This is a genomic window from Kribbella sandramycini, from assembly GCF_013131805.1.
Classification (GTDB): domain Bacteria; phylum Actinomycetota; class Actinomycetes; order Propionibacteriales; family Kribbellaceae; genus Kribbella; species Kribbella sandramycini.
This window is the reverse complement of the sequence record NZ_JABJRC010000001.1, coordinates 975,324-1,430,300: the sequence shown is the minus strand read 5'-3', so window position 1 is coordinate 1,430,300 and position 454,977 is coordinate 975,324. Positions and strand designations below refer to the sequence as shown.

Genomic DNA, 454,977 nt, shown 5'->3' with positions numbered 1-454,977 from the left:
TGATTCCGTTCAGCAAAGGCGCCTACCCGTGGATGAACGGCGGCTTCGTTCGCTTCGTGTTCGGTAGCGCGGCGCCCGACCTCATCTACGAGGAGCGCCTCGGCGGCTCGGTGTTCATGGAGCGCGAGGAGGAGGTCGACCGGTACGGCTTCGTCTTCGATCAGCTCCGCGCCCGGGCGCTCAGCCCCCGCGACACGATCGCCTTCATCGCGAAGCTGATGACGAGCTAGCTCAGAGTTCGAAGTCGCGGCGGATGCCGGCGAGGATGTCGCGCGTCCGGTTCGGCGGCGGGGCCGCGACGCAGAGGGCCTCCATCGTCGCGGTGTAGTGGTCGACGTCGTCCTGTTTGTCGAGGTAGAGCGCGCTGGTCAGGTGCTCGATGTAGACGACGTCGGCGAGATCCTGCTCGGGGAAGCGCAGGATGCTGTACGCGCCGCCGGACGCCGCGTGCCCACCGGCGGCGAAGCCGATCACCTGGAGGGTGACGTTCGACAGCTGGCTCATCTCGATCAGGTGGTCGAGCTGCATCATCGCTGTCTTGACGCCGCCGATCGGACGCCGCAGAACGGCCTCGTCGATGACGGCCCAGAGCCGGACCGGCGACGGCTTGGTCAGGATCTCCTGCCGGCTGACCCGCAGGCTGACGCGGCGCTCGACCTCTTCGGCCGCGATCATGCCGCGGCCGAGCTGGACGACGGCGCGGATGTACTCCGGGGTCTGCAGCAGACCGGGGACGAACTGCAGCTCACAGGTACGGATCAGCGCGGCGGCCGACTCGAGACCGAGATAGGAGTTGAACCAGCTCGGCAGCACGTCGCCGAAGCGGTGCCACCAGCCGGGGTTGTTCGCCTCGCGGGCCAGCGCCAGCAGCCGCTCGCGCTCGTCCCCGTCGTCCAGGCCGTAGAGCGTGAGCAGGTCGCGGACGTCGCGCTCCTTGAAGCCGACGCGGCCGAGCTCCATCCGGCTGACCTTGGACTCCGACGAACGGATCTCCCACCCGGCGTCCGACCGGCTGATTCCGGCGGCCTCACGCATCCGGCGCAGGTGCGCTCCGAGGATGATGCGAAGCGCTGTCGGTCCGCTTTGCGCGCCCGACTCGGTCACACTCACCTCCGGCCCCCAGTGGCTCTGTCCTGCCGATCTCTCCCCTGCAGGCAGACATCATCGCACGCCCGCCCCCGAATCTGCCGAAGTTCTTACATAAGCCACGCGATTCGGCAACGAACGTGACTCACGGTGAGAAACACTCCACGAGTGCCGTCTCATTTGTCAAGACAAAGCGGAGCGATCTGATCTCGGCGAACGGTGTTCGAAAGGCCTTCCCGGGACCGGTTTCAGGCGTGAGTGGCCCGATCTTGGTCTCGAAACGGAAAACGTGCGGATGCACGTGCATCGGGCGCTTGCATTCGCAGCGTGCCGACGCCATAGTTGATTCATGCACAGAAGGTGAGCTGAATCTCGCGAAACGTGACATCGCGAGATCCGGCAGGCCGGTCCTACAGATCGCTGGCGTCCTGGATGCCGGCATGACTGGTTGGGGAACCCGAGTCGATGAGCGACTACGACAGTGAGGCAGCAGAACACACCGCCACCACGAGCGGCCGTGCGCCTGACGAGCTGACCGAGCGGGAGATCCAGGAGCTGGTGGCGCGCTGCCCCGAGCAGCAGCGCTGGGCCTTCGAAGGCTGGCTGCGCGGCGTTCGTCAGCTGGACGGCGATCCGATCGTGAGCACGGCATGAGTCCCGACCGAGGAGGACGGAAAATGGTACGCATCTGGCTGGGTGACCACCTGATCGCGGAGTACCTGGCCGACCCCGACCGGGCCTCGCGCTACCAGCGGGTGATGACGCCCAAGTTCACCGGGCTGCGGATCACCGTCGACAACAGCGCCACCGGTAAGGCCTCCGAGCTCCCGTCGAGTGAGCAGCTCTGGCCGCTGACCGTGCAGTAGGACGTAGTAAGACAGAGAAGCCTCTCTGGTAACACCGAAGGCCGGCCCTCCCTCCGAGGGCCGGCCTTCGACGTTGTGCGGCCGGTGTCGACTGCTCAAGACATGCAAACAGCTCAAGACATGGAAAAGGGCCCCTTCGTCACTCGCCTGGCGAAGGGGCCCTGGCTTTCCGGTTGAGGCGCCGGAAGTCTGTTTCAGACCAGGGAATCGAAGTCCCCGTCGTGAACGCCGCCCAGGAACGCCTCGATCTCCGCCTTGGTGAACACCAGCGCCGGACCATCGGTGTGACGCGAGTTCCGCATCGCCACGCCGCCGCCCGGCAGCTTCGCCACCTCAACGCAGTTGCCGCTCGGGTTGCTCCGCTGGCTCTTGAACCAGGCCAGATCGGAGTTCGAGTCGCCTGGCATGCCGTTGTAGATAGCAGTCATCAGCTGCACCTCTCGTAGTGCCTCGGACGTTCGTCCTCGGCATATGCACGTGCATTTGGGATTGCATTTGCATCGTACATGTTCCAGGGGTTCGTGTCTGCTCCATCACCACCTGTGATCGAAAGCGGGTGAAACAAGCGTTGGATGGGGTGCTTCGTCGCGGATGGTGAGCGGATGGTGAGCGGATCTTCCGGTTCCCCGGAGCGGTGCATGTGATCGCGGAGGTTGGGTACGGGCGGGGGGCAGGCATGACCGTGGTTCAGCTCCGAGCTACGCCGTGACGACAGTCGCGAGGTCATCCGAATGAAGAACAGCAGCGCCGTACGTACTCCGATGCAGTGCACGACCGCGGCCGATCGGGCCGCCCGCGAGACGGCCACCCGGGAGCTGATGGAAGCCCGGGCCGCCAGCACCGACGAGACCGAGCGCCAAGAGCTGCTCGAACAGGTCGTCGAGCTCAATCTGGAGATGGCGCGCGGGATCGCCCGCCGTTTCCGCGGCCGGGGGGCCGAGGCCGACGATCTGGAACAGGTCGCCTACCTCGGGCTGGTCAAGGCCGCGCACCACTACCGCCTGGAGGCGGATACGCCGTTCATCGGCTTCGCCATCCCGACCATCCGCGGTGAGGTCAAGCGGTACTTCCGCGACTGCGCGTGGACGGTGCGGATCCCGCGCCGGTTGCAGGAGATGCAGGGCACGATCGCCGGCAAGCTCCCCGAGCTGGAGCAGGAGCTGAACCGGGAGCCGACGCCGGCCGAGCTGGCCGCGCATCTGGAGGTCGAGGTGACCGAGGTCGAGCAGGCGATGGCGGCCAAGGGCTGCTTCAACGTCCTGTCTCTGGACCGCCCGGCCGAGACGGACGCCGATCTCACGCTCGCCGACGTGGTCGCGGACTCCGACGACACCAGCATCGACCAGCTCGAGACGGTCGAGATGCTGCAGCCGGTGCTCTCCGACCTCAACGACCGCGAACGCCGCATCCTGCACCTGCGGTTCGTCGAGGGCTGGACCCAGTCCGAGATCGGCAAGGACATCGGCGTCAGCCAGATGCAGGTCTCCCGCGTGCTCCGCAAAACCCTCGACGCCCTCCGCGACAAACTCGCGCCGCTGCCCGCGGCGGCGTGAACCAGCGCTCGGGGCGGTACGGCGTACCGGTGGGCCGCCCCGGCGCCGGTACGCCGATCCTGCCGTCGAGACTCCGCCCATGACCCGACTCGCCTGTGCTCGTTTGTCTCTGCGGGTGCCGGTGACCGGCACAATGAGGGTTGACAAGCGGATGGAGTCGGTGGGTTGGCGTTCCAGATGTTCAGGACGGTACCGGCGGACGCGGTCGCCATCGTGCGGGCGTACCCGCCGATGGTGGTGTGCTTCGCCGCCGCGCTGACCGGGACGGCGCTGGTCTTCGATGTCTTCTACCTGGTCGCGAGCCCGGGTCTCGCGCTGGCGCTGGTCTATACGGTGCCGGTGCTGGCCGGGCTGATCGCCGGCCTGGTCGCCGCGGCGGACGACGTCGGCCTGGAGCGCCGGGTGCTGCTGCACACGGTCGCCGCGGCCGTCGTCCTCGGGATCACCAACGCGATCGTCGTCGCGATGCTGGCGGCCATGAGCCGGACCGGCCCGTCGGACTGGGCGGACGGCGGTCAGGCGGTGCTCTTCGCGGCCTGCTCGATCTTCGCGATCGCCGGCTCGATCAACATCTGCCGCCGGCTGATCGATGCGCTCGGCATCGAACTCCGCACCAAGCTGCCCCGGCGCGAGGCCCAGCCCGCGCCTGCGGTCGCCGTCACCCCCGTCAGCAAGGAGTCCGCCGCCCGCGCCGAGACTCCGCCGCCCCCGCCACCACCCCCAGCGGCGGAGGAAGAGCAGACCGTACCGATCTTCGTCCCCCCGCCGCCGAAGGTCGTCGACCTGGACGAGGCCCGCACGGTCAGCCCGTCCTCCGGCGGGCATGCGTCCGCGCGCTCCCGGCGGACGTCGTCCCGGCGGCCGAACAAGCCGGGCCGCCGTCCGGGCTACTGAGCGCAGGTCTGGTCGTGCACCGGCAGGACGCCGCTCTTCAGGTAAGCGATCACCTTGCCGTCCGCGCACGCGTTGCCGTACTCACCGAAGACCCCGTGCTTCCGCGCGCCCTGCAGGGTCAGCACCCGCGATCCGCTGATGCCCTGCCGCAGGACGGCGGCGTTCGCGTACAGCGTCCGCGGATCGTTCTCGGCGGCAACGATCAGCGCGCGTTCGGCGTTCGCGATCCGGGTCGGCGGCTCCTGCGGCGCGACCGGCCAGAACGCGCACGGCGAGATCCCGCGGGTCAGAGCGCCGAAGTGCGGCTCGGTCGCGCGATGCGCCTGGATGTCGCGCCAGTACACCTGCGGGTCGCGCGGCGCGGCCCGGTCACCACAGGCGATCGCGGTCTGCGCACTGATCAGTTGCGACATCGCAGGCGAGAGCACCGCGTCCAGGAACCCGCCGAGATTCGCATCCGGTTCGACCGGACCATCCACCGCCTTGACCAAGTTATTGATGATCACGGCCGCCTCACCACGACTCTGATCGCGGTCGTCGTTGAGCGACGCCCAGAGCAGGATCGGCAGCAGCCCTTCCCCGACCCGGTGCTTCCCGATCTCCAGCTCGTGCGTGGCAACGTGCCGGTAGAGCCGGTCGATCTTCGCCAGCACCTGCCGCTGCGTCGTCCCGAGCCCGTACGTCGAGTTCCGCGCGGCTGCCCACGTGGCCCAGGCACGCAGGTTGTCCTCGTTGGCCGGCCCGACCTGCCGCACCAGCCGCGGCCCGTACGTGTTCGGGTCGACCGGCCCGTCCAGCACGACCCGATCGGTCCGCCCCGGGAACAGCTGCAGATAGACAGCCCCCAAGTACGACCCGTACGAGTACCCGAGGTACGAGATCTTCCGCTCGCCGAGCGCACTCCGCACCCGGTCCAGGTCCCGCGCGGTGTTCCTCGTGTTGATGTACGGCAGCATCGACCCAGCCTCCGCCGTACACCGCTGAGCGACGTCGGCCTGGATCGCGACCGATCGCGCGTACGACGCCCGCGTGCTCCCCGCTCCCCACGGCCACGCCGCGAAGGGCAGTTTGCAGTCGACCGGCGTACTGCGGCCGACGGATCGCGGGTCCAATCCGATCAGGTCGTAGTGCTGCCCGACGACCGCCATCACCTCCGGCCGCTCGATCGGCGCGGCCAGGCTCGGGCCGCCAGGCCCGCCGTTGTTGATCACCAGCGCGCCGATCCGCTCCCCGCGAGCCTTCACCCGCGACAGGGCAACCGTGATCTTGCGCCCGTTCGGCCGGCCGTAGTCCAGCGGTACGTCGAGATCGCCGCACTCGGCGCCAGCGGCGTCGAGTGCGGCTCCCTCCTCGTCATGGGCGTCCAACGCGCACTGATGCCATCGGATCGCACCCGCGTCGGGTGCCGCGACGGCCGGCGTACCGGTCGAGGCGCCGAGCAGTGCGAGCGCCAGCAGAATCTTCATCTGTCCCCTCCAGCTTGATGTCACAGCCGACGCTAGGCAGCGCCAAGACGCGCCGCAGTCGACCGAGCACCCCGGAGGGGGTAGAGCCAGCGCTACCCGACGACTGCCCGAACGTGCCACGGGCCGGTGCCCGGAGCATGCTGGGCCGACCAGGTGGCGACGCCGTCCGCGGTGTGCGTCAGTACGACGAGTTTGCTCGCGGAGTCGGCGTACACGACCGGATCGTCGCCCGCGGGGGCCGGAGCGTTGCTGGTCGCGTCGCGGATGATCGTGGCGTGCCACGGGTCCGAGCCGGGCCGGTCCTGCCAGCCGTGCAGGATGCGCTGGTCAGTGGTGCGGACGAAGTACGTCAGCTTGCCGCTGTGGTCGAGGCTGATGGCCGGGTCGCCCGCGAGCTGCACAGTCTCGACGCCGTCCGTGTCTGTCGTCGGCGGGATGACTGTGGACTGCCAGGTGTCCGCACCGGGCGTGGATTGCCAGCCGTGCTGCAGTTGACCGTCCGTGCCGCGGACGAAGTACACCAGCTTGCCCGACACATCGAGCGCGACACTGGGGTTGCCGACCACACCGGACGCCGCCAGCGTGCTCACCACCCACGGACCGGTGCCCGGCGCGGCCTGCCGACCGTAGCGGAGCTGGCCGTCGGCGGTTCGGGCCAGGAAGATGATGCGGCCCTGGACGTCCTGTGCGACGACCGGCTCACCAGCGAGCTGAATCTGCTGGCCACTGCCATCGCGAATGAGCGTTGCGTGCCAGGTCGAGCTACCGGGCTGGTCCTGCCAGCCGTGCAGCAGACGGCCGTCACTGGTCCGGACGAAGTACGTGAGCTTGCCGCGGGCATCGATCGCCGCCGCGGGCCGACCGGCCGGTTCGACGGTCTCGACGCCGTCATGGTCGGTCGTCGGCTCGATGGTTGCCGAGAGCCACGGCCCGGCGCCTGGGGAGCTCTGCCAGCCGGTGCGCAGTTTGCGGTTCGGCGTCCGGGCGAAGTAGTACGCGCGGCCGATCGAGTCGGCCGCGGTCGCGAGCGCCTCGCCCGGTACGACGCCGCCCGGCGGATCGATCGTGCTGACCTCCCAGCTCGGCGCGGCCGGCGCAGTCTGCTGACTCAGCTGGACGCCGCCGTCCGTGGTCGCCTCGAAGCGCTGCAGCCGGCCGGTCACGTCCTGGCCGACCGAGGAGCCCGGGCTCGCCGTCGCGCCGATCACCTTGTTGTACCGGTACGGCGTGAACGTCTTGAAGTAGCTGTTCGACCAGATCCGCTCCTCGGCGATCTTGCCGAAGTCGTACTCCTCCCGGACCTTCGGCCGGGTCCGCGCGGCGTCGGCCCAGCCGACGAACAGGCCGACGTGGTTGACGCCGCCCGACTGCCGCCACAACGCGTCACCCGGTTGCAGGTCGTCGGCGGTGATCCGGTGCATCACCGACGGCAGGCTGCCCGTGTTGAGCGAGCTGCTCAGATGCCAGGCCATCGACAGGAAGCCCGAGCAGTCCCGGCGGTAACTGCCGAACTCGTTGACGTGCGGGCTCGCGGTGTCCTGGCTGTACGGGACCTTGTCCCGGATCCAGGACGCCGATCGGAGCAGGATCTCCTGGCGGGAGAGCGCGCCGTTCGCGACGCTCTGGACCTGGAGCTCGCGAGCCTGGGCGGGGGCCGGCGCGACGAGCGCCGAGCCGAACAACAGGGCAGCGGTGATGAGGAGGCGGATCTTCACCCGGCAGATCCTCGCCCGGCGCCGCTGCGGTGAGAACCTCTTCGAACACCCTCGAAGCGCCCTTCGACGCTGTTCGAAGGGACACTGGGGTGGTGGTGTGGGACCTGATCGTCGTCGGGGCCGGACCAGCCGGGGCGGCGACCGCGCTCGGCGCGCTGGCCGCTGCGCCGAAACTGTCGGTATTGCTACTCGATCGACACGACTTTCCGCGCGACAAAGCCTGTGGTGACGGCATCGCGCCGCACGTCTTCGACCTGCTGTCCGCTGTCGGCGTCACCGGGCTGGTCGACGACTGGACGCCGGTACGCCGTTTCGTCCTCACGCATGGCCCGGTCGGCGTCGACCGGTTGATGGCCCGGCCGAACTGGGTCGTCCCACGAGCAGTCTTCGACCAGCGGCTCGTCCAAGCTGCGCAGGCCGCCGGGGCACAGCTGGTACGCCGGCGCGTCCGAAACCTCGACGTCACCGCGGACTCCGTCACCGTCGACGACCTGCACGCGCGCTATCTCGTCGGCGCCGACGGCGCGCATTCGCTCGTCCGGCGCGCTCTCGGCCTACCGCCCGCGGCCGCCGCCCTGGCAATTCGCGGCTACGCACCGACCCCGGCCGCGCGCGCCGCCAGCCAGGTCATCGCGTACGGCGGTGGTCGGCAACCGTCGTACGCGTGGTCCTTCGACCGGGGCGACGGCTGGTCGAACGTCGGGTACGGCGAACGGCTCGTCGCCGGTCGCCCACATCCGACCCGCACTGACCTATTGGCCCAGCTCGAAGCGCTGCTCCCCGGCGCGACGACCGACGGTGGCGACTGGTGGGGACACCATCTACCGCTCGCCGGTTGGTCGTACCGGCCGCGCCCGGGGCGCGTGCTGCTGGCCGGTGATGCCGCCGGGCTGATCAACCCGATGACCGGTGAAGGCATCTACTACGCGATCGCGACCGGTCTGCTCGCCGGTCGCGCGATCGCCGAGGGACACGACGCCGGGAGTCGCTACCGGCAGCTGACGCACAGGCTTCTCGCCCGGCACTTCCGCCACACCGCGCTCACCGCGCGGCTGACCGAATCGCGGCACGTCCTGGATGCCGGGATCCGCGCGGCCGCCGCCGATCAACGAACCTTCGACGACCTGGTCGAGCTCGGGCTGGCCGACGGCCTGATCACCGGCCGGCTGCTCCGCGGTCTGCTCGCGCGAGCTGCTCCGGGCTGAGCCGCGCCGGCGTCGCGATCTCCAGCGCGGCCTCCACGCGCTCCAGCGGCCAACCGAGGACGCCGGCCAGCTGCTCGGCGTCCAACAGCCGACCCGACTGCCGGACGACGGCGAACACACTCAACGCGTCGTCGACGACCTGGAACCCGGCCCCACCGCTCATGTCGTCGGCCAACTGCTGGAAGAACGTCGCCATCCGGCCGAGGCGATGACCGGCCGCGCTGTCGGCGCCGAACAGCGTGACGCCCTTGGCAGCGATCTCGGCCCAGCCGAGATTCGTGTCCGAGCTGACCTGCCAAGCCTGCTGCCAGACGTCCGCGGCGATCACGTAATGCTGCAAGCGTCGCTGCGGATCGGCCTCGCGATGCAGCAGACCGACCTGCTCCAGGTAGCCGATCGCTTTGGAGATCGAGGCCGGGCTGACCTGCAGCGCCTCGGCCAGCTGGGCGGCGGTGACACTGCGGCCGTCGGCCGTGTAGAGCCGGGCCAGCACGCGGGCCGCCATCCGCGGGAGGCCGCCGTCGACCATGATCGCGGCGAACTGCTCGGCGTACTCGGCACGCTCGTCGAGCACCGCCTGCGGGCGCGGCCGGCGCCGCCGGGCCCGGGACGAGGTCGCGTAATGCGCGTGGTCGGCGCGGTAACCGCGGGCGCCGCCGTTGCGGGCCACCTCCCGGCTGACGGTGGACGTCGGGCGCTCGAGCTGCCGGGCGATCTCGGCGTACCCGAGACCGTCGCCGAGGCCGCTCGCGATCGCGCGCCGCTCGGTCTGGCTGAGCCGTCCTCCGGGCATCTGCATTCACCTTCAACTCATTGCAACAACAGTGCATTCACCTTCATATGGTTGCACAGATCGGGCCGATCGAGCTTTCCAACCCTGTGAATGCAACTCTAGTTTCAGAGCCATGGTGCTAACAGTTGAAGGTCTGCGGATGCGCTACGGCGATACCGACGTCCTGCACGAGGTCTCGTTCCAGGCGCGGGCGGGGGAGGTCCTCGCACTGCTCGGCCCGAACGGCGCCGGCAAGAGCACGACGATCGAGATCCTGGAAGGTTTCCGGCTCCGCTCGGCCGGCCGCGTGGAGGTCCTCGGCGTCGATCCGGCCGGAGCGGACGAGCGCTGGCGGGCCCGGATCGGGATCGTCCTGCAGTCGTGGCGCGATCACGGCAACTGGCGAGTGCGCGAACTTCTCGAACACCAGGGCGCGTACTACGCGCCGTACGGCGCCGATCGCCCCTGGCCGGTCGACGACCTGCTGGCCGCGGTCGGGCTCACCGCGAGCGCCCGCCAGAAGGTCCGCACCCTGTCCGGCGGCCAGCGCCGCCGGCTCGATGTCGCGATCGGCCTGGTCGGCCGCCCCGAACTCCTCTTCCTCGATGAACCCACCACCGGCTTCGACCCCGCGGCCCGGCGCGAGTTCCACGACCTGATCGCCGGCCTGGCCGCCGACCAGCAGACCACCATCCTGCTGACCACCCACGACCTGCCCGAAGCCGCGCGACTGGCCGACCGCATCCTCATCCTCACCGCCGGCCGCATCGTCGCGACCGGCACTCCGACCGATCTGACCACCTCGATCACGGCTCCCCACGACGTCCGCTACACCCTCGGCGTTCAGCAGTTCCAGCACCAGATCCTTGACTCGACGCCGTTCGTCCAGGCGCTGTTCGCTCAGCACGGCGACGCCGTCCAGAACCTCGAAGTCCATCGCCCAACCCTCGAAGACGCCTACCTGGCCCTGGTGAACGGAGTGCAGTCATGAGGACGGCGGTGCGCGCCGGGCTCCGGCGGGGCTGGATCGAGTTCCGGCAGTCGTTCACGAACGGGCCCGAGCTGCTGGGCCACTTCCTGTGGCCGGCGTTGACGATCGCGGGGTTGTTCTTCCTGCGGGATCGGGAGTTCGGCGGGTTCACGCTCGGGGCGTTGATCCTGCCGAGCATCCTGGGGATGAACGCGGCCATGGGCATGGTTGCGGTGAGCCAGCAACTGACGGCCGATCGGGGCGACGGGACGCTGCTCCGCGCGAAAGCGACGCCGTACGGGATGGTCGGCTACCTGGTCGGAAAGGTCGTCTCGGTGGCCGGTTCGGTGCTGGTTGATCTGGTCATCGTGCTGGTGCCAGGGTTGTTCATTGTCGGCGGGTTGAGCGTGACCGCCGGCGGGTGGCTGACGCTGAGCTGGGTGCTGACGCTCGGGCTGGTCGCGACGTTGCCGATCGGCGCGGTGCTCGGGTCGGTGTTCACCTCCGCGCCCGCCCAAGGGCTGATCCAGCTGCCGATGCTCGGCTTCATCGCGATCTCCGGGATCTTCTACCCGATCACCGCGCTCCCGGCCTGGCTGGAGTGGCTGGGCCAGCTCACGCCGATCTACTGGATGGGGCTCGGGATGCGGTCGGCGCTGCTGCCACCGGAGACGGTCGCGGTCGAGGTGGGCCAGTCCTGGCGGCATCTCGAGACGGCCGGGGTGCTCGGGCTGTGGGCGGTGGCCGGTCTGCTGCTCGCGCCCGTCGTCCTGCGGCGGATGGCGCGCCGGGAGTCGGGGTCGGCGGTGGCGGCGCGGCGGGAGCGGGCGCTGCGTCGTTCCGTCGGCTGAAACGGGGTGAACATTGCCGCCGGATGGATCGTTAGATGTGAGTGAAGATTGGCCCCCAGCCCGGGTCCGGGCTTCATGCGCCGCGGCTAGGCGCGTTAGATTTGATCAAATCTGACGAGCGTCCAGGGAGTGTGAATGAGTTATGCCGGGTCTGACCAGGACGAAGTGGTCGGTTCCTGGCGCCGTCACCCCTGGAACGGCGCGCAGCCGGACGCTGCGGAACCGGACAGCTGGAGGTTGCGCGGTGCGGGACGGCAAGTGCTGAGCAAGGTCCTCGGCGGAGTAGGGGTGGTGCTGCTGCTCGCCGGGCTGGCCTTCGCCCTGCGCGGGATCCAGGTGGACAACATCGACTGCGGCTCGGTGCTGTCACCGGACAAGGGGATCACTCCGATGCAGTGCGACAACCAGCTCGACCGGCGCGGCACGATCGTCGCCGGCCTGGCTGTCGGCGGGGTCGCGATCGCGCTCGGGGGTTTCGCCCTGGGCGCCGTCCGCGAGCGGCGCGCCGAGGTCGGTTCTTGATCAAACCCGCCCACCCGCGAACGGGTCGCACCACCACGGCCTAGTCTTGGCGGCGTGAAGAAATCCGCCGTGGTGACGATGGCTGACGTCGCCCGGACGGCGGGGGTCTCGACGATGACCGTGTCCAACGTCGTCAACGGACGGCCGCGGGTCGGTGCGGCGACCCGGGAGCGGGTGCTGGCCGCGATCAACGAGCTCGGCTACCAGGTCAACCTGGCCGCGCGGCACCTGCGCGCCGGCCGGACCGGAGTGGTCGGTCTGGCGGTGCCCGAGCTGGAGCGCCCGTACTTCGCGCAGCTGGCCGGCCGGCTGGCGGACCAGTTCGAGGCGCACGGCCTGCGGATCGTGATGGAGCGGACGGGCGCCAGCCGCGAAGGCGAGCTGGATGCGGTCGCCTTCTCCCGCCTGCGGATGTACGACGGCCTGATCCTCAGCGTCGTCGACATGGACCCCGGCGAGCTGACCGGGATCGGCACCGATGCACCGGTCGTGATGATCGGCGAGCGCGCGCTGCCGTCGCGGTTCGATCACGTGCTGATGGACAACGTGGACGGCGCCCGGCAGGCGACCGCGCAGCTGCTGGCCGGCAACCGCCGGATCGCGATGCTCGGCGGCGACCCGGCCGGCGCGGCGACCATGCCCGCCTTGCGGGCCCAGGGCTACGCGCTCGCGCACCACGCGGCCGGCGTCCCGATCGATCCCGCGCTCAACGTCCAGTGCATGTTCGGTTTCCAGGACGGGTACGACGCCGTCCGGTCGTTGCTCGATCGCGGTATCGCGTTCGACGCGGTCTTCGCGCTGACCGATGTGGTGGCGATCGGCGCCCTGCGCGCGCTGGCCGACGCGGGGATCCAGGTCCCGGCCGAGGTCGAGCTGATCGGCTTCGACGACCTGGACGAGGCGGCCTATCTGGTGCCGTCGTTGTCGACGATCAATCCCGGCCACGAGCAGATGGCCGCGGCGATCACCCGGCTGCTGCTCGCGCGACTCGCCGGCGAGCCGGCCGCCGAGGCGCAGGAGCTGATCGTGCCGGCGGCGCTGGTGCTGCGCGGCACCACTCGTTCAAACGGCTGAATCAGAAAAAGTCGCACTCCATCCGTTGACGAAACACTTCGTCTGGGGGTTATCTATGCCTCAACTGTTAGGTAACCTTCCTAACAATTTTCTCCGCTGCGCCCCACGGAGGTTCTATGAGCAAGCGCATGCGCCGGTGGTCAGCCCTGTTGCCGATGGTACTGGTGGCAGTGGCCGGCGGCTCGGCGGCCATCGCCGGCACCCAAGCGGATTCCCTCCTGTCCCAGGGAAAACCCGCACTGGCCTCGAGTATCGAGGACAGCACCTTCACTGCTGACAAGGCGTTCGACGGCAGTACGTCGACGCGCTGGGCCAGTACCGAAGGCGTCGACCCGCAATGGATTCGGGTCGACCTCGGCCAGCAGGCCGAAATTCACCGCGTCAAACTCACCTGGGAGGCCGCCTACGGCAAGGATTACCGGATCGAGGTGTCCAATGACGGCACCACCTTCAGTACTGTCAAGAGCCTTACCAATCAGAACGGCGGCACCGACGACATCACCGGCCTGAGCGGCACCGGCCGCTACGTCCGGATCGTCGGCACCAAGCGCGGCACGGCGTACGGCTACTCGCTGTTCGAGGCTCAGGTGTACGGCGAGGGCAGTTCGACCGGCGACACCCAGGCGCCCACGGTTCCGACCGGCCTGGCGAGCACCGGCGTCACGGCAACCACGGCCGGGCTGAGCTGGACGGCGTCCACCGACAACGTCGGCGTCACCGGGTACGACGTCCTGCGTAACGGCACCCAGGTCGCGACGAGCGAGACGACGTCGTACACCGACACCGGGCTGACCGGGGACACGACGTACAGCTACACCGTGCGCGCCCGCGATCTGGCCGGAAACGTGTCGGGCGCCAGTACGGCGCTCAGCGTCAAGACCAGCGCGGGCACCGGCGGCGGGGGCTTCGTGCTCGCGGCCGCGGGTGACATCGCCAAGCAGTGCACGGCGTCCGACTCGAGCTGCATCCACCCGAAGACGGCCAAGCTGATCGAGACGATCAAGCCGGCCAACATCATCACGATGGGCGACAACCAGTACGACGACGCCCACCTGTCCGATTTCCAGAACTACTTCGACAAGACCTGGGGCAAGTACAAGAGCATCATGAAGCCCAGCCCGGGTAACCACGAGTCCTACGACTCACCCGCGTTCTCCGGGTACGAGAAGTACTTCGGCGCGATCGCGAAACCCAACGGCAAGCGCTACTACAGCTGGGAGAAGGGCAACTGGCACTTCGTCGCCCTCGACTCCAACGACTTCGCCACCTCGGAGAAGCTCGCGGAGCCGGCGCAGATGACGTGGCTGAAAGCCGATCTGGCGGCGAACACCAAGCCGTGTGTCGTCACCTACTACCACCACCCGCGCTGGAGCACGGGCGAGCGCGGTGACAACCCGGACGGCGTCGACCTCTGGAAGGTGATGACCGACAACAAGGTCGACCTGGTCCTGACCGGGCACGACCACCACTACGAGCGGTTCTTCCCGGTCAACAACTCCGGGAGCGTCGATCAGACCAACGGCACCGTCCAGATCATCGGCGGGATGGCCGGCGCCAGCCCGTACAAGCTCGGCCCGGCCAAGTCCCGGACGGCCAAGCGGATGGTCTCGTACGGCGTCCTCAAGCTCACCATGACCGAGAACTCCTGGACCTCGCAGCTGATCGGCCTCAACAACGAGGTTCTCGACAGCAGCCCGACCTACACCTGCAAGGCGAAGGGCTGAGGTCATGTACCTCGCCGGAACCCGGGCCGCGGACCAAGCCGCGGCCCGGGCGACCCCCGAATCCCCCGACCAGCCGCCGGTCCGGCGGTCGAAGGTGCTGTCCCGCGTTCCCGGGACGGTCCTCGTGCTGGGCATCGTCAGCCTGGTCACCGACATCTCGGCCGAGATGGTGACGGCGATCCTGCCGCTCTACCTGGTCTTCGGCCTCGGCCTGAACCCACTGCAGTTCGGCCTCCTCGACGGCTTGTACGCCGGTGCCACGGCCGTGCTCCGGCTCGTCGGCGGCCACCTCGCCGACCGCTGGCAGCGGCTGAAGGCGATCGCCGGGATCGGCTACGGCCTGTCCGCGGTCGCCAAACTCGGCTTCCTGGCCGCCGGTTCGTCCGTCCCCGCGATCGGCGCCGTGCTGGCCGTCGACCGGGCCGGCAAAGGGATTCGCACCGCTCCCCGCGACGCGATCATCTCGTTGTCGACGCCGCCGGAGGACCAGGGCCGCGCGTTCGGCGTCCATCGCACGCTCGACACCATCGGCGCCTTCCTCGGCCCGCTGGTCGCGGCCGCGATCCTCTTCCTGGCGCTGAACAACTACGACGCGGTCTTCGTGACCAGCTTCGCACTGGCCACCTGCGCGGTGCTGATCCTGCTGGCGCTGGCGCCCAATCAGCACCGGAGGAAGACGGAGAGCAACCGGCCGTCGATCCGGGAGTCGCTCAATCTGTTGCGGGAGGCAAGCTTCCGGCGCTGTTGTGTCTGGGCGGCAGCACTGGGACTGTTCACGATCACCGACTCGTTCGTCTACCTGGCCCTGCAGCGGCGCTGGGATCTCGACACGCATTTCTTCCCGCTGCTGCCGATCGGGACGGCGGGCACCTTCATCCTGCTCGCGATCCCGCTCGGCAGGCTCGGCGACCGGATCGGACGCTGGAAGGTGTTCATCGGCGGCCACCTGGCGCTGGTCGCCGCGCTGGTGCTGATCTTCGGCCCGGTCGGCACGTGGTGGCTGGTGCTGGCGCTGCACGGCGCGTTCTACGCCGCGACGGACGGCGTCCTGCCCGCAGCGGCTGGGCCGATGTTGCCCGAACACCTCCGCGCGACCGGGCTCGCCGTCCTGCAGACCGGTCAGGCGCTCGCCCGGATGGCCTCGGCCGTCACGGTCGGCCTGCTCTGGACGGTCTGGGACGTCAAACCCGCGTTGCTCGCCATCACCGCGGCCCTGCTGGTGGTCACGCTGGCCGCCGCGATCCGCCGACCCCTGGAGGCCATCCGATGAGACGACTGATCAGCTTGGCGGTCGGCATCGCCGTCCTGCTCGGCGGCGCGGTCGCGTACGTCGTCTCCGCGCGCAACACGGGCGCCGCGACGAACGCCGTCCCGGTGGTCGAGGATGCGGCGCTGCACCTCGACCGCACGGACTTGTTCTTTCGCAATCTGGCCGACGGTCCCGACCAGGGGAAGCTGGCCGCGGTCCCGGCCGCGGACCCCGGGGCCGCGCGGCGGGTGGGGGAGTTGTCCTGTGACCGATTCGCCGCAGCACGGGGTACGGCGATCTGTCTGCGACTCCAGCCCGCGGCGCTGCCGCCGCTGACCGACATCCTCGTCCTGGACCGGAACCTGTCGGTCATCCACGAGGAGACCTTGCCCGGTACGCCGAGCCGCGCGCGCGTCGCGCCCAACGGCCGGATCGTGAACTGGACGCTGTTCGTCAGCGGCGACTCGTATGCGGCGTCCGGCTTCTCCACCCGGACGGGGATGTACAACCTCGACACCGACGAGCTGACCAAGACGGTCGAGCAACTGCCGATCTTCATCGACGGCAAGCGCTACTTCGCCTCCGACGTGAACTTCTGGGGGATCACCTTCGACGCCGCTGCCGAGCGCTTCTACGTGACGATGGCGAGTAAAGGCAAGACGTACCTGATCGACGTCGACTTCGCCGCCTACCAGGGCAAGGCGATCGCCCAGAACGTCGAGTGCCCGTCGCTGTCACCGGACGGCCGCCGGATCGCCTACAAGCAGAAGATTGCCGACGGCAAGTGGCGGCTGGCGGTCATGGAGCTCGCCACCGGCAAGATCAGCCACCCCGCCGACGACCGCCTGCTCGACGACCAGCCCGTCTGGAAGGACGACAAGACCCTGATCTACCCGATCCGGACCCCGGACGGGAAGACCGGTATCTGGTCGGTCGGCCTGACCGGGCCGCCGAAGCTCCTCGTCGACAACGCGACCAGCCCGTCCCTCGGCGGCCTTCAGTAATTCATAACAGCACTTATATAAGTGCTGTTACAGTAGCGGGATGGAGGATCCCACCGAACAGAGTCAGTGGCGCGGGCTGCATCAACTGCTGGCCCGGATGGACGGCGACATCGCGCGGATCTACACCGATCATCAGGTCGAGGGTGTGAAGCCGACCTGGGTGATGGAGCTGTTGCGGCTCCATTTGCGCGGGCCGATGACGATCACCGAACTGGCCGAGTCGGTCGGCCGGACGCATTCGGCGCTCAGCCAGAAGGTGGCGGCGATGCGTAAGGCCGGCCTGGTGCGGACGGCGCCTGGTGCGGACGCGCGGAACAAGCTGGTCACCTTGACGCCGAAGGCGCGTGGGCTGGTGGAGTTGCTCGCGGCCGAGTGGCGGGCGACGGAGGCCGCGATCGCCGAGCTCGAGGCCGAGCTGCCGTATCCGATGAGTCAGGTGGTCCGCGATATCGAGGCCGCGCTGGCGCGGACGAGCTTTCACGATCGGATCGCCGTCAAGCTGGCCTCGTCGTGAAGCGGTTCCTGATCGACGTCGAGCCGTTGCGGGTCTCGGCCGCGTTCCGCCGGTTGTGGATCGGTCAGGTGGTGTCGATGTTCGGCGCGCAGCTGGCCTTCGTCGCGGTGCTGGTTCAGATCTGGGAGCAGACGAACAGCACGATCTGGACCGGCGCCGTCGGGTTGGCGAAGGCGCTGCCGCTGATCGTGCTCGGCCTGTTCGCCGGGGCCGCCGTTGATCGGTTCGAGCGCCGTCGGCTCTATCTGATCACCACGATCGGCTCTCTGCTCGCGGCGATGGCGATGGCGGCTCAGCTGCTGACCGGCGCGATGCCGGCCGGTGCGTTACTCGGTGTCATCGCGATCCAGTCGGCGTTCGGCGCGGCGTCCGGGCCGGTAGCGCGCAGCGTCCTGCCGCAGCTGCTGCCGCGGGAGCTTCTGGCCGGCGGGATCGCGCTGAATCGGATCGCGTTCCAGGGCGCGATGCTGATCGGCCCGGCGGCCGGCGGGCTGATCGTCGGCGCGTGGGGCCCGGGCACGGCGTACCTGATCGACTGCCTGACCTTCGCCGCCGTCCTGTACGGCGTCCTGGGTCTCCCGCTGCTCAAGGTCGAGGCCGAGGTTCGGCCGGGGCTGCGCGGCGTCGCCGACGGGCTCGTCTTCGTGGCATCGACGCCGGTGATCCGCGGCGCGCTGATCACCGACCTCGCGGTCACCGTGCTGTCGATGCCGATCAGCCTGTTCCCGGCGATCAACGCCGAACGGTTCGGGAACGACCCGCGCACCCTCGGCCTGTTCCTGACCGCGATCGCCGTCGGGGGAGTGGTCGCGTCGGTCCTGTCCGGCTCGTACACCCGGTTACCGCGCCCGGGCGTGGTGATGCTCATCGGCGCCGGCAGCTGGGGTGTCGCCCTCGGACTGTTCGCCTTCGCCCCGAACCCCTGGCTGGCATTGGCCTTCCTCGCTTCGGCCGGGGCCGCCGACACCGTCTCGGTCGTTGCCCGCAGCACCATTGTGCAGCTGCACACCCCGAACGAGCTCCTCGGCCGGGTCGCCGCTGCCGAACAGATCGTCGGTAGCGCCGGGCCCAATCTCGGCAACGTCCGCGGCGGCGTCACCGCCCAGTTCACCTCCCCGATGACCGCGCTCGTCTCCGGCGCCGTGCTCTGCGTGGCAGCTGTCGTCGCCGTCGCAGCGACAACCCCGGGGCTCCGAAAGACCGTCGACCTGACCTCCGTCCCCTAAGGGTCGAGATCACCCTGTGGGTGGATCCCCGCTGACCGTGGCGGCGGGCAGGGTACGGCACATGACGACTATCGGACGCCGTACTCTGCTCACCGTCGTCGCCGGCTCGCTCGCGGCGACGACCCTGCCCGCCGCGGCCACGCCACTACCGACCAAGCTTGTACTGCCCGCACCGACCGGCGCGTACGCGATCGGCGTCCGCGAGGTGCATCTGGTGGACAACTCCCGGCCCGACCCGTGGCGCCCTGAGCGGCGACGTGAGTTGATGGTCAGCATCTGGTATCCGGCCCGACCTGGCGGTGGAGCGCGGGTGCCGTACGCGCCGTCGCAGGTTGCGAAGCCGCTCGCCGACGAGCTGGGCACCTACCTCGGGCTCGCGCCGGGCCGCGTCGACTACGCCGGTACGCCGACGCACGCGCGGGCCGGCGCGGTCGCGATCGGACGGCACCCGGTGCTGCTCTACTCACCCGGCTTCGGCACGTCGCGGCTGCTGGGGACAGCGCAGGTCGAGGAGCTGACGAGTCGGGGGTACGTCGTCGTCACGATCGATCACACCGGTGAGGCGCCGGTCGAGTTCCCGGGCGGTCGCGTCGTCCCGGTGCAGTTGCCGACCGACGAGCTCAGGCCCGTTCTCGACGTCCGGCTCGCCGATATCCGCTTCGTCCTGAACGGCCTCGGCCGGCTGCCGTTCGCGGGCTCGATGGACCTGCGCCGGATCGGTATGTTCGGCTACTCGCTCGGCGGGTTCGCCGCGGCCGAGACCATGCGCACCGACCGCCGGGTCGCCGTCGGCGTCAACCTGGACGGCGCGATGCAATACGGCTTCCCGGTCGGCGAGCTGAGCGAGGTCGCCAAACGCGGGCTGGACCGGCCGTTCCTGTTGTTCGGCGCCGCCGAACACTCGCGACTGCCGATCACCGGCGACCTGAACGACCCGTCCTGGACCAGCTTCTGGGCCAACCAGCGCGGCTGGAAACTCAACCTGAGTATCCCGGCCGGCGCGCACGGCTCCTTCGCCGACTACCAGGTCTTCGCCCCGAAGCTGGCCAAGATCCACGACCTGGAACCGAAACCGGTCGCCGACCTGGTCGGCCTGGTCAACCCCGCCCAGAGCGTCGCGGCGCAACGCGCCTACCTGGCCGCCGCCTTCGACCAGTTCCTCAAGCACCGCCCCCAACCGCTGCTCCGCAAGGAGTCACCGCGCTTCCCGATCGTCAAGTTCGTCTAACCGCAGCTCCACGAACGGGATCTCGTCGCCGGGCAGCAGATAACGCTCGACCTCCACGAACCCGTGGGCCAACGCGAACCGAAGCCCATCGGCGTTACTCGCCAGCACATGCGTTTCGACCGGACCACGGGCCTGCCGCAGACAGTGCTGATAGAGCAGTTCGCCGAAGCCCCGGCGCCGGTACGCCGGCAATACCCGAGCAATCACCGTCATGGCCGCCGTCTCCTCCGACGGCGGCCGCACCGTCGAACATCCCACCAACACCCCGTCGTCGTACGCAACCTCGAGCACGTTCCGCTCCGCGCGCTCCCGCACCTCGTCCACCGTGAGCGCCGCCGGCGGCACAATCTCGTTGTGCACCCGCCGCCAGTCAACCAGCGTCGCCTCGTCCCGAACCCGAACAATCTCCATCCGCCCACCCAACCGCCCGGCCGGCGAGGGCGTCAACCAGGTTCAGGCCTGGTCGGTGCGAGGCTCGCGCCGGGCGAGCAGCGCGGCGTCCTCCTCCTCGACCTGCGCCGGGTCGATATCGGCCGTGCACCACTTGCACTTGATCGCGTCGACGGAGACGAACTCCTTGCAGTACGGGCACTCGGACTGGCCCTGCGCGCGGAAGTTGCCCAGGCCGGCCTTCTTGAGCAGCTTGACCAGCGCGAACAGCACCAGCCCGAGCATCAGGAACGACAAGAAGTCGGTGAGGAACGCGCCGTACTTGATCTCGGCGCCGTTGAAGGCGAACGTCAGCGTGGTGAAGTCGGGCTGCCCGAAGATCGCCGCCACCAGCTGCATCAGGACGTTCCCGGCCAGGCTCTCGACCACCGCCGCGAACGCCGCGCCGATGATGAACCCGAGCGCCAGGTCGAGCATGTTGCCGCCGAGCGCGAACGCCTTGAACTCCAGCCAGAGGTTTCTCATGTCCACTCCCCGTGATGAATTGGTGACGCCATCTTGGACCCGGAACACCCGGCCCGGCGGGTAGTAGGGTCCGTGTCGTGCGGATTCTCTTTGTGGGGAACAGCTTCACGGCGCGGAACAACCTGCCCGGGTTGTTGAAGGGGCTGGCGGCGGCGCGGGGCGTCGAGATGTCGTCGACGCTGATCCAGGCGGGCGGGGCCTCGTTGCGGCAGCATCTGAATGCGGGCAAGGCGCCGGCGGCGATAGCGGACGGCGGGTACGACGTCGTCGTCCTGCAGGAGCAGAGCACGTTGCCGATCAAGAGCCCGGAGCGGTTTCGGGAGAGCGCGCGGGAGTTCGACGCGGCGATCCGGGCGGCTGGGGCGCGGACGGCGCTCTACTTGACCTGGGCCCGGCGGAACGCGCCGGAAACCCAGGCGGCGCTGACCGCGGCGTACGCCGGGAGCGCGGTTGAGCTGGGCGCGACGCTGATCCCGGTCGGCCCGGTGTGGGAGCGGTTCCTGCAGGAGCATGCGGAGCCGGTGCTGCACGACAAGGACAACAGCCACCCGGCCTTGGCAGGCAGCTACCTCGCGGCCTGCGTCTTCCTGATCGCCTTGCTGGCCGAAGATCCAGTCGGCCTCGACGTGCCGGTGAAGGGCCTCGATGCGAACACCGCGGCCCTCCTCCAGCACTCCGCCTGGGACATCTGCGAGCGGTTAGCGACCGCCGAGTAGACCGCCCAGCACGCCCGCGACGCCGCCGTCCTGGCCGGTTTGCTGGCCGCTGCCTGTGCCGCCGATGGCGCCGCCCGGCGGCTCCTCGGAGGGCTGAACGACGACGAAGCCCTGACCGGCGAAGCTCATCGTGAACGCCTCGCCCGTCGTGCGGCCGAGCAGCGTGCCGAGGCCGAGCTGGTCGGCGCGCATGTAGCCGGTCTGCAGGTTGGTCGACCAGGCGATCGCGGCCTGCGGGTCGGCGTACGTCGGCTGGTCGACGTTGAGTACGACCGGCGTCCCCTTACAGGTGATCGCGAGCCGGCCCTGCCCGGAGAACACGCAGTTGAACAGGCCGGCGTTCGACATCATGCCCATCCCCTGGACGCGCTGGATGTCCCAGCTCAGCGACGACTCGAATGCGAGCACGTTGGCGCCGTTGATGCTCAGGCCGTCCTGCGGGCCGTCGAGATCGATCAGGTAGACGTCCGCGGCGCGGTCGGCGAGGAAGACGTCACCCTGCCCGCGCATCTTCATCAGCGGGACGCCCTCGCCGGTGAGTTTGCTCTTGATGAACTTGCCGATCCCGCCGGACCCCTGGGCCTCGAATTGCACATTGCCCTGATACGCGACCATCGCGCCCTGCCGCGCGAACACCTCACCCCGCAACTCGACCTTCAGCAGTTTCGAGTTCTGCAGCCGCAATCCGGGCTGTGCCGACTCCTGCTCCTGGTTCGCCGCGGCGAACAATTCGCTCCGCACTGACCTACCCCCTCTGACCTGGAACTTCCCCGAGCGTATGGTCCGACGCACCCCACGCCGTCCCGGTGCCGTTCATCCTGCCCGAAGACCCGCCAGTTGTGCCCGCACCTGCTCCAACACCCTGATCGGCGCCAGCATCGTCGCGTCCTCCAATGGCGCCACCCCCGAGGCGAGCATCTCCAGAAACACCTGCACACCCGGTACGACGTAGTCGGCGTCCAGCCGAATCTCCCGCCGTCCCCAGCCGGCCACCTCGACCTCGAACGGCCCCTCCGCGACGAACCGCAGCGTCACCGCCACCCCGCCACACTCGTAGCGCGCAACGATCGCGCCGTCCTCGTGTGTCACGGCCACCGGCCCCGGCTCGCCAGGCGCCAGCCGCTGGGCCAAGTCAGCCACATGGATCCCGTAGAAGAAGATCCCGCCGTACACACTCCCCGGATCAGCCGGCCCGCTCACCGTCACCGCCGGCCCGCGCCCGAACCCCTCCGCATCCGGGAGCCACCGCAACGCCGAGTACGACGTCACCGTCGTCCCACCCCGCCGGGCCGCCGCCATCATTGCCTCCGCATCAACCACCCGCGTAGCCAACGGCTTGTCCACCCAGACCGGCACCCCAGCCGCCAAGAACGGCACTGCCAGCTGACGATGCGCAGCGCCGTCCCGGCTGGTCACAATCACCGCATCAACCATCCCCAGCAACTCACCCGCTGAGGCCACCACCACCCCATCCCCGGCCAGCCCCCGGTTCCGCTCGTCAGCCGGCCCCACCACCGCCACAACCCGAGCCGCCTCCGGCCGCGACCGCAGATACCCCACGATCCCATCCGCATGACTGCTCTCCGTCCCCACCAACCCGACCCGAAACACCATGCCCCCGATCCTCCCCGACTAGGGCGCGCGCTGCCCCAGCACCACCTGATTCCCATCCGGATCCAGCACCCGCGCAATCCGCTCTCCCCAAGCCTGCGTAGCCGGCCCCTCCACCACCTCGGCCCCCACCGCCCGCGCCCGCTCCACCGCGGCGTCGCAGTCATCCACATAAACCCACAACGCGATCGCCGCCGCGCCGGTCGCCTCCCCAGCCGCCAGCCCCAACGACGCCGTCCCGAACCGCAAGGCCACGTACGCCGCCGCGCCCTCCGCCGGAATCCGGTAGTACTCCTCCCCGCCCAGCCCCGCGCCGTAGAACTCCAGCAACCGCGGCAGATCCCCGGTCGTCACGATCGGAAAGATGTCATCAGCCTTCATCGAAACCCTCCAAGTAGTCGCTCTCACCCCCTGACGAACGGCGCCCGGAAAAATCGACAGCGCGCCGGGGTGGTGTCCGGAGAGTGAGATTTGGCGTAGTAAGTCGATTGGATTAGTACTCTTTCGATCACCTGCTGTGATCCGAGAAGAGGAAAGCCATGACTGAGACCGCGCCCAGCTGGTCGTTCGAGACCAGGCAGATCCATGCCGGGCAGACGTCGGACCTGACGACGAAGGCTCGCGCGTTGCCGATTTACCAGACGACGTCGTACACGTTCGACAGCACCGACCATGCGGCCAGTCTGTTCGGGCTGAAGGAGTTCGGGAACATCTACACCCGGATCCAGAACCCGACGCAGGACGCGGTGGAGCAGCGGATCGCGAGTCTCGAGGGCGGTACGGCGGCGTTGCTGGTGGCTTCCGGTCAGGCGGCGGAAACCGTCGCACTGCTGAACATCGCCGAGGCCGGCGATCACGTGGTGAGCAGCCCGAGCCTGTACGGCGGCACGTACAACCTGTTCCACTACACGTTCCCGAAACTCGGGATCGAGGTGTCGTTCGTCGAGGACCCGAACGACCTGGAGTCCTGGAAGGCCGCGATCAAGCCGAACACCAAGGTGTTCTTCGCCGAGACGATCGCGAACCCGAAGAGCGAGATCCTCGACATCGAGGGCGTCGCCGGGGTCGCGCACGAGTACGGCGTCCCGCTGGTGGTCGACAACACGGTCGCGACGCCGTACCTGATCCGCCCGATCGAGCACGGCGCGGATGTCGTCGTCCACTCGGCGACCAAGTACCTCGGCGGCCACGGGACGGCGATCGCCGGCGTGATCGTCGACTCCGGCAAGTTCGACTACGCGGCCAACCCGGAGCGGTTCCCCGGCTACAACACGCCGGACCCGAGCTACCACGGCCTCACCTACGGCCGCGACCTCGGCGTCGGCTCCGACCTCGGCAACCTGGCCTTCATCCTCAAGGCCCGGGTGCAGTGGCTGCGCGATATCGGGCCCGCGGTCTCGCCGTTCAACGCGTTCCTGATCGCGCAGGGGCTGGAGACGCTTTCGCTGCGGATCGAACGGCACGTCGACAACGCGCTGCAGGTGGCCAAGTGGCTGGAGGCGCGCGACGAGGTCGACAGCGTCGCCTACGCGAGCCTGGAGTCCTCGCCGTGGCACGCGCTGGCGCAGAAGTACGCCCCGCGCGGCGCCGGCGCCGTGGTCGCGTTCGAGATCAAGGGCGGGGTGGACGCCGGGAAGCGGTTCGTCGACGCGCTGCAGCTGCACAGCCACGTGGCCAACATCGGCGACGTCCGCTCGCTCGTCATCCACCCGGCGTCCACGACGCACAGCCAGCTGTCCGCCGAGGATCAGCTCGCCTCCGGCGTGACGCCCGGCCTGGTCCGGCTCGCGGTCGGGATCGAGCACGTCGAGGACATCCTGGCCGACCTCGAGGTCGGGTTCGCCGCGGCGAAGTCGGCCTGATGACCGGTCCCGGGCGACGTCACGCCGACGTCGGCGAGCTGCTGCTGGAGAGCGGTACGACGTTGCCCGGGGCAAGGATCGCGTACGAGACCTGGGGGAATCCGCAGGCCGGTAACGCGGTCCTGATCTGCCACGCGCTGACCGGCGACGCGCATGTGGTCGGTCCGGCCGGGCCCGGACAGCCGACACCGGGGTGGTGGGACGGCTTGATCGGGCCCGGCCGGTACCTCGATCCGCGCGACTGGCACATCGTCGCCGCGAATGTGCTCGGCGGCTGCCAGGGCAGCACCGGCCCGTCCAGCCAGGCGCCGGACGGGCGGCCGTGGGGGAGCCGGTTCCCCGCGATCACGATCCGCGACCAGGTGACCGCCGAGGCCGCGCTGGCCGATGCCCTCGGCATCGATCGGTGGGCCGCGGTGATCGGCGGCTCGATGGGCGGGATGCGCGCGATCGAGTGGCCGCTGATGTTCCCGGATCGGGTCGGGACGGCGATCGTCCTCGCCTCCACCGGCTATGCCTCGGCCGACCAGATCGCCTGGTGCGCGCCGCAGCTGGCCGCGATCACCGCCGACCCCGACTGGCAGGGCGGCGACTACTACGGCAGCGGTCGCGCGCCGATCGCCGGCCTCGGGATCGCCCGCCGGATCGCGCACGTCACGTACCGATCGTCGTACGAGCTCGCCGCCCGGTTCGGCCGGTCGCCGCAGACCGGCGAGAACCCGGCGACCGGCGGCCGGTACGCCGTCGAGTCCTACCTCGACCATCACGCGGCCAAGCTGGCCGGCCGGTTCGACCCCGGCTCGTACGTCGTCCTCACCCGCGCGATGAACAGTCACGACATCACCCGCGGTCGCGGCGATCTCGCCGCCGCGCTTGCCGGTCTGAAGGCCCGGCTGGTCGTCGCCGCCGTCGACTCGGACCGGCTGTACCCGCCGTCGCTGTCGGCCGAGTTGGTGGCCGCCTGTCCCGATGCGGACGGCGTCCACACGATCGCTTCGCCGTACGGACATGACGGCTTTCTGATCGAGCTCGACCAGGTTGGCGCGCTGGTCGCGCGAACGCTCGGGAGGGTCGCGCATACGGCTGGGCACTAGAGGGGCAGTGGAGGTGCATCGTGGAGCGGTATCACCGGATCTGGCGAACGGCGGTCGGCGTCCTGACCGGCATCGGAGTACTGGCCGCGGTGGTGCTGGTCGGCCTGGCGCCGAATCTCGCGGCCTTCCTGCTCGGCGCGGTGATGGCCGCCGCCATCTCCGTCAGCCTTGGGGTCTCGTGGGGCCGGACGCATCGCGAGACTGCTCTCGCGGCACCTCGCTGGGCGGCGCTGGGCGGCGCCGCAGTGCTCGCGATCGTCGGATACGGCAGTGCCGCCGGGCTCCAGGTGTTCTGGTTGATTCTCCTGGTCGCGGGTTCCGCGCCGCCGACTCTCACGGCGCTCGGCCGGCTTTCACCACCCGGCCGCGTGCAACCCGCCGAGCCCGCTCCGACGGTCGTCGTCGCCGTCACCGAGAAGACGTTCGACGCCGTCCTCGGTGACGACCTGCACCTCGCTCTCGACCTCTCCGCCCTGACCGACGCCGAGCTCTGCCTGGCTTGGCGGCGTAGCTTCGCCGAGCTCGGCCGATCCGCCGCTCAGGGTCGCTGGGCCGCGACCGTCGACGTCCGCCGCGCCTTCCTCGACGAGCTCGAACGGCGGCACCCGGAGGAGTTCGCCAGCTGGCTCGCCTCCGGGCCGCGCGCAGCCGGCGACCCCGGCCGATTCTTCAACCATCACTCCGAGCACTGACGCAGCTCCGCCCCGATCAGTTCCACCGCATGCCGGCCGGCCGAGAGCACACCGGGGAAGTTCAGGAACGCGTGCATGGTGTCGGCGTACTCGACCAACCGCGCCGGTACGCCGTCCTGGATCAGCCGCTCGGCGTACCGGCGAGCGTCGTCGCGGAGCGGATCGCGCCCGGCCGCGAGGATGAGCGCCGGGGGCAGGCCGCCGAGCGAGTGGGCCCGTAAGGGGAGTGCGCCCACGGGCGGATCGGGTGGGAAGTATTGCGCCGAGGACCAGCGGCCGGGGGCGATACTCAGGAACGTTCCGTCGAACAGCCGATACGACTCGGTGTCCTGGTCGAGATCGAGACTTGGGTAGCAGAGGATCTGCTGAGCCGGCATCGGTAGTCCGTTGTCGCGGGCAACCAGGCAGGCGCCGGCCGCGAGCGCGGCGCCGGCACTCTGGCCGCCGACGGCGATCGGGCCGTCGGTGAGGTTGGCGCGGATCCAGGCCAAGGTGTCGAGAACGTCGTCCAAGCCTGCTGGGTAAGGGTTTTCGGGGGCGAGTCGATAGTTGAGCGAGACAACGGTGCGGTTGCCGAGGGCAGCGAATCTCGACGTCGCGTACTCGATGTCGCGGAAGTGGCCGCCGACGAAGCCGCCGCCGTGCAGCCAGAGCAGCACCGGCCCGCGCGGGGCGGCCGACCGGTGGAGCCGCGCTTCGAGGCTGCGACCGGCGAGCTCGATCTGTAGGTCCTGGGTGGTCGCGCGTGGATCTCGCGGGCCGGCCAGTTCCGGATCGGGCAACTCCTCGCGGTCGAGGAGCAGTGCCTGGTAGGGATCGAGCTCGGGGCCGGCCGGCTCGGCGGCGAATCGCCGCAGCAGCGCGTCGGTGTCGGCCGCAAAAGCCGGTCCGGAGATGATCACTTGGCCACCAGATGCTTCGCGGCATGCCCGAAGGCGTTGTCGTTCGGCGGCGCCGTGATGTACTCCGCGAGCGCCCCGACCCCACCGTCGAAACCACCGCCCGTCGCCGGATCGGCCCACGCGGCGTCGTCGTACAGCTCGATCTCCGCGACGAACGCGGCATGGACGCTGTCGAGCCGCTGCACGAGCAGCTCCGAAGGAATGTGTCGCGCCGACTCGACCCCGCCGATGTTGAGCGCGCGCCCGAGCTCGGGCGTCTCCCAGGCTGCGCCGAGGCTCCAGTGCGACCGCCCGTTGCGGGCGTCCCGGAGTACGGCCAGGTTGATCTCGTCCCACATCAGCACATGCCCGACGAGATCATGTAGCGATTCGCAGAAATGGCCGAGCGGTCCATCGGCAACGCTGTACGGCGCTCGCAGCTCAGCCTCGCTCAGCCCGGCGATCGTGTTCTTGAGCAACTGGTGATCGGCCCCAACCAGCTCGATCGCTCGGCCCGGTGAAGTCTTCGGTGTGCGCATACCCCCGACCCAACCAGCAGTCGTGGCGGTGGCTCGGTGGATTGCGCGATCCGCTCAATCCACGGGCTACTTGCCGGTGAAGGCGGTGATGGCTATGCCGAGGACTGCTGTGTTGTAGAAGAAGGCGAGGATGGAGTGCCAGAGGGCGGCGTGGCGGAGGGGGTGGGTGGTGATGGTGGTGTCGGAGGTGGCGAAGGCGGTGCCGATGGTGAAGGAGAAGTAGGTGAAGTCGAGGAGGTTGGGGGTGCGGGTGGGGCCGGGGAAGGTGAGGCCGGTGTCGTGGGTGAAGTAGAGGTTGGCGTAGTGCATGGCGTAGCCGGTGTGGAGGGTGAGCCAGGCGAGGAGGACAGTGAGCGCGGCGAGGATCCGCAGGGTGGCGAGGTGGGGGTAGCTGGTGTCGACGTCGGCGGCCAAGGCGTCCACCGTGACGACGAGTAGCCCGCTCGACAGGCCGGCCGCGCTGGCGACGAGCAGTGCGCCGTACCGGAGTCGCATCCAGCGTGCGGGCAGCAACCAACTGCTCTCCGTGCTCCGGGCCCGCCGGATTGTGTAGAACTGACGCGCCAGGAACACCACCGCGAGCGCATCCCAGAGCAGCAGGGTGACGACCGTCCCCCACACCGGAACCGAGATCACCCACAAGATCAGTACCAGCGCCACCCCGGCCACCGCGAGCAGAACCCGCATGGCGCCTTCAACCCGTGCTCGCACATCCGGATAGTAGCCATTGGCAACCATCCCGTCCCGCCGCAGCGCCGGACGAGCGGATTCACCGCGGGTACCGGAACCCCGTGCAGTCCTTCCTGCCCTATCCCGACTTCGCGGCGACCGCGGCGGTCTCGAGATCTGCGCAGCCTGGACGGCGCTGGGGGGCCGACACCTGCCGGACGACGATGCTCGCCGATCTGCGGACGGCGCGCGACATCGGCGTACCGCGCAATCAGGCTGAGCTCACGCGCGCCGGCGCCACGCCGCCCTGGCTCGGCGACGACGCCGTCCATCGCAGCCATCGATCGGCGCTGCTCCGCAAGGACCCCGGCTACTACGCCCAGTACTTCGACGAGCCGGCGGATCTCCCGTACGTGTGGCCCGCTTCCGATCGTTCAGTCGGCGGCGAGGCGGGTGAGTAGGTCGTGCAGGGTCGTCTGCTCGGAGGTGGTGAGGCGGTCGAGGAGGGTGACCATCGCGTCGCGGCGGTTGCGGCGGATGGTGGTGAGGAGCGTCGTGCCGGCTGGGGTGAGTGCGACGAGGGTGGCGCGGCGGTCGTTCGGGTCGGGCCGGCGGGCGACGAGGCCGGCGGCTTCGAGGTCGTCGACGAGGGACGTCGCGGAGCGGGGGACGATGTCGAGCAGGGTGGCGAGCTCGCTCAGGCGGACCGGGCGGTCGGCGTGGTCGAGGGTGCGCAGGGCGCGGACGCGGCCGTGGGTGACGCCGTCGCCGAGGTCGGTCTTGGCGGCCCGGCGCTGGCGGCGGACGAGGACGTCGAGCAGGGCGGCGATCTGTTCCGCGGTGCCGTCGGGAGCGTTCACGGGGTGAGCCTAGTCGTCGGGGTCTTGTGAGGTAATCTCATAGTGAGGTAACCTCAGTATATCCGAACCGAAAGGCCTCGATGTCACAGATCTCCGGACTTCCCGGCGGGGGCGCAGGCGGCGGGCGCGCGATGCGCTCGCTGCTCAAGGACTCCTCCGTCCGGCACCACAAACTGTCCACCGGAACGCTGCGCCGGATCGCCGGCTTCGCCGTTCCCTACCGCGGCTACCTGGCCGTCTTCCTGCTGCTGGTGATGTTCGACGCCGCGATCGGCGCCGCCACCCCGCTGCTGTACCGCGCGATCATCGACCGCGGCATCGTCGGGAAGAACACCGGCCTGGTGGTCTGGCTCGCGCTCGTCGTCGCCCTGCTCGCGATCGTCAGCGGCGCGGTCACGCTGATCCAGCGCTGGTTCTCCTCCCGGATCGGCGAGGGGCTCGTCTACGACCTGCGGACGAAGGTCTTCGACCACGTCCAGCAGCTCCCGGTCGCGTTCTTCAGCCGGACGCAGACCGGCGCGCTGATCCAGCGGCTGAACGGCGACGTCCTCGGCGCCCAGCAAGCCTTCACCTCCACCCTCTCGAACGTGGTCAGCAACCTGCTGAGCGTCGTCCTCGTGCTCGCCGCGATGTTCGTGATGTCGTGGCAGATCACGCTGCTCGCCCTCGTCCTGCTCCCGCTCTTCGTGCTGCCCGCCCGGCTGATCGCCGGCCGCCTGCGCGCCGCGACCGCCGAGACGTACCGGCTGAACGCGGTGATGGCCCAGACGATGACCGAGCGGTTCAACGTCGCGGGCGCCGTCCTGGCCAAGGTGTTCGGCCGGTCGCGGCAGTCGTCGCGCGAGTTCGCCGAGAAGGCGGCGCAGGTGCGCGACATCGGCGTCACGACCTCGATGTACGCCGGCGTCTTCCGCGTCTCGCTGACGCTGGTCGCGGCGCTGGCCGTCGCGCTCGTGTACGGCGTCGGCGGGGTGTTCGCCGTCCAGGGCGCGCTCGGGATCGGGACGGTCGTTGCCCTGACCGCCTATCTGACCCGCCTCTACGGCCCGCTGACCGCGCTCTCCAACGTGCAGGTCGACATCATGACGACGCTGGTCAGCTTCGAACGCGTCCTCGAAGTCCTCGACCTCGAGCCGATGGTCGCCGACCGCCCGGACGCCGTCGAGCTCCCGGCCGACGCCGAGCCGTCGATCGAGTTCGACGCCGTCCACTTCCACTACCCCTCGGCGTCCGAGGTCTCCCTCGCGTCGCTGGAGTCGGTCGCGACCCTCTCGACCGAGACCGGGGCCGAAGTCCTGAACGACGTCAGCTTCACCGTCGAGCCCGGCCAGATGGTTGCCGTCGTCGGCCCGTCCGGCGCCGGCAAGACCACGCTCGCGGCACTGGTCTCCCGCCTGTACGACGTCACCGGCGGCGCGATCCTGGTCGGCGGCCGCGACGTCCGCGAAGTCACCCAGAGCTCGCTGCGCGACGTCATCGGCGTCGTCACCCAGGACTCGCACATGTACCACGACACCATCCGCCAGAACCTCCTCTTCGCCCGCCCCGACGCCACCGAACCCGACCTCCGCGCCGCCCTCGAAGCCGCCCAGATCGCGACCCTGGTCGACTCCCTCCCCGACGGCCTCGACACCGTCGTCGGCGACCGCGGCTACCGCCTCTCCGGCGGCGAACGCCAACGCCTCGCCATCGCCCGCCTCCTCCTCAAATCCCCCTCCGTCGTCATCCTCGACGAAGCCACCGCCCACCTCGACTCCGAATCCGAAGCCGCCGTCCAAACCGCCCTCGCCAACGCCCTGGTGGGCCGAACGTCCCTCGTCATCGCGCATCGCCTGTCGACTGTTCGCAACGCGGACCAGATTCTGGTTTTGGACGACGGCCGCATCCGCGAGCGCGGCACCCACGAGCAACTCCTAGCCCGCGGCGGCCTGTACGCCGAACTCCACAAAACCCAGTTCGCCGAGCAACCCGCCGTCGGATGAGCTGGTCGACCCCACGCGCCGACCCGCGCGGCTCCTCCGTCGTCGGGTGAAGGTGGTCGATCCCACGCGCCGACTACGCCCGGCTCCTCCGTCGCCGTGCTCGCGCCCACCCGAAAACGGTGCGTGCTCCCGCGCGCTCCTCCCGCTACGCGCGAGGCGCTTCCGCGCGAAGTACCCGCTTCCGCGGGAGGTGTGCGCTGCCGCGAGGTCGAGTTGGCGAAGCCGGTCTAGGAGATCTCCGAACCGGACGAGCGTCCTTTGTTTCCTGCGACGCTCGTCTTTGCCGGCCGTCGTGATCGTTAGAACGGCAGAACGAAGGCGCCCTCGGCTGCCGGCCTCGTTACAACAGGCGTGGCCGCAGGCCAGGCGCCAGGAATCGCTTCGAGGGCGCGTTGGAGATCAGCTTCCGTCCTGCCGGTCGCAACCAGACTCGTCCCCTGCGGGCCGGGCTCCAGGCACAGCAGTAAACCGGGTGCAGAGAACCACCGGACGGGCAGTCCCGTCGGTTCGAACCATGCCGGATACGGCGGCAGCCCAATCGAGGTGAACTGCTTTTCCAGGGAGGTAACTACGTCGGGGGTTGCCTGGCACGCGCGTTGCCGGCTCCACCGAGCCGCGGTGGCTTCACTCAGGATGGTTTCCACGCATGCCAGAGATAGGCGATCGAGAAAGGGCCGTCGGCCGGCCGGAAGGCGATCAGAGAAGAGAACGACCGGTGGGTCCGCACGGGACAAGTCGGTCAGCGGAACACCCCAGCCTGCACAGCCTTGGTTCTCGCTGCGGAACACCAGAAGATCCCCAGAAGGATCGAGCAGCAGCTCGTCCGGCTCCAGCAGCGGATTGTGCTGAGCAACCAGGTCACGCCGTCGACCGAACAACGCATATGCCTCCCGGAGAGCGACCGGAAGACGAAGGTCAAGTCTGGCCTCGGCCCGCTGCAGGTCTGTTGAAGCGAAGCCATCAGTGCGCGACAGCGGAGCGGACCAAGACGCGGCGAACGCGCTGACGAATGCCCACGGGCCCGTCCGATCCGAGCACCCGCCAGCCAGCGCCTCAGCCACGTCAAACCTGTCAGCCATGGCGCTGACCCTACGTGCTCGCTGACCTGCTGGTGGACGTCCAAGCGCTGATCCCAAGATCGAATTGCCAGCTGTCGACCCACTGAGCCTCGTATGTGCGTAGGGCACCTCGTTGGTGGCCAAGGTGACGACTGAGCCAGCTGCCGCGCGAGGTTTCCGCGCGGTCGCGCGGTTTGGCCGGCGCGCAGGAGTTGTCGCTTGCCGTGCAACCAGTTTGCCTCCTGCATCGCATCCCAGGTCCCTCAACCACCGAATGACTGGCGCTAACGACATGAGGTAGTCCGCCCCAAGGCCGTTCCGCGCGCTCAGCCCTGCGTGCGGAGCCCCGGTCCCAGTCTGCACCTCATGTCCTTAGCGACCGGAGCTGGTGGCGGATCCAGGTTGAGCGGGGGTAGAGGTCGATGAAGCCGGCTTTGTGGAAGTTGCGGTGTGAGGGGTCGGGTTCGTCGTTGTCGGGGGTTGTTACGGAGGCGAAGAGCCAGCGGCAGCCGGCGGTTCGGGCGTGTTCGATGCGGGCGGCGATGAGGGCGGTGTGGATGCCTTGGTTGCGGTGGTCGGGGTGGACGGCGCCGACGGCGAACTGGGCGGATTCGCCGTCGACGCGGACGATGCCGGTGCCGACGAGGCGGTTGGCGGTGAAGACGCCGTACGCTGCCATTCCGGGAGTCGCCAAGGTTGCTGCGAGCAGATCGCCGAGGGCCGGCTTCAGGCCGAAGGTTTGCTGCTGCAGCTTCGACCATTCGCTCAGGTGCTCGGAGTTCAGTCGGCGGGCTCGGTGCGCTCCGGTGACGTCCAGGGGACGGATGGCCTCGCGGACGAGGACTGTGAACATGGGGTGTTCGACCAGGTTGAACTGTGCGGCGATCTCCGGCCACTGGTCCGGCAGCGCCTGGGGAGCGAAGGTGAAGCTGGCGGTCGGGCTGCCGGCGGTGCGGTAGAAGTCGAGCAGGTCCGCGACGAGTTCGGCGTCCACTGGTCGGCCGAAGCCGAGGCCGAGCACTGCGGAGCCCATGCCGTAGGGCTCTTCGGCGATCGAGAGGACCAACCCGTCATCGATGCGCCGTCCGGTGATGCCGAGTGCCTTGCGCAGCGACGGCGGAACGGACAGGACCGAGGCCGTCAGACCGGTCTGTGCCCGTTCGGCGAGCTGGGCCAGGGAGTGAGTGGTCATGCGAGCGATGCTCGCGGCCGCGCAGTTCGGTCTCCAGGTCATTGCCGAGTCGATCTGTGCTCACCACGCCGCCGTGAGCTCCGAGTGACCACCTAACGGCCTGGTGAGTGATACCGAGACCAGGCGAGTCTGCAACGGCCAATCAATTGTCTTCGAAAGGACGTCTTCGTGTCAGGACTGTTGAAGCGCTGCGCCCTCGTGCTCACCGCGCTGCTCGTGTCGTCAGTTGTCGCTCCGGGCTCCGCGTGGGCCGGTAAGAACGGGCAGCACGTCGAGGTCTGCGTCATCAAGGACGCCGACGGCGTCAAGTTCCACAACGCTGCCATCCACGGCTACGACCACCTCGGCAACTACCGGGTCACCCGTGCCTTTTCGCCCCGTCAACAGGACTTCGGCCTCTTCTGGTGTGGCCGGCCCGCGGAGGACATCTGGTTCAAGGGCAACATCACCGTCTACTTCGCCGGAACCGACCTGAAGGCGATCGCCGCGAAGAACGCCAACGTCCCCAAGTCCCAGCCCGGCGACTGGTACCGGGTCGACTCGCAGGGCGCTCGCAAACCATAGGCCTCGCGTAGGCTCGGTCGGGTCGACTGGGGATGTTGTGGAGGTCCGATGCGAGTTCTTGGCCGGATGATCTTGGTGGTGGCGGTCGTCGCGACCGGGCAGGTGGTGACGCCGGCGTTCGCGAGCGAGGCAACCGTGGCGGTCGCGCCGGCTCGCGTCGGCTTCGCCGAGCTGACGGAGCTCGTCGTACGGCGGATCGAGGTCGGCGATCGGGTGGCGGCGTCGAAGTACTTCAGCGGGCGGCCGGTCGACGATCCGGTGCGTGAGCAGCAGATCTTGACGGCGGTGCGTGCGGAGGCGATCGAGCTCGGTATCGATCCTGAGGAGACCGCGGATTTCTTCCGGGCGCAGATCGAGGCGAGCAAGGTGGTGCAGCGAGGTTTGCTGAAGCGCTGGGCGGCCCACCCGGACGAGGTGCCGACGACCGGTCCCGATCTGGACGCCGTACGCCGGGAGCTCGACCAGCTGACCACGGATCTGCTCGCTGAACTGGTAGTCGTCGACCAGCTCCGCAACGCCCGACCCCACTGCCAGATCGAGTTGCTGCTAGCAACCATCCCGGCCGCGGCGCCCCTGGATCGCCTGCACCGCAAGGCATTTAAGGTAGGTACCGAAACCATCTGCTGATGCCTTTCAGCAGCGCCACATCACGCGCGTGGGTCGCGGCTGTCGTTCACGTCGGCGGTGAGGTCTTCGCCGGCTGCCTGCAGGTGGCAGGTGTCCAGCCCGCGCCCGATCGCGACGTGCGTTCCGATCCGCAGCTAGAGGCGGCGGGGCGGGTGGTACGTGGGGGGCTGGGTGGTGCGCCAGTCGTCGGTGGGGTCGAGGGAGGCGCGGACGATCCGGCCGGCGAAGGCGGGGAGTTCGGAGTCGGTGAGGCGGTCGTCGGTGATGACGAGGTCGAGCTCGGAGGCCTCGGCGATGAAGCCGACGCAGCGGGCGCCGAAGGCTTGGGAGCGGGCCAGGCCGACGCGGCGGTCGCCGGCGGACAGCAGGGCGCGGGCGGTGGAGACGTGCCAGGTGTGGGAGGTGGTGATCCCGGCGAACGGGTGGATGCCGTCGACCTCGAGGAAGACCCAGTCGGCTTGCTGAGCGGCGAGGAACTCGGCGGTGGCGGCGCCCGAGACGACCGTGGAGCCAGGCGCGTCGCGGAGTTCGCCGCCGGCGATGACGACCCGGATGTTGGGCTGCCGGCTGAGCCGCTCGGCCGACTGCAGGTCGGTGGTGACGACGGTCAGGTCCTCGACGTCGAACAGCGTGCTGACCAGCCGGTCGATACAGACGCCCGCGCCGAGCGCGATCCGGTCGCCGTTGCGGACCATCCGGCGGGCGGCGTGCGCGATGGCGTCGACGCCGGTGTCGGGGGTGGTCGCCATCGCGACGGCCGGGATGTCGGCCGTCCGCCGGCGGACGCCGCCGTGCAGGCGTTCGACCAGGTCGTCGCGGACGAGGCCCTGCAGGTCGCGGCGGATCGTGGAGACGTCGACGTCGAGGCGGTGGGCGAGATCCTTGACCTCGACGTACTCGCGGCCCTCGACCTCCCGAAGGATCGCCCGCTGCCGCGCGTTCAGCCGCAACCGCATCCGTCGCCTCCCTCTGGCCGGTCCGTCGGTGAATCGTTTGCCGCCGGGTAGTGCCCGACTGTAAACCATCGGTCACCAGGCCGTAAGGTCGCAACTGCCCGAAATCGGACCGTCACTCAACCATTGACATAGACCGGAACCAGCCGCCAGAGTGAGCGCACTGCACGAATTCGTGCAGCGAGTCGTGCAGAAACGTGCGACATCAAACGCTGGTTTGCCGACCGCGCCAGGAGGAGTTTCGCATGCTGAGGACGTCACGGGTAGTGTCCGGCGGCCTACTGATCGCGATCCTCGCCGGATGCGGCACGGTCGACCAGGGCACGACGGCGCCGCCCGCCGGACCCCCCTCCTCCTCTTCCAGTGCGGGCGGCGCTTATATCAACGTCGTGAAGCTGACCGGGATCGCCTGGTTCGACCGGATGAACTCCGGTGTCAAGGAGTTCGCGAGCACGGCGAACGTCAAGGCGACCCAGACCGGCCCGTCGACCAACAGCCCCGAGCAGCAGGTCAGCCTGATCCAGGGCCTGATCGCGCAGAAGCCCGCGGCGCTGGCGATCGTCCCGTCGGACCCGAGCTCGGTGATCCCGGTGATCAAACAGGCCCGGTCCGCGGGGATCAAGGTGGTCACCCACGAGGCCCCGGCGCTGACCGACGTGGACGCCGATATCGAGGCGTTCGACAACGCGAAGTACGGCCAGAAGATCATGACCGACCTGGCCGCGTGTATGAAGGACGGCGGTGAGTACGTGCAGTTCGTCGGCACGCTGACTGCCGCGACGCACATGGCCTGGACGACGGCGGCGTACGAGCTGCAGCAGCAGAAGTACCCGGGGATGAAGCGCGTCAGCGCGCCGGTCGAGTCGAACAACAACGGCGACCAGGCGTACCGCAAGGCCAAGGAGCTGCTCCAGGCGCATCCGAAGCTGGCCGGTTTCCAGGGCGCCTCGTCCGAGGACGTGCCGGGGATCGCGCGCGCGATCAAGGAGGCCGGTCTGCAGAACGACACCTGCGTGTTCGGGACGGGCGTTCCGTCGCAGACCAAGTCGTTCGTCGACGACGGGTCGATCGACGCGATCTATCTGTGGGATCCGCAGCTGGCCGGCGAGGCGATGCTGAGCGCCGCCAAGCTGATTGTGGAGGGCAAGCAACTCGCCGCGGGGACCGATCTGGGTGTCAAGGGCTATGAGAAGCTCACGGTCTCCCCACAGAACCCCAAGGTCTTCCTCGGCGACGCGATGCTGGTGCTGACCAGGGCCGAGATCGGCAACTACGACTTCTGATGTCAGCTCCCATCGTCGAGGCGGTCGGCGTCTCCAAACGCTTCGGAGGTGTCCGTGCGCTGACCGAGGTCAGCGTGGCGTTCCGGCCCGGCGAGGTGCACTGCATCGCGGGCGAGAACGGCTGCGGCAAGTCGACGCTGCTGAAGGTGATCAGCGGCGCGCACCGGCCGACGTCCGGGCAGGTGATCGTCGACGGGACGACGTACGACCACCTGACCCCGCGTCAGGCGCTGTCGGCCGGGATCGAGGTCATCTACCAGGACTTCAGCCTGATGCCGAACCTGACCGCCGCGGAGAACATCGCGTTACCGCGGTCCGTCGCCGGCGGGCGACGGCTCTATTCCCGTACGGCGGCCCGCACTCTGGCGGAGCGGGCCGTCGTACGGCTCGGGGTGGAGATCGAGCTGGACATCCCGGTCGGCGAGCTGACCGTCGCGGAGCGGCAGCTGACCGCGATCGCGCGGGCGCTCGCGCACGAGGCGAAGTTCATCGCGATGGACGAGCCGACCACGGCGCTGACCTGGAAGGAGGTCGACGCGCTGTTCGCGGCGGTCGGCCGGCTGAAGGAGGCCGGGGTCGCGCTCGCGTTCATCTCGCACAAGATGCAGGAGATCTTCTCGATCGCCGAGCGGGTCACCGTGCTGCGCAACGGCGCGGTCGTCACCAGCGGCCGGCCGGACGAGTTCACCCACGCGTCGCTGGCCGAGACGATGACCGGCCGCGGCAGTCAGAGTTTCGACCGGGTCGCCCCGCGGAACAAGAACCGGGCCCCGGCGCTCCGGGTCCGCGGCCTCGGCCGGGAGCCCCTGTTCGCGGATGTCGATCTCGAGGTCGGCCAGGGCGAGATCGTCGGCCTGGCCGGGTTGCTCGGCTCCGGCCGGACGGAGATCGCCGAGGCGATCTGCGGCGTCCGGCCCGCGCAGACCGGGACGGTCGAGGTCCTCGGCAAGGCGATCAACGTGCGGTCGCTCAGCGACGGCGTCGCGGCCGGGATCGGTTACGTGCCGGCCGATCGGCTGACCCAGGGCCTGTTCCTCGACCAGCCGATCGGCGACAACCTCGTCGCTACGCACCTGCCGGCCCGCCGCGGCTTCCTGAACGGCCCGGCGATCGAACGGCGCAAGTCGTCGGTCGTCCGCGATCTGCGGATCAAGCTCGGCAAGCTGACCGACCCGGTCCGCTCGCTGTCCGGCGGGAACGCGCAGCGCGTCCTGCTCGGTAAGTGGCTGGTCGGCGAGCCGAAGGTGCTGATCCTGAACGGCCCGACGGTCGGCGTCGACGTCGGCTCCAAGTTCGACATCCTCGGCGTCCTGAACGCGCAGTCCCTGCAGGGGCTGGGCGTGCTGATCATCAGCGACGACGTGCCCGAGCTGATCTCGATGTGCCACCGGGTGCTCGTCGTCCGCAGCGGCCGGATCGTGCGCGAGCTGAGCGGTGACCAGTTGCGCGAAGACACCGTTGTCGAGGCGGTCACCGCATGAGACGGGTGTTGGCGAACCAGGAGCTGCTGCTGATCGGGCTGATGGCCCTGCTGGTGCTCGCGGTCAGCCTGAAGTTCCCCGACTTCTTCGGCCTGCAGACGCTGTTCAACGTGCTGACCGCCTCGATGGTCGGCATCCTGTTCGCGGTCGGCGTGATGCTGGTCGTGGTCTCCGGCGGGATCGACGTCTCGTTCCTTGCCGTCGGCATCCTTTCGGCGTACGCGACGGTGAAGTACGGCCCGCAGGGCGACGGCCCGTTCGGCGCGCTGCCGGTGTTCGCGCTCAGTACGGCGATCGGCCTCGGGCTCGGCCTGGTGAACGCGGCGGTGGTGATCGTGGCCCGGACGTCGGTGCTGATCGCGACGCTGGCGACCAGCTCGATCTACCTCGGCACGATGTTCGCGTTCGTCGGCGGCGAAGTGATCTCGACGCTCCCGCAACCGCTGCAGAGTCTCGGCAGCACCCATCTGTTCACCGCCAAAGGCGCCGTCCGCGGGACGACCAGCCTGAACATCCTGATCCTCGTCGTCCTCGTGGTCTGCGTGCTGGTCTGGGCGTTCCTGCGCTTCACGATCGCCGGCCGCAGCGTCTTCGCGGTCGGCGGGGACGCCGAAGCGGCGTCGCGGGCCGCGATCTCGGTACCCCGCACCCGGGTGCTGGTGTTCGCGATCGCCGGCGCGGTCGCCGGGCTGGCCGGGATCATCTCGGTCACCTTGAGCGGTCGCGCGGATCCGACGACGTTCATGGGCCGCGAGCTGGACACGCTGGCCGCCGTCGTCCTCGGCGGTGTGGCGATCGCCGGTGGCAAGGGCACCGTGCGCGGCGCGGTCCTGGGCGTCCTGCTGATCTCACTGGTCACCGCGTCCCTCGTCCCACTCGGCATCCCGACGATCTGGCAGCGCGCGGCCGTGGGCGCGTTGCTGATCGCCGGCATCCTCCTGCAGACCGCGATCGGCCGTAGGCAACGCATCCGCCCCATCCTCGACGCGCCGGCGCCGGAGGTGACCAATGCCTAAGAGGGCATCTGGGAACCCCACGTCTACTGCGCTGCACTCGGCACGGCATCTCGCCGCACGGGTGCAAAGGGCACGATGCTCCGCATCGAACCCTCCGCCCCCGCGCACCGAGCTACCGCACCGAGTACATGCTCGCTACGACGTGGAGTCCCCAGATGCCCTCTGAGCGCTTCCGCACTCTCCTCCTCACGATGGGCGGCCGCGCCAGCTTCATCCGGCTGCTGGTCGTCGCGGTGGCGATCGTGGTGGTCTTCGGCGTACTGAATCCGTCCGTCTTCCTCAGCGGCCAGAACCTTCAGTACGTCGAACTCGCGTCCCCCGAGGTCGCGATTCTCAGCCTCGCGATGGCGTTGACCATGCTGACGGCCGGGATCGACCTGTCGGTTGTGTCGATCGCCAACCTGTCCGGCGTGGTGGCGGCGCTGCTGATGACGAACGGCCAGTCGACCGGTCTGGCGTTGCTGGGCGCAGTTGGTACCGCGCTGGCTTGTGGCGCGGTCAACGGGCTGCTGGTCGGCTACAAGCACGTGCCGCCGATTCTGGCCACGCTGGCGACCGGTCAGCTCTTCTCGGGGCTAGCGCTGGTCGCATCGGGCGGCACTGTGGTGAAAGGGCTGCCGGAGTCCTTCACCCGGATCGCACTGGTGACCGTGGCCGGGGTCCCGTTGATCTTCTGGGTCATGCTGATCGTGGCCGCGATTGTCGGCGTAGTTGTCGCCAAGACACCGCTGGGCTTCCGGATGCGGCTTGTCGGGGCCAACCCGACCGCGGCGGACTTCAGCGGGATCCGCCGCGCCCGAGTGCTGCTGGCGACGTACGTAATGAGCGGTGCGCTCGGTGGCGTGGCCGGTCTGATCATTTCCGCCCGTGCCGGCGGTGCAAACTCGGACTACGGCGCGTCGTACGTGCTGTTGGCGGTGGTGATCGCCGTCCTCGCCGGTGTGGATCCGGAAGGCGGCTACCTGACCGTCGCCGGTGTCGTGATCGCTGCGATCGCGATGCAGCTGCTCGGCGCCGGTCTGCTCTCGCTCAGTGTCAGCTCGCACGTGGTGAACATTTGCCAGGGTCTGTTACTGGTCACCATGGTCTTGCTGAACACCTGGGGAACTGCCTTGTCCGGGCTGTTCGCACGCCGGAGGGTGACCGCATGAGCTACCTGATCGGCGTCGACATCGGCACAGGTAGCACGAAAGGCGTGCTCACCGGTCCGGATGGCACTCTGGTCGCCACCGCACGCCGGGACCACGCACCGACCTTCCCGCAGCCCGGCTGGGCAGAGATGGACGCCGAACAGGACTGGTGGGGCGATGTCGTCGCAGTACTGCGCGAGCTGACCACAGCGCACCCGGAAGCGCGGGTCGCCGCGGTCTGCGTGTCCGGGCTCGGCCCATGCGTCGTACAGACCGATGCGGAGCTGCAGCCTCGGCGTCCGGCGATCCTGTACGGCGTCGACACCAGAGCGACCGCGGAGATCGACGAGATCACCACTCGGCTCGGCGCGGACGCGATCCTGGTCCGTTGCGGGAAAGACCTGTCCAGCCAGGCGATCGGGCCCAAGCTGGCCTGGCTACGCCGTGAAGCCGGTGACGCCTGGCAGCCGCAGGACCGGTGGTTCAGCGCACACACGTACGTCGTGGCGCGGCTGACCGGGGAGTGGGTACTCGACCACCACACAGCCAGCCAGTGCGACCCGTTCTACGACATCCAGTTGCAGGACTGGGCAACTGACTGGGTTGAGGCCGTCCTGCCCGGTCTGGCGTTGCCGCGGCTGGTGTGGCCGGCTGAGGTGGTTGGCAACCTGCACGCCGAGGCAGCCGCCGCGACTGGGCTCGCAGTCGGTACGCCGGTGCTCGCAGGGACTGTTGACGCGTGGGCTGAGGCCTTCAGCGTCGGAGTCCGCCGTCCGGGCGATCTGATGCTCATGTACGGCTCGACGATGTTCTTCGTCCAGGTGCTGACCGCTCCGACCAGTGTGCGCGGGCTGTGGACGACGTCCGGCGTCGAGCGTGGTTCACACACTCTGGCTGCTGGGATGGCGACGTCCGGCATCATCACCAACTGGCTGCAGGAGCTGACCGGGGGAGTGCCGTTCGACACCCTCGTGTGTGAGGCTGCGGCAGTGCCGGCCGGTAGTGAGGGCCTGGTGATGCTCCCGTACTTCAGTGGCGAGCGGACGCCGATCTACGACCCGCTGGCGCGTGGAGTGATCGCTGGGCTGACACTGCGGCACCAGCGTGGTCACCTGCTCCGAGCGACGTACGAAGGCATCGCCTGCGGCGTCCGCCAGATCGTCGCCGAGTTCGAGGCCGCAGCGGGGCAGCCGGCGCGGGTAGTAGCCGTTGGTGGTGGCACGCAGGGCGGCCTGTGGACACAGATCGTCAGCGATGTCACCGGTCTGTCCCAGCAGGTGCCTGCGCAAACGATCGGAGCTGCGTACGGCGATGCCCTGATGGCCGCCATCGGCGTCGGGCTCGTACCAGCGGAGACCGACTGGGCTCAGCTCGACCACACCGTCCAGCCGAACCCAGCGACCACCTCGACGTACGCAACGCTCTTTCGCACGTACGCCGAGCTCTACCCGGCGACTCGACGCCAGGTGCACCGACTGGCTCGGTCGGTGCAGACAACGGACGGGGGCGAGTAGATGATGATCGGCCGCCCGAAGCCACTCGCCCTGGGATACGTCCTGCGGCGGTGCTCACTGCGGCACTACGAGATCGGCGCCGAACAACAAATGCTCGCCGAGGCAGCCAAACTCCAAGGTCACACTCTGGGCACTGTGCACCTCGACGACGCCCTCACCGACCCGGACGGTTTCCGCCTGCTACTCGAAGCTGCTGAAGAACCGCATGTGGACGCGATCATCGTCCCGATGCTCAGCCTGCTCGGCAGCCCCGACGACCCGCAGTCGAAGTTCAGCCAGTTGCTGGCCCGCGGCATCCTCGTGCTGAGCGCGGACCAACCGGTCGTACCACCGGAGCCGCCGCCGATCGACGGCGTCCCGCTCATCCAGGGATGCGTACCCAAACGCCGCCAGGTCCGCTCCCGCACCTAGACATGGCCGGAGCGGCCGCCCCGAAGGGCAGCCGCTCCGTGGGGACGACGGTCAGGCGTTCCTGTCCTCGATGTCGTCGTTCTCGCCGTCGAGACCGTCCAGGCGGTCCTTCGCGAAGTCGGTGCCCTTGTCGATCTTGTCGCCGTGCTCGCCGCCGGTCTTCTCGTTGGCGAACTCGCCGGCCTTGTCGAGGCCTTCGCTGACCTTGTCGCCGTGGTCGTCGACCGCGCCGGTGGCCTTGTCCTTCAGGTTGTCGAACATACCCATCGTCTTTCCCCGTTCTCTCGATGGTTGTCGTTGCCTTCCGCCCCCGCCGATACCCGTTTCCCCGGATCTCACACCCTCGCGGCGAAGTTTGTGCGGACATGATGCTCAGAGCAACGGTCCCAGCGCGCTCCGCCGGGCCACGCCGAGTTTCCGGAAGGTGCTGGTGATGTGGTCCTCGATCGTGCTCACGGAGAGTTTGAGGCGGCCGGCGATCTCGCGGTTGGTGAGACCCTGCGCGGCCAGCCGGGCGACCTCCAGCTCACGGGGCGACAGCTTGTTGTTGTAGCCCCGCCGTCCGCGCTTACGCGGCGCAGCGAAACCCGCTGCGCGCAGAACGCTCCGACAGCGCTCACCGTCCCCACGGGCGCCGAGCGCGTCGTACGCGCGCGCAGTGGTCCGCAGCACCTCGGCATCCCCCTGGGACAGGAGATAGCGCCCCAGTTGTTCGCGTGCGACACATTCGTAGTACTTCCAGCCCAGCGCGCCGTACTGCGCGGACACCTGCCCGAAGACCGGGAGCTCCGGCCGGACGACGGCATCGACCAACGTCGCCGCCGCAGCGGCTGCGGGAGCATTCAGATCCGCCACTGCCTCGATGAACTCGTCGGCCAGCCGTGCTGCCTCCTCCCAGCGGCCGTTCGCGACCAGCGACGTACAGGCGGTCACAACCAAGTCGCTACAGCCGGCCCACAGCGATTTCCTGCGGACGACGTCCAGGCAGCTGGTCCAGCTCGCGTCCGGACATGCAGCGACGGCCGCAGCATGCACCTGGAACGGACCGAGCGACGTTCGCGCGATCACCGACTCGAGGATTGCCTTGCCGGCAGCGATGTCGCCGCGGGCCAGGCGATGCCGGCCGTCGATCAGATCCAGCTCGGCGACCACCAGTGGTAGCCCGGCCGCCAAGGCGCGGGCTCGGAGCAACCGCTCCTCCAGCGTGGCCCAGTCCGCAGCCGCGAACGCCACGCGGACCTGTGCAGCGGCCGCAACCGCCCGCTGGTACCGGCCGCTCCCGGTGTCCCCGAAGGACTGGCGTTGACCGAGCCAAGTCCGCGCACTGGCGGCCTCTGCGCCTGCTACCTGGTCCGGCTCGCCCAGGGCGAGTCGAAAGCGCGCCTCATTCGTCCGCACCGCGAGGCGCGGCCCCGGGTCGACAGTCTCGTAGGCGAACGAGCGCGCCTGTCGCAGCCAGGCCCGCTGCTGCGTCAGGGCTTCACTGCCGTACGTCGGTACCGCCAGCGCGGTCAATGCCCACGCGATCGACCCGGGATCGCCGTCCAGCTCGTGAATCGCCGCCGACAGCTCGCGCCGCCCGGCCCGGATGTCTCCGGCCCGATCGTGTAACAGCAACCCGAGCATCAGCCGCAGCCGCCCGCGCGTCACCCCAGGGATGTCGGACTCCGCCAGCACCTCGGTCAGGACGACGATCGCGTCGTCCCACGACTCGCTGTCGGCCAGTGCGGCCCGGCCGAGTTTGGTCGCGAGCCGGGCCCGGTCCGACCAGGGGAGAGCCTTGACGTCGAGCATCGCCGTCAGCTGCTCGGCCGCGGTCAAGAGGTTGCCAGTAGCAACGGCGTGGTCGGCGGCCAGCTCGGCGTGGGTCAGCCAGGTGCCGATCAGCCCGCCGCGGCGCGCGTGTTCGGCGATGCGGGCATGTGGCGGCGGTGTGATCGACGTGAGTGCCCTTGCGGCCTGGCGGTGCAGCCGACGGAGCTCGTCCGGCGGCAACATCGTGAGCACGGCCCGACGGGCCAGCGTATGTCGATGGTCGTACAGCCCGGGCCGCTGCTCCTGCAGTAGCCCGGTAGTCAGCGCGTGGTCGATCGCTGCGGTCAGCGTCGGCCCGGTCAGCCCGGACACCGTGCCGAGCAGGTACTCCGGCGCCGCAGTCGTCAGCACGGCGGCGGCCCGAACGACATGTCGACATGACTCCGGGACTTCGCGCATCCGAATCCCCAATGCGGCCCGCAACGCCACTGGTGGTTGGGTTTCCACCAGTGCGCGGCGTACGTCGGTCTCGATCGTCGGACCGGGCCGCACCGCGCGCAGAAACTCCAGCACAGCGAACGGCAGCCCACCGCTGTGCCGAGTCAGCTCCTCGGCCAGCGCGATCGGCAGGACTCGTCCGCCCAGGTGGCGCGCGGCTACCGCCTGCACCTCGGCCGCGTCGAGCGGCGCGAGCCGGACCTCGGTCAGTCGTTCGGTGAGCAACCCGAGCTCACCGACCTCTGGCCGACAGGTCACCACCACATGCACACCGGCCGGCATGCGTGCGGCGATGAAGCGGACCAGGCGCAGCGTCTCCGGGTCGGCCCATTGCAGGTCCTCAATGGCCAGCACGATCGGATTCAGGCCATTGAGCCCCTTGAGGACCGCAGCACGCCGGTCGGCGGTGCGGGGATCGACTCCGAGCACTTCGAGTAGTGCAGCCAGCGGTGTGGCACCGGCCGGCAGGCATTGGGTGAAGAACCACGGGACTGGGTGTCTGGCGGCTGCCTGGCGCAGCAGGTGGCTCTTGCCCACGCCGGACTCACCGACCACGAGGATCAGGCCGGAGCGTCGGGAGAGCGCGGTTTCTAGAGAGTTGAGTTCACGGTCGCGGCGGGCTTCGGTACAAGTAGCGTTCATGGGCGACGCATTCGTCGTTGGGCGGCCATGGCAGCACCGCCGGAGAGGATCAGGATCACGGTGGCGAGCGACCAGCGGCGCATCGTCTGCACGGCGCGGCTGGTGGACTCCTGGTCGGCTGCCGCTTGCTGCGCGGCGACGAACTCCTTCGGTGGCTGCTCGGGTGCCGGCGGCACTGGTGTCGGTGTCGGAGTCGGCGTCTCGTCAGGTGGGAGTACCACCTGCTCTGCCGGCGGTGTGGGCGTCGGAGTCGGTGTTGGAGTCCGGACCGGTGTCGGAGTGGGCGTTGGTGTCGGAGTCAGCGTGGGCTTGGGTGCCGGTGGGCGCGGCGTCGGCGGCCGAGGAGTCGGCGTCAGAGTCGGTCGCGGCGTAGGCGTAGTCGGTGGCCGCGGGGTCGGTGTGGGAGTTGGTGTCGGCGGGAGAGCGCGGCTCAGGCAGCCCGCTGCCTCGCTCCCGGCGATCGCCGCCCAGGAACTCACCTGCTTGGCGGAGCCGTCGAAACCGATCTGGTACGCCCGGCTCGGTCGGCCATGGCCGGTGTGCACCGCGTAGATCGCCGACGAGCTCACCACGACCGAGGTGTACGAGTCCTGCCACGGCACGCCCGGCACCGACGCGACCACCCGCATCGCACCATTCGACGGATCGAGGCTGACCACCTTCGCCGTATGCCCGTACGTCGCAATCCCGTACAGCGTGCCGCTGACCGGGGAGGCGCCGAAGTCGTCGACCGACAGCCCCACCGGCACTGGTTTCAACCGCACCACCGCGATCACCTTCCGGTACGACGAACTGGCCGGGTCGATGTTGATCGTGTAGAGCCGGTGGTGGTCGCGGATGTAGAAGCGCGAGCCGAACACAGTGCCGCCGATCGGATCCGCCAGCCCGCCGACGCCCTCGCGCAGCTGACCCAGATCGACGACCGCACCCCGGCGGTCCACGGTCACCAGCCGTGGCCGCCGCAGCAACCAGCCGTTGCGATCCCGAGTCGCGACGCCGTACACGAGGTCCTGCTGGCTGGAGTACCCGGCCGCTTGGATCTGGTAGTTCAACCGGCCCAAGTCGGTCGACGTCCCCGATGGCAGGTCGACGCGGACCAGCCGGGACAGCGACGAGTAGTAGGTGGACCGGAAGTCGAAGATCGAGCACTCCGCAGCCGCCACCGACGGCTGGGCCACGAACAGGACGCCGGCGGCCGCGGTCGCGCCGACCACGGCCACACCGGCGAGCGCTCGGCGTACCTCACCCACTGTCGCCCAATCGCGCCAGCGCGGACAGGAACGCCTCTGGACCGACGTCGGCACCGCCGCTGAACGGGTTCTGCAGTTGGTAGATGGCGAACAGCAGCAGGCCGATCGCACCGGCCAGCATCGACACGATGAACGCGTACGAGTAGAGCCCTGGACCGCCGAACATGAACATCAGCGCGACCGACATCACACTGCCGATCAGGATGGCGAACCAGACCACTCCGCTGACTCCGCTCCCGCTGGAGTTCAGCCGGACCTGTCGAGCCTGATAGACGTTCCAGACCTGCGTAGCGGCCTCAGCCCGGCTGTCTGCCTGCCGCTGGGTGGTCGTCTTCGACTGCTCGACCGTTCGCTGCAGCTCGCTCAGCAGAGTCCAGCCGGTGTTGCCGACGGCACGGCCCTCCCGCATGGCCGGCCACTCGCGCTCTGCGACCTCGGTCGCGTAGTCGCGGGTGAGCGTCTCCACCTCGGTCCGGCTGGGCTCGGGTAGGACGTTTCCGGCCCAGCGCACCGCGACCAGCGCGTTCGCCTCGTCGTACGTCGTTTTGTCAGCAGAGTCCATCCCGTCGAACAGCGAGATCAGCACGAACGCCGCGATCACCACATTGACGCCGCCGACCACGGTGAAGACTTGGCCGGCCACCTCGTTGTTGGCCTCGCGGCCGCTGTTCTGGCGCCATTTGCGCAGGATGACGGCCAGTACCGCGGTGACGGCCATCGTGCCGACCACCCAGACCAATCCAGTGACGAACAGACTCATACGTGCCTCACCGCCGGCGGTAGCGTGAATCGGACGGTCTCCCGGGTGACCTCGTGCTCGATGACCTCCACCGGCCCGAACGAGGCGATCCGGTCGATCACCTCGGCCACCAGCTCCGGTGGCGCGGACGCGCCCGCGGTCAGCCCGACGACGCGGACGCCGGTGAACCACGCCTCCGGGACGTCGGACGCCGAGTCGACCCGGTACGCCGTCGTACCGATCCGCTCGGCGAGCTCGACCAGGCGGACCGAGTTCGACGAGTTGGCCGAACCGACCACCAGGACCAGGTCGGCTTGCTCGGCGATCACGGACAGCGCAGCCTGCCGATTGGTGGTCGCGTAACAGATATCGGCCGTGTCCGGGCCCCGCGCCCCCGGGAATTTGTTGCGCAGGGCATCGATCAGCGCGGTGGTCTCGTCCACCGCGAGCGTCGTCTGGGTCAGGTACGAGACCCGCTCCGGATCCGGGACCACCAGCGACTCCACGTCGGCCAGCGTCTCGACCAGAACCGTCTGATTGGGCGCTTCGCCGAGCGTCCCCTCCACCTCCTCGTGTCCGGCATGCCCGATCAGGACGACGGTGTCGCCGCGCGCGGCGTACCGCCGGGCCTCGACATGGACCTTGGTGACCAACGGACAGGTGGCGTCGACCACCTCGAGCCCGCGCTGCGCGGCGTCCCGATGGACGACCGGCGCGACCCCGTGCGCGGAGAAAACGACCGTGGCGCCCTCGGGCACCTCGTCCAGCTCCTCGACGAAGACTGCGCCGCGTTCGCGTAGGTCGTCGACGACTCTGGTGTTGTGGACGATCTGTTTACGGACATAGATCGGCCCTGATCTGGCCGCGAGCAGGCGCTCGACGATGTCCACTGCGCGTTCGACCCCGGCGCAGAACGACCGGGGCGACGCGAGCAGGATGGTTCGGGTCGTCATCAGGATCCCCCCTCAGTGATCGCGATGTGTGGCCAGCCGGGCCAGCCTCTCGAGCTCGGTGGACGCCGGCGCGATTGCGCCCGCGATGGTCAGCTCTCCCAGCGCAGCGGCCAGCAGAGCGTCGGCCTGGGCCTGACTGGTCGCCCGGCCGCCGGCCCGGTCCACCAGCGCGGCCGCCCGGACCAGGTCGGTCTCGGACAGCTCCTCGGTCTGCCCGTACAGCAGTGCCAACTCCCGACCAGCCGGACTGCCCGAGGCGAGTGCAGCGACCACCGGCAACGACTTCTTCCGCCGGGTCAGGTCGGAGTACACGGGTTTACCGGTGACCGCCGGCGTCCCCCAGATGCCGAGCAGGTCATCGACGTACTGGTAGGCGAGCCCCAAGTCCTCGCCGTATAGGCGTAGCGCGTCGACCTGGTCCGGCCGTCCGCCACCGAGCAGCGCACCGAGCGCAGTACTGCAGCCCAACAGCGCACCGGTCTTCAGCTGCGCCATCCGCACACACTCCGCCGGTACGACGTCCTCCCGGGTCTCGAACTGCGCATCGGCCAACTGGCCGTCGACCAGCTCCTGCACGGCCGCACCGAGCATCCGCGCCGCTTCACCACGCGCCGGGTGCCCGCTGGCGACCAGTACGTCGAAAGCCAAGCCCAGTAACGCATCCCCGGCCAGAATCGCCGGGCCGAGGCCGAACACGGTCCATGCGGTCGCCCGGTGCCGCCGGGCGGTGTCGCAGTCCATCACGTCGTCGTGCAACAGGGAGAAGTTGTGCACGAGCTCCACTGCGACTGCGGCTGGTAGTGCGGCCTCCGTCGTCCCACCGACCGCATGCGCGGACAGCAACGCCAGTGCGGGCCGAATGGCCTTGCCGCCGTCGGCCTGGGCCGGACGACCCTCCTCGTCCGCCCAGCCGAAGTGGTAGTCGGCGATGCGCCGGGTGGCCGGGGGGAGTGAGGCTACCGCGGCGCGCAGTGCCGGCTCGACCTGCTCGCGACTCCACGCGAGCACCTCGGCCGCCGATCGGTCACCCTGACTGGTCTCCTGGAGTGTTGACATCTCATGCTCCTCATCCACCGAGCTCGACGTTTTCCAGGACACCGAGCGCGTCCGGGACGAGAACCGCGACCGAGTAGTACGTGCTGACCAGGTAGGAGATGACCGCCTTCTCATTGATGCCCAGAAATCGGACGTTCAGACCCGGCTCGTACTCGTCGGGCAGCCCGGTCTGGCGCAACCCGATGACGCCCTCGTCATCAGCGCCGGTCCGCAGGACCAGAACGGACGTCGTGTTGTTCGCCGAGATCGGGATCTTGTTCGACGGCAACAGCGGGACGCCACGCCAGGCGTGCACCGTCCGGCCGTCGACCACCGTCGTCTCCGGGTAGATGCGCCGCTTGGTGCACTCCCGCCCGAACGCCGCGATGGCGCGCGGGTGCGCGAGCAGGAGCCGCGGTTTGCGCCGCCGGGTGAGCAGCTCGTCGAAGTCGTCCGGTGTCGGTGGGCCGGTGCGGGTATAGATGCACTGCTGGTAGTCAGCGTTGTGCAGCAGGCCGAACTCCCGGTTGTTCAGCAGCTCCCACTCCTGCCGTTCCTTCAACGCCTCGATGGTCAGCCGCAGCTGCTGCTCGGTCTGGTCCATCGGGTCGTTGTAGAGGTCCGCCACCCGGGTCTGCACCCGCAGGATGGTCTGGGCCACGCTGAGCTCGTACTCACGCGGGGCCGGGTCGTAATCGACGTACGTACCGGGCAGGTCGGACTCACCGGCGTGACCGGAGGCCACGTCGATAGCAGCCTCGCCGTTCTTGTTCTGCGCGCGCTGTGGCCGCTGCCGGTACTCGTCGAGGTGTGTCCGCAAAGACTCGGACTGATCGACCAGTTGGCTGAAGTCGCCGCGGCTGAGCTTCAGCACCACACAGGTCGTCAGCGCTTTGGCGGTGTACTCCCAGAGATTCTCCGGCGGCTCTGTCATCAGCTGCGACCCGAGGTGGTCGCCGTCCGCGACAGTGCCCAGGTCGGTGCCGGCGCCGTACTCACCGACGCCCGTCTTGCTGACCTTCCCGTGCGCGATCAGTACGACGTCGTCCACCCGGCTGCCGAACTCGACGATCACCTCACCCGGCGCAACCTCCTCGCGCCGGAACCGGTCCGCGAGTGCGTTGAGCACGTCTTCGTCGACGAACCCGCGCAGCGGCGGCAGCTCGGTCAGCTCAGCCGGAATGACCCGGACATCGGAGCCGGCCACGGAGAAGCTGAGCCGGCCGTCGCCGACCGAGTACGTCGTCCGCCGGTTCACCCGGAACGTCGCACCCTTCGTCTCCACCCACGGCAGCTGCCGGAGCAGCCAGCGCGGGCTGATGCCCTGCATCTGCGGAACGGACTTGGTCGTGCTGGACAGCTGCCGGGCGGCGGCTGTCCCGAGACTGAGCTGTGCGTTCTCCTGGTCTGCGACGGTCATGCCACACCCGCCTTTCTAGGCAGTCGGAAGGCGGAGGTGCCGAGACCGGTCGGGATACCGACACGGTGCGGCCGGCCCAGCCGGTGCGGCAGGGCCGAGGCTTCGTAGCGGTGACAGCCCTGGTGCCAGACGAGAATCCCCGACATCCAGTTGCGCAGCTCCTCGGCGTACCCGAGGACGGCCTGCCGGACGTCGTCGTCCAGGCCGAAGTCCGTCACCTGCGTGGGCAGGTCGTTCGCCGTGACGCGCTCGAACTCCTGCATCCGGGACGTCATCAGGTCGTTCACCACGGCGACGGCCTGCTCCTTGCCGACGGCCAGGAAGTTCTGCACGACCGCCACCCCGTTGTGGAAGTCGCCGTCGTACTGCATCTCCTTGTGGTACGAGAAGACGTCGTTCATCAGGCAGGCGTAGTCGGCCGCCGCGTTCTCCATCGCCTGCACCGGGCGGGACCGGTAGACCTCGGGCGGGATCCGGCGGTCGTGGCCGATCCGGCACAGGCTCATGGTCAGGTCGGAGCCGAACGTCCGGCGCCGCATCTCGATGTAGTCGACCGGGTCCGGGATCCGGTTCTGCGCCTGGTTGGCGAGCTCCCAGATCCAGCTGTCGGTCATCGTGTCGACGGCCTGCCGGAAGGCCAGCCGGTTCTCCGGCGTCATCGGGCCCGCCGTCCGCTCCCACAGGTCGGCGAGCGCGACCTCCAACGCGCCGACCGGCGCCGGGCCGGCCATGTCGAGCGGCATCAGCGCCGACAAGCGGGCAGTGGTGACTCTGGCTCCGGCCACATCCCTCCGCTGGCCGAAGACCTGAGGGTAGTAGTCGTCGGCCCACGTCCCCCAGACCAGCCACTGACTGGCCAGCGCCAACTGGTCGGCCGAGGCGTTCGGGAAGATCCCGGACGCGCACAGCGGCAGGTCGAACGCCTCCAGCATCCGTGCGTCCCAGATCGTCCCGTCCGACATGCCCGTCCGCCCGCCCCACTCCATGACGGCGAACCGCGCACTGTCCAGATGCGGGCTGCGCTTTGCCTGGAAAGGCATGTAGAAGTCGGGCAGGACGGTCGGGCCGACCTGCTGGTACGGCGTGAAGCTGTGACTGCGCGTTCGATAAGGAGCCGTGTTGATCAGCGACGAGACGATCTTGAACGCCGACGTCCCAAGCCCGGCGGACGCCGCTGCCTTACCGCCCTTGTTCATGTACCGGCTCGATCGCAGATGCCACTCGTGGCCGCCGGACTGCCAGTCCTGCAGGCCTTTCACATAGTGCAGCACCGCCGACGGATCGACCTGATGCTCGGCGACCAGCGCCGGCACCTCGACGACGGCCGTGTTCTCGAACTGGTGCAACCGCGAGGTGAGGATGTCGTTCACCAGGTCGGCGGCTCGTTGCGTCGGGCAACCGAAGAAGGTCTCCATCACCAGGACGGCGTTGTTCACCTCACCTTCGACCTCGACCTCGCGCTGGTAGGAGAACAGGTCGTTGCGCATGTGGATCGCGTCCGAGAAGGTGTCGCTGAGCACGTGCATCGCCCGGGCCTCGGCGATCTCGGCCGGCACCTCCGCGGTCACGTACTCGACCAGGTTCGCCGACCACGGCGCGCCGCCCACCTTGCGGCGCATCTCGACGTACTCGATCGGGTTGGCGATCCGGCCGCTGCTGATATTCGACAGCTCCCACAGGGACTCGGCGAGTAGGGCCTCTGTGGTCAGCCGGAACCGCCGCCGCCAGTCCGCCGACATCGACGGGATCGTCCGGTTCCACAGATCGACGAGCCCGCGCTCGACCGGGTTCTGCGGTACTTCGGTGATCTCACCTTCGGCCGGCATGAACAACGGCAGCCGGTCCAGGTAGGCCTTGGCGGCCGGGATGTCCCGGGTCTTCTTGTACAGCTCGAGGAAGTGGTCGTCGAAGTAGAAGACCCAGACGTACCAGTCGGTGACCAGATCCAGTTGCGGGCCGGTCGCGTCGGGGTGGGTGTAGGCGCACAGCAAGGCGTAGTCGTGGGAGTCGAAGTCGTGTTCGTCCCAGACGTGATGCCCTTCCTGCGGTACGTCGATCATGTCGAACTCGTAGGCCCAGGACTTGCTGTGTGCCCGGGCTCCCTCCAGGTGCGGATTGATCCTGGCGGGATACGGCACATAGAAGTCGGGCAGCTCGTAGGGCTGCTCGGCCATCGGTCAGCCCTCGCGACCGATCTCCACGCCTTCGAGGACTCCTAACGCGTCGGGCACCAGGACGGCCGCCGAGTAGTAGGCGCTGACCAGGTAGTTGATGATCGCCTTCTCGGTGATGTTCATGAACCGCACCGACAGGCCCGGCTCGTACTCGTCCGGCAGGCCGGTCTGGTGCAGGCCGATCACACCCTGGCTCTCCTCGCCGGTGCGCATCAGCAGGATCGAGCTGGTCCGCGTCTCGCTGACGCCGAGTTTGTTGCACGGGAAGATCGGTACGCCGCGCCACGCGGGCAGCCGGTGACCGCCGACGTCCACGGCGTCCGGGTAGATGCCGGCCCTGGTGCACTCGCGGCCGAACGCGGCGATCGTGCGCGGGTGCGCGAGGAAGAAGGCGGGCTCCTTCCAGACCAGGCTGAGCAGCTCGTCCAGGTCGCCGGGCGTCGGCGGACCGCTGCGGGTCGGGATCCGCATACTCAGATCCGCGTTGTGCAGCAGGCCGAACTCGCGGTTGTTGATCATTTCGTGTTCCTGGCGTTCGCGCAGGGCCTGGATGGTCAGCCGCAACTGCTGCTCGGTCTGGTCCATCGGGTGGTTGTAGAGGTCGGCGACCCGGCTGTGCACCCGCAGCACGGTCTGCGCGACGCTGAGCTCGTACTCGCGCGGGCTCGTCTCGTAGTCGACGTACGTCCCGGGCAGGTCGGACTCGCCGGCGTGCCCGGCGGCCAGCTCGATCGAGGCTTCGCCGAACTCGTTCTTCGCGGCCTCGGGGCTGTTCCGGAAGTTCTCGATATGCGCGCGGAGGCTGTCGGACTGGCCGATCAGCTCCTCGAACGCCTGCTGGGACAGCGAGAGCAGGGTGCCCGGGGTGAGCGCCTTGACGGTGAAGTCCCAGGTGTCGTCGGACTCCAGGATCGCCTTGTAGGTGAAGTGGTCGCCGTCGGCGAGCGTCTCCAGGACTGCCTCGTCGCCGTACTTGCCGACGCCGATCTTGTTCAGCTTGCCGTGCGCGATCAGACAGACCTGGTCGGCCGGATGGCCGCGCTCGACGATCACGTCACCCGGCTGGAACTCACGCTGCACGAACCGGTCGGCGAGCGCGCTGAGCACCTCGACGTCGTCGTAACTGCGCAACATCCCCAGCTCGCACAGCTCCTGCGGGATCACCCGGACCTCCGCGCCGGCGGTGGTGAAGGTGACCCGGCCGTCCCCGACGGCGTAGCTGAGCCGCCGGTTCACCCGGTAGGCGCCGCCCTTGGCCTCCACCCACGGCAGCAGTTTGAGCAGCCACCGCGAGGTGATGCCCTGCATCTGCGGCTCGGACTTCGTGGTCGTGGCCAGGTTCCGGGCCGCGGCCGTGCTCAGGCTGAGCTGGGACTGGCCGTTCGCGCTCACATCAGGTTCGGTCAGGGTCATGAAGCACACCACCGTTCGAGTCGGAATGCGGGCATGCGTCAGCACCACGCGGACGTGGTCTGCGCAGCTGGGAGCGTCCCGCCGGGCCGGGGCATGACAAAGCCACGGCACAGCGCGATTCAGCTGTCGGAGAAAGAAACGGCCGCAGCGGGTGGCATACGGGCACTTCGCGGTCCCCAGATCCGCAGTCCCCGACCCCGTCGGCTTACTCACTAACAGTAATCAGGTGCTGACCAGTGACGTCAAGACGTAACCGTCGGCAACTTCTTACAGACCTTTCCGAACCCCGAGACAATCCACACCCGACCCCGAGGAAATAGCCCCTGACCCCGAGTTCTTCAGCGCTCCGGGCGGGCGTCGACGCGGATCAGCGTCTGCTGACCGGCCGCCACCAGCGTCCGCTGCCCACCGGCCACTGCAAAAACTTCCAACCGGCACACCGTCAGCGTCCGCCCCGCCTTCAGGACGGCGCCCACGGCGTCCAGGAACTCGCCCTCGGCCGGCGCCAGCAGGTTGATCTTGAATTCGACGGTCAACACCGAGCTGTCCGCCGGGAACAGCGTGAACGCGGCGTACCCACCGGCGCTGTCGGCGATCGAGCTGGTCGCGCCGGCGTGGAAGTAGCCGTGCTGCTGCGTGACCTCGGGACGGCTCGGCAGCTCGATATGCACGAGACCGGGGCCGATGTGAGTCAGCCGGGCGCCGAGGTGGGCCATCAGCCCCTGGCGCTCGAAGCTCGCCCGGACCCGGGCCTGCACCTCGCTGTCGGCCTCGTCCATGGCGGCACTCTAGCGACGGGGCGTGGCACGATTCCCTCGTGCGTTTGTACTCGGGTCCGATTGATGAAGGTGACGAGGCGCTGGAGCTGGCGGCGGCGCATGCGTTGGTGCGGCGGGCTTCGGAGGGTGGGGTGGGGGAGGCGTTGCGGGTTTATCGGCCGGCGGCGCCGGTGGTGGTGTTCGGGCGGCGGGATACGCGGCTGGCCGGGTTCGGGGCTGCGGTTGGGGCTGCTCGGGATGCTGGGTTCGTGCCGCTGATTCGGGCGGTGGGTGGGCGGCCGGTGGCTTATACGTCGGCGGCGCTGGTGGTTGATCACGTGCGGTACGAGGAGCTGGCGCCGGAGGGGATGCAGGCGCGGTTCGAGTACTACGGAGAGCTGTACGCCGGGGTGCTGCGCGGGGCCGGTATCGACGCGCGGGTCGGGGAGGTCCCGGGGGAGTACTGCCCGGGGGCGCACAGCATCAACGCGCGGGGTGCGGTGAAGCTGGTCGGGACCGGGCAGCGGGTGATTCGGAACGGGTGGCTGTTCAGTGCGCTCGTCGTGCTCGGTGATGACGACGTGTTACGGCCGCTGCTCAGCGAGATCTACCGGCTGCTGGAGCTGCCGTTCGATCCGGCGACGGTCGGGTCGGTGACGACCGAGGGCGGGACGGCGGACGGCGTCGAGAAGCGGCTGCTCGCGGCGTACGCGCGGTCCGCGGTGCTGGAGCCCGCCGTACTGGACGACGCGACGCTCACGATCGCTCGGGAGCTGGCTCCGGACCACCGCGCATAACCGCGACGTGCAGGGCGAGCGTGAGCGCGAGGACGACGGCGGCGACCGCGAGCAGCGCGTGCGGTGAACCGCCGGCCGCGAGGGTGATGCCGCCGAGCCCGCCGCCCAGGGCCGCGCCGAGGGAGATCGCGCTGCCGTTCAGCGCCATCACGATCGCCGCCGACTCGGGTGCGAGCGCGCCGAGCCGCGCCTGCTGCGGGACGGCGGCGCCGCCGTTACCCACACCCGCGGCGAAGAACCAGAGCACCCCGCCGACCGCGGCCAGCGCGAACGGCGCCCATTCGAGCGCGATCCCGCCGAGGATCGAATTGAGCAGCAGCCCGGCCAGCACGATGGTCAGCACGCGCAGCGGCGTGAAGCGATCGGTCAGGCGGCCGGTGACGGCGTTCCCGAGCATGCTGGCCAGTCCGTAGCCGAACAGCAGCAGGATCATCGCCCACTCGGCGGAGAACAGCGGCCCGAAGATGAGCGTCGCGTAAGTGAAGCAGGTGTAGCTGCTGCACAGGATGCCGACCGTGATCAACAGCCCGGCGAGCAGCCGCGGCTGCTTGAGCGGCCGCAGCCGATCGGCCAGTGTGCCGGCGGGCAGTTGCAGGTGGGGCAGCCGGAGCAGGATGCCGGCCAATGCGATCGTGCCGACGATCGCGACCAGGATCATCGGGAACCGCCAGCTCGACTGGCCGATCACCAGCCCGACCGGCACCCCGAGCGCCGTCGCCGTCATCCAGCCGCCGAGGACGAACGACAACGCCTTCCCGCGATGCCGGATCGGCGTCAATGCGATCACATAACCGGTCACGGCCGCGTTCAGCAGGCAACCGCCCAGCGCCGCGACCACCCGGCCGCCGATCGCGGTCGCGTAGTTCGGCGCGAAACCGACGATCAGGTTGCCGACGACGAACACGGCCAGCGAGACGGCGATCGTCCGACGGCGCTCCCAGCGGCTGGTCGCCGTCCCGAGCACCGGCGCCGCGATCGCCGCGGTCAGCGCGAACACCGACATCAACTGCCCGGCCGCCGCTTCGCTGACCCGCAGGTCATCCGCGATCGCCGGGAGCAACCCGGCCAGCACGTAGCCGTCGATCCCGGTCGAGAACAGCGCCACCGCCAGCCAGACGAAGGTTCGGTACGAGACGCCGTCCTGCTCCTCGGTTTGCTTCACAAGCGCCCATCGAACCCCTGACGAGTCAGCTCGGCAAGCGCTGATCCGGCTGGTGAGCGAGAACGCGCGCAGCCGCCGCGGCGCTCACTTCCGCGCGTGCGCGGTCGGTGAGCACACCTTCACGCAGAAACGCGGCGAATCCATGGGCGGTCGCGGCGATCGTGTGGATCAGTTCGAGCGCAGCCGCCGGCTCTGCCCGAAGCTGCTCGGCCGGCGCCCGAAGGACGTCGAGCACGCGCTGACCCGCCTCCTCCAGCCCCGGGTGCTCCCGCTTCACCAGCCCCGCCCCGAACGTCACGTCGAACAGCGCCTGCTGCTCCACCGCGAACCCGACGTACGCCGAAGCGAACCGGGCGAGCTGCTCGATCGGATCCGCCGCCCCGCCCGCCGCCCGCGCGAACCGCACCCGCTGCTCCTCGTAGCTGCGCATGGCCAGCGCCGCCAGCAACGCCTCCCTGTTTGCGAAATGCCGGAACGGCGCCGCCGCGCTAACCCCCGCCCGCCGGCTCGCCTCCGCCAGGCTGAACCCCTGCGGCCCCCGCTCCGCGACCAGCTCCAGCGCGGCCTGTTCGAGCGCGTTCCGCAGATCGCCGTGGTGATACCCGGCCCGAGGAGTCATGGCGACGATGTTAACAACACTAACTTAGCGGTGTACGCTGATCGATGTGAATACTATTAACATTACCTTCGACCATGTCGGCCTCTCCGTCGCCGACCTCGACCTCCAGCGCGACTTTTACGCCCGCGCCCTCGGCCTCACCGAGGTCGAGGAGGAGCTCGAGCTCCCGGAAGCGGGCGTCCGGACCGCGATCCTGCGCCGTCCCGACGGCTTGAAACTGGAGTTCGTCGAGCGCAGCGGATCGGCGCCCCAGGAGTTCGCCGACCCGTACGCCGGCGCCGCCGTCCAGGGCTATTTCCACTGGGCTCTGGCCGTCGCCGACCTGGAGGCCGCCCACGCGCAACTGCTGGCCGCGGGCGCCACCGAGGTCTCGCCGCCGGCTCCCGCAGCCCGGCCCGGCGCCCGCTTCGCCTACCTCAAGGATCCGGAGGGCAATCTGCTGGAGCTGATCCAGGCTGCGCCTGTTCGCTAGCATGGAGACATCGCTCCGGCTCAGACAAGTGGCCGGTTCGTTGCGGTGTGTGGTGGGGGTTGTTCGTGGAATCCCTGAAGTTCGAGAGCCGGGATCTGGAGTCGACCGAGGCGTTCCTGAACCGGGCCTATACGAAGATGCGGATCGGTAGCCCGGGCGAGCAGATCCGGACCCGGATCGAGCGCGAGGCGGCCGGGTCGATCACGGTGGACCGGCTCGAGATCGGGTTCGAGATGCGCTACGACGCGAACCCGCTGGGCAAGATCTGCCTGTGCGTCGTCGCGGACGGCACCGTCCGCGACCATGTCACGGACGGCTGGCAGGATGCCTTCGGCCCCGGTGATGTGGTGTCGTTCGCGCCGCCGGACCGCCCGTACGCCGGGCGGATCGACAACTCGCGCTACAGCATCACCATGTTCGACCCCGCGCTGCTCACCCAGGCGGCGCACGCCGTCGCGCCGGTCCGGTTGCTCCACCACCGCCCGCGGACGGCGGCGGCCGGGCAACAGCTCGCGCGGACGATCAGCTACCTGGGCGACGACGTCCTGCCGAACCCGACGCTCAAGGCGTCGCGGCTGTTGCTGGCCTCGGTCGAGCAGTTGCTCGCGTCGAGTGTGCTCGCGGCCTTCCCGAACACCGCCCTGGACGCGGACGGCGGGCAGATCGCGCCGTCCCGAACCGTCCGCCGCGCAATCGCCTACCTGGAGTCGAACGTCGATTCCCCGATCGGCGTCGGCGATATCGCGGCGGCGGCCGGTGTGACGGTGCGAGCTGTGCAGAGCGCGTTCCAGCGCCATCTCGGAATCAGCCCACTCGGCTACCTGCGGCAGCTGCGGCTCGCCGAGGCGCGCGCGATGCTGCAGGCGGGTGATCCGGCCGAGCTGACCGTGTCCGCAGCCGCGGCGCGCTGGGGTTTCCATCACCTCGGTCGTTTCGCCGCGGCCTACCGGCAAACGTACGGCGAGTCGCCGAGCGAGACACTGCACAACTGAGGAGAGCCGCGCCATCCCCTGTCGGCGGCGCGGCCCGCCTCAGGGCTTCGGCCCGTTGACGCGCGGCAACCGCCGCGTGTCGATCAGCTGTTGGGCGACGTCGCGCAGCTTGGTGTTGGTGTCCTGGGAGTAGCGGCGCAGGACGGCGAACGCGCGGTCGCCGTCGATGTCGAACCGCTCCATCAGGATGCCCATCGCCTGACCGACCAGCTTGCGGGCGTCGACGGCCTGGGCGAGGTTCGCCTCGTGGCGGGTGGTGGCGATCGCGACGGTCGCGTGTCGCGCGAGGATGTGCGCGACAGCCTCGTCGTCCGGGCCGAAGGCATCCGGCTCCGGGCTGTAGAGACCGAGGACGCCGGTGGTCGTCGCGTGCCGGGCGCCGAACAGCAGCGGTACGTCGAGCACACTGCGCACCCCGAGCGCGGACACCTTCGCGGCCCACTCGGGCCAGCGATGATCGCTCTCGGTGTCGCGGATCAGGACCGTCTCCCGGTCGTGCATCGTGGTCACCAGCGGACCGGTCTCGGTTCCGAGCTGGAGCTCGAACACCTCGGCGACCACCGGGGCGGTGACGGCCGCGATCTCGGGGCGCGATCCGCTCGCCCAGACGGTGAGCCCGGCGTACGAGCAGTTGAGTGCCTGGAGCGCGAACCCGACGACGACGTCGACGGTCTCCTCGATACCGGTCAGGTTGTGCAACTCGACCGCGAGGTGCGCGAATCGCGCTGCCGAGTTGTCGGCGGGCGAGCTGATCACAGACACGAGATACTCCAGTGGTGGGATGGAACTGCCGGACACCCACCCTGCAGGAGTGTCGTGTGGCCAGTATCCCTTGTGGACAAGGGATTCCGAAGCATTCGCCGGAAGTTTGCGGTTCCTGGACAGGGCATTGCGTTCATCGGCTGCCGGTTGGGTCAGGGAGCTTCCGGGTCGCGATCAGCCCGGCTGCGACGTCGCGCAACTTGAGGTGCTGTTCCTGGGAGTACCGCCGCAGGAAGCCGATCGCCTGCTCGGCGGTCAGGTCGAGCCGCTCCATCAAGATCCCCACGGCCTGGCCGACCGTCTCCTGGGCGATCTGCGCGACCAGCAGGGTCTGCCGGATCCGGGCCGCGTCGATCGCGACGGCGACATGCTCGGCCAGCACCCGAGCCTGTTCGATCTGCGCGGTCCCGAGTTCGGCCGCCGTCCGGCCGGCGACTTCGAGGACGCCGAGACACCACTGGTCGCGGCTCATCAGCGGCAGACTCAGCCAGCGGCGCCAGCCGAGCGCGCAGGCGGACGGCGTCCAGCGGCTCCAGAGCGGGGTGGTGGTCAGATCGGCGAACACCGGCGCCGAGGCGCGGGCGGCGTCCAGCGCCGGGCCCTCGGTGGCGACGAGCTGCCGGTCGATCGCAGCGGCGAGGACGGCGTCGTCCGCACCGGCGAGCCGGAATCGGCGCTGTTCGTAGAGCACCAAGCCGACCGATCCGCCGCCGATCAGCGGCGCGGCCGCAGTGCAGACTGTCTCCGCGACATCCGCGACGGTCTCCAGGTCGGCGAGCCGGCCGGCGAGTTCGGCGAAGGCGTGCGCGGACGTGAGGTCGGTGCTGGGCAAGGGTGAGCGCTCCCGCAAGACAAACGGTCGTCGCCCATTGCCCGAGCTGACGCAGAGCGAGAGCTTTTCACAAGGCTCCGCCGCGCCGTCACCCGGGGTGGCGGCGCGGCGGGCGCGCGATCAGAAGCGGGGGAGCTGCTCGTTCGGGTCCTCGTCGGGATCCGCCGGGATCGGGTCCGGATTCGGGTTCAGATCCGGATCCTGCTCCTCCGGCCGGCCCTGGCCCGGGAAGGGGCGATCGGGATCGGTCGGGTCGGGGAGCGGCGGGACGGGGGGAATCGGTTGCTGCGTCATGAGTTCCTCCTAAGGGTGCCGGTGTCGGAGTTCGGGAAGTACTTCGGTGCGGTAGAGGTTCATCAGGTCCACGGTGTGCGGGCCCATGTTGGCGACGTAGACCTCGTCGAATCCGGCTTCGGCGTACGGCGTGAACGCCTCGATGTGGTCATCGGCCTTCGGCCCGGCGGTCACCGACTCGGCGGTCGCCTCCTTGGTCACCAACTGACTGGCCTGCTCGAAATGCCGGGGTGACGGCAGCACTTGGGCCAGCTCACCGGGCAGGCCGGCGTTGCCCCAGATCCGGTGCGCCTGCTCGACGCCCTCGTCACGCGTCGGCGCGTAGCTGACCTTGAAACCGCCTTGGGCCGGCTTGTCGCCGCCGCCGTGCTCACGAAAGCGCTGCAGTAGTTCGGTGTCCGGTTCGGTGGTGATGTAGCCGTCCGCGATCCGGGCGGCGACATCGGTTGCCTCCGGCCCGAATCCGGACATGTAGATCGGCAGCGGCGCCTCCGGGCGGGTGTAGATCCGGGCGGTGTCCACGGTGTAGTGCTTGCCGTGATGGGAGACGAACCCCTCCTCCGTCCAGAGCCGCCGCATGATCTCCACCGCCTCTTCGAGCATCTCCAGCCGGACGCCGACCGTCGGCCAGACCGATCCGAGGATGTGCTCGTTGAGGGCTTCGCCGCTGCCGATCCCGAGCCGGAACCGCCCGTTCAGCAGGACGGCGCTCGTCGCCGCGGCCTGCGCGATCACCGCCGGGTGGATCCGCACCGTCGGGCACGTCACCGCCGTCGTCACCGGCAGTTCGCACACCTGCGAGATCGCCCCGATCGCCGACCACACGAACGCACTCTGCCCCTGCGCGTCGTTCCACGGGTGAAAGTGATCGCTGATCCACAACCCGTCGAACCCGGCCTCCTCGGCCAGCCGCGCCTGCTCGATCAGCTCGGCCGGCGTGTATTCCTCACTCGACAGGAAGTACCCGATCTTCACGTCGTCCTCCGCTCACTGGTCGGTCCCTGCCGGTGCCCGGCGCCGGCAGATCCATGCGCCCGGTTGGGAGCGGGCCGAGCGGGCACCGGCCGGATCATGAAGAACACCGTCGCCGATGTCCTGCTCGCCCGCCTCCGCGCCTGGGGTGTGGACCACGTCTTCGGTTACGCCGGTGACGGCATCAACGGCCTGCTGTCGGCCTGGGAGCGCGCGGACGACGAACCGCGCTTCGTACAGGCCAGACACGAAGAGCTCGCCGCCTTCGAGGCGGTCGGGTACGCGAAGTTCAGCGGCCGGGTCGGCGTCTGCGCCGCGACCAGCGGTCCGGGCGCGATCCACCTGCTGAACGGCCTGTACGACGCCAAACTCGATCATGTCCCGGTGGTCGCGATCGTCGGTCAGACCTCCCGGTCGGCGCTGGGCGGCCATTATCAGCAAGAGGTCGATCTGATGGCGTTGTTCAAGGATGTCGCGAGCGACTACTGCCAGCAGGCGATGGTCCCCGAGCAGCTGCCGAACGTGCTGGATCGGGCGATCCGGATCGCGACGTCCCGGCGTACCGTCACCGCGCTCGTCGTCCCGAACGACGTCCAGGAACTGGAGTACGTCGAGCCGTCACACGCGTTCAAGATGGTGCCGTCGAGTCTCGATCAGAGTTGGTCGACGGCGGTTCCGGCGGACGACGACCTGCGGCGGGCCGCCGATGTGCTGAACGCCGGGGAGCGGGTCGCGATCCTGATCGGTCAAGGCGCGCGTGCCGCCGGGCCGGAGGTGACCGCGATCGCCGAGCAGCTGGGCGCCGGAGTCGCGAAGGCGCTGCTGGGCAAGGACGTGCTGTCCGACGAGCTGCCGTGGGTGACCGGGTCGATCGGACTGCTTGGCACGCGGCCGTCGTACGAGCTGATGCGGGACTGCGACACCTTGCTCGTGGTCGGGTCGAACTTCCCGTACAGCCAGTTCCTGCCGGAGTACGGCCAGGCGCGCGCGGTGCAGATCGACGCCGATCCGACCATGATCGGCTTGCGTTATCCGTTCGAGGTGAACCTGGTCGGCGATGCCGGGGAGACCTTGCGCCGCTTGCTCCCGATGGTCCAGGCCAAGGCTGATCGGTCCTGGCGGGAGACCGTCGAGAGCAACGTCGAGCGCTGGTGGGAGGTCCTCGATCGCCGCGCCCACACGTCGGCCGATCCGATCAACCCCGAGCTGGTCTTCCACGAGCTCTCGCCGCGGTTGCCGGCCGACGCGATCGTGACGGCCGACTCCGGCTCCGCAGCCAACTGGTACGCCCGGCATCTCCGCTTCCGGGACGGGATGCGGGGCTCGCTGTCCGGGACGCTCGCGACGATGGGCCCGGGCGTGCCCTATCTGGTCGGCGCGAAGTTCGGCCGGCTCGGCCGGCCGGGGATCGCGCTGGTCGGCGACGGCGCGATGCAGATGAACGGCATCAACGAGCTGATCACGATCGCGAAGTACTGGCGGGACTGGGACGATCCGCGGCTGGTCGTCGCCGTGCTGCACAACAACGATCTGAACCAGGTGACGTGGGAACTACGGGCGATGGGCGGTTCGCCGCAGTTCCTGCCCTCCCAGGAACTGCCCGAGTTCTCGTACGCCGCCTACGCGCGCAGCCTGGGGCTGGCCGGTGTTCTGGTCGCGAAGCCGGACGAAGTCGCTGGAGCGTGGGAGGAGGCGCTCGCGGCGGATCGGCCGTGTGTGCTCGACTTCCGCACCGATCCGGCCGTACCGCCGATCCCGCCGCATGCCACGTGGGACCAGATCGTGAAATCGGCCGAGTCGATCCTGCGTGGGGATTCCGATCGGGTCGACGTGATCAAGGAAGGCGTGAAGTCGAAACTCCAGGAGTTCCTGCCTGGTAACGGAAAGGACGCGTGATGCAGCAGATCCGGACGCGGCCGTTGGGTGCCGAGGAGCTGGTCGATCTCGACGCGTACTGGCGGGCGGCCAACTACTTGTCGGTCGGGCAGATCTACCTGCTGGACAATCCATTGCTGAGTGAGCCGCTGCGGGCCGAGCATCTCAAGCCGCGGTTGTTGGGGCATTGGGGGACGACGCCGGGGCTGAACCTGATCTACGCGCATCTCAATCGGGTGATCCGGCAGCGGGAGCTGTCGATGCTGTACGTGACCGGGCCGGGGCACGGCGGGCCGGCGCTGGTGGCCAACACCTGGTTGGAGGGGAGCTGGACGGCGGCGTACCCGACGACGACCCGGGACGCGGCCGGGATGGCGCGGCTGTTCAAGCAGTTCTCGTTCCCGGGCGGGATTCCGAGTCATGTCGCGGCCGATGTGCCCGGGTCGATCAACGAGGGCGGCGAGTTGGGCTACTCGCTGAGTCATGCGTACGGCGCGGCCGCGGACAACCCGGATCTCGTGGTGGCCTGCGTGGTCGGGGACGGTGAGGCCGAAACGGGGCCGTTGGCAACTTCTTGGCATGCGAACAAGTTCCTGAACCCGGCCGCGGACGGCGCGGTGCTGCCGATCCTGCACCTGAACGGCTACAAGATCGCCAACCCGACGCTGCTCGCGCGGATCGGCGACGACGAGCTGACCGCGCTCTTCCGCGGGTACGGCTACGAGCCTTGTCTGGTCGCCGGTTCGGAGCCGGCCGACGTCCATCAGGCGCTCGCAGCCGCGCTCGATCACTGCCTGGATCGGATCGCCGAGATTCAGCGCGAAGCGCGGTCCGCCGCGGCGACGCCGGCTCGGCCGGGCTGGCCGATGATCATGCTTCGGACGCCGAAGGGCTGGACCGGGCCACGCACGGTCGACGGCGACCAGATCGAGGACACCTGGCGTTCACACCAGGTGCCGCTGTCCGGCGTCCGGACGGACGACGACCATCGGCGGCAGCTGGAGTCGTGGCTGCGCAGCTATCGACCCGAGGAGTTGTTCGACGCGGACGGGCGTCCGGTCGAGCGGCTGCTCGCGCAGGTGCCGCGGGCCGAACTGCGGATGGGCTCGTCGCCACACGCGAACGGCGGCTTGCTGACACGCGATCTGGTGCTGCCCGCGGTCGCGGAGTACGCCGTCCCGGTGAAATCGCCGGGGGTCGAGGACGGCGAGCCGACGAAGGCGTTCGGGGTCTACCTGCGCGACGCGTTCGAGCTGAACGCGCCGTACCGGAATCTGCGGCTGTTCGGCCCGGACGAGACCGAGTCGAACCGGTTGAACGCGGTGTACGCCGCGACCGGGAAGGCCTGGCTGGCTGATCGCAAGCCGACTGACGAGCATCTCGCCCCGGACGGCCGGGTGCTGGAGGTGCTCAGCGAACATTTGTGCCAGGGCTGGTTGGAGGGGTATCTGCTGACCGGCCGGCACGGGGTGTTCTCGTCGTACGAGGCCTTCGTGCACATCGTGGACTCGATGGTGAACCAGCACGCGAAGTGGCTGAAGACGATCAACCGGCTGGAGTGGCGGCGGCCGATCCCGTCGCTGAACTACCTGCTCACCTCACATGTGTGGCGGCAGGACCACAACGGCTTCTCGCACCAGGATCCCGGGTTCATCGACCATGTGGTGAACAAGAAGGCCGAGGTCGTCCGCGTCTACCTGCCACCGGACGCGAACACCTTGCTGTCCACCATGGATCACTGCCTGCAGACCCGGAACCAGATCAATGTCGTTGTTGCCGGCAAACAACCGCAGCCGAGCTGGCTGAGCTGGGAGGCGGCCGCCCTGCACTGCGCCCGCGGCATCGGCGTCTGGGACTTCGCCTCGAACGACGACGGGGACCCGGACGTCGTTCTGGCCTGCGCGGGCGACGTCCCGACGATGGAGACCCTGGCCGCGGTCAGCCTGCTCCGCGAGCACCTGCCGGACCTGCGCATCCGCGTCGTCAACGTCGTCGACCTGATGCGGCTGCAGGGCGCCACGGAACATCCGCACGGTCTGCCGGATGCCGAGTTCGATGCCTTGTTCACCACCGACAAACCAGTGATCTTCGCCTACCACGGCTACCCGTGGTTGATCCATCGCCTCACCTACCGCCGGGCCGGCCACGACAACCTGCACGTCCGCGGTTACATCGAGGAAGGCACGACCACCACCCCGTTCGACATGGTCGTCCAGAACAACCTCGACCGCTACCACCTGGCGATGGACGTCATCGACCGCGTGCCGGCGCTGCGAACTCGCGCGGTACGGGCCCGGCAGTACTTCGCCGATCAGCGGACGCGTCATCACGCGTATGTCCGCGAGCACGGCGAAGACCTGCCGGAGGTCCGCGACTGGCGCTGGTCAGACGACCTTGGCCAGTGAGTTCGTGAGGTCGTCGAGGACGGCCATGGTGCTCAGGACGGTGCCGAAGGCGAGGCCGTCGGCGACGTTCTTGGGGAGCCAGATCAGGTCGCCGCGGCGGACGGCGGGGATGGCCTGGAAGACCTTGTTGCGTTTGGCGGCGGCGGCCTCGTCGCTGTAGGACTGGCCGATGATGACGTCGGCCTCGTAGTCGGCGAGGCGTTCGCTGCCGATCGAGGCGTAGAAGTCTTTCGGGTGCTCCTTGGCGAGCTTCTCGGCGATCGGGGTGAGGTGGAAGCCGAGCTCGAGCAAGGCCTGCACGCGTGGGTCGACCGCGAAGTACAGGTAGAAATCGGGAGCGGCCGGCCAGATGTAGCTGAGTGACTTCCCCGCGAACGACGGGTGTTTCGTGCGGGCTTCGGCGTACCGGCGTTCGGCCTGGGCGATCAGCTCGGCGGCTCGCTGTTCGCGACCGAGGATCTCGCCCATCCGGCGGGTGTGATCGCGCCACGGCGTCCCGTATGCGCCGTCCGCCCGCAGCGGGCCGACGGTCGGCACCACGGCGGCGAGCTTGTCGTAGTCCGGCTGCTTGAGCGAGTCGGTCGCGATGATCAGGTCCGGTTTGAGGGACAGGATCCGTTCGACCGGCATCCCGTCCGTCAGCTCGAACCCCACCGGCTGCGCCGTCCCTGCCAACGGCCGGGCCCAGGCGTTCAACCCGGTCCCGAAGAAGTCGGTGAACCCGACCGGGACGACGCCGAGCGCCAGCGCAACCTCGACATCCGTGTATCCGAGCACCACCACCCGCTTCGGCTCCGCGGGCACCGACGTCCGCCCGAAGGCATGCTCCACCACCCGCCCGGCCGCCGGCTCGTCTGCCACCGGCTTCGAACAAGCGGCCAGCCCCAGCGCCAAGCCGCCGGCCAGCACCCCGCGCCGCGGAATCCCGCCGCCCAGTTCCGGCGTCTGCAAGTACGGCATCGCAACCCCTCCTCTTAGGTATACCTAACCTAATGTGCGAGGGGTCGGTCGAGGAGTGCGAGGGCCTCGGCGAGGGTGCTGGCGACGGGGTGGCCGGTGGCTTCCAGGGCGGCGCGGGGCATGGCGCCGGTGGTGACGAGGACGCAGTGGGCGCCGGCGGCGGTGGCGGCGTCGGCGTCGTCCACGACGTCGCCGATCAGGACGACGGTGGCCGGGTCGAGCTGCTGGGCTTCGAGGTGCGCCTGGAGGCTCTCGGCCTTGGAGCCGCCGCCGATGGTGGCGACCAGGCCGTCGACGCGACGGAAGTGCGGCGTCAGGCCGAAGGCCTCGACGGTGGGAGTGAGGCGGTCGTGGAACCACATGGAGAGCAGCGACTGCGTGCGGCCGGATTCGGCGACGGCGCGGAGGGCGTCGGGTGCGTCGGCGGCCAGGCCGCAGGTGGCCAGCAGGGCGTCGTACCGCTCGTGGTAGAGCTTGTCGACGCGGGCCCACTCCGTCTCGTCGAGAGTGCGGCCGAGGATGGCCTCGTATGAGACGTGCATCGGGCGCGTGTACGCCGCCTGCCACTCCGCCCAACTCACCGCGGCGCCGCCGAAGTCGACGAACACCGAGTTGACCGCGGCCAGCACGACCTCGTTGTCGTTCAGCAGTGTCCCGTTCCAGTCCCAAACGACATGAGAGATGTTCACTGACCCAAGTCTAGGTGCGGACAAGCTGACCTGGGGATGGGGTGAAATCGGGGGAGGGCCGGCGACATAGGACGGGTATGACCTCAGTGGCGGAAGAGACAGGTGGCGCCGTGCACGCTCCACCGGCGGGCGAACAGCTCGTCCGGTTCGAGGAGCTGTTCGCGGCGCACCACGAGCGGGTGCTGGCCTACCTGCTGCGGCGAGTGACCAACTCCGGGGACGTCGACGACCTGGTCGCGGAGACGTTCCTGACCGCGTGGCGGCGGTTGGGCGACGTGCCGGGCGGCGAGGGCGCGCTCCCTTGGTTGTACGCCGTGGCGCGGCGAGTGCTGGCCAACCATCGGCGGCGCGAGCAGACCAGGCTCGCGCTGGTCGACAAGCTGCGGACGGCGCCCGTGCACACCGGCCACCCGGATCCGGAAGGGGCCGCGCTGACCGCGGCCGCGTGGCGGGAGCTCCCGGAGCGCGACCGGGAAGTGCTGGCCTTGATCGCCTGGGAAGGGCTCGAGGCCGACCAGGTCGCGGTCGTACTCGGCTGTTCGCGGAACGCCGTCCGGATTCGGCTGCACCGCGCGAAACGCCGCTTCGAGAAGTTGCTCCGATCCACTCCGGCCCTGCCTGAAGGAGGTGCGGCATGACACGTTCGACCGTCGACAAGATCCGTGACCTGAACCCGGTCTCCGACGACGAGGCCCGGGCCGCCGCCCGCGCCAACGACTCGGCCTGGCTCGACGTCCTGGCCAAAGCGCGGCACACCGCCCAGGAAGTCCCGCACCGGCGGGTGAGGCGGCAGGCGCCGATGGTCCGCCGGCTCGTCCCGATCCTGGTCGCGGCTGCGGTGGTCGGTGCGGTCGCGCTGACCGCGGTCGAGCGCTCTGGGGGCGATCGGCAGGAGGCTCTTGGCTCCGCGCTGGCGTTCAGCGACGAGGGGCGCTACGTGCAGATCAGGATCGTCGATCTGGAGGCCGACACCGCGCGGTTCACCAAGGAACTGAAGAAGCACAACCTGAACTTCACGATCAAACTCCTCGCCTCGACGCCGTCGACGGTCGGCCGACTGGTGTGGGAGGGTGATATGGGCGGTAACACCGGGGGCAACTTCAAGGTCAGCGCGGAGCCGAACGGCTGTGCCGTCGGCGGCCCGACGCCCTGCTTCATCGAGATCAAGGTGCCGCGGGACTACACCGGCAGCGGCGAGCTGGCGATCGGCCGGCCGATGCGGCCGGGGGAGTCCGCGGAAACCGGCGGCACGATCGGCGAACCGGGGGAGCCGCTGGCCGGGGTGAAGTTCTACGGCTTGCGGGTCGACAAGGTGCGCGAGCTGCTCGCGCAGCGCGGGTTCGTCGTCCGCTCCTACATCGAGCGGAAGGACGACGACAACGTCCGGCACGAGAGCGTCCCGGACAACTGGTTGGTCACCAATGGCTCGCTGGCCGTCGACAACCAGGTCACGCTGCGGGTGACACCGAAGTTGCGGTGAGCAACTGATCTGCGGCCTCCGGCGTGACGGAGGTCGCAGATCCAGGCGTGGACGGCGATTGACTAAGGGTAGCCTTACCGAAGAGGATCGAGAGTGTTCTGGTCCGGCACTCTTCAGGAGGAATCGTTCGGTATGCGGCTGTACGTGCTCGCGCTCAACCCGACCGATTCCGTCACCGAAGGCTTCCTCCCGGCGGCCGCGCGGCTCGGCCTCGACGTGACCCTGCTGACCGATTCGGTCGCCGCGCACGCTTCGGCGTACGAAGGGCTGCCGAACCCGCCGGAGCTGCGCGCCTGCGACGTCCGCGATTTCCGGGCCGTGATCGGCGAAATCGCGGGCCACCACCGGCCGGACGCGATCTTCAGCAACAGCGATCATCTGCAGGCGCAGACCGCGCTCGCCGCGCAGTACTTCGGCCTCCCCGGTAAGAATTGGCAGGCCGCGTTCCGCGCCAAGAACAAGGCGGAAACCCGCCGCATCCTGAACGAATCCGGCCTCGACACGGTCTGGACGGCGGAGCTCGCACCGGACCAAGATCCGGAGACGCTCACCGGCATCCCGTTCCCCGTGGTCGTGAAACCGCGTGAGGGCGTGGCCAGCGAGGACGTCGCACTCGTCGCCGGCCGCGCTGAGCTGATCGAGTTCGTCCGGGCCGTCCAGCAACGACGGACGGGCGCGGCGCTGCTGCTCGAAGAGTTCCTCGCCGGTGAGCTGCACACGCTCGAAACGCTCGGCGATGCCACCACCCGGCAGGTGCTCGGCGGATTCCGGACGGCGGTCTCCCCGCCGCCGGCCTTCATCGAGGAGTCGCTGGAGTTCGTCGGCGCGCACCCGGCCGCGGTGACCGACCAGGTGCTCGCCGAGCTCGACGCGCTCGGCGTCGGTTTCGGCGCCTGTCACACCGAGTTCGTCGTCCAGGCCGACGGCCGGGCCCGGCTGATCGAGGTCAACTACCGCTCGATCGGCGATCGGCTCGATCTCGCGCTCGTCCAGCTGCTCGGCATCCCGTACTTCGAACAGGTGCTGCGGATCCACCTCGGTGAGCCGCTCCCGGCCGACCTCGGCGCGCGGGCCGACCTGACGTCGTACAGCTACTACCTCTGCGCCGACCGCTCCGGCACGCTGACCGCCGCCCCGGAGCCGTTCGACCGGACCGTCGACGGCATCGCGCTCTCCTACCGGACCTTCCGCGAGCTCGGCGCGACGCACCCGCTCTACACGACCAACCGGGACTACCTCGGCGTCATCCAGGCCATCGGCCCGGACCGGGACGCCGTGCATCGGATCGTCGCGGAGTTCGTTCGCGAGAACGTCTGGGAGATCACGCCGTGAGCTCCGCCACAACGTTGACGATCCGGGTGCTGTCGACCCTGCTCCGCGAGGACGTGCTCGGCCTGCGGACGCTCGGCGCGGTCGTCGAACGCGCCGACGGCCGCTGGGTGCAGGTCAACCTGGGCGGCCGCGCGCTCGCGCTCCCTGTTGCCGAGGACAACTTCCAGTGCGAGTACGCCGCCCGTCGCCCGGTCCTCGAGGTCGACGGCTCCGAGTTCACGCGACTCGACGACATCCTCGGCGTTCTGCAGGAGCTCGCCGACCCCGAGGATCGCGGCGGTTACGAAACCTTCGCCGATGAGTGCCGGCAGACGCTCGTGACGATGGAGCTGCATGACGAGATCCAGGATGATGTCCGCGCCGCGCTGGCCACCCGCTACGGAGACGACCCGATGCAGTGGACCGGTCTGCAAGCGTCGGTGGCTTTCGACACCCTTGCTGCCTTCCACGATCACCCCGTCTACCCGACCGCTCGCGGCCGCATCGGCTTCACGCCCGACCAAGTCCGCGCCTACACCCCCGAGCTGCACCCGACCTTCCAGCTCCGCTGGATCGCCGTTTCCGGTACGCCGGAGGTTGCCTGGCCGTCCTGGTGGCCGACCGCGGCCGACGTCGGTCTGCCCGAGCTCACCGACCAGCACCTGATCCCGGTGCACCCGCTCACCGACGTCACCGAACTGGACTGCGTTCCCGCGCCGCGGCCGTACCTCGACGTCGTCCCGACCTTGTCGACCCGGACCGTCGCCGTCGTCCAGGACCCGCGCCGGCACCTGAAGTTGCCCTTGGCAACAGCAACTCTGGGCGCCCGGAACCGGCGGACGATCAAGGCCGGCGTCCTCGTCGACGGCGCCGGCGGCGAGCGCCTGATGGCGGCGGTGATCGCCCGCGAGCCGCGGTTCGCGACCACGGTCCTGAACGCCGACGAGCAGACCTACTTCGAGAGCGGCCACGAGTTGCTCGCCGTCCTGCTCCGGCAGTACCCCGAGGGCCTGGACGACGTGCTCACCGTCCCGCTCGCCGCCTTCACCGCATCCGCACCCGACGGTCGTCGCGTCGTCGAGCATCTGGCCGACCGCTTCTACGGTGGCGACCTGCTCGGTCTTTACGACGCGTTCGTCACCCTGCTGCTCGACTGGCAGACAACCCTTTTCGGCTACGGGATCGCCATCGAGTCGCACCAGCAGAACACGTCGGTCGTCTTCGACGGCACGGGCGACCTGCGGCTGCTCTACAAGGACAACGACGGACTCCGGATCAACCGTCGCCGATCTGAGCTGGGTGCGGCCGCGGAGGCGCGCGGCGACTTCACCGACCCACGGATGTTCGGCGACGACGACCGGGCGCTCACCGACCTGTTCACCACCATCACCGGCCACCTCTGTACGGCGTCCCTCGCCTTCGCGCTCGACGTCCCATTGGAGAAAACCCTCGGTGTCCTGCGGACTCGGCTGATCGAGGCCGTCGATCGCCTCGGCCCGGCCGGTGCCGCCCTGCGCGCCGACCTGCTCGACGCGGACCGGCTGCCGGTGAAGGCGATGGTCACCGCAGGCACCCTGCTCAGCAAGCAGCGTTCCGGCGCGGCGGACATCAACAAGCACTACACCACCGGACCGAACTACCTGCACCTGGCGGCGACCGGTCGATGAGCGTCGAAACCCTCGCCGCAGCGACTCCGGTCACCCGACCGAATCGCCAGCGGCTCAGCCGGAGGCATGTCCCGGCCATCGCGGGCTGCTACTTCGTCGCGTCGTTCGCCGCGCTGGGGCTGCCGCCGTACCTGACCGAGATCCTCCCCGAGCTCGGCGATCCGACCGGCCGCTGGGCGGGCCTGCTGTACGTCGTTCCGACCGTGTTCAGCGCGCTCGGCGCGCCGTTCTGGGGCCGGTTGGCCGATCGGTTCGGACGCAAGCGGCTATTGCTGCGCGCGCAGATCGGGTTGTCGATCTCGTTCCTGGTCGCGGGGTTCGCAGACAGCCTGGTCGCCTTCACCGCCGCGCTGGTCCTGCAGGGCTTCCTCGGTGGAACATTTGCCGCCAGCAACGGTTATCTCGCCGCCGCGCTGACCGGCGACCGGTTGGCGCGGGCGCTGACGCTGATGCAGGGCAGCGCGCGGGCCGCGCTGGTCGCCGCGCCGATCCTGGTCGGCTCGCTGAGCCCGTGGGTCTCGCCGCATCGCCAGTACCTGATCATGGCCGTGCTGCCGCTTGCAGCCGCCGTGCTGCTCTTCCTGCTGCCGGAGCCGGCTGCACGCCCGGCGACCGGGCCGGTCGCGGCCTTACCTGCGCTGCCGTCGCCGCCGGTGCGCACGCTGCGGCTGCTCTACGGGTTCGAGTTCGCGTTCGTGTTCGCGACGATCATCTCGTTCCCGTACCTGATCGCGCTGATCGAGCTGCGGCTGCCGAATACCTCCGGCGCGGTCGCGGGCGTTCTGTTCGCCGTACCGCATCTGTGCTTCCTGGTGCTGGCCGGCGGCGTACACAAACGCATAAGCGCCCATCCGCGTGCTGGGCTGACAGCCGGCCTCGGATTCGTCGCACTGGGTCTGGCAGCCCATGCGGTGGTCCGGTCGCTGCCCTGGTTCGTCGTCGCCCGGGTGCTGCTCGGGATCGGTCTGACCCTCGGACTGGTCTGTCTGTCCGTCCTGGCGGCCGACGCGGCCAGAGGACGCGCGCCCGGCCGGATGTTCGGTACCGTCGAATTCTTCTCCAAAGGCGGGGCGGTCGCCGCCGGCGCCGTCGCTGCTGTCGCCAACAGTGCGTTCGGTGCAGCCGCGCCGGTTCTGATCGGAACCGCCGCCGCCTTGGTCACAGCCGTTTCCGCCACGTTGCTCATTCGTCCCCGTACGACCTCGGAGAGACATATGTCAGTAGTGCAGTTCCTTCCCCCGACTGCAACCACACTGCCCAGCGGTAACCACGTCGTGGCCCACACCCTGCTCAACTGTCTGCTGCGGGAGGTGTCCGGTCCGGAGCACCAGAGCGCGGTCGACGGGGGCTGGCTGCTGCTCCGGCTGCCGCGTGCCGGCGTCGTACTGCGCGTCGCGCTGCGACGGACGGCGCTGATCGGCGCGCATCGATTCACCGGCCCGGTCTATGCCGAGAGCGGCGCCGACTGGGATGAGCTGACCTGGCACGAGCTGGCCGACCACGTCGGCCGTGAGCTCGCGCTGCGCAGCGGCATCGAGAACGACGAGTTTCTGACCCAGATCGAATCCAGCCACGAGGGCGTCACCCGGGCGCTCGGCCGAACCCGTGAAGCCGGTCCGGACCGGTTCCTGGAGTCGGAGCAGGCCATGCTGTTCGGCCACCGGTTCCACCCGGCCCCGAAGGCCCGGACCGAAGACCGCGACGAGTGGACGGCGTACGCACCCGAGGCGCGTGCTGCGTTCCAGCTGCGGCATCTGGCGGTTCGCGACGGTCTGCTCGCCGAGGAGAGCCTGGACCCCGAGGTGACCGCGCTGTTGGACGGCCTGCGCGAAGTGCCGGTCGGCTACCGATTGCTGCCCGCGCACCCGTGGCAGTACGCGATGTTGCGCGACAACCCGCTGTTCCAGGCCGCGCTCGCGTCTGGTGACGTGCTCGACCTCGGTGTCGGCGGTACGCCGTTCACCCCGACCTCCTCGGTGCGGACCCTGGCCGGCGCGGGTGCGTTCCTCAAGTTCAGCCTGAACATCCGCATCACCAACTGCCTGCGCAAGAACGCTGCGTACGAGATGACCGGTGCCGTGGCGCTCACTCGGCTGCTGGCGCCGGTGCTCGACGACCTGTCCGCGCGCTTCCCGGGCACCGTCGTCCTGCGGGAGCCGGCGTACCGCACGCTGGCCCTGCCAGGTGCAGACGGCACTGCGGACCTTGCTGTCTATGAAGGGTTCGGTCTGATCGTCCGGACCGGGTTGGACGCCGTACTGCGGCCTGGTGTGACGCCGTTGATGGCAGCTGCGGTCGCCGACGAGTACCCGACCAGTTCGGCGCACATCTCGGTGCTGCTCGAGGACGCCGACGACGGACGGATTCTGGAGTGGTGGGCGGCGTACCTGCGGCTGCTCGTTCCGCCGGTGCTGGCGGCGTACCTCGACCACGGCGTCGTGTTGGAACCGCATCTACAGAATGTGCTGATCGGTGTCGATGGCGCCGACAACCCGGTCCAGGTGCTGTTCCGCGACCTGGAGGGGACGAAGCTGGTCGACGAGCGGCACAGCGACACCCTGGCGAGTCTGCCGGCGGATGTGGCCGGGCCGATGACGTACGACGCGCAGCGCGGTTGGGACCGGGTCGTGTACTGCCTGTTCGTCAACCACATCTCTGACCTGCTTGCTGCGGTTGCGGACCTCAGTCCGGAGCTCGAGGTCCGGTTGTGGGCCGAGGCGCGCGCAGTAGTGGCGGAGTACGCCGAGCAGCACGGGGAGCCACCGTTGCTGAGCGCACTGCTGGCTGGGGTGCCGCTGCCGGCCAAGGCGAACATGCTGACGCGCTGGGGCCGCCTGCCGGACCGGAGTGCTGGCTATGTCCGGCTGCCGTCGCCGATTGCCGAGTCCGTGCTGGCTGCGGCTGCGGTCCGGCAGTGACGGTCGAGGAGTTCGCCGCTGGGCTACCGGCGGACCAGTTACCGGCGTACGTGTACGACTTGGCACCGCTGCGCGCGCACGCGGCGGCAGTGCGCGCAGCACTGCCCGAAGGTGTCGAGCTGTACTACGCAGCCAAGGCGAACCCGGACAGCGCCGTCCTGGAAGCGCTGCAGGGTGCTGTTGATGGTTACGAGGTGTCGAGCGCGGGGGAGCTGGCCCACGTGCGCGAGGTGCTCCCGGACGCGCGCCTGGCGTTCGGGGGTCCTGGCAAGACACCTGCCGAGGTCAGGGCCGGAGTGGCGGCCGGAGTGCATCGGTGGCACGTCGAGAGTCTGCAGGAGCTCTATCACCTGAACAACGAGTTGGCTGGTGCGCGCAAGCAGCAGGACGTGCTGCTGCGGGTCAACGTGCCAGTCAGCGACGGCTCGCTCGACTCGGTCGCGCTGGCCATGGGCGGTCGGCCGAGCCCGTTCGGTGTCGATCCGGCCGACGTCGACCAGTGTCTGATGCTGCTGGCCGGCCCGGTCGGTTGGGAGATGCGCTTCCGGGGCATCCACGCCCACCTCGGTAGCGGTCTGAGTGCGGCCGCGCAGCTCGCGGTGTGCGAACAGATTGTGGACTGGTCCGTTGCGCACGCGAATCGGTACGGGCTGCAGGTGAGTGAAGTGAATGTGGGCGGTGGGATGGCGGTCGACTACGCCGATCCGGCCAACCTGTTCGACTGGACCGAGTTCGGCGCCGGGCTCGGCAAGCTGCTCGCTCGGCATCCAGGGCTGCGGCTGCGGATCGAGCCTGGTCGCGCGCTGACGGCGTACTGCGGGTACTACGTGACCGACGTCCTGGATGTGAAGACCAGTCAGGGGGAGGCGTTCGCCGTCGTCCGCGGTGGGACGCATCACCTGCGGACACCGGCGACGAAAGGGCACAGTCAGCCGTTCACCGTCGTACCGGTGGAGCTCTGGCCGTACACCTGGGACCTGCCGCGGGCGGCCGCGCAGGGCCGCATTTCGGTGACGGGGCAACTATGTACGCCGAAGGACGTGCTGGCGGCCGGCGTACCGGTCGAGCAGTTACGGGTGGGGGACCGGCTCGCGTTCGCGATGGCCGGGGCGTACGCGTGGAACATCTCGCACCATGAATTCCTGATGCATCCGCGGCCCACGTTCCACTACCTGGACTAGATCACAGTTCCCCAACAGGCACGGGAATCCCTTGTGCCAGGCAACTTTTCGGATACGCCGTGGGTCGTCGGATAAGGTGCGCACGGCGTATCCGGCCTGGTGCGTCGCGAGTCGACTGGGGGATGGCGAGATGGCGGCAGCCGGGTGGCGGCGGCTCGGGTGGCCGGTGGCCGCGGCGCTGGCCGCGGCGGCCGCCTACCTGGCCGGCGGGATGCTGCGGGGCAGCTACCCGTTCGGGCCGCACGCGCGGAGCGTGCTCGATCTCGGTCAGCAGTTCGTCCCGATCCATGCGCACCTGCGTGATCTGCTCACCGGGCAAGGCCCGAGCGACTTCCTCTTCAACTGGAACAGCGGGTACGGCGTTCCGTACCTGGGCGACTTCATGGCCTACAACGGCGCCTTGCTGTCCTGGCTCGTGGTGCTGTTCCCGCGCGACCAGATCGACCTTGCGCTGTACGTGATCTCGGCCACCGCGATCGCCATCGCGGCCGCCGGGATGACGGCGTACCTGCGGTTGCTGCGCCCGGCCGGCGTGGCCTGGCAGGCGGCGCTCGCCGGTGTCGCCTACGCGACCTGCGGCTGGGCGCTCGACGACGGCGGCTACATGACGACCTGGCTCTACGGCATGGTCGCGTTCCCGGTGATCCTGTTGCTGTGCGAGTGGATCTGGCAACGCCGCTCGCTGCTGTCGATGGCCGTCACGCCGTTCGCGATCGCCCTGTTCTGGTACTCGCATTTCTACACCGTCTACATGGCCACCCTCGCCGCGGCGATCGTCGTGATCACGAGGGTTTTCGCCGATCCGGAGGCCGGTGGCTGGTTACGCCGGCTCGGCGGCGCGCTGCGGTGTCTGGCAGTGGTTGCGATCGGCATCGGTCTGTCCGCGCCGCTGCTGATCCCGACCTTCCGGTCGGTCGGCTATGCCCGGCCGAGCCCGGACGAGACGTTCCACCCGATCGGCTGGCTGTATTTCTTCGGCCGGCTGCTGTCCGGGTCCGAAGGCGTCGGCAAGACGCCGGGGCTCGCGGTCGGCACCGTGTTGTTGCTACTGGCCCTCAGTTTCCCGTTCAACGCGCGAATCGCGCTGCGGGAGCGGATCGGCTGGTCGGTCGCGATCCTGATCACGATGGCGAGTCTGCAGATCCGGGTCACCCACGAGATCTGGCACGGTTTCGACGCCCCGAACGGCAACCCGTTCCGGCAGGCGTTCGTGCTGGCCGGGATGATCGTGATCGCCGGCTGGATGTCGCTGACCGCGGGTGTGCGCAGTGTGGTGACGGCCGCGATTCCCGTCGTCCTGGTCGGTGCTTTGTACGGCGTCGCCAACGACACCTGGATGTCGACGACCGTGACGCGGGTCGCCGTACCGATCGTGCTGCTGGTGGCGGTGCTGGTCTGGGCGGTCTGGCGGTGGGTGCCGGTGCGGCTGGCGGTTCGGATCGCTGCTGGGGTGTTGATCGCGGTGATGCTGGCCGAGACGGCGTTCTCGGCGTACGCGATCGACAAGCAGCGCGGCGAGCGGTACAGCGCGAGCCCGCCGTGGGGGCCGAAACAGGAGCAGACCCGGGAGCTCGTCGAGTCGGCCGCGGGCTGGCCGAAGCAGCGCGTGTCGCCGGGCGCGTTCAGCACGGTCAACGATCCGATGCTGATCGGGGGCGAAGGGCCGGAGTACTACAGCTCGACCATCCCGGACGAGCTGTCGCAGGAGCTGATCAACCTCGGCTTCGGGTACTGGGCGTTCGGGCGCGCGATTGTCGACCCGGGTAATCCGGTGGTCGACGCGGTTTTCGCGGTCGGGGCACGGGTGGTGCCGGATGGGCGTGGCGGGTATCGGTTGGCGCGGTCGGCGGTTGCTCCGCTGGTGACTGTGCGGCCGATGCGGCCGGCGTCCTCGACGACGTCCGGTCCGTTCGGGTTCCAGGAGAACGCGCTTGGCGCGGATGTCTATTCGATACCGGAGCTGCGTGCACGGGTCGACGTACCGGGCACGGTGTTCGTGAGCGATCGGCGTCCGGGGTTGCTGACCATCAAGCTGACGGATGGCGCGCCGGCGCCGTCGGAGTTCCGGCTGGTTGCGCGGTGCAGGGCTGGGGATGAGGTCTATCTGTACGGGCCTGAGTTCAGCGGTGATGCCATGGTTGACGGGGTGCGCTGGAAGGGTTTTCTGTCCGGGGTGGCGAAGCGGCCGGGGGTTTACACCGGCGGCACGATGCGTCGAGTCGGGAAGGCCGATCGGGCTGGTCTGGTCGATGTGAAGCTGCGGGTGCATGAGTCGACGCAGCTGCCGGCCGAGGCGCTTGCTTGTCTTGACCGGCGTAAGTTGAGGGCTGCTGTGGGGGTGTTGAAGGCGTCCGAGCCGCCGGTCGTTCGCGTCGGCGGGCACTCGATCGACGTCGAGCTGAAACCCGGTACGCGCGGTCAGGTGGTGATGGGCGTCGTCCGGACACCTGGTTGGCGTTGTCAGGTTGACGATCAGTCGCCGCGCAAGCCGACCCAGTTGGCCGGTCTGATGGCGGTAGGTGTCAACCGCACGGACTCGAAGGTGTCCTGCACGTATCGGGCCGCCGGGCTGCCGTTGGGCCTGGCCGTCGGCGCAGGTTCGTTGGGCCTGTTGCTGGTGCTCTTGGCTGCCTTGGCGTTTGGACGCCGTTGGAAGAAGTCAGCGAGCAGCTAACACTGCTTGGAGGACGTCCTCCAGGGTCGTCTTCCGGAGCTCTTCGCGGACGGTCTCCTCGACGCCCGCGTAGATGTTCGTCATGGCCGGCTGGATGCCGTGGCCGACCACGCAGCCCTGGTTGGGCGTCCCGCGGTGGAGCGCGAACAGCGGGCCGGTGTCGACGGCGTCGTACACCTCGAGCAGGGTGATCTGTGCCAGCTCGCGGGTCAGCGTCCAGCCGGCGCCGGCGCCGCGGTGCGACTCCACCAGCCCGGCCGCGCGCAGCTCGCCGAGCAGGCGGCGGATCACCACCGGGTTCGTGTTCGCGCTGTCCGCGATCTGCTCGGACGTCGCGACCGGGTGCCCCTGCCGCTGGTACAACCCGATCCAGGCCAGCGCGTGCGCCGCGATCGTCAGCCTGCTGTTTGCGCTCATCACTCTTCCTCTCGCAACTGCCAAGGTTACGACGGTTGCAATTGTAACTAAAGCTGTTACGCTCAAGATCTGATGTAACAACAATAGTTACGATGGAGGAAGTTCATGGACAAGCCGCTCGCAGGCAAGGTCGCGCTGGTCACCGGGGGCTCGCGGGGGCTCGGCCGATCGACCGTCCGGCTGCTCGCCGCGCAGGGGGCGGACGTCGCGTTCAGCTACGTCAGCTCCGAGGTGAGGGCGAAAGCCGTCGTCGACGAGGTGCAGGCGGCCGGTGGGCGCGCGATCGCCATCCGGTCCGACCAGGCCGATACCGCGCAGGCGCCGCGGCTGATCGCCGATGTCGTTCAGGAGTACGGCGGGCTCGACATCCTGGTCAACAACGCCGCGATCGGGGTCGAGCAGGGCCGCACGATCGACGACCCCGACGTCGACACCGCCGCGCTGGACCGAATGCACGCGACCAACTACCTCGGCGTGATCGCCGTGACCCGCGCCGCCGCCCGCGTCCTGCGCGACCACGGCCGGATCGTCACGATCAGCTCCGGCCTCGGCACCCGCGTCGGCGTCCCCGGCGTGGCCGACTACGCCGCCACCAAGTCCGGCATCGAGCGCTACACCCTCGGCGCCGCCCGCGACCTGGGCCGCCGCGGCATCACCGCGAACGTCGTCGAAGCCGGCCTGATGGAAGGCGGCATGCAACCCCCCAACCCCGAAACCCTCCAAGCCCTCCTCTCCTCCCTCGCCCTCCAACGCCCCGGCCACCCCGACGAGATAGCCGCCGCCATCGCCTTCCTCACCGGCCCCACCGCCACCTACATCACCGGCGCCGTCCTGGACGCCCACGGCGGCTACAACGCCTGACCCGGTCGGCGGCCCCCGGGAGCCGACTCGCTCCATCAGTCGGCCCCCGGAGTCCCCGCCCCCTACCCAGCCCAACCGTGCGCCCTAGCACCAACAACGCCCGACGCACCCCATCCCCCTTACCGCCGGAGCCCGGCCCGCCCGAGATCCCCACCGCGCTCGCTGCCCCCGTCAACGCAAGCGGCCGCTCGTCCTCGACGCCCACGGCGGCGACACCGCCCGAGTCGCCACACCGCGGCGGGCCGAGCACGGCAGGAGATCCCCACGACGATCGCCGTCCTCGCCGGCGCAGGCGGGCGCTCCGCCTCGTCGCCCACGGCGGCTACAACGCCTGACCCACCCGACGAACCCGGGGGTTCAGGTGTGCTGGGTGGGGCGGACGTGGAGGCTGAGGGCGATGAAGCCGGGGATGGCGAGGGCGGTGAGGGTGGCGGGGACGAAGAAGACTTGGGGGAGACCGATGGCGGCGACGCCGAGGCCGCCGATCGCGCCGCCGATGGCGGAGCCGATGGGGATGGCGCCGAGGAAGACGCCGGAGGCGGTGCCGACGCCTTGGGGGAAGAGGTCCTGGGCGATCGAGACGCCGATCGCGCCGACGCAGGCCCAGAGGCCGGCGGTCAGGATCTGGCCGAGGAAGAGCATGCCGACGCCGGTGCTGGTGGCGTAGGCGAGGTTGCCGGCCAGGCCGAGGGCGGCGCCGCCGGTCATCACGGGGAGGCCGCCGTACCGGTCGGCGAGACGGGCGACGGCGGGCAGCATCAGCAGTTCGATCAGCGGCTGGATGCCGATCACCGCGCCGCGGACCGAGTCGGAGATGTGCAGGTCGTCGGCCATGTAGATCGGCAGGTAGCCGAACTTGATGGTGTCCCCGGTCATCGCGAGCACGCAGACCGCGGTGAAGGCGAGCAGCGGGAGCATGCGGGTCAGCTCGCGGCGGTCGTGCGGGCGCAGGTCGTGGGCCGGGTTCTGGTAGCGCTCGATGCGCATCCGGCCGAAGGGGATGATCTGGGCGAACACGCAGACCGCGGTCGCGACGAGCAGCGCGCGGAGGCCGAAGACGCCGCCGAACCAGGCGCCCAGCACCGGGCCGAGCATCCAGCCGATCGTGAAGGCCATCCGGACGGCGGCGACGACGCGGTTGTCGACCTTGGTCGGATGCCGGCTGAGCTCGTCGCGGCAGGCGGCGAACAACTGCGCCATCGCGCCGCCGCCGATACTCAGGACGACGGTGCTGATCACGAACGGCTGCCAGACGGCGTTCGACGCGGCCATCCCGAGCCAGCCGAGGGTGCCGACGACGGCGCAGATCCGGAGCCAGAGCAGCCGGTCGGCGCCGCGGTCGGAGAGCCGGCCGAGCAGATAACCGGCGACAGGCGCGGCCAGGTTGGTGACGTAGTACAAACCGGCCACCGGGAGCGGCGTCCCAAGATCGCGGACCAGATAGAGCGTCAGCTGCGGGGTCGCCGCCGACATCCCGATCCCGGCGATCAGCAACGACGCGAACGCCGCCCGGTAGAAAGGCGACCGGACGACGATCTGCAGCGCGGACTCGGGCCGGTCGAACACCTGGCAAACGATATCCGCCCCAGGTTCGCCGGCTGACCGCGTCTCGCCCTGCGGGCGAGCGGAGAAGGGAAGGAAAGACGAAGGGAGGTGGGGGAGCCGCGCCGGTGCGGGGAGGGTGAGGGGGGCGGTGGTGCGGGGAGGGTGTGGGGGCGAGGGGGGTGGGGGCGAGGGGTGGCTGGGAGGGCGCGGGCGGTGCTGCTGCTTCTTGCTGGAGCCGGACGAGCCGGCCGCGGAGGGGCGGCCGGCTCGTCCAGGAGGGGGTTCAGGAAGGATCAGTCGTCGTCGCCGCGGTCGTCGTGGTCGTCGCGGTGGTCGTCGGAGGGGGTGTCGGCGCGGTTGCTGAGGAGCTTGCCGTTGGGGTCGTAGGACAGCTCGCGCCAGCCGGCTTTGGTGTGCACGTCGAGTTCCCACTTGGTGTCGTCCCAGTCGACGTCGGTGACGACGCCGCCGGGCACGTCCTTGAGCGCCTGCTCGACGGCCTTGGCCGCGGTCAGCGAGCCGGTCGGGACGGCCTGCGCCGCGGTGGTGGTCCCGTTGGCCGGGCGGTCGTCGTCCGACTGGACGGCGTACGCGGTGGCGACGCCCCCGGCGGTCAGCGCGGCGGCGGCGGTGAGAGTCAGAACCAGGCGTTTCATCGGACTGCCTTTCGATCGGGGATCAACTGCTACGACCACCACAGTGCCGACCCACCCTGAAGCGGTCCTGAAGCAACCTGAAGCGGGCTTCAGGTGGGTCTGGCAGGCTGGGGGCATGCGGTTGCTGATCGTCGAGGACGAGAAACGGCTGGCCGGCTCGCTGGCGAAGGGGCTGACCGCCGAAGGGTTCGTGGTGGACGTCGCGTACGACGGGCTCACCGGGCTCGACCGCGCCCTGGGCGGCGGCTACGACCTGATCCTGCTCGACATCATGCTCCCCGGCCGGAACGGCTACCGCGTCTGCGCCGACCTGCGGGCCGCCGGCGACGAGACCCCGATCCTGATGCTGACCGCGAAGGACGGCGAGTTCGACGAGGCCGAAGGCCTGGACACCGGCGCCGACGACTACCTGACCAAACCGTTCTCGTACGTCGTCCTGCTGGCCCGCATCCGCGCCCTGCTCCGCCGCCGGACGCGGGGCGCCCAGCCCGCGATCGAGCTCGGCGACCTGCGCGTCGACCCGGCCGCGCGCCGCGTCTTCCGCGGCGACGACGAGATCGAGCTGACCGCGAAGGAGTACGCCGTCCTCGAACACCTCGCGACCAACGCCGGTCAGGTGGTCTCCAAGACCCAGATCCTCGACCAGGTCTGGGACGCGGCGTACGACGGCGACCCGAACATCATCGAGGTCTACGTGAGCGCCCTGCGCCGCAAACTCGACGCGCCCTTCGGCCGGAAGGCGATCACCACCGTCCGCGGCGCCGGCTACCGCCTCGCCCGGGACGGCGGCTGACATGCGCGGCTCCGTCCGGACCAGGACGACGGTCGCCGCGACGGCCGTGGTCGCGATCGCGCTGGTGATCGCGGGCCTCGCCGTCGTCCTGCTGCTGCGGTCGAACCTGGCCAGCCAGGCCCAGCTCCAGGCCGAGCTGACCGCCCGCCAGCTCGCCTCCCAGCTGGCCGCCGGGACGGCGCCGTCCGCCCTCGACCTGGACGACGAGCAGCGCCCGGTCCGGATCACCGATGCCAAGGGCAACGTTGTGGCCGCGACCGACGGGCTGTCCGCGGTCGACGGCGCCACGGTCCCGAAGCCGACCGTCAAGCCGACGCCAAAACCCACGCCGACCCCCAAACCGACGGCAACCCCCGACGACGACGGCGACGACGATCCGGACGACCCCGACGACAGCGACGGTCGCGGCAACGACACTCCCACACCCCCGGCCGGCCGGGTGGCCGACGGCGACGCGTCGTACTCGACCGGTCCGGCGACCGTCGACGGCCGCACCGCCGAGTTCCGCTTCGCCACGGTCAAGGTCACCTTGCCGAACAACGGTGGTGAGGCAACAGTCCAGGCCGGCGCCGAGCTGGCGACCGCCCGGGACGCCGTCGACACCGTCAGCCGGGCCCTGTTGATCGGCCTCCCGCTGCTGCTCGCGGTCGTTGCCGCGGTCACCTGGTTCGTCACCCGCCGCGCCCTGGCGCCGGTCGAGGCGATCCGCGCCGAGCTGGCCGGGATCACCGCCGCGCGCGATCTGCGCCGACGCGTCCCGGTCCCCGACTCGCGCGACGAGGTCGCCCGCCTGGCCCGGACGACGAACGACACGCTGACGGCCCTGGAGACCTCAGTTGCACGGCAGCGCGGCTTCGTCGCCGACGCGTCGCACGAACTGCGCAGCCCGATCGCCTCCCTGCGAACACAGCTCGAGGTCGCCGCCGCGCACCCCGAGCTGCTCGAGCTCGACGAGCTGATCGCCGACACCGTCCGGCTGCAGCACCTCGCGGCCGATCTGTTGCTCCTGGCCCGTTTGGACGCCGGTGATCACCCCGAGCCGCAGCGGATCGCGCTCGCCGAGCTCGTCCGCGAGCAGACCGCCGGGCGTAACGTCACCCTCGACATCCACGACGAGCCCGTTGTACTGGGCAACAAAGCCAGACTCGCCCGCGTTTTCGGCAACCTGCTCGACAACGCAGAACGGCACGCCCAGCAGGAGATTCGGGTCCTGGTCCGCGCGGCCGGCGACCGGGCCTTCGTCAGCGTGCAGGACGACGGCCCCGGCGTGCCCGAGGCCGATCGGGAGCGGATCTTCGAGCGGTTCGTCCGGCTCGACGACGCGCGTAGCCGGGACGAAGGCGGCGCCGGGCTCGGGCTGGCGATCGCGCGCGACCTGGCGCATTCCCACGACGGCACGCTGTCCGTGTCGGCCGCGCCGGCCGGCGGCGCGTCCTTCGATCTCGAGCTGCCGACCGCCCCCCGACAGGGTTGAATATCCGCATGGGAATCACCCGGCGTACCTTGCTGACCGGCGCGGCGGCGGTCCCGCTCGCCGCCTCCGCCCCCACTGCCTCAGGAGTTGGCACCCGAACCATGAGCAACGTCAAGGACCTGATCGAGGAGCTCGTCGAGAAGTACGCCGGGGACGGCGTCGCGCCGATCGTGTCCCTCGGCGACCAGGTGCTGCGGCAGACCGCCGAGCCGTTCGACGGGCAGGTCGACGACGCCGTCCTGGCCGAGTTCGTCGCGCTGATGCGCCGGACGATGACCAAGGCCCCGGGCGTCGGCGTGGCCGCGCCGCAGATCGGCGTACCGGTGCAGATCGCCGTCCTGGAGGACCAGTTCCCGGTGCCGCCGGAGATCGTCGAGGCCCGGCACCGCTACCCGCTGGAGTTCTTCGCCGCGATCAACCCGGTCTACCGGGCGGCGAGCGGGAAGCGCCGCGGGTTCTACGAGGGCTGCCTGAGCATGCCCGGCTACACCGGCGTCGTGAACCGCTACTTCAGCGTGCACGCCACCTATCTCGACCCGGCCGGTCGCAAGCACCGCAAGACCTTCGACGGCTGGCAGGCCCGGATCGTCCAGCACGAGACCGATCACCTGAGCGGCATCGTCTACGTCGACAAACTCGAGACGCGCTCGCTCTGCACCAGCGCCAACTACTCGGCGAACTGGGCCGACCCCGTCCCGACCCGGGCCGCCAAGGCCCTGCGGTTCAAGCTGGACTGACCCGCTCGGTCAGCTCGTCGAGCACCGTCCCGAGGATCTCCTCGGACAGCAGGGTGCCGCTGGTCGCCCGGGCCAGCGTCACCGCGCCGACGAGCGTCGCCAGATCGGCGATCGCCCGCCGGCGGGTGTCCGTTCCGGGCTCGAACGCGCGGAACGCCTCCAGCGTCTTGTCGACGCCCTCGATGTACGCCGTCCGGATCGGACTGCCCGGCCCGGCATGGATCGAGTCGTCGGCCAGCGCCGTACAGGCACAGCCCTGGCCGGGGTCGTCGCGATGCTCGATCGACAGATACTCCTGCAAGACCTGGGCCCGGCCGTCCGGCGCGGCGATCGCATCCGCCAGCCGGACCAGCACCTCGTCGAAGGCCTCCGTCGCGGCGATGCCGATCAACTCGTCCTTCGACCCGAAGTGTTTGTAGAACCCGCCATGGGTCAGCCCGGCCTCGGACATCACGTCCTGCACGCTGACCCCGGCGCTCCCACGCTCCCGCACCAGGCGGGCCGTCGCCTGTACGACGTCCGCGCGATGCTGCGCCATCTCCGCCTTCGACGCCCGGCCCATACCTGCCTCCTACTTGAAGATGCTGTCGCGGACGCCGCGGGTGAAGTCGTCGACGACGATCTCGGCGTCACCGGCGGCGATGCCGTCGAGAGCGTACTTGGCGACGGCGGCGGGGTCGGTCTTCTGGTCGGCGGGGACGTAGTCGGCCATGTCGGTGTCCATATAGCCGACGTGCAGGGAGCTGACCTCGATCCCGCGGGGCTTCAGCTCGGCGTGGACGTTGCGGGTCATCGCCCATTCGGCCGCCTTGGCGACGCTGTAGGCGGCGTACGCCTCGAGGTTGTGCACCCAGGACAGCACGGAGGCGACGTTGTGGATGGCGCCGCCGCCGTTCGCTTCGATGACGGGAGCGAAGGCGCGGGTCAGCAGCAGCGGGCCGACGAGGTGGGTGTCGAGTTCGAGCTTGATGTTGTCCCAGTCGCCCGCGACGAGCGCGGTGTGGGTGGAGACGCCGGCGTTGTTGATCAGCAGGGTGGCGTCACTCGCCGTCCGGGCGGCCTGCTGGATGGACTCCGGGTCGGTGACGTCGAGCTGGAGCGGGACGACGCCGGGGAGGTCGACGGTCTCGGGGCGCCGGGCGCCGCCGTACACCTTGGCGCCGCGCTCGACCAGTTGGCGGGCGAGCTCGCGGCCCAGCCCTCGGTTACTCCCGGTCACGACTGCGACCGCTCCGTGCAACTCCATGGGGTCCTCCACTGTCAAAAAGATGATGACCATAATCTAACACGCCTGAACGAGAGATCACTCACGTCCATTCCGTGGTCTTCGGCGGGGGAGGGCTGATTGCGCTCGGTAAAGTAAGGGTTACCTAAGCATTGGAGCGTTTGTTGTGAAGGATCTGCGTGTTGCGGTGGTCGGCGCCGGCCCGGCCGGGATGTACGCCGCCGACATTCTGACCAAGGAGCACCCCACGGTGCGGGTCGATCTGATCGAGCGGCTGCCGGCGCCGTTCGGGCTGGTGCGGTACGGCGTCGCGCCGGACCACCCGCGGATCAAGGAGATCATCAAGGCGCTGCACCGGGTGCTCGGTCACGAGCGGATCCGGTTCATCGGCAACGTCTCGTACGGCGTCGACGTCAAACTCGACGACCTGCGCCGGCACTACGACGCGGTGATCTTCGCGACCGGCGCGATCAGCGACCGGGCGCTCGACATCCCCGGGGTCGACCTGCCGGGGAACCACGGCGCCGCGGACTTCGTCAGCTGGTACGCCGGGCACCCGGATGTCCCGCGGGAGTGGCCGCTGGAGGCGAAGTCGGTGGCGGTGATCGGCGCCGGGAACGTCGCGCTGGACGTTGCGCGAATGCTGGCCAAGCCGGCCGACGAGCAGCTCACGACCGAGATCGCCGACAACGTCTACCAGGGCCTGAAACTCAACCAGGCCACGGATATCCACGTGTTCGCGCGGCGCGGTCCGGCGCAGATCAAGTTCACCCCGATGGAGCTGCGCGAGCTGTCGCACTCGCCGTCGGTCGACGTGATCGTGCACCCGGAGGGCTTCGAGATCGACGAGGCGAGCCAGGCGGCGATCACGGCGTCCAAGAGCACCCGGCTCGTCGTCGACACCCTGCTCAAGCACCTCGACGCCGAGCCGACCGGGGCCCCGCACCGCATCCACATCCACCTCTGCCAGGCGCCCGTCGAGGTGCTCGGCGCCGACCGGGTCGAGGGGCTGCGCACCGAGCGCACGCAACTGCAGGGCGATGGGAACGCGAAGGGCACCGGCGAGTACGTCGACACCCCGGTCCAGGCCGTTTATCGCGCCGTCGGGTACCTCTCCAGTCACCTGCCGGGCCTGCCGTTCGATCACCAGGCCGGCGTCATCACCAACGACCGCGGCCGCATCCTCGACCTGGACGGCGTCCCCCTCGAAGGGATGTACGTGACCGGCTGGATCAAGCGCGGCCCGGTCGGCCTGATCGGTCACACCAAGTCCGACGCCGCCGAGACCATCGCCAGCCTGCTGGCCGATCTCGACACCCTCCCCGGCCCCGAGGAAACCGACCCCGACGCCATCCTCAACCACCTCACCGCCAACGGCGCCGTGGTCGTGGACGCCGAAGCCTGGTCCCGCCTCGACGCCCACGAGATCGCCCTCGGCGCCGCCCAGAACCGCGCCCGCATCAAGGTCGTCCCCCGCGAAGACATGCTCCGCGCCGCCACCCGAACCCCCTGACCACCCACCCGCGACCGTCCCGGGGCGGGACGGTCGCACCGGTCGCGCAGGGGCGACCGCCGGCGCCGGGCGGACCGCAGGACAGGCCGGGGGCGGCCCATCCCGCCTCCGCCCGGCGCCCCCAACCCCACCTCGCCAGCCACAACCCCAGGCCCACGCCATCCACCCAGCCCACCCGCGCCAGCCGACCGCCCAATCCGCACCAGCCACCCATCCCACCCCGTGCCAACCGCGCAACCCAACCACCCAAACCCTCACCAGGTAGCAGGCTCTGAACTACAACATCCCCGGCGGTGGCTAGGTGGGCGTGCCGGGGTGGTCGCCGGTTGTGGGTGAAGTGACCACGGGCTACTCGGGCAGGGGCTGACCGGTGTTCTCGGCTGTCATGTAGTCGGCGTACCAAGCGGGCCAGGCTTCGTCGTACACCCCGCCGTGGCGCTTCTCGTGCTCGCCGTGGGCCGCGGCAGCCCGTTCAAGGGCAGCGCGTAGATCGTCAGCCGACGTGTAGGTGATGGTCGGGTCGACCCGGTCGGGGAGCCGGGTGGTCACCTCCTGGATCAGCCAGGTGTTGTGGTCGGGGTCGGTGAAGGTGGCGAACGAGCCGTAGCTGCCGCCGTTCGGATCACGGCCGGCGGCACGATCACCCTTACCCGGCTCGAACTGCGCGCCAGGCGCCGCCGGGTGGAAGACCTCGCCGACCGCGACGCCGAGCCCAGTCAGCCCCTTGACCGCCGCCTCGACATCCGGCACCACCAGGTACAGACCTTGACCACTCCCCGGCTCGGCCGTCGTGATCCGGCTGCCGAACTGAACGGACGCCGGCGACCCCGGCGGCGTGAACTGGACGACGCGGAACCCGTTCTCGAAGGCGAAGTCGGCGTCCAGCCGCCAACCCAGCCCGGTGTAGAACTCCTTCGACCGATCGACGTCGGCGACGGGGATGACGACAGCCTCGAGCTTGAGCTCGGTACTCATGATTCCTCCACTGGTCGTACCGGAGAAAACGGCGAACCGCCGGCGAGATATTCCATCCCCAGCAGCTCCCCGTCCACCGCCCCGAACGCCGCCAGCGCCGCCGCGTGCACCCCCGCCGTCACCTCCGCCATCCCCGCCGGTACGCCGTGCGCCCGCGCGAACGCGGTCAGCGAATCCAGCTCCTCGACGATCCGATCGAGCCCGAACGTCGCCATCCGATCCCCGCCGAGATACGCCGGTACGACGTCCCGCACGAACTCCGACGTCGCCGGACTCGCCGCCAGCCACCCCTGCAAAGCCCCGGCGTCCAACCCGCCGGCCCGCCCCAGAGCCAACAGCACCGGCCGAGCCCGCTCCAGAACCTCAACCGAACCCCCGGCGTACACCGTCAACGCACCAGCCGCGGCGGCCGCCGGCCCACCCCGATCGGCGTCTCCAAATACTCCACCCCGGACGCCGACGCCGCAGCCGCCAACTCAACCCCCAACTCCGGCGAAGCGCTCGTCAGATCCAGCCAAAGCCCCCCCACGCCGAACCCCACCCAACAACCCATCCGCCACCGCACCCCGCAACTCCGGACTCCCCGGCAACACCGTCACCAGTACGTCGAGCCCCACCGGCGCCCCCCACGCCGCCCCGAACCCCACCACCGCCCCAGCCAACTCACCCCGCACATCGAACGCCCGCACCGAAAACCCAGCCCCACCAACCGCCGAGCCACCCCCATCCCAACCCGCCCAACCCCAACCACCCCGATCTCCATACAGCGATTATCAGTCGCCCCATCCAGCGACCGTCAGCGACGGTCCTCGTCCAACAACCGGCTGACCGCCCGCTCCAGCGCACCCCGCACCTCCTCGTCCGCCAGTTCAGCCCCGACCCGCCCGACAGCCGGCGCGACCGTCCGCCCCCGCTCGTACTGCGTGATCACCCGCGGATCGACGTACGACGCCCGCGCGACTGCCGGGGTGTTCCCGAGATGCCCCGACACCTCGTCCAGCATCGACGTGACGGCGGTATTCAGCGCCTTCTTCGTCCGCGGCGGCTCGGCGCCGGCAAGGTTGACTGCGGCAACGACCGTCGCCGTCCAGGTGCGCAGGTCCTTGACCGTGTAGTCCGCTCCGACCAGCTCCTGGAAGCGCTCGTTCACCAGCTCCGCGTCGAGGTCGTGGTACCCGTCCCGATCCCGGTAGACGAGTAGCCGCGGCCCGCCGTGCCGGCCGCGCTTCAACGACCGAACTGCGGCCGCCAGTCGATCGTCGGTGAGTTCGATCGCCCGGTCCTGCCCGCCTTTCGCGACGAAATCGAAAACCACTCGCCCGCGGCTGACGCGGACGTCGTCCCGTAGCAAGGTCGCCGCACCCCGGCTGCCGTTCTCCTCGGCGTACCGGGTGTTGCCAGTCCGGAAGACGCCGTAATCGAGCATCCGCAACGCGACCGCGAGCACTCGGCGCCGATCCAGGCCGCGCCGGCACAGATCCGCGTCAACAGCCTCCCGGAACGCGGGCAGCTTCCGCGCCAGCCGCCGGACCCGGTCGTGTTTGTCCGCGTCCTGCGTCGTCCGCCAGTCGTCGTGGTACAGGTACTGCCGCCGCCCAGCCTCGTCCGTGCCCAGCGCCTGGATGTGTCCGTTCGGCCACGGACAGATCCACACGTCCTGCCAGGCAGGCGGAATCGCGAGTGTCTTGATCCGCTCGACCGTGTCGGTGTTCTTGATCCGCTTGCCGTTCTCGTCCAGGTAGCTGAACCCGCTCCCGTGCCCCCGCCGGGTGTACCCGGGCTTGCCGGGGTGGCTCTGCCGAAGTCGCATGCCACCCGGTACCCACTACCGATGCCGGTGCCGGACCCAAGCGGGCAGAACTACCCAGAAAAGCAGGAACCAGACGAAGACGATGGCCACGGTGGTGATGGCGAGGGGGCGGCGGAGGACGACGTCGAGGGCGATCAGGACGCCGCCGCAGACGGCCAGGACCAGGAAGGCGAGGCCGGCGCGGGCCAGGCGATCGGCGAACGTCACCAGGTGATCGCGCAACCCCTGCTTGTAGAGCATCCGGTGGAAGGCGACCGGCGCCAGGAAGAGGGCGACGGCGAGGCTGCTGGCGATCAGGGTGCCGGCGTACACGTCGTGGGTGAACTCGTCGGCTTCGTGGAACTTGCTCTGGAACGCGATCCCGAGCAGGAACGCGAACAGGATCTGCGTGCCGGTCTGGGCCAGTCGCAGCTCCTGCAGCAGCTCGTTCCAGTGCCGGTCCAGCTGTTCGCCGCGGTCCTCAGCGCGGCTGTACGGCTCATCCATCAGGGCGCCCTCCCATGGCGGTCTGCCGACAGAGTACCCAGCCCTACGCCTGTGATGGGACAAAGTCCCGTCAGGGTGCTACCGTGATGGGACTTGGTCTCATCACTGGAGGAAGACATGCGTGTTCTGGTCACCGGTGCCGGTGGGCACCTCGGGTCGGCGATCGTGCCGGAGTTGCTCGCGAACGGGCATCAGGTCGTCGGGCTCGCCCGCTCCGAGCGCGCGGCCGCCGTGGTGCGCGCGACTGGCGCCGACGTACGCCGAGGCGACGTCAATCAGCTTGATCCCGCCGTGGTCGCCGAGGTGGACGCCGTCATCCATCTCGCCTACGACCACGAGGCCGTCATGGCCGGTGAGTACGCCGCCGCGGCGACCGCTGATCTGGCGGTGGTCCGGGCCTTCGGCGACGCCCTGGCCGGGACCGGCAAGACGTTCATCGGAATCGGCCTCGGCGGTGTCGAGCATCCGCGGGCCGCGATCGCGAACGAGATCCTGACCTTCGCCGACCGCGGTGTCCGCCCACTCCTGATCGCCGTCCCGCAGGTCGTGCACAGCGAGCTCGATCGCGGCGGGTTCGTCCCGACCCTGATCGGCATCGCCCGGGCCACGGGGGTCTCCGGGTACGTCGGCGCGACGCGCTGGCCCGCCGTCCACACGCTCGACGTCGCCCGCCTCTACCGGCTCGCTCTGGAGCAGGCGCCGAGCGGATCACAGCTGTCCGCCGCGGCTGACGAAGGGGTCGCCGTGCGCGACATCGCGACCGTGATCGGCCGTCGCCTCGGCGTACCGACCGTGGAGATCCCGGCCGCCGAAGCCGCGCAGCACTTCGGTGGTTTCGCGCCCCTGCTCAGCTTCGACAACCCGACATCGAGCGCGGCGACACGGGAGCTGCTCGGCTGGAAACCCGAGCGCCCCGACCTGCTGACCGATCTCGAATCAGGCCACTACTTCGGCAGCGGCCGCGACGGCGACGACGTCGGGAGGTAGGCGATCGCGTCGTACGCCGTCGCCAGCCGGGTGATGTTGAAGCTGAGGATGGGCCATCGGGGTGAGTCCGCCCCGAAGCCGCCGACCCATCGCTGTTCACCCAGCCACCGAGCGGCGTCCGGGGGAGCGGCGCGTAGGTCGAGCAGATGCGCAGTGCCGAGGGCGCGGCCCAGCGCGGCCTCGGCCGACCAGGGGACCGGTCGGCCGCGGTGGACGATGTCGGGCTCGCCGGCGTTGGTCGGCTCGCTCCGGAAGGCCCGCAGTGAGCCGCGCCCGAAGAGCAGACCGACGGCGTAGTAGCTCGTGCCGAGCTTCTCTCGCAGGACCTGGCCGGTCGTCGGCGCACCGGGCAGGAACGGCTCCATCCCGACGTGACCGTTGTGCCCCCAGAAGACGACCTTGTCGTTCGCGGCTGCTTCGAGAATCGCCTCCGCCATCTGCCGATCCCGAACTGCCCAGAACGACTCGGCGGCTGCTTCCTCGGTTCGCGGGGTTTCCGGCACGTCGGTGAACAGGTCCGGGTCCAGCGGATCGACGCCGATGAACCGGACCCGCTCACTGGCCGGGCAACTCTGGTTGTACGAGCGCATCCACTCGAGCAGCGCGAGTACCTCCTCGGTTCGCCACGGCCAGCTCGCCAATCCAGTCAGCGCGGCAACGGGATCGACCGCATCACCCTGGATGTAGGCATTCACCGCGGGCGCCGGCTTGCCTGGCGCTTCGAGTGCGAACACCCGGAATCCGGCCCGCTCGACCAGATAGCGAACCATCAGCGCCTTCAGCTGGAAGAACTCCCGCGTCCCGTGGGTCGCCTCACCGAGTCCGACCACGCGGACGTCGCCCAACGCCGGCGCCCAGCGGTGGAGGGCCGGCTCCCAGTCGGCGTAGCCGTCGAAGTTGGGGAGTGCAATCGCCGTCGCTCGCATCCAGTCCCGCACTGTCCGCTTCATGACAAGATAATACACTCGTGTCAAATACGCGGACCAGGTACGGACGGCGGGCGGACAAGTTCCTGACAAGTCGTCGTCACGATGACCGCATGCTTGCTCGCAGATTGTTGCTCCTGACCACCTCCGGCGCGCTGGTGATCGGCGCCCCGCTGACCGCGGCCGCCGCCGGGCCGGTGCCGGTCGTCCTTCGGGCCGACGTGTCGCACGGATTCTTCCTGGCCAATATCGACGACGACGCCGGCGTCTGCCGGGCGCCGGCCCGGAAGCTCGCGGCGGCCGCCGTCGATCGCGAGGCCGCCAACGACACCGCGTTCTACAAGCGCAAGAAGGAGCTCGAGGCGCTCCCCGACAAGGAGGAGGCCGAGCGGCTCTACCAAGAGCTCGTCCGCTCGCACCAGAAGGACCAGAACAAGGCCGACCGCGATCTCGCCGCCTGTAACGACGCCGCCGACACCGTTGTGAACGGCGAGCGCGACGCACTCGACCTGGCCCGGATCCGCCCGCTGCCCTGGCCGGCCGCGCCGAAGCCGGCGTCCGGCGTACTCACCGTCTCACAGCCGGATCGCGTGCACCTGTTCGTGAAACGCGCCAAGTGGGAGCTCGTCACGCCGCAGACCCGGCTCTCCGCCGACGAACTCCGCAAGGGTGTCGAGCTGGGCATCGAGGGCCGCGACATCATCCGGGACGCCGCCGTCTGGGACGGTTCGGTCGACGTGACGCTCAAGGTCGGCGATGCCACCAGCAAGGTGACCATGCGCGAGGCCCCGGTGCTGACCCAGCTGAACACGCAGCGTCTGCAGCAGGTGATCACCGGCCAGCCCGGCGACGAAGATGCCGAAGGCAAGCAATGGCGGGCCGACGCGGCGGCGGCGATCAAGAAGGCCGGCGTCCCCGGCGGGCTGAGCCAGCTCGACCTCAGCGGTGACCAGTGGGCGCAGGACATCTTCGAGCCGGCCTACACCTCGATCCCCGGCCCGGGCGGCAAACCGCAGGGCCTCAAGGTCTTGATCGGATCGGCGAACGACGACCGCCGGGTCGCCTCCCGGGTGATGTTCACCGAGCTGGCCGGTCCGGACGTCGCCGGTGTGCACGTCGAGCACGTCCCGGTATCGACCGAGAACAGCAGCTACGACTCGATGGGCAATCTGGAGACGATTCCGTCCACCCCGCAGTACCCGAACGGCCGGATCGTGATCGGCGGCGACGGTTTCGCCCCCGGGAAGACCGGCCCGGCGCCGGAAATGCTGACGCTGCTGAAGTCCCAGGGCAAACAGGACCCGATCTCCCTCGACACCTCCTGGCTGACGATCGGGCACGTCGACGAGTTCATCCACTTCGTCCCGGCCCCGGGTAGCCGGCTCGGCTGGCGCGCGGTGGTCGCCGATCCGACGGCAGGGTTGAAGATTCTCGACAAGGTCAGCAAGGCTGGGCACGGCGCGCAGAAGCTGCACGGCAACCTGCCGCCGCTGGAGTGGCCGTACGACGAGCGCATCGACCAGCGCAGTACCAACGAGTTCCTCGCCGACAAGCAGTTCGTGAAGACCAACGAGCGCGCCGCCGCCGCCATCAAAGCCAACCTGGCCGTCCTGCGACAGCAGGCCGGTCTCACCGAGGCCGACCTGGTGCGCATCCCGGCGCTCTACACCTACCGCTCGATGGACTGGGGGATGGCCGAGACTGCGATCCGGAACATGCCCGACGGCCCGGAGAAGGACCAGAAGATCGTCGAGCTGAACGCGATGACCGACGCCGTCGCCGAGATCCCCGGCACCGTCAACGGCCTGGTCCTGAACGCCGGTGACTACGTCGCTCCGAAACCGTTCGGACCTGTTGTCAACGGCAAGGATCTCTTCGCCGAAGCGATCGACAAGGCCTTCGCCAAGATCGACTATGACGTCACCTACGTCAACGACCTGACCAGCACCCACGTCTCCGAGGGCGAGATCCACTGCGCCACCAACACCCTGCGCGACTCCCTCACCAACCGGTGGTGGACCAAGTAGGACCCACGGGCCGTGCTGCCGGAGGTGGGCCGGCAGCACGGCGGTCCGGTGATTTACGTGCCGGGCTTGGGGTAGAGCTGGTTGAGGACCTGGAAGTCGTCGTTGGAGGGGTGGGTGTTCCAGCCCGGGCCGACGGTTCCGCTCTTCAGACAGCTGTTGGTGGACGAGTTGTGGTCAAGGCCGAGGGCGTGCCCCAGTTCGTGACAGGTCGTCTTGGCGCGCTGCGTCGCGTTGGTGAGCAGTCGCGTGTTGAGCTCGACCTTGGCCGGACCGGACGGCGCGTTAGGTGCCCAAGTTGTCAAGCCGTACCAGGACGCCGAGCTGTTCACCGCGTAGACGTGCACACAGTGCCGGCCGCCACCCGGGCAGCCTTGCGTGTGCCAGCGATAGTACGAGTCGATACCCGGTGACTGGTACCAGTCACCGACTGCGGCCTGCACCGGGTAGCCGGCCGGCGTGTGGTCCAGGAAGTAGACCTGCGGGTCGTTGAACTGGTTGTACGCCCAAGCGTGGCTGCACCACGCGGCCGCCGTACCGACGAACGGCGCACAGGCCAGGATCTGCGCCGGCGCCATTTGCTGACCAGCGGGCACGATCCCCTGCACACCTTGGGCGCGCAGTTCGGCGCGCAACTTCTCCGCCGAGCCGGCCGGCTCGTAGCGGGTGACGCTCTGGACGGCGCCCAGCGCGTTCCGCTCGATGACGACGACCTCGTCGTCGACCACGGTCGGCGCCGGCGCCTTGTCGGCCACCGGTGCTGCCCCCGCGGCCACTCCCCACGGGGATATCCCGACCGCAACGGCGAACAACGCGGCCGCTGCGGTCACCACGACCTTTCTCCTGACAGTACTCACGTGCGTTCCTCTCTCGGGGCGGAAACCGGTCCGGAGACCGGCGAGTGACCCCATGACAGCGCACGTGACGCGTTCCGCCTAGGCGGTAACACCGGCAGCTCGCGAAGCTGCCGGTGTCCCCTTGTTCACCACGAGAAATTGGCCGGAACGGCGGTTAATTGCTGAACAGAATCAAGTTGGGCGTGCCGACGTTGTCCGCCGCCAGCCGGCCGCTGGTCGCGGTGTCCCGCAGCTCCTGCTGAACCAGGGCCGGCGTCGCGGTCGGCGTCTGCTCGAGGATCTTGGCGGCGGCGCCTGCCGTCGGCCCGACCTGGCCGCCGTTGGCGATCCCCCACGGGTTCTCGTCGCTACCGCCGCCGATCGCGGTGGTGCCGTCCGGCGCGGCGAGGTCGACGCAGGTGCCGCGATGCGCGCCGAAGGCCAACCGCTCCTTGCCGCCGCTGAACCTGGTCAGGTCGAGCCGGGTCACGGTGATCGCTTCGGAGACGCGCCCGGGGGAGAAGTTGCACGCGTTCCCGCCGAGATCGCTGGCGTCACCACCGGCGTCGACGACCCAGCTGATGCCGGCCTGGGTCGACGCCCGCAGTGCGTTGTCGAGCGCGGTGTCCGCGGGCAGTTCGTAGGGCAGGACGCCGACGGCCGGCTTCACCGCGTTCGCGGTGACCCACTTGATCGCGGCCGTGGCCTGGGCCGCGGTCGGCGCTTGGTTGCACGCGAACGCCCGCACCGACACGATGTTCGCGCCCTTGGCGACGCCGTACTTGTTGCCGGCCACCAGCCCGGCAACCCCGGTCCCCATCGTGGTGCAGCCACTCGTCGAGGGGCCGCCGACCAGATCGGCGCCCACGCTCGCCCGGCCGCCGAAGTCGGTGTGCGTGACGCTCACGCCCGGGCTGACGACGTACGCGCGGACGCCGGCGCCCGTCTGCGTCCAGCTGTAGCTCTTGTCCAGCGGGCGATCCCGCTGATCGATCCGATCGAGCCCGCCGCTCGGGTTCGGCTGCGTGCCGCCGGCCGCCTGCGCCGGGAGCTGGCCGCCCAGCGCCAGCGCCGCGCCGGCGAGTACGGCGCCCCAACGGGTCAATGATCTCGTCATGTGATCGACTCCGATCCTCAGTCCCGGACGGTGTGCCCGGGGTCCCAGATCGTGGCCCAGGCCGGTGACGGCCGACAATCGTTTGAACCAGCGTCAAAAGACTGAACCGAATGCGGCGCCGCTACGTTTCCCGTGCCGCTTCGAGCAGTTTGACGATGTCGTCGCGGCTCACCCGATCGACGTTGCCGGTGAATCCCTTGCTGTCAAAGGTGTTCAGCGCATCCTGGAAGGCGGTTGCCGCGGCGCTCTGCTCACCCGCGAGGGCATACGCCTTCCCGAGGCTGACGTAGGCCAGGGTGATACCGGTCTCGGTCTCGATGGTCAGCTGCAGGGCCTCGCGCAGGATCGCGATCGCCTCGGCGTGCGCACCGGTCCGGCTCAGCGCCTCGCCCAGCCCGTCGAGCGAGACGGCCAGGTCTGCGGCCTTGCCGATCTTGCGCGCGCTCTCCACCGCGATGCGCCCGTGCGGCAGCGCCTCCGCACTCCGATCCAGCTCCAGATAGGTGCTGCAGAGGTTGGTCTCGGCGAACACCTGCGCCTCGTCGCGGTCGGAGAGCCACGCTTCGTCGAGCGCGAGGTGCAGATAGTGCAGCGCGCGATCGCCGTTGCCGAGCAGCTTGTGCAGGGTGCCGAGGTTGTTCAGGGCGGTGAAGGCGCCGTTCCGGTTGCCGATCGCGGCGAACCGCTGCTGGGTCAGCTCGAAGTACGGCAAGGCCCTGGTCAGCTCGCCGCTGCGGGCCAGCGCGACGCCGAGCTGGTTCGCGGCGTGTGCCTGCAGGAACACGTTGTCGGTGCGCTCGGCCTGCTCGAGGCTGAACTCTGCGCTGCGCACGTTCTCGCCGTCGGAGAACCGCGCGGCCAGGTACGTCCGGCAGGTCTGCACGAGCCGGGTCGCTGTCAGATGCCGGCCGAGCGCGGCGGCCCGGTGCGCCGCGGCGGTCAGTACGGCGTACTCGGCGTCGAACCAGCGCATCGCCTCGCTCTCCGAGCTGAAAGACAACGGCGTGATGCCGGGCACCGGCTCGCCCAGGTCGAGGCCGACGCCCAGGGCCAGGGCGTCCCGCGCGTCGGCGGCGGTGAACAAATACCAGCTGAACAAGCGATCCCGGGCCGCATCTCGGTCGGCTTCGCTGTCGACGCCGGCCGACTGCTCGACTGCGTACGCACGGAGCAGGTCGTGCAGCTGGAAACGTGTGCCGTCCGGGCGGCGGAGCAGGTGCAGCGTAACGAGCCGATCGAGTAGGCGGCGGGCGACGGGGATGGCGACACCGGCCAGAGCAGCGGCGGCCGGCACGCCGATCGTCGTCCCAGGGTGAAGGCCGAGCAGGCGGAACAGGCGAGCCGCCTCCGGGTCGAGCACGCGGTACGAGCAGGCGAAGACGGCCCGCAGCTCGGTCGCGGTGTCCTCACCGGTGTCGAGGACGTCGAGTCGCTCGGTCTCGTCGCCGAGCTGGTGCAGTACGTCGCCGACGGTCAGCTCGGGCTCGCGGGCCAGCCGCTCGCCGACGATGGCCAGAGCAAGCGGCAGATGGCAGCACCGGGTGACCAGCTCAACCAGCTCGGCATCACCTGGCAGCTCCCGCCGGTCTTGGAGGACGGCGGCCAGCAGCGCCCGGGCCTCCGCCGCAGACAGCTCGCCGACGCGAACCGGCCGCGCTCCCTCCCGGACGGTGAGGCTGCTGAGCTGGCTGCGACTGGTGATCAGGACTACGGCGCCCGTTGCCGGCAGCAACGGCCGGACCTGCTCGGCGTCGCGGGCGTCGTCCAGGACGAGCAGGACCTGCCGATCAGCGAGTGTCGTCCTTAGCAAGGCGCTGCGGTCTTCGAGCCCATCAGGTACGGCGGCGCCCGTGATGCCCAGACTGCGCAGCAGATACTCCAGCGCGGCGGTCGGCGGCACCGGCTCGCTCGGCCCATAGCCGCGCAGCCGCACGAAGAAGCGCCCGTCCGGGAATCGAGCGCTCTGCCCATGAGCCCAGCGGACCGCGACGCTGGTCTTGCCGACGCCGCCCTCGCCATGCAGGACGACGGTGACCGTCGGCGCCCCGGAATCAGCCAGCGCATCGAGCGTTTCGAGTACGTCGGTCCGGCCGGTGAACTGGGGCAGATCGGGTGGCAACTGCTGCGGTGTCGTGGATGCCGGCAGCTGCGGCTCCGAGGTCAGCAGACCCCGGTAGATCTCCTGCAGCTCCGCGCTCGGATCGACGCCCAGCTCGTCGGCGATCCTGCTCCGGACGTCGCCGTACAGCTCAAGGGCTTCGGCCTGACGGCCGGCGCCGCTGAGCGCGCGCAGCCGGCGGGCCCACAGCGACTCCCGCAACGGGTAGCGGTTGACCAGATCGGCCAGCTCGATCGTCATCGGCACGTACTTCCCGGCCGCCAGATCGGCGTCGATGCGCTGCTCCAGAGCGGCCAGATAGGCCTCGGTCAGCCGAGGCGCCTCGAAGTGCCGCAACCAGTCCGAGGTCTCACCCGCGAAGGGCTCGCCCCACAGCGCCAGCGCCCGCGCCACGTCACCCGCGCCCGCGGCCTCGGCGAAGACCAGCGCGTCGACCTGAGCCGGCTCGACGAGCAGCCGGTAGCCGAGCGGCTCGGTGCCGAGTACGTCGTCGCCCAGCGCCTGCCGGAGCCGGCGGACCAGGTTGTACAGGCTCGCGCGCGGATCTGCCGGCGGGTTCTCGCCCCAGACCCGGTGCACCACGGTCTCGACCGGGACCACCTGACCGGCCGACAACGCCAGAACGGCGAGCAGCGTGCGGACCCGGGCGCCGGGGACCGCCGCCGGCCGGCCGTCGACGGTGACCTCGAACGCGCCCAGCAGCCGGATCCGGACCGCGGGGACATTCGGCACGGGCGGCTCCCAGGACTCGATCGGAGGCCACAGAATACCGGCGCGACAGGCCGACGAAAGCGCGGTAACAGGGGGCGTGCGCCACGCTGACAGAATGAAACGTTTCCTGCTGGCAACAGTCCTCGGCCTCGCGCTGATCGCCGGTACCCAACCGGCCTCCGCGCAGCCGACCGCCCCGACTGGCCAGGCCGCCCCGACCGCAACGGGCACGTTGTTGCAGCCGGCCGGCGCCAGTCTCTATCCGCGTGCGATCCGCCTGCAGCACAACGGCGCGGCCAATGGCCGGATCCTCGCGAGTGTCGTGTCGTTCCGCGGCGCCGCCAGCGGCGTCGGCGTGATCCACGAGAGTACGAACGGCGGCGCGAGTTTCGCCGAAGTCGGCGCCGTCGCCGATCCGGAGGCCGCCAACAACCAGGGTCTGTGCTGCGCGACGTTGTTCGAGCTGCCCCGGCAGATCGGCGCGCTACCGGCCGGCACCCTGCTGTGGGCCGGGTCGGTCGGCGCCAACGACCGCCCGATGGCGCTCCGGATCTGGCGCAGTAACGACCTCGGCCGGAGCTGGAGCTACCTGTCGAACTGCGCGGTCGCGCCGAACGCCAAGGGGTTGTGGGAGCCCGAGTTCTCGGTGGCGGCGGACGGCCGGCTGGTCTGTCAATACGCCGACGAGACGGACGGCGTCCACAGCCAGAAGCTGATGGAGGTGCGCAGCAGCGACGGCGTGAACTGGACCGATCGGGTGCCGACCGTCCAGAGCACGAACGGCGGTCATCGCCCCGGGATGCCCGTCGTCCGTCAGCTCAGCCCGAGCTTCTACGTGCTGGTCTACGAGATCTGCGGGCTCGGCGGGCAGTACGACTGCGTCGTCCACAAACGGACGTCGGCCGACGGCTGGAACTGGGGGCCGCCGAGCGACCTCGGGACCAGGCCGCAGACCGTCGACGGCAAGTACTTCGCGCACGCGCCGACGGTTGCCGTGGTCGGTGGGAAGTTGTTGCTGATCGGCCAGATCCTGCGCAACAGCAACGGATCTGTTGCTGCTGACAACGGTCGGACGATCTTGGCGAACACGGAGAGCTCGTTCGGCCCGTGGTACGAGTTGGAGTCACCCGTCCAGGTGCCCGGTCCCTACAACCACTACTGCCCGAACTACAGCTCTCCGCTGGTCGGTTCGGCCGACGGGACGCGGGTTCTTCAACTGGCCAGTGACTTCAGCAACGGTGACTGCCAGACCTTCTTCGCGACCGGCTCCGCGATCGGGACCGGTACCGACGCCGGGGTCGCCGGGGGAGCGACGTACCGGCTGTTGAGTGCCCAGAGCACGCATTGCATGGACGTCGCCGCCGACTCGCGCGAGTACGGCGGCCGGATTCAGCAGTGGTACTGCAACGGGCTGGGCCCGCAGAACTTCCAGTTCACCGCGGAGGGCAACGGCTTCTACCGGTTGAGGGGTCAGAACAGCCGGCTCTGCGTCGAAGTCACCAAGAACTCCTTCGAGCCAGGCGCCAAGATTCAGCAGTACGCCTGTCAGGACGGCGGCTGGCAACGCTGGCGGTTCGTCAACGTCGGCCGCAACTACTACCAGATCGTCGGCCAGAACTCGGGTCTCTGTCTCGACGTCGCCGGCGGCTCCACCGCGGCCGGCGCCGACCTGCAGATCTGGCACTGCAACAACCTCCAGCCGCAGACCTGGAAGCTGGAGCGCCGCTGACCCGGCCGGGCTGCTCCGGGGTGCCCGATCGGGCCGTTCGGGCACCCCTTTGTTCGGGACATGAACGAAGAGGCACATACTTCTGGAGGTGACCGGATGAGGCCGGTCATCGGCACCACTTCCGCCTAGCGTTCGGAGTACCTGCATGTCCGGTTTGACCCGGCGTTCCGTCCTGCTCGCAGTTCCCGCCGCTGCTGCCGCCCTCGCTGCCCCGTCGGTCATGACGAGGGCGACCGCGGCCGTCGCGCACCAGAGTCCGATCGACATCCACCGGGGGAGTGCGGTGTTCAGCCCGGGGTTGCCGGCGCTGCACGTGCACTATCCGCGGTCGATCGACCTGGAGATCCGTTACGAGAGCAAGGACGGCGGCCAGCCCGGTGGGTGCGAGACCCGCACCGCCGAGGAGACGGTCCTCGCCGAGATCCCGAAGGGCGCGGCCTGGGTGACCCTCGGCGGCGTCCGGTACGACCTCGCCAACTTCCATTTCCACACCCGCTCGGAGCACCGGTTCGACGGTCACCAGTACCCGCTCGAGCAGCACTTCGTCCACCTCGGCCCGAACGGCGAGCGGCTGGTGATCGGCCTGTTCATCACCACCGGCGGCCACGGCGGCACGCTGCAGGACCAGGCCCTGGCCACCGTCCCGGACGAGTGCGGTGAAGACATCGCGCTGCACGGCGCCAACCTCGCCGGTGCGCTGCCGACCGACCTGTCCACCTACCGGTACGACGGCTCGCTCACGACGACGCCGTTCTCCGAGCCGGTCTCGTGGCTGGTGCTGAGCCACATCCGCGAGATCAAGTCCAGCTCGCTGGCGCATTTCCAGACTCGCTTCCCGAACGGCGACAGCCGCGCGCTGCAGCCACTCAACGGCCGCACCGTCCGCTACCGCCCGCAGCACTGACCTGAACCTGGGCTCCGCCACCTGAACCGGTGGCGGAGCCTAGGCCCGGGCGAACCCCTTCAGCAGCGTGTTCACCCCGAGCCGGAACCGGCGATCGACCGACTGCCGCGAACCACCCAGCCGCTGCGTGGCCTCGGCCATCGCGAGCCCCTCGACCAGCGTGCGGAACACCAATGCGATATCTGCCGGATCGCCCCGCAGTCGCCTGGCGTCCACCGCGTCCCGAACGTGTTGCGTGAAGATCGTCCGGACCTTCGCCCCGGCCTCGTCCGGCATCGGATCGAAGTCGGCGAACGGGCGCGCGAACATCACCTCGGCCAGCATCGGATTCCGCAGGACGAACTGCCGGAATCCCTCCGCGAGCCCTCGCAGCCCCGCGAGCGCGTCGTCAGCCGCCGGCAACGCGGTCAGCTCGTCCTCCAGTTGCCGGAATCCCGCGAAGAAGATCTCGCGGACGATCCCGGCCTTGTCGCCGAACACCTCGTACACGGCAGGCACCGAGGCCCCTGCGCGCCCAGCCACTGCCCGCGTCGTGAGGCCCGCTGCGCCCTCCGTCGCCAGGATCGCGAGCGCACCTGTCAGCGCGCGCTCCCGAAGCGCCTCGGTCCGCTGCTTGACCCTGGGCATCGCCGTCCGATCGTCTCGAATACCGAAAACATAGGTTACGTAACGAGGTTACGGTAAAACTGCCGTGGACCACGGGACTCCCAGGTCGAAACGGTGGGCAGGGTGGCCGGGCGGCTCCTACCTTGACGGGCATGGCGACGAACTGGTCCAGACGGACATTCCTTGCAACCGGCAGCGGGGCGTTGGCCGCTGCCGCCGTACCCAGCGCTCCGGCGGCCGCCGCGCCTGCCGCAGCCGATGCAGTGGCGCCCGCGGTGGCCGGCCTGGCTGGGGTCGAGCCCGATGTCGAGCTCGCGAAGCTGTGGTGGCCGAACCCGCGGAACGTGTGGACGCCGATCGGGTGGAAGGACCACCTGTTCCGGTTCAACGTGACCTACAACGGGAGCGTGGTAGGGGCGCCGCAGCCGCTGGCCCGGATGATCAAGCACTTCGAGGGCGACCCGGACGACACCCGCGGCTACCGTCGCGACCGGTTGCAGCTGGACTTCACGCCGTGGGGCGGCCCGGCCTTCACGAAGGAAGCGGGGAAGCCGCGGCCGATGCGGCCGTTGTACAACGGGCATTTCTACGTCTACCGCGAGGACGACGGCCTCTACGGTCGCGGCATGCAGCGGTGGGCCGACTCGCCGACGCCGGTCCTGCAGACCGACTGGACGCTGTCCGAGGCGGGGCTCGTGCTTCGGCAGTCGGTGTTCGCGCATGTGCTGAACACGGCCGATGTGGTGACCGGTCAGGAGCAGTTGTTCGCCTGGATCCGGCTCTCCGTGATCGCCGCCGACTCGCGACTGGTGAATGCCAACCACGACTACGGGTTCGCCATCCGCGTCGCGCGGGCCTATTACACCCAGGAGCTGCCGTACAACTTCCAGGACGGCATCGTGCTGACCGGCTTCCCGGAGCTGGCGCCGTTCGTCGACGGGCGGGACCGCCGGCCGATCACGGTCGGGGGCAAGACCGGGTTCGCGATGTGGGGGCAGCGCGGCCCGCAGCTGGCCGTCCTGGCGGCGAGCGGTACGCCGGTGCCGGTCTTCAGCCAGCCCGACACGACCAAGGCCATCTTCGACATCGAGGCGCGGCTCAAACCCGAGGTCGGCTCACATATCGACATCCTGCAGTGCATGCAGGCGGTCAACGACGACGGCGCCTTCAAGCCGGAGCTCGCGCTCGGCTTCGACGGCGCGCTCGCGAAGTCGAACGAGTACTGGTCGCGAAAGGCGAGCACCGCCGCGACGATCCGGACGCCGGAGAAGTACGTCAACGACTTCGTCACCCGCAACGTGCAGTTCTCCGAGGTCGTCGCCTGCAAGGTGCCGGGGACGAACTACTCCACGTTCCTGACCGGCTCGATGGGCTACGACGTCCTCTGGACGACGCCGACGTCGATGACCAGCCACATGTTCCTGTCCCTGCTCGGCCACCACGACACGGTCGCCAAACATCTCGAGCTCTACAAAGCCACCCAGGGCTCGGTGAAACCCCCGGGACCGCCGTACTACGTCAAACACGAGGGGTACTTCGCCACCCCGAGCACCGTCACCGCTGTCGACTGGCTGCCCGACCACGGCGCGGTGATGACGGCAGTCGCAACGCACGCGCTGATGACCGGCGACCAAGCCTTCATCAACGCCTGGCTGCCGAACCTGCTCAGGGCCTGTGACTGGATCAAGGACGTCTGCGCGCTGACCAATCACGACGGCATCAAGGGGCTGCCGCCGGCTGCCGACGCCAGTGACGAGTCGATCCCGGTCCAGAGCATCTGGGCCACCGCGTGGATCTACAAGGGGCTGGCCACGACCATCCGGCTGCTGAAGCGGCTCAACCACGCACGGGTGCCCGAGCTGACCGCCTTCGCAGCCGGCTACCAGGCCAAGGCCAGTCAGGCGCTGGACACGGCCGGGGCGAGCGCGCCCAAGTGGCGGCATCCGGACGGTAACGACTATCCGATCTACTCACACAACTTCCACGGCCCAGCGGGCGCGTTCGGTGAGGCGATGCGGCTGGACGCCGGCGCCATGGTGATGGTCTGGGCAGGCCTGCTGCCGGCCACGGACCCGCGGATGGTCAAGTACTGCGACTACTTCCGGGTCGGGCCGAACGTCAAGCTCTGGAACGGCGGCTCCCGCAAACACCCGCTGGACGCCCCGATCCTGGAGCACGAGATCTCCAGTTTCGAGCCGATCTACAGCTGGAACCTCTTCCACTCCTGGCAGCTCGGCGACCGCGCCCGCTTCCTCGAAGGGATGTACTCGCTGGCCGTCGGTGGAGTCTCACCGCAGACCTACATCCCGTTCGAGCACCGCGGCGGCATGTCGGCCTCCCTCGGCACCCACGCCACCATCTTCAGCCTGATGCGGCTCGCGGTCGTCGACGACCAGCTCCACGACGCCGACCTCAACTTGCTCCGCCTCTGCCCGATGGCCTGGCTCTCGACCGACGAGGACACCGTCTTCGACAAGATGCCCACCGTCTACGGCCCGATCTCCCTCAAGTTCCGCCGCACCGGCGCCAGCCAGCTGACGCTCACCTGGACCGCCACCTGGCGCTCCAAGCCGGCCCGCCTCCTGGTCCACGCCCCACCCGGCTTCACCACCCTCGTCATCAACGGCACCACCCACTCCGTGCCGGCCGCCGGCTACGTCGTGATCGCGACCTGATCCGTCCAGCGCGGGAAGATTGCGGCCTGGCCGGCATAGCCGCCGTCGGGATGGCGGAGGTTCCACATGGTGACCTCCTCGATCCAGAACCGGCGGCCGGACTTCGCGATCCGGAGACCGCGGTAGCCCGCGACATAGTTGTCGCGGGCTACCGTCTCGATCAGCTGGTCGCGCTCGGCCCGGTTCACCGGCTCGGCCGAGTAGCGCGACGGCAGCGCGGTGAACTCGTCCCAGTCGTACTCGAACGCGCGCTGCGCCGTCCGGTTCGCATAGACGAAGACCGGATCGGGATCGGTGTCGTGGGCAAGTAGTCCGAACGGCGCCTGCTCGTACAGCCACCACGCATCGGCTCCGGCCGGTACGAGCGGCCGGCCGACGTGCCGCGCGTACGACGCCGTCAGCAACGTGAAGAAATCACCGTCTCCGGAAAGATCCACACCACCAGCCTAGGCAGGTGGTGCAACCGACTCGGCCGGGCAGAAGGTGTCGCGGGGTGGGCGGTGGCCGGTGAGGAGGAAGGTGGTTACTGCGGCGTTGCCGCAGGCGTTCATTGCTGGGTTGTAGGCGCCGTGGCCGCCTTGGTCGACGACGACCATTCGCGCTTTGGCGCCGAGTGCGTTGCGCAGGCGCTTGGCGCCGCGTAGTGGGGTGGCTGGGTCGCGCTCGTTCTGGAGGATCAGGACGGACGACGGGCCGCGGTCGGTGATCCTGGTCTTCGCCGTGGCCGGCGCGGGCCAGTATGCGCAGGGGCGGATGTTGGCCGACCACGCGCCGTACAGGGGGTAGCGGATTCGGTCGATCGCGACGTTGGTCTGGTAAGTGCGGACGGAGGTGGGCCAGCGGGAGTCGCCGCAGATCACCGCGAGGTGACCGACCGGGAAGCTGCCACGGTCGTCGACGGCGGCCGCTTTCCGGGCCGTGGGCAACGGCCGGCTCGTGTCGAGGGCGTGCATCAGCTCGGCCAGATCCTTCAGGTAGAACTCGGCGCGCAGGTAGAACGCGGCGATTGTGCGGAACAACGTGCCGTCGTACCCCTGGATCGGCGCCTGGTCGAGGCGTTTGGTGAGCTGGAACCACTTGACGGTCACCGCGGCCGGGGTCGCGCCGAGGCCGTACCGCTGCGGGTCGGCGGCGGCGAACCGGGCGAAATCCGGGAAGCGCTCCTGGAAGCCCAGACCCTGGTCGCGCAGCGCGTCGACGTCGTACCCCTCCGGCGGCAGCGCGCTGTCGAGGACGATCCGGTCGCTGCGGTAGGGGAAGAGCGTCGTGTAGACCGCGCCGAGATAGGTGCCGTACGAGTCGCCGTAGTACGACAGCTTCGGCTCGCCGAGCGCTGCGCGGATCCGGTCCATGTCGCGCGCGGTGTTGGCCGTGGTGATGTGCGGCAACAGTTCGGCGGTCTCGGACGTTGTGCACTGGCGCGCGACCGTCTTCGCGATCTCGGCGGCCTTCGCGACGTCCGCGGAGTTCAGCGGGTACGGCGGCGCCGCGGCGACCGCGCTCTGCGCCTCGGTGAGATTGCAAGTGAGCGGTGTACTGCGCCCGACGCCGCGCGGATCGAACCCGATCACGTCGTAGCTGTCCCGAACCGACTGTGGAAGCTCCAGCACAACCGGTACGGCGGCGCCCGGGAGCCCCGGTCCGCCCGGATTCACCAGCAGCACCCCGCGCCGCTTGGCCGGCGCCTTGCTCGGCAGCCGCGTCAGCGCGATCTCGATCTGCCGCTCGTCCGGACGCCGGTAGTCGAGTGGAACCATCAACGTCGAGCACTCCAGCCCGGCCGGGTAGTTGGCCGGGCAGGCGCCCCACTGAACCGCCGCCTGCGCGGTCGCGGGGACGAGTGACGCCCCGAGCAGGATGACGGCAACCCCGACTGACAGCACTCGGCGCATAGCGAACTCCCCGTAAGCGACCTGGACCGTGTGACGCCAGGTAACCGTACTCCACACTCCGTAAACCCATCGCGGCCCGAAAGGCTGGTATCGTGCGTCGCAAGGTACCTGGCGACGAACGTGAGGGAGAGTCGACGTGATGAAGCAGGCGAGCGCAGAGGTCCGGCGGTATCTCGAGGAGCTCAGCCACCTGCTGAGCGACGTGCCGGCCGATCTGCGGGCCGAAATCGTCGGCGGGATCCGTGAGCACCTCGCGCAGGTCGAGTCGGCCGGTGACGACGACGCCGTCCGCGACGCGCTCGTCCGGCTGGGCTCGCCGGAGTCGGTGGCGGCCGCGGCGCGCGGCGACCAGCCGCCGGTTCGGCGTCCGTCCCTGGCCGATCGCTGGACGACGATCGCCGCGGGCCTGGCGGCGCTCTGCGCGGCGGACGGCCTGCTGGCACTCGGCGTCGGGATGGCCGTCACCGCGCGCTTCGACGAGAACGCCGACTGGAACCTGCACCCGGCAGCCGTCCTCCTCGGCACCGGCTTGTGCTTCCTGGCGGGTCTGTTCGCGACCATCCTGGTCTGGCCCAGCCGCAGCTGGCGCCGGACGCACAAGCTCGGTGTGACAGCGATCTGGCCGGTCGCGCTCGTCGTGGCCTTCGCCGCCGGTGAGGTGTCGTTACGGCTGCCGGTCGGCGCCGGCTTCGCAGTCGGCGCCGTCGTCCTGCTGCTCGGCGCCCTGGTGACGGTCGTGATCGGTCGCTGGACGCTCGAGGCACTGACGGTTCAGGACGCTCGGTAGGCGTTCCCGGAGGCGTTCGGGGTGCCGCCGTTGCAGAGGCCGGTCGGCGCGACCTGGGTGTTGAGCGTGAACCAGGAGAAGCGCTCGACGTACGACTTCGACTTGAGCATTGCGCTCGACCGGTTGATGAAGTCGACCTGCTGAGCCTGGGTGGGGTAGCGGGCGGTGCCGGTCGACCAGTCGGTCAGCGCGTACTCGGTGAGCCAGATCGGCTTGCGGTACCGGTTGTAGACGGCGTTCAGGTAGCTCTCCAGGTGGCCGGTCGCGGCGGCGGAGAAGTCCGAGCCGTACCAATGGATCGGGATGAAGTCGACGCGGTAGCCGCGCTGGGCCGCGCCGGCCATGAAGCGGTCGAGCCAGCCGCCCGGGGTGTCACCGCCGAAGGCGACGGCCGGCGCGCCGAGGCGCATCCCGGTGGACTGCAGTTGCGGCCAGAGATCAAGGGCTTGCTGGACGGTCATGTTGGCCTGGCCTGCCATGTCCGGCTCGTTGAAGCCGAGCAGCGTGGTGCCGTTCGCCTTCGCCTCGGCGAGTGCGCCCGGAGTGACCGAGCCGCGTCCCCAGATCATCGGGACGAACTCGACACCCGGCGGGGTGGCGATGCCTTGTGGGTTGACGGCCCAGGTGTAGTACCAGCTCGCGCCGACGGCGGTCAGCGCTTGGGAAGCGCCGGGGACGCCGTTCGCGCTCACGCCTTTGCGGGCGGCCAGAGTCTGTGCGGACGACGGGACGGCGAGGGTCAGCGTGAGAAGGGTGGAGAGGGCAAGAAGCAGCAGCTTTCGCATCGGTGGACTCCGATCGAAGTACTGGGGGCGGTTTGATCCATCGTGCCGGATCCGACCGCCCCCTACCACCGGTGGCGTCGCTCAGATCCGAGCAGCCGCTCGCATCGCCTCGAAGACCTCCGTGTTGTCGAGCACCCGGCCGAGGCGCTCCGAGCCCGGTCCGCTCGCGGTGAGCGGGGTGTCGGTACCGCTGTGGCTGTTGGTGGTCCAGTCGACGGCGAAGCGCAGGTTCGAGCCGGGGATCGCGAACGGCCCGTCCTGCCGCGGGTCGGTCTTCTCCTCGTCGGTGTCGTAGTCCTGGATGCTCAGCCCGCCGGTCTCGTGATCGCCGTTGATGATGATCAGCGTGTCCGGATGCGTCTTCACGAACCGCATCACCTCGGCGACGATCGCCTCCAGCGACTTACCGGCCTGAATGACCTCACCGGCGTTGTTGTCATGGGACAGCCCGTCGATCCCTTCCTCCTCGAGGAAGAGGAAGAAACCCTTCGGGTTCTGCGCGAGGACGTCGAGGGCCTTGCGAGCCATGTTCACCAGCGGGACGCGCGGGGCGTACTTGCCGACGCCCTCGGGGCCGTAGTCGACCATGTCCTCGTTGGCGAACAGACCGAGCAACCGGGTCGCGCGGGTGTCGCGCAGTTCGTTGCCGTTGCGCACGTACGTGTACCCCGAACGCTGGGCCTGCTTGACCAGATTGCCGTACGGACTGCGGCTCTCCTCACCCGGCTTGTCCGGCCACAGCCCCGGGTCGCCCTTCGGGTACCACCAGTCCTCACCACCGCCGAGCAGCACATCGGGCCGGATCTTCTCGACGTACTGCTTCGCGATATCGCTCTGCAGATCCCGGCTCGACACATGCGCCGCGAACGATGCCGGCGATGCTCCGGTCACCTGCGCCGTCGTCACCAGCCCGGTCGATTTTCCAGCCTTCTTCGCCCGCTCCAGGATCGTTTCGATCGGCCGGCCCGCGGCGTCCGTCCCGATCCGCCCGTTGATCGTCTTCTGCCCAGTGGCCAGCGCGGTCGCCGACGCTCCTGAGTCCGTCACCACCTCGTGCGGGTCGATCGACGTCGTCCGGACCATACCCGCCACCGGGAGTTTGTCCAGCTCCAGTTCGCCGTACCGGCCCTTGGTCGCCAGCCGGATCAGGTTGCGCTGCCCCAGCCCCAGCCCGTCGCCCTGGATGTAGATGATGTTCTTCGCGACCCGCGGCCGCTTGTCCTCCGGCTGCTTGGTCGTCTGCGCGACCGCCACCGCCGTACTCCCGCCAAGCACCGTCAGAGCCACCGCCAACGCCAAACCGCGCATATTTCGTCTCCCCAGGTAGAAGTGCTTCAGAACTTGCCGATGCGGACGGCGCCGCCCGCGGCTTCGTCGTCGGTGCCATAGAGGATCCGGTCGCACGACCGGGACAGGCAGGTCAGGGCCTCGATCTTGTGCCCGGGGTAGCGCCCGAACTCCCGTGTCGCGAGTGTGATCGCGCCGTCCTTGCCGAGCTTGCCGGCGACGTACGCCGCGGAGTCGAACGGCCCGTCGTCACCCGGATCCGAGGCTGCGGTGATCAGGATCCGGTTGTCCGCGGTGATCTCCAGATCGGAGATGTGCCGGACGTCGGTCGCGGGGTAGGGCACCCGGAACGTCACGGTGCGGACCTTGCCGAAGGTGGAGCTCGCGACGTCGAGTCGAGCCGAGTAGATCGTCGAGGAGCGCGCGTCCTGCCCGCGGTCCGCCCAGACGGCGTACAGGTGGTCCCGAACGGTCTTCAGCGCGAAGCTCTCGTAGTTGTCACCGGCGAGCCCCGCCGGGACCTGGAAGGTCGCGAGCACCTTCAGTTGCGTGCCCTCGAGCTGGAACCGGAATCCCTTGCCGGCGCTGGCGAGCGCGATGTACTCGCCGGATCGGCCCGGCACCGGCTCGACGGCTTCCAGGTCGACCGGCAGTTCACCCGGCCACTCGATCGCGTCGACCTTGCCGACCTCGCCGTAGTCGATCCGCACCCGGATCGCGCGGTTCTCACCGGGTTTCTTGTTGTCGCGGACAACCAACGCGTCGACGACGTCGTCGCTACGCCGCAGGACGGCGATGCCGCTGACACCGGACGTCATCCCGGCGCCGATCTGCTGCCAGCCGTCGTCCGCCTGCGCTTTCGCGGCGGCGGCGCAGGAGAGCGTGCCGGTGCGCAGCGCGTGGCTGTTCGTGTTGTCGTCGTCGGCCCACACGACCTGCTTGCGACCCGACGTGCAGGTGGGCGCGATCGCGAAACCCTCGTTGTTCAGGTTCGGCATCTGGGTCGGGCGGTTGTAGGTGGCCGAGACGGCGAACTTGCCGGCTGTGATCGCCAGCGTCGCGCTCCGGCCCTGGCAGCTGTTGTCGCAGGTCGACCACAGCAGCCCGGACGCCGGATCGAACTCGAGGTCCATGATCGAACCGAAGCCGCCGGCGAAACTGGCCACCCGGGTGAACGTGCTGCCGGACTGGTTCAGCGCGTACGCGTAGACCGTGCCGTTGTCCTCCAGGCCGACGAAGTAGAGCCCGGTGCCGTGGTTGGCGTACGACGCCGGGTTGTAGACGGCCTTCGTCCGCTCGTCCCGGAAGCCCTTCGCGGTCAGGAACGAATCCGGCACCCAGGAGATTGCCTCGAGCCCGCTGTTGTCGTCGACCGCGGGCAGATCCCGCGTCAGATCCCACTCGGCACTCGCATTCTGCGACTTGGCGGTCGACTTCGGGTCGTACCGCAGCACCTTCAGCAGACTCGATCCGCTGTCGTCCCCATCGCGTTCGGTTGCCACGAGCAACCCGTCCGGTGTCCGGACGACGGCCTCGGCGTCCGGGTCCCCTTGCCCGTTGCGATAGTTCAGCGTTCGCGCGCCCACGCCGTCCGGCCGCCAGTTCGCGCCGTCGCGGATCAGCCGATACAACGTACTCGGCCCGTTCTTCACCGCCCACAACACGTCCTGACCCTCGAACGAGAGCCCACTGAGGTTCGTGCCGAACACATTGCTGCCATCGGCAACCACCACCGCGGCATCCCCTGGCCAAGCCACCGGAGCCGCAACAGCCGGACTGGAAACGAGAGCTGCCACTACAGCAGCGAACAGCGCAGTACGCCGAAACACGGACACGTCGTGCTCCTTCGGGCCGAATCGGGGCGGGGTTCGGTGAACAGCAGACGAACAAATAGGAAACCTTGTTTACCTATTGGCGACTGTAACCACCCGACCCACCACCCCGCAACCACCGGCCCGCGCCGCGGTCCGGCCCAGCCGGCCTTTTCCGCGGCGTTCCGGTCAGACGCCGATTCGAGGTGGGGTCGGGGTGCCGTGGACCCGGCGGGCGTGTGCCGCGTACAGACGTGGAGCGACAACGGGCATGAGTAGGCGGAGGGGAAGCGGGGCTTCGGCGAGGACGGCCTTGATGACGGCCGGGTCGCCTTCGTACATGGCCATGCCGAAGCCGAGCGGGAGGTCCTTCTTGGGGATGCCGGTCATCGCGTGCTCGCCGAGTTCGGACCATTCGGCGGCGGTGATGTACTTCTCGGCCAGCGGGAGAATCTCGGTCTCCTCGAGCTGCATGTGCTCGACCAGGCGGTCGCGGAGCAGCTCGGCCTTGGCGGCGAGCTGCTCGCCGTCCTGGGCGGCGGTCCGCCAAGCGGCGAGGGCTGCGGTCAGTGACTCCAGCGCCTCGTGCAGCCCTTCGTGCTGACTTTCCATGACGGGGACGATGTCCGCGCAGTCGGCGCCGCCGCGCTCCAGGAGTCGCGGCCAGACGAGCGCGTCCTCGCCGCTGTGATGCGCGTCCAGGACGGCGCAGATCTTGTCGGCATGCGCCGCGACCACGCCGGCGCGCTCGACATCACCCGGCTGGACATCGCGCACCAGCTGCGGCAGCAGCCGGAACTCCCGTCGGAACATCCGATGCGCCATGTACATGTCGCGGACGTCGGCCATGGTCTCGCCTGCAGTCACGGGTCCTCGCTCGCAGCTGGGTGCAAAAGTACGAACAAAGTCAAACATGTCCGTTGGTGAGGCGGCGACGGAGGTCCCAGAGGCAGAGGTTGAAGGGGAAGCGGCGGATGGGGCCGGGGGAGTGCAGGATGACGGACCGGATGCCGCGGAGCAGGCGGTCGAAGTGGTGTTGGTCGCGGGTGGTCCAGGTCAGGTGTAGTTGGTCGCGGAAGGGTGGTGGGAGGAAGCCTGTGGTGACGAAGCGATGGAAGCGGCGGCCGGGCAGGGCCAGCCAGGCCGGTAGGAACTTCAGGTCGATGAGGGCCAGTAGGTATCGCCGGACGTCGTCGTCGACGTGCACCTGGTCGAGTGAGTGCGTCCAGTACTCCTCGAAGGCCGCTCGGTCGGCCGGCCACAGCTCGGGACGGACCTGCAGCATCGTGCCGAAGATCGCGGCCGCGGAGTAGTAGCGCTCGGCGTTGCCGCGGAAGAAGGCGAGCTGGGTGTCCTCGAAACCCTTGTAGAGGCAGGCCGCGACCCACAGTTGCAGCTCAGGATCGAAAGCGTTGTAAGCGACCGGGCCGGCCTCGGTCGAGCGCACCTGGGCGTGCGCCCGGTTCACGAACCGCCGGTACGCCGCCTGCTCCGCCGCGGTCCCCATCGTCGCCACCGCCAGGTAGGTGAGCGTCGTGCGGGTTCGCCGAACCGGATGCCGGAACAGATTGCTCCCGTCCACCCGGCTCTCGACGACGCCGCGCCCGACGCCCGGCCGCGACAGTTGCATGACGACGTTCGCGCTGCCCGCCAAGAGCGAGACACCGAGCAGGACGTCGCGCAGCGCCGGCTGATTCATCAGGCCTCCGGAGTTCGTGGGACCTCCATTCAACCGAACGGATGAAACCGGCTTCCATCGGATGGCGAGCGGTTGAGCCGGACGGACGACGCGCACGGACGCGACTCGGCGACACGATCGGGTCGTCAGGTTGTCGAGGAGAGGTTCGGGTCGTGACTGGTGAATTGAGTCGGCGGATCGTGTTGGGCGTGGGCGCTGGGGTCGGAGCGGCGCTGGCCGTCGGCACGCCGTCCTTCGCGCGGACGGCAGCTCGGGAAGAGAGCCGCTCACTGGACGAGCTCTACCGCGCGGCCGTGGCCGAGTCCGGGAAGCTCGTGGTGTACGCCGGTGGCGACCGGTCGCTGCAGCAGGATGCGGTTGCCGCCGCGTTCCGGGCGCGTTTCCCGGAGATCGACATCAAGATCGTCGTCGACTACAGCAAGTTCCACGACGTCCGGATAAACAACCAGTTGGTTACCAACACGCTGGTGCCGGACGTCGTCCAGTTGCAGACCCTGCAGAACTTCCCGCGCTGGAAACGCGAGGGCCAGCTACTGCCGTACAAGCCGGCCGGTTTCGGCAAGGTGTACGACGGCTTCAAGGATGCGGACGGCGCTTGGCTCGCCATCAACGTCTTCGCCTTCAGCTTCATCTACGACGTGGCCGCCGTCGGCGGTCACGCGCCGACCTCCCCGAAGGCCCTGACCGACCCGCGCTGGCGCGGCCGGATCGCCTCCGCCTATCCCAACGACGACGACGCCACCCTCTTCCTCTTCAAGCGGTACGCCGAGACCTACGGCTGGTCCTGGATCGCAGAGCTCGCCCAGCAACAGCTCGCCTTCGCCCGCGGCAGCTACACGCCCGCGGAGGCCGTCGCCCAGGGCCGTCAAGCCCTCGGCGTCGGCGGCTCGGGCGACCCTCGAGTGAGTTCGCCGACCAAGTGGGTCGTCCCGGCGACCGACCCCTTCATGGCCTGGGGGCAGCGCGCCGCGATCCTGTCCCGCGCGCAGAACCCGGCCGCCGCCAAGCTCTACCTGAACTGGCTGCTCAGCACCGAGCGCCAGCGCCTCGCCTTCAATGGGTGGTCGGTCCGCACCGACGTCGCCCCCGGCGCCGGCCTGCGCCCGATCTGGACGTACCGGAACGCCGACCTGGACGGCTTCCCCGCGTTCATGGCCGACCGGGCCGAGGTCGAACGCTGGCGGCAGACCTTCAGCCTGTACTTCGGCGAGGTCGTCGGCGCACCCACCCCGGGCCGGCTGGGCCTCCATCCCGGCCGCTGAGTGGTTGCCGCTGGCTACACTCGAGTGTCCTGCCCGGAGGGAGCCCAGATGTCCCGGAACACCGTGTCGCGCCTGGAGTTCGGCGTCCATCTCGCGTTCTTCCTGATCGTCGCCGGCACGTTCGGGCGGTTGCTGAGCCTCAACTCGCCGTTGTGCGTCCGGGTGCTGACACTCAGCCTGCTGCTCTGCGGCGGGTACGCCGTGACGGCGTGGGCCGGCTCGTGGATCGGCCGCGGTCAAGTCCCGTTGATCGCGGCCACGACGGTCGTGTGGACGGTGCTGATCAACGTCGTCCCCGGCCCGCTCGCCGCGGTCTACAGCTGGCTCGCGATCCCGTTGGCCTGCGTGCTGTTGCGCGTCCTCCCGGTCCGGGCCGCGATTGTTGCCATCGGCATCGTCACCGCGCTGCTCGTCAGCACGCTCTACCGGCTGAACGGCGACTTCGAGCAGTTCGTCCTGCCCGCCGTCGCGACCTGGGCGACGGTCGCGCTGTATGCCCGCCAGCACAGCGATCTCGCGATCCGCCAAGACCTGCTCGACCAGCTCCAGGCCACCCGGGGCGAGCTCGCCGACCGGCAACACGAGGCCGGTGTCCTGGCCGAGCGCGCCCGGCTCGCCCGCGAGATCCACGACACGATCACCCAAGAGCTCGCCGGCAGCCGGATGCTCCTGCAGGCGGCCGATCGCGACTGGGACGACGACCCGGCCAAAGCCCGCCAGTACCTGCAAGCCGTGAGTGAGACCCTCGGCCGCAACGTCACCGAGGCCAGGCGGCTGATCGCCGACCTGACTCCGCCTGAGCTGGACGACGGCGGCCTCGAAGCAGCCCTGGAGGAGCTGTGCCGCCGCGAACGCCAGTACGGCCCAGCCGTCGAGCTGATCACCACCGGCGCCCGCCGCCCGCTCAGCCCGGACGCCGAGACCGCACTGCTCCGGACGGCGCAAGGCGCGCTCGCCAACGTCCGTGATCACGCCGGCGCCGACCGGATCGAGGTCGTCCTCGACTGGCTCGACGAATCCCTCCGGCTCAAGATCACCGACAACGGCGCAGGCGTCTCCGGTCGCGCTCACGCACCCGACCGCGGCTTCGGCCTGCCCTCGCTCCAGCAACGCCTCCGCGCCCTCGGTGGCACGCTCACCGTCGACAGCACCCCAGGTCATGGCACGGCCCTGACCGCCTCCCTGCCGGCGGTCGCGCCATGAGAGTGCTCCTGGTCGACGACCATGTTGTGGTTCGGGCCGGTCTTCGGGCCTTGCTCGACGGCGAGCCCGGTTTCGAGGTAGTCGGCGAAACCGGTGACGGCGAGGAGTCGATCCGGCTGGCCCTCGACCTGCGGCCCGATCTGGTCCTGATGGATCTCCGGCTCGACAACGGCGCCATCGACGGGATCGAAGCGACCCGCCGGCTCGCCGCAGTCGCCCCGGCGACGAAGGTCGTCGTCCTGACCAGCCACGGCACCCGCACCGACGTCGCGCTCGCGCTGGCCGCCGGCGCCCGCGGCTACGTCCTCAAAGCCGGCCCGCCCGACGAGTTGTTCCGCGCCCTCCGGACGGCGAACGACGGCGGCACCGGGATGGCGCATCAGGCCGTCGAGCTCCTCGTCGACGAAGTCACCCAGCCGACCGGCCCGATCAGCGACCGCGAGATCGACGTCCTCCGCCTGCTCGCCCAAGGCCGCAGCAACCGCGAGATCGCCCTCGACCTGTTCCTCAGCGAGGCCACCATCAAAACCCACCTGGTCCGCATCTACCGCAAACTAGGCGCCGCCAACCGAGCCGCCGCCGTCACCGAAGCAACCCGCCGCGGCCTGATCCCACTCGACTGATCCCCGCGGCGAGTGTTTTGTGGCCAGCAGGTGAGCTGTGATCGGACTGGTCGGTGAGTCGCTTCCCGGCGTCCTCTGGAGGCTGTCAACGAGCTGAAGGAGAGTGCAGTGAAGATCGCGGTGTACGGGTCGAGTGGGATGGTCGGCAGCCGGGTGGCCGCCGAGGCGGTGGCGCGGGGGCACGATGTCGTCGGGGTCACTCGGTCCGGTGGTGTGTCACCGGACGGCGTCCGCGCGGTCACCGGGAGTGCGAACGACCCGGTGGCGGCCAAGGAGCTGGCGGCGACGGTCGACGTCGTGGTGTCGGCCATCGGGCCGGCCGGCGGTGACCCGCGGGACTTCGTGCGGGCTATCGAGACCCTGATCACGGCCACGGTCGGCACCCGCCTGATGGTCGTCGGCGGCGCGGGCAGCCTGCTCGTCAACGGCCGCCTCCTCCTGGACGCCCCCGGCTTCCCGGAGATCTACCGCCCACCCGCCCTCGCCCTGGCCGAAGTCCTCGACACCCTCCGGGCCACCCCGCCCGAGGTCGACTGGACCCTGTTCTCCCCGGCCCCCGAGATCGCCCCCGGCGAGCGCACCGGCATCTTCACCCTCGGCGCCGACGAACCGGTCGGCACCCACATCTCCGCCGAAGACTTCGCCGTCGCCCTCATCGACGAACTCGAACACCCCGTCCACCGCCGCCGCCGCTTCACGATCGCCTACTGAACCACCCGCCCCCACCTTGTCCGACTCGACGAGGTGGGGGCGGCAAATGTGTGGGATGGGCCGGTGCTTGGGGTGGGTGGGACCGGGAGAGTGTCGGTATGACGCTTTCCAGGACGTTGACTCGGGTTCGGTTGGTGGGGACGTCGTCAGGTGCGGACGGCCGGTTGTCGGACGTCGTGCTGCGGGACGGGCTGGTTGCGGCGGTGCGGCCGAGTGGCAGTGCGCCGGTGGTGGGGGAGTCCGTCGATCTGGACGGGCGGGTGGTGATGCCCGGGCTGTGGGATCACCATGTGCATTTCGACATGCTGGCGCTGAGCGAGAGCCGGCTGGATGTGTCGGGTGCGCAGTCGGCGGCCGAGTGTGCGGCGCTGGTGGGGGAGCGGGTCGCCGGGCGGGCAGTGGCCCCGGGCGCGACTCTGGTCGGGACGGGCTTTCAGGATGGGACGTGGCTCGACCGGCCGACCGCGGAGCTGTTGGACAAGCACAGCGCCGACGTACCGGTCGTTCTGATCAGCCACGACATCCATTGCGCCTGGCTCAACACCGCGGCGTTGCGCCGCTGGGTGCCGGGGCTGGCCTCGGACGGGCTCGTCCTGGAGGACGACTGCTACGAGTTGGTGGCCAGAGTCAACGACCTGCCGATCGCCGAGCTCGACGCTCTGGTCGCCGAGTCGGTACGCCGGGCGCACGCGCGCGGGGTCGTCGGCATCATCGAGTTCGAGCGCCGCCCCAACCTGGACAGCTGGGTCCGCCGAACCCGCGCCGGTACGTCGATGCGCGTCGCCTGCGGTGTCTACACCGATCACCTGGACGACGCGATCCAGCGTGGCCTGGCCACCGGAGACGTCCTCCCCGACACCCGCGGCCTGGTCGAGATGGGCTCGTTCAAGATCGTCGTCGACGGCTCCCTGAACACCCGGACCGCCTGGTGCCACGACGCCTTCCCCGGCCTGGCGGGGGACACGGCGTACGGCGTCCAGTCGGTTCGGGCCGACGACCTGGACGAGCTCGTCGGCCGGGCGCACGCGGCCGGGATCGCATCCGCCGTGCACGCCATCGGCGATCGCGCCAACACCCTTGCCCTCGACACCTTCGAGCGGACGGGCGCCCGCGGGACGATCGAGCACGCGCAGCTGCTCAGCAGCGCAGATCTCGGCCGCTTCGCCCGCCTCGGCGTCGCCGCGAGCGTCCAGCCCCGGCACGCGATCGACGACCGGGACGTCGCCGACAAACACTGGGCCGGGCGCACCGAGCGCGCCTTCCCGCTCGCCGGGCTGCTGGCCGCCGGTGCTCGCCTCCTGCTCGGATCGGACGCCCCCGTGGCCCCGCTCGACCCTTGGGTCTCGATCGCCGCCGCAGTCACCCGAACCGACGCCGGGCAAGAGCCCTGGCATGCGGAGCAGCGGATCTCGGTCAGCCAGGCGCTGGCCGCATCGACCCGCCGCGAACGGATCGAACCCGGGCAGCCGGCCGACCTCGTCGTCCTCGCGGCCGACCCGCACGCACTCGACGTCGAGCAGCTCGCCACCGTGCCGGTCGAGGCCACGGTGGTCGCGGGCGAGCTGGTGCACGGCAACTGGTGAACCACGAGAACAGGAGCGCAACTGCATGCGAGTCTTCATCTCCGTCGACATGGAGGGCATCGCGGGGATCGCGACGCCGGACCAGGCGTACCACGGCGGTCACAACTACCCGATGGCGCAACGGCTGATCACGGCGGAGACGAACGCGGCGATCGCCGGCGCCTTCGACGGGGGCGCCACCGAGGTCCTGGTCAACGACGCGCACGGCACGATGGACAACCTGCTGCCCGAGCTGCTCGACGAGCGGGCCGAAGTCCTGCAGGGGCGGCCGAAGGCGCAGTGCATGATCCAGGGGATGACGTCCGAGCACGACGTCGCCCTGTTCGTCGGCTATCACGCGCCCGCGGGCTTGCCGGGCGTCTTCTCGCACACGCTGTCCTCGCTGGCCTTCACCCGATTCCTGGTGAACGGCGAGATCGCTTCGGAGACCGACCTCGGGGTCCTGCAGGCCGCCGCGCTGGGCGTACCGGTCGGCCTGGTGACGGGTGATGACGAGATCTGCCGGCTGACCCGGGAGAAGCACGCCGGAGTCGAGGCCGTCCAGGTGAAACGGGCCGTCGGGCAGTTCGCGGCGGCGTCCGTCCATCCGGTCAAGGCGCAGGAGCTGGTCCGGGCCGGGGCGGCGGCCGCCGTCCGGCGGGCCGACACGCTGCCGGTCCCACAGTTGCCCGAGGCACTCACTCTGACCGTGGACCTGAAGATGCCCGCGCACGCCGAGATCGGCGCGCTGATCCCCGGAATGCGCCAGATCGACCGGCTGCGACTGGAGTTCGACGCGGCGTCACCGGATCAGCTGCTGGGGGTGTGCGCCCTGCTCTGGGAGACCGCGCCCGGACACGTCTGAACCAACGGATCGGGGCCGGAGAGTTCGTCGGCTTCGCCGACGCAACGGCGGTGCGGCGCTACCTAGCATGTGCGACACCTGAGCGCGGGGACAGACTCTGAAGGAGTGGTCGGAATGAGCAGGCCAACGGCACACGGCGCGGCACGCGTCTACTCGCAGAACAGTTTCGGACGCCGTCGCCTGCTCGCCGGGCTCGGCGCACTGGGCGCGGCGAGCGTTCTCCCCGGATGTACGAACGACGGGCTGAAACCGTCCGGAGCGGCATCCGACGCGCCTACCAGCAGCACCATCGAGCATGCGTACGGCAAGACCACCGTCCCGCCGGACCCGAAGCGGATCGTCGCCCTCGGGCAGACCGATATCGACGTCCTGGTGGCCCTCGGCGTCCCGCCGATCGCGGTCGGCGTCTTCAGCGGGGACTGGTACTCGCCGCTGCACCCGTGGAACAAGGACGCGTTCCCGAAGGCCCCGGCGTTCCTCGACTTCGAGGAGTACTCCGTCGAGCAGATCCTGGCCCTGAAACCGGATCTGATCACCGGCGTGATGGGCGGGATGACCAAGAAGGAGTACGACAAACTCAGCGCGATCTGCCCGGTGCTGGCGCAGCCGAAGGGGTTCACCGACTGGAACACCCCGATGGACCAGCACACCCAGATGCTCGCCCAGGCGCTGAACAAGGTTGACAAGGGCAACGAGCTGGTCAGCGCGGCGCGCGCCAAGCTGTCGGCGGCCGGGGCCGAGAACACCGGTTTCGCCGGGCTGACCATCGCGCTCGCGGAGCGCTGGGGCGAGACCTACAAGGTGATCGGCCCGTCCACGCCGCGATCGAAGTTCTTCACCGACCTCGGCTTCAAGACGCTGCCCGAGCTGGACAAGCTGATCGGCAAGGCCTACAGCGCGGACATCTCGTCCGAGAAGCTCTCGCTGGTCGGCAAGGCCGATCTGGTGCTCTGGACGACCGATGGCGGCCAGGTCGAGGCGCTGAAGAAGAACCCGGTCGTCGCCGGGCTGAAGTCCACCAAGGAGGGCCGCTCGCTGTGGTCCACCGGAATGAAAGGCGACTCGGCGTTCTGGGCGATGGACTGGGGGACCGTGCTGAGTCTGCCGTACGCGATCGAGCACGTCGTCCCGCAGATCAAACTCGCGATCGACGGCGCCCCGGACACCAAGGTGGCGAACTTCTCCTCATGACCGGATTGATCGAGACCATCGAAGTCCGCACGGTGCGCCTGCCGCTGCGGTCGCCGTTCCGGACGTCGAACGGCGTCAGCACCGAGCGCGAGATCGTGCTCGTCCGGCTGGCCGGCGGCGGCGTCGAGGGCTGGGGCGAATGTGTGGCCGAACAGGAGCCGACGTACTCACCCGAGTACAGCCGGGGCGCGGCCGACGTCCTGCGCTCGTTCCTGCTGCCCCGGCTGGTTGCGGCCGACGTGCAATCCGCGGCGGACGTCGCCCCAGCGCTATACGGGATTGTCGGGCACCCGATGGCGAAGGCCGCGCTGGAGCTGGCGGTCCTCGACCTCGAGCTCCGGCAGCGCGAGATCTCCCTCGCCCGCTACTTCGGGGCCGCCCGGACCAGGATTCCGGCCGGGGTCTCGGTCGGCATCCAGCCGTCGGTTCCGGCCCTGCTGGACGTCGTCAGCGGATTCCTCGACGAGGGCTACCAGCGGATCAAGCTGAAGATCCAGCCCGGCTGGGACGTCGAGCCGGTGCGCGCGGTCCGCCAGCGGTTCGGGACCGAACTCCCGTTGCAGGTAGACGCCAACTCGGCGTACGACCTCGCGGACGCCGCACACCTGCGCCGGCTCGACGAGTTCGGGCTGCTGCTGATCGAGCAGCCCTTGCACCACGACGATCTCTTCCAGCACGCCCGGCTGGCCGAGCTGATCACGACGCCGGTCTGCCTGGACGAGTCGATCGTGTCGGCCCGGGCCGCGGCGGCCGCGATCTCGCTCGGCGCGGCCCGGATCATCAACATCAAACCCGGCCGCGTCGGCGGGTACCTGGAGGCCCGCCGGATCCACGACCTCGCGCAGGCGCATGGCGTGGCGGTCTGGTGCGGCGGCATGCTGGAGAGCGGGATCGGCCGCCGGGCCAACATCGCGCTGGCCGCGCTGCCCGGGTTCACGCTGCCCGGCGACACCTCGGCCTCGAACCGCTTCTACGACACCGACCTCACCGCGCCGGTCACCCTGGAATCCGACGGGCACGTGCTGGTCCCGACCGGCCCGGGGATCGGCGCCGCCCCCGATCCGGAGCTGCTGGCCAAGTTCACCGAAGACAGCTGGAGCTACGAACGATGAGTGAACCCACCCTCGTACCGAGCCTCGACCAGGTCGCCGACCAGCTCGTGGCGCTGGTCGGCGAGCACAAGTTGCCGTCCCTCGCCGTCGCGGTTGCCCACGGCAACCAGGTGCAGGCGCGCGGTTTCGGGACGGCCGATCTGGAGGGCCGGCCGGCGACCGGCGACACGCCGTACCTGCTGGCCTCGGTCACCAAGCCGCTGGTAGGCACGCTGTGCGCTCTCCTCGCCCAGCAGGGCCTGATCGATCTCGACGAGCCGCTCGGCGACCGGCTGCCCTGGCTCGACGAGAAGAACCGGGCCACCGTCCGTCAGGCGCTCAGCCACACCGCCGGCTTCGGCCGCTACTGGGACTTCGCGTACGGCGAGCCGACGCCTGAGCTCGAGTACGTCGTGCAGCGGTACGGCGTCCAGATCCGCCCGCCCGGCACCCGCTTCGAGTACGCCAACCTCGGGTACGGCGTCCTCGAACCCTGGCTGCTCGCGGCCACCGAGCAGCCGCTGGCCGAACTGCTGCGGCGGCACCTCTTCGAGCCGTTCGGCCTCACCTCCGGCGCGTTCGGCCCGGGAGCGGGCGGCCCACAGGCGGCAGTGCAGTACACCGCCGAGAAGCTGTTGCCCTACCCCACGATCTACAGCAGTCACTCCGCCGCGGGCATGGCGTGGATGTCCGCCGCCGACCTGGCCCGCTTCGGTCAGCTGCACGTCAAGGGCACCACCGCGCTGACACCCGCGTCCGCGGCCGCCGTACGGCGACCCGGCGTCGCTCCGGCCTCCAAGGGTGCTGATGTCTACGGACTCGGGCTGAACGTACGCCGTCCCGGTGGCGTCGAGGTGCTGACTCACCTCGGCGACATGTGCGGCGTGGGTGCGTCGATCGCCATCCTCCCCGAGCAGGGCGTCAGTGTGGCCGCGGTCATCAACCGGACCGGCTCCTGCTTGCAGGCGCGGACGGCATGCGAGCTCCTCCTCGACGGTTTGGTCAGCCGGATCGGATCGGACGACGGTCCGCCGCCGTCCGCGGTCCGTGCGATCGGGGAGTGGGCCGGGTACGCCGAAACGCCCACCGGCCGCGTGCCGCTGCGGCTCGGGGTGACGGCCGACGAAGCCGCCTGGGTCGAGGTCGCGGGCGGCGCCCGCATCCCGGCCCGGCTCGAAGCGGACGAATCGTACGACGTGATGTTCGCAGCCGACGTACAGCTCCCGACCCCGGACGCGATGCTGGCCAGTCCGTGGCTCGAACTCGCCCTCGACGTCCAGACCGATCGGCTGGTCGGCTCCGCGCGCGCCGTCAAACACGGCGAGGCGGGCGACCGGGTGGGCAACTGCCTCACCCACTGGTGCGAACTGGAACGCGTCCAATGAGTACCGAGGTGTTGTCGCCGCCGGTGGCGGTCAACGACGTTCGGCGTCGGTTGGTGCTCGGGCTCGGAGTCGCAGCGGCGATCCTGGTCCTGCTGATGGCGGCCAGCCTGGCGTTCGGGGCCGAGCACGTGCCGTTCGGCCAGGTCTGGCAAGCGCTGACTGTGGGCGGCACGGACTCCGACGTGATCGTGCGTGACGTCCGGCTGCCGCGCACGCTGCTCGGCGTCCTGGTCGGTTCGGCGCTGGCCGTGGCCGGTGCGCTGATGCAGGCGCTGAGCCGTAACCCGCTCGCGGAGCCCGGCCTGCTCGGCGTGAATGCCGGCGCCTCGCTCGGCGTGGTGATCGCGATGGCGTACTTCGGGATCGGCGCGCTCTCCGGCTACGTCTGGTTCGCGCTCATCGGCGCGAGTATCGCGACCGTCGCCGTCTATGCGCTCGGATCGGCCGGTACCGCGGGCGCCAGCCCGGCCCGGCTGGCTCTCGCGGGCGCGGCGATCACCGCAGCGCTCACCGGCGCGATCTCCGCGATCGTGCTGCTGTCATCCACGGTCTTCAACGGCTTCCGGGCCTGGAGCGTCGGCACACTGTCCGGCCGAACCATCCCGGTCGTCGTCCAGGTCGCGCCGTTCGTCGTGATCGGCCTGATCCTGGCCTTGTTCCTGGTCTCCTCGCTGAATGCACTCGCCCTCGGCGAAGACGCGGCGAAGGGCCTCGGTGCGAACGTCGCCCGAACCCGGCTCCTCGGCGTCGTGGCGACCACCCTGCTCTGCGGGGCCGCCACCGCTGCCGCCGGGCCGATCTCGTTCGTCGGCCTCGTCGTCCCGCACATGGTGCGAACCTTCACCGGCCCCGACCATCGCTGGGTGTTGCCGTACTGCCTGCTCGTCGGGCCGATCCTGATGATCGCCGCCGATCTGGCCGGGCGGATGATCGCCCGGCCTGGTGAGTTGCCAACGGCACTGGTCACCGCCGTCGTCGGCGCGCCGGTGTTCGTCTACCTGATCCGCCGCCGTCGGATGGCCGGGCTGTGACGGCGCCGCGGGTGGTGCAGAGCGGGCCGGCGATCGCGCGGCTCGCGTACGGCGACTGGTCGGTGCTGTGGCGGCCGCGCGCCGTGATCGCGAGTGGCCTGGTCGTGCTGGCCATGCTCGCGTTCGCGCTGGTGCAGCTGTGCAGCGGCGACTATCCGATGACGCCGGGGGAGGTGCTCGCGACGCTCAGCGGCCGCGGCGCCGCGACCCAGGAGTTCGTCATCTACAACCTGCGGCTGCCGCGGCTGCTGACCGCGGCCTTCGTCGGGCTCGCGCTCGGCGCCAGTGGCGCGATCTTCCAATCCGTGACGCGGAACCCGCTGGGCAGCCCGGAGATCATGGGCTTCACGATGGGCGCCTCGGCCGGTGCGGTGGCCACGGTGCTCGTGCTCGGCGGTCAGGAGCTCGCCGGGATGGGCGGTGCACTCGTCGGCGGCTTCGTGACCGCGGCCGTCGTCTACCGGCTCGCCTGTCGCGGCGGCGGCGTCCAGGGGTTCCGCCTGATCCTGGTCGGCGTCGCGGCGACGGCGCTGCTCGACAGCCTGGTCTCGTACTTGTTGCTCCGGGCCCGCTTGCAGGACGCCGAGGGCGCGTACACCTGGCTGGTCGGCAGCCTGAACGGCGCGGACTGGCAGCAGGTGCAGATCATCGGCCTGACCATCGCCGTGCTGATCGTCCCGGTCCTTGCTATTGGTAACCAGATGCGGCTGCTGGAGATGGGCGACGACCTCGCGCAGGGGCTCGGCATCCGGGTCAAGGTGACCCGGCGGCGGCTGCTGGTGATCGGCACCGTGCTCTGCGCCGCCGCGGTGGCGACCGCGGGGCCGATCGCGTTCGTCGCGCTGGCCGCGCCGCAGATCATGCGCCGGCTGACCGGCGGCTCGGTGTCGATCGTGCCCGCGGCGCTGATGGGCGCACTGATCCTGATCGTCGGCGATCTGGCCGCGCAGCGGATCTGGCCGGACACCCAGATGCCGGTCGGCATCCCGACCCTTTGTATCGGCGGCACCTACCTGGCCTGGCTGCTGTACCAGCAGAGCCGTGCCTCCCGACTCTGACCAGGAACGAGTGAGCCATGACTGACGTTCAGACCGTGCCCGAGACCCAGCCCGGCAACCGCCTGCGCGCCCACGACCTGTCGCTGAAGTACGGCGAGCGCGTGGTCGCGGAGAACCTGTCGATCGACATCCCGGACAACTCGCTGACGATGATCGTCGGCCCGAACGCCTGCGGGAAGTCGACGCTGCTCCGGTCACTCGCGCGGTTGCTCCCGCCGGACCGCGGCAGCGTCGTCCTCGACGGGCAGGACATCTCCCGCTACCCCTCGAAGGAGGTCGCGCGCCGGCTCGGCCTGCTCCCGCAGACGTCGATCGCCCCGGACGGTATCACCGTGGCCGACCTGGTCGCCCGCGGCCGGTTCCCGCATCAGAAGTTCCTGCGGCAGTGGTCGACCGACGACGACGTCGCGGTCAAGGCCGCGCTGGATCGGACCAACACCACCGAGCTGGCGAGCCGGTTCGTCGACGAGCTGTCCGGCGGGCAGCGACAACGCGTCTGGCTGGCGATGGCGCTGGCCCAGGAGACGCCGTTGCTCCTGCTCGACGAGCCGACGACCTACCTGGACATCGCCCACCAGGTAGAGGTGCTGGACCTGTGCGCCGAACTGCAGGAGAGCGGCGACCGGACCGTCGTCGTGGTGCTGCACGAGCTCAACCTGGCCGCGCGGTACGCGACCCACCTGATCGCGATGCGCGCCGGGCAGGTCGTTGCCCAGGGCAATCCCAAGGAGATCGTCACCCCGGAGCTGATCGAGAACGTCTACCAGCTCCGGTGCTCGATCATCGACGACCCGGAGACCGGGACGCCGCTCGTCGTCCCGGCCGCCCGGAGGAGTGTGGATCGTGTACGTCAATCCTGATTTCACCGCCGACACCCGGCAGGCGCACGAGCTGATCACCCGCTGGCCGTTCGCCGTCCTGGTCGCGGTCGAGCCGGAGGTCCGGCTCGCGTTCGTCCCGCTCGAACTGCGCGCGCAGGAGGGCCGGTTCGGCACGCTGGTCGGGCACGTCTCGGCCGCCGACCCGATGGCGGCCGCGATCCGCGCGGGTACCGAGCTGCGGGTGGCCTTCACCGGGCCGACCGCCTACGTGAGCCCGGCGTGGTATGCCGATGCCGGGCTCCCGACGTACAACTTCGGCGCGGTCGAGGCCGCCGGCGCCGCCGAGCCGATGGACGATCCACGCCACGTCGAAAGGCATCTGATGACGCTGCTCTCCCAGCACGAGAAGGCCCGGACCGACGAAGGTGAGCGCTGGCGGCCGGACCGGTGGGCGCGGGACCGGACGACGGAGCTACTGAGCGAGCTGCAGGCGTTCACCATGGAGATCGAGCGCCTGGAGGTGAAGCTGAAGATGGGGCAGAACCGAACCCCTGGCGACCGGGTCGGCACGATCAGCGGCCTGGAGTCCGCCGGCCGGGCGCGCCTGTCCGAGGCCGCCGCGATGATGCGGATGCGGTACGGCGCCGACGGGTGCCCGCGATGAGCGGCCGGGCGGACGTCGCTCTGGTCGGCGGCCGGGTGATCGACCCGGAGACCGGGCTCGACGACATCCGGACGGTCGCCTTCACCGGCGGCGAGATCAGCCACGTGACGACCGAGTTCGTCGCGGCCCGGAAGGTCATCGACGCGACCGGGCTGGTTGTCGCTCCCGGCTTCATCGATCTGCACAGCCACGCCCAGTCCCTGCTCGGCGCTCGCCTGCAGGCGCTGGACGGCGTCACCACCGCGCTCGACCTGGAGGCCGGCCGCTGGCCGGTCGGCCCGGCGATCCGGGCCGCGGAGGACCAGGGCCGCCCGATCAACTTCGGGTTCTCGGCCGGCTGGGCCCATGCCCGGGCGACGATCGCGGGCGGCGAGAAGTTCGGCCCGGACGTCGTGCTGCCCGCGGCCCCCGGGTGGGACCAGCCGTGGTCGGATCGCCAGGTCACCGACGTCCTGGAGCTGCTCGCGGAGGAGTTGGCCGCGGGAGCGATCGGCATCGGCGTCCTGCTCGGCTATGCCCCCGGCGTGACCCGCGCCGAGTATCTGAACATCGCCCGGCTCGCGACCGAGTTCAACGTCGGCACCTTCACCCATGCCCGCTACCTCTCCGGCGCCGAGCCAGGCTCGTCCCTCGAAGGCGTCCTGGAGGTGATCGCGGCCTCGGCGGCAACCGGGGCGCCGATGCATCTCTGCCATCTGAACAGCACGTCCGGCCGCCAGGCGCCTGAGGTCGCCACTGCCGTGACGACGGCCGCCGCCCAAGGGCTGCACGTCACCGGCGAGGCCTATCCGTACGGCTCTGGCGCGACCGAGATCGGCGCCGCCTTCCTCAGCCCGGAGAACCTGCCCCGGCTCGGGATCGACCACTCCGCGGTTCATCTCCTCACTGCGGGCCGGCCGGTCCGCGATCGGGACGAGTACGCCGAGCTGCGCGCCACTCGGCCGGATACCGATGTGATCGTCGCGTTCCTGGACGAGGCCGATCCGGACGACCAAGCGACCCTGCTCGGGACGCTGCTGCTCCCTGACACCGCGATCGCCTCCGATGCCTTCACGCCGTTCCTCGATGCGGCGCCGGTGACGGCCGATCTCTGGCCGTCGCCGCCCGGCGCAGTGACCCATCCGCGCAGCGCGGGCTGTTTCGCGAAGGTGTTCCGCTGGCTGGTGCGCGATCTCGGGGCGCTCACGCTGCCGGACGCCGTCCGGCGCTGCACGCTCGTCCCGGCCCAGGTTCTGGCCGCGAGTGCGCCGCAGGCCCGGCGGAAGGGCCGGGTGCAGACGGGCTGTGACGCCGATCTGGTGGTGTTCGACCCGGCGCGGTTCGGTGACGTGGCGACGTACGAGGAGCTGGCGGCGTCCCGCGGGATGGTGCACGTCTTCGTCGACGGCGTCCCGGTCGTGCGGGACGGCGAGCTGCAACTCGAAGCCCGGCCCGGCCGCGCGATCGTCGGCGCGGGCGCCGGCTGACTCGGCCCGGCCTACCATCGATCATGGGCACCAATCCGGGCTCCGGCCGTGGACCGACGCTGGGCAGGGTTCTGCAGCATCTGGGACCGATGCTGCTCTCGACCCTGGCCGGCACGCCGCAGTACCTGACGCCGGTGGGCGGCGTCGTCGTCCATGACCCGAGTGACCCGCCCGCGCTACCGGCCGGCGCGATTCTGCTCGGCATCGGGGTGACCGATCCGGGCGAGATCGTCGAGCTCGTCGCGCTGGCCGATCAGCACGACGCCGCCGCGGTCGTGATCCGGCAGCCGATCGGCCGCGCGCCGGTCCTGTCCGACGACGGGACGGTGGTGCTCGGCGTACCGGCTGGGGTGTCGTGGCAACAAGTGATGGGCGTGCTGACCACGGCCATGCAGTCGGCGTTGCATCCGGCCGACCGCGGGCTGGACGGCCAGGAGGCCGGTGACCTGTTCGGGATGGCCGGTGCGATCAGCGATCTGATCGATGCCTCGATCACGATCGAGGACCGCAACTCGGTCGTGCTCGCGTACTCCGATCACCAGGGCGAGACCGACGCCATCCGCGTCGAGGTGATCCTCGGACGGCGGACGCCGGACGTCTACGCGGGTTTCGACGAGGAGCGCGGCGCGATGCGGTCGATCCGCGAGTCGCTGCGACCGGTCTACCTGCCGCCGCTGGCGTTGTCCGACGGCCGGCAGACCCGCGGCCGGGTCGCGCTCGCCGTCCGGGCCGGGGACGAGATCCTCGGGTTCATCTGGGCGGTCGCCGACAAACCGCTGAGCACCGAGAAAGATGATCTGCTGCTCGACGCGTCCCGGCTGGTCGCGCTGCACATGCTGCAGCTGCGCGCCGGTGCGGACGGCGCTCGTCGGCTGCGGACCGATCTGCTGGCAACTGCGCTGACCGGTGGTCCGGAGGCGCGCTCAGCGCTGGACCGGCTGCGGCTCGCGGATCGGCCGTTGATTGTCGTCGCACTGACCTTGGCCGGCGCCCACGCAGCAGCCGCTGCACACGTCACGAAGTCGCAGCGGGTGGCCGTGTCGTTCCAGGTGCATCTGGCCGGCAGTTGGGCGGACGCCGCGGTCGCACTGCTCGACGACACGGTCTACGCGCTGGTGCCGGCTCGGCGTCCGGACACTGCGGTCAGTCTGGAGTACCTGTGCCGGAACTTCGTCGAGCGCACCGCCGAGGACGCGATCGTGGGGATCGGCCGCGTCGTCGATCATCCAGCCGAGTTGGAGCTGTCCCGCGCGGACGCGGACCGGGCGTTGCGGGTGCTGGCCCGCCGGCCGTCGGCGCAGGGCGGGGATCGGGTCGCCCGCGCTTCGGAGATCGAGGCCGAGGCGATGCTGCTGGAGCTGCGCGATCTGGCGCTCGCGTCGAAACGCGGGCCGTTCGGGGCGTACGCGCGATTACTTGCCTATGACGACAATCGCGACTCGACCTTCCTGGTCGACTCGCTGCGCGCCTGGCTCGATGCCCATGGCGACGTGATGGCGGCCGCCGCGGCGACCCACGTGCACCAGAACACCTTCCGGTACCGGCTCAAGCGGTTGTCGGAGATCGGCGAGTTCTCACTCGACGACCCGGCGGCCAGATTTGCCCTGCAGCTTCAGCTGCGCCTCTGGCCGCCGGACTTGCCGGAGCGCTCGAGCAAGTAGCACCCGTCCCTGCGGACGTCGACGACCTTCCAGCCGTCGGCGAGCGCCCACGTCAGCGCGGCGCGCAGCCCGGCCCGCCACGCACTGGCCGCGGCCGGGTTCGTCCGTCGCAGCCCTTCGATATCGGCCGGGATCTGCAAGGTCAGCGGGCCGTTCGACTCCCCGGCCGGCAGTTGCAGCTGCGGTCGATCGCCTTGGCGGCTCAGCACGTACTCCGGCTCCCGGTCGAGCACGCTCGGGCGGCGCGGGTACGGGCGCAGCAGGTTCCAGTTCGCCAGCGCGCGGTCCGAGTCGTCGTGGCCGTTGAGGGCGTCGCCCATGTCGCCGTAGAAGTTCTCGAAGTAGCACTCGATCTCCGCGCCGAGCCGGTGCACGTTCAGATAGGCGTTGCGGGCAACCAACGGGTCGAACGTCCACGTGATGTTGGTTGCTCCCACACCCAAGGCCCAGTGCCGCTGATGGAGTTTCAGCGCGATGCCGGCGCCGCGGCCGCGCAGCTCGGGCAACATGCCCGCGATGTGGCTGTGCAGGGTCTGGGCCCGGGGCGGCGAGAAGAAGCCGGCGGCCGCGCCGACGACCCGATCGCCGACCCGGACCAGCGCGACGTAGTTGCCGCTGTGGGCCAGCGCGATCAGCGCGCCCGGCGTCAGCACGCTGCTCTCGCTGTCGTGCCAGACCTGGTCGAAGAGCCGGCTCGCCGCCTCGCAGTCCGCATGGCTGGTGGCGAGCTCGATCCGCACTCCGGCCCGCTCGGCCGCGTCGTCCGCCAGTACCTTCGCCTCCCGGACCCAGTTCTCCGGAACGAGCACCGCGTCGGGGGCCTTGCTGTCAGCCGTCATCACGTTTCTGCTCTGCCTCTCACGCCTGGGTAGCGGACTCGGCCATCCTGACCGGAACCACCCACCCACCGGCACAGCCCGCCTCACGAATTCCGGCGCGCTCCTTGGGTCATCCGGACGAACCGGTCCAGACGGCTACCTGTGGGGCTTCAGGCGGAGCTCGATCGCCTTCGCGGTGGCCGCGACCCGGGCCGAGCCGAGCTGGCCGCCGAGCGCCGTACCGCGTTCGAAGGCGTGCGCGGCCTGCTCGGGTTCGCCGGTGCCCAGATAGGCCCCGGCCAGCCAGAGCAGGTAGAGCGACTTGTCGCGGCCGCGGGCGTCGCCGAGGGCCGACAACGCGCGCTCCAGCGGCGGGATCGCGAGCGCCGGTTTTCCGAGGGCGATCCAGCAGGCGCCGGAGATCACGTCGAGGCTGGTGTCGTCCACCCAGTTGATCCACGGCGGCTCCGGGCCGGCGCGATCCGCCGACGCATAGGCCTCCCGGGCCGCATCCAGGGCCGCCTCGGATCGGCGTACGTCGCCGGCAGCCGCGTAAGCCCACGAGGCCCGCGCATGCACGTCCACCCGGACGAAGGGCGTCGCCGCGCCGTCCAGCGAGTCGACCGCCGCGGCTGCGGCCGCCGGGTCGGCTTCGAGGTAGGCGAGCAGCGCGAGCGCTTCGCTGACCAACGGCCGATCGCCTGCGTCGCTTGCGGCGGCCAGCGCGGTGCGATGCAGTTTGAGCGCCTCGGATCGGCGGCCCGCGTCGTGTGCGGACCAGCCGACCAGATGGGCGAGCTCGGCAACCATCCCGGACAGCACCTCGCGCTGCGGCCCCGCGTCGCGCAGCAGGTCGGTTGCCAGCCGCAACTCGCGCGCGTAGATCGGATAGGTCTCGTTCCCGCCCATCACGTCGTCCAGCCGCCGGAGCCCTTCGGTCCGGGCACGCAGCAACTCGAGCTCGGCCGTGCCGAGCCGCCCGGCCGCCCGCGGTTGGCCGCCCAGCAACTGCTCCAGCTCCGCCATCGAGATCCGCAGCGCCGCGGCCAGTTTCGCGCGGACGTAGGGATGCGGCGCCGTGACGCCGGACTCCCAGCGGGCGACCGTCGTCCGGTCGACCTCCAGCAGTGCGGCGAGCGCCGCCTGACTGAACCCGGCAGCCCGCCGGCGCTGCCCCAGGTCGTTCACTCTTCTACTGTAGACCGCACGCACAGTGACCTTCCGGTACCGGAAAATGAGGTTGATGGACGATCGGGCCCCGCTGAGCGGGTACGAAGTGCTCCGGACACGCGACGTCGACGTGGCCCGGCATCGCGTCGGGCGGACCTTCGCCGACCATCGGCTGACGATCAACGGGCAGCCGGAGCTGTTCGAGGCCCGGCACCACGTGGTGCCGCTGGGGTCGATGGCGCTCGCGTACCTTGACTACGGCTCCGAGGTGTGGCTGAACCCCGGGCCGATCGACGACATGGTGCTGGTGCATATGCCGTTGCGGGGTGCCGTCGACACCTACGGGCACCGGGAGCGGGTGGTCTCCACACCAGCGATGGCGTCGATCGCTCAACCGGAGCAGCCGTTCGCGATGCACTGGCAGGCGGGCAGCCCGCATCTGCTGGTCCGGTTCTCCGAGACCGAGCTGCGCCGTCTGCTCGGCCGGATGGTCGCTGCCGATCTGCAGCAGACGCTGCGCTTCAGCCTTGGCCAAGACCTGTGCTCGGAGCGGATGCGCTCCTGGCTGGAGGTAGTGCGGCTGGTCTGCCGGCAGGTCGACAGCGGATCGGACCTGTTCACTCATCCCTTGGCCGTCCGCAACCTCGAACAGCTGCTGACCTCAGGTTTCCTGTTGAGCAGCGCACATTCCGGCAGTGAGCTGCTGCATGGTCCGGAGCGCTCGGCGGCGCCGCGGAGTCTGCGGCTCGCGCTCGACTTCCTGTACGCGCATCTCGCTGATCCGATCACCGTCGAAGAGATCGCGGCCGCGGCGGGCGTCGGCGTCCGTGCGCTGCAAGAGTCGTTCCGGCGGCATCTGGAGACCACGCCGACGGCGTACCTGCGAAACCTCCGGCTGGACCAGGCCCGCGCGGACCTGCTCACCGGCCGGCCCGGCACCACCTCGGTCACCGACGTTGCGCTGCGCTGGGGTTTCGTCCACCTCGGCCGCTTCGCGGCCGACTACCGGAAGGCCTTCGGCGAATCACCGCGCGACACCCTGCTGCGCTAGTCGGCTGACCCACCTGCGCCGAGCGGATAGCCGCCCGGTTGGCACGTTCCTAAAGTCCAGAGGTGCGACCACGATTTCTCGCCCTCGGGCTTGCCCTACTCGCAGTCACCGCCTGCAGCAGCTCTCCACCCCCACCTCCACCACCTCCCGCTCCTTCGCCCACACCCGAATGGACCAAGCCGGAAGGCCTCGCGTTACTCACCAAGTCCGACACCGGCTACACCCTCCGGGTCTCCGACTGGGCTACCGGCGCGCGCGTCGACGATCTGCCCTTCCACCTCACCGATGGCGGTTTCAAGCCGGCCGTCCGGTCCGACCTCCGGTACGCCGCCCGCCGCAACGGCTACGCGACGATCGAGGTCTACGAACCGCGGGCGGGCGCCGGCTACGTGCTCACGGGCACCGTCAAGGATCAGGAGGCGACGCTCGGGGGCGGCAAGATCGACCTCGACGACCCCCGCTTCAACCCGGTGACCGGCCGGCTCTGGGTCACCGCCAGGCCGACCAAGGGCGACTCGTACTACCTGTCGATCGACCCCGCGAAACCGGCGGCGGAGCCACGGCGGGAAGGCGCCCGGATCTCCAGCTTGCGGCCCTGGGAATGGGGATTCGACAGCTTGGGCGCGGTGGTCGAGACACCGGAGTGGACCAAGAAGGAGCTCACCGTCGGCGGGAAGGCCGGCTACACCTTCAAGTACGCGCTGACGAAATCCGGCGAGCTCGCGTACGCCGGTCTGACCTTCACTGCGCATCCGACGTACGGCCGGGACGCGTACCAGCTGCTCGCCGAGGTCGCGCCGGGTGAGGTGCTGTTGCAGCACATCTACCCCAACACGATGGGGGAGGAGGGTGCGCTGCTGCGGGTGAACTTCGATGCGGACGCCAAAACGGTCCGGTATCGCACGGCCATCCCGGCGAGCGCCGATCGGGTCGTCTTCCAGACGCTCTACCCCGACAAACGCTCCGTGCTGGTCGCCACCGGACCGGCCTGGTTCCGGGTCCCGTTGGGCGGCGACGGCAACCAGTCCGAGCGGCTCCCGTCCACCCGATCCCGCGAGGTCGGCGAAGAGGTCGAGGTGATCAAGTGAAGCGGCTGGTTGCCGTGCTGACGGCGGTTCTCGCGGTGGTCGCGCTGAGCGGGTGCTTCCGGTACCGGGTGGACGGGAAGATCGGCGCGAACGGGCTGGTCAGCGGGTCGATCGTGATCGGCTACCCCAGCGACTCGGTGACCAAGGATCCGGGGCTGGGGGTCTATACCGACCTGAAGAAGTTCATGACGAAGAACGCGGCCGCGGTCTCGCGCGGGACCGCTTCGGTGCAGCCGATGGACGAGGGCGCGTTCCGCGGTTTCCGGATCACCTTCGCCGAGGTCGCGCTGACCGACTTCATCCAGCTGATGCGGCACGAAGCGGTCGGCCCGGGGGAAACCGGCGGCGTCGACTATCGCCTCACCCGGCAGGGCGACGAATTCGTGTTCGACGCGAAGGCGCTGGCCAAGGCCGACCAACCGCCACTTCCGCCGGAGATCTTCGAGCGGGCCGAGCTGGCCGTCTCGCTGACCTTCCCCGGGCCGGTTGTCGCCTCGAACGGCTCGGTCTCGGGATCGACCGTGACGTGGCGTCCGACCGGCGGGGAGCTTCCGCACCTGACCGCGACCGGCAAGCTCGCTCAGCCCGCTGACGGCCCGGTGGCCGGCGACTCCGGGAGCGGCGGCAACGACGTCCTGGTCGCCGTCCTCGCGGGCGGGGCCGGGGTGCTGATCCTCGCCGGAGCCGGTAGCTGGCTGGCTCTGCGGCGACGCGCTCGGTGACAGGAAAGCATTTTGTTTAATTGCGTTGATGAGCGTCGTGATCAGTCCGACAAGAGGGCCGATAGTTGCGGAGAGTAAACGCTGTGCAGCACCAAGGCAGCGCCGCCGATGACCGCGGAGTCCGGCCCGAGCGGTGACAAGGTCACCTCGAGCGGCCGGACGTGCCGGGACATCGCGCGGGTGGCGACCGCCCGGCGGACCGCTTCGGCGTACCGGTCGCCGATGTGCCGGATCCCGTGCCCACCGAGGACGACGAGGTCGACGTCGGTGATGTTGACGACGTTCACGACCGCGGTGGCCACGTAGTCGGCGGCTTGGGCGAGGACGCCGGCCGCCAGCGGGTCGTTCGCCGCGGCGGCGTCCAGGATCGCGCGGATGTCGACCAGGCTCGGCTGCGCGTGGAACCGCCGGGCCAGTGCGCTCGCGCTGCCGGCGATCAGCCGCCGGTGCGTCTCGGCGACGATCGCGGCCGGGCGGGCCACGGTCTCCAGGCAGCCGCGGTTCCCGCAGTAGCACTCCAGGCCGTCCGGGACGACGGACAGGTGGCCGAACTCGGCGCCGTTCCCCGAGCCGCCCCGGTAGATCTGCTGGTTGAGGATCAGGCCGCCGCCGATCCCGGTGCCGAAGAAGAAGTAGGCGAGATTGGCGACGCTGCGGCCCGCGCCGGCCCAGCGCTCGCCGATCGCGGCCGCGGAGGCGTCGTTGTCGAGCGTGACCTCCAGCCCGGTCGCCCGGCCCAGCATCTCCTTGACCGGAACGCGATTCCAGTGCGCGAGCTGCGGCGGCGTGACGACGGCGCCGTCCTCCAGATCGATCGGCCCGGGGCTGGCCAGCCCGAGGCCGAGCACCCGCTCCGGGCGGACGTCGGCCAGCCGGACGACCTCTTCGACCAGGCCGGCCATCGCGGCGATCACCTCGGCCGGCTCCGCGCCCGGCGGCGTCGGGAGCCGCCGCGTGACCAGCGGCTGACCGAGCAGGTCCACTGCCACGCAGGCGAGCTCCGCCGGGTCGAAGTGGACGCCGATCGCGCAGCCGGCCTCGGCGTTGATCCGGAGAATGGTACGCGGTTTCCCGGACGTGTTGACCCGGCTGGCGCCGTCCTCGCGAACGATCCCCTCGTCGAGCAGCCGGCGGACGATACCGGAGACGGCTTGCGGCGTCAGACCGGTGTGCTGGGCGATCTCCTGACGGCTGATGCCGTCGGCGTGCTGGATCTGCTCCAGCACCACGGCCTGGTTGTACCGCCCGACTTTCGGGAGATTCGTACCTGCTTGTCGCACCGATGCGCCTCCAGATCACTCTTGGAAGCCAGTCTCTCCTAGAGCGTTGACGAAGTAAATCAATTGGATTTACAGTCCAGCCCACAGGCTGTAACACACCCGACATCCGGAGAAGTGATGCCCATGCGATGCCTCACCCGTGGCGCGGAGCTCAGATCATGAGCGCCGCACCGGTCTTGCTCGAGATGCGCTCGATCACCAAGACCTTCCCGGGCGTGAAGGCGCTGGCCGATGTCAACCTCGTCGTCCGCGAGGGTGAGATCCACGCGATCTGCGGTGAGAACGGCGCCGGTAAGTCGACGCTGATGAAGGTGCTCAGCGGCGTCTATCCGTACGGTGACTACAGCGGTGAGATCCGTTACCGCGGCGAAGAGGCCCGGTTCGGCGACATCCGGGCCAGCGAGCAGGCCGGGATCGTGATCATCCACCAGGAGCTCGCGCTGATCCCGGGGATGTCGATCACCGAGAACATCTTCCTCGGCAACGAGCCGCGGACCGGGCTCGCGATCGACTGGAAGACCGCGCAGCGCCGGGCGCTGGAGCTGATGAAACTGGTCGGCCTCCGGGAGGACCCGGACGCGCTGGTCAAGGACATCGGCGTCGGCAAGCAGCAGCTGATCGAGATCGCCAAGGCGTTCGCCAAGGACGTCAAACTGCTGATCCTGGACGAGCCGACGGCCGCGCTGAACGAGTCCGACTCCCAGCAGCTGCTGGATCTGCTCCGCGAGTTCAAGACCCAGGGCATCACCTCGATCATCATCTCGCACAAGCTGAACGAGATCGAGGCGATCGCCGACTCGATCACGATCCTGCGGGACGGCAGGACGATCGAGACCCTGGACGTCAAGGCCGACGGCGTGAACGAGGACCGGATCGTCCGCGGCATGGTCGGCCGGGACATGGAGAGCCGGTTCCCGGACCACACGCCGAATGTCGGCGAGGTGTTCTTCGAGGTCCGCGACTGGACGGTCCGGCACCCGATCGCCACCGACCGGCTGGTCTGCAAACACGCCAACTTCTCGGTCCGCCGGGGTGAGGTGGTCGGGTTCGCCGGCCTGATGGGCGCCGGGCGCACCGAGCTGGCGATGAGCCTGTTCGGCCGCTCCTACGGCACCTGGCTGAGCGGCCAGGTCTTCAAGGACGGCCGCGAGATCAAGCTGCGGACCGTGTCGGAGGCGATCGAGCACGGCCTGGCCTACGTCAGCGAGGACCGCAAGGCGATCGGCCTGAACCTGCTCGACGACATCAAGACCTCGATCGTGGCCGCGAAACCGGCCAAGATCGCCCGGCACGGCGTCATCGACGAGGTGGCCGAGCACCGGGTGGCCGAGGACTACCGCCAGGAGCTGCGGATCAAGACGCCGTCCGTCGACGAGGGCATCTCCAAGCTGTCCGGCGGCAACCAGCAGAAGGTCGTGCTGGCCAAGTGGATGTTCAGCGATCCGGACCTGCTGATCCTGGACGAGCCGACCCGAGGGATCGACGTCGGCGCCAAGTTCGAGATCTACGGGATCATCAACCGGCTCGCCGAACAGGGCAAGGGCGTCGTGGTGATCTCCTCGGAACTCCCCGAGCTGATCGGCCTGTGCGACCGGATCTACACGGTGTTCGAGGGCACAATCACCGGTGAGGTCGCGCGTGCGGACGCCGATCCCGAACGCCTGATGAAGCAGATGACCACTACGAAGAAGATGCCGGTGTGATGAGCGGACTCCAAGACCTCAAGAAGAACCTCTTCGGCGGTACCACCTCCGTCGGGCGCCAGTTCGGCATGATCTTCACCCTGGTGGCGATCATCTTGCTGTTCGAGGTGCTGACCGACGGCCTCACGCTGACCTCGGGCAACCTGATCGCGGTGGTCAGCCAGTACTCCTACATCCTGATCCTCGCGATCGGGATGCTGATGGTGATCGTTGCCGGGCACATCGACCTGTCGGTCGGCTCGGTGGCGGCCTTCGTCGGGATCGTGGTCGCCAAGGCGATCCAGAACTTCGACCTGCCGTGGCCGCTCGGGATCGCGCTGGGCCTGGTGGTCGGCGCGCTGATCGGCGCCTGGCAGGGCTTCTGGGTCGCGTACGTCGGCGTCCCGGCCTTCATCGTGACGCTGGCCGGCATGCTGCTGTTCCGCGGCGGCAACCAGTTCATCGGCAACGCCGACACCGTCCCGGTCCCGGAGGGCTTCCGGACCATCGGCGCCGGCTACCTGCCCGAGGTCGGGCCGGCCACCGGCTACAACAACCTGACCCTGCTGCTCGGTCTGATCGCCTGCCTCGCCGTCGCCTGGCGGGAGTGGCGCTCCCGCAAGACCCGGCAGGAGATGGGCGCCGAGCCCGCGCCGCTGTGGATCTCCGGGCTGCGGCTGGCCGTGATGGTCGGCGTGATCATCTTCGCGACGCTCCGCTTCGCGGGCGGCCGGGTCGGCACCAGCCTCCCGGTCTCGGGCATCATCCTGATCGGCCTGGTGCTGATCTACTCGTTCTACACGCGCAACACGGTCTCCGGCCGCCGGATCTACGCGGTCGGCGGGAACGCCCGCGCCGCGGAGCTGTCGGGTGTGAAGCTGCAGCGGGTCAATTTCTTCGTGATGACGAACATGGGCATCCTGGCCGCGCTGGCCGGCATGATCTTCGTCGCCCGGTCCGCGGCCTCCGGCCCGCAGGACGGCCTCAGCTGGGAGCTGGACGCGATCGCGGCCGTCTTCATCGGCGGCGCGGCGGTCTCCGGCGGTCTCGGCACCGTCAGCGGCTCGATCGTCGGCGGCCTGGTGATGGCCCTGCTGAACAACGGCCTGCAGCTGATGGGCGTCGGCGTCGACCTGGTCCAGATGATCAAGGGCCTGGTGCTGCTGTTCGCCGTCGCGCTCGACGTCTACAACAAGAGTCAGGGCCGATTCTCGATCATCGACTCCATCACCCGCCCGTTCCGTCGCGACGAGCCGCCGGCCGCGGTGCCGCCGGTCGAGTCGCCGCGACAGACGGACAAGACCCCGGCCGCCGGCTGAGGCATCCCCGATCGCCGCGAGGGCGGCAACTCCCGCCAGGCTCAGGCTGGCGGTAGCTCACGAAAGGTAATGAAGATGTCCAAGTTCCTCACCAAGGCGGTCGCGGTCGGTGCCGCTGCCGTGCTCGCCCTCGGCGCCGCGTCCTGCGGTAACAACCGCGAGGGCGAGGGCCAGACCGGCGACGCGCCGGCCAAGGGCTTCGCGGCCGACTCGCTGATCGGCGTCGCGCTGCCGTCGAAGACCTCGGAGAACTGGGTGCTCGCGGGCGACCTGTTCACCAACGGCCTCAAGGAGGCCGGTTTCAAGTCCGACGTCCAGTACGCCGGCGCCTCGACGACCGTCGCGGACCAGCAGGGCCAGATCTCGTCGATGGTCACCAAGGGCGCGAAGGTCATCGTGATCGGCGCGACCGACGCCGCCCAGCTGTCCACCCAGGTCAAGCAGGCCAAGGAGGCCGGCGCCGTCGTCATCGCGTACGACCGCCTGATCACCAACACCGGTGACCTGGACTACTACATCGCGTTCGACAACTTCAAGGTCGGCCAGCTCCAGGGTCAGGCCCTGCTGGACGGTATGAAGGCCAAGAAGGCCACCGGCCCGTGGACCGTCGAGCTGTTCTCCGGCTCGCCGGACGACAACAACTCCGCGGTCTTCTTCAACGGCGCCATGGACGTCCTCAAGCCGCTGATCGACAAGGGCGAGGTCGTCGTCGGCTCCGGCCAGAAGGAGATCAAGCAGACCGCGATCCAGGGCTGGAAGGCCGAGGGCGCCCAGCAGCGGATGGACTCCCTGCTGACCTCGACCTACACCGGCAGCAAGACGCTGGACGGCGTCCTGTCCCCGAACGACACCCTGGCCCGCGCGATCCTGACCTCGATCAAGGGCGCCGGCAAGCCGACCCCGATCGTCACCGGCCAGGACTCCGAGGTCGAGTCGGTCAAGTCGATCATGGCCGGCCAGCAGTACTCCACCATCAACAAGGACACCCGCAAGCTGGTCGCCGAGACCATCAACATGGTCAAGACCCTGCAGACCGGCGGCACCCCGCAGGTCAACGACACCGAGACCTACAACAACGGCACGAAGGTCATCCCGTCCTTCCTGCTCCCCCCGGTCATCGTCACCAAGGCCAACGCGGCCGAGGCCTACGCGAACGACCCCAAGCTCTCCCCGCTCACCAAGTAATCTCGTAACACCCTCGAGGCGCCCGTCTGGTCCCCAGGCGGGCGCCCTCGTCGTCTCTGCCTAGCTGCGAGGTTCCCCGATGACCGGACCAGTCCGCCGTACCGTCGCTCTGCTTCTCGCGGCGACGCTGCTGAGTGCTTGCTCGACCGACGGTCAGCTCCCGCCGACAACTTCGGCGTCCGGGTTGCGGATCGAGACGGTGGCGGGTGGGTTGGAGCACGGGTGGGATCTGGGGTTCTTGCCGGACGGCAAGGTGCTGGTGAGTGAGCGGCGGGGGCGGCTGTCGCTGGTGTCCTCGACGCAGCCGGGGGCGCAGGTCAGCCAGGTGCGAGCCGACTTCGGTGACGTGCTGGCGGCGGGGGAGGGTGGGCTGATGGGGATGGTCCTCGAGCCGGACTTCGCGCAGACGCGGCAGTTCATCACCTGCCAGACGTATCAGGAGAACGGCGCCGGGAAGGACGTTCGGCTGATTCGGTGGCGGCTTGCTCCGGATGGGGCGAGCGCGGAGCGGGTCGGCGTCCTGTTGTCCGGGTTGCCGATCGCGCGCGGCGGCGGGCGGCACTCCGGTTGCCGGCCGACCATCGCCGCGGACGGCGCGCTCCTCGTCGGCACCGGGGACTCCGCGATCGCGGCGAACCCGCAGGATCGGGCCGGGCTCGGCGGCAAGGTGCTGCGCCTCGACCTGCGAACGGGTGGGCCGGCCAAGGGGAATCCGTTCGCCGCGGCGGCGAATGCGAACGAGCAGCGGATCTACAGCTACGGGCATCGCAACGTGCAGGGCGTCGCCGTCCGGCCCGGGAGCGGGCAGGTGTTCACGGCCGAGCACGGGCCGGACCAGAACGACGAGGTCAACCTGATCGCGCCGGGTCGCAACTACGGCTGGGATCCGTCCCGCGGCGGCGCCGAGGACAGCTACGACGAGAGCGTCCCGATGACCGATCTGGAGCGCTTCCCGGACGCCGTCCCGGCGATCTGGGAGTCCGGCGACACGACCGAGGCGATCTGCGCCGCCGCCTTCCTGACCGGCTCACAGTGGGGTGAGCTGGACGGCGCTCTGGTGGTCACGGCGCTCAAGGGCGCCAAGGTGCTGCTGTACAAACTGGATGCCGAAGGCAAGGTTCAGTCGGTGACGACGCCACCGGAGTTCAACACCGCGTACGGCCGGCTGCGCGCCGCCCGGACCGGCCCGGACGGCGCGCTGTACGTCACCACCTCGAACGGGGACGACGACAAACTGCTCAAGATCACCCCCGCCTGAGGCGGCCGCCTGACGTGATCAGGTGACGACGATCTGCGCCGTCTTGGTGGTCTTGGTCTCGCCGCTCTCGCCGCCGCAGAACCTGATGTTGTAGGTGAACGTGTAGGTGCCGGGCTTCGCGTAGGTGTGCGGGTCGGCCGGCTCGTAGGTCTCGGTGCTGGTCTTCTGCTTGGTGGCGCCCTCGCAGACGACGCTGCCACCGTCAGCGCCGCCCGGCTGAGTGCCGTCACCGAAGTTGTAGTCCGAGCCGAGGCTGAGGTCGACCAGACCGGTGTCCTCCGGCAGCGGCTTCTTGTCCTCGGCCCCGAGCGGCACCAGCACCGTCCCCGCGACGGTGATCTTCATGGTCAGCACCCGGCCCTTGAGCGTCGGCGTCAGCGTCACCTCGGCCTTGCCGGGCGCCGGCGTACTCGTCGCCGGCGCGCTGGTCGCGCCGGGCTGCTGCGCGGCCGGCTTGTCGTCGCCGTTGTTGCACCCGGCAACGAAGACTGCAGCGAGCAGACCGGCGCTCACCAGCGCGGCGCCGGCGCGAAGTTGTTGTACAGGCAGGTTCTTCAACAATGTCTTGGTCATCACGGAAACGGATCGTAGCGTCACCGAGGGTTAAAGGGGCTGGGCGCAACGATCGATCGCGAAAGCGGAGTCCGAACTCCTCGCAGGTTCTCGTGCAACCCCTGGCCGGGGTGACCCAGTAGGTCAGGCCAGGACTAGCGATGGGAGAACCTCGTGGTATCTGTGCGCCAATGGAGGATTGGTGTCGCCGTACTCGCCGCCCTGGGGTTGAACGCACCGGGAGCCGCCGCCGCGCCGCCACCGGCCGCGGCCAAGGAGCCGGCCGCCGTTCAGGTCACGCTCCTCACGGGGGACCGGGTGACGGTGCAGGGTGGTGAGCTGGTCGGCGTCGAGCCGGCCAAGGGCCGCAAACGGACCGGGTTCCGGACCTTCCGGGACCAGGACCGGTTGTACGTCGTCCCGGCCGATGCCGAGGGCGAGATCGCGAGCGGCCGGCTGGACCGTGCGTTGTTCGACGTCGCCGGGCTGATCAAGTCGAAGTACGACGACAAGTCGACGACGTCGATCCCGGTGCTCGTCACGTACTCGGGCAAGGCGCCGGAGGTCCAGGGGGCCGCGGTGACGCGCCGGCTCGCGAAGGCGTCGGCGCTCCAGGTCGGCAAGGACGACGCCGCCGGGTTCCTCGGCGCCACGCTGGGCGCTCGCGCGTCCGGCGTCCAGAAGATCTGGCTGGACGGCAAGCGGAGGCTGACACTGGACCGGTCGGTCCCGCAGATCGGCGCGCCCGCGGCCTGGCAGGCCGGTTACACCGGCAAGGGTGTGAAGGTCGCCGTCCTGGACGGCGGGATCGACACCTCGCATCCGGACCTGGCGACCCAGGTCGCCGGCGCGCGGAACTTCACCGTGGATCCGGACGGCGATCGCAACGGCCACGGCACCCACGTCGCCTCGACGATCGCCGGGACGGCGGCCGCCTCGGGCGGGAAGTACAAGGGTGTCGCGCCCGAGGCGACGCTGTACGACGGCAAGGTCTGCGACGACTTCGGCGAATGCCAGTTCTCCGCGATCATCGCCGGGATGGAGTGGGCGGCGACCGAGGTGAAGGCGAAGGTCGTCAACGTCTCGCTCGGCGGCCTGGACACGCCGGGGATCGACCCGATCGAGGAGACGGTCAACCGGCTGTCCGCGGCGACGGACTCGTTGTTCGTCATCGCCGCCGGGAACGAAGGCCCGGGCGCCGGCACGGTCGGTTCGCCGGGCAGCGCCGAGGCCGCGCTGACCGTCGGCGCCGTCGACAAACAGGACAAGTTGGCCGAGTTCTCCAGCCGCGGCCCGCGCGTCGGCGACGAGGGCATCAAACCCGACGTCACCGCACCCGGCGTCGGCATCGTCGCGGCGAAGGCCAAGGACGCCACCATCGGGACTCCGGTCGGCGACCACTACCTGGAGCTCGAAGGGACGTCGATGGCGACGCCGCACGTGGCCGGCGCCGCGGCGCTGCTCGCCCAGCAACACCCGGACTGGAGCCCGGCCACCCTGAAGGGCGCGCTGATGGGGTCGGCGAAACCGGCCGCCGAGCAAACCGTCTTCGAGCAGGGCGCCGGCCGGGTAGATGTTGCTAAGGGCATCAAACAGCTGGTGGTCGCGGAGCCGAGCAGCTTGTCGTTCGGCATCGCCCGGTTCCCGCACGACGACGACGTACCGATCGTGAAGACCCTCACCTATCGCAACACCGGCGCCCAGCCCGTCACCCTCGATCTGGCCGCGACCCTTACCGGCCCGAACGGCGCGGCCGGCCCGATCAGTCTGAGTACGCGAACCCTGACGGTGCCGGCTCGTGGTACCGCGGATGTCGCGGTCACCGTCGTCACCAAACACGACGGGCCGGACGGCGGCTACACCGGGCGCGTCACCGCGACCGCCGGAGAGCTGTCGGTGACGGCCGCGGTCGCTGTCACCAAGGAGATCGAAAGCTACGACCTGACCGTCAAGTCCACCGGCCCCGACGGGAAGCCGTCCGGCCCGCAAGGTGCGATCACCAACGTCGACACGGGTGCGTCGTACTTCCTCGGCAACGGCGAACAGGAGCAGGTGACCTACCGGCTCCCGAAGGGCCTGTACAACGTCGAGGTCGCCCGGGTCGATCCGGAGCCGAGCGATCCCGAGCGGTACCGGTTCTACACCGTCGTCCAGCCGGCGCTGCAGCTGACCAAGGACACCGTCACCGATCTCGACCTGCGGATCGCGAAACCCGTCAAGCTCACGGTCCCACATCGCGATGCCGTGCAGGCCTTCGGCCTGGTCGGCTACCAGCGCACGTCCGCGAGCGGCGGCTACGTCTTCGGCTCGGCGATGGCCGTCTGGGACAACGAGACCGCGTACGCCGGCCAGATCGGGCCGGCGCTACCGCCGAAACAGCTGAGTGGCCAGGTCGCGACGTACTGGGCCAAGCCGTCGGCGCCGCGGCCCGGGTTCTACAACTCGCCGTACCTGTACGCGACGCTGGACGAGCAGCCCGGCCGGTACCCGACCGGCTTCACCCGGAACGTCAAGACCGGTGACATGGCGCGCGTCGACCTGCAGCTGAACGCCGTCAGCGCCGACCGGCAGTACTGGGTCTTCTTCAAGGGGGCAGGCCGCTACACCAACAGCGGGCTCTCGGCCGGCATCCCCTTCGACCAGCCGGGGACGACCACGGCGTACGTCGAGGCCGCGCCGGTCAGCTGGTCGAGCCAGATCGTCGACAGCAACCGCGACGGCGACCACCTCGGTTTCATCCGGCGACCGCTGCGAACCTATGAAGCCGCCAAGTGCTACCAGGAGCGCAGTTACGCCGCCGTCTTCGCCCCGTCCCCGACGTACGCCGGACGCACCGGCAACGAGCTGACCGTCTATCTGGCCGGCTGGACGGATGCCGACGGCAACCTCGGCAGCATGCGCCCGGACTCCGCCTCGACCAAACTCCGGCGCGACGGTCAAGTAGTTGCCGAGTCGCCCTTCTTCGGCACCGTCGAGGCCACGAACCTGCCCCCGGGCAAGGCCAAGTACACCGTCGAGTCGTCGACGACCCGCGACTCCTCCTCGTTCGTCAGCACCCGCACCGACCTGCGCTGGACCTTCGAATCCGACACCACCCCCAAGGAGATCCGCTTGCCGATCGTCGGCCTGCGCTACCAACCGAACGTCGACCTCCGCAACGCCGTCCAGCGGACGCCGATCTCCGTCCTCCCGTTCACCGCCGTCACCCAGCCCGGCGCCCCCGTCCCCACCCTCCGCACCGTCACCCTGGAGATCTCCGGCGACGACGGCCGAACCTGGCACCAGGCCACCGTCACCCCCCAAGGCGCCAACAAGTACCAAGCCACCTTCCCAACCCCCGAAAACGCCCGGTCCATCTCCCTGCGCTCCCAAGTCATCGATGCCCAAGGCAACAGCACCGAACTGACCACCCTCCGCGCCTACACCCTCAAGTAACCCACCCGCCGCCACCGGAGCCACCCGCCCCGGTGGCGGTCGGGCTACTTGACGAACGTCTGGACGACAAGGAACGCGGGGACGACGAGACTCACTTGTCACGGTTGATGCCCACTGGAGCCACCGTCCGCCGATCCGCCGTCGCTGCCCCCGCCGTCCGCGCGACCAGCACCGTCGCTCGGACCACCACCACCTTGCTCTCCACTCCTTCCGGCCAGCCGTTTGCCGGCCATTCCCACCATCGTCGCCGCAAGCAGGAACGCGGGTAACGTCCCACCCGCATCGACGTTCGGCGTCTCCTGCGGTCTCGACACCGGCATCTCGACCCGCTCGGAGGTCGGCGTCCCTTCCACCGCTTTCTGCATCCGGCGCGCGATCGTCCCACCCGGATCGGCCAGGCGGGCCACCTGATAGCGCGCGTCCTGACTACCGGAGAGCTCCCCGGGCACCTTGTCGGGTGATCGCTCGGGCCGAACCTCGGCCACCTCCCTCGCTTCAGGCGGCTCGGGCGATCGGGATTCGTTGTCTTTCGCCATCAGTTCTCCTCCGTTGAGATCCCCAGGACGAGCTCCGGCCAGTCGCCGGCCAGCTCGAGGAAGTCGGTCGCGGCCAGCAATCGCCGCCGCGGATCGGACCAGTTGCTCAATTGCGCGACCGCACTTTCGAACAGTGGCGGGACGCCGTCGCCCGTGATGGTGGACAGCGGTGGCAGCCACATGTCCGGCCGGCCGGCAAGCTGCGCGAGCTGTGCGGTGCTGTCTCCGCTCAGCGCGAGTCCACGGCGTTCCCATTCGGCCGTCGCCGGGTGCGGGACGTCGGGCGCCAGATCAGGGGAGTGAAGTGCGGTGACGACGTCGATCCAGCGGTAGGCGCCCGCCTGCCACTCGACCTCCGTGCCGTCACAACTCACCGGCTCACCATCCAGGACGGCGGTGGCGCTCACACCGAGATGCGCCGCCAGCGCCTCCGGCTGGTAGTACGGCGACAGCCCGCGATACCGGCCGTCGACCGCAGCCTGAACGCGGTGCGTGATCGCGCATTCGACGGTACGCCGGTCCTCGTCGGCCGTGAGTTCGCGGAGCCACTCGCGATCGGGGCGCGGCGCCGGCTGACCCACCAGATGCGCGACCGTCAACAGCTCGATCCACAAGACCAGCCGGGGATGCTCGGCGAGCCGCCCAGCCACATTCAGCTCCCGCAGCGTGCACGGACGGCGCATGCACTGCCGGCCGCAGGCGACGCTGCGCCGCGCCCGGATCGCGGGCGGCAGGCTTCGCCCGGCGGCCTCCCGATCCTCCCCGAGCGGTACGGCGATCCGAAGAGGCCGATCCATCCCGTCCGCGAAGACCGCCGCGACCCCCGGCGGCAGACTCACCAGCTGCCGCGACTGCGCCTCGTCGAGGTTCATCGTCGCGCCGACCGTCCGCCGATCGTCCGCGGCCGGCAGCCGGTGGACGATCTTGAGCGCGGTGTTCTTGAGCACGTCCGGCACGATCTTGGCGGGAATCTGCTCGGCCACGACGATGCCCTCGCCGTACGCACGGATCTCGGCGAGCAGCGCGGTGAACAGTTCGACCGCGTGAGCCGCCGGCGACCCGGGCTGCGTGAGCTTGAGCAACCGATGAGCCTCTTCGATGACGGTGATGTGCCGCAGTTCGACCGCGCCGCCGCGCCGCCTGGTCCGGAGATGCTCGTGCAGCCGGATGAGCACGGCGCCGATGAAGAACGCCTTGTCCTGGTCGTTGCCGACGTCCTCGATCTCCAGCACCACGTTGCGGCTGAGCAGGCCGGCGACGTCGAGCGGGTGACCTCCTTCGAAGAACCGGCCGCTGGTGCCGAGCCGCAACGAGCTGATTCGCACGTCGATGAACCCGCGGATGTTGTCGGCGATCTCCCGGCCGTACCCGATCCCGTCCACCACCTCCAGCGCGGTCCGCCGCAGATCGGCGAGGGTCGGGTACCGCGGGACGACGCCGGGGATGCGGGACTCGCTCAGCACCAGATCCCAGCCGAGGTCGCGGTAGCAGCGGGTCAGCGCGTGGCTGAGCACCTGCGGAAATGGCTCTTCGGTCTCGAAGGCGGCCAGGAAGAGCGCGCGGACGAGGTCGAGATGGGTCTGGATGGGGAAGCCGGGTTCGGGCTCGAGGGGATTGAGCCCCACCGGCAGAGCGCCCGGCGCACCCGGCCGGATGACAGTCACCGCGCCCTCGCCGATCCGGCCCGCCATCGCGGCGTACTCGGCCTTGGCCGGTTCGATCACCAGCCAGGGCACACCTGCCCGGTGGAGCTGTTCCAGTAGGTGCCGTACGGTCTGGGACTTGCCCGCGCCGGTGGCGCCGGCCACGAAGGTGTGCCGGTTGAGCGTCTCCGGATCGACGCCGAACGGGCCCGCGGGCTGGTCGGCGTTGTCGAGGACGGAGCCCAGGCGGATCGGCCCGTCGCGTTCGGGGGTGACGTCGAAGCCCACCGGCTCGGTGAGCCGGATACCTGCGAGCTCCGTCCGCGGCGGCCGGGCGATTGCCGCGAGCAACTCGGTACTGGCGGTGAACGGCTCCGCCGCGGCAGCCTCGGCCAGCGGCGCCGGGTCCGCGCCGGGCCGGATCACATACGGCAGATCACCAAGATCGCTACCCGCGCACAGCACCGCCGCGGTCTGCCGGACGGCGACCTCCGTCGCACCGCCGACCAGGACCTGGACCTGCCAGGCGCCGTCGGTTCGGGACCGGCTGAGTTCGCGGTACCGCGCCTCGGACCGTTCGAGCGCGATCTGCTGGTCCTGCGCATTCGGCCGGTTCCGCAGCCGGGGTATTTCGATGCCAAGGGCAAGCAGTTCCTCGTCGACCGCCGCCGCGGACAAAGGCATCGCCAGCACCAGCCAACCGAAAGGGCGTGCGAGGTGGCTCGCGTAGTCGTCGAATCCGCCGCGCCGGGTGCGACCGGCCCAGAGTGCGTCGACGCGTCCCGGGCAGGCCACCCAGACAGGTAGCCGGGCGAGATCTGCGGCGACGGCCGCGGCGGCGATCGGCGCCCCGCGAGCACCGGGCGGGTACAGCAGACCGTCGTTGCCCGTGGCCAGCGGGAACTGCGGCCGGCCGCCGACGACGAATCGCAGCCGCGCTGCTCCTGGTGTTCGGTACCACGCGACCGCGATCCCGGCGTCGTGCTGCGGGCTCAGCTCGGCATGCGCGCCGGTCAAGGCCCCGAAGAGCTGGCCTTGCTGCAGCGGCACCGAAGCGAGCTCGTGGAAGCCGAAACCGGCGAGAGACTTCATTCCGCCGCCATCTCGCGGGTCGGCGCGACCCGATCGAGTAACGCGATCCCGGGGTTGCAGTCGCCGGTGACGACTCGGCGGCCGAGGGCGGCGGCTTCGATCAGCAGGAACGCGGTCGGCGGTAGCGACTGGATGGTCGTCGGCTCGACGATCGACTCGTAGACCCGGGAGTGAGTCCTGCCCTCCGTGCTGGAGTCGGCTTCGGACCGGTTCACGGTGTCCTGCCAGGACCGGCTGCGCGACTCGGTGAACGATTCGGACTCCGAGACGCTCGACGACCCCGAAGTCCCGCGCCCGGACGAGCGATTGTCGGCCCAGGCGAACAGCCCGGTGGGGCCGGAACGAGCGGAGTTGGTACTCCAGCCGGTTGTCGAGGAGGCGCTCCGTCCGGTGCCGGTGCTCGTCCCGTCGGAGCCGCCCGTGGAACGCGCCGTCCCGGTCGTGAACGTCTTTCCGATCTGTTCGGTCAGCTGGCTGAGAACGACCTTGTGCTCACGGCCGATGAACTCGGCCGCCGCGGCGGCGTCCTGCGCGTTCCCCATCCGCATGACAATCGCCGCGCTGTCCGAACTGCCCAGGACCTCCTTGAGCTCGTTGCGCAGCCGTTCGAAGAGCAGTACGAGCCGGACGCCGGAACGCCGCGCCTCCTGGGTCAACGATTCGATGCTGTCCAAGCCGAGGTGGTCCGCGCCGGCGACGACCAGGATGCCGTCGCGGTCTGCGCGCTGGTGCCGGATGTCGCGGAGCAGCCGCTGGAAGACGACCCGGTCGAGGATCTCCTTACGCCGGACGCGCAGGCTGGACGTCGTCACGATCGTCAGACCGCGCGGCAGCCAGATCGACGCCGGGTCGGCGTCCGGGTCGACCGGCTGCTCGTCCTTGCCGAGCAGGTTCAGCGTGCTGCTCAGGTGTTGCAGGGTCTGCTGGGTGCGTTCGCTCTGGCCGAGCAGGTCGACTCGGGCTGTCAGCGCACTGATCTCGGCAGCTGTCAGCGGGCCGTCGGGGCCCCCGTCGTACGTGCGGCGCAGGACGTCGAGCCCGGCGGTGAGCCGGGCGAAGGTCGGCGCTTCGACGAGTGCGCCGGCGACTGTGTCGAGCAGATCGACGGTCAGGGTGCGCACGTCCGCCCGTTGTTCCGTGTACTGCAGGGTGCTCACGGCTTGGGCGAGGAGGTCGGCTGTTTCCTCCGGCGCCAGCCCGGCGAACACGTTGAGAGCCGCCAGGTCCGCGGGCAGCCAGAGCTGGGCGACCCGTCCGCCCCGGACGGCGACGAAGTCGGCCAAACCGCCGGCGACGTACCGCTCGCTGAGATCAAGCACGGTGATACCGGCGCCGGATTCGATCAGCGACGAGCCCAGCGTGGCGAGCAGGCTGGCCCATCCGTCTCCGGTGCCGCCGAACACGTCCACCCGGCTCGGCTCGGCGTCCAGCTGGATCGGGTGCCAGCGAGGGCTCCCGGCCCACCGCAGGCGCTCGCCCTCGTCGAAGGCCGCCACCCGCCAGTGCCATTGCTGATGCTCGCGCAGGAACTCGTGGTACTGCGCTTCCCGCTCGGCCATCGCCGCGGCCCAGGCCGCCTTGATCTTCCGCCGGGGCCGGGCCACGGGGAGGACGTAGGACAGCACCGCGCCGATCGCGGCCACCGGCGGCGCCAGGATCGGCTCGACCATCAAGGTGATCAGCCAGGCGAAGGCAGTGATCGCGATCCTCTTGACCATCCGGGCTTGACCGGCCGCCAGCCGGTGTTCCCAGTGCGCCACGTCCGGCCCGATCGGCGGCTCGATCCAGACCGGCTCGAGGTCGGCCTCCGGACTTCGGCCGATCGGCGCCGGCTCGCGGTGCTCCCAGCCCCATCGCTCGCCCGGCGTGAACAGGCGGTCGATCAGCGCGGTCTTCGTCTCAGGTTCCACCTGCCCACCGTGACCGCGACGCACCGGCCGGAGCCAGGCCACGAACCGGCCATATAGGTCCGGTCCGTCGCTAGAGTGGCCGCTCGGCCGACCAGGACGGAGCGTGATGACGGAGTTCGGGGACAGGCTGCGCGAGCTGCGGGAGGCGGCTCGGATGACCCAGGAGGAACTCGCGCGCGAGTCGGGGCTCGGCGACCGCACCATCCGCAGACTGGAGTCCGGTGAGCAGGCCAATCCGCGGCTGCGGACGATCCGGATGCTCGCGGGCGCGCTCAACCTGTCCGAGGACCAGCTCGTCGGTCCGGCCAAGCAGCGCCCGTCCAAGCAGCGCCCGTCCAAGCAGCGCCCGGCCGTCGGCCCGGCCGCGCACCCGGTGGCGCAGCTCGCCGGGCTCGCCCCGGCGCTGGACGATCTGGCCCTCGCGGTGGGGCACCGCTGGCGGCGGGAGTACGAGCACCAGCAGCTGCACGATCCGTTCCCGCTTCCGGTCCGGTGGCGCCGGATCGAGCCCGCAGCAGCCGACGCGGACCTGGTGGGGGAGTTCACCGGCGTCGGCGCCTACTTCCGGCAGGTGGCATCCGGCCGGCTGGTCGTGCTCGGCGGCCCGGGGACGGGCAAAACGATGCTGGCGATCAGGCTGGTCCTCGACCTCCTCAGCGGTCGTGGCTCGCTGGATCCGCTGCCGGTGCTGTTCAGCGTGGGCTCCTGGGATCCCACCGCCGCAAAGGCCAAGGACTGGCTCGGCAGTCAATTGGCCCAGGACTACCCGCATCTCGCGGCGACGACCGGGAGCGGTCTCACTCTGGCTGCCGTCCTGGTCGACCATCACGCCATCCTGCCGGTCCTCGACGGGTTCGACGAGATCCCGGCCGGACTTCGGCGGGCGGCCGTGGCTGCGTTGAACCGCACGGCGCTGCCCATCGTGCTGACGAGCAGACCCGACGAGTACGCCGACGCCGGCCTGGGGCTGGCCGGGGCCACCGTGGTCGAGCTGGCCCCGCTCGACGGCGAGGACGTGACGAACTATCTGCCCGCCGCGATCCGCCGCGGCGCCGCCGGTTCGCCCGCCGTGTGGCGGCGAGTGATCGGGGCGTCGGCGTCCTCGAAGATTCTCGGGGCCCTCGACACGCCGCTGATGGTCTGCCTGGCGCGTGCCGCCTACTCCGACGCACCGGACGCCGAGCCCACCGAACTGCTCGACGAACGGCGGTTCCCCGACGCGGCCGCCATCGAGCAGCATCTCGTGGCCGGCTACCTCCCGGCGCGGTACCAGGCCGAGCCCAGCCGCACCTTCAGGCCGACCGAGCGGACCGATCGGCACCTGCGCTACCTCGCGCGGCACGCACAGAAGCTGAAGACCACCCACCTCGCCTGGTGGGAGATCGGGACCGCGATCAGCCTGTGGACCCGCTGCGTCGTCATCGGAGTGGTCGCCGCCGTCGCCATCGCCCTGCTCTGCGCCCTCCTGACCATCCCGGTCGCGGTTGCCTTCGGCACCGGTGCGCCGCTGACGACGATCCGGCTCCAGGCCTTCAACAGCATCGTCAACGGCTTCCTGGCCGGCCCCTTCATCGGCCTGGTCTACGGCCTCGTCCGCTGGAATCGTCCCGCCTCGCTCGCCCCCTCGAGAATCCGGCTGCGCATCGGCCGCCACCGCCCACCCGGCGCGGTTCCGCCGGCCGAACTATGCAACCGGGTGCTCGGCGCTTTCCTTGCGGGCCTCGCCTTCGGCGCCGCTCCCGCCTTCGTCTCGGCCCTCACTTTCGACGTCCCCTTCGGAACCGTCCTCGGCCAGACAGCTGCCGGCGGCCTGGTTATCGCGGTCGCCGCCGCAGCCGCGACCGCACTCGTGTCCTGGCTCGCGGCGCCCGCCGAGATCGACACCGCGGCGGACGTGAACAGCTTCCTCGCGGCCAATCGCTCGACCGCCCTTCGGCAGATGCTCCTCTGCGGGCTGGCCGGTGGCGTCGTCCTCGCCCTCGGCAGCATCCCGCTCAGATCCTTCGTGCTGGAGCGAGTCCGCCAGGTAGCCCCCGAAGTGACAACCGGCGGTCTCCTCCTGCCCGAGCCCGGCTACGAGCTCGTCGTCGGGATCACCGGCGGCATCTGTTTCGCCCTCGCCTGCGGCCTCACCCTCACCGCCTGGGGCCAGTGGCTGATCCTCGGCCGGCTCTGGCTCCCGCTGACCGGTGAACTGCCCTGGAATCCGATCGCCTTCCTGGATGATGCCTACGACCGGGGCCTGCTCCGTCAGCCCGGTCCCACCTACCAGTTCCGCCACAGCCTCCTCCAGACCCACCTCGCCCCTGACGGTCAGTAGGTCGCGGCGACGTCGAGGATCCAGGTGGTGCCGAACTTGTCGGTGAGCATGCCGAAGGCGGGGGACCACTGGGCTGGGGCGAACGGCTCGACGATGGTCGCGCCGTCCGCGAGTTTCGCCCAGAAGGCGCTGACCTCGTCGACGGTTTCGCCGCGGACCGAGACGAAGAAGCGGTCGGTGGTGACGGTGGTGCCGTGGACTCGTTCGGTGCTGGGGGCCGGGCCGCCCGGGCCGCCGGGGACGTCGTACGCCATCACGCTGAAGCCGTTGGGGGCGACGACCTGGCCGAAGACGATGTGCTCCGCGCCGGGCGCGTCCTTGGCCATCCCGAAGTCGCCGTACGTGCTGAGGTTGAGCTCGCCGCCGAACACCGACTGGTAGAACTTCAGCGCCGCGGCCGCCTCGCCGTGGAAGTTCAGGTGGGTGACTGTCTTGATCGACATGCCTGGTGTCTCCTTCAGAGATTCCGCCGTGGACCCGGCGACGTCATCGACTCTTTCGTGAGTTCAGGACAGGGAACGTCCGCATCTTCCGGCATCCTGATTTCATGCCGACGTCCACCGCGCAAGTGACCAGTCATCGCCTGCTGTCGCTGTTGTCCTTGTTGCAGACCCGCCGCGACTGGCCGGGCGGGCTGCTCGCCGAGCGGCTGGCGGTCAGCGAGCGGACCGTTCGCCGGGACGTCGACCGGCTGCGCGAGCTCGGCTATCCCGTCGAGGCGAACCGTGGCCCGGACGGCGGCTACCGGTTGCGGCCGGGTAATCAGCTGCCCCCGCTGCTCTTCGACGACGAGCAGGCCGTCGCGGTCGCCGTCGCGCTCCGGACGGCGGCTGCCACCGGCGCCGGGATCGAAGAGGCGGCGACTCGGGCCTTGACCACCATCCGGCAGGTGATGCCGAGCCGGCTCCAGCATCGGGTCGACGTCTTCGACGCGATCGAGGTGGACGGCGGCGCGGCGCAGGCCGACACCGACGTACTGCTCGAGATCGGTCGAGCCATCCGCGCCCGCGAGGAGCTGCGCTTCGACTACCGGACGCCCGGGGCCGAACCTGACGGCTCGCTCCCCGCGCCGCGGCAGGTGCAGCCGCATCATCTGCTCGCCCACTCCGGCCGCTGGTACCTGATCGCCTGGGCTCCGCCCAAAGCCGGCTGGCGCATCTACCGCACCGACCGGATCACGCTCCGCATCCCGAACGGCCCGCGCTTCGAACCCCGACAGGTGCCCGGCGGCGACGCATCGGCGTACCTCGCCGGCCGTTTCAAAGGCTCCCAAGATGCCGGCGACTGGCCCTGCAAAGCCGAGGTCGTCCTGCCTCTCCCGGCCGCCGACGTCCTCCCCTTCGCCGGCGACGCCGTCGTCGAGGCCCTGTCCGACCACCGAACCCGCCTCCACATCGGCTCCTGGTCCTGGCCGGCCCTCGCGGCCTCCCTCCTCCGCTTCGACACCGACCTCGAGCTCGTCGAACCACCCGAGCTCCGCGCCGCCTTCGCCGACCTCGCCGCCCGCGCCACCAGAATCGCCGGCGCCTGATCCGATCGAGAAGGGCTATGCGGGCTTCGGGCAACCAACTGTGGATGCCCCTCGACCGAAGAGCCCGACCATGCTTCTTGACCGCCGCCCACCGCCCGGACGCTGACTGCGAGTTGCCTGATCGTGTCAACCGATCGGATCGGCTGATCGTCCAGTGAGAGATCGGATGAATTAGCCACGGTTCGAATGGAGTGAATCCTTGAGTCAGATCAGTCGCAGGACCTTGCTCGCGGTGACGGGGGCGGCCGGTGCGGTCGCTGTCACGGGCACCGTCGCGGTGACGTGGGGCAGTACGCCCGCGGTCGCGGCGGGCGAGTTGTTCGACGAGATCTACCAGGGACGGCGGATTCAGGGGACGGTGGCGCAGAACCAGGCCGCCGGGCATCTGCCGATGTCGGCGGCGCAGATCGACGGGCGCCCGTTGCACGTGATGCGGCGTCCGGACGGGTGTTACGCCAGTTCGGTCGTCCACTACGCGCCGGCGCCGACGCTGCGGGACGTCGTCCGGCAGGCGGTCGATCACCTGCACGGAGCCCAGTTGGCCGTCGTCCACCATCACCACGGCGGGTGAGGGCCATGCCGACGTACGTGCGCAAGAACCACCGCGATTGCACGCTCGCCGAGCGCGGCCGCTTCCTCGACGCCCTCCTGGAGCTCAAGAAGAAGCCCTCCCCGAAGCCGCACCCGGCCAACAGCCACGGCACCATCTACGGCGACTTCGTCGCGGTGCACTACGACGCCTTCTTCAGTGGAGTCGCCCATGGCTCGCCGAACTTCCTGCCCTGGCACCGGCAGTTCCTGATCGAGTTGGAGATCGCGCTCAACCGGACGACGGTTGCCCGCGGCAAGCCGTTCATCTCGCTGCCGTACTGGAACTGGATCGACGACCGGGATGTGACGGCGAGTCCCTGGGTGCCCGACTGGCTGGGCGGCGACGGCACCGGGCTGCTCGGCCAGGTGCAGACCGGGCGGTTCGGCGTCCCCGACTCCCGGCTGCCCGAACTGTTGTCCGAGGCATCGATGGCCAAACTGCGCGCCGCCGGGAAGATCCGGGAGCTTCCCTACGAAGAGGGGGAAGCCATCTGGGCCGAGCTCAAGACCAAGCTCAACGAGCTGCCGCCGTCCCGCAAGGAGGTGTGGCTCGTCCATCAGGTCGTCGACGAGCGGCCGTTCCTGATCCGCGAGTGCGTCCTGCCGCTCAGCGAGAGTCTGCCGTTCCACCACCGCGAGACCGAGGCCGAGAAAGAGGCCCGGCGCGCGAACGAGGGCGAATGGTTCCGCGATCGCGGCCTCGGCCTCCTCGACGTCCTGGACCACACCACGTACGACGTCTTCGCGTCCTTCTTCGAGTCGGACCAGCACGGCATGCCGCACGTCGCCCTCGGCGGCCACATGGGCAGCGCCGGCTCACCCAACGACCCGGCCTTCTGGCTCCATCACGCGTTCGTCGACAAGGTTTGGGCCGACTGGCAACGCAAACAGCGCCGCGACCACCCCAATGAACCGCCCTACCTCCCCGTCACCGGCGCCAACGGCACCCTCGGCTACACGGACCTTTTCGGCCCCTGGTCCACCCACTCGGCCAAAACCCTCATCAACACCACCAACATCCACCACCCCAAAGCCGGCCGAATCAGCTACACCTACCGCTGATCCCAGCCGGCACAGAACCTTTCGGCGGTGTCGGGCGTCCTGAGCCCAGAACCGGACCGCCGAACGGAAGGATCTCTGGTGCTGGGGCGACTGCGATCGTGGGGCGTTGGTGTAGTAGTGCTCGGTCTGGCCGGCGGCGGCCTCCCGGCCGTCGCCGCGCCGGCTGATCGGACGGGGGAGCGGACCGTCACTCTGATCACCGGCGACAAGGTGAAGGTGGCCGGCGGCAATGTCACGGTGGAGCCGGGATCGGGACGGCGGGGGCTGCTGTTCAGCACCGAGCGGACCCGAGACCAGCTGTACGTCGTCCCGTCCGACGTGCGCGGCGCAGTGGCCGAGGGCAAACTCGATCGACGGTTGTTCGACGTCGCCGGTCTACTGCGGGACGGGTTCGACGACCGGGCGACGTCGTCCATTCCGCTGCTCGTCACCTACAAAGGCAAGCAGCGTGCCGCTCTGCCGGGCGCCACGGCGACCCGTGCGCTGCCGGCGATCAACGGGGCGGCGGTGACTGTTGCCAAAGGCAGCAGTCCGGAGTGGCTGACCGCGGTCGGCAAGATCTGGCTCGACGGCAAGCGCCAGATCTCGCTGGACCGCTCCGTCCCGCAGATCGGCGCGCCGACGGCCTGGCGAGCCGGGTACACGGGTAAGGGCGTCTCGGTGGCGGTCCTCGACTCGGGGATCGACGCCACCCATCCCGATCTGGCCGGCCGGATGGCCGGCGCCAAGAACTTCACCGCCGACCCGGACGGCGATCAGGTCGGCCACGGCACCCACGTCGCGTCGACCATCGCGGGATCAGGTGCGGCCTCGGACGCCGCGTTGTACGACGGCAAGGTGTGCGAGACCGGGGGATGTCCGGAGTCGGCGATCCTGGCCGGGATGAACTGGGCCGCGACCGAGGTCCGGGCGAAGGTGATCAATGTCAGCCTCGGCGGATCCGATACCCCCGACGTCGATCCGCTGGAGGCCGCCGTCGACCGGCTGACCGAGCAGACCGGCGCCCTCTTCGTCGTTGCTGCGGGCAACGAAGGTCCAAAGGCCGGGACCATCACCTCACCGGGGAGCGCGCAGGCCGCACTCACCGTCGGCGCCGTCGACAAGCAGGACCAGCTTGCCGGGTTCTCCGGCCGCGGCCCGCGCGCGGGTGACGGCGGTCTCAAACCCGACGTCACCGCACCCGGAGTCGCGATCGTGGCCGCCAAGGCGCGCGACGCGGTGATCGGCGATCCGGTCGGCAGCGACTACCTGAGCCTCGACGGTACGTCGATGGCGACCCCACACGTCGCCGGAGCGGCCGCCATCCTCGCGCAGCAACACCCGGCCTGGACGGCGCCAACCCTGAAGGGCGCGCTCATCGGATCGGCCGCACCTGCTGCCGAGCCGACGGCGTACGAACAGGGCGCCGGCCGGGTGGATGTTGCCCGCGGCATCGAGCAGAGCGTCGTCCTCGAGTCCGGCAATCTCTCCTTCGGTACGGCGAGCTGGCCGCATGACGACGACGTACCGATCACCCGCACCGTCACCTACCGGAACTTCGGCGCCCAGCCGGTCACGCTCGCGTTGTCCGCGGTCCTGAACGACCCGGCCGGAAACCCGGCCGCGGACGGCGCTATCGCACTGAGCGCGAACACAATCACCGTGCCCGCAGGCGGCAGCGTCTCGGTGCAGGCGACCGCGAACACCCGGCACGACGGTCCGGACGGCTTGTACTCGGGACGCCTCGCCGCAACCGCCGGCGCGCTGCGCATCACGGCCGCGATCGGCGTCGACAAGGAGGCCGAACGCTACTCGCTCACCGTCAAGCACCTCGGCCTCGACGGGCAGCCCTATCCCGGCGAGACCCGCGTCCACAGCCTGGATCAGGACGTCTCCGTCGACACCTGGGACAAGTCGACGACGACGCTGCGGCTACCCAAGGGCGAGTACGTGATCGCCGGTGGTCAGCAGACCGAAGGCCCGCAGTACTACCGGATGGTGCACGCCGGGCTGCAGCTGACGAAGGACACCACCATCGTCCTGGACGCGCGCACGACCAAGCCCATCCGGCTGACCCTGCCGCGCAGTGACGCCCGGCTCGTTGTCGGGGACGTCGGCTACCACCGCGCCGCCGCCGACCCGTCCCGCCAGATCGGGCTGAACGAGCTCTTCACCGATCAGAGCCAAATCCACGTCGCGCAGGTCGGTCCTGCGGTCGCGCCGTCGGTGATGACCGGCTGGATCGCCACCCAGTGGGGCCGGCCCGGTGTGGACGGCGACTTCCGGAACACGCCCTACCTCTACGCGCCGGTGCACACGACCCCAGGGCGATTCCCGACCGGCCTGACCCGCACGGTCCGGGATCGCGACCTGGCCCGCGTCGATCAGACGATCAACGCGACCTCCGATGACGCGCTCGAACGAACGCTGTCCGCCGGCACCGGGAACGGATCTGGATTCGTCACCCCCGGAATCCGGTTCAGCGCGCCGACGACCACCCGAGCCTTCCTCGAACCGGGGTTCCCCTGGGTGACCGGCGTCTTCACGATCGATCCCGACGGCCGGATCTCGGGTGTCGGAAGCGATCGGCGTACGTACCGGGCCGGTACGTCGTACGCGGAGCGCTTCAACGCGGCGCCCTTCGTCCCAGCCCCTGTGCTCGCGCAGCGCACGCAAGACCGGCTGCGCCTCGAGGTCACCCCCACCGGCGACGCCGACGGCAACCGCGGCCGAAGCGCGAACGACGCGGCCGCCAGCACCCTGCTGCGGGACGGCGTCAAGGTCGCGGAATCGCGCGCCTTCGGCTTCGTCGAGGCCACTGGCCTCCCCGCCGAGCCGGCGTCCTACCGCCTGGAGACGACGCAAACCCGGACGTCGTCCTTCAGCAGCCGCACCGACCTCACCTGGACCTTCACCTCCGCTGCGACGTCGGAGCCTACCCAGTTGCCGCTACTCGGCGTCCGCTACCGACCGCAGGTCGATGGCCGCAACGTCGTCCGGCGTACCCGCATGAGCACCGTGCCCATCGTCATCGACGCCCAACCCGGCGCCAAAGTCCCGCCCCTCCGCACCCTGACTGTCCACGTCTCCGGCGACGCCGGCCGCACCTGGCACCCGGCCACCATCACCCCCACCACCGCAGCCCACTACCAAGCGACTTTCGAAACCCCACCCGGCAACCACATCTCCCTCGAAGCCCACCTCCTCGACAGCACCGGCAACACCACCACTCAAACCGTCATCAACGCCTACCCATTGGGTTGACGCCTCTCGTGCAGATCAGACCATACTGTACGGTATGAAATGTCGGGCGGTGTGGCGGCCTGGATTGGAGTGAGCGGTGGTTCGGGTGCTGACGTGGAACGTGTGGTGGCGGTTCGGTGATTGGCGGGGTCGTCGAGAGGCGATCCGGCAGGTGCTTGGGCAGGCTCGGCCGGACGTCTGCGGGTTGCAGGAGATCTGGGACGACGGCAGCGTCAACCTGGCGGGCCGGCTCGCTGAGGAGCTCGGGTATCACTGGGCCTACGCGCCATCCCCGGCGCCGCAGGCGTGGCAGCGGCGGATCGGCGACTCGAAGATCGGCATCGGTAACGCGGTGCTGAGTCGCTGGCCGATTGCCGAACGCGAAGCGGTCCACCTCTCGGGCGACGACGGGCGGACGGCGCTGCTGGCGCGGATCAGAACTCCGTACGGCGACCTTCCGTTCTTCACCACCCAACTCACCTCGACCGTGGGGGCGTCGGCGCAGCGGTGCGGACAGGTCGCGGAGCTGTGCCGGCTGATCGCCGAGCGGTCGGCCGGCTGTGCGTATCCGGCCGTCCTGACAGGAGATCTGAACGCCGAGCCGCAGTCCGACGAGATCCGCTTGCTGGGTGGACATTTGACCGCGCCGGTCGTCCCCGGGCTCGTGCTGGTCGATGCCTGGCGGTACGCCGAGGACGCCGAGGCCGGGTTGACCTGGCAACGGAAGAATCCGCACGTCGCGGCTGGTCTGGAGCCTGATGCGCGAATCGACTACGTGCATGTGGGGTTGCCGTCGGCAACCGGAGCGGGTGCCGTCAAAGGCGTGCGTGTGCTGGCCGACGCCCCCGTGAACGGCGTCTGGCCGTCGGATCACGCCGCCGTGCTGGCCGAACTCGCGGACCCAGGTCGCGAGGCGGCGTCGTGAGGCGCCGGCTGACTCGATGGTTGCCGACGCTCACCACTTCGCTCGGTGTGATTCACCTGATCTGGGTGGTTGCCGATCTGCCGGATGAGGTCACCGGGATGCTCGCGGACGGCGTCGTCGGTGCGTCGAACACCGACTCGCGCGACTTCGCGACCTGGTTCTTCATCGGAGGTCTGGTCCTGCTGATGATCGGATCGACCATGCGCTGGTTCGTCCGGCAGATCGGACGCATCCCCACGCGGCTCGGCTGGTGGATGTTTGCCCTCGGCGTCTTCGACACGCTGCTGGAGCCCGATGGCGGAGGCTATGCGCAGATCCTGCTCGGCGTACTGATCCTGGCCGCCCTGCCGATCGAGGTCGATACCGTCCCGCCGGTCGTCGACACTCGTCGGCTGTGAGCGGTCAGGAGGTCTTCGGCTGCCGGGCGGGGATCTCGTTCATGGCGAACTCGAACAGCCGGCGCAGGGCTTTGCCCTTGATCGGCGGGACCGCGTGCGTGGCGCCGATGAGGGACAGGTAGATCAGCTGGCTCATCAGTTTGGCCTCGGTCGCGTCGCCGGTGTGCTGCTGCCACTGGTCGCGCAGGTATTTCATCCGGGTGTTGTCGATCCGGCGCTGCACCTCGCCGACCTCGGCGTCCTGCATCGCCCAGGCGCGGATGGCGACCTCGGGATCGGCCCGGCGATCGTTCACGACCAGGTTCATCAAGGCGTCCAGCCGGGCTCGCGGCGCGGCCCGGGCGTCGTCCACCGCCTCGACGAAGCGACTGGTGAACTCCTGCTCGTACAGATCCAGTAACGCGGTCTTGTAACCCGGCATGCTGCCGAAGTGGTGGTAGAAGGACCCCTTGGTCAGACCGAGCATGCCGACCAGACGCTCGATCGTCAGGGCCGGCACGCCCTCCTCGGTCAGGATGGTCAATCCCGCGTCCAGCCAGTCCCGCTTGCTCGCCATCGTTCCTCATTCGATCAAGGTCCATCACCGACAAGACCACATGGTATGCCAATCGATGTCGTACGCAGTGCACGGCCAACGGACCATACGTCATGGTATTGTCCGGAACATGCGTCTGCCCAAGTCCGCCCACACCGAGCAACCTTGGCGAATCCACCAGTTCACCCGCGACTTCAGGGTCGAGGACGTCTGGTCCTTCCGGGCCCCCGGCGCCGGTCCCGACGATTTTCCGGTCATGATCGAGGCGCTGAAGGCGGCCTACGACAACCGAACGGATCCGGCCGCGGTGAGGTTCCTGTTCGCCGTCCGCTGGAAGCTCGGCGGCCTGCTCGGCTGGGACGACGCCAAGGCCGGCCTCGGCAAGCGAGTCGCCTCGCTGCGCGACCGCCTCCCGGCCGACCTGGCCCAGACGATCGCGAAGGCCACACCCTGCACGGACCCGTTCGCCGAGGTCTACCAGCTCGAAACCGAAGCCGCCCGCGAGCTGGCCAACCGGACGGTCCACGACATCATGCACCTGGGTTGGGTCGCGACGGATGACGGCGGATACGAGCTGCGCATGGCGGCCCTCGTCAAACCGAACGGCATCTTCGGTCGCGCCTACATGGCCGCCATCGCACCGTTCCGATACCTGATCATCTACCCGTCGCTGACACGCCAATGGGAAGCGGCCTGGCTCAAAGCCGCCGGTAGCAGACCGAAGTAACAACGATGGAGCCGTGGGTGGTGCGCTGCGCGTGGGCGGTGCCGTGGATGATCCTGCCGACGGCGTTGTGGCGGTTGCCGTTCGCCTTCGGGTTCGGGATGGGCATGGTCGATCCGGACGCGCCACCGTGGGAGTGGTGGGCGGTGCCGTACACGGTCGGGTTGATCGTCGTGATCGAGGTGCTCGCCTTCCTCACTGTCGGCCTGGTCGAGCCTTGGGGTGAGCGGTTGCCGCGGTGGCTGCCGGTGGTCGGGGGACGGCCGGTTCGGCCGCGGGTGGTCGCTGTCGTCGCCGCACTTGGGGGTACGGCGTTGTCGGTGTTGTGGATCAGCGACGGCATCCGTTGGCTGCGGGGAGACCACGTACAGTTCAGCTCTCCATGGTGGGAGGGCCTGGCGGCCGCGTGTCTGCTGACGCACGTACTGTGGGGCCCACTGCTGCTGGTGGTGACGTTCGCCTACTGGCGCCGACATGGAGACACCAAATGACAAGCATCCTCGTGACCGGTGGCACCGGTGCGCTCGGTCGGCCCACCGTCGAACACCTCCGGGATGCCGGTCACTCGGTCCGCGTCCTCGGCCGCAAGACCGGCGCGGGATTGACCACAGGCGATCTGACGACCGGCGCCGGCGTCCGCAAAGCTGTCGAGGGCGCCGACTTGATCTTCCACCTCGCGACCGGCCTCGGACGACGAGACGTCCACCAAGCACGCACGTTGCTGGCTGCCGCACCCGCGACCCACATCGTCTTCACCTCGATCGTCGGCGTCGACCGGATCCCCTTGGCGTACTACCGCGCCAAACTCGAAGTCGAGCGACTGCTCGCCGCACGCGAGGCGCCGTCCACGATCCTGCGCGTCACCCAGTTCTACAACCTTCTCGACCGGATCTTCAGCTTGAAGATCCCCTTCGTCATCGCCCCCGCAGTGACGCTACAACCGATTGCCGTCGAGGACGTGGCCCGCCGCCTGACCGAATTGGCTGCCCAACCACTCAACGGCCGCGCCCCCGACATCGGCGGCCCCGACCAAACGCCTGTCGTGGACCTCGCCCGAGAATGGGCCGCAGCTCGCGGATCCCGCCGTCCGATCGCCCGGCTCCGCCTCCCCGGCCAGACCTTCGCCGGCTACCGCGGCGGCGCGGCCCTGGTCGACGGCCCACCCTACGGATCCACCACCTTCGCGGACTACCTCGCCTCTTAGCCGAAACTCGTGTCGAGGGGCATGGCGCGGGTTGGTGTGTCAGCCTGGCTGGCATGGGTTCACTGGTGTTGCTGCATGGGCTTGGGGCCACGGGGCGGGTATGGGACGGCTGGGCGCATCCGCGAATGGCGCCAGACTTGCCGGGTCACGGGCGGGCGGCGGCGCTGCCGCAGTACACGTTCGAGTCCATGGCAGCCGCGGTGGCCGAGGCGCTGCCGGTCCGGCGCGGGCTGGTCGTCGTCGGGCACTCGCTAGGCGGGGTGCTGGCCCTAGAGCTGGCCAGTGGGCGACACGATGTACAGGTCGACCGCGTGATCGCACTCGGCGTCAAGGTGTCGTGGACGGACGACGAGCTGGCGAAAGCAGCAGCCTTGGCGCAGAAGCCGATCACGTGGTTCGACAGCCGAGCAGATGCCGCCACGCGATACCTCAAGGTCTCCGGCCTGCAAGGACTGGTGGACCCAGCCGACGAGTCCGTCGACCAGGGCCTCCTGGAGGTCGACGGTCGCTGGCGACTGGCGATGGACCCAGCCACCTTCGGCGTCGGAGCGCCGAACATGCCCGACCTGCTCGCGGCCGCCCACGCGGACGTCGTCCTGGCCCGCGGCGAGCTCGACCCGATGAACACCGACGCCGAGCTGTCCGCACTACACGACCAAACCTTCACTCTCCCCGGCCTCGCCCACAACGCACACGTAGAGAACCCATCCGCCTTCACCAACGACTAGTCACAACTGCTACGGCAGCACGATCGGCAGGTCCAACCAGGCCAGGCCGACGTCGCGGTGGCCGTGGCCGATGTCGTCGGTGGTGGAGCCGTCGAAGTAGATGGCCAGCCGATCGCCGATCCGGAGTACGCTCGGCAGGCCGATCACCTTGGGGGACCAGCCGCTGGACTCGGCATCGACGACGACGGCCTTGTCGGCGGGATCGAACTTGGTCGGATCGGTGGACCAGTACATCCAGATCGCGTCGGTGTACTCCTGTGAGTTCTGCGGCGGCACAGGTGCTGCGTCCGGGTCGACCGCGATGTGGTTGGTGAACAAGAGCCACCGCCCGCTGGGCTCGTCGAAGTACAGGGACGAGTTCTCGATCTGTTCGGTGATCGGTAGGAGCGGTTCCGGATCGACCGTCCACGAGGTGTTGAGGTCGGTACTGCGGGCCACGCCCAGCGTGCGCCAGATCTGCCCGTCCGCGTCGGTGCAGGCTGCGCTGAACAGCATCACATATTCGTTGTCCTGGGCAACGATCGCGCCGGGGCTCGCTGTCTCGGAGTACCAGCTTCCGGCCACGACCTCGAACGGCACGACCGCGGGCTGCTTGCGCCACGGGCCACGCGGTCCGTCCGCGACCGCCTTGAGCGTCCGGTAGGGGAACGAGGGTGTCTTCAGGTAGTCGTCGGTCACGTTCGGCGTGCCCAGGTAGAACAGGTGGAACTGCTCCCCGTCGAAGTACGTCGTTCCGTACGACGCCGAAGCGGAATCGGGCTCGCCCGGCTCGCCGAGCTCCAGCACCGGGCCGTGTTTGGTCCACTCCACCCCGTCGGCGCTGGTCGCCAGGGCCGCAAGCCACCCGTCCTCGCCGGCGGCGTCGTAGTGCAGGTGGTAAACACCGGCACTCTCGAAGACCCAGACGTCCCGGGCGCCGAACTGGTCGGAAAACTCGGGCTCGCCATGCCGCAGGACGACGGTCGGCTCGAGAGCGGGCAGACGCCGAGCCGGCGGAGCGGAAGGCTGCATACCTGAAATCATCCGGCTCTCCTAGTGGAACAGCGTGACTGGACCGATCAGGCCGGTCGGGTCCAGGGTGACGTAGGCGTCGTAGCTGTTGTCGGCGGCCACCGGCGCCAGAGTGGTGGTGACATCGACGGTGAGTGTCACCGGCCGGCGGTGTGTGTGCGGAACAGAGAAGAGGTACGGGTGTGCGATCCGGACGCCCAGAGACTCGCCGTCGACAACGAGTTCGGCTGTTTCACCTGCTTCGCCGAGGTCGATGGCGGTGACGTCTGTGAGGTCGGTCAGTCGTTCATAGCGAATGGTGCCGGCGAACCCCGCCAGCCGCTCGGGGGTGTTGGCCGGGCCGAGGGAGGTGAGCGCGACCGGGCGGAACTTGCTGTCGGAGTAGGCGCGGGTGGAGACCGTCCAGCCATCCTGGGGCAGGTCCGCGCGGGCAACGCGGACGGGCAGGTCGGGGAGTGCGGCCGGTCGCCAGGTGAGGAGGCAGGACTCACTTGGGCCCAGGCGAAGGCGGACACGGTCTCCAGAGAGCTCAGGAGTCCACTCCGCCGACGCGAGAAGGTCGGTGCGGACCGGATGGCCTTCAAGGGCCGGAAGGGTGAGCCAGGTGTCGACGGTTTCGGTGATGGACTCGTTGACCAGGAACGCCTTCTCGTCGTATCTCAGGATTCTGAGCCATGGCTGCGGCTCCGAGGGAGTCCATGCGGCGGCGGTGAAGAGCTGAGCAAGGTCTGACAGCGGTACGACGTCGACGTGGTCGGTAAGCCTGGACATCAGCTCAGCCGCGGCCGCACCAGAGAACGCCTGGGGGACGGCGTCCACGAAGATCGTGCGAATGTCGAGCGCAAGGATGGTCTCCGCCAGCTCCGGTGGGATCCGTTGGGCGTAGGGAACGATCAGTAGTTCGGGTTTCACCGCAGCCAGGGAGTCGATCGGTACGACGTGCGCGTCGCGCTGCGCCTGCATCAGCACCTGCAGCACGCGCTGGAACGGCATCGCCTCGCCGGCCCACTCGGCTTCGGCGTGGTAGAGGACCATCGCGTCATTGTGATGAGTTCCGCCGGACAGCTCGGAGCACAACCGATCGGCGTACTCCCGCCAGACCGGGAAATGCGGCCACTGCGGGTTCAGGCCGCCGTTGTAGAAGTGCGGTGGGCAGTCCGGATCCCAGGTCCGCGGCGAGAAGGCGTGCGGCACCAGGAAGTTCACGCCGCGGACCGCGAGGTGGTCGGTGAGCTGCTTCATCAGCCGCAGCCCGAGGTGCCACCCGTAGGCGCCGAAGGCCTCGCACATCGCCCTTCCGGCCTTCCGCGGATCGATGTGCGCCGCGGAGGAGGCCAGCTTGGCGAGCCCCCAGTAATAGAACTCGTCGTCGTACCGCCCGAAGGTTCCCACTCGGCGGCCGTCGATCACGCCGGGCTGGACGTGCTGGACGAGGTCGATGCCGCCCATGTGCTGCCCGTTCAGCGCCCGGAAGTAGTGACCGGCGCCCCAGCCGAGCCGGGTGTGCGCACCGTTGTCCTCGACGACGTGCCCGATCATCTGTACGCCGGCGTCGTCACACCACTGCCCGAGCTCGCGCTGGAATTCCGCATAGAGTCGCGTGGCCTCGTCCATGAAGGTGTAGCGGGTCTGCGCGGTGAGCTCCGGCTCGCCGTCCCACCACAGCAAGGGCAGCCGCCGCCGCGCGTCGGCGCCCCACTGCTTCACCAGCCGCGCCCACAGCGCCGGTGAGAACGGCAGCACGTAGTCCCGCGGGTTCCCGTCCCTCACCTCGGCCGGCTGCCCGAACTGGAACTCGTACCCGGTCCCGTTGCCGAACCTGGGCTCGTCCTGGAAGAACCCAGAGATCAATCCGCCGAAGTCGGCGCCGTACCGCTCGCGGTGCGCCTCGTGCACGACCGCCAGCTGGAAGGCGGCCGCGCCCTCGGCGATCGGGTTGAGGTACTCCGCGGTCTCGTCCTCGAGTCCGCGATCGCCTTCGGTCAGGACGGCGATCCGCCATCGGCCCGGCGGCACATCCCAGTAGAGGACTCCGTCGACCACCGACGCGGTCAGGTCCACCAGGGTGTCCGAATCGATCGTGTCGACCGAGTCCCGCCGTACGGCGACCACCGCGTGCAGCGTGATCCCGTCGGGCAGCCAATGTTTGGCCGAAACGCTCGCCCCGGCCCGTGGGCCCTGGACGTCGAGCCGGTGGGCGGCCAGATGCCGCTTGACGAGGTCGGGCCGCTCGGACACGCGGCCGCTCACCCAGCCGCTCGGGAAGCGGCCGTCGTCGAAGAACCAGACCTTCAGGTCGCGCTCGCGCGCGGCGGCGAGCACCACGTCGACGTCGGACCAGTAGCGGGGGCCGAGGTAGTCGGGGTGCGGCCGCGGCTCCAGAACGAAGGCGCGAATCCCGGACGACGCGATCGCCTCGATCTCCCGGACGATCGTCTCCGGGTCCTCGCCGTGGTGCCACAGCAGTGGAGCGATGCTCACTTGGAGCTCCACTCCTCGGTCCACTTGTTGATGCTGACCTGCTCCTTGGCCCACTGCTCGTTGTCCTGCTGCGCCTGCGAGAGGTACTCCGGCAGCGTCTTGGACCCGATCAAGAACCCCGAGGTCGGGCTTTGGGCGGACTTCGCCGTCGGGGACTTGAAGGGTCCGTTGAGGGTGATCGGCGACGTGGACCAGGCCGGCGTGGCCAGGTTCTTCATGGCTGCCGGGATCTGCCCGTCCGCGATCGACGGAATGCCGCCGGTCGCGGCCAGCCAGTCGGTCGACTTCTTGCTGGTGACGAACTGCAGGAACTTCACCGCCGCGTCCCGCTTCGCGCCCTCGACATAGGCCGGGATCGAGTACGACGTACCGCCGGTGCCGATCCCGAACTGGGCCGGGGCGCCGGACGCGTACGGCGAATCGGTCTTCGCGATGGTCGGGAAGGTGACGGTGCCGTACTTGAAGCCCTTGTCGGCCAGCTCGGACGCGGACAGGTTCGTCCCCCAAGCGAAGGCGGTCTTGCCACCCGGGAACGCGATACCGCCGCTGAAGGCGCCCTGGGCCTGGACGCCGGACCAGTTCTTCGACGCGCAGGCGTCGGTCCACTGCTTCAGCGTGGTCGCGGCTCCGGCCACCGACGGCTCCTCGGTCAGCTTCAGCTCGCCACTGAGGATCGCCTTCGCCCAGCTCTTCGGCGTCGTGATCGTTGCCGTGCCTGCCTTACCGCTCGTGTCGTAGACGTTGTACTTCTGCGCGACACCCGTCAGCAGCGTCGAGTTGATCGCGGTTCCGGCCCAGCCGGGGGCGAGCACACCGTTGTCAGTGGCAACAGGCTCGATCCCCTGTGACTTCAGTGTCTGGCAGGCTTTGACGAACCCGCCGAAGGTGGCCAGCTGCGCCACGTCCACCCCGGCCTTCGCCAGGAGGTCGCTGTTGTAGTAGATACCGACCGTGATCAGGTTGAACGGAACCCAGGTGGTGGCCCCGGCGGAATCCTTGCTGGTGGCCGCGTTGTAGTAGGTCTGGTTGAAGTCGGAGATCCAGGACTTCGACCCTTCGACGTACGGGTTGGGCTTCTGCAGGTACGGTGTGAGGTCGAGCAACTGCCCGGGTTTGCCGGCCACCTGGTTGAAGATCAGCTCGGACGCGGTTCCCGCGGTCAGCTGCGTGGTGAGCGCATCGCGGAACGTGGAGAGCGGCAATACGTTGGTCTTGACGGTGATATCGGGATTCGCCTGGTGGAAGTCGGCGATCAGCTGGTCCCAGGCCTTGCCGAAGGTGCGGGTGTCACTGGTCCACTGATTCGGCCCGGACAGGGTGATCACGGTGCCGGAGCCGGAGCCGGAGCCGGACGACGGCGTACAGGCCGCGAGCGCCCCGGCCGCGAGGGCCGAGCTCAGGGCGATGGCGAGAATCTTCGCGGTGCTTGGCTTGCTGATCGCTGGCATGGCGACCCTCCTTCATTGAGATCCCGCGAGTCCGCCTTGGACACCCGCGAGGAAGTACTTGGACAACAGCACGAACACGACGACGAGCGGCACGCTGGCGAGCAGGTAGCCGGCCATCAGCGGGCCGTAGGAGATCGCGTTCTGGCCCTGGAAGTACTGCAGGCCGACCGAGACCGTGCGCATCCGGTCGTCCGAGATGACCAGCAGCGGCCAGAAGAAGTCGTTCCACACGGTGGTCAGCGTGATCAGGCTGATCGAGCCGAGCGCGGGGAACGAGAGCGGCAACGTGACATGGGTGTACATCCGGATCGCTCCGGCGCCGTCGACCCGGGCGGCGTCGTAGATCGACTGCGGGATCGCGTCGATGAAGTTGCGCATCAGGATGGTGCCCAGCACGATCCCGCCGGTCGCGTAGGGGATGACGAGGACGACGTACGTGTTGAGCAGGTTGAAGTCGCGCATCATCACGAACAGCGGGATCAGATTGGTGATCCCAGGGACTGCCATCAGCACCAGGACGAGCCCGTAGAGCAACCTCCGCCCCGGAAAGCGGTAGCGCGACAGCACGAAGCCGGACACCGAGGCGATCACCGCGGTGATCACGATCGAGATCACCGCCACCTGCACGGAGTTCAGCAGGTACGGACGGATCTGGTTCCAGGCGGTCGCGTAGTTCTCGAGGTGGAACGGCAGGTCGGGGGCCCAGAACGAACGCTCGAACTGCTGGTTCGTCTTGCCCGAGGTGATGATCATGAACAGGTACGGCGCCAGCCCGCCGAGCACCAGGAGCAGCAGGACAGCCTTGATACCGGCTTGATTGGATCGCAGGCGGCTCACATCCGGCCCCCGTCTGCCATACCGGTCTCCCGGCGGCGGTGGAGTGCGATGACGGCGCTGAAGGCCAGCGTGACCGTGAACAGCACTGCGGACAGCGCTGCGGCGTAACCCCAGTTGGCGGCCGTGAAGGCTTGGGAGATCGTCCACAGCAGCGGTACGACGGTGGCGTTGTCCGGGCCGCCCTGGGTCAGGACGTAGGCAACGAAGCCGTACTGGAAGGTGCCGACGACAACCAGGAACAACAGCACCCGGAGCTGACCGGCGATCAGCGGCAGGTCGACCCGCCAGAGTCGGCCCCAGCGGCCGAGGCCGTCCAGCGCGGCTGCCTCGAAGATCTCCCGGGGAATGTTGTTGAGCCCGGAGTAGAACACCAGGAACGGCAGGCCGCCGATGAACGGGAACCCGACGAGCAACAGCGAGATCAGCGCCGAGTTCGGCGAGCCGGTCCAGTTCTGTTGCAGGCTCTCGAGTCCGATGGCGGCCAGGACCTGGTTGAAGACACCGGTGTTGGGGTCGTAGAAGAATCCCCAGATCAGTGCGGTGACGACACCGGGAAAGGCCATCGGCACGATCAGGAGGGTGCGCATCGCGAACTGCCATCGCCGGCTCTTCAAGGTGATCAGCAGCTCCGCCGCCAGCAGCGGGAAGATCCACGTGACCAGGTTGAAGACGAAGATGACTCCGAGATTGCGGAACGAATGCCACCAGACGGCGTCCTGCAGCATCTGGCGGTAGTTGTCCGCGCCGACGAAGGTCGACCCGCTGCCCGGATTCCACTCGAAGGCCGAGTGGAAGAACGCGGAGAGCGCGGGGTAGTACGCGAACAGGCCGACCACTGCTACCAGTGGCAGCAGTGGTAGCCACGGAAGTAGCTGACGTCGAGCCCGATGGGTGGTCACGTCGGGGACCGTACTTGAAACGATACAACACTGTCCATAGGCTGATATCCCTGCAATTCTGTATCGATTCAAGCCGCCACGGCCGGTGACGTGAAACGATGCCGGGTACTCCGGAAAGAGGGTCAATGCCGAATCACGTCCGCATCCGCGACGTCGCCGAGCGCGCCGGTGTCTCGGTGTCGCTGGTCTCCACCTACCTGAACAGCCCGGACAAGGTCGGCGAGCGCAGCTCCGCCAAGATCCAGCGCGCGATCGACGACCTGCAATTCGTGCCGAACGAAGCTGCCCGGCAGCTGCGCAACGGGGTCAGCCGGATGGTCGCGTTCGTAGCGTTCGACATCGGCGACCCGTTCTTCACCGCGGTCGCCAGGGGCGCCCAGCAACGCGCGGCGGAGGCCGGCCTGCGACTGGTGCTGGCTGAAACCCGCGGCGATCAGCAGACCGAGACGGAGTACGTCGCCCTGTTCAAGGAGCAGCGCGTCCGCGGCGTACTGCTCGCTCCCGCGCACGACCCGGCGAGCTACCTGACCGGGCTACGTCGATACGGCATCGAAGCGGTTCTGATCGACCACGCGCCGGCCCCCGGCTGGCCCGCTGTCGTGGTCGGCAACCGAGCCGGTGGCCGGCTCGCAGTCGAGCATCTCCTCGATCAGGGCTGCACCCGCATCGCCGTAGCCGGCGGAACCCTGGACATTCCCCAGGTGGTGGACCGTCGGCGAGGCGCCGCAGACTCGGTCGCCGACCGCTCCGACGTCCTCTTGATGAGCTACGACTCGACGACGCGCGACGTCTCGGCCGGCCGGGAGATCGGGCACCGCCTCCTCGCATCGGCGGTCCGCCCCGACGGCGTCTTCTGCGTCAACGACTCGGTGGCCGCCGGCGTCCGCGAGACCCTCGTAGCAGCCGCAACCGACATCCCCGGCGACATCGCCATCATCGGCTACAACGACATCGCCACCGAAGCAGCAGGCTTCGAAACTCTGAGCTCGATCCGCGTCCCCGACGAGCACCTCGGCTCCACCGCAGTAGACCTACTCCTCAAATCCCTCGACCACCCCGGCTTCGCCGACCAAGTCGAGTTCACCCCCGAACTAATAATCCGAGCCAGCTCGCGCCGCACGTTGTGACCGCGTAGCGGGGGAAGTCACGAGCCGGGGCTGGAGTAGTGGCGAGACTGTCGGGTGAAGAAGAAGATCGCCGCTGCCATACCAGCCACTCCTACCGCTGGGCTGAGCCACGCCAGCCAAGTTGGGAACCAGAGTGAGTCCGTGCGCCCGGTGACGATGGCGGCCGGAATCCAGCCGACGAAGGCCAGGGGCAGGACCACGGTGAACAGGATGGACCCGAGCGTGCCGAAGATCTGCAAGGGAAAGTTTCCGTAGGTTCCGAAGACGGTGTCGATCAAGGCGGTCAGCGACTGCGTGTTCTGCAGCCGGAAGGCCAGTGCGCCGCGGGCCAGCTGGAGTGCGCCTTCGAGCATTCCGCCGGCGCCGATGGCGATGACGAGCCAGAGTGCGAGTAGTGGATGCCACGTTATCGAGGCCTTGGGCAGGGCGACCGCCAGGATCGCGGCGGCGACGATCACATCGCCGAATTGTTGCAGGTTGAAGCGGCGCGTCAGCAGTTGCAGAAACGGGCTGGTCGGGCGTAGCAGGTAACGGTCGAACTCGCCTGTGTGCACGACGAGATCGACGTCGATCACCCTTCGGAAGAAGAAGGCGTACATGCTGTGGCTCGCCATCCGGATGCCGAACAGCACCATGACTTCGGCCGGCGTCCAGCCGGCAATTGACCCGAAGGCGTTCAGCAGCACGCCGATGAAGAGAAGCTGACCGGCGTTGAAGGCCAAGGCGCCGATGACAGAGATGAAGAAATTCGCCTTGTGCTCCAGTTCTGTCAGCCAGGCGACGCGCAGCAGGATGCGGAAGTCCCGGAGGAGATCAGCCACCGTTGATCACCACCTTGCGCAGGGCGCGCCAGCTGACCAAGGCAACGATGGCGGCGGCTGCCGCCAACCAGGCGAGCTGAGTCGCGAGGACGGCCCAGAGTCTGCCGATCGGTTCCTGCCCGTGCCAGAGCTGGAGCGGGGCAAACACCTGGAGCCCGAAGGGCAGCGCATCGAGGAGTGGGCGCAGCCACGTAGGCATGAACCACAGCGGGATCAGGGCACCTGAGGCGAAGCTGGCGACAGCCCGGTAGATGTAGAACGGCCCGCGCGTGTCAGTTGTCCAGAACGCCACCATCGACACGGCGATGTTGAGCATTGCGGCGATCGACCATCCGAGTGCGGCAGTGAGGAGAAATCCGCCGAGCGCACCTGTAGACGCCGGCGGCTCCAGCCCTCCGAAGGCGAAGGCGACGGCCAGGCCGACCATGACCCCGGGGATCGCACCGACAGTCGCGCCGACAGCCTGCAGGAGGCTCTGCCCGACGACGCCGATGGGACGGATGAGATCCGTCGCAACGGTTCCCTCCCGAACCCGGTCGGGGATGGACGATAGTTGCCAGGGCAGCGCGATATGCCAGAGCAGCATCGCAATCACGGCATAGCTGACCGCGTCCGCCTCATTGATGCCCGCGACCTGGCCGTGGCCGGAATAGACGGCACGCCACACAGTCACCAGCAGGACGGTTTGCAACGCGACCGAGACCATGGAAAGCGCAAGGTTGGCCCGGAAGAAGAGCGCGTTCGTGGACCCGAGCCGAATCATGGACCACGGTGCGATCCACCGAGGTCGTTCGAGGCGTGGGGTCGGAGCCGACTGGGTCACCGCTCGGCCTCGGCGTAGATCAGGCGAACCACGTCCTCGAGCTTGGGCTCGTTGACATGCAGGTCGGCGATGTCGGCCGTCGAGGCGGCTTGGGCAATCACTGCCGCGGCGCTGGTCCGTTCCGGGTCGAAGCGAAGTGAGATCGTGCCGTCAGCGTTCTCCAGCCGATCAGCGTGCTTCGCGCCGATGTACGCCGTGTCCGCATTGGCTCCGGGTGTGATCACGACCTCGCGGAACGGCAGATAGCGGCGCTTCAGGCTGCTCAGGTCGCCGTCGTAGACAACTCGCCCACGGTCGATCAGAACGATCCGCCGGCACAGCTGCTCGATGTCGTCCATGTCATGCGTGGTGATCATCACCGTCGTCGAGTGCACGCGATTCTGCTCCGCGATGAAATCGCGGAGGGCCTGCTTGGCGACGACGTCGAGACCCACCGTCGGTTCGTCCAGGTACAACACCTGAGGGCGATGGAGCATGGCGCCCGCGAGGTCACCACGCATCCGCTGTCCCAGTGAGAGGGAACGGATCGGCGTGTCCATGAAGTCCTTGATCTGCAGGACCTCGTCGAACTCGTCGATCCGCGAGACATAGTCCGCTGCGCCGATCCGATAGAGGTCCCGGATGGTTTCCAGCGAGACGCGCAGCGGCAAATCGAACCAGAGCTGAGTCTTCTGCCCGAAAACGACCCCGATATTGTAGGCATGTTTCTTGCGATTCGCCCACGGCACCAAGCCGTTGACCGTCACCGTGCCCGAGGTCGGCACGACGATCCCGGTCAGCATCTTGATGGTCGTCGACTTGCCGGCGCCATTGGCGCCCAGGTAACCAACGATCTCACCGCGCTCGACTGCGAACCCAACCTGATCTACCGCACGGACAGTACGCCTCGGCGCCCACAGCTGCCGAACCCCAGCCAGCCGGCCAGTCGTCGGCTGCGGCTTGCGGAACTCCTTGACCAGTTCAACGACCTCGATCATCGGCACGCGTCCAACCTAGAGCAGCGCCGGCCGACCGGTACAGCTTATTGCGGAAGCGACGCCACTTCTTTGCTGCCGGCAACGACATCGCAGCCTGGGTCGGCGATCGTCACGACGGCCAGGATGCACCACTCAGGTTAAGACCGGCAGCCTTGCTGCTGTCAACTGTTCTGCAACTTGCTGCAGTTTGCGTAACGTGGCTGATCGGCGTGGCGATGGTGCGTTTGCTGGCTGCCCTCGGCGGTTGTCCCGTCGCCGAGGTTCTCCCTCCTCGGCCGGCGTGAGGCAGGTCTTTCGCATGTACGTCCTGGATCGTTCTCAGCGTGGACGGGTGCAGCGTTTCCCCCGGGTTGTTGCCGGGGTGGTGGCGTTCGCGTTGCTCGTGGCGGGTTTGGAAGCGCAGCAGGCGCAGGCCGGGCCGGTGGCCGAGCCACCACCTGTCGCGAAGGTGGCGTCGCGTCCTGATGTGATCTCTGCGGCGGTGACCGCGCGTTCACAGGGCTCGAAGGTCGAGGTCGAGTCGATGCGGACGGAGACGGCGACGACCTGGGCGAATCCGGACGGGACGATGACGACCGAGGCGCATCTGGCGCCGGTGCGTTTCAAGAACGCCGCGGGACAGTGGCGGTCGGTGAACCTGGAGCTTGCCAAGAGCGCGGATGGGGCCGTCGCGCCGCGGGGTCACAAGCTGGGGTTGCGGCTCGGTAAGCGGTCTTCGGCGTCCGGAGGGGTCTTCGCTTCGGCGGCTGCGGGGAGCGGCCGGCAGGTGGAGTGGCTGGCGCCGTGGAAGTTGCCTGAGCCGACGATCGAGAAGACCAAGGCGACGTACGCCGAGATCCAGCCGGGCGTCGACTTGACGTTGGATGCCCGCCGCAACGGGTTCGAGACCGACTTCGTCGTGAAGTCGCGTCCCACGGCCGCGCCGGTGTGGAAGTTCCCGCTGCGTACCAAGGGGCTCACGGTGCGGACGGCGAAATCGGGTGTGATCGAGTTCGTCGACCCGCGCGGCGTGGTCCAAGGCCGGATTCCGGTTGCTTACATGTGGGACGCGGCCAAGGACCAGGTCACGGGGGAGCCCGCGAACAAGGCGGTCGTGAACGTCACGGTCGAGCAGGTGTCGGCGGGGAAGGCGACTCTGGTGGTCGCGCCCGACAAGGCGTGGTTCATGGACCCGGAGCGCGAGTTCCCGGTGACGGTCGATCCGACGTACGTGTCGGGCTCGGCGTTGCCGTCGTTCGACACGTTCGTCCAGACCAGCTTCCCTTCGGATCTGTCGGCGACGACGGATCTGCGGGTGGGTAAGAACGGGACGCACCAGGAGCGGACGTTCTTCAACTTCGGCACCGGCCCGTTCCAGGGCAGGGACATCGTCGATGCGTACCTGTCGCTGTACCAGGACGGGGCGACCACCTGTACGCCGACCGCGGTGACCCTGCACGGCGCCGGAGTCGCTTCGACGGCCACCCGGTGGGACAACCAGCCGACGATCACCCCGACGGCCTCGGGGACGGCGTCGTTCGCGAAGGGGTTTTCGAGTTCGTGTGCTGCGGGCCGGGTCGGCATCCCGATGACGAGCTTGGCGCAGTACTGGTCGACCACCCAGGCCGGGACCGTCGGCGTCGCGCTGAAGGCCGGAAACGAGTCGGACCCGGCGCACTGGAAGCGGTTCAGGTCGATGGAGTCGTCGACGGACCCGTTCGTGTCGTTCACGTGGAACCGCAAGCCGAACGCGCCTGCCACGGTTGAGCCGCGGGACGCGGTCGCCTACGCCGCGCCTGGGGAGACCACCTCGTCGCTGTACTCGGCGACGCTGCGGCCGTACGTGCAGACCAAGGCAACCGATGCCGACGCGAACACGGTCAAGTACGTGTTCGAGTTCTACACCGGCTCCGGTTCGACGCTGAGCGTCAAGGGGACGTGTACGTCGCCCGTGGTCGCCTCGGGGACGACGGCCGGTTGTGCCCCGACGACGGATCTGCCCGACAACACGCTGCTGTTCATCCGGGCCAAGGCGAACGACGGCCGTCTGGACGGGCCATGGGTCGGGTTCAACCAGCGTCTGCGGACCGGCGCGGTTGTCCCGGCGCTGCCAGTGGTCTCGTGCCCGGCGCCGTACGGTAACAACACCTGGCAGGACGCCGCCCCGACGGCGGACGTGAAATGCACCATCTCCGCGACCGGCGTCGGTTACAACGCACCTGGTTATCTGCGGGTGATCATCGACGGCACGCGCCCGCCCTCGAACCCGGCCGGTGGCGCTGAGGGCAGGATCAAGATCGTTCCCTCCAGCGATCCCGCGGTCTCGAAGTGGGACGTTACGTTCCCGAAGGACAAGGTCGGCCTGCACACGATCGTCGCCCAGGCCGAAACTCCAGCCGGCCGGATGTCGACGACGAGCTTGCACTACAAGTTCGGCTGGGGTGGAACCTCGCTGACTGCCCCGACGGCCGACTCGCGCATTGCTACGGCGGACAACATCCGGGTGACGGCGTCCGGGCCGCCGAAGGGCACGGCGTCCTATGTGGAGGCTCGCGTGAAGTGGCGGGTTTCCGGCTACGGCGGCAACGACGACACCGTCGGCTGGAACGAAGACGCCTCCCTTCTGCCGGTGACCGACAACGGCGCCGGTGGCGTCACGGTCAACACGCTCTGGGACACGAACAACGCGAAGATCGACGCGCACCTGGACTCCAACCCGGACCAGGAAGGCATTCAGCCGACCACCTTGAACGATCGGGTGCCGGTGAAGCTCGACGTTCAGGTGTGCTTCAAGTACGGCGGCGCCGAACAGTGCACCTGGTCGCAGACTCCGGACACCACGATCCAGCGCGTCCCGCACGCCTTCGGCAACGGCTACCCGACCTCGGAGGCCGGGCCAGGTCAGGTCGCGTTGTGGACCGGCGAGTTCAACCTGTCGGCCAGCGACATCTCGGTCCCGGGGTACAGCGGCGACCTGTCGATCTCGCGCTCGCACATGACGATCCAGTCGCCGAACAATGCCGTCACCGGCGTCTTCGGTGAGGAATGGACCGCGCAGTTCGACGGCGCGGACGCCGGTGCGGCCGGCCTGCAGGTCATCGACTCCACCCGCCTGGACGGCACCTTGGTGCTGGTCGACGACGACGGCTCGACGCTGATCTACGAGTCGCCGACCGGCGACCGGCGTACCAAGGCCGATCTGGACCAGGGGACCTGGGTTCCGGCCGACACGGACACCACCACCGCCGCATCGAAGCTCAAGGTGAGCGGGACCGGCGCCAACGCCGTCGTGTCCTACATCGAGGACGACGGCACGATCACGACCTGGACCAGCCCGACGGCGCCGTCCGCCGCGACGGACAAGACGTTCCGCGCCGAGGGGATCTCCGAGCCGGGCGTCGCGGGCAAGACGACGTTCTCCTACGACAGCGGCGGCCGCCCGACGCGCATTCTCGCGCCGGCCGCGCCCGGCGTGACCTGCGGCGCCTATGTCCCGGGCACGCCGCTGAGCGGGATGAACCCCGGCTGCCGCGCCCTGCACTTCGACTACACCGCCATCGACGGGTCGAAGTGGCGGATGAGCGGCGCCTGGCTCGACATCTACAACCCGGACAAGACCGGCACGAACAAGATGGACTCGATCAAGGTCGCGGCCTACACCTACGACGCCAACGGCCGCCTGCTCAAGGTCACCGACCCCCGGTCGAACCTGTCCACGGAGTACACCTACAACGCCGCCGCCGACATCGCGACCGTCAAGCCGGCCGGCCAGATCCCGTTCCAGCTCAACTACGTCAGCGTCGGCGACCGCCCGAAACTGGACACGGTCACCCGCGAGCGCCCGGCCGGCGATCCCACCGGTGGGACGGCGACCCTGGGCAAGTACATCTACGACGTATCACTGTCCGGCGATGGACTTCCCGACCTGAGCGCAGGATCGGTCGCACGCTGGAACCAGAAGTCCGCACCTGTTCGCGGTGTCGCGGTCTTCGGCCCGGATCACGCTGTCTCCGGCGTGCCCGGCTCCGCGGACTGGCAGTACGCCGACCTGCAGTACGTCGACGCGGCCGGCTACACGGTCAACACGGCGAAGTACGGCGCGGGTGACTGGCAATACACCTCGACCGACTACGACGATCAAGGCAACACGATCCGCGAACTCGACGAGCGCGCACTGCGGACCGTGCTCGACGGCAATCTGGACGCCGGCGCCACTGTCGATCAGCTCGCGACGGTCACCGTCTACAACCCCGAGATCAAGAATGCCGCTGGCGATACGGTCCTCACCCCGGCCGGAACCCTCGTCACCGACACCTACGGACCCACGCGCTACGCGGCGCTCAAGAACGGCACGATCGCGTTCGTCCGGCCGCACAAGCACACGACCTACGACGAAGGCGCTCCGAACTCCGGCATCAACCCGGACACGTCGTTGCCCTACCGGCTTGCCACCAAGGAAACCTCCTACGCGCACGACCCCGGCACCGGCACCGACCTGGAGCTCACCAGCCAGTCGCTCACCGACTACGGTGCGTCGGTCACAGGTGATGCGGACGGGTGGGCGCGCAGCCTGCCCGGCAAGACCATCAACGACGTCGACCTGGACGGAACCAGCAGTTCCGCCGACATCGTGAACCTCATCCGCTACGACGCCGAAGGCAAGATCTTCGAGACACGCCAGCCCGCCTCGAACGGCGCCGATGCCGGAACCCGGAAAACCGTCTACTACACGACCGCGGCGAACTCGTCGTTCGCCGGGTGCGGTGGGAAGCCGGAATGGGCCGGCCTGGTCTGCACGACGTACCCCGCGGCCCAGCCGACCCAGGCCTCAGGCGGTAGCACCCCTACGCTGCCGTCGATGACCACGATCGGGTTCACCTACCTGCTGGCACCGAAAACGACAGTGGAGACGTCAGGTCCGGTAACCCGGACGACAACCACGAGCTACCTGCTCGACGGCCGCGCCTTGTCGTCGAAGACCACTGTTGCCGGGCTGCCGGGCTCGGCCCCGAACACCGAAAAGGTCACTGCCTACGACTCCGCGACCGGTCAGCCGACCGTGGTCACCGCGAAGAACCTCGACGGTTCCACGGCCGGCACGATCACCACCGGCTACGACACCTGGGGACGCCAGACCACCTACCAGCCGTCGGGTGACGCGGTCACCACGACCGTGTACGACGCAGCCGGATCGGTTGCGACCGTCACGGATGCCAACGGCTCGACGACGTACACCTACGACGGGACCGACGCGAACAACAAGCAAGAGCGCCGCGGCGTACCGACCAGGATCGAGGTCACGACCGCCGGGACCACCTGGACCTCCACCGGGGCCTACGACGCCAACGGCTCCATGACCATTCAGAAACTGCCCGGTGGCATCGCGCGTCATCACGACATCGACAGCGCCGGCGAACCTACGAGTCTGCGCTACACCGGACCCGTCACCGTCACCAACGCCGACGGCACCAGTAGCACCGACCCGAACGGCCCTTGGCTGTCTTGGTCGCTCGAGAACGACACAGCCGGCCGGATCACCCACGAGTGGACTCCCGACGGCGCTGCCTTCACCACCGCGGCCGGCGGTGCGCTTCCGTACGATCGCCGCTACAGCTACGACCAGGCAGGCCGGCTGACCACTGTGAACGACCGAACCGCCACCGCTCCTGGCGTCGATGTCACCGACCCGGCCGAAGCACCTGCCTGTGTCACCCGAACCTATGGATTCGATCGCAACGACAACCGGCTTTCGAAAGCGACCGCACCAGCCGCCGCCGACGGCTCCTGCGCCACCGCCGGCGCGACAGTCGTCACCCGAGCCTTCGACACTGCCGACCGCCCGGTCAGCGGGGCAGGCGGCGCCGGTACCTACAGCTACGACCCGCTCGGTCGCACAACCACCCTGCCCGCAGCCGACGCACCCAGGCCGGCCGAGGGTGACATCACCCTGGCCTACTACGACAACGACCTCGCCCGATCCATCACCCAAAACGGGTCGACCACGACCTTCACCCTCGACGCCGCCGACCGCCGCGGCACCGAAACCGTGACCGCCGGCTCCGCCACAACCAGCACCGTGCGTCACTACACCGACGCTTCCGACAATCCGACCTGGGTCAGCCAAGGCACCACAACCCAGCGCTACGCCGAACTCATCGGCGATGATCTGTCCCTGTCCATCGACAAGACCGGCGCCGCAGATCTGGCCATTGCCAATCCTCATGGCGATGTCGTCACCACCATCAATCTCGACACCCCCGCGGCCACCGCTGATTCCATCACCGGCTGGAACAACTACGACGAGTACGGCAACGCCACCAACGCGACCCAGAGCGCCGGCCCCGTCAACTACGGCTGGCTCGGCGCCAAACAACGTGCCACCTCCAGTTCAGGCCTGCTGCTCATGGGAGTCCGCCTCTACAGCCCCAGCACCGGACTCTTCACCTCCGTCGACCCCGTCGTCGGCGGCAACGCCAACGCCTACAACTACCCGAGCGATCCGATCAACAGCTTCGACCTGGACGGCCGTTGGGGCTGGTTGAAACGCCGCTGGGAGTCGGCACGCAGTACTGCCTCGTCGGCTTGGGGCGGTGTGAAGCGAGGCGCTCGGTCCGCGTGGAACGCCAGCGGTCGGGCCTCCCGCTGGCTGACCGGCGACAGCAAGTGGGCCAAGCGTATTCGCAACGGCTGTAAGTTCACCTGGGGAGCTGTCGGAGCGGTCTGTAGTGGCGTCTACACTGCTGCCTACCTCCGGGCTGGGGGGAAGAACGGGTGGAAGAACGCTGTTGGGGAGGCGTTGGGTTTTGCCATCGGAGGGGGTACCGCGAAGTTGGCCATGGGTGGTTTCAAGCGGGCCTGGCGACATTCTTCGAGGAACTCCCGGGGCCGGTGGAAGGTTCGCGGCTGGCATCACCGCTCCAACAAGGGAGCGCGGCGAGCGTTCCATTACGTTTCCGAGGCGACTGGATTGAGCGTCCAGCAAGTCGGCGGCTATTACTACAACCGGCGAATGGGTATCGATTGATGGGTGTCTTCGCTGCGGCGGTGATCGCGGTCGCCGGTGTTGCTCTCACGGCGGCACAGCTGTTCAATCTGCTCGATCGTCGTATTCGTCGCCGCACCAGTGTCGCCGGCCTCGGCGTAGCGTCGGCAGCGTTCCTCACCGCCGCGGTCACCGGTACCGCGGCGGTGGCCGCCCAAGGATTCTTCGTGTGGTTCATCGGAGCGATCGTCATCACGAACAAGTGGGCCTCCGAGATCCAGGGCGACATTGCCGGGCGGGAGCTGGAGGAGCGGCCGAGTCTGCTGCGAAGCCGGCTCCTGCCGGCGGATCTGCGCGCGAGACTGGATGTGGTCTGGCACCTCCGCTACCGCCAGAAGATGTTCCGCGACCCTTGGTCGCGCAGAGGAATAGTAAAGATCTCGCAGCCCTTACCCGCGCGCCTCATGGACGCAGAAACCATCGCGACGCTCGAATCAGTAAGAATCGAGGAAGCAGAAGCCGACCGCCTGGCCGACCTGGAGGACTAACCAGCTCCGGTCACTTGTCAGATGGCGCCAGCTGGCTGAGCAACTGGTTGCGTACGGCAATGGTTGTGGGGGTGGGTGTGGTGTGGGTGGTGAGGTAGAGGGTGTTGAGTGGGGGGAGCTTCGGGGTGGCCAGTAGTGTCAGTGCGCCGCTGTCCAGTGGAGATTGGCAGAGGTAGGTCGGGAGTACGGTGCACCCGGCGCCGGCGAGGGTGCCGGCGAGTGCTCCGCGGAGGTCGGGAACGACGAGGTCCGGCGTCCGGGTGCCGCTCCAAGCTCGGCTTACGAGCCGGACGAGTCGGTCGGACTAGCTCTCAGGCACGGAGACATTGTCAGGGCAGTCTTTGAACAGGAGCCGTACGGTCAGTTCTCGATCACGGGACCGGTGATCGAGAGGATCGATGGCGCAGTCAAGGCGGTAGGCAGCTGGTTCATCTGGACCAAGACGGCTGGGATGAGTAGCCGACTGATCGGTCTGGAAGCAGTCGCGAGCTTCGACGAGCACGACCTGCTGGTGCCTGCACCGGCCTCCGACTGGATCGCAAGCGATCCTCTCTAGCCCAGGCCAGCAGGTGAGCAATGAGAATACTTTCCGTAGGCATTGATCGATCTAAGCGAAGATTGGACCTGGTGACCGACTACGCAGCGTGCTATTTTCCTGAACGGGGGACGCCGCTGACGCGGTGTCTGGGGAGGAAGAAGCGCCATGAAACACGGCAGGGACTCGCAGCACGCCAACGCAGCACCCATCACACCGACCTGGTCATCGGGGTGGAGATACAACTCACCCCCGAACTGGCCGCCACCGCCGACTGCAGACTGGACGCCTCCGAGTGGATGGCAATCAGACCCTGCCTGGGGTCCGGCGCCGCCGAACTGGGTCTTCTGGCTGCCGCTGCAGCAGGACGCCGGGGCGCCGTCCGCTCACCCGTCTGTGGTTGTGCAAGCTCAACTACAGACGCCGATTCCCGCGGAATCGGTAGCGCCGAAAGAGGCCGGGGTGGATCTCACCGTCGGCCTGTTCGGTGCCCGGGGCAAGGCGAAAGAGCTGGCCGCCGAAGTGCAGAAGCTGACTTCCGAGAACGCCGCGCTGCGCGCGCAACTCGACAAGCTCGGTGTCTTGTCGTTGATCGAGATCGAGGAACGGAAGACGACGGTCACTCAAGAGATCGCGGAAGCGACTACGGCGCTGGCTCAGAACGTCGCGTCCCAGAAGGCAGAGCTGGCCGCCGAGATCGCAGCCGAGCAGGAAAGGCATGCGGCAACGCTGGCCACGATCAAGGCCGAAGAATCGGCAGTCGCCGAGCGGCTGAACAGCCTGCGCGCCCAGACCGTGCTGACTGAAGACACCCTCATTCTTCAAGAAGCAGGCGTCTACGAGTACACGCATCCGCTCGACGATTCGGTGGCGTACAAGGCAGAACTCACCAAACTGCAGGATCGGATCAAAGCCATGGTCCGTAAGGACGGCGGGGCGGTAGTGGGATCTGAGTCGATGACGATGAACGGCTCCCACGCGCAAGGAATGAAGATGGTCCGGGAGTTCTCTAAACTGCTGCTTCGAGCCTACAACAACGAGGCAGACAATCTGGTTCGTGGTCTGCGGCCCTACAAACTGGCGACCTCGAAGGATCGGTTGACGAAGGCCCGGGCGACGATCGAGAAGCTCGGTCAGTCGATGGATATCCGCATCGGCACGAAGTACCACTCGCTGCGGCTCAAGGAACTGGAGTTGACGGCAGACTTCCTGGAGAAGCTCGCTGTCGAGAAAGAACGCGAGAAGGAAGAGAAGGCCCGACTCAGAGAAGAGCGCCAGGCCCAACTCGAGTTGCAGCGACAGCGAGACAAGCTCGAGCGCGAGCGGGCACACTACGTGAATGCCTTGGCGGCACTGGAGGGCAAGGGCGACACCGAGGCCGTGAACCGGATGCGCGCGGAGATGGGAGAGATCGACAAGGCGATCGAGGACGTCGACTACCGGGCCGCCAACATTCGCGCAGGCTATGTCTACGTCATCTCCAACCTGGGCGCCTTCGGCGAGCGAATGGTCAAGGTCGGCATGACCCGGAGGCTCGAGCCGCTGGACCGAATCCGGGAGTTGTCGGATGCATCGGTCCCGTTCAATTTCGACGTGCACGCGATTCACTTCTCGAACGATGCCGTCGGAGTCGAAGCCGAGATGCATCGACGTCTGATGAGTCGTCGAGTCAACCGGGTGAATCTGAGGCGCGAGTTCTTCTACGCGACGCCCGCGGAGGTGCGGGACCTGTTGGCTGCGGTTGCCGGCGACCTGCTGGAGTACACCGACGTCGCCGAAGCCTCCGAGTATCACCAGTCGATCAATGCGACCACCGCGGACGACGGCAGCGTCGCCGTCGCGGTGGGATAACCGCTGCGGCCGCTCCTCCCGCAGTTCGATCAGGACGTCGATCTTGTGCATCGCGGTCAGATCGGTCGAGTGGCCGGTCCGGCGCGGTCCTGGAGCTTCTTCAGAACCGCGGCTTCGGCGGCGGATCTGTTGCGGGCCGTCGCGCTGACGTCGCGAGCTATGCCTGGTATTTCATGCATGCCGTCGCAACTAGGCGGCGCTTATGCCGATGCGCGGACCGCGCGACAACTACTCCTGTCGGAACCTGCCGGGCTAGCTCTCCGGCGTGCCGAGTCGCTCGAGACACACGCTTCTGCGGGATCAGCGTTAGAACGGCTGGGTCTGCTGGCCGAGGCGGCTATGTTTCGTCCTGCTGGAGGGTGAGGCCGGTTCGGTAGAGCTCTATGAGGAGGGGGCGGAGGGCTTGGCCGCGGGTGGTTAGGCGGTAGGTGGTTCGGGTGGGGAAGCTGGGGGTGGCGAGGCGTTCGACGAGGTTTGCTTCGATGAGGTGGCGTAGGCGGTCGGTGAGGACTTTGTCGCTGAGTTGGGGTAGGGAGTGGGCGAGTTCGGTGTAGGAGTGGGACTCGGCGGACATCAGGTTGCGGAGGACGAGCGTGGTCCAGCGGCCGGAGATGGCGGCGAGGGAGACCTCCACGGGGCACTGGGGGGAGGGTGCCTGGGTTTGGCCGCTGGGGGTTGGTACCAGCTCTTCGTCCCAGTGGGGGCTTACCGGTTGGTGAGTCACTGGGCCTCCTGCTTCGCTGTAGGGATGAACGAGGAGATTGTCTCACCTGAATTCGCGTTGGCCGTCCGGCCTGAGGATCAGCCGCACGTGTTTGCGGCGGCGTTCAACACCGGTGATGCTGATGCGATCGAGCGGGTCTACGAGCCGGGCGGAGTGTTCGTCCGTGAACCGGGCAGTGGCGTCGCCGGAACGGAGCGGAGGGCGGCCAATGCCCGGATGGCGGCTCTCGGATTGCCGATCGAGGTGCGGCCGCGGCATACCTACGTAGCCGGCGATATCGCCTTGCTGATCGTTGACTGGAGCATCTCTGGGGAGACGCCTGACGGTGCGGTGGTCGACATCGCGGGAACCGCCACCGACGTCGCGCGGCGCGGTGAGGATGGCGTCTGGCGTTACGTGATCGACAACCCGTTCGGTGTTGCGCCTGTGTCTCCGAACGATTCGCCACCGGCGCCGCCTTCCGCATGAGGTGGCCGGTTCCTCAAGTTGTGGGCTGAAACTTCAATTAATCTCCCGTCGCATCTTGCATCTCTCTTGGGCAGCTGACACGATCATTACAAGTTGAAATTTCAGCGCCAAGGTTCATGGTCGAGTTCCAGGAGGAGATGCTATGCGCAAGGTTGCGTTGCTGGCTGTCGTTGTGTTCGGCCTCGGTCTCGTCGGAGCGCCGGCAGCGGTCGCGGTGCCGAACGAGGCTGTTCCGGTCGCCGATTGCCCCAAGTGCCCTCCCAGCTGGTGATCAGCTGACCTCGGGCGAGCCTTGGCGGAATGTCTTGGCTCGCCCGGGCCGGGGGAGCGGAGTCGACGGATGGGATGTGAGTACGGATTGAGTCGATCGAGCCTCGCCGGTTCCGAGGTGCGTGAGCTCCTGTTTCGCGGGAAGTTCGCGGACGTCGAAGCCTTGAGTCGTGGCGACGCCGATGCGGTGCGATCCGTCCTCGGCGCCTCGCTCCGGCATCGGTTGTCGCGGTTGCCGTGTCGGGAACACCGTGTCGCGTTGGTGTTCGGGGGCAACGGGTTCGTCGGGGCGCATCTGGTGGCGCGGCTTTCGCGTGAGCCGGGGATCGAGCAGGTTTGGGTCGCTGGGCGGGCAATGGGGGAGGGGGGTGTCGAGCAGCGGTTCGACAAGACCGTTGCTCGGTACGCCGTCTCCGGGGCTGAGCGGTCGAAGATTCGCTGGGTGGAGGCGACTCCGACAAGGGTGCGGTTCGGGCTTACGGAGGCGGCGTACGGCGAGTTGGCCGGCGAGGTTGATCTGGTGTTCAACTGTGCCAGCTCGTCCGATTACTCGGCGAGTTATCTGGAGTTGCGCGATGACTGGGTTCTGAGTCTGCTCCGGGTGTTGCAGTTCGCGACTGAGGGTCGGCGGAAGCACCTGACGTACATGGGCTCGCTCAGCTCGTACTTCTATCAGCAGCCGGAGGACTTCCGGCGTCCGGACAGCTGGTGGTACTCCGGCTATGCGCAGATGAAGTGGGTCAACGGTCGGATCCTGCAGCATCTGAGCTCGGAGTTGCCGCTGACGCTCTGCGAATCGCCGTACGTGCTCGGTGCCACCGACGTGGGGCTGGATCCAGGGCTGACGTACAGCTGGTGGCGGGTCATCGAGATCGCCCGAAGCCTGGGGCTGATCTGGGACGGGCCGGGGATGGGGTATGTCCCGGTCGATGTGCTGGTTGACTGCCTGGTCGTCAACGCGCTGCAGGCGATGCCGCAGTCCCGACTGCTGCCGCGTAATCCCGTCCCGTATCGCAATGGGCTACTCGCGGAGCTCCTGGACGCCGAACTGGTCAGCTGGGAGGAATTCCTGGCCGAGGCGGAGCGGCGCATTCCAGTGCGCCGGATCGGCTCGGCGCTGTCGGAGAATCCGAATCGGCTGGTCGAGATCGTCAACGAGCCGTCAGTGGTGATGCCGGAAGTCTGCTGGAGCCCCGAATTGGACAATCGGCGGCTGCTGGAGCTGTATCTCAGTAAGGTCCCGTTCCGGAACATCGCCCGGCCGGCCGAACTCAGTGCCTGACTGCGAGCCGTATTTCGTCAGCGAAGGGACGCCGTGGCCCGCGGTCCTCGGGCGGGACTTCGTGAACTTCCTGATGCTCGGCGCCTACTACCTGCTCTGCTTCCTGGTGGCCCTGCCGCTACTGGTGGTAGATCGGTGCCTCGGGACCAGTGGCTACGAGCGGTTCATCCGGTTGATGGAGTTCATCGACAACGGCGGACGGTAAATCGATGCTGTGGGCAACTTTAGGGATCGTGGGCGCGTTCGTGTTCTGGCGGATGAGCTATTTCCTGCGCGATCCACATCGCCAGGTGCCGCCCGGCTCCGACACGCTCGTCGCGGCCGCCGACGGCTATGTCGTCTACGTGAAGCGGGTCGAGCGCGGCGAGGTGCCGATCGCGGTGAAGGGACGTCGGTCGATCCTCCTGTCGGAGTACGCCGGTGTCGGCACCGAGGCGTCGGGGTACCTGATCGGCACCTACATGACCGAGCGCTCGGTCCACCGCAATCGGGCTCCTATCGCCGGCGAGGTCGTCCTCCGCCGGCACCGGCCGGCCCTGCCGATCAATCGGTCGATGGCCCGGATGTCCACCAATGTGCTGTTCCGGCGAGCGCCGTACGACGAAGGCTCCGAGCACCTGATCACCAACGAGCGGCTCACGATCGGGATCCGGCCCGCGCGTGGCGGCATCGTCTACGTGACCCAGATCGCCGACATCTGGATCAATCGGATCGTGGCCCGAGTTGAGCCTGGGCAGCGGCTCGGCAAAGGGGAGCAGTACGGGCTGATCCGATTCGGCTCGCAGTGCGACGTCTTCCTCCCCGACGACGTTGCCGCCCAGGTCTCGGTGTGTCCCGGGCAGTATGTCTACGCGGGTGAGACCGTGCTCGCCCGGGCCGTTTCAGGAGAGCCTGATTGCCGGTGACGAGCGGGGCTTCGACCTTGCTGGTTGATCGGTCGCGAGGGCGATATCAGGGGTGAAGGTGCCGGCCAGGCGGGGGCGGAGACCTGGCCGGCGGTCTCGGGACTGCCGACTGCGGACTCAGATTAAAGCACTTGACTTAACCGCGCAAGCGGACCAGGTGGGGATGTCGGCGGACCGGCGGACTGCTCGAGGTGGACAATGGGGCGGCGGGTGTGGACGGGCCCGCGGGAGAGAGGGAGACCGATGCCCAAAGTCACGCGGTCGCGTGTGCAAGCGGATGCCGAGGCGCTGAGCGCGTCGACCAAGGATGTCGTGCGGGTGACGGCCGAGCGGCTCTTCGCGCTGGAGGGAATCGCCGCGGTGTCGGCGCGCCGGGTCGCGGACGTAGCCGGCGAGGCTAACAACTCGGTCGTCTCCTACTACTTCGGTGGAAAGCGCGATCTGGTGGTCGCCGTCCTGCGCTATCACCTGGATCAGACGCGGGAGATCTCGGGCGCGATGCGGCGGGAGGCGCCGCCGGCCGATCTGCGCGATTACGTCGAGCTGATGGTGCGCCCGCTGGTTCGCCATCTCGCGGCCGAGCCGGCCCCTACCTACTACGCGCGATTTCTGCTGGCCATCGTCTCCGATCCGCAGTGGCGATCGGTCCTGGCGGAAGAGCTGGCTGAGCCTGTGGTTGCCGAGGAATACGGCCGGCAGTTGCGCCGGTTGATCCCGGCTGTTGATCCGCACATCCTGCGCTCGCGGGGCAACCTCGTCCGGACGACCGTGACCAATGCCTGCGCCGAATTCGAGGCCCGCTTGGAGCGCGGCGAGGCCGCGGGGGACTGGGGCAAGCTCGGTACGTTCCTGGTCGATGCCCTCTGCGGCATGTTGGCCGCGCCGAGCACTCAACGTTGATTGGGTATTTCCCTGCACCGCTAGGCTGAAACTAGAATCCAATTCTAGTTTTGGGAGGTTCGGAGATGACGCAGGACTCCGTGGTGGTGGTGATCGGCGTCGGCGGGATGGGGATCAGCATCGCTCGCCGGCAGGGAGTGGGCCGGACGTTGTTGCTTGCCGATTTCAACGATCAGACGCTGAAGGCGGCGGCCGAGGTGCTGCGCGCCGAGGGGTATGACGTCAGCACCCGGACGGTCGACGTCTCGTCGCGCGCGTCCGTGGTCGAGCTCGCCGAGCAGGCGGTTGCCCTCGGCCCGGTCCTGCAGGTTGTCCACACCGCGGGACTCTCCCCGGAGCAGGCGGCGCCCGCGGCCATTCTCGCGGTCGACCTGCTCGGGGTGGCACTCGTCCTGGAGGAGTTCGGCCGGATCATCGAGCCGGGCGGTGCGGGCGTGGTCATCGCCAGCCTGGCGGGTTACATGGCCGCCCCGCTCGACGCTGAGCAAGAGCAGGCGCTCGTTCGCGCCAAGACGGACGACCTGCTCTCCTTGCCCTTCGTGGCGTCGGTCGCCGATGGGGCCAGCGGTTATGGTCTGGCCAAGCGGGCGAACCAGCTCCGGGTGCAGGCCGCGAGTGTCGTTTGGGGTGAGCGGGGAGCGCGGGTCAACTCGATCAGCCCCGGCATCATCTCCACCGCGATGAGTCAGCAGGAGCTTTCCGGTCCGGCCGGCGGGTTCATGCGGACGATGATCGACGGCTCGGCCGCCAAGCGGCTCGGTACGCCGGCCGACATCACTGAGGCGGCCGCGTTCCTGCTCGGATCGTCCGCGACCTACCTCAGCGGCGTCGACCTCCTGGTGGACGGCGGCGTGCTGGCCGCCGTCCGTTCAGGTGCTATCGAACTGCCGTACTGAAGCAGAACGGGCCGGCCGGCTCGAAGGCCCACTTCGCGAAGCGCTCACCCATCTGAAGATGGGTGGCGTGCGCGGGGTGGAGCTCGTCGGGAAGCGGGAGAACCGCGTAGTCCTCCGGCCCGTAGAGCTTGGTGCCGTCGAGATAGTGCAGGTTCGGGTCGGTCTTGGCGCGGAGCGCCACGATGTCCGCGAGCGTCTGGCGGATCCAGGTCAGGGTCAGCTTGCCGGGACCTCCCGGTACGCCGGTTGCCACGCACCAGGCCCGCGTGCCGTCGAACTCCGTTCCGGTCGGGCCTGGGGTGTTCTCGTGGATCGCGCAGTAGATCGGTGAGATAAGCACTACCGGGGTGTCCGGGTGTCCCTCGCGGACCGCATCGAGATAGCCGTGGACGGCGGGCCCGAAGGCGCGCTCGCGCATGACGTCGCCGTTGATCAGGTTGATGCCGAGTTTCAGGCTGATCAGATCCGCGCGGACGTTCCGCAGTGCGCGCGCCGTGAACGGGTCGAGCATGCGCCCCCGCCGAACGCCACGTTCACCAGGTCGACGCCACCACGTGCCGCGGCGACGGCAGGCCAGATGGACGCCGGGCTGTGCGCATCCAGTCCGTGGCTGATCGAACTCCCGTGGTGCAACCAGATCCGTTGCGCGGAGTCGATCGGGATGACGGGCGCGTTGGTGCGTAGGGCAACGAGCTCGGTGGACTCGTTGTGTGGCAGCCAGATCTGCACGATCTTGCCGTGATCCGGGAGGTCCGTGAAGCTGACCGTGGCCGGGTCGCCAGGCTGAAGTGTGGCGGTGCCGGCCAGGCGGTCGTAGTTCAGGATGTTGCCCGAGGTTGCGCTGCCTTGTGCGACCAGCTGGCCGTTGACGAGCAGGTCGTAGACGCCGTCCGGACCGGGGCCCGGCGCTTCGGCGTACGCGATCTTCGTCGGGAGGACGTCGAGCTCGATCGCGGTCGCCCGGGTCCGGAACTCGAGCCGGACGCCGGTCGGCTGCGCCTCGGCGATCGTCAGCTGAAGGTCGGTGTTCTGGGCACGGGCCCAGGCCGGCAGTCGGCGCGGCAGCACGCCCGCGGCGGTGCGCTCCAGCTCGACCGTGCCGCGCACGAGTTTCTGGTCGATCGTGGTCGTGGTCCAGGGCTGGTCCATACCTTCGCCTCTCAGACGGGCTCGAGGCGGGCGACCGCGGCCGTCCGCTGCCCGAGCGTGACGATCCGAAAGATCGTGACGATCAGCCGGGTGATGCCGCCGAAGGGTTCGACGGTCGACCGCTCTTCGGCAAGCCGGTAGCCGGGGGTGAGCCGGGCCAGCTCTCTCCCGTTGCGGACGCCGAAGCCGAACCGCGCCCCGGTCGCCGTGGTGATCGGGTGCTTGGTGTTTTTGGCCAGTAACGGATGCAGGTAGTCGGCGACCACCTCCGCGCCGAGCGTCTCGCGAGCCGTCCGTAGCAGGGTGCGCACGCCCACGGCGTCCAGGTACATCAGCAGGCCCTCTGCGATCACCAGGGTCGGCCGGACGCCGAGGTTGTCGGTCCAGCCGGGCTCGGTGATCGAGGACTCGATCAGCCGGACCGGGTCGTCGGGGAGCACCTTGCGCCGGAACGCGATGACGTCGGCGGTGTCGACGCCGTACCACTCGAACCCGGCCGGCGTCGCGATGCGCGCATGCCTTGTGCACAAGCCGATCCCGGCCGAGATGATCCGTCCGTCCGGATGGTTGGCCGCCCAGGCGGTCGCGAGCTCGTCGATGGCCATCGCCCGGTAGATCGTGCCGGCCACGGTTGTCGGGTCGGTCGGGATCTGTGCCTCGTCGTAGTCCACCCGGCTCAGGAGCAGTGCAGCGAGCGGGTCGGTGAATCCGGTGGCCTCGGATGCGTTGGCCCGCGCGTACAGCGGAGTCAGCAGGGTCTGGCCCACCGCCCCGAGCTCGTCGGCCGAACCTCGAACACCCTCGCTGCGGCGCATGCCGATCTCCTGTTCGTCTCAAACCCCCTCGGTGCGGCAAAATGAGTAAAGCACGTGCGTTAATCTATTCCAAATGATGGGAAAGGGGAGGTTTGTGTTCAGAAGGAAGTTCGTCGCGTTGGCCGCGGTGCTGGTCGTCGCGAGTGGATACGCCGGGCTGGGAGTACAGGCGACGCCGGCGGCGGCGGGGAGTGCCGCCGGAAGCGCCGGTGCCGAGGAGCTGGGTGGCGCGACGGCCGAAGAGCGCGCGGCGATGGAGCGGCAGGTGCCTTTGGTTGCCGCCGCCAACCTTGTCCAGGACGCCGTCGAGGAGGTGGGCGCAGCGCATTACTCGGGGATCGTGCTGCGCGAAGCGCATGTCGACGTCTACTGGAAGGGTGCGGTGTCGCCGCTGCTGAGCGAGGTGGTCGAGCGGGCGTCGGCGCCGGTCAGGATCCATCCGGCGGCGTACTCGATCGTCGAGCTGCGGGCCGCGTCGGCGAAGATCGAAGCGGCCTGGCCGGGTGATCCCGATGACCTGTACGGCATCAGGATGATCCCCGACGGAAGCGGCTTGGAGGTTTCGTCGCCGGCCAACCGACGCGTCGCGGTGCCGAATGTCGGGGTACCGATCACGTTGGTCGATGAGGGCCGATTCGTCGCGGCGAGTCGCCGAGACGACTTCGTTCCGTGGTCCGGAGGCGCCCAGATCTACAACGGCAACCGCGGAAACAGCTGTACCTCCGGCTTCGGGGTGATCAACCCCGCGGGTGCCCAGTACATCCTGACGGCGTCCCACTGCGCCGGCAACATCAACGGGGAGTCCTTCTACAACGGCACGGGCTCCAGGTTCATCGGGCACATGGGGCCCCGGCACCATACGCATGATATCGCCTTGATCCCGACGAACCGGGTGTCGAACACGGTGTACACCGGCTCCGAGCACGGCGGTCCGCTGGCGCGGGTCATCCGCCGGGAGAACGTCTTCGTCGGCCAGTACGTCTGCCAGTCCGGCTACATGATGGCGCGGCAGAACGGCGGCGCCAGGTGCAACATCGAGGTCACTCGGTTCCGGACGACGGCCGACCGCCAGGTCGAGGCGCGGCAGCGCAGCGGGCTGAGGGGGGCCTTCGCGGGCGACAGCGGCGGTCCTGTCTACAGCATCTGCTGTAACGGCTTGCTGGGCCTCGGCACCCTGACGCACGTCAACATCGACTATCCGAGCTTCATCCGCTTCCAGGATCTCGCCACCGCCCGGCGAGACTTCGGGGGCATCGAACCGATCAGCTACGGCTGACGGTTAGCTCCTGAGCAGGTCGACGAGCGCGGTCGGCCGGAAAGCCCGGGGCTGTGGCGGTGTGGGGCGGACTCCCCGTACCGTCGCAGTCCCGGCTGTTGAAGCAGGCCGATGGACCTGGTCTCGAGAGGACGCGGGTGCTGAGCTTCGAAGGAGCGCTCGCCGAAGTCGAATCTTAACGACCAGCTACAACCTACTGCTCTACTGGGCCGTTCTCCAGACGGGCCTGGGCAAGGCTGTCGTGATCAAGGACGGCTTCGGTCGTCGCACCGGATGCGGTTCTACCGATCGGAGTCTGCGCGGGCCTGGGGTTAGTTGCCGGCCAGATCGGGACGAAGATCTGACCGGCTGCCCAGGTGTGACGCCGTGGTGCGGACCCCGCGGCGGTTGGTGTCCCGCGCAGAGCCGACAGAGCCCGTCGCCGGGCCTGTGTCGAGGGCCGGGCCGGGGCGGTGTTCCGGTGCGAAGGTGCTGCACTGGAGCGGCAATATAGTAAAGCGACTGTTTTAAGATTGCAAATGTGTCGCGATGGTAAATGTTGGAATTCTGATGGAACATGATGGACAGTGGTCGTCGGTTGAGTGGGGGTGCATGGTGGCGGATGCCGTGTCGACGAAGGATGTGGTTCGGGCGACGGCCGAGCGCTTGTTCGCGCTCGAGGGGATCACGTCGGTGTCGGCGCGCCGGGTGGCCGAGGTGGCCGGGGAGTCGAACAACTCGGTTGTCGGCTACTACTTCGGTGGGAAACGCGATCTGGTGCTGGCGGTGCTGCAGTATCACACCGACCGGACCCGGGCCATTGGCGCGCGGATGCTGGCCGAGCGGGCGCCCGTCGACCTGCGCGGGCATGTCGAGTTGATGATCAGGCCCCTGGTCGAACATCTGGCCGCGGAGCCGGCGCCGACGCACTATGCGCGCTTCTTGCTCGCGATGGCGTCGGATCCGCAGTGGCGGGCCGAGTTGTACGCCGAGGCGAACGGGGCGCCTGGTGTCGAGGAGTTCGGTCGCGCTTTGCTGGAGGGATTGATCCCAGCGGTCGATGCACATGTCCTCCGGCATCGGAGGCGGCTGGTCGGTGCGACGGTGACCAGTGCCTGCGCCGAGTTCGAGGGACGCTTGGAGCGAGGTGTGGCCGCCGGCGACTGGGGCCGTTGTGGCACATTTCTGGTCGATGCGGTAGCCGGCATGTTGTCGGCCCCGAGCGCCCTCAACTGATCGGTTGAAATTTCAGCATACTTGCTATGCTGTCAAGGAGTGCTGAAATTTCAATCAAGGGGACGACATGGAAGAGCCGAGGTGGCTGGATGAGGAGGAAGGGCAGACCTGGCGCAGCTTCCTGCTGGGCAGCCGGCTGCTGCTGGATCGCATCGAGCGGGAGCTGAAGCAGGACGCCGATCTCTCGTTCGCCTATTACGACATCCTCTCGCGGTTGTCGGAGGCGCCGGAGCGCGCGATCCGGATGTGTGATCTGGCGTCCGGGTGCGCCTTCGATCGCAGCAGGCTGAGCCACGCGGTGGCGCGCCTGGCGCGGGACGGTTTGGTCCGCAACATCCCGGTCGAAAGTGACGGCCGGGCGCGGATGGCGCAGCTGACCGACGAAGGGATGGAGCTGGTACGCCGAGCTGCGCCCGAGCATGTCGGGCAGGTCCGGGCGCTCGTGTTCGACCGGTTGACCCCGGAGCAACAGCGATCGCTGCGCGAGATCAGCGACTCGTTGCTGGCCGGCGTCGCCGATCCGCGCAAACTCGAGGTGCTGGGCCCGACCTAGGCTGCGCCGCTCCCGGTCGTTGCCTCGATCATCCGGAGGCAACGGTCGAGGATGCGGTCGCCGTCGTCGACATCCTCCTGGACGGCAACCGCGATGACACCCCAGATGATCCTGCTGTGATCGTGGGCGGCTTCGGTGCCGTCGAAGTCGAGGTCTTCGGCCAGCCATCGGTGACCCGCGTCCGCGGTGGCGGCGGCCAGCGCCCGGACGGATGCCTCGGTGCTCGTGCTCAGCGCCTGATACACCCGATGCAGCTCCGGGAAGGACCGGAACTCCTCAAGAGTCAGCGCGCATTTCCGGCGCAGCCGGTCGAGACCTGGCGACGGCCATTCGGCAGCCCGGTTCTCGAGTGACCGCCCCCACTCCGCGACGGCCGCGGCGTAGAGGTGGTCCTTCGAGGAGAAGTATCGGTACAGCGTTCCCAGGGCGACCCCGGCGTCCTCGGCGATGTCCTTGATCTGGACCGCGTGATAGTCCTGCCCGGACAGCGCGCGGACCGCCGCGTCGACGATGCGACGGCGTCGTTCGCGCTGCCCCTTGGGCAGTTTGGCCAGGTCGAGGGACTCCTGGGCGAGCTCCGGGCTCATTTCACCTCAGCCGGCTGGTCGGATCGAGTTCGGACAGGTCGAGTATGTCCCACCCGGCCCGATGCCGGTCAGGACACTCGGTCACCGAAGGCGAGCAGCAGGTCGGTGACTCATTGGTGCGCTACCGCGGTGCGTAGACCTGGCCGGCGGCGTAGATCCCACAGGCAGAGGTTGTAGGGGAAACGCCGAAGCCGAGCTGGGAGGCGTCGTACGACCGATCCGATACCGCGAACCAACGCATCGAAGCGGCGCTGGTCGGACGGCGTCCATCGCAGTCCCATCTGTTCCCGGAAGGGTTCGGTGAGGAAGCCTGTGGTCATGAACCGGTGGAAGCGCCGGAACGGCCGGCCGATCCACGGTGGGAGGAACTCCAGGTCGATGATGGCTGTCAGGTAGCGGCGGACTTCGTCGTCGAGGCGTAGTTCGCTGATTGCCTCGTTCCAGTAGGCCTCGAAGGCGGCGCGGTCGGCCGGCCACATGTCCGGGCGGACCTGCAGCATGGTGCCGAAGATGGCCGCCTCCTGGTAGTGGCGTTCGGGCCGGCTGTGGAGGAAGGCTCGTTGGGTGTCCTCGAAACCCTTGTAGAGACAGGCTGCGACCCAGAGCTGCAGGTTGGGGTCGAAGGCGCTGTAGGCGACCGGGCTGCCGGCCGTGGAGCGAACCTGCGCGTGGGCCTTGTTGACGATCCGGCGGTAGGTGACGCGGTCGGCGTCGGTGCCCATGGTCGCGACGGCGAGGTAGGTGAGGGTGGTGCGGGCGCGGCGGAACGGGTGCCGGAACAGGCCGCTGCTGGTGACCTTGCTTTCGACGACGCCGCGCCCGACTCCTGTCCTGGACAGCTGCATGATGACGTTCGCGCTACCGGCCAGCAGCGCTGCTCCGAGGACGACGTCGCGGAGCGCCGGTTGCTGAGCTGTCACAAGCAAGCCTCTCGTGTGGTCAGGGATCAGTGCCCTGCATGGCGTCCACGAGGACGCCGGCGGTCCGTCCAGGCGGCGCCGAAGGCCAGAGACCCGAACAGAGCCGCGACGAGCAGGCAGTTCAGGAGTACTCGCGCCAGCCCGTGCTGGTCGACGTTGATGAAGGTGTATGGGTAGAACCCGGTGGCCGGCCCGCGGGCCAGGGTGAACGCGAGCCACGCGAGTGGAAAGACCAGGGACCAGCCTGCGATGCGGACGCCGATCTGTCCGCGTGGGCGGAACAGGAGCCAGTCGATTGCAGCCATGATCGGCGTGACTGTGTGCAGGACGATGTCGGCGAGCTGTGCCCTGGGGGAAAGCTCGAACTGTCCCGCGAGTATCAGGTGATAGACCAAGCAGGTGACGACCAGTCCGGTCATGCTGTGCAGCCGCAAAGCGTGGAAGAGCGGTGAGCGGCGCTGCGGGCGGATTGCCAGAAGTGCTGCCGTGACACCGAGCAGCAGATTCGCCTGCAGGGTGTAGTAGGCGAACGCGTTGAGAACTCGTTCCGGGTTCGCAGGGTAGAAGTTGGGGTCTTCGTGACCGGCGGCGACGATGAGCGCCAGGATGGTGCCGACGAGAACGACGGAGGCGGTCGCCGTGGACCAGAGCTGCCCCGGCGACGGCCGGCGCCGGACTCCGGAGGAGCCGGCGCGCGGACGTCGTAACTCGCTACTGAGCTCGGAAGGCGCGGACACTGTGGGACGGGTAGCTGTGGAAGTTCCTGGCCGGCTCGACGAGCAACAGGTGAGTGCAGTTGGTGTCGCCGTACAGGGCGATCGGCCGGTCGGTCCCGTTGATGAGGGCCTTCGCGACGAACGGCAAGGCTGTGCAGTTGCTGCCCGGGTTCGGGTAGTTCGCGGGCTTGGTGTTGGCCCACACGGTGTCGTAGAAGCAGGCCAGGCCGAGCCCGCAGCCGGTGGCGTTCGCCTGTCCGGCGGCAGATGCGGGAACGGCAGTCACGGTCGCGGCGGCGAGGGTCGCGAGCGCGGTGAGAGCGACTTTGAACATGGGGTCCTCCGAAGGGTTGGGGCGGCAATCGGGCCTGGCGCGTGAGTCTCCGCACGCGCCGAGGTGATTGAAAATTCAGCGCCCACTGCTACGGTAGACCGTCTGACGCTGAAACTTCAATCAATGCCGCAAGATGTGAGGTTGATGATAAAGCACATGCTTTAACTGGGCTCCTTGTTGCTTGCGGCCGGATTCCGGAACTGCCCGCCCTGTCTCTGTCCGACCTCGTCGAGAAGGCGCTCATGTCACTGCTCCTGAGATCCCGGACCGGTCATCGTATGGTTCTCGCGGTTGTCTTGGCGGTCGTCTTCTTCTCGTTCTCGCTGCCGCAGTCGCTGGTGAATCCGGTGCTTCCCCAGTTGCAGGCGGAGCTGGGCGCCACGCAGAGCATGATCACCTGGCTGATGACGGCGTATCTGCTGGCGGCGTCGATCCTGACGCCGATCGTGGGCCGGCTGGGTGATCGCTACGGGAAGGATCGGCTGCTCCGGTTCGCGCTGGGAGTGCTGATCGTCGGCTCGCTCGTCGCCGCGACGGCCGCGGGCGTCGGTCAGATGATCGTCGGTCGCGTGCTGCAGGGCGCCGGCGCCGGAGTTCTGCCGCTGGCGTTCGCGATCGTCCGCGACGAGACTCCGCCGCGACGAGTGGCCGTCGCGATCAGTGCTACCGCGGCCGTTTCCGCGGCCGGCGGCGGAGTAGGGCTGGTCCTGGCCGGTCCACTGGTCGTGGCCTTCGGCGTCCGGTCCCTGTTCTGGCTTCCGGCGATCCTGACGGCGATCGTCGGCGTCGCGGCGTGGATCGTCGTCCCGCCCTCGCCTTCGCGGCAGGAGGGTTCGATCAACTGGTTCGCCCCGCTGCTGCTTGCCGCCTGGCTGGTCGGGCTCCTGCTCCCGCTGGCGCAAGGCGCACGCTGGGGGTGGGCGTCGCCTCAAGTGATCGGCCTGCTTGCGGTGGCCGTTGTGCTCGCGGCCGCCTGGGTCCGGCTGGAGAACCGATCGGCCAGTCCGTTGATCGACCCGCGCCTCATGCGGCGGCGACCGGTCTGGACCGTCAACGCGATCGCGTTGCTGATGGGAGTCGGGTTGTTCAGCGTCTTCACCTTCCTGCCGGCGTTCCTGCAGGCCTCGCCGACGGCGGGGTACGGCTTCGGAGCGAGTGCCAGTGAGGCAGGGCTGCTGCTCCTGCCGATGACTGTGACGATGTTCGGCTCGGGACTGGCGGCGGCCCCGCTGGGGGCGCGGATCGGAGCGCGCGGAATGTTTGCCGGCGCGACGCTGCTCAATGTCGCCGCGCTGACGATGCTCGCCGTCCTGCATGATCATCGGTGGCAGGTGCTGTTCGCGATGGCGCTGCTCGGGGCCGCGTTCGGTACGGCGTTCGCCACCATGTCGACGGTGATCGTCGGCGCGGTTCCGGCTCAGCAGACCGGCGCCGCCAACGGGGTGAACACGAACATCCGCACGATCGGCGGCTCGCTCGGCTCCGCGCTGGTCGGCGGGATCATCACGGCGCAGATGTCGTCCGCGGGACAGCCGAGCGAGAGCGGCTACCGGTGGGGCTACCTGGCGGCGGCTGCGGTCGGTGTCGTGGCGGTCGGAATCAGCCTGCTGGTTCCGAATCGGGTACGGGACTGAATGCGCCGCCAGGGCTGAAGGCCCAGGCGGCGAATCGTCGTCCGATCTGGCGATGGCTCGCATGGGAGGGGCGCAGCTCGTCCGGGAGTGGAAGGATCGCGTAGTCGTCTTCGCCGTACAGGCGGCGGCCGTCGAGGTAGTGGATGTTGGGATCGGACTTCGCTCGATCGCCGACGATGTTCTCGAGCGCGTTCCGGATCCAGCCGAGGGTCAGTTTCTCGGCGTCGGCGGCCACGCCGGTCGCCACGCACCATGATCTGTTCTCGCCGGGGACGACGACGGTCGGGCCCGGCCGGTCCTCATGGATCGGACAGTGGATGGGCGACGCCACGACCAACGGAGCGGTCGGATGGCCGTCCCGGATCGTGTCGAGGAAGCCGTGGACCGCGGGGGCGAAGGCGCGCTTCCGGATCAGGTCGCGATTGACGAGATTGACGCCGATCTTGATGCTGATCAGGTCTGCTGAGACGTCGCGCATCGTGCGGGCCGTGAACGGGTCCAGCAAGGCGTTGTCGCCGAAGGAGGTGTTGATGAGGCCGACTCCGCCTGTGGTCGCGGCGACGGCGGGCCAGGTGCCAGTCGGGCTGTAGGCGTCCAGTCCGTGACTGATGGAGCTGCCGTGGTGCATCCAGACCCGTCTGCCGTCGTCGTGCACCGGGGTGGTAGGTGCATCGGTGCGTAAGGCAAGCAGTTCGGTGCTCTCGTTGTGCGGCAACCAGATCTCCACGACCTTCTCGCGGCCGGGCAGGCCGTTGTAACGGACGGTCTCCTGCTGGCCCAGGGTGAGTTCTGTGGCCCCGGTCTTGCGATCCAGTACCAGAACGTTGCCGGCTGCCACCGTTGCCTGTGCGCGGAGTGCGCCGTCCACCAGGATGTCGTAGACGCCGTGGGGGAGCGGGCCGCGGGCATCGGCGTACATCAGCCTGGTCGTCAGGATGTCGAGCTCGACCGAGGTGGCCGACGTCCGGAACTCCAGGCGCACGCCGGTCGGCTGCGCTTCGACGGCCGCCAGATGCGGGCTGTCGCTCTGGGCTCGGGCCCAGGCCGGAAGCCGTCGTGGACGCAGGCCCGCCGGGGTGTGTTCCAGCTCGATCGCGCCGCGGACGATCCGGTGATCGATCGCGGTCGTGATCCAGTCTCGCTGCATTGCGTCCTCCAGCAGATGATATCTCAGTCATCCGCTTTAAAGCCTAGTGCATCATTGGCCTACGCAAGTAATCGATGAGGAGCGCAAAATGAGTATCCCCCTGCCCGGCGGTGATCCGGCCGGCTACCCCAGTGGCGGCATCCATGTGTTGTCCGGCGACGGCGTCCACAAGTGGTTCTCCGGTGACGTCTACAGCGTCAAGCTCACCGGCGAACAGACCAACGGGTCGATCGGCGTCGTCCACGCCTCGGTGCCGCCGGGCGGTGGACCGGTCCCGCACACGCACGCCGACGCGGACGAAACCTTCTACGTCCTGAGCGGCGAGCTGGAGTTCCTGGACGGCGAGACGACCTTCGTTGCCCGGACGGGTGACATCGTGCACATCCCGAGGACCATCCGGCATCGCTTTCTGAACAACGGTTTGCACACGGCGCAGCTGCTGTTCATCTACACCGGCGGCGGTTCCGAAGGCCTCTTCGTCGAGGGTGGCGACGAGCCGGAGCCGGGAGTCCAGGTCGAGAACTGGGGGCCGGAACGCTTCGCCGACCCGCGGATCCAGGAGCTGTTCGTCAAGTACGGCGTCGAAGCCCTGCCCTGACCGGGAGGTCGTTGTGGCCTTCCCCCGTGCGGCGAAGTCACCCTGTCAGGATTCCGCGCTCACGGGAGAAGGTCTGTGGACAATATGTTCGGTAGAGTGCTAAGTCAAGTGTCTTAGTTAATAAGACGAGAATTTCTCATCTCACTGTTGGAGGAGACGTGTCGGCAATCGATGTCGTGGGCAACTATGGTGCCGCGGCCGCAGCGGGGGACATGGCGGCGCTGGCGGGGCTCTTGGCCCCGGATGCGGTCTGGCACCAGCCGGGCGCCAATCAGTTGTCCGGCGATCATGTCGGACCGGAGGCGATCGTCGCCCATCTCGGCCGCTTCTTCGAGCTCAGCAGCAACACCTTCCGCCTCGACACCGAATCGGCCACCGAGAGCGGTGACCTGGTCTCCACAACCGTTCGCTTCTCGGCCCAGCGTGAGGGTGCTGCCGACCTGGATCAGCACGGCGTCGACATCTTCCGGGTGGCCGGCGACAAGATCGTCGAGATCTGGCTGATCAGCGAGGATCAGGCCGCCGAGGACGCTTTCTGGGGCTGATCCCGGTGTGATCTGCGCCCGGTTACTCGTTGGTCATTTCGACAGGCATTAAAGCGCCTGCTTTAATGCCTGTCGAAAGGCCTGTGGGGCGAGATCAATGAGAGGTGTGTGCACATGTCGAAACGACTGCGCCGAAAGCCGGTGGCGCTCGCGGCGTTGCTGGCCGCGGCGGCGGTGGCGAGTTTGGGGGCCGGTCCGGCGCTGGCGGGGGAGCGTCGGGAGGCCGCGGTCGTCAACGACGCCAGTGTGTCCGTCTCTGAAATGGATGCCATGGAGCGCCAGCGGCCGCTCGTTGCCGCGGCCAACATTGTGGAGCGGTACGTCGAGGCTCAGGGGCTGACGCAGTACGCCGGGATCGTGCTCCGCGACGCGCATGTCGATGTGTACTGGAAGGGTGTCGTGCCGGCCGCGGTGAGGGCGGTCTTGCGGCAGGCGGCCGAGACGGCGCCCGTGCAGGTTCACCGGGCTGCGTACTCGAATGCCGAACTCCGCGCGGCCGCCCGCAAGCTGGAGGCGGGGTGGCAGGGGGATCGAGCCGATCTGTATGCGATCAAGCTGATTCCTGGTGGCGCCGGCCTGGAGATCGCGACGCCCGCGAACCGGCGTACTTCGATTCCGGATGTCGGGGTGCCGGTGACCTACGTCGCGGGCGGACCGGTCGAAAAGCTGAGTCGTAAGGATGACAACGTGCCGTGGGCGGGCGGCGCTCAGATCTACAACGGCTCGCGTGGCGGGAGTTGCTCGTCGGGTTTCGGTGTCGTGAACTCGTCAGGATCGCAGTACATCCTGACTGCCGAGCATTGTGGTGAGCACAACGACAGTTACTACAACGGCACGGGACGACGTTTCATCGGCTATCTGGCGGTGCGTCACGTGGACCACGACATCGCGCTGATCCCGACGAGCAGGGTCTCGAACACGATCTACTCGGGTGGGGTGAACAGTAATGACCGTCGGCGCGTGGTCGGCTGGGACAACGTGTTCATCAACCAGCTCGTCTGCCACTCGGGCTGGCCGATGGCACGCGAGCGTGGCGGTCCGCTCTGCAACATCAAGGTCGAGCGCTTCCGCCAGGATGCGGGCGAGGAGATCGAGGCTCGCCAGATGGGTGGAATCACCGCCGCGTACAGCGGCGACAGTGGCGGCCCGGTCTACAGCCTCTGCTGTGGCGGGGTGAATGCCTTGGGTGTGGTGACCGGAACTGTTCGGGGTGCGGATCACATCCTGATCTTCCAGGACTTCATCACCGCCCGGCGGGACTTCGGAAACATCGTCCCGAAGACGTAGTTCCAGCTTGCCTGAGGCTGATGCCCGGTATGCGCCCGGTCGGGTGCGTGCCGGGCATTTTCGCCTGCCCGACGAGATCTTGACCACTGTTCAATGACCCGTGTATAACGAAATCTCGATGGCTCTTCTTCGACCGAATGGCGGACGGTATGGAACTGCGCCGGGTGGTTACTGGAGTGAACTCGGACGGCAAGTCGTGTTTCGTCAGCGACGGCCCTCCACCTCATGCTCATGACTTCGTCGAGCTGCCTGGGCATTGCTCGGCGCTGGTCTGGATGACCGACGGCGGTGAGAGCACGCCGAACACTGGTGTGGACATCACGCCGGGTGTCCAATCGGTGGTGCCCGGTCCCGGGCAGACGCGCTTCCAGATCGTCACGCTGCCGCCGAGCGGGGTGGGAGCGACGCCGGGGTTCGATGCGGAGAAGGCGCTGGCCGAGCAGCAGGAATGGTCGCCCGGGCTTTTCGATCACTTCGAGAACCCAGGTGCTTCGGCCTTCCATGCGACGCCGTCCATCGACTATTGCGTGCTCCTCGACGGTGAGCTGGTACTCCAGCTCGACGAGGGGGAGCGGGCAATCCACGCAGGCGACATCGTCATTCAGAACGGCACGCGGCACGCGTGGCAGAACCGCACCGACCAGGTGGCGACGGTTCTGTGCGTGCTGGTCGGTGTCTCCAAGTAGCCCGTGCCTAAAGACCCTTCCACTGCACCGAATCTCCTGGAGAGGAGCTCGTTGTGAGTACTGCGAGTGTTGCCGAGAAGCCGAAGCTGCATCACCTCGGCATTCTGGTTCCGGCGGCGGACTTCGACGCCATGATCAACTTCTACTCGGCCGTTCTGGACATGGAGGTCACCCATCGCGGCGGCCCCGGTGGGGGCGTCGAGGTCTGCTTCCTGACCAATGACGACCAGAACCACCGGATCGTCTTCGTCACCAACCCGGCGCTGCTGCCGCAGGCTGCGGGTGAGCACTCCCGGCTGGCGCACACCGCGCACGAGTTCCCGACGATTGACGGTCTGCTGGCCAAGTACGCCGGGCTGCGCGACCAGGGCATCTTCCCCTACGAGGCGATCGACCACGGCCCGACGCTGTCGATCTACTACAAGGATCCGGGCGGCTACAGCATCGAGCTGCAGGTCGACTCGTTCGGCGACGCGGCCAAGTCGACCGACTTCATGCAGAACTCCGAGGTGTACCGCGAGAACCTCAGCGGCATCCTGTTCGATCCCGAAGCCGTGATCGAGGAGCGCCGGACCGGACGGTCCCTGGAGGAGATCCACCTGGCCGCCTACCAGGGCGCCTACCCGCCCACCGCGGAGCAGCGTGCCCGCCTGGCCGGCGGTATCGGCCGCGTGCGCGGCGCGTTCGACCACCCGTCGTGGGGCGATGACCACCCCACCTTTGCCGGACTGGACAGCTGAGTCACCCGCTTGCACTGCTGGAGGAATCATGCGCTGGGCCACGTACATCTCACCCGAAACCGGGGCGGACCGGGTCGGCCTCGTCGTCGACGAGCTGATCCACGGGCTCGCCGCTCCCATCGCCCTGCTCGATCTGCTGGGCGACGACGGTGAGCGGCTCGCTGCCGCCGGCGAACGGGCCGTCCGGGACCCCGCGGAAGTGATCCCGGTGCATGGTGTGCGGCTGCGGGCGCCCATCCCGCAGCCGCCCGCTGTACGGGACTTCGCGGCATTCGAGGATCACATCGTCGCCTGGCTCGCGGGCTGGGGACGGAAGCTCGGCCCGGAGTGGTACGAGCGTCCGATCTTCTACTTCCAGGGCCCCGGCGCGCTTCGAGGTCCGGGTGAGATCCCGATCGCGCCCGGCAGCGTCCGCTTCGACTACGAACTCGAGTTCGCCGCCGTGATCGGGCGCGAGGCCCGGAACGTGACTCTCGAGGACGCCGAGCGGCATATCGCCGGCTACACGATCATGTGCGACTGGAGTGCGCGCGACCTGCACGACGCCGAGCGTGGCCACCTGATCGGGCCGATGAAAGGTAAGGACACCGCGACCAGTATCGGCCCGTACCTCGTCACGCCGGACGAGCTCGAACCCCGACGGACCGGGACGGCGTTCGACCTGAAGATGACCGCGGATGTCAACGGACGCCGGTACAGCGACGGCAATCTGTCCCGTCTGCACTGGAGTTTCGCGCAGATGCTGACCTATGCCTCCCGCGGCACCCGGGTCCTGCCGGGCGAGATCTTCGGCACCGGCACAGTGGCGACCGGCAGCCTGATGGACCTGCGGCTGCACGACGAGGACGGGCACCCCTGGCTGGTGCCGGGGGACGAGGTCGTCCTGGAGGTCGAAGGTATCGGTCGACTGGAGCACCGGATCGTTCCCGGCGATCCGATTCATCCCTTCCTGGTGGGGACGCAGTCCGCTGCCGGGGCCTGATCACTCGGAGGCCGTACGAGATGCGTATTGCGAATGTGCACGGAAGAGCCGCACTGGTCGTCGACGGACGGCTGGTCGACATCGAACGGGCCAGCGCCGGGCGCCTGCCGGCTGATCCGCAGGAGCTCTACGAACGCTGGGACGACCTTCGGGCCTGGGCGGAAGCCGGGGTCGAGCCGACCGGACCGATGCTGGACGACGTCCGCCTGGGGCCCCCGGTGCCCCGGCCACGACAGGTCTTCGCGATCGGGCTGAACTATCGCGCGCACATCGCGGAGGGTGGCGCCGAGACGCCGTCCGCACCGATGGTGTTCACCAAGTTCGCCTCGGCGGTCGCCGGCCCGTACGACGAGGTCCGGCTCCCTGCCGAGACTGTCGACTACGAGTCCGAGATGGTGGTGGTGGTCGGCCGCAGGGCCGCGCGGGTCGCCGCGGCCGACGCTTGGGGTTTCGTCGCCGGGCTCACCGCGGGCCAGGACCTGTCGGAGCGGGCGTTGCAGATCGCGCCTCCGCTGCCGCCACAGTTCAGCCTGGCGAAGTCCTTCCCCGGGTTCGCGCCGATCGGCCCGGTGCTGGTGACGCCGGACGAGTTCCCCGACCCGGACGACATCGAGATCGGCTGCACGCTCAACGGGCAGCAGATGCAGAAGGCCCGGACGAGTGAGCTGATCTTCGGCGTGCCGGCGATCATCGAGTTCCTGTCGTCCGTGCTGCCGCTGTTGCCGGGAGACCTGATTTTCACCGGTTCGCCGGCCGGGATCGGCTGGGTCCGGGAGCCGCGCGTCCTGCTGCGTCCGGGGGATTCACTCGTCACCACGCTCGATCTGGCCGGTTCGATGCGACACACCTTCGCGTGGCGGGACTAGGCGACACGCTCAAGCTGGGGTGGCGCTCGGATCGCGGAGCAGCTTGATGGCGGCCTCGACCTCGGAGTGCGGATCGAGCTGCTGTGCGCCGTCGAGGGCTCCGATCAGGATGTTGATCAGGGATTCGACGACGGCGTCGATCGGGAAGCAGCGTCCCGTTCTCAGCCACTGAGCAGCGGCCGCGTCGCCGGCGCTGGTGAAGCTACACCACATCATCCGGATCGAGTCGTTGTGTGGGTCCAGGTCGAGCTGCCGGCAGGCCCAGTCGACGGCGTGCCGGCGGGCCGGCTCGAAGGCTTCCCAGGCATCCGAGCCGGCAGTGTCGTCCAGGACGAGCATCAGCGCCAGTTCCGGGTTGTCCGCGAGGTGTTGAAGGTGACTCCTGAACAACTGGCGAATTCGTTCACCCGGCGGCGCCCCCAGGTCGGTGACGTGCGCGAGCTCGAGCTGGCGGGCGCCCTCGCCGAGTGCCTCCAGGTAGAGGGCGCGCTTGCTGCCGAAGTGGTGAAAGAGCAGACCGTACGCCACGCCGGCGGTCTGTGCGATCTCGCTGACCGTGACCTCGTTGAATGGACGCCGGGAGAACTGCTCCAGCGCCGCGGCCAGCAGGCGTCGCCGGGTCTCCTCAGCGGCGAGCTGACGCGAGGTGACGCGCCGGTCTTCGGGTGCCATCGGTCCACCTTTCCTCGTCCGGCCCTGTCGCAGCCATCGTACGACAATTGGTTGACCAACGGTCATTGACCGTTGTTCAAACAATGTTTACGCTCATCGGACCGGGCTCTTCACAAGCCCTGGCGACTCCGAGGAGGGCAATTCCCATGACGAGCCGAGCCGCCTACGTCGTCGGAGCTTTCGAGCATCCGGCGCGGTCCCTGCCCGGGCGATCGGTGGCGTCCGTCCACGCCGAGGTCGCGCACGGCGCGCTGCGCGACGCGGGGCTGAACTTCTCGGACGTCGACGCGTACTTCTGCGCCGGTGACGCTCCCGGATTCGGTGCCATCTCGATGGCGGAGTACCTCGGGATCAGGCCTCGGTACACCGACTCGACCGAGACCGGCGGTTCGGCGCCGATCGCGCACCTCGGCCATGCCGCGGCCGCGATCGCCGACGGCCGGTGCGACGTCGCGCTGGTGACGCTGGCCGGTTTGCCGCGACAGAGCACCTCGCGAACCTTCCGGCTCGAATACCCCGAGGGTCTGGAAGCGCCGGAGGACGAGTTCGAGCAGCCGTTCGGCGCGACGACGCCGGCGCTCTACGCGCTGGCGGCCCGGCGGCACATGTACGAGTACGGGACGACGAGCGCCGACCTGGCCGCGGTCAAGGTCGCGGCCTCGCGCCACGCCGCCGTCAACCCGAACGCGCGCCTGCGCAACGAGGTGACGGTCGAAGAAGTCCTGGAATCGGCGATGATCGCGGACCCACTGCACAAGCTGGACTGCTGTGTGGTCACCGACGGTGGGGGAGCGGTCGTCGTGGTCGCCGAGGAGATCGCGCGGAGCTTGCCGCGGACCGCCGTCCGGGTCCTCGGGTACGGCGAGGCGTCACCGCACGGTTCCGGCGGGGATGTACCACTGACCAGCGTCGGCGCGCAGCTGTCCGGGCCGAGGGCGTTCGAGCGTGCCGGCGTCCGGCCCGCGGATATCAAGTACGCCTCGATCTACGACTCGTACACCATCACCGTCCTGCTGACGCTCGAGGGACTCGGTTTCTGCGAGCCCGGGCAGGCGGGCCGATTCGTCCGGGAGGGGGCGCTGGTGGCGCCGTACGGAAGGCTGCCGGTCAACACCGACGGCGGCGGTCTGAGCAACAACCATCCCGCGAACCGGGGTGGCATCACCAAGATCATCGAGGCCGTGCGCCAGATCCGGGGCGAGGCGAATCCCGAGGTGCAGATCCCGAACTGCGACCTGGCCGTTGCCCATGGCACCGGAGGCTGGCTCACCACCCGGGCCGGCGCCGCAACTGTCGTCCTCGGCGGAGTCGGCTGATGGGCGCGCAGCTGCCGGCGCCGGAACCGGCGATCGGGCCGGAGTCCGCGGAATTCTGGGCCGCCACCCTCGAAGGCCGGCTGCTGCTCGGCTTCTGTGATTCCTGCCTGACCTACTTCTGGTACCCGCGGCCGCTCTGCCCGGCCTGCGGGACCTGGGGAGCACGGTTACGCGAGTCGGCCGGGCTCGGCGAGGTCGTGTCCTACACCCGGGTCCATCGCGGACTCGGTGAGTACGCCGAGGTCGGCGTTTACGTCGTCGGTTACGTCCAGCTCGACGAGGGCCCGCGGCTGCTGACCAATCTCGTGGACGTGTCCGACGACCTGCGGATCGGCGATCGCGTCGCCGTCGTGTTCCACAAGACCGACGGGCCGGCGGCGCTGCCGCGTTTCCGGCCCGCTTCCGAACCCGCCCATTCTGCGTGAAACGGAGCCAATGATGGCTGATATCGAAACGAAGGTCCTGGTGGTCGGCGGCGGTGGCTGCGGCCTGATCTCGTCCATCCTGCTGTCGGACTACGGCGTCGACCACCTGCTGATCGAGCGGCATCCGACGACCTCGCACCTGCCGAAGGCGCACTACCTGAATCCGCGCACGATGGAGATCTTCCGTCAGCACGGACTGGCCGACGACGTGTACGCCCAGGGGATGCCGACCCACAACGCGACGGTCCGCGTCGTGACGAGTCTCGGCGGCGACGAGCCGATCGACCGGCTCGAGCTGCACACGTTCGATGCCTTCGGCGGCAACTCGCTGCGTGAGCCGTACCTGGCGGCGGCGCCCGGCGCGTCCACGAACCTTCCGCAGTTGCGGCTCGAGCCCATCATGCGGGAGCACGCCGAGAAGCGGGCTCCGGGCCGGGTGCGCTTCCACCACGAGCTGGTGTCGTTCACTCAGGATGCCGAGGGCGTCACCTCGACGATCCGCGACCGCGACAGCGGCGAGACCTACACGGTCCGCTCCGAGTATCTCGTCGGCGCCGACGGCGGTAAGACCGTCGGCCCGGCGGTGGGTGTCGCGATGGAAGGGCCTGGCATCCTGTCGCACCTCAAGACGATGCACATCGGCATGGATCTCTCGGCGTACATCCACGGTGATGCCCTGCTGACTCACATCAGCCGGCCCGGCACGCGGTTCTGGTGGCTCGCGTTGGTTGCCATGGGCCCCACCTGGGGGAAGCACTGCGAGGAGTGGGGTGTGGCGTTCGCGTTCCGCCCCGGCGACACCGAGCCGCTGCCCGACGAGGACGTGCCCGACGTACTGCGCGAGATTCTGAACATCCCCGACCTCGAGGTGACGGTGCACCGCGGTGGACAGTGGGCGGTCGAGCGGGTCGTGGCCGACCGGTTCCGGTTCGGGCGCGTCTTCATCGCCGGTGATGCCGCGCATCGACACGTTCCCACTGGCGGGCTCGGCCTGAACTCGGCGATTCACGACGCGCACAACCTGGCCTGGAAACTGGCTGTCGCGACCGGTGGGCAGGCCTCCGACCCGGACCGGCTGCTCAGCTCCTACGAGGACGAGCGGCGTCCGGTCGACCTGGCGAACGCCGACTGGGCGCTGTTCACCTTCATGAACCACATGAGCACCGACTTCTCGCTGGGGATCTCGCAGTCCGCTTCGGTTGAGGAGAACACCGCCGCGGTGCTGCGCTTCGTGTCGGACACGCCGATGGGTCGTACGCTCCGCGCCCGTGCCGCCGAGATCATGGCGACGCAGCGGACGGAGTACGGGTCGCTGGATGTCGAGTTGGGCGCCGTCTACAACAGTGCTGCTGTTGTCTCCGACGACACCCCGACGCCGCCGCGCGACCCGATGGGCGGCACCTACAACCCGACGACCAGGCCGGGGCACCGGCTTCCGCACGCGTGGCTGGACGACGGCGCGGGGCAGACTTCGACGCACGACCTGGTCGGCCCGAACGGCGAGCTGCTGCTGATCACCGGTGATCACGGGGCCGAGTGGGGCACCGCGGCGGAGGCCGTTTCCGAGCGGCTCGGCGTCCGGATCCGCGCGGTCCGAATCGGGGCCCGCGGCAACTACCGCGATCCGTCGGGAACCTGGACGGCGGTGAGCGGGATCAGCCCCGACGGCGCCGTGCTGGTCCGGCCGGACAACGTCGTCGGCTTCCGGTCGCGGCGGGTCGTTCCGGAGCCGGAGCGAGTGCTGGAGGACGCCGTCCGGTCGATGCTCAGCGCCGAGGTCTGAGCATGCCGGTCACGACCGCAGAGCTCGCGCGGCTGGTCGGCGCGGTCCGGAACGTCCGCGGGCTGCTCGAGCAGCGAGTGAACGAGAGCCCCGACCGGCCGTACGTGCGGTTCGAGGGGCGTGACATCAGCTATCTGGAGTTCGACAAGCTGTGCAACGCCGTCGCCAACTCGCTGCTGGCCCGCGGGCTCGGCCCGGGCAGCCGGATCGCGCTGATGATGACCAACTCGCCGTCCATGCTCGCGTTCTGGCTCGGCGCGGCGAAGGTCGGTGTGGTGACCGTCATGGTGAATCCGGCGAGCAAGGGTGACGGGCTCGCCTATCTGCTCAACGATTCGCGGCCGGCGCTGCTGGTCGCCGACGCGGAGTTCGTGCCCCAGCTCGACGCGTTGCGGGCCGACGAGTACGCCGCGGCCGTCCCCCGGACGGTGCTTGTCGGGGGCAACAATGAGCTGTTCGCCGGTTCGGCGGCGCGGCCGCCACTGGTGGACGTCGGTCCGGAGAGCCCCTGCACGATCCTGTACACCTCCGGAACGACGGGTCCGCCCAAGGGCTGTCTCCTGCCGCACGGCCAGTACCTCTGCTCGGCGTTCCTGCTGAGCAGTAACTGCCGGTTCGATCGGGACACGGTCATGTACTGCTGTATGCCGCTGTTCCATATCGCCGCGCAGAACTACTCGGCGCTGACGATGCTCGCGGCCGGCGGGACGTGGGCGGTCGATGCCCGGTTCAGCGCTTCGCGGTTCTGGCAGCGAATCGTCGAGACCGGAGCGACTGCGTTCAACTTCGTCGGCGCGATGGCGATGCTGCTGTGGAAGCAGCCGCCGAGCGAGCTCGACCGGGGCCATGGGGCCACGGTCGGGTTCGGCGCTCCGTTGTCCGCGGAGATCTGGGCGCAGTGGGAAGCGCGGTTCGGCGTCCGGATCCTGCAGGCCTTCGGGATGACCGAGAACGCCTTGCCGACGTTGATCGCGTACGACGACGCGCCGGTGCCGGAGGGCAGACGAGGTTCGGCCGGGCGCCGGACGGCGTCGTCCGAGATCCGGATCGTGGACGACGCCGGTGTACCGGTCGAGCCGGGAGTCGTTGGGGAGTTGGAGACCCGGCAACTGATCCCGTGGACGATGATGTCGGAGTACGTCGGGCGCCCGGACGCGATGCGCGAGGCCTTCCACGACACCTGGTTCCGGACCGGGGATCTCGGCTACCTCAGCGCGGACGGCGATCTGTTCTGGGTCGACCGGAAGAAGGACGCGTTGCGCCGCCGCGGCGAGATGGTGTCGTCGTGGGAGCTCGAGACGCTGATCGGCCGCTATCCGGGAGTGCTGGAGTGTGCGATCGTCGGCGTCCCCTCCGACATCACCGAGGACGAGATCCTCGCCGTCGTCGTCTGCGACGAGCGGGGGATCGACCCGGCGGCGTTGATCGCGTACTGCGCCGAGCGCACCGCGCGGTTCCAGGTCCCGCGCTACGTCCGCATCGTCGACGAACTACCGCGGACGCCGACCCAGCGGATCGAGAAGTACCGGCTCCGCGCCGAGGGCGTCACCCCGGGAACCTGGGACGCACTGACCTCCGAAAAATCTTGACCACCGTTCATTGACCACAATTCATTGATCAATGGTCAGTGAGATTGCTACGCTGGGACGACTCGATCAATCGGAGGTAGTCATGGACACGTCGTCCCTGCAGGATCTGGCCCTACTCGTGTTGCGGCTGGGCATTGGGCTCGCGCTGGCCGCGCACGGCGCGCAGAAGTTGTTCGGCTGGTTCGGCGGCGGTGGCCTGGACGGAACGGCGACGGCCTTCGACTCCATGGGCTTCCGGCCCGGGAAGGTGAACGCAGCGCTGGCAGGGCTCGGTGAGACCGGCGGCGGCCTGCTGATCGCTCTGGGGCTGCTGACGCCGCTAGGCGGTCTGGCAGCGCTGGCAACGATGTTGGTGGCCGGGTCCGTGCACAAAAGGACGTTCTTTGCGCTGAATGAGGGGTTCGAGCTGTCGGCGCTCTATGCGTTGGGTGCCGTGGTCGTGATTCTCGGCGGGCCGGGCGCCTACTCTGTGGACGCGGCCCTCGGATACCCGCTCGCCGCTACCTGGATTCCCTTCGCGGCTCTGGCTGTGGCGGTCGTTGCGGCACTCGGCGCGATCAGCGGCCGGAAGGCAGCGCTCAAGGTCCCTGCCTGACCGCTACTGTGCCCGCAGAACACCGTCGAGGTGGTCGAGCCGCAGCGCGGGATCAAGGTCGGCAGCGCCGTTCAGGGCGCCGGCGAGCATCGCGATGATCGCCTCGGTCAGCGCGTCGGCTCCGAAGCCGGGCCGGTCGGTCAGCCACTGCAGGATCAGGTCGTCCGCGGCGATCGAGAACGAGCGCAGCGTGAGCTGGATCGCCGCGTTGTCGCCGTCGATGTCGAGCAGCTCGCAGATCACCCGAAGGCCCGTCATCCGGATCTCGTCGAAGGCATCGGCGCTGTCCGGCCCGGCGGTGTTACGGGGCAGGATCAGGTGGATGGACAGTGCGCGGTTGTCCTCGAGGTAGCCGAGGTGGGCGCGGAGCATGGTGCGGAGCTGCTCGCGCGCGGGGTCGTCGGGATTGGTCTCGCGGGTTGCGATGAGCTGTTGGCCGACCTCCGCCAGTGCCGCCTGGTAGAGCCCTTCCTTGCCACCGAAGTGGTGCGAGAGCAGGCCGTGCGCGACCCCGGCCGCGCCGGCGATGTCGCGGATCGTCACCTCGGTGAACTTGTGCCGCGAGTAGAGATCGAGAGCGGTGTCGAGGAGCTTGCGGCGGGTGAGCTCCGCGGCGATCGCCCGTTTGGTGAGCGGCCGGGCGGGTGCGTCGGGCACGGGGCTGGCTCCTTCGGCTGGCACGGATCTCAGCCTTCCACATCGATTCCTGGTTCCGGCGTCACCTGGCCGGGCGTGACTCATTATCCATCAGTCAATGAATCAAGGAGGCGCAGTGACCACATCCGAGCTTGTCCGAGTGGTCTCGGCGGACGACCGCAACGCGGTGCTGCGGGAGATCGAGCAGCGGGTGCTCTGGACCGCGATGGCCGTGATCGACCACGCGAACCGGGTCCGCCCGAACCCGACCGGCCTCAAGGTCGGCGGTCACCAGGCCTCGTCGGCGTCGATGGCCACGATCATGACCGCGCTCTGGTTCGAGCACCTTCGGGCGGCCGACCGGGTGTCGGTCAAGCCACATGCCTCGCCGGTCCTGCATGCGATCAACTACCTGCTCGGCGACCTCGACGAGGTGTACCTGACCGAGCTGCGCGCGTTCGGCGGGCTGCAGTCGTATCCGTCCCGGGCCAAGGACCCGGACACGGTCGACTACTCGACCGGTTCGGTGGGCATCGGGGCCACGGCGCCGATCTGGGGCGCGCTCTCGCGCCGGTACGTGACCTCGCACCTGAGCGACGCCGGCGCCGGCCGGCAGTACTCGCTGGTCGGCGACGCCGAGCTCGACGAAGGTGCGGTGTGGGAGGCGATCCTCGACCCGATGGTCAGCGAGCTCGGCGAGGTCTGCTGGATCGTCGACCTGAATCGGCAGTCGCTCGACCGGGTGGTGCCGAACATCGGCGCGACCCGGTTGCAGGGCATGTTCGACGCTGCGGGCTGGCAAGTTCTGACGGTCAAGTACGGACGGCTGCTGGAGTCGCTGTTCGAGCGACCGGGCGGAGCCGAGTTGCGGGCGCGGATCGACGGCATGGCGAACCCGGAGTACCAGCGCCTGTTGCGCTGCACTCCGGAGCAGTTGCGTGAGCGGCTGCCGAACTCGTCGACGTTGACGGATTTCGTCAGCACGCTGGACGACGCGACGCTGCACTCCGCCGTCCGGAATCTCGGCGGGCACGACCTCGACGCGCTGCGCTCGGCGTTCGACGAGATCGAGGACACCCGCCCGACGGTGATCTTCGCCTATACGGTCAAAGGGAACGGGCTGCAGTCGGAAGGCCACCCGCAGAACCATTCGTCGCTGTTGACCGAGCCGCAGATGCGTGAGCTGGCCGCACGGTCGGCGATGGACCTCGACTCACCGTGGCGGCGGTTCGCGGCGGAGTCCGCTGCTGGTCAGTGGTGCGCCCGGACGGCGGAGTCCCTGCGTCGCGACGCGCACGCAGCAGGCAAGGCCCCGGCAGTGCCGACTGATATCGGCCGGACGCCGAGCGGTTCGGCGACCACCCAGGCCGCGCTCGGCCGCGTCCTGCTCGACCTCACCCGGGCAGCTCCGGACGCCGCGCGCCGCGTGGTCACGCTGAGTCCGGACGTCTCGTCGTCCACGAACCTCGGCGGCTGGGTGAACAAGGTTGGCGTGTGGTCGGCCGCCGAACGGAAGAACTGGTTCGACGACGACCCGGAGACGATCCTGCACTGGCGCGAGCGCCCGACGGGTCAGCACCTGGAGCTCGGAATTGCCGAAGGCAACCTTGTCGGCCTGCTCGCCGAGCTCGGCGCCACGTGGAGCCGATGGGGTGAGCCGCTGCTGCCGATCGGCGTCCTGTACGACCCGTTCGTCGAGCGGGCTCTGGAGCCCTGGTCCTACGGCATCTACGCCGGCGGCCAATCGATCCTGGTCGGGACGCCGTCCGGCGTGACGCTGGCTCCGGAAGGCGGAGCGCATCAGTCGATCACCACGCCGTCCGTCGGGCTCGAGCAGCCCGGGTGTGTGACCTACGAGCCAGGCTTCGCGATCGACACGGAATGGGTCTTGCTCGCGTCGCTGGCCAAGCTCGGGCGGCCCGAAGGCACCAGCGCCTACCTCCGGCTGTCGACGCGTCCCGTCGATCAGTCCCTCGCGGTCGTACCGGCTGATCCCGCGGCCCGCGAGCGCCGCCGCAAGCAGGTCGTTGCGGGCGCCTATCTGCTCCGCAGATCCGCGGTAGCCACGCCCGGCATCACTATCGCGACGATGGGCGCCGTCATCCCCGAAGCGCTCGCCGCGGCGGAAAGACTCGAAGGTCAAGGCGTTCCGGCGGACGTCGTGTGCATCACCAGCCCAGGCCTGATCTTCGACGCAGCACAAGCCCGCTCCGGCCGCCCGACCCGGGCCAAGGGCAGCGAGTCCTGGATCCTCGACGCCGCCTTCCCCGTCCGGCGCGCGGCGCCCCTGGTCACCGTCCTCGACGGCCACCCCCACACCCTGGCCTTTCTGGCCGGCATCAACGGCGTCCCCGCCACCCACCTCGGCGTCACCACCTTCGGCCAGTCCGGAGACCTCGACAGCGTCTACCGCCACCATGGCCTCGACACCGAAACCCTTATCGGCGCCGCCCTGGATCTGCTCTGAGCGCCACGCGCACACCGATCGACAATCATTAAAGCATCTGTCTTAATTGGTGTCGGTGCTATTTCGGTCCGCCAAGACATCTGATTGGACGCATATGAGACTGACCAGACGTACGTTGCTTGCCGGGACGGCGGCCGTTCCGTTGGCTGGGGCGACGGTGATGCCCGCTGTGGCGAGTTCTGGTGGCGGGGTGTCGGTCAAGGACCGGATCAACGAGTTGGTCGACCGGTATCACGATGGGGTGGCGCCGATCGTTGCGCTGGGGCAGATGGTGCTTCGGCGGCAGGCTGTGCGGTTCGACGGGCAGGTGGACGACAGTGTGTTGCTGGCGTTCACCGAGTTGCTGCGGCGGACGAACAAGGTCGCGCCCGGGGTGGGACTGGCGGCGCCGCAGGTCGGGGTTCCGGTGCAGATCGCGGTGATGGAGGATCCCGCGCCGGTGCCGGCGGAGATCGCCGAGGCCCGGCAGCGGTATCCGCTGGAGTATTTTGCCGCGATCAACCCGGAGTATCGGCCGGTCGGGTCCAAGCGGCGCGGCTTCTTCGAGGGGTGTCTGAGTATGCCTGGGTGGGCCGGTGTGGTGAATCGGCCGCTGTCGGTGCAGGCGACGTACCTCGATGTCGCTGGTCAGGTACGGCGCCGGGCCTTCGATGGGTGGCAGGCGCGGATCGTGCAGCACGAGTTCGATCACCTGCGCGGAGTGGTGTACGTCGACAAGGTCGAACCGCGGTCGTTGTCGACGATCGAGGCGTACCTCGCGAACTGGAGCCAACCGGTGCCGACGAAGGCGGCGAGGGAGCTCGGTTTCCGTCTGGACTAGCGTGGCTCGACGCGTTGACGCCGGGGTCGTGTCGGTCCACCTGTCCGGTGGGGGCAGCCGATGCGGCCCCGGTTCCCGGGGCCGCGTGATCTCCGCCTCAAGCGTTGAAATTTCAGCAAGTGGCTGATTGACTACCTGTAGTTGCTGAAATTTCATTCAGTTTTCGGGAGGTCTGTCGTGGTTGATTACGAGACCCCGGTCCTGATCATCGGCGGTGGCGGCGCCGGTTTGTCGGCATCGGTCTTCTTGTCGGATCTGGGGGTCGATCACCTGATGGTGGAACGGCACTTCTCCACCTCGCCGATGCCGAAGGCGCACTACCTGAACCCGCGGACGATGGAGATTTTCCGCCAGCACGGTCTGGCCGACGAGGTGTCGGCGCTCGGCATGCCGACACAGGACACGAAGGTTCGCTATGTCACCAGCCTCGGCGGGGACGGAGAGTTCGATCAGAAAGAGATCGTCACCTTCGACGCGTACAGCGGCGGCTCGCTTCGTGAGCGGTATCTCGCGGCGGCGCCGGTGCCGCCGACGAACTTCCCGCAGCTGCGGCTGGAGCCGGTCCTGCGTCGTCATGCCGAGGAGCGCGGGCCCGACCGGGTCCGGTTCGGCCAAGAGGTGATCTCGCTCGAACAGGATGCGACCGGAGTGACCGCGCGCGTTCGCGATCTGGTGCGGGACGTCGAGTACACCGTCCGCAGTCAGTATGTGATCGGCGCCGACGGCGGCCGGTTCGTCGGCCCCAAGGTCGGCGCGGTGATGGAAGGGCCGGGCGCGCAGTCGCTGCTGAAGACCAGCCATGTCACGGTCGATCTGTCGGACTATCTGCCGGGCGACGCGCTCATCACCCATGTGGCGCGGCCGGGGTCTCGCTTCCGGTGGACGGCGGTCGTGCCGATGGGCCCGGCGTGGGGCAAGCGCGCCGAGGAATACACGGTCGGGTTCGCCTTCTACCCGGGTGACGAGGTGGGGATCGCGGACGAGGATCTGCCGGCCGCGATTCGCGAAGGTCTCGGTCTGCCGGACCTGGTGATGAAGGTACACAAAGGGGGCCAGTGGCTCGTCGAGCGAAGCGTGGCGAGCCGATTCCGGTTCGATCGGGTGTTTCTGGCCGGGGACGCCGCGCACAAACATGTGCCGACCGGCGGGCTCGGGCTCAACTCCGCGTTCCACGACGTCCACAATCTGACGTGGAAACTCGCCGCGGTGCTGAAGGGCTGGAGTGCGGATCCCGAGCGGCTACTGCAGTCCTATGAGGACGAGCGGCGTCCCGCTGACATTCGTAACGCGGACTGGGCGCTCTTCACCTACGCGAATCACGAGATGGTCGACGTCGGGCTTGGAATGTCGTCGTCGCAGACCATCGAGGAGAACGCCGAGACGATGGCCGCCTACTTCGCCGACACTCCGATGGGGGAGACGCTGCGCGCCCGGGGCCTCGAGGTGATGCGTACGCAGCGGACCGAGTATCAGGCGCTGGAGATCGAACTCGGAGTCAGCTACGAGAGCGCCGCAGTCGTGCCGGACGGGACGCAGTCGCCGCCGCGGGATCCGATGGGTACCGACTACAAGCCCGTGGCCCGCCCGGGTCATCGCTTGCCGCATGCCTGGCTCAGCACCGGTGGTGAGCGGGTGTCGACGCACGACCTCGTCGGGCGGTACGGCGGGTTCGCGCTTCTCGCCGGTCGTGACGGTGTCGAGTGGGTTGCCGCTGCCGAAGCGCTCGCGGAGAAGCTCGGCGTACCGATCAAGACCGCGCGGATCGGCGACGGCCTGCCGTACGGCGACCCGACGGGCGCCTGGGGTCGCGGCAGTGGGATCAGCCCGGACGGCGCCGTCCTGGTCCGGCCGGACAATCACGTCGGGTATCGGGCGCACCGGCTGGTCCCCGACCCGGAGGCCCAGCTCGAGCAGGCGTTGCGCGCGATCCTCAGTAGCTGAGGAAGAGCCCGGACATGCCGCCGGGCGGCCTCTTCGCAGAAGCCGCCCGACGGTGGTGCCGCTGACGGCGCGGTTCAGAGGCCGCGGCCCCGCTTGAGCTCGCCGGCGATCTTCACGACGCGCTCGGCCTGGTGGCGGGCGGCGTTGCGGGTGTCGTCGTCGATCGAGCCGAGCCCGGGGCCGAAGATCGCGTGGTGCGAGGTGCCGTACGGGTTGCCGTCGACGAACTTGACCGGGTCGGTGTAGCCCGGAGGGGCGATGACGCCGCCGAAGTGGTACATCGTGTTGTAGAGCGCGAGCAGTGTCGACTCGTGCCCGCCGTGGCGGGTGCCGGTCGAGGTGTACGCGCTGTAGACCTTGTCGGCCAGCTCGCCGGCCTGCCACAGCGGCGACAGCGTGTCGAGGAACTGCTTGAGCTGCGCGGCGATGTTGCCGAAGCGGGTGGGCGAGCCCCAGATCACGGCGTCGGCCCAGCGCAGGTCGTCCTGGGTCGGCGCGGCGATGTGGGACGTCGACGCGTGGTGCGCGGCCCAGGTCGGGTTGGAGTCGATGGCGGCCTGCGGAGCCAGCTCGGCAGCCTTGCGGATTCGGGTGTTCGCGCCGGCCTTCTCGGCGGCGTCGGAGAGCTCCTGGGCGATCGCCGTACCGGTACCCGTGGACGAGTAGTAGATGATCGCCAGGTTGACTGCCTCGGACATGACCAGAGCCTTTCGCTGTAATTGAAAATTCAGCACTACTTTACGAAGGATGCGCTGAAATTTCAACATATCGTCGTTGCTCGGGTCGCTGCTCGCCGGGCGCGGTGTGTGGGGTGCGGACCAGTGACCGGCTAAGCTGTTGTTGCTGATGAATTTTCAAGTTCGGGAGGGTGGTATGGCGCAGGCCCGATGGCTGGACGATGACGAGCAGGCGACGTGGCGCAGCTTCCTGCTGGCCAGCAAGTTGCTGATGGATCAGGTCGAGCGCGACCTGAAGAAGGAGTCGGGGCTGTCGTTCGCCTACTACGACGTGCTGTCCAGGCTGTCCGAGGCGCCGGGTAAGTCGATGCGGATGGCAGATCTCGCCGTGGCGTGCGTGTTCGACCGGAGCCGGCTGAGCCATACGATCGACCGGTTGGCGCGAGACGGTTGGGTGCGGCGCCAGGAGTCCTCGACCGATGCCAGGGGGCAGCTGGCCGTGCTCACGCCCGAGGGGATGAAAGAGGTCCGGCGTGCCGCGAAGCTGCATGTCGAACGGGTCCGGGAGCTGATGTTCGACCGGCTGAGCGCGGAGCAGCAGAAGCAGTTGCGCGAGATCGGTGAGGTGCTGGTCACCGGCATCGCCGACGAGGCGGCATTGCGGCGGATGGGCTGGCCGATGGACTAGCCCCCGGCGAGGGGTCGGCTCTCGTTGCGGGATGCCGGGATGAAGTACGCGACGACGAGGGAGGTCAGTGCGGCGGCGGCGCCGATCGCGAAGACGAGCTGGAATCCACGCTCGGACGACAGTGGCGTGCCGTTGAAGTCGGTGGTCCACTGGGCCAGTACCACCCCGGTCACCGCGCCGGAGATCGCCGTCCCGGCCGAGCGCATCAAGGCGTTCAGGCCGTTCGCCGCCGCGGTCTCGGAGACCGGGACCGAACTGTTGAGCAGGGCCGGCAGGGCGCCGTACGCGAGTCCGATCCCGGCGCCGACGACGACGGAGATCACGATCACCTGCCAGACGGTGGAGATCATCACCAGCGAGAGAAGGTAGCCGACGGCAACGACGGCCGAGCCGAGCATGAGCGTGACCTTCGGTCCCTTGGCCTTGGACAGCACCGCAGACAGCGGAGCGGCCGCCATCAGCGCCAGGCCGGTCGGGCCGATGATCAGGCCGGCCATCAGCATCGACTGGCCGAGGCCGTAACCGGTGGCCTCCGGCAACTGCAGCAGGGTCGGCATGCCGACGCCCATGCCGAGGATCGAGAAGCCGAAGACGAGCGACGCGATGTTGGTGAGCAGGACCGGCGGTCGGGCCAGCGTGCGCAGGTCGACCAGCGGCTCGTCGACCTTGCGCTCGTACCAGCCCCAGCCGATCAGCAGGACGAAGCCGGCCGCGAGCAGGAGCAGGGTGCGGGCCGAGGTCCAGCCCCAGTCGCTACCGAGCGAGATGGCCAGCAATAGCGCGCTGACGCCGGCCGACAGCGCGATCGCGCCGCCGAGATCGAACCGGCCGCCGGTGCGGAGGTCGGACTCGGGGACGAAGCACAGGGTCAGGGTGAGCGTGACGGCCCCGAGGCCGGCTGCGGTCCAGAACAGGACGGGCCAGTCGGCGTTGTCCGCGATGAAGGCCGCGATCGGTACGCCGATCGCGCCGCCGGCGGCGAGTGAGGCGCTCATCTGCGCGGTCGCGGAACCGACCTTGTCGGCCGGGAGGACGTCGCGCATGATCGCGATTCCGAGCGGGATGACACCCGACGCGAGGCCCTGCATCGCCCGGCCGACCAGTACGAGCTCGAGCGAGCTGCTCAGGGCGGCCAGAACGGACCCGGCGACCAGGACGGCGAGGCTGAGCAGGAGCATCCGGCGCTTGCCGTACATGTCCCCGAGCCGGCCGGCCGCCGGTACGACGACCGCCGCGGCGAGCAGGGTGGCGGTGATCATCCAGGCGGTCGCCGACGGCTTCGCGTCGAAGAGCTGCGGTAGGACCGGGATCAGCGGGGTGACCAGGCTCTGCATGAAGGAGACCACGATCCCGCCGAACGCGAGAATCGCCACGACGGCGCCGGACTTGAGTGGCGCCGTAGCCTGAGCCGGCTCGACGAGTGCGCGGGACATGAACGGCCTCCGGTCGGTGATGGCTCGGGGTGCAAGTGCGGGTGTCTCAGCTGGGTTGCGAGCGCCAGTTCCAGTCGAGGCGTTCGTAGCGGATCTCGAAGCCGGCCCGGAGCAGGTTGTTCAGTGAGATGCTCCGGCTTCCTTCCTCGGTCTTCGTCGTCTCGGCGCTGAGCAGTGACGCGCCGCCGGCTGCCGCCTTCTGGATGCGAGCGGCCAGGAGCGCGGACTGCGCGCCCTGGCGCCGGTAGCCCGGCAGCGTCGAGGCGCCGGTCATCTCGGCGATCCCGCCTCTGATCAGCAGGCCCGCGGCGGCGACCATTCGGTCGCCCTCGAAGGCGGCGAACATCGTCCAGCCGGGGCGGGCGGCAACATTCTGCACGGAGGGAACCAATTGCTCCGCGGGCATACTGAAACCGCGGACCATGACCGATGCCCAGAGCTCGGCGCGTTCGACCTCGACCTCGGCGATCCGCAGGCCTGTTGTCGCGGGAGTGACCGGGCCCGCGCTCCGGGACAGTTTCAGGTGTGTCGCGCCGGCCGTCAGGCCATGCCGAGCGCGGATCTTGTCCCAATCGGGTGGGAGCGCCGAAGGGGCGAACTGCAGGGTGGCTCGGCTGTTGCCGTTGGCCCGGTAGAAGTCGATGAGCGAGTCCACCAGCTCGCCGGTGACCGGCTCGGTGGCGCCGAAGCCGAGCGCGCGGCTACCGCGACCCGTCGTGTCGTCGCGGACGGCCAGCGCGACGCCGCCGCCGATCCGCGCCCAGGTCATCCCGTACCGGAGAACGGCGTCCGAGGGTGTGTAGACCTGGAAGTCCCAGGCCGTTTCCGCCTCGATCGTCTCGAGGAGAGCGACGTCCGGATCGATCATGATCCTGCTCCCTGTCCGTGCGGTGAGTGTCTCGGTCACGGCGTCCAGATCCTGCCCGGCCACTCGTACAGCGTCTCCAGCCGGGAGCCGATGGCTTCGGCCGGCCGTTCGCGGTGGTTCTCCACGGCTTTCTGGGCCAGGCCGGCGGCCGGGAGGGTCGCGATCGTGACGGGGATCATCGCGGTGATGGTCGCCATCATGACGAGTCCGGTCGTGCTCTTCACTGCGCCTCGCATGGGACTGCTCCTCAGGAAGTAGGGCGCTCAGGCCTTGGCCAGTTTGCGGCGGTCGGACAGCGTCGGAAGGTGGGCGGTGAGGCCGCCGTCGACCCGGATCAGCTCGCCGGTGATGAACTTGGCCTCGTCGGAGGCGAGGAAGACGACGATGTTCGCGATGTCCTCCGGCCGGCCCTGGCTGTCGAGCAGCTGGGAGTCGCGCAGCAGGTCCTGGGGAGCGACGCCGGAGGCCCACTCGGGGCCGGTGGGGTCCACCGGCGGCGGGATCAGCCCGGGGGCGACCGCGTTGCTGCGGATGCCGAGGTGGCCGTAGGCGGTGGCGACGGCCTTCGTGACGTAGTCGATCGCGGCCTTGCTGGTTCCGTACGAGATCAGTGCGGTGTCGCCGTTCGCACCCTGGATGGACGAGGTGTTGATGATCGAACCGCCGCCGCCCTCGAGCATCACCGGAATCGCGAACTTGCTGCCGAGGAACACACTGCTGACGTTCACCTCGAGGGTGCGCAGCAGGTGCTGCTGGGTCGTGTTCACCACGTCGGTGTCCTGCTCGAGCCAGCCGGCGCCCATGATGCCGGCGTTGTTCCAGATGATGTCCAGACGGCCGTAGGTCTTCTTGGCGTGCTCGACCACGCCGGACATGTCCTTCTCGGAGCTGACGTCGCCGACGTACGCCGAGACGTCGTACCCGGAGCCGGTGAGCTCTTGCGCGCGTTCGTGCACCGTGGGGGAGAGGTCCATCATGACGACCTGGGCGCCCTCACGGGCCATGGCGCGCACGCCGGCCAGCCCCAGGAGGCCGGCCGCGCCGGTGACGATCGCTACCTTGTTCTGCAGACGGTTCATCTCGTCCTCCACGGTTCTGTTGAAATTTCAGCGATACTCCCATCCTAGTGATCTGTGCTGAAATTTCAATAACTATGTTCAGGTGGTGAGCGAGCCCACAACAGAGGAGGGCGGCCTTCCCGGGTTCGGGAAGCCGCCCTTCTCTGTGGATCGTTCGGCTACGTAGTCGCGGCCGGCGCGTGGCGGCGGTCGGACAGGGTGGCCAGGTGGCCGGTGCTGCCGCCGTCGACGTACAGCACCTGTCCGGTGATGAACTTCGACTCGTCCGAAGCCAGGAACACGACGGTGTTCGCGACGTCCTCGCGTTCACCCGGGGTGGGGATCATTTGGGAGTCGAGGATGACCTGTGTGGGCATGCTGTCCTCCAGTTTGTGCGGACCGGCCGCCGCGGGTGGCGGGATCAGTCCCGGCGCGATCGCATTGCTGCGGATGCCGAGGTGGCCGAACGCCGTGGCCACCGAGCGCGTGAGGTGGTTGATCGCTGCCTTGCTGGTGCCGTAGGCGATGCCGGTCAGGTCGCCGCCGGCGGCGGCAAGTGACGAGGTGTTGATGATCGATCCGCCACCGGTCTCGGCCATGACCGGGATGGCGTGCTTGGCGCCGAGGAGGACGCTGCCGGTGTTCACTTTCAGGGTCTGCATCAGATAGTCGAGCGTGATGCCGACGGCGTCGGTGTCCTGGCCGTACCACTCCGGGCTGACCAACCCTGCGTTGCTCCACAGGATGTCGAGCCGGCCGTAGGTATTCTTGGCGAGCGCGACAGTAGCGGCGATGTCGGCCTCCGCACTGACGTCGCCCACGATCGCTGTCACCTCGAAACCTTCGGCGACGAGCTCCTTGGCGCGATCGAAGGTGGCCGGCGACAGGTCCATCATCACCACTTGTGCGCCTTCGCTCGCCATGGCGCGCACGCCGGCCAGTCCGAGACCGCCGGCTGCGCCGGTGACGATTGCGACCTTGCCCTGTAAACGGTTCATGACCCTCTCCGATTTAGTTGAAATTTCACCACCTATGTCGAAGGTAACACGTCCTGGTGAAAGTTCAACCAGAAACCTGCTCCGATCGAGTGCCTGAGCGGATGAGGAGCGCGTACGCCAGGGCGCCCAGGGAGCCGGCGGTCATCAGGGCCATCGCGAACCCGAAGGCGCCGGCGGTCGGGAACTGCGTGCCCGGGGCGACCGACGACGAGAGTAGGAGTGCCACCAGTGAGGTGCTGACCGACTGGAAGATGCTCCGGACGACGACGTAGAAGCCGACGCCCTCGCTCGCGTTCCCGATCGGCACGACCTCCGTGATCAGGTTCGGGATCGCGGTGAAGATGAAGGTGGCGGCGATGCTCATCAACAGCATGATGAGGATCGTGAGGCCCAGTGAGTCGCGAAACAGGAACAGCAGCGGAGTGAGTAGGGCGGTGGGCAGCAGCCCGCCGACGGCGGCTGCTCGCGCACCGCGGCGTCCCGCCAGCATTCCGGCGAACGGTGAGGCCGCGTAGCCGAACATCGCCAGCCCGAGGAACAGAATGCCGGCGGCCGTCGCGGAGAGTCCGAGGCCGACCGGAGCGCTTCGCGGGTACTGGAGCAGGACGGGCTGAATCAGTGCGAACCCGCCGAACGGGCCGAGCGAGTAGCACGCGATCATCGCCAGTGTCAGCGTGAGTTTGCGCGATGTCAGCAGTCGTAGGTTGATCAGCGGTGAGGGGTGCTGCAGCTCCCACCAGGCCCAGATGGTGCCGAGTGCGATACCTGCGTAGATGGAGATCCACACGACCGGGCTCGCCCAGCCGTGTTCGGCCGACGAGCTCACGCCGTACAGGAGAATCGCGAGCGCGGGGACGAATGTGAGGCCGCCGATCACATCGATCCGATCACCGGGGGCGAACTGCCGGGGTGACGGTGGCAGTGTGAGCGCGGTGATCGCGGCGGCGGCCACGGCGAGCCCTGCGGCCACGAGGAAGATCGAGCGCCAGCCGATGGTGTCGACGAGGATACCGGCGGTGAAGAAGCCGATCGCGCTCGCGATCGAGACGGTGCCGGCCACGATCGCGATCGTGATCGGCACGCGCTTGCGGTCGACCGACTCGCGGACCAGGCCCATCAGCAACGGAAGGACCGCGCCGGAGACGCCCTGGATCGAGCGGCCGACGATGATCGAGGGAAAGGTGCCGATGAGCGCGCTGATCAACGAGCCGACGACCGAAAGCAGGAGAACGATGATCAGGACGCGCCGGCGGCCGAAGAGGTCGCCGAGCCGCCCGCCGACCGCGGCCGAGGCGCCGGCGACCAGGAAGAAGCCGGTGATCGCCCAGCCGACGTCCACCGTGGAGACACCGAACTCCTGGACGAGGTGCGGGACGGCGACCGTGAGCATGCTCGCTTCGAACGCGCCGGTCGCCTCGGCGATCACCAGCGCGATCAGGATGACGGCGTACGGACGGCGGTGCTGGGCCGGAGCTGCCGGAGCCCTCACGACGCGATGAACTTGCGGCGCTCGGACAAGGTCGGCAGATGACCGGTGACGCCGCCGTCGATGCGGATCACCTGGCCGGTCAGGAACCGGGCTTCGTCGGAGGCCAGGTAGACGACGGCGGCGGCGACGTCCCGTGCTTCACCGGCGATGTCCAGGCTCTGCGAGCTGCGGATCAGCGACTGCGGCCGGGACCACTCGGGCCAGGCCTCGATCGGGACGTGCTCGGCTCCCGGCGGCGGGATCACGCCGGGTGCGATCGCGTTGCTGCGGATGCCGAGGTGTCCGAACGAGGCTGCCACGGACAGGGTCAGGTACTCGACCGCGGCCTTGCTGGCTCCGTACGAGACCATCACCATGTCCCCGCCGGCGGTCTGCATCGACGAGGTGTTGATGATCGAGCCGCCGCCGGTCTCCGCCATCACCGGGATGGCGTACTTGGCGCCCAGGAAGACGCTCGCGGCGTTGACCTCGAAGGTGTGCAGCAGGTGTTCGAGGCTGGTGGTCGTGACGTCGCCGTCGTGTTCCATCCAGCCGGAGTCGGTGAGCCCGGCGTTGTTCCAGAGCGTGTCCAGGCGGCCGTACGTCCGCTTCGCGAGGTCGACGACCTCGGCCATGTCCTGCTCGGAGCTCACATCGCCGCGAAACGGCGTGACGTCGGCGCCGGCCGCGACGAACTCCTTGGCCTGCTCCTCGACCTTCGCGGACCGCCCCATGGCCACCACCCGGGCGCCTTCGTCGAGTATCGCGCGGACCCCGGCCAGGCCGAGGAGGCCCGAGGCGCCGGTGATGATCGCAACCTTGCCGGTCAGACGACCCATTGCACACTCCTTGTCGATGGTGAAATTTCAGCAGACCTGAGCGTAGTCGAGGTCGCTGAAACTTCATCATCGATGAGAGCTATTCGGCTTGGTCGTTGACGCTCCACTGGACCAGCGGGTGCAGGGCGCGCATCAGGCCGACGGCGCGCTCGGTCGGCTCGTAGGTCACCTGGACCGGGGTGCTCGGGACGACGTGCCGGTTGAGCAGACCTTCGCTCTCGAGCTCGCGCAGACGCTGGGTCAGCAAGCGATCGGAGATGCCTTCGACGCGGGCGCGGTACTCGATGAACCGCCGGGCGCCGAGTACGCCGGCCAGCAGGATGCCGGCGGTCCACTTCCGGCCGACCAGCTCGGCGGTCGTCTGGAAGCTGCGGCATTGTGCGTCGTCGATGTGGGAGAAGGTGGACATGCGCCGCTCGTTGCTCATGTCAACGAGCGTACTCCGGGTCACTTACTTTCGGTAAGTCGCTTACGTGTCGCTTGGGTTCCCGGCCGGTCCACGGGATCGTCGGTGTCATGAATGCACTGCGTGATCGCGGGAACTACGCCCACCGGTTGGAGTTCGGCGTCCGGGCCGCGGCGGGGGACGAGTACGACGCCGAGCGCTCGGTCCGGCAGGCCGTGCTGGCCGAGGAGCTCGGGTATGACGTCGTCGCACTCGCGGACCGGCCGGACACGACCGGGATCGACGCGCTCACCGCGCTGGGCTGGATCGCCGCGCGGACCTCGAAGATCAAACTGCGGGCCGACGTTCTCACGCCGCGTGACCCGGCTCTGCTGGCCCGGACGATCGCGAGCCTGGACCATCTGTCCGGCGGCCGGGCCGCGTTGGTCCTCGGGACGGCCGCCGGTGCAGGAGCCGCCGGCGAGGCCGTCGATGTGATCCGCGCCCTCTGGAACACCAGCAGGACCGGGACGGTTCGCTACAGCGGCCACTTCTACCGCCTGTCCGGCGCGCAGCCGGGTTCGCCGGCGCATCAGGTTCCGATCACCGTCCTGGGCGACGACGACCGGGCCGCGGCCGACCTTGCCGGGCGTAAGGGCGATGGGTGGACGGCGTCATACCCGGCCGAGCTCTCGCTGGGAGACGCGGCTGTGGTCATCGACCGGGCGGCCGAGCTGGCCGGTCGGGACGCCCGTGAGGTTCGTCGGGAGCTCCTGATTCGCGGCGGGCTCGGCGTCCGGGAGGGTATCTTCACCGGCTCGCCCGCGGAGTGGGTCAGCGATCTCCTGCCGCTCGTGGTCGACCATGGGGTCAGTGGCATTGTCCTGGACCTCACCGAAGTCGATGCCGATGGCAAGGATCTGCTCACCCGGTTCGCGCAGGAGGTCGTCCCGGCGCTGAAGGCGGGGGTCGACAAGGTGCTGCCCGATGGCTGGCAGGGACGTGCGGTGCGCAGCCGGGCCGCCCTCGCACGGCGGGCCCCGGGGGTCGATTACGACGACGTACCGGCCGATGTCGCCGAGGTTCTTGAACCTGGCGACCCGCGGTACCGGCGCTACCGCGGCGGGTACCTGCGCGGTGGCACGCCGGGCATCGTCCTGCGCGCCGAGACCGACGACCAGGTCGTCGAAGCGTTGGCCTACGCCCGTCGGCATCCGCACCTGCCGCTCGCGCGGCGCAGCGGGGGACACGGCATCTCGGGCCGCTCGACGAACGCCGGCGGCATCGTCATCGACGTGTCGGGGATGAACACCATCGAGGTGATCGACGAGGCCACCCGGCGGGTCCGCATCGGTCCTGGCGCACGCTGGATGGACGTCGCCGCCGCGCTGCTGCCGTACGGCTGGGCGTTGAGCTCGGGCGACTACGGCGGCGTCGGTGTCGGCGGTCTCGCGACGGCGGGTGGGATCGGCTACCTGTCCCGTGCTCACGGCCTGACGATCGACCACCTGGTCGGCGTCCGGATGGTGCTGGCGGACGGCTCGATCGTCGAGGCCAACGAGGTCGAGAATCCGGATCTGTTCTGGGCCGTCCGCGGCGCCGGGGCGAACTTCGGGATCGTCACGTCGTTCGAGTTCGTCGTCGATGTGGTCGGCGACGTCGGCTATGCCGAGCTGACCCATGATGCGAGTGACACGGCGGGCTTCCTGGTCGACTGGGGTTCGGTCGTCGAAGACGCACCGCGGGCCCTGACCAGCTTTCTGGTCGTGTCGCCGGCCCGGCGCGGGCAACCGTCGTACGCGCAGAGCCGGACGATGGTCGACTCCGGTGACCCCGAGACCGTCCTGGCCCACCTCCAGCCGCTGGCCGACATCGCCCCACTGCTGGCGCAGCAGGCGCAGATCCTGCCCTACGCGGCGGTGATGGCGAACGCTGCCGACCAGGATCCGCGATCCGCCGGCGAGCCGGTCTCCCGCAGTGGTTTGCTCGCGCACATCACGCCGGAGTTCGCGGACGCCGCGGCGCGGGTCCTCCGCGGCGACGCCGTGTACTTCTTCCAGATCCGGTCCGTCGGCGGTGCCGTGTCGGACGTCGACCCGGACGCCACTGCCTACAGCAACCGCGCCGCGAACTTCTCGGTCGTGGCCATGGGCCGCGACGACGCCTCCCTCGACGAAGCCTGGGCGCAGCTGTCGCCGTACTTCGACGGCCAGTACCTGAGCTTCGACAGCAGTCTGCGGCCCGGGCGCCTGGAAGACACCTGGTCGCCGTCGACCCTCGCCCGGCTGCGCGACCTCAAGGCCAAGTACGACCCCGACATCGTCTTCGACGACAACTTCGCTGTTCTCCCGACAACTACCGAGAAGGACAACTGATGACCGACTACGGACATGACCTGATCTTCGGCAGTTTCGTCACCCCGGTTTCGACACCCGTGCAGCGTCCCGTCGAGCTGTCGGTTGTTTCGGAGCGTGCTGGGCTGGACGTCGTCAGCTTCCAGGACCACCCGTACATGCCGGCGCTCCAGGACACCTGGACGCTGTTGTCGTACGTCGCCGCCCGCACCGAGCGGATCCGCTTCACCGGCAACGTGCTGAACCTACCGCTGCGCCCGCCGGCCGTCCTGGCTCGGGCCGCGGCCGGCCTGGACCAGTTGAGCGGCGGCCGTTTCGAGATGGGGATCGGCGCCGGTGGCTTCTGGGACGCGATCGGAGCGATGGGCGGCCAAAGGCTCGACCCAGGCGACTCGGTCCTCGCCCTGGAGGAGGGAATCCAGATCATGCGCGGTCTGTGGGACACGAGTCAGCCGGGTGGCTTCAGCTTCGACGGCGAGTTCTACCAGGTGCCGAACGCCAAACGCGGCCCGGCGCCGGCCCACGCCATCCCGGTCCGGGTGGGGTCGTACAAGCCGCGGATGCTCCGCCTCACGGGACGCGTCGGCGATGGCTGGCTGCCGACCCTGAAGTACCTCCCCGAAGGCATCACCTCGCTCGCATGGATGAACGAGCACATCGACGAAGGTGCACTGGCTGTCGGCCGGAAGCCCACCGACGTCACTCGCTACCTCAACATCGACGGCCGTTTCAGCCAGGCCGCAGGCGGTCTCTTCGACGGCCCGCCTCAGCAGTGGGCCGAGCAGATCGCCGACGTCGCTCTGGCTTACGGCATCTCCGGCTTCCTGCTGATGTCCGACGACCCGGCCGACCTCGAACTCTTCGGCCGGGAGGTCGCTCCGCTGACGCGCGAACTCGTGGCAGCGGAGCGCGACTGAGCTGCGGGCGCTATGCCGGTGCGATCAGTTCGATGACGTTCCCGAGGTTGTCGGAGATGAATGCGTTGCGCCGGTTCAGCTCGGTGATGTCGAAGGGCCCGCCCGTCAGCGGGACGCCGTGGTCGGCGAGGTGTGCGACGGCGGCGTCCAAGTCGTCCACCGCGAAGCACAGGTGGTGATACCGGGACGGGTCCAATGTGGTGAAAACGTCATCGCTCTTGGGCTGGCGCGTCGTGGCGCCGGTCAGCAGCTCGATCCGGATGTCGTTGTTGGCCAGGAAGACGTAGATCTGGCCGAACCCTTCGGTACGACGGACCACCTCGAACCCGAAGACCTCGGTGTACCAGGCGATTGTCGGCTCGAGATCGTCCTCGAGCAGAACGATTCCGATGTGGTCCTGGCTGATGGATAGCGTCATGGGAACCTTCCTCAGGTCAGCTGGGCACAGCAAGAAGTTGAAATTTCACCATCAAGATAGAATTGTTTGGCTGAAATTTCAACCAGTTGTTCCCGGTGTGCCCAGCTGTCCCGGAGTGTCAGCTGCCGGATTGGTCGCGGCGGCGGCGGACGTAGAGGTAGACGAGGCTGAGGACGATGACGAAGGGGACACCGGCCTTCCAGACTTCGGAGAACTGTTTGGTGAAGGCGGTGCCGATCGTGACGCCGGCGACGAAGAGCATGCCGATGATCGTCGTGTAGGGGGCGCCGGCGAGTTTGATCGGGGAGGCCTCGTCGCGGTGCCGGCGGCGGAAGGCCAGGTGGCTGACGAAGATCAGGAACCAGGTGCCGAGGGCACTGAAGAGCGCGAGCCCGACCAGGAACGGGAAGGCCGAGTCCGGGGTGAAGATCGAGGCGAGCGCGGCGAGGGCGAGACCGATCGCGGACAGGATCAGCGACCGGCGCGGTGCGCCGTTCGGGCTGACCACGCCGAACCAGCGGGGTGCGTAGCCGTCCTGGGCGAGCGAGTGGCTCATCCGGGCGGTCACGTACAGGTTGGTGTTCATGGCGGACAGGACCGCGGTGAGGACGACGAAGTTCATCACGGTGGCCGCGGCCGGCAGACCCGCCTGGCTGAAGACCTTGACGAACGGGCTCTCGTTGATCGTGCCGCCCTGGGCGACCTCCTGCCAGGGCACGATCGTGACGACGATCAGCATCGCGACGATGTAGAACAGCGCGAGCCGGATGACCATCCGCCGGGCGGCGCGCGGGATGTCCTTGGCCGGGTTCCGCGACTCCGCGGCGGTGACGGACAGCGCCTCGGTGCCGAGGAAGGCGAACGTGACGACAGGTAGCGCGAGGAAGATCGCCGTGTACCCGTTCGGTGCGAAGCCGCCGTTACCGGTCAGCCCGTCGAAGCCGGTCGCGCCGTGGCCGGGCAGGCCGAAGAAGATCGTGACGAGCCCGATCGCGATGAAGGCCACGATGGTCGCGACCTTGATCATCGCGAACCAGTACTCCGCGCGCCCGAACAGCCGGACCGACGCGGCGTTCACCGCGAGCATGATCACCGAGAAGCCGATCACCGGGATCCAGAGCGGGAGCTCGGGGTGCCAGAAGCGCAGATAGAGGCCCGCGGCAACGACCTCGCTGCCGATGTTGGTCACCTGGGAGGCCCAGTACAGCCAGCGCTGGACGAAGCCCGGCCCGTGGCCGAGGTACCGCTGGGTGATCGCGCCGAAACCGCCGGCCTCCGGATGCCGGACCACCATCTCGGCCAGGGCGTAGGCCAGGATCAGCGTCACCGCCGCGGCGATCACGTAGGCCAGGATCACGGCCGGTCCGGCGATCGAGACCGCCAGCCCGGATCCGAGGAACAGGCCGGTGCCGATCGCGCCGCCGATCGCGATCATCCCGATCTGCCGGCTGCTCAGGTCGCGATGAAGTTCCTGACCGCCTTGCCTGGACGTCACGGGTGCTGCCATGCGGGCCTACTTCCGGTCGAGATGGTTGCTGTTGTTCGCAGCAATGTGGGCGATTCGGGCGGCACCCACCAGATCCACCGGTGCCCTCGGGATCCGGACCAACGAACTTTGTTGGTCCGGATAGGAGCCCCTGGAATGGTCCTGGTGACCGGACCACCAGGGCAGCACACTGACGGCGAGGCAGAGGAGGCCGTGAGTGAGTCAGTACGCCGGGAGCACACGAGCGATCGACGACCTGGACCGCTGGATCCGGGGCGAGTTCACCGAGCTCAACACCGAACTCGAGGAGCTGTACTTCGCCGATCGCGCGATCGCGGACCCGGATCGCCCCGAGGTGAAGGCGCTGACCGACGTCCTGGTCCGGGCGGGCGGCGCCCTGGTCGCCAACGTGGCCGAGACCCGCGAGTTGCCGGCGGACGAGGACACCCGCTACGAGCTGCTGGGCATGGTCGGTTTCTATCTGGGCGCCTGCCGCCGGCACGAGGTGCGAGCCGATCCCGAGCACTACGCGGCGCTCGCCGTGGCCCTGTCGACTTCGCTCGGGGTTGCGCCGCGCTTCGCCTCCGCCCATCAGCACATGCACAACCGGGCGGTCGGCGGCGCGTTCAACACCTTCACGAAGCTGGACAGCGAGCGGATCTTCCTCACCTACAACGGGCTGGCCGTCATGGCGTACCGCCGGGCAGCGCACGCGTTGCAGAGCGTCCCGGCGCTGGGCGTCTCGAACCCGTTGGCCACCTATCACCTGACGGACGCCGTGGCCGCCCTGCAGGACGTCCTGACGTACAGCCAGAAGCTGGCTGCCGATCTCGATCCGGACCGCTTCTTCTACAACATCCGCCCGTACTTCAAGAGTTACCGGGTCGGCTCCAAGGAGTACCGCGGTGCGAACGCCGGGGATTTCGCCGCGATCAACGTGATCGACGTCCTGCTCGGCCTCTGCTCACCCCACGATCCCTTCTACCAGTGGGTCACGACCGACAAGTACCCGTACGTCACGCCGCGCGACCAGCAGGTGTTGCGGAGCCTGGTCGGCACGGAGTCGCTGCTGTGCCAGCTGGTCCGCGAGCTCGAGATCGGGACGCCGTCCGTCGCGCTGCGGGAGAACGCCGAGCTGTTGCTGGCCGCGTGTCAGCGCCACGGGGCTGCCACGGTCTACCATCATCAGAAGCTCGTCATCCCGTTCCTGCAGGAGCCGGCCGCCCATGCCCCCGAGGAACGGCAGTCGGACATGACGGCCAGTGGTCCGCCGCTGGACGTCGTGATCGCGAGCCTGGCCCGGTTGCGGGACCTGCGCGCCGCCCGGAACCGCCCGGATCTGGTGACGGCTCGCTCCGACCTCGATCGTGTCCGTCTGCTGCTCGCCGACCGAAGGGAGCCGACATCGTGGCCGGAAACCCCAGAGTCCCTGGAGCAGACTTTCTTCAGCTGCGCCCCGAAACGGCGCCGGCCAAAGGGCTGACCGACTGGCTGGTCGCGGCCTTGCGTTCGGCGATCGGCGACGGCCGACTGAGCGACGGCACGCTGCTGCCGCCCACGCGGGTTCTGGCCGGGGAGCTTCGGGTTTCGCGTGGCGTCGTGGTCGAGGCCTACCGGCGGCTGGCCGAGGAGGGCTTGGCCCGGGCCCGGACCAATCACGGCACGGTGGTGACGAGCGCGCTGCGGACGCTGCCCCGGCGGCTGGACACGCCCTCGCTACGCGGTCCCGGCGGCTTTCTGCCGCAGCTTCCCGGTGCTTCGGAGCATCAGATCGATATCGACCTCTCCCCGGGGTTGCCGGACCTGTCAGCCTTCCCGCGGGCGGCGTGGCTGCGTGCCGAGCGTGCCGTTCTGGGCAGCGCGACCGCGGCGAGTCTGGCGTACGGCGATCCGCGGGGGAGCCTCGAACTGCGCAACGAGCTGGCCGGCTGGCTCGGCCGGGTCCGCGGCGTCCGGGCGCATGCCGAGGACATCATCATTGTCGGCGGCGTCGCGCAGGCGATCTCGCTGCTCTGCCAGGTCCTGCGCGGCCGGGGGATCAGCCGGATCGCCGTCGAGGACCCCGGCTCGCGCGGAGCCCGGGAGGGTCTCGCGTACAGCGGGATGACTCCGGTGCCGATCCCGGTCGACGGCGAAGGAATGCAGACCGAACTACTTGCAGAGAGCAACGAACGGGTGGCGCTCCTGACACCCGCGCACCAGTTCCCGACCGGCGTCGTCCTCGGGCCGCAGCGTCGGGGCGCATTGCTCGAGTGGGCCGGGCAGGGCGGCCTGATCATCGAGGACGACTACGACGCCGAGTACCGCTACGACCGGGCGCCGGTCCCGGCGTTGCAGGCTTCGGCTCCGGGCTTCGTCGCCCATACCGGCAGTATCTCGAAGACCATGGCCCCCGGGATGCGGATCGGCTGGCTGATCGCGCCGTGGGAGCTGCAGGACGATCTGGTCCTGGCCAAGTACGCCAACGATCTGGGCTCGCCGGTGCTGCCGCAGCTCGTCCTTGCCGACCTGCTGGCCAAGGGGGAGCTGGATCGCCATATCCGGGTGACGCGCGATCGCTACCGGCAGCGGCGCGACGCGCTGGTCGAGACGCTGGGCTGCGCGTGGCCGGCCGCCAAGGTGCACGGTGTCGCGGCGGGGCTGCATGTCATGATCGAGTGCCCCGACCACACGACCGATGACGTCGAGCTGGCGACCCGGCTCGCCGAGTCGGGGATCCGTACCCAGCCGCTGTCGTGGCATCGCGCGCATCCGGGCCCGCCCGGGCTGGTCGTCGGGTATGCCGCCAACACGCCCGATCGGCTCCGGGAGGCCGCGCAGCGGATCGCCGCGATCGCACGCCGCTGATCTTTCAGCGCGACCGGCGGTAATCGGCGATCGCTCGGACGACGGCCTCGACGTCGTCGCTGGTCGAGTAGTAGTGGAAGGCGATGCGGAGCAGATCGCCGCGCGGGCTCGTGATGATTCCGCGTTCGGCCAGGTATTTGGCGAGGTCGCCGGGAGCGCCGTCCCGGACGGCGACCTGGGCGCCGCGGAGCGATCGGTCCGCCGGCGAGCCGATGCGCTCGCCATCCGCAGTCAGGGCGTCGTGGCAGTACTGGCCGAGGTCGGCGATGTGGTTGCGGACCGTCTTCGGGTCAACGGATTCGAGCAGCTGCAGCCCGGCGACAGCCGCGTAGGCGGCCGGGATCGACGGCGTACCGCTCTCGAACCGGCGTGCGGTGTCGGGGTAGTCGAGCCGGCGCGGATCGAAGGCGAACGGGTCCTGCCGGCCGAACCAGCCGGTCGCCACCGGATCGTGCGCGTCCAGGACGCCGTCCCGCACATAGAGGAACGCGATCCCGGGTACTCCGAGCAGGTATTTCATCGCGCCGGCGGCCAGAAAGTCGCACTCGAGCTCCTGGACGTCGATGGGCTCGACACCGGCCGCCTGGTAGGCGTCGACGAACGTCGGTACGCCGAAGGTTCGGGCCTGCTCGATCACCTCCCGGACGGGCAGCCGGACGCCGTTGCGGTAGGAGGCCAGCGGGATCGACACCAGCCCGCAGCTCTCGTCGAGCAGCGCGGTGTAGTCCTCGGCGTACACCACGCCGGCGCGGTCCTCGACGTACGCGACGGAGGGCTCCTGGGCCAGCCAGACGTGCCCCAGCGAGGGGAACTCCAGGTCGGTGCTGACGATGCGGGACCGCTGCGTCCAATCCCGCGTCGAAACGACCTGGTACGCCGCCGCCGACAGCGACGGGACGACGGCGATCTCGTGCTCGGCGGCGTTGATCGAGCGGGCGAAGTGCCGGCGCGAGTGCTCGACCTGGGTCTCCCACCGCTCCCAGGCGGCGCCGTGTTCGAACAGGCTGTCCTGATACTCCTGCAGGGCCGCGGCGACGGTCTCCGACAGCGCGCCCTGGCTGCACGACGCCAGGTAGGTCAGTTCGTTCAGCGACGGAAAGTTCCGCCGGAACTCTGCCGGTGTCGGCATGGCACCTCCTCGATTCCTCTGCTCCTCGAGCCTAGGCAGCGGCTTCGGCGGCGGCTATCCGTCCGGCGTACGCGCCGTCCGGTTACCGATGCAGGGTGACCGAGGGGCGCTCGCCGAAGCGCTCGCGGTACTGGACGGCGAAACGCCCCAGGTGCAGGAACTGCCAGCGCGCGGCGATCGCGGTGACGCTCGTGTGGGCCGGGTCGGCGGCCAGCAGCTCCGCGTGGACGCGGCGGAGCCGGATCTCCCGCAGGTAGCCCATCGGCGTGCTGTCCGAGTGGCGGCGGAAGCCCGCCTGCAGAGCCCGGACGCCGAGGCCGACGGCTTCGGCGACGTCCTCGACGACCAAGGGCTCGGCGGCGTGGTCCTCGATCAGGCTCATGGCTTTGCGGATGGCCTGGGGAGCGGCGGGCCGGTCGTCGGCCAGCGACTCGCTGTAGGTGTTGGGCTGCGCGAGCAGGAATCGCTGGAAAGCGAGGGCTTCCAGCTGCTCCAAGGCGAACGGCGGATCCGCGCTGTGGGAGACCTCTCGGACGAGGAGCTCGAGAACGCTCAACCAGGCTTGGGCGGCCGGGGTCGTGAGGTCCATCGCGAGGTCGAAGCGCAGCGGCCGTCGCAGCGAGCCGCCGAGCGTCGTCCGCAGGTGCTGTTCGACGCGGGACCGGTCCAGACCGACGATCAGCAGCGGCGTCCCGCCCGCCCAGGTCATCTCCAGGCGGTCGGCCGGGTCGATGACCGCCGCAGTCGCGGGATCGGAGTGCACCGTGGCGCGGCCACAGGTCACGCTGGCCCGGCCGCTGAGCGGGATGTGTACGAGAAAACCGTCACTGGGCACGGCAGTGGCGATCCGGACGGCCGCCGTGTAGTCGACGTAGGTGAGCTTCGTCCCGCCGACGGTTGCCGAGCGCAACCGAGCCCGGAATTGCGCGTGGTCGTGGCCGGGGATGAGCTGATGGTCCCGGAACAACTGGCCGCCGACGATCCGGGCCAGGTCGACGTCGCTGGTGTCGACCACCTCGTGCCGCGCCAACGGCGCGGCGACGAGAGAGGCAAGGACGCTCATTCCCTCACTATACGGGCGGATTCGCGTCCGTTCGGCGTGTCTCAGCTGGTCAGACGGGTCCGCGAGACCTGATTTCGCAGGCTGCCGAGTTTGCTGACCCGGGTGACCACCTGGTCACCATCGGAGAGGAAGACCTGCGGCTCACGGGCGTTGCCGATTCCGCTCGGGGTTCCGGTCAGGAGGACGTCGCCCGCTCGCAGCGTCATACCGCGGCTGAGTTCCTCGATCAGGCGCGGGATGTCGAAGGCCATCTGGCCGACGGTGGCGGCCTGGAGGACGACGCCGTTGACCTCGCAGGTGATCCGCAAACCTGCCGGATCCGGGATCTCGTCCGCGGTGGTGATCCACGGGCCGAGCGGCATGGTCGCGTCGATGCTCTTGCCCTTGAGCCATTGGCCGCCGTGCGCTCGCTGCAGGTCGCGCTGCGAGACGTCGTTGGCGACCAGATAGCCGAAGACGTGCTGGTGCGCGCGTTCGGCCGGGATCGACCGCCCGTCGCGGCCGATGACGATCGCCAGTTCGGCTTCGTAGTCCCATTGCCGGGACAGTTCGGCGTCGTACGCGATCGGGTCGTACGGGCCGATGACGGTGTCCGGACCTTTGGTGAAGAACGTCGGATGCGCGGGCAGGGCGTCCGGATCCTGCCCTTCGCGCTTACCAGCGGACTCGTAGAAGTGGTCGACGTAGTTCCAGCCGGTGCAGAGGATGTCGCGGTTGAATCGTTGCAAGGGCGCGCCGAGTGCGACCGAGCTGAGCGGCTGGGGTTCGACGTCCCGGAGCCACTCCCGGACCAGCGGGACGCCGATCAGTCCGCGGACGACATCGTCCACGGTGCCGTACTCGGCCGGGGCGACCCGGATCGAGTCGCCGGCCGGTTCGACGGCGCCGATCGCCCAGTCGTCGCCGACCGCGACCGCGGCCAGCTTCACGACGACGTGCCGATCGCCGCGATCGCGTTGATCTCGATCAGATAGTCGAGCCGGACGAACCGGGAGATCTCGACCATCGTCGAGGCGGGCGCGTGCTCGGTGAAGTACTGGCGGCGGACGGCGTGGATAGCCTCGAAATCGGCCATGTCGCGGACGTAGACGTCGACCCGGGCGATATCGGCGAGCGTGCCGCCGGCTGCTTCGACTGCCGCTTTCAGGTTCTGGCAGACCTGGTGGGTCTGCGCGGTGATGTCGCCGATCCCGGTGATACCGCCTTCGGCGTTCCGTGCGGTCATCCCGGAGATGAAGACCAGCCGCGCGGTCGCCGGGACCTCGACGGCCGAGGCATGCGAGAAGTGGCCGAGGGTGTCGGCGAGGTCGGGGCTGACGATTGTCTGGACGGTCATGAGGTGCTCCTGTTCTGTTCGGCGCCGTCGTACCTGAGCTCGACGACGAACCAGGTCCGTTCCTCGTCGGTGAGATTGATCAGGACGTAGGGCTTGGCATCGGGGACGTGGACGCCGCCGGTCTCGTCGTCCGGGTCGATCTCCAGCGAGGCGATCACGTGCGGCTGATGGGTGGCGTCGAGTTCGCGGGTTTCGCCTGCGGCGAGGGTGAGGGTCCAGATCGCCACGTCGTTGTGGAGCAGGACCGGGACCCGGCCGTCGGGCAAGACGTCGCCGGGCGGTTGGCCCTGGACGCTGCGATCACCTGGGCCGATGTCGATCGGGCCGCCGGCGTTCTCACCGAGATCCTTCAGCTCGATCAGCCGGTTGCGGTAGAACGCCGAGCCGATGTTCGTCAGCCGATGCACGGGGGAGACGGGCCGGTAGACAGCGCCGCCGCGGTACTCGGAGATGAATCGGGGCTCGGTGCCGTCGAGCCAGTCCATCCGGCCGTCGGAGCCGTTGATGCTGAGGACGACGTACGGGTTGTGGTGCAAATGCCAGGGGTGGCACTCGCCCGGCTCGAGCGAGACGTCCCAGATCCGGACCTGTCGATCCTCGTAGAGGCGCGTGATGCCGATGTCCACGAGCACCACGGGCTCGCCGGTCGCGGTGTGGACCACGTCGCCCTTCATCGGGCGTCCTCGGTCGAGGTGTACCAGTCGGGCTGCGTCGGGTAGTGCGGGCCGTCGTACACCTCGAGCAGGATCGACTCCTCGACGGCGTACGTCGGGCCGTGCAGGCTGCCCTTCGGGTTCCAGTAGAACGAGCCCTTGACGAGGGTGAGGCCGGTGGCGGTGTAGATGTAGCGCCCGGCGAGGCAGAACATGAACTGGTTCGAGGCGTGCGAGTGGCGCGACGGGATGCCCGAGCCCTGCTGGAAGCGGACGAGGGAGATCGACGCGCCGGTGTCGTCGTTGCGCCACAAGGGCTTGTGGGACAGGCCTTCGAGGGTCTTGTCGACCCAGTCCAGATCCTGGGTGTGCAGCAGGATCTCCTGGAAGCGGAAAAGGGTGGCGCCGTCCGGGCCGGTCACGGTTTCCGCCCGCGAACGGTCGGGTGCGACGCCGCTGTAGGCGGCCGGTTCGGACAGGTTCTTCATCGCTGCTCCAGGGTGGGAAGTGGTAGTCCGGTGATCGATCGGTACAGCTCGGCCGCCGGGTCCGCGGTCGAGCGCGGGTCGTAGGGGACGATCGCCGCGATATGGGCGTCGGGCCGGAGGAGGACGAGCGTGTCGGGCGGTACGCCGAACCGCCGCAGGACCCGCTCACCCGGATCGAAGAGTGCTCGGTCCCGGAGCCCGGAGTCGTGGGGTGCGTCCCAGCGACTGACGACGTACCGGCGCAGTGCCGGTGAGTCCTGCGCGGGGATCGCCGGGCGGCGGCGTACGTCGGAGAAGTACAGCGCGACGAAGGCGTCGGCGGTGAGGTCGTGCAGCTGGACGCGGCCTTGGGGGCCGAACAGCGGCAGGTCCGGGGCGCGGTCGCCGGCCGTCACCGGAGTGGGACGGTCGCCGGTCTGGATCATCGACCAGTTGCCCGTCCCGTCGACGTCCAGCCGGACGCCGAGCAGCGCGCGGGTGAACGCGTTGCCCCAGTCACCGGTCGTCATCGCTGCGACGCCGCTCTCGCGGCGGTCCATGGCGGCGCGGGCGGCCTCGGCCATCTGACCTGAGCCTTGGACGGCGACCGGTGCTTGTTCGAGTTCGTAGCCGTCGAGCAGGGCCGGATCCGCCCAGCCGCGGTGGACCCAGGCCAGTCGCCAGGGGAGGTTCGACGCATCCAGCACCCCGGTGTTGAGGCCGAGCGCCCACATCGGAGTGATCAGGTGGGCGGCGTCGCCCATCAGGAAGACGCGGCCGTCGTTCCAGCGCTTGGCGATCCGGTGGTGCACGGTGTAGACGTTCGTGCCGAGGATCTGCAGGCCGCTGACCGTGCCGATGAACCGCTGGGCCTTCGCAGCCAGCTCCTCGGCGTCCGGCTCGGGGCGTCCGGCCGGCAGCGGGTAGAGGAAGCGCCAGCAGTGCGGCTGGCGGACGAGGATCATCCACTCTTCCGGATCGCCGAAGTAGGCCAGGTACGGGTAGTCGCGCGGGTTGTCGACGTCCAGGTCGACCTTGAGGTCGACGAGCATGTAGCGCTCTTCGAGGGTGTGCCCCTCGACCGAAATGCCCAGCGTTTCGCGGACCTGGGACCGGCCGCCGTCGCAGGCGAGCAGGTAGCGCGCCTTGACGGTGCGCTCGCCGAAGGAGAGCTCGACGTGGTCGTCGGCCTGGGTGAAGCCGGTGAGCCGGTGGCCCATCCGTAGGACGCCGGGCGCCTTGCGGTCGAGGGCCCCGCGCAGGACCGGTTCGAGCTCGTGCTGCGGGATGTTCACCACGAAGGGGAACTGGGTGTCCTCGGTCAGATCGCCGGTGCGGACACTGAGCGTGGACGTGTTCGTGGCTCGGTCGAGCTCGCCGATCTCGTCGATGCGGAGCGCGGCGCGGAGTACGTCGTCGATGGCGCCGTACCGGTGCAGGACTTCGAGCGTGCGGGTGAGGATGGTGCCGGCCTTCGTGTCGAGCGACAGTTGGTCGTCCTCTTCGAACAGCACCACCGGTACGCCGTAGTGGGCCAGGCCGAGGGCCGTGACCAGACCGATCGGACCAGCGCCGACAACGGCGATCGGGAGTTCTGCGTCGTCCATGACCTCTACTCCTTCGCGAAGGCGCGATCGCGGGTCAGCGTCGAACCGGTCATCGTGGCCGCATCGGACAGCAGGAACAGGAGCGGGCCGACGACGTCCTCGGGGACGCCGATCCCGATGGTCGCGGCCCAGTGCTCGCGCTCGCCGCCGGGTGGATTGGCCGCCTGGAACTGCGGGGTGTCGATCACGCCGGGGAAGACGGTGTTGACCCGGATGCGGTACTGCGCGACCTCGGCGGCCAGCGACTTCGCGAACGGGATCAGCGCGCCCTTGCTGGCGGCGTAGGCCGATGCCTCCGCGCGGCCGGCGTGCGCGAGCCCGGACGCGAATACGAGGATCGCGCCGGAGCGGCGTTCGATCAGGTGCGGGAGGACGGCTTGGCAACACCACAGGACGCCGTCGAGGTTGACGCCGATCGCATGCCGCCAGTCCGCCTGCGCCAGGTCGACGACCGTGGCGCGCGGCTGGACGGCGGCGCCCGCGACCAGCGCGTCGATCCGGCCGTGGGTCGCGACGACGTCCGCAATCACGGTGTGGACGGCGTCCCGGTCGGAGACGTCGACCTGGTGCTGCTCGACGCGGTCGATCCCGTCGAGCTCGGCCGAACGCACGACGTCCAGGACCACGGCTGTGCCGCCGGCTGCGGCGTACGCGCGGGCGAGAGCGGCGCCGATGCCGTTGGCGCCGCCGGTGATGACCGCGACCTCACCGGTCGCGTCGAAGGTGGACTTCACGATGCCTCCCGGATCACGCCGAGCGCTTGCGCCGTGTCGAGCAGTGCGTCGTAGACAGCTGCGGGTAGCTCGATGCCCTGCGTCGCCGAGACGGCGGCTCGCTCGGCTTCGAGTTGCCCGGGAAGCAGCGTCCGTTCGGTGCCGGGCGCGGTGGGGGAGTCGAGCACTTGGCGAGACAGCTCGGCGAGCCGCTCGGCGAACTGCTCCGGCGCTCCGAACGCGCGTACGTCGAGGGCGAGAAAGAAGTGTGCGCAGTCGTTGGGAACGCTCAGGTCGGCGTACAAGCCCTTGACCGCGGCGCCGAATCCACCGCCGGACAGGATGCCGGTCAGCACGTCAACCATCAATGCCAGCCCGAACCCCTTATGACCAGCGGCCGGCTGCAACAACCCAGCCACCGCCTCGGCCGCACTGGTCGTCGGACGCCCGTCGCGGTCAGTCGCCCAGGTCGGCGGAATCGCCTGGCCCTCCTGCTCTGCCAGCCGAATCCGCCCGAGCGATGTCGCCGACAACGCCATATCCAGAACAACCGGCTCGCCCGAAGCAGCCGGGACGCCGATCGCCAGCGGATTGTTCCCCACCACCGCTGCCGCGCCACCAGGAGCGGGCATCAGCGGGCGGGTGTTCGCGGCGGCGATCCCGATACACCCGGCGGCGGCCGCCTGCTGGACGTACCGATAGGCACCCCCGAAGTGCGCAGCCCGCCGGACGCTGACCACACCAACGCCGAACTGCTGTGCCTTGGCCACCGCGAGCGACATCGCCTGATCGGCACTCAGTTGCCCGAGGCAATGGTCGGCGTCCAGAACCGCAACGGCGCCGAGGTCGACCACAAGCTCAGCGCCCTCGGCGGTGCTGATCGACCCACGACGAAGGCGTTCGACGTACATCGGCACCAACAGCGTCCCGTGCGACGACGTCCCCCGAGCATCAGCCTCGACCAGCCCTTCAGCCAGCCGCAACGCCGCGCCCCGACCAACCCCCGCGGCCTCGAACACCTCCGCGACAAGCTCGGTCAGCCACCCACTGTCGACTCTACGATGATCAGCCACTACCCCTCCTCCGTCTCCAGAGGAAGCTAAAGCCCACCGCCGCCCACCACTATCCGCAGAACGCCGCCCTCGTCCCGTTCGCGACCTCAGAAGCCGGCGAAGACGCCGCGGATGGTGTCGAGGGAGACGGCGCCGTAGATCTTGACGGAGTCCGGGGTGTGGGCTGGGTCGAGGCGGCCGGCGGACAGGCGGAGCCAGGCTTCGGCGGGCAGGGTAAGGGTTGCGTCGGCGTTCGCCGCCGGGGCCCATTCGATGCTGACGGGGTCGCCGAGGCGGAGCGTGAACTCGGTCGCGGGCTCAGTTGTGGTGATGCCGACGACCGCGGTGCGTCCGTTGAGTGAGGCCGGCTTGGTGATCCAGCTCGGGTCGACCGGGGTCCGGAGGAGGTGCGGGACGGCCTCGGAGTCGAGGGGGAGGGTGGGGTCGGCAGGGCTGCGGACGTCCCACGAGTGGAAGGTGAGCTCGTTGAGGCGCATCTGGACGTACGTCGCCACGTCGGTCGGCTCCGGCAGGAAGCTCAGCTGAACACGCAGGTTCCGCCGCTGGTCGCTGTCGAGCGACTCGAACAGAACGACGAACTTCTCGTTCCAGTCCAGGAAGTTGTCCGCCTGTTCCCGGCGCGACAACCCGTTCCACCGCTTCCACACGCTCTTGTTGTAGGCCTTGTCGCCGGGAGGTTGCCCCTCGAGAGCGAGTTGGAACGCGTTGCCCATGATTTCCGCGCCGCTCCCCAGATGGCTGAGCACCTGCGCGATGTCCCACTCGCTCGCGGCCGACTGCGCGGCCAGCTCCGCTTCGCCGAAGGTCTTCACCAGCTCGGCCAAGCGGTCGTGTCCGGTGCGAAGCGCCGCGATCACAGCATCGACGTCAGTCATGTCCTACCTCCTGGAACGACATTGCCCATGTAGTTGAAATTTCACCCCAGCCTATTTCGGGCATGATGAAATTTCAATACGCTCGCCGAGTTGCCGGAGGCCGAGTTGGTGTGGGACTACGAGGTGCATGCGTCGCCGGAGGTGGCGGAGCGGTACGGAATGGCGTCGGCCCGGATCGGCGGCGGCGTCGCCCTCGCGGTTCGGGACGACGTGACGGAGTACTGGAGCAAGGCGCTCGGGCTGGGCTTCGAGGAGCCGGTGACGGCGAAGCTGGTGACGTCGATCCTCGACTTCTATCGCGAGAACGGCAACAAGTTCGCGATGCTGCAGCTCGCGCCGTCGGTGCTGCCGGTGGACTGGGAGGAGATCTGCGCCGCGGAAGGCCTCGTCGCGGAGTCCAGTTGGGTGAAGCTGTCCAGGTCGACCGGCCAGGTGGTGATGCCGGAGACCAGCCTGCGGGTGGCGGAGGTCGATGTGCACGATGCGGAGGAATGGGCGGCTGTGCTGGTCCAGGGCTTCGGGATGCCGCAGGAGCAGGTCGCGCCCGCGGTGCAGGGCGCTGCTGGACTCCCGGGCTGGTCGATGTTCGGTGCCTTCGACGGCGACCGGATGGTGGCCGCGGCCGGGCTGATGGTCAGGGGTGATGTGGCGGAGATCGCCGGCGCGTCCACGCTGCCCGAGTTTCAGCGGCGAGGGGCGCAGTCGGCGCTCCTGGCGGCCCGGATCAGGAAGGCTGCCGCGGCGGGTGCGACGCTGCTGAGTGTCGAGACGGCGGTGCCGGCCGAAGGGACGCGCAGTATCTCGCTGAACAATCTCCTTCGGGCCGGCTTCAAGATCCGCTACGAACGCCAGAACTGGACGTGGCGCGCCTGAGGTTCAGATGTACGGAAGCGCGTCACAGTTGGCGCCCTGGGTCTGAACAGGCCAGATGTCATTGAGTCGATTGGTGTTCGTCGTGTACGCGAGGACTGCGATCACGCGCAGGCCGTCGGTACGCCGTCCGATCGTGAAGTGAACGGCCAGCCGCTCGATCTCGCTTCCGTCGGCGCGCCGGCGCGACCAAATGGCGTCGATCGCCCCGCTGTTCTGGTTGAAGGTGAACGCGCGGCGGTCGATGACGGCGGTGTCGGCGTAGCCGGCCGCGTGGAGGCGGTTGATGCTGGCTTGCATCCAGCCGATGAGTTCCGCCTCCTGTGCGATCAGGCGCATCGGGCCGCTCGAGTCGCTCAGCCACAGCGGGGTGCCCCAGTACTGGGTGATGAACGAGGGGTCTGCGTTGTTGGCGACCGCGGCCACCCAGGTCGGTAGGTAGTCCTCGTTGAACCACTGTTCGATCTCTTCGGCGGCCGCCTGTAGATCCTCGGGTACGTGGGCCAGAACCATCTCTCGTCCTCATCTCGGTTGGGCGGGCTACGGTAGACAGAGATTAAAGCACGTGTCTTAATCACTTGGTGAGGAATCGACGATGACCAACTACCACGTGGGCCGGCGGCGCCTGCTCAAAGCCTTCGGCCTGACGGCTGCGGCCGGTCCGCTGGCGATGTCGCAGGCGGACGCCGTACTCGGGGCGAGTCTCGGCCACGACGAGCAGATCGGCGTCTCGCCGTCGGAGTACCGGGCGCCCGTGAATCTCGCCCGCTCGACCGACGCGAAAGCGGTGGCGATCGGCTGGATCGACGCGAATGCCGCGGCGATCACCAACCTGAGTGACGAGGTGTGCCCGACGTACGGCGCGGGCCACGGCGACGCGCACAACCTGCTCGGTGCGGGATCGGTCGCGGCGGCGATCGCCGTCAGTCGGGCTGATTCCTCCCGAGGCGTGATGTGGGAGGTCCTGATGGCAGTGCATCCAAGATCAGCGCGCGTAGTGTCCGCATTGTTTGACAGCTGCCACTCCGGTTCGCCTGGACTCCCTTCAGTCGCACGGCCCGCAGTCCCGACTGCCTGCTTGTTAGCTGTCGATCCCCGAGAGCGCTTGGAATGCTTGAGTGATGGTCGGCGAGATCAGCGTCGCCAACGAAGGTTCGTAACACTACGCCGCACCATGAAGTTGAGCTGGACTACGAGTTCCTGCGTTCCGTGGGACGAGACCGAGTTGATCGTCATCTACACCGCGGCGGGCCTGTCGGACGCGAGATGCTTTGGGCTGGCTCTGCTCATGTCGGCAGGTCAGTGCTAGGACGACAGCCTGCAGAGCTGGGTTCGGCAGGTTGCAAAGCCGGTTGAAGGACCGGCCAGCTGGCCCGGTTTCGTGCCGACTCGGCGGTGGCGCCTGGTGCGGTGGACGAACTGCTGCGGTACCTGTTCGTGCTGGACGCTTTGCCGGCGCGGATCGCCACGCAGGACATCGAGATCGCCGGTATGACGATCAAGGCTGGCGACGGTGTGATCATCGCGAACTCGATCGTCTGCCGGGACTCGGCGGCGTTCGCCGAGCCGGAACTCGCGGTGCCGGTCGCAGAGCTGGAACTGCGGGACGCGACGATGATCCAGGGAGTCGACACGCCACCCGTCACCTGGTGACGTACTCAGCTGCTGGCCAGCCATTCGCTACAGCTCCAGAACTCTTTGTGCCGCGGATACTTCACCAGGACGCAGGCCCTGATCGCCCGGACCTCTTCTGGAGTGCTCACCGACGCGGACTTTCTCCGGCCGACCTGCAAGGTATGAATCGTTTTGCTGCCGACGTACATGTACTGCGCCCGGGTGGAGATCGCCCAGTTGTCGCCCGCGCCGTAGACCCAGACCCAGCTCGGTGCGCCGTTCCCCGGTGCGGTGTCCAGCTGGACCGTGGCGCCGAAGCGATCGATCTGCACAACCGCCGCGAACGCCGGCTGCACGGCGAGCGTCACGGCGACTGCAGCGGACGCCGCCGCGACGACCATCCGCCTGGTGATACCTCTCATGATCCCTCCCGGTGCTCGAGACCTCGTCTTGCCCGGCAACTGTTCCGGGCGCTCCGTAGCGCCGGGTAGGTGTCGAACTCCCACGCGTACCGCAGCGAGGTCCGCGGTGGGTCCGGAGTGCTCAGGACAGGTGTGTGACTCCTACGCAAGGTCCGCGGCCTGGTCGGATGATGCAGGCGAGGTGTACCGCGTTCCCTCGGGAACGTCACGACTGGACGAATGAGGAGCGACAGTGATGGGGCGCGTGTTGATTGCGTTGCTGGCGGTTCAGACGGCCATGGTCGGTGTGTGGGCTTCGTTCCTGCCGGTGTCGTTCTACGAGGACGGTCCGTTGCCGTTTCTCAATACGGGATGGACTGCGCTCCTGCCGCCGTACAACGAGCATCTGATGCGTGACTACGGTTTGATGAACCTGGGGTTCGCGGTGGTGCTGTTCTACACGCTCGCGACGATGTCGTCGTCAATGGTGCGGATGAGTATGGCGGCCTATCTGGTGTTCGCTGTACCGCATACGATCTTTCACCTGACGCATCTGGAGCACCTCTCCACCGGTGGTTCGATCGGCCTCGCGATCACCCTCGGGCTGACTGTTCTTCTGCCACTGATCGTGCTGGTCCTGAGCAGTCGGCGGGTACCGGCCGACCGCTGAGCCCGGAAGCATCACAGAGAAGGCGTTACGTGAGCTCGTCGAAGACGGCTCATAGGCTGTGGACGAGGCCGCCGTCGCAGCGGAACGCCGTACCGGTGGTGTAGGAGGCGAGGTCGCTGCAGAGGAAGGCGGCTACGGCGGCGAACTCGTGGACGGCTCCGAAGCGACGCATCGGCACTTCGGCCGCCTCCTCGGCCTGAATCTCGGCCGCGGGGCGCCCGGTCCGGGCAGCTTTGGTGGCCTCGACGGCGTCGCGGCGAGCGGTACGGAAGCCGCCGGCCAGCAGGAGATTCACAGTCACCCCGGACGGCGCGACCTGTGTCGCGAGCGTCTTGAGGTATCCGGCGAGGGCTGGGCGGCCGATGTTCGACAACGCCAGGGCCGGGAGCGGCTCCACGACGTTGGTCGCCGACATCGACAGGATCCGGCCCCAGCCGCGGTCGCGCATCCCGTCCAGCACCAGCGACACCATCCGTTGCTGCGGACGGATCACCGACGCGACCGCCGTACTGATGTCTTCGGAGGTGACGTCCAGCGCAACCGCCGGCTTGGGTCCGGGGCCGTTGAGTACGAGGATGTCGACCGAGCCGAAGGCGTCGAGGGCGGCCTGGACGATGCGCTCGGGCCCGCCCTCGCTCATCATGTCCACGCCGACACCGATTGCCGAGGGCAACTCGGCGGCGATCGACTTGGCCAGTTGCTCGCGGCGTCCGGTCACCACGACGTTCGCGCCTTCCGCGGCGAGGGCGCGGGCGACGCCCTCGCCCAGGCCGGAGGTCGACGCGCACACCACCGCGGTCCGGCCGGCGATGTTCAGGTCCATGATCCTGCTCCTTCGATCTTGGCAGGATTGACCTGCCAGAGGACTTGGGTGATGCCGTCGTCCGAGGCATCGATACTGAGAACCGCGAAGACGGCGCCCTGCTGGCGGAGGCGAAGCGCGTACTGCCCGTTGACGGTGACAGGCTCGGCGCTGACATCGCGCCAGACCTTGGAGGCGAAGCCGACGACCGCGGCCGCGACGGTCGCGGCGCCGTACAGCGGCACTCGGGCCGCGTTGCTGCTGGTGCCGCCGCTGTCGGAGTAGCTGACGACCTCGTCGGCGAGCAGTTCCTCCAGACCGGCGATGTCGCCGGCCTGGGCGGCGGCCAGGAAGCCGTTCAGCAGGCGTTGCCGCTCGGACGGTGCCACCGGGGCTCGCCGGTCCTCCGCCAGATGCTTGCGCGCACGGGTGACCCACTGGCGAGCGGTGGCCTCGGTGGTCCGGATGATCTCGGCGATCTCCCGATACGGATAGTCGAAGGCCTCACGCAAGACGTACGCCGCTCGCTCGTGCGGTGGAAGCTTCTCCATCAACATCAGTACGGCGAGCTCCAGCGCGGCGCCACGTTCGGCGCCCAGTTGTGGATCCGCCGAGGTGTCCACCGGTTCGGGCAGCCACGGCCCGGCGTAGGTCTCGTGCCGTGCGTAGGCGGTCTTGGTGGCGTTGATCGCGAGCCTCGAGGTGGTCGTCGACAGGTACGCGATCGGGTTGTGGACCGTCGTACGGTCGGCGGCTTGCCAGCGCAGCCAGACTTCCTGCAGGAGATCTTCGGCGTCGCTGACGGTGCCCAGCATGCGGTAGGCGATACCGAACAGACGCCGCCGAGCCTGGGTGAAGATCTCCGCGGCCTCGTCCAGCGCAATCTGCTCCATCTTGACCTTTCCAGGTTTGTGCGGTCATCAGAAAGACAGGGCAGCCCACCGGAACGTGACAAGCAGGTCAGCGCGAGAAGTGCGTGACCACCCGGTCCAGGCGGACACCGTCGACGGTCAGGTCGACCTGCTCGTTGAGGAACGCGACCAGCCCCGTCACCGGACGCAGCGCGACCGTGGGGAAGTCGTACGACCAGGCGATGTCGGCCTGGTCGCCCGACGACCAGTACTCGCTGGTGCGGCCCTTGTACGGGCATTGCGTCCGCGTCGGGCTCGGGGTGAGGTCCTCGAAGTTCACGGCGTGCCGTGGGAAGTAGTAGCGGGTGGGCAGTCCGGTTTCGAACACCGTCACCGTCGAGGAGGACTCGGCCAGGACGATGTCGTTGAGCTCCACCTTGACGTGTCGCGACGACCGCATGGGGTCGACCCGGTGATACGGGCTCCGCGGATGGACCCACACCTGGTCGTCCTCTTCGAACCAGGCGTCCATCGCGGCCCAGTCGAAGGTGACTCGCCCAGCGACGAGGCCCTGGTCGTACCGGCGGGCCAGGCCGTGGCCGGCTCGGTGGATCCGGGCCGGACCGCGAGACTGCCGCTCGACTTCACCGGTGTCGTGCAGCAGCCCGTCGACGACGTCCTCGATCGGGATGTAGTACGCCGGGTAGCCCGGCCACTCCCAGAGGTAGACGGCGTCGGTGGTGTCCAGGACGCATCGGTTCCCGAGCATTGCCCGGATCCGGCGGGGGACCGGTGCGGTGTGATCCACCGGCACGATCATCGGAGGGAAGTCGTTCATGCCCGTCAGTCCACCTCGTGCCGGGGCGGACTGACCAGGAGTCTCACTCCCTGCTTACTCGGCCATTCAAACGCTCGTTGACGGCCGGATCGGTAGGAGTCGCACTCCCGGTCGCCCTGAGGCCGTCACGAAGGAGACCCCCGCTGTTGTCTTCTCTGCGACGGCAGCCGGAGTCGCCGGATGCCCACCAGTTCAGGAGTCGTCGTGGGAAGCGAAAGAGTCAACGTCGTGCGGTACGGAACGAAGCCGGGGGCAGCGGAGGCGAACCGGGCCAAGGTCGAGGCGCTGTTCGCGCAGCTGGCCGCTGAGCAGCCGGAAGGACTGACCTACCACGCCTTCGAGCTACCTGATGGGCAGTTTCTGCACATCTCCTCGGGCAACACCGAGCTGCTGCAGTCGCTGAGCGCCTTCAAGGAGTTCCAGCAGGCGGGCCTGATGGACGGCGCTCCGGAGATCACCCCGTCGACCGTCGTCGGCAGGTACCCCTGATCCACCTGAGCGGTCGGTCGGGTTCGACATCTCTGAACCCGGCCGACCGGTCCATCAGTAAGTGCTCCAGTGCGCCTCGAGCAGAGACGCGACCGCAGCCGGTTTCTGGAGCACCGTCCAGTGGTTGCAGTCGAGCTCGACGACGTCGACGGCCCGCAGCGATTTGCCGAGGCGGTGACCGAACTCGATCTGGCAGGCCGGATCGAGCGCTCCCCAGAAGACCAGACTCGGTGCTTGCACGTTCGCCAGGCCCGGCTCCCACTCCGCGCCCACAGTGACCGCCGACTGGTACAGCTTGAGGATGCTGTCCTTCATCACCTCGTCCACGCGACCGGCCGTCTCACTGGCCAGTTCTGCCGGTACGTCGAACCCGGCGACCAGGTCGCCGAGTGCGGCCGGGGTCGCATCGGCCATGAACTGCCGGCCCTTGTCCAGGTCCTGCCAGATCTCCGCGAGGGCGTGCCAGCGGTAGGCGCCGTTGATCGGTCCGTTCCCTCCGGACCACGTCTTCACGAGGTCGGGTCGCAGGGACGCAACGCGTGCGGTCAGAATGCATCCCCAGTCATGGCCCACCAGGTCGACCGGCTCACCGACCGACTCCAGCCGCTCGATCAGCCAGTCGACGTACTCGTCCTTCGTCGAATTGAAGCCCTCGGCGCGCGGGGCGCCGAAGCCGGGCAGGTCCCACGCTTCGACGTCCCGGCGGGACAGGTGCCGCCGTACGCCGTCCCACAACCGGTGAGTGTCGGGGACGCCGTGGATCAGAACTGCGGGCACGAGAGATCCTTTCGTGAAAGTTGACCGAGAGGCTCAGTAGTCCCAGACGGTCGGGACGAAGCGGAATGCGTTGCCGGCGACCGCGACGTGGCAGACCGATGGGAAGGGGAGATGCGTCGCGACGAGTTGTTCGCCGCTGGCAGCGAGCTCTTGCAGCAGGCGGATCCGGACCCGAGCCGACTCTTCGGGGTCGTGCTCGAAGCCGTTGTACCAGTTGGGGTACTCGAACCCGGGCTGGAAGACGGCGTCGCCGGCGAAGGTGAGCCGTTCGCCGCCGGACTCGACGCGGACGATGCTGTGCCCAGGCGTGTGACCGCCGGTACGGCGAATCAGCACGCCCGGCGCGACCTCGTGCTCGGTCTCGAACGGCCGCAACTGGTCGCTGTACAGGTCGAGGAACCGCGTCGCGGTCGTCTGCAGTACCTCCGGGATCGGCGCCGGCATGACCGTTTTGGAGAAGTCAGGTGCCTGCCAGAACTCGGCCTCGGCCGACGCCAGATGAACCTGTACGTCGGCGTGCAGCCGCCCGCGGAGTCCGTCGACCAGCAACCCGCCGATGTGATCCATGTGCAGGTGCGTCAGTACGACGTCGGTGACGGACTTCGGCGCGATTCCCGCAGCCTCCAGCCGGAGCGCCAATTGGCCGGCCCGTGGAAACCCCGGAAACTCCGTCCCCAGCCCCGAGTCGATGAGGACGGTTCGGTCGCCGCTGCGGACCACAGCAACGTTGAGCGGCCAGTCGAGAATTTCCGGCGGCAGGAACTCGTCCTTGAGCCACGCCGCCAGGTCCGGCGCCGCGACGTTGGTCGCCATCGTCGTGGCGGTGATCGGTAGTACGCCGTCGCTGATCACCATCACGTCGATGTCGCCGACTTTCAGCGCGTACCGCGACGGAACCAGTTCGTTGTTGTCCCAGCTCAAGATTCGTCTCCTTAGGAAGGGATTCTGCACTGAAGACAAGATGTGATCGCGATTCGTGACAGGAGATCTACTGTCAGTGCCGGATTGGATGTCGACCCTAGGAGTTGCACTCCTGGGACCGGGACCACTCCTCGAACTCGGCGCGGCTGTTGTCGCCGAGGGGGTAGTAGTCGGACAGCCGGGCGCCTTCGTCGAGGCGGGCGCGGCTGAAGCGCTCCCAGTCCTCGTGACTGCGCGCTTCACGCACCAGCGCATCAGCCTGACCGACCGGGACGACGACGGCGCCGTCGTCATCCGCGACGATGATGTCGCCCGGCAGGCAGAGAGCGCCGCCGACAGCGACCGGGACGTCGTACGCCCACGGGAAGAGCTCGGATTGCGAGGCGTAGTTGGGAGTCGTGCCCGTGCACCAGATCGGTACGCCGAGCTGCCGGACCCGCCGCGCGTCGCGGATGCGGCCGTCGACGACGATGCCGGCGCCGCCACGCTTCTTGAAGTAGCGCACGAGCATGTCGCCGAGACAACCGGTGTAAGCGCTGCCGTACGCCTGGATGACGAGGACGTCGCCCGGCTGGACCGACTCGAGAACCGCCCAGAGCGCGGTCGTGCGCTCGATGGTCTCCTGCTCGGCGCCGCTGGCGATGTCCTCGCGCTGCGGCATGAACTGCAGGGTCAGCGCGGACCCGGCGACGGCCTGCTGATTCGCGACAAGTGGCTCGGGTCCGTTGATCCAGGTACGCCGGATGCCGAGCTTGTGCAGGAGGGCCGCCGAGGTCGCGGCGGACACGCTCCCCACGCCGTCGACGAGTTGGCGGGGTGCGCGCTGGAAGTCGGGCCCGCGAACGGGGAGCGTGACGACGGGGCGGTCGTGGGGCGGTGTCATCTGGGGCCTTCCGGATAGGTCTGGTGGCGGGCCGGATATGCCCGCCGGGTCAGGCGGAATGTCGGTGAGACCTGGGTGAGCGGAGGGAGTTCGATCACGAGGTTGTTCGCGCCGACGGGGCCTTGTCGCTGCTCGCGAGCCGGTTCGGTGATGTCGGATCGGCCGTGCACCGGCCCTGGCCACCCGTCGGCCAACGTGTCGTAGCTGACCTGGTCGATGCGGTCCTCACCCCATCCGCCCGCCTGGACGACGACCCACCGGGTGCGGACCGGATCGAGGTTGACCAGCGTGCAGCCGATTTCCTCCTCGGACAGGTGCCGCACCAGAACCGCGACAACTTCCGGAAGACCGGGCCGCCGGCGCTCATGGTCCCACCACCGCAGCCGTGCGACCGGCAGACCGCCGTTGTAGAGCGTCGTGGGCGCACCGAGAATCTGTTGCGAGAGGATCTCGGTCGCCACCGGGTTGACCTGCTGCCACCAGTGGATGTCGTCGCCCTGCCCGAGCGTGTCGTCCTGCCGGATCAGCGCGAGCCGTTGCGCAACCTGCCCGAGTGCCATCAGCAGGCTCTGCCGAGGGTGGTCGGGATACTCCCCGCGCAACCACGCGTACCACGCGGCCTCGTGCCCGGCCTCCTCCTTGTCGCGGAACTGACGAACCCGGCGCCAGTGGTACCCGGACCGGGCGAGAGTTTGCTCGAGCCGGACCCGGTCACCGGCGCTGCCGGTGTTCCACCACAGCCAGAACAGGAAATGGATCGGTGCCGGATGCCAGTCGAACCAGCCCTTGGCCGAGTGCCGGTACGGCACCAGTTCGACCTCGTGCTGGATGTCCTCGCCGAGATGCCCCTTCCACCAGTGGCCGAGCGTCGACGCCTCGGGATCGAAGTGCTGCCGCCGGGCGTGTGCGAGCACGGTGTCGAGCGGGACCCGGGCCAGGTTCCACGCGGACTCGTCCCCGCGGACGAGAAAGTCATTGCTGGCAGCAACCAGCGCCGCCGATCCGACCGAGTGCAATCCGTGCGGCCACGCCCATCCGTAGTGGCCGCCGTACCAGTTGCCCGAATGCAGCTCGCCGACACCGCCATCAGGACCGACGTTGTCCGGGATCAGGCCGTTGTTGTCGTCGGCGCGTTTCCGCCACGCGTCGACGTACTCGATGATCCAATCCCGGAACTCGTCCGCGTTGTCGTAGAGCCAGGCGTTGGCGGCGAGCGAGGTGGCGGCGAGGTTGACGGCGGTGTCGCCGACGCCCATCCGCTCCTGCATCGCCTGCCCCATCCGCTCGGCGTTTCCCGGTCCGGCGAGGTCGTCCCAGGTCCGGATGCCGTCGAGATCGTCGAGTGGGAGCCCGTACGGCTTCATACCGAGTTGCGCTGCGGAGTAGCTCTGCCACTCCTCGCCGACCCCCGGCCGCGGCCCTCCCGAGCCGTTGTGCGGGGCGACGACGATCCGGTGTTCGGGATCGTAGTTGGGTGATCCCGGAAGGTAGAGCCTGGCGAACCGCAGCGCCCGCTCCCGGAAGACCGGGTCGGCCGGGTCGGCGGCGCACAAGGCGTAGAAGAACACCATCGACTCGCCCTGGTGGAACCAGTCGTAGCCGCGTTCGTACTCGTCGACCAGGAAGCCACGCTCCGTGAGCTGCCTGGTCACACCTTCCCAATGCCGCTTCGCCGCGGCCAGAATCTCGTCCGAACCACCCAGCAGGTAGAACGTCGGCCAGTTGAAGAACGGCTCGTAGAAGTCGTCGACGCCGTCGCGACCGAACAGCTGCCCGTGGTAGCGCAGCCGGCCGTCAAGTCCGGTGTACTTGGCCTCGAACTCGCGCCACGCGGCTTCGATCGTGGCCATCAGGTGACGCTGCAGAACGGCCCACTCGGGTGGCTGGACGACCGGCGTACTGGCCGTGATCCTGATCATCCTTTGAGTGCCCCCGAGGTGAGTCCGCTGATGATGTGCCGCTGCATGAAGACGAAGAACACGAAGACCGGCGCGATCGCGAGCAGCAGGTTCGGGTAGACCGCGGCGAAGTTCGTGCTGAACTGGCCGATTGCGGCGTACACGCCGGTGGTGACGGTGTAGATCCCCGACGCCGGGCCGAGGATGATCTGCGGGTTGACGAAGTCGGCCCAGACGCTGACCGCGTTCAGTACGACGACGGTCGCGATCGCGGGCCGCATCAGCGGCACGATCACCTGGACCAGGATGCGGAACCGGCTCGCGCCGTCGATCCGGGCGGCCTCGTCCAGCTGACGCGGGATCGTCTGGATGAACCCGGTGAACAGGAACACCGACACCGGGATGGTCAGCGTCGTCTCGAACAGCAGGAAGCCAGGTACGGTCCCCATCAGCCCGATCGACCTGAGCACGTAAACGACCGGGATGACGAGCACCTGACTCGGGATGAACAGCCCGGCGAGCATGATCATCAGCGCCACGCGGTGCGCCCGGCGCATGCCACGGGCAACGACGTACGCGGCCGGGATCGTGACCAGGAGGCACAGCAATCCGACCCCGATCACGAACCCGGCGGTCACCAGGTAGCCGCGGACCACGTTGTACGTCGGCGCGGTCAGCGCGTCCCAGAGATAGCTGGGGGAGAGGTGGACCAGGAAGCTGAAGGGTCGCTCCATGATGTCCTGTTGCGACTTGAAGCTGTTCACGACCAGCAGATAGAGCGGCGCGAGCATGACGGCGCCCGCAACGGTGAGGATGCTGGTCCGGATGACTCTCATGCGGCGACGTCCCTCTCGGCCCGGCGGCGCATCGCCGTCAGGGCAACGGTGACCACCAGGATGACGATCATCAGCAGGACGGCCTGGGCGGCGCCGTACCCGAGCTTCCCGTTCGCGAAGGAGATGGTCAGGATGTAATAGGTGATGGTCTGTGTGGTGCCGGCCGGACCACCCGCAGTCAGCGCGAGGACGAGCTCGTAGGTGCGGAGCAGCGAGATCATCGTCAGGACGAGATTGATCGTGACGACCGGTGCGAGCAGCGCGAACTTCACCCGCCAGAAGGTCTGCCAGGTGCTCGCGCCGTCGATCAGTGCGGCCTCCATCAATTCGCCGGGCAGCGTCTGCAACCCGGCCAGGTAGAGGACCATCGTCACGCCGAAGTTCGCCCAGATGATCACCAGGACCAGGCTGACCAGAGCCCAGGACGGTTCGGCCAGGAAGGGGATGCCGGCGCCGCCGAGTGCCTTCAGTACGGAGTTCACCGCGCCGTTGCTGCCGAGGATCGCCGACCAGAGGAAGCCGATGATCACCGCGCCGATGATGTACGGATAGAAGAGGGCGCCCCGCGCGAGGGACTTGAACCGCCCGGGGCCGTCGACGAGCAGCGCCATCCCGAGACCGAGCGCGTTGGCGAACAGGGTCCCGACGACAGCGATGACCAGCGTGACGACGGCCGCCTGCACGAGCGGCTCGTCGTCGAAGATCCGCCGGTAGTTCTCCCACCCGACGAACCCCGGGCGCGGCGTGAAGCCGTCCCAGTCGGTCAGGCTGAGGTAGCCCGCGATCCCGATCGGGACCAGGATGAAGACGAGCACCAGGGCCAGGGCGGGGGCGAGCATCGCGACGTCGCCCGCCCCCGCTCCGAGGCGTCTCGACGGACGGTCAGCCGGCATTCCCGGTCCACCACTTGTCCATCGCCGCGATCGCCTGCTCGGCGGAGTCGCCGAGGTACAGCTTCTGCAGGATCTTGGTGAGCTCGGCCGACCAGCCGTTCGGAGCCGTGTTGTCGCCGAAGCCGTCACCGGCCACCACCGCACCCGGAGCGGCATCGACGATCTTCTGGATCTCCTGGGTCAACGGCGACGCCTGGTAGCTGAACCCGGTCCGGAAGTTGCCCTCTGCAACGAGCTGCTTCTGGACGGCGGTCTTGTCGCTGACCAGGTACTTGACCAGCTCGAAGGCTTCCGCCTTGTGCTTCGACGAGTTCAGCACGCTGTAGAGGTCGCCCGCGCCGCCGACCTGTGGCACCGGCTTGCCGTCGAACGACGGCGCCGCGAAGACGCCGACCCCGAACTTCGGCTTGGCCTGGTCGATGGTGGGCACCGCCCAATTGCCCATCACGTACGTCGCGGCCTTGCCGGAGGTGAAGTCGACCAGTGAGTCGTTCTACTTGACGCCGTTCGCGTTCTTGGACACGAGCCCGTCGTCGATCCACGACTTGTAGATCTCGGCGTACTTCTTGTAGTCGCTGGCCGCGAAACTGACCTCGCCCTTGTTGCGTTTGGCATACCAGTTCGCGTCGTTCTGCATGACGGCCGCGTTGGCGAGCTGCTGGAACTGCGCCGCGGTCACCCACTCGCCCGCGGTCTCCAGCGGGGTGTAGCCACCGGCTTGCTTGATCTTCTTCAGGACGGCGGTGAACTCGTCGACCGTCTTCGGGGGAGTGGTGATGCCGGCCTTGGCGAAAGCGTCCTTGTTGTAGAAGACCAGGCTCTGGGCCTGGAACGACGCGCCGACCGTCCACTGCCGGCCGTCGATCTGCAGCTCCTTGGCGAACGGGGTCTCGCGCACCCACGGCTCGTCCGGGAAGGTGGCCATCACCTTGGCCTCGGCGGCCGTCGTCTGGCCGCCCAGAAGGTCGGGCTCGGTGCCGGCGGCCAGTTGCTGGGTCAGCGTCTCCTGGACGTTGCCGGTGGCCGCGGTCGGCGCCTCGATCTTGACGGTGATGCCGGGATGGGCCTGCTCGAACGGGGCCACCAGGTCCTCGTAGAAGCTGACCGGAAGGGCCGGTGTCACATTCACCAGCATCCGCACTGTCTTCTTACCGTCGGCCTCGTCCTGGCTCTGGCCACCGCAGGCCGAGGCCGTGAGCAGTGCGGTCAGGGCCAGGCCGGTAGCCGTGATGACGCGATAGCGCCGTCGGGTGGCGGTCACGATCCTCCTCCGAACGTTAATCGACTATCGATTGGCGATCACGGTAAGTCGGGAAATCGTCCCCCGTCAACCAAGGCCCGTCAGGACCTGGCGGGGAACTCGCCCTGCCCGACGGCGTGCACGAAGAAGGCCTGACCGGCCACCGCGGCGTCGCCGGCGTCCAGCAGATCGACCAGCCGGACGTGGTCGCGCGCGACTGCGTCCCAGTCTCCGGAGAAGGCCGGATCGCCGATCACGTGCTGGCTGATCAGGCTCGGCTCCATGATCGACCACACCCGGACGAGCAGCGGGCTGTCGGCCAGCTCGATCGCCGTCCGGTGGAACTGCATGTCCAGCAGGCGCAGCTCGGCACGGTCATCGGCGGCCGCCGCGACCACCATCTGCTCGGCGACCATGCGCAACCGGGAGCTGTCGACTCCGGACAGCCGGGTCACCGTCTCGGCGCCGATCTGCTCGACTGCGGCGCGCAGCTCGCGGCCGATCGTGAACTCCTCGGGCGAGAGTTCGGTGACGTAGTTGCCGCGGCGGGGGAGCGAGATCACCATGCCTTCGTGGGCCAGCCGTTTGATCGCGTCCCGCACCGGCGCCTGGCTGACGCCGAGTGTCCGGGCGATCTCCGACTCGACGAGCCGGCTGCCCGGTGCCTGACTGCCGTCCAGGATGCCCTTGCGGACCAGTCCGTACACCTTGTCCGACAGCAGTTCCTGCGTGACCGATGCGTCCTCGAAAGCCACCGTGTTACCCCTCGTTCGTCGCTACCGATCAACGATTATCGACCAGGCCGGCCATTGACGGCGTCCGCGGAGCAGTCTACCTTCCGATCAATAATCGATTAGCGATTGGATTGAGATGATCCTGACCCTGTTCCGTGCGGGGATCGCCGCGACCTCCGCCCTCGCACTCAGCCTCTCCGGCTCTGTCGGCGTCGAGCCGGCCGGCCGCCCGAACCTTCGGACGTACTACGTCAGCCCGAGCGGATCGGACTCCGCCGCCGGAACCGCTGCCGCGCCGTACCAGCACATCCAGCGCTGTGCGGAGGTGATGCAGGCGGGGGACACCTGTCTCATCGCCTCCGGCACCTACCGCGAGGCCGTCGTACCGGCCCGGAGCGGTACGGCGAGCGCTCCGATCACGTACGCCGCCGCGCCGGGCGCGGACGTGGTCGTCGAGGGCACCGACGTGGTGACCGGCTGGACCCAGACTTCGACTGCCGAGCTCGCCGACCTCTCGGCGTCCGACCGATTCCTGTCGGCGTCACCCTTCGGGGACGCCGTTCGCGGCGGTCACATCTACCAGGCGAACGTGACGCTGGACCCGACGCTGCCGGGGAACCAGGTGTTCATGAAAGGTGGGCTCAGCGTCGAGGCGCAGTGGCCGCATCCAGGCACCAACCCGCTGAACCCGAAGATGGCCAAGGCCGAGACCGGAACGGTCACGGGCATCACGTCCACGCAGCTGACCCAGCCGGCCGGGTACTGGGTCGGCGCCCGCTTCACGGTGCGGAACTGGTTCGTGACCGAGACCGGGCCCGTCACGAGCTACTCACCCGGCTCGCTCGAGGCGTCCTCGCTGCCCAACTGCATCAGCCTGAACTCCGGTTCCGGGACACCGTTCTCGCTCAGCGGGAAGCTGACCGAACTCGGCAGCCCGAACACGTGGTTCTACGCGAAGGACACCCACAAGCTGTATGTCTGGACGCCGGACGGCGCCCCGGCCGGTCAGCACACGATCGAGGCGAAGCAGCGCAACTGGGGCGTCGACCTGTCCGGCCGCTCGTACGTGACGCTGCGCGGGATCGGCGTCCACGCCACCTCGATCCGCACGTCGGCGACGTCGACGTACAACACGATCGACGGCACCGTCGGTTCGTACCTCTCGGCGTACCTGGATGTGACGAAAGACCCGAACATGGTCGAGGACTACGACAACTGCGGGTTTCTCACCGCGGGCGAGACCACGTCCGGCATCGTGCTCGGCGGGCAGTACAACACGATCAAGAACAGCCACCTGAACTGGAGCTCCGGCAACGGTATCGCCGTCCTCGGCTCGCACAACTCGGCCGTGAACAACACCATCCTGAACACCGACTATCTGGGGACCTACGCCGCAGGGATCAACCTGGTGGGCTCCGACGCCGTCATCCGGAACAACACCGTCTACGCCACCGGCCGCAGCAGCATCAACATCGACAACAAGGTCGCCGGGCGGAAGGTGTCGGGCTCCGACATCAGCTACAACGACCTGTCGGACTACAGCCACCTGGTCAACGACAACGGCGCGATCTACATCTGCTGCTTCGTGGACATGGCCGGTACCGACATCCACCACAATCTGCTGCACGATCCGGACCCGTACGGCGCTTCGTTCGGACCGGGCATCTATGCCGACAACAGCGTGTTCAACGTGACGCTGCATCACAACGTCGCGTACGGCAGTACGACGTACGGCGTGGCGCTGTTCAACGGCGACGGGTCGAAGGGGAACCGGGCGTACAACAACACCTCCGGTACGGACGCGAACGCGATCACCCTGTTCTCGTCGTCGTACGAGAACATGGTGGTGCGGGACAACATCGGCGATGTGGCTCCGAAGCCCGGAGTCGTTGTGTCGGGCAACGTGCCGTACGCGGTCGACCCGATGTTCACCGACCCGCTGCGGAACGACTTCAGTCTCAAGCCTGGCTCACCGGCCAAGGACGCGGGCGCCTATCCGTACGGCGTCAAACCGTGGACCGGAGGTTCGGCGCTGACCCAGACGATCGTGCAGGCGGAGCGGTACACGACCGGGAACGGTGTCGCGCGACACTACGCCGGAACCGGGACGGTGCTGGGCAACTTCGACGGTGGCGATTCGGTCGGCTATCGCTCCGTCGACTTCGGGGCCGGCCGCAACCTCTTCGTGGCGAGTCTCGGCGCGGACCCGGCGTACGCCGGGAAGAGCTTCCAGATTCGCGTCGACGCGGTGGACGGGCCGGTGATCGGCACGATGACGATGCCGTCCACCGGCGGGTTCGACACCTTCCGCACGCACTCGATCCCGATCACCACCACCAAGGGCGTCCACGACGTCTACCTGGTGGCCGCCTCGGACGGCCCGGGCATCGGGAACCTGGACTGGTTCTCCTTCGCTACGCCGACGGTCGTGTCACAAGCCGGGACTGATGCCGGTCATAGGTGAGTACTGATCGTCGACGCTGTGGGAGTGGTCTGGATGGATGACGCTGTGCTGGCTGAGGGGCTTCCAGGCCACTTCCGGAGTGCTGTCGCCGAGGTGAACGGCACGACGCTGCACTACGTCGCCGGGGGCCAGGGTGAACCGCTGGTGCTGTTGCCCGGGTGGCCGGTGACGTGGCGCGAGTTCCGCCACGCCATGCCGCTGCTCGCCGAGCGGTACCGGGTGATCGCAGTCGACCTGCGCGGAATGAACCTCTCGGCGAAACCGGCTGACGGGTACGACAAGAAGACGATGGCGCGCGACGTCTTCGAACTCGTTCGGCACCTCGGCTACACCAAGGCCCACATCGCCGGGCACGACATCGGCTCGATGGTTGCCTACAGCTACGCGATCAACCACCCCGAAGCCATCACCAAACTGGCCATCATGGAGGTCGGGCATCCGGATGCCAGTCTGTACGACCTGAAGCTGCTTCCGCACGACGGCGCACCCAACCTGTGGTGGTTCCCGCTCAACCAGCTCCACGGCCTGCCCGAGCAGCTGCTGGCCGGCCGGATGCAGTTCGTCGTCGACCACGTCTTCGACAGCCACCTCGTCGATCGCAGCAGGATCGACCGGCACGATCGCGTGGCGTATGCCCGTGCGTACGACAGCGTCGACGCCATCCGGGCCGGCAACGGCTGGTTCCAGACGTTCGACCAGGACGTCGCGGATTTCAAGACCTACGGGACGGTGACGGTTCCGATGCTGGGCCTCGCGTCGCCGGCGAACTTCACGGCGATCCAGCCGACCTGGCAGCAGTTGGGAGCGGACGTGGCCCTGATCGACGACTCCGGTCACTTCCTGCCGATCGAACAGCCGGAGGCAGTGGCGAAGGCTCTCGCGGACTTCTTCGGCTGAGCCTCTCAGGGCCGCAGATCGGCGGTCCCCGCGGGCTGGAAGACGACGAGCTGCTGGCCAGTGCGGTCATCGATTCCGAAGACCTGGAAGTTGAGGCTCATCAGTCCCAGCTCGGCATCCCGCAGCCGTAACACTCCGGCCGAACTGGGCTCCGCCTTGCTGTGTGACCACAGCGACCGGAACTCGGTGCTCGACGCGGTCAACTCGGCGACCAGCACCCGGAGCGCTGGGTTGCGAGGATCGTTGCCGGCAGCAACACGCAGCCCGGCGACGACATCGCGGGCGACCTTGGGCCAGTCGGCGAGGAAGTCACGCGCGGCCTGGTTGCCGAAGACGAACCGCGCCAGGTTCGTCTCGTCGGCGACCCGGCCGTACAACCGCTGTGCGGTCAGGTTCAGGGCGAGGACCTCGAGCTGCGGATCCACGATGACGGCCGGGTAGTAGCGCCACGAATGCATCAGCTGCAACAGCTCAGGCTGAACGGACGCCTCGAGAAGGTTCAGTGTCCTCATTCTCCCAAGCTAGGGCGAAACTGCTGCTACCAAGTAGGAACTCGATTCCTACCTGGCACCAAGCTCACGAAGCGCCTCCTCGGCAGGACTCCCCGCCGCGGCTTGGTAGACGTTGAGCAGCTGCCACGGCGCGTCGTTCACCGTCAGCGTCTGGTAGGCCAGCTCGAGCTCGCCGACCTCCGGATGCCGCAGCCGCATCACGTCGTACTTCGGTTGGCGCACGTCGTGCTTGGCCCACATCCGGGCGAAGTCGGGGCTTTCGCTGCACAGTCTGCCGATGAGCGCCTGCCGCCGGGCCGACGCGGCGCAAGGCGTGGAGGAGACCGCCTGGAGGCCGGCGACCGCTCGGCTCGCAACGGTCTCCCAGCCGACGAAGAACTCTCGAGCCTGCGGGTCGAGAAAGGTGAACAGCAGCAGGTTCGGTCGGGGCCCGGCGGGGGAGTAGAGGGCTGCGGCAAGGGGGTTGGCGGTCAGGATGTCGAGCCCGGAACCTGTGACCATGGCCGGGGTGTCCGGCCAGGCCGCGAGCATCCGGGCGAGATCTGGATTGACCTCCTCGGTCACCGATCCGTCGACGGCCAACTGGGGGTGGGCAAGACGATGCAGGTGCTCGGTCGCCTCGGCGTCCAGATGCAGGACCTCCGCCAAGGCTTTGATCACTCGATGCGAAGGGTTGCGTTCCCGGCCCTGCTCGAGTCGCGACAGGTAGTCGGCACTGATACCGGCCAGCGTCGCCAGATCCTCGCGCCGGAGCCCCGCGGTACGGGTACTCGGCGGTCCGGCAAGGCCGACATCGACAGGTCGCAACAGATCGCGGCGTGCCTTGATGAATTCCCCGAGGGGGTTCTTCTCAGCCATCGAAGGTTGCTCCTCAAACGCGCTCGTCGGGTGCGATGTAGTGGAAGGTGGGGCCTGCTCCGGACTGGAAGAGCGCGACTGCCTGGGCCTTGAGACCGAACATGGTTCGGACGGCGTCGCGGAGTTGTGCCGGATCGCCGGTGAAAGTCTCTTGCAGGAGGTAGAGGATGGTGCAGTAGGTGTTGTCGAACGTCAGCTGTGCTTGCCGAATCTCGGCGGTCGTCTGCGCGGGCGAGACCGAGTAGACGCCTGCCGGGTCGACGGCGACGGGATCCCCGGTGGGGCCGCCGGCGGGTGTGTCGCCGCGCTGGTAGCGGCGGCCGAGTTTGAGCTCCTCGAACCGGTAGTAGTGAGCGACCTCGTCGCGGTCGGGGTGAAAGATGTCGTGGTCGCCGTCCCAGATCTCGCCGCGGGACGTACCTTCGCCCTGCTCGACGATCTCCTCGAGTGCGGCGAGGGCCGATGCCAGGTCGGTCACGGCGGTGAGCTTTCCGGCGGTGTGGTGGAACGGTCCGAAGGCGACCTGCCGGGCCGGGTCGCCGGTGAAGACCTTGTCCGCACCGAGACTGTCGCACAGGGATCGGAAGCCGGCCTCGATCGCGTCGTAGAACTGGCCGATCGTCTCGTAGCGATCGCTCTCCGGCGGACCGGTCGGCGCCTCCGGCCGCTCCAGGGCGAGGAACATCTCGAGCGCCGCCGATCCGAACGGCAGCAGCGACAACTCCACCGACCCGTGGGGGAGCAGTCGTGGATAGTCCGGCAGCAGCGCCGGGGTGTCCAGCTGTGGCTCGCCACCGACTGCGTTGAGCAGGTTGGCGGCGAGAGACAGGTGGATCATCTCCTCGACGAACACACTGCTCACCAGTTCGACCGCGTCGGCGTTCCGCGTGGGGTCGAGGGAGTACAACGCGTACAAGTACGGCGGGAGCGTCGCGTGCTCCAGCTCGACAGCCCATTGCAAATGACTGCGGAGGCTCTCGAGAGTGTCGATCCCTGTGGTGTCAGGTGCGTTCATACCTGCTAAGACAGGATGGCCTCACCATCTGTGACGCCGCCGTCTCAGACTGGCCCGGCCTCGAGCAGCTCTTGTGGCTCGGTGCGGGACTGCGGCCCTCCGGCATGGTCTCTCCAGTCATCGGGGGAGTAGGTCGGCCTTGGTGAGGTCGAAGTTCTTGTCGAAGATGCTGTCGGGGTCGTATTTCGCCTTCAGGGCGCGGAGGCGGCACAGGGTCGGTGCGGGGAAGGCGTCGAGCAGTCGTTCGGGGGCGGTGGTGGTCTCGAAGCTCAGGTACATGCCGTCGAGGTGCGGGTAGAGCTCGCTCCACAACTCGTCCTGGTATGTCGTCCAGTCCGGGAAGGTGGCGCTGACGATCGAGAAGTTCTGGTGGCGATGCGCGTACGCCGTGGCGTCGGCCGGGACGTCGTTGACCGCGCCGCCGGCGGAGCGGAACTGCATCATCAGGATCTTGCCCGACTTGATCATCTTCTCGATGACGGCGGAACTCTCCGGCGTCAGGTGGTCGATCAGACCGCTGCGGTTGTGCGCCGGCCCGTTGCCGTCATGCCGGTAGTCGGGCATCTGGATCACCGACGCGTACGGCGTGAGCTCGGCCTCCTGCTCCAGGACCGGACCGACCGAGAGGAACGGCGCCAGCGCTTCCTGCGCCGACGGTACGTCGTCACCGGCGTACACGAGGATGATCTGCGCGACCGGTGGTTGTCCGCGACGTGGGGGATAGAGCGCCATGAAGCTGGTCAGCTCGCGTGGCGCATCCTCGACCAGGCGTCCCCATCGCTCCATGACCGCGGCCGTTTCCGAGGCGTCGACGTACAGGGTGGCGTGGACGACGTCGTGCAGTTCGGTCGCCTCGATCTCGAAGGCGGTGACGATGCCGAAGTTGCCGCCGGCACCGCGCACGGCCCAGAACAGATCAGGCTCGTGCTCGGCGTCGACCCGGTGGAACGTGCCGTCGGCCAGCACGATCTCGACCGCGCGGATGTGGTCGATCGTCAGCCCGTAGCTGCGGGCGAGATATCCCAGCCCTGCTGTCGTCGCGAGTCCACCGACGCCGACGCCGCCGAAGTCGCCGGAGCTGATCACGAGTCCATGCGGCTCAAGTGCGGCGGCGACCTGACCCCAGCGGGCGCCCGGGCCGACCCGGACGAGTCGGCGGGACCGGTCGAGGACCTCGACCGCGTTCATCCGGCCGACGTCGATGATGATGCCGCCGTCGTTCGTCGACCGTCCGCTGAAGCCGTGACCGCCGCTCCGGACCGAGATCGGCACGCTCTGGATCCGGGCAAAAGTCAGCGCTGACCGGACCTCGTCGACAGTGCCGGCCTGGATGACGAGTCCCGGCGATCCCTTGCGCGCGAACGTGTGCCGCACCGCGTCGTACGACTTGTCGCCCGGCTCGACCGCCTTCGTCCGCAAATCGTCTGGTAAGGCGTCGTAATCGATCCCGGGCACCCGCGCCGCGAGTGCGGCTGGTGTCCGTTCGATCTTGCGTTCCTTCGCGACGAACTCCCGCAACTGCGGTGCGACCTCCTGGCCGAGGACCTGGAGTGCGCGCTCGTCGTTGCCGACCAGGAAGAACGCGCTGAAGCCGTGGTCCAGCACCAGGGGCAGCAACTGCTCCGCCCAGCTGTCCGGACTGCCCTTCAAGAACGAGTTCGGCCCAGGCGCCATCAGGTTGAGCATCCGCCGAACGTCGCCCGGATCGCGGCCGGCGGCCTGGGCAGCCTCGTCGATGATCGCGTTGCCGGTGATGTGCGCGCCCGGCTCCAGGTACTCGAAGGTCGGCAGCCAGCCGTCGCCCTTGCGCCCGGTCAGCTCGAGGATCCGCGGCTTGTACGCGCCGAGCCAGACCGAGATGTCGTGCGCCGGTCGCGGTCCACGCTTCATCCCCGGGATCTGGTAGTGCTTTCCGTCGAAGCTGAACCCGCCGCGGGTATCCACATCCCACACCCCGCGCACGATGTCGATCGCCTCGGACAGCGCGCCGAGCCGCTCACCGGGGCTTTGCAGCTCACCGCCCATCCCGTGCACAGCGTCCGGGAACCCGCCGGCCCCGATCCCGAGCTCGAACCGCCCGTGCGACAACAGGTCCAGGCTCGCCGCGGCGCGCGCCAGTACGGCGGGCGGCCGGAGCGGAAGGTTCAGCACGTTCCCGGCGACCGCGATCCGCTTCGTCCGGGCCGCGACCCAGCTCAGCAGCGTCCAGGTGTCCAGCAGGCCTGCGTTGTACGGGTGGTCCTGGAACGTCATCACGTCCAGACCGGCCGCGTCGGCGACCTCCGCCAGGCGCACCACCTCGTCGGCGTCCTTGGCCGAGGGCGTCAGGAAGGCCCCGACCAGCAGCTCGTGCCCGTAGTCACTCACGTCAATTCCTTCCGGAAGCAGATAATCTGTAGCTCAGATTATATAGACGGCAACACATGACTCATGATCGGGCATTCCCGCATGACCTACCTGGGTGGGAAATTCCTACTCTCCCGGCGGTCGAAGCAACTACGTTCCGGCTGTAGATGATCTGTTCAGCAGATTATCGCTGTGGCAACTTTTAGTGGTTCCCATCACAGTCCCAGGGAGAGAAACGATCATGACGACCTTGCTCCGCGTCGACGCCAGCGTGCGCCGCAACGGATCGGTCAGCCGGGCACTCGCCGACAGCGCCGAAGCGGCCTGGCGGGCCGAAAACCCCGACGGCGTGGTGATCCGCCGTGATCTCGGCCGGCGCCCGCTGCCGGCCACGGCCTGGCCGGCCCTGGCGAGGGCGAAGTACGGCGAGCAGCCGGCCACCGACGCCGAGCGTGACCTCTTGGCCGACGCCGAGGCGCTGGTCGCCGAACTGGCGGAGGAGATCAAGAGTGCGGACGCGTTGCTGCTCGCGGTTCCGATGTACAACTACGGCATCGCGCAGCACGTGAAGGTCTGGGTCGACCTACTGGTCTTCGACGACGAACTGCTCGGGGGATCGAACCCACTGCAAGGTCGCCCGGCCATCATCACCATCGCGCGTGGCGGTGGCTACCAGCTCGGTACGCCGAAACACGGCTGGGACCACGCGACGCCGTACCTGGAGCGCATCTTCGGCGACATGTTCGGGATGAGCGTCCGGATCGCGGCCGCCGAGCTCACCCTCGCCCCGGTGACTCCGGGTATGGAGGGACTGATCGACCTGTCGAAGGAATCCGAGAACGGCGCCCACGCCGCTGCTGAGGAGCACGGTCTCGCGGTCGCCAAGGAACTGATCGGCAAAGCTGTCTGACGCGTTCTCGATCGGCCCGGCGTCACGCCGGGATTGGTTGCGACAGCAGGTTCGTGACCGCAGCGCGCTGTTCCGCCAAGGCTGCCAGAGCGGCCTCGGCGGCAGCGCGTACGTCTTTGGGGCCCGCCTCCTCGGGGCCGAGCAGCGCGGTGAAAGCGCCGGCCGCCACCCGGTTGGAGTCGCGAACCGCTTCCGGGGACGCGCCGGCCGTCGAGGTCATGACTCCCGAGAAGAGGAAGTTGACCGCCTGCGTCTGGTCGGCGACCGTCCAATCCGTCCTGGCCAGCAGGTTCGTGCGCCAGATCGGCAGGATCCGGCGCACCAGTGCGTCCGGTCCGAGCGCGTCCAGCAGCGTGGCCGAGCGAACGTCGGTCGTCAGCACGCCGAGCAGTTCGGCGTCGTTGCTGCGCAGGGCGTCGACATAGGGATGTGCCCGGGCCAGGTCGAGCAGGGCTGGGCACAGCCGGGAGGGCCGGATCAGCTCGTGGTCACCGGCGAGCAGCTCGGCCAGCTCGCCCGCCAGGTCGAGGAAGTCCCGGCAGACGAGATCCAGCAGCAGATCTTCCTTGGTCTTCCAGTACAGGTAGACCGTTCCCTTGCCGGTGTGTCCCTTGCGTGCCACCTCCGCGATCGTCACACCCTTGCTGCCGCGGGCCATCAGTAGTTCTCCCGCGGCAGCGAGGAGCCGCTCGGCCTTAGGCGGCAGAGTGCCGGGGACGGTGGACAACCTGTGGCTCCTCGTGGTGATGACGTGAACCGCCCAGGACTTCGTCCAGGATGTCCGCGCTCTTGTAGGTGATGACGCCTTCGACGTGGAACATCTTATCGATCAGGCGGCGGCCGAGCCGCGTTTTGCCGAGGGTGGGAAGGGCGCGGCGGAGCAGGATCTGCAGCCAGTTGTCCGCGACGAAGAAGCCCCGATCCTCGTAGGCGTTGGTCTGGTAGAAGGTGGTGTACGGCCGCAGGCCTTGCTCCCAGTCGGTGAGAACGCCTTCGAGGTCGTCGGGCCGCTGCTCGAGCATGGTGCCCAGTAGGTCGGCGCCCGCGATCGCTGCGGAGACGCCCATTCCGGCGTACAAGGTCACGCACCAGGCGGAGTCTCCGAGCAGCACCACTCGGCCCTGGTGCCAGGTGTCCATCTTCACCTGTTCCGCCGAGTCGAAGATGGCGTTGTCGCTGGCCTCCAGGTTGTCCAGCACGTCGGCCAGGACCTCAGGGGCCCGCTCGCCGAACGCGGCGCGCACGCTCTCGATCGCCGGCCGGGACCGCTCGGCGTCCACGTCGTCGGTCCGATAGGTCAGCAGGATGGTGGGATCGTGGTCGGCGAATGCGTACACCCACATCGAGCGATTCGGCTCCAGGAAGGTCGCGCCCACGCCGGGCGCCAGACCGGACGGCGTACCGGCGTATTCATAGGCCGCGATCATGTACCCCATCCGGTGAACGAACTTCTCATGCGGGCCGAATACCAGTGAGCGCACGGTCGAGCGGAGTCCGTCGGCTCCGACGACCAGATCGAAACGCTCGGTCGTGGAAATGCCGGTGACTTTGTTGAGCAGCGTCACGTCCACACCGTCGGCGTCCTGCTCGATGGCGGTCGGCACGGTTGCGTAACGGATCTCGACATCGTCGGGCAATGCTGTGAAGGCGGCCTGTTCCACATCGCTGCGCAGCAACAGCCACGGCTGCCCGGGCAGGTCGGCGTAGTTCAGGCCCGGTCGCTGCTTGCCGCTGCGGTCGATGTCGACGCCCTGTTGCAGGGACTTCCGGTCGTGCATGTGATCGAGCAGGCCCAGTCGCTCGGCCGCCAGGCGGCCGGCGCCGAACAGGGCGACGAAGTAGCCGCCCAGTCGCCGGGCCGGCGCCCGCTCGATGATCACCGGCTGCCACCCCGCCAGCCGCAGCCGCCGGGCCGTCGCCATCCCACTGATACCCATACCCACCACGAGGACTCGCCTCGGTTCGTTGGTCTCCATGGAACCAGCATACTGACCCAAATGGTCAAACGGTCAGTTCGGGTCGGATCGGCAGGTGATCTGGCCCACGTCGCCTACTCGACGAAGATCGCCATCGACGGGCAAGAGTTCGACACCTCCGGCGACCTGCATCTGGGTGACCAGGTCGGCGACGAGTTCACGTCCGGCCGCGGTGCTCCGTACTCGGTGTGTACACCGAGTACGCTCCGGCGCCGTGGTCCACTCAGGTTAGGAATGAGACTCCTGGCCTCGTGCTGTCACAGAACGGCCGGGTGTTCGCTCTTTGCTGGTGACGAAAGGACACCAGATGTCAACGCTTCTCGTGACCGGCGGTACCGGCTTCCTCGGCCGGCCGACGGTCGACCGGCTTCGCGCGGCAGGTCATACCGTCCGGGTTCTCAGCCGGCGGTCCGGACAGGGCTTGGTGACGGGCGACTTGACCACCGGGCGGGGGCTGCGCGCGGCCGCTGCCGGCGTTGACACGGTCGTCCACCTGGCCACGTCGCAGGGCCGCAAGGACGTCGTACAGACCCAGAACCTGCTCGGCGCCGTGCCGCCGTCGACGCACGTGCTCTACATGTCGATCGTCGGAGCTGACCGGATCCCGCTGCCGTACTACCGCTACAAGGTGGCCGCCGAGCGATTGGTCGAGTCCCGCGAGGCATTCACGATTCTGCGAGCCACGCAGTTCCACACGCTGCTCGACACCGTGTTCAGTCTGAAAGCCCCGGTCATTGTTGCGCCGGCGGTCACTCTGCAGCCGATCGCGGTGGAGGATGTCGCGATCCGGCTGACCGAGTTGGCCGGCGGTCCCGCTGCCGGTCGGGTGCCGGATGTCGGTGGGCCGGAGCGGGAGTGGTTGCCCGACCTCGCCCGCGCCTGGAAGGCCGCGCACTCCGCGCATCGTCCGGTGCTGCCAGTGCGTGCCCCAGGCAAGCTCTTCCGCGCCTTCGCCGACGGCGCCGCGCTCGTCGACGGGCCGCCGTACGGGACCGCCACGTTCGCCGACCATCTCGGAGGGAAATCATGAGAGGTTATGCGCGGACCGTGGTGGCGGTTCTCGGAGTGTTCGACCTGATCATCGCCGGGTGGATGACAATGTTCCCCGCTAGCTTCTACGCGCTGCCCACGCTCGACTGGACACCGCCCTACAGCGAGCACCTGATGCGCGACGTCGGCGGCGGGCGGCTCGCCACCGGCATCATGCTGACCGCCGCGGCGATCACCTTCGACCTGCTACTGGTCAGAGTGGGCCTGCTGGCCTACACGGCGTACGCCTCGGTGCATCTGATCTTCCACGCCGGACATCTCAACCACCACGAGCCGGCCAAATCCGTCGAACTGGTCGTCCTGTTCTCGCTCTTCGTCCTGTTCCCGCTCGCCGCCTTGATCGCTACCTGGACCGAAAGGAGATCGTCATGAGTCTTGTGAAGAAGGTTCTGTTCGGCGCCGTGCTGAGCGCAGTCGCGGCAGGTGGCTTCCTGTTGCCGTCGGCAACCACAGCCGATGCGTACCGGCCCTGCGGAACCTGCCCGCCGGACTGGTTCACCGCCACCCATCCGTAACGCTTCCGATGGGCCGGCAGCGTGCGGGGAGGGCAGCTGTCAGGGCAGCAGCTGGGCGCGTAGCGAATCCATGTCCATCAAACTCCGGATGGTCTTGAAGCGACCTTCTTCGACCTCGTAGAAGGCCATTTCAGCGAACGTGACCCTTGCCCCATTGGGTTTGAGGCCGAGCCACTCCTGGACGGGCGTACCAGCCATCGTGAAGCGCACCGCTATCCGGTTTCCGTCGATGAGCAGGTCCTCGACCTTCCACGAGAGGTCCGGCACGGCGGCGATGTTTCCCCGGAACCCGGCGATCAGGTCGTCGCGCGCGATCGACATACCGTTGAAGTTGACGATGTCGTGAATGCATTCGTCCAGACGATCGAAATCGTAGGAACTCACCAGGTCCAGATAGCGCTGGTAGAAGTCATGAAGCTGCTGACCCGGTTCCACTGTGGATGACGTCATCCACGTACTGTGCCTCGCCGCCGAGGGCCATGGGTAGGAATTTCAGTCCTGGTCCTGGCCTATTTCATGCAACCCCAGCTGATCGCCACGTCTCATACGGTCAGATCGCTCAGTGGTCGGCTTTCCAGTCGTCGGCGGCTTCGGACATGGTTTTGAAGGGGAGATCGAGCTCCTTGGCGCGGTGGATGAAGTTCTCGACGGTGCGTAGCTTGCTGGCGCGGCCGATGGCGGCCGGGTGCCAGACTCCGGTGAGTGTTCCGCCGGGGACGTGTTCGGTCATGAAGTCGAGGTCGTCGATCCAGCGTTGGCCGAGGGCAACGATGTCGGTGTTCGCGGGGAGCAGGAGGCCGGGTGTCATCACGAACTCGAGGAGGACGAAGTCGATGATTGTGCCCAGCGGTATTTCGACGAGGTCGAGCTCGCGGCCGAACTGGACAGGATTCTCGGTGTCGATGACGTCGGCGGCGCGGCAGCGGTACATCCCGTAGTCGCTGCCCCACAAGCTGCTGTCGTAGCTGAAGCCGTACTCGACCAGCAGCTCGGTCGTCTTGGGTGACAGATCGGCGGCCGGCGACCGGTAGCCCGTGGGTGTCACGCCGAGGACCCGGTCGAGCGCTTCGAGGCCGCGCTCGATCATGCGCCGCTCGGCAGGCTCTTCCAGGTTCGTCGGTACTTCGTGGGCGTAGCCGTGATGGCCGATCTCGTGACCCGAATCGCGGATCCGCTTGCAGATGTCCGGATAGGCGTCCGCATCCATACCCGGGATGAACCAGGTGGACTTGACTCCTTCGCGGTCGAGCAGATCCAGGATTCGCGGTGTCGCGACCGTGGCGGCGAACTCACCCCTGGAGATGTAGGTCGGTGATGACAGGCCGAGCATGCCCACCCAGAACGAGATGGCGTCCAGATCGAAACTCAGACAGACGGACGCGTCCCGCACATGCGAATCGGACATCTCCAGTCCCTGCTTTCTCTTGATCCACCCGGTGTTTTCCGGCGTAGGCTAAAAGTTGCGCTGTTCCGTTCGATAGGAATCGCATTCCTCCTCTTGGTGCCGCTGCGGCTGATATCCAGTGAGCAATCCCTGACCCCATTGGAACGAGGCGTGGAGTGAATCCTCAGCTACATCGCGATGCGTACGGCGTGCCCCACCTGCAGGCGGGCGATCCGCTCGCCCTCGTTCACCTCCAAGGCGCGACCACCGCGCGCGACCGCGCCTGGCAACTCGAGTACGCCCGGCACCACTTCAACGGGACGACCGCCGCTTTCCTCGGCCCGGACGCCGTGCCGTGGGACACCTTCGCCCGGCAGGCTCGGATCGCCGACACCGCTCGGCTGTGCTTCGGGGCCCTGGACCCTGCGACGGCCGAGTGGGTGACGGCGTACGTCGCCGGAGTGAACTCAGCGCTTCCGACGGCCGAGGCTCCGGAGTTCGTGGAGACTGGGCTCACACCCGGGAAGTGGGAGCCGTGGACGCCGCTGGGCATCTGGCTCGCCATGCACATCCTGTTCGCGGGCTTCCCCGGGAAGCTGTGGCGGACGCATGTCGCGCAACGGTTGGGCGAGGAGTACCTCGAGCTCTTCACGGCGGAGGGCCCGACGGCGTCCGGGAGTAACGGCTGGCTGGTTCCCGGGTCCTGGACCTCGACCGGGCAACCGATCATTGCTGGTGATCCGCACCGCTTCGTGGAGCATCCCGGCGTCTATCAGCAGATCCGGCTCGCCTGCCCGGAGTACGACGTACTGGGGCTGGCCGTGCCAGGGATTCCGGGGCTTGCGCACTTCGGTCATACGGGCAAGGTGGCGTGGGCGATCACCAACTCCGCTGCCGACTACCAGGACCTGTACGCCGAACAACTCCGCCGGACCGGCTCCTCCGTCGAAGCACTCGGCCCTTCCGGCTGGGCGCCGGCGACACTGCACACCGAAGTCGTCGAAGCTGCCGGAGCAGACCCGGTGACGATCGAGGTGATCGAGACCGAGCGCGGCCCGGTCATCATCGACCAGGCCGGCCAGACCGTCAGCCTGCGCCATCCGCCGCGCGTCCTGCATCGGCTCGGCTTCGAGGTACTTCCCCGGTTGCTGCAGGCAACGACCGTCGCGGACGTCGACGCCGCCTTGGCGGACTGGGTCGAGCCGGTCAACGTGGTGATGGCGGCCGACACCGACGGAGGGCTGCTGCATCGCGTCGCCGGCGCGGTGCCGCGGCGCGATCGGGCGAACATGCTCCGTGTCGTCCCGGCTTGGGATGCCACCTTCGCCTGGGACGGTTGGATGCCGATGCCGAGCGAAGAGGTCACCGGCCCGATCTCAATGGGAAACGCCCGCGAGATCTCCGCGCCACTCGGAGTCGAGTTCGCGCCGCCGCATCGGACCCGACGCATCCGTGAGCTACTGCTCGAGCGGTCCGACTGGTCCGTCGACGAGATGGCGACCATCCACTCCGACACCTACCTCGCCTCGGTCGGCAGCATTCTCGACCTTCTGCTGGGACTACTAGGTTTGTCCCCCGAAGCCGTTGTCGTGCGCAAAGAGCTCTTCGCCTGGGACCGTCGGATGGATGCCACCAGCACCACCGCGTCGACGTACGTCGCGCTCCGGAAGGCCATCGCCGGCCGGTTCGCCGACCGCTTCAGCACCCTCGAGAGCTCCGACACCCCGGAACTCTTCGCGCCGTTCATGGACGTCTACACCCGTACCACCTACGCCCTGGAGAACCTGCTCGCCTCCGCCGACCTTGACGTCGTACCGATCGTCCGGGCGGCCCTGGAAGAGGTAGCCGCCGCCGAGCCGCGCCCACCCTGGGGCGAAACCCACCAGCTCACTCCGTACCACCCGCTGCGTACGCCGCTCTTCACACCGGCCGAGAACCCGATCGACCTGCCCCTCGGCGGCGACCGGGACTGCGTGCAGTCGACCACGAGCATCCCCGGCCCGACCGACCTCTGTCTCCAAGCCTCCGCGGCCCGCTACGCCTGGGACCTCGCCGACCGCTCCGCCAGCTCCTGGGTGGTACCGCTCGGCGCCTCCGGCATCCAAGGCACACCCCACCATCACGACCAGCTTCCGCTCTGGCTGGCCGGCCACCTGATCCCCGTCATCTAGGCCCCGATGCCCGTCGATGCCCGGAGGTGCGCGATCCGAGCGATACGAAGTGATGTGACATGGCCCACAGTCGCGCGCAATCTGAGAGGTGCTGCAGTTCTCGCGGCGAATAAGAGGGGTGTGCCGGACATGAAGAAACCCAGGACACCGTTGTGGCCTGGGTTGTTGTGCGCCGCCAGGGACTCGAACCCCGAACCCGCTGATTAAGAGTCAGCTGCTCTGCCAATTGAGCTAGCGGCGCTTGTTGTTCTGTTGTTTTGCTTGCGAACGACGAGAAGACTAGCAGGGTCTTTGGGGAGATGTGAAATCGGTTAGCGGGTCAGGATGGACATGGCGGCGTTGTGGCCGCCGAGGCCGGAGACGGCGCCGCCGCGGCGGGCGCCGGAGCCGCAGAGGAGGAGGTTGGGGGTGTCGGTTTCGGTGCCCCAGAGGTTGGGGGCGGTGGGGGTGGGGGACCAGGGCCATTGGAGGTCGCCGTGGAAGATGTGGCCGCCGGGCATGCCGATGGAGTTCTCGATGTCCTGAGGGGTTTTGGACTCGATGCAGAGGTTGCCGTCGGCGTCGCGGGCGATGCAGTCGGCGAGGGGTTCGGCGAGGTAGGAGTCGAGGCCTGCGAGGACGCGGCGGGTGGCTTCGGCGCGGGCGGAGTCGTTGTCGGCGGCAAACAAGCGGGCGGGGAAGTGGACGCCGAAGACGGTCAGGGTGTGGTGGCCGGAGGCGATCAGCTCGGGGGAGAGGATCGAGGGGTCGGTGAGGGAGTGGCAGTAGACCTCGGACGGCGGTACGTCGGGGAGCGCGCCGGCAGCTGCGGTGCGGTACGCGGACTCGAGTTGGCTGTAGTCCTCGTCGATGTGGAAGGTGCCGGCGAAGGCACGGGTGGGGTCGTCGCCGGAGCGCAGGGCGGGCAGCCGGGAGAGGAGGAGGTTGACCTTGAGTTGGGAGCCTTCTGGCTTCGCAGCGACGTCGCGGCCGCGCAACGCGTCCAGAGTCGCCGGAGCGACGTTGGAGAGTACGTACTTGCAGTCAACTGATCGCTCTCCGTCGCCGCCGAGCCAGGTGACCGAGCCGCGGACGCCGTCCACCTCGACGGCGGTCACTGCGGCGTTGGTGATCAGTACGGCGCCCGCACGGCGCGCAGCGGCGGCCAGTGCGTCGGTGACGGCGCCCATGCCGCCGACCGGTACCCGCCACTCGCCGGTGCCGTTGCCGATGAGGTGGTAGAGGAAGCAGCGGTTCTGAATGAGGGACTCGTCGTGCAGGCCGGCGAAGGTGCCGATCACGGCGTCCGTCGCGACGACGCCACGGACGGTGTCGTCGCTGAAACGGCGTTCGACGGACTCACCGAAGGGGCGCTCGACCAGCTCGTCCCACAGGGCGGGGTCGACGCGCGACCGCAGGCTGTCGGCTGACTGCAGCGGTTCGAGCAGAGTGGGTGCGATGACTGCGGCCAGCTCGCCTACGGCGCCGTAGAACTCCGTCCAGGCGTCGTACTCCTTGTCGCTGCCGGTGAGGCGGGCGAAGGACTCGCGGGTCGCAGAGCCCTCGGGCCGGTCGACCATGAGGCCCAGATCGCGACCAGAACGGCGTACGGGCGTGTACGACGCGACGCCACGCGAACGGAGCTCCAGTGACAGGCCCAGGTCGGAGACGATCTTGTCGGGCAGCAGACTGACCAGATACGAGTAGCGGGACAGACGGGCGTCGACGCCGCGGAACACCTGCTGGCTGACCGCTGCGCCGCCGGTGTGCGGCTGCTGCTCGAGTACGAGCGTGGACAGGCCTGCCTGTGCCAAGTAGGTGGCGGCGACGAGGCCGTTGTGCCCGCCGCCGACGATCACGACGTCGTAGAAGTTCATCTCAGACCGGCCAATCGAGCTTGGTGTACGCGGCGTCCCAGAACATCCACTCGTAGCGACAAGTGGTCGCGAAGTGCTGGTGACAGCGTTCCCGCTCCGAGGCCCCTACGTCCAGCCCATCTGTGACGGCCAGCACCGACTCCACGACGGCGTCGAACTCCTCCGAACCGTAGGTCTCGATCCACTGCCGGTAGACGGGGTCAGGTGACGAGCGCTTCAGTAGGTCGCGGCCGACGTCGCGGTAGATCCAGTAGCAGGGCAGTACGGCGGCCACGGCCTCGGCGTACGTGCCAGTAGCGCAGACCGCGGTCAGATACGACATGTACGCCGTAGTGGTCGGCTTGGACCCGGCTGCGTCCACATCGGCCGCGGTGAGGCCCAGGGAGGTCAGAAGCGTGGTGTGCAGCTCCCGCTCGACCGCAATGGCGTTGGCGGCGTGCAGAGCGAACATGCTCACCGCGTCCTCGTCCGTCGCCCGGGCCGAGACCAGACTGAGCGCACGGGAGTAGGCCCGCAGATAGTGACTGTCCTGAACGATGAAGTAACGGAACGCAGCGTGATCCAGCGTGCCGTCAGTCAGTCCGGTAATGAACGGATGTCGGACAATCTGGTTGTAAACAGTCGCCCCGCCGCGATCCCACAGCTCACCGGAAAAGGTCATGTCATGATCCCTACCATGAATCATGTGCAGCCACTGCCGGAGTCGCCGTTGTTGCGACGGATTCGCGCTTCGGTGATCGGTGACGACCAGGTGATGCCCGGGCCGTACGGGCCGCGCCGGGTCACGTACGCCGACTACACGGCGTCCGGGCGCGCTCTGACCTTCCTGGAGGACTTCATCCGGGAGGAGGTCCTGCCGCGGTACGCGAACACCCACACCGAGTCGAGCGGCACAGGCCTGCAGACAACCCGGCTGCGGGAGGATGCGCGGCGCATCATCCACCAGAGCGTCGGCGGCGACGACGAGACCGCAGTCATCTTCTGCGGCTCCGGCGCGACCGGTGCGATCGACAAACTGATCGGTTGCCTCGGTCTGCGCATTCCGGCCCAGCTGGACGACGAGTACCACCTGACCGACCAGATCCCGCCGGAGCAGCGGCCGGTTGTCTTCATCGGCCCGTACGAGCACCACTCGAACGAGCTGCCCTGGCGTGAGTCCATCGCCGACGTGGTGATGATCAGCCAGGACGCCGATGGGCACATCGACATCCCGCAGCTGGAGGAGCGCCTGGTCGAGTACGCCGATCGCCCGCTCAAGATCGGCTCGTTCTCCGCGGCCAGCAACGTCACCGGCATCGTCAGCAACACGCATCGGGTGTCCGCCCTGCTGCACCGCCACGGCGCCCTCTCCTTCTGGGACTTCGCCGCCGCCGCGCCGTACATCGAGATCGACATGTACGGCGGCCGCGACGCCGACCCGCTGTCGTACAAGGACGCGATCTTCCTCAGCCCGCACAAGCTGATCGGCGGCCCGGGCACTCCGGGTGTGCTGGTCGCCCGCAGGGAGCTGCTGACCAACCGCGTGCCCGACGTCCCCGGCGGCGGCACTGTCGCCTACGTGAACCCGACGGAGCACGCCTACCTGGAGGACCCGGTGCACCGCGAGGAGGGCGGCACTCCGGACATCATCGGGTCGATCCGGGCCGGTCTGGCCTTCCAGCTCAAGCAGGCGGTCGGGATCGACGTCATCCGCGCCCACGAGGACGCGTACCTACGGCGTGCGGTCGCGGCCTGGCAGGACGAGCCGAACATCCAGATCCTCGGCAACGTGGACGCGGAGCGGCTGTCGATCGTCTCCTTCGTGGTGAAGGCGCCGTCCGGCCGCTACCTGCACCACAACTTCGTGGTCGCGCTGCTGAACGACCTGTTCGGTATCCAGTCCCGCGGCGGCTGTTCGTGCGCCGGCCCGTACGGGCACGCCCTGCTCGGCATCGACCTGGAGCGCTCCAACGAGTTCGCCGAGGAGATCCTGCACGGCTGCGAGGGCATCAAACCCGGCTGGGTCCGCGTCAACTTCAACTACTTCATCTCGGACGCCGTTTTCGAGTACGTCGTCGCCGCGGTCAAACTGGTCGCCCAGGACGGCTGGCGCCTGCTCGCCGACTACCGCTTCGACCCGGCGACCGGCCTCTGGCGGCACTACCGCGGGGCCAGCGAGCCGCCGCTGCGCCTGTCCCAGGTCGGCTACGACTCCGACGGCAAACTCCGCTACCCCCGCCACGACTCCACAGCCCCGGAGTCGATCCTGGCGGAGTACCTCGCCGAGGCCCGCGAGCTCCTGTCGACCAGCCAGGAGCCGGCCGATCTCGAGGCCACCGTCAACGCCGACTTCGACCACCTGCGCTGGTTCGACCTCCCCTCCCGCTGCCTCACCTGACAGCAGAACGGCGCCGGCCAGGCCTGGCCGGCGCCGCTCCCGGCGAGGCTCACCGCTTGGGTGTTCCCTGCCCTTTCGGCGGCGCCGGGAACTTCCACGCGGTGTCGTCGGCCAGCTTGGTGAGCTGCGCGACGGTCAGGATCGGGAGCGGCCGAGTGGCCTTCGACCCCTTCTCCTCGACGGCGTTGTAGCTGGTCACCGAGATGAACCGGCCGCCCTTACGGGTGATTTCGACGAAGCTTGTGAGGACTCCGTCCACGTTCCGGCCCTTCGGATACTCGGGCGCGGGCTGCTGCGCCCGGATCGTCGAACCGTCTGCCCGGACGCTGCAGCCCGGCACGTCCTTGCAGGTGGGATGCCCTCCGTTGGAGAGCATGACCTGCACCTGTGATCCGCCCTTGCCGTCGTCGACGACGTACGACGCGCCGAGGTACCCCTCGGCCGCGCTGCCCCAGGTATCCGCAGCGGTCAGCTTGCCCTTGCCCTTCAGCAGCGTACGCAAGGTCTTCAGCGTCGGGTCGTTGAGCTGCACCGGCGGCTGCGCGCCGTCACCGGGCTCTTCGGTGGTCGAGACGAACGGCGCCGGCGGCGTAGGTGAGGACGGCGTACTGGGCGTCGGACTGCTGGCCAGCGCACCGGCCGGCTGCGCGCCATTCGGCTGCCCGACGACGTGGACCGCGCCGGCGACGACCGCCACCGTGGCCGCCACTGCCGCCACGCCGGCCGCCGAAGCCAGCGCCGTACGCCGACGCCGCAACCGCAGCCCCTGCAGCACCGACCGCTCGACCAGATCGGCGGACTCCGGCTCCAGCCCGTCAGTCGCCCGGTGCATCAATTCCGGGAGGTTGTTCACGAATTTCTCCTTCATAGCGCGGTCAGATGGACGGCGTCGTCACCCAGCACCACACGCAACCGCTCCAGCGCTCGCGCCGTGCGGGTGGTGATCGCACTGGGTTTCTTGCCGAGATCGAGCGCGACCTGCTCAACGCTGCGATCTTCGAAGTACCGCAGCACCAGCACAGCCCGATCCAACGGCGCCAGCTCACCCAGAGCCCCCTGCAACGCGACCCGCAGCGCGACATCGCCCACCGCGCCCGCCTGCTCGGGCAGTGCACTCGTCGGCCGCTCCGACCAGCTTCGGCGCCGCCGCTGCGACACGAAGATCCGCGCCAGCGCCGTCCGCGCGTAGGCCTCCGGCGTCTCCACCCGGCTCCACACCTTCAGCATGTTCGCCAAGGTCTCCTGCACCAGGTCCTCGGCGTGGTGCCGGTCCCCGGTCAGCAGCCACGCCGTCCGGTACAACCCGCCCACCCCGGCCCGAGCGAACTCCTCGAACTCGCCGATCCCCTTCATCCACCCTCCGCCCAGTAGCTCACACCCCCTAGACGCACCCACCCCCGCGGCTCGTCACACCCCACCCCACAAAACCACCCCCAGGGAGCACACCTGGCAGGATGGGCCCGTGAATGGAAGCTCCTGGTTCGCCTACGCGGTAGTAGTCACGACCACCTTCGTCGTCGGACTGCTCGCCTTCACCATCTGGGTCCTGAGCCTGGTCTTCTGACCGAGCCACAGCAGAAGGCGGCGCCGCACGGAGTCACCCGCACGGCGCCGCCCCACTCACTCACTCAGCAGGTCCGGCCCCCCAACCGCCCTGGCCCCGAAGGCACCCGACACCCGTCCCCACCAGCCGACCCGCCGCCTCCACCGCTGCCACGACTACCGCCACCTCCACCGCCGACACCGCCGCCGACGCGACCGCCACCGGAGTTCCGCAGGAGATGGTCACCGATGTCGAAGTAGAGAAGTGGCCCGAGCGACGGGCGCTTCTTCTGATGGGCGCCGGCCACCAGCGAGCCGTAGAGCCCAGCTCCGTAGAAGCTCCAGTTCCATCGCTTGTAGAGCGCTGCCGCCTCGAAATGGCGGACGGTTTCCAGGTGTCCGTCGATGATGTTCTGCCTGATTTGTGGCGTGGAGTACGAGCCGATCGGATAGTAGTCCTCGAACCTCATCACCCGGTCGTAGGCGTCGTCTGCGTTCTGGCTCGCCTTACTTGCCGCGGTTCCGGTGCGAGCTCCGCCAACTCCGGTGACCACGCCGAGCATGTCGAACCCAGCCTTGTCCCACTCACCGTTCACCGCGTTCTCGACCGCGCTGGTGCCGGAGAATCCGGTAGCGAGCATCCCGAGAACTCGGCAGGTCGGGCAGACGAGGCTCCCGAATGCTGCGACCTTCTTGCCGCCTTCATAGATCTTGCCGGCGCCTCGCCACGCTTGGCTCAGCCCATCGCCGGCTCGTGACCATCCGTTGTTCATGGCTTCGTCGTTGCCAGTGGCCCATCCTGCGGCACCCCTGACGCTGCCTTCGACAGTCTTGTATGCGCCGACGGCGACATCGACGACTCCCTCCCCGATTTCGCGTACCCCGTCGAGGGCTTCGGTCGCGAGCGCCGCGCCGGCGTTGGCAATGTCGGTCACGCCTTCCCAAATATCGTCGAAGAACATGCCGGTGGGGTCGGAGTAGGTTACTGGGTTGTTGTTGGAGTAGGTGTAGCCGTGCATTTGTTGGGGGTCGGAGGCGTCCATGATCGGGTCGACCGAGAGGAATCGGCCTTGGGCGGGGTCGTAGTAGCGGGCTCCGATCATGGTTAGGCCGGTGGAGGAGTCGTTGGTGCCGCCTACGAAGCCTTTTTCGCCGGGGAAGGTGATGGTGGGGCCTCGGGTGCCGCCGAAGGGGGTTTGGCGGCGGCGGGTGGTTTTCATGGTGGTGCGGTCTACTGCCAGGTCGAGGGTGGCTTGGTGGTCGGCGGCGAGCCAGGTGAGGCCGGAGGCGGTGCGGGAGGCCACGGTGGTCTTGCCGTGTTTGTAGAAGCGGGTGGAGGTCAGCGAGCCGGTTTTGGTGTTCAGGCTGAGCTCTTGGGCGCCTAGGTACAGCGTTGTCGTACCGGGCTCGCGGCGCAGCATCCGCCCGCCACCGGCCCAGTAGGCGAACTCGGTCACCGCGGTGCCTGAGGTGACCTTGGCGAGTTCGCCCTCGGTGTCCCAGGCCAACGTCTGGGATTTGCCTGCCACGGTCCTGGTTGTGGTGTTGCCGGCTTCGTCGTAGCTGAAGGTGTCGGTCGGCGCGCCAGACTGGCTGATCGACGCGACCTGGTGCGAACCGGGCCGGACCGGGGTGTAGGTCCGCGTGGTGTTCCCGGCGGGCGCGTGCTGCACCTCGCTGGTTCGGTTACCGACCTTGTCGTAACCGAACGAGTGCCAGTACGGCGCCGGCCCGGCCAATCCCTCCACCGTCGGCGTCGCGGCGCAGTCCGTGCCGGGGGTCCACGCCTCGGTCAGTCGCCGCAGGTGGTCGTACTGGAAGCACTGGACGTCGGCCGGCTGGTCGAGCGTGCGGTCCGCGATCGAGGTGATGTTGCCTGCCGGGTCGTAGTCGTAGCGGACGTCGGACTGCATCGGCCGATACACCTCGGTATCGAAGATCGTCCGCTGCACGCGCCGGGTGTCGTCGGTGTAGTAATACGACTGCCACGCCCGGCCGCCGAGCACCTCCGGGTCACCCAGCAGGATGCGTTCCACCTCGCCGTAGCGGGTGTAGAGCGTTTCGCCGACGTACGGCACGGTGGTGCCCGAAAGCCCGCCGGTGGTGGTCAGCGGCCGCCCGGCCGCGTCGTACCCGTAGCTGACCGTTTCTGCGGGCAGGTCGCCTGCTGCCGGGTAGATCGTGCTCGCCAGGCTGCCGTCGACGTTGTAGATGGACGACGAGGTGTAGCTGCCGGCCAGCTTGCCCTCTGCCTCCGGGATGATCACGGTCGCGGTGAGCGGTTTGCCCAGCGCGTCGTAGTTGCTGATCCGGCTGACATAGGCGGAACCGTTCAGGTACCGCGTCGAGGAGGCGATCTGTCCCTTGCCCTTGTAGGCGGTGTCGTACGTCCATTCGGACCGCTTGACGCCGCCGACCTGGCCGTCGTACTCGGCGGTCTGCCGGCCGAGCGGATCGTAGGTGAAGGCGTGCGTGCTGCCGCGGGCGTCGGTCGTGGTGAGCACCTGCCCGCTGTCGTCGAAGGTCTTGGTGACCAAACCCTTGTCCGGGTCGTCCACCCGGATCTTGTGACCGCGAAGGTCGTAGCCGTACCGCCAGACGTTGCCGGCCGGGTCCTTCACCGTCTCCAGTTGGCCGGCCTTGGCGTAGGTGTAGAACGTGCTGTCGTATCCGGTTCCATTCTGCGTACGCCGCTCGATCGGGCGACCGCGCGCGTCACTGATCGTCGTCGTGGCGGTGCCACCGGGCGGTGGCGTCTGGTGCACCCGGTCGCCGCCGTACCTCATGGTGGTACGCCACTTCTCGACACCGAAACCGAAGGTGACGGTCGCGATCTCCCGGCCGGCGCCGTCGAACTCGGTCACGGTGTGACTGGCCACCTGGTTGTCGGCGGCCACCCAGAGCTTGTCGTCCACCGCGCTGCTGTTGTAGTACGGCGCCGTCTTCTTGTACGCCCGGCCGAGCCGGTCGTAGCGGACGTCGGTGAGCAGTCTGCCGCCACCGGGCACCGGTATCTGCTTCTGCCGCTCGCGATAGTGGCCGTCGTAAAGGGTCGTGACAGTGACCCGGTTGTCGTTCGGCCCGAGGGTGCCGGCGGTGACCGTGCTCAGCTTGGTCCTGCTGATCGTGTAGGTGTACTTCTGGCTGGCGGACTCCGTTGCGCGGTTGCGGTTCGGCAACCACACAGAGGTCGTCCTGCCCAGCGGATCGAGCTCTGTCTCCGTCACTCGCTGGTTCGCATCCACCGACTTCGTAGTGGCGCCCCAAGCAGGGTCGTGCGACGTGACAACCGTGTGTCCCTTGGCGTTGGTCACCACGGTCTGGGTGAGTGGGCCGGCGCCGGACGGGGTGTACTCCGTCTTGGTCACTCGCCCGATGGCGTCGGCCGAGGTGAGCACGCGACCGAGCCCGTCATAGGTGCTGGTTCCCGCGGTGAAGTAGACCGGCGCCTGCTGCGTGCGGCTCTTCAGCTGCTCGATCTTGGTGATGTTTCCGCGGAGGTCGCGGGTGTTCCGCACGTCGCTGATCGCGTCCTCGGGGAACGCGGCGGCAGCAGAGCATCGGACTCCGACGGTCTCCACCCGGGACGGGAAGTCGATCAGCCACTGGCCGGCGTCCCGCTCGTAGGTGGTCCGGGTACACCGATCGTCGGCGGCCGTGGCGAGATCGCCGAGGTCATCGACCTTGACCGGCAGGCCGTATCCGTCGTGCTCGGTGACCTGCTTGGTGACGCGCCGCCCGCCGGCGGCGAGCGTGGTGTAGGTCTCCTGGGTCTCGGTGGTGACCACGTAGGCCTTGAGCGACCCCCTGGTTGCGGTCGGCCCCTGGTACCGCGGCCAGCTCACCTGCTTGCTGACCGTCGCGCCGCCGACCCCGTTGTAGGTAGTCGATTCCACCGGCTGGCCGGCGAGCCAGTCGTGGTCGACTCGGATGCCGTTCTCCGAGTCGGCGACCGACTCGGACTTGGTGCCGCCGTCCGGTCCGGCGCGGTCACCGTGCATTCCCCGATAGAACCGGAGTTCGGTCAGGCTGGGCGGACCGGAGGGGTTGTCGGTCTCGCCAGAGCGGATGCGGACCCGCCCGTACCCGCGGAACTCGTTCCAGGTCTTGTCGTCCGCGGCGACGAACTCGGAGGTGTCGTAGTGCCAGGCAGCTCCGCCGAGGTACTCGTAATAGGTGGTCTGCTCGGGGTTCGTGCCCTTCAGGTCCATCGTGGAGACGTGGCCGACCACGTACTTGTGGAAATGGTCGGTACGTTCGGCGTGCTGGTCCTGGTTCCAGCTCACCGGATAACAGCGCTTCGTGTTGGTCTCCGGTTTGTACGGCAGCGAGGACGCCGTACAGTCCGGCTCGGCGTAGGTCACCGCGACCACCCCGCCGGCCTCGGACACGACCGCCGTGATGCGGTACCGGTTGAGGGGGCCGACGCCGTCCATTCGTTCCACCCGGTTGGGGAACTTCGTGCCTTCGAAGGTGACCGCCGGCAGCGTCGCCGTACCACCGACGTGACCGGTGTGCTCGATGCTCTTGAGCCACAACGAGGCTTTGTAGCCGTCGCCGGGATCAGGGAAGCTCTGCGTCAGCTGCCAGCTGTCCACCGGGGTGTAGCCGGCTCCCCGGCGTACGCTCGTGGTGATCTTCGACAGCTTCTTGGTCGTCCAGAACGTCGGGCTGTGCTTGTCCTTACAGGTCGACGACACGCAGCGGTCGCGCAATGGGGTATCCGGCCAGTTGCCGCGCTTGCTGAAGGTGCATTCGTCGTCGGCCAGGCCGGGTATGCAGCGGTCGTCCAGCTCGAAGTCGACCCGCGCACCGGCCTGGACCCCGCCGTCGTTCGCCCGCAGGCCGTACTCGGCGCGGCGCAGGAAGCCGCCGCGCACGTAGGAGACGGCGTCGTCCTGCTTGTTCTTGCCGTAGGAGTTGGTCTCCTTCTCGTAGGTGTAGAGGATCATGTTGCCGTTGCGGTCGATGACCTTGTCCAGGTTCCACCGCCAGGCCTGGGTGCACGACGAGGACGCGAAGGTGCTGTCGTGACAAGGCTCGCCGGTGTCGTCGCCGAACACCGGCACGGTCCAGGTGGACTCCGCCACGCCGCGCGACCCGTAGAAGTACTGGGTGCCGTCGACCGTGGTGATCTTCCAGTACTCACCGTTGTCGTCCCCGTTCACGGCGCCGGTCAGCCGCTCGACCTTGGCGCCGTCATCGGCTTTCGGCCGCCAGGTTCCGGTGTCGGAGTCCCGGATCAGCATCCCGCCGCCGCCGTTGTAACTCGCGGTCGCGTTGTCCGACTTCCAGCACCGGTCGCCGGTGCCCTCCGGCGGCGTGTAGTCGCCCTTGTCGTCCTGACACAAGGCGTAGGTGCGTTCCACGAACCCTGGCGACAGGTCCCAGCCCTCGCCGACCCAGGAGGACTGGTTGTTCGTCGCGCTGTTGCGTCCGTCGACTCCGGACGACGCGTAGCTGAGCGCCAGTTTGGGATTCAGCCCGCCGGCCGACGGCGGCACCCGCAGCGGGTAGGACCAGGTGAAGTCACCGGTCCGCGCGGCGACCTCCCAGGTTGCCGAAGGCGACAGCGGGGTGGCCGTATGCGCACCGCCGCCCGCCGGCGCCTCGGTGTCGGACTGGGGACCGCTCAGCTCCGCCGCAGTCGCGGAGTCGGTCGGCCGCGTCCCCATGGTCTGCTCGCTGACAGACGTCGACGGAACTTGTGGCAGCGGTACCGACGGTCCGCCGTCGGCGAAAGCTACCGGTGTGACCTGGACTTCGAGCAGCGTCGCAACCAGCACCAGTACGACGCCGGTAGCGACCACACGCAGTGGGTTTCTCATCTCGTTCCCCCTCACTCAGTTCTCGGTCGGTTCGACGCCACCGGGCGGCACGGCCAGCAAGTAGCCGAGCTGATCGGTTACCTGCCGTCCCTCACAGGCATCGTCGACAGAGAGGAACTTCTCTGTGCCTGCGCTGCACCGGAATACCGCGCGGCCGACGAGGTCCTCGGGCACGTTGTCGGTGAACAGTCGGCCCTGTCCGCCGAGAGGTACGGCGCCGTCGCAGCTCAGGGACAGGTGCTGGTCGATCCCGGTCCGGCAGCTGAGTACGTCGGCCTGCCCGTCCGCTGCGGACAGCGGCAGATAGCCCTGCAGCTCATCGACTCGGTAGCCCGGCGGCGTACCGTCCACCGTGGACCAGTGGTCGCGTTCGACGCCGTTGTCGTGGTCGCCGGCCGGATTGAGGTAGCGCACCATCGGCGCGTAGCCGAGCGCATAGCCGAGCACCAGCTCCTTCTCCTGTCCCTCACAGGAGTCCCATCGCGAGTCGAAATGCACACCGGCCTTCTTGCACCGATTGATCGGCACCGTGCTGACTCCGGCCGGTGGGCTGATGTACACCAGACCGATCTCTCCGACCAGCGGATACTGGCCGTTTGCGCAGGTCGGGTCGTCGGTGGTGACCACGGTGATGTCGACTCGGCAGCCGTACAGCATCTTGGTATTGGGCGCACCGGCCGGCGCCGGCATGCCGAGGCTGGACTCGAACCGGTAGCCGGCGGGCGGAGCGTCGGTACTCGCGGTCTGCCAGGTTCCCGCCGCGTTGACGTAGCGGCCGAGCTGACCGGCCGGGGCCGGTGCCCAGGCTGCATTGGCCGCGATCTCAGCGCCGGACAGGACGCCCTGCCCCACCTGCACCTCGTCGACGAGTCCGGTGAAGTAGTCCGCCGGTTGACCGTTCACTTTGCCGCGGCCGATCGACAGCTTGTCCATCGCATCCCACAGCGTCACACCGTCCTGATGTCCTTGCAGTACGCCGTTGACGTACAACCGCAGCTGGGCCGCCGCGTGGTCGTACACCCCGGCGAGGTGCACCCACTCGTTCACCGCTGCGGGCTGGTTGGACACCACGAGCAGTGGTTCGGCATTGTCCGCGTCCCGGTCGAACGCCATGAACGCCCAGTTCTTCGCCGCCGGCCGGTACTGCAGCGCGAACCCGTGGTTGCGCACTCCGTCCTGGCTGACCACGGTGGCCGGCTTCGCGCCCGGATTGGTCAGCTTCACCCACGCGGAGGCGGTGAAGCTGTCCCTGGTACTCACTCCGAACGCGCCGGAGGCATGTGCCCCGGCGGACGCCAGCCGGAGCGCCTTGCCATCGACTCCGCCGTCCTCGATGGTGGCGCCGGTCAGCGTCAGGTCGACTCCGCCGCGCGAGTAGTCCCGGGCGGTGCCGTCGTTGAACCGCCAGCTGTCCCGAACCGACCCCGGCGGAGCGTCGTGCAGAGTACGTGCCTCTGATGCGGTGATCGCTTTCGCATAGGCCCGCACGTCGTCGAGTCCGCCCTTGAAGAACTCGCCGGGAGCGCCGTTCACCGTGGCCCGGCCGACGATGAGATTGCCGCTGGCAACCACTGCTCGATCCGCTGTCAGCTTGGCCGCGGACACGGTCCCGTTGAGGTACAACCACAGCTGATTGGTGGCCGGGTTGTAGCTGGCCGCCAGATGCGTCCACTCGTCCGTACGGACCGGGACGGTGGAGTAGACCGTGGTCACTGCTCCGCCCGCATCGACCGAGGCAGCCCAACGGTCCTTCGCCTTGTCGTAGAACACCTTCATCGCGTTACCGGTGTCGCCTTGCAGCGAGGCTGCGGTCCGGTTGACCGTCTTGTCCTGCAGATTGGCCCATCCGGAGACGGAGAAGGCCGCCGCGGTTTCCAGTAGCGGGCCGCTGGACGACGCCTCGTCGTCACCGGACAGCCACAACGCCGAACCGTCCCGGCCGGGCCGCCACTCCGGCGTACCGGCGAGCGTGAGCGCTCTCTCCTTGTCGGACGAGTCCAGCTCGTTGTCGTCGAGTTTCCAATGCCCAGCCACGGTTTCCGCGAGACCGGGACCGGTGTCCCCGGTCAGGTAGGAGTTGTGCAGCCCGGAGACCCGGCTGTGGTTCAGCGCGCCGAAATACAGTCGCGGGTCGTCCACAGCGCCGCGGAAGTGCTCGGCAGGCGATCCGTTGATCTTGCCGCGGCCGATCTGTACGCCGCCGTTGCCGCCGGTCGTCGGATGCGTCCAGGGGGTGTTCATGTCGGCCTGGGCGACCCGCATTCCGTTGACGTACAACCAGATCCGGTTACTCGGCTGGTCGTACACACCGACCAGATGCACCCACTTGTTGACCTCGGCGGCGGTCACCGTCAACGCCGCCGCGGTCGCCACGTCGTCCCGATCGGCCTTCGGCAGCTCGAACAGCCACTCGCCGCAGGGCATGAACGGATCGTCGATGCAGACGGTTCCGTTGTTCTCGTCAGTGCGGTGACCGAGCCGGAACTTGCTGGTGTTGACGCCGTCCACGCTGACTGCGGTCATCGTGGAGCTTCCGTCCCGGTAGCCGTCCAGATAGACCCATGCCGAGACCGTGAAGCTCTTGTCGGTCCGCAGACCGGTCAGTGCCGCGGTGCCCGCCGAGTCGTCCACTCCGTCCAGCTTGATCGCATTGCCCGACTTGCCCGGGATGAAGGTCGCGCCGCCGCGCACCGTGCCGCCGAGGCCAGCTGTGCTGTCCGCCGCGGTCAGTCCGCCGGACTCGTTCAACGGCCAGCTGTGTCGCAGCCTGAGGTCCCGGCCCGCCATCGTGGCGATCTCTTCGGAGAACAGTTCCCGGGCGTAGACCTCGACGTCATCGATGGCGCCGGTGAAGTACTGGTCGCGCTGTCCGGCGTACTTGCGCGCGCCGATGATCAGCGGCCCTGAGCTGGACGACGGCGCGGCCACCGCGATCGTGCCCTCGAGCGACCCGTTCACGTAGAGGTCGACCTTGCCCGGATCCCTGCTGTACACCCCGGCCAGATGGGTCCAATGCCCGACCTGGACCGCCGGGCCGAACGCTCTGGAGATCGCTCCGGTGGTGCTGTAGCGAGTGATCGTCCACCGGGTGATGTTCTTCGAGTCCGGCGTCGCGTCCAGGCTGAACGTCGAATTCGTGCTGCCGTCCTGGGAGACCGCGACCTGGGCGCTGCCGGCCTTGTCGAGCTTCGCCCAGGCGACCACCGCGAAGCTGTCGCCGGCGTTGAGTGTCGTCGGAGCCTCGAGATACTGCTTCTGCGCGCCGTCGAGCTTGACCGCGAGGTCGGAAGCGTCCGGAGCGTCCGACTGCCCAGCGGTCCAGATGGGCGGGCTGATGCCCTTCGTGGTTCCGCCGGGCTCGGCGTTCCCGTCCAGCTTCCAGTGGCCGACCGTCGCCTTCCCGACCGCGAGCAGGCCCGTCACCTCGGCGCCGGAGATCGCGCGGTGGTACACCCGGACGTCATCGAGCTTTCCGGACCACGGAGCGGCGTACGTACCGCCCGCCATCATCCGGCCGATCTGGAATGCGCCGGTGGCGTTCCAGGTCGCAGCCGGACGGGTCACCGTGGTCGCCTTGCCGTTGACGTACAAGGACATCCGGCCCGTGGCCGCGTCGTACACGGCCACCAGATGGCGCCACTCCGATGCGGTCTTGGGGAGCGCCGCAGAGGACACCGTGTCCTTCGCCGGACCCGTTGTATCGGTGCGGGGCATGGTGAACGTGTAGCGCCCGTCGTCCTGGTGGCTGACGACGAAGCCGGACTCCGAGGCGCCGTCCTGGCTGAGTGCCGCTTGGGTGGTCGAAATCTTGTTCGTGCTCAGCCAGGCGGACACCGAGAAGCTCTGGTCGGTGCGCAGCTGCGGAGCGTTCGGCGTCGCGTGGTCGTCCACACCGTCGAGCCGCAGGTAGCCGCGATCCACGGGTTGCTCGTCGCCGAAGCTCGCGCCCAGGTTCAGGACTGCGTCGTCACCGCCGATCACCTCGTTGTTCGCGGTGGTGCCGGCCGTCTCGTCGAACGGCCAGTGCGCGGCCTGGACGTTGTCCTGGCGCAGCAGCGCCTGCGCTTCGGCAGTGGTCAGGGATCGGTCCCAGATCTTCACCTCATCGACGTCACCGGCGAAGGGACCGACCGCGAACTCTCCTGCGGAGTGCCACCGCACATTGTGGGTGACCGCCGGCGACTCGGCGCCGTTGACGAACAGAGTCATCGCGCCGCCGTCACCCTTGCTGTTGACGGTGTACCGCGCGGTCACGTGGGTCCATCCGGCCGCTGCGACCGGCCCGGTCAGCTTGTCCACCGCCGCTGTCAGGCTGTCCGACTGCGGCATCGCGAACACCCAGCGGCCGTTCTCCACGCCGACCCGGAACCCGTGCGTGGCGCTACCGGACTGGCTGAGCACTGTCTGCGCAACGGCCGGATCAGCCGGCTTGACCCAGGCCGAGACCGTGAATGAGCTGTCCGTGCGGACCAGGTTCTTGACCGGGTTGACGGGATCGCGCTTGGCCCAGGCAGTCATCTTGCCGTCGGCACCCAGCCGCAGACCGAGCCCAACCGCGCCCTCCGGATAGCTGGTGGTCCCGGACAGCACTCCGGTGGTGTCGTTCAGGGTGTCCGGCAGGTACGCGGAGTTCTTGGTTTCGTCCTCGAACGCGTAGTGCGCCAGTGCACCGTTGCCCGGGCGGACCTTGACGGCGTAGTTCCGCTCTTCGCTGGGGTTGCCCGCGCGGTCGACGCTGCGCACGAACAGCGTCATCGGCCCGTCCTTGGGCGGCGCCGTCCGCAGCGGCGCATTTCCACCCAGCCGGTCGGCGTTGATCTTTCGGAAGGCGGTCTCGCCGGTCCACCGGTACTCGAAGTGATTGATGTCGGTGACGCCGTTCGAGCCGAGGGTGAACGTGTCCGGCACCCCTTTGCCGCCGTGCCAGAGGTTGTCGCCCTCCTGATACAGCAGACCGCTCACCGTCGGTGGCTTGGCCGGCCGAGTGGCATCCACCGCGAACGCCGGCGCCGTGGCGCTCGGACCGGCCCGATCGGCCGTGTCGACGCCGTGCACCTTCCAGGTGATCGTCTTGCCGTTCTTGTCGCGCAGGTCGAGGTTGTGACCGCGGACGAGCCCGGACTTGTTCAGGCCGTGCGTCTGGATCTCGCCGCCGCCGTACTCGATCGTCCAGATGGACTTGAGCTGATCGCCATCGGGGTCGGACAGCGTCGCCTTGAGCCAGATGTCCGACTGGGCGCCGATGTAGCGCTTGTTGTTGCACCATTTGCACGGCGCCGGCAGCGGCGGATCGGTGTGCAGGTTGGTCGGCGTCCGCGGCGGGTGATTGAACTTGACCGTCAGCTTGGTCTCGCTCGCCTTGTACTTGCGCCAGTCCCACCGATGCTCGAAGTCCTCGTGATCGGCCTTGAGCATGTACGTCGACAGACCGGCCATGTTGACCGAGGAGCCGACGTCGAAGCCCAGCGGCCGGTACCCGCCGCAACCGGTGTACGAGAAGGGCGCGAGCCTGGTGTCCAGCAGCGACTGACCGTCGGGCCGCGTGTTCCAGGTGGTGCCGGAGTTGATCGACTTCGCGGCCCGCCACAGCTCGTGCCGCTGGGTCCCGTTGGAGCAGCTGGGGCTGTAGACCATCTTGGTCCGCAGCTCCGCGGACAGGATCTCGCCGGACAGCGAGCTCGTGTCGAACTGGAAGTAGGCCCGCGTGGTGTCGATGCCGTTGCAGAAGTCGAATCCGCAGTAGCCCACCTTGGCCCAGGAGTCGACGTCGTTGCCGCCATTCCAGTACGACGTGGTCGGCTTACCCGAGAACACCTTCGTCCAGCCCGCTCTGCTGAACGTCTTCCAGTCCGGGTCGATGGTGAGCGGGAACTTCGCCTGCGGATCGGCGAGGAGCGCGGCGTCCGGAACGAGCGTCAGCTTGCGCTGCGCCAGCTCCACCTGCACTCCGGCCTGCTTGCGGGTCTCGGCCGGCCGTTCCTCAGGTGCGTCCCACATGGACGGCGGGGCGGCTTCGAACATCGGCTCGCCGCGCTCGTCAATCGCTTGCAGGGCACCGGATCCGGCCTGCTTGACGCTGACGCCGTTGGTGCCCAGGCCGAAGCTGATCCGGCGCAGCGCGGGGTTCTTCGCCGCCTGCGCGTTCTTGACCACCAGCCGCTGGGCGTAGCCCCTGGCCTCCGCCCGCATCACCAGGTCGACGCCTGGCAGGACTTCCGAATACGTAGCGGTGTCGCCGCGAACCGTGGGCGCCGGCAGCTTGCCCGGCCAGGCCAGCTCGACCGATTTGGCTGCGCTACCCAGCCGCACGAGCGGTCCGGTTCCCCCTGCGGACAAAGCCAGTTCGGCCGGGACGGCGCGCGGACCGAAGGTTCCGTCCGGGCGGCGCACGAGCGTGGTGTCGACCGGATTCCAGCGTCCGGCCTGTTTGACCCGCACTGGTTCGACGTTCAGCGTGGCCACCATCGACCCGTCCGGCTGTGCGTGCACGATCCGGTCTTCGGTGGTGAGCTCGGCCACCTCCGTCGGGCCGGCCGGCGCCGTCGCCGCCGGCTGTTGTGCTGCTACGGGCAGGACGATCGCGACTTGACCGACCACGGCCATCGCTACCGCCATGGTGGTCAACGCACCCATGAATCGACGTACCCGCATCGCATCTTCCCCCAGTCCGGAACTGGACGGCGGCAGCCGTCCACGCGGCCCATGCGGCCGCGCCAGCGAAAGTTTGCGAGCCGGAGCTCACCGGCGGCCAGACCCCGCCGGCAAGTTGCCGGGAAGTTGCCGCCGGTGCTGAGGCATCAGTTGCAGGTTGCGCGGTACGGCGTTTCCGGCAACGACTGTCGCCACTCGTCATGGGTGAGGTCGCGTGCGAGGGTGTCGCAGATGCGCTTCGCGGTGCGCTCTGGGTCGGTGGTCCACAGCGTGGCGGTCTGGTCGGCGCCGGCAGAGGCAAGGGTGGTGCCGTCGGCGCTGAATGCGACGGCTCGGACCGGTTCGGTGTGGCTGCCGCTCAGAGTGGCCAGATGCGCGCGCCGGTCGACGTCCCACAGCCGTACCGTGCGGTCGGTGAGGCCTGCCGCCAGCATGCGGCCGTCGGGGCTGAAGGCCAGGGCGTTCACCGAGCCCGGGATGCCGTCGAGGACGGCCGATGGGGTGCGTCGGTCGACGTCCCAGAGGATCACCGTTCGGTCGATACCGGCGGAGGCCAGGGTGCGGCCGTCGGGGCTGAACGCGACCTCTCGGAGTGCTCCGGTGTGGCCGGTGAGGGTGGTGATCCGGGAGCGTTTCGCGACGTCCCACAGCACCAGGGTCTGGTCTTGCCCCGCGGTGGCCAGCGTGCGGCCGTCCGGGCTGAAGTCGACGCCGTGGAGTCCATCGGGGTGGGTGAGCGTGGCTACCGGCGTCCGGCTGGCCAGGTCCCACAAGATGACCTTGCCGTCGAAGCCGGCGCTGGCCAGAGTTCGCCCGTCCGGGCTGAACGCGATGTCCTGGACGCGATTGGTGTGCCCGGTGAGTGCGATCGAGGGCGTGTTGGCGGTGGTGTCCCAGAGGGTGACGGCGAAGTTGGCAGCCGTCGGCAGGTCGGTGTCGGATCCGGTGCCGGCAGCCAGCGTGCGGCCATCCGGGCTGAACGCCACGGCGTTGACCGATGCGGACTCAGCGGTCCGGGTGGCCAGGCGGGACCGGCTGTCGGCGTCCCACAGCATCACCGCGCCGTCCTTGCCTGCGGTGGCGATCGTGCGTCCATCGGGGCTGAGGTCGACGTCGTGGATCCAGTCACTGTGGCCGGCGAGCGGGCGTTCGGTCGGGTCCCACAGAATGACGGTTCCGTTCTCGCCGGCTGAGGCGAGCATCGAACGCTGACGATCGAAGCTCAGGGTGTAGATGTTGTCGGGATGACCGGTCAGCCGGTGCAGCAGCTTGCGGCTCGCGGTGTCCCACAAGATGACCGTGTGGTCATGTCCCGCGCTGGCCAAGGTGCGCCCGTCCGGGCTGAACGCGACGGCCCGAGCGTCGCCGGTGTGGCCGGAGAGGGTGGCCAGTTGGGTGCGCTGGGCAACGTCCCACAACCTGACGGTCCGGTCCGGGCTGGCCGAGGCCAGCGTGCGGCCATCGGGGCTGAAGGCCACGGCGTCTGCTGACTTCGTGTGGCTGGCGAGGCTGGCCAGTTGAGCACCGGTTGCGGCGTCCCACAGCCGGACCGTTCGGTCCGCACCACCGGTGGCCAGCGTGCGTCCGTCCGGGCTGAACGCAACAGCCTGCACGACGCCGACGTGGCCGGTGAGCTGCGCGAGTTGCGTGTGCGTCTTGGTGTCCCACAACCGAATCGTCTGGTCGGAGCCGGCTGTGGCCACCCTGCGCGCATCCGGACTGAATGCGACGGCTTTCACTGACGCGGTGTGCCCGGTGAGGGTGGCCAGTGGCGCGGCCGTCGCGACATCCCAGAGCACTACGTTCTTGTCGTCACCGCCCGTGGCGAGCACGCGTCCGTCCGGGCTGAACTCCACCGCCCGCAGCCAGGTCGCGTGCGCAGTCAGCGTGGCTCGGCGGGTGCGCTGCTGGGTGTCCCACAGAACGACGCTCTGGTCTCGGCTGGCGGTGGCCAGGGTGTTGCCGTCCGGACTGAACGCGAGCTCGGAGATCGGGTCCTTATGACCGATGAGCTCAGTCTGGTAGGTCTGATGCGCGGACAGGCTGAGCAGTGCGCCGCGAGCCTCCGTGGTGGGCGACGTGCGGAAGGCCTCGACACCCAACAGCATCGCGTTGCCGGGCCGGGACTCGACCAGCGTCAGCGCCTGAGCGGCCAGCTGGCGGGAGATGGCGTCTTGACTTTGCCGGACGGCGTCGCGGCCCTGGTCGATCGCGACCACCCCGACAGCGGTGGCCACGAGCAGCAGAACCGTCAGACAGAGGGTCAGGTAGCGGAACTGCCGTTGGCGGCGCGCAACCGTCTGTCGCTCGGTCGCCTCAGCAGCGGTGCTGGCATCGAGAAAGTCCTGCTCGGCCGGATTCAGCTGGCTTCGATGGCCGTCCTGGCCGGCCCATTCGCCGGCCAGCGCCAGCCGCGTCCCCCGGTACAGCGCTCCGGGGTCGCGCTCCAGCGCGTTCCAGGTCTGCGCGGCATCGGTGAGCTGACGGTGGATCCGAAGGCCGTCGCGGTTCTCGGTCAGCCAGTCGTGGAGCCGCGGCCAGTGCCCGATGAGTGCCTCGTGGGTGAGCTCGACGCCGTCCCGGTCGAGGGTGATGAGCCGGGCCTGGGCCAGCCGGTCCAGAACGGTGCTGGTGTTCGGGGCGCCGTCGTCCACCTCGCGCCGGCTGATGCGCCGTTTGGTGGCTGCGCCCGTGTCGTCCAGCGCACAGAGTCGCAGCAGGATGTGTTTGGTGCTGGCCTGCTGATCGGCCGCGAGGCCGGTGTAGATCGTTTCTGCGGTCCGGGCCAGCGCGGTGCGCAGTCCGCCGGCAGCTTCGTAGCCGGCCAGGGTGAGTGTGGTGCCCCGGCGCCGCCGCCACGTCTCCAGCAGGACATGTGAGACCAGGGGCAGCACTCCGGGGTGGTTGGCGGCTGCGGCGACCAGTTCGGTCACCAGCGCGGTTTCGACCCGGCGACCGGCGAGAGCCGCGGGTTCGGTGATGGCCCGGCGCAGCTCTTCCGAGGTCATCGGACCGACAAGAACCTGCGCATCCCGCAGTGCGTCGACCAGCTCCGCGTACCGGCCGCAGTGACCGTAGAAATCGGCTCGCACTCCCAGAACGACCCTGGTCTGGCTGGTCGGGACGGACGCCGCTGTCGTCAGCGCGGTGATCAGCCAGGCCCGCTCGTCGGGGTCGGCGCACAGGGTGAAGACTTCCTCGAACTGATCGACCACCAGCACCAGATCGGCGTCGTCGTCCCGATCGGCCATTGCCTGCCGGATCCGCAGATGGAGGTTCTTCGGCGACGTGGCGAACTCCGCGAGCAACGTCGTACTCGGGACGTTCAGCAGAGCAGCCAGCTGGACTGCGCATTCCTCGATCGGGTGCGGGCCGGGGGTGAACACCACCACCGGTCGGTCGTCGCGGGTGAGGTGAGCCATCAGACCGGCGCGCAGCACCGATGACTTGCCGCTGCCGGAGGCCCCGAACACACCGACGAACCGATGGTTTCGAACCCGGGTGAGGAGATCGGCCACCAGATCCTCGCGCCCGAAGAACCGATCCGCATCTCCGACCTGGAAGGCGGCCAGTCCGGCGTAGGGCGCCCGTTCGGACCCGTCGGGCTCGGCTGTCGTCGAGGTCTCGGCCTCGACCGCCCGCCAGCGTTGCTCCCACTCGGCGGTGTCGCCGTCGCAGGCCGCGACAAAGGCGAGGGTGACCGGCAGACTGGGCAGCCGGCGTCCGCTCGCCGCCTCGGACAACGCCGCCGCCGAGTAGTGCGCACGTCTACTGAGCTCGCGGTAGGTGGGACTTCCCGCCTCCTGCCGCAGCTTGCGCAGATCTCTCGCGAGCCCCACCAAAGGCTCACTGCCCGGCTCCAGCGGCTTCTCTCGTGCCGGCACCGCAACCACCCCCCGTTGTTCACAGTCAGTTGTTCAGAGTTCACCACGGGAAACTGAACAACCCGGGCGCGGTAGACAAGTACACGCGACTGCGGGGTGCAGCCGCAGGCACGAAGGAGGGGGCCTGGTGTCGGACACCTGGTGGATCCACGCGGGACGTAACCGGAACGACAAGGTCGTGTACCTGTCCACCCGGAAGACCGTCGGCGCCGTGATCCGGCGCGCGCGGACCGACGGCGGCTTCACCCAGGCGGAACTGGCCCGCAGGTCCGGAGTCAGCATCCGAACGATCCGCAATCTCGAAGGCGACCGCATCACCGCCCCGCGGCAGTCCTCACTGGAAGCCCTGGCGACCGTGCTCCAGCTCGAACCGCAGGCGAAGCCCCCGGCGCGACCACCAGCCGCGACAGCCGGTCCGGACGACGTCCTGGACGCCGTCATTGCCGCCCTCGACGCCGCCCAGCTGATCACGACCTCGGGCGTCTACGGCATCGACAAGGTCCGCCTGGCCCAGGTGATCGCCGAGGAACTCCAAACGATCGCGGCCAGCGCCTGCCGCTGCCCCTGGCGCCTCGACAGTCTCTGCCCGACCCCGGACGACTTCTTCGCCGTCAGCAGGTGAGAGCTAGTAGGTCGGCTCGCGGTGGGTGGTGATCGCGTCGGCGGTCAGGGTGACGAAATGCTCGGCGAGCGTGCGGTCGCGCTGGGCGACCCCTAGGTACAGCGCTTCCAGGATGATCAGCTGGGCGTGCCGGCAGGCCATCCCGCCGGTTCGGGGCGGGAGGTCCCGGGCCGCGGTGAGCAGGACGACCTCGGCGGCGCGGGCCAGGGGAGACCGCGGGGAGTTGGTGACGGCGACGGTCTTCGCGCCCTGGGACGCCGCCAGCCGGAGCGGCTCCAGGACCTCGACGGTCTCGCCGCTGTGCGAGATCCCGATCGCGACATCACCCGGCCCGAGCAGGACGGCGCTGGTGAGCGCGTTGTGGACGTCGCTCCAGGTCGACGCGGCGCGGCCGATGCGATGCAGCCGGAGCCCGAGATCCTCGGCGACCGAGGCCGAGCCCGACACCGCGTACAGGTCGATCCGGCGCGCGTCCGAGACCGCCTGGACGACCTGGCCCAGGGCCTCGAGATCGAGACCCGCCGCGGTCTCCGTGATCGCCTGGATATCGGTGCTCACCAGGACCCGCAGGACCTCCTCGATCCCGGTGTCGGGGCCGATCTCGACACCGGCGCCGGGCTCGGAGTCGGCGGCGTCCCGGGCGTTCTCCGCGGCCAGGGCGAGCCGGAGTTCGGCGTACCCGCCGAGGCCGAGGGCGATGCAGAACCGGGTCACGCTGGGCAGGGAGGTGCCGCAGCGCGCGGCGAGTTCGCCGATGGTCGAGGCGGAAACCGCGGCCGGATTCCGGAGCACCTCGTCGGCGATCCGCGCCTGAGTGGTGCTCAGCGCCGGCAGCAGAGCATGGATCCGGGCCTGCAGGGTTTCGGGCATGGGACCGATTTTCAGACGGTCACTGAAACGTGTCAATGACTCGCTGGAAAGGCGTAGGAGTATAACCGCCGCGGATTGGGCCGAACGGATCGCCGACTCCTGTTCGGCTCTCTGGAGGGAGCTCGGATGTCCGCTCCCGGCCGTGCGCACGAGCCGGCATCAGCCGCACCGACCCGTCGGTCTGTGAATGATTCACAGACCGGATGGTCTTCCTCGGGGAAGCGATTCGCAGCTGGCCGGATCCGGACGCTTTGGCGGTGATGAGAAGGATCGACGGACGCCGTCCGTCCCGGCAGGGTCTGTCCTGAGACTCCGCGTGCCAGCCGCAACGTTGGCAGTACACCTCAGGAAGGACTGACGGATGCGAGCCATGACCCGCTTGGGGGTGCTCCTGGTCACCCTCGCCACTCTCCTGACCGCCAACCCGGCGATCGCCGCGCCGGCGGCGCTCCCGTACCCGGACCGGGACGCCTACCGGATCAAGTCGATCCATACCGACTTCTGGCCGAACCGGGACGAGATCGCCGGCAACAACACCGGCGGGGTCGCGATCAACGTGGTTTGGGACCAGTGGGAACCCGCGGTGAAGTCCGCGCCCTGCGCGACCGGCGAGCAGGAGTACGACGGTCGCTGTTACCAGATCGACCAGCAGACCGACGACGAGATCCGCGAGTATGCGAACCGCGGCCTGATCATCACCGCGGTCGTCTACGGCACGCCGGCCTGGGCCCGGCAGGGCAAGCTCTGCTCGCCGGCCAACGGCGATCCGAAGTTCGCGATCTTCTGTACGCCGAACGATCCGGCCGACTACGGCCGGTTCACCGGGATGCTCGCCCAGCGGTACGACGGGCAGCGCGGCCACGGCCGGATCGCGGACTTCGTGATCCACAACGAGGTGAACACCAACGTCTGGTTCGACATCGGCTGCGGCCAGGGCGTCCCGTGTGACAAGACCAAGTGGCTCGACGAGATCTCCGCGAACTACAACGCCGCGTACGACCGGATCAAGGCCGAGCAGTCCACCGCGAAAGTACTCGTCTCCCTCGACCACCAGTTCGGGATCGAACTGGAGGACCCGGCCGCGGGTGGCAACAACGCGAAGCTGGCCGGAACGACCGTGATCACCGCGGTCGCGGAGCGGGCCGGTGGGCGCGACTGGCGGATCGCGTTCCATCCGTACTCGAACCCCCTGGTCAGCGACGTTTTCGGGCCGGACGACTACCCGTGGGTGACGCACGGCAACCTGGGGGTGCTGATCGGCTGGCTCGCCAAGACGTTCCCGGGGCACCCGGCCGCGCAGGAGGTTCAGCTGACCGAGAGCGGCGTCAACTCGGTCAACCCGTCGTCACCGGCCAAGCAGGCCGCCGGAGTCTGCAACATCTTCCGCAACGTCCTCGGCACCCCCGGCATCGTGAACTTCAACTACCACCGGATGAAGGACCACGCCGACGAGATCGCCCAGGGGCTGGCCGTCGGCCTGCGAAACCCCGACCACACCGCCAAACCCGCGTGGACCACCTGGGCTCTTGCCAACCGCAACGATCTCAACCCGGCCCAGCTCAGCTGCGGCTTCGAGAAGCTCCCGTACACCACCCTCACCCGCGGTAACCACCAATCCCGCGGTCACTGGGCATCCTCCCGAATCCTGCCCAGCGGCTTCACCACCGAGGCAACCTGGCGCCTGTTCCGCAAACAAGAACCAGGGACCATCCCCCTCTACGAATGCAAGGTAGGCGCCCACAACCTCCTCACCCGCTCCGTCGACTGCGAAGGCCTCCAGCCCCTGGGCCCCGTCGGCTACGCCCGCACCACCGGCACCGATCCCATCTACCGCTGCTACATCCCCTGGAAAGGCGACCACTTCATCAGCCGAGACCCCAACTGCGAAGGCCAGCAACGAGAATCGCTCCTGGGCTACGCTGCTTGACCCGGCCCCATCGGCCGACCGCCACCGAGCGGTCGGCCGATGGCCGAGCTGATCCTCGGAGGCACTCGTTCGCAGTAGGCTCGCCGGCGAGACATTCATCGACTCCGAACCGCCCCGAGGAGATCTGTCATGATTCGTCGCCTGCTCGCTGTCGCCGCGACCGCCGTCGCGGTCGCCGGCTGCCTGACTGCCGCGCCCGCCGCCGCGGCGTACACGTTCGGGAACCTGAGCTTCAACCTGTGCGGGAACAAGTGCAACGACGGCCGGCTCGCCGTCGCCGACGAGGTGGTCGACTCGATCATCAACCGCAACGCGCGGACCGCGACCCTGCAGGAGGTCTGCGCCGGGCAGGCCAACCGGATCCGCAACCAGCTGGCATCGCGTGACTACCAGGTGGTCCATGTCCCGACCGCGCACAAGTGCGACGACGGTTCGGACTACGGCATCGCGCTCGTCACCCGCGGTACCCGCGATTGGCACAAGGTCTGGTCGTTGCCGAACCCGAACGGTCACGAGCCGCGCAAGATGGTCTGCGCGATGCTTTCCCCGCAGCGGTTCATCGCGTGTTCCACCCACATCGACTTCCACGGCGACGGCACCCGCGGCGCCCAGGTCGACAAAGTGGCGGACATCCTGGCCGGCTACGCGGCCGCCGGTCACCCGGCCTTCGTCGGCGGCGACTTCAACCTCACCCCGACCGAAGACGCCCTCGACGTCATGTACCGCCCGGCGTACGGTGGCGGCGCCACCGGAGCCCACACCGAAGCCAACGGCTGCTGCAGCCGCTCCGGCCCCGCCACCGGCGACGGCGGCGCCAAGATCGACTACGTCTTCATGAAAGCCCCCGCCTTCACCCCGAACGCTTCGTCCGTCGTCTCCACCCCCAACTCCGACCACAAGAAGCTCTGGACCAACATGACGCTCAACTGACGAACAAGGACTGCGGCCGCTCGCAGCTGTTCCTGCGGAGCGGCCGCTTGCCTGAAGTGGCGGTGGTCAGCCGTTCCATTCGACGACGGGGCGGATGTCGACGCTGCCATAGTTCGCCGTCGGGACTTTCTCGGCCCAGGCCTGGGCGGCTTCGATGCTGTCGACGTCGACCACGATGAAACCGGCGACGACCGGGCCGGAGGTTGCGGCGACGCCGTCCTGCACGACCAGTTCGCCGGAGCGGCGGGTGACGGTGCGGCCGGCGCTGGTTGCGTGGAAGCCCTCGGCGAAGACGTAGCCGCCGGAGTCCTTGATCTCCTGGTCGATGCTCAGCCAGTCGGGGATCTCGGCTTCGGTGGGGCTGTCGGTGGCCGGGTCGTACTGGTAGACGAGTGCGAACTTCATGATGAATCTCCTCAGATTTCGGAACGGAGTTTGGCGGTGATCACGGAGAGCAGGAGCATGGCGGAGAGGACGCCGACGGCCATTACCAGCGAGCCGGCTGCGACCTGTGCCATCGAGGCCACGTCGCCGACCAGCACGGCTGCCGCACCGGCGAAAGCCGCGATGGCCCAGCCACGCCGGCCATGCCGGAGGAAGAACCGGCCGAAGCTGATCAGCACGATCATCAGTGCGATGAAGGCGACGCTGCCGGCGAGCAGATGGAGCCCGGCGTGCCAGCTGAGGGTGGTCGGCGTCTCCGGGTGGTCGACCGGGAAGCCGCCGCCGGGGTCCAGTGTGAAGACGCCGGCGAGGACGTAGCCGACGCCGTACGTCGTGACGAGTCGCGGCACCCACTTGCTCGGGACGACCCGAGCCAGACCGCGGGCGCCGACGACGGCCAGCAAGCCGGCGACGACGAAGTTGGTGATCTGCAGCCAGGCCAGCGATCCGGTGGCCAGCATGCTCAGCGGGTGCCTGGTCAGGTCGAATCCGTCACGGGTCGCGACCTGGGCCAGGGACACGGCCGCCCAGAGCGGGCTGGACAGCACGAGCGCGCCCAGCAACCTGCGGGTGTCCGGCGTCCTTTCGACGGTACTGGCCGGAGTACTTGCGGTAGCGGTCATTCGTTGCTCCAAGGTGGGTACGGGTTTGGCTGCGCGGCCTGTTCATGGCTCTACCTTGTCCGTCGCGACCCGTCCCTGGCGTCACCAGATCTGATGACAAATGCGGCGATCTCGGCCTGTGCGACGATGACGACATGGCTCCGACAGTCATCAGCCCGGTCCTGGTGGGGCGGACGGACGAGCTCGCGGCGTTTCGGACGGCGTACGAGCGGTCACGCAGCGGCGAATCGGCGACGGTGCTCATTTCGGGCGAAGCCGGTATCGGCAAGTCGCGTTTGGTGACTGCGGCGACGGAACAGCTCCCAGGCGATCCGCTCGTCCTGACCGGTGGTTGCCTCGAGCTCGGCGCCGACGGAGCGCCGTGGGTGCCGTTCGTGTCGGTCCTGCGCGGGCTGCTGCGCGAGTGGGGAGCCGACCGGCTCCGGGCTGAACTACCCGCCGACGGGACCGCGCTCGCGCAGTGGTGGCCGGAGCTGGCCTTGCGGGAGGTGGCGGGTGGCCAGGTGCGTCTCTACGAGGAGGTGCTCGCACTCCTCGACCGGGCGGCGCGGAACCGGCCGGTGGTCGTGCTCATCGAGGACCTGCAATGGTCCGACGCCTCGAGCCGGGAGCTGTTCGTCTATCTGGCCCGCAATCTCGCGCATCGCGCCGTACTGCTGGTCGGCACGATCCGCTCCGGCGAACTGGCGCCGGGACATCCGACGCGCCAGCTGCTCCGGGAGCTCGGTCGTCGTGCGGAGGTCACTCGGCTGGAGCTGGGACCGCTCGGACGCCGGGAGATCGGCGCGCTCCTGGCCGCGATCGACCAGCAGCCGGCCGATCCACTGATCAGCAGCGAGATCTATCGCCGCAGCGGCGGAAACCCGCTGTTTGCCGAAGCACTCCAAGACGCCAGTACTACGTCGGCGGCGGACCTCGGCACGCTCTTGCTAGATCGGGTGGCCGACCTGTCTCCGGCCGCACAGCAGCTGCTGGTGACGGTCTGTGTGGCCAGTCGGGGCGTCACGGACGAACTGCTGTCCGAGGTGATCGGCGAATCGATCGACGAGCCGCTGCGTGAGCTACTCGACCGGAACCAAGTTGCTCTTCGCGACGACCAGTACGTCGTCCGGCACGACCTGATCCGCGAAGCCGTCTACGCCTCCCTGCTGCCGGGGGAGCGGCGTCGGCTGCACGGCCGCTTCGCTCGGGCGATCGCCGACCGGCTGCGGGTGTCCCGGCGACAGGCAACCTCCTTCCACACCTCGACGGAGTCGGCCGTCCTCGCCGTGCACTGGTTCGCAGCCGGAGAGCCGAGGCCGGCGTTGCCTGCAGCGTGGGGCGCTGCGCGGGCCGCGCGCCGGCAGGCGGCGTACGACGAGGAGCTGAACCTGGTCGGCCGGATTCTCGCGGCCTGGTCCGAGGTCGACGATGCCGCCGAGCTGCTCGGGGTCTCCCGGTCCGAGGTGCTGACGGCAGCAGTGGAGGCGGCCCACGCCGCCGGTCAGGCGGTGCTGGGAGTCGACTATGCGACGGCGGCGCTGGCCGACCTCGATCCAACGACAGAGCCGCAGCTGGTGGCCTGGGTTCTCGGGCTGAAAGGGCTGTTGAGCAACCGGATCGACAACACGGGTCTCGAGGAGCTCAGCGCGGCAGTCGACCTGGTTGCGCCGGGCTCGGCGGACGACGTACGAAGCCGGCTCCTGTCCTGGACGGCCTTCGTGCAGTGCATCGACGACGATCGCTCCGGCGCCCTGACCGCCGCTGAAGAGGCCCTCGACCTCGCTGAGCGAGTCGATGACGACGGACTCCGCGCTGCGGCGCTGTTACCGCTCGGCTGGGTCGAGAGCCGCGCCGGCGCCACCACAGCCGCGCTGGCCCGCTACGACCAAGCGCGCGTCCTCGCGACTCGGGCCGGGGACCACCAGGTCGCTTTGACCGCCTCGCAGTGGGCCGGCTTGGCGCTGGTACAGGCCGGCCGCCGCGCGGAGGCGGCAGACGCGACGCGCGCCGCACAGCAGGAGGCCGAACGGGTCGGCCTGGCCAGATCCCGGGGCAGCATCCTCGCCCAGAACCGCGCCTACGCCTTGTTCTACCTCGGCCGCTGGGACGAAGCACTGGACGTCGTCGACGACGCGCTCGCCGACGCCCCACCGCCCCGCTACGCGGCCGTCCTACGCTTCGTCATCGCGCAGATCATCCTGCGGCGCGGCGAATCCGCCCGCGCCGAACACCTCATCGCCGAAACCGAGCAAATGTTCGGAGCTCGCCGTCCAGCCGCCTTCCAACCCATCCTCGCCGGCCTCCGAGTAAGACTGGCAACCCAACGCGCCGACCTCGACAGCGCACACCAGATTCTCCAGACCGGGGTGCACCGGATCCTGACCAGCGGCCCAGTCCTCCAATACGAAGCGTCCTGGCTACTACTAGCCGGAGCCCACTACCAGCAGACGGCAACCAAGCCCAGCCCCGAACTGGCCAAACTACGCCACACCCTCACCCCAGCCGCCGCCCTCTGGCCCACCGTAGCCGCCGCCCTGACCTCCTTCGACGCCACCACCACAAACACCGAGGCAGCCTGGCAAACCGCCACCACCGCCTGGCGCAACCTCCAAGACCCCTACGAACTCGCCTGGACCCTAACCGGCGCCGCCACCGCAGCCCTTGCCGCAGGCAACAAACCGAGCGCCCGCGACGCCCTCACCGAAGCCCACTCCATCGCCACCGACCTCCGCGCCCAACCCCTCCTCACCCACCTCACCACCCTCTCCACCCGAGCCGGCCTCCCCACCGACCGCCCCACCCCACCCCCCTTCGGCCTCACCGCCCGCGAACGAGTAGTCCTCCAAGTCCTCTCCCGAGGCCTCTCCAACGCCCAAATAGCCCGCGAACTCTACGTCTCCACCAACACCATCGCCACCCACGTAGCCCGCATCCTGCGAAAGCTCGACGTCGCCAGCCGAACCGAAGCCGTCGCCGTCGCCCACACCCACAACCTGACCCCCACCAACCAAACCGAGTAGCCCCCGAGAAGCCCACCGACGAGCGGGAGGGAGTGTCAGCACCCGCCCAACCCAGCCCCACCAACGAGCGAAGCGAGTTGTAGCCGAAGCCGCCGCCAACGAGCGAAGCGAGTAGTCGCCGAAGGGCCCAACCCAGCAGCCGCCGACGAGCGGGAGCGAGTGGTCAGTGCCTGCTCAACCGAGCAACCGCCGACGAGCGAAGCGAGTGGTCAGCAACCAACTCACTCAGCCCCCGCCGACGAGCGAAGCGAAGTCGCAAGGGGGTGCGGGTGGCGAAGCCCCCGCTCGCGCCAAGCGGAGCGCAGGCGCACAAAATGCCGAAGGCGACCCGGTCCGCGCTCTCCGCGGACATGGGTCGCCTTCGACTTCGGGTGAGTGACGGGACTCGAACCCGCGACCACCTGGACCACAACCAGGTGCTCTACCAGCTGAGCTACACCCACCATTGCCGCTCGAAGTGCAGCGGCTGCGTAATCATAGCGAGGGAGGGGCGAGAGTAAAAATCGGGGGTTCAGGGGGTGGTGACGGCGGCTGCGGCGGCGCGGGCGGTGTCGGAATCGGGGCCGGGCTGGGGGACGAAGACGGTCTCGCGGTAGTAGCGGAGTTCGTGGATGCTCTCGCGGATGTCGGCCAGGGCGCGGTGGTTGCCGGTCTTGGCGGGGGTGGCGTAGTAGACGCGCGGGTACCAGCGGCGGACGAGCTCCTTGATCGAGCTGACGTCGACGTTGCGGTAGTGCAGGTGGGACTCGACGCGTGGCATGTCGCGGACCAGGAAGGTGCGGTCGGTGCCGACGGAGTTACCGGCCAGGGCGGCCTTGCGCGGCTCCTTGACGAAACCCGCGATGTAGTCGAGGACCTGCTGCTCGGCGTCGGCCAGCGCGATGCCCTGGTCGAGCTCGGCGAGCAGGCCGGAGGCCGTGTGCATGTCGCGGACGAAGTCGCCCATCTGCTCCAGGGCGCCCGGTGGCGGCGCGATCACCAGGTCGATGCCGTCGTCGAGCACGTTGAGCTCGTAGTCGGTGACGAGCACCGCGACCTCGATCAAGGCGTCCGCCGCCAGGTCGAGGCCGGTCATCTCGCAGTCGATCCACACCAGCCGGTCGTTCATGGGCACCCACCCTACGACCGCACGCCGACGGTCGTGCGCCCGCCGGGCGGTATCGGGCGACTTTCGCTGTTCCGAGACCGGCCGTTCCGGCAATTCACCCGGTGCATTCCGTGCCAACCCGGTTGCGGAGCGGTAGCTGCTGGTGCTGTCCTATTCGGGATTGGGGAGGAGGCGCCGGTGGCGGAGGGGACCGTGGGGAGGCCGCGGCTGACGGCGTTGCTGGACGAGGGTGCCCAGCGGCGGCTGCTGACCGTCGTGGCCGACGCCGGCTTCGGCAAGTCGACGCTGCTGTCCGCGTGGGCAGCAGGGCGGAGCTGTGCCTGGCATACCGTCCGCGCCGAGGACGCCTCGCTCGCCGGCATGGTCGCTCGCCTGGCCGAGGCGCTCCGCAGTCAGGTGCCTGCGCTGGCAGCCATACCGGCCGAGCTGCAGAGCCCCCGCGGTCCGGACGCCGATGCCGAGCAGGAGACTCGTGCCTTCGCGTACGCCGCTCTCCTGGCCGATGCCCTGGCCCAGAACCTCGACGACGACCTGGTCCTCGTTCTGGACGATCTGCACGAGCTGGGCCCAGATGCGCCCGCCACCAGGCTGATCGAGGGTCTGGTCCGGATCGCCCCACCGAACGTGCACCTGATCGTTGCCTCCCGCACCTCAATGCCCTTCGGGATCGACCGGCTCCGGGGCCGTGGCCAGGTGCTCGAGATCGATGCGACCGGTCTGAGGTTCACAGTGGCCGAAACACTCTCCGTGCTGGAGACAGTGCTCGGCAACGGCACCGAAGAGCTGGCTGAGTCGCTGCAGGCCGCAGTCCAGGGCTGGCCGGCCGCAGTCCGGCTGGCTGTCGAGGCGTTGCGGACGGCGCCGCCAGCTGAGCGGTTGGGCCGCTTGCAGCGCGCGCTGCGCTCCGACGGCCCTCTCTACGACTACCTGGCCGAGGAGGTCTTCGCCGCCGAGCCGCCAGCCGTACGACGTCTGGTCGCCGGTGTCGCCGTGCTACCGCGGTTCGGCACAGACCTCTGTCAGGCGATCGGTCTGACGAGTGGCGTGGAGACTCTGCAGCAGCTGCGCACCCGCGGCCTCCTCGTCTCCGCAGGCGACGCAGACGGCTACGAACTCAATCCACTCGTCAAGAACTTCGCCAACGACCGGCTGACTGTGGACGCCGAGGAGCTCACAAAGCTCACCCTGGACGCCGGCCAATGGTTCGAGTCAGTCGGCGAACACCGTGACGCCTTGGCCTGCTATCAGGTGGTCGACCCGGCCAGAGCGGTCCGCATGCTCACCGAGACGGGGCATTCGATGGTCAGCGGCGGTCTGGCCGAAGTAGTAGTCGCCGCTGTGACGGCGTTACCCGCCGAACACCGCGACCAGGCGATGGATCAGCTGGAAGGGGAGGCGCGCCAGGTTCTGGGCGACTGGCAGGGCGCGGTCGAGTGTTTCGACCGCATCATCGAGCCGGACGGCGAAATCCCGGTCGGAGTGGCCTGGCGGCTCGGCCTGATCCACCACCTGCGTGGTCAGACCGATGTGGCGATCGCGACCTACCAACGCGGCCGGATCGACGGCGCGCATCCAACCGACGAGGCGCTGCTGCAAGCCTGGTGGGCAGGTGCGCACTGGCTCCGTGGCGAGTTCGACGAGTGCCGAGCGCTCGTCAACGCGGCGTACGCGGCGGCTAAGGGCGACGACCGGGCGCTGGCCATCTCGCACACCGTGCTCGCGATGCTGGCCGCCGTCGACAGCGACCCGAGTGGCAACTCGTCGCACTACGTACGGGCGTTGGAACACGCCGAACGCGCAGGCGACCTGCTGCAATCGATCCGGATCCGCGTGAACCGTTCGTCGCACCACATCAGTGAGGGCGACTACGAGCTCGGTCTGAAGGAGCTGGACATCGCGCTGGAGCTTGCCGACCGGGCGGGCTTCGCAGTCTTCCGGGCATTGGCGCTGAACAACCGCGGCGAAGCCCTGCTGCACCTGGGCCGGCTGGACGAGGCGATTGGTGAGCTGGAGGCGTCCAGAGCGCTCTACCAGAAGCTGGACTCCAAACGCGTTGCACAACCACTATCGGTGCTCGGTGAGGTCTACCGGCAGCGTGGTGACCGCGCGATGGCCAGAGCCTGTTTCGAGGAGGCCATTGCGATCGCCGAGGACACCAGGGACATGCAGTCCCTGGTCCCGTCGCTAGCCGGCCTGGCCCGCGTTCTGGCCGTCGAAGAGCCAGAACGCGCGGCCGAGCTGGCTGAGCTCGCCAGGCAGGCTGTTGCCTACGGCCCGGTCCTGGGCCAGTCCGGTGCGCTGGTCGCGCTCGGCTGGGTGACTCTGCACGCAGGTAACAAGGTCGAGGCGGCGTCGACCGCGGAGGAAGCGGCGGCCCTTAGCCGCAAGCGTCGGGACCGGGCCGGTCTGGCGGACGCTCTCGAGCTGTACGCCGAAGCCAGCGGTGCCGCCGTCCTCCACGAGGTGCTGAACATCCGCAGCGAGCTGAGCGACCAGCTGGGGGAGGCCCGCGCCGAGCTGATGCTCGCCCAGCGCACTCCCGGCGCGGAGGGGCGCGAGCTGGCCATCCGTGCCCACCAACGCTTCCTGGCCGCCGGTGCGACCCGGTACGCCGCCGCAGCGCTCGCCACCAGCGATCAGACCGGCCCGGCCGCCGTCCGAGTCGAATGCCTCGGCGGCTTCCGGGTACTCCGAGACGGCAAGGCGATCCAGCTGGGTGAGTGGCCGTCCAAGAAGGCCCGAGACCTGCTCAAGATCCTCGTGGCCCGCCGCTGTCGCCCGGTTGCGCGCCTCCAGCTCCTCGACTTCCTCTGGCCCGACCAGGACGAGGCGGTCGCCTCACCCCGGCTCTCGGTCGCTCTGTCGACCGTCCGCTCCGTGCTGGACCCGGAGAAGAAGTACGCCGCCGACCACTTCATCGGCGCCGACCGGGCGACCATCTGGCTCGACGGCGACCAGACGACCGTCGACGTCGAGCTGTTCCTGCATGACGCCCGTGAAGGCCTCAACGCCGGTGACCTCCGGCAACTGCGCACGGCCGAGGCGGCGTACAGCGGGGACTTCCTGGAAGAAGACGTGTACGCCGACTGGGCCGCCGGTATGCGCGAAGAGGCCCGGGCGCTCTACGTCCGGGTAGCTCGGGTGCTGGCCGAGCGCGGACGCCGCGACCCGGACGCCGTGGCCGGCTACCTGCTCCGAATCCTGCAGCGCGATCAGTACGACGAACGCGCGCATCTGGGCCTGGTGACCGCTTTCCAAGCCAGCGGCGCCCACGGCGAAGCCCGCCGGGCCTACCGCACCTATGTCCAACGGATGGGTGAGCTGGAGGTAGAACCAGCCCCGTTCCCGGCGCGGGTTTAAGACTGTCTGAAGGTCGCTTCGCACGATCTGCACATGGCAGCGCCGGTGCACAACCCAACGGTGGTCCGCGAGTACGACGCGGCGGCTCACCCGGGGCGGGACTACCGCACCACACCCGGTACGACGGTCCGGGCGACGCTGGCTGGTGTCGTCGTACAGGTGCGGGACGAGCTGGTCGTCGTCGAGACCAACGCGATTCAGCACCTGTACCGGCCGTTGTCCGGTCCCACGGTCCGCGAGGGGGAGACCGTGGAGACCGGTGAGGTGCTAGGCGTCGCCGCCGGGGCGCATCTGCACTACGAGGAGCGGGGCGACGGCGTCCGCAAACCTCAGTTCGATCTGCACACCAACGCCCGGATGCGGGTGGTGGCGCCAGGTGAGTCGGCCGTGGAGGGAGCCGCCGAGCCGCCTGGCGCTACCGTGCACCCGTGATCGCCACGCAGTTCGCCACCGACCGTCTCCAGGCTCTCCCGCTCCGTGTCGAGTACGCCGAGCCGATGGCCGCCGTCCTCGCGGACCCCGCGCTCTACAGCTTCACCGGCGGCGAGCCGCCGACCGTCGCACAGCTGACCGCCCGCTACGAACGGCAGTTGGCCGGCTCGCCGACCGAGCACTGGCTCAACTGGGTCCTCCAGGCCCAGGAGCTGATCGGCTACGTCCAGGCCACGGTCACCGACGGCACCGCGGAGATCGCCTGGGTCGTCGGCACCGCGTGGCAGGGCCACGGCTACGCGAAGGAGGCCGCGCAGGGCCTGGCCGCCTGGCTGCGAGCGCAAGGCATCGAGCGCATCACCGCCACCATCCACCCGGACCATCACGCCTCGGCCGCCGTCGCCGCCGCGGTCGGACTCACGCGGACGGACACCGTCGTCGACGGCGAACACCTCTGGACATGAGTAGGGGCCCGATCGGCTGATCGGGCCCCTACGTCACGACTTCAGACCGGGCGGACGTTCTCCGCCTGCGGGCCCTTCTGGCCCTGGGTCAGGTCGAACTCGACGCGCTGGTTCTCGTCCAGGGTCTTGAAGCCCTGGGTGTTGATCGCCGAGTAGTGCACGAAGACGTCGGCGCCGCCGCCGTCCTGGGAGATGAAGCCGAAGCCCTTCTCGCCGTTGAACCACTTCACTGTTCCGCTGGCCATGATGTACCGCTCTCTGATGGGTAATGAGATGTCGGTTGCCGTCAATCCGGCCCGGAACGAGAAAACGCCCTGCGGATCACAAATCCGCGGGCGTCAAGAACGAACGAGGAACTGCAAAACTGCAACCGCTGGTAACCGTAGCACAACCCGCCGCAGCTCGGGGCCGGCGATTCGGCGAGCGCTTGCCGCCGGTGTGATCTTGACCGCATCCGGGCTCGCGCCTACTGTATCCCGTATACAAAACCACGGAAGGTGGGATCGATGCCGTCTGCCCGATTCGCCGTCAACTGCTCGATCCTGTTCACCGAGCTGCCGTTGCTGGAGCGGCCCGCGGCGGCCAAGGCAGCCGGGTTCGACGCCGTCGAGTTCTGGTGGCCGTTCGACACGCACCTTCCTGGCGACGCCGAGGTGGACGCGTTCGAGCGGGCGATCTCCGACGCCGGCGTCCAGCTCATCGGGCTGAACTTCGCCGCCGGTGACATGCCGGCCGGCGACCGCGGCCTGGTCTCCTGGCCGCAGCGCGCGCTCGAGTTCCGCGACAACATCCCCGTCACCCTGGGGATCGGCGAGCGGCTCGGCTGCCGCGCGTTCAACGCGCTCTACGGCAACCGGGTCGAGGGGTTCAGCCCGGAGGCGCAGGACGAGCTGGCCGCGGCGAACCTCGCGCTCGCCGCGACCGCGGCGGCCGATTTCGGCGGCGTCGTCCTGGTCGAGCCGGTCAGCGGCGCCGACCGCTATCCGCTCCGGACGGCGGCCGACGTCGTCCGGGTCATCGATCGCGTCGCGGCCGAGTCCGGCGTGACCGGCCTCGGGCTGCTGCTCGACCTCTACCACCTGACCGTCAACGGGGACGACGTGCCGGCCGCGATCGCGGCGTACGCCGACCGGATCGCGCACGTCCAGCTGGCCGACGCGCCCGGCCGGAACGAACCCGGCACCGGGAAGATCCCGGTCGACCAGCATCTCGCCGAGCTCGCCACCGCGGGCTACGCGGGCTGGATCGCCCTGGAGTACAAGCCGTCCGGCAGTACCGCGGAGAGCTTCGACTGGATCCGCTGAGCCGGACATAGCAGTACCGCTCGTTCCTGTTCGATTGGAGCTGGTATGCCCAGAATGACCGCTGCCCGCGCCGCGGTGGAGATCCTCCGCCTCGAAGGCGTCACCCATCTCTTCGGCCTGCCCGGAGCGGCCATCAACCCGTTCTACGCCGCCGTTCGCGCCCAGGGCGAGCTGCGGCACGTCCTCGCCCGGCACGTGGAGGGCGCCTCGCACATGGCCGAGGGGTACACCCGGGCCCGGGCCGGCAACCTCGGCGTCTGCGTCGGTACGTCGGGGCCGGCCGGCACCGACATGATCACCGGCCTGTACTCCGCGAGCGCCGACTCGATCCCGATCCTCTGCATCACCGGCCAGGCGCCGGTCGCGAAGCTGCACAAGGAGGATTTCCAGGCCGTCGACATCACGTCGATCGCGGAGCCGGTGACGAAGTGGTCGGTGACCGTACTGGAGGCGGCTCAGGTCCCCGGTGCGTTCCAGAAGGCCTTCCAGATCATGCGTTCCGGCCGTCCCGGGCCGGTGCTGATCGACCTGCCGCTCGACGTCCAGCTGACCGAGATCGACTTCGATCCGGAGCTCTACACACCGTTGCCGGTGGCAACACCCCGGGCCAGTCTCGCGCAGGCGAAGGCCGTGCTGCAGCTGCTTGCACAGGCCGAGCGGCCGCTGATCGTGGCCGGTGGCGGCGTCGTGAACGCCGACGCCGCGGATCTGCTGGTCGAGTTCGCTGAGCTGACGAACGTGCCGGTCGTGCCGACCCTGATGGGCTGGGGGACGATTCCCGACGATCATCGGCTGATGGCCGGGATGGTCGGCCTGCAGACCTCGCATCGCTACGGCAACGAGACGATGCTGGCCGCCGACCTGGTGATCGGGATCGGCAATCGCTGGGCGAACCGGCACACCGGCGGGCTCGACGTCTATCGCGAGGGCCGTAAGTTCGTCCACATCGACATCGAGCCGACGCAGATCGGCCGCGTCTTCGCGCCGGATCTCGGGATCGTCTCTGACGCCAAGGCCGCGCTCGAGGTGCTGCTGCACGTCGCGCGGCAGCAGGCGCCGCTGGACGACCGCTCCGAGTGGGCCGCGGCCTGCCGCGATCGCAAGGCGCGGCTGCGCCGGCGGACCGATTTCGACAACGTCCCGATCAAGCCGCAGCGCGTCTACCAGGAGATGAACAACGCCTTCGGGCCGGAGACGCGGTACGTGAGCACGATCGGGTTGTCGCAGATCCAGGCCGCGCAGATGTTGCACGTCTACCGGCCGCGGCACTGGATCAACGCGGGTCAGGCCGGTCCGCTGGGGTGGACCGGCCCGGCCGCGCTCGGCGTCGCTGTCGCCGACCCGGACACGCCGGTCGTCGCGCTGTCCGGCGACTACGACTTCCAGTTCCTGATCGAGGAGCTCGCGGTCGGGGCGCAGTTCAACATCCCCTACATCCACGTCGTGGTGAACAACGCCTATCTCGGCCTGATCCGGCAGGCGCAGCGCAACTTCGACATGGACTTCTGCGTTCAGCTCGCCTTCGACAACATCAACACCCCGGAACTGGCCGGGTACGGCGTCGATCACGTGAAGGTGGCCGAAGGTCTGGGCTGCAAGGCGGTCCGGGTCTTCGAGCCCGACGGGATCCAGCCGGCCCTCGACGAGGCGAAGAAGCTGCTCGCCGAGTTCCGCGTCCCGGTGATCGTCGAGGTGATCCTGGAACGCGTCACGAATGTTGCCATGGGCACCGAGATCGACAACGTCGTCGAGTTCGAGGAGCTCACCGACGTCCGGCATCCGGTCCCGACCGCCTCCGGCCCGAGGGAGTGACGATGAAGGTCGCGGTTCTCGGCGCCGGAGCGATCGGCGCGTACGTCGGCGCCGCGCTGCATCGGGGCGGCACGGAGGTGCACCTGATCGCGCGCGGCGCGCACCTGGAGGCGATCCGGCGCGACGGCGTCCGGGTGCTCAGCCCGCGCGGCGACTTCGCGGCGCGGACGCCGGCCACGGACGACCCGGCCGAGGTCGGCCCGGTCGACTACGTCTTCCTCGGTCTGAAGGCCAACTCCTACGCGTCGTCCGGCCCGCTGCTGGCGCCGCTGCTGCACGACAAGACCGTGGTGATCGCCGCGCAGAACGGCATCCCGTGGTGGTACTTCCACAAACTCGCGGGCCCGTACGAGGGACGCCGGATCGAGTCCGTCGACCCGGACGGATCGGTCACCCGGGTGATCGACCTCGATCGCGCGGTCGGTTGCGTCGTGTATTGCTCGACCGAGCTGGAGGGGCCCGGGCTGGTCCGGCATCTGGAGGGCACCCGGTTCTCGATCGGCGAGCCCGGCGGGGGAGTGTCCGAGCGCTGTACGGCGTTCAGCGACGCGATGATCGCGGGCGGGCTGAAGTGCCCGGTCGAGGACGACGTCCGCAAGGACATCTGGATCAAGCTGCTCGGCAACGCGGCGTTCAACCCGATCAGCGCGCTGGCCCGGGCGACCATGGTCGAGATCGCCACTCATCAGGGCACCCGGGCGATGATCCGGCTGATGATGGAGGAGTCGCTGGCGATCGCGGCCGCAGTCGGTTGCCGGCCCGATATCTCGGTCGACAAACGGATCGACGGCGCCGAGCGGGTCGGTGAGCACAAGACCTCGATGCTCCAGGACCTGGAGAAGGACAAACCGCTCGAACTCGACGTCATCCTCGCGGCGGTGGTCGAGCTGGCCGAGCTGACCGGTACGCCGGCGCCCACGCTGCGCGCCGTCCACGCGGTCGCCGATCTGCTCGCCAGCAAGATCGGCACGCCCGCCTAGACCAGGTGGGTCCGGCGTACAGCGACCGTCGGACCCACCTGTTTCCACTTCTCATGCCCCTGTTCCGGTCGTAGTGTTCACGTCAACACGCGCCGGATCGGGGGAGCGGATGGAGAGACCACGGCGAGGGCCTTCGATGGCGGACGTCGCCGCGCTGGCGGGCGTCTCCGGCCAGACCGTCTCCCGGGTCGCGAACAACCGGACGAATGTCGACGCGACCACCCGGGCCCGGGTCCGGGCCGCGATGCGCGAGCTGGGGTACCGCCCGAACGGCGCCGCCCGCGCGCTGCGCAGCGGAGCGTTCCACGGGATCGGCGTGATCGTCTTCGAGCTCTCGACCTTCGGTACGACGCGGACGCTGGACGCGATCGCCACCGCTGCCACCGAGCGCGGGTACGCCGTCAACCTGATGCCCGTCCTGGACATCAACCAGCGCGCGGTCACCGCCGCGTTCAACCGGCTCAGCGCGCAGGCCGTCGACGGCGTGATCATCCTGATCGAGGCGTACCTGCTCGACGAGGCCGGCGTTCAGCTGCCGCATGGCCTGCCGGTCGTGGTGGTCGACTCCAGCGCGCATTACGACTATCCGGTCGTCGACACCGATCAGTTCCAGGGCGCGGGTCAGGCGACCGGCCATCTGCTCGACCTCGGGCATCGCACGGTCTGGCACGTGGGCGGCCCGGTGACGTCGTACCCCGCGGCCCATCGGCGGCGCGGTTGGGAACAGACCCTGTTCGACCACCGCCGCGAAGTCCCGCCGGTGCTCTTCGGTGACTGGACCGCGCCCTCGGGCTACGAGGCCGGTCGCCGCCTGGCCGCCGATCCCGCAGTCACCGCGATCTTCGCTGCCAACGACCAGATGGCCCTCGGCGTCCTCCGCGCCCTGCACGAGGCCGGCCGCGCCGTCCCCGGCGAGGTCAGCGTCGTCGGCTTCGACGACATGGAGGAGTCGGCCCACTTCTGGCCGCCCCTCACCACCATCCGCCAGTCCTTCAGCGCGCTCGGGCAGCACTCCGTCGAGTCGCTCCTCGAAGCCATCGCCGCCGGCGGCCCCCAGCCGGCGCCGATCTCGGTGCCGACCCAGCTCATCGTCCGCGCGAGCACCGGACACAAGAACGGGTAGTAGTGGCCGCGGCGGCCGATTGCGAGCCCGCCGTGAGCGTGGCCGCCGGCTGCCGCGCCGACTACTACCCGTTGCTTGGTTCAGCGACCGGACAGCTCCTCGACGACCTTGAGCAGGGCGGAGTGGTCGAGGGAGCCGTGGCCTTGGGCCCGGGCGGCGGCGACGAGTTGGGCGACGATGCCGGTGACGGGGAGGGCGACGCCGGCTGAGCGGGCGGCGTTCTGGGCGATGCCCATGTCCTTGTGATGCAGGTCGATCCGGAAGCCGGGCTCGAATTGCCGGGCGATCATCGAGGTCGCCTTGAGATCGAGGATCCGGTTGCCGGCCAGACCGCCGGCGAGGACTTCGAGTCCGCGAGTGCTGTCGACGTCGGAGGCCTCCAGCAGCACGATCGCCTCGGCGACCAGGCTGATGATGCCCGCGACCATGAGCTGGTTCGCGGCCTTCACCGTCTGACCGGCGCCGTGCGGCCCGACGTGCACGATCGTCCGGCCGAGTGCGTCGAAGATCGGCTGCGCCGTCGCGAAGTCCTCCGGCGAGCCGCCGACCATGATCGACAGCGAGGCCTTGATCGCCCCTTGCTCACCACCGCTCACCGGCGCATCCAGCACCCGGACGCCGCGCTCCGCGCCCGCGGCCGCGACGGCCCGCGACGTCTCTGGCGCGATCGAGCTCATGTCGATCAGCAGCGCGCCCGGCTCCACCGCCGACAGCACGCCGCCCGGCTCCAGCACCACCTCCACCACCTGCGGCGAGTCCGGCAGCATGGTGATCACGACCTCGGCCCCCGCAACAGCCGACGCGATATCGGACGCCGGTTTGCCACCTGCCTGCGCCAACCGATCCACGGACGCCGGGACGACGTCGTACCCGGTCACCGCATGCCCGGCGGCGATCAGGTTCGCCGCCATGTGCGAGCCCATGATCCCCAGCCCGATGAACCCGATCGCGGTCATACCGCTACCTCCGCGTGCAGGACCGCGCGGAGCAGTTCGGCGGTCTCGGTCGGGGTCTTGCCGACCTTCACCCCGGCTGCTTCCAGGGCCTGCTGCTTGGCGGCCGCCGTCCCGGACGAGCCGGAGACGATCGCGCCCGCGTGGCCCATCGTCTTGCCCTCCGGGGCGGTGAAGCCGGCCACGTAACCGACGACCGGCTTGGTGACGTGTTCGGCGATGAAGGCCGCGGCCCGCTCCTCGGCGTCCCCGCCGATCTCGCCGATCATCACGATCGCGTCGGTGTCCGGGTCGTCCTGGAAGGCGCGCAGCGCGTCGATGTGCGTCGTCCCGATGATCGGGTCGCCGCCGATACCGATCGCGGTGGAGAAGCCGAAGTCCCGCAGCTCGTACATCATCTGGTAGGTCAGCGTGCCGGATTTCGAGACCAGCCCGATCCGGCCGGGCCCGGCGATGTCGGCCGGGATGATGCCGGCGTTCGCCTGGCCCGGGCTGATGATGCCCGGGCAGTTCGGCCCGATCACCCGGACGCCCGCGGCCTCGGCGTGCGCGAAGAACGCGGCCGTGTCATGCACCGGGACGCCCTCGGTGATCACCACCACCAGCGGGATCCCGGCGTCCACGGCCTCGATCACCGCGCCCTTGGTGAACTTCGGCGGTACGAACACCACCGAGACGTCGGCCCCGGTCGCCGCGACGGCGTCCGCGCACGACCCGTAGACCGGGATCGAGCGCTTCGCGAAATCGACCGACTGACCGCCCTTGCCGGGGGTCACGCCGCCGACGATATCGGTGCCGGCGGCAAGCATCCGGCTGGTGTGCTTCTGTCCCTCGGCGCCGGTCATCCCCTGTACGACGACCCGGCTCTTCTCGGTCAGGAAGATCGCCATCTGTTCAATCCCTTCAGTTCTGAGCGGCCAGCTCGGCGGCACGGGCGGCGGCGCCGTCCATCGTGTCGACCACGGTCACCAGCGGATGGTTGGCCTGCGCGAGGATCCGGCGGCCTTCGGCGACGTTGTTCCCGTCGAGCCGGACGACGAGCGGTTTGTCGGCCTGCTTGCCGAGCAGCGCGAGCGCCTGGACGATCCCGTTCGAGACGGCGTCACAGGCGGTGATCCCGCCGAAGACGTTGACGAACACACTGCGCACCTGCGCGTCGCCGAGGATGATCCCCAGCCCGTTGGCCATCACCTCGGCCGAGGCGCCGCCGCCGATGTCGAGGAAGTTCGCCGGCTTCACGCCGTACTGCTCACCGGCGTAGGCGACGACGTCCAGCGTCGACATCACCAGCCCGGCGCCGTTCCCGATGATCCCGACCTGGCCGTCCAGCTTCACGTAGTTCAGGCCCTTGTCGTGTGCAGCCGCCTCCAGCGGGTCGGCGGACGCGCGGTCCTCGAACGACGCGTGGTCGGCATGCCGGTACGCCGCGCTGTCGTCGAGCGTGACCTTCCCGTCGAGCGCCTCCAGCGAGCCGTCGGCCAGTTTCACCAGCGGGTTCACCTCGACCAGCGTCGCGTCCTCGGCGACGAACACGTCCCACAGCTTGCGGACGACGTCCTCCGCACCGGCCGGGAACCCGGCCGCGGCCACGATCTCCGCGGCCTTCGCGTCGTCGACGCCGGTCGCCGGGTCGATCGAGATTTTCGCGATCGCGTCCGGGTTGCTGTGCGCGACCTCCTCGATCTCGACGCCGCCCTCGGTACTCGCGATACAGAGGTACTCGCGGTTGGTCCGGTCCACCAGGAACGAGAAGTAGTACTCCTCGGCGATCGCGGCCGCCGGCGCGAGCAGCACGCGATGCACGGTGTGCCCCTTGATATCCATCCCGAGAATCTCGCCGGCCCGGGCGGTCGCCTCTTCGGCGGACGCCGCCAGCTTGACGCCGCCGGCTTTGCCGCGGCCGCCGGTCTTCACCTGGGCCTTCACCACCACGCGCCCGCCGAGCTCGGCGGCGGCCGAGGCCGCATCGGCCGGATCCTCGATCACCCGGCCGAGCGTCACCGGTACGCCGTGCCGGGCGAACAGCTCTTTGGCTTGGTACTCCATCAGGTCCACGGGGGAGTCCTCCGATCGTCTACGGTCGCATGGCGACTGTATGCGGTATGCAATCTGGTCACAAGAGCCAGTCGCAACACGCCAGCTCTGGACAACCGGCCGCGGAGAGGAGTACCACAGATCTCATACGGTATGCAGTAGTCAGGAGGCGATATGAATCACGTGACGCCCCGGGATGTACGTGATGTCTACGGCCGGCGCTACCGGATCGGCGAGGAGGCGCAGGACCTGACCGGTCACTCGCGCCGCTGGCAGCTGTGGGCGGCCTGGGCCTGCATGATCGCGATCAGCCCGTTGCAGTACTCGTTCGGCACGGCCGCCCTCGGCCTGCAGTCCGATCGCGGCTGGGGTGCGGTGCAAACCCTGTGGCTGCTGGCGATCTTCGTCGCCTGCCAGGCCCTGGTCGCCGTCCCGGCCGGCTGGCTCCAGCGCGTACGCCGGGCCACACCGACCCAGCTGGTCGTCCTCGGCGGCGTCCTCTCGGCGATCGGCCTCGCGACGCTGGCGCACGCGGACAGCTACCCGGTCGTTGTGATCGGCTACGCGCTGCTCGGCGGGATCGGCGCCGGTGTCGTGTACGCCGCGGGTATCACCACCGCGGCCCGCTGGTTCCCGGAGCGGCGGACGAGCACGATCGGGTTCGTCACCGGCGGGTTCGCGATCGGCGCGGTCCCGAGTATCGCGTTGCTGGCGCTCGCGGATTCGCCGGGGAGCCGGCGGCTGGTCTTCGATCTGGCCGCGATCGTCGCCGTCCTGGTGACCGCCGTCGGTGGCGGGCTGTTGAAGGATCCGCCGCGGCACTGGTGGCCCGCTGAGCTGGATGCGCAGGTGTGGGCGGTCGACCGCAAGCTGAACCGGAGCATCCCGCACAACGCGCCCGCCGTCCGGCACTATCGGCCGGCCGAGGCGATGCGAACCGGTGCGCTGCCGCTGATGTGGCTGATGCTCGCGATCAGCGCGGCGTTGTCGCTGTTCGGGATCGCGTTCGTGGTCAGCTATGCGGTCTCGACCGGTCTGGGCATGGTCGTGGCCGGCTTCGCGGCCGGATTGCTTGCCGCAGTCAACGGCCTTGGTCGTTCGCTCGCGGGTAACCTGTCCGACCGGTTCGGCCGCCGCCGGGTGCTCGCCGTCGTCCTGATGGTGGAGAGCGTCACCCATGTCGGCCTGGTGGTCGCCGGTCAGGCCGGCGCGGGCTGGGCGTTCGTGATCTGCGCGATGTTCGCCGGGCTCGGCGGCGGCGCGTTCTACGCGATCATGGCCAACCTCGTGCTCGAGTTCTTCGGCGAGAACAGCCTGGTGCAGAACCAGGCGATTCTGTACTCCGCCAAGGCGGCCGGTGGCCTGGTCGGCGTCGGGGTCGCGGCCTCGGCGATCGCCGCGGTCGGCTACCGCCCGTTGTTCCTGGGGGCCGGGCTGCTCGGCGTCCTCGCGGCACTGAGTGTGCGGCTGCTGAAACAGCCTGGGCGACCTGCGCTGTCGGTCCGCCGCCAGTTGGGTACGCCGGTTGCCGGGTCGAACGAGTGAGTGAGTACGGGCGCGTCCGGCGGCCCGACCCCTGTGTGATGGAGCTGGTGTCGAAGCTGGCCCGGGAGCCGTGGACGGATCGGCCGACTTGCGTGCATCCGACCCTGAGTGCGGCGGCCCGGGCCGTTCACGACCACTCCAGCTCGGCCGGACGCCGGGCGCTCGTACCGCTGGCGCCGAAGTTCATCGACACCGCTCGGCCCGGGCTGGATGTGTCAGCGCGGGTGGTGGCGCTCTGCGTCTCGACCGCGCTGACCACCGGCGAGCTGACGAGTGACGAGACCGTGCGGATGCGGCGCGCGCACGAGACCGCGCTGCATCTGCTGACCGGCCAGGGAGCGGCCCGCTGGTGGCTGCCGCTCCTCGACCGGTTCGGCTGGAGCGAGCCCTTCTACCGCACGTTCGTCGCGACCGAGCAGGTCGCGGAAGCAGTCGCGGTCACCGCCCGCCATGCGAACGGTGACCGCGATCGAAAGCTCAGAAACCTTTTGAAACAGTGCCTCTCAGCTCACGGCGCCCTGCGGCCCGGGGCTCCGACGCCCTCGTGATCGACATCTCCGGCGCCCCACAACCCGTGGTCGCGGTCGTCGTCGGGGATCACCATCAGCTCGGCGCGCTGCGGGATCCGGATCTGCTCCTCGAGCCGCCGCAGATCCGCCGTACAGCGCTCGTGGTCATCCAGCAGCCGGAGGACGTCGAGATGGGGGCCGAGGTGATTCCGCAACGACACAAGGGATTTCTCGAGGGCGATCAGGGCGGTCCGGGTCCGTTGCAGCTCTTCGTGGATGGTCATTGAAGCCTCCCTCTGGACAACCACCGTGGCCTGGGTTAAGACTACGACTACCACATACGGTATGCAATCTACATTCAAGTAAGCCGCACCCCGGCCCTTCCGAGGAGATGACTGCAGATGGCGCAGACAGTGTCGGAGACCCAACCCGTCGCAGAGGTGAAGGAGCCGGAGACCATCTCGGGCGGTCACCTGGTCGCCAAGGCCCTGAAGGCCGAGGGAGTCGAGGTGATCTTCACCCTCTGCGGTGGGCACATCATCGACATCTACGACGGCTGCGTCGACGAGGGCATCGCGGTGGTCGACGTCCGGCACGAGCAGGTCGCCGCGCACGCGGCCGACGGCTACGCGCGGATCACCGGTAAGCCCGGCTGCGCGGTCGTCACCGCCGGCCCCGGTACCACCAACGCCGTAACGGGCGTCGCGAACGCGTTCCGGGCCGAGAGCCCGATGTTGCTGATCGGCGGCCAGGGCGCGCTGAACCAGCACAAGATGGGGTCCCTGCAGGACCTGCCGCACGTCGACATGATGACGCCGATCACCAAGTTCGCCGCGACCGTGCCGCACACCGCGCGGGCCGCCGACATGGTCTCGATGGCGTTCCGCGAGTCCTTCAACGGCGCGCTCGGCCCGTCGTTCCTGGAGATCCCGCGCGACATCCTGGACAACTCGGTCCCGGTGGAGTCCGCGACGATCCCGGAGTCCGGCCACTACCGGGCCTCGACCAAGAGCATCGGCGACCCGGCGGCCATCGAGGCGCTGGCCGATCTGCTGGTCCGGGCCGAGAAGCCGGTCGTGCTGCTCGGCGGCCAGGTCTGGACATCGCGCGGATCGGACGCCGCGACCGAGTTCGTCCGGGCGCTCGACGTACCGGCGTTCATGAACGGCGCGGCCCGCGGCACGCTGCCGCCCGGTGACCCGCACCACTTCCACCTGTCCCGGCGGTACGGGTTCAACAACGCCGACCTGATCCTGATCGTCGGCACGCCGTTCGACTTCCGGATGGGCTACGGCCGCCGGCTGCCGAAGTCGGCGACCGTCGTCCAGATCGACATGGACTACCGGACCGTCGGCAAGAACCGCGATGTCGACCTCGGGCTGGTCGGCGACCCGGGCGCGATCCTGGCCGCGGTCACCCAGGCGGCGTCGGGCCGGCTCGCCAAGGCCGACCGCAAGGCCTGGTTCAAGGAGCTGCGCGCGGAGGAGGAGGCGGCGTACCAGAAGCGGTTGCCGCGCCAGCTGTCCGACGCGAACCCGATCCACCCGCTGCGGCTGGCGCACGAGATCAACGAGTTCCTCACCGAGGACTCGATCTATATCGGCGACGGCGGCGATATCGTCACCTTCTCCGGCGGCGTCGTCCAGCCCAAGTCGCCCGGCCACTGGATGGACCCGGGCCCGCTCGGCACCCTCGGCGTCGGTATCCCGTTCGTCCTCGCGGCGAAGTACGCGCGACCGGACAAGGAGGTCGTCGCGCTGTTCGGCGACGGTGCCTTCTCGATGACCGGCTGGGACTTCGAGACGCTGGTCCGCTTCAAGCTCCCGTTCGTCGGGGTGATCGGCAACAACTCCTCGATGAACCAGATCCGCTACGGCCAGGAGGCCAAGTACGGCCACGACCGCGGCCGGATCGGCAACACCCTCGGCGACGTCAAGTACGACGAGTTCGCGCGGCACCTCGGCGGCTACGGCGAGGAGGTCCGCGACCCCAAGGACATCGGGCCCGCCATGCAGCGCGCCCGCGAGTCCGGCCTGCCGTCGCTGATCAACGTCTGGGTCGACCCGGACGCGTACGCCCCCGGAACCATGAACCAGACCATGTACAAGTAGGGGAGACCGCCCATGAATGAGCGAAGCGAATTCATCAAGCACTGCGTAACTTGCGTGTCAGCCGCGCTCGGAGCGGAGCGACGCGGATGACACGAGCTCTTGACGGTGTCCGCGTCCTGGATATGACGCACGTCCAGTCCGGACCTTCTTGCACCCAGCTCCTCGCCTGGCTCGGCGCCGACGTGATCAAACTCGAGGCGCCGACCGGAGACATCACCCGCCAGCAGCTGCGCGACCTCCCGGACGTCGACAGCCTCTACTTCACGATGCTGAACTGCAACAAGCGCAGCATCACGCTGAACATGAAGTCCGACCGCGGCAAGGAGATCTTCACCGACCTGGTGAAGAACTCCGACGTCCTGGTGGAGAACTTCGCGCCCGGCGCGATCGACCGGATGGGCTTCACCTGGGAGCGGCTGCAGCTGCTCAACCCGGAGCTGATCTTCGCCTCGATCAAGGGCTTCGGCCCGGGCCGGTACGAGAACTTCAAGGCCTACGAGGTGGTCGCCCAGGCGATGGGCGGCGCGATGAGCACCACGGGTTTCGAAGAGGGGCCGCCGACCGCGACCGGCGCGCAGATCGGCGACTCCGGGACCGGGATCCACCTGGTCGCCGGCATCCTCGCCGCGCTTTACCAGCGCACCCACACCGGTAAGGGACAGCGCGTCTCGGTCGCCATGCAGGAGGCCGTGCTGAACCTGACCCGGGTCAAGCTGCGCGACCAGCAGCGGCTCACGCACGGCCCGCTCAAGGAGTACCCGAACGACAACTTCGGCACCGAGGTGCCGCGCTCGGGGAACGCCTCCGGCGGCGGTCAGCCGGGCTGGGCGGTCCGGACGGCGCCCGGCGGGCCGAACGACTACATCTACGTGATCGTCCAGCCGCCGGGCTGGGCGCCGATCGCGGAGCTGATCGGCAAACCCGAGCTGGCCGAGGATCCGGACTGGGCCACCCCGGCCGCGCGACTCGACAAGCTGGACAAGATGTTCGCGCTGATCGAGCAGTGGACCGAGCAGCACACCAAGTTCGAGGTGATGGACAAGCTCAACGCGCTGAACGTGCCGTGCGGGCCGATCATGTCCACCCGGGAGCTGATCGAGGACGAGACGCTGGCCGCGCTCGGCGCGGTCGTCGAGGTCGAGCACCCGCAGCGCGGCTCGTTCAAGACCGTCGGCTGCCCGATCAAGCTGTCCGACTCCGCCGTCGACATCGAGACCTCACCCGGTCTCGGTGAGCACAACTCCGCCGTCTACGGATCGCTCGGGATCGACACCGCCGAGCTCGAGGAACTCAAGGCCGCCGGCGTCGTCTGACGCCACCTCTCTTGCGAATTGGAGTCCATCGCATGACCTATGACAAGGCAGCAGTCCGGACCATCCTCGACCAGGCTCTGGCGGACGGCCGCACCTCGCTGAGCGCGCCCGAGGCCAAGCTGGTCGCGGACGCGTACGGGATCCCGACGCCGGGTGAGGGGCTGGCCACGACTGCCGAGGGAGCAGCCGGTCTCGCGGCCGAGATCGGTTTCCCGGTCGTCCTCAAGATCTCCTCGCCGGACATCCTGCACAAGACCGATGCCGGCGGGGTGATCGTCGGCGTCGACAGCGCGGCGGCGGCGCGGACGGCGTACGAGCAGATCGTCGCGAACGCGAAGGCGTACAAGGCGGACGCCGACATCACCGGCGTCCAGGTGCAGAAGATGCTGGTCACCGGCGGCGACGTCCAGGAGGTGATCGTCGGGTCGGTCACCGACCAGACCTTCGGCAAGGTGGTCGCGTTCGGACTCGGCGGCGTCCTGGTCGAGGTGCTGAAGGACGTGACGTTCCGGCTGGCGCCGCTGAACGACGCCGAGGCGCGGGAGATGATCGACGGGATCGACGCGCACGAGATGCTCGAAGGTGTCCGCGGCGCCAAGCCGGTGGACAAGGATGCGCTCGGTGACCTGGTCAAGCGGTTGTCCGACCTGGTCACCGATTTCCCGCAGTTCGCCGAGGTGGACCTGAACCCGGTGCTCGCCGGGCCGGACGGCGCCACCGCGGTCGACTTCCGGATCATCGTGGACGCCGAGGCCGGCAAGGAGGTCGAGCGGTACAGCCAGGACGAGATCCTGACCGCGATGACCCGGATCATGAAACCGCGTGCGGTGGCCGTGATCGGCGCGTCCAACGAGGACGGCAAGATCGGCAACTCGGTGATGAAGAACCTGGTCAACGGCGGGTATGCCGGGGACATCTACCCGATCAACCCCAAGGGCGGCGAGGTCCTCGGGCTGAAGGCGTTCCCGTCGATCCTGGACGTCCCGGGCGATGTGGACGTCGCGGTGTTCGCCGTCCCGGCCAAGTTCGTCGGCGGCGCGCTCGAGCAGTGCGGCGCGAAGGGCGTGGCGGGCGCGATCCTGATCCCGTCCGGGTTCGCCGAGACCGGGGAGCACGAGCTCCAGGACGAGGTCGTCGCGATCGCCCGCAAACACGACGTCCGGATCCTCGGGCCGAACATCTACGGCTACTACTACCTGCCGGAGAGTCTCTGCGCGACGTTCTGCACGCCGTACGACGTCCGCGGCTCGGTAGCGCTCTCATCACAGTCGGGCGGAATCGGGATGGCGATCCTCGGATTCAGCCGGTCCAGCCGGATGGGCGTCTCCGCGATCGTTGGGGTAGGCAACAAGGCCGACATCGACGAGGATGACCTCCTGACGTTCTTCGAGAACGACGACAACACCAACCTGATCGCCATGCACCTTGAGGATCTCAAAGACGGCCGGGCGTTCGCCGAGACGGCGGCGCGGGTCTCCAAGAAGAAGCCGGTCGTCGTGCTGAAGGCCGGCCGGACGGATCTGGGCGCGCGGGCGGCCAGCTCGCACACCGGCGCCCTGGCCGGTAACGACAAGGTGTACGACGACATCCTCCGGCAGAGCGGCGTCGTCCGGGCCCCGGGGCTGAACGAGATGCTCCAGTACGCCCGGGGCATCCCGCTGCTGCCGACCCCGAAGGGTGAGAACGTCGTCATCATCACCGGTGCCGGCGGCTCCGGCGTCCTGCTCTCGGACGCCTGCGTGGACGCCGGGCTGACGCTGATGGACATCCCCGACGACCTGGACGCGGCCTTCCGCAAGTTCATCCCGCCGTTCGGTGCGGCCGGCAACCCGGTCGACATCACCGGGGGCGAGCCGCCGTCGACGTACCGGAACACGATCGCGCTCGGGCTCACCGACGAGCGGATCCATGCGCTGATCCTCGGTTACTGGCACACGATCGTGACACCGCCGATGGTGTTCGCGAAGCTGGTCGCCGAGGTGGTCGAGGAGTACCGGGCCCAGGGCATCGACAAACCCGTCGTCGCATCGCTGTCGGGTGACGTCGAGGTCGAGGAGGCCGCCCAGTACCTGTTCGACCACGGCGTGGTCGCATATCCGTACACCACCGAGACACCGGTCCAGGTGCTCGGCGCCAAGTACCGCTGGGCCCGCAACGCGGGACCGCTCGGCTCATAAGGAGGAGGGGTTGGGTCAGCGGGGGTTCGATCAATAGTTTGCCTGGCGTCGATCTAAGGAGTCCGCCTTGGACGTCACAAGCAAGACCTCAGAAGTGCCCGACGAGCCCGCCGCGGCGGCCGTCACCGAGAAGGTCTGGAAGGCCGGCCGGCTGGAGCCGATGCCGATCCGGAAACTGCCGGACGCGCCGCCGTCCATCCACATCCTCGGCCCGACCGTGTTCCTGGTCGCGCTGGGCGTGGGGATGGGGGAGTCGTACATGTGGCCGCGGCTGGTGCTGGTCTTCGGGCCGGACATCCGCTGGCTGTTCATGGTCGGCGTCACGCTGCAGGCGTTCGTCCTGCTGGAGATGGCCCGGTACGCGATGGCGACCGGGGAGAGCATCTTCTTCGGCGCCGCCCGGATCTTCAAACCGTTGATGTGGTTCTTCTACGTCGCGGCGATCCTGATCTACATGTGGCCCGGCCATCTGTCGGCCGGCGCCGCCGCGTTCGAGGAAGTGACCGGAATACCCTGGCAGATCACCGCGTGCGTGGCTCTGGTGTTCGTCGGTGTGCTGTTCAGTCTGCTGTCGGTCATCTACAACTTCCTGGAGAAGCTGCTCGGTCTGCTGATCGGCTTCCTGGTCGTCGGGACGTCGGTGATCGCGGCGATCGTCGGCAGCTGGGACGACCTGGCCCGGACGGTCTCCGGGATGTTCGCGGTCGGCTTCTTCCCGCAGGAGGCGATGACGGCGGCCTGGTTCCCGGTCGTGGTCGGCTCGATCGCGTTCGCGGGGCCGTCCGGTATGCAGCAGATGTGGTACACGCTGCAGCTGCGCGACAGCGGCGCCGGGATGGGCGCGCACATCCCGAAGATCCGCGGGCTGCGGTCGGCCGGCGAGGCTGAGTCGATGCCGTCGCGGGGTTTCATGTTCGACACCGAGGACCCGGCGGAGATGGCCAAGTGGAAGGGCTGGCGCAAGTGGGTGACGTTCGACGCGCTGCTGCTCTTCTGGGGTATCACGATGCTGGTGACGATCTCGTTCACCGTGCTGGCCATGTCGGCGGCCCGGACGAACCCGAACGTCGCCTCGCTGATCGAGGGCGGTGACCGGGAAGCGGCGCTGAAGGCGATGTCCGACGCGTTCGCCTCGGCCGGCTCGCCGATCCTGGGCACGCTGTTCTTCGCGTTCATCGCGCTGATCGGCCTGAACGCGACCCTCGGCCTGTTCGACTCGTTCTCCCGTGGCCAGGCGGACATGACGTACTACTTCGTGCCCGGCGCGAAGCGGTTCTCGATGTCGCGGCTGTACGCCGGGTTCCTGTGGGGCGTGATCGTCTTCGGCATCCTGATCCTGCTGTTCGGCCCGGCCGACGGCCCGGCCGGGATCCTGGACACGCTGGCCTTCCTGTCCACGTTCGCGATGGGCGCCTACTGCATCGTGTTGCTCCTGGTGAACAACAAGCTGCTGCCCAAGAAGATCCGTCCCGGCCCGGTGCGGAACGCGATCATCGGCTTCGGCGCGGTGTTCTACCTGGGCATGTTGTTCTACTGCCTCTTCCGCTTCGGCGTGGCAGTGGGCTGACATGTCCGAGCTGAAGCAACTCGCGGAGTTCTGCGCTCCGGCCGCGACGGTGGGCGTCGCGGCCGGGGTGGTGGCCGGCATCCTCGGCTCGATCGCCGGCCAGCCGTTCGGCACGGCGGTCGTGACCGGGCTCGGTCTCGGCGTCCCGCTCCTGCTGTTCGGCGCCGGGTACGCCGCCCTGATGGCCTTCGGCAAAGTCCCCGCCGGAGTGTTCGCGCCGGCGGCGGTCTACTGGGTGATCGCGTTCCCACTCGCCCTGATGGCGCACGCGATCGTCACCGAGTGGGCGATCGCGGGCAGCCCCGGCCTCCCGCCGGAGCCCTGGAAGTTCCTCGCCTTCCGGGCCCTGATCAGCATGGGCTTCGCGATCGGCTTCCTCTGGATGCACGAACAACTCGGCCGCCACTGGTGGCCCCGTATCCTGCCCCACAACCGCTACGCCCGCCGTACGGTCGAGCAGTACGCCCACCTCGCCGCAGCCCTGGAGGCCCGCAAAGCCGCCACCGGCCGCGGCCGCAAAAAACGCGTCGCCTAGCCCGTTCCCCTGCCGCCCGCCCGCAGCCCCCTCCCGGTCTGCGGGCGGGCGCCTGCCCCGTCCGTCGGCGACAATCGGGCCCATGAACCGCCTATGGCTGTCGATGGCTCCCGGCGCCCTCGCGGTGCTCGCCGCCGTCGTCCTCTTCGCCACCGATACCAGCTTCTTCGGCTACTCGCCCCTCATCCTGCTGGGCGCAGGCCTCGTCAATCTCACCATCGGCACCTACAAACTGGTCCGCGCCCGCCCATGACGAGCGTGCTGGAGTCCTGGTGGCTGGTTCTGCCGTTCGTGATTGCCGTCGTCGTGCACCTAGTGGTGTTCGATCGGCACGTCATCGGCACCTGGTACGGCAACCTGTTCTACGGCTTGCTCGGGCTACTGATCCTCGGGCTGGCGCTCGACAACGACGTGCTCAAGGTCGGCTGCGTGGCGGCGTTGCCGCTGGTGGTGGCCGTCGGTGTCGCGCTCCGGCTGCGGGCGCGCCGGCAGGGCGTCAGTCCTCCGCGTACGTGATCGTGCGGAGGACCTTTGCCGGGGCGCCGGCGGCGATGGAGTAGGGCGGGATGTCGTGGGTGACGACGCTGTTGGCGCCGATGACGCAGCGCTCGCCGATGGTGACGCCGCTGGTGACGACGACGTTCGCGCCGAGCCAGACGTTGTCGCCGATCCGGGTCGGGCCCTTGGAGGTGAAGCCTTGCCAGGGGACCGGGCGGTCGGGGTCGTCGAAGCGGTGGTTGGAATCGGTGACGAAACAGCCGTTGGCGAGCATGCAGTGCGCGCCGATCTCGACCTCGTCCAGGGCCGCGACCATGACGGCGATGTTGAGGAAGGTTCCCGCGCCGATCCGGACCTTGGCGTCGTCGCCGACGGTGATCCAGACGTTGGGCTCGAGGTGCGCGTGGGCGCCGATCTCGAGCCGCCCGTCGCGGAGGGCCGCCAGCACATTGCCCTGCAGCGGCCAGCGCGCGAACGCCTCCCGGCGCATCAGCTCCCAGTGGATCCGCGCCCGGTTCCAGGGCAGCGAGTTGCGCTCGTACCAGCGCCACTTCTGCACCCAGAGCTTGAGCTTCACCTACGGCGTACGGCGTCGGCGGCGCGGGCCATCCGGCTCGGCCGGGGTCTCGGCAGGCCCCTGCTCGGCGCGCAGGTCGTGGTAGGCCTTGCGGGTGTGCTCGGTGTGCTCACGCATGATCTGGGCCGACTTGTCCTCGTCGCCCTCGGAGATGGCCTTGACCAGCCGGCTGTGCTCACGCCACGAGGCCGCGCCGCGGACGGGCGCCAGCGGCGTGTAGTACCAGCGGACGCGGCGGTCGACCTGGGCTGCGAAGTCCATCAGGAACCGGTTGCCCGACATCTGCGTGATGAAGCTGTGCAGCTCGCCGTTCGTCCGGACAGCGCCGTCGGTGTCACCGGCCTCGTGGTACGCCGTACCGACCTTGCACAGCTCCTTGAGCTTGGCCAGATCCTCCTTGGTGGCATGCCGCGCGGCGAGGCGCGCGGACTCCGACTCCAGGGCGGCGCGGGCCGCGAGCAACTGGTCGACCTCATCTTCCGCGGGGACGTGGACCATCGCGCCGAAACCGGGCCGCAGGTCGACCCAGCCTTCGTTGTTCAGCCGCTGCAGGGCCTCGCGAACCGGCTGCCGGGAGACGCCGAGCATGCCGGCCAGCTCGACCTCGACGAGGTGCCGGCCGCGCTCCAGTGTGCCGTCGATGATCATCTCGGTGAGCGCCTCGTAGACCGACTCGCGCAACGGCTGCGGCCGCTTCACATGCCGCACTCCAGCCGGTTCGGTCCCCGCCCCTTGGCCTGCGCTGATCGTGGTCATGAGGTCCTTCCCGGTTCTCGCTGTGACACCTCTGGAGCAACAGCATGGCACTTGGTAGACAGTCTACCAAGTGCCATGACCGTACATAGTTGGTTCTTTTCGCAGCCTTGGGGTCGATCGCTCAGGCCGGTCGCTTACGCGGCCGACTCGTCGGCGTGCCGACGCTCGTCCGTCTCGGTCAGTTGGGCGAGCTCGGCGTCCAGGTCCACGGGGGTGTTCAGCTCATGCTGCAGCTCCGGGGCATCCGGGAACTGCGGGCGCGCCGCCAGAGCACCGAACCTACGGGTGAAAATCATTGCTTTCCTTCCTGCTCCCGGGGGAGCTTCCTTGAATTCTGGCTTCTGTATACATTGAACCAGGTGTACTGGCCGGTTATGCCCGCGTCTCACGTGATGCTGCTTACATGCGCGTCGAATACGAATGCGCTCCGGTACCCGCCAGTCGCCCGCCGTCAACAATCAGGTACTCGTCGCGGATCGGCGTCCCCGCGAACCACGACTCGAGGATCTCCCGGGTGCCCGCGGCGTACCGGGCCTGGGCGGACAGCGACGAGCCGGAGATGTGCGGCGTCATGCCGTGATGCGGCATCGTCCGCCAGGGGTGATCGGCCGGCGCGGGCTGCGGGTACCAGACGTCGCCGGCGTATCCGGCGAGCTGACCGCTCTCCAGTGCCTGGACGATCGCGTCCCGGTCGGCGATCTTCGCCCGCGCGGTGTTGATCAGGTAGGCGCCGCGCTTCATCGTCGCGAGCAGCTTCGCGCCGAAGAGCCCCTCCGTCTCCGGGTGCAGGGGCGCGTTGATCGTGACGACGTCGCAGTGCGGGACCATGTCGGCCGCGCTCGGGTGGAAGGTCAGGTTGAGCTCGCGCTCGACCGACTCGGGCAGGCGATGCCGGTCGGTGTAGTGCAGGTTCACGTCGAACGGCGCGAGCCGCCGCAGCACCGCCGTACCGATCCGGCCGGCCGCGACCGTGCCGACGTGCATCCCTTCGAGGTCGTACGAGCGGGCGACGCAGTCGGCGATGTTCCACCCGCCGTCGATGACGACCTGGTACGACGGGATGTAGTTGCGGACCAGCCCGAGGATCATCATCACCACGTGCTCGGCGACGCTGATGCTGTTGCTGAAGGTGACCTCGGCAACGGTCACGCCGTGCTGGACGGCGGCGTCCAGGTCGACGTGGTCGGAGCCGATGCCGGCGGTGATGGCGAGCTTGAGATTCGGCGCCTTCGCGATCCGCTCCGCCGTCAGATAGGCCGGCCAGAACGGTTGCGAGATCACCACATCGGTGTCGGGGAGTTCGCGATCGAGAACCGAGCCGTCACCTTCCTTGTCCGACGTGACGACCAGCGTGTGTCCCTGGCTCTCCAGGAAGCTGCGCAGGCCGAGCTCACCCGAGACGCTGCCGAGCAGCGCGCCCGGGGTGAAGTCGATCGCCTTCGGCGTGGGCGCGGTCTGGCCGCCGGGATAGCTCGTGATCACCGGTACGCCGTCGCGGGCGTACGACCTCGGGTAGCCGGTCGTCGGGTCGTCGTACAGCACGCAGAGGATCTTCGCCATGATGTGGAATCTCCTTGTCTGGAAGGTGATTCCACGGTCCCGCCGTCAGGTGCCGACGGTCAAAGACTTGCTCTGTATGGCGTGATAGCCGGCGCCCATCAAGTGGACGTCGAGCAGATCGTCGAGGGCTTTGTGGACGCCGGCCTGGCGCGCGACGTCCAGGAGCGCCCGGGCGAGCACCGGCTCCGGGCTCCGCGCGGCGATCACCAGGCCGACGCGCGGGCCGTGGTCCGGGCCCTTCAGTGGGACGACGCGCATGCCGTCCGGGACGCCGAACATGTGCAGCCAGGCATGGGAAATCACTGTCGACCAGTGGTTGCCGTGCAGGTGGCTGTAGAGACCGGAGACCGTGTCGCTCTCGATCGCGGGATGCGCGGTGACGCCGTCGTCGGTGAAGTAGCTGTTCATGATTCGGCGATTGCGCATATCCGGAGACAGTAGGCAGAGCGGCAGCTCGGAGACCTGCGCCCATGTTGCCATCGGCAACTCGGCGAGCGGGGAGTGCTGTGGGGTGAGCAGCAGGTAGCGCTCTTCGTACAGCGGCGTCTTGCGCACCTGGCCGAGCGTGTCGTCGTCCAGATAGGTCATCGCGACGTCGAGATCGAACTCGGCCAGCTTGTGGGTGATGTCGCGCGACGACAGCGACTCGATCGTCACCCGCGCGTTGGCGTGCCGCTCGCAGAACGGCGTTGTCAGCAACGAGATGACCGGCATCGCGGTCGGGATCGCGCCGAGCCGCAGCGTGCCGGTCAGGCCGCCGCGCAAGACCGACAGCTCGTGCCGCAACGCATCCTGCTCGGCGAGGATGCGCTGCGCCCACAACAGCACCCGCTCACCCTCCGGCGTCAGCCCCTCGAACCGCCGACCCCGCCGTACGATCGGCACGTCGAGCTCCTGCTCGAGCTTGCGGATCGCCGCCGACAACGACGGCTGCGAGACGTAACAAGCCCCCGCGGCCCGCGCGAAATGCTTCTCCCGGGCCAGCGCCACCAGGTACTCCAGCTGCCTCAGCAGCATCGGGTTCCGCCTACGGGATACCAGTCGTCTGTATACATAATCCAACTGTAGTGATCGGCCCCGCCTATCGGTAGGGCTCGCCGTAATGTGACCCAGGTCACAGCCCTGGTCTGTCGCGCCGGCGGCTGCTCGCTCGACGCCTGGGCAGGAAGCGAGTTCGTTCAGCAGGAAGGTCTGGAGATGGAGAAGGTCACGTCCAAGGACGGCACCGAGATCGCGTACGACGTCACCGGGAGCGGGCCGGGGTTGGTGCTGATCGCGGGTGCGTTCACGGCGCGGTCGTACTTCTCGGAGTACGCCGAGGTGCTGTCCCGCGCGTTCACGGTGGTGAACTACGACCGGCGCGGCCGGGGCGATTCGGGTGACAGTACGACGTATTCGTTCGAGCGGGAGTGGGAAGACCTGGAGGCGGTGCGCGCGGCGACCGGGGCGCGGTTCGCCTGTGCGTTCTCGTCCGGAGTGATGGTGTTGCTGCAATCCGGGGCGGCGTTCGAGCGATTGGCGGTGGTGGAGCCGCCGTTCCGGATCGAGGGCGCGCCGCCGGCGCCCGAGCGGTATCTCGAGCGGCTGCGAGAGTTCGTGGCGGCGGGGGAGCGCGGCCGAGCGGCGGAGCTGTTCATGGTCGAGGCGGTGGGGCAGCCACAGGAGGCTGTGGAGCAACTTCGGCAGACGCCGATGTGGGCCGGGCTGGAGGCGATGGCGCCGACGCTGGTCTACGACACGCTGCAGATGGGGGACAGCTCGCTGCCGACGGAGCTGCTGGCATCGATCGAGACGCCGACGCTCGCTCTGTACAGCAACGGCAGCCCGGAGTGGTTCCAGGAGTCGGTTCGGCAGACCGCAGCGGCGCTGCCGAACGCGACCCTTCAAGGCCACGACGGGCCCTTCCATACGATCCCGCCGGAGACCCTGCTCCGCGCACTCGCGGGCTGGATGGGCTAACCCGCCACCCGCATCGGGACCACGATGTACGCCGAGGCGCCCGCGGACTCGTCGTCGGGGGCGCGCAGGCCGGTCAGGTTGACCGGTTTGGTCGGGTGGGTGAAGTCGAGGCGGGCCAGCGGTGTGCCGAGGGCGCCGAGGGCTTCAAGGAGGTAGGCCGGGTTGAAGCCGGTGGCGATCGGCTCGCCGGTGAGGGTGATCTCGACCGGTTCGGAAGCTTCGGCCTCCTCGCCGCTGCCGGCCCGCAGCGTCGCCGTACCCTCCTCGAAGGTGATGCGGACCGGCGACGTCCGCTCGGCGACCAGCGAGACGCGTTTGACCGCTTCGACCAGCGCCGCGACCGGAACCGTGACGCTGCTGGCGATCGCGGCCGGCGCCGGGATCAGCTTCCGCACCTTGGGGAACTCGCCGTCGATCAGCCGGCTCGTCGCCCGCCGCCCGGCACCCTCGAACCCGATCAACCCGTCCCCTGTACGAGTTGAGCCGAGCGCGAGGGTGACGTCGTGGCCGGCCATCGTCTTGGCCAGCTCCGCGAGCAGCTTCGCCGGAACCAGCGCATCCGCTTCGAGCTCCGGATCGGCCGGCGCCCACTCGAAGGAGCGGACGGCCAGGCGGTAGCGATCCGTGGCCAGTAACGTGATCACCGGCCCACGGATCTCCACCTTCACCCCCGTGAAGACCGGCAAGGTGTCGTCCCGCCCCGCGGCGGTCACCACCTGCGTGACCGACCGCGCGAGCACCTCGCCGCTCACCACCCCGCCGGCGGCCGGCAGCTCCGGCAGCGACGGGTATTCCCCCAGCGGCAGCGTTTGCAGCATGAACCGGGAGCCGCCGCTGGATACCTGGACCCGAGCCCCCACCATGCTCAGCTCCACGGTGTCCCGCGGCATGCTCCGGCAGATGCCCGCCAGCAACCGCCCCGACACCAGGACCCGGCCGTCGTCCCCCACTTCGGCCGGAACACTGACCTGTGTCGAGCTTTCGTAATCGAACCCGGACAGCGTCAGCTGCCCGTCGGCCGCCTCGACGACCATCCCGGACAGGATCGGCACGCTCGGCCTGGCCGGCAGCCCCCTCGCCACCCAGCCGACCGCTTCGGCCAGCACGTCACGCCCCACTCGAACCTTCACGGTCACCCCTCCCGATCGCGAGGTTCGACTCAATCAGGCGCCACCGACAGTTTCCGCGACCCGGTCCGGGCGGGGGCCGCGGCGTCCGGATCAGACCACCGAGATCACCACCTTCCCGCGGGCGCGACCCTCGGTCAGGTAGCGGATCGCGTCGGCCGCCTCGGCCAGCGGGAACGCCCGGCCGATGATCGGGACCACCTGCCCGGTCTCGATCAGCTCGGTCATCGCCTGCAGGTCGATGTGGTTCTCCGAGTTCAGGAACGGCCGCAGCCGCTGCCCGATGAACGGAGACCACAACATCGCCCGCAACTGGCGGTCGTTGCCCCCCAGCCAGCGGCCGCCGTTCTCACCCCCGACGATGACCAAGGTGCCGTTCGGCGTCAGCGCCTTCCGCAGCCGGCGCAGTGACGCGTTCCCGTTGATGTCGAGGATCGCGTCGAACGGGCCGTACGCCGTGAAGTCGTCGGTGCGGTAGTCGAGCACCTGGTGCGCCCCCAGCCAGCGCACGATGTCGGCCTTCCCGCCACTGCAGACCCCGGTGACCTCGGCGCCGTACGACTCCGCGATCTGGACCGCATAACTGCCCACCCCGCCCGACGCGCCGATGATCAGCACGCGGTCCCCGACGTTGACGCCGGCGCCGTCGCGGACCGCCTGGAGCGCGGTCAGCGCCGAGATCGGCACAACGGCCGCCTGCTCGAAGGTCAGGTTCTTCGGCATCGGCGCCAGCTTCCGCTCCAGCACCCGCGCGTACTCCGCGAACGCGCCGGCGCCGATCCCGTACACCTCGTCACCCGGCCGGAACCGCGTGACGTCGGCGCCGACGGCGCTGACCACCCCGGCCAGATCCATCCCCGGCACCTTGTTCTTCGGTGCGCGGACGCCGTACCCCGCCAGGCGCACGGGGTACGGCAGCCCGGTCATCAGGTGCCACACGCCGCGGTCGACCCCGGCCGCGCGAACCTCCACCACGACCTCGTCCGCGGCCGGGACCGGCACCTCGACGTCCCGCAGCGCGAGCACCCCGCTGTCGCCGTACCGATCCTGTGTAATCGCCAGCATCCTCATCCCCCTTGCCGTACTTACAGCGTAAGCTTACGGCGTAAGTTATATGATGTCGAGCGATTCGGTCCAGGCAGGAAGAGAGACATGGATGACACCGCGTGGCGACCCCCTCAACCGGGAGCGTGTGCTGCGGGCCGCGGTCGCGCTGGCCGACCGCGACGGCCTGGACGCGCTCAGCATGCGCAAACTCGGTCACGAGCTCGGGATCGAGGCGATGTCGCTCTACAACCACGTCCGGAACAAGAGCGACCTGCTGGACGCGATCGTCGACCTGGTGCTGACCGATATCGACGTACCGCCGAGCGGGACGCCGTGGAAGGAGGCGATGCGCCGCCGGTCCATCTCGGCGCACGAGGTCCTGGTCGCGCATCCGTGGGCGGCGATGCAGATCATGTCCCGGTTCACGATCGGGCCGGGGATGACGAAGTACCTGGACGCCACGCTCGGGCGGTTGCTCGAGGGTGGTTTCACGGTCGAGGGCGCGCTGGACGCGTGGCACACCCTCGACAGCCACCTCTACGGCTTCACGCTCCAGGAGGTGAGTCTGCCGTTCGCGATCGAGGCCGCGCCGGACGTGTCGGCCCAGGTCGTCAGCGGTCTGGATCCGGAGCAGTTCCCGCACGTCGTCCGGATCATCTCGCACGTGATGCAGTCCGGGCGCGTCGAGGACTTCGAGTACGGGCTCGACATCGTCCTCGACGGCCTGGAGCGCAAGCTCAGCGGAACCTGATCGCCTTCAGCAGACCGGCCTGGCGCCGGCTCAGCACGATCGCCGACCGCGCCCCCGGTACGACGCTGCCCGGATCCGCGGCTGCCTTCTCGAGGAGCCGCGGCCACCTGCGGCAGTGCGTCTCCATGCTGCTGGTCCGGACGACGCGACCACGCGCCCACTGCCCGTCCCGGGCCACCTCGCCGGGGACGTCGATCAGGATCAGGTGCAGCGGCAGCCCGGCGCGTTTGGCCCGCCAGCCGAGCATCCGGCGTACCCACGGCCGCGTGGCGCAGTCGTGGATCACCATCGGGCCGCTGCGCATCGCGGTGAACACCTGCGCGTAGTACGTCAGGTGCAGCAGCGGACGCCAGTAGGCGTAGGGGACGACGCCGAGCACGCGCATCCACTTCGCGCGCAACCGCTCGGAGTCGAAGACCCGGACGCCGCCGTGGTCCGCGCCGTCCGGGTACAGCCTCCGTAACAACGTGCTCTTACCGGCGCCCGGGATCCCTGCCAGCACCACGACAGAGTCCCCCGAGTATCGGATTTCCTCTTCGGCCCCAACAACGGCCAGGTGCGCAGCAACCACCGCAGTGCCCTCCCATCGCCCAACAAGTACCTGTTGGACGAACGAGTTCCCCCGCACGCCCCTTGATACTGCTAAGAACTCCCTGGGAAAAGCCTGAGAGGGAGCAGTCACTCCGCCTCCGGCCGGCGCAGGTGCACCGAGGTGGCCGCCGTCGACCAGGACGACGGGGAGAACCACATCTATCGGCGCCGTCGAACGCCAACAATGCATTCCATCTCAACCGCGTAACGAAAATCGGTTTCCACGCGGCAATTCGGAGAAACCCTGCCCGAATTCGGCCGGACCGCCTCGGGTTGTGTGGTTACGACGGTGATCGAAAGGGTAGTCGAGGCAACTATTTTCTGGTGAAACTCCATAAACATCTTCGGCATAATGATGATAGGAGTTCAGCTTTGCGTATTAGTGGAAAAACTTTCGGATTGATGTTCCTGGCGCTGGCTGCGATCGGCGTGCTGTTCACTTCTCCCAGCGCCGCGGCTCCGGTGGCCGAGCCCGGACCGGCGGGAATCTCGGTACCGCCGGGGTACAAATTCGAGAAGGCGGGGATCAACGCCTATGGATTCATCAGGAACGACTTGTGGGACCGTTGCCTGACCAATGACGCCTCCGATCGGAGCCGCGTTTACCTGGCCCCGTGTCACTGGGGCGCCAGCCAGCAGTGGCAGTGGAACGAGCGGGGCGGTGGCAACTGGCCCGAACTGTTCAACAAGGCGACGTACTTCTGCCTCGACGGCAACGGCAGCACCGGGCTTGTCTACGGACACGGGTGTAATGGCGGTGAGTACCAAGGGTGGCGGTACGACTCCGGCAACTGGACGATCTACCACCAGCAATCGCGAGGTGGGCGCGGTGTGCTCGACGCCGCCCCCGAACGTGTCTACATCGGAACCGAAGACGGCGGCCAGACCCAGGACTGGCTCTGATCAACCTCTGACAGGCGGGCGCCCGGATTCGTCGTCCGAGCGCCCGCCTGGTAGCAGAGTGCGGCTGGACTTGCGGTACATGGAGGCAGCGGAGCCGACCACGAACAGCACTGCCACCCCAGCGGACAGATACTTCGGGAACGTAGAGTCGAGGTCCCAGTCCGCGACCGCCATCCGGCCCGGGTGCTCCCGGTCGTACCGGATCTCGATCGGCTGCCCCACCACGGCCTGCCGAAAGTTCCTGGTACTCGCAGTGACCTTCCGGCCAGCTTTCGTCGTGTACTGGACCTTGATGCTCTGGTGGCGCCCCGAGTCGTCGACCTTCACCACAGTGCCGGTGACCACCTCGCCCCGCTCCTGCAGGCCGTTGAGCGCGAGGGCCATCCACCACCCGACGAATACGCTCACCAGAGCGCAGACGAGTAGCAACACACTGGCCATTCCAACGCGCCAGCGGGCCCGGGGCTGTGTCTTTTGGTCACTCACGGGTGGTGCGACGTCCGACCGAGATACCTGGTTCCGTGCCCAGAGCGGCCGACGGGGCCCGACCTGGGAAGTAGTGAAGCGCGCCCGGCAGGATTCGAACCTGCGACCAACGGATTAGAAGTCCGACGCTCTATCCAGCTGAGCTACGGGCGCGTGGCTGGGAGAAGTCTGTCAGATGGGCGGGCGAACGCGCTGCCGGGTTACCGGGCGTGGCGTCCAGGGGTGAAGTACAGGGATGTCGTTCCATCCCGGTAACGCTGCGTGGGCGGTTCTGCCGTCGGGTCGGGTCTCCAACTAGGCTGCGGGCATGAGTTACCCCTCAGCAGGCCCGGCCGGACCTCCGCAACCCGCGGCGGGGACGGCGTCTTCCGGCGGCCAGTACCCGCAGCCGAACGTTCTCGGGAACCATCCGGTGCCCGGGCAGCGGCGGAACCGGGGCGTGCTGATCGGCGTCGTGATCGCGGTCGTGATGGCGATCGCCGGGCTGGGGATCTTCTGGATCGTGGCCCGCTCGACCGGAGCCGGCGGGTTCACCTGGGGGATGGCGTTCGCGCTGGTGCCCGTGGTCCCGGTGATCGCGCTGTACCTGTGGCTGGATCGTTACGAGCCGGAGCCGACCAGATACATCGTGTTCGCGCTCTGCTGGGGTGCGTTCATCGCGACGCTGGTCGCCATCTTCATCAACACCGAGGTGGCCCGGCAGCTCGCCGAGACCGGCGCCGGCGGCGACCGGTCGGCGATCTTCGTGGCGCCCCCGGTCGAGGAGTTCGCCAAGGGCGCGGTGATCCTGCTGCTCGCGCTGGTCCGGCGCAAGGAGTTCGACGGGATCATCGACGGCCTGGTCTACGCCGGGATGGTGGGCGTCGGCTTCGCCTTCACCGAGAACATCCTCTACTACGGCCGCATCTTCAGCGAGCTGTCGAACGAGGCCGGTAGCGACGCCGGGTTGCGCGGGGTCCTGGTGCTGTTCGTGCTCCGCGGGCTGATGTCGCCGTTCGCGCATCCGCTGTTCACGTCGTTCACCGCGATCGGGATCGGGATCGCCGTCCGGCATCGCAGTACGGCGGTGCGGTTCCTGGCGCCGGTGGTCGGCTTCCTGGCCGCCGTCCTCGCGCACGCCGCCTGGAACGCGTCGGCCAGCTGGGCAGAGGGGACCGGCTTCCTGGTCGCCTACTTCCTGCTGATGGTGCCGATCTTCGTCGGCATGGTGATCTTCGCGCTGGTCCTGCGCTCCCGCGAGGGCAAGATGATCGCCTCCCGGCTCTACGACTACGTGCGGTTCGGGTGGCTGGTCGCGCCCGAGGTGCCGCTGATCGCGACGATGCGCGGGCGCAAGGCGCTGCGGCAGAACGCGCGCCGCTACGGCGCCCAGGCCGAAGCCGCCGCGAAGGCGTTCCAGCAGAACGCGACCGACCTGGCCTACCTGCGGGACAAGATCGTCCGCCAGGTGATCGGGCCGGAGGCGCTCCCCGAGGAGAAGAAGCTGCTGGACGAGCTCCGGGCCCGGCGGGCCAGCGTTCCGTTCCCGCCGATGCCGGCCGCCTTCCCGCAGGCGATGCCCGGCCCCGGCCCGGGCGGCGGAGCGCCGGGTGGCGGCGTCCAGGACCAGACTGGCGGCGGACCGCCGCCGGGTGGTTACCCGGCGCCTCAGCCGGGGTATCCCTCGGGGCAACCCGGTTACCCAGCGGGCCAGGCCGGTTACCCATCCGGACCCCCTGACCAGCTGGGAACGCCGGGAGGATACGGTCCGTATCCACCATCGCAGTGACCGCCGCCCGTCCACGCCGCCAAACGGGGATGACGATGACTTTGCTTCTGTGCTGTCCGACCGGGCACTCTGTGCTCGTGGGCGGACGCCGTGGCTGACATCAGGTCAGCAGCTGGTGAAGGTCCGGAGCCACGGGTTCCGGGCCGGGACCAGTCTGCCCAGGAGCTGGCGAACCTGATCGCGCGATCCGACGCCGATGCCAAGGGCAAGGGCTTCTGGCGCCGCCGCAAGCGCAAGAACCCCACCCCCGACCCGGCCGCCTCCGCACCCGCGGACAACCCCACCACGCCGAGCCCGGCTGCCCCGAGCCCGGGCACACCGAGCCCGGCTGCCGGCGAGCCCGACGCCAAGGCCGCGGACGCCGCAGACACCAGCAAGCCCGCCGACGCCGCCCAGGCCCCGGCCACCGCGACTGAAACTGCCGCCGACGCGCCGACCAGCACCGAGGCCGCGGAGGACACCACCGAGAGCGCAGCCGCCGACAAAGCCACCCCGACAGCCACGGACCCGACCGCTGCAGCCGACTCCCCGGAGGCCACCCCCGAGGGCGTGAACGGCGAGGGCGCAACTGCAGGCCCGGAAGAGACTGACGCTCTGGCTGCAACTGACGAGTCGGGTAAGACCGGCGCTCCAGGATCGGCCGACGTCAAGGCCGAGGCTGCCCCTGGCGGGCCTAGCGCTGACGCGGCCGGCTCAAGTGCCGCGGACGGCGCTGACGCGGGTGAGGCCGATGCCGACCCCGCTCAGGACACCGCGGAAGACGTTGAGCTCGACGATGCAGCTGACATCCGGGCAGCTGAGGGCGACGTACCAGCGGCTCAGGAGGCCGAGCCCGAGCGCCCGCGGCCGACGGTCGGGGTCGTGTACGAGCCGGACGAGTCGCCGGACGGGTTCCCGCTCGAATACGGCAACATCATCGTCGGCCTGCCCAAGTCGGGCGCCGGATCGACGCTCTCCGCCGCCGACGAAGCCGCCGCCTACGCCGAAGAGCTGGCCGCCGTCGAGTACTCCGCCGTCATGGAGTCCCCAGACGCCCTCCAAGAGCCCGTCGAGAACAAACCCGACGACCAGAGCACAGCTGCCGACTCGACGCACGAAGCATCCGCCGCCAAGGCCCCCGAAGCCGTCGCCATGCCGGCCGACGGGAGCACACCCGAGGTCGCCGGCAGCACCGCGAAACAACCTGCCCCAGACGCAGCGGACACCCCGACGGCTAGCCCAGACGCGGCCGACGCCGACGCCGACACCGACACCGCTGACACCGACACCGCTGACACCGTCACAGCCGACGTCGTCACAGCCGAGGCCGACGCCGCTGACGCTGTCACAGCCGAGGCCGACACCGCCGACGCCGAGGTAGCCGAGGGAGAGTCGCCTGAGCTGGCTGAGGCGGAAGCCGCGGAGACTGCCGAGCCGGCTGAAGTAGACGCTGAAGCTGGCGGCTCTGGTGCGGCTGAGGCTGCCGACCGCGCTCCCGCGGTAGTAGAGGGAGAAGCAGCCAAGGGCGGTGCCAAGCCGGGTGACGCGGTGGTTGCTGGCGTTGCCGAGGGTGGTGCTGGTTCAGTTGAGGTCGACGGTGCCGAGGGCGGCGCTGAGCGCGCGGACGCGGAAACCTCGGAGGCTGCTGAGTCGGCTGACGTGGATGTTGCGGCGGGTGGCGCGGGTGCGGCTGAGGTTACTGATGGCGGTCCCGCGGTAGTTGAGGGTGAAGCAGCCAAGGGCGGTGACGCGGTGGTTGCGGGCGTTGCCGAGGGTAGTGCTGGTTCAGCTGAGGCTGACGCTGTGGAGAGTGGCGTTGAGGGCGTGGAAGCGGAGCCCGCGGAGGTTGCGGTAGGCGCTGAGGCGGCTGACGGGGATGCGGCGGGTGGCTCGGGTGCGGGCGAGGTTGCTGATGGCGGTTCCGCGGTAGGTGCGGGCGAAGCAGCCGAGAGCGGTGTCGAGTCGAGTGACGTCGGCGCTGCCGACAGTGCTGAGCGCGCGGACGTGGAGCCCGCGGAGGTTGTAGCGGGTGCTGAGTCGGCTGATGTGGATGTTGTGGTGGGTGGCTCGGGTGCGGCTGAGGGGGCTGACGGTGGTTCGGCGGTAGTTGAGGGAGCAGCCGAGTCGGGTGACGCGGAGGTTGCGGGCGCTGCCGAGGGTGGTGCTGGTTCAGCTGAGGCTGAGGCTGCGGAGAGTGGCGTTGAGCGCACCGACGCGGAAGCTGCGGATGGTGCCGAGTCGGCTGATGTGGAGGTCGTGGGGAGCGGCTCCGAGGTGGCTGACGCGGAGGCGGCGGAGGGCTCGGGTGCGGCTGGTGAGGCCGGGGCTGAGGCTGGCGAGGGGGATGTGAGGGACGGCGCTGAGGGGGAGGGCGCTGAGGGCGAGGCTGAGGCGGAGCTTAGTGGGGAAGCTTTGGCTGAGCGGTTGGCGGCTGAGCAGGCTGCTATGGCTCTGATTACGGCTTTGATGAAGTTGCGGGGGGCGCTGGCGGGGAGTCGGTTGCCGCTTGATGTGGTGGGGGCTGATGAGGCTCGGCAGCAGCAGAAGAGCATGCTGGATCAGCTGGACGACTACATTTTGCCGCGGTTGGTGCAGTTGGAGGCGCCGATTCTGGCGGTGGTCGGCGGGTCTACGGGGGCTGGGAAGTCGACGCTGGTCAACAGCGTGATCGGGAAGGTTGTCAGTGAGCCGGGGGTGTTGCGGCCTACTACGCGGTCGCCGGTGCTGATTCATCACCCGGCGGATGCGGACTGGTTCGTGGGTGACCGGGTGTTGCCGGGGATGGCGCGGACGACCGAGGGCAGCCCGGGTGGGATGGAGGACCCGGGGCAGCTGCGGTTGGTGGCTTCGGACACCGTGCCGCGCGGGCTGGCTGTGCTGGACGCGCCGGATATCGACTCGGTCGTCGAGGCGAACCGGGATCTGGCGACGCAGCTGCTGGCGGCGGCGGATCTGTGGTTGTTCGTGACGACGGCCGCGCGGTACTCGGATGCGGTGCCGTGGGAGTTCCTGCAGAGCGCGTCGGATCGCAGTACGGCGGTGGCCGTGGTGCTGGACCGGGCGCCGGCGGAGACGATCGACGACATCACCGGGCACCTGGCGCAGATGCTGCTCGAGCGCGGGCTCGGCGACTCGCCGCTGTTCTCGATCAAGGAGACGGTTGTCGACGGCAACGGCATGCTGCCGGCCGAGACCGTGGTCTCGATCCGGGACTGGCTGGTCGACCTGGCCGCGGACGCCGAGGCCCGGGCCGCGGTCGTCCGGCGGACCTTGCACGGCGCGGTGACCGCGATGGTGAAGACGACGCCGCCGTTCGCGGCGGCGGTGCGGGCGCAGGGTGACACCGCGGCCGAGCTGCGCTCCAGTGTCGAGGGCGCCTACGACCAGGCGTTCAAGGACATTGCGACGGCGACGCAGGACGCGACGCTGCTGCGCGGCGAGGTGCTCGCCCGGTGGCAGGAGTTCGTCGGGACGGGCGAGCTGCTGAAGGGGCTGCAGGGCAACGCCGGCAAGCTGCGCGACAAGGTGAAGACCTCGCTGGCGGCGAAACCGGCGGCGACGACCCGGGACCTGAATGACGCGATCGAGTCGGGCCTGTCGTCGCTGCTGATCGAGCAGGCCGAGGTGACCGCCGAGCGCGCCGAGAAGATCTGGCAGGCGTCGCCGGCCGGGCGGCAGTTGCTCGCGGTGGCCGATGGCACGCTGGGCACGATGACCGAGGGCTTCCCGGCGGCGGCGGAGCAGACTGTCCGCGAGTGGCAGGGCAACGTGCTCGAGCTGGTCCGCAAGGTGGGCACCGAGAAGCGCCTGGCCGCCCGCATCCTGGAGGCCGGGGTGAACGGTCTCGCGCTGTCGGTGATGGTCGTGCTGTTCGCGGAGAACGCGGGCATCCCGACCGGCGCCGAGCTGAGCGCCGGGGTCGGTAGCGCGGTCGTCGGGCAGAAGCTGCTGACCGCCGTGTACGGCGACGACGCGGTTCAGACCCTCGTGACGAAGGCGCGCGAGGATCTTGACGGTAGGGTTCATGCCTTGATGGATGCCGAATTCGCCCGCTATCTGACTGTCCTCGACCAGCATCCGGTCGACGCCGAGGCGGCCAGGCAATTGACCGAGGCCGCCCGCGCGGTGGAGGACTGCACGTGACGGAAATGACGGATACGGTCGACAGCCCGGTGCGTGGCGCGACCGACGTCCTGAAGAAGATCGACGCCCTGGAGCAGGCCGCGACAGCCGGCCAGGGCCGCCTGGATCCGGTTGTCCTGACCGAGGCCACGCAGATCGTGGACCGCGCCGGTCAGCGGCTGCGGATGTCCGGCGAGCTGACCGTGGTCGCGCTGGCCGGGGCCACTGGTTCGGGGAAGTCATCGCTGTTCAACTCGATGACAGGCCTGGACCTGGCCGCGATCGGAACCCGCCGCCCGACCAGCTCGATGCCGCTGGCCTGCGTCTGGGGCGAGGAGCCCGCCGGCGAGGTGCTGAACTGGCTCGGCATCCCGCGCCGGCACCAGGTGCAGCACCGCAGCTCGCTCGAGGACGCCCAGTCCGAGGATCTGGACGGCCTGATCCTGCTCGACCTGCCCGACCACGACTCGATCGAGGTCGAGCACCGGCTGATCGTCGACCGGCTGGTCGAGCTGGTCGACATGCTCGTCTGGGTCGTCGACCCGCAGAAGTACGCCGACGCCGCGCTGCACGACCGCTACATCAAGCCCTACGCCTCGCACTCCGGCGTGATGGTCTTCGCGCTGAACCACGTCGACAAGCTCACGCCGGACCAGCGCAAGAGCTGCCTGAACGATCTCGACCGGCTGCTGAAGGCGGACGGCGTCAAGGCGCCGACCATCGTCGCGACCTCCGCCGTCAGCGGTGACGGGCTCGACGAGATCCGCGCGCTGCTGGTGAAGCGCGTCAGCAACAAGCGTTCGGCCAAGGAGCGGCTCGCGGCCGACGTCGACCGCGTCGCCGACCGGATGGCCAGCCAGTGCGGTACGGCGAAGACGCCGGAGATCGCCGAGAGCGACGTCACCGAGCTGGTGGACGCGCTGGCCGACGCCAGCGGTCTGCCGGTGGTCGTCGACGCCGTCCGTCGTTCTTACCTGCAGCGGGCGCAGGCGGCCACCGGCTGGCCGCTGACGAAGTGGATGGGCCGCTTCCGCCCTGACCCGTTGCGGGGTCTGCAGCTGGACGAGGTCTCGCGTCAGGAAGGCAAGGCGCTGCGCAAGTCCGCGTCGACGGAGGTCGCGCAGGCTCGTACTTCGTTGCCGGCGGCAACTCCTGTGCAGCGGGCCCGGATGGACAGCGCGGTGCGCACGATCACCGAGCGGGCCGCGGCCGGTCTGTCGCGCCCGTGGGCCGACTCCGTCCGGACGGCGATCCGCCGCCGGGAGGAGAAGCTGGGCGACGAGCTCGACCACGCCGTCTCCCGGGCGGACCTCGGCACCTCGGCCAGCCCGGGCTGGTGGGGTGCGGCCAAGTTTGCGCAGTGGTTGCTGTTCCTGGTGGCGGTGGGCGGTGCCGCGTGGCTGCTCGCCGCGCTGGTGGCGCGGATCGCCGATGCGGGTGAGGTGCCGCTGCCGGGGGCGGGTGGGATCGCTTACACGTGGATCATGCTGGTTGGTGGCGTGGCGCTCGGTGTCGGGCTTGCGGTGCTGTGTCGGCTGTTCGCGACGAGTGGCGCGGCACGTCGGGCCCGGCTGGCCGAGACCGCATTGCGCAGCGAGCTCGAGAAGGTTGCCGACAGCCACGTTGTGGCGCCGGCCCGCGCCGAGCTCGAGGCCTACAGCACCTGCCGCGACACCCTGGCCGTAGCCCGCGGCTGAGCCGAGACACCCACCGCCCGGGGCTACCCCGAGGCGGTGGTCGTCGGTGGGCGAGCTGGGACGGGAGTCGGCTGTGGGCGGGTTGACGTGGCGGGCGCGTGGGGCGCCGAGGTGCCCGTGGTGGCCGGGGAAGTTGAGGCGGTCGGTTAGAGGGTGGCGCCGGGGGCGAATTGGGCCAGGGAGACTTGGGCGGCTTCCAGGAGGTCGGGCTCGGAGGTTGTGCCGGAGGCGCGGACGACCTCCAGCCAGAGGCGGACGGATTGTTCGTTGAACTGGAGCATGGCGGGGGAGTCGGCGAAGGTGATCGGGTCGTGGTCGGGGGACAGGCCGTCGACGTAGAGGGCGAGGCCGAGGAGGCCGCCGTCCCAGCCGGGGCCGACGTACAGCGCGCCGCCGGCGCCGGGCGCGGGGATGTCGGTCACGATGTGCTCCAGCTCGAGCTCGGTCGAGGTGCTCGGGCCGGGCTGCAGCCGGATCTCCAGCAGGCTGTTCGGGCCGCCGTAGGTCACCTTGAAGCGTTTCGGCGGCTCGCACTCCAGGACGTCGCCACCCGCCATGTCCTGCAGCTGGAAGCTGCCGCCGACCTGGAAATCGCCCGTCGTCGGCCAGAACCAGCGGGCCAGCCGGGCCGGGTCGGTCAGCGCGTCCCAGAGCTCCTCCGGAGTGGCCCGGTAGGCGCGGGTCATCTGTAGCCGCACGGTCTCGCCCGTCCGGCTGACTTCGCGCTGGACGGCGTCGAGCTGCTCGAGAATGTCGATCATGCGGCTCAGAATGCCGCTCCGAGCTTATATAAGTCAAGACTGAGATAGTCATGCCGCCTCCGTGGTCGGAGTGAGGGGGAGAGGGACGGTCGTGAACTCGTCGGGCGGGTAAGGGACGACGAGCCCCGGAGAGCCGGCGGGCTCGGAGGAGGCGGCGGCCGTCGAGGGCGGTGCAGCGTCGCCGGCGGGTGGGAGGGATCGCCAGGCCGGCTCCGCGCGAGGTTTGGATTTGGTGAAGCTCGTGGTGCCCCGGGACAGGTCGTGGCCGATCGAGATGGCTTCGAGCACGACGCGGGAGCGTTTCTCACCGCCCTCCTCGGTCCATTCGCGGGTGCGCAGCCAGCCGCTCACAAGGATCGGCTGACCGAGCTGAACGGACTCGAACGTGTTCTGCGCAAGGGCGCGCCAGCACTCGACGGCGAACCACGTCGTCGGTCTGTCGGCCCACGCATTCAGCCCGCGGTCGAAATGTTTGGGCGTTGAGCCGACCCGAAATGTCGTCCGCGGCGTCCGGCCGCCGATCTCCTTGAACTGCGGCGCGCTGCCGACCCAGCCCTGCACGGTCACATGGGTGTCACCCAGGCTCATCTCGACCACCGTCCTCTCGATCGCATGTCGTCAGCGGAGAACATGCCGCGATCGGCGCCCGGATTCCGCGCCGTTTCCGGCCCTGTGGACAACCGGTTGGGTCCGCACCCCGGTCAGCGCATAGGCTCTGGGTATGGCGGAATTCATCTACACCCTTCGCAACGTCCGGAAGGCGTTCGGCGACAAGGTCGTGCTCGACAACGTCACGCTGAACTTCCTGACCGGCGCGAAGATCGGCGTCGTCGGGCCGAACGGCACCGGCAAGTCCTCGCTGTTCAAGATCATGGCGGGGCTCGACCAGCCCTCGAACGGCGAGGCGCGGCTGGCCGACGACTCGACGGTCGGGATCCTGCTCCAGGAGCCGCCGCTGACCGAGGGCAAGACCGTGCTGGAGAACGTCGAGGAGGGGGTCGGCGACACCAAGGCCAAACTCGACCGCTTCAACGAGATCTCCGCCGAGCTGGCCGATCCGGACGCGGACTACGACACCCTGCTCGCCGAGATGGGCGACCTGCAGACCGAGCTCGACCACCGCAACGCGTGGGACGTCGACGCCCAGCTGGAGCAGGCGATGGACGCGCTGCGCTGCCCGCCGGCCGATGTCCTGGTCGACAACCTCTCCGGTGGTGAGCGGCGCCGGGTCGCGCTCTGCAAGCTGCTGCTCCAGCAGCCCGACCTGCTGCTCCTCGACGAGCCCACCAACCACCTGGACGCCGAGTCCGTGCTGTGGCTCGAGCAGCACCTGCAGAAGTACCCGGGCGCCGTCCTGGCGATCACCCACGACCGGTACTTCCTCGACAACGTCGCCGAGTGGATCCTGGAAATGGACCGCGGCAAGACCTACGGCTACGAGGGCAACTACTCCAAGTACCTCGAGACCAAGCAGCAGCGGCTCGTCGTCGAGGGCCAGAAGGACGCCAAGCGGCAGAAGATCCTGGAGCGCGAGCTCGAGTGGGTCCGGTCGAACGCGAAGGCCCGCCAGACCAAGAGCAAGGCTCGCCTGGCCCGCTACGAGGAGCTCGCGGCCGAGGCCGAGCGGTCCAAGAAACTCGACATCGACGAGATCAACATCCCGGCCGGTCCGCGCCTGGGCAGCACGGTCCTCGAGGTCAGCAAACTGGAGAAGGGCTTCGGCGGCCGCACGCTGATCGACGGCCTGAGCTTCAGCCTCCCGCGGGCCGGCATCGTCGGTATCGTCGGCCCGAACGGCGTCGGCAAGTCGACGCTGTTCCGGATGATCGTCGGCGAGGAGCAGCCGGACGTCGGCACCCTCAAACTCGGCGAGACGGTCAAGATCTCCTACGTCGACCAGTCCCGCGGCGGTCTGGACCCGAAGAAGACGGTCTGGCAGCAGGTCTCCGACGAGCTCGACTACATCAAGGTCGCGAACTTCGAGATGCCGAGCCGCGCGTACGTCGCGTCGTTCGGTTTCAAGGGCCCGGACCAGCAGAAGCCCACCGGCGTCCTGTCCGGCGGTGAGCGCAACCGGCTGAACCTGGCCCTCACGCTGAAGATGGGCGGTAACCTGCTGCTCCTCGACGAGCCGACCAACGACCTGGATGTCGAGACCCTGCAGTCCCTCGAGGACGCGCTGCTCGAGTTCCCCGGCTGCGCCGTGGTCGTCTCCCACGACCGCTGGTTCCTGGACCGCGTCGCCACCCACATCCTGGCCTGGGAGGGCACGGATGAGGATCCGGCGCAGTGGTTCTGGTTCGAGGGCAACTTCGCCTCCTACGAGGCGAACAAGATCGAGCGCCTCGGCCCGGAGGCGGCCCGCCCGCACCGGGTCACCCACCGCAAGCTCACCCGCGACTGAGCAAATCACTCGAAGGGCCCTGCCTCCAGGCGAGGTAGGGCCCTTTCGCGCGATCAATAGTTAGCCCTTGCGCTAAGTATTGACCCAGAGCAATACTTAGCCGCATGGCACAGTATTCGCTCGAGGTCGACGGCGTGTTCGGCGCGCTCGCCGACCCGACCCGCCGGGACGTGATCCGCCGCCTGGGCCGCGGCCCGACGAGTGTCGGAGAGCTCGCGGCAGAGTTCCCGATGACGCTGCCGTCGTTCATGAAACATGTCCGGACGCTCGAGTCGAACGGCCTGATCCGGACCGTCAAGACCGGCCGGGTGCGGACCTGTGTGCTCAACCGCGAGCGGCTCGCGCTCGTCGACGACTGGCTCGCCGATCAACGCCGCATCTGGGCGGATCGGACCGATCGGCTGGAGCGGTTCGTCACCGAATCGACCGAGGAGCAGCAATGAATCCCGAGCTGGATCTGACCATCGAGCGGATCATCCGTGCGCCCCGGGCCGCGGTATGGAGCGCGTGGACCGAGCCGGACAAGTTCGCCCGGTGGTGGGTCCCGGCGCCCGCGCTGTGCCAGGTCGAGCGGCTTGAGCCGCGTGCCGGCGGAGCGTTGGTGACGCGGATGAGCGAGGACGGCATCGAGTTCATTCCGCAGCTTGATGCGACCTTCGTGGTCGTCGAGGAGTTGGATCGAATCGTGTTCACGAACGCGATCGACAGCGAGTGGCGGCCGGCGAGTCCGGAGCCGGTCGTGATGGTCGCCGAGATCACGCTGGCCGAGCATCCCGACGGTACGGCGTACCGGGCGCTCGTGCGGCATGCGGATCCGGCCGCGCGGAAACGGCATGCGGAGCTGGGCTTCGCCGATGGCTGGGGGACTGTGACCAGGCAGCTGGCAGAGCAGGTGGAGCGATGAAGCTCGTACTCACGGAGTTCGTGACCCTCGACGGCGTCAGTCAGGGCCCCGGCTCGGCCGATGAGGACACCACCGGCGGTTTCGCACGCGGTGGCTGGCTCGTCCCGTTCTTCGACGAGACCTTCGTCAGCCGGACCGTCGAGTGGCTCGGGTACGCCGACGCCCTGCTGCTGGGACGTCGTACCTACGACGCCTTCGCGCGCGACTGGCCCCAGATCACCGACCCCGACGATCCGTACACCCAGCGGATGAACACGCTGCCGAAGTACGTCGTCACCAACACTCTCGACCAGGGCAGCTGGAATCCGACGACCGTCCTCCGAACCTTCGACGAGATCGTGGAGCTGAAGAGCCGGCCGGGGAACGAGTTGCAGATCCACGGCAGCGCCCGACTCGGTGATTCGCTTCTGAAGGCGGGGCTGGTGGACGCCGTTCGGCTGGTGGTCGCGCCGACGATCATCGGTGCCGGACGCCGGCTGTTCGAGACCGGAGCGCCGTCCGGCTTGGTGCTTCGCAACCAGGAGGCGACGCCGAGCGGTCTGTTGCTGCTGGAGTACGAGACCGCCGGCGCCGCCCGTCTGGCCGACTACGCAGGTGTCAGCGCGTTTGTGTGAGGTGGTCGGCGAGGACCTCGTCGATGACCCGGAAGTCCGACGTGATCAGCGCCTTCCAGAGCGCCCAGCCGCGGCCACGCGCCCAGGTGCCGGCGTCCTGCTGAACGGCCGAGCGGAAGACCTCCCGCGCGCGTCCGGAGAAGAATGTGTACGCGACCGCCAGCTCGCAGGCCGGGTCGCCGACGCCTGAGGTGCCGAAGTCGATCACGGCGGACAGACGGCCGTTCTCGACGAGCAGATTGCCATGGGCAAGGTCGGCGTGGAACCACACCGGCGGCCGAACCCAGGAGCTGGCGAGCGCCGTTTCCCAGACTTCCAGCGCCAGGGACGCGTCGATTCGATCCTTCAGCTCGGCCAGCGCGGCCATGGTCGCGGAGTGGTAGTAGGACGGCGGTCCGCCGCGCTGGAAGCTGTGGATACCCGGCAGCGGCCCGCCGGTCGCGTCGCAGCGCTGCAGCGCCAGGATGAAGGTCGCGACCGAGTGCGCGAATTCGTCGAGGTCGACGGTCTCAGGTGTGGCGGTCGCGCCTGGGATCCACCGGCGGATCGCCCAGCGGTGCGGGTATCCGTGGCCGGGCTCGCCGATCCCGACCGCGGTGGGGATCGGGTAGGGGAGCTGCGGCGCCAGGATCGGCAGCCAGTGGTGTTCCTTCTCGATGGCCGTCGCGTACGACGCGGCGGTGGGTAGCCGGACCGTCAGCTCGTCGCCGAGCCGGTACGTGCGGTTGTCCCAGCCGTCGATCTTCACCGGCGTGATCGGCAGCGCGGCCCACTGCGGGAACTGGTCGGCGACCAGCCGCCGGACGAGCCCGGCATCGATACCGGCGCGGCCGTCTTGATGATGATTCGTCACCGCATCAGCGTCCGGGCCGGCGGCCGCGCTGTCCAAGGAATTACTCCTCGGCGATCGAATCGGCGAGGAAGGCCGCGATCGTGCGGAGCTCCGCGTCCGAGCGGGTCGCCAGGACTGCCTGCATTCGGGCGCCCTGTTCGGCGTACAAGGGCACCAGCTTCTCCTGGATCGCGGCCACCGACGGCGTGACCAGCACCTTGCGGCGATCCGTCGGGTCGGCTTGGCGGGTGACGAAGCCGTGGGATTCGAGGCGATCGATGACGCCGGTGATGGTGCCCGAGGTGAGGCCGGTGTGCTCGGCGAGCTGGCGCGGAGTGAGCGGGCCGTACGTCGTCAGCAGTGTCATGAACTGTGAGTCGCTGGCGCCGAGGCCGAGGCGCGCGGAGACGGCGTGGTTGAACAGGATCACGTCCGCGATGAAACGGACCATCCGCTGCTCGATCTGGGCGCTGAGCTCTTCCCTGGCACTGGTCATGGTCCGCCTCAGCATAGAGCTTGCTTTTATCTCGCATCTCCAAGATACTCGGATTGACGAGATAATTGGAAAGGTGAGACATGAAGGTGCTGGTCATCGGGGGCGGAACCGGCGGGCTCGCGCTCGCGCACGGGCTCGGGCGGGCCGGGATCGAGGTCGAGGTCTTCGAGCGCGACGCGCTGCGGACCGACGGCCTGCACGGCTATCGGGTCGGTATCGATCCGGACGGGAGCCGCGCGCTGCACTCGTTGCTGCCGCCCGGCCTCTACGACACCTTCGTCGCCACCAGGGCGCGGGATCCGAAGTACTTCAACATGCTCACCGAGGACCTCAAGGAGGTCCTGTCGATGGAGCTGCCGCCGGTCACGGATCCCGTCGAGAGTGAGAAGTCGATCAGCCGGATGACGCTGCGCCAAGTGCTGTTGACCGGTCTGGACGACGTCGTCCGGTTCGGTAAGGAGTTCACCCGATTCGAGCAGCACGGCGATCAGGTGACGGCGTACTTCGCCGACGGGACGCAAGCCACTGGCGACCTGCTGGTCGGTGCGGATGGCTCGGGCTCGCGCGTGCGCCGCCAGTACCTGCCACACGCCCAGACCGAGGAGACCGGGATCGTCGCGATCGCCGGCAAGCTGGCAATCACCGCGGAGAGCAAGGCGCTGGTCCCGCCGAAGGTGTTCGAAGGGATCACGATCGTCAACGCTCCGCGCGGCCTGGCCTGCATCCTGCACGTAATGGAGTTCCAGTGGGACCGGGATGGCAACGTGCACAGCGGGATCGGCGGTAATACCGAGGAGCTGATCCGGCGCTGGCCGGGGCTGCAGTTCGACAACACCCGCGACTACATCAACTGGGGCCTGTCGGCGACCAAGGACAAGCTGCCCGCCAACATCATGGCGCTCCGCGGCCAGGAGCTCATCGACGTCGCACTCAAGCTGACGCCCGGATGGCATCCCGATCTGCGCCGGCTGTTCGAGCTGACGGACCCGAGCACGTGCTTCCCGGTCAACATCTGGACGTCGGTGCCGCTGGAGCCGTGGGAGACGACCAATGTGACCCTGCTCGGCGACGCGATTCACACGATGACGCCAGGTCGCGGCGTCGGCGCCAACACCGCGCTCCGCGATGCGGTGAACCTCTGTCGCGCGCTGATCGAGGTCCGCGCCGGCCAGACCGGCGCTGTACGCCGCTACGAGGTCAAGATGATCGAGTACGGATTCGACGCGGTGCTCAAGTCGCGTGCGCAGATGACCGCGGCCGACCCGGTCCACAAGCCGGTGGTCGGCCGGCTGGCGCTGGCAGGGATGCGGACGGCGATGCGTGCGGTCAACCACCTGCCGCCGGTCAAGCGCCGGATGCGCGACTCGATGCTCGCGTATCGCGGCGCCGACCGGGAAGAGCTCGAACTGACGCTTTGATCAGCGCTGCTGACCGACATGCTCCGCGACGGCGTCGAAGACCCGGCCGATCGCGGTGAAGTCCTCCGGGCTGGCCAGGTCGACCAGGTTCTCGCGGACGCTGTCGACGTGTGTTGGCGCCGCCTCGACGAGGAGGGCGTGGCCGGCGTCGGTGAGCTCGGCCCAGACGCCCCGCTTGTCGCTGGTACACGACGTCCGCCGGACCAGCTCGGCGGCTTCGAGGCGGCCGATGGTGTGCGTCAGCCGGGAGCGGCTCTGGTGTAGCCGGTCGGCGAGGTCGGCCATCCGCAGGCGCCGATCGGGCGCTTCGGAGAGGCGGACCAGGATCTCGTAGTCGTTGATGCCGATACCGAACTGCCGCAGCTCGTCGTCCAGCTTCGCCATCAGGCGCGCGGTGCCCAGCAGGTACGCGCGCCACGCCACCTGCTGCTCGGCGTTCAGCCACCGGGTCTCAGTCGTCGTCGTCACGAGAACAGTGTAGCGGGAATGTAGTTGACATTTAAACCGTTGGTGCCTACTGTCGTGGTCAACGGGTTGACGCTTCAACCTAGATCCTACCGACCGCGACGCCCCCGATACCGTTCACACTCCCCGAAGAGGACTGAAATGACCGAGACCGTCAGCACCCCGACCACCAGCATCGCCGGCCTGGTTGCGGGCACCTACTCGCTCGACACGGCGCACACCGAGATCGGTTTCACCGTGCGGCACCTGATGACCAAGGTGCGCGGCACCTTCCGTGAGTTCACCGGCGAGATCGTCGTGAAGGACTCCCTGGAGGAGTCGACCGCCAATGTCGTGGTCGAGCTGGCCTCGGTCCACACCCGCAACGACCAGCGTGACGGCCACCTGCGCTCCGGCGACTTCTTCGACGCCGAGAACACGCCGAAGATGACGTTCGCGAGCACCGGCCTGAAGGCCGAGGGTGAGAACTACGTCCTGGCCGGCGAGCTGACCATCAAGGACGTCACGAAGCCGATCGAGCTCGCCTTCGAGTTCCTCGGCGTCGAGCAGAACGCCTACGGCCAGACCGTGATCGGCTTCGAGGCCTCGACCTCGATCAGCCGCAAGGAGTGGGGGATCGACTTCAACGTCCCGCTCGAGGGCGGCAAGCTGCTGATCGGCGACAAGGTGGACATCCACCTCGACGTCCAGGCCGCGCTGAACGCCTGAGCTGACTTCGAAAGCCCCGCATCCAGGTGGATGCGGGGCTGTGTCATGCCTGGACCATCCGGTGCGCCAGATCGGCGTACAGCTTGCCCAGCGCATCCGGGTCGCCGCGGTGTGGCGTGTACCAGCGGGCCACGTCGATCGACAGCGACAGTACGGCGAGTGTCGTACCGGGCAGATCGGGAACGGCGAACGAGCCGTCCTGTACGCCGTCCGTCAGCACCTGCTCGATCTGCGCCGAGATGGCCCGGCGGATCGTGGCGACCTCGGCCAGGTGTTCGGGGGAGAGGGCGTTCAGCTCGTACTGCACCACGTGCGCGATGGTGTGGTGCCGGGCGTGCCATGCGGTGAAGGCGGCGACCAGCGACCGGAGCCGATCGGCCGGCGCGCCGCCTGTGTCGGCTGAGCGCAGGATCTCCAGAGCGGCGTTGTGGCCGTAGAGGCTGATCTCGAAGAGCAGTCGCTCCTTGGACGGGTAGTGCACGTACAGAGCGGCTGGACTCATCCCGGCGCGAGACGCGATGTCCCGCGTGGTGGTCGCCTGGAAGCCGCGTTCGGCGAACGCGTCGATGGCGCCCTGGACCAGCCGGCGGGCGGCGGGCGGCTCGACGTGATCCCAATCGAGGGAATCGGTGACTGCGGACACGTTGACACCATGCACCACTCGCGGGAAGCTAAGCAAGCGCTTAGCCACAAATCTCACGCAGCGGAGGCCGACGATGGAACGCGTCATCTTCAACGAGGACCACCACGCCTTCCGGGCCAGTGCCAAGGAGTACTGCGACCGGTCGCTGGTACCGCGGATGGAGCAGTTCCTCGAGGAGAAGACGATCGAGCGCGCCGCCTGGCTGGAGGCCGGTAAGCAGGGCTTCCTCGGCCTCGACGTCCCCGAGGAGTACGGCGGCTCCAGCGTCGGCGACTACCGGTTCAACCAGGTCTTCGCCGAGGAGGTCTCGAAGGTCTCCGCCGCGCTGTCGAGCTGTTTCGGCATCCACTACGACTGCGCCGCGCCGTACTTCGTCGACCTCGGCACCGAGGAGCAGAAGCAGCGCTGGCTGCCCAAGTTCTGCTCCGGCGAGTACGTCGCCGCGATCGGGATGACCGAGCCCTCCGGCGGGTCCGACCTGGCCGCGCTCAAGACCACCGCGAAGAAGGTCGACGGCGGCTGGGTGCTGAACGGCTCCAAGACCTTCATCACCAACGGCGACATGGCGGATCTGGTGATCGTCGCCGCCCGCACCAACCCGGAGAAGGGCGCGAAGGGCATCACGCTGTTCGTCGTCGAGGAAGGGATGGAGGGGTTCGCCCGCGGGCGCAAGTTGGACAAGGTCGGCCAGACCGAGTCCGGCACCTCGGAGCTGTTCTTCGAGGACCTCTTCGTTGCCGACGACAACGTTCTCGGCGAGCTCGACCGCGGCTTCATCCACATGATGGAGCGCCTCGCCCAGGAGCGGATCGGCGCCGCGGTGTCGAATATCGCGCACGCCGCGCAGATCCTCGACGAGACCATCGAGTACGTGAAACAGCGCAAGGCCTTCGGTCAGCCGGTCGGCTCGTTCCAGTACAACAAGTTCCTGATCGCCGAGCTGGTCACCAAGGTCGAGGTCACCCAGGCGTACGTCGACAACGGCGTGGTCGCGCACGACGAGAACCGGCTGACCGCGGTCGACGCGGCCAAGACCAAGTGGTGGAGCGCGCATGTGCAGAACGAGGTGCTCGACGCCTGCGTCCAGCTGCACGGCGGCTACGGCTACATGAACGAGTACCGGGTGGCCCGCGCCTGGCGCGACGCGCGCGTCACCAAGATCTGGGCGGGCTCGAACGAGATCATGAAGGAACTCATCGGCCGCGACCTGGGCCTGTAGAAGGGGAATCGCGAAATGCCTGAAGCAGTCATCGTCTCGACGGCCCGCTCGCCGATCGGCCGCGCGAACAAGGGTTCGCTGACCACCATCCGGCCGGACGACCTGGCCGTACAGATGATCAAGGCCGCGACCGACAAGATCGGCCTCACCGGCGACCAGATCGAGGACCTGATGCTCGGATGCGCGGAGCCGCACGACGAGCACGGCGGCAACATGGCCCGCCGGGTCGCGGTCCAGCTGGGCTGGGACAACGCGCCCGCCACCACGATCAACCGGTTCTGCGCGTCGTCGACCCAGACCGCGCGGATGGCCTTCCACGCGATCAAGGCCGGTGAGGGTGACATCTTCGTCAGCGCGGGCGTCGAGTGCGTCTCGCGGTACAAGAACTTCGGCTCCGCCGGGGTCGGCGACCCGAGCTCGTTCAACGAGCAGTTCACCGACGCGGTCGCGCGGACGGCGAAGTACGCCGAGACCAACGAGACCTGGCACGACCCGCGCCAGGACGGCTACCTGCCGGACATCTACATCTCGATGGGCCAGACCGCGGAGAACGTCGCCACACTGAAGGGCATCACCCGCGCCGACCAGGACGCGTTCGGCGTCCGCTCGCAGAACCTGGCCGAGAAGGCGATCAACAACGGCTTCTTCGAGCGCGAGATCGTCCCGGTGACGCTGCCGGACGGCACGGTCGTGAGCAAGGACGACGGACCGCGCGCGGGCACGACGCTGGAGGGTGTGAGTGGCTTGAAGCCGGTCTTCCGGCCCGACGGCACGGTGACGGCCGGCAACTGCTGCCCGCTCAACGACGGCGCGGCCGCGGTCGTGATCATGAGCGACACCAAGGCGCGCGAGCTCGGTCTGACGCCGTTGGCGCGGATCGTCTCCACCGGCGTCAGCGGTTTGTCGCCCGAGATCATGGGCCTCGGGCCGGTCGAGGCGTCGAAGCAGGCGCTGGCCCGGGCCGGGATGAGTATCAACGACATCGATCTGGTCGAGATCAACGAGGCGTTCGCCGTCCAGGTGATCGGCTCGGCGCGGGAGCTCGGCATCGACGAGGACAAGCTGAACGTGCACGGCGGCGCGATCGCGCTCGGCCACCCGTTCGGCTCGACCGGCGCGCGGATCATGACGACCCTGGTGAACGGCCTGCAGTTCGAGGACAAGCAGTTCGGCCTGGAGACCATGTGCGTCGGCGGCGGTCAGGGGATGGCGATCGTGCTGGAGCGGCTCAGCTGATGAGCCTGGAGAATCGAACGGCGATCGTCACCGGAGCCTCGCGGGGGATCGGGTTCGCGATCGCCGAGCGGCTGGTCGCGGACGGCGCGCGCGTCGTCATCACCGGCCGGAACCAAGATGCCCTCGACGAGGCCGTCCAGAAGCTGGGCGGCCGCCCGCACGCGCTCGGTATCGCCGGGAACGCGGCGGACGGCGCCCATCGCGGCGCGGTGGTGGCCGCCGCGGTGGCGACGTACGGATCGCTCGACCTGCTGGTGAACAACACCGGCATCAACCCGATCTACGGCGATCTGCTGGACGTCGAGGCCGGGGTCGCGGCGAAGATGGTCGACACCAACGTGCTGGCCACGATCTCCTGGGTGAAGGCCTGCCGGAACGCCTGGATGGGCAACCACGGCGGCGCCGTCGTCAACGTCTCCTCGCTGGCCGGCCAGTCGCCGTCGCCGGGGATCGGCTGGTACGGCGCGACCAAGGCGATGCTGTCCCGGGTGACAGCCGAGCTCGCGCTGGAGCTGTCGCCCGAGATTCGCGTCAACGCGGTGGCCCCGGCGGTGGTGAAGACCAAGTTCGCCGGCGCCCTCTACGAAGGCCGGGAGGAGGAGGTCGCCGGGACGTACCCGCTGGCCCGCCTCGGTCGCCCCGAGGACGTCGCCTCGCTGGTCTGGTTCCTGCTCTCCGACGAGGCGTCCTGGATCACCGGTCAGACCATCACCATCGACGGCGGCCTCACCCTGAAGGGCGGCATGGTCGGCTAAGGCTGCCGGCCTTCCCAAGCTGCCAACCGGTCGTACGGTGATGCGTCGTCGGCGACCGGTACGACGGGGCCGAACGGGATCGGCCCACCGCGCGGGTGCTCCGGCAGCGCCCGTTGCATCAGTGGGAGGACGTACACCGCCAGCTCGTCGTCGAGCTGCTCCTGGCGGCCAAGAGCCTTGGCCAGGTCCCATGCGTGCATGGTGAGCTCACCGACGTAGCCGGCGGCCGCGGCCGCGCCGGGTACGGTTCCCCAGGGGACCTTGCAGGTTCGCGCGAGGACGGCGTCGTCGGCCAGCGTCGCATCGAGTTTCGCGCGCCGCTCCTTCCAAGTGCCGAGGACGTCGTCGGCCGTCGTGACCTGCGGGAGTACCAGCGGGTCGGCACCGCTCAGGGCGAGGTCGATCCGACCCGCCACAGTCAGCAGATGGCCGAGCAGCGTCTGGACGTCGTAGTCCGCGCACGGCGTCTGGAGTGCGAGGTCGTCCGGTCCGGTGGCGGACATCAGGTCTTCGGTCTGGTCGAGCGCGCGGATGAGCATCGGTCGGGGATCTGCAGTTGTCATGGCACTACCCTCGTGCTGAATATGAGACATCTTCTGTCCCATATTCTGAAGTCATGCGGGCGGACCGGTTGTTGCAGATCATCTTGTTGCTCCAGCGGCGCGGCCGGATCAGCGCAGGTGAGCTGGCCGAGCGGCTGGAGGTCTCGCGACGGACCGTCGTCCGCGACATGGAGGCGCTGTCGGCAGCAGGAGTGCCGGTGTACGCCGAACGCGGGCGGAACGGCGGATGCGTGTTGCTGCCGGGGTATCGGGCTGATGTCAGTGGGCTGACGGCGCGGGAGGCGCAGGCGTTGTTCGCCTGGTCGGGGCGGTCCGCCATGTCTGACGAGCTGGGGCTTCAGGGGCCGCTGAAGAGCGCAATGGGCAAGCTGGCGGCCACTCTGCCCACGGAGTTGCAGAGTGACGCCGAGGCGTTGTCTGGCTCGATCGTCGTGGACAGGCGGCGCTGGTTCGCCGATGCCGAGGACAACGGCGCACTGCCGGTGCTGCGGCAGGCAGTGGTGACGCAGCGACGCGTTCGGCTGCGCTATGCGTCGGCCAGTCAAGGGCTCCAGCGCCGGACGGTCGATCCTTGGGGTCTGGTCGAGCAAGCCGGCCGCTGGTACCTAGTAGCTGCGCATCGGGGCACAGCGCGGATGTACCGGGTCTCGCGAGTGCAGCAGGCAGATGTGTTGGAAGAGTCTGCGGCACGGCCTGACGGCTTGGATGTTCGGGCGGAGTGGGATCGGCTGCGGTCCAGCCTTGAGCAACAGGCGCCAGAGGGAGTGCGCGTCGAGGTCCGGGTGCGGCCGGAGCGAGCCGAGCTGTTCCGGCGGATCGCGACGCCGATGCTTGCCAAAGGCACCCTCATTGAGGAGGTGCCGTCGGACGACGAGTGGCCGCAGCTGCGGCTGGAGTTCCGGGTGCGCGAGGCGGCCTGCGGCGTCCTGCTGGCTTTCGGCGCCGACGCCGAAGTGCTGGAGCCGATCGACCTGAGGGCCCGGTTGCTGGAGCTGGCGAAACAGACCGTCGCGCTCTACAGCTGACTGCTGCGGACTCCCCGCCGCCGGTGACCACGTCGTGTCCCAGCACGATGGCGCTTCCGGCGGTCGGGGCGTCAGTCCTACAGCACCGGATCACTCTAATGCCCCAGAGTCCCACGACCGAATCACAGTCCGCGCACACCGGTTGCGATCACGTTGCGTTCGTTAATCCGTGGCGAGGCGCGCCCGGTATGGCTAGGGTCCGGGCATGACAGGGGTGCAGATCCGGCCAGTGACGGCCGATGACGCGGAGCGGGTCGCGGCACTGCGCCGGACCGTCTACGGGTACAAGGTTCTCTCGCCGGCGGCTACCCGGCACATGATCACGGTCTCGTCGCCGGCGGAGCGTTTTCGCGCCCTGGTGGCCGAACAGGACGGCGAGCTGGTCGCCTGGGGCTCGGGTGGGCTGAACACCTGGACCAGCGAGCCCGGCCAGGGCAACATCTCGATCTACGTGCACCACGACGCCCGGAACCAGGGCATCGGCAGCAGCCTGTCCGAACGTCTGCATCAGCATTTGACCGAGGTCGGCGCCACGCGGATCCGGATCTTCGCCCAGGCCGACGGTCTCGAGTTCGCGCGCAACCGAGGTTATGACGGCACCAGGCAGATGCACTTTGCCGGTGTCGAGACCGGCGTGCTGCCCGAGCAGCCGCCGACACCCGAGGGCATCACGCTGGTCGCGGTCGATCAGCTCGACCCGCGCCAGGCGTACGAGGCCGACACCGCGGCGTCCCTCGACGAGCCGGGTGACTCGCCGATCGACGCGGTCGACTACGACGACTGGCTGGGCGAGGTCTGGAACGGCCCCGCGCTGGACAAGTCGCTCAGCGTGGCGGCCATGGCCGGTGATCGGGTCGCGGCGTTCACCGCGGTCGAGACCGATGGCGATCGGGCCTGGTCCGGGATGACCGGCACGATCCCGGCGTACCGCGGGCAAGGCCTTGCCAAGCTGGTGAAGTCGGTTGCGCTGCGTCGCTGTGCGGCGGCCGGGGTGACATCGGCGTACACGTCGAACGACGACGAGAACGGGCCGATGCTTGCCGTGAACAACTGGCTCGGCTACCGCCGGGTGCAAACGGAGTATGTGCTGCTGCGCAGTCTGTGACCACTACAGGGTGTGCTGAGATCGACCTGTAACGTGACGATCTCTCCGGTTTTGCCCGGGGCACAGGTTATCTTCCGAGAACTTCGGTGAAGGAGTTCTTATGGAGATCAGGGCTGCCGAGGCAGGAGATCTGGAATCCGCGCTGGCGTTCCACGACGCGCAAGTTCCGTATTTGGTAGTCACAGCAGGCGATCTGAGCCGCCGGCTCGCCGCGCCGCCGGCGCCTGGGCAGGCGACGTACGCCGCGGTCGACGACGGTGAAGTGGTGGCCTGGGCAAGTACAGCGTTGACTCCCGGATCCGAACCGCTGGCGGGGGAGTTCCGCATCCTCGTCCGCCCCGACTACCGTCGCCGCGGCATCGGAGCCCAGTTGCTCGAAGCTGTACACGAAGAGTTTCGGCGCGCCGGCGCAACTATTGCCCGGGTCTTTGCCGAGCCCTCGGCGGCCGAGTGGGCCGCCCGCTGGGGCTACCGCCAGACCCGGCAGGTGCACTACGCGGGCATCGATCCGCGAAAGGCGCCGGATCGGCCCGGAGCACCGACCGGTGTCGAATTGATCCCGTTGAACGAAGTTGCCCCGCGCAAGCTGTACGCCGCCAACGAGGTTGCCCAGCGCACCAAACCCGGTGACGCCAAGATCACCTCCCAGCCGTACGACGACTGGTTGCAGAGCGTGTGGCACGCGCCCGCGGTGGTGCTCGACCTCGGGCTGGCCGCGGTCCTGGACGACGAGGTCATCGGGTTCACCCTCGCGCTCGGTGACCGCGAACGGCTCTGGTCCAAGATGACCGCCACGATGCCGGAGTTCCGGGGGCGCGGATTGGCCAAGCTGATCAAGGCCACGGCGCTGCACCGGGCCGCCGAAGCCGGCGTGCAGAGTTGCTACACCGCCAACTACGACGGCAATCTCCCGATGCTCGCCGTCAACGAGTGGCTCGGCTACTACCGCGTCGCCACGCACTCCGTCCTGGTCTGCGACCTCTAACGAACCAGCAGGACGACGGTCTCCGCGACACAGGCCGGTTTCGTGGAGCCCTCCAGCTCGATCACCCAGTTCAGCGAGACCTGGACGCCGGCCGGGGTCTCGGCCGTGTTCGCGATCGAAGCGCCCGCCCGGACCCGGGATCCGACCGGGACCGGCGTGGGGAAGCGGACCTTGTTGACGCCGTAGTTGAGTTTCGCGGTGACTCCGGAGACCGAGAACAGCTCGTCGCCGAAGCGCGCGATCAGGCTCAGCGTCAGGTAGCCGTGCGCGATCGTGCCGCCGTACGGGCCGGCCGCGGCGCGCTCGACGTCCACGTGGATCCACTGGTGGTCGCCGGTCGCGTCGGCGAACTGGTTCACCTGCTCCTGGGTGATCTCCAGCCAGTCGCTCTCGCCCAGCGTGGCGCCGACGGCGGCCACGACCTCGTCGACGCCGGTGAAGGACTTCGCCATCGTTCGCTCCTCAGTTCCGCGGGCCGCCGGCGACGTACAGGACCTGGCCGGAGACGAAGCCGGCCTCTTCGCTCGCGAAGAACGACGCCGCGGCGGCGATGTCGTCCGGTGTGCCGGTGCGCTGGACCGGGATCGACGCGGCGGTCGCCTTCTTGAACTCCTCGAAGTCGACGCCGACGCGGGCCGCGGTGGCCGCCGTCATGTCGGTCTCGATGAAGCCCGGGGCGATGGCGTTCGCGGTGACGCCGAACTTGCCCAGCTCGATCGCCAGCGTCTTGGCCAGACCCTGCAGGCCGGCCTTCGCGGAGGCGTAGTTCGCCTGGCCGCGGTTACCCAGCGCCGAGGTGGAGGACAGGAAGACCAGCCGGCCGTAACCCGCCTCGACCATGCGCGCCTGGACGGCCTTCGACATCAGGAAGCTGCCCTTGAGGTGGACGGACATCACCGTGTCCCAGTCGTCCTCGGACATCTTGAACAGCAGGTTGTCGCGGAGGACTCCGGCGTTGTTGATCAGAATGGTCGGCGCGCCGAGCTCGGCCACGACGCGCTCGACCGCGGCGGCCACCTGGTCGGACTTGCTGACGTCGGCGCCGACGGCGACGGCCTTGCCGCCCGCCTCGGTGATCGCCTTGACGGTGTCCGCGCAGGCGCCTTCGTCCAGGTCGAGGACGGCGACCGCGTTCCCGTCCTTGGCGAGCCGGAGCGCGACAGCCGCGCCGATTCCCCGGGCTGCCCCGGTCACGATCGCCACGCGCTGCTCGGTCATCGCTGCTCCCTACCCGTCGGTTTATGACTGCCGGGGATGACACTACCCACGCTGTGTCACACCGGTAGTCCTCCGGATGTAATGATCGTGGTGTGGATCATCACAACCGGCATGTCTACGAGTGTCAGCTGCGGTGGGGTGACATGGACGCGCTCGGGCACGTGAACAACGGCCGGTACGTCGACTACCTCCAGGACGCCCGGGTGGAGTTCATCTTCGCGACCGCGTCGAAAGCCGGGGTGGACACCCTCGAGACCGGGCTGGTGGTCTCCCGCTACGAGGTCCAGTACCGGGCGCCGCTGCACTACCGGCCCGAGCCGGTCCGGATCGAGCTGTGGATCAGCGAGATCAAGGCCGCGTCGTTCACGATCGACTACGAAATCGTCGACCTGGAGCCGGAGCGCCGCGTCTACGTCCAGGCCCGCTCGCGGCTGGTCCCGTTCGACTTCGACGCGAACCGCCTGCGCCGGATCACTCCGGCCGAGCGCGCGGTGCTGGACGGGCTGGTGGGCGCATGACGTTCAGCTACCCGATCGCCGTCCGCTGGTCGGACATCGACTCCTACGAGCATGTCAACAACGTCCGGTACTTCGACTATCTCCAGGAAGCCCGGATCGCGTTCCTGAGCACCGTCGTCGGCAGCCGGCAGTACTTCGACGACTACCCCTGCGTCCTGGTCAGCCAAACGCTCGACTACCTGCGCCCGATCGTCCTGCGGCCGCAGCCGTACGACGTCGACGTGTGGATCGAGGCGGTCGGGCGGACGTCGTACACGATCGGCTCCTCGATCGTCGACCGGAGTACCGGCGGTGCGGACGTGTACGCGAACGCGACGTCCGTGATCGTGGCTGTGGACGGCGAAACCCACGCCAAGCGGGAGCTGTTCGAGCCGGAACGGGCAGCCCTGCTCCGGAATATTCGGGCGGCTTGAGACACTGGTCTCGATATGAGTGAGCCACAGAGCTTCTACGACGCCGTGGGCGGTGCGGAGACGTTCCACCGGCTGGTGGCGGCGTTCTACCGCGGCGTCGCCGCTGACCCCGAGTTGCGGGCCATGTACCCCGAGGAGGACCTCGGTCCGGCCGAGGTGCGGTTCCGGATGTTCCTGGAGCAGTACTGGGGTGGTCCGCGCACGTACTCCGAGCAGCGGGGACACCCCCGGTTGCGGATGCGGCACGCGCCCTTCCCGGTGACGCCGAGCGCCCGGGACAGCTGGCTCGGTCACATGCGCGCCGCACTGGACGAGATCGCCCTGTCGCCCGCGCGGGACGAGGAGATCTGGAAGTACATGGTGATGGCCGCCCACAGCATGGTGAACACCGACGAACCGCAGTACCCCGGCGCGATCGACGTGTCCGGCCACTGAGTCTCAAGGAGACAACACGAGCATGGCAACCATTCGTACGGCCAAGGCGCACTGGGAAGGTTCGCTGATCGAGGGCGCCGGGCAGGTCAGCCTGGAGTCGTCCGGTGTCGGCACCTACGACGTGTCCTGGGCGTCCCGCGCGAACGACGCGAACGGTAAGACCAGCCCGGAAGAGCTGATCGCGGCCGCGCACGCGTCCTGCTTCTCGATGGCGCTGTCGCACGCGCTGACCGGCGCCGGCAACGCTCCGGAGGCGCTGGACACCCAGGCCGACGTCACGTTCCAGCCGGGTGAGGGCATCACCGGGATCAAGCTGTCGGTCAACGGCAAGGTCCCGGGCCTGACCGCCGACCAGTTCGCGGAGTTCGCCGAGGGCGCGAAGAAGAACTGCCCGGTCTCGCAGGCGCTGGCCGGCACCACCATCACGCTGGATGTCACCTTCACCGCCTGAACCACCCCGACGTACGACGGCGCCCCGGTCACCGCGACCGGGGCGCCGCTGTGTTCACTCCGCCGGGGCAGCGGGCTCCTGCGTCTCTTCGGCCTTCTCGGTGCCGCTGCCGACGCCGGACGAGCCGCTGCTCGCCGGGTCGCGGGTGGTCAGGTTTCCGACCCGGAGCACCTCGCCGTTGCGGACGTACCAGGTGGTGCCGTCCTCACCGCGCAGCGTGGTGATCCGCAGGCCGACGGCGACCACGGTGCCGGTCGCCTTCTCCATATCGATCAGGTCGCCGACGCCGTACTGGTCCTCGAAGATCATGAAGACGCCGGCCAGGAAGTCCTTGACCAGGGTCTGCGCGCCGAAGCCGAGGGCGACGCCGATGATGCTGGCGGAGGCGATCACCGGGAGGATGTTGAAGCCGAGCTCGGCCAGCACCATCACCACCAGGACGGCGGTCAGGATGATCGTCACCGCGCTGCAGAGCAGGGAGCCGATCGTCTCGGCGCGCTGGGCCCGGCGCTCGGTGGCCAGGGTGTTCTCGACGAAGTCCTGACCGAGGCGCGATTTGGCCAGCACGCCGGCCACGGCGCCGTTCCCGGTCTTGCGGGCGAACCGCCGGATCACCTTGTGCAGCACCCAGCGCAGCACGAAGAAACCGATGATCAGACCGGCGATCCGGGCCGGGACCATCACGATGTTGTCGGTCACTTCCAGCTTGCCGTCGTTACCCATCCGGAAGAAGGTTGGGAACGCCTCCGGCAGGGAAAGCAGGGGGTGACCGATCATGGACACAAGGTAACTGGTCAGAATAGGCATCTCGCCGCCCGATGATAGCGAGCTCCGCGTCGAGGATCACGGGGCCCGAAGAGTGACAAGGGAGACGGACGCATGGCCAGCCGGCTGGACGACGAGCTGCTCAGGCTCGTGAGCGCGGGCGTGCTGCGCCAGTACCAGGCCGACGCGCTGCGCGAGGCAGCCGACGCCGAAGTGACCGCCGCCCTGGCGGACCAGAGCCGGAAGCGGCCGGAGCCCCCGGCGCCGCCGCCCGCACCGCCGGTGAAACCGCGGACGCCGCCGGCTGCGACGCACACGAACGCGTTGGTCGAGGTGCTCGGCTACATCGGCGGTGCGCTGCTGCTCGGCGCTGTGGCGCTACTCACGCTGGCCAACTGGGGCGAGATGGGCCGTGCGGCCCGGATCAGTACCGGCACGAGCGCAGCGGTCGCCCTGCTCGGCTCTGCGGTCGTCCTGGCGCTCCTGAAGCGCCGGGAGACGCTCGCGTCGGCGCTGGCGTCACTCGGCTGCTGTGTGGCCGGCTTCGCGGCGTACGTCGCCATCGAGGGGGAGACCGGCCGGATCGTCGGCGTCGGGCTGGCGCTCGCGCTGGCCGTGGTGGGGCTCTGGCGGCTGGCCGGCTCGTCGTTGCTGGTGGCAACGTTCGGCATCCTGGCCGTGGGGGTTCTGGTGCTCACCTCGGATGTGCTGACGCCGTCGGACGGTTCCGGGGCGAACAGCGCCGGGATCGCCGGGACCGGGTTCATCCTGGTTGCGTTCGTGCTGGCGATGCTCGGCCTGGTCCGGGACCAGGTGACCGCGTGGTCGCTGGCTGGGGCCGCCATGTTCAGCTCGTCGATCTGCTGGCTGATCCAGGAGCGCGGCGAGATCATGGCGCTGGCGGTCGGTACGGCGGGCCCAGCGGCGCTGCTGGTCGCCTACGGGTTGCGGCGCGCTTCGGCGTACGCCGTGGTCGGTTGCTCGATTCTGCTGGTCATCTGGCCGACTGCGCTCTACCAGCTCACCGACAACGTCGCAGGTGTGGCGATCGGGCTGGTGGTGGCCAGTGTGGCGCTGCTGTTCGCTGTCTTGCTGCTGAGTCGGCGACGGGTGGCTAGCTGACACGGCGCTGCGTTACCCGCCAAGGGCCGGAATACGGCAGACTCGCTGAGGTGACTGCTCCCACTCCGGCCCTTGTCGAGCTAGCGGTTGCCCATGGTGTGGCGACGGAGTACTGGAACTGGCAAGGCGAGCATGTGATCGTCTCGACCGAGGTCGTCTCAGCAGTGCTCGCCGCACTCGGTGTTGACGCGTCGACGCCGGAGAAGGCCGCGCTGGCCCTTGCCGAGCACCAGGAGGCGCGCTGGCGGCGGACGCTGCCGCCGACCTTGGTGACGCGGGCCGGATGGACGCCGTGGTTCGCCGTCCATCTGCCGCACGGTTCTGCGGCCGAGGTGTGGGTGGATCTCGAGGACGGCGGTCAGCGCCGGGACATCCCGCAGCAGGACCACTGGGTCGAGCCGGAGTGGGTCGACGGCGTACAGGTCGGTGAAGCGACCTTCCAGCTGCCTGGCGATCTGCCGCTCGGCTACCACCGGCTGTGCGCTCGCATCGGTACCAACCCGGAGATCTCGGTCAGCACACTCATCGTCACCCCGGCCAAGCTGGAGCCGGAGAAGCTGCAGCGGACGTGGGGGTGGGTGCTCCAGCTGTACTCCGTCCGTTCGCGGCGCTCGTGGGGGATCGGCGACCTGCATGACCTGGCCGACCTCGCAGCGTGGTCCGCGAACGATCTGGGCGCCGGGTTCGTGCTGATCAACCCGCTGCATGCGGCGGAGCTGGCCGGCCGGATGGAGCCGTCGCCGTACCTACCGGCCTCCCGCCGGTTCGGAAACCCGATCTACCTGCGGATCGAGGACATCGACGAGTACGGCGACCTCGCACCGGCCGAGCGGGATCGCGTCCGCACGCTGAGTCTGCAGGCCCGAGCGCTGAGCGAGGACTCGAACGCGCTGGACCGCGACACCGTCTGGGCGACCAAGCGTGAGGCGCTGCAGTTGCTGTTCGGTGTCCGGCCCTCGATCGGCCGCATCGCTGAGTACGGCGCGTACTGCGATCGCGAGAGCCAGGGGCTGATCGACTTCGCGACCTGGGCGGCGCTGGCCGACGTCCACGGGCCGGAGTGGAGCAAGTGGCCCGAGGAGCTGCAGGAGCCGACCAGTCCGGCGGTCGTCGCATTCCGGAACGACAACCCGGACGCCGTCGAGTTCCACTGCTGGCTGCAGTGGCAGCTGGACGAGCAGCTCGGCCGCACCCAGGCGCGCGCGAAGGCAGCCGGTATGTCGCTGGGGATCGTTCACGACCTCGCGGTCGGCGTACACCCGGATGGCGCAGACGCGTGGGCGCTGCAGCACGTGCTGGCGTCCGGCATCCACGTAGGTGCACCGCCGGACGCTTTCAACCAGCAGGGCCAGGACTGGTCGCAGCCGCCGTGGCGGCCGAACGCCTTGGCCGAGACCGGGTACGCCGCCTGGCGGGATCTGGTGCGCGCTGTCATGCGCCATGGCGGCGGACTGCGGATGGACCACATCCTCGGCATGTTCCGGCTCTGGTGGGTCACCTCACCGGACCGGCCGACCGAGGGTACGTATGTCCGCTACGACCACGAGGCCCTGATCGGCATCCTGGTTCTGGAAGCCACCCGCGCTGGGGTGACCGTCGTGGGCGAGGATCTCGGCACTGTCGAGCCATGGGTGCGTGACTACCTGACCGAACGCGGCGTCCTCGGTACGTCGGTGCTGTGGTTCGAGCGGGATGCGGACGGCAAGCCGCTGGCGCCGGAGCGCTGGCGGGAGCTCTGCCTCGCCACAGTCACCACACACGACCTGCCACCGACGGCTGGTTACCTCGCGGGTGACCACGTCGAGCTGCGCAACCGCCTCGGTCTGCTGACCCGTCCGGTAGCAGAGGAGCTCGCCGTCGACGAGGCCGATCGGGACGCGTGGCTGGACGCGCTGCGCGAGCGGCACCTGCTCAGCTACCTCGACGGCGACGTCGAGCGCATCGTCGAGGCCCTGCATCAGTACGTCGCGCACACCCCGGCCAAGCTGGTTGGCGTCGCGCTGACGGACGCCGTCGGCGAACGCCGTACGCAGAACCAGCCCGGCACCACCGACGAGTACCCGAACTGGCGCGTCCCGCTCGGCGGCCCGGACGGTGAACCCGTCCTGATCGAGGACCTGCCGAACAATTTGCGCCTGCGCCGGCTGATCGGCGCATTAACGATCTAGTCGTCGCGACAAACGATCCTAGCTTTCCGTCATTTTCCGCTCACCCGCTGTTGACAATAGATTTGAAAGCTTGTTTTCTATTGCTCAATACGAAGGCGCCTTCCTTCACTGTCACCGCCCCCACAGTTGAAGGAGTTTCCGCATGCTGCGTTCCCGCAAGATCACCATGGCCGGTGTCGCCGTCGGCGCCCTGGCCCTCACCAGCACCCTGTTCACCGCCCCCCTGGCCTACGGCCACGGCTACACCAATTTCCCGGTCAGCCGGGCGAAGAACTGCCAGAGCGGCGTGGTCAAGGACTGTGGCCCGATCCAGTGGGAGCCGCAGAGCGTCGAGGGCCCGAAGGGCTTCCCCAGCGGCGGCCCCGCCGACGGCAGGCTCTGCTCGGGCGGCCTCGGTCAGTTCGGGCAGCTGGATGGTGTCCGGACGCCGGCCCCGGCCAACGCGGCCTGGCCTATCGCCGACACGAACAGGCTGAGCTCCGGTGCCACCTACACGTTCAGGTGGTGGCTGACCGCTCCGCATGCCACGACCGACTTCAAGTACTACATCACCAAGAACGGCTGGGATCAGAATGCTCCGCTGCGCCGGAGTTCGCTCGAGCTGACGCCCTTCTCGACCGTGCCGTACAACGGGCAGCGGCCGCCGAACGACTTCAGTCACCGGGCCACGCTTCCGGGCGGCAAGTCCGGCCGGCACATGATTCTGGCCGTGTGGACGATCCACGACACGGTCAACGCGTTCTATCAGTGCTCGGACGTGCAGTTCTGATCCTTCTGGGCTCGGCGCTCCTTGAAATGACCGCCCTCATTTCAAGGTGTGCGCCGGGCCCTGGGCGCTGCGCGGCGGCGCCGGAGTACTAGGCTGCGGCTGTGACTCCTCAGTTGGCCGGCCACACCTTGTGGGTGTTCGTCGGCATTCCTGTCCTCGTGATCGCGGTGGTGACGCTGCTGGTGTTCGCGTCGTCGATCGCGAGCGGGCCGCGGTACCGGCCGGGCCTGTCCTGGTGGGCGCCGCCGGTCTGGATCAACGGACCGGTCGCGACCAAGCCCGACCCGGCGAGCCTGCCCGAGCTGCCCGGCGCTTCCAGCGCCCCCGCGGCTGCCGGCGCCGGCGTCGCCCGTACCACCGGAGGCGCAAGTGCCAGTTGGTGACGCGTTCACGCCCGATCAGCTCTTCGACATCGAGCGCGCGGTCCGCAACGCCGAGGTGGCGTCCGGCCTGCACTTTTCGGTGTACGTCGGCGGTGCGGACTCCGAGACCCGTCCGTTCGCTCAGGAGCTGCTGAACGAGCTGGACGATCCGGACCACACCGTCCTGGTGTACGTCGACCCGGCGGGCCGCCGGCTCGAGATCGTCACTGGCGCCGAGGCGAAGCGCCAGCTGTCGGACACCGCGGCCGGTCTGGCTGCGCTGACGATGCAGACGTCTTTCGCCACCGGTGACCTCACCGGCGGTCTGGTGACCGGTGTGCAGCAGCTTGGCGCGAATGCGCACCAGGCACCGTTGCTGCACGCCAACGAGCCCCACAAGCAGTGACCCCGGCCCTGCAGCCGCACCGCATCGAGCTGGGCGACGTCGTACTGCGTCCGTTCGTTGCGTCCGACGAGGACGCGGTAGCGGAGGCGCTGCGGGACCGGGAAGTACTGCGCTGGACCGCGGGGACAGCGGTGATCCGCACCCCCGCGGCCCAGCGTGCCAGCCGCTGGCTGCAGCCGCGTCTGAACGCCTGGGCGCAGGGAAACGCGATCTTCGCGATCGCGGACCGCGCGACCGACTACGTCCTCGGCAACGTCGCACTACGCGACGTGCGCCGAGTCCCGGACCAGGCGGTCGCGGCGTACTGGGTCAACCCGGTAGCGCGCGGCCGGGCGATCGCCTCCCGCGCGCTGGACGCCGCGGCTCGTTGGGCCTTCGCACCCGACGGTCTCAACCTGCACCGCATCTCACTTGATCACGCGCTGGTCAACGAAGGCTCGTGCCGCGTCGCACTGCGTGCCGGTTTCCAACTGGAGGGCACGATGCGGGACTACTACGTCGAGCCGACCGGTGAGCGGCACGACTCACACCTGCATGCCCGGCTGGCGACGGATCAGCCGGCCGGCTCGTAGGTCGGGCACGCCGGGCTCCTGTAGGCCCGCTGCGTCCTGGGCGCCGCGCAGAAGTTGAGCATCTCCGCGGACGACGGTCCTGGCCCCAGGTAGACGACCCACGTGTTCAGGACCGGCTCGCCGCTGCTGTTCGCGAAACCCGGGTACTGCCCGTTCACCAGCATCGCTTTGGCAGGGACTCCGGAGCGGTTGATCTTCGTCGCGGTGTCCTTCGCGAGCCGGCCCGCATCCAGCCCGCCGTCGGCCGTGTACTTCTCCAGGACGACGATCCACTGCCCGGCCTTGAATCCGGGCGACTCCGGACCGGTGTTCACCGGCGCGGCCGAGGTGGTTGTCGGCTTCCCGGCGGAGCGGCTGGCCGGTGGCTTCCGATCGGCCTTCGTCGCGACGCTCGGATGCGCGCTCGGCGTCGCCGAGGTGGTCGGAGTGTCCTCCGGTGCGACGCCCAGCGCCGAGTTGTCCGGAGCTGCCGGCGCCCCTCTGGTCAGGATGAAGGCGAACGCGGCCGTCATCGCGGCGGCGGCCACGACGGCGGCTCCGATCGCGCTGCGCGACCGTTGCGGTTTTCGCTTACGGCGATGTGATGTCACGGCAAGGGCCCCTCCCCGGACTCCCTTGTACTTCTCCTCAGCCTGCAGCCTAGACGGAAGTGCCGCAGAAGTGAGCCCCGCTCAGGTGGCGAGAATCTCCTTCTGCACAAGGGAATCGCGGTCTGCATACACTTCCTCACGCTGTGCCGACCAGCAATCGTTTGATCCCTACAGGTCGCGTTCGCGCTACCACTGTCCGGGTCTGGAGGCGATGGTGGCGACCAGAACGCGCTGAGAGCGTCGGTGTATGAGAAAACAGCTTTTCGCCGCCGTACTGACGCTGGCCGCACTGGCTGCCCCACTGAGTGCCCAGGCTGGCCGGTCCACGCTGCAGAAGGACGCCGACGCGATTACCGCTACTGGCGTGACCGGCGTGCTGGCACGGTCGACGACGCCGCACGGCTCGCGCACCGCTGTCAGCGGCGTTTCGGTGCTCGGCGGGCACGCACCGCGACCGGACGGTCGCTTTCGGATCGGCAGCACGAACAAGGTTCTGGTTGGGACAGTGGTGCTCCAGTTGGTGGCGGAGCGTCGTCTGCGGCTGGAGGACCCGGTCGAGAAGTACCTGCCCGGTCTGGTCCAGGGCGACGGCTACAACGGCCACAAGATCACCATCCGCCAGTTGCTCCAGCACACGGCCGGCATCTACGACGGCAACTTCCCCAGCATCGAGAGCGCAGAGGAGTACTACGAACGTCGCTACCGCGTCCACACCGAAGAGGAGATCGTGAAGGCCGGTCTGAGCCACCCGCCGGAATCCCAGCCCGGTGACCGCTTCGACTACTCCAACACCGGCTACGACCTGGTCGGTCTGGTCATCAAAGCCGCCACCGGCCGCACCTGGCACGAAGAGGTCGACCGACGGATCGTCCGGCCGCTGCGCCTGCGGGACACCTACTTCCCGCGCACGAACCCCCGCATCGCCGGCCCACACGCCCACTCGTACACGCGCTTCACTCCCGGCGTGTACACCGACACCACCGAGCTGATCGACGCCGACGCGTCCGGCGGCTACATCTCCACCCTCAAGGACCTGGACCGAATCGTCCGATCCATCTTCGACGGCAAACTGCTCAAGCCAGCCCAGCTGCGCGAACTAAAGGCCACCGTGCCAGTCAGCGGTACCAGCGCAGAGCTATGGCCCGACGCGCGTTACGGCCTCGGCGTGTTCTCCCGCTCGCTCCCGTGCGGCGGCACGATCTGGATGCCCAGCGGCGACCAGATCGGCTTCCGAACCCGCACCGCAGTCACCGCAGACGGCAAACGCAGTGTCGTACTCTCCATGTCCTCACAACTATTCGACTCCCCAGAAGCCGTAGCCGCCCAAGAAAAGGCCGCCAGCAAGCTCATAGACGACCAGCTCTGCCGCTAGACGCCGGATGGGATGCCGTCGAGTTTTGGTTGGGGGCGGGTGTCGAGTGCGTCTTCCAGCCAGGCGTCTACGTCGACGCTGTTGCTGAGGATGTGCTCGACGTAGGCGGCGCGTTCGTGGCTGAGCACCTCCAGCTCCCAGACGCAGGGTGCGGCGCCGAGTGGGGCTGGGCGTAGGTCGTCGACGTCGTGGCCGCTGAAGAGGCTGAGTCGGGACTGGAAGTCCTTGGACCAGCTCTGGACGACCAGGTAGATCCCGTCGTCTCCCAGGTGCAGTACGACGACGGCCAGGCCGACGGCGCCCATGGCGTCGTCGAAGTCGAGTTGGCGGCTCGCTGTGGTGCGGGCGAGGGCGACCATGTGGTCGTCCCATTGCCGTCCGCGGGCGGTGATGATGTACGGCTTTACCAGGCGGTGCGGGTCTCGCCAGGGGAGCAGGGGAGTGATCGGGCGTGGGCGGTACGCCTCGGCAAGTCCGGTCAGCGCAACAGCGGCCGCACCGGCCAGGGCGGGGTCAGAGGCAGGCATCCCCTCTGTTCTACCCCGGCCGGGTGCGGACTGTCTTGTTCCGGTCCGATCAGCTCGCGTCGCGGACCTGCGCGGCGATCGCGCGCGTCAGGTCGTCCTGCGCCTCGCTGACGTAGCGCCGGGTCGGCGCGTCGACCGTCGCCGACTCGGCGGCCAGCCAGTCGGTGAGCGCGTCCAGCGCGGACTGCTCGGCCAGGTTGCGCGGGGACAGGTAGACCAGCACGTTCTCGCCCATGGACGAGCCGAGCCGGGTGTAGACGTCCTTGGCCGCGCTCAGGTACTTGCCGACGTACGGACGCAGCAACTCTTCCTGGCCGGGCTGCTGGAAGCCGAGGATGGTCCGGTACTGCGTCTCGTTCGGAGTGTCGTCCGACTCGACGGCGATCCGCCAGGCCTCCTCCTTCGCCTCGGCCGTCGGCCGCGCGGCGCGGGCCTGCGCGGCCCGCTCCTGACCGGTGATCGTGGTGTCCCGGGTCAGCTCGTCGTCGATCTCGTCGGCGCCGACGCGGCCCAGCCGGGCCAGAGCGACGATCAGAGTCCAGCGCAGGTCGGTGTCGACGACCAGGCCGGTCGGCAGGTCGCGGCCATCGAGCCAGGCGGCCAGCCGGTCCGCACCGGCGTCCGAGAACACTGCACTGGTGTAGGCGCGCGCAAACGCGAGCTGGTGGTCGCTACCGGCTTCGGCCTCCGCCAGCAAGCTCGCCAGCGCCACCTCGAACTGTGCCCGCAGGGCGGGCCGGTTCGCCGGGGCGGCGTACAGGTTGATGGCGCTGGTGGCCTGGCCGAGCAGGGAGCGGACGCCAGTCAGGTCGGTCTCGGCCCGGATGCCGCGCAGCACGATGCCGACGTACTGGCTGGCCGGCATCTCGGCGTCGCGGGTCATGTCCCAGGCAGCGCCCCAGGCCAGCGCCCGCGGCAGTGACTCGGTCAGCTGGTCGATCGACTCGACCAGAGTCGCCCGGGAGCGCTCGTCCAGCCGGATCTTGGCGTAGGTGAGGTCGTCGTCGTTCAGCAGGACCAGATCGGGCTGCGTCGCGCCGACCAGCTCCGGCAGGTCGGTGCGGGCGCCGTCGATGTCCACCTCGAACCGCTCGGTGCGGACCAGCCCCTCGTCGGTGCGCCGGTACAGGCCGACGGCCAGCCGGTGCGGACGCAGCGTCGGGTAGGTCTCGATCGCAGTCTGCTCGATGGCGAACGACGTGAACGCACCGGCGTCGTCGACGGCGAAGTCGGCGCGCAGCGTGTTCACACCGGCCGTGCGCAGCCAGCGCTCGGTCCAGTCGTCGAGGTCCCGGCCGGACGCCTTCTCCAGCGGCTTCAGCAGGTCGGTCAGCTCGGTGTTGCCGAACGCGTGGTCGGCGAAGTACTCCTTCAGTGCGGTGATGAAGGTGTCCTCACCGACGAACGCCACCAGTTGCCGCAGCGTGGACGCGCCCTTGGCGTAGGTGATGCCGTCGAAGTTCACCTCGACGGCGTGGAAGTCGACCATGTCGGCCGCGATCGGGTGCGTCGAGGGCAGCTGGTCCTGCCGGTAGGCCCAGTTCTTCCGGGCGTTGCAGAACGTGGTCCAGGCGCCGGCGTACTTCGTGGTGGCGGTGGCCTGCGCCCAGTGCGACGCCCACTCGGCGAACGACTCGTTCAGCCAGAGGTCGTCCCACCAGGTCATCGTGACCAGGTCGCCGAACCACATGTGCGCCAGCTCGTGCAGAACGGTGTTGGCGCGGCTCTCCAGCTCCGCGTGTGTGGTGCGGCTGCGGAAGATGTACTCGTCCCGCAGGGTGACGCAGCCGGCGTTCTCCATCGCGCCCATGTTGTACTCCGGCACGAAGGCCTGGTCGTACTTGTGGAACGGGTACGGCGTGCCGAAGGCCCGCTCGAACAGCGCGAAGCCCTGCTTGGTCACCTCGAACAGGTCCTCGGTGTCGAGGGCCTCCTTGAGCGACGGGCGGCACAGCAGCGACAGCGGGTACGTGCCGTGCGGGCCTTCGTAGCAGTCGGTGACCACGTGGTACGGACCGGCCACCACAGCGGTGATGTACGTCGACATCCGCTCTGTCGGCGGGAACTCCCAGCGGGCCAGCTCCTCACCGCTCGGACCGGCGTACGGCGTCGGCTCGGGCGTGGGGGAGTTCGAGATGACGACCCAGCGGGCCGGCGCGGAGACGGTGAAGGTGAATGGCGCCTTCAGGTTCGGCTGCTCGAAGGTCGCGAAGACGCGGCGGGCGTCCGGCACCTCGAACTGGGTGTAGAGGTAGGTCTCCTTGTCGGCCGGGTCGACCGAGCGGTGCAGCCCTTCGCCGGTGCGCGAGTACAGACAGTCGGCGACCACGCGCAGCTCGTTGCGCTCGGCCAGCCCGTCGAGCTGGATCCGGGCGCCGTCGTACACCGCGTCCGGCGCCAGGGAGCGGCCGTTCAGCGTCACCTCGCGGACCTGGTCCGCGATCAGGTCGGCGAACGTGCTCGCGCCGTCCGTCGCGGTGAAGGTGATCGTGGTCACGGACGGGAAGGTCGGCGCTCCGCCGGGGGCGTTGGTCAGGTCGAGCTCGATCGCGTAGCTGACATCGCTGACCACGCCGGCACGGGTACGCGCCTCGTCGCGCGTGAGGTTGGTTCCAGGCATATCGGCATCCTATGCACCTGTTCCGCGCAGTGGCCGACGGTTTCCCCGCGACATCCGCCGATGGATACCAACCCGGTATCTGGTTCTTCAAGTTTGTATGATTATGTACATGACTGCCTCCGCTGATTTCTGGTTCGACCCGGCCTGCCCCTGGGCCTGGATGACGTCCCGCTGGATGCTCGAGGTCGAGCAGGTCCGGGACGTGCAGACGACCTGGCATGTGATGAGCCTCGCCGTGCTGAACGAGGAGCGTGACGAGCACGACGCCAACTGGCACCGCAAACTCGGCATCACCCGGGTGCTGACCGCCGCCGAGCAGGCGCACGGCAACGAGGTCCTGCTGCCGCTCTACACCGCGCTCGGCAACCGCATCCACAACGAGCGCCGCGGCACCCAGTACGAGAACCTGCTGCCCGAGGCGCTCGCCGAGGCCGGGCTGCCGGCGTCGCTGATCGAGGCCGCGGACACCGATCGGTACGACGACGCCCTGCGGAAGTCGCATTTCGCCGGTCTCGACCAGGTCGGCATGGAGGTCGGCACGCCGATCATCTCGGTCGAGGGCTCGGCCTTCTTCGGTCCGGTAGTGACGCCGATCCCGCGGGGTGAGGCGGCAGGCAAACTCTGGGACGGCGTCCGCCTGGTGGCCGCCACCGACGGCTTCTTCGAGCTCAAGCGCAGCCGGGACCGGCGGCCGAGTTTCGACTGACGTGCACGCTCTGACCAGCAGCATTCGGTCCAGAGTTCAAGGCTTGAACTGAACACCCCGGGACGGTGAAGGTTGCTCACCAACGGGAATTCTTCAAGTGGTGAGTAGGTGTCACATGACGTTACGTGACGAGCGGCAGTCCGAGCTCGGAGTCGTCCCCGCCGGCGTGACCGCCGGTTTCGCCGTGTTCGACCGGCACACCGGCCGGTTCGTGCAACAGAGCGACGCCGATCATCGGTTTCGCTCCGCGTCGGTGGTGAAACTGCTGATCGTCCTCGACCTGCTCTGGGACCGCGGTCCGGCGTACGACGTCGACCCCGCGGACCGGAGCCGGCTCGAGGTGATGCTGCGCAGCAGTGACGACGATGCGGCGAGCTACTACTGGGACGACCGGGGCGGCGCCGCGATCGTCGACCGGATGGTGCGGCGGCTCGGCCTGACGCACACTGCGGGCCCGCCGCCCACTCATCCGGGTTTCTGGGGCTATGTGGCGATCACCGCGGCGGACACGGTCCGGATCTACCGCTACATCCTCGACCACGCTGCGCGCCCGGTGCGCGAGTTCGTGATGGAGCTGCTGCACGAACCGACCCGCTACGGGACGGACGGCTTCGACCAGTACTTCGGGATCGCCTCGGTCTTCGACCCTGATTTCAGCATCAAGCAGGGCTGGTCCGGCTTCCTCGGGTCCAGTGGCTTCGGCTCCGACCGGGCCAAGCCGCTGGACTGTGCGGTCGATCTGGTCAACGATGCGCTGCACACGACCGGGACCGTCGGGAAGAACGACCGCTGCATCGTGTCCGTCTACACGCTGCATCCGCGCGGCACGCAGTACGGAAAGGCCTACACCGATGTCACCCGGCTGACGCGGTCGCTCGACGTACCGGGTGCGGTGCGGACGACGGGGAGCTGGCTGACCACCACTGGGGTGGGAGTGCGGGTGCGGACGGCGCCGAACACGTCCTGCGGGATACTCGGCCAGCTGCCGGCCGGTGTCGAGGTTCTGGTCAGCGGGCAGCGTCAGGGCGAGTTCATCGACGCGCCGCCGCGATCCAGTGACTGGTGGGCGTATCTGCCCAAGTACGGCGGCTATGTGACCACTGTGTACGTCGGGTCGGGTGCACCCAAGCTGCCTGGCGTTCCGGTGTATCAGTAGATTGCACTCCATGCGAGTGCACATCGGCTCCGACCACGCCGGCTTCGAGCTCAAGAACCACCTGGTCCAGCACCTGACCGCCGCGGGACACGACGTCGTCGACCACGGCCCTGCCGTGTACGACGCGGTCGACGACTACCCGCCGTTCTGCCTGCGCGCCGGAGAGGGCGTGGCCGGTGACCCGGGCAGCCTCGGCGTCGTGATCGGCGGCTCCGGCAACGGCGAGCAGATCGCTGCGAACAAGGTGAAGGGCGTGCGGGCCGTACTGGCCTGGAGCACCGACACCGCGAAGCTGGGGCGCGAGCACAACAACGCGAACGTCGTCAGCGTCGGTGCGCGGATGCACTCGACCGAGGAGGCGACCGGGTTCGTGGAGACGTTCCTGGCCACCGACTACTCCGGCGAGGAGCGGCACACCCGCCGGATCGACATGCTGACCGCCTACGAGTCGACGGGCGAGCTGCCGCCGGTCTCCTGACCTTTCTTCGGGCCGGCCGTCTCTGGTGGGATCACTCCGCGGCGTCTGCCCGGCTCACGAGGCTGGGAGACGTCGCGGGCCCGCATCGACCGGCTGACGCCGACCACCGCCGGTGTGGCCGGACCGGACCGGCCCTTGGCCGGAGTGCCACCTGCAATCGCCATAAGAGGAATCATGCCTGAAGGACACACGCTGCACCGGCTGGCGAACGACGTCTGGGACGCGTTCGGCGGCCGACCGGTCCGGGCGTCCAGTCCGCAGGCCCGCTTCATCGAGGGCGCCGCCCTGCTCGACGGGCACGTCCTGCGGCTGACCGAGGCCCACGGCAAGCACTTCCTCGCCGACTTCGAAGGCGCGGGCTGGCTGCACATCCACCTCGGTCTGATCGGCAAGGTCACGTTCGGCGTCGCTCCGATCCCGGAGCCGGTCGGTGCGGTCCGGCTGCGGCTGCAGAACGACTCGGCGTACGCCGATCTGCGCGGTGCGACCGTGTGTGAGGTCATCACCGACGACGAGCGCGAGACGCTCATCTCCCGGCTCGGTCCGGACCCACTGCGCGACGACGCCGATCCGGAGCTGGCCTGGAAGCGGATCCACCGCAGCAAACTGCCGATCGGGCAGCTGCTGATGAACCAGGACGTGTTGAGTGGCGTGGGCAACGTCTACCGCGCCGAGGTGCTGTTCCGGGCCAAGCTGCACCCGATGACCCGCGGCCACCTGGTCAAGAAGCGCGAGTGGCAAGGAATGTGGGACGACCTGCTCGAGTTGATGAAGTACGGCGTCGAGACCGGCCGCATCGACACTGTTGCCGACGACCACACCCCGGAGGCGATGGGCCGCGATCCGCGCCAGGACGACCACGGCGGCGAGGTGTACGTCTACCGCCGGCAGGGGCAGCGCTGCTACGTCTGTCAGTCGGTGGTGCGGACCGAGATCCTGGCCGGGCGCAACCTTTTCTGGTGCCCCAAGTGTCAGCGCACCGGGCTCACCCGCAAGTAAATCTGAACAGTTATCAAGTTTTCTGGTGCGCGGACCATGGAGTGCCGTTATCTTCTTCACACCATGATCAGGAGCGGCGGTCGCGCGTTGGTGCATCGGGTCGGCCGCCGGGTCGTCGCGCTGGTCAGACGCGCCCGCCGCATCCATCCGCTGGCCTTCTTCGCGTTGCTGTCATGCTCGCTGGTTGTCGCTGCTGCGAGTGCTAGTTGGCCTATGCACGTCCCGGCGTCCGCGCTGGTCATTCCACTGCTGCTCGGCGGTTTGGTGCTCGGCTTCCGGCAGCTGGTCGTTCTGACGCTGCTGACGTTGATGATCGCGTCATTCGTCCTGGTGTCGCGTGACCAGCCCACTCCGACGACAGGCTTCGTGCTGGTGCTCGGTGTGGTCGGCTGGATCGTCATTGCGGGTGCAAAGGTGCGCAACCAGCTCGGTGTGCCCGGTACGCGTGGTGAGTCGATGCTGATGGAGCTGCGAGACACGCTGACCGCGCAGGGGGAGCTGCCGCCGTTGCCGGGTAGCTGGCGGGCCGAGGTGGCAATCCGCTCGGCCGGACGCTCGAAGTTCTCCGGGGACTTCGTGGTGTCGACGACGCGCGACCACATGCTCGAAGTCGCGCTGGTCGATGTCTCCGGCAAGGGAGTCGACGCAGGGACGCGCGCACTGCTGTTGTCCGGCGCGTTCGGTGGGCTGCTGGGCGTCGTGCCGGTAGAGGAGTTCCTGCCGTCGGCGAACCGCTACCTGCGTCGCCAGGACTGGGAGGACGACTTCGCGACCGTCGTCCATCTGGCCATCGACCTGCGGACCGGTGACTTCGCAGTCCGTACTGCTGGCCACCCGCCGGCGATCCAGTTCGACGCCTGGTCCGGGCGATGGCAGACACGTGATGCGGACGGGCCGCTGCTCGGCCTGATGGAGGCGCCGGAGTTCGAGCCCAACCACGGCGTACTGAAGCCGGGGGACGCGCTGTTCCTCTACAGCGACGGCATGGTCGAGACGCCGCTGCGCGACATCGGCCGCGGTACCGATCGGCTCGCTGGGCATGCGGAACGCCTGGTGGGACAGGGCTTCGAGGGCGGCGCCGACGTCCTGGTGAAGGCCGCCGGCGGGCCGGGGGACGACTCCGCGATTGTCATCGTGCACCGGCTCGGGCACGGGTGACCGCAGGTCCGCTGTAGCCTGCTGCGTCGTGACGTTCGATGAGCTGGTCGCGATCATGCCGGCCGAGATCCGCGAGGTCTTCCCGCCGCACCACTGGCAGCTGGAGAAGCTGTGGGCGCTGGACCTGAAGGTCGAGCCGGTCGAGGTCGCTGACCTGCTCTGGATGTTCGAGCTGCCGCTGTGGGAGCTCGACAGCGAGCGGTTCAAGGTGACGCCGAACCAGGTCGCCGAGACCCCGATGAACTTCCGCGCGCACTACCAGCGCGTGATGGACGCCGACCTCGAGCGCCCGATCAACCTGGTCGCCTACCGCGGCCGCCTGGTCGTCCTGGACGGCGTCCACCGCCTCCTCAAGGCCCACTTCCTCCGCCGCCGCTGGATCGAAGCCACCATCGCGACCGCCACCCAGCTGCAGTCGTGTGCACCTTGACATCTGGCTGAGGTGGTGATGGTGATGCGTCACTATTACGATGGATGACATGACAACCGACGAATACGTCCCGAGTACCTCCGACTTCGCGCGTGGCCATGTGGACCAGATCCTCGAGGCCGGCACCACCGACGTCGCCGACGTGATGGGCCTGAAGATCGTCGTGCTGACGATGCGCGGCGCGAAGTCCGGCAAGATCCGCAAGACCCCGGTGATGCGGGTCGAGCGCGACGGCGTGTACTGCGCGGTGGCGTCCCTCGGCGGCGCGCCGAAGAACCCGGTCTGGTACTACAACCTCAAGGCCGACCCGAACGTGACCGTCCAGGACGGCGACCAGACCTTCGAGCTGGTGGCGCGGGAGATCGACGGCGCGGAGTACGACGAGTGGTGGGAGCTGGCCGTCGCCGCGTACCCGCCCTACGAGGAGTACAAGACCAAGACGACGCGGAAGATGCCGTTCTTCCTGCTCGAGCCTGCTTCCTGAGGTCCGTGCCGGGCGCGGGCCCGCGACGGGTCCGCGCGCCGACGCGGCGTGTGTGAACAGCCGGTGACGAACACGGGACCTGCACTGTGAGACGCTGGCGGCGGCCGGGTTGAGTCGACTCGGCCCGGCGCGCTGCGTCGTCCGAGTTCTGGGAGTACGCCCTGACCACACACGACGCGGTGCGGGAGCCGTTCGTCGGGTCGACGCGGTTGCGTCTGGCCGGACTGGCGCTGCACGCCTATACCGCGAGCGGAACCGTGCTCGCGCTGCTGATCGTCATCGCCGCCATCGACGGCGACGCCGTCCGCGCCCTGTGGCTCGGCCTCGCGGCCCTGGTCATCGACGGGACCGACGGGATGCTCGCCCGCAAGCTGCGGGTCAAGGAGACCATCCCGTGGTTCGACGGCGCGATGCTCGACAACATCGTCGACTACCTGACCTACGCGTTCGCTCCGATCGTGCTGCTCTGGTCGGGCAACTACCTGCCGTCCGGCGCGTGGGGTGCCGTGCTGGCCGCGCTGCCGTTGCTGGCCTCCAGCTACCAGTTCTGTCGCACCGACGCCAAAACCGACGACCACTTCTTCCTGGGCTTCCCGAGCTACTGGAACGTCGTCGCCTTCTACGTCGTGATTCTGGGCCTCAGCCCGGCGACGACCGGCGTCATCCTGCTCATCTGCTCGGTGCTGGTCTTCGTCCCGGTCAAGTACGTCTACCCGTCGCGGACAAAGGCCTTCCGCCCGCTGAACCTGCTGACCACGGCGGTCTGGCTGGCGTCGTACGCCGTCCTGCTGGCCCAGATGCCGAATCCGCACCCGCTGGTGGTGGCGATCTCACTGGCCTATCTCGTGTACTACGGGGCGCTCAGTCTGTATCTGACGTTCTGGGTGCCGCGGCGCAAGGTTGCCTGACTTGTTCCTCGGCCTGAGTGCGGCGCTCGCTGCCGCGGTGCTGTTCGGAATCGCTGCGATCCTGCAGGCCGTCGGCTCCCGCAAGGTGCCCACAGAGTCGGAGCTGAACCCGCGGCGGTTCTTCAGCTTCGTTGTCGCGCTGCTGCGCCAGCCCGCCTTCCTGGGTGCGCTTGCGCTGCAGTTGGCCGGCTTCGTGCTGCACTTCGTCGCGCTGCGGTTGCTGCCGCTCTATCTGGCCCAGGCGGGGATCGCGGTCAGCCTGGTGGTCACCGCACTGCTCGCTACCCGGTTGATGTCCGACCAGCTCAGTCTGCTGGAGTGGTCGGCAGTCATTGCGGTCTGCGTCGGTCTGGGGCTGCTGGCGGTCGCAGCGGGGCATGCGGGTGCGAATGCGCCGCACCACGCGCTGACTGTCGGCATTGCTGTCGGTCTGGTCGCCATCGCCGTTCTGGGCGGTGTCGCCAGCCGCTCGCCAGGGGGTGCCTCCACAGCGATCCTGGGGCTGCTGGCCGGGCTCGGCTACGCCGGTGTGGCCATCTCGGCCCGGTTGCTCGACGACAGCTCGATCGGTGCGCTTCTGAGCAGCCCCTCGTCGTACACGCTGCCGCTCAGCGGCGCGCTCGCCTTCATCCTGTACTCGCTCGCGCTGCAGCGGGGCTCGGTCACTCTGGCGACGACTCCGATGATCGCGCTGCAGACGATCACACCGGCCGCCGTCGGGGTTTTCGTGCTGGACGACGCCGTCCGCGCGGGCTGGTGGCCGCTGGCTGTGCTTGGCTTCCTGCTGTCGGCGGCGGGGTCGCTGGTCCTGGTCCGGTTCGAGTCCGTCAAGGTGTGACTCAGGTCACTTTGCGGGATGTCGACTGTGTGGTGGCCCGGTCGACGCAGTGATGACAGCACTTCAGACTTGAGGAGTTTCCGATGCGTACCCTGATCACCACCGCGTTCGTTTCGCTCGACGGCGTCATCGAGGCCCCGGGCGGCGAGCCCGGTCACCGGAGCTCCGGCTGGACGTTCAAGGATCTCGACTTCGTCGAGGCGGCGTACGAGCTCAAGGGCCGCGAGCAGGACGAGGCGACCGCGATGCTGATCGGCCGGGTCAGCTACGAGTCGTTCGCCCCGGTCTGGCCGCAGCTGGCGGACTTCCCGAAGTACAACGCGATGCCGAAGTACGTCGTCTCCAGCACGCTGCAGGAGGCCGACCTGGTCGACAACTGGGGTGACATCACCATCCTGCGGACGCTGGACGACGTCGCGGCGCTGAAGGAGACCGAGGGCGGCCCGATCAGCATCCACGGCAGCGCCACCCTGAACCGCAGCCTGGCCGACGCCGGCCTGATCGACCGCTACAGCCTGCTCGTCTTCCCGCTGCTGCTGGGCGCCGGCAAGCGGCTCTTCAGCGACTCCGACAAGGACAAGCAGCTGCTGAAGGTCGTCGAGAGCGAGACCTACGCCAACGGCATCCAGAAGCTCGTCTACGACGTCCAGCGCTAGCGTTTGGGCCACTTCCACGGCGGCTCGTCGAGCGGTCCCTGCCCGGCGATCGTCGTGGCGCCGCGGTCCTTGACCAGCTCGATCGTGTGCAGGTCGTCGAGTGCGTCGAGCGCGGCCAGGAACGGGCGGGAGTGCGTCACCAGGATCACCTGCGTCGTCTTGGCGGCCGTCACCACGAGGTTCGCCAAGGCGGGCAGTAGATCCGGGTGCAGACTCGTCTCGGGCTCGTTCAGTACGAGCAGCTCCGGCGGCCGCGGCGTCAGCAGGGCGGCTACCCACAGCAGGTAGCGCAGTGTCCCGTCCGACAGCTCTGCGCCGGACAGCGGCCGCAGCAGGCCGTGCTGGTGGAAGGCGATCTCGAAACGGCCGGCGTGGTCGTTGATGGCGACCTGACTGCCAGGGAACGCTTGGTCGATCGCCTCGGCGACAGCGCCGTTCGGGCCAATTTCATTGATGGTTTGCAGAGCCGCGGCCAGGTCGGCGCCTTCGGGGCCGAGGATCGGTGTCCGCGTACCAAGGTGGGCCTGCCGGGCTGGGGCGTCGGCGTCCGTTCGGAGGTGGTCGTAGAACCGCCAGGCGCGCATCCGCTCCCGGACGAGCAGTAGCTCCGGCGCTCGCTGCGGATCGGCGAACTGGCTGAGCATGCTGTCGAAAGTCTGCAGCTCTTGCCCGGCCTGCTCCCACTGACCGCTCGACGCCCGGATCCGCACTTGGCTGTTGCTCCGCTCGACCAAGAGGGACGCCGGACGCAGGAAAGGCCCTGACCACAGCGCTTCACGTTTGATCTCCGGATCGCGCCCGAACATGCTGTGGCTGGGCATCGGCAGTCCGAGATCCATCAGATAGCCGTAGTCGTCGCTGGCGAAGCCCATCCGCAGGGAGACCGGCCCCATCCGCGTCGTGCCCTGCACGGGCCGGTCGTGCCGGACGAACTCCGGCCCGGCCCAGAGTGTCGAGTCGAGCCCGCCCTCGCGGGCCAGCGCGGCCACAGCGCCGTTCCGCGACGCATCTGCGAGCAGACGAAGCGCTCGGTAGAGGCTGGACTTTCCGGTGCCGTTCGCGCCGGTGACGACGTTCAGCCGGCGCAGCGGCACGATAACTCGTCGCAGCGACCGGTACCCCTCGACTGCCAGCGCGTTCAACATCCTGCCAACGTACCGACCCCCTCCGACAACCTCTGGTGAGGCGTCGAAGGGGGCCGGTTGCGGCAAGCGTCAGGCCAGGGACTCTTCCCAGGCCCGGTGGAGGCCGGCGTAGTGGCCTCCGCTCCCGGTCAGGACGTCGGGCGGACCGTCTTCGAGAATCTGCCCGTGTTCGAGGACGAGCACCCGGTCCGCGGTCTCGACGGTGGAGAGGCGGTGGGCGATCACGATGGCCGTGCGGTCCGCGAGGATGGTGCGGAGCGCCCGCTGGATGAGGCGTTCGCTGGGGATGTCCAGGCTGGAGGTCGCCTCGTCCAGGATGAGTACGGCGGGGTCGGCCAGGAAGGCCCTGGCGAACGCGACGAGCTGGCGCTGACCGGCGGACAGCCGGCTGCCGCGCTTCTCGACCTGGGTTTCGTAGCCGTTCGGCAGTGCGGTGATGAAGTCGTGCGCGCCGATCACCTTCGCGGCCTCGACCACCTCGTCGAGGGTCGCGCTCGGTTTGCCGAACCGGATGTTGTCCGCGACCGAGCCGGTGAACAGGAAGTTCTCCTGGGTCACCATCACGACCCGCTCGCGCAGGTCGTCCTCGCTGAGGTCACGCAGGTCCTGACCGTCGAGCAGCACGCGCCCGCCGGTCGGATCGTAGAAACGCGACACCAGTTTGGCGATGGTCGTCTTGCCGGCGCCCGTCGTACCGACCAGTGCCAGCGTCTGACCCGCCGGCACGTCCAGATCGAGGCCGGGCAGCACTGTGACGCCGTCGACGTACTGGAAGCGCACTCCGCGCAGCTCGAGGTGCCCACGCGAGCTGGCGGGCTGGACCGGCTTGGCCGGCTCCGGAACGTCCGGCTCCTCGTTCAGCACGCCGGACAGCTTCTCCAGCGCGGCGCTGGCGGACAGGAAGGTGTTGTAGAACTGCGAGATCTCCTGCAGCGGCTCGAAGAACTGCCGCAGGTACAGCAGGAACGCCGCGAGGACGCCGACGGTCACATGACCGTGGTAGGCCTGGTAGCCGCCGTACGCGAGGATGGCCACGATCGTGATGTTGCCGACGCCCTTGATCGACGGCATGAAGATCGCGTTCAGCCGGAACGACTCGTAGTTCGCCTCGCGGTACTGGTCGTTGACGCCGTGGAAGATCTCCTCGTTGCGCGGCTCGCGACGGAACGCCTGCACCGCGCGGATCCCGGTCATCGACTCGACGAAGTGCACGATGACGAGGACGACGGCCTCGCGCGTCCGCCGGTAGACCACGGCCGAGCGGCGCCGGAACCACGCCGTCAGCAGGAGCAGCACCGGGAAGGACAGCAACGCGATCAGACCGAGTTCGAGGTCCAGAACGAGCAGCAGGATCGATGTGCCGAGCAGAGTGAGCACGGCGGTCACCAAACCGTCGAAACCCGTTGCGAGCATTTCGTCGATGACTGCGACGTCGGACGTCAGCCGGGAGATCACCCGGCCTGACGTGTACTTGTCGTGGAAGGCCGGGCTCAGCCGCTGGAAGTGGTCGAAGACGCGGCGCCGGAGGCCGAGCAGGATCGTCTGCCCGAGCCGGCCGGACCGCATCAGGAACAGCTGCCTGGTGAACGCCTGCAGCAGCGCGCTGACCAGAACCGCGATCACGACGGTGATCAGGACCTGTGGGCCCTCACCGGCCAGAATCGGCGGGATGCCGTTGTCGATGCCGAGGTGGACCAGATACGGCACGGCCAGCCGCGCTGCGTTCTCCACGACGACGATGACGACCAGAAGCCAGATGAGCTTCTTGTAGGGCCGCAGCAGCTCGCCGAGCAACTTGCGGGAGTCCTCCTTGAGGCGGACGGTCGTTGCCTTAGACAACTCCGCGGTGCCCTCGTCCTCGTAGACGCCGCGCCAGGACTGCTCGGAATCGTCCTGCTGAGGAGGTGTCTGCTGGGTCGTCGTCATGCGTGCACCTCCTCTTCTTCCGCCGCAAGCAAGTGCCGGTACGCCGGAACCGTCGCTAGCAGCTCTTGATGGGTTCCGACGTGGGTGATCGTGCCGCCCTGCAGCAAGGCCACCTGGTCGGCCAGCATCACCGTCGACGCACGGTGCGCGACGACGATGCCGGTCGTCTCGGAGAGCACGCTGCGCAGCGCCTCCTCGACCAGCGCCTCGGTGTGCACGTCCAGCGCCGACAGGGTGTCGTCGAGGACCAGAATCGCCGGCCGGGCCAGCACTGCCCGGGCCAGCGCGAGCCGCTGGCGCTGGCCACCGGACAGCGACATACCCTGCTCGCCGACGCGGGTCTCCAGCCCCCACGGCAGATCGTTGGCGAACTCGGCCTGCGCCACCTGCAGCGCCTGCTGGATGTCTGCGTCGGTCGCCTCCGGGCGGCCGAGGGTGAGGTTCTCCCGGACGCTCATCGAGAACAGCGTCGGGTCGTCGAACGCCGACGCGACAGCTGTCCGCAGTGAGTTCAGGCTGAGCTCCCGGACGTCGTGCCCGTCGATGGTGATCCGGCCGGCGGTGACGTCGTACAGGCGGGGGACCAGCGCGGTCAGCGTGGTCTTGCCGGAACCGGTGGCGCCGACCAGCGCCAGCGTCGTGCCGGGGGTGAGGTCGAGGTTGATGTCGTGCAGGATCTCGGTGGAGTCGTCCGAGAAGGCGAAGCCGACGTGCTCGAAGCGCAGGTGCCCCCGCGCGTTCGTCAGCTCGACCGGACCGGACTTGATCACCGAGTGGGTGTCGAGGATCTCGCTGATCCGATCCGCCGCGGTCATCGCCTCCTGGGACATGGCGAGGATGGCGCCGAGGGAGGTGACCGGCCAGACCAGCGACAGCATCAGCGTGATGAAGGCGACCAGCGTGCCGAGGGTGACCGCCTCCCGGCCGACGGCGAGCGCGCCGAGCAGCAGCACGATCACCAGCGTCAGGTTCGGGATGACGCCGAGGAAGCTCCAGAACCGGGACGCGAGCCGGACCTTCTCCACCTCGGTGGTGTAGAGCTTGATCGCCTCGTCGTCGAACTGCCCCTGGACGTGCGCGCGGCGGCCGAACGCCTTCACGACCCGGAAGCCGAGCGCGGACTCCTCGATCCGGGTGGCCAGGTCGCCCTGCTGGTCCTGCACCTCGCGGGAGATCAGCAGGTACTTCTTCTCGAACCGCAGCGACAGCCAGACGATCGGCACCGCCGCCGCCAGGACGACGACGCCGAGCGGCCAGTAGAGCCGCAGCAGCAGGATCGTGACCACGATCAGCTGCAGGATGTTCATCACCAGGAACAGCAGGCCGAAGCCCATGAACCGGCGAATCGTGGACAGGTCGGTGGTGACGCGGGAGAGCAGCTGACCGCTCTGCCAGCGGGTGTGGAACTCCATCGGCAGCGACTGCAGCCGGACGTAGAGGTCGTGCCGGAGCGAGGCCTCCAGGTCGCTGACGGTGCGGGACTGGGCCATCCGGCGGACCCAGACCAGCAGGACCTCGGCGACGCTGAGGCCGAGGGCCAGGAAGGCGAGCGGGACCAGCAGGTCGAGCTCGCGGCGGGTGACGGGGCCGTCGATGATGGCCCGGGTGACCAGGGGGACCGAGAGGCTGACTCCGACGCCCAGCATGGCGGTCGAGAACATCAGCACCAGCCGCCCGCGGTGCGGCCTCAGGTAGGGCCGGAGCCGCCACAGGTTGCGGCTGCGTTCGGGCGCTCGGGGGGACGGATCGGCAATCGAGGGAGCAGGGATCGGGGGAGCTTGGGCAGGCTGCTCTGAGGGCATCTGGACGGGCGCACTTCCCATCATCAATCGGCACGAGGGGTCGCGACCGGAAATCGGCGCACTTTCCAGTATCGCTGAACAGGTAAGCGCTTGTCGTCCGTTTTCCATTCCCGGTGGATGAATTACCACTGGTTGCAATAGGCCCGGATCCCGCTCAGGCGGTGACCGGGGTCACAGTCATTACGAACCGCGATAGATCGGCGGCTCGATTGCCACTTCGTGCAATTTCGCGGGCACACCGCGCGTCGTCCGCGCTGCGCTCGCGGCGAACAGCTGTAGTCGGCGGGTGGCTCGGGGTGACAGGTTGCTCGGCATGGTCTGGGTGCCGCGGGGCGAGTTCGGCAAGCTGTGGGTCGGGCAGCTGGTCTCGATGGTCGGCAGCTCGATCACGTCGGTCGCGCTGCCGCTGGTCGCGGTGGTGACGCTGCAGGCGGCGCCGTGGGAGATGGGCTTGCTGTCGGCGTTGACCGTCCTGCCGCATCTGGTGTTCGGGCTGCCCGCCGGCCTGGTGGCCAGGCGATGGTCGCTGCGCTGGTTGCTCGTGGTGGGTGACGTCGGCCGCGCTGTGGTGCTGGGGTCGATTCCGGCGGCCGCTGTGCTCGGCGTACTCGACATGTGGCAGCTGTACGCCGTCGCCGTGCTCACCGGCGTGTTGACGCTGCTGGCCGACACGGCGTCACAGACGCTCACTCCGGCGCTGGTCCAGCGCACGGACCTGATGCGGGCGAACAGCGCCCTGATGCTCAACGCGAACGTCGCCTCGACAGTGGGCCCGTCCGCGGCCGGGCTGTTGGTCCAACTGGCCACTGCGCCGTTTGCGATCCTTTTCGACGCGGCGTCGTACGTCGTCTCGGCGGTCGCGTCGTACCGCCTCCGTGAGCCCGGCCGGACACCGACCGTCGACACAGAACGCGTCCGTCTCACCACCGGCCTCCGCGTCCTCTTCGGCGACCGCCTCCTCGGGCCGCTCGCCGTCTCCGCAACCCTGGGCGCGCTGTTCGGCGCGATGCAAGGCCCGCTGGTCGTCCTCTACCTGGTCCGGGAGCTGCACTGGAGCCCGGCGTACGTCGGCGTCGCCCTGACCACCTCAGGCGTAGCAGCCGTCGTGGGCACCCTCCTGGCCCCCGCCTGGTCCCGAAGAGTAGGCATCGGCCCCAGCTACCTCTCCGGCCAGTTCCTCGCCGCCCTCTCCGGTGCCGCCCTGGCCACCGCCCTGACCCCCGTCATCTACCTCGGTAAAGCCGTCTCCGGCCTAGGCATGGCCCTCTACGGCGTCCCCCAACGAACGCTCCGCCAATCCCTCATCCCCACCCACCACCTAGCCCAATGCACCGCCACCTGGCGCACCCTCGTCATCGGCGGCCAAGCCCTAGGCGCCGCCCTGGCCGGCCTCCTCGCGACCACCCTCGGCCTCCGCCCCACCCTCCTCCTAGCCACCCTGGGCACCCTCACCGCCGTCCTAGTAGCAGCACTCTCCCCCCTCCGCCGAACCATCCACCTCCCCTGAGCCAAACTGCCGACATGCTGAAAGACGAGCTGCTAGGCGCCTTGCGGGGGCGGCGGTTGGTGGTGGTGGGGGCGTTGGAGGGGTTGTCGGAGTATGACCGGCGGCGGCCGATGGTGCCTAGTGGGACGAATCTGTTGGGGTTGGTGAAGCACCTGGCGGGGTTGGAGTTCGGGTATTTGGGGGAGGCGTTCGGGCGGCCGCCGGTTGAGCGTCCGTCGTGGTTTCGGGACGACCCGTACGACGAGATCGACCTGTGGGCTACGCCGGACGAGGCGAGTGACTACATCGTCGGGATGTACCGGCAGGCTTGGGCGCACGCCGATGCGACTGTTGAGCTGCTGGAGCTCAGCAGTCCGGGGTGGGTTGCGCACTGGGAGCAGCACGAGACGACTATGGGGGAGCTGCTGGTCCGGATGCTCAGTGAGACCGCCCAGCACGCCGGCCACGCCACCGTGATCAGGCGGCTGATCGACGGGGGTTGTTAGATCGGGTCGGCGATTGAGCCGCCTTCGGTCCAGGTCAGGTCGGCGAGGATGCGGGTGACGGTGGTGTCGATGGTGCTGTCGAGGTCGATGATTTGTTCGTTGGGGACGCCTAGTAGGTCTTGTGGTTGGTACCAGCCGCGCATTTGTTCTGTGGTGACTTCGTTGGCGAGGGCGCGGGTCGAGTGGCGTTTGATGGTTTCTTCGAAGGGGAGCTGGAAGTAGTAGACGCCGGTGACGCCGCGGTGGTCTGCGAGCAGTTGACGGACCATGGCGCCGTACGTCGGCTCGTAGAGGATGCCTTCGAGGACTACGTGGTAGCCCTGGTCGAGGGCGTAGCGGACGGTGAGGTCGATCAGGCCGATGTTGGGCTGGTTCGGGCGGTCGTGCTCGCGGAGGAGCGTTCGCCTCAGGTAGTCCTGCTCCACCCAGGCGACGCCGTAGCCGAGGCGTTCGCGGATGGCTCGGGCTGTGCTGCTCTTTCCGGAGCCGGAGTTGCCGCGTACGACTACCAACCGACTGTCTACCGTCCCGATCCGCGCCATCGGCAGAACCTACTCGACGCGGAAGACCGGGCCGCGTGGGGTGAAGGGCAGCGTGGCGGAGTGGGGGAGGAGCCAGGCGTGTTCGCGGCGGACGCGGACGACGTCGCACTGGCCGTCGGTGATCAGCAGAATGGGCCCGGTGGCAGGGAAGTCGTCGGCGCGTTCGAGTAGGTCGACGCCCGGCTGCAAGACGGTGCCGCCGCGGCCGCGTACCTGGACGCGGCCGGCGATGTCGTCGACCGGGACGTAGCCGGCGTCGTACGCGTACGCGTCGCAGTAGATGACCCGCGCAGCAGGGACGTCGCGGGCCCGGGAGTACGACGCGATCGCACCGAGGGCCTTGCCGAGCAGCTCCCGGTTCATCGAGCCGGAGGTGTCGAGAACGACGCCGTACGTCGGGAGTTGCTCCAGCTCCAGAGGTCGAATCCAGCCGGGGCGGGGGATGTCTGGCGTACCGGCCTGGCGGCGGGAGGCGCGGGCGTACGTACGGCGGCGCTCCACGGCTGGAACATGCTCTTCGAACCAGCGGGCGAGCTGGGCGTCCCAGCTGAGCGGTGGGTGGTCGAGCGCCCGGATCTCCTCGACCAGGCCCGCAGGGAGCGTGCCACGGGAGGCGTCGTGGTAGGCGAGCCCAGTGCTCAACGCGCGCCGGTAGATGTCGTCCAGCCCGGCAGCACGGGCAGACTCGCCGGAGTGCGGCAGCGGATGCCCCAGTACGTCGCCCAGTCCGGTGCCGCGCAGCGTCGCGAGTTTCCGGTACCGACGAAGGTCTGTGGCGATGCGGTCGTACACCTCCTCGGCGGACATGCCTTTGAGGGAGGCGTCGTACAGAGCGCCGTCCGGCATACTCCCGACGCCCATCTCCAGCAACCAACCGTTGATCACCAGATCGGCCGCGACATTCCACAGGTACGGATCACGCCCACCAACTCGCTCGCCATGTCGCAGCGCGGCGTGCAGCATCTCGTGCGCCATCACGAACCGCCACTCGTGCTGCGTGAGCACAGTGAGCGGGTTGACGTAGATCTCACCCGCAGCAGCGTTCACCGCGGCCACACTGATCTCCCAGCCGCGTGCCAGCTCCGCCTCGGCCACGACCTTCATCGTCGAAGCAACAGCGCCCAGCAAGGGGTACGACGATACGAACCAACCCAGCGCGAGATCCCACGAGTTCCGACCGCGCCTCGAATCCGACAGCGACGACCGTGCGCCACCAGCGACGTCCACCGCCGCAGCGGCCGCATCGGACAGCCCGGCTGCGAACAGTGCACTCCAGTCCGGCGGCTTGCCCCATCCGTTCCACCGCTCAATCAGTACGTCGGACTGCGCACCGGCAACGCCGAGACCGTCGTACTCGAGCGGTACGCCGCTAGCCCGCCACCGCCGGGCCAGCGTGTCCTCCTCAACCCCAGGAAACGTCGGCGGCAGCTCCACGACCGGTGTGCCCAGTTTGAGCGACTGCAGGAAGTGGTTGACCGCAGTGTCGTACGCGGCCGCCGCAGCGTGGTCAGCAGCCGGCTGATCGCGCGCTGCATGACCCAGACCGAGGTGAATGAGCAGATGCGCGAAGACCCAGCTCCACTCGGACGGCGTCGCCCGGCGGCTCGGATGCGTGCGGATCGACCCGTTCGAATTGATCGTGGCCCAGCCGTCACGGGGGACCGAGTTGTCGCGCACCGGCCCCTGCAGCCGATTGACCATCGGCGCGAACAGTGGATGCCGGCTGACGGTGGCCCACCCGGCGATGGTCGCCTCCCACGCCGGGTCCTTCCGGGACTTGCGCCGGTCAGGCACGCGCAGCGACCAGCCGCGGCAGATCCCGGCTGACCTCGACCAGGAACCACGTCGGCAGCACCGGCCGGCCGTCGTCGTCCGATGCGATCACCAACTGGGCCACCTCCAGCGAGATGGCGGCCAGCTCGACGAGCAGCGCCTTGCCGCGGTGGGCGAGCTGACGCGCGGCCGGGCTCGCCGAGTTCTTGTCCGCGGCCAGCTCCTTCACGAGCCGGGCCCGGAACGTCTCGGCCAGGAAGTAGAGCAGGTCGCGATCCTCGGGCGCGCTCGGCCAGCCGGCCTCGCCCTTCAGAACGGCGTCCAGCCCGAACGCGTTGCGGACCGTCTTCACGAAGGCGCGGAACGTGGACGCGTGCGCGGGGGACAGGGTGCCGAAGGCAAGCACCCGGAGCATGTCGTCGGTGATGTCGTCGCCGTACGAGTGCAGGGCGTCGGACAGCATGTGCCAGCTGCGCGGCGTCGAGAACGGCTCCTCGATCTTCGGCGGCGCCGTCCACAGGTGGTCCGGCCGGTTGCGCAGGTAGTCCAGCACCCAGGGGTGGATCCCCGCCGTGCCGGCCCACTGCAGCCAGTCGCTCGCCGACGCCCGCAGGTGCACGTGGACGAGCCGGTTCACCAGGGCGCTCGCCATCGGCCGCGCCAGGGCGTTGTCGGTGGCCCGGTTCCCCGCGCCGATCACCACCGAGCCGGCCGGCAGCTCGTACTCACCGATCCGCCGGTCCAGAATCAGGGAGTAGAACGCCTTCTGCACCTCGGCCGACGACGCGTTCAGCTCGTCCAGGAACAAGCAGTACGGCTCGTCCCGCGCGATCGCCACCGGCGGCGCGAACCGGCTCCGGCCGTCGACGATCTGCGGCACCCCGATCAGATCCTCCGGCGCCAGCTGCGTCCCCAGCAACGTCACGCACTCGAGCCCCAGCGACTCCGCGAACGCGCGCACCAGGCTGCTCTTCCCGATCCCCGGGGCGCCCCACAAGAACACCGGCCGCACCACGGCCACCTGCAACAAAACCCCCGGCAACTCACCCGCCGAGACCGAAATCCCCGCCCGCATCCATCCCTCTCGTCGACTCTCCCAGCCAACGATCCCCCGCCCCACCCCCGCTGTCACCCGAATAAACAGCCCAGCCGCTAAACAGCCCAGCCGCCCCCCGACCCAGCCCACCTGCCCCCCGACCCAGCCCAGCTGCCCCCCGACCCAGCCCAGCCGCCTACCCGACCCACGCCAGGGGGTGCGGGTGGCAAAGCCCCCGCCCGCGCCGAGCGAAGCGACGGCGCACAACAGAAGAGGGCGAGACCGCCTGCGCTTTCCGCAGGCACACCTCGCCCTCGCCCGAGCGGGTGACGAGAATCGAACTCGCGTAGTCAGTTTGGAAGACTGGGGCTCTACCATTGAGCTACACCCGCGTGCGTCCGTTGTAACGGGCGCACGGACATGATTCCACAGACTCGGGGCCGGGCTCAAACCGGTTCGGGGTGGGGGGTGGCGCGAGCAGTGCCGCGGGTGGACTAGACTCGGGCGGTCACTGCGGGGCGTAGCGTAGTGGCTAGCGCGCCTGCTTTGGGAGCAGGAGACCGCAGGTTCGAGTCCTGTCGCCCCGACAAACCCCCTGCAGCACCGCTGCGGTGCGGGCTGTCCGCCGCGCCGGCTATGTCATTCAGATCAAGGAGAACCGCCACCGTGAAGAGCACCGTCGAGTCCTTGAGCCCGACCAAGGTCAAGCTCATCGTCGAGGTGCCGTTCGAGGAGCTCAAGCCGAGCCTCGACGCGGCGTACAAGAGCATCGCCCAGCAGATCCAGGTGCCTGGGTTCCGCAAGGGCAAGATCCCGCCGCAGGTGATCGACCAGCGGGTCGGCCGGGCGCCGGTGCTCGAGGAAGCGATCAACGACGCGCTGCCGAAGCTGTACTCGCAGGCGGTCCAGGACAACCAGGTCAAGGCGATCGGCCGGCCCGAGGTCGACGTGACCGAGTTCAACGACAAGGAGAGCCTGCAGTTCTCCGCCGAGGTCGAGGTCCGCCCGGAGATCACGCTGCCCGACCTGGACGGCCTGGAGGCCGAGGTCGAGGACATCGCGATCGCCGACACCGAGGTCGAGGAGCAGATCGAGGGGCTGCGCGCCCGGTTCGGCTCGCTGAACCCGGTCGAGCGCGCCGTCGGCGACAAGGACTTCATCACCATCGACCTGTCCGCCTCCAAGGACGGCGAGAAGGTCGAGGAGGCGCAGGCGACCGGCCTGTCCTACCAGGTCGGCAGCGGTCAGCTGCTCGACGGGCTGGACGAGGCCGTCATCGGCCTGACCGCCGGTGAGAGCAAGACGTTCGTCACCCAGCTGGTCGGCGGCGCCCTCAAGGGTGACGACGTCGACGTCGCGGTCACCGTGACCGCGGTCAAGGAGCAGGAGCTCCCGGCCTTCGACGACGACTTCGCCCAGACCGCGTCGGAGTTCGACACCGCCGAGGAGCTGAAGGCCGACATCCAGGCCCGCCTGGAGCGCGGCAAGCGCCTCGAGCAGGCCGGCGAGGCCCGCGACGCCGTCCTGGAGAAGATCCTCACGCTCGTCGACGTGCCGGTCCCCGAGGGCCTGCTGACCGACGAGCTGGCCGCCCGCAAGGAGAACCTGGAGCAGCAGCTCGGGTACTCCGGGATGTCGTTCGAGCAGTTCCTGGAGTCCGAGGAGCAGACCCAGGACGAGTTCGACGAAGACCTGAAGAAGCGGTCCGAGGACGCCATCAAGGCCCAGTTCGTGCTGGACCTGGTCGCCGAGCAGCAGGAGCTGCAGGTCAACGACCAGGAGCTCACCGAGCACATCGTCCGGCACGCGCAGCGTTCCGGCGTCAGCCCGGACCAGTTCGCCCAGCACGCCGTCGAGAACAACCTGGTCCCGAGCCTGGTCTCCGAGGTCGTCCGCGGGAAGGCCCTGGCCTACCTGGTGGAGAACGCGAAGGTCTCCGACGCCTCCGGCAACGTGGTCGAGCTGAAGACCCTGCAGCCGGACGGCACCTACGCCGAGCCGCAGGCCGCGGAGGCCGCCGAGGCCCCGGTCGAGGAGCCCGCGAAGGCCTGAGCAACACCCGTACGCCGAGCAGCCCGGGCCCCGATGGGGTCCGGGCTGCGGTGCTTTCAGGCGCGTGGAGGTGCGCCGTGAGCGAACACCCCCAGCCCAGCCTTAGGTCTGTCGCCGCCGCCCAGTAATGTCGGCTTCGTGAACGAGACATTTGCAGCCAGCCCCACCGCCGCGGGCGGCAATGGATCCGGCGGCCACGACGACCACATCTACCAGCGCCTGCTGCAGAACCGGATCATCTTCCTGGGGTCCGAGGTTCGCGACGACAACGCGAACGCGATCTGCGCGCAGATGTTGCTCCTCAACGCCGAGGACCCCAACAAGGACATCTGGCTGTACATCAACTCCCCGGGCGGCTCGGTCGACTCCGGGATGGCGATCTACGACACCATGCAGTGGATCTCCAACGACGTCGCCACGGTCGGGATGGGCCTGGCCGCCTCGATGGGCCAGTTCCTGCTCTGCGCCGGCGCCAAGAACAAGCGCTACGCGCTGCCGCACGCGCGGATCATGATGCACCAGCCGTCCGGCGGTATGGGCGGCACGGCGTCCGACATCAAGATCCAGGCCGAGCAGTCGCTGCACCTGAAGGCGCTGCTGTTCAAGCTGATCTCCGAGCACACCGGCCAGCCGCTCGAGCAGGTCGAGGCCGACGCGGACCGCGACCGCTGGTTCACGGCCGACAAGGCCAAGGAGTACGGCTTCATCGACCACGTGGTCAACAGCGCCGCTCAGCTCAGCTCCGGCAGCCCGAACTCCTGATCTTCCACCGCAAAGGACGCGACACATGAACTACTTCATCCCGCAGTGGGAGGAGCGCACGTCGTACGGCATGCGCCGGATCGACCCCTACACGAAGCTGTTCGAGGACCGGATCATCTTCCTCGGCACTCCGATCACGGACGAGATCGCGAACGCCGTCATGGCGCAGCTGCTCTGCCTGCAGTCGATGGACGCCGACCGCGACATCAGCATCTACATCAACTCGCCGGGCGGCTCCTTCACCGCGCTGACCGCGATCTACGACACCGTGCGCTACATCAAGCCGGACGTCCAGACGGTCTGCCTGGGCCAGGCGGCCTCGGCCGCCGCGGTGCTGCTGGCCGCCGGGACGCCGGGTAAGCGGCTCGCGCTGCCGAACAGCCGGATCATCATCCACCAGCCGGCCACCGAGGGCACCTACGGGCAGTCCAGCGATATCGAGATCCAGGCGAACGAGATCCTCCGCCTGCGCGCGCTGCTCGAGACGATGCTGTCCGACGCCAGCGGCAAGTCCCGCGAGGAGGTCTCCCGCGACATCGAGCGGGACAAGTTCCTCACCGCTCAGCAGGCGATCGAGTACGGCCTGATCGACGACGTCCTGCAGACCCTCAAGACCCCGGTCCCCGCCGGCGTCTGAGGCACCCGTACGACGGCGCGTGGGCCCCGATCGGGGCCCACCAGCCGCGCCCCGGCTGTCAAGGGGCTGCCGCGTTCGCCACCGGCGTAGACACAACCCGGCGCAGAGCGCGGCGTTTCGGCCCCGGACGGGGTACCGTCGAAAAAGTTCGTCTGCTCAGAGAAGGGAACTGTCCCGGTGGCACGCATAGGTGACGGCGGTGACCTGCTCAAATGCTCGTTCTGCGGAAAGAGCCAGAAGCAGGTCAAGAAGCTCATCGCCGGTCCCGGCGTCTACATCTGCGACGAGTGCATCGATCTCTGTAACGAGATCATCGAGGAAGAGCTCAACGAAGGCTCCGAGGTCGGTCTGACCGAGCTGCCGAAGCCGCGCGAGATCTACGACTTCCTCAATGCCTACGTCGTCGGACAGGACGTGGCCAAGAAGGCGCTCGCGGTGGCGGTGTACAACCACTACAAGCGGGTCCGCGACGGTCAGGGCTCCTCGAGCGCCGGCCGGCACGCGAAGGACGAGGCCGTCGAGCTGGCCAAGTCGAACATCCTGCTGATCGGCCCGACGGGCTGCGGCAAGACCTACCTCGCGCAGACCCTGGCCCGGATGCTGAACGTCCCGTTCGCGATCGCGGACGCGACCGCGCTGACCGAGGCCGGGTACGTCGGCGAGGATGTCGAGAACATCCTGCTGAAGCTGATCCAGGCGGCCGACTACGACGTCAAGAAGGCCGAAACCGGGATCATCTACATCGACGAGGTCGACAAGATCGCCCGCAAGAGCGAGAACCCGTCGATCACCCGCGATGTCTCCGGCGAGGGCGTCCAGCAGGCGCTGCTGAAGATCCTGGAGGGGACGACGGCGTCGGTCCCGCCGCAGGGCGGCCGCAAGCACCCGCACCAGGAGTTCATCCAGATCGACACCACCAACGTGCTGTTCATCGTCGGCGGCGCGTTCGCCGGTCTGGACCACATGGTCGAGCAGCGGGTCGGCAAGAAGACGCTCGGGTTCAACGCCTCCCGTGAGCCGGAGAAGCCGAAGGAGGTCGGCGGGTACGCCGATGTCATGCCGGAGGATCTGCTCAAGTTCGGCCTGATCCCCGAGTTCATCGGCCGGCTCCCGGTGATCACCACCGTCTCGCCGCTGGACCGCGAGGCGCTGATCAAGATCCTCTCCGAGCCGAAGAACGCGCTGGTCAAGCAGTACCGCCGGCTGTTCGAGATCGACAACGTCGAGCTCGAGTTCACCGATGACGCCGTCGAGGCGATCGCCGACCAGGCGTTGCTGCGCGGCACCGGCGCCCGCGGTCTGCGCGCCATCATGGAGGAGGTGCTCCTCAACGTGATGTACGAGGTGCCCAGCCGTGAGGACGTCGCCAAGGTCGTCGTGAACAGCGAGGTCGTCCTGGAGAACGTGAACCCCACGCTGATCCCGCGCGACCAGATCGAGCGCAAGCGCGAGCGCCGCGACAAGACCGCTTAGCAGCTCAGTAGCCGACAGGGAGGCCGGGTCCGCCGTACGGCGGGTTCCCGGCCTCCTTCTCGTGGTGGACGCGGCCGGAGTGGCTCGTTGCCTACCTTCGGTGACATGAGGCAATCAAGAGTCCTTCGAAGATTGACCGTCGTCACCACCGCCCTGCTGCTGGTCGCGCCGCTGACGACCGCGGCTGCCGCGCCCAAGCCCGCCGTCCCGAAGATCAACTGGGGCAGCTGCGGGGACGCGCCGGAGCTCAAGCCGTTCCAGTGCGCGTCGGTCGAGGTGCCGACCGACTACGACCGTCCGAACGGTCCGACCACCACGATCGCGTTGACCCGGTTGCCCGCCAGCGACCCGGCCAAGAAGATCGGCACCCTGTTCACGAACCCCGGCGGCCCCGGTGGGGAGGGCGTGCCGTTCATCCAGCAGGTCGCCCAGTTCGCCTACTCGGCCGAGCTGCGGGCGCGGTTCGACATCCTCGGCTTCGACCCGCGCGGCGTCGGCAAGTCCGACCCGGCCACCTGCTACCCGACCGAGGCCGAGGAGCAGGCTGCCTTCAAGGGGATGAAGGCGTTCCCGGTGACCGCCAAGGAAGAGCGCCGCTACATCACCGAGTCCGCCAAGGTGGCGATCAACTGCCGCATCACCTCCCCGGACCGCCTGCGGCACTTCTCGACCGCGAACGTCGCCCGGGACATGGACCTGCTCCGCCAGGCTGTCGGCGACGCGAAGCTGAACTACATCGGCTACTCGTACGGGACGTTCCTCGGCGCCACCTACGGCAAGCTGTTTCCGAACAACGTCCGCGCGCTCGTCCTGGACGGCACGCTGTCCCCCGAGTGGTACTCCGGCTCGAACGGCGAACGCCAGCCGGTCGGCGCGCGGCTTCGCCAGGGCGAGGGCGCGTCGGACAGCTACCAGCAGTTCCTGCTGGAGTGCAAGAAGGCCGGCCCGGCCTGCGCGCTGAACGCGGTCGGCGACCCGCGGACGGTGTCCGAGAAGCTGCTGGCCCAGCTGAAGGTCAAGCCGGTAGTGGTCGAGCTGCCGGACGGTACGACGGAGACGATCGGGTACGCCGACCTGGTCGCGTACCTGTTCCAGAGCTTCTACTCGTCCTACGCCTACCCGGAGATCGGCGAGACGCTCGCCGCGCTGTCGCAGCTGGCGACGCCCGCGGCGGCTCGGGCCAAAACGACGCCGAAGCTGCCGGAGTCGTTGAAGGAGTGGAACCGGCGCAAGGAGGAGTACGCCTCGATCGGTACCTTCCTCCAGTTCTGCGTCGAGGCTCGCCAGACCGGCCGCCCGCTGAACTACCCGGCGTACGTCGACGCGGCGGACCAGCGTGCTCCGCACTTCGGCCGGTTCCGTAGCTGGGTCGGTCTGCAGTGCGAGTTCCTCGGGCTCAAGGACGACGACGCGTTCCGCGGGCCGTGGGAGAACAAGGTCAAGCCCCCGGTGCTGGTGTTCGGCACCCGGCACGACCCGGCGACGCCGTACGAGGCGACGCGGCCGTTCACCGACCTTTGGCCGGACGGGCGAATGGTCACGATCGAGGGCTGGGGGCACTCCACCAGCCTCGGCGGCAGCAAGTGCGCGGACCAGCTGCTCACCAAGTACCTGACCACGCTGGCGGCGCCGGCTGACAACTCGACCTGTCAGCAGGATCGCAAGCCGTTCGACCCGCTGCCGCAGGGGAAGAAGCAGGTGGCCGGCCTGGCCGGCTGACCCTCGCGAGAGGGAGGCCGGTCACCGGCTTCCCTCTCGCGGCCGAAGCGCCGCGGGGGCCCGAATCCCTACCGTCGGTGGCCATGAGAATCGTTCGAAGTCTGACCGCCGTCGCGACCGCGCTCGCGCTGGTCACACCGGTCACCGCGGCCGCCAAGGCGCCGTACGACGTACCGCGGATCAACTGGGGGAGTTGTGGAGCGGCGCCGGAGCTGGCGCCGTTCCAGTGTGCGTCGGTCGAGGTGCCGACCGACTACGACCGCCCGAACGGTCCGACGACCACGATCGCGCTGACCCGCTTGCCGGCCGCTGATCCGGCGCAGCGGGTCGGCTCGCTCTTCATCAACCCAGGAGGCCCGGGTGCGCCCGGAGTGCCGTTCGTCCAGCAGATCGCCTCGTCCTACTCGCCGCAGCTGCGGGCGCGGTTCGACATCGTCGGGTTCGACCCGCGCGGGGTCGGCCTGTCGGACCCGGCCACCTGTTACCCGACCGCGGCCGAAGAGGCGGTCGTGCTGGCGAAGCTGAAGGACTTCCCGGTGACCGCGGCCGAGGAGCGCGGGTACATTGCGGACGCCGCGAAGCTGGCGGCCAGTTGCCGCCGGACGTCGCCGGATCGGCTGCGGCACATGTCGACCGCGAACGTCGCTCGGGATCTGGATCTGCTCCGGCGAGCGGTCGGCGACGCGAAGCTGAGCTATCTCGGCTATTCGTACGGCACGTTCCTGGCGGCGACGTACGCCAAGCTGTTCCCGAACAACGTCCGAGCGCTCGTGATGGACGGCACGCTGGTGCCTGAGCGGTACACCGGCTCGAACGGCGAGCGGCTGCCGGTCGGGGCGCGGTATCGGCAGGGCGAGGCTGCGTCGGACAGCTATCAACAGTTCCTGCTGGAGTGCAAGAAAGCAGCCGCCGCCTGCCCGCTGAACGCGCTCGGCGACCCGCGGACCGTCGTCGAGAACCTGCTCGAACGCCTGAAGACCAAGCCGATCGGCCACTTCGACTACCCGACGACGGTCGGGTACATGTTCGGCTCCTTCTACTCGTCGACCACCTACCCCGCGCTGGCTCAGCAGCTGGCCGAGCTCGCGACATCCGCGACGTCCGCGAAAGCCGTGCGGAAGGAGGACTATCCCTCGATCGGTAACGCGCTCCAGCCCTGTATCGAGACGCGCAACACCGGCCGGCCGCTGTCCTACCCGGCGTACGCCGATGCGGCGGACGGGCGTGCTCCGCACTTCGGCCGGTTCCGCGCCTGGATCGGCATTCACTGCGAGTTCCTCGGGCTGAAGGATCAGGATGCCTACTTCGCGCCCTGGCCGAACCAGGTCCGCCGACCGGTGCTGATCTTCGGGACCCGGCATGATCCGGGGACGCCGTACGAGGCGACGCGCCCGTTCGCGAACCTGTGGCCCGATGCCCGGATGGTCACCATCGAGGGCTGGGGCCACGCGACCAGTCTCGGCGCGAGCAAGTGCGCGGACCGGCTGCTCACGACGTACCTGAGCACGCTGCAGGCGCCGTCCGACGGCTCGACCTGTCAGCAGGATCGCAAGCCGTTCGACCCGTTGCCGGCGGGAAAGTCGGTGGCGGGGCTGATTCGGTGACTGAAAACTAGTGACAACCGGGGAGTGCGACGAGCAAGATTGGGAGCGCTCCCGGTCCCGTCTTCCGCCCCGAAGGACTGCATATGCGCTGGATTCCGCGCGGCCTGATCGCCGTCGCACTTGCCCTTGGTGTCGTCGTTCCTGGCAGCGCTCCCGCGGCCGGCGCGGCGACCGAGCTGATCGTCAACGGCGGCTTCGCCACCAGCACGGCCAACTGGTGGGGCACCGGCAACACCCCGATCAGCGTGGACGCCGGGCAGCTCAAAGCCGTCGTCCCCGGTGGCACCGCGAACAAATGGGACGCGATGATCGGTCAGAAAGCGCCGGCCTTCCCGATCAAGCAGAACCATCGCTACTTGCTGTCCTTCGACGCTCGCGTCTCCGCGCCGCGCACCCTGCAGACGACCGTGCAACTCAACACCGCGCCCTACACCGCCCCGCTGAACAAGGCCTTCGCGGTCGGCACGAAGAAACAGCGCTTCGCCTTCGCGTTCACCAGCTCGCTGGAGACAACCCAAGCCGAGTTCACCATCCAGCTCGGCGGTCTCGCCGGTGGCGGCTACACGCTCTGGCTCGACAACGTCTCGCTGCTCGACCTGCACGGCACGCCGGCCGGCAACCCGGTCGCGCTGACCAGCGGTTTCTACGTCGACCCGCAGTCCAACCCGAAACAGTGGGTCGGCAACAACCCGGGGCCGAAGGCGACCACGATCAACAACGCGCTCGCCGGCAAACCGATGGCCCGCTGGTTCGGCGGCTGGAACACCAACCTCGCCGACGACATCAACCTGTACGCCGGTGCCGCGGACGCCGCCGACAAGCTGCCGGTCCTGGTCGCCTACAACCTCCCGGGCCGGGATGCCTGCGGCGGTCACTCCAGCGGCGGCGCGGCCGGTGAGGAGGCGTACAAGGAGTGGATCCAGACGTTCGCCGCCGCGATCGGCATCCGCCCCGCGCTCGTCGTCCTGGAGCCGGACTCGATCGGCGACTTCCACTGCATCAAGGAGACCAAGGACAAGGAGGCCCGCGTTCGCATGCTCGCCTACGCCCTCCAGACCCTGAAGGACTTCGCGCCGAACACCTGGACGTACGCCGACGCCACCAACAAGGGCTGGGCCGAGGAGATCGGCGTCCCCGAGCTGGCGGCCCGCCTGAACAGCATCGGCGTCGCGAACGCCCACGGCCTCGCGACCAACGTCTCCAACTACTACGGCACCGCCGAAACCGTTGCCTTCGCCAACGACCTCGCCGGCCGCCTGGGCAAACCCTTCATCGTCGACACCAGCCGCAACGGCAACGGCGCCTCCACCACCTGGTGCAACCCCACCGGCCGCAAACTCGGCGCCACCGCCCAACCCGGCGGCGGCGCCGAAATGCTGCTCTGGATCAAGGTCCCCGGCGACTCCGACGGCAGCTGCGGCGACTCGACCACCGAAGCCGGCCACTTCGACCCGGACCTCGCCCTCAAACTCATCAACAACCCGTAGTCAGATCGTCGGGCCGCAGCGTGGCGACCAGCTCGCCGCGACTGCGGACGCCGACCTTCGTGAACGCCGCCTTCAGGTGGTCCTGGATCGTGTGCGGCGAGATCGTCAGCCGGTCGGCGATCTCGGCCGTCGTCCGCCCGGAGATCACCTCCAGGCAGATCTCGCGCTCACGCGCGGTCAGCCCGTACGCCGCGAGCAGCATGCCGACCAGATGGCGGCCGGAGGCCGGCTCGATCGTGACGACCACCTCGGAGTCGTCGTCGCCGATCAACCGGCTGCCCTGTAACAACACCCACCCGCCCGACGCGGCCTGCACCCGCGCCTGGAACGTCCCGCTCCTGGTGGCCCGCGTACCCGTGACGACCGCCCGCAAGAGGACGCCGAACCGGCCGGGCGCGATCAGATCGAGCTCGTCCTGCCAGGAGCGGGCGGCCGCGGTGACTGCGCGCGGCTCGCCGTCCGGGCCGGTGACGACGATCGACGGACCTGCGCCGCCGCGGTAGCCGTGGGCGTCGGTGCGGACCGCGACTCGGGTCGCCGCGCCGATCGCCGGGGCGACCGCGGTCAGGAAGTCGAGCTCGCGATCGCTGAAGTCCGCGCCGGAGCGGACGAAACCCGCGGCGCCCCAGCAGTCGCCGTCGACCATGAACATCGTCCGCACCTCGTGGTCGATCCCGAGTGGCCGCCAGACCTCGTTCAGCCGGCGGTGCCCGACGACCTCGCGATACGGCAGGTCGGACAGCCGGGCGACCGGCTGGGCCCGGCGGGCCAGGTCCGCGAACGAGTTCGGGACGTCGCCGGCGTACTCCGTCTCGGCCAGCCGCGGCTCGTACTCGGCGGGGATCCGGTCTCTCCCGCCGGTCATCGAGCTGATCACCAAGGTGCCCGGATCGAGGGCGGCCCAGCAGGTCAGCTCGTTGCCGACTACGTCGCCGACCACCTCGATCGCGGCGGCGTGCAGTGCCTCGACGCCGAGCCCCGACGTCGCCAAGGCCGCGATCTCCCGGCGCGCGGCCTGCGCCCGCCCCTCCCACATGCGCTCAGTATGCGCCGCCGTCCGGGCGCGGCATATCCCTGAATTGTGGGGATTCCGGCGGCGTCCGGAGCCTTCGCGGCCGGGATGGTCCGGCCCGGCCGCGCTGCCTACCGTCGCCGCTATGAGTATTCATCCGAGTTCAGCAGGCACCGGGCAGGAGTACGTCGCGCCGGACGCGACCGTGACCGTCAAGATCGCCGCCGAGCACACCGGCGCGGAGTACGAGCTCTTCGAGATCGACGCGCCGCGCGGCCCGGCCGGACCGCCGCACATCGAGTCGTGGAGCAAGGCCTTCTATGTGCTGCACGGCCGCATCCTCGTCCAGGCCGGCGACCACGGCTACGACCTCGGGCCGGGGTCGTCGATCAGCATCCCGGCCGGCACGGTCAACACCTTCTCGGTGCTGACGCCGTCCGCCAAGTTCCTCACCTTCAGCCGCACCGGCAGGATGGGCGCGTTCTTCGCCGACCTCACTACCGCCGACCCCACCGACCACGCCGCTCTGGCGGCGATCGCCGGCCGCCACGGCGTCCAGTTGGTCCAGTCATGAGCACGGCGGCGCAGGTGCTCGCCGTGGCGATCGCGGCGATGCTGGTGATGGTCTGGGTGATGGAGTCGTTCCTGTACCGCCGACCGCTGCTGCACCCGTTGTTCCTGACCAAGCCGGGTGACTTCGACGCCATCCGGCTGTGGACGATCAACGTCGGTTTCTACAACCTGACAACAGCTTTAGCACTCGTGGCCGGCGTTGTCCTACTGAACAACGGGCATCCGTCCGCCGGCGAGGCATTGATTGTTTTCACAGCGGCGCAGCACACCTTCCTGGCCGTCGTTCTCGTAGTGTCTGAGCGGCGGCTGTGGCTGAACTCGCTACTGGAGGGCATACCTGCCGTCACCCTGCTGATTCTGACCAGAATCAACTAGACCAAAGAGGTAGGAAAGTTACCGTTCTTCGGTCAAGATGGTCAGCGCACCACGAACGCTCAAGGTTTTCCGGATGTCAGCGTCCACGTCATCCGTCCGGGAGACCGCCGCCCTGAGTACCCGTGAAGGTGAGACGTCATGAGCCCAATCAGTCGCAGAACTCTGGTCCTCGGCGGTCTCGCCGCGGCTGGGGTCAGCGCACTTCCTGTTCGTTCGGCGGTGATTGCCGCGACTGCGGCGACGCCGTACCCGTTCCAGCTCGGGGTCGCCTCGGGCGATCCCGACTCCAGCAGCGTCGTCCTGTGGACGCGGCTCGCGCCCTCGCCGTTGAATGCCGACGGGCTGGGTGGGATGGCCGCCGCGGACGTCGTCGTCGACTGGCAGGTGTCGACGACGGATACGTTCAGCACTCTGGTCGCATCTGGTTCGGTCACTGCCAAGACCGCCCAGGCGCACTCTGTCCATGTGATCGCGGGCGGCTTGAGCCCGGACTTCGACTACTACTACCGGTTCCGCGCGCAGGGGCACCTGTCGCCGGTCGGCCGGACCCGGACGGCGCCTGCCGCGGGCACACCGGGTCGCGAGCTGGTGATGTCGTTCGCTTCGTGCGCGCACTACGAAGAGGGTTACTACACGGCCTATCGACGGATGGCCGAGGACAACCCGGGGCTGATCCTGCATCTGGGTGACTACATTTACGAGTACGGCGCAACGACCGGCCGGCCGCGGTTGCACGCCGGTGCGACCGAGATCGTCTCGCTGGCGGACTACCGGCGCCGGTACGCGCAGTACAAGAGCGATCTGGATCTGCAGGCTGCGCACGCGGCCGCGCCGTGGATCGTCGTACCGGACGACCACGAGGTGGAGAACAACCGTGCGGGCAACGTACGGGCCGACAGCACGCCGTCGTTGACCGCTGCGCAGTGGACTGCCCGGCAGGCGGCGGCGTACCAGGCCTACTACGAGAACATGCCGCTGCGGCCTGCTCAGGCGAACAGCGGCGCCAGCATCCCGCTCTACCGGCGGCTGCAGTGGGGGAGCCTGGCGTCCTTCCACATGCTCGACACCCGGCAGTACCGCAACGACCAAGCCTGTGGTGACGGCTGGAAGGTCTGCTCGGACGCCGACCTCGCATCGCGCAGTCTGCCGGGCAACGCCCAGGAGACCTGGCTGCTGAACGGTCTGAACCAGAAGACCGCGACCTGGGACATCATCGGTCAGCAGGTGTTCTTCGCTCGGCGCTTCAACGCCAGCGGCGCGAGCATGGACTCCTGGGACGGCTACCGCGCTTCGCGGGCCCGCATCCAGCAGGGCTGGGTCGACCGCGGCACGCGGAACCCCGTCGTGCTCACCGGGGATGTGCACCGCGCCTGGGCCAGCGACCTGAAGCTGGACTACAACAACGCCAACTCGGCCACGATCGGCTCGGAGCTGGTCTGCACGTCGGTGTCCTCCAGCGGGGACGGCGATGGCGCGACTGCGATCCCGGACGTCGGCAACAACCCGTGGCTGAAGTTCTTCAACAACCGGCGCGGGTACGTCCGCACGACGATCAGCCCGACACAACTACGAGCCGACTTCCGTGCGGTCGCGAAGGTGTCGGAGCATGGCGCTCCGGCGACCACTGCGAAGTCGTTCGTCATCCAGGACGGTCAGCCCGGATTGCAGGCGGTGTGATCATGCTGAAGAGGACTCTGGCTGTAGTCGGGACCGCCGTGACGGCCCTGGGGCTGCTGGCGCCGACGGCGTCCGCTCACGTCGCTACGCCCACCTGGGTGACCGCCAACAGTACGGCGACCGGCGACCAAGACGCGCCCGCAGTCGCGACCAACAGGTCCGGGTACGTCGCTGTGGTCTGGGAGGACGACCGGGACACGGACAACGCGACCGACCCGGTGCACAGTGACATCTGGATCCGGTTGTTCCGGAACGGCACCGCCGTCTACGAGAAGAAGCTCTCCGCCGGCGGCAGTTCCGGAGTGACCAACTGGCGCCACCTGCACCCGGACGTCGGGCTGGACGACAACGGCAACGCCGTCGTGGTCTGGCAGGACGACCCGGACGGCAATGGGTACTACAACATTCCGTATCGCGTTCTGAACACCGCAGGTACGGTCACCGCATCGGGCTACGCGAACACCAGCTCAGACGGTCAGCAGATCAATCCGCGGGTGGCTGTCGATCCGGACGGGTCGCCGTCGGGTGCGGCGGTAGCTTTCACTGCGACCTGGGAAGACATCCAGACCGGTACGCCGGCCACCGTCAAGGCGGCTGGGTTCACTGGGCCCACCACACGTGCGTGGGAGGTGACCGCCTCGCAGACCACAGGTCAGCACCACAACCCGGATGTCGCGGTTTCGGCGTCCGGTGACGCAGTCGTGGTCTGGGACGAGGACGGTGACGCCAACGCGGCGTACAACGTCGGTCTGGTCCGGCTGGCGCGTACGAACGGCGCAGTGAACCTCTCGCGGCGCATCGCCAACTCCAACGGAGATGGCCAGCAGACGCACGCCGCAGTCGCCGCCAACTTCAACGGCGACTTCGCTGTGGCCTGGGAGTCCGACCACACCGGCACCGCCGGCGCCTGGACCCGCACCTTCGACGCCAACGGCACCGGCCGATTCGCCGACGTCCAGGTCGCCGCCGGCGGCAAGTCGCCGTCGATCGGCATCGACAACGCCCTGCAGACCGTCGTCGGCTGGACCACCCAAGCCGCCGACCTCGACGTCTCGGTCCGCGGGTTCACCCCCGCAGGCACCGACACCGGCCGGCTCTCCGCTCAGCAGTTGAGCAGCGTCACCGCCGGCCGTCAGGAGCAGATGGCCGTCGCCGTCTCGGCGTACGCCGAGGTTGCCGTCGTTTACACCGACGACAACGACGGCAACACCTACGACCAGGTAGTCCTCGGTACCGGGATCTCCAACAACAGCTGGTAACTCAGGTCACCACGACTTCGTCGACGAAGAGGTAGTCGGCGAAGTCGTGGGACCGGGTCTTGGTCAGCCGAACCGTCAGATAGCGCGTAGTGGTCGTCGGGAACGTCAGCTCGAACCACTGGTCGTGAGGAGTGCCCGCTTCGGCCAGTGCGCGCCCGCCTGCGGACACTGCGACGTTGTCGGGGGAGTAGTCGTGCCTGCCGTTGTCGAAGCCGCGCACGCGGACTTTCGAGACCGACTGCGTGCTACCGAGGTCCAGCGTCAGCTCGACGGTGCGGGTCTGGCCAGCGCTACTCAGGCGATAGCCGTAGCCCAAGCCGTCCTCGTACGAGCCGGCCACCACACCGTCGGTGGACTCCTTGCCGCCGCTGTCGGGGTAGGCCGGGTCGGGCGTAGCCGGGAAGGTCGTCCGGTACGACTTGTTCAGCGCGACGTTGACTCCGGAGCCGTTCAGCACCTCCACCTCGTCCAGGAAGAGGAAGTCGGCGAAGTCCCCGGTGCGAGTCTTCTCGAACTGCAGTTTGACGTAGCGAGCCGTCGTGGTCGCGGGCAGCTCGTACCAGCGGCCGTTGGCCGTGCTCGTCTGCCCCCGGGCCGTCATGGTGACTACGTCGTCGCCAGCGAAGGCCCGAACCACCGACGGGCCGTAGTCGTGTTTGCCGTCGTCGTACCGACTCGTCCGGAGCTTGCTGATGGCTGTCGGAGTCCCGAGATCGACCGTGACTTCAACGGTGCGAGACGAGCCTGGTGTCGGGAGTTCGTACCCGTGCCCGACGCCGCAGCCCGCGGCCGCGGCGCCGTCCGTCGACTCGGTCCCGCCCGTGTCCGGGTAGCCGGGATGGGTGACGGCCGGTTCCGACTTCAGGTAGGGCCGGCCGGCGGCGAGGCTCTGCCGGTCCGCGGCGTACACCTCGAGCTCGTCGATGAACAGCGACGACGCCTCGCTGTCGTACGCCTTGGTGAAGGTGACGCGGACGTGCCGCGCCGTCGCAGGCGCGAACTGGAAGCTGTACCAGACGCCGGACGGCCCGCGCGGCGCGAACTGCAGCCCGCGCTGCGTGTACGTCGTACCGTCGACGCTCGTCGAGATTCGCACACTGTCGGGCCGGTACTTCGGGAACTCCTCGTAGGCGTGCAGTGCGGCACTGTCCAGAGTCTGCACCGACCCGAGATCCAGATCGAGAACGACAGTGCCGGTCGGGCTCTTGTACCCGTAGCTGCGGCCGTCGTTGAAAGCGTCAGCGAGGACGCCGTCGGTCGACTCGATCCCGCTGTCCGGCAGGTCGTTCGGCTCGGGCGTACGCCGGTACGTTCGTCCACCGGCCACGTTGACCTTCGGTAGCGCAGCACCAGCGACTGCGAGCTCGGCGAGGTCAGGTGTGCCGGACGTCGTCTGCAGCCGCAGATAGCGTCCCTTCGCGTTCAGACCCGCGAAATCGGTTCCGCCGTCGCTGCGGCCGTTTGCGTACACCTGAGTCCAGCGGGCGCCGTCGTACGACGTCTGCAGCGTGTAGCCGGTCTGCGGACTGTTCCAGCGCAGCTTGACGCCGTCGAGCTGCACCTGCCGGCCCAGGTCGACCTGCAGCCACTGCGCACCGGTACCTGGTCGCCAACTGGTTGTGGGCGAGCCGTCGACTACTGCTGCGCTGTCGCCGGCCGAGGCAGTGGTGGCGGCCGACCGAGCCGGATCGGCCGTGGTTCGCCCAGCCGCGGCGTCGAGCGCCCGGACTCGGGTCCGCTGCATGTACGCCGTGTCCGGAGTGAACTTGTCGGACAGTTGGACCAGACCGTCGGCCAGACCGCGGGCCAGCCCCAGATCCTGCTGACCCAGCAGCGTCAGCAGTTCGTAGTCCTCGATCCCGTCGCGCAGGGACTCGTACCGCGGCGTCACCTCGACGGCATTGCGCTCCTTGTCCGGGCGGACGATGTAGCGGTCACCCATGGCGTCGTTGGCCTGCGGGTCGATGGTCCACGAGGTCATCGCCCAGTGCAGGTAGCCGTGCAGCCCTTGCCCGTAGGCGTACCAGATCGTCATTCGCTGGTACCACTGCGGCTGATCGATGAACCTGTTCAGGAAGTTCTTCCGGGGCGCGGTGGAGTTGTACAACCAGACTTCCTTGCCGGACGCGGCGATCTGCTGGAACAGCGGCTTCTCGTCGTCGTAGACGAACTCCTGGGCGATCGCATGGTCGGTCAGGTCGGTGATCTGCGACTGCATGCCGGTGATGTCGACGGCGTCGGCGAGTTTGATCCCCGGCCAGATCTCGTGCATCCGCTGCGCCAGCCGCTTGTAGTCCGCGACGTTGTGGTGCTGCGGCTCGTCACTGGCGTGCGTCCAGAACATGTCCAGCCAGCCCTTGGCGGCCAGATGGTCGCGCAGCGCGGGCAGGTAGCGGGTCAGCCATTGCTGCCCATCGGCCGACGTCCAGTCCACCCACTCCCGGGTGGGCTGATTGCCGACGTTCTTGATCACCTCGATGTCGCGGACGTTCGGGTCGCCCTTCAGCGCGAACGAGGCTTGTGGAAAGCCCTCGATCCGCTTCACCGCACCGGCGTCGATGAACAACTGGACGATCTGGTCGAACCGGCTCCAGTTGAACGTGTAGCCGCCCTTGCCGTCCGGCAGGGTTCCGGCGTCCGCCAGCAGCTTGGTCACCGGGACTTCGAGGTTGTTGGTCCGGTACTGCTTGAACATGACCGCGACCTTGCGCATCAGCTCCCACCACTCGGGGCTGTAGCGCTCGTGGCCGTAGGCCTTCTTGATCTCCTCGTCCTTGTGGATCTCCCAGTTGATGTTGCCGAAGAACAGATGCCACAAGCTGGTGGTGAACTTGCCCTGGCTCGCCGCGGGCAGCGTGACCGCCCGGACGTCGGCCCGGATCGGGACCAGCTGCGTCCCACGACTGGTGACCACCTCGACCGTGCCGCTGTAGACCCCGCCGGCCACGCTCGCCGGCGCGTACACACGGACCCAGATCGACTGCGTCGAGCGCGCCGCGACGGCCTTGCTGAGCTCGTTGGTCAGCCGGTCCGGGTAGAGCCCCGCGCCGACGCGAACGCCCGGGTAGATGTCCATCTTGCCGGTCTTGGCGTCGTGCGTGTTGTGTTCGAGATAGTGGTAGTCGACGAAGTTCGTGGTGACGTGCTCCGCGGCGATCGTTCCGCCCGGGCCGGTGAGCGCGCTCGGCCGGACGGCGTCGATGGTGAACGCCTCGTTCCGGCGGAGCACGATCTGCGCGCTCTCGTACTCGTTCCGCGCCATGTCGAGGCTGAGCGACCGGCCCGCGTCGGCCGATGGGCCGCTGTCCCGGAACACACTCGTGTACGCCGATTCGGTCCAGAGGTCGGTTGGCACCGCGGTGGCCGGTGCGGTGCCGAGTGCGACGAGCGCGCCCGCAACCAGCGTGAGAACCGTTCCGAGCTTGATGAGTCGCATATCTGTCCCTCCGGGCGGAAGCTGCGCAACCATCGTCTGCCGGGGGAGGGGCAGCGGTAAACGTCCTCGCCTAGACCACTGGTCTCACTCCACTCGGTGGGTGCGCTGCGTGACCTTGGCGATCAGATCCTGATCGTGGGAGATCGCGAGGACGCCGACGCCGTGCGCTTCGGCGTACTCGACCAGGTGATGCCAGAGCTGGGCCTGGGTGATCGCGTCCAGACTGGCGGAGATCTCGTCGGCGATCACGTACCGCGGCTCGGCGAGCAGTGCCCGGGCGAGGTTGACGCGTTGCAGTTCGCCGCCGCTGAGCTCATGCGGGAAGCGGTCGAGCCAATGCGGCTCGACGAGGGCTTCGTCGACGGTCGAGCCGGCCTCCGCCAGAACGTCGCGGATCCGCCAGTGCGGGTTCATGGTCCGTTCGGGGTGCTGCATGACGAGCTGGACCGGGCCGTCGCTGGTGATCGCGCCGCGGCTCGGCTTGCGGTAGCCGGCCAGCAGGCGGCCGATGGTCGACTTGCCGGCCCCGCTCGGACCGCAGAGGCCGACGCGTTCGCCGGGCTCGATGGTGAGGCTCAGGTCTTCGAGGATCCACGGGGCGCGCTTGTGGTAGCGGAACCACAGACCCTCGGCGCTCAGCATGGCTGCTCCACGCGGAAGCCGTTACCAGGCAGGGCCTGCCAGAGCGCACGGCTGTACGGCGGTAGATCGGGTCCGTCGCCGGTGAAGTCAGCGGGCGCAGCGGTCTCGATCGTACGGCCGTCACGGCAGATGACGACGGAGTCGGCGACTTCGAGTGCGCCCCGCAGTTCGTGGGTGATGAGCACGACGGCCCGTCCGTCATCGGCCAGGGCGCGGAAGTCCCGCAGTACGGCGGTGACGTCGGCCTGCGGCAGCCCGGGCGTCGGCTCGTCCGCGAGGATCAGCTGCGGGTCGCCCATGGTCGCCATCGTCACGAGGACCCGCCGGATCATGCCGCCCGACAGTTCGTGCGGGTAGCGGCGCAGCACTTCGGACCCGAGGCCGCGATCGGCCAGCGCGGCAACGGCGTACGACTCCGGCCGCCCGGCCAGTTGTGCGGAGCGGCGTACCTGCCGGCCGATCGTCGCCAGCGGGTCGAGGAAGTCGACGGACTGTGGGAGGAGCGCGATCTCGTGCCCGGCGCGCCGCCGCCGGTCTTCGGAGGTGAGCACGGCGCCGTCGTACGTGATCACCCCGGACTCGGAGGCGTTCGGCGGGAGCATGCCGAGGACGGCGTGCGCGAGCAGCGTCTTGCCGGCGCCCGATGCGCCGACGAGCGCGACGACCTGGCCGCGGTCGGCGGCCAGATCCATCCCGGCGACGGCGACGGTCTCGCGGCGGCGCAGACCGCGGGTGTACTGGACGAAGGAGATCCGGAGCCCGGAGATGCTCAGCAGTGGACTCACAGGTGGTGACTCCTCGGGTCGAGCAGCGCGCGGACGTTCTCGCCGATCGCGTCGACGAGTTTGACGACGACGAGCAGGCACAGGCCGGGGAGGACGGCCAGCCACCAGGCCCCGGCCGACAGGAACCGCATCGACTCGGCCAGCAGGACGCCGATCGACGGCTCGGCCGGATCGACGCCGAGCCCGAGGAACGACAGCGCGGCCTCGTGCAGGATCGCGTGCGGGAACAGCAACACCGTGCCGACCAGGAAGTGGCCGAGCAGCTGCGGCGCCACATGCCGGCGGGCGATCCACCAGCGGCCACGACCGAGCTGGCGGGAGATCGCGACGTAGTCCGACGAGACCACGTGGCGGGCGTGGCCGCGCAGGACGCGGGTCAGCGACGGCCAGTGGGTGATCGCGACTGCGATGATGACGGCGCGCGTGCCACCGCCGAGCGCGAAGGCGAGCAGGATCAGCAGAACCAGGTGCGGCAGGGCGAGGAACAAGTCGACAACCCAAGTGATTGCCCGGTCGACCACCCGCCCGCCGACGGCTGCGGCACACGCCATCAGGACGGCGAGCACGCCGGAGATCGCTGCCGCGCTGACGCCGACCACCAGGCTCAGTCGCAAGCCGGAGAGGACGCGCGCGAACATGTCCCGGCCGAGCCGGTCGGTGCCGAACGGGTGCGCCCAGGACGGGCTCAGATTGCGCCCGGCGAGCTGCGTCGTACTCGCGGCGTCGACGGCGAACGACCCGGCGATCACGACGGCGAGGACCACGGTCACCGAGAGCCCGGTGTAGAGCAGCGTCCGCCGGCGCCGGTCGAGCTGGACGGCGACCTTCACGCGGTCACCTCCGCTCGATGGGTTCGCGGATCCAGCCAGGCGTGGACAAGGTCGCCGAGCTGATTGCCGACGTACACGAAAACGGTGGTGAACAAGGCGATGGCGAGGAGCAATGGGACGTCCTGGCCGAGGGCGGCGGCCGTGGTGGCGGCGCCGAGACCGGGGTAGGAGAAGACCTGCTCGGCCAGGACCGAGCCGCCGAAGAGCTCGCCGAGCGAGCTGAACTGAAGCAGCACCGCGGGGCCTGCCGCGTTCCGCAGGACGTGATGGAGGACGAGACCGAACGTCCGTTCGCCCTGGGCGCGGGCGAAGGCGATGTAGTCGCTCGCCATCGCGACCGCGACCGCCTGGCGGGTGTGCAGGGTGACCGGTGCGATCCCGACCAGACTCAGGGTGAGGGCCGGTAGCAACAAATGGTGCAGGCGATCGAGGAGACCGACCTCACCGGCGATCGATCCGACCGGGACCGCGCAGCAGATCGGCGTCCACTGCAAGGAGACCGAGAAGGCGTAGAGCAGCAGGAGGCCGACCCAGAAGGTCGGTGCCGAGGACAACGTGTAGGCCCACCAGGTGATGACCCGGTCGGCCCAGCGGCCCCGGCGGACGCCGGCGACCACGCCGAGCGTGAAGCCGATCAGGCCGGAGAGACTCCAGGCGACGGCCATCAGCGCGAGGCTGGTCAGGAACTTGCCCGCGATCACGTCGGCGACCGGCTGGTTGAAGGTGTGCGAGTAGCCGAGGTCGCCGCGGGCGATGTTGGCCAGCCACGTTCCGAAGCGTTCGAGCGGCGGGTCGTTCAGGCCCCAGCGCTCGGCGATCTGGGCGCGCTGCTCGGGGCCGATCGCGGCGATGTCGCCGCCGACATACGCGTCCACCGGGTCGACCGGGGAGGCGGCCATCAGCGCGAACGACGCGGCCGCGACCGCCGCGAGCAGCAGGACCAACCGGATCAGCCGGGAGCCGATCGACCCCAGGGCGCTGGTCAACAGCTCCAGCGCCAGCCCGTGATACCGGCCGTGATCGGCCAGCCGTGCCCGTGCGGCTCGATCTGCGGTTTGCCGACGTCGAGACAGTCGCTGACGAAGTACGTGTGCTGGAGGTTCACCAGCCAGGCCCACGCGGCGTCGCCGGCCGGGCCGAAACCGTTGCCCTGGGCATCGCGCTGGGCGGCCTTCCAGAACTTCGTCGCGGTGGCCTGGTCGGTCGCGGCCATCGCGGCATCCAGGTTCTTCTGAACGATCGGGTTCGTGTAGTAGCCCGGGTTCCAGTACTCGACACCGGCCTGTGTGGCCGAGTAGAGGTTGTACATCTCGCTCGGATCGTGGCTGCCCCAGCCGAACAGCACGGCGTCCGCGTGCAGGCGCTTGTCGATCACGTCCCAGCTGACGCCCTTCGGCGTGATCCGGACCCCGATCGGTTTCACCATGTCGGCGACGCTCAGCGCCAGCCCTTGCCGGATCGTGTCATCCGCCTTGTAGAGCAAGGTGAACTCGGCCTTCACACCCGCGCGCTCCCGGATGCCGTCGCCGTCGGAATCCTTCCAGCCGGCGGTCTCCAGCAGCTCCTCGGCCTTGGCCGGGTCGTTGCCCTGGATCGCCGACGACGGCTCGTACCACGGCATCCCGTCGACCGGGCCGGTTGCGGGGGAGCCGTAGCCCTCGAGGACGCCGTCCACCAGGGCCTGCCGGTCGACGGCCTGGTTGATCGCCTGCCGGACGGCCTTGTCCGACGTCACGTTGTTGCCGATCGGGCCGGCGTCCGCGGACTTCTTCCCGGTGTCGGCGACGTACGGGAACACGATGCCGCGGTTGTCGACCGACTTGACCGGGACGACCTTCATCCCGGCCACGGTCGTCTTGGCCAGACTCGACGGTACGGCGGCCATCGACACCTGCCCGGCCTTCGCGGCGGCCAGCGACGCGTCCTCGCCGGTGAAGGTGAACACGATCCGCTCGAACGCCGGCTTCGTCCCGTAGTAGTTCTCGTTGCGCTGCACGATCAGCTGCTGGCCCTGGTCCCACTGGACGAGCGTGAACGGACCGGAGCCGATCGGCTTCCGCGCGTAATCCTTGCCGTGGGCATGTTTCGGCACGATGCCGAGCGAGATCAACCGATTGACGAACGTGCTCTGCGGCCGCTTGAGCTGCAGCTCCACCGTGTCGTTGTCGACCGCAACCGCCTTGGCCAGCGCGGTCACATCGGTCAGCCCGCCGCTCTTACTGGCAGCCGTGAACGTGTACGCGACATCCTCCGCCGTCACCGGCTTCCCGTCGCTGAACTTCGCGTCGGCGCGCAGATCGACCGTCCAGACCAGCCCGTTCGCGCTCACCGAATGCTTGGTGGCAAGGTCGTTCACGACGTTCAGCTCGGGGTCACGGGTCAGCAGCGTCGACTGGAACAACGGCGAGCCGTACCGCCCCCACCCCAGCGTCGGGTCGTACCCATCAGCAGACTCCCCACCGATCGCCAGCCGCAGCTCCTTGGGCGTCTGCCCACCCGAACCACTCTTGCTGTCGACCCCCGCCGCGCACCCAGCCAGCACCAGAACCCCGGCCAGCACCATCCCAACCCGCTTCACGCACCCAGCCCCTCACATGCGACCCGATCGCAACAGACGCCGAAAACCTACGTTGCCACCAGCCCCCTCCGCAACAGGCGTGCGGAAGAACAGGACGTAGAGGGCTACGTACCTGCGTCCGCACGCCTGGGGGTAGCTGTCGGTGGTCGCTCCCGAGCGACTACTACCTGTCCTTACCGTCGATCAGTCAGCTTCGTGTTCTTCGGTGGTGCCGGGCAGGGCAGGGCCCCGGGGCGGGATGGCGGTGGCTCGGGTGGGGTCGATGGTGTGTAGGGAGCCGTCGGCGGCGGCCCGGGCGATGGCCAGCATCGAGGTCAGCGCGTCGGTGATCTGGGATTGTTCACGGTGCGGGATGTCGGAGAGCTCGATCAGGACGGAGCCGCTGCCGAGGAGGCCGTAGCCGTTGCGGGCGATGCCTTGGTAGTCGCCGCCGGGGTACTGGGAGACGTTGCCGCCCGCGCCGTTGATCGAGCGTTGGACGAGGACGGCGATCTGTTTGGCGAAGTTCACGTCGTCGACGGCGACGCCGGGGTGCGTCGGCCAGAGCGTGGAGGCGGTGATCTCCCGGCCGGCGGCGTCCCGATAGCGCCCCTGCATGTGGTAGTCGACCATGATGTCCGGCCGGAACGCGGCGTGCCGGCGCTGCACCAAGCCGGCCTCGGTGGCCGGGTTGTCCGCGGGGGCGACGTCCGGGTCGTGGTACCGGTTGATGTCGTAGCCCTTACCCGCCTCGCCGTACTCGGGTGTCGCGGTCGGGTCGTAGTTGTAGCGCCAGTTGCGCTCGTGCCCGTCCGGGTTCGCGCGGACGACGATGTCGACGGTCACCTTCGACAGCAGCTTGCGCTGCCATGGGCTGTTGCCGACGCCGACCGTCCGCAGGAACTCCAGCGCCGCCGGTGTCCCGAGCGGCTCATCGCCGTGCTGCTGCGTGACGTACTGGATCTTCGTCTTGCCGTGGCCGACCCGCGCTGCCCAGACCGGGCGGTTCTCGTTGCTCCGCCCGATCGGGCTGATGCGGATCTTCCCGTGGCTCAGCAGGGACAGCTTGTGCAGTTCGACGGTCAGCTTCGCCGTCGACGGCCGTGGATCGAGTTTCGGTGTGGTGGCCTGGGCGACGGGCGCGGCGAGCAACCCGATGGTGACCAGGGCGGACATCAGGGCGATTCGGGGCTTCATCCTCATGCTCGCCGAGTATCGACCGGACTGCGGACCGCAACAACCCTTCCTCACGCCGAAGTCGCGTAGTGGTACGGCGGGTAGGTGAGATAGCCGCGGGTGCCGCCTTCGAAGTAGGTCGACTCGTCGGCGGGGGTGAGGGGGAGGTGGTTGCGGAGGCGCTCGACCAGGTCGGGGTTGGCGATGAAGGCGCGTCCGAAGGAGATGAGGTCGGCGCCTTGGCGTAGCCAGGTCTCGGCGTCGGCGGGGGTGGTTTGCCCGGGGCCGAGGGGTGGCCCTGGGTTGATGATGAGGGTGTTGGGCCAGAGGTTGCGCAGGGTCAGGAGGGTCTCGGCGTCGGTTGTGACCTCGAGGTGGAGGTAGGCGAGGTCGAGGCGAGCCAGCTCCTGGACGAGCTCGGTGTAGAGGGGGAGGACGTCGTACTCCTCGACACCCCAGATCGTCGCGCCGGGGGAGAGGCGGATGCCGGTCCGGTCGGCGCCGATCGTGTCGACGGTCTGGGTGACCGCTTCGACGGCGAAGCGGATGCGATTCGCGATCGAGCCGCCGTACCGATCGGTGCGCAGGTTCGCGTTGCTGGAAAGGAACTGCTGGATCAGATAGCCGTTCGCGCCATGGAGCTCCACGCCGTCGAAACCGGCGTCGACTCCGCGGCGCGCGGCTTCGGCGTACGAGCGGGCGTGGTCCGGTACTTCGGCTGTCGTCATGGACCGGGGGATCGGAGCGGGTTGGCGACCGGTCGGCGTGAACACCTCGCCGACCGCGGGGACGGCGGACGGGCCGGCCGGTTGGAGTCCGTTGGTCGATGGGTGTGAGACGCGGCCGCCGTGCATGATCTGGGCGAAGATCCGGCCGCCGTTCGCGTGCACTGCAGCGGTCACCTGCCGCCAGGACTCCTGCTGCTCGGCGGTATGCAGACCCGGCGTACCGGGGTTCGATTGCCCGATCAGACTCGGCTGCACCCCTTCGGAGACGATCAGGCCGGCTGTGGCGCGCTGGGCGTAGTAGGTCGCCATCTCGGGTGTCGCCAACCCGCCGGCCGCGGCGCGGACGCGCGTCATCGGCGCCATCACGAGCCGGTTGGGGAGCGGGAGGGGGCCGAGTTGGTGGTTGTCGAAGAGAGTGGTCATAGCGGTTACGCTAAAAGCTCACATCCATGTGAGGGGCAAAGAATCGTGGTCCAGGTCACACCGTCGATGCGGATCGGCGAGCTGTCCCGGCGGACCGGTGTCAGCGTCCGATCGCTGCGGTACTACGAGGAACAGGGGCTGCTCGCGAGCGAGCGCAGCGAGAGCGGGCAGCGGCACTACGACGCCGCGGCGGTCGAGCGGGTCGCGTTCATCCAGCGGATGTTCAGCGCGGGCCTGTCCAGCCGGACGGTTGCGGATCTGCTGCCCTGTATGGATCGCCCCAGTCACGAGACGTCGGACGCGGCGCTCGAGCGGATGGCCGAGGAGCGCGACCGATTGTCGGCGTACATCGTGGAGTTGCTCCAGACCCGGGACTCGCTCGACGAACTGATCGGCACCAACCGGGCCCACCGTGCGACGCTGTGAAACTTGCTAGGCTCGACCGGTTGGCACCCCTCTGCTCGACCCGGAAGTGAGACGTAGCTAAAAATGCTCGACCGCGCGGTCATCGATGGCCTGTTCCCTGCTGATCTGCCGGAGCCGGCGTACTGGGAAGAGCAGTACCCGCAGCGAGAGCTGGCCGAGGGTGCGAAGGTGACGCGGCTCGGCCCGTCGCCGACCGGTTTCATCCACATCGGCGGTATCTACGTCGGGATGATCGACCGGGACATCGCAACCAACACCGGCGGTGCGTACCTGGTCCGGGTCGAGGACACTGACCAGTCGCGTGAGGTCGAAGGCGCGCTGGAGCAGTTCGAGCGCGGGTTCGCGTACTTCGGGATCGAGTCCGACGAGGATGCGAGCAAGGGCGCCTACGGGCCGTACCTGCAGTCGCAGCGCGAGCAGATCTACCTGACCTACGTGCGGCACCTGCTCCGCGAGGGCAAGGCGTACCTGTGCTTCGCCACCAAGGAGGAGCTCGCCGACATCACCGGCCGCCAGCAGGCGAACAAGGTCCCCACCGGCTACTACGGCAAGTGGGCGATCTGGCGTGACGCGTCCGCCGAGGATGTCGCGGCCAAGCTTGCCGAGGGGGCGCCGTACGTCGTGCGCTTCCGCGCGCCGGCGGACGCCGACGGTCAGCGCGCGCGGTTCGTCGACGCGATCCGCGGCCGGCTCGAGCACGAGGCGAACCGGAACGACGCGGTCATCCTGAAGGCTTCGGACACCTCGCCGCGGCTCCCGACGTACCACTTCGCGCACGCCGTCGACGACCACCTGATGCGGGTGAACCTGGTGATCCGCGGCGACGAGTGGATCTCGTCCGTGCCGCTGCACCTGCAGCTGTTCGCGGCGCTGGAGTTCGAGCCGATCGAGTACGCGCACATCGCGCCGCTGATGAAGCACATCCCGGGCGGCAAGCGGAAGCTGTCCAAGCGCAAGGACCCGGAGGCCGGTGTCGACTTCTACATCGGCGCGGGCTTCCCGGCGGATGCCGTCCTCTATTACCTGCGCGGTCTGGCCAACGGCCGGCTCGCGGAGATCCCGCTCACCGAGGCGCTGGCCGCGCCGATCCAGCTCGACCAGTGTGGTGTCGCCGGTCCGCTCGTCGACCTGGTGAAGCTCGAGGACATCAGCGCCGACCACATCGCCACGCTGAGCGGGCAGCAGATCCTCGACGCGGTGCGCGTGTGGGCGGCGACGTACGACGCCGAGCTCGTCCCGGTCCTGGCGGCCGAGCCGGAGCTCGCGCTGCGCGCGCTCGCTGTCGAGCGCGACGGCGTCGAGAACCCGCGCAAGGACCTCCGCAAGTGGTCCGACTTCCGCGACGCCTACGGCTTCTTCTTCCCCCAGCTCTTCCAGCTCGTCACCGGCCCCGCCGACGAGCGCATCGCCGCCCTGAACGTGGCCCCCGACGTCGTCCGCGCCTTCGCCCAGGACCTCGTCGACACCTACGAGCACCGCGACGACCCCGCCGACTGGTTCAACCAGCTCCGCGACCTCGCCGCCAAACACGGCTTCGCCCCCAACCCCAAGGAATACAAGAAGAACCCGGACGCTTACCCCGGCTCCATCCGCGAAGCCTCCCAACTCGTCCGCGTAGCCATCACCGGCGCCACCCGTTCCCCCGACCTCCACGCCACCACCCAAGCCCTAGGCGCCGAAGAAACCCTCCGCCGCCTCAAAGCCCTCACCAACTGAACAGGCTTCCGCGGTACGCCGGCGCTCGGCGTACCGCGGAGGCTCTTACTACTTGGGGAGGAAGACGAGGGCGTCGCCTACCGCTCTTTCGGCGCCGTTGGTGTTGCTGGGGTGGTTGATGAGGGTGCCGTTGGCGCGGGACATGGCGGTGGAGCCGCCGCCGTCGAGGTTGATGGAGTTGAGCAGGCCTAGGGCGTGGGCTACGGCGGCGGTTTCGTTCAGGGTGGTGCCTACGCTGGTGGTTTGGCGGCCGTCGATGGTGGCGAGGAGGATCTTGCCGTCGCGGGTAGTGCCGGCGATGGTGCGGGGGTTGCGGTCGAAGAAGGAGCCGGAGCCGGGTGGGACGACGACGGCGCCGTTGGCGGTGAGTTGGTAGCGGCCGGTGACGCCGTACAGGTCTTTGTGGAGCGGGACCCGGTGGCCCTGGGCGTCGGTGAGTTCGACCTTGCGGTCCAGGCAGCCGCGGTTCGTGAGGGCCAGTAGGGCTTTCGTGTCCTGGCCGGTGGCTTGGAGGGCGAACTGGCTGGGCGTGAGCGTGGTGCCGCGGGTGGTGGCCGTTCGGACGGCGCAGCCCCGGCGGTCCAGCACGACCTCGACCCCGGCGCCGGACGGCGTGGCCGCGGCGAACTCCGGTGTGAACAGGACGATGTCACCCGCGACCGCGCACACCGTCTGATCGGGGTCGGGACACCCCGCAGGCACCACCGGCGGGTGATTCACGAACTCCAGCGGCAACCGGGCCCCGGTCCACCGGTTCCGAACCTGACCACTCCAGCTCACGTGCCCGGTCAGCATCTTGTTGCGCTTGGCATCGATCAGCAGGTTCGCCTCGGCCGGGTCGGCCAGCGGCTCACTGAGCAGCTTGCCACCGAACACCCCGAGCCCCACCTGCTCACCCGGGTACGCCGGGTTCGCGGTGAACGTGAAGAACGACGCGTTCACCCCCGCCACCGCCCCCGCCGACTTCACCAGCTCCGACGTCTTCTCGACCCGCGCCAGATCCGCGCCGTACGTCGCCTCCAACCGCCCCCGGGCCCGCCGCGGATCAATCGTCAACACGCTCACCACCCACGGCCCGCGCGTCGTCGTGTTGATCTGATCGGCCGGCGCGGGCTCCGTCCCCCGCACGATCCGGGTCAACGTCACCCCACGCGCCAGCGTCTCGGTCGTCCGGGTCTCGGCCAGATCGCCATCGCCCAAGGGCAACCCACCAGGCGTAGCGGCGGCCGGAAGCGCGGTCAACGAGGCCGTGACAGTGAGCAGAGCGGCGGCGAGCCGGAGCTGAGCGGAAGCAGTCATACCCGGCATCCTGCCCCGTTTCGGTGGAATCTTTCCTCTCCACCCGTTTTCCGGTCAGCATCCACCAGGTTACGCCACGGGGAGGGCGGGCCCCAGACACTCACCAACTCTCCGCGCAGGTCACGACACGCCGTGCCGGACGGCGTGTCGCGGGGTGGAGCCGGAGTTGGTGAGTGGGGGCGGTCCGCCTTCACCGCGTCGGGTAGTAGACGAGCGCGTCCCCGACGTAACGCTCGGCTCCGTTCGTCCCGCTCGGCCGGTTGATCAGCGTCCCGTCCGTCCGCGCCATCGCCGTCGAGCCGCCGCCGTCCAGGTTGATGGAGTTGTGCATCGCCAAGGCCTGGGCGACAGCGCCGGTTTCCGCCAACGTCGTCCCGACGCTGGTGGTCTGGCGGCCGTCGATGGTCGCGATCACCACCTTGCCCCCGGCGGTCGAGCCGGCGATCGTCCGCGGGTTCCGCGCGAAGAAGCTCCCGGAGCCACCCGGGACGACGATCGCGCCGTCGCGTGTGAGCCGGTAGCGACCGGTGACGCCGTACAGGCCGCGATGCAGGGTGACGGGAGCGCCGGCCTCGTTGGTGAGCGTGTGGCTGCGGTCGATGCAGCCGCCGGCCGCGGTCAGCGCGAGGAGCGCGTTCGTGTCCCGGCCGGTCGCCTGCAGCGCGAACTGGCTGACGGTGATCGAGCTGCCGCGGGTGGTCGACGTCCGGACGACGCAGCCGAGGCGGTCCAAGACGATCTCGATCCCAGGCCCGGTGGGTGTCTTGGCGGCGAAGTGCGGAGTGAACAGGACGACGTCGCCCGCGGCCGTGCAGATCGTCTGATCGGGATCGGTGCAGGTGGCGGGGACCACCGGGGGATGGTTGACGAACTCCAGCGGCAGTGTCGCCGCGGTGCCGCGGTTCTTCACCTGCCCGGTCCAGCGCAGCTTGTCGGCCACAACTTGGTTGCTGCGGGCATCGATCAGCAAGTTGGCCTCGGTCGCGTTCACCAGCGGTTCGCTGATCAGCTGACCGTCGAAGATCCCCAGCCCGACCGGCTCACCCGGGTACGTCGGGTTCGCGGTGAACGTGAAGAACGACGCGTTCGCGCCGACCACGGCGGCCGCGCTCTTCACCAGCTGCGACGTCTTCTCGACCCGCGCCAGATCCGGCCCGTACGTCGTCTGCACCCGACCCTGCGCCGTCGCCGGGTCGATCGTCACCACATTGACCACCCAGGGGCCGCGCGTCGTCGTACCGATCTCGTCCGGGGCGGCCGGCTCGGTGCCACGGACGATCTTGGTCAGCGTGACGCCGGGAGCGAGCGCCTGATCGGTCCGCGTCTCGGTGAGGTCGGCATCACCGAGGGGTAGCGTGCCGTCGGCGCGCGGCGCGGACGGTGTCGGCGCGCCGGATGCGTTCGGCGTACTCCGGTAACCCGGCGATGCGGGGTCGGAGCCGAACCCCGAGGAGCCCGGATCGTCTCCGGGCGCCGCGCCGGCCGGAACGATCGTGACAGTGAGCAGTGCTGCGACGGCGAGCGCCGTCCGGGTGAAGTGGGCGGGCATGGCGATGGTCCTTCCCCCAGGTGATATGTCTCAGGGTAGGCGGTCATGCGCGGAGCGTGAAGGCATCCGGGGAGTGACTGCCCGAAAGGACGGATCCATCGGTCCGGGATACGATCCGGATGTCTCGAGCCGAGGAGTTGAGTGCGGGTGTCCGCCGTCGTAGGTGCGTTCGTCGCGCTGATCGCGGTGGCGTTGCTCGGGTATCTCGTGGGCCTGGCCGGCGTCCTGAAGGCACAGGACGAGCTGGTGTTGTCGCGGGTCGCGTTCTTCGTCGCGACGCCCGCGTTGCTTTTCACCACCGTCGCGCGGGCGGATCTGCACTCGATCTTCTCCGTGGTCCTGGTGACGAACCTGGCCAGTCTGGTCGTCGTCCAGGTGGTCTTCCTGCTGGTCGCGGTGCTGCTCTGGCGGCGGTCGCGTTCGGAGGTGACGGTCGGCGTACTCGCGTCGTCGTACGTGAACGCGGGCAACCTCGGCGTGCCGATCGCGGCGTACGTGCTCGGGAACGGCGCGTTGGTCGCGCCGATCGTGTTGTTCCAGCTGTTGGTGTTCGCGCCGGTCGCGTTCGCGATCCTGGACGGCGATCGGCAGGGGAGTGGGCGGCGGGTGCAGTGGCGCGCGGTGCTGACGCGGCCGCTGCGCAACCCGCTGACGGTCGCGTCGCTGCTCGGGTTGTTGGTCGCGGCGTTCGACGTACCGCTGCCGACGTTGATGATGCGGCCGATCGATCTGCTCGCCGCGGCGGCGGTGCCGGTCGCGCTGATCGCGTACGGGCTCAGCCTGAGCTCAGGGACGAAGGACTCGATCACGCTGGAGCGGGACGTCGTCCTCGCGGTCGTCCTGAAGACCGTGCTGCAACCGCTCGCGGCGTACGCCGTCGGCCGGTGGGTCCTCGGCCTGGACGGCGCGGCCCTGCTCGCGCCGACCCTGCTCGCCGCGCTCCCGACCGCGCAGAACGTCTACGTGTACGCCGTCCATTACCGGACGTCGCGCACCCTCGCCCGCAGCGCCGTCCTGCTCAGCACGCTGATCTCGATCCCGCTGATGACGGCGATCGCCGGCGTCCTCGGGTAGTCAGCGCATCGCGTTGAAGGCCTCGACGGCGACCGGCGCGACCTCGTCGACGCTGATCCCCTCGTTGGCGGACTGCGCGATCACGGTCAGCGTGTTCGAGCCGCGGTAGCACTGGGTCGGCAGGTTGCCGGTGGTCTCGACGCAGGTCGACTTCCCGACCCGCTTCACCTTGTCGGCCGGGGCGCCGGAGTCCGCGACGGTCTTGTCGATGTCGACCTTGCCGCGGAGCGCGATCACCACGAACATCTTGTCGCCGTTCAAACTCCCGTACGCCTCGACGGTCGCCTGCTTGCCGTCGTTGATTCGGCTCAGCGCCTCCCGCGTCGTGTCGAGCTGCAGCTGTTTGCGAATCCCCTCGTCCGTGATCCGCTCCAGCCCCGCCAGCTTCGCCGGCACCGCAATCCCCTGCGCCGTGTTCAGCCGGTTCAACGGCCCCAGCCCCCACACGTACCCCAACACCGCCAGCGCCACCAACACCACCAGCGCCCCACCCACAGTGACAAACGGCCCCCGCCGCCACCAAGCAGTTTTCTTCTCCCCCTCCCCACCAGCCGCGTCTTTCCCCTCCGCCTTCGCGCCGCCACCCTCCGCGCCCGCCGGCGTCCCCTCAGCCTTCGCCCCGTCCGCCGGCTTCTCGTCAGCCTTCGCCGCGTCAGCCTTCGTGGCGTCCGTCCCCGCAGTCCCCGCCGCAGGCACCTCACTAGCCGCCCCCGCGGCACTAGTTGCGCCGACCTTCGCCGCCCCCGCCGACGCGACCTCAGCCTTCGCCCCGTCCGCCTTCGCGTCGCCCGCCGACTTCCCCTCAGCCTTGGCCCCGTCTGCTGAGCTCACCTTCGGCTCGGCGCCTGCGGCCGGCGTCGTGCTCGCCTTCTCCGTGTCTGCCTTCGGCTCGGCGGCTGCCGCAGGTGTCGTCGCAGCCTTCGTGTCGCCGTCCGGGGTCGGGTCAGACTTCGGAGCGCCCGCCGCGTCGCCGCCTGGTGCTGGGGTGGCGTCCACCTTGGCCGCCTCCACCGCGTCCGGCTTCGCCGGGTCTTCGGCGGGGGTGGGTGGGGTGGGGGTGGGGTCGGTCATGGGGGCTCCTTGGGACAGCGCGGGGGTCAGGCCGATGGTTGCATACCGGACCAACTGACTCCGCAGCGTAGTCGTTGAACTGCGAACGCGTAGTGCCCGCCTCCCCAGCCAGGGCGACGGGCACTACGCGGAACGATCTCAGAGAGTCGCGACGACCGTGACGGCCTCGCTGTCATCGGCGTGCCAGACGATCTCGCCGGTGATCCGGCCGGCAGCGCGCAGATCGGGCTCGGCGCGCTCGGCGAGCGCGAGCCGCGCGGCCGGCCCGCTGACCTCGACCTTGCTGACCTCGGTCTTCATCGAGACCTGCGCCTCGGACTTCGCCCCCCGGATCCCCGCGAGGACCTCGGCGACGGCATCCAGCACCTCGGTCTCCTGCGCGGCGACGGAGAGATCACCCTCCGGCGTCGGCCACGCCGCGAGGTGGATCGAACCCTCCTGCCACCACGACCAGACCTCCTCGGTCGCGAACGGCAGATACGGCGCGAGCAACCGCAGCTGAACCGACAGCGCGACCGCGAGCGCGGCCTTCGCCGAGGCCGCCGGGGCGTCACCCTGACCGCCGTACGCCCGCTCCTTGACCAGCTCGACGTAGTCGTCGCAGAAGGACCAGAAGAACCGCTCGCTCACCTCGAGCGCACCGGTGTAGTCGTACCGCTCGAACGCCGCCGTCGCATCCGCGACGACCGACCGCAGCCGCTGCAGCATCGCCAGATCGACCGGCTCGGTGACCGCGGCCGGGTCGGCCTCGGTCGCGCCGAACGACAGGACGAACTTCGAGGCGTTCAGCACCTTGATCGCCAGCCGCCGGCCGACCTTCATCTGCGACTCGTCGAACGGTGAGTCCATCCCCGGGCGGGCCATCGCGGCGCGCCAGCGGACGGCGTCCGTGCCGAACTTCTCCAGGATCTCCGACGGGACGATCGCGTTGCCCTTGGACTTCGACATCTTCTTGCGGTCCGGGTCGACGACGAAACCGGAGATCATCGAGCGCGCCCAGGGCAGCGTGCCGTTCTCGAAATGCGCCCGGACGACGCGGGAGAACAGCCACGTCCGGATGATCTCGTGGGCGTGCGTGTTCAGATCCATCGGGAAGGTCCGCCGGAACAGGTCGTCGTCCCGCTCCCAGCCGCAGACGATGTGCGGCGTCAGGGACGACGTCGCCCAGGTGTCCATCACGTCGGGGTCGGCCTCGAAACCGCCCGGCCTACCGCGCTGGGACTCGTCGTACCCGCGCGGGGCCTGGGACGTCGGATCGATCGGCAGCTCGGCCTCGGCCGGCATCAGCGGGTGGTCGTAGTCGACCTCGCCGTCGGCGTCGATCGGGTACCAGACCGGGAACGGGACGCCGAAGAAGCGCTGCCGGGAGATCAGCCAGTCGCCGTTCAGGCCCTCGACCCAGTTCAGGTAGCGGTGCTTCATGTGCTCCGGAACCCAGCCGAGCTCGTTACCGCGCTCGACGAACTCGGCCTTCAGATCGGCGCTACGGCCGCCGTTGGTGATGTACCACTGCCGGGTCGAGACGATCTCGAGCGGCTTGTCGCCCTTCTCGAAGAAGTTCGCCATCCGCTCGGTCTTCTTCGGCTCGCCGTCCAGATCGCCGCTGTCGCGCAGCTTCTGGACGATCAGCTCGCGCGCGCTGAACGTCGTCTTCCCCGCGAGCTCGCCATAGAGTGACGCCGTGAGCTCGGAGCCGGCCAGCCACTCCGGGGTGTCGCGCAGGATGCGGCCGTCGCGGCCGACGACCGTGCGGACCGGCAGCTGCAGCTCGCGCCACCACTGGATGTCGGTCTGGTCGCCGAAGGTGCAGCACATGGCGATACCGGCGCCCTTGTCCATCTCGGCGGCCGGGTGCGCCAGGACCGGGACCTCGACGTCGAACAGCGGCGTGCGGACCGTCGTCCCGAACAGCGCCTTGTAACGCTCGTCGTCCGGATGGGCGATCAGCGCGACACAGGCCGGCAGCAACTCCGGCCGGGTGGTCTCGATGTAGACCGGGCCATCGGCGCCGTGGAACGCGACCCGGTGGTACGCGCCCGGATAGGGCCGCGCCTCCAGCTCGGCCTGCGCGACGGCAGTCTGGAAGGTGACATCCCAGAGCGTCGGCGCCTCGGACAGGTACGCCTCGCCGCGGGCGAAATTCCGCAGGAAGGCGCGCTGCGACGTGCGCCGCGAGTCTTCGGAGATGGTCGTGTAGAGGTAGGACCAGTCGACGCTCAGGCCGACCTGGCGCCACATCGCCTCGAACGCCTGCTCGTCGATATGCGTCAGCTCACCGCACAGCTCGACGAAGTTCTGCCGGGAGATCGGGATCTGCTTCTTCGGATCCGGCTTCTCCGGCGGGGTGAAATCGGCGTCGTAGGGCAGCGACGGGTCGCACTTGACGCCGTAGTAGTTCTGGACCCGGCGCTCGGTCGGCAGGCCGTTGTCGTCCCACCCGATCGGGTAGAAGACCTTCTTCCCGCGCATCCGCTGGAAGCGCGCGACCAGATCGGTGTGGGTGTAGCTGAAGATGTGCCCGACGTGCAGTGACCCGGAGACCGTCGGCGGCGGCGTGTCGATGGAGTAGACATCGGCGCGCTCGGCGGTGCGGTCGAAGGCGTAGGTCTGCTGCTCCTTCCATACGGCAGCCCACTTCTCCTCGAGACCGTCGAGGCTGGGCTTGTCTGGAACGCGGGACGTCTGGCTCATGCGCACAATCCTAGTGGTTGTCAAGGGGTGCTCCGAACGGTTATCCACACCCCTCCTAGACTGGTGCCCTGATGAGCGACCTCTCCTACGCCGAGGTATCGGCACGGCTCCAGGCCCGCTGGCCGGAGCAGAAGATGGACCCCACGCTGGAGCGCGTCCAGCGGCTCGTGGAGCTGCTCGGCGACCCCCAGAAGGCCTACCCCGTCGTGCACCTGACGGGGACCAACGGCAAGACCTCGACGGCGCGGATGATCGACCAGCTGCTCCAGGAGGCCGGCCTGCGCACCGGGCGGTTCACCAGCCCGCACCTGGAGACCGTCCGGGAGCGGATCACGCTGAACGGCGAGCCGATCAGCGAGGAGCGTTTCGTCGAGACGTACGCCGAGCTGGAGCCGTACCTCGAGGTCGTGGACGCCGAGCAGGAGCACCCGCTGTCGTTCTTCGAGGTGGTCACCGCGATGGCGTACGCCGCCTTCGCGGACGCCCCGGTCGACGTGGCGGTGATCGAGGTCGGCCTCGGCGGCGCCTGGGACGCGACCAACGTCGCCGACGGCACGGTCTCGGTGATCACGCCGGTCGCGGTCGACCACGCGCACATCCTGGGCGCGGATCCGGTCACGATCGCGAGTGAGAAGTCCGGCATCGTCAAACCGGGCGGTACGACGGTGACTTCGCAGCAGAGCCTCGACGTCCTCGAGGTGCTGATGGCCAAGGCGGCCGAGGTCGGGGCGCCGATCGTCCGCGAGGGGCTCGAGTTCGGCGTGGTCAGCCGCTCGGTGGCCGTCGGCGGGCAGCTGATCTCGCTCAAGGGCCTCGGCGGCGAGTACGACGACGTCTTCCTGCCGCTGCACGGCGAGTACCAGGCGCACAACGCCGCCACCGCGGTCGCGGCCGTCGAGGCGCTGTTCGGCGCCGGCGAAGAGACGGCGGGCCGGGTCACCACCGACCTGCTCCAGGCCGGTTTCGCCGAGGTGACCAGCCCGGGCCGGATGGAGGTCGTCCGGACCAGCCCGACCATCATCGTCGACGCGGCCCACAACCCGCACGGCGCGCAGGCGACGGCGGAGACGGTCTCCGAGGCGTTCGCGTTCCAGCCGCTGATCGGCGTCCTGGGCTGTATGAAGGACAAGGACGTGTACGGCCTGCTGGAGGCCTACGAGCCGATCATGGAGACGGTCGTCTGCACCCGGAACAGCTTCCTGGAGCGGTCGATGCCGGCCGAGGAGCTGGGCGAGCTGGCCGCGGAGGTCTTCGGCGAGGAGCGCGTCCTGGTCCGCCCGCACCTGATCGACGCGATCGACGACGCCATCCGCCTGGCCGAGGAGAACGCGATCGCGATGGGCAGCGGCGGTGTCCTGATCACCGGCTCGGTCGTCACCGCCGGCGAGGCCCGCGCGCTGCTCGTCCGCAAACCCAAGGACGCTGAATGAGATCCCTGGCATCGATCGTCCTGGGCTTCGAGGCCCTGCTGCTGGCGCTCGTCACCCCGGTGATGATCTCGATCGCCGACGTCCGCCCGGCCATCGCCCTCTCGGTCTGCCTCGGCCTGTCCGTGCTGGCGATCCTGTCGGCCGGTCTGCTCCGCAACCGCACCGGCTACATCCTCGGCTCGGCCGTCCAGGTCGGTACTGTCGGCCTCGGCTTCGTCGTCCCCGTCATGTTCGTCCTCGGCCTCGCCTTCGCATCCTTCTGGGTGGCCGCGATCGTCCTCGGCCGTCGTATCGACGAGGCGAAAGCCGCTCAGCAGGTAGGCTCTGCCGCCCCGCCTTCTTCGAGAGAGAGTTGACAGATGTCGCAGCGCACCCTGGTCCTGCTGAAGCCCGACACGGTTCGCCGTGGGCTGGTCGGTGAGGTCCTCGGCCGGTTCGAGGCCAAGGGCCTGTCCATCGTCGCCCTGGACTTCCGCACCATCGACGCCGACACCGCCGACCAGCACTACGCCGAGCACGTCGAGCGGGACTTCTACCCGCCGCTGCGCGACTTCGTCACCAGCGGCCCGCTCGTCGCGCTCGTCCTCGAGGGCGACGAGGCGATCGAGGTCGTCCGCGCGCTGAACGGCGCCACCGACGGCCGCAAGGCCGCTCCCGGCACCATCCGCGGCGATCTGTCCCTCTCCAACCGCGAGAACCTCGTCCACGGCTCCGACTCCCCGGAGTCGGCCGACCGCGAGATCAAGATCTGGTTCCCCGACCTGCCCTGACCCCGCTTTCGACCGTTTGAAAGTGGTTTGAAAGCGGTCTGGTCGATTCTCACGGCGGGGGGTGGTCCCACACCCCCATCTGCCCTGGGAGGGACCTGTGCGACCGCTGCGTGCCGTTCGGTCTGTTGTATTGGTGGCCAGTGCGCTGGCCTTGTTACTACCTGTTCAGGTTGCGGCGGCTGCTGAGCCGGCTGCGCCTGGTGTTACGGAGACTGCGCGCCGGACCGGGAAACCTGTCCCGGTTCCGGCCGCACAGACGGCCACCAGTGATGTGGTGGCCAATCCGGACGGTACGTTCACCGAGACGTTCCACACCGAGCCGATCCGGGTACGCCGGGGCTCCAGCTGGGCTCCGATCGATACGACCCTCGAACGGCGTGCCGACGGCGCTGTGGCGCCGCGGGCCACGAGTGTCCCCACTGTCTTCTCCGGTGGCGGTAAGGGCCCGTTGGTGCGGCTGGGCGCCGAGGGGCGTGAGCTGTCGTACAGCTGGGCCAAGGCGCTCCCGGAGCCGACTCTGCAGGGCAGCACGGCGACGTACGCCGATGTGCTGCCCGGCGTCGATCTGCAGCTGACGGCCAAGAAGCAGGGCTTCGCCAAGGTGTTCGTCGTGCACAACGCGACCGCTGCGAAGCAGTTGGCCACGTTGAAACTCGGTCTGGCCAGTGACGGCCTCGCACTGCGCGACAAGAAGGCCGGCAGCTTCGGTGCGTACGACGCCGCCGGCAAACTCGTCTACGCGTCCGGCCTCCCGCTGATGTGGGATTCCGCGGCCAAGCGCGCCACCGGTACGTCGAAACTGGCAGACGGCGCGCTGACGGTGACGCCGAGCCAGGAGCTGCTCACGAGCAGCGACACGAAGTACCCGGTCTATCTGGACCCCGACACCTCCGGTCCGCTGTACGGGTGGGCGATGGTGCTGTCCGGCCACGCCGACGACGAGTACTGGAACGGTGACTCGGACCGGATCGCCAAGGTCGGCACCTGCTACGACGTGCACAGCGAGTGTTTCGGCATCGGTACGGCGCGGTCCTACTTCCGGTTCGACGTCAGAGGCCTGCTGGGTGGTCAGAAGATCATCAAGGGCGCGTCCTTCAATGCCTTCCTGGACCACGTGCCGGACTGCTCGCGGCAGCGACACGTGCGCGCGTCCAGCACCGCACCGGTCGGTACGACGACCAACTGGAACAACAAGCCCGGTCTGGGCACCAGCCTCGGTGATGTGCTGCCGCCGGTCTGCAAGGACATCTGGATTGGCTGGCAGGCCGCTCCGGCGGTCAACGACGCCGTCAACGCGCACGGTGGCTGGGCGACGATCGCACTGACGTCGGCCGAAGGCGATCAGTACGGCTGGAAGAAGTTCGGGGCGAACCCGACGCTGTCGGTCACCTACAACACGCGGCCGGGCGTTCCGACCGGGCTGACCGTCGAGAACCAGCTGTGCCAGGGCCAGGAGATCTTCGTCAACCCGGCCGTCAGTGCGGACCAGAACCCGACTCGCGGCCCGCGTCTGTTCGCGACCGCGACCGAACAGGACTCGGAGCTGATCCGCACCCGGTTCGAGTGGCGCGACCGCTCCCGGCAGACCGTCCTCGGTGGAGCCACCACTGGGCTGTTCGCGTCCGGTACGAAGTTCGGTGCCGAGGTCACACCGCAGCACGCCGCTGACAACAGCAAACTGTCGTTCCGCGTCTACACGTCCGACGACAAGGACACCTCTGCCTGGAGCGGGTTCTGCGACGTAACAGTCGACCGGACCGCGCCGCAGCAGCCTCCGATCGTGTCCTCGCCGACGTACAAGGAATGCACACCGGACTGCGCGCCTAGTGGTGGTGTCGGCTTCACCGGCGGCTTTGCGTTCAAGACCGGTGGCGACACCGACGTCGCGGGCTTCCAGTACTCGCTGCACGGTGACTTCGAGAACCGGTACGCCGCTGTCGGCTCCGACGGTCAGGCGCACGTACTGGTGACGCCGCCGGACCGTGGCCCGCAGTTCCTCACCGTGCGAGCCGTGGACCGGGCGCGCAACGTGTCCCAGAAGGCCTACGTCTACGAATTCTTCGTCGGCCAGGGCGCCGCGCCGATCGCCAAGTGGCGGCTGGACGGCGAGGGCACGGACACAGCTGTGTACGACGACGCGGCGGGCGACCGGAACGGCGTCCGTCCGGCGGCACCGGTCAGCCAGTGGAAGGGCGGCCGTCTGGGCGACTCCCTCTGGCTGGACGGCTCGAAGTCGGCGTTCGTCGAGACTCCGAGCACTGTCGACACCAGCAAGTCGTTCACGGTCTCCGCGTGGGTGAAGCTCGACCAGGCCGGCACGGTCTACCGGACCGCGGTCAGCCAGAACAGCGGCCGGATCAGCGGCTTCTTCCTGCAGTACAACCCGAACACCAAGAAGTGGAACTTCATGATGCCGGCCAGTGACGCCGACGCGGCGGCCCGGCGGATCGCCGAATCCACCGGCCTCGCCGTCCCGGGCCGCTGGACGCATCTGACCGGTGTCTTCGATGACGCCGCCAAGCAGGCCAAGCTGTACGTCGACGGCGTCGCCGGAACGACCGTGAGCCACCCGAGCCCGTGGCACGCGACCGGTAAGACGCAGCTCGGCCGTGCGCAGTACCAGGGCGTCGGTGTGGACAACTGGCTCGGTGCGCTCGACGACGTCCAGATCTACAACCGGGTGCTGGCCCAGGGGGAGATCGACGACCTGGCGACGAAGCCGGCGAACGAGGAGCTGTTCTGGCCGCTCGACGAGTCGACCGGTGCCCAGGTGAACGATGTCTCCGGCAGCTATCGGCTCGGGACCGCCGCCACCGGGGTGACCCGGACAGCGGGGACGGTCGGCACCGGTGCCGTTCGGCTGGCCGGCAGCGGCACTGGGGTGACCGGCCCGAACGCAGTACTGCGTACTGATACCAGCTTCACGGTCAGCGCGCGGGTCAAGCTCGATGCGGTCGACGACGTGACGCGGACCGTGCTGAGCCAGGACGGTCAGCAGAACAGCGGTTTCCAGCTCGGGTACGACGGTCCCAAGCGACGCTGGTTCTTCAGCCTTTCGCAAGCTGACGGCAGTGCCGACGTACCGGTGGTGGTCCGCGACGACAGTGCGCCGACGGCAGGCAGTTGGACGCTGCTGACCGGTGTCTACGACCATGCGGCCGGACAGATCCGGCTGTACGTCGACAACCGGCAGGTCGGCGGCTTCGTGGCCGCACAGGCGAAGTGGAACTCCGCAGGCGCGTTCCAGCTTGGTTCGGCGCGTCAGGGCGGCCAGGTGGTGAATGCGTTCCTCGGTGAGATCGACGACGTCCACGCCTGGAACGGCGTCCGGGCCGAAGGCCAGATCAAGGACGACTTTGCGACGCCGACGGTCGGTGCGCGGCACACGGCGTACTCCGGTCAGCTGTCGTACTTCCTGGACACCAACGGCTTCCGGATGGTGACCACCGGACCGGTGCCCGCCAGCTCGCACTTCCAGCGGAGCCTCGGCGTACCGGCCGCAGCTGGGACGGAGAACACCAAGACCATCTACGCCTGCCGCAACGGGGCGACGGACTACTTCCTCGACCCGACCTGTGTCGGTCACACCGTGCTGCACAGTGTCGGCCAGTTCTGGGCTACTGCTCCGGCCGGCATCGAGACGGTCCCGGTTTACCGCTGCTACATCCAGATGGTCGCGCACTTCGCTTCCAACAACGAGAACTGCGACGGGGTCGAGGGGGCCCGGATGGAGTTCCTGCTCGGCTACGTGCAGGCCTACTCGGCGCTGATCCGGACGAACGCCACCAACCATCCGTTCGACCACATCAGCAGTACGGGCCGGTTGGCCGCCACACAGCGCGCTGAAGGCGCACTGGGCTACCTCGCCGTCCGTCAGCTGCCTGGGACGACGGCGTGGATGAACTGCCGCGACGGCGCCGACTCGTTCACGTCCAGCTCCGCTGACTGCGAGGGCAAGACGGTGGTCAGTCTGTCCGGCTACGGCTGGACCGAGGCAGCGCCCGGCCGTACCGAGGTCTTCCGGTGCCGTGCGTCCTGGGGTGACCTGTTCGACTCCCGTGACCCTGGTTGTGAACGCCAGACCCTGGTCCGCTCCCTCGGCTTCACCGCCGCCTACCTCTGAAGGACACAGGGATGAATCGATCAGTACTGCGATGGCGGCGGCACGCGTCCGCCGCCGTCGCGGGCCTGGTGGCCCTGTCGCTGGCTGTGCCCGCGCAGGCCGTCCAACTGCCCGAACAGACGAAGAAGCCGTCCGCACCGGACGTCCAGTCCACCCCGACCGTCAAGACGAAAGACTTCGTTCCGACGCCGCCTCCGGTGGCACCCGCTCGACCTGAGCCGGCAGCGCGCACAGCGTGGCCCACCGGCAAGCAGGTGCCGATTCGAGTGCTGTCGCCCGGCAACGCGAAGGTCTCGATGGGACCGCGGGCCAAGGACAAGCTCACGTTCCAGATCGACGGTAAGCGCGCCGGCGGGACAGTCCGCGTCGTGGTGGACTACGCCGCGTTCAAAGACTCCTTCGGCGGCGACTGGGCGTCCCGGCTCCAGATTGCCGGCGGACAGAACCAGCACAACGACACCAAGACCAGCAAGCTCTCGGCCGACGTACCGGTCGGAACAGCCCTGACCGTCGCTGCGGCGCCAGCTGGCTCCGCAGGCACCTACAAGGCGACCTCGCTGTCACCGACCGGCGCCTGGCAGGTTTCGACCGCCAGTGGCACTTTCTCTTGGAACTACGACTTCTCGGTGCCGCAGGTGCCCGGTGGGCTGGTTCCGGAGTTGGCGGCGTCGTACTCGTCGCAGAGTGTCGACGGGCGCACAGTCGCGACCAACAACCAGACCTCCTGGATTGGTGAGGGCTGGGACCTCGGAGCCGGCTTCATCGAGCGGTCCTACAAGAGCTGTGCGGAGGACCTGGACGGGAACAACGGCAAGACCAAGACCGGCGACCTGTGCTGGGAGACCGAGAACGCGGTCATGTCGATGGGGCCGAAGTCCGGCCGGCTGCTCTTCCAGAACGGCACCTGGCGACCGGAGAACGACGACGGCACGAAGGTCGAGCGCATCGTGCGTACGGCCGGTGTGAATGGCGACGACAACGGTGAGTACTGGAAGGTCACCACACCGTCCGGCACGCAGTACTACTACGGCCTGAATCAGCTGCCGGGCTGGAGCAGCGGTAAGGCGGTCACCAACTCGACTTTTACCGTGCCGGTGTTCGGTAACGACGCAGGCGAGCCCTGTCACAAGGCGACGTTCGCGACGAGCGTCTGCCAGCAGGCGTACCGCTGGAGCCTGGACTACGTTGTCGACCGCAACGGCAATGCGATGAGCTACTACTACAACGTCGAGACCGGTAAGTACGGTCAGAACCTCGGTGCGAGTGTGGCGACGTACACCCGCAGCGGAACGCTGAGGCAGCTCGAGTACGGCCTGCGCGACGGTAACGCCTACGCTCAGGCGCCGGCACGCGTTGTGTTCACCACAGCGGATCGGTGTGCGCCGGGCACGAACTGCACGGTGCACGACGCCAAGAGCTGGCCGGATGTGCCGTGGGACGCGGAATGTGCGCAGGCGGACTGCAAGGATGAGCTGTCGCCGAGCTTCTGGTCCACCAAGCGGTTGGCCAAGGTGAACACCCAGGTGTCCACGGGCGGTGGCAACTACGCCCACGTCAACCAGTGGGACCTGACCCATACCTATCCCGCGCCCGGCGACGCGTCAGCCGCGCCACTGTGGCTGAGCTCGATTGCCAGGACCGGACTGGCCACCGAGACGCCGATCCACCTGCCGCCGATGACCTTCGGCTACGAAATGAAGCCCAACCGGGTCGACTCCGCACCGGACGGTCTGCCGGCGCTGAACCGGCCGCGCATCATCACGGTCACCAACGAGTCCGGCGGCCGGACGAACGTCAAGTACGCCGCTGCCAACTGCACACCGACCACGCTGCCGACCCCGAACGGGAACGGCAAGCGCTGCTTCCCGGTGCGCTGGGTGATGGCGCCGGAGGTGGAGCCGCGCAACGACTGGTTCCACAAGTACGTCGTCGAGGAGATCACCGAGGACGACCTGGTCACGACGAACTACAACGGCCGGACCAGCTACAGCTACGAGGGCAACGCGGCCTGGGCGTACGACGAGAACCCACTGGCCGACCCGAAGTACCGCAGCTGGACCGAGTGGCGTGGCTACGAGAAGGTCCTGGTCACCAAGGGCGATCTGACGCAGGAGCCGACCAGTCCGCAGTCAGCAACGCGCCACCAGTTCTACCGCGGTATGGGCGGCAACCTGACCGACTCGACCGGCACGGTCGTACCGGACTCCAAGCAGTACGCCGGCATGCTGCGTGAGGAGCTCACCTACAACGGCGTCGGCGGCGCTGTGGTCAGTAGCGAGATCCACGACCCGTGGTCGCGGCGCACTGCCGAGCAAGCGCCGTACGAGGCCTTCCAGATCGAGGAGGGGCGGACGCAGAGCCGCACTGCGCTCGCGGCAGGCGGCTTCCGGACGACAGAGGTGCAGAGTAAGTACGACGAGTACGGCAATGTGACCGAGGCGAACGACCTCGGTGACACCGCCACCGCGGCGGACGACCGCTGTACGACGACGACCTACATCGGCGATCTCCCGGCGCGGAGCCGGACTGTTGCAGCTGCATGTGGTGTCAGCTCGACGGACGTCATTGCGGACACGAACACGTCGTACGACAGCAGGGGGAACGCGACGAAGGAGGAGGCTGCCAAGGCTTTCAGCGGCGGCACACCGGCTTATCAGACGCAGAGCACGACCACCTACGACAGCTACGGCCGGACGCTCGAGGACAAGGATGCGCTGGGCCGAGCGACCACTACCGCCTACACGGACGTGAACGGCCTCAACACCGTTGTCACCACGACGAACCCGCTTGGACACGTCAGCAAGCAGACGCTCGAACCACGAGTCGGCCAGCCGGTCACTGAGGTCGATGCGAACAACCGAGTCACGTCGACGACGTACGACGCACTCGGTCGGCTGACTGCAGTCTGGAAACCCGGCCGGACCAAGGCGGACCAGGAGTCACCGCATCTGCAGTTCGAGTACGGCGTGCGTCAGTCCGGTGGTCCGACGTGGGTGAAGACGCTCACGCTGAAGGCGAACGGCAACCAGGTGGCGTCCTACCGACTGCTCGACGGCTTCCTCCGGCCGCGGCAGACCCAGGAGCCGAGCCCGCTCGGTGGCCGCATCCTGACCGATGAGGTGATCAACAGCCGCGGCCTGGTCTTCTACAAACGCGCGCCGTTCTACGACAACACCACTGCACCCGGCACCACTCTTGCGACTGCTGCGAACGGTGAGGTGCCGAGTGCAACCGTCACCGGGTACGACGGAGCGGAGCGTCCGACGGCTGAGGTGCATGTCGAGTTCAACGTGGAGAAGTGGCGGACGACCACGACGTACGGCGGCGACCGGGTCACTGTGCTGCCGCCGGCCGGCGGCACGCTGACCACCGCGGTCACCGATGCACGCGGTCAGACGACGGCTCGCCTCCAGTACCAGGGCCGTACGACGAGCACTCCGGCCGACACAACGACGTACGGCTACAACAAACGTGGTGATCTGACTGCGGTCACCGATGCGGCCGGAAACGCGTGGCGGTACGAGTACGACGTACTCGGTCGCAAGACCAAGGTCGATGACCCGGACAAGGGCGTCGCGACGATGACGTACGACGAAGCTGGGCAGGTGCTCAGTACGACGGATGCCCGGGGCAAGACCGTCGCGACCAAGTACGACGCGCTCGGTCGGTCGGTCGAGACCCACAGCGGTACGACGCTGCTGACCAAGTCCGTCTACGACACACTGGCCAAGGGACAGCTCACCTCGTCGACTCGCTACGTGGGCGCCAACGAGTACGTCCGAGCGGTCACCGGCTACGACGAAGCCGGACGGGCGCTGGGCGAGCGGGTCGTGATTCCGGAGTCGGAGGATCGGCTGGCCGGTACGTACACGACCAGCCAGACCTACTCGGACGACGGAAGTCTGTGGTCGACCGGTCTGCCGAAGCTGGGCGACCTGGCTGCGGAGACCCTCAACTACTCGTACACGGCGTTCGGACAGCGCGACAAGCTGACTGGTGCGCTCCCGTACGTGAACAACACGAAGTACACCGCTCTCGGACAGGTCGCCCAGCAGGTACTGGGCACGACAGCGAAGACGCTGTGGCGGACGACGTTCTACGACGCCGGCACCAGTCGGCTCAGCCAAGTGAAGACGCAGCGGGATGCGCAGGGCAGCGTGCTGGCCTCTGACCAGAGCTACTCGTACGACCCGATCGGCAACGTCACCAAGGTCGCCGACCAGGTCCAGGGTCGCGCGCTGGACACGCAGTGCTTCAGCTACGACCACCTGCGCCGTACGACGGCGGCCTGGACGGCAACCGACGACTGCGCAGCCGCACCGAACGCCGCTCGCATCGGTGGGCCAGCGCCGTACTGGCAGGAGTACAGCTACGACGCCACCGGTAACCGCACGAAGCTGATCAGCAAGGGCCTCAACGGTGCAGCGGACAAGGTAAGCACCTACGCGTACGGCCAGCCGGGCAGCGACCGGCCGCATGCCGTGCAGTCCGTGACTGCGGGCTCCACCGTCGCGTCGTACCAGTACGACGCGGCCGGCAACACCGTCAGCCGGACTGGACCTGACGGCCGGCCGCAACCACTGGTGTGGAGTGACGAGGGCCTGCTGGCCTCGGTCGGTGGCAGCACCTACCTGTACGACGCCGCCGGGCAGCCACTCATCCGTCGCGACAGCGGCTCGAGCACGCTGTTCGTCGGCGCCGGTGAACTGAAGCAGACCGGCACGGTTCTCAAGGGGACACGCTACTACGACGACCTCGGCGTCCGCACGTCTGGTGGTTTCAACTGGACTGTCGAGGACCGGTACGGCACTGCGCAGACGGCGCTGGATGCGGCCACGCTGTCGATCACCACCCGGCTGCTGGACCCGTTCGGCGTACCGCGCGGTTCGGCGTCCGGCTGGACCGGCGGCGACCGCGCCTTCGTCGGCGGGGTGCCGAACGCCGAGACCGGCCTGACCAGGCTGGGAGCGCGGGAGTACGACCCGGTGCTGGGCAAGTTCCTGTCGGTGGACCCGGTGATCGATCCGGCCGATCCGCAGCAACTGAACGCCTATGCCTACGGCAACAACAGCCCGGCCACTTTCACCGACCCGAACGGGCTGCGGCACATCGTCGACCTCGACGGCTACGTCACCGCGCCGCCGGCGGCCGGTCAGTCGAAGTCCGCGATGCGGAAGGTTCAGCAGCGCGTCAACCGCTACAAGAAGATGTACAACAAGTGGGGCCAGGCGCAGCGCAAGAAGCGCGAGGCCCAGCGCGCCAAGTTCCAGCAGCGCATGCGGGACCGCAAGAACCGCGGTCCGCTCCGCATGCACAAACACGTCAAGGGACCGTTCCAGACCGCTGCCGAGTCGGTGTTCGGCGGCGACGGCTTCATCAACTCCGGATCGCTGTGTATCGAAGGTTTCGCCGGTGCCGGCGTCGGTGGTGGCGGCGAGGGCTGTTTCAACGTCGATGACAAAGGCTTCACCTTCAGCGCCGGGATGAAGGCCGGTGTGGTCTACGGCGCCGACGCATCGATCAGCGGCGTGCTGAAAGCGAACACCGGTGACGCGACGACGGTGAACGACGGCATCGGCTACGAGGCGTCCGGGGCGCCGCACCTCAACGGGAGCTGGGCCAAGGTGATGGCGCATCTCGGCTCGACCAACGTGAAAGCCGGTTGGGGCGGCGGCCTCGACATGACCCACGATCCGACCACCGGGAACTCGTCGTTCGCGGTGAAGGGTGGCTTCGGGCTCGGAGCCAGCATGGGCGGCTACTACAACACAGTCGGCGTCAACTCCGGCTACGTCTCCACCTGGGAAACGATGGACGCCGTGCTCGGATCGGTCATGGGATGGTGAGGGAGGCAGTGATGAGAAGAGTTCTGCGACGGCCTGCAACCGCAGCTGTGGTGGGCCTGCTGGCCCTCACCTTGACCGCACCGGCCAACGCGGCGCCGGTTGGCGTACCGGTCGCCAAACCGGAGGTACCGGGTGTGCAGTCCGCGCCTACCGTGCAAACGAAGGACTTCGTCCCACCGAAGGCTCCTGCGGCGCCGGTGCGTGCGGAGACGCCGGCCCGGACGGTGTGGCCCACTGCGGACCGGGTTCCGGTTCGGGCCGCGTCGCCTGGGGTGAAGGTGACGATGGGGCCGCGAGGTAAGGACGAGCTCACGTTCCAGGTCCAGCGGACCGATGGGAAGCGTGCGGGCACCACTCGGGTCACAGTGGACTACTCCGCGTTCAGAGACTCGTTCGGTGGTGACTGGGCGTCCCGGCTGCGGGTTGTCGGTGGGCAGAACCAGCGCAACGACACCACGGCGAACAAGCTGTCCGCCGACGTCCCGATGGGCACTTTCACGGTTGCGGCCGCGCCAGAAGGCTCGGCCGGAACCTACAAGGCGACGTCGTTGTCGTCGTCGGGCAGTTGGCAGGTGGCGACGGCCAGCGGCGGGTTCTCCTGGGGCTACAGCTTTCCGGTGCCCAAGGTGCCCGGTGGCCTCGAGCCGGAGTTGGCGGCGTCGTACTCGTCGCAGAGTGTCGACGGGCGCACGGTCGCGACCAACAACCAGCCGTCGTGGATCGGTGAGGGCTGGGACCTGGGCGGCGGCTTCATCGAGCGCGCCTACAAGGCGTGCGCGGACGACCTGGATGGGAACAACGGGAAGACCAAGACCGGTGACCTGTGTTGGGAGACCGAGAACGCGGTCATGTCCTTGGGGGAGCGCTCCGGCCGATTGGTGTTCCAGAACGGCACCTGGCGTCCAGAGAGCGACGACGGCACCAAGGTCGAGCACGTCCTGCGCACAGCCGGGATCAACGACGACGACAACGGTGAGTACTGGAAGATCACTACACCGGACGGTACGCAGTACTACTTCGGTCTGAATCGGCTGCCGGGCTGGACCGCCGGCAGAGCGGCCACGAACTCGACGCTGGGCGTTCCGGTCTACGGAAACGACAGCGGCGAGCCCTGCTACAAGGCGACCTTCGCAGCGAGCGCCTGTCAGCAGGCGTACCGCTGGAACGTCGACTACGTCGTCGACCGCAACGGCAACGCGATGAGTTACTACTACGACGTCGAGAGCGGCAGGTACGGTCAGAACCTCGGTGCGAGCGTTGCGACGTACGCACGGAACGCAGTGCTGAAGCGGATCGAGTACGGACTGCGGGACGGCGAAGCGTACGCTCAGGCGCCAGCACGCGTTGTGTTCACCACCGCGGACCGCTGTGCGGCTGGGCAGAACTGTGCCGTGCGCGACGCCAAGAGCTGGCCCGATGTCCCGTGGGACACCGAGTGTGCGAAGGCAGACTGCAAGGACGAGCTGTCCCCGAGCTTCTGGACGACGAAGCGGCTGGCGAAGGTGAACACACAGGTGTCGGCCGGCGGTGGCAACTACGCCCATGTCGACCAGTGGGATCTCGCACAGAGCTATCCGGCACCAGGAGACGCGACTGCGGCGCCCCTCTGGCTGGACTCGATCACCCGCACCGGACTGGCCACCGATACGCCGGTCCACCTGCCACCGGTGAAGTTCGGTTACGAAATGAAGCCCAACCGGGTCGACTCCGCACCGGACGGTCTGCCGGCTCTGAACCGGCCGCGCATCATCAGCGTCACCAACGAGTCCGGTGGCCGGACCAACGTGACGTACGCCGCCGCGAACTGCACACCGACCACGCTGCCCACTCCGGCCAGTAACGGCAAGCGCTGCTTCCCGGTCCGCTGGGTGATGGCGCCAGAGGTCGAGCCGCGGAACGACTGGTTCCACAAGTACGTCGTCGGCGAGATCACCGAGGACGACACCGTCACCACCAACTACGACACCCGCACGACGTACAGCTACGAAGGCAACGCTGCTTGGGCGTACGACGACAATCCGCTCGCCGACCCGAAGTTCCGCAGCTGGACGGACTGGCGTGGCTACGAGAAGGTTCTGATCACCAAGGGCGATCTGACCCAAGAGCCGACCAGTCCGCAGTCGGCAACGCGCTACCAGTACTACCGGGGGCTGGGTGGCAATCTGACCGACTCCAGTGGCGCAGTGGCGCCAGATCTCAAGCAGTACGCCGGTTCGCTGCGTGAGGAGATCACCTACAACGGTGTGGGTGGCTCTGTGGTCAGCAGCGAGATTCACGACCCGTGGTCCCGGCGGACCGCGCAGCAGGCGCCGTACGAGGCCTATCAGGTCGAAGAGGCTCGGCTGATCAGCCGGACCGGCTTGGCCGCCGGCGGCTTCCGCACCACCGAAGTGCAGACCAAGTACGACGAGTACGGCAATGAGACCGAGATCAACGACCTCGGCGACACCGGCACTGCTGCCGACGACCGCTGTACGACGAAGACCTACAGCCCGAACCCGGCCAAAGGCCTGATGGACCTGCCTGGGCGGGTCCGGACAGTCGCTGCGGCTTGTGGGGCGAGCTTCACGGAGGTCATCGAGGACACCGTGTCGACGTACGACGGCAACGGCAACGAGACCAAGGTGGAGGTCGCGAAGTCGTACAGCGGCGGTACGCCGACGTACCTGACCCAGACCACCACGACGTACGACGGCTACGGTCGCTCGCTGCAGATCAAGGATGCGCTCAACCGGCCCACGACAGCCGCGTACACCGACGTCAACGGTGTGACTACTGGGTTCACAAAGACCAACGCCGCCGGACACGTCACCAAGCAGACGGTCGATCCGCGGCTCGGTAAACCGGTGTCCAGCACGGACGCCAACAACCGGGTGACCTCGGCGACGTACGACGCACTCGGTCGGCTGACTGCGGTGTGGCAGCCCGGCCGGTCCAGCGCGAACCAGGAGACACCGCACGTCCAGTTCGAGTACGGCGTCCGGCAGACCGGTGGTCCGACCTGGGTGAAGACGCTCACGCTGAAGGCGAACGGCAACCAGCTCCCGTCGTACCAGCTGTTCGACGGCTTCCTGCGATTGCGCCAGACGCAGGCACCAAGCCCACTCGGCGGCCGCATTCTGACCGACGAGTTCACCAACAGCCGCGGGCTGGTCTTCTACAAGCGGTCACCGTTCTACGACACCACAACTGCGCCCGGTACGACGCTGGCCACAGCGGCCCACGGTGAGGTGCCGAACACGACAGTGATCGGCTTCGACGGCGCTGAGCGTCCGACAGCTGAGGTACATGTCGAGTTCAACGTGGAGAAGTGGCGCACGACCACGACGTACGGCGGCGACCGGGTCACTGTGCTGCCGCCGACTGGCGGCACGCTGACCACGACCGTCAGTGACGCACGTGGTCAGACGACGGCCCGCCTGCAGTACCAGGGCCGTACGACGAGCACTCCGGCGGATACGACCACTTACGGCTACAACAAGCGCGGTGACATGACATCGGTGCGTGACGCGGCCGGAAACGTCTGGCAGTACGAGTACGACGCACTCGGTCGCAAGACCAAGGTCGACGACCCGGACAAGGGCATCGCGACCATGACGTACGACGACGCCGGACAGCTCCTCAGCACGACGGACGCGCGCGGCAAGACCGTGACGACCAGCCACGACGACCTCGGTCGCAAGCTGGAGACGCGCAGTGGGTCCACGCTGCTGACCAAATCCGTGTACGACACTCTGGCCAAGGGGCAGCTGACCTCGTCGACCCGATACGTTGGCACGCACGAATTCGTCCGGTCGATCACAGGCTACGACGAGGCAGGTCGCTCCTCGGGGGAGCAGGTGGTGATTCCGGAGTCCGAGGGCAAGCTCGCGGGTACCTACACCACCAGCCAGACCTACGCCGACGACGGCAGCCTGTGGTCGACCGGTCTGCCCAAGCTGGGCGATGTGGCCGCGGAGACCCTGAACTACTCCTACGAGACCTCCGGTCAGCAGGACAAGGTCAGTGGCGCGCAGCCGTATGTGAACGACACGAAGTACACCGGGCTGGGGCAGGTCGCTCAGCAAGTGCTGGGGACTACGGCCAAGACGCTGTGGCGGACGACGTTCTACGACGCCGGCACCAGTCGGCTCAGCCAGGTCAAGACGCAGCGGGACGCGCAGGGCGACGTACTGGCCGCGAACCAGACCTACAGCTACGACCCGGCCGGAAACGTCAAGAAGATCAGTGACCAGGTCCAAGGCAGCCTGCTGGACACGCAGTGCTTCAGCTACGACCACCTGCGCCGTACGACGGCGGCCTGGACGGCAACCGACGACTGCGCGGCCGCTCCGAACGCTGCTCGGGTCGGTGGGCCTGCGCCGTACTGGCAGGAGTACACGTACGACCTGACCGGTAACCGCACCAAGCTCACCACCAAGGGGCTCGGTGGGGCAGCGGACAAGATCAGCACGTACGCCTACGGTCAGCCAGGCAGCGACCGGCCGCATGCGGTGCAGTCGGTGACTACGGGCTCCGCGGTGGCGTCGTACCAGTACGACGCAGCCGGCAACACCACCAGCCGGACTGGACCGGATGGCCAGCCGCAGCCGCTCATCTGGAGCGACGAGGGGCTAGTGACCGCTGCCGGTGGCAGCAGTTACGTGTACGACGCCGACGGGCAGGTGCTGCTCCGGCGCGACAGCGGCTCGACCACGTTGTTCGTCGGCTCGGGTGAACTGAAGCTGACGGGCACCGTCCTGAAGGGGACGCGGTACTACGACGGGCTTGGCGTCCGGACGGCCAGCGGGTTCAGCTGGACGGTGGACGACCGGTACGGCACCGCGCAGGCGGCGCTGGACGCGGCCACGCTGGCCATCACCACGCGGCTGCTCGACCCGTTCGGCGTCCCGCGCGGCTCGGCGTCCGGCTGGACCGGGGGAGACCGGGCCTTCGTGGACGGCGCGACCAACCCGGAGACCGGTCTGACCCGGCTCGGGGCCCGGGAGTACGACCCGGCGCTCGGCAAGTTCCTGTCGGTGGACCCGATCCTCGACCCGGCCGATCCGCAGCAACTGAACGCCTACGCGTACGGCAACAACAGCCCGGCCACCTTCACCGATCCGGACGGACTGCGGTTCTTCGAAGGTAACGACGGTCGATGGACCGACTCCCGGGCCAACCACCGCAAGGCTGCGGAGCGGCGCAAGGTAGCCAAGGCGAAGGCCTGTCAGGGCAAGTGCACCTGGTGGAAGAAGAAGCCGCGCAAGCTGCCGCTGGCCACGCCGAAGCAGCGCAAGAAGATGTACCAGAAGCTCACTGCGGACACCCCGGAGGCAGCGGCGCTGTTCCGGTACGCACGGGCGCACAAGGACGACCCCGAGTGGGCGCGGTACAAGTTCGACTGGGGCTCCGACGGCTGCAGCCAGGTGCCGAACCTGCAGCTCGAGGCGGCCTGCCAGCGGCACGACTTCGGCTACCGCAACAACGAGTCGGTCGGGCTGCACACCGACAAGGAGCGGGCCCGGATCGACAACATGTTCTATGCGGAGGCGAAGCGCGACACCGGTCTGGCAATCGTCGGGCCACTGGCCGGAAAGCAGCCGCGGACCGGGATCGGAGTCTTCGCTCCGCAGATCTACTACACCGGAGTCCGAGCGGCCAGCTGCTGGGACAACCCGTGCGAGTTGATGGGCAAGATGGTCGAGGACCAGTTCGGCGGGCCGGCGAAGGTGGCGGTCACCGTCGCCGACAACCTGGTCGGGCTCAGCGAGATGCTGTTCGAGTAGTGACCCGGGACCTCGTTTGAGTGAGGGGACCGATACGATGCGTGCTGGGCAGACGGGTCGTGTCGGTCCCCGGGTGGCGCTGGGTCCGCGCTTAGCCTGAGAATCCCGGACCCGAGCAGGTGGAGGGCCCCCGAGATGGCGAACAGCATGCTCGGCCGCGACATGGCGGTCGACCTCGGAACGGCCAACACCCTCGTCTACGTACGAGGGCGTGGCGTCGTCCTGAACGAACCGTCCGTGGTCGCGACCCGGACCGACGAGCCCCGCGAAGCCGTCGCGTTCGGTCACGAGGCGAAGAAGATGATCGGCCGGACGCCCGGTAACATCACCGCGATCCGGCCGCTCAAGGACGGCGTGATCGCCGACTTCGACGCCGCCGAGCAGATGCTGCGGTACTTCATCCAGCGGGTGCACCGGCGCCGGTACTTCGCCAAACCGCGGATCGTGGTCTGCGTGCCGTCCGGGATCACCGCGGTCGAGCAGCGCGCCGTCCGCGACGCCGGGTACATGGCCGGCGCCCGCAAGGTCTACATCATCGAGGAGCCGATGGCGGCCGCCCTCGGCTCCAACCTCGAGGTCCGCGACGCGACCGGCAACATGGTGGTCGACATCGGCGGCGGGACCACGGAGGTCGCGGTGATCTCGTTCGGCGGGATCGTCACCAGCCAGTCGATCCGGGTGGCCGGCGACGCCATCGACAAGGCGGTCGTGAACTACTGCAAGAAGGAGTACTCGCTGCTGCTCGGCGAGGCCACCTCGGAGCAGATCAAGATGACCATCGGGTCGGCCTTCCCGACCACCGACGGGCCGGACAGCGAGATCCGCGGCCGGGACATGGTCTCCGGCCTGCCGCGGACGGTGAAGGTCTCCTCGGCCAACATCCGGCAGGCGATCGAGGAGCCGATCACCGCGATCGTCGACGCGGTCAAGGCCACCCTGGACAAGACCCCGCCGGAGCTGGCCGGCGACATCGTCGACCGCGGCATCGTGCTGACCGGCGGCGGCGCGCTGCTGAAGGGGATGGACGAGCGGCTGCGGCACGAGACCGGGATCCCGATCCACGTCGCGGAGAATCCGCTGGACGCCGTCGTCCTGGGGGCCGGCAAGTGCGTCGACAACATCGAGACGCTGAACCGGATCCTCGTCACCGACAATCGGCGCTGACCATGCTCAAAGACCTCGGCACTCCGGCGCGCGGCCTGGTCCGGGCGGCCGGCGTCCCGCGGGAGGTCCGCCGCCGCCGGACCGTGCTGGTGCTGATCATCCTCGCCTGTTTCACGCTCATCGTGCTCGACGCCCGGCGCTCGGCCGGCTCACCGGTGGAGCCGTTGCGCACCGGCGCCGCGGCCGTCTTCGGCCCGCTGGAGTCGACCGCGAGCTCCGCGCGGCAGCCTGTGGACAACCTCCGGGACCGGTTCGCGGAACTGGATAGGTTGCAGGCAGAGAACGAAAAACTGAAAACTGACAACGACCAGCTGCGGCAGCAGCTGAACACCACCGACTACACGCGGAACCGGGCCGCCGAGCTGGATCGGCTGCTCCGGCTGGCGCCGAAGTTCACCATGACGCCGGCGCGGGTGATCGGGATGGGCAGCGCGCAGAGCTTCAGTCACACGGTCACCATCGACGCCGGCACGGCGGACGGCGTCCGCGTCGACCAGACCGTGCTGAACGGCAGCGGCTTGGTCGGCCGGGTGGTGCGGACGACGCAGGGCACGTCGACCGTGTTGCTGATCGGCGACCGTAACTCGACGGTCGGTGGGCGGTTGAACTCCACGATGGCGCTGGGGTTCGTCTCCGGCCGCGGTGAGGTCGGCGGCACGCTCGACTACAAGCTGGTCGATCTCAAGGCGCGCCCCCGCGCGGGGGACCGGATCGTCACCTGGGGTTCGAGCGGCAACGCGCCGTACGTGCCGGGGGTGCCGATCGGGGTCGTCACCTCGGTGACGGCGACGGCCGGCGCGCTCGGCTCCACCGCGATCATCAAGCCGTACGTCGATCCGACCCGGATCGACACCGTCGGCGTGGTGACCGGGCCACCCGCCCGGGCGCCGCGCGGCCAACTGAAACCGACTACGACAGCAGGGAAGGCGGGTTGACACGTGATCGCATTACGCATCGGGCTGGCGGCCCTCTTCTTGATGGTGGCCGTCACCGTCCAGACGTCCGTGCTGACCCAGATCGCCGTCGCCGGGGTCACGTGTGACCTGGTGCTGATCGTGGTGATCGCGCTCGCGCTGTCCCGCGGTCCGGAGTGGGGTGCGATCTCCGGGTTCGTCGGCGGCCTGCTGCTCGACGTCGTCCCGCCTGCCGATCACACCGCCGGCCGGTGGGCGCTCGCGCTGGCGATCGCCGGGTATGTGGCCGGGCTGATCCGGCGCGAGACCTCGGCCGGTCCGGTCGGGCCGCTCGGCGTCGCGCTCACCGTGGTCTTCGGCTCCGCGCTCTCCCTGCTCATCTACTCGGGGACGGGCGCGCTCCTGCACGACCCCGCGGTCGACTGGGGCCAGTTCGGCGTCCGCGTCGGGATCGCCGCCGGGTACGACGTGGTCGGCGCGATCGTCGTCATCCCGCTGGTGATGTGGGTGATGTCCCGCTTCACCGCGGCCCGGGAGCGGCGGCGGGTGGTGTCACGATGAGCGAGCGGAGCGAGTTCATCCATCAGTACAGCTTCTTACGAAGATCAGCCGCGCCCGCAGCGAAGCGAGGACGGGGATGAGCTTCGACTATTTCGAGACGCCGTTGAAGGCGCGGTTGCGGTTGTTCGTGATCGGCGTACTGGTCTTCTCGCTGTTCTGCACGCTGTTCGCCCGGCTCTGGTTCATGCAGGTGATGTCCAGCGCCGACTACACCCAGGCGGCCACGCAGAACCACACCCGGCAGGTGCTCGTCCCGGCACCGCGCGGGGTGATCGTCGACGCCAAGGGCCGGACGCTCGTCGGCAATCGGGTGTCGCTGGTGATCACCGTCGACCGGTCGGTGCTGGCCAAACTGCCCGACGCGCAGCAGGCCCAGGTGATCACCCGGCTGGCGAAGGTGCTCGGCCAGACGCCGCAGGAGCTCAAGGCGCGCACGATGCTGTGCGGCGAGCCCGGCGCCTCGAAACCGCCCGCCTGCTGGAACGGGACGCCGTACCAGCCGATCCCGGTCGCGAAGGATGTCAGCGAGCAGATCGCGATCGAGGTGATGGAGCGCCGGGAGGACTTCCCCGGCGTCGGCGCCGACTCGCAGACCCTGCGCAACTACCCCGCGCCCTACAACGTGAACGCCGCGCACATCCTCGGCTACCTCTCGCCGATCACCACCGAAGAGCTCGAGAAGCTGGACAAATCCGGCCAGGACTCCGTCCCGCACCGCTCGGATCTGGTCGGCCGGGCCGGTGTCGAGCGCACGTACGACCAGATGCTGCGCGGCGCCCCCGGCGTGAAGGACGTCATCGTCGATGCCGTCGGCTACACCACCGGCGTCGAGAAGCAGACCGCGCCGACGCCCGGCGCCACCGTGGTCAGCTCGATCGACGCGCGGATCCAGGCCGCGGTCGAGGCGCAGCTGCGCGGCGCGCTGTTCACCGCCCGCAAGCAGTACGACAAGATCACCAAACGCAACTACGTCGCGGACTCCGGCGCCGCGGTCGTGATGGACACCAAGACCGGCCGGGTGATCGCGATGGCGAGCTATCCCGATTACGACCCGGGCGTCTGGGTCGGCGGGATCAGCCAGCGCGAGCTCGACGCGCTCTACTCGCCGAAGTCCGGGACGCCGCTGGTCTCCCGGGCGCTGCAGGGCCAGCTCGCGCCCGGCTCGACGTTCAAGCCGATCACCACCGCGGCCGCGCTCGGCGCCGGGTACAGCCCGAAGACCCGGCTGGACTGCTCCTCGTTCCTCGAGGTCGGCGACCGCCGGTTCAAGAACTACGAGTCGGCCTCCTACGGCATGATCGGGTTCGATCGCGCGCTGGCGATCTCCTGCGACACCTTCTACTACCGGATCGCCTACGCGCTCTGGCTGCGTGCCGGCGGCAACTCCGGCGACCTCGACGCGCGGGACCCGCTGGTCGAGATGGCGAAGAAATTCGGCCTCGGGACGCCGACCGGGATCGATCTGCCCGGTGAGGTGAGCGGCCGGATCGCCGACCGGAAGTGGAAGAAGGAGTACTACGACGCCCAGAAGGACTACTACTGCAAACTCGCCGACAACCCGCCCGCCGGGACGTCCGCGTTCCTGAAGCAGTTCTCCCGGGAGTTCTGCGTCGACGGCTACCGCTATCGCGCCGGTGACGCGGTGAACTTCTCGATCGGCCAGGGCGACACCACGATCACGCCGCTGCAACTCGCGGTGATCTACTCCGCGCTCGCCAACGGCGGCACCTTGTACGAGCCGCGTGTGGTCGAGTCCTGGAAGGGCGCCAACGGCAAGACGCACGTGATCAAGCCGACCGTGAAGGCCAAGCTGCCGGTCTCGGCGAGCAACCTGCGCTACATCGACAAGGGCCTGAAGGAGACCGCCCGCAGCGGCACCGCGGCCTGGAAGTTCACCGGCTTCCCACTCGACAAGGTGCCGGTCCGGTCCAAGACCGGGACGGCCGAGGTCTACGGCAAACAGACCACGTCCTGGATGGCGGCGTACACCGATCGGTACGCCGTGGTGATGATGCTCAGCCAGTCCGGCACGGGTTCGGGCGCCGGCGGCGCGGCCGTGCGGAAGATCTACGAGACCTTGTACGACATCAAGTCCACCCCGCCGCCGGCCAAAGACCCGAAGAAGACCCCGTGATGGCGCAGCTGGCCCCGATCCGGACCAGACCGCGGATGGATCGGCGGTCCACCGTCTGGCACATCGACTGGGTGCTGGTCCTCGGCGTCGTCGCGCTGTCCGCGATCGGCGCGCTGCTGATCTGGTCCGCGACCCACAACCGGATGTCGCTGACCGAGGGCAACCCGCACTACTTCCTGCTCCGGCACGCGCTGAACTTCGCCATCGGGCTGGTGCTCGCGATCGGCGCGGCGGTCACCGACCACCGCCGCGTCCGGCTGCTCGCCCCGGTGCTGTACGGCGCCTCGATCATCGGGCTGGTCCTCGTCCTGGTGCCCGGGGTCGGCTCGGTGATCAACGGCTCCCGGTCCTGGATCCAGCTGCCGTGGATGTCGATCCAGCCCAGTGAGTTCGCCAAACTCGCGGTGATCGTCGGGATGTCGCTGCTGATCGCCGAGAAGGGCGAGACCGACCGCAACGACAGCGCCCGGACGATCGATATCGCGCAGGCGATCGCGGTCGCCGCGATTCCGGTGGTGCTGGTTCTGCTGCAGCCCGACCTGGGCACGGTGATGGTGCTCGGCGCGATCGTGTTCGGCATCATCGCGGTCTCCGGCGTCCCGAAACGCTGGATGCTCGGCATCGTGACGGCCGGCGTGGTGATCGCAACGCTGGCGATCCAGTTGCAGATCCTCAAGGACTACCAGATCGAGCGCTTCACCAACTTCGCGCGCCCCGAGCAGGATCTGCAGGGCAGCGGCTACAACGTGAACCAGGCCCGGATCGCGATCGGTAACGGCGGCATCTTCGGCCAGGGGCTGTTCAACGGCGGCCAGACGCAGAACGCGTTCGTCCCCGAGCAGCACACCGACTTCGTCTTCACCGTCGCCGGTGAGGAGCTCGGCCTGATCGGGGCCGGCGCGATCATCGCGCTGTTCGCGCTGATCCTGTTCCGCGGGCTGCGGATCGCGATCAACGCGCGGGATGCGTTCGGCCGGCTGGTCGCCACCGGCATCGTGTGCTGGTTCGCGTTCCAGGCCTTCGAGAACATCGGGATGACCCTGGGCATCATGCCGGTCACCGGTCTGCCGCTGCCGTTCGTCTCCTACGGCGGCTCCTCGATGTTCGCCGGTCTGCTCGCGATCGGCCTGCTGCAGAACATCCACCTCCGCTCGCACACCATCTGATCCGGTACGCTGCACCCTGCTCGGCCGCCGGTGGACATG

General features: G+C 68.7%; 404 protein-coding genes, 5 tRNA genes and 1 pseudogene (1 of these 410 cut by a window edge). 222 read left to right on the top strand and 188 right to left on the bottom strand.

The features are described 5' to 3' along the window. On the top strand, positions 1 to 230 hold the end of the coding sequence (locus tag HPO96_RS06330; protein WP_171671772.1) for a Scr1 family TA system antitoxin-like transcriptional regulator. 634 nt of this gene lie to the left of the window's left edge; the window shows 230 of its 864 coding nt (coding positions 635–864); the start codon falls outside the window, past its left edge; its stop codon occupies positions 228 to 230. 1 nt (position 231) lies between these two features. Here the strand turns inward: HPO96_RS06330 and HPO96_RS06325 are convergent, their stop codons facing one another. Further along, entirely contained in the window at positions 232 to 1,104 is an 873-nt protein-coding gene (locus tag HPO96_RS06325; RefSeq protein WP_171671770.1) for a Scr1 family TA system antitoxin-like transcriptional regulator, read from the bottom strand. Positions 1,105 to 1,551: 447 nt separating this feature from the next. Between HPO96_RS06325 and HPO96_RS06320 the strand changes: the two genes are divergently transcribed. Both HPO96_RS06320 and HPO96_RS06315 read left to right on the top strand, forming a co-directional pair. Continuing rightward, complete coding sequence (locus HPO96_RS06320; RefSeq protein WP_171671768.1) at positions 1,552 to 1,740, top strand: hypothetical protein; 189 nt, start codon at positions 1,552 to 1,554, stop codon at positions 1,738 to 1,740. A 23-nt stretch (positions 1,741 to 1,763) separates the two neighbouring features. After that, positions 1,764 to 1,952 (top strand): hypothetical protein, encoded by a 189-nt coding sequence (locus HPO96_RS06315; protein WP_171671767.1) that lies wholly within the window; start codon positions 1,764 to 1,766, stop codon positions 1,950 to 1,952. Between the two features lie 194 nt (positions 1,953 to 2,146). Here HPO96_RS06315 and HPO96_RS06310 read toward each other — a convergent pair whose 3' ends face one another. Next, positions 2,147 to 2,380, bottom strand: coding sequence for a DUF397 domain-containing protein (locus HPO96_RS06310; protein WP_171671765.1), 234 nt, complete (start codon positions 2,378 to 2,380; stop codon positions 2,147 to 2,149). A 303-nt stretch (positions 2,381 to 2,683) separates the two neighbouring features. Between HPO96_RS06310 and HPO96_RS06305 the strand changes: the two genes are divergently transcribed. Together HPO96_RS06305 and HPO96_RS06300 are read left to right on the top strand one after the other, a co-directional pair. Continuing rightward, complete coding sequence (locus HPO96_RS06305; protein ID WP_171671763.1) at positions 2,684 to 3,505, top strand: SigB/SigF/SigG family RNA polymerase sigma factor; 822 nt, start codon at positions 2,684 to 2,686, stop codon at positions 3,503 to 3,505. Positions 3,506 to 3,682: 177 nt separating this feature from the next. After that, positions 3,683 to 4,399, top strand: coding sequence for a hypothetical protein (locus HPO96_RS06300; protein ID WP_171671762.1), 717 nt, complete (start codon positions 3,683 to 3,685; stop codon positions 4,397 to 4,399). Here HPO96_RS06300 and HPO96_RS06295 read toward each other — a convergent pair. Together HPO96_RS06295 and HPO96_RS06290 are read right to left on the bottom strand one after the other, a co-directional pair. Then, the gene (locus HPO96_RS06295) at positions 4,393 to 5,865 is read right to left on the bottom strand and encodes an alpha/beta fold hydrolase (protein ID WP_171671760.1); all 1,473 of its coding nucleotides are present in this window, start codon (positions 5,863 to 5,865) and stop codon (positions 4,393 to 4,395) included. The two genes, HPO96_RS06300 and HPO96_RS06295, sit on opposite strands and share 7 nt — an antisense overlap. A 92-nt stretch (positions 5,866 to 5,957) precedes the next feature. Continuing rightward, positions 5,958 to 7,580 (bottom strand): PLL family lectin, encoded by a 1,623-nt coding sequence (locus HPO96_RS06290; protein WP_171671758.1) that lies wholly within the window; start codon positions 7,578 to 7,580, stop codon positions 5,958 to 5,960. A gap of 92 nt (positions 7,581 to 7,672) precedes the next feature. Between HPO96_RS06290 and HPO96_RS06285 the strand changes: the two genes are divergently transcribed. Beyond that, a complete protein-coding gene (locus HPO96_RS06285; RefSeq protein ID WP_171671757.1) occupies positions 7,673 to 8,785 on the top strand; it encodes a geranylgeranyl reductase family protein in 1,113 nt (370 codons plus the stop codon). Here HPO96_RS06285 and HPO96_RS06280 read toward each other — a convergent pair. Beyond that, a complete protein-coding gene (locus HPO96_RS06280; RefSeq protein WP_171671755.1) occupies positions 8,736 to 9,578 on the bottom strand; it encodes a GbsR/MarR family transcriptional regulator in 843 nt (280 codons plus the stop codon). The two genes, HPO96_RS06285 and HPO96_RS06280, sit on opposite strands and share 50 nt — an antisense overlap. 112 nt (positions 9,579 to 9,690) lie before the next feature. On the opposite strand from HPO96_RS06280, the gene HPO96_RS06275 reads away from it, so the two are divergent. From HPO96_RS06275 to HPO96_RS06230, 10 genes are all read left to right on the top strand, one after another. Further along, positions 9,691 to 10,548, top strand: a complete 858-nt coding sequence (locus tag HPO96_RS06275; protein WP_171671753.1) for an ABC transporter ATP-binding protein — start codon at positions 9,691 to 9,693, stop codon at positions 10,546 to 10,548. Beyond that, the gene (locus HPO96_RS06270; protein WP_171671751.1) at positions 10,545 to 11,378 is read left to right on the top strand and encodes an ABC transporter permease; all 834 of its coding nucleotides are present in this window, start codon (positions 10,545 to 10,547) and stop codon (positions 11,376 to 11,378) included. The genes HPO96_RS06275 and HPO96_RS06270 overlap by 4 nt, the downstream gene beginning before the upstream one ends. Before the next feature lie 135 nt (positions 11,379 to 11,513). Beyond that, positions 11,514 to 11,900 carry a hypothetical protein gene (locus HPO96_RS06265; protein ID WP_171671750.1) on the top strand — a complete coding sequence of 129 codons (387 nt, stop codon included), beginning with the start codon at positions 11,514 to 11,516 and terminating at the stop codon, positions 11,898 to 11,900. Between the two features lie 54 nt (positions 11,901 to 11,954). Then, entirely contained in the window at positions 11,955 to 12,974 is a 1,020-nt protein-coding gene (locus HPO96_RS06260; RefSeq protein WP_171671748.1) for a substrate-binding domain-containing protein, read from the top strand. Between the two features lie 116 nt (positions 12,975 to 13,090). Then, a complete protein-coding gene (locus HPO96_RS06255; protein ID WP_171671747.1) occupies positions 13,091 to 14,698 on the top strand; it encodes a discoidin domain-containing protein in 1,608 nt (535 codons plus the stop codon). 4 nt (positions 14,699 to 14,702) lie between these two features. Next, a complete protein-coding gene (locus tag HPO96_RS06250) occupies positions 14,703 to 15,968 on the top strand; it encodes an MFS transporter (RefSeq protein ID WP_171671745.1) in 1,266 nt (421 codons plus the stop codon). After that, positions 15,965 to 16,951 (top strand): TolB family protein, encoded by a 987-nt coding sequence (locus tag HPO96_RS06245; RefSeq protein ID WP_171671743.1) that lies wholly within the window; start codon positions 15,965 to 15,967, stop codon positions 16,949 to 16,951. Before HPO96_RS06250 ends, HPO96_RS06245 begins: the two co-directional genes overlap by 4 nt. Before the next feature lie 40 nt (positions 16,952 to 16,991). Beyond that, a complete protein-coding gene (locus HPO96_RS06240) occupies positions 16,992 to 17,465 on the top strand; it encodes a MarR family winged helix-turn-helix transcriptional regulator (protein ID WP_202885515.1) in 474 nt (157 codons plus the stop codon). Further along, positions 17,462 to 18,691 carry an MFS transporter gene (locus tag HPO96_RS06235; RefSeq protein ID WP_171671741.1) on the top strand — a complete coding sequence of 410 codons (1,230 nt, stop codon included), beginning with the start codon at positions 17,462 to 17,464 and terminating at the stop codon, positions 18,689 to 18,691. Before HPO96_RS06240 ends, HPO96_RS06235 begins: the two co-directional genes overlap by 4 nt. A gap of 61 nt (positions 18,692 to 18,752) precedes the next feature. Beyond that, positions 18,753 to 19,919 carry an alpha/beta hydrolase family protein gene (locus HPO96_RS06230; RefSeq protein WP_171671740.1) on the top strand — a complete coding sequence of 389 codons (1,167 nt, stop codon included), beginning with the start codon at positions 18,753 to 18,755 and terminating at the stop codon, positions 19,917 to 19,919. Here the strand turns inward: HPO96_RS06230 and HPO96_RS06225 are convergent. Both HPO96_RS06225 and mscL read right to left on the bottom strand, forming a co-directional pair. Next, on the bottom strand, positions 19,887 to 20,330 hold the full coding sequence (locus tag HPO96_RS06225) for a GNAT family N-acetyltransferase (RefSeq protein ID WP_171671738.1): 444 nt from the start codon (positions 20,328 to 20,330) through the stop codon (positions 19,887 to 19,889). The genes HPO96_RS06230 and HPO96_RS06225 overlap by 33 nt on opposite strands. 42 nt (positions 20,331 to 20,372) lie before the next feature. Next, positions 20,373 to 20,834: a large conductance mechanosensitive channel protein MscL gene (gene mscL, locus HPO96_RS06220; protein ID WP_171671737.1), complete on the bottom strand. Its 462-nt coding sequence runs from the start codon at positions 20,832 to 20,834 to the stop codon at positions 20,373 to 20,375. Positions 20,835 to 20,911: 77 nt separating this feature from the next. Here mscL and HPO96_RS06215 point away from each other — a divergent pair, with 77 nt between their 5' ends. After that, on the top strand, positions 20,912 to 21,550 hold the full coding sequence (locus tag HPO96_RS06215) for an SGNH/GDSL hydrolase family protein (protein WP_171671735.1): 639 nt from the start codon (positions 20,912 to 20,914) through the stop codon (positions 21,548 to 21,550). Here HPO96_RS06215 and HPO96_RS06210 read toward each other — a convergent pair. The 3 genes from HPO96_RS06210 to HPO96_RS06200 all read right to left on the bottom strand — a co-directional run bounded on the left by HPO96_RS06210 (position 21,533) and on the right by HPO96_RS06200 (position 23,542). Then, a complete protein-coding gene (locus HPO96_RS06210; protein ID WP_171671734.1) occupies positions 21,533 to 22,291 on the bottom strand; it encodes an AIM24 family protein in 759 nt (252 codons plus the stop codon). The two genes, HPO96_RS06215 and HPO96_RS06210, sit on opposite strands and share 18 nt — an antisense overlap. 72 nt (positions 22,292 to 22,363) lie before the next feature. Further along, a complete protein-coding gene (locus HPO96_RS06205) occupies positions 22,364 to 23,164 on the bottom strand; it encodes a Gfo/Idh/MocA family oxidoreductase (RefSeq protein ID WP_171671732.1) in 801 nt (266 codons plus the stop codon). 18 nt (positions 23,165 to 23,182) lie between these two features. Then, positions 23,183 to 23,542: a VOC family protein gene (locus HPO96_RS06200; protein ID WP_171671731.1), complete on the bottom strand. Its 360-nt coding sequence runs from the start codon at positions 23,540 to 23,542 to the stop codon at positions 23,183 to 23,185. Positions 23,543 to 23,700: 158 nt separating this feature from the next. Between HPO96_RS06200 and HPO96_RS06195 the strand changes: the two genes are divergently transcribed. The 3 genes from HPO96_RS06195 to HPO96_RS06185 are packed head-to-tail and all read left to right on the top strand — an operon-like array spanning position 23,701 to position 26,809. Continuing rightward, positions 23,701 to 25,023: a bifunctional o-acetylhomoserine/o-acetylserine sulfhydrylase gene (locus HPO96_RS06195; RefSeq protein ID WP_171671729.1), complete on the top strand. Its 1,323-nt coding sequence runs from the start codon at positions 23,701 to 23,703 to the stop codon at positions 25,021 to 25,023. Next, complete coding sequence (gene metX / locus HPO96_RS06190) at positions 25,023 to 26,117, top strand: homoserine O-acetyltransferase MetX (RefSeq protein ID WP_171671727.1); 1,095 nt, start codon at positions 25,023 to 25,025, stop codon at positions 26,115 to 26,117. The genes HPO96_RS06195 and metX overlap by 1 nt, the downstream gene beginning before the upstream one ends. Positions 26,118 to 26,137: 20 nt before the next feature. After that, a complete protein-coding gene (locus tag HPO96_RS06185; RefSeq protein WP_171671726.1) occupies positions 26,138 to 26,809 on the top strand; it encodes a hypothetical protein in 672 nt (223 codons plus the stop codon). Here the strand turns inward: HPO96_RS06185 and HPO96_RS06180 are convergent. The 3 genes from HPO96_RS06180 to HPO96_RS06170 all read right to left on the bottom strand — a co-directional run bounded on the left by HPO96_RS06180 (position 26,794) and on the right by HPO96_RS06170 (position 28,940). Continuing rightward, entirely contained in the window at positions 26,794 to 27,711 is a 918-nt protein-coding gene (locus tag HPO96_RS06180) for an alpha/beta hydrolase fold domain-containing protein (RefSeq protein ID WP_171671724.1), read from the bottom strand. The two genes, HPO96_RS06185 and HPO96_RS06180, sit on opposite strands and share 16 nt — an antisense overlap. Beyond that, positions 27,708 to 28,229, bottom strand: a complete 522-nt coding sequence (locus HPO96_RS06175; protein ID WP_171671722.1) for a hypothetical protein — start codon at positions 28,227 to 28,229, stop codon at positions 27,708 to 27,710. The genes HPO96_RS06180 and HPO96_RS06175 overlap by 4 nt, the downstream gene beginning before the upstream one ends. Before the next feature lie 66 nt (positions 28,230 to 28,295). Further along, positions 28,296 to 28,940: a DUF1345 domain-containing protein gene (locus HPO96_RS06170; protein WP_171671721.1), complete on the bottom strand. Its 645-nt coding sequence runs from the start codon at positions 28,938 to 28,940 to the stop codon at positions 28,296 to 28,298. A gap of 80 nt (positions 28,941 to 29,020) precedes the next feature. Between HPO96_RS06170 and HPO96_RS06165 the strand changes: the two genes are divergently transcribed. After that, a complete protein-coding gene (locus tag HPO96_RS06165; protein WP_171671719.1) occupies positions 29,021 to 29,359 on the top strand; it encodes a hypothetical protein in 339 nt (112 codons plus the stop codon). On the opposite strand, the gene HPO96_RS06160 is transcribed toward HPO96_RS06165, so the two are convergent. Further along, entirely contained in the window at positions 29,333 to 29,758 is a 426-nt protein-coding gene (locus tag HPO96_RS06160) for a MarR family transcriptional regulator (RefSeq protein ID WP_171671717.1), read from the bottom strand. The genes HPO96_RS06165 and HPO96_RS06160 overlap by 27 nt on opposite strands. Before the next feature lie 131 nt (positions 29,759 to 29,889). On the opposite strand from HPO96_RS06160, the gene HPO96_RS06155 reads away from it, so the two are divergent. After that, the gene (locus HPO96_RS06155) at positions 29,890 to 31,740 is read left to right on the top strand and encodes an ABC transporter ATP-binding protein (RefSeq protein ID WP_238354704.1); all 1,851 of its coding nucleotides are present in this window, start codon (positions 29,890 to 29,892) and stop codon (positions 31,738 to 31,740) included. Positions 31,741 to 32,039: 299 nt separating this feature from the next. Here HPO96_RS06155 and HPO96_RS37550 read toward each other — a convergent pair whose 3' ends face one another. Further along, positions 32,040 to 32,819, bottom strand: a complete 780-nt coding sequence (locus HPO96_RS37550) for a hypothetical protein (protein ID WP_202885514.1) — start codon at positions 32,817 to 32,819, stop codon at positions 32,040 to 32,042. A gap of 343 nt (positions 32,820 to 33,162) precedes the next feature. Further along, a complete protein-coding gene (locus HPO96_RS06145) occupies positions 33,163 to 33,990 on the bottom strand; it encodes a GNAT family N-acetyltransferase (RefSeq protein WP_171671714.1) in 828 nt (275 codons plus the stop codon). Between the two features lie 168 nt (positions 33,991 to 34,158). On the opposite strand from HPO96_RS06145, the gene HPO96_RS06140 reads away from it, so the two are divergent. Continuing rightward, positions 34,159 to 34,554: a hypothetical protein gene (locus HPO96_RS06140; protein ID WP_171671712.1), complete on the top strand. Its 396-nt coding sequence runs from the start codon at positions 34,159 to 34,161 to the stop codon at positions 34,552 to 34,554. 48 nt (positions 34,555 to 34,602) lie between these two features. Next, positions 34,603 to 35,181, top strand: a complete 579-nt coding sequence (gene aroQ / locus HPO96_RS06135; RefSeq protein ID WP_202885513.1) for a gamma subclass chorismate mutase AroQ — start codon at positions 34,603 to 34,605, stop codon at positions 35,179 to 35,181. Positions 35,182 to 35,315: 134 nt separating this feature from the next. On the opposite strand, the gene HPO96_RS06130 is transcribed toward aroQ, so the two are convergent. After that, complete coding sequence (locus HPO96_RS06130; protein ID WP_171671710.1) at positions 35,316 to 36,137, bottom strand: DeoR/GlpR family DNA-binding transcription regulator; 822 nt, start codon at positions 36,135 to 36,137, stop codon at positions 35,316 to 35,318. A 242-nt stretch (positions 36,138 to 36,379) separates the two neighbouring features. Here HPO96_RS06130 and HPO96_RS06125 point away from each other — a divergent pair, with 242 nt between their 5' ends. The 6 genes from HPO96_RS06125 (at position 36,380) to HPO96_RS06100 (ending at position 42,969) form a co-directional block, all read left to right on the top strand. Then, entirely contained in the window at positions 36,380 to 37,417 is a 1,038-nt protein-coding gene (locus HPO96_RS06125; protein WP_171671708.1) for an autoinducer 2 ABC transporter substrate-binding protein, read from the top strand. After that, positions 37,417 to 38,898, top strand: coding sequence for a sugar ABC transporter ATP-binding protein (locus tag HPO96_RS06120; RefSeq protein ID WP_171671707.1), 1,482 nt, complete (start codon positions 37,417 to 37,419; stop codon positions 38,896 to 38,898). Before HPO96_RS06125 ends, HPO96_RS06120 begins: the two co-directional genes overlap by 1 nt. After that, a complete protein-coding gene (locus HPO96_RS06115; RefSeq protein ID WP_171671705.1) occupies positions 38,895 to 39,914 on the top strand; it encodes an ABC transporter permease in 1,020 nt (339 codons plus the stop codon). The genes HPO96_RS06120 and HPO96_RS06115 overlap by 4 nt, the downstream gene beginning before the upstream one ends. A gap of 155 nt (positions 39,915 to 40,069) precedes the next feature. Beyond that, the gene (locus HPO96_RS06110) at positions 40,070 to 41,065 is read left to right on the top strand and encodes an ABC transporter permease (protein ID WP_171671703.1); all 996 of its coding nucleotides are present in this window, start codon (positions 40,070 to 40,072) and stop codon (positions 41,063 to 41,065) included. Then, positions 41,062 to 42,558 (top strand): FGGY-family carbohydrate kinase, encoded by a 1,497-nt coding sequence (locus tag HPO96_RS06105; RefSeq protein ID WP_171671701.1) that lies wholly within the window; start codon positions 41,062 to 41,064, stop codon positions 42,556 to 42,558. Before HPO96_RS06110 ends, HPO96_RS06105 begins: the two co-directional genes overlap by 4 nt. Beyond that, entirely contained in the window at positions 42,559 to 42,969 is a 411-nt protein-coding gene (locus HPO96_RS06100; protein ID WP_171671699.1) for a serine integrase family protein, read from the top strand. 51 nt (positions 42,970 to 43,020) lie between these two features. On the opposite strand, the gene HPO96_RS06095 is transcribed toward HPO96_RS06100, so the two are convergent. The 10 genes from HPO96_RS06095 to HPO96_RS06050 all read right to left on the bottom strand — a co-directional run bounded on the left by HPO96_RS06095 (position 43,021) and on the right by HPO96_RS06050 (position 55,627). After that, a complete protein-coding gene (locus HPO96_RS06095) occupies positions 43,021 to 43,236 on the bottom strand; it encodes an antitoxin (protein WP_171671697.1) in 216 nt (71 codons plus the stop codon). A 105-nt stretch (positions 43,237 to 43,341) separates the two neighbouring features. Continuing rightward, positions 43,342 to 45,864 (bottom strand): ATP-binding protein, encoded by a 2,523-nt coding sequence (locus HPO96_RS06090; protein ID WP_171671696.1) that lies wholly within the window; start codon positions 45,862 to 45,864, stop codon positions 43,342 to 43,344. Further along, on the bottom strand, positions 45,861 to 47,114 hold the full coding sequence (locus HPO96_RS37545; protein ID WP_184999614.1) for a DUF6923 family protein: 1,254 nt from the start codon (positions 47,112 to 47,114) through the stop codon (positions 45,861 to 45,863). Before HPO96_RS37545 ends, HPO96_RS06090 begins: the two co-directional genes overlap by 4 nt. Continuing rightward, complete coding sequence (locus HPO96_RS06080; RefSeq protein WP_171671694.1) at positions 47,107 to 47,874, bottom strand: bestrophin-like domain; 768 nt, start codon at positions 47,872 to 47,874, stop codon at positions 47,107 to 47,109. Before HPO96_RS06080 ends, HPO96_RS37545 begins: the two co-directional genes overlap by 8 nt. After that, positions 47,871 to 48,806, bottom strand: coding sequence for a 4-hydroxy-3-methylbut-2-enyl diphosphate reductase (gene ispH / locus HPO96_RS06075; protein ID WP_171671692.1), 936 nt, complete (start codon positions 48,804 to 48,806; stop codon positions 47,871 to 47,873). The genes HPO96_RS06080 and ispH overlap by 4 nt, the downstream gene beginning before the upstream one ends. Positions 48,807 to 48,818: 12 nt before the next feature. Continuing rightward, positions 48,819 to 49,862 (bottom strand): family 2 encapsulin nanocompartment cargo protein polyprenyl transferase, encoded by a 1,044-nt coding sequence (locus HPO96_RS06070; RefSeq protein ID WP_171671690.1) that lies wholly within the window; start codon positions 49,860 to 49,862, stop codon positions 48,819 to 48,821. Positions 49,863 to 49,872: 10 nt separating this feature from the next. Further along, a complete protein-coding gene (locus HPO96_RS06065) occupies positions 49,873 to 51,261 on the bottom strand; it encodes a family 2B encapsulin nanocompartment shell protein (RefSeq protein WP_171671689.1) in 1,389 nt (462 codons plus the stop codon). After that, entirely contained in the window at positions 51,258 to 53,435 is a 2,178-nt protein-coding gene (locus HPO96_RS06060) for a terpene synthase family protein (RefSeq protein WP_171671687.1), read from the bottom strand. The genes HPO96_RS06065 and HPO96_RS06060 overlap by 4 nt, the downstream gene beginning before the upstream one ends. Positions 53,436 to 53,438: 3 nt before the next feature. Then, positions 53,439 to 54,848 carry a family 2B encapsulin nanocompartment shell protein gene (locus HPO96_RS06055; protein ID WP_171671685.1) on the bottom strand — a complete coding sequence of 470 codons (1,410 nt, stop codon included), beginning with the start codon at positions 54,846 to 54,848 and terminating at the stop codon, positions 53,439 to 53,441. Between the two features lie 338 nt (positions 54,849 to 55,186). Continuing rightward, complete coding sequence (locus tag HPO96_RS06050; RefSeq protein WP_171671683.1) at positions 55,187 to 55,627, bottom strand: PaaI family thioesterase; 441 nt, start codon at positions 55,625 to 55,627, stop codon at positions 55,187 to 55,189. Between the two features lie 38 nt (positions 55,628 to 55,665). On the opposite strand from HPO96_RS06050, the gene HPO96_RS06045 reads away from it, so the two are divergent. Beyond that, positions 55,666 to 56,403 carry a lipoate--protein ligase gene (locus HPO96_RS06045; protein ID WP_171671681.1) on the top strand — a complete coding sequence of 246 codons (738 nt, stop codon included), beginning with the start codon at positions 55,666 to 55,668 and terminating at the stop codon, positions 56,401 to 56,403. Here HPO96_RS06045 and HPO96_RS06040 read toward each other — a convergent pair. Together HPO96_RS06040 and HPO96_RS06035 are read right to left on the bottom strand one after the other, a co-directional pair. After that, positions 56,363 to 57,565: an MFS transporter gene (locus tag HPO96_RS06040; protein WP_171671679.1), complete on the bottom strand. Its 1,203-nt coding sequence runs from the start codon at positions 57,563 to 57,565 to the stop codon at positions 56,363 to 56,365. The genes HPO96_RS06045 and HPO96_RS06040 overlap by 41 nt on opposite strands. A 25-nt stretch (positions 57,566 to 57,590) precedes the next feature. Continuing rightward, on the bottom strand, positions 57,591 to 58,184 hold the full coding sequence (locus HPO96_RS06035) for a TetR/AcrR family transcriptional regulator (RefSeq protein WP_171671678.1): 594 nt from the start codon (positions 58,182 to 58,184) through the stop codon (positions 57,591 to 57,593). A 46-nt stretch (positions 58,185 to 58,230) separates the two neighbouring features. Between HPO96_RS06035 and HPO96_RS06030 the strand changes: the two genes are divergently transcribed. Beyond that, complete coding sequence (locus HPO96_RS06030) at positions 58,231 to 58,656, top strand: VOC family protein (protein ID WP_171671676.1); 426 nt, start codon at positions 58,231 to 58,233, stop codon at positions 58,654 to 58,656. Between the two features lie 65 nt (positions 58,657 to 58,721). Beyond that, positions 58,722 to 59,648: a helix-turn-helix domain-containing protein gene (locus tag HPO96_RS06025; RefSeq protein WP_171671674.1), complete on the top strand. Its 927-nt coding sequence runs from the start codon at positions 58,722 to 58,724 to the stop codon at positions 59,646 to 59,648. A 39-nt stretch (positions 59,649 to 59,687) separates the two neighbouring features. On the opposite strand, the gene HPO96_RS06020 is transcribed toward HPO96_RS06025, so the two are convergent. From HPO96_RS06020 to HPO96_RS06005, 4 genes are all read right to left on the bottom strand, one after another. After that, the gene (locus HPO96_RS06020) at positions 59,688 to 60,410 is read right to left on the bottom strand and encodes an ANTAR domain-containing protein (protein WP_171671672.1); all 723 of its coding nucleotides are present in this window, start codon (positions 60,408 to 60,410) and stop codon (positions 59,688 to 59,690) included. A 133-nt stretch (positions 60,411 to 60,543) separates the two neighbouring features. Beyond that, positions 60,544 to 61,242 carry a GAF and ANTAR domain-containing protein gene (locus HPO96_RS06015; RefSeq protein WP_171671671.1) on the bottom strand — a complete coding sequence of 233 codons (699 nt, stop codon included), beginning with the start codon at positions 61,240 to 61,242 and terminating at the stop codon, positions 60,544 to 60,546. A gap of 120 nt (positions 61,243 to 61,362) precedes the next feature. Next, positions 61,363 to 61,536, bottom strand: coding sequence for a hypothetical protein (locus HPO96_RS06010; RefSeq protein WP_171671669.1), 174 nt, complete (start codon positions 61,534 to 61,536; stop codon positions 61,363 to 61,365). Between the two features lie 9 nt (positions 61,537 to 61,545). Then, on the bottom strand, positions 61,546 to 62,511 hold the full coding sequence (locus HPO96_RS06005) for a TIGR03557 family F420-dependent LLM class oxidoreductase (RefSeq protein ID WP_171671667.1): 966 nt from the start codon (positions 62,509 to 62,511) through the stop codon (positions 61,546 to 61,548). 96 nt (positions 62,512 to 62,607) lie between these two features. Here HPO96_RS06005 and HPO96_RS06000 point away from each other — a divergent pair, with 96 nt between their 5' ends. Beyond that, positions 62,608 to 64,404 carry a thiamine pyrophosphate-requiring protein gene (locus HPO96_RS06000; RefSeq protein WP_171671665.1) on the top strand — a complete coding sequence of 599 codons (1,797 nt, stop codon included), beginning with the start codon at positions 62,608 to 62,610 and terminating at the stop codon, positions 64,402 to 64,404. Beyond that, the gene (locus tag HPO96_RS05995; RefSeq protein ID WP_171671664.1) at positions 64,404 to 66,788 is read left to right on the top strand and encodes a phosphoketolase family protein; all 2,385 of its coding nucleotides are present in this window, start codon (positions 64,404 to 64,406) and stop codon (positions 66,786 to 66,788) included. The genes HPO96_RS06000 and HPO96_RS05995 overlap by 1 nt, the downstream gene beginning before the upstream one ends. On the opposite strand, the gene HPO96_RS05990 is transcribed toward HPO96_RS05995, so the two are convergent. Both HPO96_RS05990 and HPO96_RS05985 read right to left on the bottom strand, forming a co-directional pair. Next, on the bottom strand, positions 66,768 to 67,748 hold the full coding sequence (locus HPO96_RS05990; protein WP_171671662.1) for an iron-siderophore ABC transporter substrate-binding protein: 981 nt from the start codon (positions 67,746 to 67,748) through the stop codon (positions 66,768 to 66,770). The genes HPO96_RS05995 and HPO96_RS05990 overlap by 21 nt on opposite strands. A 29-nt stretch (positions 67,749 to 67,777) precedes the next feature. Further along, complete coding sequence (locus HPO96_RS05985; protein WP_337796518.1) at positions 67,778 to 68,437, bottom strand: HAD family hydrolase; 660 nt, start codon at positions 68,435 to 68,437, stop codon at positions 67,778 to 67,780. A gap of 110 nt (positions 68,438 to 68,547) precedes the next feature. On the opposite strand from HPO96_RS05985, the gene HPO96_RS05980 reads away from it, so the two are divergent. From HPO96_RS05980 to HPO96_RS05945, 7 genes are all read left to right on the top strand, one after another. Next, positions 68,548 to 69,075, top strand: a complete 528-nt coding sequence (locus HPO96_RS05980) for an RNA polymerase sigma factor (protein ID WP_337796517.1) — start codon at positions 68,548 to 68,550, stop codon at positions 69,073 to 69,075. After that, entirely contained in the window at positions 69,072 to 69,917 is an 846-nt protein-coding gene (locus HPO96_RS05975; RefSeq protein ID WP_171671658.1) for a hypothetical protein, read from the top strand. Before HPO96_RS05980 ends, HPO96_RS05975 begins: the two co-directional genes overlap by 4 nt. Positions 69,918 to 70,049: 132 nt before the next feature. Further along, positions 70,050 to 71,249: an ATP-grasp domain-containing protein gene (locus HPO96_RS05970; protein WP_171671657.1), complete on the top strand. Its 1,200-nt coding sequence runs from the start codon at positions 70,050 to 70,052 to the stop codon at positions 71,247 to 71,249. Continuing rightward, positions 71,246 to 72,895 (top strand): IucA/IucC family protein, encoded by a 1,650-nt coding sequence (locus HPO96_RS05965; protein WP_202885511.1) that lies wholly within the window; start codon positions 71,246 to 71,248, stop codon positions 72,893 to 72,895. The genes HPO96_RS05970 and HPO96_RS05965 overlap by 4 nt, the downstream gene beginning before the upstream one ends. Next, complete coding sequence (locus HPO96_RS37540) at positions 72,892 to 75,813, top strand: MFS transporter (protein WP_202885510.1); 2,922 nt, start codon at positions 72,892 to 72,894, stop codon at positions 75,811 to 75,813. The genes HPO96_RS05965 and HPO96_RS37540 overlap by 4 nt, the downstream gene beginning before the upstream one ends. Then, on the top strand, positions 75,810 to 76,994 hold the full coding sequence (locus HPO96_RS05950; protein WP_171671655.1) for an alanine racemase: 1,185 nt from the start codon (positions 75,810 to 75,812) through the stop codon (positions 76,992 to 76,994). The genes HPO96_RS37540 and HPO96_RS05950 overlap by 4 nt, the downstream gene beginning before the upstream one ends. A gap of 130 nt (positions 76,995 to 77,124) precedes the next feature. After that, entirely contained in the window at positions 77,125 to 79,668 is a 2,544-nt protein-coding gene (locus tag HPO96_RS05945) for a YfhO family protein (protein ID WP_171671653.1), read from the top strand. Here the strand turns inward: HPO96_RS05945 and HPO96_RS05940 are convergent. Beyond that, entirely contained in the window at positions 79,654 to 80,085 is a 432-nt protein-coding gene (locus HPO96_RS05940; protein WP_171671651.1) for an Rrf2 family transcriptional regulator, read from the bottom strand. The two genes, HPO96_RS05945 and HPO96_RS05940, sit on opposite strands and share 15 nt — an antisense overlap. A 105-nt stretch (positions 80,086 to 80,190) precedes the next feature. On the opposite strand from HPO96_RS05940, the gene HPO96_RS05935 reads away from it, so the two are divergent. Beyond that, the gene (locus HPO96_RS05935; protein WP_171671649.1) at positions 80,191 to 80,946 is read left to right on the top strand and encodes an SDR family NAD(P)-dependent oxidoreductase; all 756 of its coding nucleotides are present in this window, start codon (positions 80,191 to 80,193) and stop codon (positions 80,944 to 80,946) included. A 357-nt stretch (positions 80,947 to 81,303) separates the two neighbouring features. Here HPO96_RS05935 and HPO96_RS05930 read toward each other — a convergent pair whose 3' ends face one another. Beyond that, positions 81,304 to 82,512 (bottom strand): MFS transporter, encoded by a 1,209-nt coding sequence (locus HPO96_RS05930; RefSeq protein WP_171671648.1) that lies wholly within the window; start codon positions 82,510 to 82,512, stop codon positions 81,304 to 81,306. 272 nt (positions 82,513 to 82,784) lie between these two features. Further along, entirely contained in the window at positions 82,785 to 83,147 is a 363-nt protein-coding gene (locus HPO96_RS05925; RefSeq protein ID WP_171671646.1) for a hypothetical protein, read from the bottom strand. Positions 83,148 to 83,262: 115 nt separating this feature from the next. Here HPO96_RS05925 and HPO96_RS05920 point away from each other — a divergent pair, with 115 nt between their 5' ends. The 3 genes from HPO96_RS05920 to HPO96_RS05910 are packed head-to-tail and all read left to right on the top strand — an operon-like array spanning position 83,263 to position 86,151. Then, positions 83,263 to 83,940, top strand: a complete 678-nt coding sequence (locus HPO96_RS05920) for a response regulator transcription factor (protein WP_171671644.1) — start codon at positions 83,263 to 83,265, stop codon at positions 83,938 to 83,940. A 1-nt stretch (position 83,941) separates the two neighbouring features. Next, positions 83,942 to 85,414 (top strand): sensor histidine kinase, encoded by a 1,473-nt coding sequence (locus HPO96_RS05915; RefSeq protein ID WP_171671643.1) that lies wholly within the window; start codon positions 83,942 to 83,944, stop codon positions 85,412 to 85,414. 8 nt (positions 85,415 to 85,422) lie between these two features. Beyond that, positions 85,423 to 86,151, top strand: coding sequence for a peptide deformylase (locus tag HPO96_RS05910; RefSeq protein ID WP_238354703.1), 729 nt, complete (start codon positions 85,423 to 85,425; stop codon positions 86,149 to 86,151). Here HPO96_RS05910 and HPO96_RS05905 read toward each other — a convergent pair. Together HPO96_RS05905 and HPO96_RS05900 are read right to left on the bottom strand one after the other, a co-directional pair. Continuing rightward, positions 86,138 to 86,713 carry a TetR/AcrR family transcriptional regulator gene (locus HPO96_RS05905; RefSeq protein WP_171671641.1) on the bottom strand — a complete coding sequence of 192 codons (576 nt, stop codon included), beginning with the start codon at positions 86,711 to 86,713 and terminating at the stop codon, positions 86,138 to 86,140. The genes HPO96_RS05910 and HPO96_RS05905 overlap by 14 nt on opposite strands. Positions 86,714 to 86,722: 9 nt before the next feature. Continuing rightward, positions 86,723 to 87,397: an SDR family oxidoreductase gene (locus HPO96_RS05900; RefSeq protein WP_171671639.1), complete on the bottom strand. Its 675-nt coding sequence runs from the start codon at positions 87,395 to 87,397 to the stop codon at positions 86,723 to 86,725. 145 nt (positions 87,398 to 87,542) lie between these two features. Here HPO96_RS05900 and HPO96_RS05895 point away from each other — a divergent pair, with 145 nt between their 5' ends. Beyond that, positions 87,543 to 88,889, top strand: coding sequence for an FAD-dependent oxidoreductase (locus tag HPO96_RS05895; protein ID WP_171671637.1), 1,347 nt, complete (start codon positions 87,543 to 87,545; stop codon positions 88,887 to 88,889). 348 nt (positions 88,890 to 89,237) lie between these two features. On the opposite strand, the gene HPO96_RS05890 is transcribed toward HPO96_RS05895, so the two are convergent. The 4 genes from HPO96_RS05890 to HPO96_RS05875 all read right to left on the bottom strand — a co-directional run bounded on the left by HPO96_RS05890 (position 89,238) and on the right by HPO96_RS05875 (position 92,160). After that, positions 89,238 to 89,864, bottom strand: a complete 627-nt coding sequence (locus HPO96_RS05890) for a VOC family protein (RefSeq protein WP_171671635.1) — start codon at positions 89,862 to 89,864, stop codon at positions 89,238 to 89,240. Next, entirely contained in the window at positions 89,861 to 90,205 is a 345-nt protein-coding gene (locus HPO96_RS05885) for a hypothetical protein (protein ID WP_171671634.1), read from the bottom strand. Before HPO96_RS05885 ends, HPO96_RS05890 begins: the two co-directional genes overlap by 4 nt. Before the next feature lie 455 nt (positions 90,206 to 90,660). Then, entirely contained in the window at positions 90,661 to 91,674 is a 1,014-nt protein-coding gene (locus HPO96_RS05880; RefSeq protein WP_171671632.1) for a DNA topoisomerase IB, read from the bottom strand. A gap of 15 nt (positions 91,675 to 91,689) precedes the next feature. Then, a complete protein-coding gene (locus tag HPO96_RS05875; protein ID WP_171671630.1) occupies positions 91,690 to 92,160 on the bottom strand; it encodes a DUF6328 family protein in 471 nt (156 codons plus the stop codon). A 117-nt stretch (positions 92,161 to 92,277) separates the two neighbouring features. Here HPO96_RS05875 and HPO96_RS05870 point away from each other — a divergent pair, with 117 nt between their 5' ends. Continuing rightward, positions 92,278 to 93,147, top strand: a complete 870-nt coding sequence (locus tag HPO96_RS05870; RefSeq protein WP_171671629.1) for an NAD-dependent epimerase/dehydratase family protein — start codon at positions 92,278 to 92,280, stop codon at positions 93,145 to 93,147. On the opposite strand, the gene HPO96_RS05865 is transcribed toward HPO96_RS05870, so the two are convergent. Further along, entirely contained in the window at positions 93,105 to 94,097 is a 993-nt protein-coding gene (locus HPO96_RS05865) for an erythromycin esterase family protein (RefSeq protein ID WP_171671627.1), read from the bottom strand. The genes HPO96_RS05870 and HPO96_RS05865 overlap by 43 nt on opposite strands. Before the next feature lie 89 nt (positions 94,098 to 94,186). Between HPO96_RS05865 and HPO96_RS05860 the strand changes: the two genes are divergently transcribed. Next, positions 94,187 to 96,100, top strand: a complete 1,914-nt coding sequence (locus tag HPO96_RS05860) for a protein-arginine deiminase family protein (RefSeq protein ID WP_171671625.1) — start codon at positions 94,187 to 94,189, stop codon at positions 96,098 to 96,100. Between the two features lie 53 nt (positions 96,101 to 96,153). Here HPO96_RS05860 and HPO96_RS05855 read toward each other — a convergent pair whose 3' ends face one another. The 3 genes from HPO96_RS05855 to HPO96_RS05845 form a co-directional block, all read right to left on the bottom strand. Continuing rightward, complete coding sequence (locus tag HPO96_RS05855) at positions 96,154 to 96,954, bottom strand: matrixin family metalloprotease (protein ID WP_171671624.1); 801 nt, start codon at positions 96,952 to 96,954, stop codon at positions 96,154 to 96,156. A 154-nt stretch (positions 96,955 to 97,108) separates the two neighbouring features. Next, positions 97,109 to 98,050, bottom strand: coding sequence for a S8/S53 family peptidase (locus HPO96_RS05850; protein WP_171671622.1), 942 nt, complete (start codon positions 98,048 to 98,050; stop codon positions 97,109 to 97,111). Between the two features lie 121 nt (positions 98,051 to 98,171). After that, positions 98,172 to 100,901, bottom strand: coding sequence for a BTAD domain-containing putative transcriptional regulator (locus tag HPO96_RS05845; protein ID WP_171671620.1), 2,730 nt, complete (start codon positions 100,899 to 100,901; stop codon positions 98,172 to 98,174). A 94-nt stretch (positions 100,902 to 100,995) separates the two neighbouring features. Between HPO96_RS05845 and HPO96_RS05840 the strand changes: the two genes are divergently transcribed. Both HPO96_RS05840 and HPO96_RS05835 read left to right on the top strand, forming a co-directional pair. After that, positions 100,996 to 102,609 carry an RICIN domain-containing protein gene (locus HPO96_RS05840; protein WP_171671618.1) on the top strand — a complete coding sequence of 538 codons (1,614 nt, stop codon included), beginning with the start codon at positions 100,996 to 100,998 and terminating at the stop codon, positions 102,607 to 102,609. Positions 102,610 to 102,754: 145 nt separating this feature from the next. Continuing rightward, the gene (locus tag HPO96_RS05835) at positions 102,755 to 103,513 is read left to right on the top strand and encodes a carbonic anhydrase family protein (RefSeq protein WP_171671617.1); all 759 of its coding nucleotides are present in this window, start codon (positions 102,755 to 102,757) and stop codon (positions 103,511 to 103,513) included. Between the two features lie 39 nt (positions 103,514 to 103,552). Here the strand turns inward: HPO96_RS05835 and HPO96_RS05830 are convergent, their stop codons facing one another. After that, positions 103,553 to 104,140: a TetR/AcrR family transcriptional regulator gene (locus tag HPO96_RS05830; protein WP_171671615.1), complete on the bottom strand. Its 588-nt coding sequence runs from the start codon at positions 104,138 to 104,140 to the stop codon at positions 103,553 to 103,555. A 131-nt stretch (positions 104,141 to 104,271) separates the two neighbouring features. Between HPO96_RS05830 and HPO96_RS37535 the strand changes: the two genes are divergently transcribed. Beyond that, positions 104,272 to 106,794 carry a hypothetical protein gene (locus HPO96_RS37535; protein ID WP_184999616.1) on the top strand — a complete coding sequence of 841 codons (2,523 nt, stop codon included), beginning with the start codon at positions 104,272 to 104,274 and terminating at the stop codon, positions 106,792 to 106,794. Here HPO96_RS37535 and HPO96_RS05820 read toward each other — a convergent pair. Both HPO96_RS05820 and HPO96_RS05815 read right to left on the bottom strand, forming a co-directional pair. Next, positions 106,773 to 107,231 (bottom strand): MEKHLA domain-containing protein, encoded by a 459-nt coding sequence (locus tag HPO96_RS05820; protein WP_171671614.1) that lies wholly within the window; start codon positions 107,229 to 107,231, stop codon positions 106,773 to 106,775. The genes HPO96_RS37535 and HPO96_RS05820 overlap by 22 nt on opposite strands. Positions 107,232 to 107,240: 9 nt before the next feature. After that, positions 107,241 to 108,686 carry an alpha/beta hydrolase gene (locus HPO96_RS05815; RefSeq protein ID WP_171671612.1) on the bottom strand — a complete coding sequence of 482 codons (1,446 nt, stop codon included), beginning with the start codon at positions 108,684 to 108,686 and terminating at the stop codon, positions 107,241 to 107,243. Positions 108,687 to 108,825: 139 nt separating this feature from the next. Here HPO96_RS05815 and HPO96_RS05810 point away from each other — a divergent pair, with 139 nt between their 5' ends. After that, complete coding sequence (locus tag HPO96_RS05810) at positions 108,826 to 109,473, top strand: HAAS signaling domain-containing protein (protein WP_171671611.1); 648 nt, start codon at positions 108,826 to 108,828, stop codon at positions 109,471 to 109,473. Here the strand turns inward: HPO96_RS05810 and HPO96_RS05805 are convergent. The 5 genes from HPO96_RS05805 to HPO96_RS05785 form a co-directional block, all read right to left on the bottom strand. Beyond that, positions 109,458 to 110,258 (bottom strand): glycoside hydrolase family protein, encoded by an 801-nt coding sequence (locus HPO96_RS05805; protein WP_171671609.1) that lies wholly within the window; start codon positions 110,256 to 110,258, stop codon positions 109,458 to 109,460. The genes HPO96_RS05810 and HPO96_RS05805 overlap by 16 nt on opposite strands. Before the next feature lie 81 nt (positions 110,259 to 110,339). Then, positions 110,340 to 111,566, bottom strand: a complete 1,227-nt coding sequence (locus HPO96_RS05800; protein ID WP_171671608.1) for an alkaline phosphatase — start codon at positions 111,564 to 111,566, stop codon at positions 110,340 to 110,342. A gap of 26 nt (positions 111,567 to 111,592) precedes the next feature. Further along, entirely contained in the window at positions 111,593 to 113,278 is a 1,686-nt protein-coding gene (locus tag HPO96_RS37530; protein WP_184999617.1) for an SdiA-regulated/phytase-like domain-containing protein, read from the bottom strand. Positions 113,279 to 113,545: 267 nt separating this feature from the next. Beyond that, complete coding sequence (locus tag HPO96_RS05790; protein WP_202885509.1) at positions 113,546 to 114,223, bottom strand: hemerythrin domain-containing protein; 678 nt, start codon at positions 114,221 to 114,223, stop codon at positions 113,546 to 113,548. A gap of 40 nt (positions 114,224 to 114,263) precedes the next feature. Next, entirely contained in the window at positions 114,264 to 115,055 is a 792-nt protein-coding gene (locus tag HPO96_RS05785) for an oxygenase MpaB family protein (protein WP_171671606.1), read from the bottom strand. 152 nt (positions 115,056 to 115,207) lie between these two features. Between HPO96_RS05785 and HPO96_RS05780 the strand changes: the two genes are divergently transcribed. From HPO96_RS05780 to HPO96_RS05710, 15 genes are all read left to right on the top strand, one after another. Further along, positions 115,208 to 116,317 carry an extracellular solute-binding protein gene (locus HPO96_RS05780; RefSeq protein WP_202885508.1) on the top strand — a complete coding sequence of 370 codons (1,110 nt, stop codon included), beginning with the start codon at positions 115,208 to 115,210 and terminating at the stop codon, positions 116,315 to 116,317. A 48-nt stretch (positions 116,318 to 116,365) separates the two neighbouring features. Then, positions 116,366 to 117,520 (top strand): sensor histidine kinase, encoded by a 1,155-nt coding sequence (locus HPO96_RS05775; RefSeq protein WP_171671603.1) that lies wholly within the window; start codon positions 116,366 to 116,368, stop codon positions 117,518 to 117,520. Continuing rightward, a complete protein-coding gene (locus tag HPO96_RS05770; protein ID WP_171671601.1) occupies positions 117,517 to 118,143 on the top strand; it encodes a response regulator transcription factor in 627 nt (208 codons plus the stop codon). Before HPO96_RS05775 ends, HPO96_RS05770 begins: the two co-directional genes overlap by 4 nt. A 108-nt stretch (positions 118,144 to 118,251) precedes the next feature. Then, positions 118,252 to 118,854 (top strand): NAD(P)H-binding protein, encoded by a 603-nt coding sequence (locus HPO96_RS05765; protein WP_171671600.1) that lies wholly within the window; start codon positions 118,252 to 118,254, stop codon positions 118,852 to 118,854. A 98-nt stretch (positions 118,855 to 118,952) separates the two neighbouring features. After that, positions 118,953 to 120,437, top strand: a complete 1,485-nt coding sequence (locus tag HPO96_RS05760) for an amidohydrolase (RefSeq protein WP_171671598.1) — start codon at positions 118,953 to 118,955, stop codon at positions 120,435 to 120,437. A 25-nt stretch (positions 120,438 to 120,462) separates the two neighbouring features. Next, entirely contained in the window at positions 120,463 to 121,281 is an 819-nt protein-coding gene (locus tag HPO96_RS05755) for a M55 family metallopeptidase (protein WP_171671596.1), read from the top strand. A 114-nt stretch (positions 121,282 to 121,395) separates the two neighbouring features. Further along, positions 121,396 to 122,472: an ABC transporter substrate-binding protein gene (locus tag HPO96_RS05750; protein WP_171671595.1), complete on the top strand. Its 1,077-nt coding sequence runs from the start codon at positions 121,396 to 121,398 to the stop codon at positions 122,470 to 122,472. After that, entirely contained in the window at positions 122,469 to 123,584 is a 1,116-nt protein-coding gene (menC, locus tag HPO96_RS05745) for an o-succinylbenzoate synthase (protein WP_171671593.1), read from the top strand. The genes HPO96_RS05750 and menC overlap by 4 nt, the downstream gene beginning before the upstream one ends. Continuing rightward, positions 123,581 to 124,948: a serine hydrolase domain-containing protein gene (locus HPO96_RS05740; protein ID WP_171671592.1), complete on the top strand. Its 1,368-nt coding sequence runs from the start codon at positions 123,581 to 123,583 to the stop codon at positions 124,946 to 124,948. The genes menC and HPO96_RS05740 overlap by 4 nt, the downstream gene beginning before the upstream one ends. After that, the gene (locus HPO96_RS05735; protein WP_202885507.1) at positions 124,945 to 125,979 is read left to right on the top strand and encodes a FecCD family ABC transporter permease; all 1,035 of its coding nucleotides are present in this window, start codon (positions 124,945 to 124,947) and stop codon (positions 125,977 to 125,979) included. The genes HPO96_RS05740 and HPO96_RS05735 overlap by 4 nt, the downstream gene beginning before the upstream one ends. Further along, positions 125,976 to 127,037 carry an iron chelate uptake ABC transporter family permease subunit gene (locus tag HPO96_RS05730; RefSeq protein WP_171671590.1) on the top strand — a complete coding sequence of 354 codons (1,062 nt, stop codon included), beginning with the start codon at positions 125,976 to 125,978 and terminating at the stop codon, positions 127,035 to 127,037. Before HPO96_RS05735 ends, HPO96_RS05730 begins: the two co-directional genes overlap by 4 nt. Before the next feature lie 17 nt (positions 127,038 to 127,054). After that, positions 127,055 to 127,897 carry an ABC transporter ATP-binding protein gene (locus tag HPO96_RS05725; protein ID WP_171671588.1) on the top strand — a complete coding sequence of 281 codons (843 nt, stop codon included), beginning with the start codon at positions 127,055 to 127,057 and terminating at the stop codon, positions 127,895 to 127,897. Next, positions 127,881 to 128,522, top strand: a complete 642-nt coding sequence (locus HPO96_RS05720) for an FMN-binding negative transcriptional regulator (protein ID WP_171671587.1) — start codon at positions 127,881 to 127,883, stop codon at positions 128,520 to 128,522. Before HPO96_RS05725 ends, HPO96_RS05720 begins: the two co-directional genes overlap by 17 nt. Then, positions 128,519 to 129,988 carry an amidohydrolase family protein gene (locus tag HPO96_RS05715; protein ID WP_171671585.1) on the top strand — a complete coding sequence of 490 codons (1,470 nt, stop codon included), beginning with the start codon at positions 128,519 to 128,521 and terminating at the stop codon, positions 129,986 to 129,988. Before HPO96_RS05720 ends, HPO96_RS05715 begins: the two co-directional genes overlap by 4 nt. A gap of 89 nt (positions 129,989 to 130,077) precedes the next feature. Continuing rightward, positions 130,078 to 131,649: a PucR family transcriptional regulator gene (locus HPO96_RS05710; RefSeq protein ID WP_171671583.1), complete on the top strand. Its 1,572-nt coding sequence runs from the start codon at positions 130,078 to 130,080 to the stop codon at positions 131,647 to 131,649. Here HPO96_RS05710 and HPO96_RS05705 read toward each other — a convergent pair. Both HPO96_RS05705 and HPO96_RS05700 read right to left on the bottom strand, forming a co-directional pair. Next, positions 131,601 to 132,488: a GNAT family N-acetyltransferase gene (locus HPO96_RS05705; RefSeq protein ID WP_171671582.1), complete on the bottom strand. Its 888-nt coding sequence runs from the start codon at positions 132,486 to 132,488 to the stop codon at positions 131,601 to 131,603. The two genes, HPO96_RS05710 and HPO96_RS05705, sit on opposite strands and share 49 nt — an antisense overlap. A gap of 135 nt (positions 132,489 to 132,623) precedes the next feature. Next, a complete protein-coding gene (locus tag HPO96_RS05700; RefSeq protein ID WP_171671580.1) occupies positions 132,624 to 133,655 on the bottom strand; it encodes an NsdA family TPR-like regulatory protein in 1,032 nt (343 codons plus the stop codon). Positions 133,656 to 133,710: 55 nt separating this feature from the next. Between HPO96_RS05700 and HPO96_RS05695 the strand changes: the two genes are divergently transcribed. From HPO96_RS05695 to HPO96_RS05685, 3 genes are all read left to right on the top strand, one after another. Then, a complete protein-coding gene (locus HPO96_RS05695) occupies positions 133,711 to 134,688 on the top strand; it encodes an AraC family transcriptional regulator (protein ID WP_171671579.1) in 978 nt (325 codons plus the stop codon). Between the two features lie 62 nt (positions 134,689 to 134,750). Next, positions 134,751 to 135,776 carry a hypothetical protein gene (locus HPO96_RS05690; protein WP_171671577.1) on the top strand — a complete coding sequence of 342 codons (1,026 nt, stop codon included), beginning with the start codon at positions 134,751 to 134,753 and terminating at the stop codon, positions 135,774 to 135,776. Next, entirely contained in the window at positions 135,773 to 136,498 is a 726-nt protein-coding gene (locus tag HPO96_RS05685; RefSeq protein ID WP_171671575.1) for an LppM family (lipo)protein, read from the top strand. The genes HPO96_RS05690 and HPO96_RS05685 overlap by 4 nt, the downstream gene beginning before the upstream one ends. A 41-nt stretch (positions 136,499 to 136,539) precedes the next feature. Here HPO96_RS05685 and HPO96_RS05680 read toward each other — a convergent pair whose 3' ends face one another. Next, on the bottom strand, positions 136,540 to 137,778 hold the full coding sequence (locus HPO96_RS05680; RefSeq protein ID WP_171671573.1) for an ROK family protein: 1,239 nt from the start codon (positions 137,776 to 137,778) through the stop codon (positions 136,540 to 136,542). 158 nt (positions 137,779 to 137,936) lie between these two features. Between HPO96_RS05680 and mmsA the strand changes: the two genes are divergently transcribed. The 4 genes from mmsA to HPO96_RS05660 all read left to right on the top strand — a co-directional run bounded on the left by mmsA (position 137,937) and on the right by HPO96_RS05660 (position 143,222). Next, entirely contained in the window at positions 137,937 to 139,481 is a 1,545-nt protein-coding gene (gene mmsA, locus HPO96_RS05675) for a multiple monosaccharide ABC transporter ATP-binding protein (protein ID WP_171671572.1), read from the top strand. Then, a complete protein-coding gene (gene mmsB, locus HPO96_RS05670; RefSeq protein ID WP_171671570.1) occupies positions 139,481 to 140,779 on the top strand; it encodes a multiple monosaccharide ABC transporter permease in 1,299 nt (432 codons plus the stop codon). The genes mmsA and mmsB overlap by 1 nt, the downstream gene beginning before the upstream one ends. Positions 140,780 to 140,854: 75 nt before the next feature. Continuing rightward, positions 140,855 to 141,964: a substrate-binding domain-containing protein gene (locus HPO96_RS05665; RefSeq protein ID WP_171671568.1), complete on the top strand. Its 1,110-nt coding sequence runs from the start codon at positions 140,855 to 140,857 to the stop codon at positions 141,962 to 141,964. Between the two features lie 79 nt (positions 141,965 to 142,043). After that, complete coding sequence (locus HPO96_RS05660) at positions 142,044 to 143,222, top strand: PQQ-dependent sugar dehydrogenase (RefSeq protein ID WP_171671567.1); 1,179 nt, start codon at positions 142,044 to 142,046, stop codon at positions 143,220 to 143,222. An 18-nt stretch (positions 143,223 to 143,240) separates the two neighbouring features. Here the strand turns inward: HPO96_RS05660 and HPO96_RS05655 are convergent, their stop codons facing one another. After that, positions 143,241 to 143,795 (bottom strand): hypothetical protein, encoded by a 555-nt coding sequence (locus HPO96_RS05655; protein ID WP_171671565.1) that lies wholly within the window; start codon positions 143,793 to 143,795, stop codon positions 143,241 to 143,243. 153 nt (positions 143,796 to 143,948) lie between these two features. Here HPO96_RS05655 and HPO96_RS05650 point away from each other — a divergent pair, with 153 nt between their 5' ends. Beyond that, positions 143,949 to 147,209 carry a S8 family serine peptidase gene (locus HPO96_RS05650; RefSeq protein WP_171671564.1) on the top strand — a complete coding sequence of 1,087 codons (3,261 nt, stop codon included), beginning with the start codon at positions 143,949 to 143,951 and terminating at the stop codon, positions 147,207 to 147,209. Positions 147,210 to 147,307: 98 nt separating this feature from the next. On the opposite strand, the gene HPO96_RS05645 is transcribed toward HPO96_RS05650, so the two are convergent. Genes HPO96_RS05645 through HPO96_RS05635 form a run of 3 tightly spaced genes read right to left on the bottom strand, consistent with a single transcriptional unit; the run spans position 147,308 to position 152,390 of the window. Next, entirely contained in the window at positions 147,308 to 147,745 is a 438-nt protein-coding gene (locus tag HPO96_RS05645) for a hypothetical protein (RefSeq protein WP_171671562.1), read from the bottom strand. Continuing rightward, positions 147,745 to 150,480 carry an ATP-binding protein gene (locus HPO96_RS05640; RefSeq protein WP_171671560.1) on the bottom strand — a complete coding sequence of 912 codons (2,736 nt, stop codon included), beginning with the start codon at positions 150,478 to 150,480 and terminating at the stop codon, positions 147,745 to 147,747. The genes HPO96_RS05645 and HPO96_RS05640 overlap by 1 nt, the downstream gene beginning before the upstream one ends. After that, positions 150,477 to 152,390 carry a hypothetical protein gene (locus tag HPO96_RS05635; RefSeq protein ID WP_202885506.1) on the bottom strand — a complete coding sequence of 638 codons (1,914 nt, stop codon included), beginning with the start codon at positions 152,388 to 152,390 and terminating at the stop codon, positions 150,477 to 150,479. Before HPO96_RS05635 ends, HPO96_RS05640 begins: the two co-directional genes overlap by 4 nt. A gap of 106 nt (positions 152,391 to 152,496) precedes the next feature. On the opposite strand from HPO96_RS05635, the gene HPO96_RS05630 reads away from it, so the two are divergent. Beyond that, entirely contained in the window at positions 152,497 to 154,710 is a 2,214-nt protein-coding gene (locus tag HPO96_RS05630; protein WP_171671558.1) for a helix-turn-helix domain-containing protein, read from the top strand. On the opposite strand, the gene HPO96_RS05625 is transcribed toward HPO96_RS05630, so the two are convergent. Continuing rightward, positions 154,704 to 155,153 carry a VOC family protein gene (locus HPO96_RS05625; protein ID WP_171671557.1) on the bottom strand — a complete coding sequence of 150 codons (450 nt, stop codon included), beginning with the start codon at positions 155,151 to 155,153 and terminating at the stop codon, positions 154,704 to 154,706. The two genes, HPO96_RS05630 and HPO96_RS05625, sit on opposite strands and share 7 nt — an antisense overlap. Positions 155,154 to 155,257: 104 nt before the next feature. Between HPO96_RS05625 and HPO96_RS05620 the strand changes: the two genes are divergently transcribed. The 6 genes from HPO96_RS05620 to HPO96_RS05595 all read left to right on the top strand — a co-directional run bounded on the left by HPO96_RS05620 (position 155,258) and on the right by HPO96_RS05595 (position 162,439). Beyond that, a complete protein-coding gene (locus HPO96_RS05620) occupies positions 155,258 to 156,241 on the top strand; it encodes a helix-turn-helix transcriptional regulator (RefSeq protein WP_171671554.1) in 984 nt (327 codons plus the stop codon). A 199-nt stretch (positions 156,242 to 156,440) separates the two neighbouring features. Further along, complete coding sequence (locus HPO96_RS05615; protein ID WP_171671552.1) at positions 156,441 to 156,812, top strand: tyrosinase family oxidase copper chaperone; 372 nt, start codon at positions 156,441 to 156,443, stop codon at positions 156,810 to 156,812. A 5-nt stretch (positions 156,813 to 156,817) separates the two neighbouring features. Continuing rightward, on the top strand, positions 156,818 to 157,894 hold the full coding sequence (locus tag HPO96_RS05610) for a tyrosinase family protein (RefSeq protein ID WP_171671551.1): 1,077 nt from the start codon (positions 156,818 to 156,820) through the stop codon (positions 157,892 to 157,894). Positions 157,895 to 157,972: 78 nt separating this feature from the next. After that, the gene (locus HPO96_RS05605) at positions 157,973 to 161,137 is read left to right on the top strand and encodes a S8 family serine peptidase (protein WP_337796516.1); all 3,165 of its coding nucleotides are present in this window, start codon (positions 157,973 to 157,975) and stop codon (positions 161,135 to 161,137) included. 76 nt (positions 161,138 to 161,213) lie between these two features. Further along, positions 161,214 to 162,041, top strand: a complete 828-nt coding sequence (locus HPO96_RS05600; protein WP_171671549.1) for an endonuclease/exonuclease/phosphatase family protein — start codon at positions 161,214 to 161,216, stop codon at positions 162,039 to 162,041. After that, complete coding sequence (locus tag HPO96_RS05595; protein WP_171671548.1) at positions 162,038 to 162,439, top strand: DUF6463 family protein; 402 nt, start codon at positions 162,038 to 162,040, stop codon at positions 162,437 to 162,439. Before HPO96_RS05600 ends, HPO96_RS05595 begins: the two co-directional genes overlap by 4 nt. A 4-nt stretch (positions 162,440 to 162,443) precedes the next feature. Here HPO96_RS05595 and HPO96_RS05590 read toward each other — a convergent pair whose 3' ends face one another. Continuing rightward, a complete protein-coding gene (locus HPO96_RS05590) occupies positions 162,444 to 162,995 on the bottom strand; it encodes a TetR/AcrR family transcriptional regulator (protein WP_171671546.1) in 552 nt (183 codons plus the stop codon). A gap of 109 nt (positions 162,996 to 163,104) precedes the next feature. Here HPO96_RS05590 and HPO96_RS05585 point away from each other — a divergent pair, with 109 nt between their 5' ends. From HPO96_RS05585 to HPO96_RS05570, 4 genes are read left to right on the top strand one after another with little or no spacing between them, the layout of a single operon-like run. Next, the gene (locus tag HPO96_RS05585) at positions 163,105 to 163,701 is read left to right on the top strand and encodes a DUF2867 domain-containing protein (protein ID WP_171671545.1); all 597 of its coding nucleotides are present in this window, start codon (positions 163,105 to 163,107) and stop codon (positions 163,699 to 163,701) included. A gap of 5 nt (positions 163,702 to 163,706) precedes the next feature. Beyond that, on the top strand, positions 163,707 to 164,189 hold the full coding sequence (locus HPO96_RS05580; RefSeq protein ID WP_171671543.1) for a hypothetical protein: 483 nt from the start codon (positions 163,707 to 163,709) through the stop codon (positions 164,187 to 164,189). Beyond that, entirely contained in the window at positions 164,186 to 164,902 is a 717-nt protein-coding gene (locus HPO96_RS05575) for an SDR family oxidoreductase (protein ID WP_171671541.1), read from the top strand. Before HPO96_RS05580 ends, HPO96_RS05575 begins: the two co-directional genes overlap by 4 nt. A 53-nt stretch (positions 164,903 to 164,955) precedes the next feature. Continuing rightward, the gene (locus HPO96_RS05570) at positions 164,956 to 165,630 is read left to right on the top strand and encodes an alpha/beta fold hydrolase (protein ID WP_171671539.1); all 675 of its coding nucleotides are present in this window, start codon (positions 164,956 to 164,958) and stop codon (positions 165,628 to 165,630) included. A gap of 9 nt (positions 165,631 to 165,639) precedes the next feature. Here the strand turns inward: HPO96_RS05570 and HPO96_RS05565 are convergent, their stop codons facing one another. Genes HPO96_RS05565 through HPO96_RS05545 form a run of 5 tightly spaced genes read right to left on the bottom strand, consistent with a single transcriptional unit; the run spans position 165,640 to position 172,306 of the window. Then, on the bottom strand, positions 165,640 to 166,641 hold the full coding sequence (locus HPO96_RS05565; RefSeq protein ID WP_171671538.1) for a glycoside hydrolase family protein: 1,002 nt from the start codon (positions 166,639 to 166,641) through the stop codon (positions 165,640 to 165,642). A 21-nt stretch (positions 166,642 to 166,662) separates the two neighbouring features. After that, on the bottom strand, positions 166,663 to 169,122 hold the full coding sequence (locus HPO96_RS05560) for a hypothetical protein (protein ID WP_171671536.1): 2,460 nt from the start codon (positions 169,120 to 169,122) through the stop codon (positions 166,663 to 166,665). Further along, on the bottom strand, positions 169,119 to 170,570 hold the full coding sequence (locus HPO96_RS05555) for an ABC transporter substrate-binding protein (RefSeq protein WP_171671534.1): 1,452 nt from the start codon (positions 170,568 to 170,570) through the stop codon (positions 169,119 to 169,121). Before HPO96_RS05555 ends, HPO96_RS05560 begins: the two co-directional genes overlap by 4 nt. Before the next feature lie 12 nt (positions 170,571 to 170,582). Next, positions 170,583 to 171,407 carry a carbohydrate ABC transporter permease gene (locus tag HPO96_RS05550; RefSeq protein ID WP_337796515.1) on the bottom strand — a complete coding sequence of 275 codons (825 nt, stop codon included), beginning with the start codon at positions 171,405 to 171,407 and terminating at the stop codon, positions 170,583 to 170,585. Further along, positions 171,404 to 172,306, bottom strand: a complete 903-nt coding sequence (locus HPO96_RS05545; RefSeq protein ID WP_171671533.1) for an ABC transporter permease subunit — start codon at positions 172,304 to 172,306, stop codon at positions 171,404 to 171,406. Before HPO96_RS05545 ends, HPO96_RS05550 begins: the two co-directional genes overlap by 4 nt. Positions 172,307 to 172,431: 125 nt before the next feature. On the opposite strand from HPO96_RS05545, the gene HPO96_RS05540 reads away from it, so the two are divergent. Beyond that, on the top strand, positions 172,432 to 173,433 hold the full coding sequence (locus HPO96_RS05540) for a LacI family DNA-binding transcriptional regulator (protein ID WP_171671531.1): 1,002 nt from the start codon (positions 172,432 to 172,434) through the stop codon (positions 173,431 to 173,433). Positions 173,434 to 173,450: 17 nt separating this feature from the next. On the opposite strand, the gene HPO96_RS05535 is transcribed toward HPO96_RS05540, so the two are convergent. From HPO96_RS05535 to HPO96_RS05525, 3 genes are read right to left on the bottom strand one after another with little or no spacing between them, the layout of a single operon-like run. Next, positions 173,451 to 174,254, bottom strand: coding sequence for an ABC-2 family transporter protein (locus tag HPO96_RS05535; RefSeq protein ID WP_171671529.1), 804 nt, complete (start codon positions 174,252 to 174,254; stop codon positions 173,451 to 173,453). Then, complete coding sequence (locus tag HPO96_RS05530) at positions 174,247 to 175,017, bottom strand: ABC transporter permease (protein ID WP_171671528.1); 771 nt, start codon at positions 175,015 to 175,017, stop codon at positions 174,247 to 174,249. The genes HPO96_RS05535 and HPO96_RS05530 overlap by 8 nt, the downstream gene beginning before the upstream one ends. Positions 175,018 to 175,073: 56 nt before the next feature. Then, positions 175,074 to 176,054, bottom strand: a complete 981-nt coding sequence (locus HPO96_RS05525) for an ABC transporter ATP-binding protein (RefSeq protein ID WP_202885703.1) — start codon at positions 176,052 to 176,054, stop codon at positions 175,074 to 175,076. Between the two features lie 331 nt (positions 176,055 to 176,385). Between HPO96_RS05525 and HPO96_RS05520 the strand changes: the two genes are divergently transcribed. From HPO96_RS05520 to HPO96_RS05505, 4 genes are all read left to right on the top strand, one after another. Next, positions 176,386 to 183,057 carry an RHS repeat-associated core domain-containing protein gene (locus HPO96_RS05520; RefSeq protein ID WP_337796514.1) on the top strand — a complete coding sequence of 2,224 codons (6,672 nt, stop codon included), beginning with the start codon at positions 176,386 to 176,388 and terminating at the stop codon, positions 183,055 to 183,057. Beyond that, a complete protein-coding gene (locus HPO96_RS05515) occupies positions 183,057 to 183,563 on the top strand; it encodes a hypothetical protein (protein ID WP_171671523.1) in 507 nt (168 codons plus the stop codon). The genes HPO96_RS05520 and HPO96_RS05515 overlap by 1 nt, the downstream gene beginning before the upstream one ends. 382 nt (positions 183,564 to 183,945) lie before the next feature. Beyond that, positions 183,946 to 184,119 (top strand): hypothetical protein, encoded by a 174-nt coding sequence (locus HPO96_RS05510; protein WP_171671521.1) that lies wholly within the window; start codon positions 183,946 to 183,948, stop codon positions 184,117 to 184,119. Between the two features lie 441 nt (positions 184,120 to 184,560). After that, positions 184,561 to 185,949, top strand: coding sequence for an SNIPE associated domain-containing protein (locus tag HPO96_RS05505; RefSeq protein ID WP_337796513.1), 1,389 nt, complete (start codon positions 184,561 to 184,563; stop codon positions 185,947 to 185,949). Positions 185,950 to 186,286: 337 nt separating this feature from the next. Here HPO96_RS05505 and HPO96_RS05500 read toward each other — a convergent pair whose 3' ends face one another. Continuing rightward, positions 186,287 to 186,583, bottom strand: coding sequence for a winged helix-turn-helix transcriptional regulator (locus HPO96_RS05500; protein WP_337796512.1), 297 nt, complete (start codon positions 186,581 to 186,583; stop codon positions 186,287 to 186,289). Between the two features lie 114 nt (positions 186,584 to 186,697). Here HPO96_RS05500 and HPO96_RS05495 point away from each other — a divergent pair, with 114 nt between their 5' ends. From HPO96_RS05495 to HPO96_RS05470, 6 genes are all read left to right on the top strand, one after another. Further along, positions 186,698 to 187,141 carry a YybH family protein gene (locus tag HPO96_RS05495; protein ID WP_171671517.1) on the top strand — a complete coding sequence of 148 codons (444 nt, stop codon included), beginning with the start codon at positions 186,698 to 186,700 and terminating at the stop codon, positions 187,139 to 187,141. A 388-nt stretch (positions 187,142 to 187,529) separates the two neighbouring features. Continuing rightward, on the top strand, positions 187,530 to 188,693 hold the full coding sequence (locus tag HPO96_RS05490) for an SDR family oxidoreductase (RefSeq protein ID WP_202885504.1): 1,164 nt from the start codon (positions 187,530 to 187,532) through the stop codon (positions 188,691 to 188,693). Continuing rightward, positions 188,686 to 188,898 carry a hypothetical protein gene (locus tag HPO96_RS05485; RefSeq protein WP_171671513.1) on the top strand — a complete coding sequence of 71 codons (213 nt, stop codon included), beginning with the start codon at positions 188,686 to 188,688 and terminating at the stop codon, positions 188,896 to 188,898. The genes HPO96_RS05490 and HPO96_RS05485 overlap by 8 nt, the downstream gene beginning before the upstream one ends. A 28-nt stretch (positions 188,899 to 188,926) precedes the next feature. Next, positions 188,927 to 189,598, top strand: coding sequence for a phosphatidylserine decarboxylase (locus tag HPO96_RS05480; protein ID WP_202885503.1), 672 nt, complete (start codon positions 188,927 to 188,929; stop codon positions 189,596 to 189,598). A gap of 243 nt (positions 189,599 to 189,841) precedes the next feature. Further along, entirely contained in the window at positions 189,842 to 190,498 is a 657-nt protein-coding gene (locus HPO96_RS05475; RefSeq protein ID WP_171671510.1) for a TetR/AcrR family transcriptional regulator, read from the top strand. A gap of 65 nt (positions 190,499 to 190,563) precedes the next feature. Continuing rightward, positions 190,564 to 191,394, top strand: a complete 831-nt coding sequence (locus HPO96_RS05470) for an SDR family oxidoreductase (RefSeq protein WP_171671508.1) — start codon at positions 190,564 to 190,566, stop codon at positions 191,392 to 191,394. On the opposite strand, the gene HPO96_RS37975 is transcribed toward HPO96_RS05470, so the two are convergent. From HPO96_RS37975 to HPO96_RS05460, 3 genes are read right to left on the bottom strand one after another with little or no spacing between them, the layout of a single operon-like run. Continuing rightward, a complete protein-coding gene (locus HPO96_RS37975) occupies positions 191,375 to 191,905 on the bottom strand; it encodes an SGNH/GDSL hydrolase family protein (protein WP_238354702.1) in 531 nt (176 codons plus the stop codon). The two genes, HPO96_RS05470 and HPO96_RS37975, sit on opposite strands and share 20 nt — an antisense overlap. Beyond that, positions 191,854 to 192,543, bottom strand: a complete 690-nt coding sequence (locus tag HPO96_RS37970) for an SGNH/GDSL hydrolase family protein (RefSeq protein ID WP_238354701.1) — start codon at positions 192,541 to 192,543, stop codon at positions 191,854 to 191,856. Before HPO96_RS37970 ends, HPO96_RS37975 begins: the two co-directional genes overlap by 52 nt. An 11-nt stretch (positions 192,544 to 192,554) precedes the next feature. Further along, complete coding sequence (locus HPO96_RS05460; protein ID WP_171671506.1) at positions 192,555 to 193,358, bottom strand: class I SAM-dependent methyltransferase; 804 nt, start codon at positions 193,356 to 193,358, stop codon at positions 192,555 to 192,557. Positions 193,359 to 193,452: 94 nt separating this feature from the next. Between HPO96_RS05460 and HPO96_RS39525 the strand changes: the two genes are divergently transcribed. From HPO96_RS39525 to HPO96_RS05445, 3 genes are all read left to right on the top strand, one after another. Continuing rightward, positions 193,453 to 194,634 carry a trypsin-like serine protease gene (locus tag HPO96_RS39525; RefSeq protein ID WP_171671505.1) on the top strand — a complete coding sequence of 394 codons (1,182 nt, stop codon included), beginning with the start codon at positions 193,453 to 193,455 and terminating at the stop codon, positions 194,632 to 194,634. Positions 194,635 to 195,240: 606 nt separating this feature from the next. Further along, on the top strand, positions 195,241 to 195,849 hold the full coding sequence (locus HPO96_RS05450; RefSeq protein ID WP_171671503.1) for a TetR family transcriptional regulator: 609 nt from the start codon (positions 195,241 to 195,243) through the stop codon (positions 195,847 to 195,849). A gap of 67 nt (positions 195,850 to 195,916) precedes the next feature. Beyond that, a complete protein-coding gene (locus HPO96_RS05445) occupies positions 195,917 to 196,402 on the top strand; it encodes a MarR family winged helix-turn-helix transcriptional regulator (RefSeq protein WP_171671501.1) in 486 nt (161 codons plus the stop codon). Here HPO96_RS05445 and HPO96_RS37525 read toward each other — a convergent pair. The 4 genes from HPO96_RS37525 to HPO96_RS05425 form a co-directional block, all read right to left on the bottom strand. Beyond that, complete coding sequence (locus HPO96_RS37525; protein ID WP_202885502.1) at positions 196,399 to 196,989, bottom strand: TetR/AcrR family transcriptional regulator; 591 nt, start codon at positions 196,987 to 196,989, stop codon at positions 196,399 to 196,401. The two genes, HPO96_RS05445 and HPO96_RS37525, sit on opposite strands and share 4 nt — an antisense overlap. 110 nt (positions 196,990 to 197,099) lie before the next feature. Further along, complete coding sequence (locus HPO96_RS05435) at positions 197,100 to 197,909, bottom strand: oxygenase MpaB family protein (RefSeq protein WP_202885501.1); 810 nt, start codon at positions 197,907 to 197,909, stop codon at positions 197,100 to 197,102. Positions 197,910 to 197,935: 26 nt separating this feature from the next. Continuing rightward, a complete protein-coding gene (locus tag HPO96_RS05430) occupies positions 197,936 to 198,646 on the bottom strand; it encodes a Pr6Pr family membrane protein (RefSeq protein ID WP_171671500.1) in 711 nt (236 codons plus the stop codon). After that, positions 198,621 to 198,959 carry a hypothetical protein gene (locus tag HPO96_RS05425; RefSeq protein WP_171671498.1) on the bottom strand — a complete coding sequence of 113 codons (339 nt, stop codon included), beginning with the start codon at positions 198,957 to 198,959 and terminating at the stop codon, positions 198,621 to 198,623. The genes HPO96_RS05430 and HPO96_RS05425 overlap by 26 nt, the downstream gene beginning before the upstream one ends. A 278-nt stretch (positions 198,960 to 199,237) precedes the next feature. Between HPO96_RS05425 and HPO96_RS05420 the strand changes: the two genes are divergently transcribed. Beyond that, the gene (locus HPO96_RS05420) at positions 199,238 to 200,593 is read left to right on the top strand and encodes an MFS transporter (protein WP_171671496.1); all 1,356 of its coding nucleotides are present in this window, start codon (positions 199,238 to 199,240) and stop codon (positions 200,591 to 200,593) included. On the opposite strand, the gene HPO96_RS05415 is transcribed toward HPO96_RS05420, so the two are convergent. Then, positions 200,559 to 201,740, bottom strand: coding sequence for an SGNH/GDSL hydrolase family protein (locus tag HPO96_RS05415; protein WP_171671494.1), 1,182 nt, complete (start codon positions 201,738 to 201,740; stop codon positions 200,559 to 200,561). The genes HPO96_RS05420 and HPO96_RS05415 overlap by 35 nt on opposite strands. An 88-nt stretch (positions 201,741 to 201,828) precedes the next feature. Here HPO96_RS05415 and HPO96_RS05410 point away from each other — a divergent pair, with 88 nt between their 5' ends. From HPO96_RS05410 to HPO96_RS05380, 7 genes are all read left to right on the top strand, one after another. After that, the gene (locus HPO96_RS05410) at positions 201,829 to 202,338 is read left to right on the top strand and encodes a cupin domain-containing protein (RefSeq protein WP_171671492.1); all 510 of its coding nucleotides are present in this window, start codon (positions 201,829 to 201,831) and stop codon (positions 202,336 to 202,338) included. Between the two features lie 158 nt (positions 202,339 to 202,496). Beyond that, on the top strand, positions 202,497 to 202,883 hold the full coding sequence (locus HPO96_RS05405; protein ID WP_171671490.1) for a nuclear transport factor 2 family protein: 387 nt from the start codon (positions 202,497 to 202,499) through the stop codon (positions 202,881 to 202,883). A 114-nt stretch (positions 202,884 to 202,997) separates the two neighbouring features. Beyond that, positions 202,998 to 204,170 (top strand): trypsin-like serine protease, encoded by a 1,173-nt coding sequence (locus tag HPO96_RS05400; protein WP_171671486.1) that lies wholly within the window; start codon positions 202,998 to 203,000, stop codon positions 204,168 to 204,170. A 149-nt stretch (positions 204,171 to 204,319) separates the two neighbouring features. Continuing rightward, positions 204,320 to 204,856: a cupin domain-containing protein gene (locus HPO96_RS05395; RefSeq protein WP_202885500.1), complete on the top strand. Its 537-nt coding sequence runs from the start codon at positions 204,320 to 204,322 to the stop codon at positions 204,854 to 204,856. Positions 204,857 to 204,909: 53 nt separating this feature from the next. Then, on the top strand, positions 204,910 to 205,596 hold the full coding sequence (locus HPO96_RS05390; protein WP_171671484.1) for a VOC family protein: 687 nt from the start codon (positions 204,910 to 204,912) through the stop codon (positions 205,594 to 205,596). Between the two features lie 28 nt (positions 205,597 to 205,624). Next, positions 205,625 to 206,578, top strand: coding sequence for a fumarylacetoacetate hydrolase family protein (locus HPO96_RS05385; protein ID WP_171671483.1), 954 nt, complete (start codon positions 205,625 to 205,627; stop codon positions 206,576 to 206,578). Positions 206,579 to 206,598: 20 nt separating this feature from the next. Beyond that, complete coding sequence (locus tag HPO96_RS05380) at positions 206,599 to 207,444, top strand: fumarylacetoacetate hydrolase family protein (RefSeq protein WP_171671481.1); 846 nt, start codon at positions 206,599 to 206,601, stop codon at positions 207,442 to 207,444. Positions 207,445 to 207,453: 9 nt separating this feature from the next. On the opposite strand, the gene HPO96_RS37520 is transcribed toward HPO96_RS05380, so the two are convergent. Continuing rightward, complete coding sequence (locus HPO96_RS37520; RefSeq protein ID WP_202885499.1) at positions 207,454 to 208,116, bottom strand: TetR/AcrR family transcriptional regulator; 663 nt, start codon at positions 208,114 to 208,116, stop codon at positions 207,454 to 207,456. Between the two features lie 146 nt (positions 208,117 to 208,262). On the opposite strand from HPO96_RS37520, the gene HPO96_RS05370 reads away from it, so the two are divergent. The 5 genes from HPO96_RS05370 (at position 208,263) to HPO96_RS05350 (ending at position 213,824) form a co-directional block, all read left to right on the top strand. Beyond that, a complete protein-coding gene (locus HPO96_RS05370) occupies positions 208,263 to 209,432 on the top strand; it encodes a thiolase domain-containing protein (RefSeq protein WP_171671479.1) in 1,170 nt (389 codons plus the stop codon). Then, the gene (locus HPO96_RS05365) at positions 209,432 to 209,857 is read left to right on the top strand and encodes a Zn-ribbon domain-containing OB-fold protein (protein ID WP_171671477.1); all 426 of its coding nucleotides are present in this window, start codon (positions 209,432 to 209,434) and stop codon (positions 209,855 to 209,857) included. The genes HPO96_RS05370 and HPO96_RS05365 overlap by 1 nt, the downstream gene beginning before the upstream one ends. Before the next feature lie 13 nt (positions 209,858 to 209,870). Continuing rightward, complete coding sequence (locus HPO96_RS05360) at positions 209,871 to 211,640, top strand: FAD-dependent monooxygenase (protein WP_171671475.1); 1,770 nt, start codon at positions 209,871 to 209,873, stop codon at positions 211,638 to 211,640. Positions 211,641 to 211,642: 2 nt separating this feature from the next. After that, positions 211,643 to 213,229 carry an AMP-binding protein gene (locus tag HPO96_RS05355; RefSeq protein ID WP_171671474.1) on the top strand — a complete coding sequence of 529 codons (1,587 nt, stop codon included), beginning with the start codon at positions 211,643 to 211,645 and terminating at the stop codon, positions 213,227 to 213,229. Between the two features lie 82 nt (positions 213,230 to 213,311). Beyond that, the gene (locus HPO96_RS05350; protein ID WP_171671472.1) at positions 213,312 to 213,824 is read left to right on the top strand and encodes a DoxX family protein; all 513 of its coding nucleotides are present in this window, start codon (positions 213,312 to 213,314) and stop codon (positions 213,822 to 213,824) included. A 3-nt stretch (positions 213,825 to 213,827) separates the two neighbouring features. On the opposite strand, the gene HPO96_RS05345 is transcribed toward HPO96_RS05350, so the two are convergent. Then, positions 213,828 to 214,481 (bottom strand): TetR family transcriptional regulator, encoded by a 654-nt coding sequence (locus tag HPO96_RS05345; protein ID WP_171671470.1) that lies wholly within the window; start codon positions 214,479 to 214,481, stop codon positions 213,828 to 213,830. Between the two features lie 115 nt (positions 214,482 to 214,596). Here HPO96_RS05345 and HPO96_RS05340 point away from each other — a divergent pair, with 115 nt between their 5' ends. The 3 genes from HPO96_RS05340 (at position 214,597) to HPO96_RS05330 (ending at position 219,688) form a co-directional block, all read left to right on the top strand. Continuing rightward, positions 214,597 to 216,927 carry a transketolase-like TK C-terminal-containing protein gene (locus HPO96_RS05340; protein ID WP_337796511.1) on the top strand — a complete coding sequence of 777 codons (2,331 nt, stop codon included), beginning with the start codon at positions 214,597 to 214,599 and terminating at the stop codon, positions 216,925 to 216,927. A gap of 94 nt (positions 216,928 to 217,021) precedes the next feature. Continuing rightward, on the top strand, positions 217,022 to 217,747 hold the full coding sequence (locus HPO96_RS05335; protein WP_238354699.1) for a peptide deformylase: 726 nt from the start codon (positions 217,022 to 217,024) through the stop codon (positions 217,745 to 217,747). 177 nt (positions 217,748 to 217,924) lie between these two features. Beyond that, positions 217,925 to 219,688: an FAD-dependent monooxygenase gene (locus HPO96_RS05330; RefSeq protein ID WP_171671468.1), complete on the top strand. Its 1,764-nt coding sequence runs from the start codon at positions 217,925 to 217,927 to the stop codon at positions 219,686 to 219,688. 74 nt (positions 219,689 to 219,762) lie between these two features. On the opposite strand, the gene HPO96_RS05325 is transcribed toward HPO96_RS05330, so the two are convergent. Beyond that, positions 219,763 to 220,386 (bottom strand): flavodoxin family protein, encoded by a 624-nt coding sequence (locus HPO96_RS05325; RefSeq protein ID WP_171671466.1) that lies wholly within the window; start codon positions 220,384 to 220,386, stop codon positions 219,763 to 219,765. A gap of 175 nt (positions 220,387 to 220,561) precedes the next feature. On the opposite strand from HPO96_RS05325, the gene HPO96_RS05320 reads away from it, so the two are divergent. Beyond that, complete coding sequence (locus HPO96_RS05320) at positions 220,562 to 221,053, top strand: MarR family winged helix-turn-helix transcriptional regulator (RefSeq protein ID WP_171671464.1); 492 nt, start codon at positions 220,562 to 220,564, stop codon at positions 221,051 to 221,053. Here the strand turns inward: HPO96_RS05320 and HPO96_RS05315 are convergent. The 8 genes from HPO96_RS05315 to HPO96_RS05280 all read right to left on the bottom strand — a co-directional run bounded on the left by HPO96_RS05315 (position 221,050) and on the right by HPO96_RS05280 (position 228,144). After that, a complete protein-coding gene (locus HPO96_RS05315; RefSeq protein WP_171671463.1) occupies positions 221,050 to 222,486 on the bottom strand; it encodes an MFS transporter in 1,437 nt (478 codons plus the stop codon). The two genes, HPO96_RS05320 and HPO96_RS05315, sit on opposite strands and share 4 nt — an antisense overlap. A gap of 46 nt (positions 222,487 to 222,532) precedes the next feature. Further along, positions 222,533 to 223,354, bottom strand: coding sequence for a GNAT family N-acetyltransferase (locus tag HPO96_RS05310; RefSeq protein WP_171671461.1), 822 nt, complete (start codon positions 223,352 to 223,354; stop codon positions 222,533 to 222,535). Between the two features lie 35 nt (positions 223,355 to 223,389). Beyond that, a complete protein-coding gene (locus tag HPO96_RS05305) occupies positions 223,390 to 223,590 on the bottom strand; it encodes a hypothetical protein (RefSeq protein WP_171671460.1) in 201 nt (66 codons plus the stop codon). 27 nt (positions 223,591 to 223,617) lie between these two features. After that, positions 223,618 to 224,433, bottom strand: a complete 816-nt coding sequence (locus tag HPO96_RS05300; RefSeq protein WP_171671458.1) for an SDR family NAD(P)-dependent oxidoreductase — start codon at positions 224,431 to 224,433, stop codon at positions 223,618 to 223,620. 158 nt (positions 224,434 to 224,591) lie between these two features. Next, positions 224,592 to 225,410: an SDR family NAD(P)-dependent oxidoreductase gene (locus HPO96_RS05295; protein WP_171671457.1), complete on the bottom strand. Its 819-nt coding sequence runs from the start codon at positions 225,408 to 225,410 to the stop codon at positions 224,592 to 224,594. A 64-nt stretch (positions 225,411 to 225,474) separates the two neighbouring features. Then, positions 225,475 to 226,899, bottom strand: a complete 1,425-nt coding sequence (locus tag HPO96_RS05290; RefSeq protein WP_171671455.1) for an MFS transporter — start codon at positions 226,897 to 226,899, stop codon at positions 225,475 to 225,477. After that, complete coding sequence (locus tag HPO96_RS05285; protein WP_171671453.1) at positions 226,896 to 227,717, bottom strand: SDR family NAD(P)-dependent oxidoreductase; 822 nt, start codon at positions 227,715 to 227,717, stop codon at positions 226,896 to 226,898. Before HPO96_RS05285 ends, HPO96_RS05290 begins: the two co-directional genes overlap by 4 nt. A gap of 79 nt (positions 227,718 to 227,796) precedes the next feature. After that, positions 227,797 to 228,144 carry a winged helix-turn-helix transcriptional regulator gene (locus tag HPO96_RS05280; protein WP_171671452.1) on the bottom strand — a complete coding sequence of 116 codons (348 nt, stop codon included), beginning with the start codon at positions 228,142 to 228,144 and terminating at the stop codon, positions 227,797 to 227,799. 89 nt (positions 228,145 to 228,233) lie between these two features. On the opposite strand from HPO96_RS05280, the gene HPO96_RS05275 reads away from it, so the two are divergent. Then, positions 228,234 to 230,477, top strand: coding sequence for an LLM class flavin-dependent oxidoreductase (locus HPO96_RS05275; protein ID WP_171671450.1), 2,244 nt, complete (start codon positions 228,234 to 228,236; stop codon positions 230,475 to 230,477). Next, positions 230,477 to 231,373, top strand: coding sequence for an LLM class flavin-dependent oxidoreductase (locus tag HPO96_RS05270; RefSeq protein WP_171671449.1), 897 nt, complete (start codon positions 230,477 to 230,479; stop codon positions 231,371 to 231,373). Before HPO96_RS05275 ends, HPO96_RS05270 begins: the two co-directional genes overlap by 1 nt. A gap of 10 nt (positions 231,374 to 231,383) precedes the next feature. On the opposite strand, the gene HPO96_RS05265 is transcribed toward HPO96_RS05270, so the two are convergent. Then, positions 231,384 to 231,791, bottom strand: a complete 408-nt coding sequence (locus tag HPO96_RS05265; RefSeq protein ID WP_171671447.1) for a VOC family protein — start codon at positions 231,789 to 231,791, stop codon at positions 231,384 to 231,386. Positions 231,792 to 231,909: 118 nt separating this feature from the next. Further along, entirely contained in the window at positions 231,910 to 233,298 is a 1,389-nt protein-coding gene (locus tag HPO96_RS05260) for an amino acid permease (RefSeq protein WP_171671445.1), read from the bottom strand. Positions 233,299 to 233,494: 196 nt separating this feature from the next. Here HPO96_RS05260 and HPO96_RS05255 point away from each other — a divergent pair, with 196 nt between their 5' ends. Further along, entirely contained in the window at positions 233,495 to 234,760 is a 1,266-nt protein-coding gene (locus HPO96_RS05255; protein ID WP_171671444.1) for a monodechloroaminopyrrolnitrin synthase PrnB family protein, read from the top strand. After that, on the top strand, positions 234,685 to 236,124 hold the full coding sequence (gene pdxR, locus HPO96_RS05250) for a MocR-like pyridoxine biosynthesis transcription factor PdxR (protein WP_171671442.1): 1,440 nt from the start codon (positions 234,685 to 234,687) through the stop codon (positions 236,122 to 236,124). The genes HPO96_RS05255 and pdxR overlap by 76 nt, the downstream gene beginning before the upstream one ends. A gap of 4 nt (positions 236,125 to 236,128) precedes the next feature. Here the strand turns inward: pdxR and HPO96_RS05245 are convergent, their stop codons facing one another. The 10 genes from HPO96_RS05245 to HPO96_RS05200 form a co-directional block, all read right to left on the bottom strand. Beyond that, positions 236,129 to 237,253: an aminotransferase class V-fold PLP-dependent enzyme gene (locus tag HPO96_RS05245; RefSeq protein WP_171671441.1), complete on the bottom strand. Its 1,125-nt coding sequence runs from the start codon at positions 237,251 to 237,253 to the stop codon at positions 236,129 to 236,131. An 82-nt stretch (positions 237,254 to 237,335) separates the two neighbouring features. Then, positions 237,336 to 238,316 (bottom strand): AraC family transcriptional regulator, encoded by a 981-nt coding sequence (locus tag HPO96_RS05240; protein ID WP_171671439.1) that lies wholly within the window; start codon positions 238,314 to 238,316, stop codon positions 237,336 to 237,338. Positions 238,317 to 238,357: 41 nt separating this feature from the next. Further along, positions 238,358 to 239,245: a fumarylacetoacetate hydrolase family protein gene (locus HPO96_RS05235; protein WP_337796510.1), complete on the bottom strand. Its 888-nt coding sequence runs from the start codon at positions 239,243 to 239,245 to the stop codon at positions 238,358 to 238,360. Further along, positions 239,242 to 239,652, bottom strand: a complete 411-nt coding sequence (locus HPO96_RS05230) for a RidA family protein (RefSeq protein WP_171671437.1) — start codon at positions 239,650 to 239,652, stop codon at positions 239,242 to 239,244. Before HPO96_RS05230 ends, HPO96_RS05235 begins: the two co-directional genes overlap by 4 nt. Then, positions 239,649 to 240,326, bottom strand: coding sequence for a hypothetical protein (locus HPO96_RS05225; protein ID WP_171671436.1), 678 nt, complete (start codon positions 240,324 to 240,326; stop codon positions 239,649 to 239,651). Before HPO96_RS05225 ends, HPO96_RS05230 begins: the two co-directional genes overlap by 4 nt. Next, positions 240,323 to 240,793, bottom strand: a complete 471-nt coding sequence (locus tag HPO96_RS05220) for a cupin domain-containing protein (RefSeq protein ID WP_171671434.1) — start codon at positions 240,791 to 240,793, stop codon at positions 240,323 to 240,325. Before HPO96_RS05220 ends, HPO96_RS05225 begins: the two co-directional genes overlap by 4 nt. Beyond that, on the bottom strand, positions 240,790 to 242,379 hold the full coding sequence (locus HPO96_RS05215) for an FAD-dependent monooxygenase (RefSeq protein ID WP_171671433.1): 1,590 nt from the start codon (positions 242,377 to 242,379) through the stop codon (positions 240,790 to 240,792). Before HPO96_RS05215 ends, HPO96_RS05220 begins: the two co-directional genes overlap by 4 nt. A 5-nt stretch (positions 242,380 to 242,384) precedes the next feature. Next, positions 242,385 to 243,113, bottom strand: a complete 729-nt coding sequence (locus HPO96_RS05210; RefSeq protein ID WP_171671431.1) for an SDR family NAD(P)-dependent oxidoreductase — start codon at positions 243,111 to 243,113, stop codon at positions 242,385 to 242,387. Beyond that, positions 243,110 to 244,165: an Ldh family oxidoreductase gene (locus tag HPO96_RS05205; protein WP_171671430.1), complete on the bottom strand. Its 1,056-nt coding sequence runs from the start codon at positions 244,163 to 244,165 to the stop codon at positions 243,110 to 243,112. The genes HPO96_RS05210 and HPO96_RS05205 overlap by 4 nt, the downstream gene beginning before the upstream one ends. 86 nt (positions 244,166 to 244,251) lie before the next feature. Continuing rightward, the gene (locus tag HPO96_RS05200; RefSeq protein ID WP_171671428.1) at positions 244,252 to 245,040 is read right to left on the bottom strand and encodes a maleylpyruvate isomerase family mycothiol-dependent enzyme; all 789 of its coding nucleotides are present in this window, start codon (positions 245,038 to 245,040) and stop codon (positions 244,252 to 244,254) included. Between the two features lie 90 nt (positions 245,041 to 245,130). Between HPO96_RS05200 and HPO96_RS05195 the strand changes: the two genes are divergently transcribed. After that, on the top strand, positions 245,131 to 245,913 hold the full coding sequence (locus HPO96_RS05195; protein WP_171671426.1) for a GNAT family N-acetyltransferase: 783 nt from the start codon (positions 245,131 to 245,133) through the stop codon (positions 245,911 to 245,913). Between the two features lie 3 nt (positions 245,914 to 245,916). Here the strand turns inward: HPO96_RS05195 and HPO96_RS05190 are convergent, their stop codons facing one another. Continuing rightward, a complete protein-coding gene (locus HPO96_RS05190; RefSeq protein WP_171671425.1) occupies positions 245,917 to 246,423 on the bottom strand; it encodes a DUF6841 family protein in 507 nt (168 codons plus the stop codon). 82 nt (positions 246,424 to 246,505) lie between these two features. Between HPO96_RS05190 and HPO96_RS05185 the strand changes: the two genes are divergently transcribed. Then, complete coding sequence (locus tag HPO96_RS05185) at positions 246,506 to 247,219, top strand: hypothetical protein (protein ID WP_171671423.1); 714 nt, start codon at positions 246,506 to 246,508, stop codon at positions 247,217 to 247,219. Between the two features lie 101 nt (positions 247,220 to 247,320). Then, positions 247,321 to 247,563 (top strand): cytochrome P450, encoded by a 243-nt coding sequence (locus HPO96_RS05180; protein WP_171671421.1) that lies wholly within the window; start codon positions 247,321 to 247,323, stop codon positions 247,561 to 247,563. A gap of 5 nt (positions 247,564 to 247,568) precedes the next feature. Here the strand turns inward: HPO96_RS05180 and HPO96_RS05175 are convergent, their stop codons facing one another. Beyond that, complete coding sequence (locus HPO96_RS05175; RefSeq protein ID WP_171671415.1) at positions 247,569 to 247,946, bottom strand: hypothetical protein; 378 nt, start codon at positions 247,944 to 247,946, stop codon at positions 247,569 to 247,571. A gap of 235 nt (positions 247,947 to 248,181) precedes the next feature. Here HPO96_RS05175 and HPO96_RS05170 point away from each other — a divergent pair, with 235 nt between their 5' ends. Then, positions 248,182 to 248,595: a hypothetical protein gene (locus tag HPO96_RS05170; RefSeq protein ID WP_171671413.1), complete on the top strand. Its 414-nt coding sequence runs from the start codon at positions 248,182 to 248,184 to the stop codon at positions 248,593 to 248,595. A gap of 49 nt (positions 248,596 to 248,644) precedes the next feature. Here HPO96_RS05170 and HPO96_RS05165 read toward each other — a convergent pair whose 3' ends face one another. The 3 genes from HPO96_RS05165 to HPO96_RS05155 all read right to left on the bottom strand — a co-directional run bounded on the left by HPO96_RS05165 (position 248,645) and on the right by HPO96_RS05155 (position 251,086). After that, positions 248,645 to 249,418, bottom strand: coding sequence for an SDR family oxidoreductase (locus tag HPO96_RS05165; RefSeq protein WP_171671412.1), 774 nt, complete (start codon positions 249,416 to 249,418; stop codon positions 248,645 to 248,647). Further along, positions 249,409 to 250,290 carry a sigma-70 family RNA polymerase sigma factor gene (locus HPO96_RS05160; protein WP_171671410.1) on the bottom strand — a complete coding sequence of 294 codons (882 nt, stop codon included), beginning with the start codon at positions 250,288 to 250,290 and terminating at the stop codon, positions 249,409 to 249,411. The genes HPO96_RS05165 and HPO96_RS05160 overlap by 10 nt, the downstream gene beginning before the upstream one ends. 67 nt (positions 250,291 to 250,357) lie before the next feature. Next, positions 250,358 to 251,086 (bottom strand): DUF427 domain-containing protein, encoded by a 729-nt coding sequence (locus HPO96_RS05155; protein ID WP_171671409.1) that lies wholly within the window; start codon positions 251,084 to 251,086, stop codon positions 250,358 to 250,360. 204 nt (positions 251,087 to 251,290) lie between these two features. On the opposite strand from HPO96_RS05155, the gene HPO96_RS05150 reads away from it, so the two are divergent. Continuing rightward, positions 251,291 to 251,575: a hypothetical protein gene (locus HPO96_RS05150; protein ID WP_171671407.1), complete on the top strand. Its 285-nt coding sequence runs from the start codon at positions 251,291 to 251,293 to the stop codon at positions 251,573 to 251,575. Positions 251,576 to 251,629: 54 nt separating this feature from the next. Here the strand turns inward: HPO96_RS05150 and HPO96_RS05145 are convergent, their stop codons facing one another. The 8 genes and pseudogenes from HPO96_RS05145 to HPO96_RS05105 all read right to left on the bottom strand — a co-directional run bounded on the left by HPO96_RS05145 (position 251,630) and on the right by HPO96_RS05105 (position 259,778). Then, entirely contained in the window at positions 251,630 to 252,352 is a 723-nt protein-coding gene (locus HPO96_RS05145; RefSeq protein ID WP_171671405.1) for an alpha/beta fold hydrolase, read from the bottom strand. A gap of 33 nt (positions 252,353 to 252,385) precedes the next feature. Next, the gene (locus HPO96_RS05140; RefSeq protein WP_202885498.1) at positions 252,386 to 253,273 is read right to left on the bottom strand and encodes an MBL fold metallo-hydrolase; all 888 of its coding nucleotides are present in this window, start codon (positions 253,271 to 253,273) and stop codon (positions 252,386 to 252,388) included. 97 nt (positions 253,274 to 253,370) lie between these two features. After that, positions 253,371 to 254,156 (bottom strand): RraA family protein, encoded by a 786-nt coding sequence (locus HPO96_RS05135; protein ID WP_171671403.1) that lies wholly within the window; start codon positions 254,154 to 254,156, stop codon positions 253,371 to 253,373. Further along, the gene (locus HPO96_RS05130) at positions 254,153 to 256,075 is read right to left on the bottom strand and encodes a DUF8034 domain-containing protein (protein WP_171671402.1); all 1,923 of its coding nucleotides are present in this window, start codon (positions 256,073 to 256,075) and stop codon (positions 254,153 to 254,155) included. The genes HPO96_RS05135 and HPO96_RS05130 overlap by 4 nt, the downstream gene beginning before the upstream one ends. Then, the gene (locus HPO96_RS05125; RefSeq protein ID WP_171671400.1) at positions 256,072 to 256,890 is read right to left on the bottom strand and encodes a carbohydrate ABC transporter permease; all 819 of its coding nucleotides are present in this window, start codon (positions 256,888 to 256,890) and stop codon (positions 256,072 to 256,074) included. The genes HPO96_RS05130 and HPO96_RS05125 overlap by 4 nt, the downstream gene beginning before the upstream one ends. After that, positions 256,887 to 257,783, bottom strand: a complete 897-nt coding sequence (locus tag HPO96_RS05120; RefSeq protein WP_171671399.1) for a carbohydrate ABC transporter permease — start codon at positions 257,781 to 257,783, stop codon at positions 256,887 to 256,889. The genes HPO96_RS05125 and HPO96_RS05120 overlap by 4 nt, the downstream gene beginning before the upstream one ends. Next, positions 257,773 to 258,918, bottom strand: a pseudogene (locus HPO96_RS37960) (ABC transporter substrate-binding protein). Before HPO96_RS37960 ends, HPO96_RS05120 begins: the two are co-directional and overlap by 11 nt. 206 nt (positions 258,919 to 259,124) lie before the next feature. Then, positions 259,125 to 259,778, bottom strand: a complete 654-nt coding sequence (locus HPO96_RS05105) for a GntR family transcriptional regulator (protein WP_171671394.1) — start codon at positions 259,776 to 259,778, stop codon at positions 259,125 to 259,127. A 115-nt stretch (positions 259,779 to 259,893) separates the two neighbouring features. On the opposite strand from HPO96_RS05105, the gene HPO96_RS05100 reads away from it, so the two are divergent. Further along, a complete protein-coding gene (locus HPO96_RS05100; protein ID WP_171671392.1) occupies positions 259,894 to 262,221 on the top strand; it encodes a carbohydrate-binding protein in 2,328 nt (775 codons plus the stop codon). Between the two features lie 33 nt (positions 262,222 to 262,254). Continuing rightward, the gene (locus HPO96_RS05095) at positions 262,255 to 263,118 is read left to right on the top strand and encodes an alpha/beta fold hydrolase (RefSeq protein WP_171671391.1); all 864 of its coding nucleotides are present in this window, start codon (positions 262,255 to 262,257) and stop codon (positions 263,116 to 263,118) included. 5 nt (positions 263,119 to 263,123) lie between these two features. On the opposite strand, the gene HPO96_RS05090 is transcribed toward HPO96_RS05095, so the two are convergent. From HPO96_RS05090 to HPO96_RS37955, 4 genes are all read right to left on the bottom strand, one after another. Next, positions 263,124 to 263,630: an MmyB family transcriptional regulator gene (locus HPO96_RS05090; RefSeq protein ID WP_171671389.1), complete on the bottom strand. Its 507-nt coding sequence runs from the start codon at positions 263,628 to 263,630 to the stop codon at positions 263,124 to 263,126. A 48-nt stretch (positions 263,631 to 263,678) separates the two neighbouring features. Further along, positions 263,679 to 264,488, bottom strand: coding sequence for a helix-turn-helix domain-containing protein (locus tag HPO96_RS05085; RefSeq protein WP_171671387.1), 810 nt, complete (start codon positions 264,486 to 264,488; stop codon positions 263,679 to 263,681). Between the two features lie 13 nt (positions 264,489 to 264,501). Further along, positions 264,502 to 265,503 carry a ferritin-like domain-containing protein gene (locus HPO96_RS05080; RefSeq protein ID WP_171671386.1) on the bottom strand — a complete coding sequence of 334 codons (1,002 nt, stop codon included), beginning with the start codon at positions 265,501 to 265,503 and terminating at the stop codon, positions 264,502 to 264,504. Between the two features lie 117 nt (positions 265,504 to 265,620). After that, entirely contained in the window at positions 265,621 to 267,870 is a 2,250-nt protein-coding gene (locus HPO96_RS37955) for an LLM class flavin-dependent oxidoreductase (protein ID WP_171671384.1), read from the bottom strand. 220 nt (positions 267,871 to 268,090) lie between these two features. On the opposite strand from HPO96_RS37955, the gene HPO96_RS05070 reads away from it, so the two are divergent. Further along, a complete protein-coding gene (locus HPO96_RS05070) occupies positions 268,091 to 268,759 on the top strand; it encodes an FMN-dependent NADH-azoreductase (RefSeq protein WP_171671382.1) in 669 nt (222 codons plus the stop codon). A 22-nt stretch (positions 268,760 to 268,781) separates the two neighbouring features. Here HPO96_RS05070 and HPO96_RS05065 read toward each other — a convergent pair whose 3' ends face one another. Continuing rightward, positions 268,782 to 269,486: a TetR/AcrR family transcriptional regulator gene (locus tag HPO96_RS05065; RefSeq protein WP_202885497.1), complete on the bottom strand. Its 705-nt coding sequence runs from the start codon at positions 269,484 to 269,486 to the stop codon at positions 268,782 to 268,784. Further along, the gene (locus tag HPO96_RS05060; protein WP_171671380.1) at positions 269,455 to 270,735 is read right to left on the bottom strand and encodes an FAD-dependent monooxygenase; all 1,281 of its coding nucleotides are present in this window, start codon (positions 270,733 to 270,735) and stop codon (positions 269,455 to 269,457) included. Before HPO96_RS05060 ends, HPO96_RS05065 begins: the two co-directional genes overlap by 32 nt. A 307-nt stretch (positions 270,736 to 271,042) precedes the next feature. Between HPO96_RS05060 and HPO96_RS05055 the strand changes: the two genes are divergently transcribed. From HPO96_RS05055 to HPO96_RS05045, 3 genes are read left to right on the top strand one after another with little or no spacing between them, the layout of a single operon-like run. Continuing rightward, the gene (locus HPO96_RS05055) at positions 271,043 to 271,765 is read left to right on the top strand and encodes an SDR family oxidoreductase (protein ID WP_171671379.1); all 723 of its coding nucleotides are present in this window, start codon (positions 271,043 to 271,045) and stop codon (positions 271,763 to 271,765) included. Beyond that, a complete protein-coding gene (locus tag HPO96_RS05050) occupies positions 271,762 to 272,157 on the top strand; it encodes a hypothetical protein (RefSeq protein ID WP_171671377.1) in 396 nt (131 codons plus the stop codon). Before HPO96_RS05055 ends, HPO96_RS05050 begins: the two co-directional genes overlap by 4 nt. Beyond that, positions 272,154 to 272,300: a hypothetical protein gene (locus HPO96_RS05045; RefSeq protein WP_171671375.1), complete on the top strand. Its 147-nt coding sequence runs from the start codon at positions 272,154 to 272,156 to the stop codon at positions 272,298 to 272,300. Before HPO96_RS05050 ends, HPO96_RS05045 begins: the two co-directional genes overlap by 4 nt. Positions 272,301 to 272,339: 39 nt before the next feature. Here HPO96_RS05045 and HPO96_RS05040 read toward each other — a convergent pair whose 3' ends face one another. Together HPO96_RS05040 and HPO96_RS05035 are read right to left on the bottom strand one after the other, a co-directional pair. After that, entirely contained in the window at positions 272,340 to 272,750 is a 411-nt protein-coding gene (locus tag HPO96_RS05040) for an ester cyclase (protein ID WP_171671374.1), read from the bottom strand. Positions 272,751 to 272,859: 109 nt separating this feature from the next. Beyond that, entirely contained in the window at positions 272,860 to 273,705 is an 846-nt protein-coding gene (locus HPO96_RS05035) for a polysaccharide deacetylase family protein (protein WP_171671372.1), read from the bottom strand. Between the two features lie 155 nt (positions 273,706 to 273,860). Between HPO96_RS05035 and HPO96_RS05030 the strand changes: the two genes are divergently transcribed. Continuing rightward, positions 273,861 to 275,855, top strand: a complete 1,995-nt coding sequence (locus tag HPO96_RS05030) for a penicillin acylase family protein (protein ID WP_171671370.1) — start codon at positions 273,861 to 273,863, stop codon at positions 275,853 to 275,855. Between the two features lie 168 nt (positions 275,856 to 276,023). On the opposite strand, the gene HPO96_RS05025 is transcribed toward HPO96_RS05030, so the two are convergent. From HPO96_RS05025 to tenA, 3 genes are all read right to left on the bottom strand, one after another. Further along, positions 276,024 to 276,096: transfer RNA gene (locus HPO96_RS05025), tRNA-Lys, on the bottom strand. A gap of 70 nt (positions 276,097 to 276,166) precedes the next feature. Continuing rightward, positions 276,167 to 277,711: a phytoene desaturase family protein gene (locus HPO96_RS05020; protein ID WP_171671369.1), complete on the bottom strand. Its 1,545-nt coding sequence runs from the start codon at positions 277,709 to 277,711 to the stop codon at positions 276,167 to 276,169. 1 nt (position 277,712) lies between these two features. Continuing rightward, positions 277,713 to 278,372 (bottom strand): thiaminase II, encoded by a 660-nt coding sequence (gene tenA, locus HPO96_RS05015; RefSeq protein WP_171671367.1) that lies wholly within the window; start codon positions 278,370 to 278,372, stop codon positions 277,713 to 277,715. A 15-nt stretch (positions 278,373 to 278,387) separates the two neighbouring features. On the opposite strand from tenA, the gene HPO96_RS05010 reads away from it, so the two are divergent. Next, positions 278,388 to 280,088, top strand: a complete 1,701-nt coding sequence (locus HPO96_RS05010; protein WP_171671366.1) for an aminotransferase class V-fold PLP-dependent enzyme — start codon at positions 278,388 to 278,390, stop codon at positions 280,086 to 280,088. A gap of 49 nt (positions 280,089 to 280,137) precedes the next feature. Here HPO96_RS05010 and HPO96_RS05005 read toward each other — a convergent pair whose 3' ends face one another. The 5 genes from HPO96_RS05005 to HPO96_RS39520 all read right to left on the bottom strand — a co-directional run bounded on the left by HPO96_RS05005 (position 280,138) and on the right by HPO96_RS39520 (position 297,993). After that, positions 280,138 to 280,941 (bottom strand): hypothetical protein, encoded by an 804-nt coding sequence (locus tag HPO96_RS05005; protein WP_171671364.1) that lies wholly within the window; start codon positions 280,939 to 280,941, stop codon positions 280,138 to 280,140. A gap of 11 nt (positions 280,942 to 280,952) precedes the next feature. After that, positions 280,953 to 281,441 (bottom strand): SigE family RNA polymerase sigma factor, encoded by a 489-nt coding sequence (locus HPO96_RS05000; RefSeq protein WP_171671362.1) that lies wholly within the window; start codon positions 281,439 to 281,441, stop codon positions 280,953 to 280,955. Positions 281,442 to 281,716: 275 nt separating this feature from the next. Next, on the bottom strand, positions 281,717 to 287,458 hold the full coding sequence (locus HPO96_RS38945; RefSeq protein WP_171671361.1) for an RHS repeat domain-containing protein: 5,742 nt from the start codon (positions 287,456 to 287,458) through the stop codon (positions 281,717 to 281,719). A gap of 15 nt (positions 287,459 to 287,473) precedes the next feature. Next, positions 287,474 to 294,109 (bottom strand): LamG-like jellyroll fold domain-containing protein, encoded by a 6,636-nt coding sequence (locus HPO96_RS04990; RefSeq protein ID WP_171671359.1) that lies wholly within the window; start codon positions 294,107 to 294,109, stop codon positions 287,474 to 287,476. 146 nt (positions 294,110 to 294,255) lie between these two features. Then, positions 294,256 to 297,993 (bottom strand): nSTAND1 domain-containing NTPase, encoded by a 3,738-nt coding sequence (locus HPO96_RS39520; protein WP_202885495.1) that lies wholly within the window; start codon positions 297,991 to 297,993, stop codon positions 294,256 to 294,258. A 127-nt stretch (positions 297,994 to 298,120) separates the two neighbouring features. Between HPO96_RS39520 and HPO96_RS04980 the strand changes: the two genes are divergently transcribed. Then, positions 298,121 to 298,615, top strand: coding sequence for a helix-turn-helix domain-containing protein (locus HPO96_RS04980; protein WP_202885494.1), 495 nt, complete (start codon positions 298,121 to 298,123; stop codon positions 298,613 to 298,615). Positions 298,616 to 298,618: 3 nt separating this feature from the next. Here the strand turns inward: HPO96_RS04980 and HPO96_RS04975 are convergent, their stop codons facing one another. Then, positions 298,619 to 299,485 (bottom strand): MurR/RpiR family transcriptional regulator, encoded by an 867-nt coding sequence (locus tag HPO96_RS04975; protein WP_171671358.1) that lies wholly within the window; start codon positions 299,483 to 299,485, stop codon positions 298,619 to 298,621. 361 nt (positions 299,486 to 299,846) lie between these two features. On the opposite strand from HPO96_RS04975, the gene HPO96_RS04970 reads away from it, so the two are divergent. Together HPO96_RS04970 and HPO96_RS04965 are read left to right on the top strand one after the other, a co-directional pair. Then, a complete protein-coding gene (locus HPO96_RS04970) occupies positions 299,847 to 301,412 on the top strand; it encodes a DUF5722 domain-containing protein (protein WP_202885493.1) in 1,566 nt (521 codons plus the stop codon). A 129-nt stretch (positions 301,413 to 301,541) separates the two neighbouring features. Then, positions 301,542 to 302,342, top strand: a complete 801-nt coding sequence (locus HPO96_RS04965) for an endonuclease/exonuclease/phosphatase family protein (protein WP_171671356.1) — start codon at positions 301,542 to 301,544, stop codon at positions 302,340 to 302,342. A 66-nt stretch (positions 302,343 to 302,408) separates the two neighbouring features. On the opposite strand, the gene HPO96_RS04960 is transcribed toward HPO96_RS04965, so the two are convergent. Together HPO96_RS04960 and HPO96_RS04955 are read right to left on the bottom strand one after the other, a co-directional pair. Continuing rightward, positions 302,409 to 302,747, bottom strand: coding sequence for a YciI family protein (locus HPO96_RS04960; protein ID WP_171671354.1), 339 nt, complete (start codon positions 302,745 to 302,747; stop codon positions 302,409 to 302,411). 11 nt (positions 302,748 to 302,758) lie between these two features. Beyond that, positions 302,759 to 303,409, bottom strand: coding sequence for a DUF998 domain-containing protein (locus tag HPO96_RS04955; protein WP_171671353.1), 651 nt, complete (start codon positions 303,407 to 303,409; stop codon positions 302,759 to 302,761). A 134-nt stretch (positions 303,410 to 303,543) separates the two neighbouring features. Between HPO96_RS04955 and HPO96_RS04950 the strand changes: the two genes are divergently transcribed. Next, a complete protein-coding gene (locus tag HPO96_RS04950) occupies positions 303,544 to 306,411 on the top strand; it encodes an ATP-binding protein (protein ID WP_171671351.1) in 2,868 nt (955 codons plus the stop codon). 370 nt (positions 306,412 to 306,781) lie between these two features. Here HPO96_RS04950 and HPO96_RS04945 read toward each other — a convergent pair. After that, positions 306,782 to 306,854, bottom strand: a tRNA-His gene (locus HPO96_RS04945). A gap of 68 nt (positions 306,855 to 306,922) precedes the next feature. After that, positions 306,923 to 307,519: an oligoribonuclease gene (gene orn, locus HPO96_RS04940; RefSeq protein WP_171671350.1), complete on the bottom strand. Its 597-nt coding sequence runs from the start codon at positions 307,517 to 307,519 to the stop codon at positions 306,923 to 306,925. A 177-nt stretch (positions 307,520 to 307,696) separates the two neighbouring features. Between orn and HPO96_RS39515 the strand changes: the two genes are divergently transcribed. From HPO96_RS39515 to HPO96_RS04925, 3 genes are read left to right on the top strand one after another with little or no spacing between them, the layout of a single operon-like run. Further along, on the top strand, positions 307,697 to 310,879 hold the full coding sequence (locus HPO96_RS39515; protein WP_171671348.1) for a tetratricopeptide repeat protein: 3,183 nt from the start codon (positions 307,697 to 307,699) through the stop codon (positions 310,877 to 310,879). 33 nt (positions 310,880 to 310,912) lie between these two features. Next, positions 310,913 to 311,311 (top strand): M23 family metallopeptidase, encoded by a 399-nt coding sequence (locus HPO96_RS04930; protein WP_171671346.1) that lies wholly within the window; start codon positions 310,913 to 310,915, stop codon positions 311,309 to 311,311. Next, positions 311,308 to 311,775: a GNAT family N-acetyltransferase gene (locus HPO96_RS04925; RefSeq protein ID WP_171671345.1), complete on the top strand. Its 468-nt coding sequence runs from the start codon at positions 311,308 to 311,310 to the stop codon at positions 311,773 to 311,775. The genes HPO96_RS04930 and HPO96_RS04925 overlap by 4 nt, the downstream gene beginning before the upstream one ends. A 41-nt stretch (positions 311,776 to 311,816) precedes the next feature. On the opposite strand, the gene HPO96_RS04920 is transcribed toward HPO96_RS04925, so the two are convergent. Beyond that, positions 311,817 to 312,020: a cold-shock protein gene (locus HPO96_RS04920; RefSeq protein WP_171671343.1), complete on the bottom strand. Its 204-nt coding sequence runs from the start codon at positions 312,018 to 312,020 to the stop codon at positions 311,817 to 311,819. A gap of 261 nt (positions 312,021 to 312,281) precedes the next feature. On the opposite strand from HPO96_RS04920, the gene HPO96_RS04915 reads away from it, so the two are divergent. The 4 genes from HPO96_RS04915 to HPO96_RS04900 all read left to right on the top strand — a co-directional run bounded on the left by HPO96_RS04915 (position 312,282) and on the right by HPO96_RS04900 (position 316,994). Further along, positions 312,282 to 313,079, top strand: a complete 798-nt coding sequence (locus HPO96_RS04915; RefSeq protein WP_171671341.1) for a hydroxypyruvate isomerase family protein — start codon at positions 312,282 to 312,284, stop codon at positions 313,077 to 313,079. Positions 313,080 to 313,124: 45 nt separating this feature from the next. Further along, a complete protein-coding gene (gene gcl, locus HPO96_RS04910) occupies positions 313,125 to 314,891 on the top strand; it encodes a glyoxylate carboligase (RefSeq protein WP_171671339.1) in 1,767 nt (588 codons plus the stop codon). A 2-nt stretch (positions 314,892 to 314,893) separates the two neighbouring features. Beyond that, a complete protein-coding gene (locus HPO96_RS04905) occupies positions 314,894 to 315,871 on the top strand; it encodes a 2-dehydropantoate 2-reductase (RefSeq protein WP_171671338.1) in 978 nt (325 codons plus the stop codon). 136 nt (positions 315,872 to 316,007) lie between these two features. Continuing rightward, positions 316,008 to 316,994, top strand: a complete 987-nt coding sequence (locus HPO96_RS04900) for a LacI family DNA-binding transcriptional regulator (protein ID WP_171671336.1) — start codon at positions 316,008 to 316,010, stop codon at positions 316,992 to 316,994. A gap of 80 nt (positions 316,995 to 317,074) precedes the next feature. Here the strand turns inward: HPO96_RS04900 and HPO96_RS04895 are convergent, their stop codons facing one another. Genes HPO96_RS04895 through sucC form a run of 3 tightly spaced genes read right to left on the bottom strand, consistent with a single transcriptional unit; the run spans position 317,075 to position 320,002 of the window. Beyond that, positions 317,075 to 317,950: a 2-hydroxy-3-oxopropionate reductase gene (locus HPO96_RS04895; protein ID WP_171671334.1), complete on the bottom strand. Its 876-nt coding sequence runs from the start codon at positions 317,948 to 317,950 to the stop codon at positions 317,075 to 317,077. Next, positions 317,947 to 318,837, bottom strand: coding sequence for a succinate--CoA ligase subunit alpha (gene sucD, locus HPO96_RS04890; protein WP_171671332.1), 891 nt, complete (start codon positions 318,835 to 318,837; stop codon positions 317,947 to 317,949). The genes HPO96_RS04895 and sucD overlap by 4 nt, the downstream gene beginning before the upstream one ends. 13 nt (positions 318,838 to 318,850) lie before the next feature. After that, complete coding sequence (sucC, locus tag HPO96_RS04885; RefSeq protein ID WP_171671331.1) at positions 318,851 to 320,002, bottom strand: ADP-forming succinate--CoA ligase subunit beta; 1,152 nt, start codon at positions 320,000 to 320,002, stop codon at positions 318,851 to 318,853. 153 nt (positions 320,003 to 320,155) lie between these two features. Here sucC and HPO96_RS04880 point away from each other — a divergent pair, with 153 nt between their 5' ends. Together HPO96_RS04880 and HPO96_RS04875 are read left to right on the top strand one after the other, a co-directional pair. Continuing rightward, entirely contained in the window at positions 320,156 to 321,526 is a 1,371-nt protein-coding gene (locus HPO96_RS04880) for an OFA family MFS transporter (RefSeq protein WP_171671329.1), read from the top strand. After that, positions 321,523 to 322,074 carry a hypothetical protein gene (locus HPO96_RS04875; RefSeq protein ID WP_171671328.1) on the top strand — a complete coding sequence of 184 codons (552 nt, stop codon included), beginning with the start codon at positions 321,523 to 321,525 and terminating at the stop codon, positions 322,072 to 322,074. The genes HPO96_RS04880 and HPO96_RS04875 overlap by 4 nt, the downstream gene beginning before the upstream one ends. Here the strand turns inward: HPO96_RS04875 and HPO96_RS04870 are convergent. Then, positions 322,035 to 322,319: a hypothetical protein gene (locus tag HPO96_RS04870; protein WP_171671326.1), complete on the bottom strand. Its 285-nt coding sequence runs from the start codon at positions 322,317 to 322,319 to the stop codon at positions 322,035 to 322,037. The two genes, HPO96_RS04875 and HPO96_RS04870, sit on opposite strands and share 40 nt — an antisense overlap. A 117-nt stretch (positions 322,320 to 322,436) precedes the next feature. Between HPO96_RS04870 and HPO96_RS04865 the strand changes: the two genes are divergently transcribed. The 7 genes from HPO96_RS04865 to HPO96_RS04835 all read left to right on the top strand — a co-directional run bounded on the left by HPO96_RS04865 (position 322,437) and on the right by HPO96_RS04835 (position 330,254). Further along, positions 322,437 to 324,146, top strand: coding sequence for a thiamine pyrophosphate-binding protein (locus HPO96_RS04865; protein WP_171671325.1), 1,710 nt, complete (start codon positions 322,437 to 322,439; stop codon positions 324,144 to 324,146). An 86-nt stretch (positions 324,147 to 324,232) separates the two neighbouring features. Further along, positions 324,233 to 325,459, top strand: coding sequence for a formyl-CoA transferase (gene frc, locus HPO96_RS04860; RefSeq protein WP_171671323.1), 1,227 nt, complete (start codon positions 324,233 to 324,235; stop codon positions 325,457 to 325,459). Positions 325,460 to 325,491: 32 nt separating this feature from the next. Beyond that, positions 325,492 to 327,636, top strand: a complete 2,145-nt coding sequence (locus HPO96_RS04855; RefSeq protein WP_171671322.1) for an acetate--CoA ligase family protein — start codon at positions 325,492 to 325,494, stop codon at positions 327,634 to 327,636. Between the two features lie 67 nt (positions 327,637 to 327,703). Next, the gene (locus tag HPO96_RS04850) at positions 327,704 to 329,203 is read left to right on the top strand and encodes an Nramp family divalent metal transporter (protein ID WP_171671320.1); all 1,500 of its coding nucleotides are present in this window, start codon (positions 327,704 to 327,706) and stop codon (positions 329,201 to 329,203) included. 1 nt (position 329,204) lies between these two features. After that, on the top strand, positions 329,205 to 329,738 hold the full coding sequence (locus HPO96_RS04845; protein WP_171671318.1) for a hypothetical protein: 534 nt from the start codon (positions 329,205 to 329,207) through the stop codon (positions 329,736 to 329,738). A gap of 82 nt (positions 329,739 to 329,820) precedes the next feature. Beyond that, positions 329,821 to 329,991: a hypothetical protein gene (locus HPO96_RS04840; RefSeq protein WP_171671317.1), complete on the top strand. Its 171-nt coding sequence runs from the start codon at positions 329,821 to 329,823 to the stop codon at positions 329,989 to 329,991. Continuing rightward, complete coding sequence (locus tag HPO96_RS04835) at positions 329,988 to 330,254, top strand: hypothetical protein (RefSeq protein WP_171671315.1); 267 nt, start codon at positions 329,988 to 329,990, stop codon at positions 330,252 to 330,254. Before HPO96_RS04840 ends, HPO96_RS04835 begins: the two co-directional genes overlap by 4 nt. Here the strand turns inward: HPO96_RS04835 and HPO96_RS04830 are convergent. The 5 genes from HPO96_RS04830 to HPO96_RS04810 form a co-directional block, all read right to left on the bottom strand. Further along, positions 330,235 to 330,813: an acyltransferase gene (locus HPO96_RS04830; protein ID WP_171671314.1), complete on the bottom strand. Its 579-nt coding sequence runs from the start codon at positions 330,811 to 330,813 to the stop codon at positions 330,235 to 330,237. The genes HPO96_RS04835 and HPO96_RS04830 overlap by 20 nt on opposite strands. Continuing rightward, a complete protein-coding gene (locus HPO96_RS04825; protein WP_171671312.1) occupies positions 330,814 to 331,569 on the bottom strand; it encodes a GntR family transcriptional regulator in 756 nt (251 codons plus the stop codon). A 134-nt stretch (positions 331,570 to 331,703) separates the two neighbouring features. Beyond that, positions 331,704 to 331,865 (bottom strand): hypothetical protein, encoded by a 162-nt coding sequence (locus HPO96_RS04820; protein WP_171671311.1) that lies wholly within the window; start codon positions 331,863 to 331,865, stop codon positions 331,704 to 331,706. A 103-nt stretch (positions 331,866 to 331,968) separates the two neighbouring features. Then, positions 331,969 to 333,129: an NAD-dependent formate dehydrogenase gene (locus HPO96_RS04815; protein ID WP_171671309.1), complete on the bottom strand. Its 1,161-nt coding sequence runs from the start codon at positions 333,127 to 333,129 to the stop codon at positions 331,969 to 331,971. A gap of 45 nt (positions 333,130 to 333,174) precedes the next feature. Beyond that, a complete protein-coding gene (locus HPO96_RS04810; protein ID WP_171671308.1) occupies positions 333,175 to 334,146 on the bottom strand; it encodes a LysR family transcriptional regulator in 972 nt (323 codons plus the stop codon). 87 nt (positions 334,147 to 334,233) lie between these two features. Between HPO96_RS04810 and HPO96_RS04805 the strand changes: the two genes are divergently transcribed. Further along, the gene (locus HPO96_RS04805; RefSeq protein WP_171671306.1) at positions 334,234 to 335,088 is read left to right on the top strand and encodes an alpha/beta fold hydrolase; all 855 of its coding nucleotides are present in this window, start codon (positions 334,234 to 334,236) and stop codon (positions 335,086 to 335,088) included. On the opposite strand, the gene dnaN is transcribed toward HPO96_RS04805, so the two are convergent. After that, positions 335,085 to 336,218 carry a DNA polymerase III subunit beta gene (dnaN, locus tag HPO96_RS04800; protein ID WP_171671305.1) on the bottom strand — a complete coding sequence of 378 codons (1,134 nt, stop codon included), beginning with the start codon at positions 336,216 to 336,218 and terminating at the stop codon, positions 335,085 to 335,087. The genes HPO96_RS04805 and dnaN overlap by 4 nt on opposite strands. A gap of 90 nt (positions 336,219 to 336,308) precedes the next feature. Continuing rightward, entirely contained in the window at positions 336,309 to 337,280 is a 972-nt protein-coding gene (locus HPO96_RS04795) for an NAD(P)-dependent alcohol dehydrogenase (protein WP_171671304.1), read from the bottom strand. Positions 337,281 to 337,371: 91 nt separating this feature from the next. Between HPO96_RS04795 and HPO96_RS04790 the strand changes: the two genes are divergently transcribed. Continuing rightward, positions 337,372 to 338,013, top strand: coding sequence for a TetR/AcrR family transcriptional regulator C-terminal domain-containing protein (locus tag HPO96_RS04790; RefSeq protein WP_171671302.1), 642 nt, complete (start codon positions 337,372 to 337,374; stop codon positions 338,011 to 338,013). Here HPO96_RS04790 and HPO96_RS37930 read toward each other — a convergent pair. Beyond that, on the bottom strand, positions 338,000 to 338,518 hold the full coding sequence (locus HPO96_RS37930; RefSeq protein ID WP_337796509.1) for an AAA family ATPase: 519 nt from the start codon (positions 338,516 to 338,518) through the stop codon (positions 338,000 to 338,002). The two genes, HPO96_RS04790 and HPO96_RS37930, sit on opposite strands and share 14 nt — an antisense overlap. A gap of 488 nt (positions 338,519 to 339,006) precedes the next feature. On the opposite strand from HPO96_RS37930, the gene HPO96_RS04780 reads away from it, so the two are divergent. Further along, complete coding sequence (locus HPO96_RS04780) at positions 339,007 to 339,507, top strand: RICIN domain-containing protein (RefSeq protein WP_171671299.1); 501 nt, start codon at positions 339,007 to 339,009, stop codon at positions 339,505 to 339,507. Here HPO96_RS04780 and HPO96_RS04775 read toward each other — a convergent pair whose 3' ends face one another. Together HPO96_RS04775 and HPO96_RS04770 are read right to left on the bottom strand one after the other, a co-directional pair. Then, on the bottom strand, positions 339,508 to 339,915 hold the full coding sequence (locus HPO96_RS04775; RefSeq protein ID WP_171671297.1) for a DUF3592 domain-containing protein: 408 nt from the start codon (positions 339,913 to 339,915) through the stop codon (positions 339,508 to 339,510). A 157-nt stretch (positions 339,916 to 340,072) separates the two neighbouring features. Next, a tRNA-Arg gene (locus tag HPO96_RS04770) sits at positions 340,073 to 340,146 on the bottom strand. A 154-nt stretch (positions 340,147 to 340,300) separates the two neighbouring features. Here HPO96_RS04770 and HPO96_RS38940 point away from each other — a divergent pair. From HPO96_RS38940 to HPO96_RS04755, 3 genes are all read left to right on the top strand, one after another. Then, complete coding sequence (locus HPO96_RS38940) at positions 340,301 to 341,761, top strand: PrsW family glutamic-type intramembrane protease (RefSeq protein ID WP_171671295.1); 1,461 nt, start codon at positions 340,301 to 340,303, stop codon at positions 341,759 to 341,761. A gap of 90 nt (positions 341,762 to 341,851) precedes the next feature. Beyond that, the gene (locus tag HPO96_RS37920; protein WP_184999618.1) at positions 341,852 to 345,883 is read left to right on the top strand and encodes an AAA family ATPase; all 4,032 of its coding nucleotides are present in this window, start codon (positions 341,852 to 341,854) and stop codon (positions 345,881 to 345,883) included. Positions 345,884 to 345,888: 5 nt separating this feature from the next. Next, entirely contained in the window at positions 345,889 to 347,559 is a 1,671-nt protein-coding gene (locus HPO96_RS04755; RefSeq protein WP_202885490.1) for a P-loop NTPase family protein, read from the top strand. Between the two features lie 146 nt (positions 347,560 to 347,705). Here the strand turns inward: HPO96_RS04755 and HPO96_RS38935 are convergent, their stop codons facing one another. Beyond that, positions 347,706 to 348,320: an SRPBCC family protein gene (locus HPO96_RS38935; protein ID WP_171671292.1), complete on the bottom strand. Its 615-nt coding sequence runs from the start codon at positions 348,318 to 348,320 to the stop codon at positions 347,706 to 347,708. Positions 348,321 to 348,368: 48 nt separating this feature from the next. Beyond that, entirely contained in the window at positions 348,369 to 348,908 is a 540-nt protein-coding gene (locus HPO96_RS04745) for a single-stranded DNA-binding protein (protein WP_171671290.1), read from the bottom strand. 133 nt (positions 348,909 to 349,041) lie between these two features. Between HPO96_RS04745 and ettA the strand changes: the two genes are divergently transcribed. From ettA to HPO96_RS04725, 4 genes are all read left to right on the top strand, one after another. Further along, a complete protein-coding gene (gene ettA / locus HPO96_RS04740) occupies positions 349,042 to 350,724 on the top strand; it encodes an energy-dependent translational throttle protein EttA (protein WP_171671289.1) in 1,683 nt (560 codons plus the stop codon). Positions 350,725 to 350,828: 104 nt separating this feature from the next. After that, on the top strand, positions 350,829 to 351,167 hold the full coding sequence (locus tag HPO96_RS04735; protein WP_171671287.1) for an ArsR/SmtB family transcription factor: 339 nt from the start codon (positions 350,829 to 350,831) through the stop codon (positions 351,165 to 351,167). Continuing rightward, the gene (locus HPO96_RS04730; protein ID WP_171671286.1) at positions 351,164 to 351,628 is read left to right on the top strand and encodes an SRPBCC domain-containing protein; all 465 of its coding nucleotides are present in this window, start codon (positions 351,164 to 351,166) and stop codon (positions 351,626 to 351,628) included. The genes HPO96_RS04735 and HPO96_RS04730 overlap by 4 nt, the downstream gene beginning before the upstream one ends. Further along, complete coding sequence (locus HPO96_RS04725) at positions 351,625 to 352,242, top strand: dihydrofolate reductase family protein (RefSeq protein ID WP_171671284.1); 618 nt, start codon at positions 351,625 to 351,627, stop codon at positions 352,240 to 352,242. The genes HPO96_RS04730 and HPO96_RS04725 overlap by 4 nt, the downstream gene beginning before the upstream one ends. On the opposite strand, the gene HPO96_RS04720 is transcribed toward HPO96_RS04725, so the two are convergent. Together HPO96_RS04720 and HPO96_RS04715 are read right to left on the bottom strand one after the other, a co-directional pair. Then, on the bottom strand, positions 352,226 to 353,131 hold the full coding sequence (locus HPO96_RS04720; RefSeq protein WP_202885489.1) for an aminoglycoside phosphotransferase family protein: 906 nt from the start codon (positions 353,129 to 353,131) through the stop codon (positions 352,226 to 352,228). The two genes, HPO96_RS04725 and HPO96_RS04720, sit on opposite strands and share 17 nt — an antisense overlap. Before the next feature lie 4 nt (positions 353,132 to 353,135). Further along, the gene (locus HPO96_RS04715; RefSeq protein WP_202885488.1) at positions 353,136 to 353,570 is read right to left on the bottom strand and encodes a MarR family winged helix-turn-helix transcriptional regulator; all 435 of its coding nucleotides are present in this window, start codon (positions 353,568 to 353,570) and stop codon (positions 353,136 to 353,138) included. Positions 353,571 to 353,650: 80 nt separating this feature from the next. Between HPO96_RS04715 and HPO96_RS04710 the strand changes: the two genes are divergently transcribed. Continuing rightward, positions 353,651 to 354,988, top strand: coding sequence for an FAD-dependent oxidoreductase (locus HPO96_RS04710; protein ID WP_171671282.1), 1,338 nt, complete (start codon positions 353,651 to 353,653; stop codon positions 354,986 to 354,988). On the opposite strand, the gene HPO96_RS04705 is transcribed toward HPO96_RS04710, so the two are convergent. Next, positions 354,989 to 355,456, bottom strand: a complete 468-nt coding sequence (locus tag HPO96_RS04705) for a MarR family transcriptional regulator (protein WP_171671280.1) — start codon at positions 355,454 to 355,456, stop codon at positions 354,989 to 354,991. Positions 355,457 to 355,594: 138 nt separating this feature from the next. Here HPO96_RS04705 and HPO96_RS04700 point away from each other — a divergent pair, with 138 nt between their 5' ends. Continuing rightward, positions 355,595 to 356,161 carry a YceI family protein gene (locus HPO96_RS04700; RefSeq protein WP_171671278.1) on the top strand — a complete coding sequence of 189 codons (567 nt, stop codon included), beginning with the start codon at positions 355,595 to 355,597 and terminating at the stop codon, positions 356,159 to 356,161. 43 nt (positions 356,162 to 356,204) lie between these two features. Here HPO96_RS04700 and HPO96_RS04695 read toward each other — a convergent pair whose 3' ends face one another. Next, the gene (locus HPO96_RS04695) at positions 356,205 to 356,804 is read right to left on the bottom strand and encodes a TetR/AcrR family transcriptional regulator (protein WP_337796508.1); all 600 of its coding nucleotides are present in this window, start codon (positions 356,802 to 356,804) and stop codon (positions 356,205 to 356,207) included. A 73-nt stretch (positions 356,805 to 356,877) separates the two neighbouring features. Between HPO96_RS04695 and HPO96_RS04690 the strand changes: the two genes are divergently transcribed. The 3 genes from HPO96_RS04690 to HPO96_RS04680 are packed head-to-tail and all read left to right on the top strand — an operon-like array spanning position 356,878 to position 360,014. Further along, positions 356,878 to 358,023, top strand: a complete 1,146-nt coding sequence (locus HPO96_RS04690; RefSeq protein ID WP_171671275.1) for an acyl-CoA dehydrogenase family protein — start codon at positions 356,878 to 356,880, stop codon at positions 358,021 to 358,023. Positions 358,024 to 358,038: 15 nt separating this feature from the next. Beyond that, positions 358,039 to 359,259 carry an acetyl-CoA C-acetyltransferase gene (locus tag HPO96_RS04685; RefSeq protein ID WP_171671273.1) on the top strand — a complete coding sequence of 407 codons (1,221 nt, stop codon included), beginning with the start codon at positions 358,039 to 358,041 and terminating at the stop codon, positions 359,257 to 359,259. Continuing rightward, positions 359,259 to 360,014 carry an SDR family oxidoreductase gene (locus HPO96_RS04680; protein WP_171671272.1) on the top strand — a complete coding sequence of 252 codons (756 nt, stop codon included), beginning with the start codon at positions 359,259 to 359,261 and terminating at the stop codon, positions 360,012 to 360,014. Before HPO96_RS04685 ends, HPO96_RS04680 begins: the two co-directional genes overlap by 1 nt. Here HPO96_RS04680 and HPO96_RS04675 read toward each other — a convergent pair. Then, a complete protein-coding gene (locus HPO96_RS04675; RefSeq protein ID WP_238354697.1) occupies positions 360,011 to 360,577 on the bottom strand; it encodes a TIGR03086 family metal-binding protein in 567 nt (188 codons plus the stop codon). The two genes, HPO96_RS04680 and HPO96_RS04675, sit on opposite strands and share 4 nt — an antisense overlap. Before the next feature lie 53 nt (positions 360,578 to 360,630). Between HPO96_RS04675 and HPO96_RS04670 the strand changes: the two genes are divergently transcribed. The 3 genes from HPO96_RS04670 (at position 360,631) to HPO96_RS04660 (ending at position 363,692) form a co-directional block, all read left to right on the top strand. Next, positions 360,631 to 361,602 (top strand): helix-turn-helix transcriptional regulator, encoded by a 972-nt coding sequence (locus HPO96_RS04670; RefSeq protein ID WP_171671270.1) that lies wholly within the window; start codon positions 360,631 to 360,633, stop codon positions 361,600 to 361,602. A 205-nt stretch (positions 361,603 to 361,807) separates the two neighbouring features. Continuing rightward, positions 361,808 to 362,707: a GNAT family N-acetyltransferase gene (locus HPO96_RS04665; protein WP_202885487.1), complete on the top strand. Its 900-nt coding sequence runs from the start codon at positions 361,808 to 361,810 to the stop codon at positions 362,705 to 362,707. A 100-nt stretch (positions 362,708 to 362,807) separates the two neighbouring features. Beyond that, entirely contained in the window at positions 362,808 to 363,692 is an 885-nt protein-coding gene (locus tag HPO96_RS04660) for a GNAT family N-acetyltransferase (protein ID WP_171671268.1), read from the top strand. Here HPO96_RS04660 and HPO96_RS04655 read toward each other — a convergent pair. Next, complete coding sequence (locus HPO96_RS04655) at positions 363,689 to 364,144, bottom strand: MaoC family dehydratase (protein WP_171671267.1); 456 nt, start codon at positions 364,142 to 364,144, stop codon at positions 363,689 to 363,691. The genes HPO96_RS04660 and HPO96_RS04655 overlap by 4 nt on opposite strands. Positions 364,145 to 364,154: 10 nt before the next feature. Beyond that, positions 364,155 to 364,910, bottom strand: a complete 756-nt coding sequence (locus tag HPO96_RS04650; protein WP_171671265.1) for an SDR family oxidoreductase — start codon at positions 364,908 to 364,910, stop codon at positions 364,155 to 364,157. A gap of 92 nt (positions 364,911 to 365,002) precedes the next feature. Here HPO96_RS04650 and HPO96_RS04645 point away from each other — a divergent pair, with 92 nt between their 5' ends. The 4 genes from HPO96_RS04645 to HPO96_RS04630 are packed head-to-tail and all read left to right on the top strand — an operon-like array spanning position 365,003 to position 366,727. Then, complete coding sequence (locus tag HPO96_RS04645) at positions 365,003 to 365,428, top strand: acyl-CoA thioesterase (RefSeq protein ID WP_337796507.1); 426 nt, start codon at positions 365,003 to 365,005, stop codon at positions 365,426 to 365,428. Next, positions 365,425 to 365,841, top strand: coding sequence for an acyl-CoA thioesterase (locus HPO96_RS04640; protein WP_171671263.1), 417 nt, complete (start codon positions 365,425 to 365,427; stop codon positions 365,839 to 365,841). Before HPO96_RS04645 ends, HPO96_RS04640 begins: the two co-directional genes overlap by 4 nt. A gap of 15 nt (positions 365,842 to 365,856) precedes the next feature. Then, on the top strand, positions 365,857 to 366,276 hold the full coding sequence (locus HPO96_RS04635; RefSeq protein ID WP_171671262.1) for a globin: 420 nt from the start codon (positions 365,857 to 365,859) through the stop codon (positions 366,274 to 366,276). Between the two features lie 22 nt (positions 366,277 to 366,298). Then, positions 366,299 to 366,727: an OsmC family protein gene (locus HPO96_RS04630; RefSeq protein ID WP_171671260.1), complete on the top strand. Its 429-nt coding sequence runs from the start codon at positions 366,299 to 366,301 to the stop codon at positions 366,725 to 366,727. A 54-nt stretch (positions 366,728 to 366,781) separates the two neighbouring features. Here HPO96_RS04630 and HPO96_RS04625 read toward each other — a convergent pair whose 3' ends face one another. Further along, positions 366,782 to 367,504: a mechanosensitive ion channel family protein gene (locus HPO96_RS04625; RefSeq protein WP_238354696.1), complete on the bottom strand. Its 723-nt coding sequence runs from the start codon at positions 367,502 to 367,504 to the stop codon at positions 366,782 to 366,784. 102 nt (positions 367,505 to 367,606) lie between these two features. On the opposite strand from HPO96_RS04625, the gene HPO96_RS04620 reads away from it, so the two are divergent. From HPO96_RS04620 to HPO96_RS04595, 6 genes are all read left to right on the top strand, one after another. Beyond that, positions 367,607 to 368,614 (top strand): hypothetical protein, encoded by a 1,008-nt coding sequence (locus HPO96_RS04620; RefSeq protein ID WP_171671256.1) that lies wholly within the window; start codon positions 367,607 to 367,609, stop codon positions 368,612 to 368,614. A 50-nt stretch (positions 368,615 to 368,664) separates the two neighbouring features. After that, positions 368,665 to 370,782 carry a 4-alpha-glucanotransferase gene (gene malQ / locus HPO96_RS04615; RefSeq protein WP_171671255.1) on the top strand — a complete coding sequence of 706 codons (2,118 nt, stop codon included), beginning with the start codon at positions 368,665 to 368,667 and terminating at the stop codon, positions 370,780 to 370,782. 142 nt (positions 370,783 to 370,924) lie between these two features. Continuing rightward, positions 370,925 to 371,551 (top strand): lytic polysaccharide monooxygenase auxiliary activity family 9 protein, encoded by a 627-nt coding sequence (locus HPO96_RS04610; protein WP_171671253.1) that lies wholly within the window; start codon positions 370,925 to 370,927, stop codon positions 371,549 to 371,551. Positions 371,552 to 371,652: 101 nt separating this feature from the next. Continuing rightward, positions 371,653 to 371,934 (top strand): aa3-type cytochrome oxidase subunit CtaJ, encoded by a 282-nt coding sequence (ctaJ, locus tag HPO96_RS04605; protein ID WP_171671252.1) that lies wholly within the window; start codon positions 371,653 to 371,655, stop codon positions 371,932 to 371,934. Further along, complete coding sequence (locus HPO96_RS04600) at positions 371,921 to 372,319, top strand: DUF5130 family protein (protein ID WP_171671250.1); 399 nt, start codon at positions 371,921 to 371,923, stop codon at positions 372,317 to 372,319. The genes ctaJ and HPO96_RS04600 overlap by 14 nt, the downstream gene beginning before the upstream one ends. Further along, positions 372,316 to 372,891, top strand: a complete 576-nt coding sequence (locus tag HPO96_RS04595; protein WP_171671248.1) for a GNAT family N-acetyltransferase — start codon at positions 372,316 to 372,318, stop codon at positions 372,889 to 372,891. Before HPO96_RS04600 ends, HPO96_RS04595 begins: the two co-directional genes overlap by 4 nt. On the opposite strand, the gene HPO96_RS04590 is transcribed toward HPO96_RS04595, so the two are convergent. Continuing rightward, complete coding sequence (locus tag HPO96_RS04590) at positions 372,873 to 373,481, bottom strand: hypothetical protein (RefSeq protein ID WP_171671246.1); 609 nt, start codon at positions 373,479 to 373,481, stop codon at positions 372,873 to 372,875. The two genes, HPO96_RS04595 and HPO96_RS04590, sit on opposite strands and share 19 nt — an antisense overlap. A 247-nt stretch (positions 373,482 to 373,728) precedes the next feature. On the opposite strand from HPO96_RS04590, the gene HPO96_RS04585 reads away from it, so the two are divergent. Beyond that, positions 373,729 to 374,853, top strand: a complete 1,125-nt coding sequence (locus HPO96_RS04585; RefSeq protein ID WP_171671244.1) for a serine hydrolase domain-containing protein — start codon at positions 373,729 to 373,731, stop codon at positions 374,851 to 374,853. Here the strand turns inward: HPO96_RS04585 and HPO96_RS04580 are convergent. Both HPO96_RS04580 and pepN read right to left on the bottom strand, forming a co-directional pair. Further along, a complete protein-coding gene (locus tag HPO96_RS04580) occupies positions 374,850 to 375,380 on the bottom strand; it encodes a hypothetical protein (RefSeq protein ID WP_171671242.1) in 531 nt (176 codons plus the stop codon). The two genes, HPO96_RS04585 and HPO96_RS04580, sit on opposite strands and share 4 nt — an antisense overlap. Positions 375,381 to 375,429: 49 nt before the next feature. After that, positions 375,430 to 378,000, bottom strand: a complete 2,571-nt coding sequence (pepN, locus tag HPO96_RS04575; protein WP_171671241.1) for an aminopeptidase N — start codon at positions 377,998 to 378,000, stop codon at positions 375,430 to 375,432. A gap of 109 nt (positions 378,001 to 378,109) precedes the next feature. Here pepN and HPO96_RS04570 point away from each other — a divergent pair, with 109 nt between their 5' ends. The 3 genes from HPO96_RS04570 to HPO96_RS04560 all read left to right on the top strand — a co-directional run bounded on the left by HPO96_RS04570 (position 378,110) and on the right by HPO96_RS04560 (position 380,340). After that, positions 378,110 to 378,706, top strand: a complete 597-nt coding sequence (locus HPO96_RS04570) for a mycothiol-dependent nitroreductase Rv2466c family protein (protein WP_171671239.1) — start codon at positions 378,110 to 378,112, stop codon at positions 378,704 to 378,706. 115 nt (positions 378,707 to 378,821) lie between these two features. Next, a complete protein-coding gene (locus HPO96_RS04565) occupies positions 378,822 to 379,862 on the top strand; it encodes an SH3 domain-containing protein (protein ID WP_171671237.1) in 1,041 nt (346 codons plus the stop codon). A 10-nt stretch (positions 379,863 to 379,872) separates the two neighbouring features. Next, complete coding sequence (locus HPO96_RS04560; RefSeq protein ID WP_171671235.1) at positions 379,873 to 380,340, top strand: ribose-5-phosphate isomerase; 468 nt, start codon at positions 379,873 to 379,875, stop codon at positions 380,338 to 380,340. On the opposite strand, the gene HPO96_RS04555 is transcribed toward HPO96_RS04560, so the two are convergent. After that, on the bottom strand, positions 380,304 to 380,504 hold the full coding sequence (locus HPO96_RS04555; RefSeq protein WP_171671234.1) for a hypothetical protein: 201 nt from the start codon (positions 380,502 to 380,504) through the stop codon (positions 380,304 to 380,306). The genes HPO96_RS04560 and HPO96_RS04555 overlap by 37 nt on opposite strands. 10 nt (positions 380,505 to 380,514) lie before the next feature. Here HPO96_RS04555 and HPO96_RS04550 point away from each other — a divergent pair, with 10 nt between their 5' ends. The 7 genes from HPO96_RS04550 to HPO96_RS04520 all read left to right on the top strand — a co-directional run bounded on the left by HPO96_RS04550 (position 380,515) and on the right by HPO96_RS04520 (position 385,813). After that, the gene (locus HPO96_RS04550; RefSeq protein WP_171671232.1) at positions 380,515 to 381,339 is read left to right on the top strand and encodes an Fpg/Nei family DNA glycosylase; all 825 of its coding nucleotides are present in this window, start codon (positions 380,515 to 380,517) and stop codon (positions 381,337 to 381,339) included. Positions 381,340 to 381,402: 63 nt separating this feature from the next. Beyond that, the gene (locus HPO96_RS04545) at positions 381,403 to 382,497 is read left to right on the top strand and encodes a PP2C family protein-serine/threonine phosphatase (protein WP_171671231.1); all 1,095 of its coding nucleotides are present in this window, start codon (positions 381,403 to 381,405) and stop codon (positions 382,495 to 382,497) included. 28 nt (positions 382,498 to 382,525) lie between these two features. Next, complete coding sequence (locus HPO96_RS04540; protein WP_171671229.1) at positions 382,526 to 382,927, top strand: hypothetical protein; 402 nt, start codon at positions 382,526 to 382,528, stop codon at positions 382,925 to 382,927. Positions 382,928 to 382,976: 49 nt separating this feature from the next. Then, complete coding sequence (locus tag HPO96_RS04535) at positions 382,977 to 383,411, top strand: nitroreductase family deazaflavin-dependent oxidoreductase (RefSeq protein ID WP_171671228.1); 435 nt, start codon at positions 382,977 to 382,979, stop codon at positions 383,409 to 383,411. A 179-nt stretch (positions 383,412 to 383,590) separates the two neighbouring features. Next, a complete protein-coding gene (locus HPO96_RS04530; RefSeq protein WP_171671226.1) occupies positions 383,591 to 384,319 on the top strand; it encodes a CDP-alcohol phosphatidyltransferase family protein in 729 nt (242 codons plus the stop codon). Then, positions 384,312 to 385,157 (top strand): hypothetical protein, encoded by an 846-nt coding sequence (locus HPO96_RS04525; RefSeq protein WP_238354695.1) that lies wholly within the window; start codon positions 384,312 to 384,314, stop codon positions 385,155 to 385,157. The genes HPO96_RS04530 and HPO96_RS04525 overlap by 8 nt, the downstream gene beginning before the upstream one ends. 83 nt (positions 385,158 to 385,240) lie before the next feature. Then, the gene (locus HPO96_RS04520) at positions 385,241 to 385,813 is read left to right on the top strand and encodes a dihydrofolate reductase family protein (RefSeq protein ID WP_171671225.1); all 573 of its coding nucleotides are present in this window, start codon (positions 385,241 to 385,243) and stop codon (positions 385,811 to 385,813) included. Here HPO96_RS04520 and HPO96_RS04515 read toward each other — a convergent pair. From HPO96_RS04515 to HPO96_RS04505, 3 genes are all read right to left on the bottom strand, one after another. Continuing rightward, positions 385,810 to 386,958 (bottom strand): AAA family ATPase, encoded by a 1,149-nt coding sequence (locus HPO96_RS04515; protein ID WP_171671223.1) that lies wholly within the window; start codon positions 386,956 to 386,958, stop codon positions 385,810 to 385,812. The two genes, HPO96_RS04520 and HPO96_RS04515, sit on opposite strands and share 4 nt — an antisense overlap. Before the next feature lie 69 nt (positions 386,959 to 387,027). After that, the gene (locus tag HPO96_RS04510; RefSeq protein WP_171671221.1) at positions 387,028 to 388,884 is read right to left on the bottom strand and encodes an ABC transporter ATP-binding protein; all 1,857 of its coding nucleotides are present in this window, start codon (positions 388,882 to 388,884) and stop codon (positions 387,028 to 387,030) included. Beyond that, entirely contained in the window at positions 388,881 to 390,545 is a 1,665-nt protein-coding gene (locus HPO96_RS04505; RefSeq protein ID WP_238354694.1) for an ABC transporter ATP-binding protein, read from the bottom strand. Before HPO96_RS04505 ends, HPO96_RS04510 begins: the two co-directional genes overlap by 4 nt. A gap of 454 nt (positions 390,546 to 390,999) precedes the next feature. Between HPO96_RS04505 and HPO96_RS04500 the strand changes: the two genes are divergently transcribed. Together HPO96_RS04500 and HPO96_RS04495 are read left to right on the top strand one after the other, a co-directional pair. Further along, positions 391,000 to 392,193: an MFS transporter gene (locus HPO96_RS04500; protein WP_171671218.1), complete on the top strand. Its 1,194-nt coding sequence runs from the start codon at positions 391,000 to 391,002 to the stop codon at positions 392,191 to 392,193. 14 nt (positions 392,194 to 392,207) lie between these two features. After that, the gene (locus HPO96_RS04495) at positions 392,208 to 392,678 is read left to right on the top strand and encodes a DinB family protein (RefSeq protein ID WP_171671216.1); all 471 of its coding nucleotides are present in this window, start codon (positions 392,208 to 392,210) and stop codon (positions 392,676 to 392,678) included. Here the strand turns inward: HPO96_RS04495 and HPO96_RS04490 are convergent. From HPO96_RS04490 to HPO96_RS04475, 4 genes are all read right to left on the bottom strand, one after another. Continuing rightward, complete coding sequence (locus HPO96_RS04490) at positions 392,675 to 393,220, bottom strand: AAA family ATPase (protein ID WP_171671215.1); 546 nt, start codon at positions 393,218 to 393,220, stop codon at positions 392,675 to 392,677. The two genes, HPO96_RS04495 and HPO96_RS04490, sit on opposite strands and share 4 nt — an antisense overlap. 9 nt (positions 393,221 to 393,229) lie before the next feature. Beyond that, positions 393,230 to 394,447, bottom strand: a complete 1,218-nt coding sequence (locus tag HPO96_RS38930) for a vWA domain-containing protein (RefSeq protein WP_420371458.1) — start codon at positions 394,445 to 394,447, stop codon at positions 393,230 to 393,232. Between the two features lie 559 nt (positions 394,448 to 395,006). Beyond that, positions 395,007 to 396,068: an AAA family ATPase gene (locus HPO96_RS04480; protein WP_171671213.1), complete on the bottom strand. Its 1,062-nt coding sequence runs from the start codon at positions 396,066 to 396,068 to the stop codon at positions 395,007 to 395,009. A gap of 282 nt (positions 396,069 to 396,350) precedes the next feature. After that, a tRNA-Gly gene (locus tag HPO96_RS04475) sits at positions 396,351 to 396,421 on the bottom strand. Positions 396,422 to 396,543: 122 nt separating this feature from the next. Here HPO96_RS04475 and HPO96_RS04470 point away from each other — a divergent pair. The 8 genes from HPO96_RS04470 (at position 396,544) to HPO96_RS04435 (ending at position 405,763) form a co-directional block, all read left to right on the top strand. Continuing rightward, positions 396,544 to 396,616 (top strand) — tRNA-Pro (locus HPO96_RS04470). 79 nt (positions 396,617 to 396,695) lie between these two features. After that, a complete protein-coding gene (gene tig / locus HPO96_RS04465; protein WP_171671211.1) occupies positions 396,696 to 398,081 on the top strand; it encodes a trigger factor in 1,386 nt (461 codons plus the stop codon). A 138-nt stretch (positions 398,082 to 398,219) separates the two neighbouring features. Beyond that, complete coding sequence (locus tag HPO96_RS04460; RefSeq protein WP_171671210.1) at positions 398,220 to 398,843, top strand: ATP-dependent Clp protease proteolytic subunit; 624 nt, start codon at positions 398,220 to 398,222, stop codon at positions 398,841 to 398,843. 25 nt (positions 398,844 to 398,868) lie between these two features. Further along, positions 398,869 to 399,480, top strand: coding sequence for an ATP-dependent Clp protease proteolytic subunit (locus HPO96_RS04455; RefSeq protein ID WP_171671208.1), 612 nt, complete (start codon positions 398,869 to 398,871; stop codon positions 399,478 to 399,480). A 177-nt stretch (positions 399,481 to 399,657) separates the two neighbouring features. Then, positions 399,658 to 400,953, top strand: a complete 1,296-nt coding sequence (gene clpX, locus HPO96_RS04450) for an ATP-dependent Clp protease ATP-binding subunit ClpX (RefSeq protein ID WP_171671206.1) — start codon at positions 399,658 to 399,660, stop codon at positions 400,951 to 400,953. A gap of 105 nt (positions 400,954 to 401,058) precedes the next feature. Beyond that, on the top strand, positions 401,059 to 402,672 hold the full coding sequence (locus HPO96_RS04445) for an alpha/beta hydrolase (RefSeq protein ID WP_171671205.1): 1,614 nt from the start codon (positions 401,059 to 401,061) through the stop codon (positions 402,670 to 402,672). Positions 402,673 to 402,755: 83 nt separating this feature from the next. After that, on the top strand, positions 402,756 to 404,276 hold the full coding sequence (locus tag HPO96_RS04440; RefSeq protein WP_171671203.1) for an alpha/beta hydrolase: 1,521 nt from the start codon (positions 402,756 to 402,758) through the stop codon (positions 404,274 to 404,276). Positions 404,277 to 404,359: 83 nt separating this feature from the next. Beyond that, positions 404,360 to 405,763 (top strand): glycoside hydrolase family 6 protein, encoded by a 1,404-nt coding sequence (locus tag HPO96_RS04435; protein ID WP_171671201.1) that lies wholly within the window; start codon positions 404,360 to 404,362, stop codon positions 405,761 to 405,763. On the opposite strand, the gene HPO96_RS04430 is transcribed toward HPO96_RS04435, so the two are convergent. Beyond that, positions 405,750 to 406,799, bottom strand: a complete 1,050-nt coding sequence (locus HPO96_RS04430; protein ID WP_171671200.1) for a helix-turn-helix transcriptional regulator — start codon at positions 406,797 to 406,799, stop codon at positions 405,750 to 405,752. The two genes, HPO96_RS04435 and HPO96_RS04430, sit on opposite strands and share 14 nt — an antisense overlap. A gap of 121 nt (positions 406,800 to 406,920) precedes the next feature. On the opposite strand from HPO96_RS04430, the gene HPO96_RS04425 reads away from it, so the two are divergent. The 4 genes from HPO96_RS04425 to HPO96_RS04410 all read left to right on the top strand — a co-directional run bounded on the left by HPO96_RS04425 (position 406,921) and on the right by HPO96_RS04410 (position 410,659). Then, entirely contained in the window at positions 406,921 to 407,349 is a 429-nt protein-coding gene (locus tag HPO96_RS04425) for a cupin domain-containing protein (RefSeq protein WP_171671198.1), read from the top strand. Continuing rightward, the gene (locus HPO96_RS04420) at positions 407,346 to 407,723 is read left to right on the top strand and encodes a DUF1304 family protein (RefSeq protein ID WP_171671197.1); all 378 of its coding nucleotides are present in this window, start codon (positions 407,346 to 407,348) and stop codon (positions 407,721 to 407,723) included. The genes HPO96_RS04425 and HPO96_RS04420 overlap by 4 nt, the downstream gene beginning before the upstream one ends. A gap of 138 nt (positions 407,724 to 407,861) precedes the next feature. Continuing rightward, on the top strand, positions 407,862 to 409,400 hold the full coding sequence (locus tag HPO96_RS04415) for an alkaline phosphatase D family protein (RefSeq protein WP_171671195.1): 1,539 nt from the start codon (positions 407,862 to 407,864) through the stop codon (positions 409,398 to 409,400). 2 nt (positions 409,401 to 409,402) lie between these two features. Next, complete coding sequence (locus HPO96_RS04410; RefSeq protein ID WP_171671194.1) at positions 409,403 to 410,659, top strand: hypothetical protein; 1,257 nt, start codon at positions 409,403 to 409,405, stop codon at positions 410,657 to 410,659. Between the two features lies 1 nt (position 410,660). On the opposite strand, the gene HPO96_RS04405 is transcribed toward HPO96_RS04410, so the two are convergent. The 8 genes from HPO96_RS04405 to HPO96_RS04370 all read right to left on the bottom strand — a co-directional run bounded on the left by HPO96_RS04405 (position 410,661) and on the right by HPO96_RS04370 (position 421,236). Then, complete coding sequence (locus HPO96_RS04405; RefSeq protein ID WP_171671192.1) at positions 410,661 to 414,095, bottom strand: glycoside hydrolase domain-containing protein; 3,435 nt, start codon at positions 414,093 to 414,095, stop codon at positions 410,661 to 410,663. Between the two features lie 84 nt (positions 414,096 to 414,179). After that, positions 414,180 to 414,737 carry an ABC transporter ATP-binding protein gene (locus HPO96_RS04400; protein ID WP_171671191.1) on the bottom strand — a complete coding sequence of 186 codons (558 nt, stop codon included), beginning with the start codon at positions 414,735 to 414,737 and terminating at the stop codon, positions 414,180 to 414,182. Then, positions 414,731 to 415,522, bottom strand: coding sequence for an ATP-binding cassette domain-containing protein (locus HPO96_RS04395; protein WP_171671189.1), 792 nt, complete (start codon positions 415,520 to 415,522; stop codon positions 414,731 to 414,733). Before HPO96_RS04395 ends, HPO96_RS04400 begins: the two co-directional genes overlap by 7 nt. Then, on the bottom strand, positions 415,519 to 416,352 hold the full coding sequence (locus tag HPO96_RS04390; protein WP_171671187.1) for an ABC transporter permease subunit: 834 nt from the start codon (positions 416,350 to 416,352) through the stop codon (positions 415,519 to 415,521). The genes HPO96_RS04395 and HPO96_RS04390 overlap by 4 nt, the downstream gene beginning before the upstream one ends. Continuing rightward, on the bottom strand, positions 416,349 to 417,338 hold the full coding sequence (locus HPO96_RS04385; protein ID WP_238354692.1) for an ABC transporter permease: 990 nt from the start codon (positions 417,336 to 417,338) through the stop codon (positions 416,349 to 416,351). The genes HPO96_RS04390 and HPO96_RS04385 overlap by 4 nt, the downstream gene beginning before the upstream one ends. Then, positions 417,335 to 418,930, bottom strand: coding sequence for an ABC transporter substrate-binding protein (locus HPO96_RS04380; RefSeq protein ID WP_337796505.1), 1,596 nt, complete (start codon positions 418,928 to 418,930; stop codon positions 417,335 to 417,337). The genes HPO96_RS04385 and HPO96_RS04380 overlap by 4 nt, the downstream gene beginning before the upstream one ends. Before the next feature lie 183 nt (positions 418,931 to 419,113). Next, positions 419,114 to 420,112: a M14 family zinc carboxypeptidase gene (locus HPO96_RS04375; RefSeq protein WP_171671186.1), complete on the bottom strand. Its 999-nt coding sequence runs from the start codon at positions 420,110 to 420,112 to the stop codon at positions 419,114 to 419,116. A 44-nt stretch (positions 420,113 to 420,156) separates the two neighbouring features. Next, positions 420,157 to 421,236, bottom strand: coding sequence for an alkene reductase (locus tag HPO96_RS04370; protein ID WP_171671184.1), 1,080 nt, complete (start codon positions 421,234 to 421,236; stop codon positions 420,157 to 420,159). 45 nt (positions 421,237 to 421,281) lie between these two features. On the opposite strand from HPO96_RS04370, the gene HPO96_RS04365 reads away from it, so the two are divergent. Next, positions 421,282 to 421,662 carry a MerR family transcriptional regulator gene (locus tag HPO96_RS04365; RefSeq protein WP_337796504.1) on the top strand — a complete coding sequence of 127 codons (381 nt, stop codon included), beginning with the start codon at positions 421,282 to 421,284 and terminating at the stop codon, positions 421,660 to 421,662. 63 nt (positions 421,663 to 421,725) lie between these two features. Beyond that, positions 421,726 to 423,378 (top strand): glutamate--tRNA ligase, encoded by a 1,653-nt coding sequence (locus HPO96_RS04360; protein WP_171671182.1) that lies wholly within the window; start codon positions 421,726 to 421,728, stop codon positions 423,376 to 423,378. A gap of 48 nt (positions 423,379 to 423,426) precedes the next feature. Here the strand turns inward: HPO96_RS04360 and HPO96_RS04355 are convergent, their stop codons facing one another. Beyond that, entirely contained in the window at positions 423,427 to 424,677 is a 1,251-nt protein-coding gene (locus HPO96_RS04355) for a phosphodiester glycosidase family protein (protein ID WP_171671181.1), read from the bottom strand. Positions 424,678 to 424,867: 190 nt separating this feature from the next. Next, positions 424,868 to 426,226: a phosphodiester glycosidase family protein gene (locus tag HPO96_RS04350; RefSeq protein ID WP_171671179.1), complete on the bottom strand. Its 1,359-nt coding sequence runs from the start codon at positions 426,224 to 426,226 to the stop codon at positions 424,868 to 424,870. Between the two features lie 147 nt (positions 426,227 to 426,373). On the opposite strand from HPO96_RS04350, the gene HPO96_RS39510 reads away from it, so the two are divergent. Then, positions 426,374 to 427,300, top strand: coding sequence for an AEC family transporter (locus HPO96_RS39510; RefSeq protein ID WP_171671178.1), 927 nt, complete (start codon positions 426,374 to 426,376; stop codon positions 427,298 to 427,300). Here the strand turns inward: HPO96_RS39510 and HPO96_RS37510 are convergent, their stop codons facing one another. Together HPO96_RS37510 and valS are read right to left on the bottom strand one after the other, a co-directional pair. Continuing rightward, positions 427,301 to 428,371: a hypothetical protein gene (locus tag HPO96_RS37510; protein ID WP_202885485.1), complete on the bottom strand. Its 1,071-nt coding sequence runs from the start codon at positions 428,369 to 428,371 to the stop codon at positions 427,301 to 427,303. A 138-nt stretch (positions 428,372 to 428,509) separates the two neighbouring features. Next, a complete protein-coding gene (gene valS / locus HPO96_RS04335; RefSeq protein ID WP_171671176.1) occupies positions 428,510 to 431,062 on the bottom strand; it encodes a valine--tRNA ligase in 2,553 nt (850 codons plus the stop codon). Between the two features lie 71 nt (positions 431,063 to 431,133). Here valS and HPO96_RS04330 point away from each other — a divergent pair, with 71 nt between their 5' ends. The 11 genes from HPO96_RS04330 to rodA all read left to right on the top strand — a co-directional run bounded on the left by HPO96_RS04330 (position 431,134) and on the right by rodA (position 454,938). Then, on the top strand, positions 431,134 to 432,492 hold the full coding sequence (locus HPO96_RS04330) for a bifunctional folylpolyglutamate synthase/dihydrofolate synthase (RefSeq protein ID WP_171671174.1): 1,359 nt from the start codon (positions 431,134 to 431,136) through the stop codon (positions 432,490 to 432,492). Further along, positions 432,489 to 432,848: a DUF4233 domain-containing protein gene (locus tag HPO96_RS04325; protein WP_171671172.1), complete on the top strand. Its 360-nt coding sequence runs from the start codon at positions 432,489 to 432,491 to the stop codon at positions 432,846 to 432,848. Before HPO96_RS04330 ends, HPO96_RS04325 begins: the two co-directional genes overlap by 4 nt. 3 nt (positions 432,849 to 432,851) lie before the next feature. After that, a complete protein-coding gene (ndk, locus tag HPO96_RS04320; protein WP_171671170.1) occupies positions 432,852 to 433,262 on the top strand; it encodes a nucleoside-diphosphate kinase in 411 nt (136 codons plus the stop codon). Positions 433,263 to 433,536: 274 nt separating this feature from the next. Then, entirely contained in the window at positions 433,537 to 437,385 is a 3,849-nt protein-coding gene (locus HPO96_RS04315) for a LamG-like jellyroll fold domain-containing protein (protein ID WP_171671169.1), read from the top strand. 11 nt (positions 437,386 to 437,396) lie between these two features. After that, positions 437,397 to 443,231, top strand: a complete 5,835-nt coding sequence (locus HPO96_RS04310; RefSeq protein WP_171671167.1) for an RHS repeat domain-containing protein — start codon at positions 437,397 to 437,399, stop codon at positions 443,229 to 443,231. Positions 443,232 to 443,242: 11 nt separating this feature from the next. Further along, complete coding sequence (locus HPO96_RS04305; protein WP_171671165.1) at positions 443,243 to 448,999, top strand: phospholipase A2; 5,757 nt, start codon at positions 443,243 to 443,245, stop codon at positions 448,997 to 448,999. Between the two features lie 135 nt (positions 449,000 to 449,134). Continuing rightward, positions 449,135 to 450,163, top strand: coding sequence for a rod shape-determining protein (locus HPO96_RS04300; RefSeq protein ID WP_272954508.1), 1,029 nt, complete (start codon positions 449,135 to 449,137; stop codon positions 450,161 to 450,163). A 2-nt stretch (positions 450,164 to 450,165) separates the two neighbouring features. Continuing rightward, the gene (mreC, locus tag HPO96_RS04295; RefSeq protein ID WP_171671164.1) at positions 450,166 to 451,098 is read left to right on the top strand and encodes a rod shape-determining protein MreC; all 933 of its coding nucleotides are present in this window, start codon (positions 450,166 to 450,168) and stop codon (positions 451,096 to 451,098) included. Between the two features lie 3 nt (positions 451,099 to 451,101). Continuing rightward, the gene (gene mreD, locus HPO96_RS04290; RefSeq protein ID WP_171671162.1) at positions 451,102 to 451,638 is read left to right on the top strand and encodes a rod shape-determining protein MreD; all 537 of its coding nucleotides are present in this window, start codon (positions 451,102 to 451,104) and stop codon (positions 451,636 to 451,638) included. Between the two features lie 76 nt (positions 451,639 to 451,714). Then, on the top strand, positions 451,715 to 453,772 hold the full coding sequence (mrdA, locus tag HPO96_RS04285) for a penicillin-binding protein 2 (RefSeq protein ID WP_171671160.1): 2,058 nt from the start codon (positions 451,715 to 451,717) through the stop codon (positions 453,770 to 453,772). Then, a complete protein-coding gene (rodA, locus tag HPO96_RS04280) occupies positions 453,772 to 454,938 on the top strand; it encodes a rod shape-determining protein RodA (protein ID WP_171671158.1) in 1,167 nt (388 codons plus the stop codon). Before mrdA ends, rodA begins: the two co-directional genes overlap by 1 nt. Positions 454,939 to 454,977 lie beyond the last annotated feature (39 nt).

What these genes read in the sequence shown, in the direction of transcription:
- HPO96_RS04405 (WP_171671192.1), bottom strand. Translation starts at nt 414,095, where the DNA reads ATGCGACTCATCAAGCTCGGAACGGTTCTCACGCTGGTTGCGGGCGCG.
- HPO96_RS06130 (WP_171671710.1), bottom strand. Translation starts at nt 36,137, where the DNA reads ATGCGGTTGCGGCTGAACGCGCGGCAGCGGGCGATCCTTCGGGAGGTC.
- HPO96_RS04955 (WP_171671353.1), bottom strand. Translation starts at nt 303,409, where the DNA reads ATGACCGCTACCGCAAGTACTCCGGCCAGTACCGTCGAAAGGACGCCG.
- HPO96_RS05800 (WP_171671608.1), bottom strand. Translation starts at nt 111,566, where the DNA reads ATGCGCGGTTTGGCGTTGGCGGTGGCTCTGACGGTGCTTGGCGGGAGT.
- mscL (WP_171671737.1), bottom strand. Translation starts at nt 20,834, where the DNA reads ATGAGAAACCTCTGGCTGGAGTTCAAGGCGTTCGCGCTCGGCGGCAAC.
- HPO96_RS04355 (WP_171671181.1), bottom strand. Translation starts at nt 424,677, where the DNA reads ATGACTGCTTCCGCTCAGCTCCGGCTCGCCGCCGCTCTGCTCACTGTC.
- HPO96_RS05805 (WP_171671609.1), bottom strand. Translation starts at nt 110,258, where the DNA reads ATGCGAAAGCTGCTGCTTCTTGCCCTCTCCACCCTTCTCACGCTGACC.
- HPO96_RS04665 (WP_202885487.1), top strand. Translation starts at nt 361,808, where the DNA reads ATGACAGGGGTGCAGATCCGGCCAGTGACGGCCGATGACGCGGAGCGG.
- HPO96_RS05460 (WP_171671506.1), bottom strand. Translation starts at nt 193,358, where the DNA reads ATGCGCCGCAGCGAGGGTGTTCGAGGTTCGGCCGACGAGCTCGGGGCG.
- HPO96_RS06300 (WP_171671762.1), top strand. Translation starts at nt 3,683, where the DNA reads ATGTTCAGGACGGTACCGGCGGACGCGGTCGCCATCGTGCGGGCGTAC.
- HPO96_RS05705 (WP_171671582.1), bottom strand. Translation starts at nt 132,488, where the DNA reads ATGACGGCTGACAGCAAGGCCCCCGACGCGGTGCTCGTTCCGGAGAAC.
- HPO96_RS05325 (WP_171671466.1), bottom strand. Translation starts at nt 220,386, where the DNA reads ATGTCCGAGGCAGTCAACCTGGCGATCATCTACTACTCGTCCACGGGT.
- HPO96_RS05395 (WP_202885500.1), top strand. Translation starts at nt 204,320, where the DNA reads ATGGAACTGCGCCGGGTGGTTACTGGAGTGAACTCGGACGGCAAGTCG.
- HPO96_RS06070 (WP_171671690.1), bottom strand. Translation starts at nt 49,862, where the DNA reads ATGTCAACACTCCAGGAGACCAGTCAGGGTGACCGATCGGCGGCCGAG.
- HPO96_RS04535 (WP_171671228.1), top strand. Translation starts at nt 382,977, where the DNA reads ATGACAACCGACGAATACGTCCCGAGTACCTCCGACTTCGCGCGTGGC.
- HPO96_RS04920 (WP_171671343.1), bottom strand. Translation starts at nt 312,020, where the DNA reads ATGGCCAGCGGAACAGTGAAGTGGTTCAACGGCGAGAAGGGCTTCGGC.
- HPO96_RS04630 (WP_171671260.1), top strand. Translation starts at nt 366,299, where the DNA reads ATGGCAACCATTCGTACGGCCAAGGCGCACTGGGAAGGTTCGCTGATC.
- HPO96_RS05640 (WP_171671560.1), bottom strand. Translation starts at nt 150,480, where the DNA reads ATGAAGTCTCTCGCCGGTTTCGGCTTCCACGAGCTCGCTTCGGTGCCG.
- HPO96_RS05445 (WP_171671501.1), top strand. Translation starts at nt 195,917, where the DNA reads ATGGAAGAGCCGAGGTGGCTGGATGAGGAGGAAGGGCAGACCTGGCGC.
- HPO96_RS05540 (WP_171671531.1), top strand. Translation starts at nt 172,432, where the DNA reads ATGCCGAATCACGTCCGCATCCGCGACGTCGCCGAGCGCGCCGGTGTC.
- HPO96_RS04755 (WP_202885490.1), top strand. Translation starts at nt 345,889, where the DNA reads ATGACGGATACGGTCGACAGCCCGGTGCGTGGCGCGACCGACGTCCTG.
- HPO96_RS04625 (WP_238354696.1), bottom strand. Translation starts at nt 367,504, where the DNA reads ATGATCGGTCACCCCCTGCTTTCCCTGCCGGAGGCGTTCCCAACCTTC.
- HPO96_RS05080 (WP_171671386.1), bottom strand. Translation starts at nt 265,503, where the DNA reads ATGAACGCACCTGACACCACAGGGATCGACACTCTCGAGAGCCTCCGC.
- HPO96_RS05715 (WP_171671585.1), top strand. Translation starts at nt 128,519, where the DNA reads ATGAGCGGCCGGGCGGACGTCGCTCTGGTCGGCGGCCGGGTGATCGAC.
- pepN (WP_171671241.1), bottom strand. Translation starts at nt 378,000, where the DNA reads ATGCCTGGAACCAACCTCACGCGCGACGAGGCGCGTACCCGTGCCGGC.
- HPO96_RS05410 (WP_171671492.1), top strand. Translation starts at nt 201,829, where the DNA reads ATGAGTATCCCCCTGCCCGGCGGTGATCCGGCCGGCTACCCCAGTGGC.
- HPO96_RS05360 (WP_171671475.1), top strand. Translation starts at nt 209,871, where the DNA reads ATGGCTGATATCGAAACGAAGGTCCTGGTGGTCGGCGGCGGTGGCTGC.
- HPO96_RS05810 (WP_171671611.1), top strand. Translation starts at nt 108,826, where the DNA reads ATGAAGCAGGCGAGCGCAGAGGTCCGGCGGTATCTCGAGGAGCTCAGC.
- HPO96_RS05225 (WP_171671436.1), bottom strand. Translation starts at nt 240,326, where the DNA reads ATGAAGGGCGACGTGGTCCACACCGCGACCGGCGAGCCCGTGGTGCTC.
- HPO96_RS05285 (WP_171671453.1), bottom strand. Translation starts at nt 227,717, where the DNA reads ATGGGTCGTCTGACCGGCAAGGTTGCGATCATCACCGGCGCCTCGGGC.
- mmsA (WP_171671572.1), top strand. Translation starts at nt 137,937, where the DNA reads ATGAGCGCCGCACCGGTCTTGCTCGAGATGCGCTCGATCACCAAGACC.
- HPO96_RS05770 (WP_171671601.1), top strand. Translation starts at nt 117,517, where the DNA reads ATGAGAGTGCTCCTGGTCGACGACCATGTTGTGGTTCGGGCCGGTCTT.
- HPO96_RS04325 (WP_171671172.1), top strand. Translation starts at nt 432,489, where the DNA reads ATGAGATCCCTGGCATCGATCGTCCTGGGCTTCGAGGCCCTGCTGCTG.
- HPO96_RS06255 (WP_171671747.1), top strand. Translation starts at nt 13,091, where the DNA reads ATGAGCAAGCGCATGCGCCGGTGGTCAGCCCTGTTGCCGATGGTACTG.
- HPO96_RS05785 (WP_171671606.1), bottom strand. Translation starts at nt 115,055, where the DNA reads ATGAATCAGCCGGCGCTGCGCGACGTCCTGCTCGGTGTCTCGCTCTTG.
- HPO96_RS05035 (WP_171671372.1), bottom strand. Translation starts at nt 273,705, where the DNA reads ATGTCCGATTCGCATGTGCGGGACGCGTCCGTCTGTCTGAGTTTCGAT.
- HPO96_RS05665 (WP_171671568.1), top strand. Translation starts at nt 140,855, where the DNA reads ATGTCCAAGTTCCTCACCAAGGCGGTCGCGGTCGGTGCCGCTGCCGTG.
- HPO96_RS05880 (WP_171671632.1), bottom strand. Translation starts at nt 91,674, where the DNA reads ATGCGACTTCGGCAGAGCCACCCCGGCAAGCCCGGGTACACCCGGCGG.
- HPO96_RS04565 (WP_171671237.1), top strand. Translation starts at nt 378,822, where the DNA reads ATGACGTTACGTGACGAGCGGCAGTCCGAGCTCGGAGTCGTCCCCGCC.
- HPO96_RS04905 (WP_171671338.1), top strand. Translation starts at nt 314,894, where the DNA reads ATGAAGGTCGCGGTTCTCGGCGCCGGAGCGATCGGCGCGTACGTCGGC.
- HPO96_RS05580 (WP_171671543.1), top strand. Translation starts at nt 163,707, where the DNA reads ATGGAGCCGTGGGTGGTGCGCTGCGCGTGGGCGGTGCCGTGGATGATC.
- HPO96_RS04650 (WP_171671265.1), bottom strand. Translation starts at nt 364,910, where the DNA reads ATGACCGAGCAGCGCGTGGCGATCGTGACCGGGGCAGCCCGGGGAATC.
- HPO96_RS06315 (WP_171671767.1), top strand. Translation starts at nt 1,764, where the DNA reads ATGGTACGCATCTGGCTGGGTGACCACCTGATCGCGGAGTACCTGGCC.
- HPO96_RS06280 (WP_171671755.1), bottom strand. Translation starts at nt 9,578, where the DNA reads ATGCCCGGAGGACGGCTCAGCCAGACCGAGCGGCGCGCGATCGCGAGC.
- HPO96_RS04455 (WP_171671208.1), top strand. Translation starts at nt 398,869, where the DNA reads ATGAACTACTTCATCCCGCAGTGGGAGGAGCGCACGTCGTACGGCATG.
- HPO96_RS04855 (WP_171671322.1), top strand. Translation starts at nt 325,492, where the DNA reads ATGACCTATGACAAGGCAGCAGTCCGGACCATCCTCGACCAGGCTCTG.
- HPO96_RS04865 (WP_171671325.1), top strand. Translation starts at nt 322,437, where the DNA reads ATGGCGCAGACAGTGTCGGAGACCCAACCCGTCGCAGAGGTGAAGGAG.
- HPO96_RS06055 (WP_171671685.1), bottom strand. Translation starts at nt 54,848, where the DNA reads ATGACCCTGACCGAACCTGATGTGAGCGCGAACGGCCAGTCCCAGCTC.
- HPO96_RS37535 (WP_184999616.1), top strand. Translation starts at nt 104,272, where the DNA reads ATGGCGACGAACTGGTCCAGACGGACATTCCTTGCAACCGGCAGCGGG.
- HPO96_RS05925 (WP_171671646.1), bottom strand. Translation starts at nt 83,147, where the DNA reads ATGAAACGCCTGGTTCTGACTCTCACCGCCGCCGCCGCGCTGACCGCC.
- HPO96_RS05725 (WP_171671588.1), top strand. Translation starts at nt 127,055, where the DNA reads ATGACTGACGTTCAGACCGTGCCCGAGACCCAGCCCGGCAACCGCCTG.
- HPO96_RS05000 (WP_171671362.1), bottom strand. Translation starts at nt 281,441, where the DNA reads ATGAAGGGGATCGGCGAGTTCGAGGAGTTCGCTCGGGCCGGGGTGGGC.
- HPO96_RS37975 (WP_238354702.1), bottom strand. Translation starts at nt 191,905, where the DNA reads ATGCTCGACCCGTTCACGGCGCGCGCACTGCGGAACGTCCGCGCGGAT.
- HPO96_RS05170 (WP_171671413.1), top strand. Translation starts at nt 248,182, where the DNA reads ATGGGGCGCGTGTTGATTGCGTTGCTGGCGGTTCAGACGGCCATGGTC.
- HPO96_RS05870 (WP_171671629.1), top strand. Translation starts at nt 92,278, where the DNA reads ATGCGTGTTCTGGTCACCGGTGCCGGTGGGCACCTCGGGTCGGCGATC.
- HPO96_RS05220 (WP_171671434.1), bottom strand. Translation starts at nt 240,793, where the DNA reads ATGAAGAACCTGTCCGAACCGGCCGCCTACAGCGGCGTCGCACCCGAC.
- HPO96_RS05010 (WP_171671366.1), top strand. Translation starts at nt 278,388, where the DNA reads ATGAATCATGTGCAGCCACTGCCGGAGTCGCCGTTGTTGCGACGGATT.
- HPO96_RS05990 (WP_171671662.1), bottom strand. Translation starts at nt 67,748, where the DNA reads ATGCCGTACTTGCAGACGCCGGAACTGGGCGGCGGGATTCCGCGGCGC.
- HPO96_RS04300 (WP_272954508.1), top strand. Translation starts at nt 449,135, where the DNA reads ATGGCGAACAGCATGCTCGGCCGCGACATGGCGGTCGACCTCGGAACG.
- mrdA (WP_171671160.1), top strand. Translation starts at nt 451,715, where the DNA reads ATGAGCTTCGACTATTTCGAGACGCCGTTGAAGGCGCGGTTGCGGTTG.
- HPO96_RS05280 (WP_171671452.1), bottom strand. Translation starts at nt 228,144, where the DNA reads ATGAGCAACGAGCGGCGCATGTCCACCTTCTCCCACATCGACGACGCA.
- HPO96_RS37970 (WP_238354701.1), bottom strand. Translation starts at nt 192,543, where the DNA reads ATGGACCAGCCCTGGACCACGACCACGATCGACCAGAAACTCGTGCGC.
- HPO96_RS05085 (WP_171671387.1), bottom strand. Translation starts at nt 264,488, where the DNA reads ATGGCTGAGAAGAACCCCCTCGGGGAATTCATCAAGGCACGCCGCGAT.
- HPO96_RS04870 (WP_171671326.1), bottom strand. Translation starts at nt 322,319, where the DNA reads ATGACCATCCACGAAGAGCTGCAACGGACCCGGACCGCCCTGATCGCC.
- HPO96_RS05355 (WP_171671474.1), top strand. Translation starts at nt 211,643, where the DNA reads ATGCCGGTCACGACCGCAGAGCTCGCGCGGCTGGTCGGCGCGGTCCGG.
- rodA (WP_171671158.1), top strand. Translation starts at nt 453,772, where the DNA reads ATGGCGCAGCTGGCCCCGATCCGGACCAGACCGCGGATGGATCGGCGG.
- HPO96_RS04400 (WP_171671191.1), bottom strand. Translation starts at nt 414,737, where the DNA reads ATGCTGAGCGCCGAGGGTCTGTGGTTCCGCTACCACAAGCGCGCCCCG.
- HPO96_RS04730 (WP_171671286.1), top strand. Translation starts at nt 351,164, where the DNA reads ATGAATCCCGAGCTGGATCTGACCATCGAGCGGATCATCCGTGCGCCC.
- HPO96_RS04975 (WP_171671358.1), bottom strand. Translation starts at nt 299,485, where the DNA reads ATGCCCGAAACCCTGCAGGCCCGGATCCATGCTCTGCTGCCGGCGCTG.
- HPO96_RS06305 (WP_171671763.1), top strand. Translation starts at nt 2,684, where the DNA reads ATGAAGAACAGCAGCGCCGTACGTACTCCGATGCAGTGCACGACCGCG.
- HPO96_RS04480 (WP_171671213.1), bottom strand. Translation starts at nt 396,068, where the DNA reads ATGCGGGCGGGGATTTCGGTCTCGGCGGGTGAGTTGCCGGGGGTTTTG.
- HPO96_RS04510 (WP_171671221.1), bottom strand. Translation starts at nt 388,884, where the DNA reads ATGACGACGACCCAGCAGACACCTCCTCAGCAGGACGATTCCGAGCAG.
- HPO96_RS06250 (WP_171671745.1), top strand. Translation starts at nt 14,703, where the DNA reads ATGTACCTCGCCGGAACCCGGGCCGCGGACCAAGCCGCGGCCCGGGCG.
- HPO96_RS04815 (WP_171671309.1), bottom strand. Translation starts at nt 333,129, where the DNA reads ATGGCGAAGATCCTCTGCGTGCTGTACGACGACCCGACGACCGGCTAC.
- HPO96_RS05425 (WP_171671498.1), bottom strand. Translation starts at nt 198,959, where the DNA reads ATGTTCAAAGTCGCTCTCACCGCGCTCGCGACCCTCGCCGCCGCGACC.
- HPO96_RS05565 (WP_171671538.1), bottom strand. Translation starts at nt 166,641, where the DNA reads ATGCAGCCTTCCGCTCCGCCGGCTCGGCGTCTGCCCGCTCTCGAGCCG.
- HPO96_RS05740 (WP_171671592.1), top strand. Translation starts at nt 123,581, where the DNA reads ATGAGTGAACCCACCCTCGTACCGAGCCTCGACCAGGTCGCCGACCAG.
- HPO96_RS04440 (WP_171671203.1), top strand. Translation starts at nt 402,756, where the DNA reads ATGAGAATCGTTCGAAGTCTGACCGCCGTCGCGACCGCGCTCGCGCTG.
- HPO96_RS05270 (WP_171671449.1), top strand. Translation starts at nt 230,477, where the DNA reads ATGACCGACTACGGACATGACCTGATCTTCGGCAGTTTCGTCACCCCG.
- HPO96_RS05315 (WP_171671463.1), bottom strand. Translation starts at nt 222,486, where the DNA reads ATGTCCCGCGCACTCGTCGAGCCGGCTCAGGCTACGGCGCCACTCAAG.
- HPO96_RS05370 (WP_171671479.1), top strand. Translation starts at nt 208,263, where the DNA reads ATGACGAGCCGAGCCGCCTACGTCGTCGGAGCTTTCGAGCATCCGGCG.
- HPO96_RS04660 (WP_171671268.1), top strand. Translation starts at nt 362,808, where the DNA reads ATGGAGATCAGGGCTGCCGAGGCAGGAGATCTGGAATCCGCGCTGGCG.
- HPO96_RS05860 (WP_171671625.1), top strand. Translation starts at nt 94,187, where the DNA reads ATGCTTGCTCGCAGATTGTTGCTCCTGACCACCTCCGGCGCGCTGGTG.
- HPO96_RS05165 (WP_171671412.1), bottom strand. Translation starts at nt 249,418, where the DNA reads ATGGACCTGAACATCGCCGGCCGGACCGCGGTGGTGTGCGCGTCGACC.
- HPO96_RS05185 (WP_171671423.1), top strand. Translation starts at nt 246,506, where the DNA reads ATGACCAACTACCACGTGGGCCGGCGGCGCCTGCTCAAAGCCTTCGGC.
- HPO96_RS05890 (WP_171671635.1), bottom strand. Translation starts at nt 89,864, where the DNA reads ATGAGTACCGAGCTCAAGCTCGAGGCTGTCGTCATCCCCGTCGCCGAC.
- HPO96_RS05095 (WP_171671391.1), top strand. Translation starts at nt 262,255, where the DNA reads ATGGATGACGCTGTGCTGGCTGAGGGGCTTCCAGGCCACTTCCGGAGT.
- HPO96_RS04500 (WP_171671218.1), top strand. Translation starts at nt 391,000, where the DNA reads ATGGTCTGGGTGCCGCGGGGCGAGTTCGGCAAGCTGTGGGTCGGGCAG.
- HPO96_RS04780 (WP_171671299.1), top strand. Translation starts at nt 339,007, where the DNA reads ATGTTCCTGGCGCTGGCTGCGATCGGCGTGCTGTTCACTTCTCCCAGC.
- HPO96_RS05585 (WP_171671545.1), top strand. Translation starts at nt 163,105, where the DNA reads ATGCGTCTGCCCAAGTCCGCCCACACCGAGCAACCTTGGCGAATCCAC.
- HPO96_RS04560 (WP_171671235.1), top strand. Translation starts at nt 379,873, where the DNA reads ATGCGAGTGCACATCGGCTCCGACCACGCCGGCTTCGAGCTCAAGAAC.
- HPO96_RS06200 (WP_171671731.1), bottom strand. Translation starts at nt 23,542, where the DNA reads ATGAAGGCTGATGACATCTTTCCGATCGTGACGACCGGGGATCTGCCG.
- HPO96_RS04820 (WP_171671311.1), bottom strand. Translation starts at nt 331,865, where the DNA reads ATGATTTTCACCCGTAGGTTCGGTGCTCTGGCGGCGCGCCCGCAGTTC.
- HPO96_RS06120 (WP_171671707.1), top strand. Translation starts at nt 37,417, where the DNA reads ATGTCAGCTCCCATCGTCGAGGCGGTCGGCGTCTCCAAACGCTTCGGA.
- HPO96_RS05695 (WP_171671579.1), top strand. Translation starts at nt 133,711, where the DNA reads ATGGACGATCGGGCCCCGCTGAGCGGGTACGAAGTGCTCCGGACACGC.
- HPO96_RS05735 (WP_202885507.1), top strand. Translation starts at nt 124,945, where the DNA reads ATGAGTACCGAGGTGTTGTCGCCGCCGGTGGCGGTCAACGACGTTCGG.
- HPO96_RS05910 (WP_238354703.1), top strand. Translation starts at nt 85,423, where the DNA reads ATGGGAATCACCCGGCGTACCTTGCTGACCGGCGCGGCGGCGGTCCCG.
- HPO96_RS06175 (WP_171671722.1), bottom strand. Translation starts at nt 28,229, where the DNA reads ATGCGCACACCGAAGACTTCACCGGGCCGAGCGATCGAGCTGGTTGGG.
- menC (WP_171671593.1), top strand. Translation starts at nt 122,469, where the DNA reads ATGACCGGATTGATCGAGACCATCGAAGTCCGCACGGTGCGCCTGCCG.
- HPO96_RS04585 (WP_171671244.1), top strand. Translation starts at nt 373,729, where the DNA reads ATGAGAAAACAGCTTTTCGCCGCCGTACTGACGCTGGCCGCACTGGCT.
- HPO96_RS04680 (WP_171671272.1), top strand. Translation starts at nt 359,259, where the DNA reads ATGAGCCTGGAGAATCGAACGGCGATCGTCACCGGAGCCTCGCGGGGG.
- HPO96_RS05660 (WP_171671567.1), top strand. Translation starts at nt 142,044, where the DNA reads ATGACCGGACCAGTCCGCCGTACCGTCGCTCTGCTTCTCGCGGCGACG.
- HPO96_RS04795 (WP_171671304.1), bottom strand. Translation starts at nt 337,280, where the DNA reads ATGCTGGCGATTACACAGGATCGGTACGGCGACAGCGGGGTGCTCGCG.
- HPO96_RS06195 (WP_171671729.1), top strand. Translation starts at nt 23,701, where the DNA reads ATGACTGAGACCGCGCCCAGCTGGTCGTTCGAGACCAGGCAGATCCAT.
- HPO96_RS05830 (WP_171671615.1), bottom strand. Translation starts at nt 104,140, where the DNA reads ATGCCCAGGGTCAAGCAGCGGACCGAGGCGCTTCGGGAGCGCGCGCTG.
- HPO96_RS06270 (WP_171671751.1), top strand. Translation starts at nt 10,545, where the DNA reads ATGAGGACGGCGGTGCGCGCCGGGCTCCGGCGGGGCTGGATCGAGTTC.
- HPO96_RS05850 (WP_171671622.1), bottom strand. Translation starts at nt 98,050, where the DNA reads ATGACGAGATCATTGACCCGTTGGGGCGCCGTACTCGCCGGCGCGGCG.
- HPO96_RS05265 (WP_171671447.1), bottom strand. Translation starts at nt 231,791, where the DNA reads ATGACGCTATCCATCAGCCAGGACCACATCGGAATCGTTCTGCTCGAG.
- HPO96_RS04580 (WP_171671242.1), bottom strand. Translation starts at nt 375,380, where the DNA reads ATGCCTGCCTCTGACCCCGCCCTGGCCGGTGCGGCCGCTGTTGCGCTG.
- HPO96_RS05385 (WP_171671483.1), top strand. Translation starts at nt 205,625, where the DNA reads ATGCGCTGGGCCACGTACATCTCACCCGAAACCGGGGCGGACCGGGTC.
- HPO96_RS04915 (WP_171671341.1), top strand. Translation starts at nt 312,282, where the DNA reads ATGCCGTCTGCCCGATTCGCCGTCAACTGCTCGATCCTGTTCACCGAG.
- HPO96_RS04550 (WP_171671232.1), top strand. Translation starts at nt 380,515, where the DNA reads ATGCCTGAAGGACACACGCTGCACCGGCTGGCGAACGACGTCTGGGAC.
- HPO96_RS04725 (WP_171671284.1), top strand. Translation starts at nt 351,625, where the DNA reads ATGAAGCTCGTACTCACGGAGTTCGTGACCCTCGACGGCGTCAGTCAG.
- HPO96_RS05920 (WP_171671644.1), top strand. Translation starts at nt 83,263, where the DNA reads ATGCGGTTGCTGATCGTCGAGGACGAGAAACGGCTGGCCGGCTCGCTG.
- HPO96_RS05835 (WP_171671617.1), top strand. Translation starts at nt 102,755, where the DNA reads ATGTCCGGTTTGACCCGGCGTTCCGTCCTGCTCGCAGTTCCCGCCGCT.
- HPO96_RS05815 (WP_171671612.1), bottom strand. Translation starts at nt 108,686, where the DNA reads ATGCGCCGAGTGCTGTCAGTCGGGGTTGCCGTCATCCTGCTCGGGGCG.
- HPO96_RS06000 (WP_171671665.1), top strand. Translation starts at nt 62,608, where the DNA reads ATGAAGAACACCGTCGCCGATGTCCTGCTCGCCCGCCTCCGCGCCTGG.
- tenA (WP_171671367.1), bottom strand. Translation starts at nt 278,372, where the DNA reads ATGACCTTTTCCGGTGAGCTGTGGGATCGCGGCGGGGCGACTGTTTAC.
- HPO96_RS05300 (WP_171671458.1), bottom strand. Translation starts at nt 224,433, where the DNA reads ATGAACCGTCTGCAGAACAAGGTAGCGATCGTCACCGGCGCGGCCGGC.
- HPO96_RS04350 (WP_171671179.1), bottom strand. Translation starts at nt 426,226, where the DNA reads ATGCCCGCCCACTTCACCCGGACGGCGCTCGCCGTCGCAGCACTGCTC.
- HPO96_RS06275 (WP_171671753.1), top strand. Translation starts at nt 9,691, where the DNA reads ATGGTGCTAACAGTTGAAGGTCTGCGGATGCGCTACGGCGATACCGAC.
- HPO96_RS06110 (WP_171671703.1), top strand. Translation starts at nt 40,070, where the DNA reads ATGCCCTCTGAGCGCTTCCGCACTCTCCTCCTCACGATGGGCGGCCGC.
- HPO96_RS04670 (WP_171671270.1), top strand. Translation starts at nt 360,631, where the DNA reads ATGCGGGCGGACCGGTTGTTGCAGATCATCTTGTTGCTCCAGCGGCGC.
- HPO96_RS05900 (WP_171671639.1), bottom strand. Translation starts at nt 87,397, where the DNA reads ATGGAGTTGCACGGAGCGGTCGCAGTCGTGACCGGGAGTAACCGAGGG.
- HPO96_RS05995 (WP_171671664.1), top strand. Translation starts at nt 64,404, where the DNA reads ATGCAGCAGATCCGGACGCGGCCGTTGGGTGCCGAGGAGCTGGTCGAT.
- HPO96_RS05175 (WP_171671415.1), bottom strand. Translation starts at nt 247,946, where the DNA reads ATGAGAGGTATCACCAGGCGGATGGTCGTCGCGGCGGCGTCCGCTGCA.
- HPO96_RS04700 (WP_171671278.1), top strand. Translation starts at nt 355,595, where the DNA reads ATGACCGAGACCGTCAGCACCCCGACCACCAGCATCGCCGGCCTGGTT.
- HPO96_RS05530 (WP_171671528.1), bottom strand. Translation starts at nt 175,017, where the DNA reads ATGATTCGGCTCGGGTCCACGAACGCGCTCTTCTTCCGGGCCAACCTT.
- HPO96_RS06035 (WP_171671678.1), bottom strand. Translation starts at nt 58,184, where the DNA reads ATGACTCCTCGGGCCGGGTATCACCACGGCGATCTGCGGAACGCGCTC.
- HPO96_RS04710 (WP_171671282.1), top strand. Translation starts at nt 353,651, where the DNA reads ATGAAGGTGCTGGTCATCGGGGGCGGAACCGGCGGGCTCGCGCTCGCG.
- HPO96_RS05915 (WP_171671643.1), top strand. Translation starts at nt 83,942, where the DNA reads ATGCGCGGCTCCGTCCGGACCAGGACGACGGTCGCCGCGACGGCCGTG.
- HPO96_RS04570 (WP_171671239.1), top strand. Translation starts at nt 378,110, where the DNA reads ATGACTGCCTCCGCTGATTTCTGGTTCGACCCGGCCTGCCCCTGGGCC.
- HPO96_RS06155 (WP_238354704.1), top strand. Translation starts at nt 29,890, where the DNA reads ATGCGCTCGCTGCTCAAGGACTCCTCCGTCCGGCACCACAAACTGTCC.
- HPO96_RS06310 (WP_171671765.1), bottom strand. Translation starts at nt 2,380, where the DNA reads ATGACTGCTATCTACAACGGCATGCCAGGCGACTCGAACTCCGATCTG.
- HPO96_RS05840 (WP_171671618.1), top strand. Translation starts at nt 100,996, where the DNA reads ATGAAACGTTTCCTGCTGGCAACAGTCCTCGGCCTCGCGCTGATCGCC.
- HPO96_RS05240 (WP_171671439.1), bottom strand. Translation starts at nt 238,316, where the DNA reads ATGAGCGTCCTTGCCTCTCTCGTCGCCGCGCCGTTGGCGCGGCACGAG.
- HPO96_RS06205 (WP_171671732.1), bottom strand. Translation starts at nt 23,164, where the DNA reads ATGGTGTTTCGGGTCGGGTTGGTGGGGACGGAGAGCAGTCATGCGGAT.
- HPO96_RS05655 (WP_171671565.1), bottom strand. Translation starts at nt 143,795, where the DNA reads ATGACCAAGACATTGTTGAAGAACCTGCCTGTACAACAACTTCGCGCC.
- HPO96_RS04845 (WP_171671318.1), top strand. Translation starts at nt 329,205, where the DNA reads ATGTCCGAGCTGAAGCAACTCGCGGAGTTCTGCGCTCCGGCCGCGACG.
- HPO96_RS38935 (WP_171671292.1), bottom strand. Translation starts at nt 348,320, where the DNA reads ATGATCGACATTCTCGAGCAGCTCGACGCCGTCCAGCGCGAAGTCAGC.
- HPO96_RS04545 (WP_171671231.1), top strand. Translation starts at nt 381,403, where the DNA reads ATGATCAGGAGCGGCGGTCGCGCGTTGGTGCATCGGGTCGGCCGCCGG.
- HPO96_RS06105 (WP_171671701.1), top strand. Translation starts at nt 41,062, where the DNA reads ATGAGCTACCTGATCGGCGTCGACATCGGCACAGGTAGCACGAAAGGC.
- HPO96_RS05275 (WP_171671450.1), top strand. Translation starts at nt 228,234, where the DNA reads ATGAATGCACTGCGTGATCGCGGGAACTACGCCCACCGGTTGGAGTTC.
- HPO96_RS05875 (WP_171671630.1), bottom strand. Translation starts at nt 92,160, where the DNA reads ATGGATGAGCCGTACAGCCGCGCTGAGGACCGCGGCGAACAGCTGGAC.
- HPO96_RS04690 (WP_171671275.1), top strand. Translation starts at nt 356,878, where the DNA reads ATGGAACGCGTCATCTTCAACGAGGACCACCACGCCTTCCGGGCCAGT.
- HPO96_RS05400 (WP_171671486.1), top strand. Translation starts at nt 202,998, where the DNA reads ATGTCGAAACGACTGCGCCGAAAGCCGGTGGCGCTCGCGGCGTTGCTG.
- HPO96_RS05420 (WP_171671496.1), top strand. Translation starts at nt 199,238, where the DNA reads ATGGTTCTCGCGGTTGTCTTGGCGGTCGTCTTCTTCTCGTTCTCGCTG.
- HPO96_RS05055 (WP_171671379.1), top strand. Translation starts at nt 271,043, where the DNA reads ATGTCAACGCTTCTCGTGACCGGCGGTACCGGCTTCCTCGGCCGGCCG.
- HPO96_RS04635 (WP_171671262.1), top strand. Translation starts at nt 365,857, where the DNA reads ATGAGTGAGCCACAGAGCTTCTACGACGCCGTGGGCGGTGCGGAGACG.
- HPO96_RS04880 (WP_171671329.1), top strand. Translation starts at nt 320,156, where the DNA reads ATGAATCACGTGACGCCCCGGGATGTACGTGATGTCTACGGCCGGCGC.
- HPO96_RS37510 (WP_202885485.1), bottom strand. Translation starts at nt 428,371, where the DNA reads ATGACCGACCCCACCCCCACCCCACCCACCCCCGCCGAAGACCCGGCG.
- HPO96_RS05190 (WP_171671425.1), bottom strand. Translation starts at nt 246,423, where the DNA reads ATGGTTCTGGCCCACGTACCCGAGGATCTACAGGCGGCCGCCGAAGAG.
- HPO96_RS06320 (WP_171671768.1), top strand. Translation starts at nt 1,552, where the DNA reads ATGAGCGACTACGACAGTGAGGCAGCAGAACACACCGCCACCACGAGC.
- HPO96_RS04965 (WP_171671356.1), top strand. Translation starts at nt 301,542, where the DNA reads ATGATTCGTCGCCTGCTCGCTGTCGCCGCGACCGCCGTCGCGGTCGCC.
- HPO96_RS05245 (WP_171671441.1), bottom strand. Translation starts at nt 237,253, where the DNA reads ATGCCGACACCGGCAGAGTTCCGGCGGAACTTTCCGTCGCTGAACGAA.
- HPO96_RS05045 (WP_171671375.1), top strand. Translation starts at nt 272,154, where the DNA reads ATGAGTCTTGTGAAGAAGGTTCTGTTCGGCGCCGTGCTGAGCGCAGTC.
- HPO96_RS04620 (WP_171671256.1), top strand. Translation starts at nt 367,607, where the DNA reads ATGGCCAGCCGGCTGGACGACGAGCTGCTCAGGCTCGTGAGCGCGGGC.
- HPO96_RS06265 (WP_171671750.1), top strand. Translation starts at nt 11,514, where the DNA reads ATGAGTTATGCCGGGTCTGACCAGGACGAAGTGGTCGGTTCCTGGCGC.
- HPO96_RS05905 (WP_171671641.1), bottom strand. Translation starts at nt 86,713, where the DNA reads ATGGGCCGGGCGTCGAAGGCGGAGATGGCGCAGCATCGCGCGGACGTC.
- HPO96_RS04745 (WP_171671290.1), bottom strand. Translation starts at nt 348,908, where the DNA reads ATGAGCCTGGGTGACACCCATGTGACCGTGCAGGGCTGGGTCGGCAGC.
- HPO96_RS06095 (WP_171671697.1), bottom strand. Translation starts at nt 43,236, where the DNA reads ATGGGTATGTTCGACAACCTGAAGGACAAGGCCACCGGCGCGGTCGAC.
- HPO96_RS05335 (WP_238354699.1), top strand. Translation starts at nt 217,022, where the DNA reads ATGAGACTGACCAGACGTACGTTGCTTGCCGGGACGGCGGCCGTTCCG.
- mmsB (WP_171671570.1), top strand. Translation starts at nt 139,481, where the DNA reads ATGAGCGGACTCCAAGACCTCAAGAAGAACCTCTTCGGCGGTACCACC.
- HPO96_RS05575 (WP_171671541.1), top strand. Translation starts at nt 164,186, where the DNA reads ATGACAAGCATCCTCGTGACCGGTGGCACCGGTGCGCTCGGTCGGCCC.
- HPO96_RS37525 (WP_202885502.1), bottom strand. Translation starts at nt 196,989, where the DNA reads ATGAGCCCGGAGCTCGCCCAGGAGTCCCTCGACCTGGCCAAACTGCCC.
- HPO96_RS05630 (WP_171671558.1), top strand. Translation starts at nt 152,497, where the DNA reads ATGACGGAGTTCGGGGACAGGCTGCGCGAGCTGCGGGAGGCGGCTCGG.
- HPO96_RS04370 (WP_171671184.1), bottom strand. Translation starts at nt 421,236, where the DNA reads ATGACCACTCTCTTCGACAACCACCAACTCGGCCCCCTCCCGCTCCCC.
- HPO96_RS06080 (WP_171671694.1), bottom strand. Translation starts at nt 47,874, where the DNA reads ATGAGTCTGTTCGTCACTGGATTGGTCTGGGTGGTCGGCACGATGGCC.
- mreC (WP_171671164.1), top strand. Translation starts at nt 450,166, where the DNA reads ATGCTCAAAGACCTCGGCACTCCGGCGCGCGGCCTGGTCCGGGCGGCC.
- HPO96_RS04825 (WP_171671312.1), bottom strand. Translation starts at nt 331,569, where the DNA reads ATGACCACGATCAGCGCAGGCCAAGGGGCGGGGACCGAACCGGCTGGA.
- ettA (WP_171671289.1), top strand. Translation starts at nt 349,042, where the DNA reads ATGGCGGAATTCATCTACACCCTTCGCAACGTCCGGAAGGCGTTCGGC.
- HPO96_RS05310 (WP_171671461.1), bottom strand. Translation starts at nt 223,354, where the DNA reads ATGATCGATCCGGACGTCGCTCTCCTCGAGACGATCGAGGCGGAAACG.
- metX (WP_171671727.1), top strand. Translation starts at nt 25,023, where the DNA reads ATGACCGGTCCCGGGCGACGTCACGCCGACGTCGGCGAGCTGCTGCTG.
- HPO96_RS05380 (WP_171671481.1), top strand. Translation starts at nt 206,599, where the DNA reads ATGCGTATTGCGAATGTGCACGGAAGAGCCGCACTGGTCGTCGACGGA.
- HPO96_RS05125 (WP_171671400.1), bottom strand. Translation starts at nt 256,890, where the DNA reads ATGAGAGTCATCCGGACCAGCATCCTCACCGTTGCGGGCGCCGTCATG.
- HPO96_RS04520 (WP_171671225.1), top strand. Translation starts at nt 385,241, where the DNA reads ATGCGTACCCTGATCACCACCGCGTTCGTTTCGCTCGACGGCGTCATC.
- HPO96_RS04375 (WP_171671186.1), bottom strand. Translation starts at nt 420,112, where the DNA reads ATGAGGATGAAGCCCCGAATCGCCCTGATGTCCGCCCTGGTCACCATC.
- HPO96_RS06125 (WP_171671708.1), top strand. Translation starts at nt 36,380, where the DNA reads ATGCTGAGGACGTCACGGGTAGTGTCCGGCGGCCTACTGATCGCGATC.
- ispH (WP_171671692.1), bottom strand. Translation starts at nt 48,806, where the DNA reads ATGACGACCCGAACCATCCTGCTCGCGTCGCCCCGGTCGTTCTGCGCC.
- HPO96_RS05620 (WP_171671554.1), top strand. Translation starts at nt 155,258, where the DNA reads ATGCCGACGTCCACCGCGCAAGTGACCAGTCATCGCCTGCTGTCGCTG.
- HPO96_RS38940 (WP_171671295.1), top strand. Translation starts at nt 340,301, where the DNA reads ATGAGTTACCCCTCAGCAGGCCCGGCCGGACCTCCGCAACCCGCGGCG.
- HPO96_RS04675 (WP_238354697.1), bottom strand. Translation starts at nt 360,577, where the DNA reads ATGACAACTGCAGATCCCCGACCGATGCTCATCCGCGCGCTCGACCAG.
- HPO96_RS05515 (WP_171671523.1), top strand. Translation starts at nt 183,057, where the DNA reads ATGGGTGTCTTCGCTGCGGCGGTGATCGCGGTCGCCGGTGTTGCTCTC.
- HPO96_RS05160 (WP_171671410.1), bottom strand. Translation starts at nt 250,290, where the DNA reads ATGGAGCAGATTGCGCTGGACGAGGCCGCGGAGATCTTCACCCAGGCT.
- HPO96_RS04895 (WP_171671334.1), bottom strand. Translation starts at nt 317,950, where the DNA reads ATGACCGCGATCGGGTTCATCGGGCTGGGGATCATGGGCTCGCACATG.
- HPO96_RS05555 (WP_171671534.1), bottom strand. Translation starts at nt 170,570, where the DNA reads ATGCCAGCGATCAGCAAGCCAAGCACCGCGAAGATTCTCGCCATCGCC.
- HPO96_RS04790 (WP_171671302.1), top strand. Translation starts at nt 337,372, where the DNA reads ATGACACCGCGTGGCGACCCCCTCAACCGGGAGCGTGTGCTGCGGGCC.
- HPO96_RS05050 (WP_171671377.1), top strand. Translation starts at nt 271,762, where the DNA reads ATGAGAGGTTATGCGCGGACCGTGGTGGCGGTTCTCGGAGTGTTCGAC.
- HPO96_RS04960 (WP_171671354.1), bottom strand. Translation starts at nt 302,747, where the DNA reads ATGAAGTTCGCACTCGTCTACCAGTACGACCCGGCCACCGACAGCCCC.
- HPO96_RS04555 (WP_171671234.1), bottom strand. Translation starts at nt 380,504, where the DNA reads ATGGCGATTGCAGGTGGCACTCCGGCCAAGGGCCGGTCCGGTCCGGCC.
- HPO96_RS04420 (WP_171671197.1), top strand. Translation starts at nt 407,346, where the DNA reads ATGAGCACGGCGGCGCAGGTGCTCGCCGTGGCGATCGCGGCGATGCTG.
- HPO96_RS04425 (WP_171671198.1), top strand. Translation starts at nt 406,921, where the DNA reads ATGAGTATTCATCCGAGTTCAGCAGGCACCGGGCAGGAGTACGTCGCG.
- HPO96_RS05475 (WP_171671510.1), top strand. Translation starts at nt 189,842, where the DNA reads ATGCCCAAAGTCACGCGGTCGCGTGTGCAAGCGGATGCCGAGGCGCTG.
- HPO96_RS37550 (WP_202885514.1), bottom strand. Translation starts at nt 32,819, where the DNA reads ATGGCTGACAGGTTTGACGTGGCTGAGGCGCTGGCTGGCGGGTGCTCG.
- HPO96_RS04305 (WP_171671165.1), top strand. Translation starts at nt 443,243, where the DNA reads ATGAGAAGAGTTCTGCGACGGCCTGCAACCGCAGCTGTGGTGGGCCTG.
- HPO96_RS04970 (WP_202885493.1), top strand. Translation starts at nt 299,847, where the DNA reads ATGCGAGCCATGACCCGCTTGGGGGTGCTCCTGGTCACCCTCGCCACT.
- ndk (WP_171671170.1), top strand. Translation starts at nt 432,852, where the DNA reads ATGTCGCAGCGCACCCTGGTCCTGCTGAAGCCCGACACGGTTCGCCGT.
- HPO96_RS05350 (WP_171671472.1), top strand. Translation starts at nt 213,312, where the DNA reads ATGGACACGTCGTCCCTGCAGGATCTGGCCCTACTCGTGTTGCGGCTG.
- HPO96_RS05215 (WP_171671433.1), bottom strand. Translation starts at nt 242,379, where the DNA reads ATGGACGACGCAGAACTCCCGATCGCCGTTGTCGGCGCTGGTCCGATC.
- HPO96_RS06090 (WP_171671696.1), bottom strand. Translation starts at nt 45,864, where the DNA reads ATGAACGCTACTTGTACCGAAGCCCGCCGCGACCGTGAACTCAACTCT.
- valS (WP_171671176.1), bottom strand. Translation starts at nt 431,062, where the DNA reads ATGAGCCAGACGTCCCGCGTTCCAGACAAGCCCAGCCTCGACGGTCTC.
- HPO96_RS05645 (WP_171671562.1), bottom strand. Translation starts at nt 147,745, where the DNA reads ATGGCGAAAGACAACGAATCCCGATCGCCCGAGCCGCCTGAAGCGAGG.
- HPO96_RS04840 (WP_171671317.1), top strand. Translation starts at nt 329,821, where the DNA reads ATGAACCGCCTATGGCTGTCGATGGCTCCCGGCGCCCTCGCGGTGCTC.
- HPO96_RS04445 (WP_171671205.1), top strand. Translation starts at nt 401,059, where the DNA reads ATGAGGCAATCAAGAGTCCTTCGAAGATTGACCGTCGTCACCACCGCC.
- HPO96_RS04505 (WP_238354694.1), bottom strand. Translation starts at nt 390,545, where the DNA reads ATGTTCTCGACCGCCATGCTGGGCGTCGGAGTCAGCCTCTCGGTCCCC.
- HPO96_RS04360 (WP_171671182.1), top strand. Translation starts at nt 421,726, where the DNA reads ATGCTCGACCGCGCGGTCATCGATGGCCTGTTCCCTGCTGATCTGCCG.
- HPO96_RS04685 (WP_171671273.1), top strand. Translation starts at nt 358,039, where the DNA reads ATGCCTGAAGCAGTCATCGTCTCGACGGCCCGCTCGCCGATCGGCCGC.
- HPO96_RS04490 (WP_171671215.1), bottom strand. Translation starts at nt 393,220, where the DNA reads ATGGCGCGGATCGGGACGGTAGACAGTCGGTTGGTAGTCGTACGCGGC.
- HPO96_RS05570 (WP_171671539.1), top strand. Translation starts at nt 164,956, where the DNA reads ATGGGTTCACTGGTGTTGCTGCATGGGCTTGGGGCCACGGGGCGGGTA.
- HPO96_RS06245 (WP_171671743.1), top strand. Translation starts at nt 15,965, where the DNA reads ATGAGACGACTGATCAGCTTGGCGGTCGGCATCGCCGTCCTGCTCGGC.
- HPO96_RS05155 (WP_171671409.1), bottom strand. Translation starts at nt 251,086, where the DNA reads ATGAACGACTTCCCTCCGATGATCGTGCCGGTGGATCACACCGCACCG.
- HPO96_RS04640 (WP_171671263.1), top strand. Translation starts at nt 365,425, where the DNA reads ATGACGTTCAGCTACCCGATCGCCGTCCGCTGGTCGGACATCGACTCC.
- HPO96_RS04655 (WP_171671267.1), bottom strand. Translation starts at nt 364,144, where the DNA reads ATGGCGAAGTCCTTCACCGGCGTCGACGAGGTCGTGGCCGCCGTCGGC.
- HPO96_RS05710 (WP_171671583.1), top strand. Translation starts at nt 130,078, where the DNA reads ATGCTGCTCTCGACCCTGGCCGGCACGCCGCAGTACCTGACGCCGGTG.
- HPO96_RS06295 (WP_171671760.1), bottom strand. Translation starts at nt 5,865, where the DNA reads ATGAAGATTCTGCTGGCGCTCGCACTGCTCGGCGCCTCGACCGGTACG.
- HPO96_RS05130 (WP_171671402.1), bottom strand. Translation starts at nt 256,075, where the DNA reads ATGATCAGGATCACGGCCAGTACGCCGGTCGTCCAGCCACCCGAGTGG.
- HPO96_RS05755 (WP_171671596.1), top strand. Translation starts at nt 120,463, where the DNA reads ATGCGAGTCTTCATCTCCGTCGACATGGAGGGCATCGCGGGGATCGCG.
- HPO96_RS37540 (WP_202885510.1), top strand. Translation starts at nt 72,892, where the DNA reads ATGAGCGTCGAAACCCTCGCCGCAGCGACTCCGGTCACCCGACCGAAT.
- HPO96_RS37520 (WP_202885499.1), bottom strand. Translation starts at nt 208,116, where the DNA reads ATGGCACCCGAAGACCGGCGCGTCACCTCGCGTCAGCTCGCCGCTGAG.
- HPO96_RS06230 (WP_171671740.1), top strand. Translation starts at nt 18,753, where the DNA reads ATGACGACTATCGGACGCCGTACTCTGCTCACCGTCGTCGCCGGCTCG.
- HPO96_RS05120 (WP_171671399.1), bottom strand. Translation starts at nt 257,783, where the DNA reads ATGCCGGCTGACCGTCCGTCGAGACGCCTCGGAGCGGGGGCGGGCGAC.
- HPO96_RS05940 (WP_171671651.1), bottom strand. Translation starts at nt 80,085, where the DNA reads ATGAGCGCAAACAGCAGGCTGACGATCGCGGCGCACGCGCTGGCCTGG.
- HPO96_RS05295 (WP_171671457.1), bottom strand. Translation starts at nt 225,410, where the DNA reads ATGAACCGTTTACAGGGCAAGGTCGCAATCGTCACCGGCGCAGCCGGC.
- HPO96_RS05935 (WP_171671649.1), top strand. Translation starts at nt 80,191, where the DNA reads ATGGACAAGCCGCTCGCAGGCAAGGTCGCGCTGGTCACCGGGGGCTCG.
- HPO96_RS05020 (WP_171671369.1), bottom strand. Translation starts at nt 277,711, where the DNA reads ATGAACTTCTACGACGTCGTGATCGTCGGCGGCGGGCACAACGGCCTC.
- HPO96_RS04950 (WP_171671351.1), top strand. Translation starts at nt 303,544, where the DNA reads ATGGCTCCGACAGTCATCAGCCCGGTCCTGGTGGGGCGGACGGACGAG.
- HPO96_RS04330 (WP_171671174.1), top strand. Translation starts at nt 431,134, where the DNA reads ATGAGCGACCTCTCCTACGCCGAGGTATCGGCACGGCTCCAGGCCCGC.
- HPO96_RS05100 (WP_171671392.1), top strand. Translation starts at nt 259,894, where the DNA reads ATGATCCTGACCCTGTTCCGTGCGGGGATCGCCGCGACCTCCGCCCTC.
- HPO96_RS06115 (WP_171671705.1), top strand. Translation starts at nt 38,895, where the DNA reads ATGAGACGGGTGTTGGCGAACCAGGAGCTGCTGCTGATCGGGCTGATG.
- aroQ (WP_202885513.1), top strand. Translation starts at nt 34,603, where the DNA reads ATGCGAGTTCTTGGCCGGATGATCTTGGTGGTGGCGGTCGTCGCGACC.
- HPO96_RS05135 (WP_171671403.1), bottom strand. Translation starts at nt 254,156, where the DNA reads ATGACACCGCCCCACGACCGCCCCGTCGTCACGCTCCCCGTTCGCGGG.
- HPO96_RS04735 (WP_171671287.1), top strand. Translation starts at nt 350,829, where the DNA reads ATGGCACAGTATTCGCTCGAGGTCGACGGCGTGTTCGGCGCGCTCGCC.
- HPO96_RS05775 (WP_171671603.1), top strand. Translation starts at nt 116,366, where the DNA reads ATGTCCCGGAACACCGTGTCGCGCCTGGAGTTCGGCGTCCATCTCGCG.
- HPO96_RS04610 (WP_171671253.1), top strand. Translation starts at nt 370,925, where the DNA reads ATGCTGCGTTCCCGCAAGATCACCATGGCCGGTGTCGCCGTCGGCGCC.
- HPO96_RS05525 (WP_202885703.1), bottom strand. Translation starts at nt 176,054, where the DNA reads ATGATCGAGGTCGTTGAACTGGTCAAGGAGTTCCGCAAGCCGCAGCCG.
- HPO96_RS06100 (WP_171671699.1), top strand. Translation starts at nt 42,559, where the DNA reads ATGATGATCGGCCGCCCGAAGCCACTCGCCCTGGGATACGTCCTGCGG.
- HPO96_RS06065 (WP_171671689.1), bottom strand. Translation starts at nt 51,261, where the DNA reads ATGACCGTCGCAGACCAGGAGAACGCACAGCTCAGTCTCGGGACAGCC.
- HPO96_RS05060 (WP_171671380.1), bottom strand. Translation starts at nt 270,735, where the DNA reads ATGGAGACCAACGAACCGAGGCGAGTCCTCGTGGTGGGTATGGGTATC.
- HPO96_RS05495 (WP_171671517.1), top strand. Translation starts at nt 186,698, where the DNA reads ATGAACGAGGAGATTGTCTCACCTGAATTCGCGTTGGCCGTCCGGCCT.
- HPO96_RS05070 (WP_171671382.1), top strand. Translation starts at nt 268,091, where the DNA reads ATGACGACCTTGCTCCGCGTCGACGCCAGCGTGCGCCGCAACGGATCG.
- HPO96_RS05040 (WP_171671374.1), bottom strand. Translation starts at nt 272,750, where the DNA reads ATGACGTCATCCACAGTGGAACCGGGTCAGCAGCTTCATGACTTCTAC.
- HPO96_RS05200 (WP_171671428.1), bottom strand. Translation starts at nt 245,040, where the DNA reads ATGACTGACGTCGATGCTGTGATCGCGGCGCTTCGCACCGGACACGAC.
- HPO96_RS04715 (WP_202885488.1), bottom strand. Translation starts at nt 353,570, where the DNA reads ATGACCAGTGCCAGGGAAGAGCTCAGCGCCCAGATCGAGCAGCGGATG.
- HPO96_RS05750 (WP_171671595.1), top strand. Translation starts at nt 121,396, where the DNA reads ATGAGCAGGCCAACGGCACACGGCGCGGCACGCGTCTACTCGCAGAAC.
- HPO96_RS05760 (WP_171671598.1), top strand. Translation starts at nt 118,953, where the DNA reads ATGACGCTTTCCAGGACGTTGACTCGGGTTCGGTTGGTGGGGACGTCG.
- HPO96_RS38945 (WP_171671361.1), bottom strand. Translation starts at nt 287,458, where the DNA reads ATGAGAAACCCACTGCGTGTGGTCGCTACCGGCGTCGTACTGGTGCTG.
- HPO96_RS04415 (WP_171671195.1), top strand. Translation starts at nt 407,862, where the DNA reads ATGAGCCCAATCAGTCGCAGAACTCTGGTCCTCGGCGGTCTCGCCGCG.
- HPO96_RS05260 (WP_171671445.1), bottom strand. Translation starts at nt 233,298, where the DNA reads ATGGCAGCACCCGTGACGTCCAGGCAAGGCGGTCAGGAACTTCATCGC.
- HPO96_RS04430 (WP_171671200.1), bottom strand. Translation starts at nt 406,799, where the DNA reads ATGTGGGAGGGGCGGGCGCAGGCCGCGCGCCGGGAGATCGCGGCCTTG.
- HPO96_RS04435 (WP_171671201.1), top strand. Translation starts at nt 404,360, where the DNA reads ATGCGCTGGATTCCGCGCGGCCTGATCGCCGTCGCACTTGCCCTTGGT.
- HPO96_RS05415 (WP_171671494.1), bottom strand. Translation starts at nt 201,740, where the DNA reads ATGCAGCGAGACTGGATCACGACCGCGATCGATCACCGGATCGTCCGC.
- HPO96_RS05945 (WP_171671653.1), top strand. Translation starts at nt 77,125, where the DNA reads ATGGCGGCAGCCGGGTGGCGGCGGCTCGGGTGGCCGGTGGCCGCGGCG.
- HPO96_RS05230 (WP_171671437.1), bottom strand. Translation starts at nt 239,652, where the DNA reads ATGACCGTCCAGACAATCGTCAGCCCCGACCTCGCCGACACCCTCGGC.
- HPO96_RS05625 (WP_171671557.1), bottom strand. Translation starts at nt 155,153, where the DNA reads ATGTCGATCAAGACAGTCACCCACCTGAACTTCCACGGCGAGGCGGCC.
- HPO96_RS05090 (WP_171671389.1), bottom strand. Translation starts at nt 263,630, where the DNA reads ATGAGGACACTGAACCTTCTCGAGGCGTCCGTTCAGCCTGAGCTGTTG.
- HPO96_RS05470 (WP_171671508.1), top strand. Translation starts at nt 190,564, where the DNA reads ATGACGCAGGACTCCGTGGTGGTGGTGATCGGCGTCGGCGGGATGGGG.
- HPO96_RS04900 (WP_171671336.1), top strand. Translation starts at nt 316,008, where the DNA reads ATGGCGGACGTCGCCGCGCTGGCGGGCGTCTCCGGCCAGACCGTCTCC.
- HPO96_RS06060 (WP_171671687.1), bottom strand. Translation starts at nt 53,435, where the DNA reads ATGGCCGAGCAGCCCTACGAGCTGCCCGACTTCTATGTGCCGTATCCC.
- HPO96_RS05975 (WP_171671658.1), top strand. Translation starts at nt 69,072, where the DNA reads ATGACACGTTCGACCGTCGACAAGATCCGTGACCTGAACCCGGTCTCC.
- HPO96_RS04990 (WP_171671359.1), bottom strand. Translation starts at nt 294,109, where the DNA reads ATGCGGGTACGTCGATTCATGGGTGCGTTGACCACCATGGCGGTAGCG.
- gcl (WP_171671339.1), top strand. Translation starts at nt 313,125, where the DNA reads ATGCCCAGAATGACCGCTGCCCGCGCCGCGGTGGAGATCCTCCGCCTC.
- HPO96_RS05590 (WP_171671546.1), bottom strand. Translation starts at nt 162,995, where the DNA reads ATGGCGAGCAAGCGGGACTGGCTGGACGCGGGATTGACCATCCTGACC.
- HPO96_RS06225 (WP_171671738.1), bottom strand. Translation starts at nt 20,330, where the DNA reads ATGGAGATTGTTCGGGTTCGGGACGAGGCGACGCTGGTTGACTGGCGG.
- orn (WP_171671350.1), bottom strand. Translation starts at nt 307,519, where the DNA reads ATGAACGACCGGCTGGTGTGGATCGACTGCGAGATGACCGGCCTCGAC.
- HPO96_RS04515 (WP_171671223.1), bottom strand. Translation starts at nt 386,958, where the DNA reads ATGTTGAACGCGCTGGCAGTCGAGGGGTACCGGTCGCTGCGACGAGTT.
- HPO96_RS06240 (WP_202885515.1), top strand. Translation starts at nt 16,992, where the DNA reads ATGGAGGATCCCACCGAACAGAGTCAGTGGCGCGGGCTGCATCAACTG.
- HPO96_RS04835 (WP_171671315.1), top strand. Translation starts at nt 329,988, where the DNA reads ATGACGAGCGTGCTGGAGTCCTGGTGGCTGGTTCTGCCGTTCGTGATT.
- HPO96_RS04410 (WP_171671194.1), top strand. Translation starts at nt 409,403, where the DNA reads ATGCTGAAGAGGACTCTGGCTGTAGTCGGGACCGCCGTGACGGCCCTG.
- HPO96_RS05610 (WP_171671551.1), top strand. Translation starts at nt 156,818, where the DNA reads ATGCCGACGTACGTGCGCAAGAACCACCGCGATTGCACGCTCGCCGAG.
- HPO96_RS05365 (WP_171671477.1), top strand. Translation starts at nt 209,432, where the DNA reads ATGGGCGCGCAGCTGCCGGCGCCGGAACCGGCGATCGGGCCGGAGTCC.
- HPO96_RS04810 (WP_171671308.1), bottom strand. Translation starts at nt 334,146, where the DNA reads ATGCTGCTGAGGCAGCTGGAGTACCTGGTGGCGCTGGCCCGGGAGAAG.
- HPO96_RS04495 (WP_171671216.1), top strand. Translation starts at nt 392,208, where the DNA reads ATGCTGAAAGACGAGCTGCTAGGCGCCTTGCGGGGGCGGCGGTTGGTG.
- frc (WP_171671323.1), top strand. Translation starts at nt 324,233, where the DNA reads ATGACACGAGCTCTTGACGGTGTCCGCGTCCTGGATATGACGCACGTC.
- HPO96_RS05865 (WP_171671627.1), bottom strand. Translation starts at nt 94,097, where the DNA reads ATGAAGCGGACAGTGCGGGACTGGATGCGAGCGACGGCGATTGCACTC.
- HPO96_RS06145 (WP_171671714.1), bottom strand. Translation starts at nt 33,990, where the DNA reads ATGACCACTCACTCCCTGGCCCAGCTCGCCGAACGGGCACAGACCGGT.
- HPO96_RS05305 (WP_171671460.1), bottom strand. Translation starts at nt 223,590, where the DNA reads ATGCGAGGCGCAGTGAAGAGCACGACCGGACTCGTCATGATGGCGACC.
- HPO96_RS04930 (WP_171671346.1), top strand. Translation starts at nt 310,913, where the DNA reads ATGGCAGCGCCGGTGCACAACCCAACGGTGGTCCGCGAGTACGACGCG.
- HPO96_RS04310 (WP_171671167.1), top strand. Translation starts at nt 437,397, where the DNA reads ATGAATCGATCAGTACTGCGATGGCGGCGGCACGCGTCCGCCGCCGTC.
- HPO96_RS05320 (WP_171671464.1), top strand. Translation starts at nt 220,562, where the DNA reads ATGGCGCAGGCCCGATGGCTGGACGATGACGAGCAGGCGACGTGGCGC.
- sucD (WP_171671332.1), bottom strand. Translation starts at nt 318,837, where the DNA reads ATGGCGATCTTCCTGACCGAGAAGAGCCGGGTCGTCGTACAGGGGATG.
- HPO96_RS05970 (WP_171671657.1), top strand. Translation starts at nt 70,050, where the DNA reads ATGCGGCTGTACGTGCTCGCGCTCAACCCGACCGATTCCGTCACCGAA.
- HPO96_RS06050 (WP_171671683.1), bottom strand. Translation starts at nt 55,627, where the DNA reads ATGGACGAGGCCGACAGCGAGGTGCAGGCCCGGGTCCGGGCGAGCTTC.
- HPO96_RS06010 (WP_171671669.1), bottom strand. Translation starts at nt 61,536, where the DNA reads ATGACGCAGCAACCGATTCCCCCCGTCCCGCCGCTCCCCGACCCGACC.